Here is a 409,261-nt window from a genome sequence, read left to right on the forward strand (position 1 = left end):
GGTGCACGCCGTCGATCGTCTCGAAGCCGAGCACGGGGCTGCTCGTATGCACCTTCGCGCCGGCTTCGCGCGCGAGGCGCAGGTAGCCGAACGCGAGCTTCAGCGCATGGATGCCGATGCCTTCCGGCTCGTGCAGCGCGCCGGCCGCCTCGTGGTCGTTGATGAATTCACGGCGGAAGGTGTCCGCGCTCAGCAGTTCGGACGGGTAGCCGAACACGTCCTTCCACACCTTCGCCTCGGCCGCGAGCTTCGCCATGATGCGCGGGCGATGCGCGATCAGGAAATGGCCGCCCGGTTGCGGATCGCAGTCGATTTCCGACACGAGCGACTTGAAGTGTTCGAAGCCTTCGAGGATCTCGTCGTGCATCTTCAGCGCGACGTCCTTGCCCCAGCGCTCGATCCACTGCGAGCGCGACAGCCGGCCCGACGCGTTCTGCCCCTGCCCGCCGTTGCGGCTGCTGCAACCCCAGCTCGTGCGGTTGGCTTCGAGCACGACGGCCTTGATGCCGTGGTCACGCGCGAGGCACAGCGCGGTCGCGAGGCCCGTGTAGCCGGCGCCGATGATCGCGACGTCGACATCGAGGTCGCGCGTGACGGGGCCGTCGTCGGGCGGCGGGGTGCCGGCCGTCGCGACCCAGTAGGTCGGCGCGTACTGCTTGCCGCACCCGGGCCCCGGCGACACGAGCGGATCGTAGGTCGGGTCGTAACGCGTATCGTTCGGCCGGCCGCCGGCGAAGCCGCTCGCGGTGCGTTCGATGGAAGGGGTCGACATGGTCAGACCTCCGACGCGGGCTGGCCTGCCGCGCCGCAACGGGCGCACGAGGCGATTCGACTGACTGATGCGGGGCGCGCGCTCGCCGCGCGGACGAATGCTGCCGACTGCCTGTTGGTCATGCCTGTCTCCTGATCGTTCTCTTCGGGTCGATCGTGTGCAGATGCTTCCATGCGGCGATCTGTCGAGGAAAGTGTAGGCAGGCCGTTTTTTCGCAGGTAGGGCCAGTGGGACGGATTCGCTTGGACCAGCGCGTGAGGGCGACGAACGGCGGGCAATGGCAGGCGAGCACCGGCGGGCGACGATCAGAGGCGTCGCAGCGCGGGTGCGACACCATCGGACAACCGGGATGCCGCACGCCGCGCAGCATCGGACGACCGGCTGACTGCAACGATCCGCAGCCGGTGGGCAACGATCAGCAGCCGGCGTGGCACCACCGGACAACCGGGACGCCACACGGCTCGCAGTATCGGACGCCCGGATGACTGCAACGATCCGCAGCCGGTGGGCGACGATCAGCAGCCGGCGTGGCGCCACCGGATAACCGGGATGCCGCACGGCGCGCAGCATCGGACGACCAGTTGACTGCACCGATCCGCAGCCGGTGGGCGACGATCAGCAGCCGGCGTGGCACCACCGGATAACCGGGATGCCGCACGGCGCGCAGCATCGGACGCCCGGATGACTGCACCGATCCGCAGCCGGTGGGCGACGATCAGCAGCCGGCGTGGCACCACCGGACAACCGGTACGCCGCACGGCGTGCAGCATCGAACGCCCGGCTGACAGCAACGATCAGCGGCGCGAGCGCGGCTCCGACCGACGACCGCCGCGCCGATGCGCCCCCTCTCTGCCACATCCGCGCATTCGCACACCCGCACACCCGCCCCGCCCGCCGTCACATCGCGCGCACCGCGACCTCGGCCACGCCACTGCGTTTCTCGATCGCCCGCGCGGACACGATCGACAGGAGTGCAGACAACATCACGTAAACCCCGACGAGCCACGGCGCACCGCCGTTCACGCGCAGCAATGCGGTCGCGACGATCGGCGTGAGCCCGCTCGCGAAGATGCCCGACACCTGGTAGACAAACGAAATGCCCGTGTACCGCACATTCGCATCGAACAGCTCCGCGAACAGCGCGGCCTCCGGCCCGTACGCCATCGCGTAGAAGACGCCGAACGGGATCACCAGCGCGAGCCACACGGCGAGCAGGTTCGACGATTGGGTCTGCAGCAGCCAGAACGCGGGCAGCACCGACAGCCCGCACAGCGTCGCGCCCCACCGGTACACCCGCGCGCGGCCGAGCCGGTCCGACAGGCTGCCGAACACGGGGATGAACACGCACATCACGACCGCCGCGCTCATCACGCCGAGCAACGCGTCGCCGCGCGAGATCGACAGGTTGCGCGTCATGTAGCCGATCGAGAACACCGCGAACACGTTGAAGAACACGCCGTCGATATAGCGCGCCCCCATCCCGAGCAGGATCGCCTGCCGATAATTTCCAAGCAGCTCGACGACCGGCAGCTTCGTATCGCGCCGCCGACGCTTGAGCGCGACGAATTCGGGCGTATCGGCCACGCGCGTGCGGATGTAGAAGCCGACCGCGACGAGCAGCAGCGACGCCGCGAACGCGACGCGCCAGCCCCATGCGAGGAACGCGGCGTCCGGCAACGCGCGCGACAGCGCCGCGACCACGCCGGCCGCGAGGCACAGCCCGATCGCGAGCCCGATCTGCGGCAGGCTCGCGTACAGCCCGCGCCGGTGCGGCGGCGCGTATTCGTACGCCATCAGCACCGCGCCGCCCCACTCGCCGCCGAGGCCGATGCCCTGCAGCACGCGCAGCGTCAGCAGCAGCACGGGCGCCCACATGCCGATCTGCGCATAAGTCGGAAGAAACGCGACGCCGGCCGTCGACACGCCCATGATCAGCATCGTCAGGATCAGCGCGGACTTGCGCCCGACGCGGTCACCGAGATGGCCGAACAGCAAGCCGCCGAGCGGCCTCGTGACGAAGCCGACCGCGAACGTCGCATACGCGAGCATCGTCGACACGAACGCATCGCCGGCCGGAAAGTACTGCTTGTCGAACACGATGCCGGCGACCACGCCGTACAGGAAAAAGTCGTACCACTCGACGGTCGCGCCGATCACGCTGGCCGCGGCCACGCGTCGGACGACCCGGGAATCGATTGCCATGCGAGCTTCTCCAGATAAGGATGCGCCGCAACCTGCCTCGGCGCCGTACCGGCGGGGGCATCGATGAACGCGCGGCGGCCGTCCGGGCGCAGGAGCACGGGCCACGCGGGTGGATGCGTGACGATGCCCTACGCGAGCGCCTCGGCGGCCGGCGCGACGCTGCGGCCGCGATCGGTCGCGCGCGCGTCCTCGAGGATCATGTCGGACGCCTTCTCGGCGACCATCACGATCGGCACGTTGGTATTGCCCGATACGAGGGTCGGCATGATCGAGCAGTCGACCACGCGCAACCCGCGCGTGCCGTACACGCGCAACCGCTCGTCGACGACCGCGAGCGGATCGCTCGCGACGCCCATTTTCGCGGTGCCGGACGGATGAAAGATCGTCTGCCCGTATTCCCGGCAGAACTCGAGCAGCTCGTCGTCCGTCTGCGCGTCCGCGCCCGGCCGCACCTCGCGCTTCATCAGCGGCGCCATCGGCTCGGCGGCCGCGACGCGTCGCGCGAAGCGCACGCCGGCCACCGTCGTGCGGCGGTCGCGCTCGGTGTCGAGATAGTTCGGCTGGATCGACGGCGCGTCGCGCGCATCGTCGCTGCGGATTCGCACGGTACCGCGCGATTCGGGCCGCAGCTGGCAGATCGAATACGTGCAGCCGGGAAACGGATGCACGCTGCCGCCCGCCGAATCGGCCGACAGCGTCGAGAAATGGAACTGGATGTCGGGCGTCGCCGATTCGTCCGGCAGCGCACGGCAGAACATCCCGCCCTGGTTGATGCCGATCGCGAGCGGGCCGCCGCGGAACAGCGCCCATTGCAGCCCCATCTTCGCGCGGCCGATCCACGAATGCAGCTCGTCGTTGGTGGTGATCGGCTTCGTCACTTCGTAGATCAGACGAATCTGCAGATGATCCTGCAGGTTCTCGCCGACACCCTTGCGATCGGCGACGACCGGAATCCCGTGCCGGCCCAGCAGCGCGGCCGGCCCGACGCCCGACACCTGCAGCAGTTGCGGCGACTGCAGCGCGCCGGCCGCGAGGATCACCTCGCGCAACGCACGCACCTCGTGAACCTTGCCGTGCTGGACGTAACGCACGCCGGACGCCTGCGCGCCGTCGAACAGCACCTTCAGCGCCTGCGCATCGGTTTCCACATGCAGGTTCGGCCTCCCGCGCGCGGGTTTCAGGTAGGCCACCGCCGTCGAGCAGCGCAGCCCGTTGCGCGTGGTGAGCTGGTAGTAGCCGACGCCTTCCTGGTCACCCGTGTTGAAATCGTCGACCGTGCGCACGCCGAGCCGGTTCGACGCGGCGACGAACGCATCGACAAGTTCGTGCCTCTGCCGGATCGCGGAAGCCCACAGCGGGCCGCCGGTGCCACGCGTCGGCCCTTCGCCGAGCGTGTTGTGTTCGAGCTTGCGGAAATACGGCAAACACTCGCGCCAGCTCCAGCCGCGATTGCCGAGCGCGGCCCAATGGTCGTAGTCCTGCTGCTGCCCGCGCACGTAGATCAGCCCGTTGATCGAGCTGCAGCCGCCGAGCGTGCGGCCGCGTGGCCAGTACAGCCGGCGGTTGTGCATGTTCGGATCGGGATCGGTGTGGAAGCCCCAGTTGTACACGGGGTGGAACATCGTCTTGCCATAACCGATCGGCACGTGGATCCACATGGAGTGGTCGGCGGGGCCGGCTTCCAGCAGGCACACCGTATGGCGTCCGCCGTCGGACAGCCGGTTGGCGAGGACGCAACCGGCCGATCCCGCGCCGACCACGACATAGTCGAAGCTGCTTGTCATTCCGTGTCTCCGTTCCGGGGTATTGGAAAAATCCGGTATGTTTTGTCCAAATTTATTGAGCACACGGAACGCATACAAGCCGATTTATTGTCCACACGGCGAATGTGGTACAAAAACCGGTCAATTCGTTTCATTTCCATCGCACACACCATCCCGGGACGCACGCCGATCCCGACGGAGGAGACATATGCGCGAAACCGCCCCCGCGCCGCCCGATGGCGCGCCCGCCGACGACGCACGCGTGCTGCGCGCGCTCGCCGTGCTCGAAGCACTCGCGTCGGCCGGCCAGCCGTACACGCTGTCGCAGCTCGCCGCGCGGCTGCATATCCCGAAGGCGACGCTGCTGCGGCTGATCGAATCGCTCGAAACACGCGGCTACGTGATCCACATGCCCGACTCACGCGGCCACGACCGCGGCATCGCGCTCGGCCCGCGCGCCGCACAATTTGCGCTCGCGGCACTGTCGAACAACACCTTCACGCGCGGCTGCCGCTCGGTGCTGCGCGCGCTCGTCGACGTGCTCGGCGAGACCTGCAACCTCACCGCGCTCGACGGCGACACGGTGCTGTACGTCGAACGCGTCGAGACGACCGAGCCGCTGCGGCTCGAGATGCGGCCCGGCATGCGCGTGCCGCTGCATTGCACGGCGAGCGGCAAGCTGTTCCTGTCGCAGATGAATGCGCTGGAGCGCAACGCGATGCTCGCGCGGCTCACGCTGAAGAAGATGACCTACCGGACGCTGGCCGATGCGCAACTGCTCGCGGCTGAACTCGACCGGCTCGCCGTGCGCGGCGTCGGGATCGACAATGAGGAATTCGTACGCGGGATGGTGGCGGTTGCGGTGCCGGTGAAGGATGCAGCAAGCGGCCGCGTGCTCGCGGCGCTTGCCGTGCATGCGCCGACCGCGCGCGCGACGCTCAACGATTTGCTGGAGAACGTGCCGAAGATGCGCGACGCGGCCACGCGACTGGCGCCGCTGCTGCATGGGGCCGATAGCGTGCTGCCGGGGTGAGGCGGCTGCGAGCTCATGTGCTCATGTGCTCATGTGCTCATGTGCTCATGTGCTCATGCAGTCAGGCACTCAGGCACTCAGGCACTCAGGCACTCAGGCACTCAGGCACTCAGGCACTCAGGCACTCAGGAAGTGCAATCACGCAGTCACGCGAGGTGATAACGCAGCCAGAAAGTCTCGCGGCACGCGTTGTCGAACGTCAGCCGCGACGGGGTAATCGGCTGCGCATCGGGATGACGCAGCACGTCGTAATCGATCCAGCATTCGGCGCACAGCAGGTCGGACGGCGCGCGGTCCTGCTCGACCGAGCGGCGCACGATCGCGCCGTTGTCGAAGCGGTATTCGGTTTCGTCGCGCGTGACCTCGACGTCGTCGTCGGTCCAGCGGTCATGCGACGTCGCGTGCGACACGATCGACACCGGGCCGGCGAGCCCGTGAATCGCCGCGACATAGGAAATGAGCTTGTTCATTGGAAAAGCGGCGAACTGGCGGATGGCCGCTTCGCGCGATGCATGCTGCGCGAAGCGGCCCGAGCGGCGAGTATAGCCGTGCATCGAAACCCCTGTCGCCGGCGGGGTTTCGTGCGCCGTGCGCCGCATGCCGCATGCTGCATGCTGCGTGCTGCTGCTGCTGCTGCTGCGTGCTGCATGCCGCGTGCTGCGTGCCGCGCGTGCTGCGTGCCGCGCGTGCTGCATGCAGCATGCCGCGTTTCTAAGCCTCCAGCGCCAGCAACGCGAACGTCGCGAGCCAGTGCTCGCCCATGTAGTCGCCGGCCACGTGCGCGAGCGCGCTCGTAAGGTGCCGGCTGGCCGCATCGAGCAGCTTCGCGCGCCGCGCATCGCCTTCCGGCAGCGCACCGGCGAGCGCACGCTGGCACCACGCACGGCTCAGGTTCAGCCCGTCGAGATGCGCGATCTTGCCGTCGCTGCGATCGCTGACCGTCGCCGGCTCGAACAGCGTCGCCGGCTCGCCGCGCGCGAGATCGGGCAGGAAGCGCGCGAACCAGCCGTCGAATTCGGCGGCCGGCAGCACGCGCCGCATCAGCTCGGCTTCCATCAGCGCGGGCGACAGGAATTCGTCGCCCGACGGCTCCCACGCCTGGCACGCGACATCGTCCAGGTGCCAGCGCTTCGCAGTATCGACGATCAGCGCCGCGAGCCCGTCGCGCTGCGTGTCGCGTGCGAAGTCGAGCGTGAGCGCCAGTGCGAACGCGGTGTTGAAGTGCGTGCCGACGCGCAGCGGATAGGTCGCTTTCGGCAGGAACGTCTCGAAGCGCGACACGAACAGGTCGGTGAGCGGTGCCATCGTCTTCGCCCAGCGCGCGGCCTGCGGCAGCATGCCCCTCAGCGCCAGCCGCTCGAGTTGCGCGGCAAGCGCGAGCAGCCACGCCCAGCCGTACGGCCGCTCGAAGCCGCTGTTGTGCGGCAGCGCGAGGTACGCGCGCTCGCCGGCGACGTTCGCATCGGTGAAGTGCGCATCGACGGTCGCGACGATGCGTTCGGCCTCCGGCAATGCCGGGTAGCGTTCGAGCACGCGCAGCACGAGCCAGTAGCCGTGCACGCACGAGTGCCAGTCGTAGCTGCCGTAGAAGATCGGGTGCAGCGCGCGCGGCCCCTGCACGTCCTGCGGGCCGGCGAGCGAATGCGTGAGCTTGTTCGGATATTCGCGGGCCAGGTGCGCGAGCGCGAGCGACGCGAATTTCGACGCGAGTTCGGGGGTGAGTCGGTCGGTCATGAGGGTCTCGTCAGAAGCGGAATACGAACGCATACATCAGGAGCGTGTTCACGGCGAGCAGCAGCACGGCTGTCGGCCACTGCGCCTTGATCACGCCGTTCTTGTCCTTCAGTTCGAGCAGCGCCGCCGGCACGATGTTGAAGTTCGCGGCCATCGGCGTCATCAGCGTACCGCAGAAGCCGCTCAGCATCCCGATCGCGCCGACGATCGCCGGGTTGCCGTGGAACTGGTGGACGATCAGCGGCAGGCCGATGCCGGCCGTCATCACCGGGAACGCGGCGAAGCCGTTGCCCATGATCATCGTGAACAGCGCCATGCCGACCGTGTAGGCCGCGACCACCGCGAACGGCGAATCGATCGGCACCCACTCCTTCACGAGCCCCGACACCACGCCGCCGACGCCCGCGACCGCGAACAGCGCACCGAGCGCCGCGAGCATCTGCGGCAGGATCGCGGCCCAGCCGACCGCGTCCATTGTGTGGCGTGCCTCCTTCACCGCATGCACGGGCGAGTCGCGCAGCATCGCGAGCGCGACGGCGAACGCGACGAGCGTGCCGAGCACGAGCGAGATCAGCGTCACGCTCTTCTGGTCGACGAACGGCACGCCCTTCAGCGCGAACGTGCCGATCAGCGTGACGACCGGAATCAGCAGCGCGGGCAGGAACAGCCGGTTGCCGAAACGCTGTGCGAGCGTCTCGCGGCGCACGGCCGCGGCTTCGCCGGCTTCATCGGATTTGCCGCGCCCGAGCTTGCCCGAACCGGCGATCAGCGCGAGCCCGATCGCGAGGCAGCCCGTCACGAAATGCGGCAGCAGCCCGCCGAACAGGAACGTGACCGCGTAGATCGCCCAGAACGCGAAATTGACGATGCGGCGCGGGTTCGTGCGGTCGGTCAGGTTGAAGCACGCGAACGCGGCGAACATCAGCCCCGCGAGCGTGTACAGCGATTCGAGGCCGATCATCGCGCGCCCTCCTGCTTCAGCAGGCCGAAACCGCGCGTCAGGCGCCGGTCGAGCAGCGCGAGGCGCGTGCAGTGGATCAGCAGCGCGGCGATCGCGCTCGGGATCGCCCACACCGACACGTGCAACGGCTCGACGACGATCCCGTTCTGTTCGAGAAAGCCCTTGATCAGCAGGATCGACTGGATCGCGATGAAAATGTCCTCGCCGAAGAACACGGCGATGTTGTCGACGCCCGACGCATGCGCGCGAATCTGCTGGCGCACCGCCTCGGGCAGCGCGCCGTGCCGGTTCACCGCGGCGGCCTCGGCCATCGGCGCGATCAGCGGCCGCACCATCTGCGCATGGCCGCCGAGCGACGTGAGGCCGAGCGCGGCCGTCGCCTGGCGCAGCACGAAGTACAGCATCAGCACGCGGCCGGTGGTAGCCGCCTGCACGCGCGAGATCATCCGCTTCGCCTGCTCCTTGAGCCCGTTGCGTTCGAGCAGCGCGATTACCGGCAGCGTCAGCCAGATGAGCCCCATGTAGCGGTTTTCAGTGAATGCCTTGCCGAACGCGCTGACGATGTCGACGAGATTCAGCCCGCCCGCGAGCCCCGTCGCGAGCCCCGCGATCGTGACCACCAGCAGCGCATTGAAGCGCAGCGCAAAACCGATCACGACGATCGGCACCCCAATCAGCACCAGCATTGCTCCTCCTTGTATCGGACGCGCGGCGCCTTGGCAACGCGCCGCCTGCCCGGTTTGGACCGGGCTCTGACGGCGAAATCTAACACGAGACTTTATCGATAAAAAGTCGACAATTTGCTGCCTCGGGTAAACGTTGAAGCATGCGGGCACCGCGCCCGGGCCATGGGCCGGCGGTGTCTCATCCGAGGAATCGGCGGTCGGCCGGCCGGTGCGGGCGCGCCGGTCGCGGCACGCGCGTTCCCGCCCCGGAGAGCGGCGTGTGACGGGCCGGCACGCGTGGCGGAGCCCCGGTGCGCCGACTAAACTGGAAAGCATCGGCAACGGACGGGAGAGCCGCCATGATTGACGTATTCCAGACCATCGGCAGCCGCGCGTTCTCCGCTCATCTGGCGAAGGACGGGATGGTGACGCTGATGGAGCAACGCCATGAGGTCGATCGCGTGACGCTCGCGACCGCGTACGCCGCGCTCGTCGAGGAGTCCGAGCAGGAAACCGACCTGCTCGACGCGACGGTCGAAGGCATGATGCGCGCACTGATCCAGGGGTACGCGCGCAGCCATTGACGGCGCGGCCGCGCATCCGGTGCGCGGCCGGTTTCCGCCCGCTCCCGTTGAAGCGGATGACGGGCTTGCGCGGGCGCTACGCGGCCGGCGTAGCGGCGCCCATGTCGAACCACCGGCCCGCACGCAGTTGCCGGTAGTCGGCCTGCGTGAAGATCCTCAGCAGGTTCGCGACCGCGCCGTTGCTGGCGCGGTCGAGTTCCGTCATGAAGGCTTCGACTTCGTCGCGGCCGGCAAACAGGATCGTGCGGAAGGTGCGTTCGCGTTCCGCGTCGGACAGGTTCGTCGCGCTCAACTGGTACGGATGGTGAAGCGCCGCGAACAGGAAGTAATAGCGCTCGGCGTCGTCGCGCAGCACGCGCACCGCGTCGGGGTCGACCGGGAAATCGCGATGGAACGACGCGTGGCCGCTCTCGATGTAGATCCGGTACAGCAGCCGGCCGTCGCGCTCGATCACGATCGGCGCATACGGGTCGCGGCTGACGAGTACGGTGTCGGGCACGGTCATCCAGCATTCTCCCCGTCTTATTCAGCGAAACCGCCACGGTAACATGCGTGCTTGCGCGGCCTGCCGTGCCGAAATCGCGTGGCCGGGCCCGCACGCGCGAGCGGGCCCGGCTCCGCTCCTGTCCCGACACACCGCATCGTCATAGAGGAAACGCACTGAAACGGCGCAATGCGCTCATTTTTCGATTGCCGCCGCCCGCGCCGCATGACAGCATTCGGGGCGTCGCCAACCGAAAAGAATGCCGTGCCGTCCGGCCGCCAATGCAGCCCGGCGGCGCCGAACAGGCAGCCCCTTCCATGAACCCGGCCCACCTCCAACATTACGAACCGACCGGAGAATTCCGCTTGTGAACATCGGCATCGTCAACGACCTCCCGCTTGCCGTCGAGGCGATGCGCCGCGCGATTGCGCGACGGCCCGAGCACCGCGTGCTGTGGGTCGCGACCGACGGCGCGCAGGCCGTCGAACTCTGCGCGTCGCAGCCGCCCGATGTCGTGCTCATGGACCTGGTCATGCCGAAATTCGACGGGATCGAAGCGACGCGGCGGATCATGCGATCCGAACGACCGTGCGCGATCCTGATCGTGACGAGCTGCATCGGCGCGAATGCGTGGCGCGTGTTCGAGGCGATGGGCGCCGGCGCACTCGATGCGGTCGATACGCCGCGGCTCGGCGACGGCTCGGCCGGCGACACGACCCGGCTCCTGCTCGCGAAGATCGACCAGATCGGCCGCCTGCTCGACGCACCCGGCGGCGCGCGCCTCGCCGGCACGCCCCCGCGCACCGGCGGCGGCCCGCTGATCGCGATCGGCGCATCGGCCGGCGGCCCCGGCGCGCTCGCGTCGATCCTCGGCGGCCTGCCGGCCGATTTCAATGCGCCGATCGTGATCGTGCAGCACGTCGACCGCGCGTTCGCCGAAGGCATGGCGCAATGGCTCGACGGCCAGACGCGGATCGCCGTGCGCGTCGCGTGCGAAGGCGACCGCCCGCAGCCGGGCGTCGCGCTGCTCGCCGCGACCGACGATCACCTGCGCATCACGCGCGCCGGCACGCTCGAATACACGCGAGAACCGGCCGCCACGCCGTATCGCCCGTCGGTCGACGTGTTCTTCAACAGCCTGACCGAGCACTGGCCCGGCCGCGTGATCGGCGTGCTGCTCACGGGGATGGGCCGCGACGGCGCAATCGGCCTGAAGGCGCTGCGGATGAAGGGCTACCATACGATCGCGCAGGACGAGGCGACGAGCGCCGTATACGGCATGCCGAAGGCGGCCGCGACGCTCGGCGCGGCGCGCGCGATCCTGCCGCTCGGGCGCATCGCGGGCGAGCTGGCGGCGCTCGCGCGGATCTGAGCCCGATGAACACGCGCAACACCCATGCCTGCCCTCGCAACAACCCGCATCGACCATGAGCTTTGACCTGACTCGCCCGCCAGGCGGCCCCTACACGCCGCCCGCCGACGTGCCGGCGATGGTGCTGCTGGTCGACGACCAGACGATCGTCGCGGAAGCCGTGCGGCGCGCGCTCGTCGACGAGGAAGGCATCGATTTCCACTACTGCCCGCGTTCGGACGACGCGATGGCCACCGCGATCGAGACGCGGCCGACGGTGATCCTGCAGGACCTCGTGATGCCCGGCACCGACGGGCTGAGCCTCGTGAAAACGTACCGGACGAATCCGGCGACGCGCGACGTGCCGATCATCGTGCTGTCGACGCAGGAAGAGCCCGTGATCAAGAGCGCCGCCTTCGCGGCCGGCGCGAACGACTACCTCGTGAAGCTCCCCGACCGCATCGAGCTCGTCGCGCGCGTGCGCTACCACTCGCGCTCGTACATGAACCTGCTGCAGCGCGACGAGGCCTATCGCGCGCTGCGGCAATCGCAGCAGCAGTTGCTCGAAGCCAATCTCGAGCTGCGGCGCCTCACGCATTCGGACGGCCTCACCGGGCTGTCGAACCGCCGCTATCTCGACGAATACCTCGCCGCCGAATGGCGGCGCGGCACGCGCGAGCGCAGCGAGCTGTCGCTGCTGATGATCGACGTCGACAATTTCAAGCTGTACAACGACACCTACGGGCACGTGTCGGGCGACAGCGTGCTCAAGCAGATCGCGTCGACCATCGAGCGCTGTCTCGGCCAGTCGGGGGATCTCGCCGCGCGTTTCGGCGGCGAGGAATTCGCGGTCGTGATGCCGGCCACGTCGCCGGGCGCCGCGCGGCTGCTCGGCGAGAAGATCCGGCTCGCGGTCGAGGCGCTGCGGCTGCGGCACGCGCATTCGTCGACGGGCAACACCGTGACGATCAGCATCGGCGGCGCGACCCTCGTGCCGATGCCCGGCCTGCCGACGACCGTGCTGATCGAAGCGGCCGACCGCGCGCTCTATCGCGCGAAGCACGAGGGCAAGAACCGCGTCGAGATCGATGCGACGCCGACACCGCCCGTCCCCGGCGGCTTCGGCGCGCCGCGCGTCGACTGAACGCCGAACGCCGGCTCGGCGCCGCGCTCACACGGCGCCGAGCCGGCGCGCGTAGTCGTTCGGGTCCAGTGGGCGGCTGAACAGGTAGCCCTGCTGCATGTCGCAGCCGATCTGCTGCAGGAACCACGACTGCGCCTGCGTCTCGACCCCTTCGGCCGTGACCTTCATCCCGAGCGAATGCGCCATCGCGACGACGGCCTGCGTGATCGCCACCGAATCGTGATGATCGGGCACGCCCGACACGAACGAGCGGTCGACCTTCAGGTTGTGCAGCGGAAAGCGCTTCAGGTAGGCGAGCGACGAATAACCGGTGCCGAAATCGTCGACCGAGATCCGCACGTTCATGTCCGTGAGCGCCTCGAGCATCGGCAGCACGGTGTCCGTGTCGTTCATCAGTAGTCCTTCTGTAATCTCGAGCTCGAGCGCGGACGGATCGAGCCGCGTCTGCGCGAGGCAGCGATCAACCGACTCGACGAGGCCTTCGTGGAACTGCCGCGGCGACAGGTTGACGGCCAGCATCAGGTCGGGCGCGATCGTGCGGCGCCATTCGGCCGCCTGCCGGCACGCGGTTTCGAGCACCCACTGGCCGATCGCGACGATCAGCCCCGTGTCTTCCGCGACCGGAATGAACTCCGCCGGCGACATCGGCCCGAGCTCCGGGCTCGTCCAGCGCAGCAGCGCCTCGGCGCCGACGGTGCGGCCGCTGCGCGCGTCGACGACGGGCTGATACGCGAGGCGCAGCATGTCCGACGAGAGCGCGCGCCGCAGCGACTGCTCGATCGCGAAGCGGCGCTGCAGCCGCAGGTTGAGCTGCGCGGTGAAGAACGTGAAGTGGTTGCGGCCGCGCTGCTTCGCGTCGTACATCGCGGAATCGGCGTTGCGCATCAGCGTGACGGCATCGTCGCCGTCGCGCGGCGCGACGCTGATCCCGATCGACACGCCGAGCCAGTATTCGTTGTTCGCGATCGCGAACGGCTTCGCGATCGCGTCGATCACCTCGCGCGCGAGCACCGCGAGCCGGTCGGGATCGTCGCAGTCGTCGACGAGGATCACGAACTCGTCGCCGCCGACGCGCGTAAGCGCATGCTGGCCGCCCCCGCAGGCCGCGAGTCGCGCCGCGACGCTGCGCAGCAGCGCGTCGCCCGCGTCATGGCCGGCCGTGTCGTTGACCTTCTTGAAGCCGACGAGATCGATGAACAGGATCGCGACGCGCGCCGGCCCGCCCGCCGCATCGTGCCCGCCGAACAGCTCGCGCATGCGGTCGCCGAGCCAGCGGCGGTTGTAGAGGCCCGTCAGCGCATCGCGCGTCGCCAGGTAGCGCAACTGCTGCTGCGCTTCGCGCACGGGGCCGATGTCGTTGAACGACACGAGCACCGAGTCGGCCTGCTTCTCGCCCGGCTTCACGATCGGCACCGCGTTGCCGCGCACCCAGATGATGTCGCCGTCCGCCAGGCCGAAGCCGACCGTGTAGTCGAGCATCGGCGTAGCCGTTTCGAGCGCGCGCCGGCTCGGCCAGTCGTCGGGCGCGATCGGCGTGCCGTCCTCGTGCAGCTTGCGCAGGATCACCGTCGACAGCCGGCGGCCGACGAGGTCGCCCTTCACGCGCATCATCCGGTTCGCACTCGGGTTGCTCGCGACCACGACGCCATCGCGCGACACGACGAGTATCCCTTCGTTCAGGCTGTTGACCACGAGCCGGTGATGTTCCTCGCTGCGCGCGAGCTGTCGCGCGATCCGGTCCTGGTGCACCGCAAGGCCGACGCTGTTGCCGATGTCGCGCAACAGTTCGGTTTCCTCGTCGCTCGGCCGGCGCGGCATGCGGTGATAGACGGCGAACGCGCCGAGCACGACGCCTGCGTCGTCGAGGAACGGCACCGACCAGCACGCGCGCAAGCCCAGCGGCAATGCAATGGAACGGTAGTCGGCCCACAGGGGATCGGTTTCGATATCTTCGACGGCGACCATCCGGCGCAGGTACATCGCCGTGCCGCAGGAGCCGGCCACCGGCCCGATCGACGCGCCTTCGATCGCCGCGCTGTACTGTGCGGGCAGCGACGGCGCGGCGCCGACGTGCACGTGCACACCGTCGGTATCGAGCAGCAGGATCGTGCACGACGCGCCTTCGCCGAGCAAAGCCTCGGCGCGCCGGCAGACCTCGACAAGCAGCTCCGGCAGCGGTGTGTTACGCGTGATCAGCCTCAGCACGCTTTGCTCGGACGCGAGCACTTCCGCCGCGAGCCCGAGACTGTAACGAGAACTTTGCGGTTCGGTATTCAAGATGAATCCTGCCGTCTGTCCGATCGGGTCTGATGCGCCCGATTCGTTTTCGATCCTTCGTGCCGTTTTTCGCTCCGGGTATACGCCGATGCCCGGTGCGCCCCGTATTGCACGCGGTGCCAACGCGCGCCGAAATACATTTAACACCAATCCGTGACCACCCGCGCGTCCACGCGCATCAGGGCTTACGCGCGGTCGGTGCGGCATTTGCATGCCGACAGTCAGCTCGCCGAAAGACTTGCACGCGGCGCGACCGCCCCGCGCAAGGTCGCGCCTCGCGCGCGACGCATTCGCAAGCCGTTCGTCAGATTGTGGCGGTGCCCCGCTTCCGTACGCGTTCAATCGCCGGCGCAGGGATCCGTGCGCGTCATGGCCTCCAATGCGTTGGACGCGGCCGTGACCGACACGCTCGCGGCGGCGATGCATCGCGCCGGCACACATGCGGGGCGAACTCGCGGCGCGGCGCTTGCGCGAGCATCCGGTCGAGCGTCAATCCTTCCGGATGTGTTCGGCGAGGAAATCGATCAGCAGCCGCACGCGCGGCAGCAACCCGCGCCGCGACGGAAACACCGCATGCACCACGCCGCCCTTCGGCGCCCAGCCGGGCAGCACGTCGACCAGCGTGCCGTCGCGCAGGTCGTCCTCGACGACCATGCACGGCAACTGCACGATGCCGACGCCATGGATCGCCGCGTCGCGCAGCGCGTGCATGTCGTCGGTGACGAAGCGCGGATGATGGCGCAACTGCGCGTGCTCGCCGTTCGGCCCGACCAGCTGCCACATGTGATGCCGCGGCGGCCCCCAGTCGAGACTCGGCACGCCGGCCAGTTCGGCGGGATCCGACGGCGCCGCGCGCCCGTCCAGCCAATGCGGCGCGGCCACCAGCCGCTGCGGGCTGTCGGCGAGCACGCGCATCACGAGATCGCTGTCCTCCAGCGGCGGGAAGCGCACCCGCAGCGCGAGGTCGAACCCTTCGCTCAGCAGGTCGACGCGGCGGTTGGTCGCCTCGAGATGCACCTGCACCTGCGGATGAATCGCCATGAAGCGCGCGACCAGTTCGCTCACGCGATATTCGAGCAGCGCGGTCGGGCAACTGACGCGAACGATGCCGCGCGGCTCCGCGTGCCGGCGCTCGATCACCTCGCGCGCGGCGTCGGCTTCGACCAGCACCGCGAGGCAGCGCTCGTGGAATTCGCGCCCGGTTTCCGTGACGGTGAAATGACGCGTCGTACGCTGCAGCAACCGCACGTCGTACTTCGCTTCCAGCGCGGCGATGCGCCGGCTCAGCGTCGATTTCGGCACATCCAGCGCACGCCCGGCCTGCGTGAACCCGCCGTGTTCGACCACCTTCACGAAATAGTAGAGGTCGTTCAGGTCATCCATGATTGTTCCATCCATAGAACACTGACGGCATTTTAAGGGACTGGAACGCCGGTTGTTGCACGCATAGCATCCTGTTTCAACGTGGATCGAGCGGGTCGCGGCGGCGGGGAATTTTCTCAGTCGGCTCCATCGCCAGACCGGACGATTCACTAAGCTTGGAGTTCCCCCCTCACTTCCCGCACCGTCACTGGAGGCAACCATGGCAAGCGAACCGATTCGCGACCCCGCGAACGACCACCTGCTCACCCCGCAGAACGCGGCGTTCATCGTCATCGATTACCAGCCGGTCCAGGTGAACTCCATCGCGTCGATGGATCGCCAGCTGCTGATCAACAACATCGTCGGCGCGTCGAAGGCGGCCGTCGCGTACGACCTGCCGATCGTCCACTCGACCGTGAACGTGAAGACGGGCCTGAACAAGCCGCCGATCCCGCAACTGCGCAAGGCGCTCGAAGGCTATCCGACTTACGACCGCACGAGCATCAACTCGTGGGAGGACGTCGAATTCCGCAAGGCCGTCGAAGCGACCGGCCGCAAGAAACTGATCATGACCGCGCTGTGGACCGAAGCGTGCCTGACGTTCCCGGCGCTCGACGCGCTGAAGGCCGGTTACGAGGTCTATGTGGTGGTCGATGCGGTCGGCGGCACGTCGGTCGCCGCTCACGAAGCCGCACTGCGCCGCATCGAGCAAGCGGGCGGCCAGATGATCAGCGTCGCGCAGCTGTTCTGCGAATTGCAGCGCGACTGGGCGCGCAGCGCCACCGTGCCTGCGTTCATCGACCTGTTCATCGAAACCGGCGGCACGGCCGGCATCCAGTTCTCGTACGACAAGAGCTGACCGGCGCGGCGCGCGCGGTGTCCGGTCGTGTCCGGCCGCCGCGCGCGCCCATGCCCTGTTCCTGCGTTCCGGCGCGACCGGGATGGCATCGCGGCCGGCCGGGCCGCGTTTTCGTATCCGTGATTCAATGTTGATCGAACCGGCGTCGCGCATCGCGCGCGGCACGGCGATGTGTGCCCTCATCGATTGACCTTCACAGGATCACCATGACGAACCCTGCCGAAATCAAGGCGCTCGTTTTCGATGTCTTCGGAACGATCGTCGACTGGAGAAACGGTGTCGCACGCGGCGCCGCCGCGTTCCTCGATCGCCACGCACCGGCCCTCGACCCGCTCGAATTCGCCGATGCGTGGCGGGCCGAATATTCGCCGTCGATGGAAGAAATCCGCAGCGGGCGCCGCCGCTACGTGCGGCTCGACGTCCTGCACCGCGAGAACCTCGTGCGCACACTCGACCGCTACGGGATCGTCGACGTGCCCGACGCCGCCATCGACGCGCTCAACCTCGCGTGGCACAGCCTCGACCCGTGGCCCGACGCCGTCGCCGCGCTGCAGCGGCTGAAGCGACGCTTCATCATCGCGCCGCTGTCGAACGGCAACATCCGGCTGATGGTCGACGTCGCGAAACGCGCGGGGCTGCCGTGGGATGCGATCCTCGGCGCGGAAATCGTCCGCGCGTACAAGCCGTCGCCGCAGGTGTACAGCGATACCGTCGAGATTCTCGGCATCGAACCGGCCGAGCTGTGCCTGGTCGCCGCGCACAACGGCGATCTCGCGGCCGCGCGCCGGCAGGGGCTGTCGACCGCGTTCGTGCTGCGGCCGACCGAACACGGGCCCGGCCAGACGACCGACCTGCAAGCCGACGACAAGTGGGACTTCGACGTCAAGGACCTGAACGAACTCGCGGACCGGCTGGGCTGCCCGGGTTGAGCGATGCGTGCGCCGGGCGCGCCGCGCGACAGACCGCACGGCGGCCCCGGCGACTGGTAGACTCCGCAACCATTGCCCTTTCCGATTCGCCTGCCCGCATGTCATCTCCGCTGCATCTGGTAGAAGGCAAACTGACCGCGCTGCGCTTCCTGGAGCGCCCCGATCAGGACAGTTCCGAAGGCCATCCGATACGGCCGGTGGACCCGGAAGCCAGGAAGCGCTCGCTCGGCTACTGGTTCACGCACAACGTGGTGCCGATCATGGCGGCCCTGACCGGCAACGGCGCCGCCGCCAATGCGCTGGTGTTTCAGCAAACCAGCGAAGACAGCATCCTCGCGAAACTGGATGCCGACGCCGACAAGATCGCGCACCCGGCCACGTGGTCGTACGCGAATATCCGCGATAGCAAGACCTACGTGTCGCAGAACGCGTCCGTGACCGTCGGCAAGAACGGCAGGATCATCCTGGCCAAACTTCCGGTGGAAATCGAAATCGGCGGGCAAACGTATCGCGGCTTCCTGGGTGGGCAATGCTTCGACGTCGGCGACGAGGTCGTGGCCGTCATCAACCGGCAAGGCCGCCTGTTTGCGCTGTCGTCTCCCGACCGGCGCTATCTGGCGATGGATTACGCCTGCGGCAATACGGGGCTGGCCGGCCTGACGCACACGCTGTGGCTGGCCTGGAAATGGTCGTTCATCGGCGTGAACTGCCTGGTCGTCCCGATGATGATCCTGGTGCTCTGGACCGGCGACGGCGGGTTTTCCGACCTCGAGCTCGACCTGCTCATGCTGCTGGGCGGGCCGCTGATGATGGGCGTCCTGCTGGCCCTGGTCATCGGCGTACGGCTTTCATGGTCCGACTGGCTGCCGGCGTGGCGCACGTCGGGCATCCTGAATGCGCTGGGCCGCCCGGATCTGTGCACACGCGATTTCGCCGACGCCCGCATCGAGGCCGAACGCAAGGGCCAGGCGCGCGACACGGATATCGGTCAAATCTATTACGCATAGCGTCCGGCCCTCCCGCGCTGCGGCTTGTCCGCGGCCGCGACATGATCGAGAATGCATCGTCGCCGATCGTGTTCCGACGGTTGGCATCGATTTCTGGCAGCCCCCACCGGAGAACGAACATGGACGAACAACCCAACGGCCTGAACGAAGCGTTTATCGCCAGGCAGCGTCAGCGGCTCGAGGCCTTGCAGCGGCAAGTGCTCGGCGGCGAGGAAAACACCCTCGCGCAGGAGCGGCAACAACAGGAAACGACCGGTGCGGAGGCCGAGGAACGCGAGGACGACGCGCAGACGCTCGAACAGGACGTCGCGAACCAGGCGCTGCGAAACGTCAACGTGCACCGGATCGCCGACATCCAGCGCGCGCTGGAAAAGATCGCGGACGGCACCTACGGATACTCCGACGAAAGCGGCGATCCGATTCCGATCGGGCGGCTCGAAGCCGTTCCCGAGGCCATCTACACCGTCGATGAAGAAAGCCGGCGCGAATCGGGACAATGACCGGACCTCGGCCGTCACCACGGCAACCTTGAACGGGCCGCCACGGCTCGAACCCGACAGGATGGCCCGGCGCCGCGCGCATCCCTGATACGGCGGACGACATCGGGCCGTCCGCTCGCCCCCGCCCTCGAGAAAACCTTCCGTTGAAGTCGAGCGGCGCACTCGCGTTGCCTTCATGCACCTGACAAATCCTTTGCACGTCGCCATACGGATGCAAAGGATTGCAGAATACAGTGCGCTCCCGCCCCGCCTGCCTGGCCGTTGCAAAGGCACAGAATGCCGCACGCGGCCGACGTACGGCACGCACAGTGTCCGCGAAGCGCGCGTCATGCGGGATACTTCGCCGTCTCGCGGGACGCGCGGTCACATCGCCGACGCGCGATGCACCGATCATGGTGCGCATCGCACGGGCCGCAACGACCGGTGATCCGGCGCGCCCCTCTCGAAACCAAGGATCCGCATGTCGAATCAACGCAAATCGCCATGGCTGCTCGCCAGCGGAATCGGTGCGCTGGGTGTCGTGTTCGGCGACATCGGCACGAGCCCGCTCTACACCTTCAAGACGGTGCTCGACCTGACCGGCGGCACGAACCCGGAAACCATCTTCGGCGTCGTGTCGCTGCTGGTCTGGACCCTGATCGTCGTCACGACCGTCAAGTACGCCGGGTTCGCGATGCGGATCGACAACGACGGCGAAGGCGGCATCCTCGCGCTGATGGCCCTGCTCGGCGTGAAGCGGCACAAGCGTCCGCTGATCGTCGCGGCCGGCCTGTTCGGCGCGGCGCTGATCTATGGCGACGGCGCGATCACGCCGGCGATTTCCGTGCTGTCCGCGCTCGAGGGGCTGACGCTCGTCGAGCCGACGCTGGAGCCGTACGTACTGCCGCTGGCCGTCGTGATCCTGCTTGCGCTGTTCGCGGTGCAACCGCTCGGGACCGCGAAGATCGGCCGCGCGTTCGGCCCGATCATGGCCCTGTGGTTCGTCGTGATGGCCGTGCTCGGCCTCTCCGGCATCGTGCGCCATCCGGCGATCCTGTGGGCGCTCAATCCGGTACACGGCATCCACTACCTGTTGCATAGCGGCGGCACCGGCTTTCTCGTGCTCGGCGGCGTATTCCTCTGCGTCACCGGCGCCGAAGCGCTGTACGCGGACATGGGGCATTTCGGCCCGAAGCCGATCAAGTTCGCGTGGGGCGCGCTCGTGTTTCCGAGCCTGGTGCTCAACTACGCGGGCCAGGGCGCGCTCGTCCTGTCCGGCGCGCCCACCAGCGGCAACATCTTCTATCGCCTCTGCCCCGGGTCGCTCACGCTGCCGCTCGTGATCCTGTCGACGGTTGCGACCGTGATCGCCAGCCAATCGATCATCACCGGCGCGTTTTCAATGACGCGCCAGGCGATCCAGCTCGAATGGATGCCGCGCATGAAGATCGTGCAGACGTCGCAGGAGGGCTACGGGCAGATCTACATCGGCGCGGTCAACTGGACGCTGATGATCGTCACGATCGGCCTCGCGCTCCTGTTCCGCAAGTCGGACAACCTGGCCGCCGCCTACGGCATCGCGGTATCCGCCACGATGCTGATGACCACCGTGCTGCTGTTCATCGCGATGCGCGAGATCTGGGGCTGGAACCTTGCCGCCAGCGGCGCGGTGGCCGCGCTGTTCTTCACGTTCGACACCGCGTTCTTCACGTCGAATGTGCTCAAACTCTTCGACGGCGGTTATGTGCCGCTGCTCCTCGCCGCGCTCGTGTATCTCGTCATGTATGTCTGGCATCGCGGCGTGACGGCGGTCACCGGCCGGCTCGCCGAGAACCCGGTTTCTGTCGATGCATTCATGCGCTCGACCGGCGACGCCCTCGCACGCGTGCCCGGCACCGCGGTTTTCCTGACCCGCGCGAAGGACGGCGTGCCGCCGGTGCTGCTCTGGTACGTCAGGCACAGCCTGGCGCTCCAACGCAACGTGCTCGCCGTGACGCTCGATATCGCGTCGACACCCTGGATCGATGCCGCCAACCGGATCGCGATCGCGGAGCCCGTGCCGGGCTACTGGACGGTGACCGCGACTTACGGGTTCATGGAACGCGCCGATCTGCCGGCTCTGATGACGCAGATCGCAAGCCGGCACGGCTGCCCGCTCGACCCGGCCGCGCTGACCTATTTCATCGGCATGGAGCGCGTGACCAGCAGGGACGACGGGCAAGGCATTCCGTGCTGGATCGAGCGGGCGTTCGCGCTGATGCTGCGCAACTGCACGCGGGTCACGGATTATCTGCGCGTGCCGGCCGATCAGGTCGTCGATCTGGGCCGGCAGGTCTCGATTTAACGCGCGGGGGGTCGCGCCCCCGGTCAGGCCGCCGGTTCCAGCGCGACGGCACGCCCCTTCGCCGCGCTCGCGAGACGCCGCCAGTTGCGCGCCGCATATCGGTGAGCCTGCTGCAGCGCCAGCCACAGGCCGATCTGACGAACCGGTTTCAGGAAGCCGCGCGCGCTGAACACGGTGCGCCGTTCGACGCGTGTCCTGCCGCCTTCGAGCGGCGTCAGCGTGAATTCGTCCTCGAGCAGGCCGACCCAGTTGCGGCACCAGACCGTCGACGACACCATCCGGTAACGCAGCCGGCGATTTTCGTCGAGCACCAGGATCCGCTGGTCGATGGTGCCGCGATCGGTCGTGCACTGCCGCGTGTTGCCGACGGCCGGCACGCCCTCGAGCACGCGGCAACTGACCGGCTTCGGCACGCCAAGGCGGAACAGCAGCGGCCGCGTGTCGTCCATCCGGGCATGGAGGAAATGCGGCCAGACATGCTCGGGCTGGCAATCGAAGGTCCACTGCGAATGAATTTCCACGACCGTCTCCTGGCGGTTGTCGGTGCGGACATGATGGCACAACCGCCCCGCCGCATCCGTCACTTCACGACCGCACGCCATGCGGTTCGCGCGTAGACGAGCAGCAACGGCAGCAGCGCCAGCGCGAACAGCAGGCAGAGCGCCAGCACCCACACCGGCCACTGTTCCGTATTCCCCCGCGCCCAGTAGCGGTAAGGCACGCTCAGGAACCCGATTTCCATCAGCAGCGCACCGAGCGGCACGAGCGCGTTCATGACCACCGCCACGCCGAAACGGGCCGCGCCGTCGAGGTTCCGGCCGGCGCCGTACGCCGCGATCAGGTAGAGGAAGTACCCGATCATCGCGACCATCAGCGCGCCGCCGGCCAGCAGGCCGACACTGCGCACACTGCGCTCGTGCAGCTGATTCGCGCCCTGCGGCAGCACGACATCGACGCGCTCGCCGATCTCCGGCACGCTGCCCGAGCGAATGTTGCCGGGCAGCACGACCCGCTCGCCATCCGGCATCACGGCTTCCAGTATCGACGTGTACTTGATGCACCGATATTTTTCGGTGCGCCCGCTGCTGTCGCGGCGCTCACAGGTATCCCACTCGGACTGGTAGGACACGACGGTCGCCTCGTATTTCGGCGACACCGCCAGTTCGTAGAGTTCGTCGCCGATCCAGTACGCGAACGGGAAAAACAGCGATACGAGGCAAAAGCACACGAGCCACCAGAATGCGACCGCGCCGCCTGCCCCACGCTTGCCGCCGGTCTGGCGGCGCACCATGCGCGACGCGAGCCAGTACGCGGCTACGCCGAATACGGCCACGCAGACCACGAACACCTTGCCCGCATGCGTCAAAGCCATCTGCGTTTCCCCTCCCCGCTAACCGGCCGGATATTCGCCGGCCGTTGTTTCATTTGGATCGCCCCCTCGACCGCCACGCTCACCCGCTATTCCGGCTCGCCGACGAATCTCATCTGCCCCGATTCGCCCGACAGCAGCGCGCGATTCGCGTCCGCCGCCGCGCGCAGGTAGTCCCACAGCGCGGTCACGCGCCGCAGCTTGCGCAGATCCTCGCGGCACGTCAGCCAGAAACACCGCGTGACGACGACATCGCTCGGCAGCACGGGCACCAGCGCCGGCTGCGTGGCCGCCATGAAACACGGCAGGATCGCGAGCCCGCCGCCCTGCAACGCCGCGAAATACTGCGCGATCACGCTCGTCGTGCGCAGCCCGGCCGTCGCGCCCGGCACCGCCCGGTCCAGGTACAGCAGCTCGTTGCTGAACGCGAGATCCTCGACGTAGCTGATGAACGCGTGCTCCGCGAGATCGTCGGTGCACGTGATCGGTGCGTGGTTCGCGAGATAGTCGTGCGTCGCGTAGAGCCGCAACTGGTAATCGCACAGCTTCGTGACCACGTAAGGCCCGCGCTCGGGCCGCTCGAGCGTGATCGCGAGGTCCGCCTCGCGCTTGGGCAGGTTGACGAAATGCGGCACCGGCAGCAGGTCAACCGTCACGTGCGGATGCTCGGCGCGAAACTGCGCGAGCTGCGGCGCGAGGAAAAAGCAGCCGAACCCTTCCGTCGACCCGATCCGCACGTGGCCCGACAGCGCCTCGCCCGTGTTCGCGACCTGGTCGCACGCGGACTGCACGGTCGTCTCCATCGCGTCCGCATACGCGACGAGCCGCTGGCCTTCGGCCGTCAGCGTGAAGCCGCCGGAGCGCGACTTGTCGAACAGCAGCGTGCCCATCGCGGCCTCGAGCGTACGGATGCGCCGCGCGACGGTCGTGTAGTCGACGCCCAGCCGCTTCGCGGCGCCGCTCGCACGCTGCGTGCGCGCGACTTCGAGGAAAAACCGCAGGTCGTCCCAGTTCAGGTTGCCGGAAACCGGCTCGGTGGCATGTCGCATCGGCGAGGGAAAAAGGGGCTGGCGTCTCCGGGCCGGACGCCGATATGCATAAATGCACATCGAACCGGTTTCTTTATCGGTACATGATGAATCCGCGCATAACTATACTCGACCGTGACCTGCGGACCACGAGCCGCGGCACCACCACGGAGACACCATGCAGACGCGATCCACCCTCGATGAGCATGCGACAGTCGCGGCGCCGGCACCCGAGCGCACCGCGAAGCACTACCTGCTGGCCGGCTGGGCCAGCATGGCCGGCACCACGATCGAGTGGTACGACTTCTTCCTCTACGGCACGGCCGCCGCGCTCGTGTTCAACCGCATCTTCTTCCCGTCGCTGGATCCCGTCGTCGGCACGCTCGCCGCGTTCGGCACGTTCGCGGTCGGCTTCATCGGGCGGCCGATGGGCGGCATCGTGTTCGGCCACTTCGGCGACCGCATCGGCCGCAAGTCGATGCTGATGATCACGCTGCTGCTGATGGGCGTGCCGAGCATGATCATCGGGCTGATCCCGTCGTACGACCGCATCGGCTACTGGGCCGCGGCGCTCCTGATCGCGATGCGTTTCCTGCAGGGGATGGCCGTCGGCGGCGAATGGGGCGGCGCGGTGCTGATGGCCGTCGAACACGCGCCGAAGGGCCGCAAGGGACTGTTCGGCAGCCTGCCGCAGACGGGCGTCGGGCTCGGCCTGATCCTGTCGTCGGTCGCGATGGCCGCGGTGGCCGCGCTGCCGGAAGCCGACATGCTGTCGTGGGGCTGGCGCGTGCCGTTCCTCGCGAGCATCGCGCTCGTCGGCCTCGGCTGGTTCATCCGCGCGAAGGTGCCCGAATCGCCCGACTTCGAGAAGATGCGGCGCCAGGGCAAGGCAGAGAAGTCGCCGGTGACGGCCGCGCTGCGCCGCCATCCGCGCGAGGTGCTGACGATCGTCGGCGCGCGCGCCGCCGAGAACACGTGGTTCTACATGGTCGTCACGTTCGCGCTCGCTTATGCGACGCAGCAGCTGCATCTGCCGAAGGCCGAGATGCTGCACGCGATCACGGCCGGCGCCGCGCTGTCGCTCGTCACGATGCCGCTGTGCGGCCACCTGAGCGACAAGATCGGCCAGCGCCGGATGTTCGCGATCGGCCTCGTGCTGATGTGCGCGTTCGCCGCGCCGTTCTTCATGATGCTCGGCACGCAGCAGACGTCGTACGCATGGTGGGCGATCGTGCTCGGCCTCGGCGTCGTGTTCCCGATCCTCTATGCGCCGGAATCGCTGCTGTTCGCGCAGCAGTTCCCGGCGGAAATCCGCTACAGCGGCATCTCGCTGTCGGTGCAGCTGGCCGGCGTAATAGGCGGCGGCTTCGCGCCGATGATCGCGACGTCGCTGCTCAAGGTCGGCGGCGGCCAGCCGCATTACGTGATCGCGTACCTCGTCGGCTTCGGCGTGTTCGCGCTCGTGTGTACCGCACTGATGCGTCCGGCGCGCGCGTAAGCACGCCGCCGGCATCCGATCGATTTCAGTTCGTCCTGCCGTCCGCCGTGCGCGCATGCGCGGCGGCGGACACGGGGCCCCTTTTTTGTCACGACATCATTTCCCGGAGAGTTCAATGAACGCCGCAGTTCCTCAGACCACCCTCGCCCTGCCCACCGCCAAGCTGCTGATCGACGGCGCGTTCGTCGAATCGCAAAGCGCCGAATGGGGCGACATCGTCAACCCCGCGACGCAGGAAACGATCGGCCGTGTGCCGTATGCGACGCTCGACGAAGTCGACGCCGCGATCGCGTCCGCGCAGCGCGCGTTCCAGACCTGGAAGACGACGCCGATCGGTGCGCGGCTGCGCATCATGCTGAAGTTCCAGGATCTCGTGCGCCGCAATCTCGAACGGATCGCGAAAACGCTGACGGCCGAGCAAGGCAAGACGCTGCCCGACGCGCAGGGCGACATCTTCCGCGGCCTCGAAGTGGTCGAGCATGCATGCTCGATCGGCACGCTGCAGCAAGGCGAATTCGCCGAGAACGTCGCGGGCGGCGTCGACACCTACACGCTGCGCCAGCCGATCGGCGTGTGCGCGGGCATCACGCCGTTCAACTTCCCCGGGATGATCCCGCTGTGGATGTTCCCGATGGCGATCGTCTGCGGCAACACGTTCGTGCTGAAGCCGTCGGAGCAGGATCCGCTGTCGACGATGCAACTCGTCGAACTCGCGATCGAGGCCGGCGTGCCGCAGGGCGTGCTGAACGTCGTGCACGGCGGCAAGACGGTGGTCGACCGTCTCTGCACGCACCCCGACATCAAGGCGATCTCGTTTGTCGGCTCGACGCGCGTCGGCACGCACGTGTACAACCTCGGCAGCCAGCACGGCAAGCGCGTGCAGTCGATGATGGGCGCGAAGAACCACGCGGTCGTGCTGCCCGATGCGCACCGCGAGCAATCGATCAACGCGCTCGTCGGCGCGGGCTTCGGCGCGGCCGGCCAGCGCTGCATGGCGACGTCGGTCGTCGTGCTGGTCGGCAAGGCGCGCGACTGGCTGCCCGAGCTCGTCGAGAAGGCGAAAGCGCTGAAGGTCAACGCGGGGCACGAACCGGGGACCGACGTCGGCCCGGTCGTGTCGAAGGCCGCGCATGCGCGCATCACCGCGCTGATCGACGAAGGCGTGAAGGCCGGCGCGAAGCTCGAACTCGACGGACGCAACGTGACGGTGCCCGGCTACGAGCAGGGCAACTTCGTCGGCCCGACGATCTTCTCGGGCGTGACGACCGACATGTCGATCTATACGGAAGAAATCTTCGGGCCGGTGGTGGTCGTGCTCGAAGCCGACACCCTCGATGAAGCGATCGCGCTCGTCAACTGCAACCCGATGGGCAACGGCGTGGGGCTGTTCACGCAGAGCGGCGCGGCGGCACGCAAGTTCCAGAGCGAGATCGACATCGGCCAGGTCGGCATCAACATCCCGATTCCGGTGCCGGTGCCCTACTTCAGCTTCACGGGCTCGCGCGGCTCGAAGCTCGGCGATCTCGGCCCGTACGGCAAGCAGGTCGTGCAGTTCTACACGCAGACGAAGACGGTCACCGCGCGCTGGTTCGACGACGACACGACGGCCGGCGGCGTGAACACGACGATCGCGCTGCGTTGAGTGGGAAGCATGGGACTGGATTAGGCGTTGAAGTACCAAGTCTGGTTGACCGCAAAGCGTGGGACCGGAATAGGCGTTGAAGTGCCAAGTCCGGTCGACCGCGAAGCATGGGACCGGATTAGGCGTTGAAGCGCAAAGTCCGGTCGACCGCGAAGCATGGGACCGGATTAGGCGTTGAAGTGCCAAGTCCGGTCGACCGCGAAGCATGAGACCGGAGTAGGCATTGAAGTGCCAAGTCCGGTCGACCGCGAAGCATGGGACCGGACTAAGCGCTAAAGCGCAAAGTCCGGTCGACAAGGAGCCTAAACATGGAAATTGCATTCATCGGACTCGGCAACATGGGCGGCCCCATGGCCGCCAACCTGCTGAAAGCCGGCCACACGCTGACGGTGTTCGACCTCGACGCGCACGCGGTCGAAGTCGCGGTACGCGCCGGCGCGACAGCCGCCGACTCACCGCGCGACGCGGCTGCGCGCGGCGCGGTCGTGATCACGATGCTGCCGGCCGCGCAACACGTGCGCGCGGTCTACCTCGGCGACGACGGCGTACTGGCCGGCGCACGTGCCGGCGCGATGCTGATCGACTGCAGCACCATCGATCCCGGCACCGTGCGCGCGGTGGCCGACGCCGCCGCGCAACGCGGCTTCCCTCTCGCCGACGCACCCGTGTCGGGCGGCACCGGCGGCGCGCAGGCCGGCACGCTGACCTTCATGGTCGGCGCGGACGCCGCGCTGTTCGAGCGCATCCGCCCCGTGCTGCTCGACATGGGCAAAAACGTCGTGCATTGCGGCGGCACCGGCACCGGGCAGATCGCGAAGATCTGCAACAACCTGCTGCTCGGGATCTCGATGATGGGCGTCTCGGAAGCGATGGCGCTCGGCGCCGCACTCGGGATCGACCCGTCGGTGCTGGCCGGCATCATCAATACGTCGACCGGTCGCTGCTGGAGCTCGGACACGTACAACCCGTATCCGGGCGTAAGCGACACCGCGCCGGCCGCGCGCGGCTACGCGGGCGGGTTCGCGGCGAACCTGATGCTGAAGGATCTCGGGCTCGCGACCGAAGCGGCACGCAGCGCGCACCAGCCGGTGTGGATGGGCGCACTCGCGCAGCAGCTCTATCAGTCGATGAGCCAGCAAGGGCTCGGCGCGCTCGACTTCTCCGCGTGCGTGAAGCTGTACGAGGCGCAGCCCGCGTAACCGCCGCAGCCGACGCCGGACGTGCGCCGACCCGCGATGTGCCTGAACGGCATCGCGGGTCGGTTTGCATCGGGGAGAAGGAAAACGCGGACGGCGACGACACGCCGACGCCACCGGTCGTTCAACTGCGCGGGTTCGACGCCGTCTCGAAGGTCGGATGGCACTCGAACGCGAGTTCGGCGCGCGCGCCGACACGGCTGCCGCCGGTCAGCGATTCCTGCTTCAGGCTCGCGCGCATGCCGCGCTGCGTGCAGTAGTTGCTGGCTTCGTCGATGGCCTTCGTATGGGCATCGGCCCACGTCGTCGACACGCCGACCGTGCGCGTCGTCACGGTAAATACGTTCGGGTTCGACGTCGCGGTCACGTCGGAAGCGGTCGAACACGCGGCGAGCAAGCATGCAGCAGCCGCGACGGTCAACCATCGCAAGGTTCGAAAGGAAACTGGAGTGGACATGGGGGGAATGCGCACGCGTGTCGACGTGCATTGAGCAACATAGGCGACAGTATGCCTGCTCGATCGCCGGAGATCATGCCCCTTTCAGTGAACACATTGTTTCGAATGGTTAAACGATGATGAAAATGGGGCAATATTTCCACCGATTCGTGCCCCATTTCCGGGCCGTCTGTCGCCAGCAGGTCGTTTTGCCCGATCGGTCCGGCCGCAGCGCGTTTTGCGACCACCGATCCGTGCGCGGCTTCCTGCCTGATCCTTGCCAATGCTTCCGCGAGGTTCCGCCACGCCGGCTGCCCCGCGCGTAGCGCGCGGATATACGCGGCTAGCTCGGCCATCTGCCGGTCGTCGAATGCGTCGCTGCATCCGTCCGGATTCCATTCATTTTTCAAATACCGCCCAGCCGAATATTTAATTTCCCATCGCCGCGACCGCCACCCATACTCGCGAACAAATCCGAGACATAACGTCCACGGCGGCCGGGCCGTCGCAGCGTGTCCACGCTGCCGGTTTCGCGCCCCGCACATGGAAGGAGACAACGGCGTGCAACTGGAAGCCACCCACCGCCCGGGCATCGCGCTCGGCGCGGACGACGCATCGCATCGAACCGATTCGGCCGCGCGCGACCCCGCGCTGAGCCCGCGGCTGCACAACCCCGACCTCGCGCCCACCAAGGCCGAAGGCCGGACGTGGGGCCGCTACAGCATCTTTGCGCTGTGGACCAACGACGTGCACAACATCGCGAACTACTCGTTCGCAATCGGGCTGTTCGCGCTCGGCCTGTCGGGCTGGCAGATGCTCGCGTCGCTCGCGATCGGCGCGGTGCTCGTGTACTGCTTCATGAACCTCACCGGCTACATGGGCCAGAAGACCGGCGTGCCGTTCCCGGTAATCAGCCGGATGAGCTTCGGCATCTACGGCGCGATGCTGCCCGCGCTGATCCGCGCGGTGATCGCGATCGCATGGTTCGGTATCCAGACCTATCTCGCGTCCGTCGTGCTGCGTGTGCTGCTCACCGCGATCTGGCCGGGCCTCGCCGCGTTCGACCAGAACGCGATCTTCGGGCTGTCGACGCTCGGCTGGATCACGTTCGTCGCGATCTGGCTCGTGCAGATCGGCATCCTCACGTACGGGATGGAAATGGTCCGCAAGTACGAGGGACTGGCCGGCCCGGTGATCCTCGTCACGACGCTGTCGCTCGCCGCGTGGATGTTCAGCCGCACGGGCGGCCATCTCGCGATGTCGATCGGCAAGCCGATGACGGGCCTGAAGATGTGGACGGAGATCTTCGCGGGCGGCTCGCTGTGGCTCGCGATCTACGGCACGCTGGTGCTCAACTTCTGCGATTTCGCACGCTCGTCGCCTAGCGCGAAGACGGTGCGGGTCGGCAACTTCTGGGGCCTGCCGGTCAACATCCTCGTGTTCGCGACGATCAGCTTCGTGCTCGCGGGCGCGCAGTTCAAGCTGAACGGCCACATCATCCACAGCCCGACGGAAATCATCGCGACGGTGCCGAACAAGCTGTTCCTCGTGCTCGGCTGCCTCGCCTTCCTGATCGTGACGGTCGCCGTGAACATCATGGCGAACTTCGTCGCGCCGGCCTTCGTGCTGACGAGCCTCGCGCCGCACCGCCTGTCGTTCCGCCGCGCGGGCCTGATCAGCGCGACGATTGCCGTGCTGATCCTGCCGTGGAACCTGTACAACAGCCCGATCGTGATCGTCTACTTCCTGTCCGGCCTCGGCGCGCTGCTCGGCCCGCTGTACGGGATCATCACGGTCGACTACTGGCTCGTGCGCAAGCAGCGCGTGAACGTGCCCGACCTCTATACCGAAGCGCCGACCGGCGCCTACTTCTACACGCGCGGCGTGAACCGCAAGGCGCTCGCGGCGCTCGTGCCGTCCGCGCTGATCTCGATCACGCTCGCCGTCGTGCCGGCCTTCAGCGCGATGACGCCGTTCTCGTGGCTGCTCGGTGCGGCCATCGCGGGCAGCGTGTACTGGCTGCTGGCCGATCGCAAACGGCAATACGAAGAGCGCTCGGGCGAACCCATCGCGGTCGCCTGCGCGCAACACTGAACACACGCATACGGAGTCAGCAATGAGGATCCTGGTAGTCAACGTCAACACGACCGAGTCGATCACCGACGCGATCGCCGCGCAGGCGCAGGCCGCCGCGTCGCCGGGCACGGAGATCGTCGGGCTGACGCCGCGCTTCGGCGCGGAGTCGATCGAAGGCAACTTCGAGAGCTACCTCGCGGCGATCGCCGTGATGGATCGCGTGCTGAGCTACGACGAGCCGTACGACGCGGTGATCCAGGCCGGCTACGGCGAACACGGCCGCGAAGGCCTGCAGGAGCTGCTGACGGTGCCCGTCGTCGACATCACCGAAGCAGCCGCGAGCGTCGCGATGCTGCTCGGCCATCGCTACTCGGTCGTCACGACGCTCGACCGCACGGTGCCGCTGATCGAGGATCGCCTGAAGCTCGCCGGGCTCGACGCGCGCTGCGCGTCGGTGCGCGCCAGCGGCCTCGCGGTGCTCGAGCTCGAGGAGAACCCGGCCCGCGCGATCGAGTCGATCGTCGGCCAGGCGCAACGCGCGGTGAAGGACGATCACGCGGAGGTGATCTGTCTCGGCTGCGGCGGGATGGCCGGCCTCGACCGGCAGATCGAGGAATGCACGGGTGTGCCGGTCGTCGATGGCGTGTCGGCCGCGGTCGCGCTCGCCGAATCGCTGGTGCGCCTGAAGCTGAAGACGTCGAAGGTCCGCACGTACGCGCCGCCGCGCCCGAAGCGGATCGTCGGCTGGCCCGGTACTTTCGCAAAATGACGACGGTCCGCCGGCCGGCAATCGCGTTGCGCATGGCCACGGTGTCGCCGGGAGGCGTATCGGCATGCGGGACCCGCTAGACCCGACCACCCTGCCGCGCGACGCGTCCGACACCGCGGGCGTGCTCGACGTGCTCGATGCGCGGCTGATGCGCATCCTGCTCGTGCTGCTGACCGAGCGCACCGTATCGCGTGCGGCCGTGCGCCTGAACATGTCGCAGCCGGCGACGAGCGCCGCGCTCAAGCGCCTGCGCACGCTGCTCGGCGATCCGCTGCTGGTGCGCAGCCGCTACGGGATGGTGCCGACCGAGTTCGGCGCGCGGCTGATCGAACCGCTGCGCAACGCGCTGCGCGTGATCGACTTCATCCGCATCCAGCAGCCGACGTTCGACGCGCGCACGTCGGTACGCACCTACCGAATCGGCTGCCCCGACTACCTGAACGTGCTGTTCGTGCCGAAGCTCGTCGCGCTGTTCCGCGAACGCGCGCCGAACGCGCAGCTCGTGTTCCATCCACTTGGCGACGGCTTCGACGACGAGCGCGCGCTGGCCGACGGCGAGCTCGACGTCGTGATCGACAATCGCCCGGCGCGCTCGTCGCGGTTCCGGCAGGACGACCTGTTCGACGATCGCGTCGTATGCCTGATGCGCGCGACGCATCCGCTCGCGCGGCGCGGTGCGATGACGGCCGCCGATTTTGCCGAAGCGCCGCAGCTGTGCCCGACTCCGTCGTGGCTCGAAGCGTCCGGCGCGATCGACCGGCAGCTCGAACGTGTGGGCCTGCAGCGGCGGATCGTCGTCACGCTGCCGCACTTCGAACTCGCCGCGCATGCGCTCGTGCGCACCGACATGCTCCTGACCACCACGTACCGGCTCGCGCGGCACTATGCGAAGCTGCTGCCGCTCGCCGCCGTCGCGTTGCCGGCGGAGCCGCCGGACATCGTGTACCGGATGACGTGGAACGAATCGGGGGCGTGTGTCGACGGCGTGCGCTGGCTGCGCGGGTTGATCGCGGAAGCGACGCGCGCGTGGCTCGACGCCGAGGCGATGCTGCCCGCGGTTGCCGCGGTTGCGGCGGGTGCGGTTGCGGACGTACAGAACAGCGTGCCTGCCGCGGCCGATGCAGTCGATGCGGCCGATGCAGTTGATGCAGTTGATGCAGTTGATGCAGTTGATGCAGTCGATGCAGTCGATGCAGTCGATGCAGTCGATGCAGTCGATGCAGCTGATACACCCGCTACGGCCGATGCGCCCGAACCGGCGCGACGCACACGCCGCAGACAGGCGACGCATTGCCACGCGTCGCACCCGCCGCGCGTCGCCCATGCGGCGCGCATCCACCGTCACGCGACGAAGCCGCACTGACCGGCACGTGCGACAGGCGCAACAGCGCGCCGCTCCGTAGGTCACGCACCTTCACGTGCCGTCACGCGCCGTCGCGCATCGGTTGCGCAAGCAACTTGTATGCAACGACGGCCGCGACGAGCGCGAGCACGCCGCTCACCGTCAGCGCGTCGGCGAACCCGCTCGCGAACGCGACGGGCGCCGCCTGTGCGAGCACGCCGGCCGCTGCCGCCGGCACACGCTCGAGCGCCCGCGCCAGGTCGCCGGCCAGCAGGCTCGACATGAACGGCGCATCGGCGAACGCGCGCAGCCCCGGCGCGGCGGACAGCAGCCGGTCGAGCCGCGCCTGCGTGCTCGCCGCCAGCACCGCGCCGAGCACGCCGACGGCCGTCACGATCGCCGAGAAGCGCGTCGTCGTGCTGATGCCCGACGCCATGCCGGTGCGATTCGACGGCACGCACGCCATGATCGCCTTCTGCGTGTCGCCGTTCATGATGCCCGCGCCACACCCCGTCACGAACATGCCGATCGCGACGAGCCGGTAGTCGCCGCTGGCCGTCAGCGCCGCCGTCGCGAGGTTGCCCGCGCCGATCAGCGCGAGCCCGCCCGCCAGCACGCCGCCGGACGACACCCGCGCGGCAAGCGCCGCGCCGAGCGACGGCCCGGCGATCATCGCGAACGCGAACGGCAGCATCCCGAGCCCCGCGTCGATCGCCGACATCCCGAACGCGTTCTGCAGGTACAGCGGCAGGAACGTCATCATCACCTGCGCGCACGCCGCATAGCCGAACATCGCGAGCACGGCGCCGACGAAGCGCGGCTGGCGGAACAGCGCGAGATCGATCATCGGCCGCGCCTGCCAGCGCTCCGCGCCGATGAACGCCGCGAACAGCGCGGCGGCGAGCGCGAGCCGGCCGAGCGTCGCGGCCGACAGCCAGCCGTGCGACGGTGCGCCGATCAGGGCCGCGATCGCGCACGCAAGCGCCGCGCCGAACAGCAGGCTGCCGGCCGCATCCACGCGTTTCGCGTGCGGATCGCGCGACTCGTCGATCGCGACGCGCGCGCCGGCCGCGAGCAGCAGGCAGACGGGCAGGTTCAGCAGGAACACCCAGCGCCACCCGATCCATTGCGTGATCGCGCCGCCGACGAGCGGCGCGATGGCCGTCGCGATCCCCATGCACATGCCCCAGATCGCCCACGCGCGCGCCCGTTCGCGCCCCTCCGGAAAACGGTTCGCGATCACGGCGAGCGCGGCCGTCAACAGTAGCGCGGCGCCGCCGCCCTTCACCGCACGCGCGGCGATCAGCCAGCCGGCCGACGGCGCGACGCCGCAGCCGAGCGACGCGAGAAAGAACAGCGCGAGCCCCGCGCCGAGCATCCGCTTGCGCCCGAAGCGGTCGGCGAGCCCGCCGGCCGGCAGCAGGCAGGCGGCGAACGCGGTCATGTATGCGCTCACGACCCATTCGATATCGGCGAAGCTCGCGTGGAAACTGCGCGCGATGCTCGGCAGCGACACGGCGACCACGTTCGTGTCGAGCACGATCAGCGAGCAGGTGGCGGACGCGACGGCGAGCGTCGCGGCGGCGGGCATGCGGGCGCCCGCGTGCGGGGCGGCGGCCGCGCCTGCTGGCGACACGGGTGAGGACTGGGACATCGGCAACTCCGGGGCAACATGAACAAGCCGTATGCTAGGCTTGCCCTGTATTGCCTGTCATTGATACTCCGATGCTGTTTTATTGACGAAAATTGCAATCATGGATCGGCTCGAATTCCGTCACGTGCGCGCGTTCCTGAGCGTCGCGCAACACCTGCACTTCGCCCGCGCGGCCGAAGCGCTCGACATGGCGCCGCCCGCGCTCACGCGGCAGATCCAGGAGGCCGAACGCGTGCTTGGCGTGCGCCTCTTTCACCGGTCGCGCCGCGCGGTCACGCTGAGCGCGGCCGGCGAGGCCTATCTCGCCGAGGCGAGCGCCGCGGTCGAACACCTGCAGCGCGGCCGCGAACTCGCGGCGCTGGCCGAGCGCGGCGAACTCGGCCGGATCGAGATCGGCTACGTGTCGTCGGCCGTCTATTCCGGCACGCTGCAGCGCACCGTCGGCGCGTTTCGTGACGCGCACCCGCGCATCGAGCTGAACCTGCGCGAAGTGCCGATGGACGACGTCGCGAACCAGCTCGACACGGGCCGCCTCGATCTCGCGTACGTCCGCCCGCCGCTGCCGCTGCCCGGCGGCCTGCGGATCGTCACGCTGCAGCGCGACGTATTCGTCGCGGCCGTGCCGGCCGGTTCGCGCTACGCGTCGATGGCCGCCATTCGCGCGGCCGACCTCGCCGACGCACGCTTCGCGGTACCCGAACAGGAGCGCGGCACGCTCGAAGTCGCGCGCCGCGGCCGCTTCGCGCCGGTGATCGCCGCCCGCCCCGGCGGCTTGCTCGCGGTGCTCGCATGCGTGTCCGTGAACGGCTGGGTCGCGGTGATTCCCGATGCGCTGGCCGGCTGCGTATCGCTGCCGGGTGTCGTGTACCGGCCGATCGCCGGCAAGCCGATCACGTCGGAACTGGCGCTTGCGCACCGGCGCTTCGAAAAGGCGCCGGCGGTGCGCGCGTTCCTGCGGACGGTTCCGGCGGTCGCGCAGGACGCCGCATGAAACGCCCGCGTGCGGCAACGAAGGCCATGTCGGCCACCGCTTCGCCGCGCGAATATGCATTGCACGATTCGATGTTTGTCGGCCGGAAACCGATTCCGTAACCTGACCGGCAGCCGCGCCGCCTGCGCGCGGATGACCGAGGACACACCGCCGATGAACCCATCCTCCGCCCCAGCGCGCCGCCGCGTGCTGCAGCGTCTTGCCGCCCTCGCCGCCGCGCCGCTCGCCGGCGGCCTCGCGCTCCCCGCCCATGCGGCCGGCGCCGACCTGTCGGGCGTCACACTCGTGCTCGGCGACCAGGCCGGCGGCCTGCGCGCGCTCGCCGAAGCCGCGCGTGTGCTCGACGGCACGCCTTACCGGTTCCGCTGGGCCAATTTCCAGGGTGCCGCGCCGCTGTTCGAGGCGCAGCGCGCGGGCGCGATCGATCTCGCGCCGGCCGGCGACCTGCCGGTGCTGACGGCCGCGCTCGGCGACCCGTCGTTGCGGATCGTCGCGACGCGCGTCGGCTCGCCGGCGTCGCTCGGCATCGTCGTGCAGCCCGAATCGCCGGTCCGCGCCGTCGCCGACCTGAAAGGGCAAACCGTCGTCGTGTCGTCCGCTCGCGGCAGTATCTCGCAGTACCAGTTGTACGGCGCGCTGCGCGAACACGGCCTCGCGCCGCGCGACGTCGACGTGCGCTTCGTGCTGCCCGTCGACGCGTTCGCCGCGTTCGAGGCAAAACGGATCGGCATCTGGGCGACGTTCGACCCGTACTACGGGCATGCGGTACGGCGCGGCGCGCGCATCGTCCGCGACGGCAGCGGCATCAACTCCGGGCTGGCGTTCCTCACGTCGCCGGTCGAAACGCTCGACGATCGCGCAAAGCGCGCGGCGCTGGCGGACGTGCTGGCGCGGCTCGCCCGCGCGGGCCAATGGGCGCTCGCGCATCCCGCCGACTATGCGAACGTCTATGCGTCGCTCACGCGCCTGCCGCCCGACGCGGCCACCGACATCGCGCGCCGGGCCGCGCTGGCGCAGCGCAGCCTCAGCGGGGCCGACATCGACGTGCTGCAGCGTGTCGCCGACCGAGCGGCAACCGACGCGATCCTGCCGCGGCGCGTCGATGTCGCCTCGATCGCGATCCGGAACGTATCCGCCTGAACGATGCCGTGCGCGACTGCGTTCAGCGTGGCCGCGCCATATCGAGGTCCGGCACGTCGTCGCCGAACGTCGAGGCGACGAGCGTGCGCATCGCGGCGACCAGCAGCGTCGGCCCCGACTGGTTGAACGTGCAGCGCTCGCCCGCGGCCGGCACGGCACGGTGCAGCACGGCCCGCCACGCGCCACGCCCGCCGTCGCGCTCGAATGCGGCGAACGGCAAGCGCTCGACGATCGGGCCGCCGTCCGTCCACGAGGTCGACGGCGCGAACGGAGTCGGTGTACCACCCGCCGTGTGAATCGATGTACATCCGGATGTATCGGCGCGCGGGGCGTCATGGCCTTCCGCGACCGCGACCCAGTAATCCAGCGGTGCACCTGTCAGTTCCCGGACTTGCATGACTGTCTCCGTCATCGTCATCGTTGAATCGACATGCTAACCGTTGCGCATGCGGCCGTTGCGGTCGCCGATGGCGCCGCAACGGCCTGCCGTATCGCTGAAATCCCTCCCCCGCGCCAACCCGTGCACGCTGTCACGGCGGCGCCATGCACCTGCCGCAGATCGGGCCGCTCGTGACGTCGATCGCGCCGCTCATGCTGCTGCGCGCACGGCTCGCCAGTCGAGGGACGCTCCGTTATCGTTCGCGCCCGCCGCCGCACCCGCATCAATTCGTGTTACGAATCCCCGATTCCTGCCTACAATGATCAGAACGCCTGTCGTCCGGCCTGCAGCGGACGACGACCTGATCCATACGGCGCAGCGCAGGCCGGATCTCTCGGGGGACGTATGTCCGCGCACGCCAGAAAGCCGCTGGTATCGCTCGTCGTGCCGTTCCACGACGAGGCGGAAGCAATCGACGCATTCTTTGCGACCACGCTGCCGATCCTCGAGTCGATCGATACGGCGCGCTTCGAGATCGTCTGCATCAACGACGGCAGCCGCGACGACACGCTGGACCGGCTGATCGACGTCGCCGCCGGCGACTCGCGTGTGCGCATCGTCGATCTCACCCGGCGCTTCGGCAAGGAGGCCGCGCTCACCGCCGGCATCGACGAAGCCGCCGGCACCGCCGTGATCCTGATCGACGCCGACCTGCAGGATCCGCCCGCGCTGATCCCCGCGATGGTCGAACGCTGGCTCGCCGGCGCCGAGGTCGTCGCCGCGAAGCGCACCGACCGCCGGTGCGATCCGCTGATGCAGCGCGTGGCCGCCGCGCTCTACTACCGCGTGCACAACCGCCTCTCCGAAGTCGAGATGCCCGAGAACGTCGGCGATTTCCGGCTGATGGACCGCCAGGTCGTCGACGCGCTGCGCGCGCTGCCCGAGCGGCGGCGCTTCATGAAGGGCCTGTTCGCGTGGATCGGCTATCGCATCGAGATCATCGAATACACGCGTGCGCCGCGCAGCGGCGGCCGCTCGAAATTCTCCGGATGGCGGCGCTGGAACTTCGCGCTCGAAGGCATCACGAGCTTCAGCACCGTGCCGCTGCGCGTATGGACCTACATCGGCCTCGCATTCGCCGCCCTCTCGTTCATCTACGGCGCCTTCATCGTCATGCGCACGCTGCTGTTCGGCAACCCCGTGCACGGCTACGCGTCGCTCATCTCCGTGATGCTGTTCGTGGGCGGCATCCAGCTGATCGGCATCGGTGTGATCGGCGAATACCTCGGCCGCATCTATCACGAGTCGAAGCAGCGGCCCGTCTATCTCGTGCGGCGTCGTTACCGCGCCCAGCGGGATGCCGCCGCGCATCCGGGGTCGACGCTGCTGCAGTTCCCGCTCAAGCGCACGCACGCGGCCCGCCGCAGGGCGCCGCTCCCCGCGTCTGCCGCCGGCCACGGTGCGCGGAAAGCCTCCGTCAAGTAACCGCGCACACGACGCATGGATCTCTCCCGGCAAACGATGCGCTCGGCGGCCCCTCCCGTCCGCGCATGGCTGACACCGCAGCGCGTCGTTGTGTACAGCGCGGTCGCGCTCGCGTGCTATGCGCTGTTCCTCGCGACCTGGGTATCCGTCGTACGTCAAGCGCCCGCCACCGTCCCGTCGCGCCCGGGCGCCGACTACGCGGTGTTCTGGTCGGCGTCGTACGTGATGCTGCACGGCTCGCCGTGGCAAGCGTACGATTTGCCGACCTTCTCGCGGCTGGCCGCCGACCTGTTCCCGCAGTTCCGCCACGACTACCTCGTCGCGTGGCTGTACCCGCCCACCAACCTGCTGCTCGTCACGCCGCTGGCGCTGCTGCCCTATGCGATCGGCTATCCGTTGTTCGTCGTGTTCGGTATCGTCGTGTTCGGTTTCGCCGCATCGCGCGTATCGGGCCTCGGCGCGATCCCCGGCGCAGCGCGCGTCGGCGGGTTCGCGCTGGTCGCCGCCCCGTGTGTGTTCGTCACCGGGATGTTCGGGCAGAACGCGCTCCTGACCGCGTCGTGCGCGGCGCTGGCCGTCTGCTGGGCGGACCGCCGGCCGATGTGTGCCGGCCTCTGCATCGGCCTGCTGTCGGCCAAGCCGCAGATGGCGCTGCTGTTCCCGTTCGTGCTGGTCGCCACGCGCGCCTGGCGCACGATCGCGTGGGCCGCGCTCGCCACCACCGCGTTCACTGCGCTGAGCGTCCTGGTCTGCGGCGTCGAGTCGCTGCACCTGTTCGTCGCCGCCACGGCGCTCGCTCGGTCGCTCCTCCTCGAGCAACGCGTCGTGTTCTGGTTCGCGTCGCCTTCGCCGTTCGCCGCCTTCCGCCTCGCGGGCCTGCCGCCCGGGCTCGCGTATGCCGCGCAGGCGTGCATCGCGGCATTGGCGATCGCGGCCGCCTGCGTCGTGTGGACACGCTCGCGCGACATCCGCCTGCGCGCGGCCGTGCTGGCGGTCACGACGCTCGCGGCAAACCCGTACGTGTGGCACTACGAGCTCGTGTGGCTCGGTATCGCGATCGCGTGCATGCTGGCGGCCGGCTGGCAGGACGGCTGGCAGGACGGCTGGCTGCGCGGCGAACAGACGGCAATCGCGCTCATGTGGCTGTTGCCGATCCTCGAATACCTGAACCCGTGGCTGCAATTGCCGCAGATCGGCCCGGTCGTGACGCTGTTCGCGCTCCTCGTGCTGCTGCGGCGCACCGACCCGCGCGCTCACAGCGCCAGCCGCGGCGGCACGTAGACGCCGTAGTACGGCCCGACGCCGGTCCCGACGCCCGTCATCTTCACGCCGGCGACGAAGTGCCCCTGGATGTACTTGTACGAGCCGCCGAGGGACACGTCGATATGGAACGGCGCGAACGCGACGATCGGCACGGTGGTGCTGGTCGCGGTCTGCGTGACGACCGGCAGCAGCACCGTTATGCCGACCGGCACCGACGTATAGAGCGTCGCCTTCACGCCGGTCGCGAGATTGATGCTGTCGCCGATGTTGAGCGTCGTCGGGTTGCCGGTCACCATCAGATTGCCCATCGTCGTCGTGTCGGTCGCGGTCGACTGGAACGACGTCCACTGCCCGCCCATGCAGAGCAGGCCATAGACCTGGCCGTTCGTGATCGAGAACTCGTACGGTTGGCCGGTCAGCGGATTGATCAGCGGCTGGTTGGTCGCCGCGTTCCAGTACAGGTTGTACACGCACTGGTCGATTGCAACCGGAAACAGTGCGCCGGCCGCCACCCCGCCCGGCGCCGCCAGCACCGCCACCGCGGTCGCGCTGCCCGACGCGCCGGTAATCCCCAGCAGCCCGCCGAGCAGCAGCGGAATCGAGCCGCCGTTCACGCCGGGTGTGCGCGACACGGTGACCTGCACCGCCGGCACGTCGTACGTGCCGGGCGTGATGGTCGTCGGCTGCATGGTCGCCGGGCTGCGCGTGACGTTCCAGTAGCCGGTGGTCACCGTGCCGGTCGACAGCGCCGCACCGGCCGCCGAGTTCTTCGCGATCACGCCGTTCGCCGCAGGCGCGGCCAGCGACCAGTTCACCGCGCCGCCGCTCGACGACATCATCGCATCGGCCCCCGCGATCGCGGCCGCGTCGGCCGCGTTCTGCAACTGGTTGTTCACCGTCACCACCCACGCGATGTCGATCGCCAGCGCGCCGAACGACAGCAGCGGGATCAGGAACAGCAGGAAGAACAGCGCGACCGAACCGCGCTGCCGCGTGAGGCCGGCGGGTTGCGTTGCGCTCACGTCATTCATAGAGCATCACCGACGTCGCCGAGACCGTCACCGGGCCGGTGAGCGCGCTGAACGCGGAACCCAGCACGAGCCCCGTATACGTGTAGGTCACGGTCACCGTCAGCGCGGTGCCCGACGTCGTGCCGTTCGCCTGCGTCACGGTCACCGCCGGTGCCGTCGCGGTGCCGCCGGTGATCAGGCTGTTCTGCATGGCGGTCTGCGCAATGCCGGCGATCTGCGTCGTGGTCAGCATCGGCACGCGCAGCACGATGCCGGCCCGCGCCGCCTCGCGGCTCGCGTTCGTGATGACGGCCTTGTCGCACAGGATCAGGCTCGTGTCGATGATGCCGATCAGCACCATCAGCAGGAACGGCAGCATCAGCACGAATTCGAGGGACACGACGCCGCGCGCGCGGCGGGCGCCCGTCGCCCCGCGTGTCATTTTGCGGCCCCCGCACCCGGCGGGGCGACGCCCGGCTCCAGCGCCGCACCGGATAGCGACGCCGCGCCGCCGGCCCCCCCGCGCGACGCAAGCCGCGCGCGCACCGCCTGGTAGAAGCGCAGGTTGTCGGCCACCGCCGACGCCGGCAAATCCGCGGACAAAAGCTTCTTCGCCGAATCGGTGTTGCCGAGCACGCCGTACGCGAACGCGAGATTCTGGCGCGCCTGCCACGGCGCGGACGGCAGCCCGGCGACGTCGAGCAGCACGTTCACGCCCTCGCGCGGCCGGTTGCTCAGCACGAGCGACAGCCCGAGGTCGACGCGCAGCCCCTGCGCGTCCGGGTGCACGCGCAGCGCCTCTCGATACACGACCTGCGCATCGGCATGACGCCCCTGCAGGTCGAGCACGGTGCCGAGCCCTTCCGCCGCGAGCGGATGGTTGGGCTGCGCGGCGAGCAGGTCGCGATAACGCTGCGCGGCTTCGTCGAGACGGCGCTGCCGCAACGCGACGCGCGCGAGCCCGAGCTGCGGGCCGAGTTCCGCGGGCGCCTGCCGATGCGCTTCGTCGTAGAGGATCCGCGCGCGCTCGAGGTCGCCCGCGCGGTAGTTGACGTCGCCGAGCCCCAGGCGCGCCGCGAGCGAATCGGGATACTTCGCGAGCACCTTCTCGTACAACGTCGACGCGAGATCGACGTTGCCGCCGGCGAGCGCGCTGTCCGCGATGCGCAGCTCGGCCTGCGGGTCGTCGCTCTTGTGCGACAGCGCCGGCCGCGTCTGGATGCCCGGCGCACAGCCGCCGGCCAGCACCGGCAGCACGGCCGCGAGCGCGAGCGCACGTACGACGGATCGTGTCATCTGAATACCTCGAGCAGGCGAATCGCCGCCGGGCCCGCCGCGATCAGGCACACCGTCGGCAGGATGAACAGCATCATCGGCAGCGTGATCTTCGGCGCCAGCTTCGCGGCCCGTTCCTCGAGCGCAACGATCTGCTCGGTGCGCTCGGTACGCGACAGGGTGCGCAGCGCCTGCGTGATCGGCGTGCCGAACCGCTGCGACTGCGTGAGCGTCGTCGCGAGCGAGCGCGCCGACGTGAAATCGACGCGCATCGCGAAATGCGCGAGCGTCGCGGACACGTCGCCGCTCAGCGTGAGCTCGTCCGCGCACACCGTCAGCTCGTCGGCGAGCGGCGGGCAGATACGCGACAGTTCGTGCGCGACGCGCCGGATGCCCGATGCGAGGCTGTTGCCGGCCATCGTGCAGATCACCAGCAGGTCGAGCGCGTCCGGAAAGCACGCGGCGATAATTCGCCGCCGCCGCCGGATCATCGCGCCGAGCACGTATTCCGGCACGATCACGCCGACCACGAACGCGGCGACCATCGCCAGCGCCCGGATCACGAAGTATTCACCGAAGCGCGGAATCAGCGGGCTGAACGCGATCGCGCCGCACGCGAACAGCACGCCGCAGCTCAGCTTGATCCCGATCATCGACGACACCGCGCGGCGCTCCCGAAAGCCCGCGCGCGTCAGTTGCAGGCCGAGCTTCACGCGCTGCATCGGGTCGAGCACCGGCAGCCGTTCGCCCAACTGCGCGAGCCGGCGCGTCAGGCCCAGGCGCACGCCCCCCGGCTGCAGCCACCCCGCCACCGGTGCCGGCGGGTGCTGCCCGGCCGCCTGCCGCACGCGCGCGGCGATCCGCTGGCGGGTGCCGCCGCCGGGCGTGGCGAGCGCCATCGCGACACAGGCAAGCAACAACAGCAACTCGAGGCCGCGGGCGGCCAGTATCGACATCGTCATCGCGCGGTATCCAGTTTCGAGATCTTGCGGATCACCAGCAGGCCGACCGTCAGCAACCCGGCCGCCAGCGTCAGCATCGTGTGCCCCGGGTGCGTCGTGAACAGCAGCATCACATAGTCGCGGTTCACGAGGAACAGCGCGCCGATCATCACGAACGGCACCGCCGAAATGATGTTGGTCGTGATGCGCCCTTCGGCGGTCAGCGCGCGGGTCTTCAGGCGGATGTCACGGCGCGTGCGGATGATGCTCGACAGCTCGTCGAGCGTTTCGCCGAGGCTGCCGCCGGTCTCGCGCTGCAGCAGCAGGTAGACGGTGAAGAACGAGAAGTCCGCGATCATCAGCCGGTCCGCCGACTGCGTCAGCACGTCCTTGAGATCCGCGCCGACCCGCAGGCTGTCGCCCATCGAGCGGAATGTCGCGCGCACCGGCTCGGCCGCGCTGTCGCCGACCATGCTGATCGCCTGCGTGACCGGAATGCCCGCGCGCACGGCCCGCACGATCACGTCGATCGCGTCGGGGAACGCTTCGAGAAAACGGATCCGGAAACGGTCGACCAGCGCACGGTAGCTGGCGCGCATCGCGACCAGCGGCAACCCGACGTAAATCAACGGACGCAGGAAGTCCGGCGGCCCGATCAGCTTCACCGCGACGATCGCCGCGATCGCGCCGGCGATCGTGCTCGCGACGACGATCCTCACCCCGCCCTTGCCGCCTACCGCGAGCACCCGCGTCACGCGGCGCTGCACCCATGCGCGCACGCGGCCTTGCCGGCGTTCGAGGTTGAACAGCGCGACACCGGGCGTGGCGGACGCGTGAGCGTCGCGCCCGGCGAGCGACGGCGACAGCCGGCGCATCCGTGCGCGGATGCGCTGGGCCGGTGTTTGGCTCGCGCGATCGAACAGCGACGACAGCACGAGCCCGATCGCGAGGATCATCACGAACGCGCCCGCCGCGAACAGGTCGGCCGCCCTCATTGCCGGAATACCTCGGCAAGCGCATCCTCGACGCCGTAATACGCTGCGCGCGCCGCGAATCCCGGCCGCAACGGCGATGCGTCGAACACTCCCTTCACGGAGTCGCGCGTCGTGTCGCCTTCCTGGCGGAACGCGAACAGGTCCTGCGTGATGACCACCTCGCCTTCCATCCCGACGATCTCGGTGATCCGCGTGACGCGCCGCACGCCGTCGCGCATCCGCTCGATCTGCACGAACAGGTGCACGGCGCTCGCGATCTGGCGCCGGATCGACAGCAGCTGCAGGTTCGCGTTCGCCATCATGACCATGCTCTCGAGCCGGCTGATCGCATCGCGCGGCGAATTCGCGTGAATCGTCGTCATCGAGCCGTCGTGCCCTGTGTTCATCGCCTGCAGCACGTCGAATGCCTCGGGGCCGCGAATCTCGCCGAGGATGATGCGGTCGGGCCGCATCCGCAGTGCGTTGCGCACGAGATCGCGTTGCGAGATCCCGCCGAGCCCCTCGGTGTTTTCCGGGCGGGTTTCGAGGCTGACGACGTGCGGCTGCAGCAGTTGCAGCTCGGCCGCATCCTCGATCGTCACGATCCGTTCGTGCTGCTCGATGTGCTGCGACAGCGCGTTGAGCAGCGTCGTCTTGCCCGAGCCGGTGCCGCCCGAGATCACGATGTTCAGCCGGCACGCGCACGCGACCTTCAGCACCTGCAGCATCGGCGGCGAGATGTTGCCCTGCTGCGCCATCCGCGCGAGCGTGATGTCGCGCTTCGCGAACTTGCGGATCGAGATCGACGGGCCGCGCATCGCGATCGGCGGCAGCACGACGTTCACACGGCTGCCGTCGGCGAGTCGCGCATCGACCATCGGGCTGCTCTCGTCGACGCGCCGCCCCACCGCTGCCGCGATCCGCTGCGCGACGCTCGCCACGTGCGCGTCGTCGCGGAACTTCAGCGACGTGAGCTCGAGCCGGCCCGCGCGCTCGACGTACACCTGGTCGGGCCCGTTGACGAGGATGTCGGTGACCGTGTCGTCGGCAAGCAGCGGCTCGATCGGCCCGACGCCGAACATGTCGTTCAGGATTGCATCGACGATCAGCACCTGCTCGCCGGCCGTGATCTTCAGGCGCTCGCGATCGACCGTATGCGCGGCCACTTGCTCGATGCCCGCGCGCACCTCGTCGCGCGTCTTCATCAACGCCGCCGACATGTTCATCGACGTGAACACCGCGTGGCGGATCGCGTCGAACTTGCTCGACCGGATCAGCGCCTCGTGGGTATCGGCCGCCACGGGTGCGCGGGCCGGTGCCGGTGCCGGTGCCGGTGCCGGCGCGGGCGCGGGCGCGGGCGTGTCCGCCGGGGCCGGAGCCGGGGCCGCAGCCGGTGTCGGCTCGTGCGCCACGGCGGGCGTCGCGGCCGGCGCGGGGTCCGCCGGCGGCCGGTTGCGGGTCCCGAACGTCACGATCGCTTCCTCCACCTGGCGAGCCGCGCAAACCACGGCTCGGCGACGGCCATCGGCTCGCCGGTGATGCCGTTCGCGAGCTGCCGGATCTGGTCCACGAAGCCATGCCGCTTCGCGCCTTCGATCGGCTCGCCGAGGTTCTCGGCAACCGCGAGCGTCTGCGGCTCGTGCGGCAGTTCGTGCAGCGTCGCGCCACCGAACGCCTCCTCGAAATCGACCGGCTCGACGCGGCCGGCGACAGGCGCGAGCGGGTTGTTCAGCACCATCGACAGCAGCCGCTCGCCGGGCAGTTCCCGCACGAAGCGCACGAGCCGCGCGGCCTCGTATGCGGCGTGCACCGAGCGGTCGACCACGACGTGGACGAGATCGGACGCGACGAGCGCGTCCTCGAGCAGCTTGCCCGCGCTGCTCCCGACGTCGAACAGCACGTAGTGGAAGCGGTCCTTCAGCATGTCGACCAGGCGCGCGACGGCCTCGTCGGCCAGCGGCACGTCGGCACCGTACGCCAGCTCGGCGGACAGGACGTGCAGCCGGTCGCCCTTCGTGACGAACATGCGCTCGAACAACGCGTCGTCGGGGCGCTGCGCCATGTTCAGCAATTCGATCAGCCCGTTGTTGCTCGACAGCCCGAACATCGAGTTCGCGCCGCCGCCATGCAGGTTCAGGTCGACGTAGGCCACCCGGCGGCGCTTCTCGCCCGCCAGGAAGCGCGCGAGGCTCACCGTGATCGTGGTCGCGCCGACGCCGCCGCGGGCGCCGATGAAGCTGACGACCTTGCCGGTGCGCGCCTGCACGACCGATTCCGTCGCCGTCAGCGCACGCCGCATCAGCTCGACGGTCAGCGGCTTGACGATGTAGTCCTGCACGCCGATGCCGAGCAGGTTGCGGAACAGCCCGACGTCGTTCTGCGTACCGATCGCGATGACACGCACCGACGGGTCGCACACGTCGGCGAGCCGCATCAGGTCCGACACCGGCAGCACCGAATCCGACACGTCGATGACGAGCTGGCGCGGCGAACGCTCGTACTGCTGCAGCAGCCGGATCGCATCGTCGCACGTGCCTGGCTGCAAGTGGGTACGCGTGATCGACAGCTCCTGCGTGACGCGGCGTATCACGTCCTCGCTGCCCGAATCGGCGACGACCGCGACGAGATCGGCCGCGCCCGTGGACGCGGCGCGCCGGGCGCTCTGACGATCGAGGAGGTTCATGGGCGGCATCGTGATGGCATCCGGGTGCGTTCAATGGCTGGGCGAGCCGGTCGTCAGCGCCTTGCCTGGCGTCGGCTCCTTCACGCGATCCTCGACGTAGCGGCGCACCGCGTCGGCCGCGGTCTGCGCGTCCGCGCCGCCGTACGGCACGGGCGCGACGAGATCCTCCGGCCGCGCGAGCATCGCCGCGAGGTTCGAGTAGGTCGCGCAGCCGAACGGCACGCCGGGCCGCGCGAACCCCGCGTCGACGAGATGCGACGGCTGCATCAGCTTCGCGCAATCGGGCGCCACCGCGTGCGCGCCGTCGAAGCCGATCGTCCGCGCATCGGGCAGGTTGACCGGCGGCGGCGCCGACAGGCAGCCCGCGAGCACCAGCGGCAGCAGTACGGCAACGGTCGATCGGGTTCGCATGCGCGCGCCTCCGGTTCAGTACACGAAGCCCGCGGCGCCGACGAGGCGCGGCGTATCGCCCGACAGCAGGTCGAGCCCCAGGTTGCGCTGCACCGCGAATTCCAGGTCGCTGCTCGGCCGCGCGACCGTGTCGATCGCCTGCTCGAGCTGGCCGGGACCGGCCGGCTGCACGATGTACGGCGTGACGATGACGACCACCTCGGTCTTGTTGTCCTGGAAGTTCTTCGACGAAAACAGCCGGCCGATGATCGGCAGCCGGCCGAGCCCCGGGATCTGCGACACGGTGTCGGCCGTCTGGCTCTGCAGGAGCCCGCCGATCGCGAAGCTCTGCCCGCTCGACAGCTCGACCGTCGTCTCGACGCGCCGCACCGTGAGCCCCGGCACCTTGACGCCGCCGGTCGTCACGCTGTTGGTCGTATCGATTTCGCTCACTTCGGGCCGCACCTTCAGGCTGATCCGGTTGTCGGCGAGCACGGTCGGCGTGAAATCGAGCGACACGCCGAACGGCTTGAACTCGACCGTGATCGCCCCGGTCGACGAGCCGGCCTGCGCAACCGGGATCGGAATCTCGCCGCCCGCGAGGAAGCTCGCGGTCTCGCCGGACATCGCGGTGAGGTTCGGTTCGGCGAGCATCGTGATCAGGCCCTCCTGGTCGAGTGCGTCGAGCACCACGTCGATCGACCAGCGCCCCGCGCGGAATCCGCCGAGCACCGAGAACGCGCCCGTCGGCGACAGGTTGAACAGGCTGGTCGTCGGATCGAACAGCGTGCGCCCGTTGAACAGGCCGCCGACGAAGTTGCCGGCGCCGCCCAGCGCGCTCCAGTTGATGCCGAGCTGCTGCGTGATGTTGCGGCTCACCTCGGTCACCCGCACGCGCAGGTTCACCTGGATCGGGCGCGACAGCGTGAGCCGGTTGACGATCTTTTCCTTGTCGTGCAGGTACGGCGTGAGCGACTGCATCACGGCGTCCGCGTCGGCCGCGCTCGGCACCTTGCCCGACACCATCAGCGAGCCCGGTGCACCGGACACCGCCAGCTTCAGTTGCGGAAAGCGGCTGTCGAGCACGCCCTGCAGCGACGCCGTGTCGACCTGCACGATCACCGTCTTGCGCAGGATCGGGCGATGGTTCGCGCCGAGCGCGATCAGCGTGGTCGTGCCCGCCTTCTTGCCGAACACGAACACGGTGCGCGGCGACGGCACCTGGATGTCCGCGATGGCCGGATCGGCGACGAACATCGCGGTCGCGGGCTCGGGCAGCGACAGCAGCTCCCCCTTGCCGGTCGCGATCGACAGCGGCGCGCCCGCGTCCGGCGCCCGCGCGACCTGCGCGGCGGCGCCCCCGGACGCGATGCCGCAGGCCAGGCCCAGGAAAGCGATCCAACGAACCATGCGCACCATGCGTGTTCCCGTCAAATGCCGGCCGCCGGGCGGCCGGCCCGAATCGTCAAACCGTCACTGCGCCGTCGCGCCCGGCGGCGGCGCAGTCGTCTCCGCCGCGACATTGGCACCGCCCGGCGTCGCGGGCATCGCCGGCCAGGACGGCAGCCCGGTCGGCAGCGGCGGCAGGCCCGGCGTGCCGGTCCCGCCGCCACGCGATCCGTCGTCGACCGACGAACCGCGATAGATCACGACCGCGTTGTTGCGCCACGCCGGCCGCGCGCCGGTATCCGCCCCGGCGGACGGCTCGCGTGCGGCCTCGCGGGCTGCGCGCGACACGTCGCCGGCCCATACGGGCTGCGTATCGGGCTCTGAATCGGACTCCTGCGCGTCGCCCCCTGCCGGCTGCCGCCGGTCGCTGGTCGCGAAACTGCGCAGCGCGAGCGACAGCGAGCCGAGGCGGGTCGCCACCAGCACGACCTGCGCGGTGCGCGGCGCGACCTCGAGCGTGACCGTGCGCGCACGCGCCGTCGCGTCCGGTGCGCTTGCGGCCGCCTTCGCGCGCTGGAATTCGGAACCGACTGCGAGCACGCGCGCGCGCCGCACCACCGTCTCCGCTTCGAACGTGCCCGGCGACGTTGCCGAGCCGCCGATCTGTTGCGTCAACAACACGTCGACGAAGTCGCCCGGCTGGATCAGCCCCGCGTTGCCCGACACGTCGTCGACCGGCACCGAGATCGCGCGCATGCCGGGTTGCAGCGCGGCCGCGAGAAAATCCGGCGCGCCGGCCGGGATCACGTTCTCGACGCGAATCGGTGCGCCCGCGCCGACGTGGCTGCGCAGCAGCGCGCCCTTCAGGTCCGCGCCCGGCTGCGACTCGACGAACGCGCCGGCCGGCACCTGAGCGCGCGGCATGCGTTGCCACGCCAGATCGTTGTCGCGCAGCAGCAGCCCTTCCGGCAAATCGGCGGCTGCGACGCGCACGCGCGCCTGATCCGTTTCGGCGTGCGCCGACGGCGTCGACGCGGCGACGTACAGTTCGCGCAGCATGAACGCACCGATGCCGGCGGCAACGACGAGCACGGCCAGTCTCAGCGGTTTGGGCATGGCGGCGTGCGTCCCCCCGGCTAGGTCAGTGAAACCGTGTATGGAAACGACGCCCAGACGGCCAGCGTGCCGCCCAGCGCGAGCGCAACGCCATACGGCACGCCGCGAGCAGCGACCGTGCGGACCGGCGCGGCGCGCCGCGGCCGCAACGCCAGCCACGCGACGCCGCACAGGGCACCGCCCGCGCCGACACTCGTCAGCACCGGAAACACCAGTGCCGGGCCGGCCCACAGGCATACCGCCGCCGCCAGCTTGACGTCGCCTCCGCCGATCCAGCCCGCGTGGCGCATGCCGCCGAACAGCAGCAGCATCGCCGCGCCGGTCGCGACATGCGCGGCCAGCGGCGCGAGCCCGTCGCGCGCAAGCGCCGCCGCGACGAAATACAGCACCGCGAACGCCAGCACCGCGCGATTGGACAGGCGCCGCACGCGCAGATCCTGCGCGGCGAGCGAGGCCAGCAAGACCGTGGCCACCGACTGCACGAGAATGAGCATGGGAGAGCCGTCCGTCGACACGCCCCGGCCGGATACGTTCTACCGCTGCGGATCCCTGTGTTCGTCGGCGGCGCGCGGGTTCAGGGGATCAGATCAGGCTCGTCACCTTGCTGATCAGCGACGAGAACACGCTCGGCAAGCCGCCGCTGGTGCTGCTGAGGATCACGCCGACCGCCGCCAGCGCGACCACGACGATACCGGCCAGCACGGCGTATTCGAGCGAGCTGACGCCGCGTTCGTCACGCAGCAGGGACTTGACGTATTGCAGCATGGCAACCTCCGTGTAACGGGTCGGTGACCGACCGTTGAACGCAAAGACGCTCCGTTGCTCCGGTGTTTGCGCAGAACATTCGCCCATTGCGATGCATGCGGGCGACCCTGGCACTGGGTCGTTCGCATCCCCCGGAATTCTCTCGATCCCTACCATACGCGGCGTGCAACGATGACTTCGACCGTTGCGTGCCTGCATCCTCGGTGCGGTCTTCCCCGCACGATGCAACCGCGCTGATTCGTCTAGGGTATAGACAATTTTTCAGGTGAATTCAAATTATTTGGCGTCGGAATGCATTTATGGATTTCACCCTGCAACGATGAAAGCCTTATCGTTCATTTACGGTCATTTTTCCTCGCGGCATTGCGCATGGTTCGCATATCGGCACAGGTGTTGCTACTGTTGCCGCGCATGATTTACCGACCGGAAATCGAACCGTTTCCATTCGATTTATGGGCATGCCGCGCCGATCCGCATGCACACGTCTCGCCATGTCCAGCATGCCATCCCGGCAAAAATGACGGGTTCGCATCACATTCCCCCGATTACTCGCCCCCGTCTTTCCGCCCTGATTCGGCAAGCGATCCGCACTCGAATCCACGCTCGTCCAAATCGTTTTTCCAATCGGCAATTGCCTGATTCATCATCCGGTTTCAATCTAAATGATTGGAATCCTGAATGAATGTCCAATGCATGTGAATGCGGTTCTCGTCCGCAAAGCACGCAACGCCCGGCGCGGCAACCCGCAAAGCGCCGATAAGCATAGTTCAAATCGTTTCTTGTCCGCCCCCGGCACGTCATCGAGAATGCCCCGACGGGCTGCGGCCCGGCCTCGCTCCCCAACGTTCCGGATCCATCGATTCATGCTTCCACTGCGCCTGCTGCGATCGCTGTTCATCGCGTCCCTCATTGCGTTGCCGGCCGCCGCCGCGCACGCCGACAAACCCGCCACCATCCGCATCGGCGTCGCCCAGCAAGGCGCCGGCGATCCGCCGACGTTCGGCGGATCGAGCGCCGCCACCGCGCAGTTGCAGCAGCTCGTCGAAAAAGAGTTCGCGGCGGACGGCATCAAGGTGCAGTGGCTGTTCTTCAAGGGCGCGGGGCCGGCCGTCAACGAGGCGATCGCCAACAAGGCGCTCGACTTCGCGTACCAGGGCGACCTGCCCGCCGTGCTCGCGCGTGCGAACGGGATCAAGACGCACCTGCTGCTCGCCACGAGCGTGCGCTCGGGCGTCAAGATCGCGGTACCGCCCGACTCCACCATCCGCTCGATCAAGGACCTGAAGGACCGCCGCGTGTCGATCTTCCGCGGCACGAACCTGCAGCTCGTCGCCGACAACGCACTCGCGAAAAACGGCCTCGGCGAACGCGACCTGCGCGTGATCAACCTCGACGCCGCGAGCTCGCTCGCCGCACTCGCGTCGAAAGGCATCGACGCGTCGGTAGGCGACTACCAGCTGTACAAGCTGCGCGACGCGGGGCTCGCGAAGATCATCTACGAATCGCAGAACGACGGCCCGCAGCTCACGCGCCAGACCCACCTGCTCGTGCTCGACGATTTCGAGCACGAGCATCCGGACATCGTGCAGCGCGTCGTCACCGCGCTCGTGAAGGGCGCGCAATGGTCGTCCGACGAGGCGAACCGCGATGCGCTGTTCAAGCTGTGGGCGAAGAGCGGCGTGCCGGTTTCGTCGTGGCAGGCCGACTATGCGAACCAGCGCCTGAAGGACCGCTTGTCGCCGCTGATCGATCCGTTCGTCGTCGCGCGCTACAAGTCCGTCGCGCAGGATGCGCTGGCGCTGAAGCTGATCCGCCAGCCGGTCGACGTCGACGGCTGGTTCGAGCCGAAGTATCTCGACAACGCGCTGCGCACGCTGAAGCTCGAAAGCTACTGGCAACGCTACGACGCGGCCGGCAAGCCCCTTTCCTGACCCGGACCCGCCCCGATGAGCGACACCGCGTTTTCCGTCCCGTCCTCCGAGCCTCGTACGCTCGCCGCGCTTGCCGCGCCGCCGCACCGGGCGGCGAACGTGAAACGGTGGTCGTGGCGGCTCGCGCCGTGGCTGCTGCCCGCGCTGCTGTTCGCGCTGTGGAGCATCGGCAGCGCGCGCGGCTGGATCGCGCCGCAGATCCTGCCGCCGCCCGCGCGCGTGTTCGACGCACTCGCGGATCTCGCGACGAGCGGCGATCTCGTACGCCACACGCTGGTCAGCCTGCAGCGCGTGCTGGTCGGGTTTGCCGTCGGCTCGCTGCTCGGCTTTTCGACCGGCGTCGCGCTCGGCCTGTCGCGCACGCTGGAAGCCTACGTGCTGCCGAGCTTCAACGCGCTCGTGCAGATTCCGGTGCTCGGCTGGCTGCCGTTCCTGCTGCTGCTCGTCGGCGTCGGCGAACCGCTCAAGTACCTGCTGATCGCGCATGCGGCGCTCGTCCCCGTCACGCTGAGCACGTTGCAAGGGTTTCGCCAGACACCACCCGCGCTCGACGAAGTCGCGCGCGTCTTCGGCTACACGCGCCGGCAACGCATCGTGCACGTCGTGCTGCCCGCCGCGATCCCGACGCTCGCGACCGGCGTGCGGCTCGCGTTCACGAAGTCGTGGCTCGCGCTCGTCGTCGTCGAGCTCGTCGCGTCGTCCGAGGGGCTCGGCTACCTGATCGTGTACGGGCGGCAACTGTTCCAGCTCGATCTCGTGATGGCCGCCGTGATCGTCGTCGGCGCGGTCGGCCTGCTGATCAACCGGCTGCTCGACGCACTCGAAGCGCGCCTGCGCCGCGGCGTGCCGTCCGCGTTCCGCGGCTGAACCGCCCGCCCTGCCCGCGCAACCGAAGGAGATTCTCCCGTGACGCATTCCGCCTCGCCGGACGCTACACCGCCGGCCGCCACGGCCGCCCGCCGCCTGCATGCACCCGACTGGCGCGGCTTCGTCCTGCCGCTCGTCGCGTTCGCGCTGTGGTGGGCCATCTCGTCCGCGCACCTCGTGAACAGCGGGCTGCTCGTCGGCCCGGCCGACGTGTTGCGCACCGCATGGGCGCAAGCCACGAGCGGCGCGCTCGGCCGCGCGCTGTCCGCGTCGCTCGCGCGCGAAGCCTGCGGTTTCGCGATCGGCGCGGCGGGCGGGCTGCTGCTCGGCGCCGCGCTCGGGCTGTCGCGCATCGCGGCGCGGATGGTCGGCCCGAGCTTCGACACGTTCAAGCAGATCTCGCTGTTCGCGTGGATTCCGCTGATTTCCGTGTGGTTCGGCCTCGGCGACGTCGCCAAGGTCGTGTTCCTGTCGCTCGCCGCGCTGCTGCCCGTCGCCGCGCACACCTGCGACGGCATTCATGCGGTGCCGCGCGCGTATGTCGACGTCGCCCGCGCGCTGCGCTACTCGCGGCTCCAGCTCGTCCGCTACGTGATCCTGCCGGCCGCGCTGCCGTCGATCTTTACCGGGCTGTATCTCGGCCTGATCTATTCGTGGCTCGCGACGCTCGGCGCCGAATACCTGCTGGTCGCCGGCAGCGGGATCGGCAACACGCTGATCGACGGCAGCGAGCAGTTCCGGATGGATCTCGTGCTGTTCGGCATCATCGTCGTCGGCGTGACCGGCTGGGCGCTGAACGCGATCGCGCGTGCGATCGAGCGCAAGGTGCTGGCCCGGCGCGGCGACCTGCGGCGCTGATCGCCCTTTCCTTCCCCCACCTCCATCCTCGCACCGCCATGACGACCCTCGCCTCCGATTCGCTCGACATCCTCCACGTGAGCAAGCACTACGCGCAACGCGGCACCGTGCTCGCCGTGCTCGACGACGTGTCGCTGCACGTGCGCGCAGGCGAATTCGTCACGATCGTCGGCGCGAGCGGTTGCGGCAAGTCGACGCTGTTGCGGCTGATCGCCGGGCTCGACACCGATTACGCGGGCGAGATCCGTGCCGGCGCCGAGCGCGTGCGCGACACGTCGCTGCAGCGCGGGATCGTGTTCCAGGATCATCGGCTGTTCCCTTGGCTGACCGTCGCGCAGAACATCGAGGCCGCGCTACGCAACGCACCGCTCGACGCGGCCGCGAAGCGCCGCGCGGTCGCGGATCACGTCGCGCTAGTCGGGCTGAACGGCTTCGAACATGCGTACCCGAACCAGCTGTCGGGCGGGATGGCGCAGCGCGTCGCGATCGCACGCGGCCTCGTGAACCGCCCGCGCGTGCTGCTGCTCGACGAGCCGTTCGGCGCGCTCGACGCGCAGACGCGCGCGCGGATGCAGAACGAACTGCTGCGCATCTGGGAGCAGGAGCGCATCACGATGATCCTCGTCACGCACGACGTCGACGAAGCCGTGTATCTCGGCGACCGCGTCGTGACGATGGCACCGCGTCCGGGCCGCATCGAGCGCATCGTCGATGTCGCGTTGCCGCGCCCGCGCCGGCGCGATTCGCCGGAATTCGCGCGGTTGCGCGACACCGTGCTCGCCGGTTTCGACGACAGCGACCCGCCGGGCGACGATCGCCCGGGCGGCAAGCGCATCGACCCGCCGCGCCCGCACCGGATCGGCGAATGGCGGCTCGCGTGGTAGCACGCGTGGCGCGCCAATTTGCTCAGCATGACGATGCATATCGATCGTCGCTGCACGCACGCTAAGGTTGTGACGATTCATCGGTTCCGGTTGCGCACGGTCCCTGCTTGAATGGAGACTCGACCGACCCGACTCCAGGAGACTCCCGATGTCCGAAGTCCAGCACGCCGCTCAACCGTCTTCGCATGCTTCGCACGCCGCGCCGCGCACGGCCGCCGCCCCGCTCCAGCTTCGCCAGGTCGCCGGCCGGATCGGCGCCGAGATCGCCGGCGTGCGGCTGTCGGGCACGCTCGACGACGCGACGTTCGACGCGATCCAGGCCGCGCTGCTGCGCCACAAGGTGCTGTTCTTCCGTGGCCAGCACCATCTCGACGACACCGCGCAGGAAGCGTTCGCACGCCGCTTCGGCGATACCGTCGCCCACCCGACCGTGCCGTCCGTCGACGGCAGCGCGCACCTGCTCGAACTCGATTCCGCACACGGCGCACGCGCCAATTCGTGGCACACCGACGTGACGTTCGTCGATGCGTACCCGAAGATCTCGATCCTGCGCGCGGTCGTGATTCCGCCGTTCGGCGGCGATACCGTGTGGGCCAACACGGCCGCCGCCTACACGAACCTGCCCGACCCGCTGCGCGCGCTCGCCGACACGCTGTGGGCGCTGCATACCAACGCGTACGACTACGCGTCGACGCACGTGCATGCCGACGATACGCAACTGAAGCGCTACCGCGAAGTGTTCACGTCGACCGTCTACGAAACCGAGCACCCGGTCGTGCGCGTCCATCCGCAAACCGGCGAACGCACGCTCGTGCTCGGCCATTTCGTGCAGCGGCTCAAGGGGCTGTCGGCGCAGGATTCCGCGCACCTGCTGCAGGTGTTCCACGAACATGTGACGCGCCTCGAGAACACCGTGCGCTGGAACTGGCAGGAAGGCGACGTCGCGATCTGGGACAACCGCGCGACGCAGCACTACGCGATCAACGACTACGGCGATGCGCGCCGCGTCGTGCGCCGCGCGACCGTGCACGGCGACGTGCCGGTCGGCATCGACGGCCGCCAGAGCGTCGTGCTGAAGGGGCCGGGCGCGACGCTGCAGTAACGCCCGCGTCCCGCGGCGGCGCCGTTCCGTGCGCGCCGCCGCGCCTGCCCTGCTATCCGCTATCCGCTATCCGCTATCCGCCACAAGACACCCGACCATGCAGTTCCCGCCATCGGACCGACGCATGCACGCGCAACGATGTCGGCCCTGCGCCCCCTTCACTTCCGCCAGGAGCGTCGCATGAGCGCCCTACTCGAACCCGCCGCCCAGCCGGTCGACGTGATCCCGTTGTCCGCCCATATCGGTGCGGAAATACGCGGCGTCGATCTCACGCAACCGTTGACCACGCCGCAGATCTCGGCGATTCGCGCCGCGCTGCTGACATGGCGCGTCGTCTTCTTCCGCGAGCAATTCCTCACGCACGAGCAGCACGTCGCGTTCTCCGCGCAGTTCGGCGAGCCGACGGTCGGCCACCCGGTGTTCGGGCACGTCGACGGGCATCCCGCCGTCTATTCGGTCGCGAAGCATCGCAAGGCAACCCGCTTCGAAGGCGAACCGGTGCGCCGGCCGTGGACCGGCTGGCACACCGACGTGACGGCCGCCGTGAACCCGCCGTGGGCGTCGATCCTGCGTGGCGTGACGATCCCGCCGTACGGCGGCGACACCCACTGGACGAACCTCGTGCGGGCGTACGAAACGCTGTCCGCGCCGCTGCGCGGCTTCGTCGACGGCCTGCGCGGCATTCATCGCTTCACGCCGCCGGCCGGCGCGCGCGCAACCGATGCGTTCGACGACGCGGTCGAACGCCGGCCGCTCGTAACCGAGCATCCGCTCGTGCGCGTGCATCCGGAGACCGGTGAACGCGCGCTGTACGTGAGCCCGAGCTTCCTGAAATCGATCGTCGGGCTGACGCCGCGCGAGAGCCAGGCACTGCTCGAACTGCTGTGGGAACACGTGACGCGACCGGAATTCACGATCCGCTTCAAGTGGGAGCCGCGCAGCATCGCGTTCTGGGACAACCGCGCGACCGCCCACCTCGCGCCCGTCGACATCTTCGATCTCGACTTCGACCGCCAGCTCTATCGCACGACGCTCACCGGCGATGTGCCGGTCGGCCCCGACGGCCGGCCATCGATCGCGCTCGAAGGCTCGCCGGTCGAAGCCGCGGCGGCGGTCGCGCTCAACTGAACCGGCGGCAGCCGGCGCACCGCGGTGCGCCGGCCTTTCCCGTCACGCCACGCGGAACGAAGCGCAGGCCGCGCGTGCGCGCGGCCCGTGCGTCAATCCAGCCAGACCCCGTCGAAACGGTGCCCGCCGAGCGGCGAGAACGTCAGCCCGTGCACGCGCTTGGACACGGGCAGCGACACGATCGACGTCGCGATCGGCGTGAACGGCACCTGATCCTTGAACACGACCTGCGCCTGTTCGTACAGCGCCGTGCGCTTCGCGACGTCAGGACTGGAACGCGCGGCGTCCACCAGTCGTTCGAAATCCTGATTGCACCATTTCGCGAGATTGCTGCCGTGCACCGCGTCGCAACCGAGCAGCGTACCGAGCCAGTTGTCGGGGTCTCCGTTGTCGCCCGACCAGCCGTACAGGATCGCGTCGTGCTGCCCGTCGTGCTTCGCGCGGCGGTTGTATTCGCCCCATTCGTAGCTGACGATCTTCGCGCGCACGCCGATCTTTGCCCAGTCCTGCTGGATCAGCTGCGCCATCAACTGCGCATTCGGGTTGTACGGGCGCTGCACGGGCATCGCCCACAGTGTCAGGTCGAAGCCGTTCGGGAAACCGGCCTGCGCGAGCAGCCGCTTGGCGGCCGCCGGATCGCGCGGCGCATCCTTCAGGCGCGGGTTGTACGACCATTGCGCGGGCGGCATCGGGTTCGTCGCGATCTTCGCGTCGCCGTTGAACACCGTCTTGATGATCGCCGACTTGTCGATCGCGATGTCGAGCGCACGCCGCACGTCGACGCGATCGAGCGGCGGATGCTGCGTGTTGTACGCGACGAAGCCGACGTTGAAGCCCATCCCCGAGAACAACGTCAGCTTCGGGTCGCGCCGCACCGTGTCGAGGTCGGCCGGGCGCGGGAACACCGATACCTGGCACTCGCCGGCCACCAGCTTCTGCAGGCGCGCGGCCGGGTCGGGCGTGATCGCGAACACGAGATGGGCGAGCTTCACGTCGTCCGGTTTCCAGTAATCGGGGTTCGCGTCGTAGCGGATCACCGCGTCCTTCTGGTACGTGCGCAGCAGGAACGGGCCGGTGCCGACCGGGAACTGGTTGATGTCGGCCTCGCGGTGGCGTGCCGCGAGCTGGGACGCATACTCGGCCGACAGGATCGACGCGAACGCCATCGCGAGATTGCGCACGAACACGACGTCGGGCGCCTTCAGCACGAAGCGCACCGTGTAGTCGTCGACCTTGTCGATGCGCTCGACGTTGCGGTCGAACCCGAGGTCGCTGAAATACGGGAAGCTGACCGGGTAGGCCTTGCGGAACGGATCGTCCGGATCGAGCATCCGTCGGAACGTGAAGACGACATCGTCGGCCTGGAACGGCCGCGTCGGCTTGAACCACGCGGTCGTCTGGAACTTCACGCCGCGCCGCAAGTGGAACGTGATCGTGCGCTGGTCGGGCGACACGTCCCAGCTCGTCGCGAGCGCCGGTTCGAGATCGAGCGTGCCGCGCCTGAACTGCACGAGCTCGTTGTAGACCGTGAGCGTGCTCGCTTCGAAATCGGTACTCGTCGTATGCTGGCCCGGATCGAAGCCGGCCGGGCTGCCTTCGGTGCAATACACGAGCGTCTTGCCGTCCGGCGCGGCGAGCGCCTGCGTAGCCGCGCCGGCAAGCAGCAGCGACGCCGCGATGCAACGCAGGGCCGTCGCGGCACGCGGCGGTTTCCGCACGCGATGCGCGGCGGGCGAAACGAGAGCGTTCTTCATGGTGACGGAGATAAGAGAGGGCTGTCATGCAACTGACGACGGCCGATCTTCGCGCGTCGCTCGCCGATCGCTTACCAATAAATTTCGCGTTGCTTATCGCTGGATCGGCATCCCGTCGCCGCGGCACGGGGATGTCCGCGCGAGCGTCGGGTGCGTGGTCCACGCCGTCTCTTCCGGCCCCCTGCAGGTTCGCCGAAATGGGCGCATCGTATCGGCTGGCCAACGCCGGCGCGCATCCCGCCGCGCCGCCGATTCCAGGAGGACCCACGATGCCTGTCAGCTCCGATACGCCCGCTCGCCCCGTGAAGACGCCGGGCCCCGATCACCCGATCACGGTCGAACCGCACCCGCGGCGCGTCGTGGTCAAGGCGGCCGGCCGGGTCGTCGCGGATACGCGCCGCGCGCTGGCGCTGCGCGAAGCCGCTTACCCGGCCGTGCTCTACATCCCGCGCGAGGACGCCGACCTGACGCTGCTGCTACGCACCGATCACGCGACGTACTGCCCGTACAAGGGCGACTGCGCGTACTACTCGGTCCCGGTCGGCGGCGAGCGCGCGGTCAATGCCGTCTGGACCTACGAGGCACCCTATCCGGCCGTCGAGGCGATCCGCGGGCACCTCGCGTTCTATCCGGATCGCGTCGATTCGATCGAGGAAAGCCCGGCCGGCTCCGATTGAGCATCGCGGCAGCTGTTCGCCGAACGCGGGCGGCCGCGCGTGTGCTGCGGCGATTTCGCCGATGCGGCCCGCCGTGCCGGCTCGCTCCGTCTGGTTCCGTCTGGTTCCGTCTGGTTCCGTCTGGTTCCGTCTGGTTCCGTCTGGTTCCGTCTGGTTCCGGCTGGTTCCGGCTGGTTCTTGCGCCGATCACCGGCTCGAACCCCGACAACGAGCCCGCCGCTGATTTGCATATGCGCATTCGTTGGTTGGCCGCCGGCATAGGCGGACGTATCGTCACGAGTCCGGCGCGGGCCGGCCCGTGGCGTGCAGCGCCCGCATCCGGCCCCGCCCTGCGCCGACCGCGTCGCCTTTCGCGCGCGGCCCGCTCATTCGCACGCAGGACGCCTCGATGAACGACACACCGCACGCAGACGTTGAACCGACACCGGCGAACCCGCATCGCCGCCAGTGGCTGCAAGGCGCGGCCGCCGGGCTGGCTGGACTCGCGCTCGGCCCGCTCGCGGGCCTGCCCGCGCACGCGCAAGGCAGCGACACGCGGCTGCGCGTCGGTTTCCAGAAATACGGCAACTTCGTCGTGCTCAAGGCGCGCGGCACGCTGGAGAAACGGCTCGCGAGCCAGGGCGTCACGGTGCAATGGCTCGAATTCCCGGCCGGCCCGCAATTGCTCGAGGGCCTGAACGCCGGCGCGATCGACGTCGGCACGGTCGGCGAGACGCCGCCGATCTTCGCGCAGGCGGGCGGCGTCGATTTCGTCTACATCGGCAACGAGCCGCCCGCGCCGCAGGGCGAGGCGATCGTCGTACTGCCCGATTCGCCGATCCGCAACGTCGCGCAGCTGCGCGGCAAGAAAGTCGCGTTCAACAAGGGTTCGAACGTCCACTACCTGCTCGTGAAGGCGCTCGAACACGCGGGCCTGACGTATGCCGACATCCAGCCGATCTACCTGACGCCCGCCGACGCGCGCGCCGCGTTCGTGCAGCGCAACGTCGATGCGTGGGTGATCTGGGATCCGTACCTGGCCGCCGCCGAGCGGCAGATCGGCGCGCGCGTGATCGCGAACGGCGAAGGGCTCGTGCGCAACACGCAGTACTACCTCGCCGCGCGAAAATACGCGGCCGCTCACCCGCAGGTGCTGCGCGCGCTGCTCGATGAAGTCGACGCGGTCGACCACTGGGCGCGCGACCATGTGACGGAAGTCGCCACGCAACTGTCGCCGCTCGTCGGCCTCGACGCGCCGACACTCGAACTCGCGCTCAAGCGCGCCGGCTACGGCGTGCAGCCGATCAGCGACGCGACGCTCGCGTATCAGCAGAACATCGCCGACGCGTTCACCACGCTGAAGCTGATTCCCGGCAAGCTGTCGGTGGCGAGCGCACGATGACGCACCGCCGCCGACGACGCACGGCGCGATACACGTGCGTCAGCGCGCGGGGGCCGCGCCGATGCGCCGCCATTCGTCGTAGTCGGTGACGAGGCCCGCTTCGTCGACCGCGATATCGGCCGCATACGTGCCGCTTTCGTAGCGGTACACGTGCTCCGCCGTGCGTGTATAGCGCTGCTCGCCGCGCACGAACGCGAATTCCGGAAAGCGCAGCCACGCGGTATGGATCACGGCCGCGTCGCCGACGGCCAGCCCGAGCCGCCGGATCGGCAACGTGTTCGTCGACGGGCTGAAGCCGAGATCGAGGTCGGTCGCGCCCGCGAGCGCCGGTATGTCGACGCCATCGATCGTCCATCGCCCCGCGTCGCACACGATATCCCGCTGCCGCGGCGGCTGCGTGCCGCCCCACTGCGTGATGCGTGCCGAGCGCGTGAGCCAGCCGGCGTCGCACTCGATCGCGTAATCGATACGAAACGGCGAGCCGTCGATCGCGCCCGACACCGACCCCGTCAGGTCGATACCCGTTCGCGACTCGGCGAGCCTGCACCATTCGGCCGCCTGCCAGGCCTGCACGATCTGCCATGCGACGCAGCGCGTGCGCACCGCGTCATCCTGTTGCGTCATGTCGTCTCCAGTCGCCCGCACGGAAGCCGATTGTCGCCCATCGCTCCGTCGAACACACGCGGCTTGCGCAACCGATGGTCAGTATCGGCTCGCTGCGCACCTTCAGGCCGCGTTGCTTTGGTACCATCCGTCGATCGGCATCAACCGGAACCGGACAAGGGGCGCGACTTCATGGATTTGCTGGCGACGATGCGCATCTACGTCAGGGTCGTCGAGCGCGGCACGATGTCCGGCGCGGCGCGCGATCTGGACATGGGCCAGCCGGCCGTCAGCGAGCGCATCGAACGGCTCGAGAAGCATCTCGGCACCCGGCTCCTGATGCGCAGCGCGCGCACCCTCGCCTGCACGGAAGAAGGCCGGATCTTCTACGAACGCAGCAAGGAGCTGCTCGAAGCGGCCGACGATGCGGTCGCCTCGGTCTCGAAGACGGAAAACGCGCTCGACGGCACGATCCGGCTCGCAGCACCGCAATGCTTCGGCGAGGTCGTGCTGCCGGGCGTGCTGATGCATGTCCGCACCGCGTATCCGGGCCTGCACATCGATCTGGTGCTGAACGACGACATCGTCGATCCGGTCACGGAAGGCGTCGACATCTCGATCCGCGTCGGACAGCTCGGCGACGGCGGGTTCGTCGCGCACCCGGTCGGCGCAGTCGGCCGCCGGCTCGTCGCCGCGCCGTCGTATCTCGACCGGTGCGGCCCGATCGACGCGGCGGCCGATCTGGCGAACCATCCGTTCATCCGCGTAAAGGGCGTGTTCGCGAGCGAACGGCTGCCCCTGCAGCGCGACGGCGGCGCGCTCGAATACGCGCGCATCCGCACGATCATGACGACGAGCCACTGGCGCCCGATGTTCGACACGATCGCGGCCGGCGGCGGCATCGGCGTGGTCCAGCAGCCGGCCTGCGCCGACGCGCTCGCGGCCGGCACGCTCGTCGAGCTCCTGCCGCGGTACGCGATTCCCGACTTCGCACTCAACGTGCTCGTGCACGCGCAGCGGCCGCTGCCGCCGCGTGTGCGGGCCGTCGTCGACCTGCTGAAGCAGGACATCCCGCTGCTGCTGGCCCGCCCGGCCCGATAACGGCGGCGGCCGCCGTCAAGCCTGCAGCGACTTCCCCGGCTCCTTCACGTGCGCGTCGACTTCCATCTGGTAGAAGCGTGCGCTGACGAAGCCGAACAACGTCCAGCCCAGAAACACGCACAGGCCGCCGAGCATCAGCGCCTGCTCGCCCGAGCTGAACAGCGCATAGAAGCTGTACGCGGTGGCCACCATCGCGATCACGTTCGTCAGCAGCGCCTTGGCCGGCGGCACCTTGGCGACCTTCTGGATCGTGATCAGCGCGGCCATCGACATCACGTAAGGCACGAGGTTCGTGACGACCGCCAGGTCGACGATTTTCTGGAACTGGCTGCTCAGTTCCGGGCTGATCGTCATCAGCGCCAGCGCGACCTGCGCGACGAGCAGGATCACCATCCCGACGATCGGCGTGCCGGTGCGCGTCGCCTTCGCGAACACCGGCAGGAAGTAGCCGACGTCCGCCGAGCTCTTGAACACCTGCGCGACCGTGAACTGCCAGCCGAGCAGCGAACCGATGCACGCGATCACCATCAGCGCGGTGACGATCGTGCCGACGGTCGGCGTGAACATCGTCGCGAACGCGATGCCGAACGGCGCGTTAGACGCCGCGAGGATCGCGTTGGGCACGATCCCCGCGATCACGTTGGTCGACACGATGTAGAAGATCGCCGATGCGATCGTGCCGCCGAGCACGGCGATCGGCACGTTGCGCTCCGGATTCTCGACGGCATCCGAGTTCGCGCAGGCCGATTCGAGCCCGAGGAACGCCCACAGCGTCACCGCGATCGAGCTGCCGACCGCCGGCCCGAACGGCAGGTTGTGCGGATTCCACGCGGCGCCCCAGGTCGCGCCGCTGAACCAGAACCAGCCGATCAGCGACACGACGACGACCGGAATGATCACGCCCCACACCGTCACCGCGCCGATCCGGCCGGTGATGCGCGAGCCGCCGAAGTTCGCGACCGTCGTCACCACCAGCAGGAAGATCGTCCAGAGGCCGGTTTGCAGCGGCGACAGCGTCGCGTCGAACAGCACGGTGCCGTAGCCGACCGCCGTCACGCCGATCGCGACGTTGGCGATCACGAGCGACAGCCCGTACGTGTAGTTCGCCATGTAGTTGCCGGCCTTGCCGAACGCGTATTCCGCGTAGCCGCCCATCCCGCCCGGCTTGCGGCTCAGCATCCCGCAGCGTGCGAACGCGTAGGCGAGCGCGAGCGAACCGCCGGCCGTGACGATCCACGACAGCAGCGAGACCGTGCCGACCTGCGCGAGCTTCGACGGCAGCAGGATGATGCCGGAGCCCATCATGTTGACCGCCGTGAGGATGGTCAGCTGCCAGACGTTCATCCGGTTCTTCGGCGCGGCCGCCGGGGCCGCGTCGGTCATGCGCGCTGCGTTTTCCATGATGTCGATCCTTCGATGTGAGGCCGCGGCGCGGCCGGTCGCCTGTTCGCCTGTTTGCCCGTTCGTCCGGCCGGATGCTCAGGCCGTCAGGCAGTACACGCGATACGTGCCGTCCTCGACTTCCACGCCGTGCGTATCGTGCGCGAAGCCCGGGAAGCGCCGGTCATACGCTTCGAGCGCCAACAGGTAACCGAGCACCGGGCCGTCGGCCGGCCCCGCGTTCTCGCCGGGCATCAGCAGCGGAATGCCCGGCGGATACGGCACGACACCGGTGGCGACCGTGCGCCCGGCCAGTTCCTCGAGCGTGACCTGCTCGACGCGGCCCTGCACCAGATGCTCGTACGCCCGCACCGGGCTCATCTCCGGCTTCGGCAGGATCGAGAAGGCTTCCGACATCAGCCGTGTCGTGCCGAGCTGCTCCATCGCCGCGAACATCGTGTCGGCCAGGTCCTTCAGCCCCATGCCCGCATAACGCGAGCCATGCTCCTTCGCGAGCGACGGAATCGCCATGTCGAGCGGCAGGTTCGCATCGTAGTCGCGCTTGAAGTCGCACAGCGCGCTGACGAGCGAGCCCCACTTGCCTTTCGTGATGCCGATCGAGAACAGGAACAGGATCGTGAAGTCGGTCGTCTTCTCGACGACGATCCCGCGTGCATCGAGATACGCGGTCACGACGCTCGCCGGAATGCCGACCGGCATCAGCCCGCCGGCCGGCGCGACACCCGGCGTGACGATCGACACCTTGATCGGATCGAGCATGCAGTAGCCGTCCTCGATGTTGCCGAAGCCGTGCCATTGCGCGCCGGGCCGCAGCACCCAGCACGACGGGTCGCTCGCCAGCAGCTCGGGGGGCGCATCGTGGAACGGGAGCGTGCGGCCCGTGCGCGTCTCGAGGACGGTGTCGGGCTGCCAGCATTCGAAGAACCAGTCGCCTTTCGCGCCGAACTCGCTGTTCATCCGCCCGATCATCTGCCGGAACGCGACGGCCTCCTCGATCGACTCGTGCGTGAGCGCCGCGCCGCCGGGGCCGTCCATCATCGCGGCCGCGACGTCGTTCGACGCGATGATCGCGTAGTTCGGCGAGGTCGACGCGTGCATCATGAATGTTTCGTTAAACTGACCATGCGGGATCGGGTTGCGGCCGTCGCGCACGTGGATGTACGACGCCTGCGACAACGCGGTCAGCAGCTTGTGCGTCGACTGCGTCGCGAACACCGTCGGGCGGTCCGCACGATGGTCGCGCGGGTCGCCGTGCATCGCGTGGCGATCGCGGTAGATCGGATTGAAACGTGCGTAGCCGTACCAGGCCTCGTCGAAATGCAATCGATCGACGCTCGCGCCGAGCAGCTCCTCGACGCGCGCGACGTTGTAGCACAGGCCGTCGTACGTCGAATTGGTGACGATCGCATGCTTCGGCTGGCGATCGGCGAGCCCGGCCGTGAGCGGGTTCGACGCGATCGCCTCGCGGATCGCCGCCTGCGTGAGACGCTCGGACGCGATCGGCCCGATGATCCCGTAGCGGTTGCGGGTCGGCACGAGGTAGGTCGGGATCGCACCCGACATCGTCATCGCGTGTTCGGCCGACTTGTGACAGTTGCGGTCGCACAGCGCGATCTGGTCGCGGCTCACGCTTGCCATCAGGATGATGCGGTTCGACGTCGATGAGCCGTTCGTCACGTGATACGTGCGATGCGCGCCGAACACGCGTGCCGCGTAGCGCTCGCTCTCGCCGATCGGCCCCGAGTGGTCGAGCAGCGAGCCGAGCTCGCCGACCGAGATCGACAGGTCGGAACGGAACAGCGCTTCGCCGAAGTATTCGAAGAACGCGCGGCCGACCGGCGATTTCAGGAAGCCCGTGCCGCCCGTGTGGCCGGGCGTATGCCACGAGTATTCGTAGACGCGCGAGAATTTCGCGAGCGCGCCGAACATCGGCGGCAGCACGGTTGCGCGATAGCGTTCGATCGCTGCATGGATGCGCCCGCTGATGAAGTCGGCCGTATCTTCGAGCAGCCACACGAAATCGTCGACCTGGCCCATCACCGCGGACGGCACCGTCGACGCGACGCTGCGATCGGCCAGCAGGAAGATCGGCACGTTGCCGTTGCGATGGCGGATCGCGTCGATCACGGCTTCGGAGGGCCCGTGGCCGTCCACGCCGAGATCCCAGTCGAGCAGCACGCACTGGATCGACGGATCGGAACGGACCAGCATGATCGCATCGTCGGCCGTAGTTGCCGTGAGCACGTCGATGTCGCGCTGCGCGAGCTCCGCGCTCAGCGTGCGGACTGCGCGCCCGGTCGCCGTTTCCTGCGCGATCTCGTCGTCGACCAGAAGCGCGCGCATGCCGAGACGACGAATGCCACCGACGGACGTGTTCATGTTGTTGCCCTCGTTGTTCCGATGCTTCGTTGGGGTGATGCGTCTCACGAGCACGCGGACAGCAGGCCGCGGGCGGCGGTGTGAGACGCTCGCAAATCCGGTTTGATTCGCCATCCAATTCGGAGCCGACTATGCCATAGATGCCTTTTGAAGAAAAGCAGACGATTCGGAGAAACGGTCAGCCGTTTTCAAATCGCATTTCACGACCGGTTCATTTTGATGTGCATTGCAGCACGCCAATTCCTGATTATTTGATCATTCTCATCCGGCAGCGGGATTGTCGAATCCGGCCGATTGAATTCGCCCGGTTTTGTTGCTACGATCGGCTGCGCCGTGCCTTGACCGGCGGCGGCCGGGCCTCGCCGCGCAAGGCTTCCTCGTGCGGCGCGCCATTCGGTATTCAGCATTCGCGGGAGCGTTTCAATCGGCTGCGGCGCGTGTCGGATTACGCGGATTGCGCGCCCGTGCGAATGCGGCTCCCGTTTCAGCACATTTACGGGAGAGTTCGCGTGAGCCTGTTGAAAATCGCAGTCGAGCCGGCGCTGATTGGCGCCTTCCTCACCACGCACGAACAGGTCGACGTATTTCAGACCGATTTCACGAATATCGCGGCAATCGTCGTCGGAATCGATTCGGCGCAACAGGTGCTGAAAACCGTCGAAAGAACCGGGTTCGCGATTCCGTTCTTCGTCGCGGTCGAGCCCGGCCAGGAAGTGCCGCAGTCGATCCTGCCGAGCGCGAGCGGCGTGATCCAGCTCCGCCAAGGCGGCCGCCACTACTACGGCCGGCAGATCTCCGCCGCCGCCGACATCTACAGCGAGAACCTGCTGCCGCCGTTCTTCAAGGTGATGCGCGAATACGTGCAGCGCGGCTACGTGGAGTTCGACTGCCCCGGCCACCAGGGCGGCCAGTTCTTCTCGAATCACCCGCTCGGCCGGATGTTCTTCGACTTCTTCGGCGAGACGATCTTTCGCGCCGACCTTTGCAACGCGGATGTCCGGCTCGGCGACCTGCTGATCCACGAAGGCCCCGCATTGGAAGCCCAGCGCAATGCCGCGCGGATCTACAACGCGGACAAGACGTATTTCGTGCTGAACGGCACGTCGACATCGAACAAGGTCGTCACGAGCGCGCTGCTCGCGCCCGACGATCTCGTGCTGTTCGACCGCAACAACCACAAGTCGGTGCACCTCGGCGCGCTCGTGCTGTCGGGCGCACGGCCGGTCTACCTCGAAACCGCGCGCAACCCGTGGGGCCTCATCGGCGGCGTCGACAGCGCGGCGCTCGACGAAGCGCGCATTCGCGACGCGATCCGCGACGTCGCACCGGAGTGCGCCGACCGGCCGCGCCCGTTCCGGCTCGCGGTGATCCAGCTCGGCACCTACGACGGCACGATCTACAACGCGCGCGAGGTCGTCGACCGGATCGGGCATCTGTGCGACTACATCCTGTTCGATTCGGCGTGGGTCGGCTACGAGCAGTTCATCCCGATGATGCAGGACTGCTCGCCGCTGATGCTCACGCTCGGCCCCGACGATCCCGGCATCTTCGTCACGCAGTCGGTGCACAAGCAGCAGGCCGGCTTCTCGCAGACGTCGCAGATCCACAAGAAGGACAGCCACATCGAAGGCCAGAAGCGCTTCTGCGATCACCGGCGCTTCAACAATGCGTACATGATCCATGCGTCGACGAGCCCGTTCTACCCGATGTTCGCGGCGCTCGACGTCAACGCGCAGATGCATGCGGGCCCGGCCGGCAAGCGCCTGTGGCGCGACTGCGTCGCGCACGGCGTCGACGCGCGCAAGCTGCTGATGAAGACCTGCCGCCAGATCCGTCCGTTCGTTCCGCAGCACGTCGACGGCCGCCCGTGGGCGGACTACCCGACCGAGCAGATCGTCGACGACCTGCGCTTCTTCCGCTTCCATCCGGCCGACACCTGGCACGGCTTCGAAGGCTATGCGGACGACCAGTATTTCGTCGACCCGTGCAAGCTGCTGCTGACGACACCCGGCATCGATCGCGATACGCGCGAGTACGCGCCGTTCGGCGCGCCGGCGCCGATCCTGGCGCGCTACCTGCGCGAACACGGCGTCGTGCCCGAGAAGGCCGACCTGTACACGATCCTGTTCCTGCTCACGCCGTCGGAGAGCTTCGGCAAGCTGCAGCACCTGGTCGCGCACCTCGCGCAGTTCGAACGCCATCTCGACCAGGACACGCCGCTGCGCGAAGCGATTCCGTCGCTGTGCGAAGCGTATCCGGAGCTGTACGGCAACATGCGCCTGCGGCAACTGTGCCAGCGGATGCACGACTTCTACCGCAGCCACGACATGAAGCATCTGCAGAAGCTGATGTTCCGCCGTGCGCAGTTCCCGAAGCAGGCGATGCTGCCGCAGGCCGCGAACGCCGAGCTGATCCGCAACAACGTCGAGCTCGTCACGCTCGATCGCATCGAAGGCCGGGTTGCGACGGAGGGCGCGCTGCCCTATCCGCCCGGCATCTTCTGCGTGGTGCCCGGCGAAGTATGGGGCGGCCCGGCGCTCGACTACTTCCGCGCGCTCGAAGCCGGGATCAACGCGCTGCCGGGTTTCGAGCCGGAGATCCAGGGCGTCTATCTGCAGACGCAGCCGGACGGCACGAAGCAGGCGTCGGCGTACGTGGTGGCGGCCGGCGCCGACGCGTCGCGCGCGTAAGCCCGCAGGGCAGCAGCACGCTGCCCTGCTGCGAGACTGCCGTGCGGCGGGCTCGGGCCGTCGCGGCGGCCGGCGCGGCGCCGCTCGCGTTCGTGCCCGCGATGATGCTGTGGGGCGGTATCAGCGGGTCGATCTCGCCGATCGTGCAGAACTACCTGATCCACACCGCGCCGTCACTGGCCGATGCGAGCGTCGGCATCAACGTGTCGGCTATGCATGCGGTTGTCGCACTCGGTTCGGCGCTCGGCGGCGTACTCGTCGAGCGCGACGCGCTGCGCGTCACGCCGTGGGCCGGACGCGGGCTCGTGGCCGTTGCGCTCGCGTGCGCATGCGCCGCGGCATGGCCCGCTCGGCAGGCGACGAGCGCATCGTGAATGCAGGACGGGCGGCGCGACGCGCACGCCCGCTGCGTCACCACGCCTGCCGGTAGATCTCCAGCGCGTCGGCCTCCGTCACCTCGCGCGGATTGTTCACGAGCAGGCGCGTCTGCAGCATCGCGTCCGACGCCATCCTCGGCAGGTCGCCCTCCCCGATGCCGACCTCGCGCAGCGTGCGCGGAATGCCCGTCGCGGCGATCAGGCGGTCGATCTCGCCGATCAGCGCGTGCGTACGCGCTTCGTCGCTGCCCGTCGCCGCCGGTGCGACGATCGCCGCGAGTTCCGCATACAGCGGCGCGGCGGCCGGCGCGTTGAAACGCAGCACGTGCGGCAGCACGAGCGCATTCGACAGCCCGTGCGGCACATGGAAGATCCCGCCGACCGGATAGGCCAGCGCATGCACGGCCGCGACCGGCGCATTCGCGAACGCCTGCCCCGCGAACATCGCGCCGACCAGCATCGCCTCGCGCGCGTGGCGGTCGTGGCCGTCGTCGCACGCCGCGAGCAGGTTGCGCGACAGCAGCGTCAGCGCATGCACGGCCAGCATGTCGGACACCGGGTTCTTCAGCCGCGCGGACGTGTAGGCCTCGATCGCATGCACCATCGCGTCGATGCCCGTCGCGGCCGTGGCCGCGCGCGGCAGGCCGAGCGTCAGTTCGGCGTCGAGGATCGCGACATCCGCGAACAGGTGCGGCGACACGACCCCCATCTTGCGCGCCTCGCCGACCGTGACGATCGACACGGCCGTCACTTCGGAGCCGGTGCCGGCCGTCGTCGGCATCTGCACGAGCGGCAGCCGCGCGCTCGTGACCTTGTCGACGCCATACATGTCGGCCAGCGCCTGCTGCCCCGGCACGAGCACCGCGATCAGCTTCGCGACGTCCATCGACGATCCGCCGCCCAGGCCGAGCACGATCTCGGCATCGGCCGCGACGGCTCGCTCGGTCGCGTCCAGCACCACGTGCTCGGGCGGATCGGCGATCACGTCGTCGATCACGGTGACCTGCCAGCCATGCGCGGCGAGGCTCTCCAGCGCGGGCGCAAGCACGCCGCTGCGATACAGGAACGCATCGGTGACGACGCACAGCCGCACGAGCGCCGGAAAGCGTTCGCGCAACAACGCGCCGAGCCGGCGCGCGGCGCCGAATTCGACGACCTGCGTCGGCACGGTACGGAATTGAAACGGGTTCATCGGGTGCCTCCCGGTGGCGTCGCCGTGCCGGTGTCCGGCTGCACCATGTAGCGCGACACGTCGCGGCGATCGAGCAACGGAAAGATCGCGCCGACACCGATCCGCTGGAAATGCGGCGTGTCCCGATGCACGTCGAGGCCGTCCGCGTAGCGGTAGCGTTCGAGGATCACGATGTGGTCGGGGTCCTCCGCCGACCGGAAATACTCGTAGTCGAGATTTTGCGGCTCGGTGCGCGTCGCCGGCGCGAGTTCCGCGAGCAGTTCGATCACGCGGTCGCCGTTGCCGGGTTTCGCGAAGAAATGCGCGATGACCTGCAGGTAGGGTTCATTCATGTTGCGCTCCATGTTCAACAGGAATCCGTCACGACGACGGGTCGAAATTCCACCATGCGCTGTCGCTCGTCGATACCGCGAGCGCGCCGTGCCGCCTCGCGCTGCGCACGTCGTCCGCGTTGCCGACGAAGCCGGACGCAACGATCGGCGGCAACGCCTGCCGGTCGGCTTCGCTCAGGTGCGCGAGCATCGGCGCGGGCATCAGTTGCACGAGATTCGGATCGCTCTGCTCGATCGCCTTCATGCTGCGCGGCCACGTCGAACGGTCGGTCACGAACACCTTCTGCATCGTGATCAGCCCCGCGCGGTTCGCGCGCTGGATCGTCGCGACGCGCGTCGACACGACGCTTGCGACGCCGATATCGGCCAGATATTCGACGCCGCCCTTGTCCTGCGACAGCCCATCGCAGCTGTCGATGTTGACGATCACGAACTTGCCGGCCCGGGCGAGCGCCGTGACCACCGCCTGCAGCCGGCGCAGGTCGACGTTCGCGACGATGCCGACCTCGGCCGCGCTGTCGACGAAACTGTCGGCCTGCTCGGCGCCGTACAGCGTCGCGATGACGGGATGACGGGCGAGACGCGCGCCCAGCGACTTGTCCATGACGTTTACCGGTCGACGTGCGGGCCCGTCTCGTCGCCGAGGCCGAGCTTGCCGGGGTTGAGGATGTGCTTCGGATCGAGCGCGCGCTTCACCATCTGCAGCACCGGGAACGCCGTGCCCAGCGAATCGCGCATGTACGGCGAACGCAGCAGCCCGACGCCGTGGTGATGACTCAACGTCGCATTGTATTGGATCAGCACCGCGTTCGCTGCGTCCCAGGCGGCGCGGTACCACGCGGCCCGTTCGGCCACCGCCACGTCGCCGCGCAGCGAGAAATACAGGCACGCGCCATCGGCGTACGCATGCGACTGGTGCGCCGAGCCGGCCAGCGTGCCCGGCACGGCCTGCAGCGCGGCCACCACGTCGCGGTAGATCGCCGCGAGATCGCGCCAGCGGCCGCACATCTCCAGCGTATCGGCGACGAAACCCGGGCTGCGCTTGAAGCCTTCCGCACTCTTGCCGGTCAGGTAGCGCGTGTCGAGCCACTTCTCGAAGATCGCGTCGCCATCGAGCTTGCGCCCGCCTTCCTCGCCGACGCGTGCGCTGATCGCCATCACCGCGTCGACCATCTCGCGCGCGCCTTCGTCGGCGATCAGCAGCACGTTCGTGTCGGGCAGACCGAACTGCACGCCGCTCTCGAGTTCGTCGTAGAGCCGCAGCGCCGCCGGGTTCGCGCCGCGCTGCAGGATCTCGCGGCACGCGTCGAGGCCGGCCGCGAACGTGTCGAAACCGTATGCGATCGCGCGGCCGTAATCGGGCAGCCGATGCAGCTTCAGGCGCGCGCGCACGATGATGCCGAGCGTCCCTTCGCTGCCGATGAACAGTTGCTGCAGATCGGGGCCGACCGCCGCGCGCGAATAACCGCCGAGCGTCACCAGGCTGCCGTCCGCGAGCACCACGTCGATCCCGAACACCATGTCCTCGATCTTGCCGTAGCGCGTCGACAGCTGCCCCGCGCCGCGGCAGGCGATCCAGCCGCCCACCGTGCTGATCCCGAACGACGACGGCCAGTGCCCCATCGTCAGCGCGTGCTCGCGCTGCAGCGTTTCCTCGAACACGTCGCCGAACATCCCGGCTTCGACGTCGACGATCTGGCTTTCGGTATCGACGCCGATCAGCCGGTTCAACCCGCATACGTCGAGCACGATGCCGCCGCGCACGGGCAGCGCCGCGCCCGTCACGTTGCTGCGGCCGGCCGACGCCGTCACCGGAATCGTCGCCGCGTGCGCGATGCGCATCACGGCCTGCACCTGCTCGACCGTCGACACGCGCACGACGACAGCATGCGGCGTCGCGGGCCGGCCGCCCGTCTCGGCGACCATCGATGCGGCCCACCAGTCGCGCGTCCACGCGACGACGTCGGCCGGCTGCGTGAGCACTTCATCGGCCACCGCGCGCAACGCGTCGACCTGCTGCGCAGACACCGCGACCGGCGCGCGCTGCATGCCCGCTTCGGCGGACGCGCTGCCTGCCGCCGGCAGGCTCAGCGAATAAGGCGGCGGCGTATGCGCGCCGACGACGTAGTTGCCGCGGTTGTAGCCGCGCTTGATGGCTTCCTTGCTGATCATCCGTTTTCTCCCATGAGGATGGCTTTTTCGAGTGCGACGGCGGCGACGTAGTCGCGCACCTGGCTGGCGACGGCCGCATCGGACAAGCCGAGCTCCGCCTTGAGGATGGCGCCGACGCGCGGTGCCGCGCGCGCCGATGCGTCGCGCGCCATCAACCGGGCGCGCGTGCGGCGCGACAGCACGTCGTCGACGCTGCGCGCGAATTCGTGACGGACCGCATAGAGCACTTCCGCTTCGCTGTACGGCAGCCCTTCGACGATCGGTGCGAGCAGCGACGGCGTTTCGTCAGCGAGATCGCCGACGAAACGCGCCTCGGTGCCGTAGCGTTCGCCGAGATGCGCGGCGAGCCCGCCCGACGCGACGATCGCCTGCGGGTCGTAGCCGGCCGCGCCGAGCAGATACGCCGATTTGGTGCGGCAGCGCGTGCGGCGGCCAAGCAGCCTGCCGACCGTATCGATCGTCTGCTCTGCCATGTGCCGCGACGTCGTCAGCTTGCCGCCGACGATCGTCACGAGCCCGTCCGGCGCGACATGGATCTCGTGATTGCGCTTCATCTCGATCGTCTTGCCGCCCGGCGGCCCGACGAGCGGCCGGCATCCGGCGATGCTGCCGACCACGTCGTCCGCGCTCAGGTCGGCCTTCAGCGCGGAGCGCGCGCCGTCGAGCAGGAAATCGAGCTCCTTGCGCGTGCAGTGCACGTCGTCGAGATCGCCGTCGTAGTCCTCGTCGGTCGTGCCGAGATACGACACGTTGCCCCAGCGCGTGATCGTCGCGCGGCGGTTGCGGCCCGGCACGGGGATCGTCACCGTGCAGTCGTTGCGGATCTTCAGCCACGGGATCGCGACGTGCACGCCCTTCGCGGGCCGCACCTGCAGCGCGGACGTGTCGCCCTTGCGGGCGCCGGTCCAGTCGCGCAGCCATACGCCCGTCGCCATCACGACCACGCGCGCGCGCGCGCGCCGTTCGCGGCCGTCGGCATGCACGATCGCGCCGTCGACCTTGCCGTGGCCGTCGCGCGTCAGCTCGACCACGCGCGCGTGGTTCGCCACCGCCGCGCCATGGAACGCGGCCGTGCGCACGAGGTTCAGCGTCAGGCGCGCATCGTCGACGCGCGCGTCGAAATACAGGAAGCCGCCCGTCAGGTACGTTTCGTTGAAGGTCGGGCAATGCGACAGCACTTCGGCCTTCGTCAGCTTCTGATGCAGGATCCCCTCGCGCCAGCCTCCGGCGATGTCGTAGGTCCACAGCAGGCTTTCGAAGGCTTTCGCGAGACGCTTGTCGAACACGCCTTCGCGCTCCATGACCGGGAACAGGAACGGCAAGCGCTGCACGAGATGGCGCGCATTGCGCCGCAACCGCTGCCGTTCGAGCAGCGAATGGCGCACGAGCCCGAGATTGCCCTGCTCGATATAGCGCAGCCCGCCGTGCACCATCTTCGACGATTTCGACGACGTGCCCGACGCGAAATCGCTCTTCTCGACGAGCGCGACGCGCAGCCCGCGCAGGCTCGCGTCGAACGCCGCGTACGCGCCCGTCACGCCGCCGCCGACGATCAGTACGTCGAACGTATCCGTCTCGAGTCGCGCCAGGTGCTCGTCGCGATTCACGCGCAACGGCTCGGTGCCGGTCATGCCCGCGCGGTCCGTCTTCGGTTTTCTGGATGGCAAAAACATCATGCTGGTCGTTCTCCGTGCTTACGCGTGAGCGAAATCGGCCGCGTGCGCGAGCTCGGACGCGATCCGCGCGTGCCATGCCGCGCGCCGGCGCTGCCGGCGGTCCACGTCGATCGAGGGTTCGAATACGGCGTCGGTGACGAGCGTCGCGCAGGCCGCGTCGAGCGAATCCCACAGCAGCCCCGATGCGCCCGCGAGAAACGCCGCGCCGCGCAGGCTCGCGCAATCGCCTTCGCGCATCCGGCGCACCGGCACGCCGCTCACGTCGGCCTGGATCTGCAGCAGCGTGTCGCTGCCCGCCAGCCCGCCGCCGACGATCAGCTCCGACACGTCGGCCCGCGCGACAGCCTGGTTGGCCTCCATGCACGATGCGACCGAATGCGCGATGCCTTCGAGCACCGCGTACGCGACGTCGGCCTGCGTCGTCGCGATCGAAATGCCCGACAGCAACGCGCGCGCGTTCGGCTCCATCCTCGGCACGCGCAGGCCGGTGAGCGCCGGTACGAAGGTCACGCCGCGCGACGACTGCACGGTGCCCGCCAGCGCGCTGACCTGCGCGGGATCGTCGAACCAGCGCAGCTTTTCGCAGACCCAGCGCAATGCCGAACCCGTCGTCGCAACGAAGGTTTCGAGCGAGTAATGCGACACGCCGCCGTGCCGCCGCGCGGTCATCGCGAGCGTGCCGTCGTGCGCGTGACCGGGTTGTGCGTGCGATCCGGTGTCCGGACGCGCCGTACCGGTCAGCAGGTCGACGAAGCTGCCGGTGCCGTGCACGCACATCGCCTGGCCGCGCTCGACGCAGCCGAGCCCGACCGCACCCGCGAACTGGTCGCCCGCACACGCGAGGATCGGCACGTCGATGCCGAGCACGTCCCGGCGCGTGCGGCCGAACGCGTCGGCGTCTTCGCGCAGCGCGGGCAGCAGTTCACGCGGAAAGCCGAGCGCGTCGAGCCAGGGCTCGAAATAGCGATGCTCGCCGAGCAGATACGCGCTCGCCGAGGTCGCATGGGTCGGTGTCGTCACGCATTCGCGCGCATCGGACAGATGCCACATCAGCCACGTGTCGATCGTGCCGAATGCGAGGCATCCTGCGCGATGGGCGTCGGCGACCGCCTGCGACGTGCGCATCTGGTGCACGGCCCACAAGTACGGCGAGCGCACGCCCGCCGGCCGGCCGACCTGCGGCACGAGCACGCGGTCCCAGTCGGCGGCGAGACGGTCGAGTTCGGCTGCATGCCGTGTGTCCTGCCAGACCATCGCGGGCACGAGCGCGCGCCCGGTCCGCGTGTCCCACAGCACGGCGGTCGCGCGCTGCGTCGCGAGCGCCAGCGCGACGATGTGTACGCGCTGTTCACGAGCCTGCGCAAGCGTCGCGCGGCAGACCGCGAGCGTCTTGTCGAGGATCGCGTTCGCGTCCTGTTCGACGACGCCCGGCTGCGGACTCTCGACCGACAGCGGCAGGTATTCGAGGCACGATACGTGCCCGCTCGCGTCGACGATCGCGGCACGCGTGCCGGAGGTGCCTTCGTCGATGGCAAGAATGGCGTTTCGGGAATCGGTCATCGCTGCGTTTTCTCGATGGCGGGGTTCAGGAAGGCCGACGTCGCACGCGCGTCGTCGCCGAAGTGCGGCGCGTCGGGTTCGTTGTCGGGATTGATCGTCGTGCGGGTCGGGTCCCAGCGGATCGCGAAGCAGATCGCGCTTGCGATGCACGGCACGACCGCGAGGATCAGGAACGTATGTTCGAGGCCGTAACGCGCGCGAAACAGCGGAAAGACCAGCAGGCCCAGCGCCGCGCCGATCGAGCCGAGCGCGCCGACGATGCCGTTCGCGCCCGCGCGCAACTCGCCGCGAAACGACAGCGACGACAGGCTCTTGCCGTTCGCGCCGGGGCCGGCCGAGTGGAACAGGATGAACAGCGACGGCACGACGACCGACAGCCACAGCGGCATGCGCGCATGAAACAGCCCGAGCACGACCAGCATCGCGCAGACCGCCGCGAAGCCGATCGCCGATGCGCGGCGCAGGCCCACACGGCGGCCGACCGTCGACGACGAGAAACCGCCGACGATCCCGAACAGGTTGAACACGAGCGCGCCGAGCGTCGCATAGACGAAGTCCGTACCGAACAGCGCGGCGCTGATCAGCGGCAGATACCAGCCGATCGCGAAGTATTCGATCGACTGGCCGATCTGCACGGTCGCGGCAAGGATCGTGCGCGGCCGGTAGACGCCGCGAAAGATCAGCAACACGTTCGCGAGGCCGCGCGTGGCCGGATTGACGACGGGTGTGCGCTCATGCGCGGGCGCGGCGGCGAATACCTGCCCGTAGATGCGCGTCATCGCGCGCGCCGCGTCGTCGAGACGCTCCTTGCGTGCGAGCCAGATCGGGCTTTCGACGAGGAACGCGCATTGCAGCGCGAGGATCGCGACGCCGAACACGGCGGTAGCCGCCACCGAGTAGCGCCAGATCGAATCGCCGACCTGCCACGCATGAAACAGCAGCGCGAGCAGCAGGTTCAGGCAGACGGCCGTGTACCACATGCCCTGCCAGGTATTGAGCCGGCTCTTCAGGCGGCCCGGCGTGAACTCCGCGAGCATCGCCATCGCGATCGCGAAGTCGATTCCGTATGCCATCCCGACGAAAAAGCGGCCGGCGAGAATCGTATTGAAATCCGGCGCAAATACGACCAGCAGCGCGCCGATCACCGACAGCAGTTTCGCCGCGATCAGCGGCCGCACGCGCCCCCAGCGGTCGGCCATCCAGCCGCCGATCGGGTTGAATGCGATCGCGACCCACGACGCGAACGACGTCATCCATGCGACCTGCGCGGCCGACAGATGCAATTCGCGCGTCATCGGCCCGAGGCCGGCGCTCAATGCCGAGTTGGAAAATGCGTCGAGAAACAGCCCGCCGAGCGACAGCCACCAGACGAGCCCCGCCCTGCCCGCGATGCCGGGGCGAGAGTCGAGAAAGGAGATGACGTCTTCAATGCCATGAAGCTTGACCGCGATCGTTTGCACAATCGGCCTCCGTATATTTGTTCTGTAAGAGGCTCGACAATGCAGATGCGATCGACGCATGGAGAGACCATCTTACAGATAGTCTCTTATCTAGATCTGCCTGCGCAATTTACGGCGGGCAGCGCGCCTGTGTCAAGCGCGGCCGGTTGTGCGATGCAGCGAGCGGCGGGTGGTCGTTCCGCCATATGGTTGTGTACACAACGTATGTCACGGACACGGCAAACCCTTGCGACGCGGGCTCACCACGGCACCGTCCTGCCCAGATAGTCGAGATACTCGAGCCCCGGGCGCGCCCGCTTGGCGATCAGCACGTCGACGAGGCTCGGCACGCTTTCCTCGATCGTCAGGCGCGCATCGGGCCCGCCCAGCTCCGTACGAACCCACCCGGGCACCATCAGCACCATCGCACGCCGCGTCTCGGCCTGGCGCGCCGCGAAGCTGCGCATGAACTGGTTCAGTGCGGCCTTGCTGCCGCGATAGACCTCGCGCATCCCGCTGACGTTGTTCGCGACGCTGCCCTGTCCCGACGACATCGCGCCGATCAGGCCGTCCGCGGTCACGCAATCCTGCAGCGTCTCGATCACGCGCATCGGCGCCAGCGCATTCGTGACCATCACGCGCACGAACTCGTCGGTCGTCACTTCGCCGATCGTTTCGGTCGGCTCGTTCGTCGTTCCCGCATTCACGAACAGCATGTCGAAGCGCCGGCCCGACAGCCGCTCGCGCAGCGCGGCCAGTTGCGCCGGCTCGCAGATGTCGAGCGTCTCGATGTCGAGCCGGCCGGTGAAGCGCTCGGCGAGATCGTGCAGCTTCGTGCGCCCCGATCCTTCCCGCACGGTGCCCGTGACGTTCCAGCCCTGGTTCAGGAATTGCTCGGCCATCGCGAGCCCGAGGCCGCGCGAGGCCGCGACGAGCAGGATCGTGGGTGCGTTTTTACTCGATACGGTCGATTGCATGGTTTCCGCCTTTGCCGGGTGTCGTCATGCAGCCACTATAGGTGCGCATCACGACAGGCGCCAGACGCACCGGATTCAACCTATAGTTGCATCGAACGCCATGTCATATCGTCCGGAGGCGTATCCTGTCGCCATGGAAGACATCGACCTGAACCTCGTCACCGCGCTCGACGTGCTGCTGTCGGAAGGCAGCGTGACCGGCGCCGCGCGCCGGCTTGGCCTGAGCACGTCCGCGATGAGCCGCACGCTGACGCGGCTGCGGATGTCCACCGGCGATCAGCTGCTCGTGCGCGCCGGGCGCAAGCTCGTGCCGACGCCGCACGCAGCCGCATTGCGCGACCGCGTGCACGTCATCGCAAGCGATGCCCGCGCGGTGCTGCGCCCGGCGACAGCCGACGTGGACATGGCGACGCATGCGTCCACGTTCACCCTCCGCGCGGCCGCATCGTTCATGGAAATGCTGTCCGGCCCGGTGGTCGCCGCACTCGGCGAAGTCGCGCCGCAGGTGCGCATCCGTTTCGTCCCCAAGCCCGACCGCGATCCGCAGGCGCTGCGCGACGGCGCCGTCGATCTGGAAATCGGCAAACGCGGCGACGATGCCCCCGAACTGCACACGCGCATGCTGTTTCACGACTGGCACGTCGCGGTGGCACGCGCCGGGCATCCGCTGTTCGCATCGGGCAGGATCACGCCCGCACGCTATGCGGCCTGCGGCCACGTGATCGCGTCGCAGCTCGGCGATTTCGGCGGGCCGGCCGACGATTCGACCGGCGAGGCCGGCTCGGGCCACGCCGTGCGCGTCGTCGTACCGGGCTACCCCGATGCGATGCGTGTCGCGGCCAGCACCGACCTGATCGCGCTCGTGCCGCGCTCCAGCCTCGGCAACGCATTCTCGCCAGGGCTCACGGAGGCCCTCGGACTGCGCAGCTTCGAGATCCCGGTGCGCCTGCCCGAGATCCTCGTTTCCGCGCTGTGGCATCCACGCATGCACGGCGACCCCGTGCATCGCCGCCTGCGCGATGCGGTCATCGCCGTCTGCCAGCGCGCGTATCCGGATGCCCGCACACCGCACACACGGCGCGCACCGGCGCGGCGCACCGGCCCGCGGGCCGCAGGCTGACGCGCGGCTCAGACCAGCCGGCCGCCGCCGTCGATGTGCAGGATCTCGCCGTTCATGAAGCCGTTGCCCAGCAGGAACGCGATCGCCTCCCCCACTTCGTCGGCGCGCCCGACACGGCCGCCAGGCAGTGCCGCAGCCGCGCCCGCGAGGATCGAGTCGCGCGCGTCCGGGCCGAACGCGTCGTATAGCGGCGTCTCGACGAAGCCGGGCGCGACGACGTTCACGCGAATCGGCTTCAGCTCCAGCGCGAGCGACTGCGCCAGCGCCTCGACGCCGCGCACGGCGGCGGCAATGACGGACGTGCCCTGCGCGGCCGGACGATCCGACAGTTGCCCGCCGGTCAGCACGATCGAGCCGCTCGCGGGCATCAGCGGCAACGCGGCCCGGATCGCGTAGACCGGCCCGGCGATACGCTCCTGCAGCGCGGCGAGCAGGTGATCGGGATCGGTCTCGTTCAGCTTGCCTGCAATGAATTGGCCGGCCGTGACGACCAGGTGATCGACACGCGTGAGCGTGTCGAAGACGGCCTGCACCGCATGCCGGTCCGCGATGTCGGCCACCGCGATGCGCGCGCCGCCGATCGCTTGCGCGGCGGACTCGAGCTTCGCGCGGGTCCGGCCGACCAACGTGACGCTGGCGCCTTTCGCCTTCGCGGCGGCCGCGGCCTCGAGGCCGATTCCGGAGCTCCCGCCGAATACCACGACGTGCGCACCGTCCAGTGCCGAAGATTGCGTTGCCTCGTTCATGTCGACTCCTCATCAGGGATTGAAGGTTCGCGAACGTTAGGTCATTCTCACTTGCGCAGGAACGTGGGAGACTTGAATAAGGTTCATGCCATAAGGGAATAAGATGGATTCACTGCGATCCATGCGCGTGTTCGTCCGCGCCATCGAGCTCGGCAATTTCTCGGCGGTCGCGCGCGAGGAAGGCACCGGCCAGCCGACGATCAGCAAGATCGTCGCCGCGTTCGAAAAGGAACTGGGCGTTCGCCTGCTCGAACGCTCGACCACGAGCCTCGCGCCCACCGACGAAGGCCGCCGGTTCTACGATCGCTGCAAGCGCGTGATCGACGAATACGCGAGCGCGGTGGCCGAGGTGCGCGGGCAAACGGTGCGGCCGGTCGGCAAGCTGGTCGTCAATGCGCCGCTGGGGCTGGGCGAGCTGAGGCTGAACGCGCTCGTGCTCGAATTCCTCGCCGCATGGCCGGAGATCGAGGTCGAGCTGCAATTGACCGACCGCGTGATCGACCTGGTCGAAGAAGGCGTCGATGTCGCCATTCGCCTCGGCCACCTGCTGCCGCCGGATGCCGTGGCGCGCCACATCGCGTCGTCGCCGCGCCTGCTGGTCGCCACGCCGGGGTACGTCGCGCAGGCGCCGAGGCTCCGCCGGCCGGAAGACCTGACGCGGCACGAGTATGTCGGCTATGCACGCGCCGACATCGGCAACGAACTGGCCTTCGCGCGCGGCGACGCGCAGGTCGCCGTTCCGGTGCACGGCCGGTATCGCGTGAACAGCTCGATGGCGCTGCGGGAATGCTTCCTGGCCGGGAACGCGGTAGGCAGCGGGCCGGCGTGGCTCGTTCAGGACCTGATCGACAGCGGGCAGCTCGTCCGGTTGCTGCCGAAATGGGACATGGTGCCGCCGCATGCGCTGCACCTCGTGTATGCGTCGCGCCGGTACCTGCCGCTCCGGACCCGCACTTTCCTTCAGTTCATGGAGCGGCGGATTCCCGAGCTGCCCGGGTTCCATGCGACGACCGCCGCGACCGCCACTCCGACCGCGCCCGCATCGCGGCAGCCACGCTGACCGACAGGCGTCGCGGTCACGGCCGGCGCGGGCGCCGATCCGCCACCGTTTTCCCGATCCGTCGAATCCCCGCTATTGCGGCGCCCCCGGCGGCGGCGGCGGGCCGTTCGGCTAAAATGCCGCACTTTCCACCTTGTCCGGCCCGCTCGCCATGCAACCCGCCTCCTCCGCCCAACCCGCCGCCCACGGCGCCGCCGCCGCCGATCCGGCCCGCGACCTCGTCTACGGCCCGAACGACCGGCCGGCGCCGATGGTCGCCTTCGTCGCCGCGCTTCAGCACCTGCTGGCGATCATCGTGCCGATCGTCACGCCCGGCCTGCTGATCTGCCAGGCGCTCGGCGTGTCCAGCCGCGATACGACCCTGATCGTGTCGATGTCGCTGGTGATTTCCGGCATCGCCACCTTCGTCCAGTGCAAGCGCTTCGGCCCGCTGGGCGCCGGCCTGCTGATCGTCCAGGGCACGAGCTTCAACTTTGTCGGCCCGCTGATCGCCGGCGGCAGCCTGATGGTCAAGCAAGGCACGCCGGTCGAAACCGTGATGGCCGCGATCTTCGGCGTCGTGATTGGCGGGTCGTTCGTCGAAATGGGCGTGTCGCGCATCCTGCCGTTCGTGAAGCGCCTGATCACGCCGCTCGTCACCGGCATCGTCGTGCTGCTGATCGGCCTCACGCTGATCAAGGTCGGCCTCATCAGCATGGGCGGCGGCTTCGGCGCGATGGCCAACGGCACGTTCGCGAGCGCGGAGAACCTGACACTGTCGGGCCTCGTGCTCGGCACCATCATCCTGCTGAACCGCGTGCCGATCGTTTGGGTGCGCAGCACTGCGCTCGTCATCGCGCTCGTGATCGGCTATCTCGCGGCCGCATTCCTCGGCCGCCTCGACTTCACCGGCATGCACCAGGCCGCGGTGTTCCAGGTCCCGACGCCGCTGCACTTCGGCATCGGCTTCTCGTGGTCGCTGTTCGTGCCGATGCTGATCATCTACCTCGTCACGTCGCTCGAAGCGATCGGCGACGTCACGGCCACCAGCAAGATCTCGAGCGAGCCGGTCGAAGGCCCGGTGTGGATGCAACGGATCAAGGGCGGCGTGCTCGTCAACGGCGCGAACTCGCTGCTGGCCGGCGTGTTCAATACGTTCCCGAGCTCGGTGTTCGCGCAGAACAACGGCGTGATCCAGATTACCGGCGTCGCCAGCCGCCATGTCGGCATCTGGATCGCGGGGATGCTCGTGGTGCTCGGCCTGTTCCCGGTCGTCGCCGGCGTGCTGCAGGCCGTGCCGGAGCCCGTGCTCGGCGGCGCGGCGATGGTGATGTTCGGCGCGGTGGCCGCATCGGGCATCAACATCCTCGCGGGCGTCCAGCTCGATCGGCGCGCGCTGCTGATCATCGCGGTGTCGCTCGCGCTCGGCCTCGGCGTGTCGCAGGTGCCGGACATCCTCAACAGCCTGCCGCACGCGCTGAAGAACGTGCTGGAATCGGGCGTGGCCACGGGCGGCATCTGCGCGCTCGTGATGAACTGGTTCCTGCCGGAAAAGAAGTAAGCACGGAATGTATGGCGACCGCGCGGTGTTTCGGGCACCGCGCCGGTCGCCCCGCGCGCCGGTTCGACCGGGTCACGCAGCGCCTCCTGTCGGTGGCCATCCGCCTCCCCCGAAATAAGATCGGCACCTGAAGGACGACGCGCGTATGATGAACTCGTCCGGGCGTTCGTGAGCCGATCGACTGCCCGCCTGCCCTCTTCCTCTTGCTGCATCGTGCCCGCTTTCGCACGCAGCGTTACGCCTTTCGCTCTACCCCGTCGCGCCACACACTGGCGATACAGGCCGGAAGCGCTCGTCCAGCGATTCGTCGCGACCATACGTTCGGAAGCACATGATGCGCGTGCATCGCCCTCGTGGATTCGAAGATGGCCCGCTCGTTTGCGCCATGCGCCGGCGCAGCAGGGCCGTCCCCATGACGACGAAGCCGGCATCGATACGTCATCCATATCGTTTTTCCGGCATGTGGGTGCTCCGGGAAGCCGCCAAACCGGGGCCCTGCCGGACTCAGGAGCAACATCATGATTGATGCCAACCCCAACAGCACCTTTCGGCACCTTCCCCTGACGCCCGAACAGGACGCGGAAATCCGCCACTACATCAGGAAAAAGGAACACCGCGGCGAACCGTGGGACACGCCGGAGCTGGAGACAATGCTCAGGGACATGCTCGATCCTCCCGTCATCGACGACGAGGAGCCTGACACCGACGTCGAAGAAACGAAACTGGCCTGCGAGTACGCATTGGCCTCGATCGACGACTCCATGGACCCGGTTTCCGCCAGTGAAGAACGAAACGCGGCCATGGAAGCCGAGGAGATGAAGCACGCCAGACGGTAGTGCGCATCCGGACCCGAAGCTCGACCCTGCCGATCGCGGGGGCGTCCTGTCGTGCCTTCCGACGTCGAGCAGACGACCGCCCGGAAGGTGCTCAGTGCGCCCATGGCTGGCCACGCCGCTCGATCGAGGCCACCACGGTATTCAGCACATGGCGAACGACGTCCTCATCCGTCATGCCCGCATCGAGGGTCTGGCGAACCTTCATGACCCGGGGCTGACGGGAACCGTCGTCATTGTCCATCACGAAAATACGCGCCGTTCCGGTATCGGTCAGCAGAGCTACCTGTATGGTCTTGCCGTAAATGACCGTTTGCATGCTCAAGGTAGTCATCGCCGTGTCTGGTCTCATATCGGGGCCTCCAGCATGCGCCCCGACAGCCGAGCGAATCCGCCTGAAAACCGTCCATTTCCAGCCGATTCGCGGGGAATTCGGACGCTGCGAACAACTTTGACTTATCGGCGGCCTTGCAGGGCGATCGCGCGAACCGGCTTTGCATTCATTCCCGACAGTTCATGATGTGCGCCTGCGTCACCGTGGACCTCACCCGCTTTCGCATGATCGGGCGGTTCCGGCCGATGTCGCCTTGGCACCGGGGTCCGCACTGGCTAGAATCTCGCCAGTATCCACGCCCGTGATCCCATGAGTTCCCCACAATCGACCGAAGTACCCATCAAAGAACGGGCGACGATCGTCTGCTACCGCGACGGCCAGGTGCTGCTCGTCGCGCGCGCGTCGTCACGCTGGGCCCTTCCCGGCGGCACGATCAAGCGCGGGGAAGCGCCGCTCGAAGCCGCGCATCGCGAGTTGTGCGAAGAAACCGGGATGACCGGCCTGCATCTCGTCTACTCGATGCAATTCACCGGGCTCGCGAAGGCTCATTACGTGTTCTTCGCGGAAGTCGGCCCCGACCAGACACCGCAGGCGAACAACGAGATCGAGCAATGCAGGTGGTTTCCCGTCGACGGTGTCGACGCGTTGCGCGCGAGCATCCCGACGAAGCGAATCGTCGAGCTCGTCTATAACCACGAAATCCGCCACGCGTAGCGCGCCGCGCACGAGCGTACTCGCGCGCCATCGGCCCGCTCATGTCGGTTGTCGTGGATCGACGACGCGCGAACGCTCAGTGCGCGCGCTGTCTTCGTAATTCGCGCGCGGAATAGACGACGAGGAAGATGCCCAGCATCGCGGCACCGGACGCCATGAAGTCGTTTGCGTTTCCCGAGCTGTGCAAGGACGTCGGGAAGATGCCGAGACTCAATCCCGTAGCGGCAAGAAGCAATCCCGCGGCCACGCCCCAGATCGGTCCGGTGGTTCTTTCGGTTATTTTTTTCATACAGCACCCGTCTACAGTCATGACCTGATCGGTATCGGCGAAAGGCGCCGCGTCTACCTTCAGTCATTCCACTATAGCCCGGAAAAAATCATTGAAGTTTTAGTGCTTGTACCGATCAAGTTTTATGGATTGCGGCCGCCGGGCGGGCCGGCTTTCGCGAAAGGGGCGATGCCGCTCCGGATTGCAGTATCGGTGTCCAAGGGGACGCGCCCGGTATCGCCGACGTCGGCATACCGATCAGCGAGCGGCCTGAATGATTCGGCAATCCCGCTCGGCCGAGCCGACGCCGGCCACCGAAGAACGCATATGCCGCACACCCATATGCTTTCCACGATCGCTTGTTTTACCGCGCAACGCCGCGGCGCTAAGCTCGGAATCCGCCGTCGACTTCCCAATGGCTTCGCCGCCTTCGCCCACCATGCCGAACTCCGCCGAACAGGCCGCCGACTGGCTGCTCTCCGGACTCGAACTGCGCAGCACGCTGTTCCACGTGGGCCGGTATTGCGGCGTCTATCGCGCATCGACGGCCGGCCATCAGCGCGCGAGCTTTCACCTCGTGCTCGAAGGCGCATGCTGGCTGCACCTGCCCGCCCGGAACGGCCGTGCCGCCCGAAGCACGCGCCTCGTCGCCGGCGACGCGGTCTTCCTGATGCACGACATGACGCATTGCCTGACGCCCGACGCGATTGCGCCGTCCGATGACGAATACACGGTGCGGATCGGCGCAATGACGCCGCTCGCCGCGCCCGCGTCGTCACAGGACGGCGTCGCACTGGCATGCGGTTTCTTCGAGTTCCGTTCCGATCTCGGCGACGCGATCGCCGGCCTTCTGCCCGATCACCTCCTGGCGCGTCACGACGACGCGAAGCTGGCGGGCGCGCGCACGCTGTTCGACCTGATCCGCACCGAAGCGGCGCGTGCGCAAGACGCACCGTCGCCGCTCGTCAATCGTCTGACGGATGCGCTGTTCCTCTACGCATTGCGTGCCGTCGCGAGCAGCGACGATTTTGCGCCGGGCCTGTGGTCGGTCATGCGGCGCGCCGAATTTACGCCGCTCGTCGGCGCGATCATCGAGAAACCCGGCGACGACTGGACCACGCACACGATGGCCGCGTTTTGCCACATGTCCCGCGCGCGCTTCTGCAAGCAGTTCGCGCAGGCATGCGGGCAGCCGCCTGCGCAGTTCCTCGCGCTGCTGCGCATGAAGGTCGCGGCCGAGATGTTGCGGCACGGGGCATCGACGCTCAGCACGGCCGAGCACGTCGGCTATCAGTCGGAATCCGCCTTTGCGCAGGCATTCAAGCGCGTCACCGGCCTGCCGCCCGGCACCTGCCGCCGCGCCCCGGAGCGCATCGGCGCGACACCCGTGCATTGACGCGAGACAAACGCGCATGAAACAGAGACGGCCGCGCATTGCCGGCTCGACCGGCGCCGCCAACAATGATGGCTTTCCGATCGAGGATGCCATGAGCCGCCTGCCCCTCCAAACCGTCGAAAGCGCGCCCGAAGCCAGCCGCCCGTTTCTCCAGAAGTCGCAGGCCGCCAACGGCTTCCTGCCGAATCTCGTCGCCGCGCTCGCCAATGCACCGGTTGCGCTCGAAACGTACCTGACCGTCGGTGAAATCAATTCGCGCAGCGGCCTTACGCTGGCCGAGCGCGAAGTCGTGCAGATCACCGCCGCCGCCATTCATGGCTGCGGCTTTTGCGTGGCCGGCCATACGGCCGTCGCGCTGAAGAAGGCGCAATTGCCCGCTGCGCTCGTCGACGAAATCCGCGCCCAGCACACGCTGTCCGACGCGCGCCTGAACGCGGTCGCCACGTTCACGCGCGACGTGATCGCGACGCGCGGCGCCGTGTCCGACGAAGCGCTCGCCGCGTTCAAGGCGGCCGGCTACAGTGATGCCGGCGCGCTTGAAGTGGTACTCGGCGTGAGCCTCGCGACGCTTTGCAACTTCGCGAACAACCTGGCACGCAACGAACTGAATCCGCAGCTCGAAGCGTATCGCTGGGAGCCTGCGGCGCGCGCCGCATGACCGCGCCCGCGAGCTTCGACGCGCTCGACGCATGGCTCGAAGCGAATGCCGACGCGCTCGACGCCGACCCGCCGCGCGCGGCAGAGATCCTGCCGCAGCTGGTGCGCTCGCGCACGGTCGCCGTCGGTGTGCCGGAGGCAATGGGCGGGATGGGCGGCACGATCGCGAACGCGATCGACACGGTGGCCGCCGTCGCGCAACGCTCATTGACGGCCGCGTTCGTGCTGTGGGGCCATCGCACCTTCATCGAATACGTACTGCAGAGCGACAACGACGCGTTGCGTGCGCGCTGGCTGCCGCCGCTGCTCGACGGCGAAGTGGCGGGCGCCACGGGGCTTTCGAACGCGATGAAGTATCTGTCCGACATCGAGCCGTTGCAGATGCATGCGGCCCGCAACGGCAATGCGTTCGTGCTGAACGGCAGCCTGCCGTGGATCACGAACCTGCGGCGCGAAGGTTTCATCGCCGCGGCCGCGTTCGATCACGACGACGGGGCGCCGCCGTCCGTCTTCGCGATTCCGCACGACGCGCGCGGCGTCGAGCGCAGCGACGATCTCGACCTGATCGGCCTGCGCGCGAGCAATACGGCTGCGCTGCGCGTGAGCGATACCGTCCTCGACGAAACGTACCGCCTTGCGGCCGACGCAGCGGCCTGGCTCGCACGCGTGCGCCCAGCGTTTCTCGGCCTGCAATGCGGGATGTCGATCGGGCTCGCGCGGCGCGCGTTGCTGGCCACGCTGGATGCAAGCGAGCCGTCGCGCGCGTCGATCGGCGCGGAAATTCGCGAACTCGAAACGACGCTCGCCGATCAGGCCGCGCAACTGAAGCAAGGCGTGCTTGACGGCACCTTCTTCGACGCACCTGCGGCGATGTTCGAACTGCGCATCGCGCTCGTCGATACCGTTTCGCAGGCCGTCTCGCTCGAAGTGCAGGCCACCGGAGGGCGCGGTTATCTGCGCGGCCAGAGCGGCAGCGCGCGGCGCGTGCGCGAAGCGTCGTTCATCCCGATCGTGACGCCGAGCCTCGTGCAGCTGAAATCGCAGCTCGCGCGGCATCGACGGGCGGCGGCAGCATGACGCAAGGCGCGCATCTCGTCGCGAACGGCGTCACGTTGCGGTACGGATCGCGCAGCGTGCTGAACGGCGTCGACCTGTCGGTCGCGCCCGGCGAACTCGTTGCGCTGCTCGGGCCGAGCGGTTGCGGGAAGTCGTCGCTGTTGCGGGCCATCGCCGGCCTGACGCGAACCGCATCCGGCACGATTCGCGTCGATGGCGAGCCGGTCGACGGCCCGCGCCCCGAGGTCGCCCTCGCGTTTCAGGACCCGTGCCTGCTGCCGTGGCTCACGGTCGAGCGCAACGTGGGGTTCGGGCTGACCTTCGCGCGTCAGCCGCACCTGACACGCGCGAACCGCAAGGACCGCGTGACGAGCGCACTGGCCGCCGTCGGGCTCGACCATGCACGGCACGCGCTACCGTCGCAGCTGTCGGGCGGCATGGCGCAGCGCGCGGCGCTGGCGCGCTGCCTGGCGCGGGCGCCCCGTGCGCTGCTGCTCGACGAACCGTTCGGCGCGCTCGACGAAGTGACCCGCGCCGACATGCAGCAGCTCCTGATTGCCGCGGTGAGAAACACCGGCGCGTCGGCGCTTCTCGTCACGCACGATATCGACGAAGCGCTCCTCGTCGCCGATCGGATCGTGCTGCTCGGCAAGCGCGGCACGCTGGTCGGACGCTGGGCCGTCGAACTGCCGCAGCCGCGGCACACGCAGGTGCGCTCGCTCGGCGAGCTGCGCATCTCCATTCTTCAAGCGCTGCAGAACTCGATATCAGCAGCCGCCTGAATCCGGCCGATACCAGCGGGGAATCCTCATCATGTGCAACGTACCGATGTCACGACGCGAATGGCTGAAGCTCGCGTCGCTCTTTACCGTCGCGGGCGCGGCGCCGCTGCTGAAAGCATCCGATGCACGCGCGGCAGCCGATCCGAATGCGCCCGTGCGCATCGGCTATCTGCCGATCACCGATGCGGCGTCGCTGCTCGTCGCACACAACAACGGCTACTTCGAAGCGGCCGGCATCCAGGCGGAGAAGCCGACGCTGCTGCGAAGCTGGGCGCAGCTGGTCGAGGCCTTTCTGTCGGGACAGGTCAACGTCGTGCACCTGCTGTCGCCGATGACCGTGTGGGCGCGCTACGGCAGCAAGGCGCCCGCGAAGGTCGTCGCATGGAATCACGTGAACGGCTCGGCGCTGACGGTCGCGCACGACGTGAACACCGTGGCGGACCTCGGCGGCAAGACGGTTGCCGTGCCGTTCTGGTATTCGGTGCACAACGTCGTGCTGCAGGACATGCTGCGCGCGCAGGGTCTCGCGCCCGTGCTCAAGCAGTCGGGGCAGCCGGGGCCGAAGGAAGTCAACCTGGTCGTGATGGCGCCGTCCGACATGCCGCCCGCGCTCGCGTCGAACAAGATCGCGGGATATATCGTCGCCGAGCCGTTCAATGCGGCGGCCGAACAGTTGAACATCGGCAAGATTCTCCGCTTCACGGGCGACGTGTGGCGCAACCACGCGTGCTGCGTGATCTTCATGCACGAGCAGGACCTGACGCAACGCGCGGCGTGGTCGCAGAAGGTCGTCGATGCAATCGTCAATGCGCAATTGTGGACGCGCGCCCATCCGCAAGAGGCGGCCAAACTGCTGTCGAAGGAAGGCCCGAACCGCTACACGCCACATGCGTCGCAACTGCTCGCACGCGTGCTCGCGCCGCAAGCGGCCGATCAGGGGCGCTATCTCGGCGATCGCGCGATCCAGCACGCGAACTGGGGCGTGAAGCGCATCGACTTCCAGCCGTATCCGTATCCGAGCTATACGGAAGAACTCGTGCGCCGGTTGAAAACGACCCAGGTGGAAGGCGCGAGCCAGTTCCTCGCATCGCTCGATCCGAAACGGGTCGCTGGCGATCTGGTCGACGACCGGTTCGTGAGGAAGAGCATCGAAGCGCTGGGCGGCATGTCGGCGTTCGGCCAGGATGGCGGCTATGCACGCAAGGAGACGATCGTTGTCTAGCTTGCTTGTACGGGAAATGTCGTCATCGGCGCGGCGTCCGGTGCCCGCGTCCGCGCATTGGCGCAGCATCGTGCTGGGCGGTGCGGGACTGGCGGCCGCCCTGGCGCTGTGGTGGCTCGCCGTCACGCTGCTCGCGGGCCACAATGCGATGGCCGCGCAGTTCGCACCGCAGCGTGCGTTCGAAGCGCTGCCGTCGCTCGTCGCCGAGGATCAGCTGCTCGTGCATGTGGCGACCAGCCTCAAGCGCATCGCCATCGGACTGGCGTGGGCGCTCGTGGTCGGCGTACCGTTGGGATTCGCGATCGGCCGTCTGCGCTGGCTCGAACAGACGCTCTCGCCGACGCTGCAGTTTCTCCGCATGATCTCGCCGCTTTCGTGGATGCCGCTGGCGGTGATGTCGCTCGGCGTCGGCGATCGCGCGGTGTATTTCCTGCTCGCTTTCGCCGCGGTCTGGCCGTTGGTGATGAGCACCGCAACGGGCGTCGCGCATCTCGACCGGCGCTGGATCCAGCTTGGCGAAAGCCTTGCCGCCACGCGCGCGGAAATGCTCTGGCACATCTACGTGCCGGGTATCGCCGCGCATGTGCTCACGGGCGTGCGCCTCGCGATCGGCATCTTGTGGATCGTGCTGGTCCCGGCGGAAATGCTCGGTGTGAGCGCGGGGCTCGGCTATCTGATTCTCGACACGCGCGACCGGCTCGCGTATTCAGAGCTGACGGCCGTGATCCTCGTGATCGGCGTGCTCGGTTTCCTGCTCGATCTGGCCGCGCGCGCGATCGCGGCCCGGTTGTCGAGCGATATGTCGGGGGGCGATCGGTAGAGTCCGGAATGCGGGGGGAAGCTTTGAGTGGCGGAAGGCAGCCAGAGTCGAACTGACCCGGGAGTGTCTGACACCCCCAACCGGGTTTGAAGCCCGGCCGTACCACCGGATACGAATGCCTTCCTCGGGGAAAACGACAAAAAGAACAACGAGCGCCTACGCCTGAATACCCACCCAACCGCTGTCAGGCCGCAGGAAGTGACGTTCGCGGTGGAAGCGAGTATACCCAACCCGATCGAAGAACTCGAGAATCTGGATCGCACGCTTGCGGCCGAGCCCCGTCGCGTCGCGGAACGTCGCGGCATCGAGCCCGCCGTCGCGCGACGGCGCGAGATGCGCCACCAGTTCCGCGAGCTCGCGCACCACGTCCGCGTGATAGAACAGGTCGCGCACGACCTGGTGCACGTCACCGCGCCGTGCAAGCTTGCGCAGCAAGGTACGCACCGCTTCCTCGGCCGCCCCCGTGTCGCGGGCCAGGTCGCGTACCCACGGCGGATCGAAGCGCCCCGCATGAATCAGCGGCAGCAGTTGCTGCGCCAGCGCTTCCTCGCGTGAATCGAAGCTCACGGCATGAGACGGCAGATGCAGCCACGGCCCGCTTCGCGCCACGTCGCCGCCGGCCACCAGCGCATCGACGAGCGCGCGCCACAGCGCATCGCCGGCGAGCGGCGCGGCCATCCGCCGCAGCCGCGCGGCGTCGAGCCCCTGCTCGTCGGGCATGCGCTCGTGATACGCGCGCAGCGTGTCGATCGCCCGCGTCTGCAGCGCACGCCAGTGCGCATGCGCAATCACCGCGCCGTCATTCGACGCGGCATCGCGCTGCCCGATCGCCAGCGCGTCATCCGGCAATGCCAGCGCGTTCGGCGCGAAACCCGTCAGATGCGTGAGCATCGCGCGCGGGATGCCGAGCGGCGCCTGCGCGAGCAGCGCATCGAGATGCCCATCGTCGAGCCATTCGGCCAGCGCGTCGAGCCACGCACGGCGCTCGGGCGTACGACGCTTGCGCGCCGGCCCGAACGGGTCGAGCACGCGGCCGCCGCCGACCGTGCGCGTCGCCTGCGGATTGCGGACGATGAACCGGTCGCCCGGCAGCGCGAACACCGGCTCGTCGAATACCAGTTGCACGCGCATCCGCTGGCCGGCCGCCAGCGTATCGCCGTCGAGCAGCGCGACATGCGCGACGCGATGCAGCGTGCCGAGATGCACGTGCAGCGGTGCCCAGTGCGTGAGCGTCAGCCCCGCCTCCGCGAGCAGCGTCAGATCGACGTCGAGACGCGGCGACGTCGCGACGAGCCGCGCATCGGCCACGGTATCGCCGCGCTCGACATCGGCCTTGTCGACCCCGGCCAGATTCAGTGCGCAACGCTCGCCCGCGCGGCCGGCCTCGACCGGCCGGTTCTGCGCATGGATGCTGCGCACGCGCGCCGCGCCGCCCGTGCGCACGATCGCGAGCGTGTCGCCGTTCGCGACGCGCCCCGCGAACGCGGTGCCCGTCACGACGGTGCCCTGCCCCGCGAGTGTAAACACGCGATCGACCGCGAGCCGGAACAGCCCGTCGTCGCGGCGGCCGCGCCACGCGATCGCGGCGTCGGCCAGGTAACGCTTCAACGCGGCAACGCCCGGATCGTCCACGGCCGTTGCCCGCGTTTCGAAGATCGGCACACCGGCCAGCGTCGAATCGGTCAGCCACGCGGCGATCTCGTCGCGCACCTCGGCCACGCGCGCGGCGTCGACGCGATCGCACTTCGTCAGCGCGACAGCACCATGTGTGACGCCAAGCAGTTGCAGGATCGCGAGATGCTCGCGCGTCTGCGGCATCACGCCGTCGTCGGCGGCAATCACGAGCAGCGCGAAGTCGATCCCGCACGCGCCGGCCGCCATCGTATGAATCAGTTTCTCGTGGCCCGGCACGTCGATCAGGCCGAGCACGTCGCCGTTGTCGAGCGGCGTATATGCGTAACCGAGTTCGATCGAGATGCCGCGCGCTTTCTCTTCCTTCAGGCGGTCGGTATCGACGCCCGTCAGCGCGCGCGCCAGCGTCGTCTTGCCGTGATCGATGTGTCCGGCGGTACCGACGATCATGCAGCAGGCCCCGCGAGCGGCACGCATTGCGCGACGAACGTCGCCTCGTCGGCAGCTTCGAGGCAGCGCAGGTCGAGCCGCAGTGCATTGTCGGCCACGCGGCCGATCACCGGACGCGGCCATTCGCGCAGCCGCTTCTCGAGCTGCGCAAGCGCGCGGCCGCCGCGCTTGCCGTCCGCCGTGCGCACCACGAGCCCGGCGCTCGGTAGCTGGTCGACCGGCAGCGCGCCGCTGCCGATCTGGCTGAACATCGGTTCGACCGTCACGTCGAAACCGCTGCCGAGCGCGGCCTGCAGTGCCGGACGCACGCGTTCGGCGGCCTCGGCGATCTCGCCGTGCGGGCGCGTCAGCAGGCGCAGTGTCGTGAGCCGGTCGCGCAGGAATTCGGGGGACTGGTAGAGGCGCAGCACGGGTTCGAGCGCCGCGAGCGTCAGCTTGCCGACGCGCAGCGCGCGCTTGAGCGGATGTTTCTTGATCTTCGCGATCAGCGCGCGATCGCCGACGATCAGGCCGGCCTGCGGCCCGCCAAGCAGCTTGTCGCCGCTGAACGTGACAACGTTTGCGCCGGCGGCAACGGTTTCCTGCACGGTCGTCTCGTGCGGCAGGCCCCATTGCGACAGGTCGGCGAGCGTGCCGCTGCCGAGATCGACGGCGACCGGCAGCCCGTGCTCGCGCGCGAGCGGCGCGAGTTCGGCGAGCGTCGCCTCCTTCGTGAAGCCGCTGATCGCATAATTGCTGCAGTGCACCTTCATCAGCAGCGCGGTGCGCGGGCCGATTGCGTCCGCGTAGTCGCGCAAATGGGTGCGGTTGGTCGTGCCGACTTCGCGCAGCTTTGCGCCCGCGCGGCTCATGATGTCGGGGATGCGGAATGCGCCGCCGATCTCGACCAGCTCGCCGCGCGACACGACGACTTCCTTTTTCGTCGCAAGCGCCGACAGCGCCAGCAGCACGGCCGCCGCGTTGTTGTTGACGACGGTCGCGGCTTCCGCGCCCGTCAGTTCGCACAGCAGATCGTCGATCAGGTCGTCGCGATCGCCGCGACGGCCCGTGGCGAGGTCGAATTCGAGGTTGACGGGGCGCGTGAGCGCATCGACCACCGCGCGCACCGCGTCGTCGGGCAACAGCGCGCGCCCGAGGTTCGTGTGCAGCACGGTGCCGGTCAGGTTGAACACGGTGCGCACCGCGCCCGCGCTCTGCGCGGCCAGCGTACGCGCGACGGCTGCGGCGATGCCCGGTTCATCGAGCGGTTCGGCCCCCGCCGGATCGTGCTGCGCGGCGGTACGCCAGCGCTCCAGTTCGGCGCGCACGGCATTGAGCACGCGCGTGCGGCCATAGTCTGCGACGAGCGGTTGCAACGGCGCCGACGACAGCACGCGCTCGACGGACGGCACGCGCGCCAGCACCGCATTCAATTCATTTACACCCGGTTCGGTCACGTAGTTGTGGCTCCAGTCTCATGCTTCGCAGTCGGCCGGCGCCGGCGCTCACGCACCGCCCCCGGCCTCGTGCCGTCAGTCCGCTTCCCGCGCGACGTCCGGCCACAGCAGCGGGTTCGGCGAACTGCGCTGGTAGCCGGCCTCGTTCATCAGCAGGTCGAGCGTGAGGCTCGCGAGATCGTCCGCGAGCGGCTCGAACTCGTAGTCCTTCTCCTGATAGCCGATCTTGCGATAGGTCTTGCACTCGTCACACGATTCGGCCTTGACGGCTTCGCTGCCGCCTTCGATCCCGTGATAGGCGATGCCCTTCGTCGAATCGCAGTGCGAGCACTTCGTGCGCACCATGTGCCACTCGGTCGTGCACAGCCCGCACTGCAGGAAACGGTAGCCCTGGAACTGGCCGCCGACCCGCACGATGCTCGCGACCGGATGCGTGCCGCACACGGGGCACAGCCCCGGCTGGTCGAGATACGGGACGTCGGCCGGCGCCACGCAGCTTGCGAGATCCGTCCAGACGACCTGCAGCGCGGCCATCAGGAACGGCGCGGTGGCCGGGTCGACTTCGGCGAAGCGCAGCGCGAGGATCGCGTCGGCCTGCGCGTCGAGTTCAGCAGGCGCCATCAGGCGCAGCCGGTCGAGCAGCTTCGCGAGCTGCGGGTTGACGAGCCCGGCGCCTTCGACGCGATCGATCAGTTCGTACAGCACGGCACGCCATTGCGGGTTGCGCTCGCCGTCGAGCGCCGGCACGAGCGGCATCGAATGCTGCTGCGCAAGCGCGATCGCTTCCTTCGACGGCAGCGGCAGTTCGAGCGTTTGCAGTATCGCGTGCTGCGCATCGGCGACGGTGGCCATCAGCCGCAGGTAGCCGCTGATCGGGTTCAGGTCGGCCAGCTTGCGCAGCCGCGCGGCGCGCGCGGAGAACGCGGTGGCGCGCTCCGGCAGGCGAAAGCGCGGGATGGCCGAATGATCGAGTGCCGAGATCTCGGTCGGTTCGAGGATGCGTTGTGTCACAGAAATGTCTTCCAAATAAACAAGCGCCGACGCATCGGCGCTTTCGGGCGGTTCCGGCGAAGGAACGGAACGCCTCGCCGCGATCGGCGAGCCGCCCCGCTCCGGTGCGTTATTTCACGCTTTCACGGAACCACTTCGGGTGATGCTTGCGAGCCCAGCCCAGCGTGACGGTGCCGCGCACCATCGCGCCGATCGAGCCCTTCACCCACAACGCCGCGTAAATGTGCACGATGATGCTCGCGATCAGCACGAAGGCCGCCACGGCATGCACGACAGCGGCCGCGCGGATCACCCCGATCGGGAAGTAGAACGAGAAGTAGCGTCGCCAGATCACGACTCCCGACAGCAGGAGCAGCAGCAGGCACGCCACCAGCGTAAAGAATAGCAGCTTCTGCCCGGCGTTATAGCGCCCGACAGGCGGCAGCTTGTCTTCCTGGTTGGTCAGTACGTCGCCGATCTGCTTCAGCCACTGGCGATCGTCCGCGTCGAGCGCGTTGTGATGCCAGAAGCGCACGACCAGGATCGCGAACGACACGAACATCACGAGGCCGACGAACGGATGCAGGATCCGCGTCCACTGGCCGCCGCCGAACAGCGCGGTCAGCCAGAACATCGACGGGTGGAACAGCGCGAGCCCGGACAGCGCGAGCAGCACGAACGTGATCGCGGTGATCCAGTGGTTCGTGCGCTCGTTCGCCGAGTAGCGGACGATCAGGTTGGGGTCGTCGTGGTTCATTTCGCGTCCTCCTTGATGCGTCGCGCCTCGTCTCGCGCGGCCGATTCCTCTTCGTCGCTCACCTCGTTCGGGCCAACCCGGACATAGTGGAAGAACCCGGCGAGCGCAGTCAGCGCGATGCCGGCGACCGCGAGCGGTTTCGCGATGCCCTTCCACAGCTTCACCATCGGGCTGATCGACGGATTGTCGGGCAGCCCGTGGTACAGCGAGGGTTTGTCGGCATGGTGCAGCACGTACATCACGTGCGTGCCGCCGACACCCTGCGGGTCGTACAGCCCCGCATGCTCGAAGCCGCGCTCCTTCAGGTCCTCGATCCGCTCGGCCGCGTGCTGCTTCATGTCCTCCTTGGTGCCGAACACGATCGCGCCCGTCGGGCAGGTCTTCACGCAGGCCGGCTCCTGACCGACCGCGACGCGGTCGGAACAGAGCGTGCACTTGTACGCGCGATGATCCTTCTTCGAGATCCGCGGAACGTTGAACGGGCAGCCGGTCACGCAATAGCCGCAACCGATGCAGTTCTCCTCGTGGAAATCGACGATCCCGTTGTTGTACTGCACGATCGCGCCCGGCGACGGGCACGCCTTCAGGCAGCCCGGATCCTCGCAATGCATGCAGCCGTCCTTGCGTATCAGCCACTCGAGGTCGCCTTCCGGGTTCTCGTATTCGGAGAACCGCATGACCGTCCACGAGTGCTCGGTCAGGTCGGCCGGGTTGTCGTACACGCCGACGTTGGTGCCGACCTCGTCACGCAGGTCGTTCCACTCCATGCATGCCGTCTGGCACGCCTTGCAGCCGATGCACTTCGATACGTCGATCAGCTTCGCGACGCTCCCGGTCACCGGTTCGCGCACCGTGGGCGGTGGCGTCGTGGTGGCCGAGACGCGCTTGATATCCAGCGATTGCAATGCCATCTCTTTCCCCTTACGCCTTTTCGACCTTCACCAGGAACGACTTGAATTCCGGTGTATAGGAGTTGCCGTCGCCCACGGACGGAGTCAGGGTATTGGCGAGATAGCCGGGCTTCGTCAGTCCCTTGAAGCCCCAGTGCAACGGGACGCCGACCGTCTGGACCTTCTTGCCGTCGACCATCAGCGGCTTGATCCGCTTCGTGACGAGGGCAACCGCGATGATGTAGCCGCGCTTGGACGACACCTTCACGCGCTCGCCATGCGCGACGCCGACTTCCTTCGCGAGGTCTTCGCCGATCTCGACGAATTGCTCGGGCTGGATGATCGAGTTCAGCCGCGCATGCTTGGTCCAGTAGTGGAAATGCTCGGTCAGCCGGTACGTGGTCGCGGCGTGCGGGAACTCCGGCGCCTGACCGAACGACGCGCGGTCGTCCGGGAACACGCGGGCGGCCGGGTTGTTCAGCGCCAGCGGGTTGTTCGGGTGCAGCGGGTTCGTGCCGATCGGCGTTTCGAACGGTTCGTAGTGCTCGGGGAACGGGCCTTCGTTCATCCCCGCACGCGCGAAGAAGCGCGCGACACCTTCCGGATTCATGATGAACGGCCCCATCCCGTTCTCGGGTGGTTCGTCCGCCTTGAAGTCGGGGATGTCGGGGCCCTTCCACGCGCTGCCGTTCCAGCCGATCAGCTTGCGGGTCGGGTCGAACGGCTTGCCGGCGACGTCGCACGATGCGCGGTTGTACAGGATCCGCCGGTTCGCCGGCCAGGCCCACGCCCAGTTCAGTGTCTGGCCGATGCCGGTCGGGTCGGAGTTGTCGCGCCGCCCCATCTGGTTGCCGGCCTGAGTCCATGCGCCGCAGAAGATCCAGCAGCCGCTCGCGGTCGTGCCGTCGTCCTTCAACTGCGCGAACGCGGCCAGCTGCTCGCCCTTCTTCACGAGCGTCTTGGCCGGATCCTTCGGGTCGGGCAGATCGGCGAGCGCCTTTCCGTTGAACTCCATCGCGAGCTCTTCGGGCGTCGGGCTTTCCGGGTTCGCGTACGGCCAGGTCAGGTTGACGATCGGGTCCGGATACTTGCCGCCGTCGGTCTGGTACATCTTGCGCATGCGCAGGAACAGCCCCGACATGATCTCGAGGTCGCTACGCGCCTCGCCCGGCGGCTCCGCGCCCTTCCAGTGCCATTGCAGCACGCGGCTCGAACTCACGAGCGAACCGTTTTCCTCCGCAAAGCACGTGGTCGGCAGACGGAACACCTCGGTCTGGATCTTCGACGCATCGACGTCGTTGTAGTCGCCGTGATGCTTCCAGAACTCGGACGTCTCGGTCGCGAGCGGATCCATGATCACGAGCCACTTCAGCTTCGCGAGGCCCGCCGCCGTCTTCACCTTCGACGGCGCCGCCGCGAGCGGGTTGAAGCCCTGGCAGATGTAGCCGTTCATCTTGCCGGCATTCATCAGCTCGATCGCCTGCAGCAGGTCGTACTGTTTATCCAGCTTCGGCAGGTAGTCGTAGCCCCAGTTGTTCTCGGCGGTGGCCGCATCGCCCCACCAGGACTTCATGAAGCTGACGTGGAAGGCCTTGTAGTTCTTCCAGTAGCTCAACTGGTTCGGCCGCAGCGGCTGCTGCACGCGCTTCGCGATGTAGCCGTCGAAATCCTGCTCGGACTGCATCGGCAGCGTCATGTAGCCCGGCAGCAGGTTCGACATCAGCCCGAGGTCGGTCAACCCCTGGATGTTCGAGTGGCCGCGCAGCGCGTTCATCCCGCCGCCGGCGATGCCGATGTTGCCGAGCAGCAGTTGCACCATCGCGCCGGTGCGGATGATCTGCGCGCCGATCGAGTGGTGGGTCCAGCCGAGCGCGTACAGCACCGTGCCGGCGCGGCCGGGAACGGCGGTGGTCGCGAGCATCTCGCACACCTTCAGGAACTTCTCCTTCGGCGTGCCGCAGGTCTGCTGGACCATGTCCGGCGTATAGCGCGCGTAGTGCTGCTTCAGCAGGTTGTACACGCAACGCGGATGCTGCAGCGTCGGGTCGACCTTCACGAAGCCGTCGTCGCCGCGCTCGTAGTCCCAGCTCGATTTGTCCGGATACGCGTGCTTTTCCGCGTCATAACCGGAATAGATGCCGTCGTTGAACGCGAAATCCTCGCGCACGATGAACGAGAAGTCCGTGTAGTTCTTCACGTACTCATGCTGGATCTTGTCGTTCGTCAGCAGATAGTTGATGACGCCGCCCAGGAAGACGATGTCGGTGCCGGTGCGGATCGGCGCGTAGTAATCGGCCACCGAGGCCGTACGCGTAAAGCGCGGGTCGACGACGATCAGCCGCGCCTTGCGGTGCGCCTTCGCCTCCGTTACCCACTTGAAACCGCACGGATGGGCCTCGGCTGCATTGCCGCCCATCACGAGAATCACGTCCGCGTTCTTGATGTCGACCCAATGGTTCGTCATCGCTCCACGGCCAAACGTCGGGGCAAGACCTGCCACCGTCGGGCCATGTCAGACACGCGCCTGATTGTCGAATGCGAGCATCCCGAGACTGCGGACGGTCTTGTGCGTCAGGTAGCCGACCTCGTTGCTGCCCGCCGACGCGGCCAGCATGCCGGTCGTCAGCCAGCGGTTGACCTTCGCACCGTCTTCGGCCGTCTCGACGAAGTTCGCGTCGCGGTCGGCCTTCATCAGCTTCGCGATGCGGTCAAGCGCGTCATTCCACGAGATCGGTTCCCACTTGTCCGAGCCGGGCGCGCGATACTCGGGATGCGTCAGGCGGTTCGGGCTGTGGATGAAGTCGATTAGGCTCGCGCCCTTCGGGCACAGCGTGCCGCGATTGACCGGGTGGTCGGGATCGCCCTCGATGTGGATGATGCTCGGCTGCGCGTTCTTGGCGCCGTCTCCGAGGCTGTACATCAGGATGCCGCAACCCACTGAACAGTAAGGACAGGTGTTGCGCGTTTCGACGGTGCGCGCCAGCTTGTACTGTCGGACTTCGGCAAGCGCTTCGGATGGCGAGAAGCCCATCAGGGCTAGACTCGATCCGGCAAGCGACGTAGCCGTCACCTTCAGGAACTGGCGCCGGGACATTTGTAGCATGGCTGGTCTCGGCGTTATTGTGGGGGTGGGGAAACTGAAAGGAATTATAGACAGTCCGCGCAACTATGTTCGATTCTTCGGATCAATTCTGAATTGTCCGATTACCGATGGTGACCGCCGCACGGCATCTCGACCGCTATTTCATGAAACGACAGATCACCTCCGAAGCCACCCGCCTCGCCCAGCAGCAGGCCAACTGGGCCCTCACCGCGTTCAAGCGCTTCTCGTCCGACCGCTGCTCCGCGATGGCCGCGGGCATTGCATTTTTCTCCGCGTTCTCGCTCGCGCCGATGCTCGTGATGGTGATCGCCGTGGCCGGCTGGTTCTACGGCGACGATGCCGCGCGCGGCCAGGTGTTCGAACAGGCGCACCAGCTGATCGGCAACGATGCGGCGGCCAGCATCCAGACGATCGTGCAGAACGCGCACCGCGCGGGCGAGCGCGGCGGCCTGGCAACCTTGATCTCGTTTGCCGCGCTCGCCATCGGCGCGTCGGCCACCTTCGCGTCGCTCAGCGCCGCGCTCAGCGTGATCTGGCCGGCCACCGAAAGCCGCTGGTCGAGCATGCTCGGGCTCGTGCGCGTGCGGCTGATCTCGTTCGGGCTCGTGCTCGGCGTCGCGTTCCTGCTGATCGTGTCGCTCGTGCTCGACACTGCGATCACGTTCGTCGGCACCTGGCTGCTGGGCAATTCGCCGTATGTGATCGTCACGAACCTCGTGCAGTTCTTCGTCGGCATCGCGGTGCTCGCGGCTGCGTTCGCGTCGCTGATGAAGTTCCTGCCCGATGCGCGCGTCGCGTGGCGCGACGCCGCTATCGGCGGCATCGTGTCCGCGATCCTGTTCTCCGGCGGCAAGAAACTGTTCGCGCTGTACCTCGCGCACGCGGGCACCGCCAGTGCATTCGGTGCGGCCGGATCGTTCGCGGTCCTGCTGATGTGGCTGTACTTCTCCGCGATCGTGCTGCTGCTCGGCGCGGAATTCGCGGCGGCCCGCGGCAACGCGCATCGCCTCGCCGGTACCGCACCGGCCGCGGCTGCTCAAGCCGATCGGCCCGCCGATCGCATGCGCAACGACTGATTCACGCTGTTCACAACGTCGCGGCTCGACCCCGCACACCCGTCCGCCCTCTTGCAACCACGCAGTCCGCCGCGCATTCGCGTGACGTTGATACGTTCGTTGCATGCCGCGCGTTCGTTGCCGCAACCGCAAACGTTTGCAAGCTCCTGTTTCCGTTCGCCAACGGGCCGAAACAGGCTGCCTGCTGCAATGCGCAGCAGCTATCGAAACAATCGCGCCGCAGCAACTGTCAACTATTTCAAAAACAGGAACAGTCGTTGATGTGCTTGATATATATGGACTTTTTCACGCTGTTACCTTTTCGAGACACTTTATTTTTTAAGCTTTCTTGCGTCTATGGCACTGAGCTATTCTCCAATCCGCAACAAATAACGATGAATCACTTGCGTGGAGAAACTCAACGATGAAGAAACTTGCTCTCTCGACCCTCTCGCTCGCCCTGCTGGGCGCCGCTGGCGCTGCTCAGGCTCAGTCGAGCGTGACGCTGTACGGCGTGATCGACACGTCGATCACCTATGTTCACGGTAACGCAGGTCAAGGCAACAATTCGTGGTCGATGGGTAGCGGCAACCTGCAAGGCAGCCGTTTCGGCCTGAAGGGTTCCGAAGACCTCGGTGGCGGCCTGAAGGCGATCTTCCAGTTGGAAAACGGCTTCAACTCGGCATCGGGCGCACTGGGCCAGGGTGGCCGCATGTTCGGCCGCCAGGCATTCGTCGGCCTGCAAAGCGACCAGTACGGTACGGTTACACTCGGCCGCCAGTATGACCCGCTCGTCGACATGGTCCAGGCAGTCACGGCAGACAACTATTTCGGCAGCGTGTTCGCCACGCCGGGTGACGTCGACAACAACGACAACAGCCTGCGCGTCAGCAACGCAGTGAAGTACACGTCGCCGGTCTGGGCTGGCCTGCAAGTCGAAGCGATGTACGCATTCGGCGGTGTTGCCGGCGCAACCGGCAGCGGCCAGACGTGGGCAGCGGCAGCAGCCTACAACAACGGCCCGCTCGGCCTGGCAGCTGGCTACTTCCACGCAAACAACTCGGCGCCGATCACCGCAGTCGGCACGCGCAGCGGCTGGGCCGGCTCGTCCGACGCAATCTTCGACGGCGATACGGGCACGACCTTCATCAACAACGCATTCACGACGTCGTCGTCGATCGGCATCGCGCAAGTGGCCGGCCAGTACGCATTCGGCCCGGTGACGGTCGGCGCGGGCTACAGCAACGCACAGTACAAGTCGGACGGTAGCTCGGCGTTCGGCACGAACCAGAAGTACAACACGGGTCGTGCATTCGTGACGTACCAGGCGTCGGCTCCGCTGTTGCTGGGTCTCGGCTACATCTACACGAAGGGTAACGGCGACAACAACGGGAAGTACCACCAAGTTTCGCTCGGCGCAGACTACTCGCTGTCGAAGCGCACGGACGTCTACCTGGTTGGCGCGTACCAGCACGCAAGCGGCAAGAATGCCGACGGCAGCGATGCGCAAGCGTCGATCGGCTCGTACGGTATTGCTGGCAAGAGCTCGCAAGAGCTGGTCGCACTCGGCCTGCGCCACAAGTTCTAAAAACGACGTACCCGGCGTGCATGGCGTCTTCGACGCCTTGCCGCCGAACTGGAAAGCCAGTCATCGGTTTCGGCCGTGGCTGGCTTTTTTTTCGTCCGTCGCTGGCAGGCCGGTACAGGCCGCGCCAGCCGCCGGCCGATGCCCGAAGCACCCGATGCGCGTCACCCGTCCGGCAGCGGCACCTGATGGCTGCAATGCGCCGGAAACGCGGGTTCCCGATGCCAGGCTCTCTCGCTGTGTGTGCGCCGGACGACTACCATCCGCACTGTCGGTGCCACGGATCCGGAGCGACGGCCGTTCGCCCCGGCGTGTCGATTTCGACGGCCTTCATCCGTCGCATCGAGGTCGGCACGCGATTTGCGCCCCGGCCCATACAGACAGGAGATTCGCCATGACGATTCAGAAGATCACGCCTTTCCTCTGGTACGCGGCGGAAGCCGAAGAAGCCGCAACCTTCTATGCAGGCATCTTTCCGGATTCGCGCGTCGTGCGCGTCACGGCGGTGCCCGGCACCGACGGCACGCGGATGGTCGAGTTCGAGCTGTTCGGGCAGCCGTTCTTCGCGATGAGCCACCCGCGCACCGACACCTTCAACCACGCGATCTCGCTGCTGGTCAGCTGCGCCGACCAGGCGGAACTCGACCGTTACTGGAACGCGCTGCTCGACAACGGCGGCTCGGCCGACGCCTGCGGCTGGCTGAGAGACCGCTACGGCGTGTCGTGGCAGATCGTTCCGGAAGCGCTGATCCCGATGATGTCCGACCGCGACACCGTCAAGGCCGCGCGCGTGGCCGCCGCGATGATGCAGATGATCAAGCTCGACGACGCCGCGCTGAAGGCCGCCTACGCGGGCACGGCGGGCTGACGAAACGCGGCCCATCACGCCACGCCGGCCCGATCGCGCGCCAGTGCGCCGACGGGCGTCCCGTTCGGCGGCATGCGTATGCGGCTACCGCGAACTTGCGCGCGGCCATCGGGATGCGGGCTCGCAGGCAGGTTACGTTCGCCGCATCCGCCGCTACGTCGCTACGTCGCTACGTCGCCAGCATCGATTCGACGATCCGCCGCGTATAGCCGATATACGCGGCGAGGGGTTCACCCGACAGGATCGCCGCACCTTCCGCGCCGCCGAGATAGGCGGTGCGCGCCGCCGCTACGACGGGCCGGTACGTTTCCGGCAGACGCTCCAGCACCCATGTCGCGGCGACGTCCTTGGGCGCGATCCTGCCGGTCGCGGCGCTGTACCAGATGCGCGCGAGCGCGAGCACCACGTTGCACGCGTCGCCGCGCCAATCCGGTTCGGCATTCCACTGCGCGACGGTCGCCAGCAGCGCGACGACGAAATCCCGCGCGGGCACCGGCTTGAACAGCGCAACCGCCGGCGCGCCGGCCAGCACGACACTGTGCTGTCGCACCTTCGTCAACAGGATCGCCAGATCGTGATCGACGAGCGCCGGCTCGACGATGCCGGCTTCGAGGTCGCGACGCAGCCACTCGCCGAACTGCAGTTCGCGCCGCGCCGGATGACGCCATGGCACGATTTCGTCGTGCGCGACGACGGTCACTTCCAGTGCGCGCATGCCGCCTGCGCGGCCGGGCGGCGCCGACACCGCGAGCAGGTCGAGCATCAGCGCACGCCGCGCCGGCTCGTCGGGCCGGGCCGACACCGTCGCCAGCAGGTCGATGTCGCTGCGCGGTTTCAGCCCGCCGTCGAGCGCCGAGCCGAACAGGTGGATCGCCTTCAGCGTCGCACCGGCATGCCGCTCGATCGTGTCGCACGCGGCGGCGACCTGGGCGGTGATTTCGTCGGGAATGTGTTCAGTCACGATGCGTGTGTCTCGCGATGCGCACGCAGCGGGCGCTGCGCGCGCGACGGGCCGCGGCGGATCGACCGCGCGCACGGGTGACGATTGCCATTCGTCGTCGTGCAGGCGCGACACGTCATCCAGCGTGCGTCACGCGTCGAGGCGGACCCTCCGCCAATTCGCTTCTTCGCTTCTTCGCTTCTTCGCTTCTTCGTTTCTTCGTTTCTTCGTTTCTTCGTTTCTTCGTTTCTTCGCTTCTTCGCTTCTTCGCTTCTTCGCTTCTTCGCTTCTTCGCTTCTTCGCTTCTTCGCTTCTTCGCTTCTTCGCTTCTTCGCTTCCGCGCGATTTGCGCAGCGCAATAAAAATCCCCGCACGCTTTCGCGTACGGGGATCGTCGGACTTCGCAACGGCTGCCGACATGCAATCGGCAACCGCTGCGCGGCATTACGCTGCCGCGTCCTTCAGCTTCTTCAGCGCACGTGCCTTCACGCGCACGCTGGCCGGCTTCGCCGGGAACCAACGCTCTTCGCCCGTGAACGGATCCTTGCCGAAGCGCTTCTTCTTCGCCGGAACGACTTGTGCCGTGATCTTCAGCAGACCCGGCAGCGTGAACTCGCCCGCGCCCTTCTTGTGGACCGAGCCGAGCACGACGTTCTCGAGTGCGACGAGCACTGCCTTGACCGCCTTCACTTCGACAGCTGCGCGCTCAGCGATGTGCGTTGCGAGCGATGCCTTCGTGAACTTGTCCTTCAGCGGCGTCGGAGCGGCCGGTGCCGCCTTCGCGACAACCTTCTTGGCCACTACTTTCTTCGCGGGCGCAGCCTTTTTTGCAGCCACTTTCTTGGTGACCGGTGCGGCAGCCTTCTTGGCCACCTTTTTTGCGGAAGTCGCCATGTTTCTCCTACCAGGTGTGGTCGTTGGATACACGAAGCGTGCAACGCGCGCGCTTCAACGCCGGATTCTACAAGCGCCGTGACGCTTCGTGCAGTACTTTTATGCGTTTTCGCGGGGTTTCCCGCAGGTTTTTTTGCATGCGACCGATTTCATCGACGCTCCAGCATCAAAAAACGCCTTCACGTAGGCACCCGAACGCGAATTACGTTCGATATTTGCGCACCTATACTGGGCTCGCTCTATGCCCGGATGCCTCCATGCGCGAAGCCAGATACGTCAAAGGACTCGACGGCCTGCGAGCCCTAGCCGTCATCCTCGTTTTCCTGTCCCACAAGGGCCATGTCCTTGCCGTCGACGTCGGCAAGCTTGGCGTGTGGACGTTTTTCCTCATCAGCGGATTCCTGATCGTCGGCGAGTTGCATCGCAACCGCCAGGCGGTCGAGTGCGGCGCCATGACGCGCCGCCATGCGCTCGCGCTGTTCCTCGCGAAGCGCGCGCTGCGGATCTTTCCCGTGTATTACCTGCTGCTCGCCGCGCTCGCGATCGCGCACGCGCTGTTCTACCAGCGCGGCGTCAATCTCGGCCTCGCGTGGCACGCGGTGTTCCTGTCGAATTACTGGATCGGCGTCGTGAAGGACGGCTGGCCGGGCTCCACGTCGCACTTCTGGAGCCTCGCGGTTGAACAGCAGTTCTATCTGATCGCGCCGCTCGCACTGCTCGCGGTGCCCGCCGCGCGACACGTCGCGCTCGGCGTCGCGGCGGTCGTGCTGTGTGCGCTCGCGCATCTCGCGCTCTACCTGTGCGACGCATCGCCGGTGCTGATCTACGCGTTTTCTCCGTGGAATTTCGCGTTGATCGCGCTCGGCGGCGTCGGTGCGATGGTGCTCGCCGAACGCGGCACGGCCGCCGTGCGCCGCGTTCCGCCCGGCTGGCTCGGCGCGGCAGGCGTCGTGTTCTTCCTCGTGCTGCCCGCATGCACGGCATTGCCGGACGCGATCGCGGGGCTCGCGGATCTCGGCCTGTCCGCATCGCTCGGCGCGCTGCTGCTGTGGATCGTCAGCGAACCCGAGCATCCGGTCGTGGCACTGCTCGACTGGGCGCCGCTCGTCTATCTCGGCACGATCAGCTACGGCTTCTACCTGTTCCACAACCTGATTCCGACGCGTTTCGGCGTGCTGCCCGCGCACTTCGCGCACATGGCCATACCGGAAATCGTCCGCGAAACGCTACCCGAGATGCTGCAGTTCGCACTCGCCGTGCTGCTCGCGCACTTGTCGTGGCGCTATCTCGAAAAACGGCTGCTCGACTTCAAGAAGCCGGTCGCCGCAATGCTGGCCCGGCGTTTCGTCGCACGGCCGAGCACGTCGGCACGTTGAACACCACACGGATGCGGATACGATCGAACCGGGAAACCGCGATTCAGGCCACACCGGGACGCTGACACTCGACCAGCGTGGTGTCGCGTCATCGACCGGCGCCGGCAGCACCGGTACGGTCACGAACGTCGATGTGCATCGCGCAACCGAACCGCTGCGGCGGCCGCCCGGTCGGCCGCTTCGGCACCGGTTTCAGGCGTGACGTCCATTCTTGCCAGCGCGCCCCGCTCCACCCGCGGCACCGCTCGCGAAGCAAACCCGCCACGGCACAGACGCCGACGACGCGCACCACGATCACGCATCCGCGCACCCGCACACGCAAAAAAGCCCCGGCGCGCGAGCGGCCGGGGCCAACGGAACAACCACCACCTGAAACAACGGAGCGCGCAGCTGCTTATGCGACAGCAGCCAGCGCGGGCAAACAGGTACGCAGGTAGGCCTCGAATTCGCGGCTCACTTCCGGATGCTGGAGTGCGAGCTCGACGGTGGCCTTGAGATAGCCGATCTTGCTGCCGCAGTCGAAGCGCGTGCCGAAGTAGCGATACGCGAGCACCTGCTCGTTCGCGAGCAGCGACTGGACCGCATCGGTCAGCTGCAGCTCGCCGCCGGCGCCCGGCTTGAGCTTGCGCAGGTGATCGAAGATCGTCGGCATGAACACGTAGCGGCCGACCACGCCGAGATTCGACGGTGCATCCTCGGGCGCGGGCTTCTCGATGATGCCCGACAGCTTGATGATGTCCTCTTCCCATTCGCGGCCTTCGACGACTCCGTACGAACGGCTGTCGTCGCGCGCGATCGTCTCGACCCCGATCACCGAGCTGTGATAGTGGTCGAACACGTCGACGAGCTGCTTCAGCACCGGCTGTTCGCCGTGCAGCAGGTCGTCGGCGAGGATCACCGCGAACGGCTCGCCGTGCACCAGCTTCTCCGCGCACAGCACCGCGTGGCCGAGGCCGAGCGCTTCCGGCTGGCGCACGTAGAAGCAGTTGACGTGGCTCGGCTTGATGCCGCGCACGAGCTCGAGCAGCTTTTCCTTGCCGCGCGCCTCGAGTTCGGCCTCGATCTCGTACGACTTGTCGAAGTGATCCTCGATCGCCCGCTTGCTGCGCCCGGTGACGAAGATCATCTCGGTGATACCGGCGTTGATCGCTTCCTCGACCGCGTACTGGATCAGCGGCTTGTCGACGACGGGCAACATTTCCTTCGGGCTCGCCTTCGTTGCCGGGAGGAACCGCGTGCCGAGACCGGCAACGGGGAACACGGCCCTGGTGACTTTCAACATGTTCGCATCCTGATTGCGTTGACTGCGCCGCGTCGACCAGCGACCCGACGCGATTGTGTTCCGAACGGCATATCGAGAATCGACGGTACTGCCAATTCGACTCCGTTCATTATCGATATGGACTGATTGCCCAATGATTCCGGAAAAAATATAATCCTTTCAACCCGGTCGATATTGCCGGACCGAGTGCCGAAGCAGAAACAAATTACCGATTTTCCAGATACAAATTCTTACGATTCGAATTCCTCGATATAGGGCACGCCGCCCCGTTCGAGACCCGGGCGAATCGGTTCGTTCTTCAGCGCCTCGCGGTACGCCGACAGCACGGCCATGACCAGCAGTACTGCAGCGCTCGCGATCCAATGCATGTCCATCTTGCCGCTCCTTGCATCAATCAACTGGAGCTTCAAACTATCAGAAAAAAATCGGTAAATAATTGACCCGCCTCGTGGAACCGCTTTCGAAACTCGATAAAACCATGATGTGGAATACCGATATTTCCCGGCGATATTTTTTTATTCATTGATCGAATTCTTGCGCATTACGATTGGATGAAACTTCCCGTCCATCCGTCGCAAGGAATCGAATCGCATGCAAGCTTTCAGCGGATCGTCTCTGGCCGCGCCGCCCGTTGCCGACCACAAGGAACACGTGATCGACGCGATGCGCGGCTTCGCGGCGCTGCTCGTCGCGTATTTCCACTGCCGCCAGGTCGTCTGGGTCGGCATGCAGAGCTTCCATCACGCTTACGGCCATGCGCTCAACCCGAGCGCGATCGCCGGCTACCTGACCTTCCCGTTCGCGTGGGGTTCCGCCGGCGTGCCGATCTTCTTCGTGATCAGCGGCTACTGCATCCACCGCAACGCGGCGCTCAAGCTCGCGGCCGATCCCGCGTACCGGCTCGACGCGCCGAACTTCTGGGTGCGCCGGTTCGCACGCATCTACCCGGTACTGCTCGCCGCGCTGCTGTTCACGCTCGCGCTCGACTCGGTCAGCCTGCAGATCGAGCCCGTCAGCCACAAGATCCGTGACGTCGGCCTCGTCGCGTTCCTCGTGAACCTGTTCTCGCTGCAGGGCGTCGCCGGCTACACGTACGGGTCGAACGGCGCGCTGTGGACGCTGTCGCTGGAAGTGCAGTTCTACGCGATCTACCCGCTGCTGTTCGCGGTACGCCGACGCATCGGCATGCCGGCGGTCGTGGCCGCGGTCGCGCTCGTCAACGTCGCATCGGCGTGGCTGCTCGAACGGCACGACCTGCAGTTCTTCACGTCGTACTGGCTGTCCTGGACGATCGGCGCGTGGATCGCCGACGTCCGTGCACAGCCGCCGCGCGGCGCGACCGCCGTGCCGTCGCGCGCGTGGTATGGCGCGGCAGCCGTGCTGCTAGCTGCCGGCTGCGGCGCGTTCCATTTCGGCCAGTACGGCGCGTTCCAGCTCTGGTCGGCCGGCTTCGCGTGCTTCCTGTACCGCGCGCTCGCCCGACCGCCACGCGCGACGCCGCCGCTGCGCGTGCTGGGCTGGTTCGGCGACTTCAGCTATTCGCTGTACCTGATCCACCTGCCGCTGTTCGTCTGCCTCGGCTCGGTGCTGTTCCATTCCGAGCTGCAGTTGTCGATCTGGCCGTCATTCGCGTTCATGGCCGCCGCGATCCCGGTCGCGTACCTTTTCTACCGGATGTTCGAACGGCCCGCGATGACGTGGTCGGCCAGCTTCAAGCCGACCCGCCCCACACGCGTCGTCGCGCCGGCGCCCGAACGGGCCGCCTGATCCGGCCGGCCCGGTTTCCCGAGCCCCCGCGCGGCGTCCCGCCGAGCGGGGGCTTTTTCATGGCCTGAGCGCGCCGGCACGCCGGGTTGACGCGGATGGGCAGGCCTCCGGCGTCGGGCCGCGCCACGACCCGCATGGGCCGTCCTCGACGGGCTTTCGCCATGCGGACTGCCTGGGCGCCGCCTTCTTGCGCTGCCTTCTTGCGCTGCCTTCTTGCGCTGCCTTCTTGCGCTGCCTTCTTGCGCTGCCTTCTTGCGCTGCCTTCTTGCGCTGCCGTCTTGCGCTGCCGTCTTGCCCTGCCGTCTTGCCCTGCCGTCTTGCGCTTCCTACTCATGCTGCCTTCTCGCATTGCCTTCCCGCATTGCCTTCCCGCATTGCCTTCCCGCATTGCCTTCCCGCGTTGCCTTCCCGCATTGCCTTCCCGCATTGCCTTCCCGCATTGCCTTCCCGCATTGCCTTCCCGCATTGCCTTCCCGCATTGCCTTCCCGCATTGCCTTCTCGCGTCGCCTTCTCGCGTCGCCTTCTCGCGTCGCCTTCTCGCATTGCCCACCGCTCCCCCCAATCGGCAATCGTTCAAGCACGCGCCCGCCAGGCCACGCAACAACCTGCCGACCACGCGCCCGACCAAGCCCCTCGCTGAAAAACAAAGCCCCCACGCAGCGCATCGCCGCATGGGGGCCAGCTTCCGGAGCGGCTCGCGCCGGCTACTACTTCTTCGCCTTCGCGGCCTTCGCCGTATCCGAGAGAATCTTCTCGACGCGCTCCACATAGGTCTCGGTTCCGAACCGGCGCACCGCCGTCGCCCGCCCGCTCGCGACGAGCCGCTCGCGCAGCGCGCCGTCGCGCTTCAGCGTATTCAGCGCATCGGCCAGCGCGGCTGCGTCGCCCGGCGCGCAGAGCAGCCCGTTGTCGCCGTCCTCGATGATCTCTACGACGCCGCCCGCGCGGGCCGCGACGACCGGCCGGCGCGCGAGCATCCCCTCGACGATCACCCGCCCGAACGGCTCCGGCGTGATCGACGTGTGCGCGACGACGTCGACCGCCGTCATGCACGCGGCCACGTCGCGCTGGAACCCGAGAAAATGCACGCGCTCGCCCATCCCGTGCCGGGCGACGTATTCGTGCAGCTGCGCGGCGTATTCGTCCTCGCCGAACAGCGGCGCGCCGACCAGCACCACGTGCATGTCGGGATGCCGCGCGGCGGCCTCCAGCAGCACGTGCTGCCCCTTCCAGCGCGCGAGGCGGCTGAACGAGCCGACGAGCCATGCGCGCTCGGGCAACCCCAGCCGCGCGCGCAGCGCGGCCTGGCTGACGCCCTCCAGCGCATCGAACGGCTCGGCCGAAATGCCGTTGAACACGACGTCGACGTGCTGCGGCGTGAATCCCGTCAGCGCACGGAACGCCTGCGCAGACGCGTCGGAGTTCGCGATCACGCGCGTGACGCCGAGCCGCGCGCAGTACTTGATCGCCAGCAGCTGCTTGCTGCCGAAATGGTCGGTGCTGACGATGTCGCGCAGGTGCCACACCACCGGCTTGCGCGCGAGCCGCCCGGCCAGCGCGGCGACCACCATCGCGCGCTGCGTGTTCGCGTAGATCACCTCGGCGCGGCGCGCGCGGCGCGCGACATCGCGCACCAGCCGCACGAGCTGCTTCACCGCGCCGACCGACACGCCACCCTGCTTGCGCACGCCCGCGAGCGCACCCTGGTCGACCACGTCGACGCGCGCGCCGATCTCGTCGAGCGCCGCACGGAACGGGCCGTCGTCGAACAGCAGCACGTCGGCGTTCGCGCGCATGTGCTTCATGATCTCGAGCAGCGACAGCTCGGCACCGCCAAGCACGCCGCTCTGGTCGAGCACGAGCGTCGCCGGGCCACGCGCGGCCGGCATCCGTGCGATCGCCGTACCGCGCTGCGCGGTCGAGCCGGGCAGCGCGACTTCCACGTAGTCGAGAAAGCGCCGCCGGAACGTATCGGCGGAAAACCGCGCCGCGTTCGCGCGGCATGCATCCGGCGTGAAGCGTTGCGGCGCCCGCTCGAAATCGTCGACTGCCGCGACGATCGCGTGCGGCGTCTGTTCGTCGAAAAAGAGCCCCGTCGGATTCAGGTTCGACTGCGGGTCGAGCACGGTTTCGAGCGCGCCGCCCTTGCCGTACGCGATCACGGGCGTGCCGCAGGCCTGCGCCTCGACGACCGAGATCCCGAAATCCTCCTCGGCCGCGAACACGAACGCCTTCGCGCGCCGCATCCGGTCGTGCAGCACCGCGAACGGCTGGTAGCCCATGATCTCGACGTTCGGGCCGGCTTTCGCGCGGATCTTCTGCATCTCGGGGCCGTCGCCGATCACGACCAGCTTGCGCTCCGGCGTCTTCGAGAACGCCTCGACGATCAGGTCGATCTTCTTGTAAGGCACCATCCGCGACGCGGTCAGGTAGAAATCGTCCTTCTCCGCGTTCAGCGAAAACGCGTCGACGTCGACCGGCGGGAAGATCACCGCCGCATCGCGGTGGTAGACCTTCCTGATGCGCCGCGCGATGAACGCGGAGTTCGCGACGAAGCCGTCCACCGCGTTCGCGGTGCGCGTGTCCCAGTTGCGGATGTAGTGCAGGATCATCCGCGCGAGCAGCGATTTCGGCCCGTGCGTGAGGTTCGACTGTTCCAGGTACTGGTGCTGCAGGTCCCATGCGTAGCGGATCGGCGAATGCACGTAGCTGATGTGCACCTGGTCCGGCCCCGTCAGCACGCCCTTCGCGACCGCGTGGCTGCTCGAAATCACCAGGTCGTACTCCGACACGTCGAGCTGCTCGATCGCGAGCGGCATCAGCGGCAGGTAGCTGCGGTACTTGGTGCGCGCGAACGGCAGCTTCTGGATGAACGACGTCGTCACCGGCTTGCCGCGCACGAACGCGCGGTCGTCGAGGAAATCGACGAGGCTGAACAGGTCGGCGTCGGGAAAACACGCGACGATCTGTTCGAGCACGCGCTCGGCGCCCGCATAGGTGACGAGCCAGTCGTGGACGATCGCCACGCGCAGCGTGCGCGCCGGGTGGCGCGTGCTGGCCCGTTCGGCCGGCAGCGCCCGGCGCAGCGCGGCAGCGTCGCCCGCTTCGGCCACGGCCGCATCGGCGGTGGAGAGATTCAGTACGGCGTGTTCCGCCAGATCGCGATTCATACGGTTTTCCTCGCATTGAGACGGACAAACAGGTCGCGCACGAGCGCGCGCAGCCCCGGCGTCATCGTGAGCGACCACGCGACGTTCAACAGCAGCACGACCGCGCACATGCCGATCGATTCGCCGAGCCCCGGCCACGCCTGCGCCAGGAACAGACTCGCCAGAAGGAAGACCAGGTGCGCCAGCATGTCGAGCACGATCGCGCGCATCCGGATCGCCGACAGGTAAAGCAGCACGCCGTAGTCGACGAACGCGCGCGCTGCGACGACCACCGCCGCACCGACCAGTCCGAAGTGATGGATGCCGAACCACAGGCTGCCGACGAAGAACGGCATCTGGACGAGCCCGGCAAATGCCGCGCGGGACGGATTGACCTGCGACTGGATCAGGATCCGCGTCACGCTCGCCTGGCCGACGAGCCACACGCTGATCACCAGCACGCGGCCGACGGGCGCCGAATGCGCGGCGAGATCCGCGCCGACCCACAGCGTGAGGAACGGTGCGAGCGCAAAGATCGCGACGATACCGACCGGCGTGAACACGCCGTTCAGGAATTCGAGCGACTGGCGCGCGAGCGTGTCCGCGTGATCGCGGCCGACCGCCGACAGGCGCGGGAACAGCGTGCGCACGAGCGCGTTCGGCAGCATGTTCAGCCGCGTGACGAGGTTCTGCGGCACCGTGTAGTAAGTGACGAACTTCGCGCCCATGCCGGCGCCGAGCATCACGCGGTCGAGCGTGTCGGCGATCATGCTCGTCGTGCTCGCGATCAGCATCCAGCCGCCGAAATTGAACAGCCCTTTCGCGGTGCCCCACTGCGGCGGATCGATGCGCCGGATCCCGAGCACCTTGATGCTGGCCTGGCCGAGCATCACCGCCGCGATCAGGCGCGCGACGACGGCCGCGGCAAGCACCGTCTGCAGGTTCGGCGCGATCCACCATGCGGCGGCGAGCGGCAGCAGCTGGAACAGGAACGTGCCGATCGTCTGGTTGGTGTTGAACACGCCGAACCGTTCGGCGCCGTTGATCGCGCCGGCGAACACCCACGACACGTTCGCGAGCGGAATCGCGAGCGCGAGCCACGGCAGCGCGAGATACACCTCGTGCTGCATCGCCGCCGATACCTTCGTGAAATACGCGGTGTAGATGAACGCGCCGAAATAGATCAGCAGCCCGCCCACGATGCCGGTGCCGAGGTTCAGCCAGAACGCGCTCCAGAACACGCGCGCGCTTTCGTCGTCGTTGCCGCTCGCGAGCGCCTTCGAGATGTGGTTCTGCGCGGCCATGCTCATCCCGAGATCGAGGATCCCGAAATAGCCGATCAGCGTCCACACGAGGCTGACGACGCCATAGCGTTCGACGCCGAGCGCGTGGATATAAGCGGGCACCGTCACCAGCGACACGAAGGTCGGCAGGATCAGCCCGACGAAGTTGATCGAAACGTTCTTGAGTATGCCTTTGTCCATGCTTATGCCTTGAGTGACAGCGACGACGGCGCGCCGCCCGTCACGGTTTCCAGCGATACATCAGCACCTTGCCGCGCGCGTCTTCCTCGACGAATACGAGGTATTCGCCGTTCTCGCGCCGGAACGCGCTGATGCCGAACGGCACGTCGACCCAGCCGGATGCCTTGCCGACCTCGGTGCCCGGGCTCATCACGCCCACTTCCTTGCCGGTGTCCTTGTCGTACACGTGGATCTTGCCGACCGGCTCCACCCCGAAGAGGTAGCGGCCCTCGACCGTGATCCCGATCAGGTCGAAGATCGGCTTCGCATCGAGCTGCCACGGCAGCGCGACCTGGTAGCGCACGACCGGCGAGCCCGTCGACCACTTGTCGAAGCGGATCAGCACGCGGCCCACTTCCTTGTTGATGCCCGGCTGCGGCGGTGCATCGGCCGTGTAACCGGTCACGTACAGCGTGTCCGTCTGCGCGTCGTAGATCGAGCGGCGCAGCTGCGTGAACGGCTGCGGCATCGGATAGGTCGTGACCTTGTCGTACGAGTAGATCGGGTTGCCGGCCTTGTCGACGCCGCCGTACTGGAAGCGGTGGATGCCGCGCACGTCGCTGGTGCGCCAGATGTCGCCCTTCGTGTCGACCCACCAGCCCCAGCCGCCGGCCTTCGCCTTGCCGGTCGTATTGAGCGTGAACTCGTCGGCGTCGAGCCGGCCGTTGCCGTTCGCGTCGCGCCACAGCCAGTCGCCGCCCGGCGGCTTGTTCGGCACGTTGTCGACCGGCCGCGCGCGGCCCGCGATCAGACTGGACGGAATCGCGACTTCGCCGTCGCGCTTCGCGTCGAAGCGGTAGATCTTCAGGTGATCGGCGTACATGTCGGTCAGGTACAGGAACGTGCGGCCGTCGAGGCGGCGCGCGATCGGCATGCCGGGCCACTGGTCCGTATGGAACACGGGGTCGTCCGGATACTTGAAGCGGTTCGACAGGAAGCCGACGTATTTCCAGTCCTGGCCCGGCGGCTTCGACAGGTCGAGCTCGAAGCGCTTGTTGCCCGTGTACACGCTGTTCGGCCGCGCGGGGTCGAGCCACGCGCCGTCGACGAACAGCAGCCCCTGCACTTGCCAGCGCAGCTTGCCCTCCGGCGTATAGCTTTCGAGCACCGCGCCGAGCCCCGCGCCGATCGTGTCGTGACGCGGCCCGATGCCGTTCATCGACACATAGATGTTGCCCGCGCGGTCGACGCCGACACCCGTCAGCCCGTTGAAACGCTGCGGCCCGGGCCGGCCCGGCACCGGGCCCGCGAAGATGCCGCCGCGCTCGCCGAGCGTGCCCGACTGCGCATAGCCCTTGCCGCCTTTCGAGAAGATCAGGATCTGCTGGCGCGGGCCGTTGTCCGCGACGAGCACACGCCCTTTCGCGTCGACTGCCACGTCCACCGCGTCGGTGCCTTCCGGCAGCGCGGGCACGTCGTCGAGCTTGCGGCCGTCGGCGCGCACGTGCACCAGGTGCGCGGGCCCCTTGATCGTGTCCGTGAGCAGCCACAGCGTGCCGTCGCCCGCGAGCGCGATGCGGCCCGGCTCGTGCACGGTCCACGTGCCCTTCTGCTGCATCGTCTCCGCGTCGTACACGTCCACCGCGTCGCGCGACGGGTTCGTCGCGAACAGCAGCTTGTCGTCGGCCGCGAGGCCGCCGACTTCCGCCTTCTGCTCGCCCACTTCCGAGCGCGCGGGAGCCGGCACCTCGTTCATCATCATGAAGCTCGCGGCCATCCGCGCGCGGCCGGCATCGGCACGCCCGCCAGGTGCCGCCTGCGGCGCCGCGCGGAACGGTGCGGGCTGCTTCATGTCGCCGATCGTGCGGCGCGAGATGCCGAACCACTGCTTGCCCTTGTCCGGCCAGATGCCGGGCGACTGCAGGTGGCCGCGCTCGTTGCCGACACCGATCGCGACGTACGCGTACTTGCTGTTCACGGCGATCGCGCTGCCGCCGAGGTTGCCCCAGCCGTGCGTACCGCCGGCGAAGCCGAGCATCTTCCCGTCCTGGTAGACACTCGCCTCGGCCCCGCTCTCGTCCCACGGCGCATTCGTATACACCTTGCCTTCAGGCGTCACCGCGATCGCGCGGATGTCGATCTGCGTCCAGCTGCCGTCGCCATAGCCGAATGTATTGCCGATCCACGACGTCGTCGCGGGCAACACCGTTTCGGCCGGCGCGGCGCTCGTCAGCAGCGTCGCGCATACCGTCATGCCTACCAGAATCAGACGTCGCAATGCGCTTCTCCAGACTTGATGCAACAGCGACCGGCACCGCCGCGGACTGCCGCCGGCACACCCTGTCGCTAAATAGGTTTCAAACGTCGCGATGCAGGTTACAAGCAAAAATAATCACAAGAAATTTGGAAATATTTGGGGATGTTTCCGCCTGAAATATCGAACCGGAACAGAGGTGCAAAGGCATCCAAAAACGGCAACAACGACCGCCTTTCGCTTTCCGGTGCGTAGAAAATGCCGCTTCGCGCCGCCTGCCGGGGCCTTCCGGGCGGCGACCTCTCATCCCGCGATCGAAATAATCGGCATTTGAATATTTGTCGTCAGATAAATGACGCGCGATTTTTTGCCGATTTCTTTTCCCTAGAATCGATTTCGATTCGATATTTCATTTAATGGCATGCATTACGTTCACGTTTACGCATCGGATGTGCGACACGCCCCGGCTCACGCCGCGCGTCGCGAAGGAGCGGCGCGATGACGGGCATCTCGCGATCCGCCGACCTGGCCCCGCCGCAACACGGCCGCATCGTGCAGCTCGACGGGCTGCGCGCGATCGCGGTGGGCGCCGTGTTCCTGCAGCACGCGCTGAAGGCGCCGCTCTGGATGGGCGTCGACCTGTTCTTCGTGCTGAGCGGCCTGCTGATCACCGGCATCCTGCTCGATCGCAAGGCGCGCGGGCAGTCGTACTTCAGCCACTTCTACGCACGCCGCGTGCGCCGCATCCTGCCGCCGTACGTGTTGCTGCTGGTGGTGTCGACGATCCTGTTCGGCGCGAGCTGGCTGCCGCACTGGCCGTGGTTCGCGTTCTTCTCGACCAACATCGGGCTGTCGCTCGGCAGCATTGGCCACGACAGCCTGAACGTGCTGTGGTCGCTCGCGGTCGAGGAGCAGTTCTATATCTTCTGGCCGTTCGTCGTGCTGTGGTGCTCGGAGCGCGCGCTGCTGTGGGTCGCCGCCGCGCTGATCGTCGCAGCCCCCGTGCTGCGCGCGATCGCGACGCCGTGGTTCGACTCGTTCTGGCCGATCTACTACCTGACGCCGTTCCGGATGGACCTGCTCGCAGCCGGCGCGCTGCTCGCGATCGTGCTGCGCCGCGACCGGCGCGCGCTGGAGCCGTTCTATCCGCTCGCGATCGTCGGCGCGCTCGTGTCGCTCGCGCTCCTCGGCTGGCTGCACCTGTCGTTCCCGCGCTTTCGCGCCGCGAACACGCCGCTGTCGAATGCGGCGCTCTACAGCATCTCCCTGCTGCTGTGCACGTCGATCGTCGTGATCGCGCTGCGCGGTCGCGGCCTCGTGCAGCGCGTGCTGACGAACCCGCTGCTCGTCTACGTGGGCACCGTCAGCTACACTGTGTACTTGGTCCACCTGAGCGTGCTGTATGCACTCTGGCCGCTGCGCCTGAACCGCTTCGTCACGGCCGCGCTCGCGCTTGCGATCACGCTCGCGTACGCGACCCTGAGCTGGTACGGCTTCGAACGGCGGCTGACGCGCGGCCCCGCACGCCGTGCGCTGCCGGCTGCCGCAAGCACGACCGCCTGAATTTCCCTTTCGCTTCTACCAGGACAACGCCATGAGCCAATCTCGTAAAAAGGCCATCATTACCGGAATCTCGGGGCAAGACGGCGCCTACCTGACCAAACTGCTGCTCGACAAGGGCTACGAGGTCACGGGCACCTATCGCCGCACCAGTTCGGTGAATTTCTGGCGTATCGCCGAGCTCGGCGTCGACACGCACCCGAACCTCACGCTCGTCGAACACGACCTGACCGACGCCGGCTCGAGCCTGCGCCTGCTCGAACGCACGCAGCCCGACGAGCTGTACAACCTCGCCGCGCAGAGCTTCGTCGGCGTGTCGTTCGACCAGCCGACGACGACCGCCGAAGTGACGGGCCTCGGCCCGTTGAACCTGCTCGAGGCGATCCGCGTCGTGAGCCCGAAAACGCGCTTCTATCAGGCCTCGACATCCGAGATGTTCGGCAAGGTGCAGGCGATTCCGCAGACCGAAACGACCGCGTTCTATCCGCGCAGCCCGTACGGCGTCGCGAAGCTGTACGCGCACTGGATGACGGTGAACTACCGCGAGTCGTACGGCCTGTTCGGCAGCAGCGGCATCCTGTTCAACCACGAATCGCCGCTGCGCGGCCGCGAGTTCGTCACGCGCAAGATCACCGACACCGTTGCGAAGATCAAGCTCGGCAAGGCGACCCGCCTCGAGCTCGGCAACCTCGACGCCAAGCGCGACTGGGGCTTCGCGCTCGAATATGTCGAAGGGATGTGGCGCATGCTGCAGGCCGACGAGCCCGACACCTACGTGCTCGCGACCAACCGCACCGAGACCGTGCGCGACTTCGTGCAGATGGCGTTCGCGGCTGCCGGCTACCAGATCGAATGGACCGGCAAGGGCGAGCAGGAACGCGGCATCGACGCGTCGAACGGCAACGTGCTCGTGGAAGTGAACCCGAAGTTCTACCGCCCTGCCGAGGTCGACCTGCTGATCGGCTGCGCCGACAAGGCCAAAGCCAAGCTCGGCTGGGAACCGAAGACGACGCTCGAACAACTTTGCCAGATGATGGTCGAAGCGGATTTGACGCGGAATCAACACCATGACACGTTCTGAAGCCGGACGCCCATCGCGCCGTGCGTTCGTCACGGGCCTGACGGGCTTCACGGGCCGCTACATGGCCGAGCGCCTGCAGGCAGCCGGCTATGAGGTCTGGGGCACGATCGCGCCCGGTGCGCCGCGGCCTGGCGATCCGGCATTCGCGCACTGCACGCTGCTGCCCGTCGACCTGCTCGACGCGCAAGCGGTGCGCGCGGCGGCCGCCGATGCCCGGCCCGATGCGGTCCTGCATCTCGCCGCGCGCGCGCATGTCGCGCAGGACGAGCCGTCGCAAACTTACGCGGTCAACATCGTCGGCACCCGCAACCTGCTGGCTGCGCTGGCGGGCCTCGATCGCCGCCCGTCGGCCGTGCTGCTCGCCAGCAGCGCGAACATCTACGGCAATTCGACGGCCGGCGTGCTCGACGAAACCGTCGCCCCCGCCCCGGCGAACGACTACGCGGTCAGCAAGCTCGCGATGGAATATGCGGCGAAGCTGTGGGCCGACCGGCTGCCGATCGTGATCGCGCGGCCGTTCAACTACACGGGTGTCGGCCAGAGCGATGCGTACCTGCTGCCGAAGCTCGTCGCGCACTATGCGCGCAACGAACCACGGATCTCGCTCGGCAACCTCGACGTGAGCCGCGATTTCTCCGACGTGCGCGACGTGACGGCTGCGTACCTGAAGCTGGTCGAAGCCGCGCCGGCCGGCGAGACGTTCAACGTGTGCTCGGAGCGCGCGTATTCGCTGAAGGAAGTGCTGGCGATGCTGTCGCGCATCGCCGGTTACGTGATCGACGTGACGATCGATCCGCGTTTCGTGCGGCACAACGAGGTGAAGAGCCTCTCCGGGTCGCGCGACAAGCTGCGGCGCGCGGTGGGCGAGCTACCCGTCACGCCGCTCGACGACACGCTGCGATGGATGGTGGAAGCGATGCGCAACGACGCGCACGCGGACGGACATCGCACCGGCTGAGCCGCGCGACTTCGTCGACACAAAAAACAAAGGGCCGTTCGCGCAAGCGAACGGCCCTTCGTCCATCGTCACGTCAAATCACGTCACGACATGCGTGACGTGCCGCGCTCAGCCTTCGAGCCCGCGCGCGAGATCCTTGCGCAGGTCGCCCGCATCTTCCAGGCCGACCGACAAGCGGATCAGCCCTTCGCTGATCCCCGCTGCCGCGCGCGCTTCCGGCGTGATGCGGCCGTGCGTGGTGGTCGCCGGATGCGTAATGGTCGTACGCGTGTCGCCGAGGTTGCCGGTGATCGAGATCAGCTTCGTGTTGTCGATCACGCGCCAGGCATTCGCGCGCTGCTGTTCGGGCGTGTCGCCCTTCAGCTCGAACGACAGGATCGCCCCGCCCGCTTTCTGCTGACGTTTCGCGAGTTCGTGCTGCGGGTGCGATTCGAGGCCCGGATGAAACACGCGCGCCACCGCCGGATGCGAATCGAGCCAGCGCGCAATCTCCAGCGCGTTCGCCGATTGCTTCTCGACGCGCAGCGACAGCGTCTCCATCCCCTTCAGCAGCACCCATGCGTTGAACGCCGACAGCGTCGGGCCCGCGCTGCGCACGAACGGGAACACCTTGCCCATGATGAATTCCTTCGAGCCGACCAGCGCGCCGCCGAGCACGCGGCCCTGGCCATCGAGGAATTTCGTCGCCGAGTGCATCACGACGTCCGCGCCGAGCTTCAGCGGCTGCTGCAGCACCGGGCTGCAGAAACAATTGTCGACGACGAACAGCGCGTTCGATGCCTTCGCGATCTTGCCGATCGCTTCGATGTCGGCGAGTTCGGTCAGCGGGTTCGACGGCGTCTCGAGGAAGAACATCTTCGTTTCCGCGCGCACGGCGTCCTTCCACGCGTTCAGGTCGGTCGGGTCGACGAAGGTCGTCGTGATCCCGAACTTGCTGAAGATCTGCGAGAACATCCCGAGCGTCGAGCCGAACAGGCTGCGCGAGCTGACGAGGTGGTCGCCGGCCTGCAGTGCGGCCATCACGACCGACATGATCGCGGCCATCCCCGATGCCGTCGCGATGCACGCCTCGCCGCCCTCGAGCGCCGCGAGACGGTCCTGGAACATGGTGACGGTCGGGTTCGTGAAGCGCGAATAGGTGAAGTAGTCTTCCGAATTCGCGAAGCGCTCGGCCGCGTCGGCCGCGCTCTGGAAGCAGAAGCTCGACGTGAGGAACAGCGCTTCCGAGTGCTCGTTGAAGTCGCTGCGCAGCGTGCCCGCGCGCACGGCAAGCGTGTCGAAGTTGAGGGAGTCGTCCATGTTCCGTTTTTCCGTATTCGATGGCCGCGCTGGTCGCGCGAACCCAGTCAAGACCAGGCCAAAACAAAAAGCCCGCTATGCGTCGGCATCAGCGGGCTTCGGTGCGGTACGACAGCGATCGACTCGGGCCGGTTGTCACCGGCCTTCGCTTTAGCTGTTTTGGGAAGTCGCCCCGCGTCCGCAAGCTGATATCAAATCGACGCAAGGCCACATCCTATCACGCTTCGTCAAAAGCGCGCGCCGGTGTCACTCGACCGACAACTGCAGGTTCATCTGCGAACGCTCGGTGTCGCCAGCCGTATCGCGATCGGCCTGCGATGCCGGCGCGAGACGCGCGCGCTCGATCGCATCGAGATACTCCGGCGTCACGTCGCCGGTGATGTAGTTGCCGTCGAAGCACGATGCCTCGAAGCGTTCGAGCTTCGGGTTGATGTCGCGCACCGCGCGGCGCAGGTCGTCGACGTCCTGATAGATCAGGTGGTCGGCGCCGATCATCTTCGCGACTTCTTCGTCGGTGCGGCCGTGAGCGACGAGCTCGCCGCGCGTCGGCATGTCGATGCCGTACACGTTCGGGAACTTCACGGGCGGCGCCGCCGACGCGAAGATCACCGACTTCGCGCCCGCATCGCGCGCCATCTGCACGATTTCATGCGAGGTCGTGCCGCGCACGATCGAATCGTCGACGATCAGTACGTTCTTGTCCTTGAACTCGATGCTCATCGCATTGAGCTTCTGGCGCACCGACTTCTTGCGCACGGCCTGCCCCGGCATGATGAACGTACGGCCGACGTAGCGGTTCTTGAAGAAGCCTTCGCGGTACTCGACGCCGAGCTTCGCGGCAACCTGCATCGCGGCCGGGCGCGACGAATCGGGAATCGGCATCACGACGTCGATCGGCACGTTCGGCAGTTCGCGCTTGATCTTCTCGGCGAGATAGTCGCCCATGCGCAGGCGGACGTTGTAGACCGGCACGCCGTCGAGGCACGAATCCGGACGCGCGAGGTACACGTATTCGAACATGCACGGATTCAGCGTCGGCTGCTCCGCGCACTGCTGGCTGTGGAAGTTGCCGGCCGGATCGATGAAGATCGCCTCGCCCGGCTGCACGTCGCGCACGAATTCGAAACCGATGCCTTCGACGGCCACCGACTCCGACGCGACCATCCATTCGGTGCCGTGCTCGGTCTCGAGCTTGCCGATGCACAGCGGACGGATGCCGAACGGGTCGCGGAACGCGAGCAGGCCGTAGCCGGCGATCAGCGACACGATCGCATACGAACCCTGCAGGCGACGATGCACGCCCGAGACCGCCTTGAACACCGACGCCGGATCGAGCTCGAGGCCCGTGGTCGACAGTTGCAGCTCGTGCGCGAACACGTTGAGCAGCACTTCGCTGTCGGAATTGGTGTTGATGTGCCGGCGATCGATCCGGAACATCTCGTCCTTCAGTTGCTGCCAGTTCGTCAGGTTGCCGTTGTGCGCGAGGATGATCCCGAACGGCGCGTTCACGTAGAACGGTTGCGCTTCGGCCTCGCTCGACGCCGAACCGGCCGTCGGGTAGCGCACCTGGCCGATGCCGTAGGTGCCGGGCAGGCTGCGCATGTTGCGCGTGCGGAACACGTCGCGCACCATGCCGTTCGCCTTGTACATGTGGAAATTGCTGCCGTCCACCGTCGCGATGCCCGCCGCGTCCTGACCGCGATGCTGCAGCAGCAGCAGGCTGTCATAGATCAGCTGATTGACCGGGGATTGGGAGATAACGCCTACGATGCCGCACATGGCATGTCCTTCAGAATGACAAAATCGGTTCCGTCCTGCCCGGCCGCGTCGTCACACGCGTACGTACTGGGCCATGCCGTCGGGCAGGAGCTGCTTCAGCTCGTGCACGCCCTGTTCGGCGAAAGGACGCAATAGCGCATTGCGCCAGAAATCCTGTTTGGGCAGTTCGGTCAGCCCGGCCGCCGCGACCAGCACCACCACCAGCACGCAGCCGCGGACGAGCCCGAACATCATGCCCAGCGAGCGGTCGACGCCGCCCAGGCCACTCGCCTGCGCGATCCGCGACAGCAGCGCGTTGGCGACACCGGCGACCAGCACGACGCCGATCACGAGCAGCGCGAAAGCGATCACCCACTGCGTCAGCGCGCCGCCCGGCCAGTTCGCCGGGATGTACGGCACGACCAGCCCGACGTAGCGGCCCGCGATCACGATCGCCGCAATCCAGCCGATCAGCCCGAATATTTCCGACACGAAGCCGCGCCACGCACCGCGCAGCGCCGACAACACGATCACCGCCAATACAGCGTAGTCGAAAGCCGTCAGCATCGTGCGTTACTGCGTCAGGCCGGCTTCGCGCACCTTCGCGATCGCGGCGGAAGCCGCCGCGCGATCCGCGAACGGACCGGCACGCAACAGTGTAGCCGTGCTGCCGTCCGACTGCTTGCGATGCTCGACATATGCGGGCACGCCCGCCGATTTCAACTTGGTGGCCCACGAACGGGCCGTCGCGTCGTCCTTGAACGAGCCGAGCTGCACCGCGAAGCGCGCACCGGCCGGCGATGCCGGCGACGATGCGTCGCCGCTGTCCGGGCTCGCGGCGTCGGCATTCGCGACGGCCGCAGGCGCGGGTGCGGGCTTCGGCGCAGCCGGCTTCGCCACCGGGGCAGCCGGTTTCGGCGCAGGCTTCGGCGGCGTCACGCTCGCCGTGGTCGTGTTATCGGGTTTCGCGGCCGGCTTGTCGGCGTCCTTCGGCACGGGGGCCGGCGCCGCCGCAACGGCGACATCGGATGCCGGCGGTTCGTCGTGCGCGACGCCCGCTTGCACATCGGATGCGTCATCGTCGCGCGGCGCGACCGCCTGGTGCGCAGGCCGGTTCGGAATGTCGATTGCAATGTCGTCCGTCACCGGCTTCGGGTGCGAATCGAGCACCATCGGCAGCACGATCACGGCTGCCACGACGAGCGCGATCGCACCGACGAGGCGACGGCGTGCGCGTTGCTTTTCTGGAAGGGTCGGATCGAGGAGCAGCGCGTCCGATTCCGGACGCTCGGTGCGGCGCGAGCGACGCTCGACGCGTTCAGTGGTGCGCTCCGTGCGCACGTTCCGGGAGGCCCCGGTGCGACCGCCGCGCCGCGGGGGCGCGTCGTCGTCTTTTTTACCGAACGAGAAAATTCCCATGAATGGCTGAGTCCGAAACTGCCCGTCAGTCAGTGTTGCTGCGATTTACGGTAGGCCAGCACGCCGGCAACCGTATGGAAACTGCCGAAAACCACGATTCTATCATTCTCGGATGCTCTTTTTAGTGCATCGCGAAACGCTTCGGCGGGCGACGTGTACCGCGTGACGCTCGAATCGGGCCCCTCCTCCACGCCGGCCTTGCGCAGCGCGGCTTCGAGCTGCTCCGCGGAAGCCGCGCGCGGCAGCGGCAGGTCGGTCACGCACCAGTGGTCAATCTCGCCCTTCAGGTGCTGCAGCACGCCGTCGATGTCCTTGTCGTGCATCGCGCCGAACACCGCGTACGTGTACGGGAAGAAACCCATGTTGCCGAGGTTCTGCTCGAGCACGGCCGATGCATGCGGGTTGTGCGCGACGTCCAGCACGATCGCCGGCTTGCCGGGCAGCACCTGGAAGCGCCCCGGCAGCTCGACGTTCGCGAGGCCGAGCCGGATGTCCTGCGCCGACACCGGCAGCACCGGCCGCAGCGCTTCGAGCGCGGCGAGCGCGGCCGATGCATTGATCAGCTGATTCGCGCCGCGCAGCGCCGGATACGCCAGCGACGGATAGCGCTTCTCGCGACCGAGGTAGCTCCACTGCTGGCGCTCCGCGCCTGCCTGCGCCTCGTAGCGGAAATCGCGGCCCACAAGCCACAGGTCGGCGCCGATCGCTTCGGCGTGGTCGATCAGCGTTTGCGGCGCGGCCGGATCGCCGCAGATCGCCGGCTTGCCGGCACGGAAGATCCCGGCCTTCTCGAAGGCGATCTTCTCGCGCGTGTCGCCGAGGTATTCGGTGTGGTCGATGTCGATGCTCGTGACGATCGCGCAATCGGTATCGATGATGTTCACCGCATCGAGCCGGCCGCCGAGGCCGACTTCGAGGATCACCGCGTCGAGCCCGCGCGAAGCGAACAGGTGCAGGATCGCGAGCGTCGTGAATTCGAAGTACGTGAGCGACACGGGCTCGGGCAGCGACGTGCGCGCGGCTTCGACGGCCTCGAAGTGCGGCAGCAGTTCGTCATCGGTGACGTTCTGCCCGTTCACGCGCGCCCGCTCGTTGAATTCGAGCAGGTGCGGCGACGTGTGGCAGCCGACCTTGTAGCCCGCGCGCACGAGGATCGTCTCGAGGAACGCGCAGGTCGAGCCCTTGCCGTTCGTGCCGCCGACGGTGATGACGGGACACGCGAATTCGAGCTGCAGCGCCGCCTTGACCTGCCCGATGCGGGTCAGGCCCATGTCGATGCCGACCGGGTGCGCGCGTTCGAGATGCGAAAGCCACGCGTCGAGAGTGGGAAAAGTGCTCATCGGATCAAATCTGGATCGGTACCGCCACTACGCCAAAAAACGAAGCGCGCCGCCTGACGCTGAAGCCAGGCGACGCGCAGAGTTCACAACCTTGCGCCGGTCAAGCCAGCGCGTCGGCCGGCTGTCGCTGCAGCAGCGCGAGCAACTGCGCGATCTCGTCGCGCATCTTGCGGCGGTCGACGATCATGTCGATCGCGCCCGTCGTCAGCAGGAATTCAGCGCGCTGGAAGCCTTCCGGCAGCTTCTCGCGGACCGTCTGCTCGATCACGCGCGGGCCGGCGAAGCCAATCAGCGCCTTCGGTTCGGCGATCACGACGTCGCCGAGGAATGCAAAGCTCGCCGACACGCCACCCATCGTCGGGTCGGTCAGCACCGAGATGAACGGCAGCTTCGCTTCGGCCAGCTTGGTCAGCATCGCGGTGGTTTTCGCCATCTGCATCAGCGACAGCAGGCTTTCCTGCATCCGTGCACCGCCCGAAGCGGTGAAGCAGATGAACGGCACCTGCTGTTCGAGCGCGTTCTGCGCGCCGCGTGCGAAGCGCTCGCCGACCACCGAGCCCATCGAGCCGCCCATGAACGAGAACTCGAAGCAGGCCGCGACCACCGGCAGCGTGTGGATCGCACCGCCCATCACGACCATCGCGTCGGTTTCGCCCGTGTCGTCCATCGCTTCCTTCAGACGATCGGGGTACTTGCGGCTGTCCTTGAACTTCAGCGTGTCGACCGGCACGATTTCCTGGCCGATCTCGTAGCGGCCTTCCGGATCGAGCAGCCCGTCGAGGCGCTCACGCGCGCCGATGCGCATGTGGTGATCGCACTTCGGGCACACGTGCAGGTTCGCGTCCACGTCGTTGCGGTACAGCACGGCCTCGCAGGACGGGCACTTGACCCACAGGCCTTCCGGAATACCCTTGCGGCTTTTCGGGTCGGTCTGCTTGATCTTCGGCGGCAACAGTTTGTCGAGCCAGCTCATCGTATGGTTTCCTGTTCCGTGGCGGGCCGGGCCGCATGGCCCGTTCCCGCTTCCTGTGTTGTGTTTATCGCGCCGTCTTGCCCGCGCCGTCCAGGGCGGCGCGCAGCTCGGCAATGAAAGTCTTCAGCGCGGCGGCGGCACCCTCCGGCGCAGCGCTTTCGAGCAGCTGCACGAGGCGGCTGCCGATCACGACCGCGTCCGACACTTCGGCCACCGCGCGCGCCGTTTCGGCGTCGCGGATACCGAAGCCGACGCCGACCGGAACTGGCACACGCGACTTGATGGCCGGGATTTTACCCGCAATGCTCGAAACATCCAGATTTCCTGCGCCGGTCACGCCCTTGAGCGATACGTAATACACGTAGCCGCTCGCGATCTTGCCGACGTCGGCGATACGTTCGTCGGTCGACGTGGGCGCGAGCAGGAAGATCGGATCGATCTGCGCGGCGCGCATTTTCTCGGCGAATACGCCCGCCTCTTCCGGCGGATAGTCGACGACGAGCACGCCGTCGACACCGGCCGCCTGCGCTTCGGCAGCGAACGTGTCGACGCCCATCCGCTCGATCGGGTTCGCATAGCCCATCAGCACCACGGGCGTTTTGGGGTCGGTTTCGCGAAAGCGCTTCACGTCGGCGAGCACGCTCTTGAGCGTGACGCCGCGCGCGAGCGCGCGTTCCGACGAGCGCTGGATCACGGGGCCGTCGGCCATCGGGTCCGAGAACGGCACGCCGAGTTCGATCACGTCCGCGCCGCCTTCGGCGAGCGCGTGCATGAATTCGACGGTTTTGGCGGGATCCGGGTCGCCGGCCGTGATGAACGGGATCAGGCCCTTGCGGCCTTGTTCGGCGAGTGCGGCGAAGGTTTGCTGAATACGGGACATGGCAATTTTCCTCAATGCTTCGGCGACGCGGCTGCGCGATTCACGCGCACGCCGGCGCAGCGAGCGCGTTCACGCGCTCGTGCGCGATCGCACAATAGCTTTCGTTGATCTCGTAGCCGACGAAGTCGCGCCCCTGCCGTGCGCAGGCCACCGCGGTCGTGCCGCTGCCCATGAACGGATCGAGCACGCGGCCGCCCGGCGGGCAGCTTGCGAGCACCATCCGCTCGATGATTTCCAGCGGCTTCTGGGTCGGGTGATCGACGCGCTCCGCGTGCTGCCGGTGCAGGCGCGAGACCGACCAGACGTCCTTCGGGTTGTAGCCCATCTCCAGCCACTTGCTGCCTTCGAACAGCTTGCGCGAGCGGGCCTTCTTCGTGTCGGCGTCGTACGGGATGCGGACCGGATCGAGATCGAAGTAATACGCCTTGGAAACCGCGAAAAAGCCGATGTTGTCGTGCACCGACGTGAAACGGCGCGTCGTGCCGCCCATGCTCGGCACGCGCCGGTCCCAGATGATCTCGTTGACCATCGTGAGTTGCGTCTTCAGGAAACTGAAGATTTCCGGCGCGTACTGCCACGTGCAGAAGATGTACATCGAGCCGCTCGGCTTCAGCTTCGGAATCGCGATCTCGAGCCACTCGCGTGTCCACGCGAGAAAATCGTCGCCCGAGCGCTTGTCCGAGTCGTTGCCGTAGTCCTTGCCGAGCCCGTACGGCGGATCGGCGACGATCAGGTCGATCGACGCGTCCGGCAGGTGCGCGGCATCGGTCAGGAAATCGCGGTTATGCAGTTCGATCCCGGACGGCAGCGCGCGCGGCACGGCAGCGGCGGGCTGACCCGCCCCCGCCTCGCTTGCGGCACCGCCGCCCGGTTCTTCGATCAGGTCACGCATCGGTCGGGGTCAGAGTTCGATGCCCGATCGCTCGGCGACCGTGTGCATGTCCTTGTCGCCGCGGCCCGACAGGTTGACGAGCAGGATCTTGTCCTTCGGCAACGTCGGCGCGAGCTTCACGCCATACGCGATCGCGTGGCTCGACTCGAGCGCGGGAATGATCCCCTCGATCCGGCAGCAGTCGTGGAACGCCTTCAGCGCTTCCTCGTCGGTAATACCGACGTACTGCGCACGGCCGCTGTCCTTCAGCCACGCGTGCTCGGGGCCGACGCCCGGATAATCAAGGCCCGCCGACACCGAATGCGTCTCGATGATCTGGCCGTCGTCGTCCTGCAGCAGGTAGGTACGGTTGCCGTGCAGCACGCCCGGGCTACCGGCGATCAGCGACGCCGCGTGATGGCCCGTGTCGAGGCCGTCGCCGGCCGCTTCGACGCCGATCAGCTGCACCGAGGTGTCGTCGATGTACGGGTAGAAGATGCCCATCGCGTTCGAGCCGCCGCCGACGCAGGCGATCACCGCGTCCGGCTGCCGGCCCGCGAGTTCGGGCATCTGCACCTTGCACTCGTCACCGATCACGCGCTGGAAGTCGCGCACCATCATCGGGTACGGGTGCGGGCCCGCGACCGTGCCGATGATGTAGAACGTGTTCTCGATGTTCGTGACCCAGTCGCGCATCGCTTCGTTCAGCGCGTCCTTCAGCGTACGCGAACCCGATTCGACCGGCACGACGGTCGCGCCAAGCAGCTTCATCCGGTAGACGTTCGCAGCCTGACGGCGCACGTCTTCCGAACCCATGTAGACGACGCACTCCATCCCGAAGCGGGCGCAGATCGTCGCGGTCGCGACGCCGTGCTGGCCGGCGCCCGTCTCGGCGATCACGCGCTTCTTGCCCATGCGCTTCGCGAGCAGCGCCTGGCCGATCACGTTGTTGATCTTGTGCGCACCCGTGTGGTTCAGGTCTTCGCGCTTCAGGTAGATCTGCGCGCCGCCGAGCGTCTCGCTCCAGCGCTGCGCGTGATAGATCGGCGACGGGCGGCCGACGAAATGCTTCAGCTCGCGCTCGAATTCGGCGACGAAACCGGGCTCGTTCTGGAATTTTTCATACGCCGCGCGCAGTTCGTCCAGCGCGTGAATCAGCGTCTCGGCGACGAACACGCCGCCATACGGGCCGAAGTGGCCGCGATCATCAGGAAGGTTGTACATGGTGTCTCTCTCGATCGGTCGGTGCGCCCCGCTTTCGGGGCCGCACCGGCTTGCATCACCCGGCGTCCGCTTCGCGCACCGCGCGTACGAACGCCGCCATCCGGGCGTGATCCTTCACGCCCTTCGCGCCCTCCACTTCGATGCCACTCGAGACATCGACAGCAAACGGGCGCAACTGGCGAATCGCATCACCGACGTTTTGCGCGCTCAAGCCACCACTCAAAACGGCCCGATGCGCGAGCTCTGCGGGAATAAGAGACCAATCGAAGACCTTGCCGCTACCGCCGTAATCCGGCACCAGGGTGTCGAACAGGAGGCCGCGCGCTTTCGAATAATGAAGACCCGATTCTACCAAATCGGCCGATTGCGTCGAGGGGCCGACGCGCACCGCGCGCAACCACGGCAGGCGTGCCGCGCGGCCGAGTGCGTCACACTGCTCGGGCGTCTCGTCGCCATGGAACTGCAGCAGCGTGAGCGGCACATCGCGCACGACGGCCTCGATCTCGGCTTCGGTCGCATTCACGAACAACCCGACCACCGACACGAACGGCGGCGCGAGGCGCGCCAGCTCGGCCGCCTGCGCGATCGTCACCGCGCGCGGGCTCTTCGGATAGAACACGAGGCCGATCGCATCGGCGCCGAGCGCCGCCGCGTGCAGCACGTCCTCGGGGCGCGACAGCCCGCACAGCTTGATGCGCGTGCGCGGCGGCAGGCCGGCCGCGGCGGGGGTCGAAGGAGACACGGCGTGATCCGTCATGATTGAGGGTCCAGATCGGCCCAGACGCTGCTCCACGGCACGCTGCCGAGCTGCGCGGGCGGGACGGCGAATTCCGCCGGGTAGCCGACGTGGGCGAGATACAGCCCGTCGGCCATGAACGTGGGGGCCGCAAGGTTGCGGTCGCGCCCGGCCAGCACGTCGGCAAGCCAGTCGGCCGGATAGCGGCCGCGACCGACCGCGACGAGGCAGCCCATCAGGTTGCGCACCATGTGGTGCAGGAACGCGTTGGCGCGGAACCGGAAATGAATGAAATGGCCCACGCGCCGCACGTCGATCTGGTACAGGTGTTTGACCGGCGTCTTCGACTGGCATTCCGACGACCGGAACGACGAGAAGTCGTGCTCGCCGATCAGGTGCGCGGCGGCGGCGCGCATCGCGTCGTCGTCGAGCGGCGTATGGATCCAGCCCGCGCGCCCCGCCAGCATCGGCGAGCGCACGGGATGCACGTACAGCGCGTAGTAATAGGTGCGCTCGAACGCCGAGAAACGCGCGTGGAACGTCTCCGGCATCGGCTTCGCCCACTGCACCGCCACGGTCGGCGGCAGGAACGCGTTGGTGCCGCGCACCCACGAGAAAACCTCGCGATCCAGGTCGGTATCGAAGTGCACGACCTGCCCGAGCCCGTGCACGCCTGTATCGGTGCGCCCGGCCACCGTCGTATGCAGCGGCACGCGCGCGAACTCGGCCAGCGCGCGCTCGAGCCGATCCTGCACGGTCTTGCCGTGCGGCTGCGCCTGCCAGCCGCAGAACGCCGTGCCGTCGTACTGGATGCCGAGGGCGATCCGCATCACGCCTCGTCCGCCAGTTTCGCGAGCAGCGCACGCGCATCGTCGCGCGTCGCCGTGTCGTTCGCGTCGACCACTTCCTGCAGCAGCGTCCGCGCGCCGGACAGGTCACCCAGCTCCACGTATTCGGCCGCGAGGTCGAGCTTGTTGCGCGCGATGCGGGCGAGCTCGTCCGGCGTCAGCGCCGGCAAAGCGGCGCCCGGCGTGGGCGGCAGGTCGAGATCGAAGTCGAGCTTCAGCGCGCCGAACTGCGCGCCGCCGAGCGGCGGCAGCGACGACGTCGCGAACGGGCCGCCCGCCTGGCCGGCAGGCGTCGCCATGTCCGGATCCCAATCGAACTCGTCGTCCTGGTCGGCCGCGTGTTGCACGGCCGGATCGATCGCGCCAATCGGCTGGCGTGGGTCGGCTTGACCGTTAGTTGCGGTTTTATCGGTATCGGACTGCCCTGCCTGCGCGGCCGACTCGTCCGCCGTCAGCGACGACTCGTCAGGCATGCGCGGCGGCAGCGGCATGTCGAGGCTATTGAGCGCGCTGATCGCGTTCTGCATCAGCGCCGCGTGCTGCACTTCGGCGGCCGCGGGTGCGATCGGCGTCTCGGCAAGCTTTTCCGCCGGCTTTTCGGCAGCGACCGCCTCTACCGGCTCGGCATCGTGCGGAACCGGAACCGGAGCCGCCTCGCTCGCGGGCGGCACTACGGCATGCGCGACCGGCAATTCGGGTTGCTCGTCATGCAGCTTCGCCACTTCCGGTGCCGGCGTCTCATCCGTATCCGGCGTCTCGACCGTATCGACCGTCTCCGCCGCTGCAGCAGTCGCCGCGGCAAGGCTCAAGTCGGAAGCCGCGTCGCGTGCAACCGGCATCTCGGGCCGGATCGGCAGTTCCGGTTCGAAAGACGGCGCGGCTTCGACTTCTGTCGTCGCAGCCGCGGCACCGCCCGCTGCGGCCGCAGCAGCCGTCGCATCCGTACCCGCGGCAGCCGTCGCGCCCGTACCCGCATCACCCGTTTCTTCCGTGCGTCGGCCGTTCCGGCGCTTGCGCCACGCGAAACCTGCCGCAAGGACAATCACGGCCGCACCGGCCACCGCGACCGGACGCCAGTCCATCTGCTCGGTACTGCGTGCAGGAGCCGCCACCGGCGCGGCCGGTTGTGTGGGCACCGATACCGATGCCGGCTGCACCGCGCTGGCGGCGACGCCGGACGCGGCTTCGCCTGCCGTCGGCGCGGCAGAGGACGCGCCCGCATCGTTCGCGGCCGGACGCGGCGCGACGGGCGCCGGAGCCGGCGCGACCGCGTTCGTCGTGGCCGGCTTGCCGATGCCGTGCTTCTGCAACTCCATCAGCACGCGGTTCTTCAACGCCAGCAGTTGCTGCAGGCTCGACGGCCGCGGCTGCGACGCGCCCGTGACAGGCACCGCCCCGGCTGGTTCGTTCATGCCCGAAACCTGGCTGCCCGCTGCAGGCGGGAGCGCGACACCGCTCGCTGACGACGGCACCGACTGGATCGTGCCGCTCCACACGTGGGGACCGCTTGCACCGGCAACGGGCGCTGCCGCCTGCGTGCTGTCGACAGCCGATGCGCCGTGCGCCGCCGAGGCGCCGATCGATGCCGACGCACCGGCGGCTGTCGCGACGCTCGCGCCGCTCACCGGAGCCGCATGCACGGCCGGCGCCACCGGCGCGGATGACACGGTTGCCCCGGGAGTCGACCCCGGATGCGGCGCGGACGCACCATGCTGCGCGACCGGCGTGCCGCTGGACGCCGCGGCGGGCGCGGACGCTGCCGCCGCACCCGATGCGCCCGATGCGCCGGCCGGCACGAGTGCCGCGCCTGTCGCGTCGAGCGCCGGCACGTTCAGCGTCGCGCCGACTTTCAGGCGGCTCGCGTCGTGCTTCATGAACGCCTGCGGATTGGCGTCGAACAGCGCGCGGCCGGCGCGCGCGAGCACACCGGGATCGCGCGACTGCGTGGCCGCTTTCGCGATGTCGTTCAGCGACTGGCCGGGCTGGACCGTCACGGTAAGCGGCGCTGCGCCGCCGGAAGCGGACGCCGGCAGTTCGCCGGTGCCGGCCGCCCAGGCCGATGCGGTTGCGCCGAGCGCCAGGATCGCCAGCGCGCCACGCACGGCGCGCGACAGACGGGACTGACGCGGAAACAAGGAAATTCGGGACATCGTTGGCTCTATCGCCGCGCGCGGGCGCGGCTCGGATTCGCGGTTGAAAGCGTCAATAAAATTGCCGCAGAAATGCAAAAGCGTCGCGTGGAACGCGACGCTTTCGGCGGGTCTGTGCGTCGTAACCGCGTAGTTTACTTCACGCGATCAGGTTCGGGCCGAATTCGTCGCCGATGGGTGCAACCGGTCGCGTTCGCGCGTCGGCGCGGCCGGCACCCGGGCCGCGCCGATGCCCGGGCGTACACGGTGCGACCAGCGCTCCCGATCGATCGGAAGCACACCGCCCTCAGCTGAAAAAACCGCCCGGCCGCATCGCATCCCGAACGAGCGGCGCGGCCTTTGCCCGCTCGCCAGGCGGTCTGCACAAGCCGGGGCTCGATGCCGCGTCACGACCGGAAAATCGGGCACATTTGCTCAATAATTCGCGCTGCCTGCCGTTAATGGATTAGCAACCGCCAATCAAAATAAATCCCGCCGGCTGCCAATCCCATTCAAATAAATTTCAATTGATTGATAAGAGGCCAATTCCCCTCTCTTATCGTCGAATTGAACATTTACGCCCCCAAACCCCCGCCGCACAAGGCTCCACGCCCTCAACCCCGCCTCATTGCTCATACGAAATCAATCATTTCGTCAGTAATTCAATTACATTACACAAAATTACACAGATCGAATAATTGCCGTCGCTACGATCGTCTTCAAACAAGAATCGGCGCAATTCGACCGTCGCGCGCGCATCTGCCGGAAAGGCGGGCACGCGGTCGGCCGGGCTGACGCCGTGAGGTGCCAGGGAGGCATCGCGCAGTCGCACGACTGCATTTACTCACCAGCTCGTTACGGGGATCGAACATGGGCTATCAACAGGGTTTGAGCGGGTTGGCCGGCGCGGCGAACCATCTCGACGTGATCGGCAACAACATCGCGAACGCAAACACGGTTGGCTTCAAGCAGGGTCGCGCGAACTTCGCCGACATGTACGCGAATTCGGTCGCGACGTCGACCAATACGCAGATCGGCATCGGCACGCGGCTCACATCGGTGCAGCAACAATTCGGCCAGGGGACGATCAACACGACGAAGTCGTCGCTCGATATCGCGATCAACGGCAACGGCTTCTTCCAGATGTCGAACAACGGCGTGACGACGTACTCGCGTGACGGCGTATTCCACCGCGACAAGAGCGGCGCCATCGTCGACGCGCAAAACCGCAACCTGATGGGCTATGCGGCAGGCCCGGGCGGTGCGATCAATACCGCGGCGACCGTGCCGCTGCAGGCGCCGACCAACAACATCGCCCCGCAGGCGACGACGAAGATCACCGGCCAGTTCAACCTGAACTCGCAGGACAAGGTGCCGGCCAAGACGCCGTTCAACGCAGGCGACAACACCACGTACAACTACCAATCGTCGATCCAGGTCTACGACACGCTCGGCGGCTCGCAACAGGTGTCGATGTATTTCACGAAGAACGCGGCCGGCGCCTGGCAGGCCTACGCGGGCGTGCAGGGCCAAACGCCGACGAATCTCGGCACCGTCACGTTCGACACGTCGGGCCGGATCAGCTCGACGACGTCGGCCGCTACCGGCCAGCCGACGCCGAGCCTCGGTCAGTTCGCATTCTCGATCCCCAACGCGTCGGGCGGCGCCAATCCGCAGAACCTGACGCTCGACCTGGGCGGCACGACGCAGTTCGGCGGGAAGAGCGGCGTGACCAACCTCGCACAAGACGGCTTCGCGAGCGGCACGCTGACGACGTTCTCGATCGGTGCCGACGGCAAGCTGAGCGGCAATTACTCGAACGGCCAGAGCACGGTGCTCGGCCTGATCGCGCTCGCGAACTTCAACAACCCGAACGGGCTCGAGAACATCGGCGGCAATCAGTACGTGGAAACCGCCGCTTCGGGCGTGCCGCAGATCTCCGCGCCGGGCAGCACGAACCACGGCACGCTGCAGGGGAGCGCGCTGGAAAACTCGAACGTCGACCTGACGACCGAGCTCGTGAACCTGATCAAGGCGCAGCGCGATTACCAGGCCAATGCGCAGACGATCAAGACCCAGCAGACCGTCGACCAGACGCTGCTGAACATGCGCTGATCCGCACATGAAAAACGCGCCGCGCCAGCCTTGATATCGTCAAGGCCAGCGCGGCGCGCCATCTTGTGCAACGCGGCCCGCGGATCGCGGGCCGGACATGCAGGCTTACTTGTCGAGCAGGATGCGCAGCATGCGACGCAGCGGCTCGGCGGCACCCCACAGCAGTTGGTCGCCGACCGTGAACGCCGACAGGTATTCGCCGCCCATCGCGAGCTTGCGCAGGCGGCCGACCGGCACCGTCAGCGTGCCCGTGACGTTCGCCGGCGACAGGTCGCGCATCGACGCTTCACGCTCGTTCGGCACGACCTTCACCCAGTCGTTCGCCGATGCGAGGATGCCGTTGATCTCGTCGAGCGGCACGTCCTTGTTCAGCTTGATCGTCAGCGCCTGCGAGTGGCAGCGCATTGCGCCGATCCGCACGCACAGGCCATCGACCGGGATCGAACCCGGCTCGCCCATGGACGGCTTGCCGAGGATCTTGTTGGTTTCCGCGCCGCCCTTCCACTCTTCCTTCGACATCCCGTTGCCGAGATCCTTGTCGATCCACGGGATCAGCGAACCCGCGAGCGGCACGCCGAAGTTGCTCGTCGGCATCGCATCGCTGTTCATCGCGGCCAGCACGCGGCGGTCGATGTCGAGGATCGCGGAAGCCGGATCGGCGAGCTGCGCCTGAACCGCGCCATTCAGCGTGCCCATCTGCGACAGCAGCTCGCGCATGTTCTGCGCGCCTGCGCCCGATGCGGCCTGATAGGTCATCGCCGTCATCCAGTCGACGAGGTTCTCGCGGAACAGGCCGCCGAGCGCCATCAGCATCAGGCTGACCGTGCAGTTGCCGCCGACGAAGTTCTTCGTACCCTTGACGAGCGCATCCTTGATCACGTCGAGGTTGACCGGATCGAGGATGATGACCGCATCGTCCTTCATCCGCAGCGACGATGCCGCATCGATCCAGTAGCCGTTCCAGCCGGCCGCGCGCAGCTTCGGGAACACGTCGTTCGTGTAGTCGCCGCCCTGGCACGTGATGATCACGTCGCACTTCTTCAGCTCGTCGACGTTGGTCGCGTCCTTGAGCGTAGTCTCGTTTTTCGCGAACGACGGCGCTTTGCCGCCCGTGTTGCTGGTGCTGAAAAACACCGGTTCGATCAGGTCGAAATCGCCCTCTTCCTGCATGCGCTGCATCAGGACGCTGCCGACCATGCCGCGCCAACCTACGAGACCTACGTTCATGACTAACCCTTTGATGGAGCTTCCCCGCCATTCCGTCCCCGGTGTGACCGCGCGGGGAAATAGGCGGGCACGACGGACGATCAGCGTTTAATGATCGTTTTCGTGGTAATGGTTTTCGTGATGACGATGGCGCGCGCACCCACACGGGCTGTGTTGCCGTGGAGTTTCAAGACCGGGGAGATCAGGGAAATAAGCGCCATCGTTCGAGTCTACACAAAGCCGGTTGCCCGCACAACGGCCAACCGCACGCGAACCGGCCGATTTCGCGGCCCGTTCGCGCCCTTTCTACATGATTGCGTTACAGCGCCGCGACCACCGCGTCGCCCATCGCCGTCGTGCCGACGCGCTGGCAACCCGGCGTCGCGATGTCGCCCGTACGGTAGCCCTGTTCGAGCACCGTTTTCACCGCGCGCTCGATGCGATCGGCCTGCTCCGCACGATTCAGCGAGTAACGCAGCATCATCGCGGCCGACAGGATCGTCGCGAGCGGGTTCGCGATACCCTTGCCCGCGATGTCCGGCGCCGAACCGTGCGACGGTTCGTACAGGCCCTTGTTGTTCTTGTCGAGCGACGCCGACGGCAGCATGCCGATCGAGCCCGTCAGCATCGACGCTTCATCCGACAGGATGTCGCCGAACATGTTGCCGGTGACGACGACGTCGAACTGCTTCGGCGCCTTCGCGAGCTGCATCGCCGCGTTGTCGACGTACATGTGCGACAGCTCGACGTCCGCGTACTCCTTCGACACGTCGATCATGACGTCGCGCCAGAACTGCGACGTTTCGAGCACGTTCGCCTTGTCGACCGACAGCAGCTTCTTCGCGCGCTTTTGCGCGGCCTGGAACGCGACGTGCGCGATGCGGCGCACTTCCGGTTCCGAATAGCGCATCGTGTCGAAGCCTTCGCGTTCGCCCGCGAACGGGCCGTCCGGTGCGGCGCGCACACCGCGCGGCTGGCCGAAGTAGATGTCGCCGTTCAGTTCGCGCACGATCAGGATGTCGAGGCCCGCGACCAGCTCGGGCTTCAGCGGCGATGCATCGACGAGCTGCGGATAGCAGATCGCCGGGCGGAAGTTCGCGAATAGCTCGAGATGCTTGCGCAGCCCGAGGATCGCCTGCTCGGGGCGCAGCGCGCGCTCGAGCGAGTCGTACTTCCAGTCGCCCACGGCGCCGAACAGGATCGCGTCGGCTTCCTTCGCGAGCGCAAGCGTCGCGTCCGGCAGCGGATGACCGCTTGCCTCGTAGCCCGCGCCGCCAACCGGCGCCTGTTCGAGTTCGAACGTCTCGCCGAGTGCGTTCAGCACCTTCACGGCTTCATTGACGATTTCCGGACCGATGCCGTCGCCGGGCAGCACTGCAATCTTCATGCGAAATTCCTGACTGGGTAGGTTTTTATGGAGGCAGGCCGGCGAACGCGCCGCCGGCGCGCCCGCCCGAAAGGCACGATCAGCCGACCAGCTTGGTGTTGAGCCACGGCTGCTTCACGAGGCGCTCCGCTTCGAACTGGCGAATCTTGTCCGCATGGCGCAGCGTGAGGCCGATGTCGTCGAAGCCGTTCAGCAGGCAGTACTTGCGGAACGCGGTGATCTCGAACGGATACTCGCGGCCGTCGCCCGCACGCACGACCTGTGCGTCGAGGTCGATCGTCAGTTGAAAACCGTTGAACGCAACCGTCTCGTTGAACAGGTGATCGACCTGCTGCTCGGTCAGCACGATCGGCAGCAGGCCGTTCTTGTAGCAGTTGTTGAAGAAGATGTCCGCGAAGCTCGGCGCGATGATCGCGCGGAAGCCGTACTGCTGCAGCGCCCACGGTGCGTGCTCGCGCGAGCTGCCGCAGCCGAAGTTCTTGCGCGCGAGCAGCACGGAGGCGCCCTGGTAGCGCGGCTGGTTCAGCACGAAGTCGGGATTCAGCGGACGATTCGAGTTGTCCTGGCCCGGCTCGCCGTGATCGAGGTAACGCCATTCGTCGAACGCGTTCGGACCGAAGCCCGTGCGCTTGATCGACTTCAGGAACTGCTTCGGGATGATCGCGTCGGTGTCGACGTTCTCGCGATCGAGCGGCGCCACGACGCCGGTATGCACAGTGAATTTTTCCATGATCCGTCTATCCGGTTGAAGGGCCGGCGTTCAGCCGGCGCACATCGACAAATCCTCGTCGGGCCGCGTCATTCCGCGGCGCGCTTGATCGCGCTGCCGGCGGCGTTGACGTCCTGCCCGAAGCCCTGGACGGTGTTGCAGCCCGCGAGGCCGAAACCCAGCCCCGCCAGCGCCAGCGCGGCAACCAGCCGCGCAATGACCTTCGATGCCGTCACGCGTTACCCCAGCTGGCGAATGTCGACGAAGTGACCTTCGATCGCCGCGGCCGCCGCCATCGCGGGGCTCACGAGGTGCGTGCGACCGCCCGCGCCCTGCCGGCCTTCGAAGTTGCGGTTCGACGTCGACGCGCAGCGCTCGCCCGGATCCAGCCGGTCGGCATTCATCGCGAGGCACATCGAGCAGCCCGGCTCGCGCCATTCGAAGCCGGCATCCGTGAACACCTTGTCGAGCCCTTCGCGCTCGGCCTGCGCCTTCACGAGGCCCGAGCCCGGCACGACCATCGCGAGCCGCACGTTCGACGCGACACGACGGTTCAGCTTCTTCACGACGTACGCGGCTGCGCGGATGTCCTCGATTCGCGCGTTCGTGCACGAACCGATGAAGATCTTGTCGACCTTGATCGATTCGATCGGCGTGTTCGGCTCGAGCGCCATGTAGGCCAGCGCACGCTCCATCGCGTCGCGCTTGACCGGATCCTTCTCGCGCTCGGGATCGGGTACGCGACCGTCGATCGACGTGACCATTTCCGGCGACGTGCCCCACGTGACCTGCGGAACGATCTCGGCTGCGTTCAGCTCGACCACGCGATCGAACTGCGCACCTTCGTCCGACTTGAACTGGCGCCAGTATTCGACGGCCTGATCCCATTCCGCGCCGGTCGGCACGAACGGACGGCCCTTCAGGTAATCGATCGTCGTGTCGTCCACCGCGACCATGCCCGCGCGCGCGCCGGCTTCGATCGCCATGTTGCAGACGGTCATGCGGCCTTCCATCGTCAGCGCGCGAATGGTCGAGCCGCCGAATTCGATCGCGTAGCCCGTGCCGCCGGCCGTGCCGATCTTGCCGATGATCGCGAGCACGATGTCCTTCGCGGTACAGCCGCGCGGCAGCGTGCCCTCGACCTTCACGAGCATGTTCTTGCTCTTTTTCTGCAGCAGGGTTTGCGTGGCGAGCACGTGTTCGACTTCCGACGTGCCGATGCCGTGCGCGAGCGCGCCGAACGCACCGTGCGTCGACGTATGCGAATCGCCGCACACGATCGTCATGCCCGGCAGCGTCGCGCCCTGCTCCGGCCCGATGATGTGGACGATGCCCTGGCGCACGTCGTTCATCTTGAACTGCGTGATGCCGAACGCATCGCAGTTCGCGTCGAGCGTGTCGACCTGCAGCTTCGAGACGGGATCGGCGATGCCGTGACTGCGATCGGTGGTCGGCACGTTGTGGTCCGACACGGCCAGGTTCGCGCTGATGCGCCACACCGGACGCTGCGCGATCTTCAGCCCTTCGAATGCCTGCGGGCTCGTGACTTCATGCAGCAGCTGACGGTCGATGTAGAGCAGAGTCGTGCCGTCTTCCTCGGTGTGGACCACGTGGGTGTTCCACAGTTTGTCGTAGAGAGTCTGTGCCATGGGTATGCGGGGTCGTTGTGACTACAAGCCTTGCGGATGCGGTCGATTATGCCACGCAGAACGCATCACGGCGCAGGCCGGATGCGAAAAAACCCATTAAAAACAGTGGTTTGGCTGGTAGTGCCAATACCTGTATCGGCATTACCCGGCAAAACGGGGCACGCACGATCCGGCGGACGACGATCGCGCAGACGCGTCGCCCGGATCTCACGCCGCGCCCCGCAGCCGACGGTGTCAGCCGTTCGGGTACTCGCGGTTGATCAGGTCGAGCCGCAGCATCGCGAGCTGCATCCCGGCGTTGTTCAGCAGGTAGAGGTCGCGCCGCCGCATGGCCGCCATCTGCGCGGACGTGTCGTAGAGCGACGGCAGCGTGAAGCCGGCCGGCACCGCCGCCTGCATCCCCGCCACATTCGACACGCGCACGGCGAGCGACGCCTGATCCAGATGCGTGACGACACCGACCTTGCCGAGCGCTGCGGCCGAGCCGGCCTGCTTGACGATTGCGGCGGCGACGCCATCGGGGGTCGGTATCGGGCTGCCGGCCGCCAGGGCAGGTGTCGCAATCGACGTCACGCCGGCCGTCAGGCCGTATTTCGACGCGAGCACGCTGGCGATGTCCTGTTGCGCGAAGATCGGCGCCGTGACCTTCTGCCGAAGCTGGAACACGGCGTCGGCAATCGCCTCGTTGACGGGGCCCGGTACGGGTGCAGCAGCCGATGCCTCGGCGCGGTTGCCGAAACTGAACGCGGCGATCGTATTGATGGAAGCCGCGGCGACGGTCGGCGGCGTCCACGAGAAAAACGTGTCGAGCAGATAGCCGGTTTCGTCGGTGGCGGTCGCGCGATCGTTCAGTTCGTTCGTCAGCTTGCCGAGCATCTGGCGCTGCAGTTCTGCATCGTCGGCAGGCGCGTCGCTCGCGAACACGGGCGTGGCGGCCGCGCACGATGCCGCGAGGACGGAGGTGGAAGCCAGGAAATGGCGACGGGTATTCATGGTCATGAGAGTCATATGGGAAGCGGAAGGCGTCAGCCCTTCGGGAACGCCTGCATCGTCGCGGTCACCGCGCGCGTCAGCATCTGCGCATACATGTCGTGCACGAGGTAGAGGCTGCGGTTGCGCGTCCACGGCTGGCCCGACTGCGGGTCGTACGTCGTCGGCAACGCGACCTCGGCGACGGCAGCCGCCTTCATGCCCGCCTGCTGCGACGTCTGGATGCAGCGCTTCGCGTGATCTCGGTGGCCAACCACCGCGACGGTGCCCATCGCCGCAGCCCCACCCGCGCGCGACACGGCCACGGCCGCGACGCCTGCGGTGCTCAGATACACGATCGAGCCGTCGTTCGCGATCACCGGTTCGACCGACGACAGCACGTCGGCGCCCATTCCATATTTCGACACGAGGAAACGCGCGATTTCCCACTGCGCATAGACCTTGACGGGCTTCAGCTGACGGATGCGGTACACGGCGTCCGCGAGCGCTTCGTTCACGGGCCCCGGATCGGGCAGCGCCGACTGGTTGCCGCCGGTGCTCGACGTGTTGCCGCTCGCCGCATTCGGACGGTTGCCGAAGCTGTACGCGACGATCGCGCCGATCTGCGCGGCCGGCACTGTCGGCAGGTCCCACGTGAAGCCGACGTCGGTCATCGCCGGGACGATCGCGTTGACGACCGCCGCATCTCCGAGCTGCGCGTTCAGTTTCGCGGACATCTGCGCGGCGAGCGCGCTGTCGGTGATCGGTGCCGACGTGACGTCGTCGCCACCGCATGCGCTCAGCAGTGAAGACGCCGCGACGGCTGGCGCGGCGGCGAGGAATTTTCTTCGGGACGAAGCCGGGGAATGCTGACTCATGAGCACGATACGCAATGATGCGAATGACGACCGCACCTGGCGACAGGCGGGGTCAACGGAATTCGCAGGGTCAAGGGGAAAGGCAATCGGGCGAGTTCGCGCGAACCGGAATCGCGGCGCACCACCGATCGACGAAGCGCGATCCTAGGCGGCGTTGGTTAAATTGCGGTGAAAACACCGGCCGAATCCGTTCGATCGCCGCGCCGTTTCGCCGACGGACGATTTTGTTTCACATGCGGTGAGCGAATCGCATGCTTGTTTCGCCGGTGGCGCGCTCGCGACAGGTGCGGGGTTTCGACGTATCGACACCCGCGCTACGATGGCGCAATACACGCCCCCACGATCCAGACTCGGAGTCCACCACGATGAAGCTCGGCCTGAACGCATCGCTCGCCCGTCTCGACGACGAAGGCACGCTGTTCACGACGCTGTTTCGGCACGGCACGCTCGACATCGAGCTGTACCGGCCACGCATCGAGGACAAGCAGAAGCCGCACACGCGCGACGAGGTCTACGTGATCGCCACCGGCACGTCGCGCTTCGTCGTCGACGGACGCGAATGCGAGGTCGCGGCCGGTGACGTGCTGTTTGTCCCGGCACACGCCGAACACCGCTTCATCGGCTTCTCCGACGACTTCTCGACCTGGGTGTTCTTCTACGGCCCCGAAGGCGGCGAGCGCAGCGCGTAGCGGGCGATGCGCGCGGCACTTTTCCTGCGATCGCCTAGACTGTCTATTCGCAGCGGGCGGCACGCGACGCGCGGCCGCCCGGTCGTCACGATGCCGGTGGCAGCCGGTTCAACGAACGGGAAAACAGCATGCGATACGAACTCTATTACTGGCCCGAGATCCAGGGCCGAGGCGAGTATGTGCGGCTCGCCCTCGAAGCGGCGGAAGCCGACTATGTCGACGTCGCGCGCGAATCGGGGCGCGGCATGGGTGTGCCGGCAATGATGCGCATGATGGACGGCACGAAGGCGGAATGCGTGCCGTTTGCGCCGCCGTTCCTGAAAGCCGGCGACCTGGTGGTCGGGCAGACCGCGAACATCCTGCTGTTCCTCGGCGCGCGGCTCGGGCTCGCGCCGGACGACGAAGCCGGCCGGCTGTGGGTGCACCAGCTTCAGTTGACCGTGGCCGATTTCGTCGTCGAGATCCACGACACGCACCATCCGATCGCAAGCGGCCTCTACTACGAGGACCAGCAGGCGGAAGCCGCCGAGCGCGCGGCCGACTTCCTCGAAAACCGGTTGCCGAAATTCCTCGGCTACTTCGAGCGCGTACTCGACCAGAATCCGCACAAGAGCGGCTACCTTGCCGGCAACGCACTCAGCTATGCGGACCTGTCGATGTTCCAGTTGATCGAGGGGCTGCGTTACGCGTTTCCGAAAGCGATGAAGCGCGCGGAGCGGAAAATCGCGGCGCTGGTCGCGCTGCACGACCGCGTCGCAGAGCATCCGCCGGTCGCGCGCTATCTCGCGTCGGAACGCCGCATCCCGTTCAACGACATGGGCATCTTCCGGCACTATCCGGAGCTGGACAAGTAATGCCGGCACGGCATCCGCGCCGCTTCATGCACGACGACGGATGCCCCCGCTCACGCGACGACCGGCGTCTCGTGCAAATGACGCCACACGATCAGCCCATCCGCCTCGCGCCGGAACACGACCGTCGAGCGTCGCACCGTGCGCCGCCCTTGCGCGTCGGTCTGCGTCTCGCGATAGCCGATCGTCGCGCCGTCGGCCCACACCGCAAGCCCGCGCAACTCGTCGATGTCGATCACCAGCCCGGGACGCGCGCCGTGCCCGTGTGAAAACAGCGCATCGACGCCCGCGTAATCGAGCACCGTGCCCGACATCGTGATCATCGAAAATCCCGGCGAAAAGCGCGCCATCAGCGTCGCGAGCCGCTCGGGGCCGGCACGGCCGGACAACCAGCACGCGATGTCGGCAACGGTATCGACGACTTCCTTGAAATACGGATTCGGCACATTCATAAGGCTCTCAGGTTCTCACGAGTGGGATGAAACGGGTTGCGCGACCGGCGCATGGTGTGCAGGAAGCCGTGCGATCAGGCCGAGCGGCAGCAACGTCAGCACGACCGCCAGCCCGAAGCACCAGCGGTACGGCGCGAGCGACGGGCCGCCGGCGTCGAACGCCAGCAACGCATTGAGCGCGCTGCCGAGCACGGCCACGCCGACGCAAAAGCTCAACTGGCGGTTGATGTTCCACAGCGCGCTCGCGTCGCCCATCCGGTCGGCCGGCACATCGACGAACGCTGCGCTTTGCGACGTGCTCGTGCACAGGCTCGCACCGAACCCCATCGCCGCGAATGCCGCGATGCGCACCGCCTCGACGCTGGCCCACGGCGTCGCGAGCAGTGCGATGCCGATGCAATCGATCGCGATGCCGCACGCGAACAACGGCTTCGCGCCGTGGCGCGTAAAGCAGCGGCGCGTGGTCGCGATCGCGAAGAACGCCGCGATCGCCCACGGCAGCATCAGCGCGCCGGCATGCGCCGCGCTCAGTCCGAGCGCGTTCTGCAGATAGAGCGACGCGACGAGGTTGACGCCCGTAAAGATGCCCGGCACGCACAGATAGACCACCACGCCGGTTCGCAGCATCGGCTGGGCGAGCAGGCGCAGGTCGACGACCGGCGACCTGGCACGACGCGCGTGCGCCACATAGCCGGCGCCTGCCGCGCTCGCGACGGCCAGCATCGCGAGCGGGAAACCCGTGCCGCCGGGCTGCCCCGCGGCAGTCAGCCCGAGCAGCAGCGCGACGAGTGTTGCCGCACTCAGGCCGAGCCCCGGCCAGTCGAGCCGCGGCGGACGGTCGCGCGCGCCGTCGCGCGGCAGCCAGGCGAACGCGAGCGCGCAAGTCGCGGCCGCGATCGGCAACATCGCGAAGAAGATCGCGCGCCACGACCCGCGATCGACGATTGCCCCGCCGATCGCAGGTGAAACCGCGGGCACGAGCAGCGCGACCATCATCACGACCGACGTGAGCCGCGCCCGCGCCTGCGGCGGACACGCGCGATAGGCCATCGTCTGCCCGACCGGAATCAGCAGCCCGCCGCCGAGCCCCTGGACCAGCCGCCACGCGAGCAGCGCCTCGATCGACGGCGACGCGCCGACGCCGGCACTGCCGAACCCGAACAGCAGCAACGATGCGGCGAACACGCGCCGCTCGCCGCAGCAGCGCGCGAGCCACGTGCCGAACGGAATCACGACGGTCAGGCCGAGCACATACATGTTGCCGACCCACGCAAGCTGCGCGACCGTCGCGTGCAGTTCGCGCTGCAGCGCCGGATACGCGGCGTTGAGCATGAACATGTTCGCGAGATCGATCGCGAAGCCGAGCAGGTAGACGGCGGCAATTCTGGAACGGTCTGGCATGGCGGCGGGAACATCACGAAACGCCGCAGTGTAGAAGCCGGCGCGCACATCGGTAAGCGGCCGGATTCGACGAGTCTCGTCGAATTTTTTTGACAATCGGGCCATGCAGCGACAACGCCGCGTATTCGCTGCAACGCACCGTACGCCGCGCGCAGCCACACATTCGGGTACCCTTCGAGCGATCCAACGCATAGACAGGACCCACGCCCCAACCATGGTGAGCCTCGATCGTTTCGCCGTATTCCGTGCCGTGGTCGAAGCCGGTTCGTTCACGGCCGCCGCAACCGCGCTGAACCAGGCGCGGGCGGCCGTCAGTTTCAACGTGAAGCAACTCGAAACCGAGCTCGGCGTCACGCTGCTCACGCGGACGACCCGGCGTGTCGAGCTGACCGACGCAGGCGAGCGTTTCTACCAGCGCTGCCTGCGCGTGCTCGAAGAAGCCGAAGGTGCGATCGACGAGGTACGCGGCGAGCATGGCGGGATGCAGGGCATCCTGCGCGTGACGTCGACGGTCGAGTATGCGGCGCGCGTCCTCGCACCGATGCTGCATGCGTTCACCGCGCAGCATCCCGCGTTACGCGTGCGGCTCGAAACGCATACGTCGCAGGCCGATCTCGTGCGCGACCGCTTCGACGTCGCGATCCGGCTCGGACGCCACGAGCACTTTCGCGACCTGCCCTATCGCGGCGTCTGCCTTGCCACCTACGACGTGCTCGCCGTGATGGCGCCCGACCTGCCGGCAAAGGCCGGGCGCCCGCAGCCGGCGTCGCCCGACGACCTCGCCCGCCTGCCGCAGCTCGGCCACAGCCGGCTCGAGCGGATCGCCGAATGGGCGCTCACCGATCGCGCGGGCAACCAACATGCGTTTCGACCGGCCACGAAGCCTCGCGTCGTCGTCGACAACGCATCGGTGTTGAGTGAACTCGCGCGCCAGGGCAGCGGCGTTGCGCTGCTGCCCGAATGGCTCGTGCGCGACGATCTCGACAGCGGCGCACTGGTCGATGCGCTGCCCGCCTACCGGTTTCCGCAGCAGAGCGTCTACGCGCTGTACGTCGCGACGCGGCACGTACCGCAGAAAGTGCGCGCGTGGGTGGACTTCATGAAGGAGCAATTGCAGCACGTGCACTGAGCGCGGTTTGCGTGCATCGCCGCGCGCGGGCCATCGCAACGGATGCCGGTCATACGACGATATGACCGGCATCCGTCGCCGCGCTTGCAGCACCGCGCAATCAGTGCGGGTGCCCGTGCTGCGAGGCCGTCGCATCGACGGCCTCGACCGAACGCGTCAGCCACGGCCCGATGTCCATCTCCTCGTAGCGCACGAGCCGGCTCTTGCGTGCACGGCGATACGCCCACCAGATCGCGACGAACAGCGGAATCCACACGTAGATCGACAGCACTTCCATCCAGTCGATATGGGCCGCGAAGAATGCCTGGTAATCCTGCCCGAGCGAGATCACGATGCAGATCGCGATCGCGAACAGCGGCCCGAACGGGAACCATTTCGCGCGGTACGGCAGCTGATCGAGCCGGAAGCCCTGCTTCAGGAACCCCTTGCGGAACCGGTAATGGCACACCGCGATACCGAGCCACGCGATGAAGCCCGTGATGCCGACCGTGTTCAGCAGCCACAGATAAATGCCCTGGTTGTTGGTCAGCGACGTGAGGAAGCACAGGCCGCCGACGGCCATCGTCGCGTACAGTGCGTTGCGCGGCACGCCGCCCGGCGACAGCGTCGCGAACATCGCCGGCGCGCGCCCTTCCGCCGCAAGGTTGTACAGCATCCGCGTCGCCGCGTAAGTGCCGGAATTACCGGCCGACAGTACGGCCGTCAGGATCACGAGATTCATTGCACCGGCCGCGAGCCGGAAACCCGCATGGCTGAACACCAGCGTGAACGGGCTTACGCCAATGTCGGTCACGTCGCTCTTCAGCAGGTTCGGGTCGGTGTACGGCACCAGCAGGCCGATCACGAAGATCGCGAACACGTAGAACAGCATGATCCGCCAGAAGATCTGCTTCACCGCGCGCGGGATCGTCTTGCGCGGGTTCTCCGATTCGCCGGCCGTGATCCCGACCAGCTCGGTACCGAGAAACGAGAATCCCGCGATCAGCGCGACGCTCATCATCGCGTGCACGCCGCCGACGAACGGCGCGTCGCCCGTCGTGAAGTTGCGCAAGCCGACCGGATGCCCGTTCCCGATCAGGCCGGCCGCGATCAGCAGCCCGGCCGCGATGAACGCGACCACCGTGACGACCTTGATCAGCGAGAACCAGTATTCCGATTCACCGAAGCCGCGCACCGACAGCGTATTCAGCAGGAAGATCAGCACGAGAAAGCCCGCGCCCCACCAGATGCCGGGTATGGTCGGAAACCAGTAGCGCATCACGATCTGCGCGGCGACCAGCTCGATCGCGATCGTCACGGCCCAGCTGTACCAGTAGGTCCAGCCGAGCGCGACGCCGAACCCTTCGTCCACGTACTTCTCGCCGTAGATCGCAAACGAACCCGATACCGGCATCAGTGCGGCCATCTCGCCGAGGCCCGTGACAACGAAGTACACCATCAGCCCGATCGCGATATACGCGGCGATCGCACCGCCCGGCCCCGCCTGCGCGACCGACGCACCCGACGCGACGAACAGCCCCGTGCCGATCGAGCCGCCAATCGCGATCATCGCGATGTGGCGGCCCTGCAGACGGCGCTTCAGCGTCGTTCCCGACGGCTCGGCCGTCTCCGCTGCCGCTTGCAAAGCATCCATAGTGTTCACCCTGATTGGATTCGGGCCGGGCAATTTGATTCGGAATACAAATTGTCCAGCCCGGTCATTCGCCTCTAAACCGGCCCTTCCCGGCCGGCCGCATCACACGACGCTGCGCTTGATCGCCTGCAGTTCGGCTGTTGTCACGATCTTCTCGATCCGGAACCGCGGGCTTTCCAGCCACACGTTCGCGATCCGCCGGTACTCGTCGAGATCCTCGCACGCGAGCCGCACGAGAAAATCGAAGTTGCCGCTGACGAGCCAGCAATCGAGCACGGCCGGATTCGCACGCATCTCGTCCTCGAACGGCGCCTGCGAACGCCCGTGGTCGGCCAGCGTGATCTGCGCGATCACGACGATCGGCTTGGTCGCGCGCGGCGCCTTGATCACCGCGCGGTAGCCTTCGATCACGCCGAGCGCCTCGAGCCGCTCCACGCGCGCCTGGCAGGGCCGCGGCGTGAGGTTCACGAGCTCGGACAGCTTCCGGTAGGAAATCCGCCCGTCGGTACGCAGGATATCGAGGATCCGGAGATCGATCTTGTCGAGCTGCATCTTCTTGTCGGTCATCCGCGTTCGCTCCGGTCGGATCGTGGCTGGTGCGCGGAACGTCTCCTTGTCCGCGCGGGGGCCACATTATCCGGCCGAAGCGGCCGCGCGCCAATCGGCTAGAACCGCAGCGACAGGCAGGTCAGGCCGCCGTCCATCTTGCGGAACTCGCTGGTGTCGATCACGTGCAGCGGCATGCCGAGCGACGCGATCGCGTCGTGCACGCGCGGGTAGCCGGCCGGCGTGATCAGCGTGCCGTTCACACGCAGCGTGTTGCCCGCGTATTCGTCGGCGGCCGAGATCGCGATCCGGCGATAGTCGGCGAACGCCGGATGCGCGGCCAGCGCTTCGGTCACGAGCAGCGTGTCGTCGCCGAGCGCGTTGACGACCGACTTCAGGTGCAGGCCGGCACCGACCGGCACCGCGACGACCGAGTAGCCGTAGCGCGACACCAGCGATTCGAACGCGGCAATGCCTTCGGCATCGGTACGGCCCGTCAGGCCGATGTAGAAGCGCTTGCCGACCAGCATCACGTCGCCGCCGTCGAGACGGCCGTCCTGCATCGGCAGCAGGTCGCGATGCGCGGCGAGCGCCGCTTCGATGTGCACCGTCTCGCCGCGCCGTGCGGGCGCACCAGGGCGCGTGATCACCGCGAACTCGGGCGTCACGACCGCGACGTCCTCGACGAAATGCGAATCGGGGAACGCGTCCAGCGGCGGCAGTTCGGTCAGCTCGACGCCGAGCGTGCGCAGCGCGTCGCAGTATGCATGGAACTGGGTGAGCGTCTTGTCGTAGTCGGGCGCGCCGAGTTCGGCGGTGGTCAGGCCCGCGCTACAGGACGGCGCGGGGCGGCGAACGATCGCTTGCGTGAATTGCATCGACTCCTCCATGGTCTGCGCCGCACCCTTGCGGCGCAAGGGCCAGCGGCGTTGTGTCCGGACCATTATCGGAAGCCAAATTGCGCAATTCGTGTCGATTTCGGCTCCGCCGACAGCCGATTGCGTCGAATTGCGCGTGGCACGCAGCGGAATCGGCAGACGGCCGTTCGCCGCGTTGCGAACGGCCGTCTGCTCACGCAGCTCGGACGTTACGCGCCGGGCCCGAACCCCATCTGCGCGCGGCCCAGCGCCGTCAGATCGCCCTCCCCGCCGCGCCCGTCGAATTCGACCTCGAAATGATCGGCCGGAAAATCGGGCGGACTCTCGCCGCGCAGGAACGCAGCCCGCTGGCGCCGCAGGTACGCGTCGTTCTTCGCGCAACCGGGCGCGGCCGCGATGTACATCACGTTGCTGTCGCCGCTGCCGCGGTGGGCATCCTCGACCGCGTGCACGACGTCGCCGTGCCAGAACACCGCGTCGCCCGGCTCCATGTGCGGGATCGGCACCAGCGCGTCGAGCAACAGTGCGTGCCATTCGGGCCGGATCGACAGCGCGCGGCCCGGACGCGCGCCGCACAGGTCGTCGTCGGCGACATCGTCCTGCAGCGCGCGCAGCACGACATAGGCCATCGCGTTCGCGACCGGGATCAACTGCAGCGTGCCGTCACCGGGCCCCTGCGGCGTGAGTGCGGTCCAGCCCTGGAACGTGCGGAACATCGAGCACACGGCCGGCGACGGGATCTCCTCGACGTCCGGACGGAACGCCGCATCGAACGGGTCGTAATCGCGCCAGCGGCCGGCCAGCACGTGACGGTAGACCTGGCGGAAGTTCGCGCCGAGCCAGCGCTCGACGGAGCCGCCGTCGACGTGCGGCGACAGCCCGAGCGACGTCGAACCGGGCGGCCGGCGACGAATCCGGTCTGCATAGGCCGGCACCTGATCGGGTTCGAAGTGCGTACGCCCGCCGTCCGCGTGCCGCCACAGGCGGTTCAGGAACACGCGCGCCCGGGTCAGTGCCGGCGACTGGCGCGCAGCCACCTGCGGCTTCGACCAATAGACGCCGTAGATCTGCGGCTTGCCCGACGCCAGGTTGCCGAAATAGCGATCCTCGGCGCGCGCATCGAGCCGCTCGGCGAAGCGGTTCGCGTCGAGGTAGGCGCCGATCTCGTCGTTCCAGTCGCGCGCCTGCTGCGCATCGAATACGCCACGGATCACGACCGCGCCACGCGTGCGGATCGCTGCAACCACGCGCGGATCGACGGTCCCGCCTGCGATGTCCGCAAACGGAACCACCGGAATCACGTCATGGCCATGCGCATGCGCGCGGCGGATCGCGTCGACCTGCCGCGCGATGTCGCCCTCCAGCTCGCGGAACGTGGCCGCGTAACCGGGCAGTTCGGCGCGCAGCGCCCTTTTCGCGTCGCGAATCGCGGCAGGCAGGTCGTCAATCGTCAGTTGCATCGTGGTCTCCTCGCTGGCTGGTGTCGTGATGTGCTGTCAGCGTACGGCCGGTGCGCAGCCTCGATCACTACTATCCAGCCAACTATCGATACAATCATGACAACCGTGGATCACTCGGGACGATGGCAGACCACGCACAGCTTGTTGCCATCCGGATCGCGAAAATAGGCGCCGTAGTAGTCGCGGTGATAGTCCGGCCGCAGGCCCGGCTGCCCTTCGCAGGTGCCGCCGTGGCGCAGCGCGAGCGCGTGGCAGCGATCGACGTGCGCGCGCGTTGGCGCGACGAACGCGATCGTGTGGCCATTGCCCGGTTCGGGCGCGCGGCCGTCGAGCGGCTGGCCGAAGAAGAACAGCGGCCGCTCGGCGTCGGCCGGCATCCAGCCCGACCAGCCGTCCGGCTCGCGGAATTTCAGGCGCAGCCCGAGTTCCGCGAACAGCGGCGCGTAGAAATCGTAGGCGCGCGCGCTGTCGGTCACACCCACGCAAACATGTGAAAACATGGCATTGCTCCGTCGTGACGATCGCTCACGATCATGCCACGATGCGATGCCCGCCCTCGCCCGGAGGCCTCGATGAAACCGCAGTACGAGCACGTAACCTTCGCCCCCGGCTGTTCGATCCGCGTCTATCACCGCCAGCTCGCGCGCATCCCGTTCGAATGGCATCGCCATCCCGAGTACGAGCTGACGCTGACGCTCAACAGCCGCGGTCAGCGCTTCATCGGCGATCACGTCTCGCGCTACGCGGACGACGACCTCGTGCTCGTGCCGCCCAACCTGCCGCATACCTGGTCGTCGAACGCACGCATCGATCGCGATGCGCCCGAAGTCGCGGTCGTCATCTGGTTTGACGGCGACTGGGTGCGGCGGCTGGCCGACTGTTGCCCCGAATACGCGCCGCTGCGCTCGCTGCTGCGGCGTGCCGCACCGGGCCTGAGCTTCGACACGGACGCGGCCCGCGCGATGCGCGCACGGCTGCCGCAGTTGCTCGATCCGTCGCCGCGCACCCGGCTCGCGGCCGCGCTCGACACGCTCGCCGATCTCGCGGAAGCCGGCGGCGAACCGCTCGCCACCGCGCACGCGTACGACCGGGCCGAAGGCACGACTCCGCACGCCGACACGGCCGCCCCCGAAGCCGAGCGTCTCGACCGCGTGCTCGACGCGATCGACCGGCACTTCCACGAACCGCTGCGCATCGACGCGCTCGCCGCTGCTGCACATATGTCCGAACGCACCTTGCAGCGCCTGTTCGTCCGGCATCTCGGCGAAAGCGTCGGGCGCTACGTGCAGCGGCTGCGGCTCGCGCACGCGTGCCGTCATCTCGTCGGCACCGACTGGCCGATCGCAACGGTGGCCGCGCGTTGCGGCATTCCAAATACCGCGAACTTCAACCGCCAGTTCCTCGCCGCGCGCGGGATGACGCCCAGCGCATACCGGCAGTTCTTTCTGCGGCACGGCCACGCGCCCGACGATGACGCGCCCGCACTCGACACCCGTCCGCCGTCGCTGGAGCACCGCGCCGATCCGGCGCGCAAATGAAAACACCCCGACGGGATGACCCGTCGGGGTGTCGTGGCGTTGCGTTTTGCCCGACGCGAGCGGCCTGCCGGCCGTTCGCGCCGCACACGACTTAACGTGCGTTGAGCGGCTTCGCTTCGCGCGGCGTATCGCCGATGAACAGCTGACGCGGACGGCCGATCTTCTGCTCCGGATCGCCGATCATTTCGTTCCACTGTGCGATCCAGCCGACCGTACGTGCCATCGCGAAGATACACGTGAACATCGACGTCGGGATGCCCAGCGCGCGCTGGACGATGCCCGAGTAGAAGTCGACGTTCGGGTACAGCTTGCGCGACACGAAGTATTCGTCTTCCAGCGCGATCTTCTCGAGCTGCATCGCGAGCTTGAACAGCGGGTCGTCGTGCAGGCCCAGTTCGTTCAGCACTTCGTAGCACGTTTCGCGCATCAGCTTCGCACGCGGGTCGTAGTTCTTGTACACGCGGTGACCGAAGCCCATCAGCTTCACGCCCGAATTCTTGTCCTTCACCTGCTTGATGAATTCGGGGATGTTGTCCGGCGAACCGATCTGCTCGAGCATGTTCAGCGCGGCTTCGTTCGCACCACCGTGCGCCGGGCCCCACAGACACGCGATACCAGCGGCGATACATGCGAACGGGTTCGCGCCCGACGAGCCGGCCAGGCGGACGGTCGAGGTCGATGCGTTCTGCTCGTGGTCGGCGTGCAGGATCAGGATACGGTCGAGCGCGCGGACGAGCACGTCGTTGACCTTGTACTCTTCGCACGGGTTCGAGAACATCATGTGCATGAAGTTCGCGCTGTACGACAGCGAGTTCTTCGGATACACGAACGGCTGGCCGATGCTGTACTTGTAGGCCATCGCGACGAGCGTCGGCAGCTTCGCGATCATGCGGATCGCCGACACATCACGGTGACGCGGATCGTTGATGTCGAGCGAGTCGTGGTAGAACGCCGACAGCGCGCCGACTGCGGCGACCAGGATCGCCATCGGGTGCGCGTCGCGGCGGAAGCCACGGAAGAAGAAGTGCATCTGCTCGTGCACCATCGTGTGCTTCGTGACGGTGTCGACGAATTCCTTCTTCTGCGCTGCGTTCGGCAGTTCACCCTTCAGCAGCAGGTAGCAGCTTTCGAGGAAGTCGGCGTTTTGCGCGAGGTTGTCGATCGGGTAGCCGCGGTACAGCAGCTCGCCCTTGTCGCCGTCGATGTACGTGATCGCCGAATTACAAGCTGCCGTCGACATGAAGCCCGGGTCGTACGTGAACTTGCCGGTCTGGCCGTACAGCTTGCGGATGTCGATTACGTCCGGGCCCATCGTGCCCTTGTAAATCGGCAGTTCGACGCTCGGCGAGTTGTCGCTGAACGATAGCGTGGCTTTAACATCAGACGGAGTCATGGCACATCCTCAATCGAAATAAAGAAACGGGATTCGATAACGGGCACAACGCGTTACACATTGGCGTTACACGTTGCGCAGCATCTCCAACAGCCGGTGAATATCCGGGCTGTCTAGGTCGCCTTCTGGTTCCTTGCGCGCGAGGAGCAAGTCCATCAGGTCGTTGTCGCTCAGATCGAGCAGGCGCGACAACGCGCCTACGTCTGCATCGGTGAGGTCATGCTCGTATCTGCTGAAGAAACGCTCGAAGATGATGTCGTTTTCCAGCAGACCCCGCCGCGCGCGCCAGCGAAGGCGTGCGCGACGGTGCGGGTCGGATTGATGCGAATCGTCGCTCATTGCACCCGGCCTTAAACCGCGCGGCGAACCATCAGTTCCTTGATCTTGCCGATCGCCTTCGTCGGGTTCAGGCCCTTCGGGCAAACGTCGACGCAGTTCATGATCGTGTGGCAACGGAACAGACGGTACGGGTCTTCCAGGTTGTCGAGGCGCTCGCCGGTGGCCGTGTCGCGGCTGTCCGCGATGAAGCGGTAAGCCTGCAGCAGGCCGGCCGGGCCGACGAACTTGTCCGGGTTCCACCAGAAGCTCGGGCACGACGTCGAGCAGCTCGCGCACAGAATGCACTCGTACACGCCGTCGAGCTCGTCGCGCTCTTCCGGCGACTGGAGACGTTCCTTCTCCGGCGGCGGCGCGTCGTTGATCAGGTACGGCTTGATCGAGTGGTACTGGTTGAAGAAGTGCGTCATGTCGACGATCAGGTCGCGCACGACGGGCAGGCCCGGCAGCGGACGCAGCACGATCTTCTGCGGCAGGTCGTTCAGGTTCGTCAGGCATGCGAGACCGTTCTTGCCGTTGATGTTCATCGCGTCCGAACCGCACACGCCTTCACGGCACGAACGGCGGAACGACAGCGTCTCGTCCAGTGCCTTCAGCTTCACCAGTGCGTCGAGCAGCATGCGCTCATGCTGGATCTCGAGCTCGTACGTCTGCATGCGCGGCGCTGCGTCCTTGTCCGGATCGTAGCGGTAGACTTCAAAAATGCGTTTTGCCATTTCGGATTCCTTTGACTCGGCTTAGAACGTGCGCGGCTTCGGCGGCACGGATTCGACCGTCAGCGGCTTCATTTGAACCGGCTTGTAGTCGAGGCGATCGCCTTCGCTGTACCACAGCGTGTGGCGCAGCCAGTTCTCGTCGTCGCGGTGTTCGTAGTCGCTGTGTGCGTGCGCGCCACGGCTTTCCTTGCGCGCTTCCGCCGACACCATCGTGGCGCGAGCGACTTCGATCAGGTTCTCCAGCTCGAGCGCTTCGACGCGCGCGGTGTTGAACACCTTCGACTTGTCCTTCAGGTGGATGTTTTCCACGCGTGCCGCCAGGCCGGCCATCTGGTCGACGCCTTCCTTCAGCAGTTCGGACGTGCGGAACACGCCTGCGTGCTTCTGCATCGTCGAGCGGATGTCGTTCGCGATGTCCTGCGTGTATTCACCCGAGGTCGACTTGTCGAGCTTCGCCAGGCGTGCCAGCGAGAATTCGCCTGCATCGGCCGGCAACGGCTTGTGTTCCTTCTGGTTCTTCACGTGCTCGACGATGTGGTTGCCGGCCGCACGGCCGAACACCACGAGGTCCAGCAGCGAGTTCGTGCCGAGGCGGTTCGCGCCGTGCACGGACACGCACGAGCATTCGCCCACTGCGTAGAAACCGTTGACCGGCTCCTTGTGATCGCGCGACGTGCCGACGACCTGACCGTGGATGTTGGTCGGGATGCCGCCCATCTGGTAGTGGATCGTCGGGACGACCGGGATCGGTTCCTTGATCGCGTCGACGTTCGCGAACTTCAGCGCGATTTCGCGGATCGACGGCAGACGCTTCATGATCGTCTCGGCGCCGATGTGCGACAGGTCGAGCAGCACGTGATCCTTGTTCGGACCCACGCCACGGCCTTCCTTGATTTCCTGGTCCATCGAACGCGACACGAAGTCACGCGGCGCCAGATCCTTCAGCGTCGGTGCATAGCGCTCCATGAAGCGCTCGCCGTTCGCGTTGCGCAGGATACCGCCTTCGCCGCGCACGCCTTCGGTGATCAGCACGCCCGCGCCGGCCACGCCGGTCGGGTGGAACTGCCAGAACTCCATGTCCTGCAGCGCGATGCCCGAACGCGCAGCCATGCCGAGGCCGTCGCCGGTGTTGATGAACGCGTTGGTCGATGCCGCGAAGATCCGGCCTGCGCCGCCCGTCGCGAACAGCGTCGTCTTGCCTTCCATGATGTAGACGTCACCCGTCTCCATCTCGAGGGCCGTCACGCCGAGCACGTCGCCTTCCGCGTCGCGGATCAGGTCGAGCGCCATCCATTCGACGAAGAACTGCGTCTTCGCTTCGACGTTCTGCTGGTACAGCGTGTGCAGCAGCGCGTGACCGGTACGGTCGGCGGCCGCGCATGCGCGCTGGACCGGCTTCTCGCCGTAGTTCGCGGTGTGGCCGCCGAACGGGCGCTGGTAGATCGTGCCGTCCGCGTTGCGGTCGAACGGCATGCCGAAGTGCTCGAGTTCGTACACGACGTTCGGCGCTTCACGGCACATGAATTCGATCGCGTCCTGGTCGCCGAGCCAGTCGGAACCCTTGATCGTGTCGTAGAAGTGGAAGTGCCAGTTGTCTTCGCTCATGTTGCCGAGCGATGCACCGATACCGCCCTGCGCGGCCACCGTGTGCGAACGCGTCGGGAACACCTTCGACAGCACGCCGACCGACAGGCCCGCGCGCGACAGTTGCAGCGCTGCGCGCAAGCCGGAGCCGCCCGCGCCGACGATCACCACGTCGAACTTGCGGCGCGGGAGGTTAGATTTGATTGCAGCCATTCTTTACACTCTCCAGAGAATCTGCGCGGCGTAGCCCGCACATGCGAGCAGCCAGACGATGGTCAGCGATTGCAGCAGCAGGCGCACACCGACGGGCTTCACGTAGTCCATCCAGATGTCGCGCACGCCGACCCATGCGTGGTAGAAGAGGGAAAGCAGCATCACGAAGGTCGCGAGCTTCATCCATTGCGCGGCGAAGATCGATGCCCAGCCTTCGTACGAGAAATCGTGCGCGCCGAAGAACAGGACGAGCAGAATGACCGTGTAGACTGCCATGATCGTGGCGGTGATGCGCTGCGCAAGCCAGTCGCGCAGGCCGTAGTGTGCGCCGACGACGAGGCGCTTCGAGCCGATTCGGTTATTGGCTGCCATTTTCTTAGAATGCTCCGAACAGTTTGAGTGCCATGGCGATCGTCAGGGCGATCGAGACGACAAACGCGACGACTGCCGTCCGCTTGCCGCCTTCCTTCGTGACGGCGTCGTGGTTGACGTCCATCAGCAGGTGGCGAATGCCGGCGCAGAAATGGTGGAAGAAGGCCCACGACAGTGCGAGGACGATCAGCTTGACGATGATGTTGGAGAGGAAAGCCTTGAAGACTTCGAAGCTGAGCTCTGACGTGAGGCTCTGGTCGAAGAGGAACAGCAGGAACGGCAGGAACAGGAACAGCAGCGCGCCGCTGACTCGATGGAGAATCGACAAAGTCGCTGCCAGCGGCATGCGATATTTCATCGTGATATCGCTGAATCCGATGTTCCGGTATTCCGGCCTCGGCTTTCTTACTGCGTCAGTCATGCTAGACCCCTACTATGTTGTCACACTAATCCGCGATTTTAGCGCCTTTTTATATCGCGCTGCAGCGAAAGTCTGCTCTGGATAGTTGCGCGAACAAGAACAAAGGCGGCCCGAAACGTGCTTCGCAAGCGTGGGAATCGCGAAGCACTCGGCTTGAGCCGAAGCTACTCAACTCAAGTCATTCTGATAGTAGTACCCGGTTGTGACATACCAGCCGCGACGCACTTCCACCGGCCGGTCTCCGTATGTATAGGACACGCGCTCGACAGACAGCAAAGGAAAACCCGCCGGCACGTGCAGCAGGTCGGCCACCGCCGGCTCCGCCGCCACCGCGCGGATCTTCTCCGTCGCGCGGATCATCCGTGTGCCGAACTCCGTCTCGAACATTGCGTAGAGCGGCCCCTTGTACTCGCTCAGCCGCTCGAACGTGAGCCCGCGGAACATCGCGCCCGGCAGCCAGATCTCGTCGAGCACCGTCACTTCGTTCTCGAACTCCAGCAGGCGGCGCACCTGCACGACCGGATCGGCCGGCTTCAGGTCGAGCTGCCGCGCGATCTCGGCCGGCGCACGCAGGCGCCGGCATTCGAGCAGGCGGCTTACGTGCGGGTGTTCGGCACCGTCGTCGGCCAGCAGGCGCAGGAAGCGGAACTGTGCGCGGTCCTCATTGTGCGTTGCAACAAAAGTACCCTTGCCCTGCCGCCGGACCACGAGGTTTTCGGCGGCCAGCTCGTCGATCGCCTTGCGAACGGTGCCCTGGCTGACCTTGTAGCGGGCCGCGAGCTCCACTTCGCTCGGGATGATCTCGCCCGGCTTCCATTCACCGGTTTCGAGACTTTGCGTGATCAATGACTTAATCTGCTGGTATAACGGGCTGAACGTCGGCGACGGCGGCGCCGCAGGCGACGGTGCGGGATCGCCCGCGCCCGGCTGCCCTGGGCCGCCTGCGCCGGTCTGATTCGCGGTATTCGCCTGGTTCGATGTCATGGCGCGCATTTCATCACAAACCGCACTTTTTCGTCCACTCAATTTCCGCAAAACATCTGTCTTATATAAGACATATGATACCGTTTGACATTGCGCGTGACGGCTCCTACACTCCCGGTCGAGCAAGGGTTCGCGGGTGCAACAGCGCGTCCCCGGCTACGTGCCACGGCCGTCTCCAGGTTCACCGCGTCTGCCATCGCGAGTCCTCCGCCCTGCTTCAATGCAACGTTACGCACAACGCGCATAGAATGGCGTTTTCGCTAGCGTCCAACGCTTCAACCGTCCTGGAGATTTTCAATGGCTAAGCCCGCAAAGCGCGTTGCCGTCACCGGCGCCGCAGGTCAAATCGCTTACTCCCTGCTGTTCCGCATCGCGAACGGCGACCTGCTCGGCAAGGACCAGCCGGTCATCCTGCAACTGCTCGACCTCCCGCAAGCCCAAGGCGCCGTCAAGGGCGTCGTGATGGAACTCGACGATTGCGCGTTCCCGCTGCTCGCGGGCGTCGTGATCACCGACGATCCCAAGGTTGCATTCAAGGATGCAGACGTCGCGCTGCTGGTCGGTGCACGTCCGCGCTCGAAGGGCATGGAGCGCAAGGACCTGCTGTCGGCAAACGCCGAAATCTTCACGGTTCAGGGCGCTGCACTGAACGAAGTCGCCAGCCGCGACGTGAAGGTGCTGGTCGTCGGCAACCCGGCGAACACGAACGCATACATCGCGATGAAGTCGGCGCCGGATCTGCCGAAGAAGAACTTCACGGCCATGCTGCGCCTCGACCACAACCGCGCGCTGTCGCAGCTCGCAGCGAAGTCGGGCAAGCCGGTCGCGTCGATCGAGAAGCTCGCCGTGTGGGGCAACCACTCGCCGACGATGTACCCGGATTTCCGCTTCGCGACCGCCGAAGGCGAATCGCTGCTGAAGCTGATCAACGACGACGTGTGGAACCGCGACACGTTCATCCCGACCGTCGGCAAGCGCGGCGCGGCGATCATCGAAGCGCGCGGCCTGTCGTCGGCAGCGTCGGCAGCCAACGCAGCGATCGACCACGTGCGTGACTGGGTCCTCGGCACGAACGGCAAGTGGGTCACGATGGGCATCCCGTCGGACGGCTCGTACGGCATCCCCGAAGACATCATCTACGGCGTGCCGGTCGTGTGCGAAAACGGCGAGTACAAGCGCATCGAAGGCCTGGAAATCGACGCGTTCTCGCGCGAGAAGATGGACGGCACGCTGGCCGAGCTGCTCGAAGAGCGCGATGGCGTCGCCCACCTGCTGAAGAACTAAGCATCACGCGCCTTTGCCGGGCGGCCCTCGGGCCACCCGGTTCCGGCCCGGGCCGGCGCCAGCCGCCGGCCCTGCCGAACGATCCGATCCGCGCACGTTTTGCCGCCCCGCGCCCGCCGCGCACCAGCCCAGAACCTGCCCGAATCCGATTTTCTCCACGTTGACCCGCTTCCCTGACGTAGACGAGATGGCCGCGCTCACTCCTGCACAAGTGCTGTACGACGGGGCGTCCCCGCCCGCGATCCTGCCCTGCTGCGATCACTACGCGGGCAGCGAAAAGCTGATGCGCAAGTCGCTCGCGCTGCAGGCCGAGCTGGGTCCCGTATTCGACATCACGTTCGACTGCGAGGACGGCGCGGCCGTCGGCCAGGAAGCCGCGCACGCGGCACTCGTCACCGAGATGCTCGGCAGCGACGAGAACCGCTTCGGCCGCGTCGGCGTCCGCATCCACGACTTTTCCCATCCGCACTGGCGCGACGACGTGCGCATCGTGCTGCGTGCGTCGCGCGCACCCGCCTACATCACGCTCCCGAAGATCGCGAGTGCCGCCGACGCAGCCGAAATGACCGCGTTCATCGAAGGCACGCGCCGCGAGCTCGGCATTACGCAGCCGATCCCGGTCGACGTGCTGGTCGAGACGCACGGCGCGCTCGCGCAGGCGGCCGCCCTCGCCGCGCTGCCGACGGTCGGCACGCTGAGCTTCGGGCTGATGGATTTCGTCTCCGCGCACCATGGCGCGATTCCCGATGCCGCGATGCGCTCGCCCAGCCAGTTCGAGCATCCGCTCGTGCGCCGCGCGAAGCTGGAAATCGCCGCGGCCTGCCACGCGCACGGCAAGACACCGTCGCACAACGTGACGACCGAGGTGCGTGACATGAGCGTCGTCGCCGCCGATGCACGCCGCGCGCGCGACGAATTCGCCTTCACGCGGATGTGGAGTATCCACCCCGCGCAGATCCGACCGATCGTCGACGCATTCGCGCCGCGCACCGACGAGGTCGCGCTGGCCGCCGAGATTCTGCTGGCCGCGCAGGCCGCCGACTGGGGGCCGACGCGCCACGGTGATACGCTGCACGATCGCGCGAGTTACCGGTATTACTGGTCGGTGCTGCGCCGCGCGCGGGCCACCGGCCAGCCCGTACCGGCCGAGGCCGCGCCGCTGTTCGGCCCTGCCGCCGGGGGCAGCGCGCCGTAAGCGCGCGCCGCCGGCCGATACACGAGTTTCATGCATTCGACGGGGCGCGAACCGGATAGAGGTTTGCGAAACGACAAAAAACGTAACGGAGCCCGAAAACCTGATATGTACGCGGCCAAATAGGTGAAAATAGCGGCCGCTGCGCGCTTTCGGGGCGCGTGCAGTTTCAAACCGGCCGGCAGTTTCGATTGCCGACCCTTGTCAACTGATTATCGAAAGGTTCTGACTCCATGAAGAAACTCCTGATCGCTACCGCCATCGGCGCCTTGTCCGCCACGATGCTGGTGTCGGCTCCGAGCGCGTTTGCCCAGGGTACGACCACGACGACCGCGAAGAAGGCAACGGCCAAGCGCCCGGCGCCGGCCAAGCGCATCATCCCGCGCAGCAAGAAGGCACAGGCACGTGCCGCCGCCAAGGTCGATCCGGTACCGGACGGCGCGGTCAAGTGGTCCTGCAAGGAAGGTCTGTCGTTCGACCTCGCCGGTGACATGAAGCGTGACCAAGTGGTCACGGTTCACTGGGCGAAGAAGAACTACAAGCTGCCGCGTCAGGCCACGACGACGGGCGCCGACACGTTCTATGATCCGGCAGCAGGCTTCAAGCTGATCGTGATCCCGACCAAGGCGATGCTGTTCTCCGACGCAAACGGCGGCGAGCGCCTCGCGGACGAATGCGTGACGCCGGAAATGACGCAAGGCACGCCGGCACCGACGCAGTCGAACGAACTGAAGCCGGCAACGAACTAAGCGCGTTCCCATCGGCCCCTCGATGTCCGCCCCGGTCTCCAACGTCCGCCCTGCTCCGGATACGGTACTCGTCGATATCGTCGACTACGTGCTGAATGCCGGTATCGACAGCGCGCTCGCGCTGGAGACGGCGCGTCATTGCCTGATCGACACGCTCGGATGCGGACTCGAGGCGCTGTCCTACCCTGCCTGCACCAAGCTGCTCGGCCCCGTCGTGCCCGGCACGATCGTGCCGAACGGCGCGAAGGTGCCCGGCACGTCCTTCCAGCTCGATCCCGTCCAGGCCGCGTTCGGCATCGGCGCGATGATCCGCTGGCTGGACTTCAACGACACCTGGCTCGCCGCCGAATGGGGCCATCCGTCCGATAATCTCGGCGGCATCCTGGCGACGGCCGACTGGCTCTCCCGCACGGCCGTCGCGGCCGGCCGGAAGCCGCTCACGATGCGCGACGTGCTGGTCGCGATGATCCAGGCCCACGAGATCCAGGGCTGCCTCGCACTCGAAAATTCGTTCAATGCGGTCGGGCTCGACCATGTGCTGCTCGTGAAGGCCGCGTCGACGGCCGTCGTCGGCCGCCTGCTCGGGCTCACGCGCGACGAGCTGATCAACGCGGTGTCCAACGCGTTCGTCGACGGCCAGGCGCTGCGCACCTACCGCCACGCGCCGAACACGGGCTCACGCAAGTCATGGGCGGCCGGCGACGCCACGTCCCGCGCGGTGCGCCTCGCGCTGATCGCGAAAACGGGCGAAATGGGCTACCCGTCGGCGCTCACCGCAAAGACCTGGGGCTTCTACGACGTGCTGTTCGACGGCAAGCCGTTTCGCTTCCAGCGCCCGTACGGCACGTACGTGATGGAAAACGTGCTGTTCAAGATCGCGTTCCCCGCCGAATTCCATGCGCAAACGGCCGCCGAGGCCGCGCTGCAGCTGCACGCGCAGCTTGCCGCCGCGGGCCGCACGACCGACGAGATCAGCCGGATCACGATCCGCACGCACGCGGCCGCGATCCGCATCATCGACAAGCAGGGTCCGCTCGCCAATCCGGCCGACCGCGACCACTGCATCCAGTACATGGTCGCCGTGCCGCTGCTGTTCGGCCGGCTGACCGCGGCCGACTACGAAGATTCGGCCGCCGCCGATCCCCGCATCGACGCGCTGCGCGCGAAAACCGTGTGCGTCGAGGATCCGCAGTTCACGAAGGATTACCACGACCCGGACAAGCGCTCGATCGCGAATGCACTGACGATCGAGTTCACGGACGGGTCGAAGCTTGCCGAGGTGGCGGTCGAATACCCGCTCGGCCATCAGCGGCGGCGCGCCGAAGGCATCCCGCTCCTGGTCGAGAAGTTCAGGGCCAACCTTGCCCGCCGTTTCCCGGCAAAGCAGCAACAAGCGATTCTCGACGTGTCGCTGGACCAGGCAAAGCTCGAAGCAATGCCGGTCGATGAGTACGTCGATCTGTATGTGATATAGCCGTCATCTACAGGACTCTTTGTTTCCTAGCCTTAAACCCAGGAAAATCACCATGGCCCACAATCTCCACAAGACCCTCAAGGAATTCGACAGCGGTTCCGGTAAAGGCAAGTTCTACTCGCTGCCGCAGCTCGGCAAGGAACTGAAGACGAAGATCGAACGCCTGCCTGTGTCGATCCGTATCGTGCTCGAGTCCGTGCTGCGCAACTACGACGGCAAGAAAATCACCGAGGAGCACATCGAGCAGCTCGCGAACTGGAAGCCGACCGCGAAGCGCGTCGACGAAATTCCGTTCGTGGTGTCGCGCGTCGTGCTGCAGGATTTCACGGGCGTGCCGCTGCTCGCCGACATCGCGGCCATGCGCGGCGTCGCGGAGCGCACGGGCAAGAACCCGAAGAAGATCGAGCCGCTGGTCCCGGTCGATCTCGTCGTCGATCACTCGGTCCAGATCGACTACTTCCGCCAGAAGGACGCGCTCGACCTGAACATGAAACTGGAATTCCAGCGCAACAACGAGCGCTACCAGTTCATGAAGTGGGGCATGCAGGCCTTCGACACGTTCAAGGTCGTGCCCCCGGGCGTCGGCATCGTCCACCAGGTGAACCTCGAATACCTCGCGCGCGGCGTCCACAAGAAGGCGGACGGCGGCGACACCGTGTACTACCCGGATACCCTCGTCGGCACCGACAGCCACACGACGATGATCAACGGCATCGGCGTGGTCGGCTGGGGCGTGGGCGGCATCGAAGCCGAAGCCGGCATGCTCGGCCAGCCGGTGTACTTCCTGACGCCGGACGTCGTCGGCGTCGAGCTGAAGGGCAAGCTGCGCGAAGGCGTGACGGCCACCGACCTGGTGCTGACGATCACCGAAATGCTGCGTAAGGAGAAGGTCGTCGGCAAGTTCGTCGAATTCTTTGGCGAAGGCACGAAGTCACTGTCGCTGCCGGACCGCGCGACGATCGGCAACATGGCGCCGGAATACGGCGCGACGATGGGCTTCTTCCCGGTCGACGAAAAGACGATCGACTACTTCGAAGGCACGGGCCGCACGAAGGCGGAAATCGCCGCGTTCGAAAGCTACTTCAAGGCGCAGAAGCTGTTCGGCATCCCGAAGGCCGGCGACATCGACTACACGAAGGTCGTGACGCTGGATCTCGCGACGGTCGCGCCGTCGCTGGCCGGCCCGAAGCGTCCGCAGGACCGCATCGAGATCGGCAACGTCAAGTCGACGTTCACCGACCTGTTCTCGAAGCCGGTCGCGGACAACGGCTTCGCGAAGAAGGCGGACGACCTGAACACGCAGTACACGACGAGCAACAACGTCGACGTGAAGAACGGCGACGTGCTGATCGCCGCGATCACGTCGTGCACGAACACGTCGAACCCGAGCGTGCTGCTGGCCGCCGGCCTGCTCGCGAAGAAGGCGGTCGAGGCCGGCCTCACGGTCGATCCGAAGATCAAGACCTCGCTCGCGCCGGGATCGCGCATCGTCACCGAGTACCTGACGAAGACGGGCCTGCTGCCCTACCTGTCGAAGCTCGGTTTCGAAGTCGCGGCCTACGGCTGCACGACCTGTATCGGCAACGCGGGCGACCTGACGCCGGAGCTGAACGAAGCGATCACGAAGAACGACATCGTCGCGGCAGCCGTGCTGTCGGGCAACCGTAACTTCGAAGCGCGTATCCACCCGAACATCCGCGCGAACTTCCTCGCGTCGCCGCCGCTGGTCGTCGCGTACGCGATCGCCGGCAACATCACGCGCGACCTGATGACGGAACCGGTCGGCAAGGGCAAGGGCGGCCGCGACATCTACCTCGGCGACATCTGGCCGACGAGCGATGAAATCCACGCGCTGCTCAAGTTCGCGCTCGATCCGAAGAAGTTCGAGGACAACTACTCGAAGCTGACCAAGAAGGGCGACCTCTGGAGCAAGATCGAGGGCGAATCGGGCCAGGTCTACGACTGGCCGAAGTCGACCTACATCGCCGAGCCGCCGTTCTTCGGCAACGACTTCTCGATGGAACCGGCTGCGTCGATCCCGACGGTCAAGGGCGCGCGCGCACTGGGCATCTTCGGTGACTCGGTCACGACCGACCACATCAGCCCGGCAGGCTCGATCAAGGAAGACTCGCCGGCAGGCAAGTGGCTGAAGGAAAACGGCGTGCAGAAGGCCGACTTCAACAGCTACGGCTCGCGCCGCGGCAACCACGACGTGATGATGCGCGGCACGTTCGCGAACGTTCGGATCAAGAACCTGATGATCCCGGCGAAGGCGGACGGCTCGCGCGTCGAAGGCGGCCTGACGATCCATCAGCCGAGCGGAGAACAGCAGTCGATCTACGACGCGGCCATGCAGTATGTCGGCGCCGATACGCCGACCGTCGTGTTCGCGGGTGAAGAGTACGGCACGGGCTCGTCGCGCGACTGGGCCGCGAAGGGCACGCAGCTGCTCGGCGTGAAGGCCGTGATCGCACGCAGCTTCGAGCGTATCCACCGCTCGAACCTGGTCGGCATGGGCGTGCTGCCGCTGCAGTTCAAGGGCTCGGACAGCATCCAGTCGCTCGGCATCACCGGCGACGAGACGTACGACATCGAAGGCCTCGGCGACGACTTCAAGCCGCAGCAGGACGTCACGCTCGTGATCAACCGCAAGAACGGCGAAACGCAGCGCGTGCAGGTACTGCTGCGCATCGATACGCCGATCGAAGTCGACTACTACAAGCACGGCGGTATCCTGCCGTTCGTGCTGCGCTCGCTGCTCGCAGCGTAAGCGCCCTGCTTTTGCAGGTGCCGCAGCCGCCTCGCGGGCGGTTGCGGCCGATTTGGATGCCCGACCTCGTGTCGGGCTTTTTTTTGGCTGCGCGGCGCTACGCGGCGTGGCCGGTCGTGCTGCGCGTCACGCCGCCTCGTCGGCCCGCGCTTTCGTGCCTGCGCCCGCTCGCCGCGTGTTCTTCTTCAGATGCGTCCGGTTGTATTCGATCGCCGCACGCACGAGGTTCTTCAGCGCCCGCTTGTCGAGCCGGTCGCCTTCGAACAGATCGATCGCGCGTCGCGCATTGCCGTCGAGGCCGTCGTTGAACAGCTTGTCGGGATCGGGCAACTGCGCACCGTGCATGAACGTCAGCTTCACCTTGCCCTTGTGCGCGTTCGCCACCGCGATCATCCCGTCGCACGACCAGACGGGGCTACCCATCCATTTCCATTCCTCGACGATGCCCGCCTGCGCAGCGAGGATCGTCTGGCGCAGGTCGGCGAAGGTCTTGCCGCGCCAGTCGGCGATGCCGGCGATCAGCGCGTCGATGCGCTCCGACGGCGTGAGGTCCGTTGTGCTCATGCGCGGGCCTCCGTGCCTTCGTCGGGGCGCGCCAGCACCTGTTCGAGCGAATCGAGGAACCGGACCCAGCCGTGCTGCGCACCGCGGTATGCCTGCTCCTGGTCCGTGCGGAAGCCGACCTGCTCCATCCGCAGGTGCGTGCCGGCCGGCGTCGGCGTGAGCGTCCACGTGACGACGCTTTCGAGGCCGTACGCGGCCCACGTGTAGGACAGCGTGCGCGGCGGCTCGATCGCCAGCACCGTGCAGTCGACCGAGCCCCAGTCGGCGCGGAAGCTGAACGCACGGCCAGCGACGGGCTCGAAGTCGCTCTTCATCAGCCACGCCTCGATCAGGTGCGGTTGCGTGAGCGCGCGCCAGATCTTCTCCGGCGGATGCGGCAGCTCGCGATCGACGACGACGGAGCGCGTTTCGGTGGTGGCCTGGTTCATTACTGGTCCATCCTTTTCAGAAGATCTTCGAGGGCATCGAACCGGTTCTGCCAGAAGCCCGCCATCTGGCTCGTCCAGTCGATCAGCGGGGCCAGCGCTTGCGGCTGCGCGCTGTAGTGCGTCTGCCGGCCTTCGTGACGGTCGCTCACGAGCCCGGCCTGCTTCAGGACGCCGAGATGCTTCGAGACGGCCGGCTGCGAGACGCCCGCATGGGCAGTCAGCGCGGCAACCGTCAGCTCGCCGTCCGCGCACAGCCGCTCGAAGAGCGCGCGGCGCGTGGGATCGGCAAGCGTCCTGAAAAGCATGTCGTGTGCGTTCTGCATGTCGTTCACAATTCATAACCCGTTGGTTATGGATTGAAGGATATCTGCTGAACGGTGAGAGTCAAGGAGGAATTTCGCGGATGCCGAGGCACGCCGCTACTGCACGAGACACGCCTTGCGTCGGGCGCAATCGCACTGACAGCGGGCTTGCCGAAGGTCTCGCGAACCGCCGGATCACGTCGGCGGCCTCGCCCGTCCGGATTCGAGTATTTGTTCTAATTTTCTTCGATCGTCGCGCGCTTGATGCCGTGCCACACATCACGCGGCCTCATATCCAGGCGCCCATGCCCCGCAGTCGTCGGTAAAAATCGTCTTCCAGCAGGCGACGCCTCAGGAACGAACCGCCAAGCTGGGCGAAGAACAGCAATACGAATCCGGCCAGGCAGGCCCGGAACCATCCCGTGGATGCGCCGATGGCATCCAGCCCGGCCATGATCAGGATCAGGCAACAACTCCCGCCCACGCTGACCGATAAGCTAAGCCGACGCATATAGCCGGCCTCGACGCTAGGCACCGGTGCGCACTGCGCTCCGACCAAATTCAGCCGTACCTGTTGAGCGCTCGGCGAAGCAACCAGTTGTGCGCCCTGGCCATGTGCCACCATTTGCGCCGCGAGCGCCTGAAGCAACAAGCCACTCACCGGCCCAGGCTTGCCGATCGCGCGATCTACATCGTGCATCGGTAGCTCCAGTCCGGCATCCTTGACGGCGCCGAGTGCCGCGTGACGGCTCTGGGGCGGCAAATCACTCAACCACACATGACGGATACGCCCGCGAGACGTCTGCTCCGAAGCCAGCAGCGTTTCCAGCGCGTCCGCCACGGAATCGGACGGCATCGCAATCGGGCGGAATAACCGCGCCTGAGGCCTGAGCTTTCCGTTGACGCCCTCGACCGCGCGCGGCGAAGCAAGCAACATCGCCACGGCGGCCTCGGACCAGGTCGGCTCCGTGCCCTCCGCATGCAGTTGGCAGGCCAGCAATAGCCGAAAATCGGCTTTTCCAGCCTCGTCGAACCACGTCTCGATCTTCGTCTGCTTCGCACCGAAAGGCACCCATCCGAACTGCACGAGATCGGGCAGATTCAGCTTCTTCCAGACCGCCCGCAGTTCGGTCAGATCCTCCTTGTCGGCGGATTGCAGGATCACGTCGACGGCCCGGGTCGGCGCATAACGTGCGAGGCTGACCGCAAACGGCGTCACCAGTTGCTCCAATACCCGCCCAAGGCGCGATACCCCTGCCGAACTTTCCGCCACCGGCAAGGACAGGATCTTGCCGGGGTTCATCGGCGTACTGCCCTCCAGGCCCAGCAGACGTTCGGCGAACTCGGGCTCAGGCGTCAACGCAATGCTGTTGACGATCGCCATGTGAGCTTGCGCCCATTGCCGCCATGCAGCCCGCTCGCTGCGACACAGGAAATTCCACCAATCAACCCGCTCGATCCAATCCTCGTAGCCGGCGTAGATCACCCCGCACACGGCCCCCGACACCAGCAGCGGCAACAGCACCGCGCGCTCGAAGAAGAGTTCGGACATCACCGGCTTGCCCTGCTCCCAGTTGAGTACCGCGATGAGCATGCCCGCAGTCTGGATGACGACGATGGCAAGCACGCCCCACCAGATCGATGGTGGCTTGCCGTACTGATACTCCTCGATGTTCGGGATCGTCCACGTTCGATTCATGCGATTTTCATTCCTTTGCTGCTGGCGATCACCTGGCTGCCACACCGCGTTCGGCACATGTGCACCGCCCATTTTCGGCCGCCTTCGCTGTAGCCCTCCGTGCACTCGATGATCGGGTTGTCGCCGTGCTCCGGGCACGAGACGACGTCATGCAGCAGCGCCACCTTGCGGCCGTCGAGATCGAATGTCGATGATGCGGTCTTGACGACACCGCCGTGTGTCGTTGCATCGCCCAGGCATACTGGGTTTTTCATGATGGTGTGCTCCATGCAGGGTGGTGAAACCGAGTACGTCATTGGGGTACCAGCGGTGCATCCGGGTTAGTCGGCTTGATCGACGCGTCGCAGGTGATTCGATCCTGGCCGGAGGGCGTGCGAAGCTTTGAAAAAACACCTGGCCGCTTTGATGCTGCAAAGCTCCCGCGCTTGACACCAGGCGGATAGGGGCCGCTTAAGTCAATGCCTGGCATCATCGGATATTCGGCAACGTAGGCGTCATTGTCCGCCGACCTATTTGCGACATAGAGTCGATCTTTGGTTACAAAAATCGAATAGTCTTTTGAGTCCTCGAACGCGTTAAAACTGTGATCCATGTAAACCTTCGTGGCGAAGGTTTTTCCGCCATTTGCCGAATACCAAAATGGCACTACGCAACCTTTTTCACCGTTTCCGCAAACCAACCCATCCGGATAGGCAAGCGGCAAAACAATATTCTCCCCGGTCGGATCGGCGTTAATGATGCGCCCCTGGAAATTTTCAAACAGACCCCGCCCCAAAAATTTTCTAATCCCGGCACGGGTATCGTTGTAATACGATTCCCCGTGATAACAATCCCGGTAACGTTCCAGCGTTACAAAGCGGTATTCGTCAATACGATAGATGACTTGGGGCGGCGAATCATACGGCAACTCCTTGAGCGCCGAACTCCTAAAATCGCTAAGACTGAAAATCGAACGCTTCGGCTCTGGTGCCGTGCACCCTTGCATCAGGGTGACCAGCGCGATTATGGCAACGGCGTATCTCACCATCTTGCGTCTCATTGGGGTACCAGTGGTGCATCCGGGTTAGTTGGCTTGATCGACGCATCGCAAGTGATTCGATCCTGGCCGGAGGGCGTGCGAAGCTTTGAAAAAATTCCCGGCCGCTTTGATGCTGCAAAGCTCCCGCCCTTGACGCCAGGCGGATAGGGCCTACTTAAGTCAATGCCTGGCACCATCGGAGACACAACGACGTAGGCATCGTTGTCTCCCCACTTCTTCGCGACATAGAGTTTGTCTTCGGTTACGAACATCGAATAGTTCTTCGAGTCCTCGAACGAATTGAAGCTATGTTCCATGTAAACCGTCGTGCCAAAGGTTTTTCCGCTATTTGTCGAATACCAAAATGGCACTACGCAACCTTTTTCTCCATTTCCGCAAACCAATCCATCCGGATAGGCCAGCGGCAAAACAATATTCCTTCCGGTCGGGTCGGCGTTAATGATGCGCCCCTGGAAATTTTCAAACAGACCCCGCCCTAAAAATTTTCGAATCCCGGCACGGGTGTCGTTGTAATACGATTCCCCGTGATAGCAGTCCCGGTAACGTTCCAGCGTGACAAAGCGGTGTTCGTCAATCCGATAGATAACTTGGGGCGGCGAGTCATACGGCAACTCCTTGAGCGCCGAACTCCTAAAGTTACTAAGACTGAAAACCGAATGCTTCGGCTCTGGTGCCGCGCACCCTTGCATCAGGGTGACCAGCGCGATTATGGCAACGGCATATCTCATCACGCTCCTCCTTTCCATTGCTGTTGCCGAAGTTGTTCGGCTTCGGCCGTGGTTTGTTCCTCGGCTACGGTGCCCCAATCGATATAGGCAGGCTTAACAACGCTTTGCGGAACTCCAAGCTCAAAGTAATCGTCATAACCCTGCGTCCAGTCGGCAAATTTCATCAGGCGGGTCCAGAATGCTGGCCTCTCATATGCATCACAAAAGCCGATTGGGAGATCGTAGGCGACCACTCGGCGCATGAATGCCTGATGCTGCGGCAACGTGCTGTGGTTGGTCGGCTCGGCGAGATAGGTGTCGAGTCGTTGAAGCATTTCGTCCTGCGTCTCAGGCCGAGTCGTGCGTCTGGAGCTATAAATATCCTCAGTTGTAACGGTGCGCCCTGGTCGATAAATCGAGCGCATGTAACGGTAGTCAGGATCAGCGTAGCTCCCTGTATTCGGATCATTCGGATCAGGAATCCACGCACCCATTTCATCGGTGCCTTTACGTGAATTTTCGAACCGCCGCATCTCGTCCTCCGTGACCGGATTCGGCACCTGCTCGGCGTTGATCGTCACCGTTTTATCGGGATGCGGTACCGCCCACAGCTTCAGGAGAGGCGTAAAAATAGCCCGGTTACCGTTCCAGAAATCGGTCGACTTCGCTCCGGATACAAGCTTGTCTTCGGGAGTCGGCGGCAGCGTGCCGAACTTCTTCACGCCCGGCGCGTCGCCCACCGGCGTACCGCGCGCCAGCATGCGCTGCTTGACGGTATCGCCCAACTCGGCGAGCAATTTGTCATCCACGCCCTGCCAGCCGATGCTTTGCAGCGGCGTGGCGCCCATCACGCGATCATGCGGCGTGAAGTACACGTACAGTCGGCCATGATTGTCGCGCTCGTGCACGCCGGACTTGCGCCGGTTGTCGGGCCGCCAGAAATCCATGTCCTCGGACGCGCCGCACTGAAGCTGCTTCAATTCCGTCTGGGTGAAAACGTGCTTGTCCTGCTTGATCCGGTTTGCGATGTTCCGGAAAGTGTTGATGCGCGCCTCCGGAGTGGGGCGTTCCACACCACAGGTCAGGGCGTCCGTGACCTTTTCATCAAGGGCATACGGCGAGTTCATCACTAACACGGCATCGGGCGCGCGTGTCTTGCACAAGGCGGTCGCCGCGAGCGCGATCATCGTCCCTTGGCTATGCGACATTACTGTCACCGTATCGCGCGGACACTCGTCGCGAATCCGGTCGATCAGGTCGGCCAACCGTTGGGCCGCATGCGCGTAGTATGTGCGCGGCGGAGAGTCCTGCAGTTGGCGATCGGCCTCCGTGTTCAACGACTCCATGTCGAACCTGAGCACGTGACGCTTGAATCCCTCGGAGCCCCACAATTGCGGCAGGTTGTTGGTGCCGTTCTGGAAAGGACCGCCCCCCCAATACCACGGACCTTTTTCGTTCGTGCACACGGGCGCCCACGCGTCGAAGCCGCGCGGATTGCGCATCGGGATACGCCAGTTGCGCTCGGTCCCGGGGGCGGCGCTGTAACCCCAATAGAAGCGGATCACGGGGGAGTTTCCGGTCGCGTCGGGATCGAGTTGGCGAGGAATGGGCTTCTTCGTATCAGGATCAATCGCGATGTAATTGTTAGCTTTCAGCTTCGCACCTTCAGGCCGCTTTAACCGGTCATTCAACCCATCGCACAACGCCTGTTCCGCTGCGTCATACCACTCCCCCGTGGAATTAACGCCATGCACAAAGATGATCACGCCCGGCATGTGCGGCGGAATGCGGCACTCGGCACGCACCTGAAAACTGCTCGGAGTGTGATATGACTCCCAATACGGTTGCCCAAGATGATCGCGTTGCATCGGTACGATGCGTGTTGCAGTGTCATGCCGGTAGAGTTTCGGCATATCCGCATCGTCGCCCGTGTCGTCCGGCTGGTTGGACTGGTCCGTCATGAATCAGGCTTCCTTATTATTGTTCTGAAGCAGCAACTTGAGCCCCCGCGCAACATCCTGCCGGCTCAACGAGGTCTCCCCTTTCTCGCTGGTTATGCCCTCGATAATCTGTCCGCTGGCAAGCTGAATCTTGTACGGTCGGTTCGCGACCGGCCGGCCGGTGATGTCGTCGCTGAGAATGAACCGCTCGTCATTCGGGATATCGATCTGGTCGAACTTCGGTACCGGCAGCGACAGCGCACCTGGTCCTTCCTTCTGGATTTCGATGATTTTGAGGATCAGGCAGCCGGCCCCGCCAATCTCGACGTTATCGCCCTGCACCTTGATGTAGGCCGTGCCGCCACCGCCGAGCACAACCCCGTTGGCAGCATTGACCGTCGTGGTGCCATCGGCACTGGTGATCCGCATGTCCTTCTGCGCCACCAGTTCCATCGCGTCCGACTGCGCCTGGATTTGAACCTTGCCGCGCGCGGCGTAGAGCTTGATGCCGAACTTGTGTGCAAACAGCGACAGCACCTCGCCCGCGGCAATCGCGACGTTCCGGAGCGCATTCACGTTGAACCTCGACGACGTGCCGACACTCACGTCCTTGCCCGCCGACACCATCACCCGATCCGGTGTCGCCAGGCCAATGCCGTTCGGCGCGGACAGCGCGATCACGGCCGTCTTCAAGCTCGCCAACTCGTCCTTCAACCACGCGTTTTCCGCCCTCAGGTCTGCGATTTCCGCCTGCGCCACAGCTGCGGCATCGGTCAACCCCTGAGCCTGCGCCTGCGTCAGCGCAAACTGATTCGTCGCCGGCCTCATGTCGGTCGTCTGCCCGACCGCCTTCTCCTGCCTGTCGGACGACACCAGCAGACCACCACCCGCGCGCACGTGCCCCCGATCGTCCGTACGCAACTCGAAACCCTCGCCTCGCCGCTGCTGGTCCCGGTCCACCGTATAGCCCAGATTCAACTGCGTCTTGCCGTGCTCGGTCGCGACCTTGATGTGTTCCTTGCCTTTCCGGTCGTCCAACTCGACGGTGTTGTTCGAGCGCGTGCGAATCGTATTGCGCGTGCCCCACGGTACGCCCGCGACGATCGGATCCGTGTGTTGGGCGGTATGCAGCACGTGGCTGATGAACGGCAAATCCACGCAGCCCCACAGGAAGCTCACGCCGACCACCGTGCCCTCGACGAGCCCGAAGTGAAAACCGGTCTGGTTAGGCCCAGCGAACGGCTTCGCCAGCCTCATCGGGCAACTTTGCAGCCCCGGCGACCGCGTGTCGCGATCCAGATGGAGATCGACGATGTATTCGCCCTGACTATCCAGATACGGGTCTTTCCAGCCGCCCGACGACGCGATCGTCCCGGTGATGACCCCGTCGATTCTCGGCCACGTTTCCTCCATCAACGGCATTCGATACTGGCGGTCGGACGGAATCGCGTCGAACTTCATGCGATACGCTTTCTTCCGGCTCGCGCCGCACGTCACCCGCACCACAACCAGCCCGTGCTTCGCATCGGGCAACACCCGGCTCGACAGTTTCAGCACCGAGCCGGGCGTGAGGTCGAGCATGTCGCACTCGCCGCGATACGCGACCTGTCCGGCCAGCGCTGCCTCGCGACGCAGTTCCGCCTCCTCCTTCGCCTCGTCCTCGCTCCGACTCGGTGCTCCCCACGTATACGCTTCACCATACGTGGTGCGGTCGTCGCGGATCGGGCTGGCCGCCTCGATCGGATCCGAAATCGCCATGTCGGTGCTGAACGTGCGTACCGCGTAGGCCGCCGGCAAGGTCTTCGCGTGCATTTCAAGCGCACTGACCGACTCGATGCCTCCGGCTTCCAGCCCTCCGTGCGGCCGATACGCGACCGTCAGGCGCTCTGGATCGCGACGATAGTGCGCATAGTCGTCGCCAAAGCGCACCCGCTCGCAACGTTCGCCTTCTTCGCACACAAACCAAATGCCCGAGCGTCGGCACAAGCGCGTAATGAACGCCAGGTCATCCTCGCCCCATTGCATCACGAAGCTGCGCTTGCGATAGGTCCGATACAACTGGAATTCGAAACTCGCAAAGATCCGGTTGAATTCATGCTCCCGCAGAATCCGCTCGATGATTTCGGGAATGCTCATGTCCAGAAAGAACCGGCATTTCGGCGTATTGCGCAACAGCGCCAAACGCGATTCCAGCACGATCTCGTACAGCGACTCGTCGCGATTGGTGGCCTTCAGCGCAAAGCGCGTTACCACGCCTTGCACGCGTCGCGCGCCTTCGGGCTGGCTCCAGCGGTCACGCGGCGGCGGCTGGATCACGAACGCACCCATCCGGTTCAGGAATTCGCTGCGCGACAAGTCATGACGGGGATGCGTAAACTGGATCGTGTACTTCGTCGGCTCGCCGATCCCGCGTGCCCCTTCGAACTCGTAGATGTCGGCGAGCGCAGCAGCAGGCGCGCCCTTGAGATCCAGGCTGTAGAACTGGTGAATGTTGACGCCCGCACGCGCGGGTATGTCGGGAATGGCCGTACTCGCGGTCAAAGAGTCCTCCGAAAACGTTTACGGAATAACCCGCGAGACTTTAACGGCGTGAGGGACGAAGCCGCCATAAGACGAATATGAAATTGCAAAAACCGGAATTCGAAGCCGAATCGATTAACGGGTTCTGGTCGAAAACAAACAGACTCTGTAATTCCTAGATAGCGACTCGCTTGATGAGCACCACGCTGCTGGCGCATGGACCTTCACCGCGCAACATGCCAGGCGCATCGATGACAACGGGTCGTCAGTGCCAAAGTGCGACCGAACGTCGCCCTCGGGACACCGACGACTCGAATGCGTTTCGTGAAAGTCGGGATGGCCGGCAGATAACCGAACGTGAAATACGAAGAGCTCCCGTTCGACGCTTCGCGAAATGCGCGTTGAGAGCCTCCAATTCAGTTTCGGCGATGGAGGAAAGCAAACGACTGCGATCGCTACCGCATGTCATCGCGCGCCGCACCAGGGAGGATCTCCCGCACAACGGCGGCGTTGCTTCACGAAGGCACCGAGAACAGTTCCAACCTCTCTCGCCCAAACTCGAGTATTCCCTCTAATTCACGGCGACACCCCCGCAATCGAAAGCAGTCCGCAAGACTGCGCGATGCGCTGTTCCACAGTTCGGGAAACGTTTGCGGTCGGCCAGCCCTGTTTTTGTGCATGCGCGAAGCGGTTCAGCTCGCATCGCATCGTTTGACCACATAGTGCGACTCGGCCTGCGTCCACGCCCGGTGGCAAAGCACGCATGCGTATGCCGGTCCACGACGTCATCGCGCACATTCCGGCACCGCGACGAGCGACTCGTGCGTGCGAACGTCGTGCATTACCGCACCGTCGTGTCGCGAACCGGTTCCCTTCGCCGCAGCCACGATCGCTTGCGCGTACGACGCAGTGCATGCGCACACACGCCGCGATGTCAGAACTGACAGCTATGGAAACTGGCAGCTACCGGAACGGCAGCGACGCCCTACGCTCGTCACCGCTCGCGATCCCACAAGGGTCGAGGGCTCCAGCAACGTCGTCTCTCCTAAAAAGGACTCCCGATGAAAAGGAACGCCTGGTTTGCCCTGCCCCTGCCGTCGCCCCGCCGCCTTGCGTGCGTGGCACCGCTCGTGTTCGCCGCCGCTGCGGCGCATGCGGCGACGGACTGGGTCGACACCCATACAAAGGCCTTTCTGACCGGCCCGCAGTTGATGGCGCGCAGCGCGGCGCCGTCGCTCGAACTCGCGGCCGGCGAAACGACCAACGTCGTCGTCAGCCTGAAGCTGCGCAATGCCGCGCAACTCAAGCAACTGGCGCGCGACGTGAACCGGCCGGGCAGCGCGCATTACCGCCAGTACCTCACACACACGCAGTTCCTCGCCAGCTATGCGCCGACCGCAGCTCAGGTGAAATCGGTCGTCGACTATCTGCACAAGAGCGGTTTCGTGAACGTCGAGGTCGCACCGAACCGGTTGCTGGTATCCGCACGCGGCACGGCCGCCACCGTGAAGACCGCATTCAACACGTCGCTCGCGCACTTCGAATACGCGGGCCGCTCGGGCTTCGCCAACACGTCGACCGCGCAGGTGCCGCGCGCGCTCGGCGATGTCGTCGGCTCGGTGCTCGGGCTGCAGAGCGTCGCGCGCGCGCGGCCGTTGCTGCGCATCGGCAACGTGTCGAAGCCGCAGGCGCTCGCGGCTGGCACGGCGACCGGCCACTATCCGAAGGAATTCCCGGGCCTCTACAACGCAACCGGCGTGCCGACTGCGGCCGGTGTCACCGTCGGCATCATCACGATCGGCGGCGTGTCGCAGACGCTACAGGACCTGCAGCAGTTCACGTCGAGCAACGGTTACGCCACCGTCTCGACGCAGACCGTCCAGACCAACGGCTCGGGCGGCAGCTACACCGACGACCAGGACGGCCAGGGCGAATGGGATCTCGACAGCCAGTCGATCGTCGGCTCGGCCGGCGGCCAGGTCGGCAAGCTCGTGTTCTACATGGCAGACCTCAACGCCAGCGGCAACACGGGCCTCACGCAGGCATTCAACCAGGCGGTGTCGGACAACACCGCGAAGGTGATCAACGTGTCGCTCGGCTGGTGCGAGACCGACGCGAACGCGGACGGCACGATCGACGCCGAAGAGCAGATCTTCACGACGGCCGCGGCGCAAGGCCAGACGTTCTCGGTGTCGTCGGGCGACGAAGGCGTGTACGAGTGCAACAACCGCGGCTATCCGGACGGCTCGAACTACACGGTGTCGTGGCCGGCTTCGTCGCCGCACGTGCTCGCGATCGGCGGCACGACGCTCTATACGTCGTCGTCGGGTGCGTTCTCGAACGAAACGGTATGGAACGAAGGCCTCGACGGCAACGGCAAGCTGTGGGCGACGGGCGGCGGCGTCAGCACGATCCTGCCCGCACCGTCGTGGCAGTCGGGCAGCAACCGCCAGTTGCCGGACGTCGCGTTCGACGCCGCGCAAAGCACCGGCGCGTACATCTACAACTACGGCCAGTTGCAGCAGATCGGCGGCACGAGCCTCGCCGCGCCGATCTTCACGGGCCTCTGGGCGCGCCTGCTCGCAGCAAACGGCACGGGCCTCGGTTTCCCGGCCGGCAAGTTCTACGCCGACATTCCGTCGAACCCGTCGCTCGTGCGCTACGACGTGGTGTCGGGAAACAACGGCTATCAGGGGTATGGCTATAACGCAGGCGCCGGCTGGGATTACACGACCGGCTTCGGCAGCCTGAACATCGCGAACCTCAACCAGCTGATCAAGTCGGGCGGGTTCTAAGCGAAGCGTGAAGGCCGGCGCGCGGTGGTGGTCGTCGCGTGCCGGCTGGCGGGACACAGCACGCACGCCGCTCGAGTCGCGGCATCGGTACTATCCACCACATCAATATCGACATAACAAACATCCGTTGGATCAATTACCGGACGGATGCGACAGTGGGCATTCACAAAACCTGCACTGCCCGCGATGTCGACGACCAACCTGCCTCCCCTCAGCCCGCATCTTCACGACGGCCTGCCTGCGCGACAGCGAATCGCGGCGTTGCTCGCGATCTCGCTCGCGGTTGCGATGGCCAACCTCGATACGGCCATTACCAATACCGCGCTGCCGACCATCGGCAGCAGCATCGACGCGGATCCTGCCTCGGTGATCTGGGTCGTCAACGCGTATCAGCTTGCGATGGTCGCGACCTTGCTGCCCTTTGCATCGCTCGGCGAGATACTCGGCCATCGGCGCATTTACATCGCCGGGCTGATCCTGTTCACCGCGAGCTCGCTCGCGTGTGGCGTCTCCGGGTCGCTTCCCGCGCTCGCAGCCTCGCGTGCGTTGCAAGGCATAGGGGCGGCCGCGATCATGAGCGTCAACACCGCGCTGATTCGTTTTGCGTACCCGGCCAGGCTGCTCGGACGCGGCGTCGGGTTGAATGCACTCGTCGTCGCCGTTTCGTTCACCGTGGGCCCGACCGTCGCGTCGGCCATCCTGTCGGTCACGTCGTGGCATTGGCTGTTTCTGATCAACGTCCCCATCGGCCTGCTTGCCGTCGCATTGGCGGCCCGCACCTTGCCGATCACCGAGCGTGCCCGGCACGGCTTCGATGTCACCGCCGCACTGCTGTGCGCCGGTTGCTTCGCATTACTGATACTCGGACTGGGGACGGTTTCGCACGACGGCCTGTCGCCGACGGTCATGGCTGAATGGATCGTCGCGGCAGCCTTCGGCTACATGCTGCTGAAGCGCCAGGCACATCATCCCGCTCCGCTGCTCGCCGCCGACCTGTTTCGACGGCCGGTATTCGCCCTTTCCGCGGCCACGTCGGTGTGCTCGTTCGCGACGCAAGGCCTCGCGTTCGTGTCGCTGCCGTTCTTCCTGCAAGCCGGTCTCGGCTACAGCCAGGTCGACACCGGCTTCCTGATGACGCCGTGGCCCGTCGTGGTGGCCATCATGGCGCCCGTCGCCGGCCGCCTGGCCGACCGATACCCGGCGGGCATACTCGGCACCGTCGGCCTCTTCATCCTGTGCATCGGCATGGCGTCGCTGGCCATGCTGCCGCCCGTACCTTCGACGCTCGATATCGTGTGGCGCATGATGATGTGCGGAGCCGGATTCGGCTTCTTTCAGGCACCGAACCTCAAGGCGCTGATGGGCAGTGCACCGGCCGAGCGCAGCGGCGGCGCCAGCGGCATCGTCGCGACGGCCCGCCTGCTCGGGCAGACCCTCGGCGCGGCGCTGGTCGCCCTGTGCTTTCACGTCTCCGGGCACGGTGGCCCGATCGTCGCGCTGTGGGCCGGCAGCGTCTTTGCCCTGATGGGTGCGGCGATCAGTTGCCTTCGACAATTGCCGCACTGGCGACACGCTTGACGCATCGACTGCGTTCAGACCGCCGCGCGCTGCGCGTCGAGCAACCGCAGCGGCCTCGCCGCCTCGCGAATCTTCTCCCTCAGCCAGATGTGCGCCGGTACGCCGTCGTGGCGCCGGTGCCAGTACATCGACCAATGGAAGCCCGCTGACTCGAACGGCAGCGCCTTGAGCACCAGCCCGTCTTCCGCGAAACGTTCGGCCAGGCGCGCAGACATCACGGCGACCATCGACGAATGGCGCAACAGGTGCGGCACGACGAGCCAGTGCGGGACATTCAGCACCACGTTCCGGGCGCGGCGCATCCCGGCGAGCGTTGCATCGACATAACGCCCATCGGTCGAGCTGATGGACACCTTGAGATGCGGCAGCGACAGGAACAGGTCGAGCGTCAACGCTTCTGCGACACGCGGGTGGTCCCGTGCCATCACGCAGACCATGCGATCGTCGAACAGCGGCATCGCTTGCACCGCACCCGCATGCTCCAGATCCATGCTCACCGCAACATCGATATCGTCGGCATCGAGCGCGGTCACGGTCTGCCCCGGCGACAGGTGCACCACGTCGAGCGTCACGCCCGGCGCCTCCTGCTCAAGCTGCGCCAGCAACGGCGGCATCAGCAGATATTCGAGCACGTCGGACATCCTCAGCCGGAAGTGTCGGGGCGTCGTTCCCGGATCGAACGAGCCGTCCGACTCGAGGAGCCGCTCCGCCTGGCGAAGCAGTTGCCTCAGCGGCGCTTCCAGTTCCAGCGCACGCGGCGTCGGCTCCATGCCCGTGGCATTGCGTATCAGCAACTCGTCGCGCATCAGCATCCGCAAACGTCCCAGCGCGCTGCTCATCGCCGATTGACTCAACCCCACCTTCGTCGCGGCGCGCGTCACGTGCTTCTCGGTCAGCAACGCATCGAGTGCGACGAGCAGATTCAGGTCAACGCTGCGCAGATTCATAGGTGCCCGCGAATTCGATGTGAAATTGCACGTTGCGCCCGACCGTGCGTTCGGTCAAGGACGCCGGCATGCCGCGCCGCGCCCGCTATTCCGCCGCCCGCTCGCTCACGCGCTCGGATGCCGCCGGCGCGCCGGCCCGATGCGACGGCGCAAAGAGTCGCAACCCGCTCGCGACGCTCGCGGCCCCGGCGAACCCCGCACCGAGCATCAGCGCGAGCGTCGGCCCGTGGCGCCCCGCGATCCCGAACGACAGCGCGACGAGCGCCGCGCCCGTCGCCTGCCCGATCAGCCGCGCGGTCGCGATGATCCCGCTCGCGCCGCCGCTGCGCTCGGGCGGCGCGCTCGACATCAGCGCCTTCAGGTTCGGCGACTGGAAGAAGCCGAAGCCCGCGCCGCACAACATCATCCGCCAGCCGATGTCGATGACGCCCGGGGACACCGGCAACGCGGCGAGCGACACCATGCCCGCGCTCAGCAACGCAAGACCGATCGCGCCGAGCAGGCCCGGCGGGTAGCGATCCGACAACCGCCCCGCGATCGGCGCGGCGAGCGCGACGATCGCCGACCACGGCGTCATCAGGAACCCCGTCTCGACCGCGTTGCGATGCAGGACGGTTTCGAAATAGAACGGCAGCGACACGAACGCGAGCCCCTGCGCGGCGAACGCGCACACGGCCGTCAGCGCGGACAACGTGAACACCGGCCGGCGAAACAGGTCAACCGGCAGCATCGGCGCCGGGTGCCCGGCCTGGCGGCGGATCAGCAGCCAGCCGAATGCGAGCGCAACCGCAGCCGACGCGAACACGATGGAAAGCGGCCCGCGCTGCGCGAATTCGCCGAGCGCGAAGATCAGCGACGCGAACGTGATCACGTTGAACAATGCCGCGACCGGATCGAATGCGTGCTTGCCGCGCGCCGTCTGCGGCAGCGACGGAATCGCCACTGCCAGCGCGAACACGCCGAGCGGCACGTTCACCGCGAACAGCCACGGCCACGCGGCGACCGACAGGATCAGCGACGCGATGGTCGGCCCCACCGCGAACGACACGCCGACGACGAGCGCGTTGAAGCCGACGCCGCGCCCGAGCCGGTGCGCGGGGAACAGGCCACGGATCAGCGCGACGTTGACGCTCATGATCGCGCTCGCGCCGAAGCCCTGGACGATCCGCGCGGCCGTCAGCATCGGCAGCGTCGACGCGAGCGAGCAGCCGAGCGAGGCGAGCGCGAACACCGCGAGCCCGGCGATATACACGCGCTTGTGACCGACGATGTCGCCAAGCGACGCGAACGGCAGCAGCGTCGCGACCATCGCGAGCTGGTAGGCGTTGATGATCCACACGGACGCGGCCGGCGATGCATGCAGGTCGGTGGCGATCGCGGGCAGCGCGGTGTTCGCGATCGCGGTGTCGAGCGTCGCGAGCGCGACGGCCAGCAGCACGGCGGACATCGCGCGCCAGTTGACGGCCGGCTCATGCGCGCCGGCGGGGGAAGCGAATTCGGACAAGATGAGGCTCGGCTGACGAGCGACGCGTTGCGCCGCGTCGCGGATTGGACTCGCGGCGGCGTTCCGGTCGCACCGCACGGAACGCGCGCCGCCGCGCCCCGTATTGTTGCAGAGCCGCATCGAACGTGCAGGCGGCCGTCACATCAGTCAGGCAAACGAAAGCTTGCGCGATGCCGTGCGTTGCGCGCGGCATCGTTGAGCGCTCAACGAGCGCCGGGCGGCGTTCCGGGCGAGTGCCCATCTTCGTCGTGTCTGCGCTGACGGCAGCCCGGCCGCGTCTGCCGGCGGCACCACGCATCGGCCATGCGCCGAAGCATGCCGTGCGCGCGCCGCCGTCGCGCCGGCTCAGATCACGTCACCGCGCGCCGCGCATTGCGGCCGCGCAGCCATTCGAGCGCGAGCAGCAGGCTCGTCGAGAAGATGATCAGGATCGTCGCGAGCGCGGCGATCGTCGGGCTGATGTTCTCCCGGATGCCCGTGAACATCTGGCGCGGCAGCGTCGTCTGGTCCGCACCTGCGAGGAACAGCGTGACGACCACTTCGTCGAACGACGTTGCGAACGCGAATAGCGCGCCCGACATCACGCCCGGTGCGATCACCGGCAGCGTCACGCGGAAGAACGTCGACACCGGATTCGCGCCGAGCGACAGGCTCGCGCGCACGAGGTTCTGGTTGAAGCCCTGCAGCGTCGCGGCGACCGTCGTCACGACGAACGGCACGCCGAGCGCCGCGTGCGCGGCGATCAGCCCCGTGTAGGTGTTCGCGAGCCCGAGCGGCGCGAAGAACAGGTACATGCCGACGCCGACCACGACGACCGGCACGATCATCGGTGACAGCAGCACGGCCATCAGCAGCCCCTTGCCGCGGAAGTCGGCTTTCGTGAGGCCGATCGCGGCAAGCGTGCCGAGCACCGTCGCGACGACGGTCGCCGACGGTGCGACGATGAAGCTGTTCTTCGCGGCCATCCGCCACTCGTCCGATGCAATCAGGTTCTCGTACCAGCGCATCGAGAACCCCGGGATCGGATAGACGAGGAACGTGCTCGACGAGAACGACAGCGGCACGATCGCGAGCACCGGCAGGATCAGGTACAGCAGCGTCAGCACGACGAGCACGCGCAGCGCGACGTACCACGCGCGCTCGACGAACGACATGTGCGGCGCGAACAGCGGCCTGGCGAGTTTCATGGTCGGATTCCCTTTCCCGTTTCGTTGCGCGCGGCGCTTAGCCGAGGCTCACGTTGGTACGCGTGAAGCGCCCGTACACCGCGTACAGCACGAGCGTCGCCGCGAGCAGCAGCCCGCCGAGCGCGCACGCCATGCCCCAGTTGATCGTCACGTTCGTGAAGTACGCGACGTAGTAGCTGACCATCTGGTCGTTCGGCCCGCCGAGCAGCGCGGGCGTGATGTAGTAGCCGATCGCGAGGATGAACACCAGCAGCGCCCCCGCGCCGACGCCCGGATAGGTCTGCGGCACGTACACGCGCCAGAACGCGGCGAACGGATGGCTGCCGAGCGACACGGCCGCGCGCTGGTAGGTCGGCGGGATCGACTTCATCACGCTGTAGAGCGGCAGGATCATGAACGGCAGCAGGATGTGCGTCATCGAGATGTACACGCCGACGCGGTTGAACAGCAGCGCGAGCGGCTGCGAGATCAGCCCGCTGCCGATCAGCGCCTTGTTCACGAGCCCTTCGCTCTGCAGCAGCACGATCCACGCGGCGACGCGCACGAGCACCGACGTCCAGAACGGAATCAGCACGAGGATCATCACGAGGTTCGCGCGGCGCGCCGAGAGCGTCGAGATCCAGTACGCGAGCGGATAGCCGAGCAGCAGCGCGAACAGCGTGACGGCAACGCCGATCACGAACGTTCGGCCGAAGATCGCGAGGTAGATCGACTGGTCGGGATCGGCCTGCACGATGTGGCCGAAGCCGTCCTGCCTGTGGTCGAGCGCGGCGAGCAGGTAGAACGGCGACACCTGGCTGCCGTTCTTCGCGATCGACTGCCAGTACGCAACGTCACCCCAGCGCGAATCGAGGTCGATGATTTTCTCGCGCGTCTGCGCGGGCGACAGCGCCGCATCGTTGTCGCCTTTCAGCGGCATCGCGCGCGCCGTCTTCGCGACGAGCGAGCGATAGCCGGGAATCTCGGTGTTCAGGCGCCGCGCGAGTGCACCCATCGCCTCGCTGTCGGCCACCTTCGTCATGTCGGCCGCGAGCGCGACATACGCGGCATCGGCCGGCGGCGCCTTGCGGTCCCAGCCCGACAGCGCGGCGACCGTGTTCGGCAACGCGGTCGCGATCTCCGGGTTCTGCACCGCGCGTGTGAGCAGCGTGCCGATCGGCACGACAAAGATCAGCAGCAGGAAAATCGCGAGCGGCGCGACCAGCAGCAGCGCCATCGTGCGCTTGCGGGCTTCGGCGGCCTTCAGCTCACGCTTGAGCGCGGCGGTCGACGGCGAGGAAGGCGCGATCGTCATCGTATTCAACGTTTCTCTCCGGCCGGGGACGATCCGGCGGAAGGCCGCGCGACGCGATGAACGCGCCGCGCGGCCGGTTGCATCAGGACACCTTTCAGGATGCCTGACCGGTTACTTCGTTGCCCATGCGGTGAAGCGCTGCTCGAGCTCGTCGCTGTGGTCGGTCCAGAAGCCGATGTCCTCCAGTACCGCGCTCTTGCCGTTGGCCGGCGAGTTCGGCAGGTTCGCGAGCGTCTTCGCGTCGAGCGACTTGATCGCCGCGATGTTCGCGGGGCCGTACGCGATGTGTTGCGCATACGCCTGCTGCGGCTTCGGCGTCAGCGAGTACGCGATGTACTGCTCGGCCAGCGCCTTGTTCGGCGAGCCCTTCGGAATCGCCCAGTAGTCCAGGTCGTAGATGCTGCCGTTCCACACCACCTTCAGGTTCTTGCCTTCCTTCTGTGCGGCGTCGATGCGGCCGTTGTACGCGGTCGACATCACGACGTCACCGGCGACGAGGAACTGCGGCGGCTGCGCGCCCGCTTCCCACCACTGGATGTTCGGCTTCAGCTCGTCGAGCTTCTTGAACGCGCGGTCCTGGCCGGCCTTCGTGCCGAGCACCTTGTAGACGTCCTTCGGCGCGACGCCGTCGGCCATCAGCGCGAATTCGAGGTTGTAGCGCGCGCCCTTGCGCATGCCGCGCTTGCCGGGGAATTTCTTCACGTTCCAGAAATCCGCCCAGCCGGTCGGTGCCGACTTCAGCTTGTCCGCGTTGTACGACAGCGCCGTCGACCACACGAAGAAGCCGACGCCGCACACCTGCGGCGATTCCGGAATCAGGTCGGACTTCTTCGCGATCTTCGACCAGTCGAGCTTCTCGTACAGCCCTTCGTCGCAGCCGCGATTCAGGTCGCCTGACTCGACTTCGACCACGTCCCAGTTGACGTGCTTCGCCTCGACCATCGCCTTCACTTTCGCCTGCTCGCCGTTGTATTCGACGGCCGTGACCTTGTTGCCGGTCGCTTTCTCGAACGGCTGGTTGAACGCGGCCTTCTGCGCGTCGCCGTTCGCGCCGCCGAAGTTGACGACCGTGAGCTCGGCAGCCGATGCCGATACGCCGACGACGGCGAGCGCGAGTGCCAGCGCGGTACGACGCGCGGTAAAGCTTGCTCGGTTCATGGTGGTTCCTCTCCTCTCGTGGTGGAAGTGGGCAGTTGTTGTTGACGACGTACAGCGGAAAATCGGGGAAACCCTGCTCACGCGAACACGCGCAGGTGTTCGGGTGCGAACGCGAGCGCGACCGGTGCACCGGGCGAGAACGCATCGAGCGCGCCGGTGCCAAGCGGCACCTTCACGAAGCACTCGTCCTGGCCCGGCAGCGCGCAGCGCATGCGCACGTGATCGCCGAAATAGATGAGGCTGCGCGCCTCGCCGCTCAGCCGGTTGGCGGCCGAACCGTGCACGTGCCCGTTCGCGCCGTGCGCGGCGAGGCTCATGCGTTCGGGGCGGATGCACGCGACGGCCGGCGCACCCTCGGCCGCGTCGCCGATACGACGGCCGACGAGCGTCGTGCCGTCGTCGAGCCGGAATTCGCAGAATTCGCCGTCGACGCGCGCGACGGTGCCGCGCAACCGGTTGCTGTCGCCGATGAAGTTCGCGACGAATTCGTTGCACGGCGACTCGTACAGGCGGTCAACGGTGTCGAGCTGCTGCACGATGCCTTTGTCGAACACGGCGACGCGATCGGACATCGTCAGCGCCTCGCCCTGGTCGTGCGTCACGTACACGAAGGTCACGCCGAGCTTTTCGTGCAGCGCCTTCAGTTCGTACTGCATGTGTTCGCGCAACTGCTTGTCGAGCGCGCCGAGCGGCTCGTCCATCAGCACCAGCTTCGGCTCGAACACGAGCGCGCGCGCCAGCGCGATGCGCTGCTGCTGGCCGCCGGACAGTTGCGCCGGGTAACGTTTCGCGAAGCGCTCCATCTGCACCATCTTCAGCGCATGCGCGACGCGTTCCACGCGCTCGGCGGCCGGCAGCTTGCGCACGGTCAGCGGATACGCGACGTTCTGCTCGACCGTCAGGTGCGGAAACAGCGCGTAGTTCTGGAACACCATGCCGATGTTGCGCTTGTGCGGCGGCACGTTGTTCAGCAGCTCGCCATCGAGGCGGATCTCCCCGCCGGTCGGAAATTCGAAGCCGGCCAGCATCATCAGGCAGGTCGTCTTGCCCGAGCCGGACGGCCCGAGCAGCGTCAGGAATTCCCCGCGGTGGATATCGAGGTCGAGCGATTTGACGACCAGCGTTTCGCCGTCGTAGGTCTTCCGCACGCCGCGAAAGCTGACGATCACATCATCGGACTTCATCGTGGCTGTCCCCTTGCTTCGCGACAATTGATTTTGAGATGCGAGCCACTATACGGCGCGCACGGTTCTACAATAGGGAACCATTTCAATATTCCGCGTGGGACCACTTTGGACACCGTGATCGTCGCCGACTGGCTCTCCGCCCGCCTCGACCGTAGCTCGCCCGAGCCGATGTACCGGCAGTTGCTGCAGTTGATGCAGCAGGCCATCCTGACCGGGGAATTGGGGCCAGGAACCAAGCTGCCGAGTTCACGCACGCTCGCGGCCGACCTGTCGATCGCGCGCAATACCGTGCTGCACGTGTACGACCAGCTGACGGCCGAAGGCTACGTGCTGACGACCACCGGCAGCGGCACCTACGTGGCCGACACGCGGCCGGACGCCGCCGCGATCCACGTGCCGGGCGCCGCGCCGCCGCCATCGAGCGCCGATGAACCGCCGCTGCCGGACGCGCAGGGCGGCCTGTCGATGCGTGGCCGGCAACTGATCGAGCACGCGGGGGTGTCGCGACGCCAATGGGGCGCGTTCATGCCCGGCGTGCCGGACGTGTCGGAATTCCCGAGCCGCACGTGGAGCCGCCTGCAGGCGCGGCTGTGGAAGGAAGCGAACCCCGAGCTGCTGACGTATGCGCCGGGCGGCGGCTACCGGCCGTTACGGCGCGCGCTCGCCGATTACCTGCGCGTCGCGCGCTCGGTCAAATGCTCGCCGGACCAGGTGATCATCACGACGGGCATCCACCAGTCGATCGATCTCGCGGTGCGGCTGCTGTCCGACATCGGCGATCGCGCGTGGGTCGAGGAACCGTGCTACTGGGGTGTGCGAAGCGTATTGCAGGCGACCGGCCTCACGCTGATGCCGGTGCCGGTCGACCAGGAAGGGCTCGACCCGCGTGCCAGCGACATGCAGCATCCGCCGCGGCTCGTGCTCGTCACGCCGTCGCATCAGTACCCGCTCGGGATGGTGATGAGCCTCGCACGGCGCCGGATGTTGCTCGAATACGCGCGCCAGCACCGCTGCTGGATCATCGAAGACGACTACGACAGCGAGTTCCGCTACGGCAGCCGCCCGCTTGCGTCGCTGCAGGGGCTCGACGACGGTGGCCGCGTGATCTACGTCGGCAGCCTCGGCAAGATGCTGTTCCCGGGGCTGCGGATGGGCTACATGGTCGTGCCCGAGCATCTGGTCGACACCTTCCGCACCGGGTTGTCGGAGCTGTACCGCGAGGGCCAGTTGATGCAGCAGGCCGTGCTCGCCGAATTCATCATGGACGGCCACCTGACTTCGCACGTCAGACGGATGCGCACACTGTACGGCGAGCGCCGGCAACTGATGATCGACGCGATCCGCGCGCGCTTCGGCGACGCGCTGCCCGTGATGGGTGACGAGGCAGGCCTGCATCTGGTGCTCGGCCTGCCCGACGCCTGCGACGATCGCGCGGTCACGCAGAGCGCGTTCGATGCGGGCGTGATCGTGCGCCCGCTCACCAGCTACTACAGCAGCCTCGACACCGCGCGGCGCGGCCTGCTGCTCGGTTATGCATGCGTCGCGCACGAAGGCATCGAGCCGGCGTTCGACACGCTCGCGAATACCATCGAGCAACACCTGCCGCGGGATCTCACGCGCGCGGCATAGCAGCGGTCATGCGCCGCGCTGCCCGCGTTATCGCGCGCTGCCCGCCCCGCGATCGAGCGATGCCGCACGCACGGCTTCGCCGGGCCGCGTGAACACGCGCTGCCGCAGCGCGGCGATCTGCGCGTCGCGATCCTGCGGCGACAGGCCGGCCGATTCGATCTGCGCGCGCTGCGCCGCATAGTCCGCGTAGCGGCTCTGCCACGATGCGTCGTCCTGCTGCATCTGCGCGACGCGCGCGGCCGCTTCGGGGCCGAGCGTCTGCGTCAGTTGTGCGCGCATCGCATCGGGCGTCGCCCCGCTCTTCTGCAATTGCGCGATCTGGTCGATCGCCGCACGCTGCTGGTCGATGTGCTGCTGCGCGGCGCGTTCGTCGGCCGGCATCTGCTGTTCGAGCGCCGCGAGCCGTTCGGCCTTCTGCGCATCCGTCAGCGTGGGATCCTGCGCGATCTTCAGTCGCGCCAGGTCGTAGCGCTGCCGCCACTGCTCCGCACCGAAGAACGGCTGGCTCCAGTCGCCGAGCGTGCGGTACGCGATCGACGCGCGCTGGTCGAGCGCGAGTTGCAGTGCGCCCAGGTCGGACTTGTCGACCGCGCCGGCATCGCGCAATTTCGCGAGTGCGTCGAGATACGCGCGGTACCGGTGCCACACGTCGAGCGCCTCGGCCTGCGCAACCGTGCTGTCGAGTTGCGCGGCAATCTCGCGCACGACAAATGCATCGAGCGCGGCCGCACTCAGGTCGCTCTGCGCGGTCAGGCAGTAGTCGAAGAAATCGCGCACTGCGCGCGACTTCGCGAGATGGCCGCCGGCATCGAGCGGCAACCGCGGCGCGCTGGAGCCGGCGAGTGACGGCGGCAGGCCTGCAGCGGCGGGCACGGCGGCCTGCGGCGGTGCGGCGGTCGATCCGCCGGCCACCGACGCCTCCGGCGACTCGCCGGAAGCACCCGTTGCGCGATGCCAGCCCGCACCGCTCCACATCGCCACGCCGGCAATCGCCGCCAGCCCCACGGCACCATAGACCACGGCGCGCCGCGCCAGCGGCGCGCGTCCTTCACGTGACGTCATCGATTACACGCCCGCCAGCTTCAGCCGGTTCGCATGCGTGCGGATCACCGCGACCGGATCTTCCGCATACGCGCCGCGCACGCCGAGCAGCTGGTTGATCTCGTCGAGGTGATTCCACTTGTAGCTCGTGCTCAGCACCTTGCCGTACAGCGCACTGCACTTCGACACGAGCCCGTCGTTCTGCCCGGAGCCGCGGTTGATCATCACCGTGCCGGTGCCGAACAGCGCGAGCGTCGACGGGTCGAGCACGTTCGCCGGATCGACGAGTGGAACGGTGCTCGTGTCCGTCGCACCCGTGACGCCGAACAGCGAGAGCGTCGGCTGGATCGCCGTGCCGGCCCACGAGTACAGCAGATGCGTATTACCGCCGACGGTTTCAGTCGGCGCACCGGTCTGGCAACTGCCCGGCGCACCGAGGCCCGCGCTCGGATAGTTCTGGTTGTACGTGGCAGCCCGGGCGGTGGTCAGCGTCTGCAGTGCGGCGAGCGCGTCCTGGTTCGTATTGTGGCTGCTGCTCGTCAGGATCCCGAACACATTGACGAACGCGGCGATCACCGATGACGAAAGCCCGGTCGGATCGTACGCCAGCACGTTCTGCACGAAGTCGGCGAACTCGGAGCCGCGATGCGGCGTGCCGATCGTAGTCACCGACGCCACGAGATCGGGCGCGACGGCCGCGACATAGCGCGACGTGAGGCCGCCCTGGCTGTGGCCGACGAGATTGACCTTGGTCGCGCCCGTCGCCGCGAGCACCGTCTTCACGTAAGCGAGCAACTGTTCGCCGCGCCCGTTCGGGCCGTCGTCGCTCTGGAACCCCGACAGGTTCGCGACGTAGACGGTCGCACCGTTCTGCTGCAGGTCTTCCTGGATGCCATACCAATACTCGACCACGCCGGCGTACTTGTCGGTACCGGAGAGCCCGTGCACGAGGATGATCGGATAACGCGTCGCCGCGTAGCCATCGGCGGGCGCGGTCGCCGCCATCGCCGCGTGCGTCGTCGCGAGCGTCATCACTGCGGTCGTCCCCGCGAACGGCGCGATGCTCATCGCGCATGCCACTGCTCCTGCCACCACCCTGGAACGCATCGTTCTGGCCATGCATGTTCTCCTGATTATTGTGCTGCCGGTGCGAATGAAGCCGGATCGACACGCACTATGCGTCGCGAACGTCGCGAGCATCGTGTGCGTCGAATGCGGGAGTGAATCACGAGTCGCGAACGTTTGCGCCCTGACTAGACACGGTTCTCTAATCGGTTGACGCGCCCCGCCTGTTCAGGCGGGGCCGCGTTCATGCGTGCGCATGCTGCAACGCACACGCGCGACGCGTTACAGCTTCGCACTCACGCGCACCCATGCGGTCCGGCCCGGCTCCATCACCGGCGAGTTCGCCGGATAGCCGAAGCCCGCGTTGCCGGCGAGGTTCAGGTGCTCGGTGTAGGCCTTGTTCAGCACGTTGTCCACGCCGACCGAGATCTGCACCGTCTTGCTGACGTTGTATTGCGTATGCAGCGAAAGCACGCCGAATCCGGCGCTCGGGCCGAAGTCCTTGCCGACCACGTTGCCCTCATTCAGTGCATAGCGATGCTGCGGCGCAACGATGCGCCACAGGCCCCCCGCCGACCATGCGCCACGCGTGTATTCGAGCCCGATGCGGGCCTCGAGCGGCGGCATCTGCGGCAGCGGATCGCCGCTTGCCACGTTGCGCCCCCACGCATACGCGAGCGACGTCTCGACGCGCAACGGCGCAACCGGCCGCCACGACACGCCTGCTTCGCCCCCCATGATCTGCGCATTGACGTTGGTCGCCTGCGTGGTCGGGCCCATCATGCCGGCCGAATAGTTGAACAGGATGAAGTCCTGCACGTAGCCCGCGTAGGCCGACACCCATGCATCGAGCCGGTCGCCCTTGTATTGCGCGCCGATGTCGAGCTGCGTGGTCTTCTCCGGCTGCACCGCGGAGAACGCGTTGACCGAACCGGCCGGCCCGCGCTTCGCGGAGAACAGCTCCCAGTAGTCGGGATAACGCTCCGTATGGCCGATCCCGGCGTACCACGTGACAGGCAGCGATGCGAGATCGCGCTCGTAGCGGACGAAGCCGCTCGGCAGCACGCGCGTGCGATCGTCGTCGAAGGTCGGATTCGGCTTGCTCTTCATCATGCCGCTCGTCGTCGCACGCTTGTCGCGTGCACTCGCATAGTCGACGCGCGCGCCGCCGATCACGCGCGACACATCGCTCGCGTACCACGTCAGTTCGCCGAACAGGCCCGCGTTCCACATCGTCGCCTGCGCATCCCACGGCATGTCGCCGTAGTTCTGCCGGCCCATCGCCGAGCGCGAGTCGAGCCGGTTCGATTGCGCGTCCACGCCCGTCACGAGCTTGAAGTCGTCGGCGAAACGGAACGTCGCGGCTGCACGCGCGCCGAACGTGCGACGCCGCACTTCCGACGCCATCCGCATCGGCATGCTGCTGGTCGGGTCCGGTTGCCGCAACGTGTAGTTGTCCATCACGTGATCGGCTTCGTTGTAGTACACGCGCGCCTCGATCCGGTCGAGCACGTCGCCGAGATGCTTCTTGTCGAACGACAGGGCGAACGTCTCGCGGCGGAAATGCGCGCCGTCCATCCCGCGCCCCGCGTAGCGCGCATAACCGTCGCCGGTGCCGGCGGTCAGCTCGACGCGCGTGTGGTCGTCCGGCGTCCAGCCGAGCGCCGCATCGGCGTTCCATTTGTCCCACTGCGACGGCACCGTGTTGCCGTTGCCGTCCTTGTAGTCCTGCGAATGCGCGTGGTTCGCGGTCACGCGGCCATAGACGTCCGGCGTGCCGGCCGTCACGTCGATGTTCTGGTCGTTGCGGCCGAACGATCCGCCGACGAGGCTGCCTTCGAAGCGCATGCCGGGCTTGTCGAATCGCGGTGTCACACGCTCGAACAGCACGGTGCCGGCCGACGCGCCAGGGCCGTACAGCACGGTCTGCGGCCCCTTCACGACGGTGACCTTGTCATAGCTTTCCGGCGCGATATACGACGTCGGCGCATCCATCCGGCCCGGGCATGCGCCGAGCGTCGACATCCCGTTCGCCAGGATGTTCAGTCGCGAGCCGAACATCCCGCGCAGCACGGCGTCGCCGTTGGTGCCGCCGCTGCGGATCGACGTGAAGCCGGGGATCGTCTTCAGGTAATCCGCGCCGTCGCTCGCGGGCAGCGGCTGGCGCGGGGCCTTCGGATCCGTGACGACGACGAGCGGCGTCGTCAGCGGCGATGCAACGACTTCGATGGCCGGCAGCAGCGCGGCCGTATCGTCGGTCGGCGCGCTCGTTGCGCGCGCCGTTTCGGCTGCCGCGGCGCTCGCGGCCAGTGCGCCGGCTGCGAGCGCGGGAACGGTGAGTTTCAGCACGCGCGGCATGCGCCGCGCACTGGCATTGCGTGACGCCCGCGGCGCACGCAACTGGAAAATGGTCATGATCGAAAGCCCGAGTGACGCCCTCCGCACGGCCTCGACGGGCCGCACGGATATCGGCGGTAAAAGAGAACGGAAACAGCGCGTCAGGCGCGCTCGGGCGGGGCGCGCGGGTACGCGCGCGGATAGCGATCGGTGCGCGCCGCGACGGCACGCGGCGCGACGGCGGAAACGGAAACGACGGGAACGGGAGCAAGTGCCGCGGCGGCAGGCCCGCCGATCGCGGGGCTGTGCGCGAAGAAGCCGCAGTAGCCGCACGCATCGAGATGCAGCGCATGATCGTGCATGCGGCCGGCATCGGCTGACCGATGCGCGCCATGCTCTGCACTGCAGACGATCGCGTCGGGCGTGGCCGCCTGCACGACGCGCCACTGCGACACCAGCGGCGCCGCGATCGCGAACCAGATCGCGAGCACGCCAAGCCAGGCGGTCAGGTGACGATGTCGGTGCAACATGCGCGGCAGCGAGTAAGCGGAATGTAAAAACAGCCGAGATGTTACAGAATGTTCAACGCGCTGACCAGCGCGGATGTCGGTAAACGGACCGGGGGCGCATGGTTGTCAACACAACCATGCGCCCCCGCCTGCTGCATGCTTCCGGAACGTGCCGTTCAGGGCGCCATGCGCCGCAATGCGTCGTCGCGCCGGATGAAATGATGGTAGAGCGCCGCCAGCGCGTGCAATCCGATCACGAAGTAGAACGCGTTGCCGATCAGCTCGTGCGCTTCCTTGATCGTCGGCCGCAGCGCCTTGTCGGGGCCGAACAGCGTGAACGACACGCCGAGCCAGTCGAGCGACACCGGCTTGCCGCCCATATTGATCATCATGATGCCGAGCAGCGGCTGCGCGATGATGAACACGTAGAGCGCGAGATGCGCGAGCTTCGAGAGCCAGCGCAGCAGCGCCGCTTGCGCAATGGCCTCCGGCACGCGGCTGACGACTCGCCACAGCACGCGCAGCACCGACAGCACGAGCACGAGCGTGCCCGCGGTGAGATGCACGTTCATCCAGAACACCCGGCTGTCGCTGCCTTTCGGCCCGCGGATCTCGATGGCCAGGTAGGCCAGCGCCACCAGCACGAACACGGCCCAGTGGAAGAAGATCGCGGGCGAGCTGTAGCGCGTCTGTTTCGCGAGGATGTTTCTCATGCTTCGTCTCGAGTTGCGTGTTGTATGCGGGGAGGGGCGAATGCCGAACCGGCCGGCGCCCGGCAGAGGGTTGTCACGATTGTAGCTGCACGGGCAGCCGGTTTTGCGCGTCGCGGTCAAATATCTGACGAATCGGCAACGCGCGCCGCGCGAGCTGTCATATGGAAAATCCGCATCGCGCACGGAAACGGCTGTGGCACGATGAAGCTTTGGTGACGACGTTGCGCGCGCATCATGAGCAAGGCGTTCTTCGTTGCGGCCTATCGGCTGACCGCCGCGTTGCTCGCGGTGTCGACGACGTTGCACAGCATCGCCGGCTACTGGGGCATGCCCGCGGTCCAGCTCGGCAACTTTCTCAGCTACTTCACGCAACTGAGCAGCCTCTATGCGGCGGTCATGCTGGCCGCCGGGCTCTGGCGCATCGCGCGCCCCGGCTCGGCCCGCTACGAATCGATGCGCGGCGCCGCGGTGCTGTACGTCCTGATCACCGCGATCGTCTACGAACTCCTGCTCGCGCGGCTCGATGCGCTGCGCCACGTCACGCCGGCATTCAACAACTGGGTGCTGCACCGGATTGTGCCGCTCGTCATGCTGTGCGACTGGCTGTACGTGGAGCCGCGCTTGCCGATCCCGCGGCGCAGCGCGTTCGCATGGCTCGGCTTTCCGGTCGTCTATCTCGGCTATACGCTCGTGCGCGGCGCGCTGGAGAACTGGTATCCCTACCCGTTCGTCGATCCGCGGCCGCACGGCTACCTGCCGGTCGCAGTCCAGTGTTCGCTGATCGCGATCGGCGCGGTGGCGCTCGCACTGGGCATTCGCTGGCTCGGCAATCACGCGCGACGGGCCGGCGCGGTAACGCTCTGGAAAGGATGAAGGCGGGAAAAGGCCGGCGCGTGTGCGCCGGGCGGCGCACACGGGGATGAGGCGGATCGTCAGCCGCCGTTGCGCGGCAGGAAGTTCATCGGATCGACGACCTTGCCGTTCTGGCGGACTTCGAACTCGAACGTCGAACGGCCGTTTGCGTCGGTGCCCATTTCGGCGACCGGCTGGCCCTGGCGCACCGCGTCACCTTCGTTGACCAGCAGTTTGCCGTTGTGTCCGTAGGCCGTGATGAGCCCGTTCTCATGCTTCAGGATCACGAGCGGGCCGTAGGCCTTGACGCCGGACCCGGCGTAAACCACGCGCCCGGCCGCCGCGGCCCGCACCGAATGGTCGGGCCCGGAGGCCGCGATCACGACACCGCGCGTCTTGCCGGCCGCGAACGGCGCCGCCACGACACCGGTGGCAGGCCACGCGAGCGAGCCCGGCTGCGCGGCCGCGGACGGCTGCCCGAGCGACGTCGCAGCGGGCGGCGGCGCGACGCGCAGCACCTGGCCGGGATACACGGCATCGGTCGGCGCCATGTGGTTCCAGCTGGCCACGTCCTGGACGCGCTGCCCATAGGCGTTCGCGACGCCCGCGAGCGTATCGCCGGGATTCACGCGGTAATAGCCGGCGATCACGCCCGGCGTCGCGGCCGACGTGGGCGCCGACTGGCGCGCCGGCTGCCAGCTGTCGGTCCACGGCGTCATCGTGCAGCCCGTCAGCGCGATGGCCGCGGCAACGAGCGCCGCCTGCGGCAGCCAGCGCGTCAGCGCATCGTGGATGGGAATAGTTTCTCTCAAGGGTCCTCCCGGATTTGCGTCGTTGCGCCGCCCACCGCCCCCCGGTGCGCGACGCACGATGTCCGGCCGGACGGCCGGACCAACCAGTATCCGACCGCTCTCGCGGCCGTCAGTTTCCACAGCGGAACGTCGGTGCGAACGGGCTCACCGGCCCCTTTTTCGCGTCGTTCCGACCGGCAAAGATACCATTTGTGGCGGTCAAGGCCGCGACAGATGCCTGATCCTGCAACATTCTTGCGGTGCCGCACCGGCGTGCCGATGGCCTGCAGGCCGCGCCGCGCGGGCCGTCGGGCGGGCCTGCCGCGGATCTTCCGCACGCGTCGCCGCCCTCGCCTGCCGTATCGATCCCGTCACATTCTCCCCGTCGATCGCCACCTATACTCGGTGATGCACTGCGCGATCCAACGACAACGAGGAGCATGACAATGAACAACGCGACGTTTCTTTCCGTGCAGCTCAACGCCGACGATTTCTCCGGTTCCAGCGGCCTGGTCGAATTGCTCAACCGGCACCTGCTGTTCGCGACCGACGTCGCCGAGGCGGCCGATGCACTCGTCCAGCTGGCGAGCGTCGCGCACATGACCGGTGCCACGCGCCATAGCGTCGAGCTGCCGGTCCTCGCGATCGAGCGGCTGCGCGACGCGCTCGACACGCTGAGCGGCTACGACGAAACGTGGCTGCAGGTGCTGGAACCGGCCGAAGCGCTGTTCCGGGATATCGGACGCGGCAGGCGCCCGCTGCACTGAACCGGCGGCTGGCGCGATACGCGCGCCGCCAATGAAAACAGCCCGTCGTTCCGGATAACGGAACGACGGGCTGTTTGACCTTCAGGGGCCGGATCAGGCCGCCAAGGCGGCCGCACCGACCGAACCACCATTAACGACCCTTGTAGATCGGAGCGTCGTCAGCGATGCGCTTGACTTGCCAGCCGGTCTTGGCCTTGGCCGGTGCGCCGGATTCCTGCGCGGCAGCCGGTTGTGCGCCATAGCCGGTCGTGTCGGCAGCGGCGACGTTCTGTTGCGGGTTCAGACGGGCTTCAGCGGCCTGAATGCTTTCCGGGTACGTCGTACGGTCGCTGCCCAGCTTGTAGCCGGCCTGTTGGACGGCGACCAGGTCGGCCTTCACCTGTGCACGGGTGACAGGCGCATTCTGTTGGGCGAACGAGACGGCGGGAACGGCGAGAACGGCAGCTGCGGCGAACGTTGCGATCAGCGATTTCATGATTACCTCCGGGATTTTTTTTGCTCCGCCGCACACACCATGTCTGCAGCGATGGAACAGAGTTTAGTCCCGGGAACACCTAGGGAAAACCATGAAAGAGCGAAAACACTGTTTCCCCGGAGCCAACAATGCCGGCATCCGGGAGAGAGAAACCCTATTCATAGAATAGATTTTCGCAACAATGCTGTCCCCGCCAGCCGGTTACGACCAGTTCGCGTGGAAGCTGCCCGGCTTGTCGGTACGCTCGAACGTGTGCGCGCCGAAGAAGTCGCGCTGCGCCTGCACGAGGTTCGCCGGCAGCCGCTCGGAACGATAGCTGTCGAAGTACGCGACGGCCGACGCGAACGCCGGTACCGGCACGCCGGCCTTCACCGCGGCAACCACGACGTCGCGCAGCGACGCCTGGTAATTCGCGGCGATGTCCTTGAAGTACGGATCGAGCAGCAGGTTCGCGAGCGCCGGATCCTTCGCATACGCGTCGGTGATCTTCTGCAGGAAGCGCGCGCGGATGATGCAGCCCGCGCGGAAGATCTTCGCGATCGTCCCGAGATCGAGGCTCCAGCCGTACTCTTCGGACGCCGTGCGCAGTTGCGCGAAGCCCTGCGCGTACGAGATCACCTTGCTCAGGTACAGCGCGCGGCGCACCGCTTCGACAAACGCGGCGCGATCGCCGTCGAACGGCACGGCGGCCGGGCCCGACAGGATCTTGCTGGCCGCGACACGCTCGGTCTTCAGCGACGACAGCACGCGCGCGAACACCGACTCAGTGATGAGCGGCAGCGGCACGCCGAGATCCAGCGCGTTCTGGCTCGTCCACTTGCCGGTGCCCTTCTGCGCGGCGCGATCGAGGATCACGTCGACGAGGTGCTTGCCGGTCTCTTCGTCCTTCTTGCCGAAGATCTTCGACGTGATCTCGATCAGGTAGCTGTCGAGCTCGCCCTGATTCCATTCGGTGTACACCGCGCCCAGTTCGTCGTTGGTCAGGCCCGCGACGTCCTTCAGCACCGAGTAGCTTTCGGCGATCAGCTGCATGTCGCCGTATTCGATGCCGTTGTGGACCATCTTCACGTAATGGCCCGCACCGTCCGGGCCCATGTATGCGACGCACGGCTCGCCGTCCGACGGCGCCTTCGCGGCGATCTGCTTGAGGATCGGCTCGACGAGGTCGTACGCGTCACGCTGGCCGCCGGGCATGATCGACGGGCCGCGCAGCGCGCCCTCTTCGCCGCCCGACACGCCGGTGCCGATGAAGTGCAGGCCCGATTGCGCGAGCTCCTGGTTGCGGCGGATCGTATCGGTGAAGTGCGTATTGCCGCCGTCGATCAGCACGTCGCCCTTCTCGAGCAGCGGCTTGAGCGATGCGATCGTCGCATCGGTCGCTTCGCCCGCCTTCACCATCATCAGGATCCGGCGCGGCGTTTCGAGCGACGCGACGAACTCCTCGAGCGTGTAGGTCGGCACCAGGTTGCGGCCGGGGAATTCGGCGATCAGTTCGTCGGTTTTCTCGCGGCTGCGGTTGTACACCGACACCGCGTAACCGCGGCTCTCGATATTGAGTGCGAGATTGCGGCCCATCACCGCGAGCCCGATCACACCGATTGCTTGTTTGCCCATTAGTCAATTCTCCGGAAAAAACGGGGCGCGACCCGACCCGGGTCGCGCGCACAGGCGAAAGGATAGTGGAAACCCGGCGGCGATGCGCGCTTCCGTGTCATTGCTCCGCGTGCGGCAGCCGCCGGAACACGACGCTCAGGTTGTTCGCCGGCATCTCGACCACCTCGATGCAGTCGAGCCCGCGATCGAGGCCGAGCGCGACGACGGTTTCGAGATCGCGCACGCCCCACGACGGGTCGCGGCTGCGCAACTGCAGGTCGAATGCCGCGTTCGACGGCGCCGTATGCCGACCCTCGCGGCGATACGGCCCATACAGGAACAGCACGCCGCCCGGCCGCAGCAGGCGCGACGCGCCCGCGAACAGCGCGTCGGTGCAGGCCCAGGGCGAGATGTGAATCATGTTGATGCAGACGATCGCGTCGAGCGCGTCGACCGGCCACGACGCGTCGCGCACGTCGAACGCCAGCGGCCCGGCAACGTTGGCGAGGCCCGCATGGGCAACCCACGCGGCGATCGAGCGCCGCGCCTGCGCATCGGGATCGCTCGGTTGCCAGTGCAGGCCAGGCAGCGCCTGCGCGAAGTGGACGACGTGCTGGCCCGTGCCGCTCGCGATTTCGAGCACGCGGCCGCTCGCCGGCAACACGTGGCGCAAGACGTCGAGGATCGGCCCGCGATTGCGTTCGGCCGCCGGCGCCGACAGCCGCGCGGACGGATCGGGCGAAGAGGTCGGGCCGGTCACGATGCCTGCTCCGGTGCGTGGCCCGCGAGGCCCAGCCGCGCGGTCAGCGCGTCGAGCGCGGGTGCGCAGCGCGCTTCGACCTTCAGCGTCAGCATCGGATCGGCGCGCGTATGGCCGAGATTGAGCGCGGCGACCGGCTTGTGCTGCGCCTGCGCCCACACGCAGAAGCGGTAGCCGGAATACACCATCAGCGACGAGCCGACGACGAACAGCGCATCGGCCGCATCGAGCGCCTGCGACGCGAGCGCCACGCGCTCGCGCGGCACGTTTTCGCCGAAGAACACGACCGCCGGCTTCAGCAGCCCGCCGCACGCGGGGCACGCCGGGATGCGGAACGTGTCGAGCGCCGCCCATTCGAGATGCGCGTCGCCATCCGCGGCCGGCTCGGCCTGCGCACCCAGCAGTTCAGGATTGTCGGCCTCGAGCATGACCTGGATCGTCGCGCGCGCATGATGCGCACCGCAGTCGAGGCACGTGACGCCGTCGATGCCGCCGTGCAGCTCGATTACGTCGCCGCTGCCCGCGCGCTGGTGCAGGCCGTCGACGTTCTGCGTGACGAGACGCTCGATCCGCCCTGCGCTGCCGAGCCGCGCCAGCGCGACGTGCGACCCGTTCGGCTGCGCGCGGCCGACGACGGGCCAGCCGATCATGCTGCGCGCCCAGTAGCGCCGCCGCGCGGCATCGGAGCCGAGGAATTCCTGGAACTGGATCGGTGGCGAGCGCATCCATTGGCCGTTGCGGTCGCGATAGCCGGGAATGCCGGAGTCGGTGCTGATGCCCGCGCCGGTCAGCACCAGCAGGCGTGGATGACGCTCGACGAACGTGTGCAACGCGTCGAGCGCGGCCGGATCGATGCCGGCGGTTGAGGGGTCGTGCAGGGCTTTGTCGTTCATGTTGGCAACGCGTGATCAGGCGCGCCGGCAAGCCGTGCGCCCGCACGGGCAGCCAGGCACGCCAGCACATGATACAGAACGCCGCGCGGCCGGGCCGATGGCTCGCGTCGCAAACCGGCGCACAAAAAAAGACGCCCATCCGCCACTCGGCGATGGGCGCTTCAACAATTGATCCATCGGGGTAGTGGATCAACTGACAGCACAATTTCGCGGCGTCCGCCATGCTGCGGCCGGCAAACGCTTCCCCTGGACTGCTTGTGTTCCGCGATGCCGAATGCATCGATGCGCTGCCGGCTTTCCGGTGCGATCCGGCTCTGCCCCGCCACGCCGACGCGATGCACGGCGCACGCACACCTACGCCGCGCGACGGCTCGCGTTGCGCGCGGCAGCATGACGATCCGGGATCCGGGCCGGGCCATCCACAGGCATTCGAAGTTCATCCCCGACGGCCGACCGGCACCAGTCGGCCTCGTGCGTCACAGCTGCACGTCGTCGTTCAGAACAAACCCGATTGCTCGGATGGAACGGAAAGCCGCGCGCTCACGTCGCCTCAATCAACGGCGAATCGAATACGCGGGCAGGTCGGCGATTCATGTTTGCAACACGATACGTTGCGATTCGGTCTGTTTTCATTCTCTTGTCCCCGTCTCCGATACGTCCGACCCACTGAAGCGATCGCCGGACCGACTGCGTCCGCGACCGCGCTCACGGCCCGTACAGATATGCAAGGAGCGCACCATGCTTCATGCCGCAAGGCCGCGCGGGCCGAAGCGGGGCCATCGTGGTGAATCGCGCACCGGCAAGCAGCGCGAACGTTTCGAAACTGAAACGCGTGCCGGATCGGCGAGCGTCGGCCAGACATGCCGTCATGCCGCGCCGGCCCGGTCCGCGCCGATATCACGTCGTTGCATCTGCGCGCTCGCCGGTCAGCTTACAATCGCCCCACAGTGCCGCATACACGTGAATAGCGTGCGGGCCCGCCCCGGCATTCCTCGCGCACCTCGCCGCCACCTGACCGGAGCCTTCTACCCGACGCATGCCTGACACACACGACTGGCTGGATATCGACTACCGGACGCTGTTCCGGCTGTATCCGGATCGCCGGATCGAACGCGAGAACGATCCCGACTGCTCGCCCGGGCCGCGTTTCTGGCTCGGCAGATGCGTGGACGGCAGCGTGGCAGGCGTACGCGCCGACGTGCCCACCCCTGTCGCACACGAACTGGCGCGCCTGGCAGACAGCGAACCGCCGTTGGCGGACCGCATGCAGCCCGCGCATCTCGAACGCTATCTCGCGCTGCTCGCCCCTGTTCCGCACTGGAACATCGGCCTCGTCTACGCGCTGCCGCACGCACTCGGTTTCGACACCGACGCGCACGTCGCGCTGATCGATGGCGACAGCGACGCAGGTCGGCATCTGCTGCATGCGCTGTCTACACACGGGATGCCCGACGGCCTGTTCTCGATGGGGTTTCGAAGCAGCGCCGATCTGTGGGCGCCGTGGTGCGCGGCCGTCGTCGACGGAGAAGTCGCGTCCGTCGCATTCGCCGCGCGGCTATCCGGTGTCGGTGCCGAACTCGGTCTCGCGACGGCCCCGGCATTTCGGGGGCGCGGCCTCGCCGCGACGGTGACCGCAGCGTGGTCGCGGCTGCCGTCGCTTCAAACACGCACGCTGTTCTACAGCACCGACAGCGGCAACCGCGCGTCGCAACGCGTGGCGTCGCGCCTTGGCCTCACGCTGCGCGGCACGACGCTGCGGGTGGCGTAGCGCCGGGGCCGGCGCAACATCTCAACGAAAGGCCTCGATGACCTTGACGCGACGTTCGGTTTCGTCGACGAAGCAACCGTCAACCTCCACGAGCCCGAGCGTGCCGCCGGCATCGGGCTGCCGCGATTCGGCGCAGCCGGCATCCCGCGCCTTGAGCCAGCGGCGCTCGTCATCGCGCAACCTCGCCTTGCCCTGCGCATCCAGGCTCGCCATCTTCGTCTTGTAGGCGGCATTCAACCGTTTGTCGGCCGCGTCGTATTTCAGCCGCAGGCAATTGCGGATGTCGGCCGTGTAGCCCGTTTGCTCGGCGGTCTTGCAGATGGCGGCACGCTCCGCATCGTCCGCGAGCGCGTCGGACGCGACCGCGAAGAGCATCGCACTCGCCGCCAGACCGATCACCCCATATTGAAGCGCGTTCATCCGGATTCGTTTTATTCAATGACGGAAGGCACCGATTATGCCCGGCCTGCTGCCCGCATGGCCCTCTTTGGCTCGACGTCGCCGGTCGCGCTCGATCGGGCGGCGCGCACACCGTGCCGCGCGGCCGGCGTGCAAACACGCTAGCATTCGGACACGCAACGTCGCGCGTTCGCTTTGCACCGCCTCCAAGGACTCGACATGACCACGCCCGCCCCTGCCCGCTCCGACGTCGCGCATCGCGTCTTTTCGGCCGGGCAGTTGTCGATCGGCCTCACGCTTCCGCTGCTTCGCACCGGCCATGTCGTCGCCGACTTCGGCAAGCAACTCGAACTCGCAGCGCTGGCCGATACGCTCGGCTTTCGCGCGCTGTGGATTCGCGACGTGCCGCTGAACAGCGCCGACTACCCCGACCCGGTCGGCCACCTCGACCCGTGGGTACTGCTCGGCGCACTGGCGGCACGCACGCGCCGGATTGCGCTCGCCAGCGGCGCGATCGTGCTGCCGCTGCGTCATCCGCTGCATATCGCGAAAGGCGCGTTGTCGGTCGCGACGCTGTCGGGCGGACGCTTCATCCTCGGGCTCGGCTCCGGCGACCGGCCGCCCGAATATGCGGCGTTCGGCGTCGATGCGGAAACGCGACGCGACCGGTACCGCGCGCACTGGGACATCGTCGCGGCCGCGCTCGGTGTGCCATCGCGCGTGCTGCCCGACGAAGCGCCGCCCGATGCGCCCGAATTCACGCTGCTGCCGCGCGGCGCCGACGCGGTGCCGATGCTGGCGGTCGGCTCGGGCGGGCAAAGCGTCGACTGGATCGCGCGTCACTCGATCGGCTGGATGACGTACCACCGCGATCCGGACACGCAGCGCGCACGCTATTCGATGTGGCGCGCAGCGGTCGACCGGCTCGCGCAGCCGGCCTTTCGCGCGTTCGGCGTGTCGATGCGACTCGACCTCGTCGCGGATCCCGATGCGCCGGCCACCGCATTGCCGCTCGGCTATGCAACCGGACGCCGCGCATTGATCGACATCCTGCAGGACATGCGCGCGGCGGGCACGCATCACGTCACGCTGAATCCGGGATCGGACCGGCCCGTGCGCGACGTCGTCGAAGAAATTGCAGAACACGTTTTGCCGGTCTTTCACGACCAGCAAGCGTGATTTGGAAGGACTCCGGATTAATCCGGAGCAATGCGCACATCGCTCACCGTTGCTGGCCAGCATGATTTACAAAATCCTTTCACATCCGGTAATCGAGACGCGGCACCCTATCTGACTGCCTGCAGTCTGTGCCACGCACATGATCGCGAAAACGCGCCGCAAATGCCCGCGCCGCATCGGGCATGCCCGATTCGAATGGTCGTCGACGGAACTATTCGGTTCCGATCGCGATCATGTTAACTTCCGTCCATCGTTCAGCCCGGCGGGCCGCGCGCCGATGCGCGCCCGCATGCCCACCCCATGCGACATATCCTCCTCGGCTGGCTGCTTGCCGCCGTCGTCTCGGCCGCCCATGCGGCCGCTCCCGCCCCGGCCACCGCGTCGGCCGCTTCCGGCACCGCGCCCGCGCTGACACCGCAACAGGCGCAGCAGGCACTCAATGTGCTCGAAAATCCGCGCGATCGCGCGCAGGTCGAAACGACGCTGCGTGCGATCGCGGCCGTCGGCGCGCTTGCCGCACCCGCGGTCGCGGCGAGCGATGCGGCTGCGGCCAGCGGCGCGTCGGCTGTCGCGGCCCCGGGTGCGCTCACGTCGAACGGGCTCGCGTCGATGCTCGTCCGGCAGGGATCCCGCTGGACCACCGAGATCGGCGGTGCGCTGAAGGAGTCGCTGCGCTCGCTGCTCGATATCGGCTCGGTTGGAAGCTGGTGGCATGACAGGCTGGTGCGAGCCGACGAGCGAGCGGATCTCGCGCACGCGCTCTGGATCATCATCGCCGTGCTCGTGCCCGCGCTCTTCGTCGAATGGTTTGCGAAGCGGCTGTTGCGACGCGCGCTGGCCGCGGTGGCCGCACGGCGTGCCGACACGTCGCGCCGCACCGCGCCAGACTCCGCCACGCCCGACGACGACAACGCGCCGCCGGACACACCCGCCAAACCCAACGCCGCCGACGCTCCCAACGCCGCCCCCGCATCGTCGCAAGGCCGCGGCCACGCGCGCCGTCACACCACGCTGCTGCACCGGATGCCGCGCGCGCTCGTCAGCCTCGCGTTGCGTGCCGTGCCGCTGCTCGTGTTCGTCGGCGTCGCGAGCCTGACGATGTCGGCGATCGGCGATACGGGCACCCCGATCGAATCCGCGCTCGAGGCGCTGATCGACATCTACGTGATCTGCCGCCTCGTCACGATCGTCAGCCGGCTGTTCTTCCAGCCCGATGCACGGCAATTGCGGTTGCTGCATATCAGCGACGCGTGGGCCGATTTCGCGCAACGCTCGATCGCGCGGATCGTGATCGTGGTCGGCGCCTGCACGGCCGCTGTCGAGATCGCCGCGAACTTCGGTCTCAGCGAGGCCGGTCACGTCGCGCTGCTGAAAGCCGTCGCGCTCGTCGGGCACCTGATGGTGTCGGCACTGATCCTGCAGTGCCGCCAGCCGGTCGCCGCGCGAATCCGCGCGGCCGGCGACGACCGTCCGTCCTTCGCGATGGTCGCGAATGCGCTCGCCGACGCATGGGCGCCCGTGTCGGTATTCATCGTGATGGCGTTGTGGTTCGTGTGGGCGCTCGACGTCCACAACGGCTATCGCGTGCTGATCACGCTCGGCGGCCGCTCGATCGCCGTGATGATCGGCATGCGGATGGTGTCGATCGTCGTGTTCGGCGCGCTCGCGCGGCTGTTCCAGGGCCGCGAAGAAGACCGCACGCTCGTCCATCTGCACGCGTACCGCTACTACCCGCTGCTGCGCCAGATCGTGTCGGGCGCGATCGGCATCGTGACCATCGTGTTGCTGCTGCAGATCTGGGGCGTGCCGATCTTCCGTGCGTTCGAAACCGGCACGATCGGCCACCGGCTCGCGTCGGCGCTGGTGACGATCGCGGTTGCGGCCGTCGTCGCGCTCATCGTGTGGGAAGCCGCGAACATCGCGATCGAGCGCCGCCTGCAGCGATGGACACGCGAAGGCAATCTCGTGCGCGCGGCGCGACTGCGCACGCTGCTGCCGATGTTGCGCTCGCTGCTGTTCGTGATGATCGCGCTCGTCGTCGTGCTGACGGGCCTCAGCCAGCTCGGCGTGAACGTCGGCCCGCTGCTTGCCGGCGCGAGCATCTTCGGCGTCGCGCTCGGCTTCGGCTCGCAGAAGCTCGTGCAGGATTTCATCACCGGGATCTTCCTGCTGATGGAAAACGCGATGCAGGTTGGCGACTGGGTCACGCTCGCCGGCGTGTCGGGCACGGTCGAGTACCTGTCGATCCGCACCGTGCGACTGCGCGCGGGCGACGGATCGCTGTACACGATCCCGTTCAGCTCGGTGACGACCGTCAACAACACGAATCGCGGGCTCGGCAACGCGGCCGTCAAGATCAGCATTGCCTATGGCGAGGATATCGATCGCGCGATCGCGACGCTGAAGGAGATCGGCGCCGCGTTGCGCGACGATCCGAAATACCGCGACGGCATCCTGTCGGACTTCAGCTACTGGGGTATCGACCAGGTCGACGGCGCGACGCTCGCGCTAGCCGGACAGATGCAATGCACGGACTCGACGCGCTGGAGCGTGCAGCGTGAATTCAACCGGCGGATCGCGGAGACGTTCCGCGAACGCGGCATCCGGATCGCCAATCCGCAGCGCAGCGTCGTTGCGTACGCGGACGGATCGCGGCCTGTCGTCGATGGCGAAAACGGCAGCAACGGCGAAAACACCAGCAACGGCCATGCTGCCGAACCGACGGCCCGGCCGCCGTCGCCCGTCGAACCGGAGCGCAAGCCGGGTTGACCGGCCGGGGCCGACGGGGCGCCGCGTTCAGCGCGCGGCGGGCTTGTGCACGCGCCGCGTGCTTTTCGCGGCGGGCGTCGACGCCCCCGCCTTCGCCGCACGTTTCGCCGCCGCGCCCTGCGCCTGCTTCGAGCCGGCATCGGGATCGGCAGCCGATACGTCGCGCTGCGCATGCCATTGCTCGAGCAATACGCGCGTCTGTTCGGCAATCGTCTCGATCAGCAGCGCAGCGCGCTCGCCTTCGAACGCCTCCCATTCGAGCACCTGCAGCGCAGAACGCTCCGCGATGTGGAACACCGTGATCTGCCCGAACAGGCTCATCGCGCGCAAGCGCGTGACGGGATCGTCGGCCGGCCGCCCCGAGATGCGGCCGATCAGCTCGGCGCTCACGTCGTTGAGCGGCTTGCGCATCCGCTTCATCAGGATTTCGCTCGCGCTCGCCGGCTCCTGGCCGACCTGCTCGCGCGCGAAGAACAACCGCTGGTTCATCGTCTTCGGCGCCGTGAACATCCGGTCCGACAGCGCGCGCAGCAGCCCGACGAACGCGTCGATCAGCACGTCGACGTCCGCGTCCGCATCGAGCATCGCCCACGCATGGCCGACCGACGGCGCGAACACCTCCCAGCCATGCTCGGCGATCGTCTCCACGCATGCGCGGTACACGCCTTCCTTGTTCTCGAAGTAATACTGGAGCGCTGGCGCGTTCACGCCGGCCATCGCGGCGATCTCGCGTGTCGATGCCCCCGCGAATCCGCGCTCGCCGAACAGTTCGATCGCCGCCTCGATGATCCGCAAGCGCGTTTCGTCGCCGCGGGCGTAGCCGCCCGCCGACGTGCGGCGCAGCTTCTTCGCTTCGTTCATGCCTTCCTCGTCATTCGGTCGATCGACATTCTACTTGACACAATTCTATCAACTGGAATAATTCTTCCGATCGGAATAAATTGGACGCCAGCATGTCGACGCCGCAAGACTCGCCACAGAAAGCAGATCGTCAGGAAAACGGAACAACGCCGCGAAACGGCAACGGATCGAAACGGCGCATCCTGCTCGTCGTCACCGTGCTCGCGGCAATTGGCGGCGCCGTCTGGCTCGGCCGCTGGTGGACGGTCGGCCGCTTCATCGAAAGTACCAACGACGCGTACCTGCAGGCGGACAGCATGACCGCCGCGCCGAAGGTCGCCGGTTACGTGACCGATGTGTATGTCCGCGACAACCAGGCCGTGAAGGCCGGTGATCCGCTCGTGCGGCTAGACGTGCGCCAGTACCAGGTCGCGCTCGCGCAATCGCTTGCGACCGTCGATGCGCGCCGCGCGGATATCGCACGCGCCGAGGCCGACATCGGCCAGCAGCATGCAAATCTCGAACAGGCCGACGCGCAGGCGAAGGTATCTCGGATCAATGCCCAGCACGCAAGCGACGAATACACGCGCTATGCGCCGCTCGCGGCGACCGGCGCGGAAACGCACGAACGCGTGGCCGACCTGAAGAGCACGCGTGACCAGGCAGCCGCGACACTCGCCGCGAACAATGCGTCGATCGCAGCCGCGCGCACGCAGATCGCGTCGTTCACCGCGCAGCTCCAGCAGGCGCGCGCGCAGCTCGAAGCCGCGCAGGCCAGCGCCGCGCAGGCGCAGCTCGACCTCGACAACACGATCGTGCGCAGCACCCTCGCCGGCCGCGTCGGCGATCGCACGGTACGCGTCGGTCAATACGTGCAGCCCGGCACGCGCCTGCTGACCGTGGTGCCCGTCGATTCGATCTACCTCGTCGCGAACTTCAAGGAAACGCAGATCGGCAACATGCGCATCGGCCAGCCCGTCGAACTGCACGTCGATGCACTGCCGGACGGTGCGCTGTCCGGCGTCGTCGACAGCTTCGCACCCGGCACGGGCGCGCAGTTCGCACTGCTGCCGCCCGAGAATGCGACCGGCAACTTCACGAAGATCGTCCAGCGCGTGCCGGTGCGCATCCGCCTCGCCGCGAACGCCCGCGCGCAACGCATGCTGCTGCCGGGGCTGTCGGTGACGGTCGACGTCGATACGCGCTCGACCCGCGACGAGACGCATCATGGCTGAACCGTCCGCCACGACGCCCGTGCCGCCGCATGAAGGCCGTGCGAGCGTGACCGACTGGATCGCGGTCGCGGCCGGCGCGCTCGGCGCGCTGATGGCGACGCTCGACATCTCGATCACGAACTCCGCGCTGCCGCAGATCCAGGGCGAAATCGGCGCGACCGGCACCGAAGGCACCTGGATCTCGACCGGCTACCTGATGTCGGAAATCGTGATGATCCCGCTCGCCGCGTGGCTCACGCGCGTGTTCGGATTGCGTAATTTCCTGCTGACGAACTCCGCGCTGTTCATCGCGTTCTCGATGATGTGCGGCTGGTCGCATTCGCTGCCGATGATGATCGCCGGCCGGATCGGCCAGGGCTTCACCGGCGGCGCACTGATCCCGACCGCTCAGACCATCATCCGCACGCGGCTGCCGTTGTCGCAGTTGCCGGTCGGCATGACGCTGTTCGGCCTGATCGTGCTGCTCGGGCCGCTGTTCGGCCCGGTGCTCGGCGGCTGGCTCGCGGAGAACGTGAACTGGAGCTGGTGCTTCTTCATCAACCTGCCCGTATGCCTGCTGCTGATGGGGCTGCTGTGGTTCGGGCTGCCGTCCGACCGCCCGCAATGGAGCACGTTCTTCAACGCGGACTGGCTCGGGATCGCCGGCCTCGCGATCGGGCTGAGCTCGCTCACCGTCGTGCTCGAGGAAGGCCAGCGCGAACGCTGGTTCGAATCGCAGATGATCGTCACGCTGAGCTTCGTGTCGCTCGCCGGGATGATCCTGATCGCGTTGTCGCAGATCTTTGCGAAGCGGCCGATCATGCGGCTGTCGCTGATGCGCAACCCGCGCTACGCGAGCGTGATCGTGATCGTGTCCGCGGTCGGCGCCGGGCTGTACGGCGTGTCCTACCTGCTGCCGCAGTTCCTCGCGATCGTCGCCGGCTACAACGCGCAGCAGGCCGGCGCGATCATGCTGCTGTCGGGGCTGCCCGCGTTCCTCGTGATGCCGATCCTGCCGCGCCTGCTCGGCAAGGTTGATTTCCGCATTCTCGTCATCTCGGGGCTGCTGCTGTTCTGCCTGAGCTGCATGCTCGACATCAGCCTGACCGCGCAGAGCGTCGGTCACGACTTCGTATGGTCGCAACTGATCCGCGGTCTCGCTCAGATGCTCGCGATGATGCCGCTTAACCAGGCGTCGATGGCGGCCGTCGCGCGCGAGGATTCGGGCGATGCGGCGGGGCTCTACAACATGGCGCGTAACCTCGGCGGCTCGATCGGGCTCGCGATCATCGGCACCGTGATCGACCGCCGCACGACCTTCCATACGGCCGCGCTGCGCGAATCGGTGACGGCGAACTCGCTGATCGGGCAAGACCGGCTGTCGGCCTATGCGGCCAACTGGTTCGCACACACCGGCGATCTCGCATATTCGAACATGCGCGCGCTCGGACAGCTCGCGCAGCAGATCCAGATCCAGGCCGTCGTGATGACCTATTCCGAAACCTTCTATCTGCTGGGCCTCGCGCTGCTCGCCTGCGTGCCGCTCGCGCTGCTGCTGAGAACGCCGCGCGGGCCGCAGCCGATGTCGTCCGGCCACTGAACCGTCTTACGCGATGAAACCCTTCTCAATGCCCTGTCGCCCTGCGCTCACGCTGTGTGCGGCCGCGTGCCTGCTCGCCGGCTGCACGGTCGGCCCCGACTACCGCGGCGCGCCCGCCGCACCGGATGCGCCGACCTTCGTGCGCGCGCCGGCTTCCGGCGTCGACGCCACCACCCCCGCGCCGAGCGCGTGGTGGCACACGCTCAACGATCGCCAGCTCGACGACCTGATCACCGCCGCGCTCGTGTACAACCCCGACTTGCACGCCGCGCAGGCACGCTTGCGCGCATCGCGCGCGCAGCTCGCGCAACAGCGTGCCGCGCAGTTGCCGAAATCGTCGGCCACCGTCGCCGCCATCCGCATGCGCGAGCCGGACGTCAGTGCGCTCGGTTCGCTGCTGCCGTCGAACGGCTCGAACCAGTCGGGCGGTACGTCGCCGTCGCTGGGCGGCTCGGGTCCGCTGCAGCTCTATTCGGCAGGCTTCGACGCAACCTGGGAAATCGACCTGTTCGGCGGCACGCGCCGTGCAGTCGAAGCCGCGTCCGCACAAGCGGAAGCAGTCGACGCCGATCTCGCCGATACGCAGGTGTCGATCGCGGCCGAAGTCGCGAACGCGTATGTCGACCTGCGCGACCAGCAGCAGCGGCTTGCGCTGTCGCAGCGCACCGCCGAGTTGCAGCAGAAGATGCTCGAACTCACGCAGCAGCGCCGTGCGCGCGGCGTCGCAGCCGATACGGACATCGAGCGCCTGACGACGCAGGTCGAAAACACGCGCGCATCGCTGATCCCGCTCGACGCACAGGTAACGGAATCGCTCGACCGGCTCGCGATCCTGACGGGCCGCGCGCCGGGTGCGCTCGACGCGGCGCTGTCGACACCGGACGCGCCGCTGCCGACGCTGCCGGGCAGCGTCGCGATCGGCGATCCGGCCACGCTCCTGAAGCAGCGCCCCGACATCCGCGCGGCCGAGCGCCGGCTTGCATCGAGCAATGCGCAGATCGGCGAGCATGTCGCCGATTATTTCCCGAAGGTGACGCTGCTGGGCGATCTCGGCTTCAGCGCGACGGACCCGGGCCACCTGTTCCGCAAGCAGAACTTCACCTGGATCGGCGCACCGTATCTGCAATGGAACATTCTCGACTTCGGGCGCACGCGTGGTGCGGTTCGCGCGGCCGAAGCATCGCGCGATGAAGCGGAAGCGAACTATCAAAAGGCAGTGCTCGGTGCCTTGCAGGATGCCAACACGGCATTGCAGCGCTACGGACACCAGCGCGAGCACGTCGTTGCGCTCACCAAGGTGCAGACGTCCGCCGTGCATTCCCGATCGCTGATGGACGAGCGCTATCGCGCGGGCGTCGCATCGATGATCGACCTGCTCGATACGCAACGCGAAGCGCTGTCCGCGCAGCAGAACGTGATCGCCGGGCAAGCCGAACTGATCAAGGACTACGTGTCGCTGCAGAAAAGCCTCGGGCTCGGGTGGCAGGCGGGCGCGGGTTGACGGCGAATTGAGCGGTGCCGCGCGGCCGGGTTGGTCGAGGCTGCTGCGGCATCGATGCTTGCAATGCGGATCGCGAAGCCCACGCACGCGCCGCATGTTCAACCGACCTCGTTCGACGATCGTGGATCGTGGACCGCTTCACGATGCGCGACGCAACAACTCATTGCGTACGCAACAATACTCACCATCTGCGCCGATAACAACCAGGCTCGCACCGCATCGACGCCGGCGCTATCGGAAACATATCGAATATCAATTAGCCAATCGTCTGACGATCTCTTCTAATTCAGTCGGCTTCCCCACCACCGATCGGATTCAAGGAGTTCCATCGTCATGTCCTCATCCTCCCTTCGCGTGCTGAGACACGCAGTCGCCACGATCTGCGTTGCACTTTCCGCGTCTCCCCATGCCGCCGAACTCACTCGAGACACGGGCGCCCCCGTCGGCGACAACGAGAATTCGCAGACGGCCGGCCCTGCCGGCCCCGTGCTCCTGCAAGACTCCGCACTCATCGAGAAACTGCAGCGCTTCGATCGCGAGCGCATTCCGGAGCGCGTCGTGCATGCACGCGGCACCGGCGCATTCGGCGAGTTCGTGCCGACCGCCGACATCTCGAACCTGACGAAAGCGAAGGTCTTCACGCCGGGCACCCGTACGCCGGTGTTCGTGCGCTTCTCCACCGTCATGGGCTATCGCGGCTCGCCCGAACAGGCGCGCGATCCGCGCGGCTTCGCAGTGAAGTTCTATACACAACAGGGCAACTGGGACATGGTCGGCATCAACTGGCCCGTGTTCTTCATTCGCGACGGCATCAAGTTCCCCGACTTCGTTCACGCGAACAAGCCGAGCGCCGTGACCGGCGTGCAGGATCCGAACCTCGCATTCGACTTCTTCGCGAACACGCCCGAAGCGACGAACATGCTGACGATGCTGTACACGAACGCGGGCATGCCCGATTCGTATCGTCACATGGACGGCTTCGCGGTGCATGCGTTCAAGTTCGTCAATGCACACGGCGACGTGCACTACGTGAAGTTCCACTGGAAAAGCCAGCAAGGCGTGCACGGCTTGCGTCCGCAAGACATCGACGCATCGATCGGGCATGACTGGAACATGATGACGAACGACCTGTACGGCGCGCTGAAGCAAGGCGACTTCCCGAAGTGGGATCTGTACGTGCAGGTGCTCACGCCGCAGGACCTGACCCGGTTCGACTTCGATGCGCTGGACGACACGAAGGTCTGGACCGGCGTCCCCGAGCGCAAGATCGGCACGATGACGCTGAACCGCGTACCCGACAACTACTTCCAGTCGACCGAGGAATCGGCGTTCGCGCCATCGCGACTCGTGCCGGGCATCGAGCCGTCCGAAGACCGGATGCTGCAGGATCGCCTGTTCGCCTACGCCGACACGCAGATGTACCGGCTCGGCGCGAACTACATGGACCTGCCGATCAACCGGCCCGTCGTGCCGGTGGTCAACAACAACCAGGACGGCAAGATGAATGCCGGCGACCGCAAGGGCGAGGTGAACTACGAGCCGTCGACGCTGCATGAACTCGCGCCGGACCCGCAGTACAAGTCCGTCCGCATGACGCTCGGCGGAACGACGCAGCAGGAGGCGATCCACAAGAAGCTGCGGTTCCGTCAGGCCGGCGAGTATTACCGCGGTTTGTCGCAGCAGGACAGGGACGACCTGATCACCGCGCTGTCCAGCGATCTCGGCAAGGTGACGAACGCGCACAACCAGTACGCGATGCTGTCGTACTTCTACAAGGCCGATGCCGACTACGGCACGCGTCTCGCGCAGGCCGTTCACGCCGACATCCGGCAGGTGCAATCGCTCGCGGCGAAGCTGAGCGAGAACTGATCCCGCGGCTCCGGTCGCTGTCGACGTGCGGGGTTGCGCCGCGCACGTCGACCCTACCCACACCTCAGGACCTCCCCATGCAATCCGAACGCCTGACGCGCGCGATCCGCTCGACCGCAACGGCCCTGGCGCTGGCCGCGATCGCCGGTTGCGCGCACCTTCCCGACCAGCCGGCGTATGCGCGGGCCGACCCTGCATCGCTGCGCCGCTACGACGGAGACTGGTTCGACGCCGCCCGAGTCGGGCGCGTCGACATCCTGCGTGCATTGCACGACGCCGGCTATCCCGTCGACGCCACCGACAGCCACGGTTTTACGGCCGTGATACTCACGTCCTACGACGGCCAGCCAGCCGCGCTCGACTACCTGCTGTCGGCCGGCGCAAACGCATGCGCCGGCGACCGTCATGGCAACACGGCGCTGATGGGCGCCCTCTTCAGGAACGAACCCGACATCGCGCGACGCCTGATCGACACGCATTGCCCGATCGACCAGACGAACGGCGCAGGGGAAACCGCGCTGGGATTCGCGACGCTGTTCAATCGGTTCGAGCTGATCCCGCTCCTCGTCGCACATGGCGCGAATCCGAATCACGTCGATCGGCGCGGCCAGTCGCTGCTGCAGCTCGCGCAGTCGCGCGACAACACGGAAGCTGCGGATGCGCTGCGGCATGCAGGTGCGCAACGGTAACTCGGCCGCGACCGAACCGTCTGAACAATGCCTGCGCATCGTGCTATCGTGCCGCTGGCAACTGATCCAGTACCGTGTCATGCCGGATGAAAGCGCGACGGTGACGGTGCGCGCTTTCGCCGACCACGTATCAGCCGGTTGCGGCGGCGCAGGTCTTCCAGTGCACGCTCGGCGACGGTCTGCGCTTCACCCATGCATGGCACGAGTGCGACTGACGGAGGAGATCCGTAAAGAACGGGAAGATCTTCGATTGAAAAGCAGGACTACTATAAAAAAGGAGCCACGCGCGAAACAAGAAACTGTCTCGCGCGTCGCCCGTGAACACCCGAGAAATCAGAAAAACTCGTCGAGCAGTCGGTAGAAAGCGATCCGGCGCGGATCGGGCCGCTCGATTCCGTACCGGGCGAAGAAAGGCGCAACCCATTCACCGCCGAGATCGGCTTCGATATCACGCGCCGCCAGCGCCAGATCCTGATATCGATCGGCCACACCGAGGCGCCCGCAGTCGATGAAGCCCGAGAAGCGACCGTCTTCGACCATGAAGTTGGGCAGGCACGCGTCGCCATGCGTGACGACCCTGTCCTCGATCGACGGCCGGCTCGCCAGCAGCCTGGCGAACAGTTCGTCGAGTTGTACGCCCGTGTTCGCGTCGTCGAGGTTGTCCTCGTCGACGAGCCCCGCGTTCATCCGTGCGCGGGCACGCTCGATGCGGAACGCCGCGCCGTGATCGAACGGGCACGTTGCCGGCTCGAGCCGATGCAGCGCACACAGCGCGTCGGCGATGATCGCCACCTTCTCCGCCGGCCCGAGGCGCGCGACTTCGAGGTTTTCGCCGTACACGGCACTCAGCAGCATCCACTCGCGCCCCGCCGCCGATGCCACGTCGAGCACCTGCGCGCCCGGCAGGCCCGTCGTCTCCAGCCAACGCAGTCGCGCCGCCTCGTCACTCAGCTCGGCCAGCGGCCCGGCCGGTTCGGTCTTGACGAACCGGCGCGATCCATCGCGCGCATCGAGCCGGAACACCGCGGCATCCGACTGCCCTTCCGTCTGTCGTGTCCATCGGCAATCTGCCCATGCGGCCTTCCAGGTCACGGGCACTTCGATGCAAAGCTTGTCGTTATCGATCACGTCAGATTCGATCCTCGTTGAATGGGCCGGCATGCGGAACATCGGATACCTCACGACTTCGTGCCACGCTTCCGGCTACCCGCGGGCCCGGCTTTCTCCGGCGCACACCGGCGATTCGAGTCATGCCTCGAACATGGTCGGCCAATCGTTCCAATTACGCGTCGAACCAGAAACGATCGTCCAATCGAATTCAGCATTACTTTCCTTGCCGGCCTCGAATATTACAAATTACTGCCAATATTTTCAAAAACATTGCATTTATTCGCTTTAATTTTGTTTCATATAACCAAAAAAAGTTTGACACCTCGCTTTCGTTCTTGATACCGTCCGATGCAAGCAATCTGACAAATTGCTCACCACGCAATCGCTTCCGCTCCACGTTTTTTTCGCTTCCGCCGCACCGAAGTGCCAGCCGCCAGCCGTATCGTTCACGCGCCGGCGCATGCGACATCCCGATGCATTTCATTGGACGACTGCCATCCGGCAGCGGGCCGAAGGATCGAATCAAATGAGCAGGACAACGAAACTGTTGCTCTAGCAATCCCGCCCGCGCCCTGTCCGCGCGGTTGCGTCGTATCGCGGCGCAGCCCTCTCGTTACCGCAATTTCCGTATTTCGCCCCCGGAGAAAAAAACACCTTTCCGGATCGGGCGAAAGGCCCTGTCGCGTCCGCGCCATCCGCACGCATGCGACAGAAATCGGCGGCGCATCACCCGCACCGCTGTCGACCGTTGTTGTTCGTGCCGTTCGATGTTCAACCGGAGGGGTAATTCAAATGAATCAGGTTGCAGACAAGAATCAAAAGCACAAGCGCTTCGTCAAGCTCGCCTTCGCCGCCGCGGCAGCCGCATCGTTCGGCATGTCAACCGTCCACGCCGCACCCGCGGCCGGCTGGACGGAAACGCGCACCAAGGGCTTCCTGCCGCTCGTGCAGCAGAGCGAAGCCGGTACGGCCGGCGCGCCTGCGGCGAGCACGGCCGCCGCTGCCACAGCGGCCATCGAGATGGCGGCCGGCGAATCGGTGGACATCGTGCTCGGGCTGAACCTGCGCAACGAAGCACAACTCGACCAATACCTGCACGACCTGCATACGCCCGGTTCGCCGCACTACCGGCAGTTCCTCACGCCGGCCCAGTTCGCCGCGCAATATGCGCCGACCGACCAGCAGGTCGCCTCGGTCGTCGCGCATCTGCGCAAGGAAGGCTTCGTGAACATCGTGGTCGCGCCGAACCGCCTGCTGGTATCCGCGTCCGGCACCGCGGCGACCATCAAGTCCGCGTTCCGCACGACGCTCAAGCGCTTCACGCGCAACGGCCGCAGCGTCTATGCGAATACCGACGCCGCGCAAGTGCCGAACGCGATCGGTGGCGTCGTGAGCGCGGTGCTGGGCCTGCAGAACGTCGAACTGATGCACACGGGCGCGGGCAGCAAGCCGCAAGGCAACACCAGCAACCTGACGATTCCAGCGGGCGCATCGGCGGTGCCGCACAACCCGACCGAGTTCTCGTCGATCTATGGCGGCGACGGTACGCCAACGGCCTCGCAGACCACCGTCGGCATCATCTCCGAAGGCGACCTGTCGCAGACGGTGAGCGACCTCAACACGTTCGCCGCGAACAACAGCCTCGGCACGATCAGCAGCAGCATCGTGAAGACGGGCCCGTCAGGCAGCTCATACACCGACACCGACGGCACCGTCGAATGGAACCTCGACAGCCAGTCGATCGTCGGCGCGGCCGGCGGCAGCGTGAAGCAGGTCGTGTTCTACGTCGCACCGTCGATGACGCTCACGGCGATCACCGCCGCGTACAACAAGGCCGTGACCGACAACGTCGCGAAGGTGATCAACGTGTCGCTCGGCGTGTGCGAATCGTCCGCGAACAGCACCGGCTCGCAGGCAACCGACGACACCATCTTCAAGCAGGCGATCGCGCAGGGGCAGACTTTCTCGGTATCCGCCGGCGACCACGGTGCGTACGAATGCGCGGGCGGCACGCCGTCGCGCTCGACCTACACGGTGAGCGAGCCGGCAACGTCGCCCTACGTGATCGCAGTGGGCGGCACGACGCTGTTCACCAGTACGTCGACCAACGCGTACAACAGCGAGATCGTCTGGAACGACCCGAGCTGGGCGCCGGGCACCGTGTGGTCGACGGGCGGCGGGTACAGCAAGTACGAAGCCGCGCCGTCGTGGCAATCGTCGAGCCTCACGGGATCGACCAAGCGCGCACTGCCTGACGTCGGCTTCGATGCCGACCTGCGCACCGGCGCGATTCTCGTCGTGAACGGCCAGACGTCCGACACGCTGTGGGGCTCGGGCTACCTGAACAACGAAGGCGGCACGAGCCTTGCCGCGCCGATCTTCACGGGCATCTGGGCGCGACTGCAGTCCGCGAACAACAATGCGCTCGGGTTCCCCGCGTCGAGCATCTACAAGTACTTCCCGGGCAACGCGGCGCTGCTGCACGATGTCACGTCCGGCAACAACGGCAGCGGCACCTACGGCTACAAGGCGAAGGCCGGCTGGGACGCAACGACCGGCTTCGGCAGCGTGAACATCTCGAAGCTGAACGCGTTCATCCAGAGCACGCCGGATTTCGCACGCTGATGAACCGATGACTGCCCCGGCTCCGCGTGTGCACTGAAGCGCACGCACGGAACCGGATGGGAGCGTTCAAATAACCCGCGAAGGCTGCCAAGCCGTCGCGGGTTTTTTTGCGTTCCGCACAATCTCGCGGATCGAGCCTCCGGCGCGACGACGCATTCACCGGCCTTGCAATTGTTGCGCACACAACTTTCATATCAATTACATTGCGCCGCCATTCCGCTTGCGGACTGCAAGGTACACATACTGTTACATAACACCCAGACAACTTCCGCGCGTGTCGTGCGTTTAACTGGATATACCGATTCGTCGCGGGACAACCACCATGCGAACACGACCTTGCCGCCTGCTTCGGCCGATGCCCCCGGAGCAGGCGCAGACGGTCGCGGCACAATGCTCAAGCCGATCGCGCGGCCCGCGTGCCTGCCAACGCCGACACAACACCGAACGAACAACATGAACAACACACGTGCATACCGCCCCGTCAGAACGCTGATCGCGTCGTCCCTCATCGTGTCGCTGCTCGGCCTCTCGGCCTGCAACAGGAACGGCGACAGCAGCACGGCCGCTCCGGCCAGCGACGCAAGCGCGGCCGCGGCGGCACTGCCGGCTTCGACGCCCGTCGCCTACACGCCGCCGACTGCCGACCAGCTCTATCAGATGGTCGCGCCGATCGCACTCTTCCCCGACAAACTCGTCGCGCTGGTGCTTGCGGGCGCAACGTATCCGGACCAGGCCACGCCGCCAATAACTGGGTGACGCAGAATCCGTCGTTGACGGGCCAGGCGCTCTCAACCGCCGCCGATACGCAGCCGTGGGACCCGTCCGTCAAGGCATTGACCGCGTTCCCCGCCGTGCTGTCGCAGATGGCGTCGAACCCGGCCTGGACCACGTCGCTCGGCCAGGCGTACTACAACGATCCGACCGACGTGATGAACGCGATCCAGGTGATGCGCCAGCGCGCGCAGACGTCCGGCCATCTCCGGTCGGGCGGCCAGATGCGGGTCACGCAAGTCGCGCAGGCCGCACCGACCGGCTATACACCGGCCACCGATGCGCCCGTGGGCTACGCCGGGCCGGCGATCGTGCCGCCGCCCGTGCAGGCCATCGAGATCGAAGCCGCCCGGCCCGACGTCGTCTACGTCCCGTCTTACAACCCGACGGTCGTCTACGGCGAACCGGTTTCGTCCTACCCAGGCTACGTGTATCGGCCGCCTTCATACAGCACGGGCGAAGTCGTTGCCGCAGGCGTGATCACGTTCGGCGTCGGCATCGCCGTCGGCGCCGCGATCTTCGGGCACCACGACTGGGGCTGGCATGCCTGGGGCATGAACTGGGGCGCGCCGCGTCCGGAAGGCCCCGGCTGGCACGACGGCTGGCAGCGTCCGGCCGTGGTGTACAACCACACCACGTACGTGTCGAAATCGACCACCGTAATCAACAACATCACCAACATCCGCAACACGCGCATCACGAACAACTACGGCGGCAACGTCACCAACAACACGACGAACACGACGAACACGACGATCGAACGCAACACGATGCAGCCGGGCGCGCAGCCGATGCGCGGGCAGGTCATGGAGCAGCACCCGGGAGCCGCGCCGATGACGATGCCGCACTTCGGCGCGAACGGCGCACGCCCCGGCGCGCGGCCGTCGCCCGATGCGTTCGCGCAGAACCGCGCGAACGAACCGCATGCCGAAATACCGGCGCAACATGCGCCCGGCGCGATGCGCGACGAGCGGCAGCAGGCGCTGCAGCAGGAGCGCGCCGCGCAGGAAAACCGGGCAGTCGTGCAGCAACAGCAATTGCAGCAACAGCAGCGTAACGAGGCACTGCAGCAACGCGAAGTGATGCAACAACACAACGCGGCGCAGCAGCAGCAACGCGAGGAAATGCAGCAACACAACGCAGCAGAGCAACAGCAGCGCGAGGAAATGCAGCGACGCAATGCAGCGCAGCAACAGCAGCACGAAGAAATGCAGCAACGCAACGAGGCTCAGCAGCAACCGCGCAAGGAGACGTCGCCGCGCAGCGAAGCACAACCGCAGGAACACACGGCACCGCAGCCGCGGCAACCGGCCCCCGAGCACGCGCCCGCACCGCATCCTGCAGAGCCGCATCCGCCGCACGAAACGCATGAGCATCGCACCGAGTGAAACGCATCCCGTCACGGCAGCGCGGCATCCGCGCTGCCGGCCGGCGAAACGCGCGTCGCGCCGCCATGCGAAGCCGCCACGACCCGACACGCCGCGCGCCACCGTCTTTCACGAAACCGCGCGGCCTTGCCGCGCAATTCACTCGGCCCAGTTCCGCACGTAGTCCGGCACCGGCATGTTGGCGTCGGCATGAACCGGTGCGCCGCGCGTCGTCTTCAGCGGCAGGATCCCCGTCCAGACAGCGAGCGCGAGATCTTCATCCTTGTCGGACGGCAGCGAATCGCTGACTTTCACTGCCGCTTCTGCAAGGGCAATCCGCAGCACGCTGGTCGCATTGATTTCCTTCTCGTTGCCGCGCCGCGCATCATGCTTGCGACCGGGTGCGATCTTGTCCATCAATGCATCCAGCGCCGCCAGCTTGTCGTCACTGCCCTCCACCATGTCGAACCGCCCGTAGATCACCGCGGATCGATAATTCATCGAATGATTAAAGGCTGACCTGGCCAACACGAGCCCGTCCAGCAACGTAATTGCGACGGAGGCCGGTGCGCCCGCCGACAGCGCCTTGATCATCCGGCTGCCGTTGGACCCGTGAATATAGAGGTCATCGCCCCGTCTCCAGTGCGCGGTCGGGATACAGTGCGTGTCCTCGCCTGCACCGAACGCGATGTGGCAGACGTAGGCTTCGTCCACGATGCGATGAAGCATCGTGCGATCGCGATTCACCAATTCCGGCAGGCGGCGAATGGTGGTGCGGGGGGTGGAAGAGATGACGGTCTGGTCTTTCATGTTTCGATTTCCTGTTCGCGCACCGTTGCACGCATCGAGCGGCCCGCGTTCCGGCACGACGCAGGAATCCGCCCATAATATCTTTGTACTGCGAAGTTAATAGAATTGAACGCGTACAGCTTCCACGTCTGAACGACCGGTCAATCGGCCCATCGACAGTCGCTCTCCAAATCGAGCAAAATACGCGCGTGCCGCAATCCGTGACGATCGCCGGAAAGACCCTCGCCCCGGCCGGCACCGCGAGAACGTGAACGATACGATGCGCGACGAATCTTCAAAAGAACCAGCTCAACGAAAAATTCTGGAACCAGCCCATGGATCTCGCGCTGCTCATCTCATCGCTTTCCAGACAGGACGGCACGACACGCCACAGCCAGCAGGAAGCCCTCTACCGGAGCCTGCGCAACATGCTGCTGGACGGACACATCCCGGCCGGCACGCGGCTCGTGTCGACGCGCGTGCTCGCCACGGAATTGGGCATCGCGCGCAACTCGGCGGTCTATGCGTACGAGCGCCTTGCCGAGGAAGGCTTCGTGGCGGCCACGCGCAACGGTACGATCACGCGATGGGACGGATGCGGCCGTTCGAGCGCCGGGCGCGAAACCGGCCCGGCCACGGTTCAATTGTCCGAGCGCGTGCACGGGCTGGAGAACGCCGACCCCGAACCCGAACGCATGCTGCCGTTCGTTCCCGGTCTTCCGTCGCTCGATGAATTCCCCGTTGCCCAGTGGCGCCGCTGCATCGAGCATGCATGGAAAATCATCAAGCCCGCGCAGCTCGCATACGGTCCGGTCGAAGGGCTGCCCGAATTGCGGCGTGCCGTGGCCGCCTACATCCGGGTCTCGCGAGGCGTGCGCTGCGAAACAGGCCAGGTATTCATCACCGACGGCACGCAAAGCAGCCTCGAACTATGCGCGCGCATGCTGGCGAATCCCGGCGAATTCGGCTGGCTCGAGAACCCCTGCTACAACGGCGCCCGTACCGCATTCCGCTCGACCGGCCTGGAGATCGTGCCGATCGAGGTCGACCACGAAGGGATGGCGCCAACCGACGAGCAGTGGCGAACCCGGCCACCCAGGTTGATCTATACGACACCATCGCATCAATACCCGCTCGGCGCGCTGATGAGCCCCCGGCGGCGAGCGGCACTCGTCGAGCACGCGCGCGCGTGCGGCGCGTGGATCATCGAGGACGATTACGACAGCGAGTTCCGCCACGGCGGCCAGCCGCTGCCCGCGATCCAGGGCTTGCATGCCGACGCACCGGTCTGCTATCTGGGCACCTTCAGCAAGACGATGTTTCCCGCCCTTCGGCTCGGCTTCATGGTGGTTCCGCCGGTTCTGGTCGACCGCTTCACCAGAACGCTGCGCGAACTCGTCCATCGCGGCCATCCGGCCGATCAGCTGGCGATGGCCGAATTCATCGACACCGGCCTCTTTGCGCGGCACCTGCGCAGGATGAGGACGCTGTACGCCGAGCGGCGGAGCAGCCTCGAAGCGGCACTCGCCCGCCACCTCGGCACCGCGCTGAGCGTTCGGGAAAGCCCGGGCGGCATGCATCTGTCGGCGGATCTCGCGATGCCGCTGCACGATACCGACGTCGCCCGCGCCGCAGCCGCGCATGGCCTGCTGCTTCAGCCGCTGAGCAGCTATCGGGTCGGCGACGGCCGGCCGTACAACGGCTTCGTGCTCGGATACTCCGGGCTGAACGACGCAACGATCGAGGCCGCGACGATGCAGCTCGCGGCCGTCATCGATGCGCAGGGCCGCACGCGTTGCTGAGCGTCGCACGCGGCATCGTCGCTCACAGTTGCGATTCAAGCGGAAACAGCCCGAGAAACCAGACTTCCATCCGCCGCCCGGCCGACACCTCCGGCTCGTGATCGAGCTCGGTGACCTCCCCGTTCGCATCGGTCTGTATCCACTTGAGCTGCCCTTTGCCGGCCGGATCGGTCCTCGGCTCGACGCGCCACGCGATTCGATCGAGCCGCGCTTCCAGATCGTTTGCCACCTGCGACGCAATCGCCGGACTCTCGCAATAAACGCCGATCTCCGTATTGAGGTTCAGCGAGCGTGGATCGAGATTCATCGACCCGATGAAAATGCTCTTGTGATCGAACACGTAGGTCTTCGCATGCAGCGACGCACGCGACGACCCGATGATGACCTGCTTCGAAATGCTCTTGTCGCCCGACGGCCGCCGTTCGTAAAGCCGTACACCGGCGGCCACGAGATCGCTCCGGTAGTGCCGGTAGCCCGCATGCACGGCCGCCACGTCGGTCGACGCGAGCGAGTTGGTCAGCACCGTTACACGCACGCCGCGCGCCGTGAGCGCGCGCAGCCGCTCGACGACATCCTTGCCCGGCACGAAATACGGCGACACGATCAGCAGGTCATGTTCGGGCTGCAACGCGAGCGCCCGCAACTTTGGCATCAGATGCCCGTCGCTGTCCTTCGGTGCGTGCGCGATCTTCGCCGGATCGTCGTACAGCACCGTAGCGCGCCCCCACGACAATTCCGTGCCCTGCCCATGAACGATCCGGTCGAGCCGCTGCCTGGCCTCGAGCACGTACGGATTGTCCTCCATGGCCCTCAGGTAGTCGCGCAACCGTTCGCGCTCACGGTCCAGCCCGCCCGGCGCCGCATCGTGCCCGACCAGCGCACTGATCGGATACGCGTACGGGGAATTCCAGAACGTGTCGAATTCGGTCGAGATGTCGTTCACGACCGGGCCGTGAACGACAACATCGAGATCGCCGAACTCCAGCATCGACGATGCACCGAAATACTCGTCGCCGATATTGCGGCCGCCGACGATCGCCGCCTGGTTGTCCGCGATCATCGCCTTGTTGTGCATGCGCCGGTTGACGCGCGAGAACTCGAACACCGTGCCGATCTTCTTGAACCGTCGCGTGGCGACCGGATTGAACAGCCGGATCTCGATGTTCGGATGCGAACTGATCTCGAGCAGCTTGCGGTCGTCCGCGTTCGTACCGAGATCGTCGAGCAGCGCACGAACGCGGACACCGCGATCGGCCGCGCGAATGATCGCGTCGGCCAGTTCGTGCCCGGTCAGGTCGTCGTGCCAGATGTAGTACTGAAGATCGAGCGACCGGTCCGCGCGATCGGCGAGCAACACCCGCGCGTCCAGCGCGTCGACCGGATCGGTCAGCAGGTGAAACGCGTCCTGCCCCGGATGCGCACTGGCCTGCTGCCGGAACGCGACGCCCAGCCGCGTGTTGTCCGTATCGGTGAATGCGTGCGTCGGCGCGCGGTCGGCCTGCGGCGGCAGGCTCGCGCATGCAACGAGCGCCAGCAACGAAAGAATCGCACCCCACGAACGCAGCATGGTCATGATTGCCGTCCCGCTCCCGGCCGAAGTCTGTTTATTCTCGCCGCCGGATGGATCGCGGGGCTGCCTGGCTTTCCTTCGGCCGTACCCGGTATTGCGTGTGGCACGGCCGCGCTACAGGATACTTCGATTGACTGCGGCGCGGCACCCTCTCGGTACTTTCCTGATCGTGGCACGCGTCCACACAAAGAAAAAACCCGCGACGCATGAAGCCATCGCGGGTTTTCGGCATGCTGCGCGAGCGCGCGCATGAAATCCAAGCGGCTCAAAAAACACCCCAAATGTTGGATCGATGTCCAATTTTTGGGGGGCAGCTCATTTCCTGCCTTTCGGATTAGCCGATGCTCACGCCGTAGGCTTCCGCCAGCGGCTTCAGGCCGCCAGAGAAACCTTGTCCGATCGCCTTAAACTTGAACTCGTCATTGTGGCGGTACAGCTCGCCGAAGATCATGGCGGTTTCGGTGGAGGCATCTTCGGACAGGTCGTAGCGGGCGATTTCCTTGCCGTCGGCCTTGTTCAGGACACGGATATAGGCATTGCTCACCTGGCCGAACGACTGCTTGCGAGCCTCGGCATCGTGGATAGTAACGGCGAAGACCAGCTTCTTCACGTCAGCCATCAGGCCGGTCAGCTTGACGTTGACCTGCTCGTCGTCGCCATCGCCCTGACCGGAACGGTTGTCGCCCAGATGCTCGACGGAACCGTCGGCGGACTTCTTGTTGTTGTAGAAGACGAAACTGGCGTCGCTCAGGACTTTGCCGTTTTCACCGGTGATAAAGATCGAGGCATCGAGGTCGAACTCGGTGCCGTCGGTAACTCGCGGGTCCCAACCCAAGCCGACGACCACTTCGCTCAGACCAGGCGCCTCTTTCGACAGGGAGACGTTGCCGCCTTTGGACAGACTTACAGCCATGGAGTGATTCCTTGTTCGGATGAGAAGGCCAATCAGAAGTTCATGCCGTAGCCGTTGGCCACGGCACGCAGGCCGCCGGCGTAACCTTGGCCAACCGCGCGGAATTTCCACTCACCGTTGTTACGGTACAGCTCAGCGAAGATCATCGCGGTTTCGGTGGAGGCGTCTTCCGCCAGGTCGTAGCGAACCACCTCGGCGCCGGAGACCTGGTTCACAACACGGATGAACGAGTTGCCGACCTGACCGAAGTTCTGCTTGCGCGCTTCTGCGTCGTGGATGGTGACGGTGAAGGCAATCTTGTCGACGTCGCCCGGAACGCGGCTCAGATCGACCTTGATCACTTCGTCATCGCCCTCGCCAGCACCGGTACGGTTGTCACCGGTGTGCTCGATAGAACCGTCCTGGCTGCGCAGTTGGTTGTAGAAGATGAAGTCGGCTTCACCGCGGACTTTGCCGTTGGCCCCCAGCAGGAACGCACTGGCATCCAGGTCGAACTCGGTGCCGTCGGTAGTGCGCGGGTCCCAGCCCAGGCCAACCAGGATCGTGGTCAGGCTCGGGTCGGCTTTGGACAGGGAAAGGTTGCCGCCTTTTTGAAGAGTCAATGCCATGAAAGTAGCTCCTTTTGGTTATATGGATTACTGATTTTTGGTTTGCGCCTCTCCCTTTTCCGGGAAGATCACGCTGGCCAGGATGCCGATTGCCAGGACTGCCAGTACGATGAGCAGGCTGGTGTTCGGATCGATGCTGATTCCGTGGTGGAACAGATGGTCGGTTGCGTTCAGACCAAGTTTGGCTGCGATGAAGAACAGCAGTACGACCACCGCCTTCTCCAGGTGCACCAGGTAGCGCTTCAGCGCTTCCAGGACGAAGTACAGGGTACGGAGACCCAGGATTGCGAACAGCATCGCCGAGTAAACGATCAGGGGTTCACGGCTGATCGCGATTACCGCCGGGACCGAGTCGAAAGCGAACAGGACATCGGATACCTCGACCACCACCAGGCAGAGGAACAACGGCGTAGCGAAGAGGCCACCCTTGGCCGCAAGGCTCATGCCCTTCTCGCCCTTCCGTACCTCGGCCTCGAGCTTCTTGCGGCTCACGAAGAAGTTATGGCCATATAGCTTGGGCCACACCGGAAACAGCTTTTTCGCGAAACGGTAGGCCAGGTGCTGGGAGTAGTCTTCCTCTTCATCGTCGTTACCGCCTTTGAGCATCATGACGGCAGTCCACGCGACAATTAGAGCGAAGACAATCTCGACCCAGGGTCCGAGCGCCAACAGACTGGTGCCGACGGCGACAAAGACACCGCGGAACACAATGGCCCCGATGATGCCCCAGTACAGGATGCGGTGACGCAAACCGTCCGGGACCTTGAACCACGCGAAGATGGCCATGAAGACGAACAGGTTGTCGACGGAGAGGACCTTCTCCAACGCATAACCGGTGACGAACAGACTGGCCACTTCCGCACCGTGCTGCACATACAGGAAGCCGGCAAATGCAAGGGAGATCGCCACCCAGAACACGGACCACACGGAAGCTCGGGCCAGCGTGATCGGCTTGTCGTCGCGGTGTGTGACCATGTCCAGCAGTAGGGCTGCCAGCGCCAGGCCGACGAATACCGCCACGGTCAGCGGCGGGAAGCCAATATGAGTCGTTTCCACGTTTCGGCTTCCTACAGTTCGAAGTCGGCCGGGTTCAAGCCCAGTTCCAGGCAAATCAGGCGACAGGCAGCCTTTTCGTGGTCGTCGAAGTTGCCGTCGGACGCGCCAATGGCACAGGCAACTCGCACCAGCAAGCGTGCTTCACCATCCTTGCCCTTGACCTTGCTGATGGCCTTCAGGGCCTCGGCCTGGCCGATCTGGAAATCGAATTCGAACTTGGCGCAGGCGTCGTTGAATACCTTGATCACGTCAGCCAGGTTGAATACCTTCAACTCCGGGGAGTTGCTGATGAAGCCGACCATCTTCATCTTCTCTTCGGATTTGATCTCGCCATCCGCGGCAGAAATCAGCGCGCAAGCATTGACCACCGACTCCATGAAGGTCCGGTTCTTGAATTTGGCGACTTCAGTCGTCAAGGTTTCGCGGGCTTTCGCCGCGTTGGTTTTCAGCCATTCGAGCATGTGTTCCCTCTTCAGTAGGCGAAGCCCAACGGCTCCACCGGATCAGTTTTTACTTGGAGCCTGCTTTCCAGCGCATACCCCAGCCGTAGGAGCGATCCATTTCCTCGTGCCCAGGGTGGAAGTCGACTCGACGAGAGACCTTGGCGGTCCCATTCACGTTTTCAAGCAGGGCAATCGCGCACATGCCGTGGCGGCCTCCCTCCTCATTCATGCGGACTTCGATTTCGGGCTGGCCTGGCACGAATATGGTCACCACACCGTCGGTTGCCTTCCAGTTGGGGGCACCGTCGTAGATGAACGCGAAAACCAGGATGCGTTTGATCTCGCTCCATCGTTGCCCGTTGATGTGAAGCCATTCGCCACCGGTGATTGCGCCGGTACGGTCATCCCCCATGAGCTGGATATAGGGCTCCTCCCGCAGATCGCCGAAACGCCCGCCGAGTGCTTGTACCGCTCCTTTGAGGCCGTCCTGCATTTCAAACAGGCAACCCAGGTCCAGGTCGACGGCACTGCGTTTGCCCAAGAGACCGCCAAGAAGGCCACTCCCGCCCTGGTTCCAGTTCAGGTTGACCTTGATTTCGCCGAAGCCAGCAGATGTCTTCTCCAGACTGATGCTGGATCGCGACTTGTCAAGCGTCACTTTGCTGAGGCTGATCGTGGGTTTCGGGGCAGCAGGGGGTACCCAAGCGGGGGCCGGCACAGGTGCTGGAGCCGGCGCGGAAGGGCTTTGCACCGGAGTGCCCGAAGGTGCCGCAATGTCGACACCAAAGTGCTTTGCCAGCGGCTCGAGGCCACCAGCGAAACCCTGTCCAACACAGCGGAACTTCCATGCGTCCTGGCGGCGGTAAAACTCCGCGAGGATCAGAGCAGTCTCGTTCATCCCGGAAGTTGGGATCTGCGCCTCGATCCCGCCAGTAACGGACACAGCCAGTGTCGAAACGCGGTCGAAGGTCGCCTTGTTCTCGTAGATGGTCGCGGTGAGCGCGACTTTCTCCACGGCGGGGTCAATCCGACTGAGGTCCACGGCGAATGCTGCTCGGCCGGCCGACGTGGCAGTCAACTGGACTGCGCCACCCAGCACGCTGGATTGACCGTAGAAACACATGTCGCCATCGCCTCGCACTTTCCCGGCAGAGGTCAGGACAAATGCGGAGATGTCGATATCAGCGCCTGGAATCGGGGTGTAGCTGATGTCCACGCGCAATTGGCCGACGGCAACCGGCGCATTCCCGCCAGGTACGAGTGTCATGCGCGCACCGCCTGAATCGCCAGGTTGACGAGATCATCTGCCGTGCGGCCATTGGTGGACTGGCCGATCGCCTTGAACTCCCAGCCGCCGCCGTTGCGGCTGAGGCTGGCCATAACAACACCGGTGTGGCGACCTTTCTCCGCCAGATTGAAGCGCGCCAGCTCCTGGTTTTTCGACTGGTTGAGGATGCGGCAGTAGGCGTTCTCGATCTGGTCGAAAGTCTGTCCGCGGAAGCTGTTCACGGTGAACACAAGATGCTGGACGGCGCCCGGCAGGCGCTGCAGGTCGACATTGATGGTTTCATCATCGCCATCGCCCTCGCCAGTCAGGTTGTCGCCGGAGTGCTCGATGGAACCGTCTTTGGACGTCAACTGACGGAACCAGACCAGATCGATCGGATTCATGCCGCTGTCCAGCAGGATGCAGGACGCGTCGAGGTCGATCTCGTTGCTACCGCCACCCAGCATCTTGGAGAAGAAACCACCGGACTTCACCGGATCCCAACCTAGGCCCAGACTAACCGAGGTCAGGCCACTGCCCGCGGTTTTTTCCAGCGAGATGCTCTGATTCTTGCTCAGGGTGAGTGCCATTCTTACGCTCCTTGTTGATCTTCAGTGTTCGCGTGGGAGACCGGGCAGAGTCACGCTCCCCAGGCCCCGGTGTTGCTAAACCGCGAGCGGGATCGCCGCTGCGCGGGGTGAAAAATGTCGCCCATGCTCATGTTGCGCAGCAGCCGGAACTCATGGTCCCCACGCGTATCGCCCCATGCGCTCGGCCGATATCGCGTCAACGGGCCGTCGACCGTTTCCAGGCGGACTACCTTGTTCCCGCAGCGGCAGTTCTTCCCTATAACCCTGGCGCTGGTCGGTTGGGCGTTCGGTTCGTCGCGAGCCATACCCCGGGTTTACATGCGTCAGTCCGGAAAGAGCCAGCCCGACGATGCGGCGGGAGCACTCGCGCTTGCCGAAGGCGAATCCCAGGGGCGAAACAACGCGAGGAGCACCATCGAAGTCGAACACCGAACGCCCCTTCGCCCCTTTCGGTCCGGCCTCAAGGATTTCCATGCTCATCTGCCGGCCTCTGCCAGTCGGACAGCACGCTCGCCACTACTCGGCTCGGTGGCCTTCACCCCGTGCCACTTGGCGCGTTCGAGAATGTTGACCGCCCACTTGTAGTGGGTTGCCGGCTCGCACATCGCATCGTTGTGCTTGAAAACGGCAGGGGCCACGTCGTTGACGATCAAGCTGGCGCAGTTGAGGTCGTCGAGGCTCACGCGCAGCGTCTCCTGGATGACGCTGATCTGACTCGGGTGAATGGCCGTCTTCCCGACGAGGCCATGCGCGATGTCCAGCTCCAGCTCCTCCTTCAGGAGATGGGGAGCAGCGAGCTGCTCGAAGACGGGGGCTGTCATGGCAAAGCCCTGAGCCCCCATGATCCCGGCAAGCATCGAGATCACATAGCTCATGGGCGTGTTGTAGAGCGTGGTGGCCGGATTGCGCCGCAAACCAAGACAACCCATGAGGTCGTTTCCGCCGATCCGCAGCGCGATGATGCGCTGGTTCAGGTTGGCCTTCAGGGCCTGGCCAAGCTCCACCATGGCGCCCGGATCATAAACGTCGGCCGTTTCCAGTGTCGGCATGAGGTACAGGTTCGGCCGACTAACCGCGGACTCCCACGACGGGAGTGATCGCAGGGTCAACTTGGGTACGACGAACCCATCGACGTGCTTCATCAGGGGCCAGTCATTCAGCACCGCTGCCATCGTCGCGTCACGCGGCCGAACGAAAAGCAGCGGACCCTGTTCAACGCGCCCCCCCTTGGCCTCGACATCCATCAGGAGTGCCTGCAGGTTCGCCAGCGCGCTTTCGACGTCGATTGCCGCCACCGCGTCTTCCAGGCATATCACCAGCGAGCGCAGATCGGGTATCTTGGTGCCGAAAACCACCTGGAGAATGTCGCTGCGGGTTGCCGGCATGTACAGAGTCGCTCCGAGGGCGAACGGAGAAATCACTTTCATCAGTTCGCACTCCGGATGATAGTTACCGCGCGGTACGGGCCCAAGTCGCCGCCCGATTCCTCTACCGTCGTGCCCGCACGCTCGGCGAGATGCAACAGCAGCTGCACGTCGCTGTCATTACGGTCAAGTACCAGTACGCGGTCCGGCACGCGGCGCAGAACCGCTCGGGTTGCCTCGGCGATACCCGGCTTCACACGGTTCAGGTTGCTGATGCCAAAGCGGGTTGCCAGGGCGGACACCACTTCATCTGCGAACGCCTGGAGCTTCAGCCGCTGATCATTGGTCCATGGAACAGCAGGTTGAGCCTCCCCCAGTGCCCGACGTTCAGCGTCGATCTTGTCGATGAACTCACGAGTGACATCGTGCTCATGCAGGTGTTCGTACACCATGCAACCATGCAGCCCCCCGTGAGCCGGCCAGATGGAACGGGAGACCAGGCCGGACACGGTTGCACCGAGGATGCCGGACGGAATGACCCAGTCCGCTGCAGAGGCAGCCAGCCAGGCGCGGCCGCAAGGGTCCGCCAAAACAACGAGACGAGGACCTTCAGGGAAGCGTTTGTCGTCGCCAAGGGACCTCTCGAGTTCACCGGAGATTGCGCCTTTCCCGGTCCAGCCATCCACGAAGACGATGTTTTCGGCACCGTGCAACTGGATGACAGCTTCCAGAGCAACCATGTCGATCCCGCGATCACGAATGATGCTGATTCCGTAGTGGCAGGCGTCGCAGCCCATCTCCACAAGTGCCCGCCTCAGCAGGACCCCGAGGGGCAGACCTGCTCGAACAAAGGAGACCAGGGCGATGGTCGGCCCGGCGTAAGCGGCACACAACGCCATGGCCAAGGACTGCACGTCTGAAGCCATACGGGCGCCGTTCTGCACAAGGGCACGGGCGTAGAGACCCTTGTGCACGTCGGCAGGAGCCTGCTCTGGGCTGATCATTTCTGAGTAGTGCTTCTGATTCGTCTGGATCAGACGCTCCTTCTCTTCAGCGTGGGTGAAGATCATCTGCACGGGCTGCAGAAGGAAATGCACATCGTCAGGGGCGTAGCTGCCGCTGCCGACGGTGCTCAGCGTCGCGAGGAGATTACCCATGGATCAGCCCCTCCACTACTTTCGCCAGTTGGCTGCGCGCCGGCGTCGACCATATGTGGCAGAGGTCCATATACCCCAGGTCGGAGATGCTGTCGCCGAAGCCCAGGACCGGCCGCTCGCCATGAACTTCACGGTCGCGGCACAACCATTCTTGAACGGCCAAGCGCTTGGCCAGCCCATTTGGCAGGAAGGCGAGGTTGTTGCCGTTGGCGTGGATATGCATGTCTTCCAGCATGCCCCGGGACTGAACTTCGGCCAGCACCTCGGCAAGCACGGCGTCATCGGACTCGTTGTGTTTGGTCACCACGTAGTGGCGCAGACATTCCTCCTCCACAACCCAACCGCGGACGGAGTAGCCCAGTTCCCTGCCGATCTGCAGTGTGGCCTCGCTCAGTGCCGGCAGTCGGTCCTGAAAGGCCCGGAGAGACTCGGCCATCTGTCCGTGCCAGGTCTGGTCGATTGATCCGTCAGGGCGGAGCATGACGCCCCCATGTGCGCAGATTGCACCTTCGACGAAGGGGAGCATGACGCGGCGGTAGGCTTCCACACTGCGCGCGGTAACCGGAACGACATCGGCCGTGGCCAGCAACCAGTTGATGAACGCGTGCTGGACCGGGCTCATGTAGCCGTTGGGCTGACCATGCACGTCCAGGGTGGCGGGAATTCGCGGGGTGCCTTCCGCCATCTTGCGTACGGTCTGGAACAGGGTGTCGTCGAGGTCGACGAATGCCAGGGGACGATTACTGCTCATCCGAAATCACCTCGGCTTTCAGTGCCTCGACCAGTTCTACAGGAAGTGCCTGTGCAGGGGTTTCGGTGCAGATCAGGACCCGGTCGAACTGGCCGGGTTTCACGTTGTAGAGGAAGTTCGGGATGCCGAGGCCGTAGTTGTCGGAAAACGACAGCGCGTGCTCGATGGCGAGTCCTAGCGCGATGGGGGACCGCGTGGTAGCGCTGAAGCGGACATCCGCGCCAGTCCGCTCCAGGCGTTCCGCCAGCAGGAATGGCCGCCAGACGAACTCACCGGTACCTACCACAATCACTTTCTCGCCGGGCTGGACCCGAATGTCCGGTGCGAGTGTGTCGTCGACACGGCGAATGCCCAGACGCCCCCAGTCATTGCGGGGCGAGAGCGGCCATTCACCCATGAAAATGGCACCGACGTCCGGCATATCCGGTAGTGGCACGGACGGATCCTCGTGGAACTGGTACGAGCCCTTCACCAGCGATACGGCGGTGGCCGACTCCCCAATGGCTTTACGAACGGCACCCGCAGACCAGTCCGTCAGGACGCAAGCGACCACACGCTCGACGTTGCTCAGGCCCGCCTCGACCAGTGCGCGGTGCAGGTTCACGAAGGTCTTGCCAGTGGAGGCCTCATCGTCCACCAGAACCAGCGATCGGGCCTGAAGCACCAGATCGCGAACCTCGGGATCGACCGGCAGGTGAAGCAGATGATCGCTGGCATGGCTGTGCTCTTCCTCGAATCGAGCGAAGAGGTCAGTACCCAAGGGATGACGGGTACTGGTGAGGTACACGCTGTCCGGACGGGCTGCACTGTAGGCACGGTGCACGCCTGCACCGAGGCCCACTGCGGTTTCGGCCATGCCGATCACCAGCACCGGCCCGGGCAGGTCCGCCGGAATTTCGGCGGCGAGGCTCTCGAAGCTGGCAGCCATGATCGAGGGGCGCACCGGTATATGGCGACCCAGGACCTTCGATACGAAGAGGAATGCTCGCTTGGGATTCCGGCGCTCTGCGAAACCGAACAGATTCGCCGGGGGTAGAACGGCGGTGTCGACCTTGATCTCGAGCAGTCCCCGCTTGAGTTTAGCGCGCAGGGTTGTTGGTACTGGGTTGCTTTCCATGAACTGCTTCCTAGTTTGATGCGAGATCGAAGACCCAAGGCCTCTTCCTTGACGTTCAAATCAAAGGGACGCTATCGATGACGCGCCGCAATTTTCCATAGTGAGGGTTGGGCTTCGCGGGCCATTTGCGCCGTGGTGAAGGCTCTCCCTGTCGGAGTGCGGGAGGCAGCAACTCCGCAGGCGCCAAGGAATGCCAGGGCCAGGCCGGCCTTGACCGCGAAGTTCATGTTCTGCGCATCCGGAATCGTGGAGGTCACCATCCCGACAACGGATCCAGCCGAGTCGAAGAGTGGACTGCCGCTCGATCCGGGCTGAATTGGGGCCGTGAACTGGAGCAGACTGGCGTCGTTGTGCAGGCCGAACAATGCGGAAACACCACCTTGGGTGACGTGAACTCCCCCGCCGGTCAGGCCAGCAAGGGGGAACCCGATTGCCACAACGGTTTCGCCGAGATCGCAGCCAACCCCATCCCGGAAAGCGACCGGCTTGAAAGGAGGCGCACCCTGAACGCGGAGGAGCGCCAGGTCATTTCGTTGGTCGACGACCACCGGCTCTGCCCGATGCCGTCCGTCGAACGAAGCGATATGGATTTCGCACATGTCCTCGATGACATGCGCGCAAGTGAGAATATGGGTGGCGGTCACGGCAAAGCCGGTGCCCGATGCGCCTGTGTCAGTTCGATTCGAATCGGCATGGCTGGAGCGACGACGAGGATGCGCATCGTCGATGCTTAGCCCGATTCTCCTTCCAAGCGCTGACAGTCCATATGCCGAGCCCTCTGCCAGTGCACGGAACTTCCACCGCTGATTGCGACAGTAGAACTCGCCGATGACGATGGCCGATTCGACATACCCGTCGAGATTCAAACTGAACTCAATGTGCGAGTCGACCTGCAGGCGAAGAGACCGCAGTTCGCTCACCGGCCCCGCCGCCGAGAAGGTGTAAACGACAAGCAGCACCCTTTCGGCGCCGGCCGGGAGCTGGCCAAGATTCAAGTTGCAGCAGATCTTCTCTTGACCACCGCTCCACTGCATCCAGGCCTGGGAGACCTGGAACAGCGCCGCCTCCCCCTTGGGTTGGCGCTTGTCATCAAGCGGAAGTAGCGCGACAGCGCCATACTCCCCGAATGCCGAAGTATTTCCGCACTCCAGCGTCCAAGAGCATTGCGCAGCCTTCAAAACTGTATTTGCGCCAAGCGCCAGCACCATCATCCCTACTTCGCTCCTTGAATCAAGAACCTTTCAAAGGGAAGCGAAATAGTATCAAACTTGAAAGATATTTGAATGGAAGCTTTCTGCCGTCGCTGAAATATCGAAAGCTATTTGAATATTGCCTTTCGACCGACCCTGTGATGGTAATGGCTCTCGCCCCGACATTCGGCCTCCAGGTACTCGCCGGTTCAGGTAGGCCCAGCCTGCGCGCGGCGAAGATGCCAGGCAGGTTGATATGCGCGTAGCGGGGGTAGCCGATCCCGTCAGAATGGTTAGAGTTGGTTTCCAACTGTTGACGAACGCCTGCCGTCGCCCCGGGCCTGGGCGTTAGCCAGGTCATCGCATTTGAAGTGAACTGGGGCTTTCAGAGCGAGTTCCACCGCGGCCGAATTATTCTCGAGGGTCTGATGAAGCCCCTGCTTTCGGCGGCCAACGAACGCTGCCGGGCGTCCTGCTTCGCAAATCATGGCGATCGATCGATCGCTGCCTGCCATGTAGAGCATGACCAGTGCCACCGGCCGAGCGGAGCCGGCACGGGTAGGCTTGGAGGCAAGCGTCGAAGTTGACCTCACGGGAATCGGAGTTGGCGAAGCAACGGAACGGGGCAGCCTCAGCACTGAATCTCGACGCGGCGTACCGCGACGGATGAAGCCGTCAACTGGCTCGGCTTTCACAATGCTCGCCGGCTGCGTTCGAGATTGAACGACTTGGCTCGATGACGTTCGAGAAAAACCGGGCCGCCGTTCAACAAGGGAAAGCCGTCTGGTTTCCTCGGCCATGGGATTCATGGAACAGGGGCGAGGTCAGTCAGCCACTGCGACGCGCTTACGTCCTGCGTGGCAAACTGAAACGGCCCAGGCTCAACCGCAAACCGGCATGGAGGCAAAGGCTTGGGAGCAATGGTCGGGGCACGGTTCGCTGCCCTACGATGGTCCGCCCGCCGTCTGCGAGGCTACGGCACGGAATTCCGGCCCACTGCCGACATCTGCTCAATATCAGAATCGTTCAAGGCATCGACAGCACAGCAAAGGTCATCAAGCGTCAGGTTTCACGGCTGCCGCGGCGAGGGATATACCTTTTCCTTGAGATCCACGCCGAGCCCCCTGGTGGGACTCAATGGACCGATTTCTTGTCGCGAAGGCTGATGCGCCTCGGAAGAGTGATAGCGTGCCCTTGTACAGGCACTTGAAGCCAGGAAGTGTTGTGGAAGAGCGAAAGAACCAGGTTCTCGTCGCATTGCCAGAAGGCGCCCACGATCACCGACTCGCCGGCGAACCTGGCGGCTACCGTGATCCTGCCGAGCAGGACGGGCGTGCGCCTCTCAGCGCCAGCCTTCCGCTTGGGCGGAAAAGTTCTCAAATCACCATCGATAGGCGATAACACATAACGTGTCGAACTAGCCACCTTATGCTTAACGACACAGCACGCCGCGATACAGCGCGCATGAAATCTGGTGGCCCGGCGGCAATCGAATACGACCACCAAACTACCACCAGACAAACACACACCCTCGGATCGGAAATAGTTGCCCCCAAAGTTGCCCCCATACACCAGCCACTGCAACAGGCGCCGGCTTAAGCAAGACACGCCATCTCGTCCGCATTCGCAGCTGTAATCCTAGGTTGCGCATCCACAACATCGTGGATGTTCACAAGTACAGCGGCAACTGACGGCAGACTCATGCTCCATGACTAGCCGGTGCTAGCGAGTCGACGTCCCGACTGCGTATCGCTACGATCCGACCTTTACCTCTTTTTGGCCAGCCGCCCCCTTCACTTCAACCGCCGACTTTTCGGCGTCATCCAAGAGTACGTCGAGGATCGGGTTAAGCCAGTCGAGCATGTAGTGTGCGACCACTTTAGGCGGGACACTTGGGTCCAGTTTGAGTGGTTCAGTGGAAGCAAGTGGAACGGGGTATCTACCTCGCCAAAGGACAACCTCCCCGAGATCTCGGCAGATATTGCGGACGGCACGTCGATCCGATTCATGATGAAGCACCGATTGAAAGCTCGCACCAAATAGATCTGCCGCTTCGGCTAGAGCAAGCAGGTTGTGTCCACTCGAAGTTGGGACGCCGACTGCTCTTAATTCAGCATGTATTGCCTCCCCCATCCCATCCATCGCGACACGCACTTCGATCTTCGACGGAACATGTTCTACGATCCATGCCTTCAGAGCTGTCTCAAGAGCAAGTCCGTAAAGCAGCTTCGACGTCTCGAGAATTTCGAATGCTTCGGCGAAATTCGACGAACGCCCCTTAACTTCAGCCTCGTTCACAAGCGCTCGCGCAAACTCATCCCACAAGACATTTGCTGATCGACGCAAGGCGCGCGCATGTGTCCGCCATGCTATTGGATCCCGTGATTTTTCGATGAATTCAGTTGCCAACATAAGAATCAACCTGAAATTGGTGCTCGATGTCGGAATGAAATGTCAGACTATCTCGTGCCTCGACCAATCGACGAATAACCCGGACCTGCAGGCAACGCCAGACCCAACTGACTGATTTGTCGCGCAATCGCATCTCGATGCCGCATCGCCTCGGCAAGTCGCTCTGCGTCGATGCTTCGGTCTGCATTCAAGTGTCGCAGCAATTCACTTAGCTGCTCGTTGGCCGCAATAAGCAGTTGATGCAAAGCAACCGTCCGATATCGCTCAGCCGCCGCCAAAGCCTCTGCCGTCTGGCGAAAACTCTGCGACTGGATGCCAAGTACAACCAGACGGACGGCAACCTCTTCGAAAGACTCACCCCCCCCCGTCATAGCAGCCTCGACAATCTGCCGGAGCCCCGTGGGCACCTCGGGCGGCGGTCCAACGCTGCCTTCCAGGCGATCGACGATTTCTTGATTGAGACTACGCCCAGACACATCCGCACTAGCCTGCAGTTTCTGTCGCAGCTCGCCCGGCATACGCAACGGATAGGCCAGAGCTTGCTTCACACCCGCTTTTTCGCCCTTCATACCCCCCCTTGACTAAATCTATGCGATATGACGATACTATCACCAACACACTAGCATAGATTCTATAATGAATCTATCTGTGGATATCTGGAAGAGGAAATATGGATTCGCCACAACCAAGCTCGTACCCGCTGAGAATGCCAGCGGACCTGTGCCGCTTCCCACAGGTGAAGGCCGATCGGCTCGACCGATCGCTGCATTGGGTGATCGTGAAAACGCTCGAAGACGCAAAAAAGAAGGAGACGCGCACAAAGGCGACGGATCGATAGAAAAAGCCCCGACCGGATATCTGGGGAGATGGCGGTCAGGGCTTGGTGTTCAATCATTGGAGAATGAACGCATGCATGCTAGCACGCGGGCGTTGGCACGCCAAATTAAAGTACCGTTTCATGGAGCCAACTTGCAGGTCGTTGAACACAACGGGCAGCCGTACGCTCCAATGAAACCGATCGTCGAAGGCATGGGCCTAGCATGGCACGGGCAGCACGCGAAGCTGAGGTCCAATACGCAACGCTGGGGGATTCTCGACTTGAGAATCCCTTCGGTCAGAGGTGCGCAAATCGCGATTTGCATACCTCTGCGCAAACTCCCAGGATGGCTGGCGTCGATCGAAGCAGGGAAAGTAAAGGATCTGGCAGTTCGCAATCGCGTCCGTAGATACCAGAACGAATGCGATGACGCGCTGTGGCGATACTGGAACAATCGTTTCATGATCCATCCTCGAACCGGCAGCGCCAAAAGCACTGTCGCCGACCGCGCAGACGCTTTGCGCTGCGCCACGGAACTGGTCATCGACAGACGTGTTCCATACAGCACGGCTTACCAGGTGATGCGCTTATACGCTGGCACCGCGAGCTTTCGATCGATGACATGCGATCAGGCGGCCTGCGCAACTGAATTCGCGTGGCGACTACTGAATCATGACGACACGCTTGCGGATTGGAGACTAGTAGAACTCCATAAAAGCCAGCTATATGATGCACCTGAACAACTGACGCTCCCATTGCATCCGCGACTATCCCCTACTGACACCTGACGCAATAGATAGCTGTCACCGCAAACGCGCCTACCATCAACCCACTCGTGGTTAATGTTCAGTGCTGGCGCACCGCGCCAGCCGTCACAGCTTTGCAGCCGAGGTATGCATGAACGAATCAAGCGGAAATCAACCCACTCGAAAGCCGATTCATTTTTCCTCCAGAGACGAGTTCGAGGTCCGACCGAATTATGTTGCAGCACTGCGTTGCGTGCATGACGACCTCGACTATATCGTCGGCAAGTACGGCTTCAGCAAAGATAAGCAACTGCAATGCGGCCTGAATGGATGCAATCACTGGCACCAACACGGCTTCATCGTTGCTACAAAATCAGGCCTGGAAACGCACTGCGGCCAAGATTGCGGCCAGCGAGAATTTGGCGTGGTCTGGGACGAGTTGACGGCCGAATTTGAGCGGCAGACGAAGGCTGAGACACGACGGAAGCTCATCGAGGATATGTTGAAGGACCGGGACGAACTGTTATCCCACGCACGTGAAATGCAAACACGCTTGTCTGGCGCATGCCGACAAATCCGCGTAGTGCTTGATGAGGTTGCCAAGGAGTCGGCTTTCTCATCTGCGCTCGACAGGGTCCTAATGGACGGCGGAAGAATCATGGTCGCCGTGAAAATAGACAAAGGAATCGGCGCGGCACCGGGCCAACGCGGCGCGAACGCGAACATCGCGACGATAGGGGTTGTTAGGGGCGTCGACGCAGTAGCGAAATGCCAAACCGTCGGCTCATCATTCGAATGGCAGGTGGTGCGACCACTTCTCAGTCTCACCGCAGATTCTGTAGAAGCAATGAGCGACAAGGAAATCGCAACCTCTGTAATCAAAATGCGCGATTTCCGCACGGAATTGCAAGCTGCAAACGCTTTTCTGGCCTCGGCTGCACAGTTCCTATCGATCGACAACTTAACCGCATTCGAGCGGTTGAAGGAGACACTGCCATCGAGGGCCCGGACATCTCGACTAGAACGAATATTCGCCCGGCTACCAACTTTACTAGCGAGTGCGGCTTGACAGCCCATATCAGGTAGTGATTGAGGATGCGACGACATCAGCGCGTACTTGCAGGGCTCCTCCTTACTGGAGTGCAACGCGAAGAACTCCCCGCATTGCGTTGGAAAGACGTTGACTTCTGCTGGCACCGTCTGGCCATGCACAAAAAAGATCGAGGTGGTCTGCGGCCACACCAACCCACTTGCGCCGTACCTAGCGAACCTCTTGTGGAATCTCACGCAGATGAATGAGACGCTGCCGAAAAAGGGAAGTTACTCGATCACTTGCAGCGATGCAGCATGACTATGGCATCGGCATCACGACGAGGATTCGATTGAATGGATTCGCTAAAGTCGGCATGCTATGTTATCTAACCCGACGAAATAAAACGATAAACCTACTTATCTCGCATGCCTCTGCCAACTCGCCCAATTGCTAAGCGCCCTGTACGCGAGCTCCTTATCGACGCCGGCCACGACGTGTCCGACTGGGACACAAAAAGCGACGGTACAAAATTGCTCAACCCGAACGACAACATCTCGCGAAATACCGCGTGGTCATTTCCAGGAACAGGAAACGAACCTCTTGTGGCATGTATTTGGTTTGACGGGCTGACGATCACGGAACAAGGAGCGTTCTACGACGGAAATGATCGAGCTTATCGTCAACAACTGCTCGACCGCGACAAGGGCGAGGTACGCAGTGACATACGCAACCGCCTCCGGACTTGGACGAGGCGCTCGCAAGAACTGGACTTTTCCATTCAGGCAGCCTTCAGGGTTCGACAGCCCATACGCCTGATTCTCGTCGATGGCGACCAGAAAAACGAGGCGCAGGCAGATCTGGCTTCGACTGTTTCAGCAAGATCTCTGGATGCAGAGACGTGGTGGGTTCACAGTTATGATTTTTCAACCGGTATGTATCGCATTGTGCAAGGCGTCGAGCCACCGGAACGGTTCGAAGATGAAAGTGACACCGGAATCGTGGACCTCGGTGACGACCCGACACTACAGTCGTTTGTGGAAAATCTGGATGAAACAGAGCGAGACGCGGTTATAAAGGCTCGCGTAGGCCAGGGTCCGTATCGCGACGCTCTTTTTGAACGTTGGAAAGGCTGCTCAGTGACCGATGTGACAATGAAGGAAATTCTTGTCGCTAGCCACATCAAGCCATGGAGCCAATGCAAAACCGCGAAGGAGCGCGTTAGCGTCTCAAATGGTCTGTTGCTTGTGCCTACGCTCGACCGCCTGTTTGACCGGGGCTATATTACCTTCGACGACACCTTCACGATCTTAATCAGCCCGTTGCTGTCGGTAGCACAAAGGCATCATCTTGGTGTCAACCAAAACACCCGTTTGAGGCTCAGAGCGTTCGACGATTTGAAGCCATTTCTAGCATGGCATCGTGAATATATATTCAGATCGTGACAGAAGAAGGTGCGTGCAGACGAGCGGAAGTGCCTTCAATGACAGTAGACTCCAACTATGATGAGACAGACTCATGGTGCGACGATTCAGATCATCTTTTGACGAAGTGATCGGGTTGCAGCTCGATTGCGAGACTCGACTGTCGGCCGAATCTTCGCTCCTTGAGATATTTGGCTGTCCGTTGCCTGATCTCAAGCGGTTTCTGTCCGATCCCGGTCATGAGAGGTACTTCAACGAGCACTGGAAGTCGCTGCCCGAGTATGACCGTTTTCTGTATGAACGCGCCTGCCTGGCTCTCGGTAACCCTCGGCTACCGACCAGGCTTTGCTGGTTCCACTGCACCAGAGTTCCGGCAGGAACGACTTTTGACACGGGAATCCATCCATTGGGGCATGTACTCCCTTTGCTCAAAAATGCGCTGCTGGACTCGCTTGAGGATCCTTCGGCGAAACACGAAGTCCGTCAGGCTTTTGCACGCGAAGGAGGCCTCGCGTTTCAGTTCCGCAACAAGCTCAGAGACTCGCTACACTGGGGACCATATGCTATTTTGGTGCGCGAGGTTGCATCACATGCAAAAAACCTAGGGCAGCATGACTATCTTGCAATGCCAGAGATAATTGAAGACTTGTGCGAGGAAGTGAAGCTTGCGAGTGGCCTTGATTTGCTCCCAATCTTCCAAGATAGTTTGAAACCGGCCATCGTGAAGTTCGTTGCTCCGGCGGCCCACTCCGCGGAATTTGCGGTGCGAGTGGCTCTGCGTTACCTACAATCCTGTGCTCGAGAAGACGTCCCAGGCCACGGTGCGGTGTGGTGCTTTGATGGAGAGAACACCTCGGTTCCGCCAGCGAACGTACTCAATATTGAGTTTGTGTAAGCGACGGCAGCCCTGTCACTCGCAGCAACTGTTAAACCGAAAGCGAATCGCAACGACAACCGTGGCGACGTCTACAGCGACGACCGCCCCCCCGGACGATACAGCGCTTGCATCCGCTATACGCCGCGGAGAGAACGCTTCATAAGCAAAATGGTTACAAAGCTCAACACTAAGGCGGCAACTAAAAGGTTTCCCGTGGTCAGAAAACCACCAAAGAAGTGATCGTATACATACGTGGGGAAAGCTGCTTCGCATGCTTGCCGATTCATGACTCCAGGCTCAGAACACGTCGTGTTCACAGCTGAAGCTGCATCGCGCAAATCCTTTCCCCATGCCTGCAAGAAGGGCAATATCGTGCTCGCAATTAGTCCGCCCAACAGCCCTGCCCCCAGTCCTACCTCCGCATTGGAAAGAGCACGTCTCTCTTCGGACCGATTCGAATACATCCCTTCATATCGATCACTTTTCTTTGCAAGGTGAGCGATAAATCCATCATTTCGAACAGGGGCAACGACCATTGATCGTTTCGCAACCTCCATAAAAATACGGATATGCTTTTTAATTCTCTTGTTGCCAACAATACCCGCAAGGCAGCTCGGAGATTTGTAGATTGCAATTGTATAACTGGCTTTATCCCAACGACTCAACTCCGAACTATGAGGATACAGAATCACGGCAACGGACCCATTCGCATGCATTGAATACACAAGAGATGCATTTTCTTCCGCCACATATGGAAAACACGACCTCCCACCATTATCAATCGCTCGAATACGGGTTAAGCATACCGCATCCACCTGAAAATGAAACATATCCAAATCGCGTCGCGCAACAAAGTAGCGATGAGAAAATCCATCTTCACTCGCAAAATCTTTCGTCAATCGAGTGAGCCGAGGCTCAAGATCAACATTCCAATTTACCTTAGCTCGCTCTGCCAGATCCACCTGACGCCGAGCCTTTTCGTCATATGCAACTTTAATTTTACGAATATTCATTTGTTATTTAATTCCCCTTGATTCATCTCATACTTAATCCATTCAAACAACACCTGTCGCGTTATCACCACATCAGACCAACCCCGATGCGAGCTTGAAGCACACATAATTGAGCAACTTGACCCCATCGAATCAATATGTCTCACAAGTTGCATGCACCGCAGCAACACGACGGAACGTCATGATATCGATTCGCTCGCGCCGCATCTAGCGACGAGACAATAATTTCACTCGATGTATCGACACACGACACTCTGTTTTTATCAGAAACATATCTGATGATACTGTCACTCTAGAAAATTTCGACCATATATCACCTCCACGAGTACGGCCAGCCCAGGCCACTTCACCTCGGCGCTTCTGCCAAGGTGCACTTCACTCGGAGGTTTCATGTTTCACCCTTACCTTCTTGTCGCTGCAATCGCAGCGACATTTGCTTTTGTCATTGGCGTTGCCCTCTTACTCTGGAGGCGCTTCAATTCGACACCGCCGACCATACCCTCAACCGGCACTGCGGCACCAACACTCGCCGCGCCCCTCCCCCGCAACGCCTCAGATGACGAATGGGAAGCTCACGCCCCCTATCCGGACTATGCGTTGCATGCGATCCAAACTAGTGAATGGGCATCACGGGAAGCCCCACCTTACAAAAACTACCATCGATCACACAATCACTTTGCGTTCGACGATGTCGATTCGTTCGAATTGGACGAATCCCCCTCGTTTCATCGGCCCGATCCACGATCCGCGGCCGATTCCGACTTCTTCTCCTATGCGCCGCCGAATGCCCACGACGTGGCAACCTCGGCATCGAGCGATGCCGCACAACGTTGCCCGCATTGCAATTCATCGCGCGTCGACACGCTGAACATTGGTCGTAAAGCCGGCAGCACGATCGGTAGCGTCGCCGGCGCGACGAGCGGGATGGCCATGGCATTTTCGGGCGCTGAGGCTGGCGCTGCCGTAGGTGCGATTGGCGGACCGCTCGGCTCGGTTTTCGGTGGTCTCGCCGGCGCGGTAATCGCCGGCCTACTTGGCAGCGCGGCCGGCTGCGCTGCCGGATCCGCCGTCGGGGCGGCCATCGACGAGAACGTCCTCGATAACTATCGGTGCATGTCGTGCGGTCACACCTTCAGCGCGCAGCCCGACTGATCTTCGCGATCGCAGTTCTTATCCAGCCACTCCGGCTCTTTCGCTCCTCCCTTTCTATTCCACGACTGCCCGGCCTTCGTCGGGCGTTATGCCTTTTCTATTTCCAAGGAGTTCAGCATGCACCTCGTCCAAACCATGGCTTACGTCGGCCTGGAACCGTGGCATGGCCTCGGCAACAAACTCGCGCCCCAACAACCCATCGAAGTCTGGGCCGATCGCGCCGGCATGAACTGGACGATCGAATCGTCCGAAGTCCGTTATGTGTCCGGCGCCTCCGGTATCGGCTCGATCCACGCCTTTCCCGACCAGAAGGTGCTGTATCGATCGGACACCAAGGCGCCGTTATCCGTCGTCTCCGCACGCTACCAGGTCGTACAGCCCCGCGAGATCCTGGAGTTCTACCGGGATCTGACGGAAGTCGGCGGTTTCGAGCTCGAAACCGCGGGCGTGCTCAAGGAAGGTCGCAAGTTCTGGGCGCTCGCCAAGACCGGGCAAACCGGCATGCTCAAGGGCAAGGACCACGTCAAGGGTTATCTGCTGCTGGCGACCGCCTGCGACGGCACGCTCGCCACCACAGCCCAGTTCACCTCGGTGCGGGTCGTCTGCAACAACACTCTGGCGATCGCACTCGGTGACGGTACGGGCGTCGTCAAGGTGCCGCACCGCTCGCAGTTCGACGCTGCTGCCGTGAAGCGCCAGCTCGGTATCGCTGTGTCGTCCTGGGATGCATTCATGGTCCGCACGAAGGCAATGGCCGAGCGCAAGGTGACCGATTCGGCAGCCGACGCCTTCTTCCGGCGAGTGCTGACCTACACCGTCACGAATCCCGGCGAGCGTGACGGGATGACCGTCAATGAGCGCGCGGTCCGTGCAGTGGGCGAACTCTATGCCGGGCGAGGCAAAGGTGCGCAATTGCCTTCCGCGTCCGGTACGGCCTGGGGGTTACTCAACAGCATCACCGAGTATGTCGACCATCATCGCCGCGCCCGCAGCGACGATCATCGGCGCGATGCCGCATGGTTCGGACAAGGCGCCCTCATCAAGCAGAAGGCCTGGGACGAAGCGCTCAGGCTCGTCGTCTAGCATTCGTCCCGCATTCGTTCATCTCGGCCCGGTCAGGTTCGCCTGCCGGGCCGCTCTATTTCCGGAGGTTTCGTGAGCATTCCATCCAGTCGCGTCCGTACGCGACGACCTGCATTGAAGCTCGTCAGAACCGACGAGCTATCGCGCGAAGACTGGCTCGCCGTTCGACGCACCGGCATCGGTGGATCGGACGCCGCTGCTGCTGTCGGATTGAGTCCCTATATGAGTCCGCTTGAGCTGTGGCTAGACAAGACCGGTCGCGCGGACGGCCTACCCGGGCCCGATCCGGACGACACGAGTTCGCCGACCTATTGGGGCACGTTGCTCGAGCCTATCGTTGCCGCGTCCTACACGAAGCAGACCGGCAATCGGGTTCGGCGCGTCAACGCCGTGCTGCGTCATCCGACGATCCCGTTCATGCTCGCCAACCTCGATCGGGAGATCGTTGGCGTATCCGACGTCCAGATTCTCGAATGCAAGACAGCGGGAGAGTTCGGCGCCAGGCTCTGGCGGGACGGCGTACCCGAGTACGTACAGATTCAGGTCCAGCATCAACTGGCGGTGACGGGCAAGTCGGCCGCCGACGTGGCCGTGCTGATCTGCGGCCAGACGCTGGAAGTACATCGGATCGAACGCGACGACAGCTTGATTGCACGATTGATCGAGCTCGAAGCGCGGTTCTGGCGGTTCGTTGTATCCGATACGCCGCCACCGGCCGACGGATCGGAGTCGGCTGATCGCGCCCTACGCCATCTGTATCCGGGCAACGGCGAAACGATCGATTTCAGTGATGACCAACGCCTGTCCTCCGTGTTTGCAGATCTGGTTGCCGTACGCGCTGAGATCGAAACGCGCCAGCAGCTCGAGGCGCAGTTCAAGCAGGCGATTCAGGAAGCCATGGGTGACGCCACGCGTGCCCTGTTCGAATCCGGCTCCGTGTCGTTCAAGCGCAGCAAGGATTCGGCAGCGATCGATCTGGAACGGTTACTGGCCGATCACCCTTCGCTTGAGCAGCAATACGCCATCTCGAAGCCCGGCTCCCGGCGCTTCCTCGTATCCACCTGATCCCTTACCCACCATGACCAATCTCGAATGCCTCACCGACATCATGACTGTTTCACGATATGGCGCGCTTGCCCAGGCGTTCGTCATGGACGCGCTCAGCAAGCATGCCGAGCGGGTTGCGACAGCGCCACTCGACCAGTTGCAAGCGCAATTCGGCGCTCACCCGATAGTCAGCGCTCAAGCCTGGCAGAGCGTCGCACGCGAGATCCACGACAAGCTCGAGGCGCATTTTGCGCGGTAACCCGCGAGACAACTCCCGATCGCATTTTTCCACTTTATCAATTCAGCAGAGAGGCCATCATGCTCAAAGGTCTTGCTATCACCCCGCCCGTTGTCGGGCGCATCTCCATCGGAAGAATTGTCGAGAAGAACGGCAAACGCCTACCCGAGAAGGATGACCAGTTCACCCTTACCACCCAGGTCCAGCAGCGCGGCGACTGGATGCTGCATCCACTGAACGAAACACTGCGCAAGGCGGCATCCGGCAAGCTCCGTGCGATTCCGGTTCGCCTACTCTTCAACGATCCGGATCTCAACCTGCGTGCCGACTACAGCCTGTTCGACCGGGACACCGGGCGGCCGGTGTGCGTCGGCAACGGAGAAACGTGTCGTCGTGCGGGCGACGCCGGCATCGAAAGCCTGCCCTGCCCGTCCCCGGACGGTTGTGCCTTGGCGCGCCAAGGCGGTTGCAAGCCGTACGCGCGGCTGAACGTGATTGTTGGCGACGAGGACGAGATGGGTTCGTTCATCTTCCGCACCACCTCGTACAACTCGATTCGCACCCTCGCAGCCCGACTGCATTACTTCCATGCCGTATCCGGCAACCTGCTCGCCAGTCTGTCGCTGGAACTGCGACTGCGCGGGAAGTCGACAACGCAGAGCTATCGGTCTGCGATCTATTACGTCGATCTGGGAGTTCGATCGGGCACGACGCTCGAAGATACGCTGTTGCAGGCGCGCGAACTCGATGCTCGTCGGCGGGCGGCGGGGTTTGATCAGGCGGCGCTCGACACCGCGGCGCGGTTGGGTTTCGCCAACGGCGCGTTCGAAGACAGTCCGGATGAGCGCGCCGCCGTCGCCGAGGAGTTCTATCCGGAGTCCGCGGGTCATGGGGATGCGGGAAGCGGCGCCGATCCCGGTCAATCCGCGACGCTACGCGACAAGCTCGAGCGCAAAGCCGTGTTGCTGGGCGACAAGGCGGCATGATGCGGTCGTCTCGCTGGATCATTGCTCTGGCGATGTCGGCCACGGCCACTGCGCTCAGTCTATCTGTATTGGCGGGTTGGCAACGCGGTGGCACGTGGCCGGAACGGCTCATCTGGATCGCGATCGGCGTGGTGCTCGTCACGAGCGCGCACCTGCTGCCGGCGCTCATCCGAGACAAGCCGCTTACCGTCCGAGCGATCGGCGGTCTGTTGTGGTTTGCATGCATGGCGACCGCTTGCTACGGTCACGTCACCTTCTTTCTGCTGGCTCAGCAGCATGCAGGTGCCCGGCGGATGGCCACTGCAGTCGCAGCCCCGCCCGCGCCGCGCCGCAGCCTGACAGTCGTCATGGCCGACCGGGCAGCGATCGCACAGCAACTCGCGATGATCGACGCGCGACGGTGTCGTCGTGATTGCGGGATGCACGAGGCACGTCACGTGACACTGGTCGCGAAACTTGACGCACTGAACGCAGAAGCTGACGAGGTGCGACGCACCGAAGCCGAACGCAATCGAGTCGCCAGGCAGCGCGACGCATTACTCTCGGACCCGGTCACGTCGCGACTCGCTGCATTGCTCGGCACGACTACTGCGCGAATCGATCTGCTGTCGGGATTGACGTTAGCCGCCGTGCTGGAAAGTGTCGCGTGTTTGCTGTGGGTCATCGCGCTCGGACGCTCTTCTACCGACGAGTCGGCCCGCGACGCGACTCCCATGCAAATCCCGACGGTCGCAGCCATGACTACAGCGGCATCGCCAGTCGCGGCGGAAGGCTCGATGGCGGAAACGGGCGAGACCGTTAGTCGCAAAAACGACAATCTGGATATCCCCTCGTCGGCCATGGCACAGCCTGACGATGCGCTGACCCGACTCGCGCGGGACGTTGCAGCCGGTCTGGTCCGCCCCACCGTTGCCGACATCCGTCTCCACCTCGGCTGCTCGCAAGCCAAAGCTCTGGCACTTCGCCGGCGACTGGCCGAACTCAACCTGCCGGCATAAACCGGGCTTTCGCCCGGCACTCTTTTCTTAATTCACCCGGACGTCCTCGCCTCCAGCCAAGCCTGGAGGCCGTTGCTCGTCCACTCACTGGAGAACACCATGAATTCGACATCCAACCGTCTGCCCGGCCCGCGCTTCAAGCTCGGCCGAATCCTGGCCACGCCCGCCGCGCTGAGCGTCGTTGCCAACGCGAACGCCTCGATCGTCAATCTGCTGATCCGACACGCCTGCGGTGACTGGGGAGATCTATCTGAATCTGATCGGGAACAAAACGAACTGGCCATCGATGCTGAATCACGGATCCTGTCCAGTTATGTCCTCGCTGATGGACAGACCGTCTGGCTCATTACTGAATGGGATCGGTCCGTGACGACGCTTCTGCTACCTGGCGATTACTGAACGGCAGTCCACCTAGGGAATAGTCGCCGTCTAGGCAACTCGAGGCAGTGACCGTTAACGCAGACGCTGCCGCTTGATTTCCGGCGGCGTCGCCGCATTCGCGCGGCGCTCTCCTGTCGGTTTCAGCGACACGCCGTCCAACGGCGCAAAGAGTTCGGCCAACGTCACATTGAGGACGTAGCAGATGTTCGCGAGCGTTTCGACAGATGGATTGGCGATACCACGCTCGATCGCAGAGATATACGTGCGGTCGACGTGTGCCTCAAAAGCCAATGTTTCCTGAGATTTCTCGGCTGCATGTCGACACTCCTTGACTCGCTTGCCAAGAGCAATCGAGATCGGGGCAGGTCTTGATGCAGCGGAAGTTGAGCGCCTAGTAGCCATGGCGTGCAGGATGCCCGCCCGTCGACTGATTAACGACGCTGTAAACACTTCAATTATAGACGTATATAATCTACATTACGACATTCATCGACTGCCTCGGGCGTTCTGCTGGTTCGAGCTCGTATCGCTCCAGCTCTATATGAGTGTCTTGGACTGTCGAGTAAACACTGCATCAGATGTACCCATCCGTGCGGGACCAGCACGTCAAACGGAGAAAACAATGAAAGCCAAAAAACATACGGGGTTCAGCAAACACATCCTGGGTCTGTCCATCGCTACTGCCCTCGCTGCCTGCGGCGGAGGCGGTGACTCGGGCCCCGGTCAACCGTCTACCGGTGGAGGGCGGACTCCGACAACACCGACACCGACGGTCACGGGCAAAGCCATTGACGGTTACTTGATCGGTGCTACGGTCTGCCTCGACCTGAACAACAACGGGGTTTGTGATTCAGGGGAACCGACTACGGTCACTGATGGGACAGGCCAGTTCTCGATTCCGTATAGCGGCAACGCAACTGGAAAGACGCTACTGGTCCAGGTCACACCGACGACCAAGGACCAGTCTCGCCCGGTGGGATTCCAGTTCCCGGCCACCTTCACGCTGTCGCAGGTCATCCAACCCACGGCATCGCAAGTCGTCAGCCCGCTCACGACGCTGGTCGGCGCCCAAATGCAAACCGGCTTGAGCCGCCCGCAGGCCGTCGCCGCCGTGCAAAGCCTGCTTGGCAAGCAAGTCGATCCGAATGCCGACTACCTCGCGAACAATGATGCGGTAACCCAAGCGCTCGCGGTTCAGATCGTGGACAAGCTCGGCACCTTCTCGGTCAAGGGCGCAGTCGATGCCGCGACTCTTCGCAATGCCCTGAACGCCATGGTCGCCAAAGGCAGCGTGATGGCGATCACTCAGGACGACCTCGCCGTCCAAGCGGCCAAGCCCGTCTATCAGGTCGCGGATGCCTCGCAGATTCTCGCCAAGCCCACCTTTAGCTTCGAGGACTACCTGGTCTCGTTCTTTGGCGGATACAATCCGACGCCGGGCTCAACCAACCAGGCTTTGGTTCGCGACGTCCGTCAAATCATCAACGGCGCACTGCAGACTGATCAACAAGAAAACCTGCCGGACGGAACCGACACATGGACCAGCGTCGGTCCCGGTGCCTATAACGGTGGCAAATACGATGGGCTTGCCGGCGAGTATGTGCTGAAGGCAGACGGAACGTGGTCGAGCCTCATCTCGGAAACCCAACGGCTCGCACCGCTGCCGCTTTCGAGCATCGGCACGACCTTATCGGGCACCGACCCGGCGTCGGGTATCGGCTTCACATACGAGGCCCGGTCTGTTGACCTGTCCGACCAACCCTTGTCGATTGCCGCCCCGACCGTGCCCGGCTTCTACGACTTTGCCAATGCGTCGCAGTTGACCGGAGCCGCGTTCGCGAACGGCACCGGTGCATATCTGGGCCTTCGGACTTACACGGCGGATCGGGTCGTCCTGCCGATTTCGGTCCCGATGTGCGACAACGCGGTCGTGCAGACCAGTACTGTCTGTGGCGGGGTTCCCGCGTATATGGACGGCACCACGATCGTCATGACGTCCGGCAGCTCGAGTACGACGTACAGCTCGGTTCAACAGGCTGTCGGCAGCGCTCTGGCGGGACTGAATGTCGGACTAAGCACGATTCAGTTGTCCGCAGATCATCGCGCGGTCGTCGACAACACGCCAGGCACGTGGGCGGCGTACACCGGCAATTCCAATGTGCTGGTACTCGACTTCGCGACCGCCGATATTTCGGCTCTGACTTCGGGGAATGGTCGACTTCAACCGCTCGCCCTCGGCGCCAAGCTGGTCATTGCCCTTCGTGCCGGACGACTGCAGGTCGGCTGGCTGTATCCGTCGACCTACACCGACAAATCCCTGCAGTTCGCATCTGGTCTTCCTAGCTCCTTGTTGACGGCGCTTAACTCGGTCGTCGCCGGTCGCCATTGAGCTAACCGCCCATAAGCCTTGGCCTGGATTCTGGACGTTATCCCTCACTGGATCTCCAGAATCCTTTCATGCCGACCGGTTCGCCGATCGGCTTTTTTTGTATCCGCGATTGCCCGTACCGTCTGGTAGCGAGCACGCATCTTCATCCATATTTTCCAGCCATGAGAACACGGATCCCAACTTTATATCTCGCAACCATCAACGCGATGCACTCATGGCCGCTGGCCCCATTCGCCTGGGACAACGCGCCGACGGAAAGTTTCTTCAAGACATTGAAGGTCGAGAGAACCTATCAGAACCACTACGCAACTCCAGCTTCGCACAATCGAGTAACCCCTTGCGCGTGGCGATCGCGCTTTACCGTCGTTTCGTCGAAGGCGTCATGGGTTCAGTCATTTCAGTAAATGGAAGCTCCGCGGCCAGGCATCACCGTCCAGCCACCTGGCGCGATCCGGCAGGCGGAAATCATGTGCCGCTTTCCAGGAAAGACTATGTCGCGTAACGGACACGCAATCCCCCTCCCGTCTCGGGAGGGGCCGACGTTCGGTGCACCGATATCCTTGGTCTCACGGCCCGCGAAGCCATCTCGCACGGCCGCATCGACACGCGCAGCCGCAGCGGCTCAACCGGCCGATGCGCCACGATTTCCGTCCATCCATACGAGGAGTACGACACATGAACTTCGACTTCATCGTAGTGGGTGCCGGTTCAGCGGGTTGCGTGGTCGCCGATCGGATCAGCGAAAACGGCAAGCACCGAGTCCTTCTGCTCGAGGCCGGGCGCCGCGACGACAGCTTCTGGGGACCCATTCCGCTCGGGATCACGCGGTTGCTGAATAACCCGCGCTACGCGTTTCTCGACCGCACCGAGCCCAGCCCCGAATTCGGTGATCGCTCGCTCGTGATGACGCAAGGCAAAATGCTCGGCGGCACCAGCTCGCTCAATGGCCTCATGTATGTTCGCGGCGATCGAGCCGATTACGATGGGTGGTCCGCATCGGGATGCCACGGCTGGTCCTACGACGAGGTGCTGCCCTATTTCAGGAAGTCGCAGCATTTTCCCGAAGGCGATGCCGCCGTGCACGGTCGAGGTGGGCCACTGAAGACCAGCATTCACACCGATGTTCATCCGTTGACGCGCGATTTCATTCAGGCGCTGGTCCAGACGGGCCTTCCCGCGAACGGCGACACGAACGGCGGCCATAACGAAGGTGTCGGCCTTGCACAAACGACCATTCGCGACGGCGTGCGGCAGTCGACCGCCGCCACTTTTCTCGCACGGGCGCGTGAAAGAGCGAACCTCGTCGTGCGCACAGACGCGCCACTCGATCGCGTGATCGTCGAGCAAGGCACGGCTGTCGCAGTCCGGCTGGCCAATGGCGAAAAGATTCGGGCGACCCGTGAAATCGTCGTTTGCGCGGGCGCAATCAGCTCGCCGCAGATCCTGCAGCGCTCCGGCATAGGCGACGCACGGCACCTGCAGGCGCTCGGCATTCCGGTCACCCTTCATCGTCCCGAGGTGGGTCACAATCTGCAAGACCAGTTATTTGCCCATCTGAAATATAGGTTGCGCGACCCGAGGGCGAGCCTGAACCATGTTCTCGCGAATCCGGTGCGGATGGCCTTGGCGCTGCTGCGCTGGCACCTCAAGCACGACGGCATCCTGGCGATGCCAGCCTCCGAACTGACGGCATTTGCGCGCACTGCGCCTGACGGTGATCGAGCCGACGTGCAAATCGCCATGCTGCCGTTCTATTTCGAACTCGATGCAACCGGAAAGGTGGTGATTCCGAGGCATGCTGGCCTGACCATATCGGCGGTCAACACACGCCCTTTCAGCCGAGGGAAAGTCCATATCGTATCCGCAAACCCGCTACGACGCGGCGAGATTGCCCCCCACTATCTGTCCGATCCGCGCGACGTGGCAACGCTTACTCGCGGCATACGCCTTCTGCGCACCGCGATGGCCCAGCCCGTGATCGCCCGACACGGCCCGGTCGAATTGCACCCGCAGCCATCGGTTGAATCCGACGAACAAATCGAGGACTTCCTGCGACGCCACTGCGAAACCATCTACCACCCGGTCGGTACCTGCAGGATGGGTTCCGATGACGCGGCCGTGGTCGACCCGGCATTACGCGTGAACGGCTTGCGTGGCTTGCGCGTGGCGGACGCATCCGTCATGCCGTGCATCACCACCGGCAACACGAACGCACCGACGATCATGATCGGCGAAAAGGCGGCAGACATGATTCTCCGCAGCAACTGATCACCTAAGCACCGCTGCGGCACGCTTCACTACCGTTGATTTCCAGCGAGGATAACGCTTCATGACGATTTCAGTTTTCAGCAACGTAGACACCATCGTCGCAGCATTGACGTCCGATCCCGAGTTCCGGATGGCAGCGCGGTACTGGACCGGAGGCGTCCGGTTCCTCGTCGGTAACGACACGCTGGCACTCGCGGTTCGGAACGGGATTCCCTCCGCCGATGCCGTTTCGGGCGCTGGCACGATCGAACTGCGCATGCCGCTCGACGTATGGAACGGACTGACCCGGAAAATTCCGCCGCGTGGCCTGAACGACCTCGGCCCTGCGTTGGCCGCCGGGGTCGAGGTCGCCGCGGACCCTGTCCTATTCGCACAGTACTATCCCGCGGTCCAGCGCATCATTGAAATCCTGCGGCCCGCGAACGATGAACAGCATGCCCCTCGCAACGAAGCGCGTCCGACCGGCACGCATGACAGCCCCGTCGGGCGTTATGTGCATATGACGTTGCAGGAGCAGGATTTCCGCATCTACTACGAGGAAGCGGGGACCGGAATTCCGTTGCTGCTCCAGCACACGGCCGGCGCACACGGCGTCCAGTGGCGGCACCTTTTCGAAGTGCCGGCCATCACCGATCACTTTCGACTGATCGCATACGACTTGCCGTTCCATGGGAAATCGATTCCGCCGGTGGGTCGCGCCTGGTGGCAAGAGGAGTACAAGCTGACCGCGGCATTCATTCGCGCGGTACCGATCGCGCTGGTTCATGCATTGCGTTTGCAAAACCCGGTGTTTATGGGGTGCTCGGTCGGCGGCGTGCTGGCGCTCGATCTCGCGGCCCATCATCCAGACGTGTTCGACCACGTTATCGCGGTCGAAGGGGCGCTCGATATCCCCGGCGACACCGGCGATTTTCTGCACCGGGCATTCTGGCACCCGCAGGTCTCCAATGAATTCAAGGGTCGCCTGATGCACGGGCTCACTGCGCCTCAAGCGCCCGAAGCCTATCGCCGGGAGACTATTCAGACCTATATGGCCGGTTGGCCGCCGCTCTTTCTCGGCGACCTGCATTACTACGTCGATGAATTCAATGTAACGGAACAGGCATCGCGGATCGACACGTCACGGGTGGGGGTCCACATCATGAACGGCGAGTATGACGCGTCAGGAACCATCGAGCTCGGTGAGATCGCCCATCGCGCAATCGAAGGCTCGACCCATACCGTCATGCCGTCGGTCGGCCACTTTCCGATGAGCGAGCACCCGGACGTGTTCGTCAAACACCTGCTGCCCATTCTCGACGGAATCCGAAAGACCCGGCAATAACACGTGGGTCCGGCGGCGGCGCGGCGCCCGGCCGAGCCGCCATTCGCTCAATGGGGCAGACCCTGCAGCGGAATCGGCTCGCGACGAAATTGCTCCGGTGTCTTGCCCGTCCATTGCTGGAAGGCGCGCGCAAAAGAGTTCGGTTCGTCATAGCCGAGCAGGAATGCCGTCTCGGTCGCTGCAAGTTTGCGCTCGAGCAGATAGTGTCGGGCCAGCTCGACCCGAACTGCATTGAGTTCCGCCTGGAAGCTGGTACCTTCGTCACGCAGCCGCCGCTGGAGCGTGCGTTGACTGACGGCAAGGTGCCCTGCCACGTCGAAAGCAGAACAACGGCCGCTGGCGAGGCGCTCCGTCAGACACGCGCGTACACGGTCGGCAAAGGACGTGCTCTGATCCAGGTCGCCCAGGCGACGCTTGAGATCCGGCTCGAACGATGCCCAGATCGTCTCGTTGGCGGTCAGGAATGGCGCACCTGCAACCTTGGCATCGAATGCAAGCGTGGCATTGGCGCCGATCGTGATCGGCACGCCGAAAAACGCTTCCGCCTCGGCGGCGCCCGTCGGCAGCGCTGGGAGCGTGATCGCACTCGGCACGACGTGCTGTCGAGCCGCCCGTCGCGCCATATGCACGACAAAGACCATCTCCGATGCAACGAACGAGACTGGCGGGTTCACCGTCGGCTCCGCCCCGCCGAACGTCGCGACGGTCTTCCGATCACCGATCTCGACATCGAGTCTCAATGGCCCCAGCAACAATTTGTAGCGCGAGAATCGCTGGAGTGCGCAATTCAGGTCGGCGCTGCACAGGCAGGCAAACATGAGCGGGTTGAACGCCTCCACCGAGACAGACTGTCCGATCTTCAGCGGAAAATCCGTGCCGCCGACCAGCACGCCCACGCTGTCCCACAGCCGGAAATACTCTTCCGCGGTCACGACCGGCCGCGCCCGCGCAAAAAGATCGAGCGGCAATCGCGCATGGCGAAGCAGATCTTGCGGCTCGACATGGAGATCCCCGAGTACGACCTTCCAGTTGAGATCCAGCAGATAGCGTGCTGACATCAGACACCTCTATCGGCCGGTCTCGACAATCGAACGCAGCTGCCTCGCCTGCGCGTCGACCGACTGCGGCCCATTGGAAGTCAGAAGCCGCAGGTGTGGCTCCCATACCAACCGAATGGCAGCAGGGTCGAGCGTCGAGAGAACACGATATCCGGCCTCTTTGAGCGCCTCGTCGACGTAGTATTCGAGCCGGGTTTTCTTCCCGGGAATCTTGGGGTAATTGGTCGTCAGTGCGATGACTTCGCCGTGCTTGGGTACGGTGGTCAGCTGTGCCGCGGCGAACGGATGATCGGTAACCTCGCGGTACTTGCCATCACGATCGACGCGGAACCGCGCCGATGTCATCGCCACAGGAGCATGGCAGATCATCGAAAGCACCACGCCTTCTTCGTAAGCGAGATTGATCAGCTCACCGATCCAGGGCGAATCTCGAAAATCCACCATCGGGGCATGCCCACCGGGGAAATGAATGAAATCAAAGTCCGCCAGCGAGAATGCATCGTCCGGATTCCGATGCCGCGTCACCACCTCCTGCGCAGACAGATAGTCCTTGGTCGGCAGCTTCGCGAACGCATCGACGACCTCGTCACGCATCGCCGCGGCCTCCGGGTCCGTTTTCGGCAGAACGCTGGAGACAGGAAGTGCGCCGAGATGGCGATACGCCAATTCCAGTTCCGCGGTCCTACGTTCCACCAAACCGGGGTTGCGCGCAGCGAAACCCTTAGGCGCGACCGTGTAGCCGACCACTGCCCGGGTCAGCGCGTCGGTAGCCATGAAAGGCAGCGAAAGACCGTTGATATCGAGTTGCGGGACGGTGCCGTCTGGCGTGCAAAGCACAAACTCATGGTCGTTCTCGAACTCCTTCAGGATCTGCGCCAGCTCGACCAGGAAAAACCCGGTCGAGATCGGTGCATGACCCGCTGGCTCGCTGACCGGCAGTGCTGTCGCCGAAGAGATGACGATCAGCGCCTTGCGCTTCGTCCCGGAGTTGTTGGAGTCAGTCTTATCAAAGTTCGTCATTGCACACACTCTCGCGCCAGATGAATAAGCTGCAAGAAGGATAGCGCGCCGACCGAGGCTTCCAGCCACCAAAGCACGCCAATCTGAAATCAATTCGCGCCAATCGCGTGACGAGGCATGCGTCCTCTTCACGGGAAGGGACATATCGCGATCACGCGATCGAGCCCCGATTGATGAGTCCCCTGCCTCTTCATGCACCGACGCCTGCGGCCGCGTAGTGGTCGACAGCTACGTACGATTCTCCGCGACATGAACAGGGTAATACGCGGGATATCCCGCCCCCCTCCCGCTTCGGGAGGGGGCACGTCCAAGGGGCGTGGATATTCTTGAATCACGATGTGGCGTCACGACGAATCGGCGTTTTCCATTCAAGGAATCCTAGGTCATGCAGCGATCCTCTGTATCAAAGAACCATCATTGGCCTCGCCATCGACGCTGCAATGCCGGCCCTCCGATCGATACGATCGGCACCCCCGATCCGGTGTGACAACACGCCGTACAGGTATCACCTGCGCCACCGAGATCCAAGACACATAGGCAGACGGTCCTGCATTCAATAAGTAGTCCGAGTGAATTGGCTTGGCATCGGCCAACAGAAGAAAAACACAGCGAGATCATCCCCGTTCGGAGGAGACAACATGAAACTGAAGTTCGCCGCAGTAGCGGCGTTGACCGTGTTCGCTTCGGCATCACACGCGCAATCGTCGGTAACGCTCTACGGCGCCATCGACTCCGGTTTGCTGTATCAAAGCACGTCGGCCGCGTCGCTTTCACCGCACGCAGCGAATACCGGCAAAGTATACCGCTTCAAGGATAGTGGCATCTATTCCAGCTATTGGGGCATCCGCGGCACCGAGGACTTGGGCAGCGGCTATAAGGTCAATTTCAAGCTGCAGGGCGCATTCGACAGTGCCACGGGTAAGTTCAGCATCGCTGACACGCCGGGCGCCACCGCGATCTTCAATCAATACGCGATGATCGGCATATCGGGGCCATTCGGCAGCTTCGAAGCCGGCCGCCAGATCGTCCCGATGGTCTGGGCGATGGCTGCAACCGACGCGCGCTCGACCCAGTTCTTCGGCAGCCTCCTAACCGCGTGGATCGGCATGAACCAGGCAGCGGGATGGCCGGGAACGAGCACGAACGGACCGGTCGGTGCACTCTACGAGAGCAACGCGCTGGTTTATCACTCCCCGAGCTTTTATGGCGCTACGGTGGACTTGGAGTATGCGCCCGGTGGCGTTCCCGGACACTTCCAGGCTGGAACACGCGAGTCCGTGGTGCTGCGCTACTCGAATTACGGCCTGAACTTGGCAGCCGTCTACTACAACGGCCACGACACCAATCCCTTTCCCGCGACATTTCCGAATACGCCGGCAAATACGGCAACCGGCCTGAACAACAACCGGTTCTATTATTTGGGGGCGATGTACACATTCCGTGATTTCTCCGTTTCCGCTTCGTACGGAAACGGACGAAATCCGTCCGATTTATCAAAGGCGAATATCGACATGTACTCCGCGGGAGTCGGCTATCGCTTCTCTCCGGCGCTCCACGTCAGTTCCGGCGTCTATTACCTCAGGGACAAAAACAACTCCACGAACAAGTCCATCGAAGTGGCGCTGGGCGCCGAATACTGGATGTCGAAGCGAACGGCGTTCTATGCCCAAGTCGGACACGTGAACAACCGTGGAACAATGAACCAGATGATCGAGTATGGCCAGCCCGTTGCGCCAGGCACGTCAACGACGGCCGCGATGATCGGCATGCGACATATGTTCTGACCGACGCCCCGATTAGAAGGACTGGATGGCGTGCGCCTCGAACCACCATAAGTACGCGCATCGCCACCACTCGGCGGCATCCAACTTGTGACGAACCAATTTCAGACGGAATCGGATGGGGCTGTAGTCGGCCCCACAAGAGAAATTTGCTGCAGAATTCAGTAAGCTCTTGCCCGCGAGGCGCCAAATTACGCTTGCGAGCTGAGTTCCCGACCGATTTTCTGCAGGAGCTTTTCGCCCAGTTCCTTCGCGCTGTAGGGGTCCTGCCCCGTGATAAGCTCCCTGTCCTCCACCACGTTGCTTCTACCAAGCATCTTGGTATGCACCTTCGCGCCGAGTCGTTCCAGAATGTGTACCGGATAATCGGGCATGTGCCCGCCAATACCGAAGCATGGAATGTCTTCTGTGAGCTCTTCGGCGGCCATGCTGACGCAGGTCATGTTGTAGCCGGAGTAAATCCATTTCCCGTCGACTACGGGGGCTGCTCCCAGCGCCGCAGATCCGTGGCAGATGGCAGAGGTAATCTTGGCGCGCTCGTGAAAATGCAACAGCAATGCGCCGGTTTCAGGGTTGTACTCGTCGCTTTCCAGCCAGTTCGTGTGCAACACGTCGGTCATCGGCGCGTGTCCGCCGGGCACGAACAAAACATCATAGGAATCGAGCTTCACTTTGTCGGCCAGAATATCCGACAATCGGCCTGGTTTTCCGATTCCAAGCTCTCGAAGGCGGGTTTCAAAGAACTGCTTGGCGTGCTCCATCTTTCGCCTTGAGAGCCCCCAGTTGGACAGCTTGTAGGATGCCTCGTCGATGACGCAGCCTTTCCCGTCGGGGCTAACGAACTCGACGAAGTGTCCTGCTTCGATCAATGGTTCTATTGGTTCGACCAACTCCCCGAGGAATATGCCGACTTCATGACGCCCTCCTTCCCGGAGGGGAATTTGAGTGGCAGAAGATGTGTAGACGAGGATTTTTGCCTTTTTCATTTACATTGCTCCTCAGTGGCATGCTGGAACTCGATTGGAATCATTCCCACTCTCCACGCACCAGGGTTTTTCCCATCCTGCTGCGGATGGCTCGAAAGCACGAGTGCGGATCAACGAGGCCTGGCAGGACGCAACCTCGCTCGCCCACGCCTGGTGCCGGACTGGCCGTCGCACGCTCTCACGCGACAAGGTCAAGCGTGCCGAGATCCAACATCTGAATGCCGTGTCGCCGCGCCATGGTGAGGAAAAGAAGATCACCACGCTCGGTGCGTGTGGTGAGTATTGCTGCGATGACGGCCTGGATCAAGCCTTGCGGTGCGAACAGCCCGTAGTCTCGCCAGCACTGAGAAGCGTCGTAGTCGACGCCATAGCGGCTCAAGCTCTGATGGTAGCGCTGCACCAGATCGCGCTCATGTTCGCGCCGCAGCGCGGTGGTCAGCCCGGAACCGAGAAAGTAGGAAACGTCGGTCATGCCCGGCCCGAGTTGTACTGTCTGCCAGTCCAGCACGGCGACCGGCAGTCGACCGCCTTTCGCGTCGAACAGCATGTTGTCGAGTCGAAAATCGCCATGCGTGATCGTCCATGGAGCCTGCTGCATGGCGAAATATGCATCGATGCGTTTACCGAGGTGCAGAGCGGCGTCAATCACCTCGCCCTCGAGTTGCCCCGCATATCGTTCTGCAAATGCCTGCACGCATTTCGCATAATGCTTCGCGTAGCCCGGGACATGCATGTTGCGATCCAACCACACATGCGTCGCTAGTTCCGCCTTGCCCCACTGCGGACCATGGAGCGCAGCAGCTGCATCCAGCGCATGCATAGCCTGCTCCACCGTGCACCCCTGAAGCTGGTCTCCGCCGACAGCCGGTGCGAGATCCTCGAAAAGAAGACAGAAATCGCGCATGTCCTCCGAGATGTCGGCGTAGAGCACGTTGGGCAGCCCAACATCGACAAATGGGGCAATCTCCTGGTAGAAACGTATTTCTCTAAGATACAGCCGCGATCTCGCGCCAGTCTCGCGGCTGACCGAATTCGTCGCGGGAAGTTTGGCCACGAGCGTCCGCGGGGCCGACGAAGATGCCCCCGAGTACTGGAGTTCGAGACGCAAATTGCTGCCCAACATGCCGTTTCCAACCGGCATGATCCGGACGTCCGCCACGGTGCCTGCGTCGAGGAGACCGCGATAGCGAAGGACAGATTCGATCCATGCCGGTGTCAGGTGCGCGGCGTCAGTTACAAGCGGCGGCAACGAAGTTCGGGGTTGAGAAGCAGAAAGCTGACACGCATGATTGGCATCCAAAATTGTCTCCATCCAAGTACGTCGACGGGGTCGCGCCGACGTGTTCTCTGGGTGATGCGATGCTGTTGGTTCTCGGCGAATGCCAGGTGACAACCGCTCGACGACATCGAAGATGGCTCATCGTACCGGTCCGCCCGGCACATCAAGCAGCCCCTTCATTCCGAGCGGTTCGTAGGGGCCGAAAACGAGCTGTTCCAGCACGCCGCTACCAAGTCGTGTGCGTCCGTCAGGCCCGATCAATTCGGCGGTCACGAACGCCTGGATATGCGTGTGATAAGGCAATGCGAAGCCCGTCACTTCATCGGTGCGGATGGTGTCGTACCCGATCGCAAACGGCCCATTGTTGACGCCATGCCCCCATTCGGGATGGAGATATCCGAGCCCCGACATATAGAACTTCCAATGGGGAGTTAGCTTGATCCGCGTTTCACCGCCGTCGTCATGCTGATAGATCAACGTGGTTGCTGCGAAATGCCGTGAATTCGGTTCGAGCACAATTTCGGTGCGGCAGTTTTCAAAGTGCTCGGTCGGACCATCGTCCAGTGTTCCGATGACCCCGCCAATATTCCACGGTCTTCCTTGCGCGTCGGCGTTAACAGCGAGCAAGCTGAAGGCGTCGTCAAAGTTCAACGGTGCCCAAATCCAGAAGAACTGCGCCGGTGTCGGTGGAACGAAATCCTGCGAGTCCGGCGTGCCGATAGGGCGAACGCCCCATGACCGGTCCCGCGTTCCCCAAACTCCGTCGGGCCGCAATTCAATGCGCTCTCCCCGGATCTCGATCCAGCCTTCATACATGCCGTTTTGCGTCAGTCGCGTGTAATCCATGTACGTGCGGGGTCCGATTCGACGCAGGAATCGAGGCTCTTCGACAACTCGCGCTCTGCCGCGGAAGATGATGTCCGCGCGGATGCCATGGTCGTTCTCGTCCAGTCGGATACGCAGCGACTGTAACGGTTCGATCACGTCGACCGCCAACGGACCGACGCGTGTGTCCATGCGCTCCATGCCGAGGTGTCGCGACACGCGAACATTGTGTTGCACGCCTTGATAGACCAGGCAGAAAGCCCCATCCATAATATTCAGGTGTGGATAGACTCCCAGCGCCGTCGAAAAAAATATGCTTCCGTCGCGGTTGTAACCGTTGAAGAAATATCGATCGTAAAAGTTGCGATCTGTACCCGCGTAGGCAATCGGATCGCTCGTCTGGTGAATCGGATAGTCGTCGCCCTTGGTTAACATGCGCTGGCTCGCTCAAATGGAATGATGATCCCTGTGGTGTGGAACCGGAATATCAGCTCGATTTGCTTCACAGGTCGCGCCGACATTCGCGAAACGTTCATGAAACCCGGCTGCCCTGTTGCCTAGCGGGTTATCTTTAAGCGTGCGGCACATACTTTTCGAACTGGCCGCCCAAAGTGCGCTCAGTCTCCATCAGGGTGTGCTCGTGCACTGCCTTCTTCGACGTTTTCCTTCGCAATCCGCATCGCCTGATCAAACTGCGTACTGGTCGCGACGTGGCGATGGTCCACACTGATCAGCCATCCTCGGCCGCTCTGGCACCATCGTATGCGCCGCTCTTCCAACAAGGCGGCGAACCATCTCCATAGCGCGGCGTCCTCCGCATTGGCACTTTCACGCGCCGCCGTGCGCGCGCCTGTCATTCTCGCGGCATAAGCTCCGATTCGCTGCTCTTGCATCATGTGAATCTTGCGATCAGCCGAGCTGGCCGGCAAATTCCGGAACGAGCGCGAACAGGTCACCGACGAGGCCGTAATCGGCCACGCTGAAAATCGGCGCTTCCGGATCCTTGTTGATCGCGACGATCACCTTCGAATCCTTCATGCCGGCCAAGTGCTGGATCGCACCCGAGATACCGACCGCGATGTACAACTGCGGTGCGACGATCTTGCCGGTCTGGCCAACCTGGTAGTCGTTCGGCACGTAGCCGGCGTCGACTGCCGCGCGCGATGCTCCGAGCGCTGCCGACAGCTTGTCCGCCAGCGGCTCCAGCACCTTCGTGTAGTTCTCGCCGCTACCCAGACCGCGGCCGCCCGACACGATGATCTTCGCGCTGGTCAGCTCCGGACGGTCCAGCTTCGTTACTTCACGGCTCACGAATTGCGACTTGCCTGCATCCGCCGCTGCTTCGATCTTCTCGACCGTCGCGCTGCCGCCAACGGCGGCCACCGGATCGAAGCCCGTCGCACGCACCGTGATCACCTTGATCGGGTCGCTCGACTGCACCGTCGCGATCGCGTTACCCGCGTAGATCGGGCGCTCGAACGTGTCGGCACTGTCAACTGCGGTGATGTCCGAGATCTGCGCGACGTCCAGCTTCGCGGCGATACGCGGCGCGATGTTCTTGCCGTAGGCCGTGGCCGGCGCGAGGATGTGCGAATAGTCCTTCGCGATGTTCAGCGCGGTCGCTTCGACGTTTTCAGCCAGGCCCGCTTCGAGTTGCGGCGCGTCGGCCAGCAGTACCTTCGACACACCTGCGATCTTCGCTGCCGCGTCCGCAGCCGCTTGCGCGTTGTGGCCCGCGACCAGCACGTGGATGTCGCCACCGATCTTCGCTGCCGCCGCCACCGTGTTCAACGTCGCGGCCTTGACCGACGCGTTGTCGTGTTCTGCAATCACCAGAATCGTCATTTCTTTGCGCTCCCTCTTACAGCACCTTGGCTTCGGTCTTCAGCTTCTCGACCAGCGTCTTCACGTCCGGCACCTTCACGCCGGCTGCACGCTTCGGCGGCTCGACGACCTTCAGCGTCTTCAGACGCGGCGCGACATCCACGCCGAGGTCTTCCGGCTTCACGGTTTCCAGCGGCTTCTTCTTCGCCTTCATGATGTTCGGCAGCGTCACGTAGCGCGGCTCGTTCAGGCGCAGGTCCGTGGTGATCACGGCCGGCAGCGACAGCGACAGCGTTTCCGCACCGCCGTCGACTTCACGTGCAACCGTTGCCTTGCCGTCGGCCACCGTCACCTTCGACGCGAACGTCGCTTGCGGCAGGCCTGCCAGCGCGGCCAGCATCTGGCCCGTCTGGTTAGAATCGTCATCGATCGCCTGCTTGCCGAGGATCACCAGTTGCGGCTGTTCCTTGTCGACCAGCGCCTTCAGGATCTTCGCGACGGCCAGCGGCTCGACGCTGTCGTTCGATTCGACGAGGATCGCGCGATCCGCGCCAATCGCCAGCGCCGTACGCAGCGTTTCCTGCACTTGCGTGACACCCACCGACACGGCGATCACTTCGGTCGCCACGCCCGCTTCCTTCAACCGCACGGCTTCTTCAACGGCGATTTCGTCGAACGGGTTCATCGACATCTTCACGTTCGCGATGTCGACACCCGTGTTGTCCGACTTCACGCGGACCTTCACGTTGTAATCGACCACTCTTTTCACTGGCACCAGGATTTTCATCTCGCTTCCTCACTCAACCGTATAGCTATCCACTGCCCTGCATCACGCATCGAATACAAGCCGAAACGTCACGCCCTATCCAGCCGCAAGCGGTAAAAAGCGCGGTGCGCCGCAAACCTGGACGCCTCCGTCAGCTTGAACCTCGTATATCCCGCGTGCCACGTTGTGCGGATGGATCGCCGCTTCCGCAACGCTCAACACTGGGGCAAAGCAAACATCGCTGCCTTCGAGCCGCGCGCACCAGTGTGCGCGCGGCTCGCTCGCAAACAGCGTCGTGAATCGGGCTTTCAACTCCGGCCAGCGCGTCACGTCGTACTGTGCAGCGGGATCGACATCGGTCAGGCCTAGTTTGCCGAGCAGCAATGCGTAGAACTGCGGCTCGAGCGCCCCAAGGGTCACGGCGCCCCCATCGGCGCAGAGATAAACGTCGTAGAACGGCGAATCGTGGAACGGGCTCGGTCGCGCACTATCCAGCTGTCCGCTCGCTCGCACCCACTGGGCGATCGATCCAAGCATTGCCAAGATGTCAACGATGGCGCCGTCCACGACGCGCCCCTGACCACTGTTGCGCGCGTCAAGAAGTGCGCACGCCATCCCGAAGGCAAGCCCCAGCGCACCCGTTGCGTCTCCGACAACAGTCGGTGGCACGATCGGTCGCTCCCCACGATGGGCCGACAGCGACAACAGGCCGGTCAGCGCCACGTAGTTTAGATCGTGGCCGGCAGCCTGGGCCAGCGGTCCTTGCTGCCCCCACCCGGTCATCCGGCCGTAGACAAGCCGCGGATTGAGCGCGGCACAATCAGCCGGCCCGAGGCCCAGCTTCTCCATCACACCCGGGCGATTGCCTTCGATCAGCGCATCGGCGTTCATCAGCAATGCCAATGCCTTCGACATCCCGTCCGGTTGCTTGAGATCGATCCCCACGACCGTCTTGCCACGCCGAAGCGGATTTTCGGACGCGCCGGCCAGACGCTCGCTCACCACGTTTTTTTGCGGCCGGGCGATGACCGTCACCTCCGCGCCCATGTCGGCCAGCATGCGGCCAGCCAACGGACCCGGGCCGATTCCTTCAAATTCGACGATTCGTACACCCGCCAGCGGGCGGCTCACTTGTGCTGCATCCATTCGATCCACTCTTTCGTGATTTCGTCACCTCGGCACGCAAGCCCTTCCGCCGCGAAATACGTGAATCGACGCGTGCCGATTCCGGTCCACAAGGAAGCCGTCCTGCGTTGCGCCATTCCCGGGTGACGGAGACCATCTCCATCCCCCGGCATCGCCAACGAAAAAATTATTTCGGCTGCAGCCTGATACCGGCATCGATACGGATGCATTCGCCGTTGACGTAATCGTTCTCGACGATGAACCGGGCCATGTGCGCGACTTCGTCCGGTCGACCGAGTCGCTGCGGATAAAGCGGGCTCTCGGAAAGCGCACGCACAGCCTCCGCCGGCAGCGAATCGAACATCGGCGTATGGATGAGCCCAGGCACGATCGTGTTCACACGAATCCCGTAGCGCGCCAGATCGCGGGCGATCGGCAGAGTCATCGACACCACCCCGCCTTTCGAAGCGCTGTATGCGGCCTGGCCCATCTGCCCTTCGTAGGCCGCAATCGACGCTGTATTGATGATCACGCCGCGATCGCCGCTGATGGCGTCCGGCTCGTTCCGTGCCATCTGCGTTGCGGCAAGGCGCAATACGTTGAAGGTACCGACTAGGTTCACGTCGATCACCTTCTTGAAATCGGCCAGCGGGAACGGCCCTTCCTTGCCGATCGTCTTGATCGCATTGGCAATGCCGGCGAAGTTGCAGCATACGTGGATGGCGTCAAACTTCTCGGTCACACGGTCGATGGCTGCCTGGACCGACTGTTCGTCGGACACATTGGTCCGCACATACACGCAGAGCTCGCCCAGCTCCGTCGCGAGCGCCTCGCCGCGCGCGTCGTTGAGATCGAGCACCGCAACCGCTGCTCCTTGGGCCGCAAAGCCACGCACCGTAGCTTCGCCGAGACCGGATGCACCACCGGTTACGATCACTACCTTGCCTGCGATATTCATGATTTGATACTCTTCGAAAAAATTCACCAACCGAAAAGCACTTCCGGCCGACAACCCGTGAATGACAATAGGAAGGATGCGGAAGATCACCAGATCGACTCGCATCATCGATGCCGCCCGCGCAATACACGCCGATGCCGGCGTCGACGCTAGTCGAGAATGGCCCGGGCGATGATTTCCTTCATGATCTCGGAGGTTCCTGCGAGGATGCGGTGGATCCGCTCATCCTGATAGAGCCGGCAGATCTCGTACTCCTCCATGTAACCCGCCCCGCCGTGCAGCTGCACGCCCTCATCGACCATGCGGCCGTTCAGCTCGCTCGTGAACAGCTTGGCTCGAGCAGCATCCACTGCACTAAGCTTTCCTTCGTTGTGTACGTCGACACAGCGGTCGACATAGACTTGCGCCATCTCGATTTCGGCGTCCAGTGCCGCGAGCTTGAAACGCGTGTTCTGCATTTTTGAAAGAGGCTTGCCGAATACTAGCCGCTGCTTGACGAAATCCTTCGTGATCTCCAGTGCCAGACGCGCGGCAGCGACGTTACCGACTGCAGCAATCAGCCGTTCCTCCGCGAGGCCCTGCATTAGATGGTAGAAGCCGCGATTGACTTCGCCGAGCACGTTCGACTTGGGAATCTTGACGTCGCGAAAGAACAGCTCGGCCGTGTCCTGCGACTTCAGCCCCATCTTCTTCAGGTTCCGGCCGCGCTCGAAACCTTCCATACCGCGCTCGACCAGGAACAGCGTGATGCCGTGCGGATTGTCGACGTGCGTACGGGCCGCGACGATGACGAGGTCCGCATTGATGCCGTTCGAGATGTACGTCTTCGAACCATTCAATATCCAGTGGTCCCCCTGCTCCACCGCGCGCGATTTCATCCCGGCCAGGTCGGATCCAGCATCGGGCTCGGTCATCGCGATCGCGAGAATCGTTTCGCCGCTGATCATGCCGGGCAGGAAGCGCTGCTTCTGTTCTTCCGTGCCGAAATGTTGGATGTACGGCCCGACGAGACGGCTGTGCAGCGTGATGAAATACCCCGGATCGCCATGGAAGGTGTTCGCCTCGATCAGGATCTGCTCATAGCGAAAATCCTTCAGACCCAGGCCGCCGTACCGCTCATCGGCCCACATGCACAGGAATCCGGTATTGCCCGCTTTCAGGAAAGCCTCGCGGTCTACGATATTCGCGTCGCGCCAACGTTCCCGATGTGGCCGGATCTCCCGCTGGAAGAAGCGGCATGCCGAATCGCGGAACAACTCCATTTCGGCGCTCAAGGGACGAGCTTCCATCACTATGTCTCCAGATATGTGCGCCCACCGGACGCTGAATACGCATGCCCTGCGCACGGATCGCACCGTTCGGCCGCATAGCGTCCGAACGGCCTGGTGAATGGCACGATCTTGCGCAGGGCACGAGCCACGTCGCGATCAGACAGCGTCGTTGGTCGAATAGAACGCGGTGTTTTGCTCGCCGCGAGCGAGGAGCCAGGCGGATGGCTTGAAGCGCTTGCCGTGTTTTTCCGCCAGCTGTTCGCATTCGGCGATGAACCGGCGAATCCCGATCGTGTCGATATAGGACAACGCACCGCCGGTCCACGCCGGATAGCCGATGCCGAGAATGGAGCCGAGATCCGCGTCCACCGGCGTCGTCAACACACCCTCCTCCAGGCAGCGTGCGGTTTCCATCGCCATGACGTTCAGGAACCGTTGCTTCAACTCCTCGATGTCCGGTTGCTGCTGCGCGAGCGGGAACAGTTCCTTGAGGCCGGGCCAAAGTCGCTTGGGCGCGTTTTCGGGGTAGTCATAGAAACCGCCGCCGAATCGACGTCCGGGCCTCTTGATCTCGTCGACCATGAGATCGGCCACCTTGCTGCCGACCACGCCGCGATACTGCTCAGCCACGCCATCGGCATCCTGCTGGCGATAGACGCTTTGCTGCAACGTCAACGTCACCTCGTCGGATACGGCGAGCGGACCGACGGGAAAGCCGGCCAGCTTGGCCGCGCTCTCGATCAGCACGGGGGCGACGCCGTCGAGCAGCATCTGCTGCCCTTCCTGGGTAAAAGTGCCGAACACCCGGCTCGTGAAGAAGCCCGGCGAATCGTGGACGATGATCGGCGTCTTGCCGATTTGCCCGATGTAGTCGAGCGTGCGCGCCACCGTTTCCCGACTGGTTTGTTCACCGAGGATGATTTCCACCAGCGGCATCTTTTCCACCGGAGAAAAGAAGTGAATGCCGATGAATTGCTCCGGTCGCACTGACGCACGTGCGAGACCGGTAATCGGCAAGGTCGACGTGTTTGAACCGAATACGGCGGAGGCCGGAATGATCGCCTCGGTCTTGCGCGTGATGTCGGCCTTCAGCTCGCGCTTTTCGAATACGGCTTCGATCACGAAATCGCAACCGTCGAGATCCGCGTAATCCGCGGTCGGACGGATACGCGCGAGCAATGCATCGAGTTTTTCCTGGGTAATCTTGCCCTTGGCGAGGTCCTTGGCGCGCAATGCAGCGATGGCGGCCTTGCCTTTCTCTGCCTGTTCCAGCGTGGCATCGAGCAGGACGACCTCGATACCCGCCTGCGCGCTGACGTGCGCTATGCCTGCGCCCATCATACCCGCGCCCAGCACGCCGAGCTTGCTCACCTTCGACTTGGCCACATCCTGCGGGCGTGCCGCCAGCTTGTTCGCAGCGCCCTGGTTGATGAACAGCGTGCGCGTCAGGTTACGGGCAACCGGGTCGGCCAGCAGCTTGCCGAAATACTTGGTTTCGATGCGCAAGCCGACATCGATGGTCACTTGCGTGCCTTCATAGACGCACGACAGGATCGCCAGCGGCGCCGGGTAGTTGCCGTTCGTGTTCGCGGCGGTCAGCGCCGTGCCGGCGACGAACGTCTGTGCGGCGTGCGAGGCGAGCGGCCCAGCACCGCCGGGGATCCGGTACCCCTTGGTGTCCCACGGTTGTTCGGCGCGCGGGGATTCCAGCAACCAGCGGCGCGCCTCGCGAACCAGTCCGGCTGCCGGGACCACTGCGTGAACGATGCCCAGCTTGAGTGCTTCTGCCGCCTTCACATGTTTCCCCTGCAGCAACAGAGGCAACGCAGCAGGAATGCCGATCAGGCGCGGCAGGCGCTGCGTGCCGCCCGCGCCCGGCAACAACCCGACCTTGACTTCAGGTAGCCCGACCACGGCTTTCGGATCGTCGCTCAGCACGCGATAATGACACGCGAGGCACAGTTCCAGGCCACCGCCCAGCGCCGTGCCGTTGATCGCGGCAGCCACCGGCTTGCCGCACGTTTCCAGACTGCGAAACAGTCGCGACAGCACGCGCGCCTGTTCGGCGCCCTGCGCCGGCGTAATGCCCGAATCGTAAAACGTGACCAGGTCCTTCAGGTCGGCGCCAGCGATGAAGCCGCTGGTCTTGCCCGACGTGATGATTGTGCCCTTGATGGCGTCGTCGCCCTTGATCCGCTCGACCGCCGCGGTGAGATCGCGGGTCAGTTCCGGCGTGATGACGTTCATCGGACGTTGCGGTACGTCGATGGTGAGCAGCGCGATGCCGTCCTGGTCCAGGTCGAATTTCAGTGTCGTCATGATGTCTCTCGTGGTATCCAGGTGGCGTTACACGCGTTCGATGATGGTGGCCGTGCCCATGCCGGCGCCGACGCACAGCGTGCACAGCGCGGTGGACTTGCCGGTACGCTCGAGTTCGTCGAGCGCCGTGCCGACGATGATCGAGCCGGTCGCGCCGAGCGGGTGGCCGAGCGCAATCGCACCGCCGTTGACGTTGACCTTGTCGTGAGGCACGTTCAGGGCACGCATGAAGCGCATGACCACGGCGGCAAATGCCTCGTTTACCTCGAACAGATCGATGTCGCCGACCTGCATGCCTGCCAGCTTCAATACCTTCTCGGTCACATAGGCCGGGCCGGTCAACATGATGCACGGCTCCGAACCGATCGACGTGAAAGCACGCACGCGTGCACGCGGCTTCAGGCCGTTCCGTTCGCCGAATTCCTTGCTGCCGATCAGGACCGCGCACGCGCCGTCGACGATGCCGCTAGAATTGCCACCGGTATGAACGTGGTTGATCGCCTCGACCTGCGGATAACGCTGCATGGCGATCGCATCGAAGCCGGCCTGGAGCCCGAGTTGCTCGAACGAGGGCTTGAGCTTGCCGAGATCTTCCAGCGACGTGCCGGGGCGCACATGCTCGTCACGCGCCAGGACGATCTCGCCGATCACGTCGCGCACCGGCACGATCGATTTCCCGAAGCGTCCTTCCTGCCAGGCCAGTGCCGCGCGGCGCTGGCTCTCGACGGCATACGCATCCACATCCGTGCGCGAATATCCATCGAGCGTCGCGATCAGATCAGCACTCACACCCTGCGGCACGAAATGAACGAGCGGGGCAAACGCCGGATCGGCCGGCCACGCACCGCCATCGGAACCCATCGCAACGCGCGACATCGATTCGACGCCGCCGGCCACCACGGCAGGCGACTGGCCGGACATCACCTTGGCCGTCGCCATGTTGAAGGCTTCGAGGCCCGACGCGCAGAAGCGGTTGACCTGGACGCCGGGCACGCCTTCGTCATAGCCGGCGTTCAGCGCGGCCGAGCGCGGCAGCACGGCGCCTTGCTCCCCGATCGGAGAAACCAGGCCCATGATGACGTCGTCGACCCAGCGCGTATCGAGCGCGCTGCGCTCGCGCAGGGCCTGAAGCACCTGCGTGCCCAGCTGCAGCGGCGTGATTTCGTGCAGGGCGCCCTCGGGACGTCCTTTTCCGCGCGGCGTGCGGACGTGGTCATAAATGAAAGCTTCGGTCATGACATGCTCACTTGAGGTTGATGTATTCCACGGTTGCCCGAAACCTTCGCCGTTACGTGCGGACGAAGGAAGCTGACGCGGCGTATTGCGGAGCACGACGTTCCAGGTTCGCGCGAACCGTCTCCATCTGCTCGAAACTGCCGAGGAGTCGATCCTGTTCCTGCGACTCGGCCAACAGCAACGGCGCCGGGTCGCCAGGAAAGGAGCGATTGAGTAATCGTTTTGCACTGCGTATCGCCTGCGGGCTGCGTTGTGCAATTTCAAACGCAAGGCGGCGGGCCTCATCCAGCGGTGCCTCGCTGACACGGGTCGCGAGCCCCAGAGCGACGGCTTCCTCGCCCGACACGACGCGGCCGGTGTAGACAAGTTCCCGCATTACGTCGGCCCGTACGACCTGCGGCATGAGCACGAACCCGGCCATGTCCGGGACGATCCCCCATTGGATTTCCATCACGCTGAGCCGCGCGGCGGGACTGACCAGCCGCACATCCGCGCCGAGCGCGAGTTGTAGGCCGCCGCCGAATGCGACGCCGTGCACCGCGGCGACGACCGGAACGGGGAGATTGCGCCACGCCATGACGGCCTGCTGATAGAGGTTGGCAATGCCGTGCGTGCGCGTAGCCAGTGGATCGCGTCCCTCCGTTGCCTCGCTGCCCGCATTAAAATTCGACAGATCGAGACCTGCGCAGAACGCCCGCCCCGCGCCATGCAGGACGACGGCGCGAACGTTGGAATCGCGATCGAGGCGATCAGCGGCAGCGACGAGTTCCTCGAAGCTCTCCGGTACTAGCGCATTGAGCTTGTCGGGACGATCGAGGCGAACTTCGGCGACACCGTCCGCGCTCAGCGCGACGGCGACATGGGAATTCATGGCCTGTCTCCTTGGCGGCGGCTTCGGTACTTCGAGCGCCACCCGTCATTTCTGTTGATCCGCTCGGCGGCGGACTGCGGCTCGTGACGCACCAATTGCGCCGTACGCTTGCCACGACCGAGCAATCGATGGCAAAACTCGCCAACCCTTCATTGAAAACTCACGCTACCCGGCGCCTTCCATTGATGACTCGAAATCGCTTCGGCTCCGCAATTCACCGAAGCATTCTCCTTCAGCGGCCGGTGAAATGTGATAGTGTGAGTTGCCAATCTTGTTGCAAAAATCGCCATGCCCACGAAGTCCAGCTCGATTACCATTCCGATGCGCTACGTCCGCGACCTGGTCGATGTGGCGCTCGCGCATGGCCTTGATGGCAACGAAATGCTGGCCCGCGTGTCGATCGAGAAGGGTCTGCTCGACATTCCCAGTGCCCGGGTCAGCCTGAAGCAGTTTTCCCGGCTCTACACCGAGCTGGTCGGCGCGCTCGAGGACGAGGCCCTGGGGCTTCACGGCGGACCGATACGCCCGGGTTCCGTCGAAGTGCTGTGCAGGATCGGCATGACCGCGCCTACCCTGCGGGACTGCCTCCCCGTTCTTGCCCGGGGGGCCAATGCGTTGATCGGCGGGTTCAAGGTGGAATGCGTTGTTGCCATCGACGAGCTGCAGATCGTGTTCCATGAACGTCAGCCGATCGTCGACAACCGACCGCTCGCCTACGAGATCATCATTCCGACGATCTATGCGGTCCTCTCCTGGCTCGTCGGGCAGCGCTTGCCGCTCGTCCATGCCGACTTCCCGTTCGCGGCGCCCAGCCACCTGTTTGAGTTGCGGACCCTGATGGGCGGTGAACTCCGATTCGATCAGCCGTTCGCGGCGCTGCGATTCCCGAAGCACGCCAATGACCTTCGAATCGTCCGCCGATCGGAAGACATCCAGCGGGTCGTGCGTCGCGCACCGGCCAGTTTCATCGAGGCACTGCTGGTGCAGAACACGCTGATATTCGAAGTGCGGCGCGTGCTGCAGCAGGCCCTGCCGTCCATCCTGACGTTGAACGAAGTCGCGGATCGCCTGGTGATGTCGCCGCGCACGCTGCTGCGCAAACTGGACGCCGCCAACGCCAGCTTTCAGGCCATCAAGGACGATCTGCGCCGCGACGTCGCGCTGCACTTGCTGATGCGGGAGCCAACGCCGCTGAAGGAAATCGCGACACGCCTCGGATTCTCGGATCAATCGACGTTTCAACGCGCGTTTGCGAAGTGGACGGGCGTTCCGCCGGGAGAGTACCGAAAGCGGACCTGGACGCCGGGATGACTCGACCACCCGACATCCTGGGCATCTGCACCGCACGGTGCGAAAGCAACTAACTCGCACGGCGCTCGCGCACCGCGTGCACCGGTATCGCCGCGATCATCAGGATTGCGCTCAGGACCAGGAGCACCGCAATCACTCCGAGGCCGTACTGAAAGCTGCCGGTCCTCAACTTGATCACGCCGATCATCCAGGGTGCGAAAGCAGCACCCAGTTGACTTACGCTCGAGATCAACGCGATCCCGACGGCGGCCGACGATCTCGACAGCATCACGGTGGGAACGGACCAGAACAGCGGCGTGATCGCAGCCATCCCCATGTACGCCACGCAAAGCGAGATGAGCGCCATGACGAGACTGCCGTTGGAAAACGTGAGTGCGAAGAAGCCTCCTGCAGCGACGAGCGCGCCGCACGCGAAATGCCACCGCCGCTCCAGTTTCCGGTCCGACCGACGCCCCCACCCGATCATTGCGACCGCCCCCAGACAGTTCGGGATGACCGCGTATAGGCCGACATGCAAGATGTCCTTGACCCCGAAACTCTTCACGATCAGCGGGAACCAGAATGTCAGGGAATAGCCGCCGGCCATCACGGCAAAATTGATCGCCACCAGCACGTAAATGCGCGGATTCCGGAAGACCCCCCCGGCCCAACTGCTTCGCGCCGGCTCCCCATGCAGTTTCTTGTCGTTGTCGACCTGACGGATGAGAAACGCCTTTTCGTCGGTCGTCAGCCAGTTTGCGTCCGCCGGCTTGTCCGTCAGATAGAAAAAGGCAGCCACGGCTATCACGGAACTGGGCAGACCTTCCAGCAGGAACATCCATTGCCACCCTCGGAAACCGAGTGCGTCGTGCAATCCGGTCATGATCGCCGTCGACGACGGGCCGGCCACCACGCCGGACACGACGAGCGACGTCATCAGCACCGCCACGACCGACGACCGGCGCGCCGACGGATACCAGTAAGTGAGGTAGAGGATGACGCCGGGAAAAAATCCTGCCTCGAATACCCCCAGCAGGAAGCGCACTACATAGAACTCCGTCGGGGTCCGCACGAATGCCATCGTCGCTGACACCAGCCCCCACATGAACATGATGCGAGCGATGGTCTTGCGCGCGCCGTAGCGCTCCAGCATCAGATTGCTGGGCACTTCGAAAAGCAGGTATCCGATGAAGAAGATGCCGGCGCCCAAACCATATATCGCTTCATTGATGTCTAGGTCCTGCCGCATCTGCAATTGCGCGTACCCGATGTTGATCCGGTCCATGAACGAGAGCGCATAACAGAGAAATAGGAAGGGAATCAGGCGCCAGCTCACCTTGCGATAAATGGCGTCGGCCCTGCTTGCCTCGTCATCCTGTTGCTGAATCGAATTCGAAACCAAACCTGTCTCCATGATTTTTCCTTTGTCGTCTCTGGTCGTCGACCGGTGTGGCCGCACCAGGAATTCACGTGTCTCTTGCAGGGCACCCCCCGCCGCCATCCAGTCAGAACATGTATTCGCCGCCGTTCACGTGGATCGCCTGACCGGTCACGAAATCGCCACTGGCGGATGCCAGATACAAGCAGGCCTCGGCGATGTCCCTCGGTTCGCCGGGATGCTTGATCGCCAGCATCTCCATCACCCGCTCGATATTGACGTGCTTGTATTGTTCGAGGTCGCGCGTGGTTTGAATTGCGCCCGGCACGACCGTGTTGCAGGTGATGTTGTCGACGCCGGCCTCGCGCGCAATGGCCTTCGTCAATCCATGCATGCCGGCCTTCGCCGCGACGTTCGCCGCCCGCTGCGGAAAATGGCCGGTAAACCCGTCGTAGCCGGATATGTTGATGATTCGGCCCCAGCGGCGGCGGCGCATGCGCGGTACCACGTAATGCGCCATGTAGAAGGCGGAACTAAGGTTGCTAGCAAGCGTCGCGCTCCACGCTTCGACCGTGATGTCGTCGAATTTCATACGCAGCCGGCGGCCGACGTTGTTGACGGCGATATCGATCGCGCCGAACGCGCGCTCCCCGGCATCGAGCAAGGACTCGACCTGTTCCGGATCGGAAACGTCGGCCATCACGCCGATTGCATGGCCGCCGTGCGCGCGTATGCCCGCGACGACTTCATCGACATTGCTCGCGTTGCTCAAGCCGTTGACGACGACATTCGCGCCCTCCTCCGCGAACAGCTCCGCAATCGCGCGACCAATGTTCTGACCGGCACCGGTGATGACGGCAGTTTTGCCTGCAAGACGACCCATACCTGCTCCGTGGGATGATTGACGGTTTGCCACGCTCACCCGCGCGGCCCCGATCACGATTTCGGAACTCGATCCCGGTGCGAAGGCCGTCGTCGCGACGAACCGTATGCGATCGACATCGAACTCGCTCCTGACGCCCCGAGCGCCGGTGTCTGCATGTGCCGCGACGGCCATCCGCAGGACCGCGCCCACCAATCCCACTTTACGTACGCCCTCGCTACATCACCCCTCCCGGCATGGGAGGGCATGGCGCACTGCGCCTGCTCCATGCGTATCCCTCCCGAACCGGGAGGGTGGCCGGTTTCGTCCCGGCCGCACCATCGTCTCGAGCGACCTGGATCCCACTGGACTTGATTTCGACGAACACGCAACTGTGCATCGGGCAGACGCCTCGAACCGGAGCATCACCGTGACTGAACGTATCCACCGCCGCCGCCGTTGCCAGTTGCCGGTACCCGCGTCCTCGGTCGGCAGGATCGAGCACGCGCTCAGCCTGGGCGCGGACCATGTGTTCCTGGATCTGGAGGATTCGGTCGCCCCGACCATGAAGTTCGAGGCCCGCCGCAACGTCATCACGGCATTCAACGAGATGGACTGGGGACGTACCGTGCGCTGCTTCCGCATGAACGGGCTCGATCGCGCATGGGCGTATCAGGACCTGATCACCGTCGTCGAGGCCGCGGGACGGAACATCGATACGCTGATGATTCCCGGTGTGAAACATGTGCGCGACCTGCATTTTGTCGACACGTTTCTCACGCAGATCGAGCAGAAGATCGACACCCGTCGAAAAATCGGCCTCGAACTGCTGATCGAGGACGCGCAAGGCATTGCCAACGTCACGGCGCTCGCGCTGGCAAGCCCGCGTGTGGAGGCGCTCATCTTCGGCGCCACGAAATACGCACGAACGCCGGACGCCGGGTTTCGCGAGTGTGCCGGCGAACCGCACGCCTATCCAGGCGATATCTGGCACCACCAGCGCAGCGCGATCGCGAACGCCGCGCGGGTGGCCGGAGCCGATTATGTCGATGGCCCTTGCACGTCGCTCACCAACCCGGACGCCTACGACCGCGAATGCCGGATGGTCAGGGCGTTGGGTGCGGTGGGGAAATGGGTCGAACATCCGTCGCAGATTCCAATCGCCATCAATGCGTTTTCACCATCCCGGCAGGAAATCGCCGACGCGCTCCGCTATCTCGCCGAACTCGATGTGGTGAAGACGCGCGGAATCGGCACTGTCACGGCGATCGACGGACGCCTGCTCGATATCGCCACCGTGCCGCTTCTCGAGGCAATCGTCGCACAGGCGGAATTCTTCGGTCTTGAAATTCCCGAGGCGGCTTGCCAGCCTGCAACGCGTCCGCCGTCCGCCCGGTAACGAACGCGCGTGTCCGTCAGGCTCAATCGCTTCATGATGAAGCGGCCGTGCAGCAAAATCCGCCCGCGCCGTTCATGATGCGCACGTCCGACGCCACTTCGTATCTCGCGACGCCCGCGAACACACGCGCCATGGCTGCCGCATCGGGTATCCTCCGATGGAAATTTTGAATGCTTTTGGTAAACAATCGCAGATGGCCAGCCGCATCAGCTGTGCTTTCTCCGCCACCGCCCAGGTAGTCCGCCCGCCCGTTCGCGGCGTGCATTCAATCACTCGGCATGTTCCGAACTCTATGAGCACGATGCAAGATAGCGCTCCCCTTATCGTCAAAACGAAGCTCGCGCCTCCACGCATCGTCAGCTTGCCGCAACGCAGGGACGAGCTACTGGCCAGCATGCAGGAGCGCAAGGACCGCCGACTGACGACGATCGTCGGCCCGGCCGGATGCGGCAAAACCACGTTCGCGGCCATCTGGCGAAAAGAGCTCGTTACCGAGGGCGAAACCGTCTGCTGGTACAACCTTAGTCGCGACGATACCGACCTCACGCAGTTCTTCGCGTACCTCGTCGCCGCGCTGAAACCCCTGGCCCCGGAAATCGGCGAAGCCGCGCTTCGTCTGTACAACCACTCGGGCGGTACATCCGCGCCGGCCTTCCTCGCCAGCCTCGTCAATGATCTGTTTGAGCACGAGCGGCCGATATACCTGTTCCTCGAGGACTTCCATTACGTGGTCGACAGCGATGTTCCGGCAGTGATGCAGCAACTGCTGGAACTCGCCCCTGCCAATCTGCATCTCGTCATCACGTCACGCGTGCGTCCGGCGCTGGATTACGTCAAGCTGCGCGTGCAGGACGAGCTGAACGAATTGAGCTTTTCGGACCTGCGCTTCTCGTTGAAGGAATCCAGCGACTTCCTGCGTAGCCAGGGCCTGAGCGCACTCGGTCCTTCGCAGCTTCATCGCTTGCACGTGATCGCCGACGGCTGGCCCGCCGGGCTGCAGCTGCTCGCGTATTCGCTGAAGCGGACCAAGGATCCGGCGGCCTACATCGACCGGCTCAAGGGCGCTCTGACCCCTGACAAGGAAGCCAGCCTGAGCCAGTACCTCAACGACGTGATCACACCGCTGCTGAGCGAAGACGAACTCGACTTCCTCGTACGCATTTCCGCATGCCGGCGCTTCAACGGCGAACTGTGCGCGCTGATATCGGGCCATCCCGACGCGGTGAAGCTGCTTGAACGGTTCGAATCCGACGGACTTTTCATCCTCGCGATCGATTCCGATGACGAACAGCAGTGGTACCGGCTGCACAAGACGTTCTCGAAATTCCTGAACAACCATCTGCTGCGCCTGCCGGCCGACGAACTGCAACGCATCAACCGGCTCGCCAGCAACTGGTTCTCCGCGCGTGGCTTGCGCATAGAAGCGATCCGCCACGCAATCTATGCCGGCGACGTCGCGTCCTATGTCGAACTGATCGAGCGCTCCGCGCGAGCGATGACGGGCCGCGGCCAGTTCATCCAGTTGCTCAACTGGTATGCGCAGATTCCGAAGGACGTCGCGCGCGAACGGCTCGAGCTGTTGCTATGCGTCGCGTGGGCCCAGATCGTCTGCGGCAGATACGAAAGCTATCAGCAGAGCGTCGCGGCCATCGAGCGAATCCCGGAATCGGGCGACGCGGCCGTCGTATTCGAACGGGTGCTGCTAAGAGCCCTGTTCCTGCTGAAGCAAGACGATACCCGCGCAGCGCTCGACCTCCTGGAACCCTATATCGAAAATCCTCCGGCCGCGAGCCGGTTTGCGCTGCATCTGCTGTTTCTCCTGTCCGGCCTGGCGCTGGTCTACGCCAATCAGTTCGAACGCACACGAGATATCGCGCAGCGTTGCCGCAGCCTCGTCTACCATGACGCGCCGAACGTGAAGGCTCCCAATCTGGACGCCGGCGTCGGCCTGAGTTACCTGCTGCAGGGCGATATACGGCAAGCCAAAGCCGTGCTCTTCGAGGCCTTCCATCATGCCGCGGACAGCGCACGCGTCGGTACGGACCCGGCGGTCTATCTCGCCAGCTATCTCGCAGAGGCACACTATCAACTCGACGAGTTGGAAGATGCCGAGGCGCTCGTCGCCGAATACGCGCCGTTGGTCGATATCGTCGGATTATCCGACGGAATGCTCTTCGCCCATCGAACGCAGGCGCGCCTGCACGAATCGCGCAGTGACACCGATGGCGCGCTGTGCATCGTCAAACACGTCGAACGTATGGGCATGGAGCTCGGACTCGACCGGCTCATTTGCTGGAGCCTGCAGGAGCAGGTGAGATTGCAGATTCGTCGCGGTCAGCAACCTGCCGCCGGAGAGGCGTTGCGTCGACTCGCCCACATCGCGAATCGATACGCCGACTACCGGAACTGCGCATTTGCCGAGATCCCGCTGTACTGGACGGCAGCCCGGGTCGAGTTGATGGCCGTGCAGGGAGATCCCGAGCACGCGCTCGACCTGCTTGCATCGCTGATCGGCGAGTACGAGGCGCGCGGTCAGATGCTGATCGTCGCGAGCTTGCGCACGCGCCAGGCCTGCATCGAGTTCGATCGACACAACGAAGCCGGCGCTATAGCCGCCATGCGTGCGGGACTTGCACTCGCGACGTTCTATGGCGCACGACGCGTGCTGCTGGACCACGGGCCTGCGGTCGCGACGCTGCTGCAACGCCTGTTGCACGAAGACGGCACGCTGTCGGGAGCCGAGCGTCAATTCGCCGAGGCCGCCATCACGCGCTTTATCGGCCGGACCGCCACCGTTGCCGCACCGCATTCGAATGCCGGAAGCGCAAGAGCGGAAGACACAGCCTCGCTGTCGGCCAAGGAGCTGGAGATCGTCGATCTGCTCGCCAAGGCATTCTCGAACAAGAGCATCGGTCGGGCGCTCAACATTTCGGCCGGGACGGTCAAATGGCATCTCAAGAATATCTACGCCAAACTCAACGCCGTGTCTCGCGAAGATGCCGTCGTAAAGGCGCGCAACAACAAGCTGATCGGCTGACCTGACGCACTGCGCGACTGGCCTCGCCACCGCTTCGACGAATCCCGCGGCGCAGCGGACGTCGGCACACCAGCGGCCGCACTTGCTATGGGCAGCTTGCCGGACGGAATACAAGATTGGCGCGAATTGCGAATGTATTGGCGCATTCCGATGATGATCGATCGAGTCGTCATCGTTAATTTTCAGGTCGGGGCAACACTCACCGAGAGATAACGATGATCGATGGAAGCAGAAAGACAGCGCTCGTAACCGGGGCATCTTCGGGCATGGGCAAGGAAATCGCCAAGCAACTGATCCGGGACGGCTTCACGGTCTACGTCGCCGCGCGCAACTTGGACAAGATGCACGACCTCGCCCTCCTCGGTGCGACGCCGCTGCGGATGGACATTTCTCGCGACGAAGAGATCGTGGCGGTCATCGACCGGATTCTCGCGGATGCCGGCGGCATCGACGTGCTGGTCAACAATGCCGGCTTCGGGCTTTACGGCCCAGTCGAGGAGATCGACATCGACGCGGCGCGGTACCAGTTCGAAGTGAATGTATTCGGCCTCGCCCGCTTGACCCAACTCCTCTTGCCCGCCATGCGCGACAGGGGAACTGGCACGATCGTCAACATCACGTCGATGGGCGGCAAGATGTATACGCTGCTCGGCGCGTGGTATCACGCAACCAAGCATGCACTCGAGGGCTGGTCCGATTGCCTGCGCCTCGAACTCGCGCCATTCGGCATCCGCGTCGTGATCGTCGAGCCCGGTGTCATCGAAACCGGATTCGGCGACGTGGTCGACAACGGTCTGCACGCACAATCGGACGGCGGAGCGTACGGTGTCCTCAAGCGAGGCGTTGTCAAATCGATGCGCGACTCCTACGGCAAAGGTCGCGGCTCCGATCCGCGCGTCATCGCGCGGGTTGTGTCGCGGGCCGTTCATGCGCAAAGGCCGCGCACGCGCTATGTCGCGGGAAAATACGCGAAATTGATGATCTGCCTGCGCGCACGGCTCGGCGACCGGATGTTCGATCGCATCATCATGAGCATGATGCGTTAGGTCGCTTGCGACCGACGCGCCGGGTACACGTCGATCTCACGGCGCGCTGTCGAACGTGCCGGATACCAGGGCAAACAGCGACCTAGCGTTCGGCAGTTCCTCTGCGCCGAAGAGCGCGTCGACGAACGCCTGTCTCGCAGGTTCCGTCAGCCGATTCGATGCCAGCGCATGGAACTTGCGGATCAGCTTGACGCGCTGCTCGTCCAGGTCGGTCGCTGGCCGACTCGAGTCGGCCGTCTGCCGCAGCGTCCCGCCTGATTTCAGCACGAGTTCCACCTGCACCGACGTCGCGGGCCAGTCCCTGACCAGCTCAACGTGAATATGCTGGCGGTACGGCAGCCTCGCAACGGCCTCCGCGGTGCGCGTCGAATAGGTTTCCGGCGCAGCCGTATCCATGCCTTCGAGCGCCATTGCGACAACCCCTGCGATGCTGAATTTCAGTTGCAGCCCGTTCTCCGGCACGCTGATATTGCACACCGTCGAAATGGTCTCGCCAGCGGTAATCGAAATCCGCTCGATCGCACGCGCGTCGAAGACCGGATCCGCACGCAGCCGCAACGCGCAGTCGATCGCCGCATGCGTGAGGTAGCACGCCGCGTGGTACTTGAACAGGTTCGCACGCAAGTTGACGATCGACGTATCGATTACCCGGTCCGATTCAGGCTGCCGACCGCGCAACGTCGCCATGAAACCGATCGGCCCGTCGAGAATCGACAGGCTCGCCGTCATGCCGGCGGCGGCCAGTCTCGCTGCATGCAGGCCGTCACGCGCCGCACGGCCTGCATGGAACGGCTTGCACATCGTGCCGAACATCGCCTTCAACCCCGCAGCCTGGGTGGCGGCGATACCGATCGCGCGACAGACGCCCTCTCGCGGAAGCGTCAGCAGGTGCGCGCACGCGACAGCGGCACCCAGTGTGCCGATCGTGGCGGTCGTATGGAAACCCGCGTCGTAGTGCTCGCGCCCAATGGCTTCGCCGATCCGGCATGCCGCATCATACCCGGCGAAGTACGCATCGGCGACGCTCCGCCCCGACGAACCGCGCTGCTCGGCCAATGCCAGCACGGCGGGCAGTATCGCAACCGTCGGATGACCGACGTTCAGATGTACGTCATCGTAGTCGAGCGCATGAGATGCGGCGCCATTGATCAACGCTGCCTGCAGCATGGTCAGACGCTGACCTTGGCCGACGATCGAACATGCTCCGGCAGTTTCGTCAGTCAGCGCGTCCGCATAAAGAAGGCGCGCGATGGGCTCGGTGCTGCCGCGCAGTGTCACGGCAAACCAGTCGAGTATGCAGTGCCGAAGCACCTCGCGGACATCCATCGGCAGGTCGCTCCAGACTGCTTGTCGCGACGCATCAGCCACTCGCCACGTAAATTCGGACGCGCCGACATCGACGTTCATTTCGTGTCTCCCACGTTCTTGTTCATGCGTTGACTGCATGCACTGCATGGCGACAATACCGGCGCCAATCGGCGATCCGGGAGCGAAGCTGCGAGTCCAGGTCTGTCGTTCGTCACACGGCACTCACCGTCCGGCGTTCCGCATCGAACGTCATCGCTTCCGCTGCCACGATCCCGGCCAGATGCTTCTCGATGTGCCGCACGAACTGACCGGCGTGCGTGTTGGCGCCTGCGCCTTCGAACCATGCCTGTAGCTCGAATGCGGCCTCGGTCGGCTTCGAGTACGTGAATCGCGCGCCGAACAGATCCAGCGCAGCGAGCCATACACATGCGATGCCACTTGCCAGCACGTGTTCGCGACGAATCATGCCGTCGGCGTCCCGAATGTAGTGAACGCAGTACGCGTGCCCTGCGATATGCACCGTTGTCGCGACGCGCAGCGCTCGCGGCAGGCCGTCGCGCGTCGCAGCGCTAACCACGACGCCCACGGAAGCGCTCGCGCACGCACGCTTCAGAACGAAGTCCCAGTGTGTAATCGGCTGCGTGGCGGCAGACGAAGCATTGCCACCGGTAAACCGACCAACTCGGCGGCCTGGACGAGCGGAGAAACGGGGACACCGCTTTTGCACCATTGCGACCAGCGGACGAAGCGTTGCCATCGATACCGGATCCCTGCGTCAACGACCCGTGAACACGGGCTTGCGCTTCTCGAAGAACGCCCGCGTGCCTTCCGCAAAATCGTCGGTGAAGCCGAGCTCGCGTTGCAGGTCGCGCTCGAGGGTGACCTGCTCGATGAAACTGTTATCGATCGATTCGTGCAGTGCCCGCTTGATCGCGCCCAAGCCAAGCGGCGGCATCGCGGCAAGCTGCATGGCGATCGCGCGCGCGCGGTCCATCAGTTGATCGTCGTCGACGCATTTCCAGATGAGGCCCCATTGCTCGGCGGTTTCCGCCGGTAGCGGCTCGGCGAGCATCGCCAGTGCCGTCGCACGCGCGCGACCGACCAGTCGCGGCAGGAAGTACGTTCCACCGAGGTCGGGCAGCAGTCCGATCTTCGCGAAGGCCTGCAGGAATCCGGCCGAACGGGCAGCGACGACAATGTCGCAACACAGCGCCAGGTTCGCGCCTGCACCGGCAGCGATACCGTTCACCGCGCAAACGACTGGCTTGCACATGCCGACGATCATCTCCCCGACCGGGTTGTAGCGGTCCTGGATAACCTTGCCGAGATCCGGACGCTGCTGCATCGCGGCTTCGTTCAGATCGGCGCCGGCGGAGAATGCGCGCCCGGCACCGGTGATCAGCACCGAACGCACCGCGTCGTCCTCGTTCGCGCGCTTCAGGCCGGCGAGAATTTCTGCATTCATCTGCTCGCCGAGCGGGTTGAGGCGCTCCGGATCGTCGAGCGTGATTTCAAGTACCGCACCGACCTGCTCGATACGTGTCTGTTGCTTCATCGTAAACCTCGTATTCCTGAATTATTCATCGTGTCCGTTCGTCAGATCGACCGGCTGCGATCCTTCCAGTACGGTGCGCGCAGCCGCTTCTTGTCGAGCTTGCCGATCGGCGAGAACGGCAGCTCGTCGACGAATTCGACGGTCTTCGGCGTCTTGACGCCGCCAAGGCGCTGCCTGCAGGCCTCGATGACCGCCTCCTCCGTCCAGTGGCAACCTCCGGCAAGCTGCACGAAGGCCTTCACCTCCTCCCCCCACTTCTCGCTGGGAATGCCGATCACCGCGGCAAACCGGACGCCGGGAAGCTGCATCAGCGCCTGTTCGACCTCGGCCGAGTACACGTTGAACCCGCCGGAAATGATCATGTCCTTCCTGCGATCGACGATATGCAGATACCCTTCTTCATCCAGATACCCGACATCGCCGGTGAGGTGCCACCCCTTGCATCGAATCGCGGCAGTTTCTTCCGGGCTGCCGTAATAGCCCTCGCTGACGTTGCCGCCGCGTACCGCGATCTCGCCCCGCTGCCTGACCGGGAGCGGATCGCCGTTGTCATCGAGGATCGACACCTGCGAAATGGAAGTCGCCCGCCCGACGCTGCCGAGCCGCTCGTCGGGCGCAATTTTCCCGTCAATGTAATGCTCGGCGGGACTCATCGCTGTGATGAACATCGGACACTCCGTCTGGCCGAATCCGCCGCGCATCACCGGCCCCAGACGCACGAGCGCTTCGCGCAGCCGCTCGATCGACATCGGCGCCGAGCCATAACCGACATTGCGCAGGCTCGACAGGTCGAAACTGTCAAGATTCTGTTGATCGAGCAGACTGTAGATCGCCGTCGGTGGCAGGAACACGTCTGTGATGCGCTCCTGCTGAATCGTGTGCAACACGAGCTGCGGATCGACCTTGTCGAGCACGACCAGGCGCGCGCCGGACGACAGCGCCGTCATCGCGAGGCGGCCTCCGACGTGCGTCATCGGCGCGGCACAGAGCATCACGGCGCCCGGCGCGAGGAAGTCGTGACGGCTGGCATGAGCGAGCGCGCGGAAATTCCGGTGGCTGAGCATGACACCCTTGGGCTGCCCTGTCGTTCCGCCCGTCGTCGGAATGCTGACGAGATCGGTTCCTTTCAGCGGAACGTCCGGTGCCCTCGTCGATGCACCGGCCATCCACTCGTCGAGCGTAGTACGACCGGCTTCAGCGCCGGAATCCATCACGACGAACGCCTTCAATCCCGGGCAACGTGCCCGCACGGCGTCCGCGGCATTCACGAACTGATGCTGATAGAACAACACGTCGCAACCGAGATGCACGACGGTATCAACGTTATCGCCCTCAGAATTGCGCGGGTTCACCGGCAGCCACACGCCGCCGCCCCGCACGATTCCCACTGTCGTGATGAAAGCGAGATCGCTATTGAGCGAATAGACCGCAGCCTTCATACCGGCCTCGAAACCGGCCGCGATCAGTGCATTGGCCACTTGCGCCGAGGTCCGGTCGACGTCCGCATAAGTGAGGCGGCGTTGCCCGAACGCGACACACTCGCGATCGGCAAAACGCTCGAACGCCTCGTCAAGGACATCGGTAAACGATCCCTCGAAATCGGCTGGGCCGATGCTGGTTTGCGACATGTTCTCCTCCATCTCACCCGGTATCAGGTTGTCAAATCGTCTATGCCCGGGAAAGCGCAACGCAGCGAACGAGGACCGAATCCTCGCAAAGTCCTGTCCGGCCGATGCGGGCAAGATCGACCGGACATTCGCCGGTTCCCGCGAGCCCTTCATCGCCTGTGCGCTGCTGCGACACGCGGCAAGGATGCATCGAAAAGCGGCCGTGCACACCTCTCTCGGAGAGGGGTAGCGCGGGCAGCAAACCGGCACTGTCCGTCACCACGACATTCATCATGCACCGCTCTTCGCGGAAAGCTCCGCAATGATCGAACCGACGTCGCACTCAGGCGTGTCCGGGTAATTGTTATCGAGCACGCGGAATGCGGTGTCGATCTCGTTCCAGCGATGAACAGCATAGCGTCTCGAGTCCGGGTGGGACACGATGATGAAATCGCCACGCTCGACGCCGTCCACGGCCATGCGCCCGATCTCGAGAGGATCGCGCCCTTTTGCCATGATCATCTGCCCGAGCGGATTCGGTTCGGCCGTGTATCCGGGCCGGTGGCGTTCCGCCTCCCACAGGCGGCTCTGCACCAGACCCGGGCAAAACACGCTCACGTCGACGCGGCCAGCGAGTTCGGCGCGAAACCCTTCCGCCAGCCCCAGCAATGCGTGCTTGGAAGCCGTGTACGCTGCCATCCCCGGGTGCGGGTAGCCCAACCCGTGCTCCGAGGCCGTAAAGACGATACGGCATGCACGCGCCGCGGCAATGGCTTCGCGCGCGAATACCCTGGCCGTGTCCCATGCAGCAAACAGATTGGCCTCGAACACCCAGCGCCAGTCTTCCTTGGTGTAGTCGAGCACCGGTTTGCCCACAGTCACGCCCACGTTGTTGAAGACCAGCTCGGGAACGCCGTATTGCGCGATGACCATGTTGGCGAGGAGCTGGACTTCTTCGCAGCGCGTCACGTCGCAACAGCGCACCACTGCGGTTCCTCCTTTCGCCTCGATCTCGCGTACTACCGCTGCGGCTTCGTCCACCGCGATGTCGCAGGCGATCACACGATAGCCGCGCTCTCCGAGCGCCAGTGCGAGTCCGCGTCCGATGCCGTTCGCCGCGCCGGTGACCAGCGCTGTCCTTTCGTTCATTTCACGTTGCTCCATTTTTCTCGCCAGCTTCCGGGTCTGCACGACAAAGACGATAGCCCGCCCCTTCCTGCCGCAGCCGCCCGGCCGTCGGTGGCGCGAAATGCGTGCCGATCAGCAGCGAATCATTGTTCGCGAGCGCGGACAGCAGAGTTCGGCGCGTCGCGACCCCTTGTGCAGGATTTGCATCAACCACCGTCGTCAGCTCCGGACGCGCAAGCTGAACCGGATGATGAATCGCGTCGCCGGAGATCAGCGCCTCATGCGCCCCTGAACGAATCCGGACGCTGACATGGCCGGGCGTATGTCCGTGCGTCGGCGTCAGTGCAACTTCGGCGCACACGGCATGATCATCGTCGACCAGCTCCACCAGTCCCGCCTCGACGATCGGCAAAATGGAATCGGCCCAAGTCTGCCGCGTCGTCAGGTCGAGCGCGCAATGAACCAGCTGTTCGAAACTCAGCGCGTGCGCCGACATCAGGTCGTGCAAGCGCCCCGGATCGGCTAGCGCGGCCAGGAGTTGGTCGGCTTCAATGCCCAGCGCGTCGAGTTTCGGGCTGGCCGCCAGTTCGCGTTCGAGGTGCTCGAATTCACGCCGCGCGATCAGGTGACGCGCACGCGGAAAGGTCGGCACCCATCGCCCGGCGACCTGCATCGTGTTCCAGCCCACATGGTCCATATGCAAATGCGTACACAGCACGACATCCACGTCTTCCCGCGCAATTCCGGCCGTCGCCAGGCGCTCGAGAAAGCCGTGGTGACTGCGGTGCCAGCCCAAGCCACCGAACACCGGGCGATCCTTGCCATCGCCCACACAGCAATCGACGACGATCCGCCTGCCAGAGGCCTCGATCACGAACGCCTGAATCGCGCCGAGCATTTTCCCGTCCGCGCCGACGAATGACGGTGCAAGCCATGCCGCCGATTCCAGAACCGCAGGTGTGGCATCGGGAATCAATTGCTCAATGTCGAGCAGATGCTGTTCAAAAATGCTCGTGACGCGCACCGCGCCGATCTGCCACGATCGTGTCAGATCCGAACTGGCCCGATACTCCGCGGCTGCGGGGTTTTTGCTCATTCGACTTGCTCCAGGATAGGCGTCAAGCATCGGCCAGCACCAGATCCGCGCCTTTCTCCCCGATCATGATGGTGGGTGCATTGGTATTGCCCGACGTGATGGCGGGCATGATCGACGCATCCACGACACGCAGGCCGTCGATGCCCCGCACCCGCAACTGAGGATCGACGACCGCCGCCTCGTCGGCACCCATCCGGCAGGTTCCCGCAGGGTGGTAGACCGTGCCGGCCGTCTCGCGCAGATACTGCTTGAGATGCTCCCGACCCTGCACCGCCGCACCGGGCTCGATCTCGCACTTGACCCGCGACGCAATGCACGGATTGCGCATGATCTCGCGGATTCGTGCCATGCCGGCCAGCAAGACATCGACATCCCGCTCGTCTTCGAGGTAGCGGACATCGATGGCGGCACGCGACGCCGGATCCGGCGATTGAATACGAATCCGGCCGCGGCTGAACGGCCGGGTCTGAATCGCGGACGCAGTGATCGCCGCGAAGCGGTCGATCGTGACCTTGCCACCGCGCTCGACGTGAAAAGACAACGGCCGCATTGCAAGCTGCAGGTCCGATCGGTCGAGCATGGGCGATGACTTGAAGAAGCCCACGATCTGCGACGTCGTGGTGTTCATCGCACCGCGACCGGTGAGCATCCACTTGAACAGCTCGACCAGCATCCCGCTCTTGCTCGACAGCAGCGCGTTCCGGCTGTCGGCGGTATGCTTGACCGCGAATTTCAGGTGACCAAACAGGTGGTCCTGAAGGTTCTGCCCTACCTGCGGCAAGTGAGCCACGCTGCGAATACCCAACCCGCGCAGGTGGTCTGCATCGCCGATACCGGAATGCTGAAGGATATGCGGGCTGCCGATGGCGCCCGCGGCGAGCAGGACTTCACGTTGGCATCGAACGATGTGCGTCTGCCCCGTTGCATCGGCATACTCGACCGCGACCGCTCTCCCCTGCTCCACGACGATGCGGCGGACCAACGCGCCGGCGACGATCCTCAGGTTCGCACGCCCGCTCACCGGATGCAGGAATGCACGCGCGGCCGACTGACGGCGCCCGTTGTGAATCGTCCCCAGCAGGTAGCCGATGCCGTCCTGGTTGCCGCTATTGACGTCCTCGTTGAACGGCATGCCCGATTGTTTCGCCGCCTCGATGAACGCCTCCGAGACGGGATGCAGGTCCTTGACCCAGCTGAGCCTCAGCTCGCCGTCGCGACCGTGCACGTCGTCGCTGCCGCCGCTCTCCAGCCGCTCCGACTTCTTGAAATAAGGCAGCACATCCTGCCAAGACCAGCCCGGACAACCCATTGCGGCCCACCCGTCGTAGTCCTCTTTCTGCCCTCGCACGTACATCATTCCGTTGACCGAGCTGCTGCCGCCCAGGGTCTTCCCCTGCAGGAGCGCGATCGAACGGTTGGCAAACGCCGCGCTCGGTGCGGTCGGATTCGGCCAGACATAGGCGGGATTCTTCAACACGAAGCCTATGCCGGCCGGCACCTTGATCCAGAAGCTCTTGTCCGTGCCGCCGGCTTCCAGCAGCAGCACGCGATGCCGGCCTGACGCAGTCAGCCGATTCGCCAGCACACACCCGGCCGAGCCGGCACCGATAATGATGAAATCGGGTTCGAACTTGCTCATGTCATCGCTCGATCGGACAGCACGCGCTCAACGACCAGCCCAGTGGCTGCGCCGCTTGATCAGTACACTGCGCTCACCCTGCGCACAGACTTCGTTGCGTTCGTTCACGCCGATGTGCAGGAAGCGGACAACGCCGGCGTCCTCGCGCGATGCGTCGGATTTCTCGAGGACTTTCGTGATCGCGTAGAGCGTGTCGCCGTGGCCGACCGGCGTCGTGAACTTGATGTTGTCCATCGCGAGTTCGGCGATCGCGTTCTCGCAGGTGTCCTGTGTCGCGAGGCCGAAAACGATCGACAAATTCACGCCGCCGTAGCTCACGATGTTCGGAAAGAACCCGCGGCCCGTGGTTTTCATGAAGTGCTCGTTGAAGTGGCCTTGCGCCGTATTCATCACCATGTTGGTGATAAGCACGTTTTCAAGCGCCGACACGGTTTTGCCGCGTGCGTGCCGGATGATCTGGCCTGCTTCGAAGTCCTCGAAGTAGGAATGGCTGTCGGTCAGGGTCGAAGTCTGCATGGCACGATTCCTGGGTTAGTCTTTGAACAGATGGTTGGAAACGATGCGAAGCTGAATCTCCGACGTACCCTCGAAGATCTTGGTCAGCCGCGCGTCGCGCCAGTAGCGCTCGACGGCGCAGTGCGTCGTATAGCCCGCCCCGCCGTGAATCTGCAACGCGTCGCTGGTAACCCGCTCTGACATCTCCGCGGCCAGGTACTTGACCATGCCCGCCTCCATGTCGCAGCGCTTGCCGCTGTCGATCAGCGTGCACACGTGATACATGAGCTGCCGGCACGCTTCGATCTTCGCCGCCATGTCTGCGACACGAAAGCGCGTGAACTGAAACTCCGAAATCGGTTGCCCGAACTGGACCCGCTGCTTGGCCCACGCGATCGCGTCTTCCAGCGCGCCGCGCGCCAGCCCGATCGAGCGCGCCGCCGTGTGCGCCCGCGCCACCTCGAGCCCCTGGCTGGCCATGTAGAAGCCCTTGCCCTCGCCGCCGATCATGTTGGCGGCCGGCACCCGACAGCCGTCGAACGCGATCTCCCAAGTCTTCCAGCCGTGATAGCCGATTTTCGGAATCGGCGAACCTTGGCAACCTTCGGGCAGCTCGCCGCGCGGCTTCTCGACGACGAACGCACTGATGCCTTTGTGCCGCGCGGCCGGATCGGCGTCCGACGTCCGCGCGAAAACGATGATGAAATCAGCACCGTCGGCAAACGTCACCCAGTACTTGCTGCCGCTGATTTCGTATTCATCATCGCTCACACGCCGCGCACGGCACGAAAGATTGGCGAGGTCCGAACCGGTACCCGGCTCCGACAATCCGACGGCGCCCAGAAATTCGCCTCGGGCCATACGCGGCAGCCAGCGCTTCCTTTGTTCGTCCGTCAGGTTTTCTGGCTTGAGCACGTTGCCGCGCGCCAGCACGCTACCGACACTCATCCACGCGCGCGACAGCTCCTCGGCAATCAGGCAGTACTCGAACGCGCCGAGGCCCATGCCCCCGAACTCCTCCGGCAGAAACAGTCCGAACCAGCCCATCTCGGCCATCTGGTCGATCACTTCGCGCGGAATGGAGCCCTTTTCGGGGTCCAGCTTGTTGGCCAGCGGCAGCACCACTTCCATCGCAAATCGACGGGCGGTATCCCGGATCATCCGGCGTTCTTCGGTCAAGTAGCTCATGCCGACTTGTTCCTCATTCGAATCAGATTGGTGCGCTCAAATGACACCACCACTTCGCCGCGTTGATTGGTGCCGACCGTACGCCAGCCGACCGGGCCGGCGCTGCCGCTGCTTGCCACGCGCTTCGACAGCACAGTGCTGGTCGCGTAAAGCGTGTCGCCGGGATAAACCGGTACGCCATACGCGAGCTTACCGATCCCGAGGAACGGCCCGCCGGCTTCGCTGAGGTCTTCGACCGACAGGCCGACGATCGTGTTGAACACCAGCATCGGGTTGATCGGCGCCCGCTCGTAGCCGAGGGCCTTCGCATAGTCGGTGTTCGTGTAGGTCGGCGTGTAGAACAGCGTCAGCGTGGAGAACAGGACGCTGTCGGCCTCGGTCAATGTGCGACCCCAGTGATGCACGATCTCCTGCCCGATCTCGAAGTCTTCGAACTGCCTCCCTCGTTCCCGTACCGGCGCATCCAGCATTTGCTTGAGATCGTCTTCGTTCATTTGGGTCTTGCCTCCTCGTTGGACTCCGCACGAGCCGTTCGTTGCTCGTGCGATGCGGCGCTCCGGCCAGCGGCATGACCTGCCCGCTGCGCGCGGTTTCGCGGAACGCACCGCCGAATCTTAAGGAAACTCCGGTGCGAGCACCCCTCCCCACAGGGGAGGGCCGCCCCGGCCGCGCCGCCCCCTCCGGAAATGGGTGCCTGAACCGAGGGCAATGCAGCCGGCCCCTCCATCGCGTAGCCCCCCGTATCGGGAGGGTAACCAGCGGCCGTCATCTCCGACAATCGGGCAACAGTTCACCGGACCCAACAACATGACCGAACGTATCCGCCGCCGCCGCCGCTGCCAGCTCTCCGTACCGGGCAGCTCGCTCGCGAAGATTGAAAAGGCACTCAGCCTGAACGTCGACCACGTCTTCCTCGATCTCGAAGACGCCGTCGCACCGTCGATGAAGGATGAAGCGCGCCGCAACGTCATCGCCGCGTTCAACGAAATGGACTGGGGACGCACCGTCCGATGCTTCCGCATGAACGGCCTGGATTCTGCGTGGGCGTATCAGGATCTGATCACGGTGGTCGAGGCCGCCGGCCACAACATCGACACGCTGATCATCCCGAAGGTCAAGTTCGTTCGCGACATTCACTTCGTCGAAACGCTGCTCGAACAGATCGAACAGAAGATCGGACTCGAACGCAAGATCGGGCTCGAGTTGTTGATTGAAGAGGTCGAAGGCGTAGGAAACGCGCGGGAACTGGCGCTGGCCAGCCCGCGCGTGGAGTCGCTGATGTTCGGGATCGGCGACTACACGCGCGCCCAAGGTGTCGATTTCCGTGATGCGTTCGGCAAGCCACGCCACTACCCAGGCGATATCTGGCACTACCAGCGCAGCGCGATTGCCGTGGCTGCCCGCATGGCAGGTGCGGACTACGTCGACGGCCCGTGGGCGCTGATCCCCGATGTCGACGGTTATCGCCACGAATGCCGCATGGTCAAGACGCTCGGCGGCGTGGGGAAATGGGCAATTCACCCCTCTCAGATCCAGATCGCGACCGAAGAATTTTCGCCGTCGACACAAGAGATCGCGACCGCCGTCAGGTACCTCGCCGAATTCGAAGCCGCGAAGGCCAAGGGCATCGGCGCGATTAAGACCGCGGAAGGCGGCCTGCTCGACGTCGCGGCGGTACCTCTGCTGAAACAGGTCATCGATCAAGCGAACTTCTTCGGTATCCCGGTTCCCGACGCGAATTGACCGCGACGAGCGGCGTCGCCTGCGAAACGCGCATGACAACGCCGCCGTCCGACATACGCGCGACAGAAGCGCACCACAACTGCCCCGAACGATATACGGCCGAAGGAGAATCCGCGTGATCACGCTCTATCAGTTCGCGTCCTCCCCGCTATGCGAAAAAGTGCGTCGCATCCTTGCGTTCAAGCGCGTGGACTACCGGATCCACGAAGTGGACCGCACGAAGACCCACGAACTCAGACAGGTAAGCCCGTTCGGCAAATTTCCAGCGCTGGATGACCACGGAACCGCCGTATGCGACTCGACGGACATCGCCCATCACCTGGAAGCACGCTTCCCCGAGCGACCGTTGATTCCGGCCGATCCCGTGCAGGCGGCAACGGTGCACATCATCGAGGACTGGGCCGACGAGAGCCTGTACTTCTACGAGATCACGATGCGGTTAGCGTGGGAGCACAACGCTCGTCGTACCGTGCCGTCGCTGATGGCGACGCTGCCGGCCGCGCTGACCCAGGAGCAAGCGCTCGAACTGGTGCTCGACGGCGCGCGCCGCTTGGTGGCCGCGCAAGGGCTCGGCCGCAAGACGCCGGAGCAGATCGTGGCGGATGTCCGCCGGCACCTCAAGGCTGTCGCCGCCCTGCTCGATCACGGCAAATTCCTCGTCGGCAACGCGCTGACGCTCGCCGACATCGCAGTGCTAGCCCAGCTCAACTGTCTGCTGTACGCGCAGGAAGTGCGCGACGCAATCGAATCGTTTCCCCAAATCGCGGCGTGGGCCGCACGCGTGGACACGCTGGCCAGCGCCACCGCCCCGGTCTAATGAAGGAGTTGTGATGTACGAGTACAAGGCGCCGTTGAAGGACTTCGAGTTTACCTATTTCGATCTGTTCGACTACGAACGGCATCTCCAGACATTCCCGATGTTCTCCGGTCTCGATCGCGACGTCGTCATGAGCGTGGCGCGGGAATTCTCCCGGTTCGCCCAGAATGTCATCGCACCGTTGAATCAGAGCGGAGACGCCGAGGCCTGCCGCTTTACCGATGGCACCGTTACTACCCCTTCCGGCTTCAAGGCGGCCTACGACCAATATGTAAAGGGCGGCTGGCCGGGGCTGGCCTATGAGGAACATGTGGGAGGCCAGGGTCTGCCGGAATCCGTCACGTTCATGCTCAATGAAATCGCCGGCTCCGCCAACTGGGCGTGGTACACCTACCCGGGGCTGGCCCATGGCGCAAAGAATACGCTGCTCGCGCACGGCACACCCTGGCAACAGGACACCTTTCTGAAACAGCTCGTCTCCGGAGAGTGGACCGCCACGATGTGCCTGACCGAGACGCATTGCGGCACCGATCTCGGGCTGCTTCGCACGCGCGCCGAACCCCGGCCGGACGGTAGCTACGCGATCACCGGCACCAAGATCTTCATTACCGGCGGCGAGCATGACCTGGCGCCGAACATCATCCATATCGTGCTCGCCCGGCTTCCCGATGCGCCGCCGGGGACCAAGGGCATTTCGTTGTTCATCGTGCCGAAGGTCAACGTCGACGATGCCGGCCAGCTCGCCACGCCGAATGCGGTCAAGTGCGGATCGATCGAACACAAGATGGGCATTCGCGGTTCGGCCACCTGCGTGATGAACTTCGACGGTGCCACCGGCTATCTGCTGGGCGAGCCGAACAAGGGCTTGAATGCGATGTTTGTCTTCATGAACACCGCACGTCTGGGCACGGCGATCCAAGGTGTCGCCCATGCGGAGTTCGGGTTGCAGAAATCCGCTGGTTACGCGATGGATCGCTTGCAAATGCGCGCTGCAGGTGGCGCGCAAAATCCCGACGGTCCGGCCGATCCGATCATCGTGCACCCCGACGTGCGTCGCATGCTGTTAACGCAAAAGGCGATCGCCGAGGGCGGGCGCATGCTCGTCGCCTATTGCGGTCGACTGGTTGATCAGGTCGAACACGCATCCAACGCTGCGGCGGCGCAATCCGCAACAGACCTGCTCTCGTTCCTGACGCCCATTGCCAAGGCCTTCCTCACCGAGCACGGGCTCGAAGCATCGAGTCTGGCAATCCAGTGCTTCGGCGGCCACGGCTACATCAAGGAGTGGGGTGTCGAACAGAACCTGCGCGACTGCCGGATCGCCACGCTATACGAAGGCACGACAGGTGTGCAGGCGCTCGACTTGCTCGGCCGCAAGGTTCTCGCGACGCAGGGAAAGCTGATGGCGCCCATCGTCGAAGAGATGCTCGCCTTCTGCCAGCAGCATCGTGGCCGGCCGATGGTCGACGTTCTGAAACGCAAGTTGTCAGATCTCGAACGATTGACCGGAGAGATCGCCACGGTGGTTCGAACCAACCCCGATGCGCTCGGCTCGGCGTCCGTAGACTACCTGATGTATGCCGGCTACGTGCTGCTCAGCTGGCTGTGGGCCCGCGCAGCCATTCGCGCGGACGAAATGATCGCGGAAGGCCGGGGCGACACGGCGTTCCTGCGCGCGAAGGTCCACACCGCGGAATTCTACTTCGCTCGGCTGCTGCCGCGCACGGAGGCGTTGGCCCTGTCGATGCGTGCGGACGCGCAAGTGCTGATGTCCATGGATGTAGACGGCTTCCTGGCGCACGTTTGATGTCCGAGAGCACCGGTCCGCGGACTTTCGACCTGGGATCGGTCTGCCCGGTTTATACCGTCGGGGCAACCCGGCAACTACGCGACGGAGACAGCGATGCAATCGAAATCGAAAAAAACCATGACCAAATTCGGCTTGGCAGCTGGTGCACTCATGATGCTATCCATCGGTGCGTGGGCACAGGGCGATGCAGCCTCCGCGGCATCCGGCAACATGTCGGTTGCATCGTCGGCGGGCGCGTCCGGCTCCGCGCAGGCGCCCACCGGCAAGAAGGCCGACCGTGCGCTGCGCCGTCAGGTCTACGCCGCAATTTCGAAGAAAAAGGACATCAGCGCCGGAAGCATCGGCGTCACGGCGAGAAATGGCGCCGTCACCCTGACCGGCACCGTACCGGACGCCGCCCAGATCGATAGGGTCGTCGAACTCGCGAAGGGCGTGCCTGGCGTGGTTTCGGTGACCAGCAAACTCACGACCGAAAAACCCTTCCAATAAATCGCGCCGAAGAATCGTTCGGCCTCGTGCGGCTCGCCGGCCATCCGTTGGCGCCAACGGTACAGCGAACCGCTGTCAGGACATCAAAGGCATCGCCCACCGAGGATCTTCTTCATGAGCCAGAAATTCGACATGTTTATCGACGGAAAGAACACGCCATCCGTCTCGGAAAAGTATTTCGATTCGATCAATCCGAATGACGGTACCGTGGTCGCTCGCGTGGCCGATGGCGTGGCCGATGACGTCGATGCTGCGGTCACGGCCGCCGCTCGTGCGCAAAAGGCATGGTCTGCCCTCAACCCACTCGCGCGCGGAAAAATCCTGCGCAAACTCGGCGAACTGATCGAAATCAACGCGGCGCATCTAGGCAAGCTCGATTCCGACGAGATGGGGATGCCGTCGCAAATTGCACCAGCGATCGCGGCCGAGTCCGCGGCATTCTTCGAATACTACGGCGGCCTCGCCGCGTCGATTCACGGCGATACCATTCCGATCAATCCGCAGACGTTCTCGTACAACTTGTACGAACCATACGGCGTGGTCGGAATCATCACGCCCTGGAATGGTCCGCTGAACCAAGCAGCACGCAGCATCGCGCCCGCCCTCGCTGCCGGAAACACAGTTGTTCATAAGCCAAGCGAAATCACCTCTCTGTCCGCGCTGGCAATGGCGAGGCTCGCCATTGAAGCCGGCGTGCCGCCCGGGGTCTACAACGTCGTAACGGGGCACGGCGCGAGTGTCGGCACGCCACTGGTCACCCATCCGCTGGTTCGCAAGGTCGCGTTCACCGGCTCGGTCGCGACCGGGCAACGAATCGGGGCGATCGCTGCCGAAAAGATCATGCCGCTGACGCTCGAACTTGGCGGAAAGTCGCCGAACATCGTCTTTGAGGACGCAAAGCTCGAAGCTGCCGTTCCGATGGCCCTGTTCGGTTTCATCGCTAACAGCGGGCAAATCTGCACGTCGGGCACGCGTGTGCTCGTCCAGCGGAGTATTGTCGACAAGTTCAGCGCGCTGATCGCCGAGGCTGCGTCAGCATTTCCCGTCGGGCGCGACAACGCTTTCCCAACGCTCGGGCCGATCGCCAATCACGCGCAGTTCGACAAGATCCTCGATTTCTTCGCCAGTGCGAAACAGGAAGGCGCAGTTTGCATTGCCGGCGGCACGCGAGCGACCGGCGCAGGGCTCGACGATGGCCTCTACATCAAGCCGACGATCTTCACTGCCGTGACAGCCGACATGAGAATCGTTCGGGAAGAGATTTTCGGGCCGGTTGGCGTGCTCATTCCGTTTGATACCGAGGAAGATGCGATCCGGATTGCGAATGATACGGAATATGGTCTTGCGTCCGGTATTTGGACACAGGATGTTAGCCGTGCCCATCGTGTCGCGGCGCAGCTCGAAGCGGGCACCGTGTACGTCAATACCTATCACGACCGCGCCGTGGAGGCACCTATGGGCGGCTACAAGAAAAGCGGGATCGGGCGCGAGAAAGGCATGGCCGCTTTGCACGACTACATGCAGTTGAAGAACGTTACGATGAAGCTCATCTGACGAAAATCGGACCGGGCTGCTATGAATCCGTCGTTGTGGGTGCTGAATCCCAACGACGGAGCTGTACGACGGAAGACTCGCAGTCTGTTGTGGTATGGAGGCGGCTCAGCGCACGCCCGAGGCACTACTGACGCCCCCGAAACTGTTGGCGAGTGATCATGCGTATCGCTGCTCACAGCTGCGCAGTCTGCGGTGTCGACCTGAGCGCCGAGAGCTTGCCAACCTCAATCACGGCCGCCTCAATTGCGGATGACCACGGGCTGCTGTAGTTCAACCGAATGAAGTTCCGGTAGCTGTCTGTAATCGAAAACATATAACCGGGACCGATCGTGATCCCCTGCTCCAGCGCAAGCTGATACAGCCGCATCGCATCGACCTGCGCGGGCAGTTCGACCCACAGCACGTAGCCGCCGGCGGGGCTCGAAATGCGCGTGCCCTCCGGAAAGAACCGCGACACCATCGCACGCATCAGGTTCGCCTGCTGCGCATACGCCTTGCGCAAGCGCCGCAGGTGATGCTCGTAGCCGTCGCGTTCGAGAAACTCCGCGATCGCCAGTTGCGGCAACGACGGCGTCGCAAGCGTGTTCAGGAATTTCAGCTTCTCGACCTGATCGCGATAGCGGCCCGGCAACGCCCAGCCGATCCGGTACGCGGCCGTCAGGCTCTTCGAGAACGACGAGCAATGCAGCACGATTCCGCTGCGATCGTAGGACTTCAGCGAGCTCGGATGTGTATCGCCGAAATACAGCTCGTTGTACACGCCGTTCTCGATGATCGGCATGTCGGCCTTCGTTGCGAAGTCAACCAGTTCGCGCTTGCGCTCGTCGGGCATCTGGAAGCCGAGCGGGTTCTGGAAATTCGGCATCACCATGCATGCGGCGATCGGCTGCGACTTCGCAATCGCCGCCAGCGTCGCGATATCGATCCCGTATTCCGGATGCGTCGCAACTTCAATCGCCTTCATCCCCATCCGCTCGATCGCATGCAGCATCGCGTAGAACGTAGGCGATTCCACCGCGATCGTGTCGCCCGGCTTCGCAACCGCCTGCAAGCACAGGTTGATCGCCTCCGTCGCGCCGACCGTCACGATGATCTCGTTCGGGTCCACCGACATCCCGTTTTCCAGGTAGCGGCGCGCGATCTGCCGGATCAGCCGCGGATGGCCGGGCGGCAGCCCGTCCGTCACCCCCCACAGCGACTTGTCCCGCCCGGCCGCGTACGCGTACCGGTTTAGCTTCTCGAACGGGAATAGGCTCGGGTCCGGATACGGCGAGCCGAGCGGCACCGCGTCGTCGGTGCCGATCGAGCGCAGCGTCGACAGCACGAGCCGGCTCACGTCCACCGACGACGAAATCGCGATCGGCTTCGACGGCCGCAGCTCGCGCACCGGCGCGTGGCTGTCGTCGCGCCGCAGGTTTACGAAATAACCCGACTGCGGCCGACTTTCCAGCAGCCCGCGGCTTTCGAGCAGCAGATAGGCATGCAGCACGGTCGTGATGCTGATCCGGTGCTGCTGGCTCGCGTGCCGCACCGACGGAATCCGGTCGCCGTGCCGGTACACGCCAAGCCGGATCAAGCGCTCGATGTCGTCAGCCAGCTTCTCATACCGTTTCATACGATATTCTCGTCCACCCTTGATAGGTACTCGCCGACTGACCTGACATTGTTCCAACATACAGCATCGCACGACGATTAACCTAGCCTCGTAGGTAACCAGAATACTGCATCCGGACTTCCTCACGCTGATCACGGCGCGGCGCGCGTTACGCCGCGCCCTTCAGCTCGATCAGCAGATCCTTCGCCGCGACCCGATCGCCCGGCCCCACGTGCACGGCCGCGATCTCGCAATCGCGCTCTGCTGCGATGTGGGTTTCCATCTTCATCGCCTCGAGCGCGATCAGCGTCGTGCCGGCCGTCACGCGCTGCCCCGGCTGTACCGCGACCGTGACCACCGAGCCCGGCATCGGCGCGGCGACGTGCAGCGGATTCGCCGGATCGGCGCGCTGCAGGCCATGACGCTCCTTGCCCGCCTGCGCGACCGTCTTCTGCTCGACCAGCGCGGAACGCGACTGGCCGTTCAGCTCGAACAGCACCTTCACGATGCCGTCCTGCGCATCGGCGTGCTGCCCTTGCAGCGACACCAGCAGCGTCTTGCCCGGCTCGATGTCGATCGCCACTTCCTCCTGCGGCTGCAGCCCGTACAGGAACGCCGGCGTCGGCACGACCGACGTGTCGCTGTATGCGCGAACGTGCGCGTAATAGTCGATCGTCTGCTTCGGATACATCAGGTACGACGCGAGTTGCCGGTCGTCGAGCGGCTGCTCGCAGGCGGCCTCGGCCTGCGTGCGTACCGCGTCGAGGTCGACCGGCGGGATCTGGTCGCCGGGGCGATACGGCGCGGGCGGCTCGCTCTTCAGCACCTTGCGCGACAGCTCGGCCGGGAAACCGTCCGGCGGGAACCCCAGCTCGCCCTTGAACAGCGACACGACCGATTCGGGGAACGCGATGTCCTTGTCCGGGTTGCGCACGTCGTCCACGGCCAGATCGTTCGCGACCATCATCAGCGCCATGTCGCCGACCACCTTCGACGTCGGCGTGACCTTGACGATGTCGCCGAACAGCCGGTTCACGTCCGCATACGCGCGCGACACCTCGGTCCAGCGATGATCGATGCCGAGCGAGCGCGCCTGCTCGCGCAGGTTCGTGTACTGGCCGCCGGGCATCTCGTGACGGTACACGTCGGCCGTGCCCGCACGAATCTCCGATTCGAACGGCGCGTAATAGCGGCGCACGCCTTCCCAGTACATCGACGCTTCGTGCAGGCGGTTCTGATCCAGCCCCGGATCGCGTTCGCCGCCGGCCAGAGCGGCCGCGATGCTCGACAGGTTCGGCTGCGACGTGAGCCCGCTCATCGCATCGAGCGCACCGTCCACCGCGTCGCAGCCCGCTTCGATCGCCGCGAGCACCGACGCCGCGGCGATGCCGCTCGTGTCGTGCGTGTGGAAATGCACGGGCAGCCCGGTTTCCTCCTTGAGCGCCTTCACGAGCGTGGCGACTGCCTGCGGGCGGCAGATGCCCGCCATGTCCTTGATGCCGAGCACGTGCACGCCGGCCTGCTGCAGTTCGCGCGCGATGCCGACGTAATACTTGAGGTCGTATTTCGAACGCGACGTGTCGAACAGGTCGCCGGTGTAGCAGATCGCGCCTTCGCACAGCATCCCGCTTTCGCCCACGGCATCGATCGCGACGCGCATGTTGCGCACCCAGTTCAGCGAATCGAATACGCGGAACACGTCGACGCCCGCGCTCGCGGCCTGCTGCACGAAGAAGCGCACGACGTTGTCCGCGTAGTTCGTATAGCCGACTGCGTTCGAGCCGCGCAGCAGCATCTGGAACAGGATGTTCGGCACGCGCTCGCGCAGCAGCGCAAGGCGTTCCCACGGGTCTTCCTTCAGGAAGCGCAGCGCGACGTCGAAGGTCGCGCCGCCCCAGCATTCGAGCGAGAACAGTTGCGACAGCTCGCGTGCGTAGAACGGCGCGATCGGCAGCATGTCGGCGGTACGCATGCGCGTCGCGAAGAGCGACTGGTGCGCGTCGCGCATCGTCGTGTCGGTCAGCAGCACCTGTTTCTGGTCGAGCATCCAGCGCGCGAATTTCTCCGGCCCGAGTTCACGCAGTCGATCGCGCGTGCCGGCCGGAATCGCCGCGGTCGTATCGACCTTCGGCAGCACCGGCCTCGACAGCGGCAGCGCCGGCAGCGTGCGACCGTTCATCTCAGCGTTGCCGTTCACGTTCAGCTCGCCGAGATAGCGCAGCAGCTTCGTCGCGCGATCGCCGCGCTTCGCGAATTCGAGCAGCTCCGGGGTCTTGTCGATGAAGCGCGTCGTCACGTCGCCGGCGATGAAGGCCGGATGGTTGATCACGTTTTCGAGGAACTGCAGGTTCGACGTGACGCCGCGAATCCGGAACTCGCGCAGCGCGCGATCCATCCGGTGAATCGATTCGGCCGCCGTCGGCGCCCACGTCGTCACCTTGACCAGCAGCGAATCGTAGTACGGCGTGATCACCGCGCCGCCATACGCGGTGCCCGCGTCGAGGCGCACGCCGAAGCCCGCTGCGCTGCGGTATGCCGTGAGCCGCCCGTAGTCGGGGAGGAAGTCGTTCTCCGGATCCTCGGTCGTGACCCGGCACTGCAGCGCGTTGCCGTTCAGCGGAATCGCGTGCTGTTCCGGCACGCCGGCCGCGCGCGCGACAAGTGTGCCGTCGCCATCCGTCGCATCGTCGGCGAGCCCGATCCGGCCGCCTTCCGTGATGCGGATCTGCGCCTTCACGATGTCGATCCCGGTGATCATTTCAGTCACCGTATGCTCGACCTGGATGCGCGGGTTCACCTCGATGAAGTAGAACTGGCCGCTGTCTGCATCCATCAGGAATTCGACGGTGCCTGCATGCGTATAGCCGACGGCGCGCATCAGCCGCAGCGCCGATTCGCACAGCGCCTGCCGGCCCGCGTGATCGAGATACGGCGCCGGCGCGCGCTCGACCACCTTCTGGTTGCGCCGCTGCACCGTGCAATCGCGCTCGTACAGGTGCACGACCGTACCGTGCAGATCCCCGAGCACCTGCACCTCGACGTGCCGCGCATTGCGCACGAGCTTCTCGACATACACCTCGTCGTTGCCGAACGCGGCCAGCGCTTCGCGGCGCGCGACCGGCAGCAGGGTTTCGAGATCCTGAGCGTTTTCCAGGACGCGCATCCCGCGCCCGCCGCCGCCCCAGCTCGCCTTCAGCATCAGCGGATAGCCGACTTCCGCGGCCAGCGCCTTGCAGGCGTCGAGATCGTCCGGCAGCGGCGAGGTCGCCGGCATCACCGGCACGCCGGCCGCGATCGCCGCGTTGCGCGCGGCCACCTTGTTGCCGAGCGTGCGCATCACGTCAGGCGACGGGCCGATCCAGCGAATGCCGGCATCGATCACGGCCTGCGCGAAATCGGGGTTCTCGGACAGGAAGCCGTAGCCGGGATGGATCGCGTCGACCTTCGCCAGCCGCGCGACGCGCAGGATGTCGTCGATGTCGAGATACGCGGCGAGCGGCTTCTTGCCTTCGCCGATTAGGTAGCTTTCGTCCGCCTTGAAACGATGCAGCGCGAGGCGGTCTTCCTTCGAATACACCGCCACCGTACGCATGTTCAGCTCGGCGGCGGCACGCATCACGCGGATCGAGATTTCCGAACGGTTCGCGATCAGGATGGACTGGATGGGGGTAGGCGTCACGGCAGCCATGGATTTTGAATGGTTGAATGAGGTTCGCCGACGCGCCATCCTCCACCTGCCCGATTCACTGGGCGGCGGACGGATCGTCGCGTCGGTCATGCGGGGTTGCATCGTCCCGGCTTTCGCCAGTCAACATCTTGGTCATATCGCCCGACAGCCGCTATCGACGTCGCGACGACGAACAGCATTCAGCCGACCAACCGGGCAGACGAACAGGCGACCGGCCGGCCGGTCGTCGATCAGGACACGGCGGGCCCGCGCCACGACGCGGCCCGCCACGACTTCAGTCGCGGTGCTCGAAAAGCGGCGCGTGATCCATCCAGTCGTAGCCCGCACCGGATCTCGCCCACGCCCAGTTCGCATCGCCGCGTCGGCTATCGGTCGAGCCGGGCTTCATCGCCGGTCGACCGATATCGGCTCTCCGTTCCTGTGCAACCCGATGCGCCTCGTCCTGTGGTTCTGTGTTTCGCTTGCCGTAGCCTGTCATTGCATCACCTTACGTCTAAGAAGCGTGTCTTTCCTCGAACAATCTGGTCCGTCCGGAAAGGCTCGCCAGATGGGAGGACGTCAAAGACGTCGTTCCACTAATGCAAAAAGCAGGCCACATTGAATATCGAACGGACAGCATTGGTGTGCGGTGACCGGGTCTCAAACCCGGTCCCGTATAGCCTCAGATATGAAATCGAGGTTTCAATTCTGAAAGCAAAGAACCCCATTACAACGCCTTGGGTCGCGGCGCCGATTGCGATGCAAGTGACAGAGCGCCACGGTCTGGTCGACCGTCTCTCGCGAGCCTGAGATCGCCGCCCCGATCACCTTCAACGCATTAACGCGAGCGCCGTTCCCCGAGGTCACCCCGGTCGACGAAGCAGCGTCGTTTGCGTGTTGCAGTAGTGCGTCAGCCCGGCGACACCGTTTTCCACCCCGAGCCCCGACTGCTTGACCCCACCCATCGGCACTTGCGGCCCCAGGATGTGGATCTGGTTGATCCACACCACGCCGGCCTCGAGCCGGCGCGCGATTTCCTGCACTTGCTCGATGTCGGTACCCCACACGGACGCCCCGAGCCCATAGTGAGTCGCGTTGGCGCGCGCGACGACCTCGTCGACATCCCGGTACTTGAGCAGCGGCAGCACAGGCCCGAACGCCTCCTCCTGCACGCAGCGCGAATCGTCTGGCGGGTTGTCAACAATCGTCACCGGGATAAAGAAGCCATCGCTGTCGTCAACTTCGCCGCCCAGCGCGAAACAATGGCCAGCCGCTTTAGTGTCCGCGATCAAGTCACGCACCTTGCGATACTGCAGCGCATTTTGAAGCGGACCGAGGTGTGTTGCCGGATCGCTGCCATCGCCCACCTTGATCGTCTTTGCATACGCGACGAATGCTTCGAGGAACGCGTCGTAGATCTGCTCATGCACGTAGAGACGCTTGGTCGCCACACAGAACTGCCCGCTGTTCTGAAATGCCGCCCAGAACAACGCGGGCACGGCCGTCCCGATATCGACATCCGGCAGAACGACCGCAGCGTCGTTGCCGCCGAGTTCGAGCCCCGTCCGCTTCAGGGTTCCGGCAGCCGAGCGCAGCACCTTCTTCCCCATCTCGGTCGAGCCGGTAAACGCGATCATCCCGATATCCGGATGCTCGCTCATCGCTTGAGCGACGCTGTCCGACGTCGCAATGACGTTAAGCACGCCCTGCGGCAGAACCCGTTGTGCCAGCCTGCCCAGCAGGAGGGTCGTGAGCGGCGTATGCGGAGACGGCTTCAGAACCATCGTGTTCCCCGCCAGCAATGCCGGGGCGATCTTCCAGACTGCCAGCAGGATCGGAAAATTCCACGGAACAATGGCACCGACGACACCGATCGGTACATGACGCAAGGTCGCCGTCTGGCCGCCCCCCATATCAAACTCCTCGTCCGGGAGCGTGAGCTTCGCGATACCGTTGAACCAGTGCGCCGCACCGTCGATCTCCCACTCCGCCGCAACGCGGGGCTTCCCCTGTTCCGCCACGAGCCACGAAACGAGTTCGTCGCGATGCGCTGCGACGAGTTCGCCAAGGCCCGCAACAATGCGCTGACGCTCCGCGTACGAGGTGTTTCGCCATGCGGGCAGCGCGTCGCGCGCTGCCTTGACGGCAGCATTCAGATCCTCGACCGATGCCAGCGGAACATTCGCGAGTTTCTTTCCATTAGCCGGATTGAAAACTGCGTCCTGGCGGGATCCGCCGTGGTCCTTTCCGGCGATCGACAATTTGAAGTCCGAAACTGATTCGTCGATGCTGTTTTTCATCTCTTCTCTCCAATCATTCCGATAATTCTTGAAGCGTCGAAATAGCGCGGCTCGAACATCGAGCCGGTCGGAAGAAGCCGGTGATTCGATCGGCCGCGCGGCGTTATAGAGCAGGATGACGTTTACCGTCCTCGGTCAGCTCTCAGCCAATCGGCCGCGCGCTCTGCAATCATGATTGCCGGCGCGTTGGTGTTGCCACTCACGATGGTCGGCATGATTGACGCGTCGACCACGCGAAGCCGTTTCGTGCCATGTACACGGAGCCGCGCATCGACGACAGACGCCCTGTCAAGCGCCGGCCCCATCCGACAGGTGCCGACGGGATGGTATTGCGTGTCGGCACGATTACGAATGTCGGCGCGGATACCGGCTTCGTCGTCGATCCGCGTGGGATAAAGCATGTCGCCGCGAATCGTGTCGAACGGTCTTGATTCGATGATTCGTTGCTGGAGTTTTGCCCCCGTGACGAGCAGGTTCAGATCTCGCTCGTCGGACAGAAATTGCGGATCGATACGGGGGGCAGCACGCGGATCCGACGAATCCAGCATGACCGTGCCTCGGCTGTACGGGTGCAGCACATCGACGTGACATGATATGCCGTGACCGAGATGCATCTTCCGTCCGTGATCGTCGACCATCGCGATGACGAAGATGAGTTGCAAATCAGGAGCCGGCTGATCGGGCCTCGAACGCACGAACGCACCGGCGGTCGCGTAGTTCGTGGTCAGCAAACCCGTTCTGTCACGCTTCCATTCGAACATCGACCCGACCATCTTCATCGCGAAACGCGCCGATACACCCACGGTATCGTCCACACCTCGCACACGCCAGCTTTGTATGTAGTCGATGTGATCCTGCAAGTTCTTCCCGACACCTGACAGATCGTTGACGACGGGAATACCGACATCCCGCAGCACGTCCCCGGGGCCGATACCGGACAGTTGAAGGATCTGAGGCGAGCCGAACGCGCCCGCACACAGGACCACCTCGCCCCTCGCACGAACTTCGCGCAGTATGTTGTCCTGGTAATACTCCACGCCAACCGCACTCCCCGCTTCGACCATGACGCGAGCCGTGATCGCATCGGTCACGATTCTGAGGTTCGGCCGTTGCAGAGCGGGCACCAGATAGGCCTTGGCCGCGCTGCACCGCTCACCGTTACGCTGGGTCACCTGATAGAGGAATGCCCCGTCCTGTTCCGCACCGTTGTAATCGGAATTGAGCGCGATACCGTGCAGCTGCGCCGCACTCAGGAACAGCTCGCTCGCACCACTTTCGAAGCGCGGATACGTAACATCAAGCGGACCGCCAGTTCCATGCCATGCGTCGCGGAACTGTTCGTTGTTTTCCGCGCGAATGAAGGCCGGCAGCACATCGTCGTACCACCATCCAGGATTGCCGAGAGATGCCCAGTGATCGTAGTCCCAGCGATTACCTCTCACGTACAGCATTGCATTGATCGAACTCGATCCGCCAAGCGTCCGGCCGCGAGGCTGATAGCCTTTGCGCCCATTGAGCGCCGGCTGCGGCACCGTCTCGTATCCGTAATTGAGATGCGATGGCTTGCGCATCAGCAACGGCACCCCGGCTGGTGCGCGAATCAACGCGCTGGTGTCATGGCCGCCGGCTTCCAGCAGGCAGACCGTCGTGGCCGGATCTTCGGTCAGGCGCGCCGCCAGGACGCACCCCGCCGATCCCGCTCCCACGATCACATAGTCGAATACTTCACTGTTCATTCGTGCCCCTTCGCGGTATCCCATGCTCAAGAAACGCGTACCGAATTGCGCGGGACAATCGAACCCGCTGCTTGCAGGTTCGGTTGCCGTACAACGTCAGAACACGGCGCACTTAAAATTTCCTGGAGTACTGGAGCGCGTAGAAGTTGATGGATGTATCGAGATTTGTGCCCGTGGAGGGCCCGGTCCCGTAGACCTTGTTAGGCAGCCCGTAGTCAAACGAAAAACTGATGTCCTGCTTCTTGTCGATGTGATAAGTGAAGCCGCCGGTGATCGATCGGTTCTGCGTGACGGGGCCGAGCACGTTGGTCATCGTGTGAGCGGAATCGGACCACTGGCCGGACACCATGTAGCCTGCGCGCACCGTCCAGCGATTGTTGATGTCGTAGGCTGCGCCGAATCGGCCGGCGTTGATGTTCCTGTAGCCGAACGACTCCGGATTACCGAATATCCGCGTGTTACCCCAGTTGATGCGGAGGTAGTCGGCAGCCAACATCAGCGCGGGAATCGGACGCCACGACACGCCGACGCCGTATTCTTCCGGCAGATCGCCGCGCCCATCATTCGACGCGAGTACATCACGGTTGTAGCCGGAGAATCGGCTGAGTGCCGTCTTGGATGTATAGCTCGCACCGACGGACAGAGTCGGCAGCACGTCCCACAGAACCCCGAGTCTGAAACCGACACCGTAGGCGAAGCGCATCCCATGACCAGGCAGTTGCGAGAATCCGCTGGACAAATCGGGGGCGATCGGCTGCCCGTTGGGCACAGCGACACCCCGTGCAAGGAACGCGGCCGACACCAGGTTGAGCGACAGGCCCACGGCCAGGTTGTCCGTCAGTTTGCGCGTGACGGTCGGCGAGATGAAGTTCGCGACGAAAATCGTCGTCGAATGGCTCAACCCGGGAACCGGTACGCTCGACTGGTTATACAACCCTCCCGCGCCTTCGCCGGAGACCACCACGCCGAACGTCGTCTTGCTGTCGTATTGGAAATTGACGCCGCCGCTAGGGATCGCGAAGAACTTCAGCCCGGACAACTGGTTGTTTGGAGACAGGTAAGTGTTGTTCTGATCCGTTGTCAGCAGCAGTGTCGCGAGATCGAACCGATTACCGACCTTCGACAGGTTGGCAGGGTTCTCGGCACCCGATATCGTATCCACCGGATTGGCGATCGATGCGCCGCCCATCCCCATCAACAGCGGCGAATAGGAATCCGGCCGAGCGCCGAGCGCGCCCCATGCCGACATTGGTACTGCGAGAGGGATGCACGACATCGCAATCGGCGCTACAACGTGTCTGAAACGCTTCATCTGTCTCCACCTATTAATTTAGTTATACTGATTTATTAAGTGCAAATATCGGAAAACTACCGTCAACCCTCTTCCAATCGATATTCTTCCTGCCGTTCGAATATCTCGGTACAACCACCGGCACCGCCAACTCCGTATGCGGTGCTGGTAAGCACGAAACGCCCACCGTCCCGGAATGTCGCCTCCGGGTACGGTTGGTTCGAGCCGGCCGCCTCGCCTATTCGCCCAGGCCCAGTTCGCGATTGAGCTCCTGCGTGTGTTCGCCGAGCGTGGGCGCATGTCGCGGCACCGCCTTTTCAGCCGCCGAAAAGCGGACAGGCTGACCGACCTCCGTATAGCGTCCTTCGGTCGGATGTTCGCGCTGCGTGAACAACCCCGACGCGTTGAGCTGTGGATCGTCGAGAAGATCGTCGATCGTGTTCACACGGCTGGCCGGAATGTTGTTTTCGGCCAGCAACGCAAGCCATTCGTCGGTCGTCTTTTCCGGCAACACCTGTGCCATGTACCGATACAGCCGATCCGCGTTCGCACGCCGCTCCATCAGCGTGGTCAGTCCCGGTTCCTGCGTCACCTGCGACAAGCCCGCCAGTTCAAGGAAGCGCAGCCATCGGCCATCCTGGTAGGGCGCGATCACGATATAGCCGTCCTTCGTTCGCATCGGCTGGCGCGTCGGGTCAAGTTGTCGCGCGTAGCCCGTCGGTCCGAGCGGCGGATCGAACGTGCGCTCATACAGGTGTTCGAGCAGGTTGAAGCTGGCAATCGCCTCCAGCATCGGCACCTCGACGAGTTGCCCCTCTCCCGTTCGCAGACGATGAATCACGGCTGCCATCGTCGCATAGGCCGCATGCAGTCCGGAAACCTTATCGGCAAATGCCATCGGTAGAAATCGCGGCGCCGGGTTGCCATCCACCCGCGGCAGCAACGATGCTGCCCCCGACGACGCCTGAATGATGTCGTCATAGGCAGGCAGCCCGCTGGATGGGCCTCTGGTGTCGAACCCCGTGCAATGGACATAGATGATGTCCGGACGCAATGCACGCACGGTCTCGTAACCGAGCCGCGCACGCTCGACGGCGTCAGGACGGATGTTGTGAATGAGGATGTCGCTGGTCGCAAGCAGGCGTTCAAGCGCGTCGCGTCCTTCACTGCTTTTCAGATCCCATACCACCGATCGCTTGCCGCGATTGAGGCGGATATGGAGCGGTCCCATGTAAGGCGTCTTGGCCGACTTTCCGATATTTCGCGACGCGTCGCCGATTGCGTCTGGTTCGATCTTGATCACGTCGGCGCCGAGATCGGCGAGGATCTGCGTGCAATACGGGCCGAAGATAACCGTCGTCATGTCGACCACACGCAGGCCGCTCAGTAGTGAAGGTTTCATCAGGCTGTCTCCGAATCTTGATTGATGACTGCGGGCGTCAAACTTCGCGCCGTTTTTCAGTGAGATGGGACAGACCTGGTCGGCCCGTCCCTCGGCATGCGGGAACGGCAAGCATTGAGCGGCCGCGCGACCGTGCCGCGCGTCGTTCAGAGGCGTTCGATGATCGTGACGTTCGCCAGTCCGCCGGCCTCGCACATCGTCTGCAGCCCGTAGCGCTCGCCGCGTTGGCCCAGCGCATGGATGAGCGTAGTCATCAATCGTGTACCGGCCCCGCCGAGTGGGTGTCCGAGCGCGATCGCGCCGCCATTGACATTCAGTCGCTCGGGGTCGGCGTCCAGCGCCTTCAGCCAGGCGAGCGGCACCGGAGCGAATGCTTCGTTGACTTCGAAAAGGTCGATTTCGTTGACCGTCATGCCGGCCTTGTCGAGGGCCTTGCGGGTCGCCGGCAACGGTGCTTCGAGCATGATCACCGGATCGTGCCCGATGACCGTCATCTGATGGATCCGGGCAATCGGCTCGACACCCAGGGCCTTCAGTCCGCGGGCGTTGACAACCATCACGCCACTCGCTCCGTCACAGATCTGGCTCGCATTGGCTGCGCTGATCACGCCGCCCTCGGTCAACAACTTGACCGACGAGATGGTATCCAGCGACGCATCAAAGCGAATGCCTTCGTCGATGACATGCGTCTCGCCGCTCGGCGTGCCGTCCTTTGCCTTCACTGCAACAGGTACGATCTCCTGGTTGAACAGGCCGGCCTCGGTCGCCGCAATCGCGTGACGATGGCTGCGCAGCGCATAGGCGTCGATCTCCGGCTTGGCCAGTCCGAACTTCTTCGCGATCGCCTCGGCACCCGTGAACTGGCTGAACTCGACGCCCGGATACCGCCGCGCCATGCCCGGGCTGACGAAATGTCCGAGCCCGTGCTGCTGCGGCAGCGACACTGGCGTAAACATCGGTACGCGGCTCATGCTTTCCACACCAGCCGCAATTACCACGTCCATCGCCCCGGACATCACGGCCTGTGCGGCGAAATGCACCGCCTGCTGCGACGAACCGCACTGACGGTCAACCGTCGTGCCTGGCACGGCTTCGGGCAGACCCGATGCGAGAACGGCACCGCGAGCAATATTCATCGCCTGTTCGCCGACCTGGCCGACGCAACCCATGATGACGTCTTCGACGATCGCCGGATCCGCACCGGTGCGCTCGATGAGCGCGTCGATCACCGTCGCCGCGAGATCGGCCGGATGCCAGCCGGACAGGCGGCCATTGCGACGGCCACCCGCAGTGCGCGCGGCGGCCACGATAAATGCTTCGGACATATGTTCTCCAAGGGGTTCCGACTTCCACGTCATTGTTGTCGCGATCCCCGATGCGCGATTCGTCGGAACCGACGAATTTTCGATTGCGTCGCACTGCGCGGCGATGCTCATCCGGATTCGTCGGTTTCGACGAATCCGTCTCCGATCGGCTCCGCAATAATCCATTACGGCGGTCTCGCCGTTGCTCATCGACCCATCGTTGGAACACTCACACCATGTCCCTTTCCCTGTCCACCCCTGTCATCGTCGGCGTAGGTCAGTTCACCGAGCGGATCGGCTCACCGTCCTATCGCGCACTAAGTGCCGCCGAGATCGCAGCCGAGTCGGCAACGCGCGCGATCGACGATGCGCTGTCGCTCGACCGACTGCGCGACCATATCGATGCAATCGCCACCACCCGAACGTTTGACGATTCGAATCCGCTACGCGCACAACCGTTCGGTCGTTCGAACAATTTCCCGCGCTCCGTTGCCGGCCGGCTCGGCATTGCGCCGCGCATCGCGGTATGGGAAAAAGGGGGAGGCGACTCGCCGCAAAAGCTCGTCAACGAGTTCTGCGCGCGTCTGGCCAACGGTGAATGCCGCATGGTGCTGATTGCCGGCGCGGAGAATATCTCCACCGCCCGGTGGCTCAAGTCGGAAGGCAGAACGGCAGATTGGTCGGAAGACGTGGACGGCAGCGTCGATAACCGCGGCATGGGACTGCACGGCCTCGTCTATCGCTACAACACGAGCCACGGTCTGGTCGGCACGCCGCCGACATACGGGCTGTGCGAAACGGCGCGGCGCACGGCGCTCGGTCAGACGACTGCGGAATACGGCATCGAGATGGGGAAGCTGTTCGCACCCTTTACTGCCGTGGCTGCCGCCAATCCGTATGCGTCATCCGCCGTGTCGCCGCTCACTGCTGAAGAACTCGTGACTGTCGGCGAGCGCAACCGCATGATAGCGTCGCCGTATCCGCAGCGGCTCGTTGCCCGGGATCAGGTCAATCAGGGCGCCGCGCTCCTGCTGACAACCGTCGGTGTAGCACGCGAGCTCGGCATCGACGAGCGGAAATGGGTGTTTCTGGTCGGTCATGCAGCAGTCACTGAACGCGAAGTGATGGAGCGCCAACATCTCGGCCAGTATCCGGCCGCGGTGCTCGCTTGCCGCGATGCAATGCAGCAGGCTGGCGTCACGACCGACGATCTTGCGTTCTTCGATTTCTACAGTTGCTATCCGATCGCCGTGTCGAGCGTCGCGATCGATGGTCTCGGCCTGACGGCAGACGATCCGCGAGGCCTGACCGTGACAGGCGGCCTGCCCTATTTCGGCGGCCCGGGGAACAACTATTCGATGCACGCGATCGCGACGATGGTCAAACGTCTTCGCGAACACCGCGACACCTTCGGCCTGATCGGCGCGAACGGCGGCTACCTGTCGAAGTATGCGGTCGGCATTTATTCAACGAGCCCCGTGCCGTTCGCGCCAAACGATTCCGCACACCTGCAGGCCGAAATCAACAGCTGGCCCGCACCGCCGCGAGCCACGACGCCACAGGGCCGCGCGACGGTCGAGACGTTCACTGTTGTGTATGCGAAGGGAATTCCCGATTACGCGGTCGCCATGTGCCGCAACGCGGACGGGGCCCGCTTTCTCGCGAAAACGGAGGCCGGCGACACGCGCACCGTCGACGAAATGCTCAATGGCGATTCCGTCGGACGCACGGTCTGTGTGTGCGCGACCGATCGCGGCAATCGGTTCGCGTTCAGCGAGGCACGCCTCGACGAACTGCTTCCACGACGGGCTGCAGCGCTGCGCGAATCGTACGATTTCGCAAAGGTCGAACGTCGAGGCCACCTTTTGATCGTCACGATCGACCGCCCGGATGTACGCAACGCGCTGCACCCGCCGGCCAATGAGGAATTGGCCGGGATCTGGGATGCGTTCGAAGCCGATCCTGATCTCTGGGTCGCGATCCTGACCGGCGCCGGCAGCGACGCGTTCTCGGCCGGCAACGACCTCAAGTACACGGCCAGCGGTAATCCGATGTGGATTCCGCAAAGCGGCTTCGGCGGCCTTACCGCACGCGTCAGAACCAAGCCGGTGATTGCCGCGGTCAATGGCCACGCGATGGGGGGCGGCACGGAAATGGCGCTCGCGTGCGACATCGTCGTGGCCGACGAACGCGCGTCGTTCGCGCTGAGCGAAGTCAAGGTCGGCGTCGTGGCCGCCTGCGGTGGCCTCGTTCGCCTGCCACGCGAAATTCCGCGCAAGATCGCACTCGAACACATCCTGACCGGTCGTGCGATTCACGCGCGGCGAGCGGCCGAACTCGGCCTCGTCAATCGGGTGACGCCGACTGGCGAAGCGCTGGCTGGCGCGCTGGGCATCGCGGAAGAGATTCTGTCCGTGTCGCCGACATCGGTGCGTGTGTCGATGAAGATCGTCAACGATGTCGATGCAGGCGACCGTACGACGCCGAGCCGCCACCTCGACGAGCTGTATACGAGCGAGGACTACCTAGAGGGGCCGAAGGCGTTCAAGGAAAAGCGCAAGCCGGTGTGGAAGAACCTGTGATTCGTACGTATCGGTCGAAAGGCGGCCCGGTTTGGCCGCCTCGCCTCGCGCGGAACCGTCACCGTCCGGGTCCGGGACTCCCCGAGTGCATCGTGCCAACCCGCTTGTACGGGGTTTATGCGAGTTGTGCCGATCGCGTCGGTAGCACGGCGACGATCCGTCCCGGACCAACGGACGTGCCCTTCGAATTCTCCGACCACATCTCGAGTTCGACGAAACCGGCACCCTCGAGCCACTTGCGTGCGACGCGCCCCTTGACGACGACCGTATCGCCCACCGTATTGAACAGACGCATCCGGAAGCCACTCAGACGCCGGATCGTACCCGCGTCGCCGATGTATTGCCGAACCGTACGCTCCCACATCCCCTGCAGTAGATAGTTGTTCGCGTACATCTCGGGCGCACCCGTTGCCCTGGCGACTTCGCTGTTGTGATGGATCGAGTTGAAATCGCGGTTCGAGCCGGCGGCCATGACCAGCCGGTACACCGTGAGCGGGAATGCGATACTGTCCAGCGCTTCGCCTTCGATCACGTCTTCCCAGTATCGCTGCTCGTGCGTCATGATGTGGTGCTCGGGTTGTAGCGGAAGAACGTCGTGCGCGTGCGGGCCACGACGTCAAGCTGCTCGTTGACGAGTTGCGACTGCCACGTGACGAATGCACCGCGCCCGACCCGGGTTTCCTTCGGTTCGCAGGCGACGAGCAGTGCGCCGTGCTTCATCAGACGATCGCCGACCGTCACCGGAAGCAAATAATCGATCTCAATATCGGTCGCGAAGAAGCCGATCGTCGGAGGCTCCAGTCCGCACCGGATACCGGACACCGCGCTGCGCGACGGCTGCGCATCGCGCGCGTCACTGTCGAACAGCACGTCTCCCGGTCGCCACATCGGTTCGAGCGCGAATGTCGGCAACGCGGCGACCGGTACGACGACCTCGTCATGGCCATGACGGCGAGCAACGTCACGGTCGTAGTGCAACGCGCAGTCGAACTCCAGCGGCTCCAGCCAGCGACGCACCGAGCTGAGTTCGATACGATCGGCAACGAACACTGGCGGGCGGTCGTCGAAGTCGCGACCGACCGCAGCCATCATGGGCTGCCAGTCGACCTTCCATGCGTCTGAGGCGAAGGGCACAGTTCATTCTCCCGTGGATCGAGCCGGCGCGTCCATCGCGCCGGATTCGATATGCCTGCGATACTTACAGATCCAGTACGAGCACCGACGACTTTGCGCGTGAACAACATGGCGTGCACATGTCGCCCATGGCATGTTCGTCGTCGGTCAGGAACACGTCTCGGTGCTCGACCTCTCCTTCGAGGACGCGAGTAAGGCACGTACCGCACGTGCCCTCACCACATGACGTATAGATGTCGATGCCCTCATCCGCCAGCACCGCCGTGATGGAGCGATCAGCGGGAATGCGGAAGGTTTTCCCCGTACTCGCGATCCGGACGTCGAATGCACCGTCATGCGACGTGTCGACCAGTTTCGCATTGAAATACTCGAACCGAACTCGATGCTTCGGTATGCCGGCACGTTCGGCCGCCGCACAGACCCAGTCGATGAAACCGGACGGGCCGCACACGTAGATCTCTTCGTTGTCGCCAACGTGGCCTAATTCGGCATCGATGTCGAGCTTTTGCGACGGTTCGCCGTCATCGAAATGGAACGCAACGCGCGATGCGAACGGCGCCTGCCGGATGCGGTTCAGAAACGCGGTGCCATTGACACTGCGCGTACAGTAATGCATGACGAAATCGCGCCCTTCCGCTTGCAGTGCCTCGGCCATGCACAGTAACGGCGTCACACCGATGCCGCCCGCCATAAGACGCACGCGCACGCCGGGACTCAACGGAAAATGATTGCGCGGCGGACTGATCTCCACCAGCGCCCCCTCCGAAAAGCCGTCGTGAATCGCCATCGATCCGCCGCGCGACGCCGAATCGCGCAGTACACCGATCACATAGCGATCGCGCTCCGACGGCGGATTGCACAGTGAATACTGCCTTATGACGCCGGGCGCCACATGTACGTCGATGTGTGCACCGGCGCCGAATGCGGGCAACAGCGCTCCGTCTGGCGCGCGAAATTCGATACAGACGATTTCAGGAGTTTCCAGCGTACGGCGTGCGATCTTTACGACGATCGTGTCATTTTCATTCATGATGTTTCTCTGACCGGGAGTAACGATTCTGCTCACTTCATCGTGCATCGAACGGGAAGATGCTTTGGACCACTCACGAAAGTTGAAGCAATGAAATCCATGTCATCGACCAGCTCAACCTTGCTCAGCGTCGGGATAAGCTCCTCGAACAGGATACGCATCTCCATCTTCGCGAGATGCTGCCCCAGGCAGACGTGGGCACCAAACCCGAATGCAAGGTGTCGGTTCGGCTTGCGATCGATGTTGAACTCGAACGGTTCAGGAAAAATCTCCTCGTCACGATTCGCCGACCCGTAGCACAGCATCAGCCAATCGCCCTTGCGGATCGTCCTTCCGCGGATTTCCGTGTCGGCGGTTGCGGTGCGCATGAAGTGGCGCACCGGCGACGCGTAACGCACGGCTTCGTCAATGAACTGCGGGATCAGCGCTGGATTGGCCTGAAGTCGTTCCAGCAGGCCGGGGAAGTGGCCCAGCGCCCACATCGCGACTGACGTCGACGACGACGTCGTATCGTGGCCCGCCGTCGCGATGATCACGTAGTAGCCGAGGCGGCTCACCTCGTCGATCGGCTTGCCGTCCACCACGGCATTCGCGAGCAGGCTCGCGACGTCATTACGGGGATCGTTCTTGCGCAATGCCGTCAGGCGCTCGAAGTACGCCTTGAAATCGGCAACGACTGACATCAACGCCTTGCCCATCGCACTATCAGAATTTCCTTCACGCCGCTTCTCACGCTTGAATTCGGAGTCTTCGCTACCGAACATCTCCTGCGTCAAGGAGAGCATGCGCGGGGCATCTTCCTGCGGCACGCCGAGAATGTCCATGATGACGTGAAGCGGATAGTGCAGCGCAATGTCATTCGCGAAATCGATCGTCTGCCCGTTCTCCTGTCGGATCTTTTCCACCGTGGCGCGTGCCAGCGTGCGGATCCGGTCGTCCAGCTTGAGAATGCTGTTCGGCATGAACCACGACTGCGTGAGCACGCGCAGATTCTTGTGCTCTTCTCCGTCGACATGCACCAGTGATTTCACAACGTTGGGGCTCCCCGTCATGTCAATCACGTGCTGGATCGATGCCTTCGGTCGGCACACCACGGAGTAGTCACCGTTATGGAACAGCACGTTATCCCGCGAGATCGCAGAGATGTCAGCATGCTTCGTGACAACCCAGAACGGATCGTGCCCGTCGGCGACTGCGCGCGCGACCGGATTGTTCGCACGTGCCCAGGTATACGTCGCATGCAATTGATCGAGATCGGTGTAGGCCTTCGGATCGACCAACTGGTTAGCCATTTCGCCAGGCAATTCAAAATTCGTCGTGTTCATGATCGTTGCTCGATAGTTCATTGTTCAAGGCAGGAAATTGCTATGTCGACTGTCCGCATGCTGTCTTGTCCTGGTGTGCGCGGTCGTGCGGAGGGATCACGATGCACATTACATTCGGAATCAGGATTCTGTTTCTGAATTTTTAGCGTCATTTCCCTGTCGTTCAATGCGTGCTTTCCCTTAGCATTGCGGACGGCCTGGACAGCACGATACGGATGGTGTCAGCGACCCGCGGGGTACTGCATAATGCGAACCTGGTTCGCAACAATTGACAGCCCAGCGCCCATGCCCGAATCCGAGAAGTTTCCGGACAAATCGAAGAGCCGACGCCAGCTCTCCGCTCGCACTCCGGCACCAGCCGAACAGCACGCCGATGTTTTGCCGGCATTGCGTCCTCCGCGTCAATCGCGCAGTGAAGCAACGCTAGCCAACATGCTTCGAGCCGGGCGCGAATTGATCGAACAGCACGGTGACTTCGACGATGTCGTCATTGCCGACGTCATTCGCGCAGCCGGCACCTCGACCGGTGCGTTCTATTGCCGCTTCAAGGACAAAGATGCGTTCGTTGCGGCAGTCGTGGACGCAACGTTCATCGAGCTCCGGGCCGACGCCGACAAAACCATCGAGGAAGACGCCGTTTGGCGCAGCGGTGACGCGCGCGCAATCATCGGCGGCATCGTCCATCACTACACCAATATGTGCCGACGCAACCGCGGTGTCTTCAGAGCCGTCCTGCGCTATATCGCAACCGGCGCCCCGGACTCACATCCAATGCGCCTGCTCGATTGCCACATCAAGGATCTCGTCATACCAGTCCTCGCGCCACTTCTGACTGGCCGCTCGACCAAGGTGTCGACCCAGGAAATCAGATCCGCGATCCAGATGATCTCCAGCACGCTCGCGATGGCCGTGCTAACGGATCCCGGTCCGATGCGTTTCGAGGGCGGAACGCTGGAAAGCCAGTTGCGGCTGATGATGCAGCGCTACTTGCGCATCGACTAACGGTACACCGCCGCGACGGCGGTGATGTGGCGGCGATCGCGAATCAACCGTCGCCACATCCGTCTACCGTACGATGTCGCCGTACGGCACTGGCACAACAGCGCCAATCAGATCAATTGCGCCTGACTGTGATGGTCTGCGGTTCGGTGCAGGCCAACATCCCTTCGACGCCATGCTCGATGCCCAGGCCAGACTGGCCATGGCCGGCGAACGGCGCATCTGGAGAGAGATACATGCTTTCGTTGATCCATACCGTTCCGCTTCCGATGCGTTCGGCGACTTGCGCGGCGAGCACTTCGTCGCGCCCCCAAATCGAACCGGCGAGACCATACGGACCCGCGTTGACGCGCTCGACCACCTCGTCGATCGAGTCGTAGCGCAAGATCGGCAATACCGGGCCGAATGCTTCCTCCGACACCACGCGCGCGTCCTCCGGCGGATTGTCGACCAGCGTAACGGGAACGAAATACCCAGGTCCGTCCGGCACCTTCCCCTGAAAACAGATATTCAGACCGGCTCGACGCGTCTCGTCGATCAGATCGAGCACACGGCGATACTGACGCGCATTCTGGATCGGGCCAAGCTGGCTGCGCCGATCCGTTCCTGGACCAACCACCACGTCCTTCGCATACGCAATCAGACCGTCGCGCACCGCGTCGTAACAGTCACGATGCACGTACAGTCGCTTAGCCGCGACACAAACCTGCCCGCTGTTGGTGAAAGCTGCCCAGAACAGCGACGGGATCAGCGCATCGACATCTGCATCGGGCAGCACGATCGCCGCATCGTTGCCACCGAGTTCGAGCGTGAGCCTCTTGAGCGTCGGCGCCGCGCCTGCCATCACACGCCGCCCCGTTTCGGTCGAACCGGTAAAGCTCACCTTATCGACGCCATCGTGTGCGCTGAGCCAGGGCCCGAGATCGTCACCACCACTGACCACGTTGATCACCCCCGGCGGCAATATGTCGGCCAGCAGCTCCGCAATGCGCAACACGGTCAGCGGCGTCAGCGGCGACGGCTTCAGTACCACGGTATTGCCGACCAGCAGTGCCGGAATGACTTTCCACCACGCCAGCAGAACCGGGAAATTCCACGGTGCCAGTGCGGCCACTACGCCCAGCGGCACGCGCCGCGTGATGCTGCGGCGCTGCGGGTTGTCCTCGTTGACGACTTGCTGCGGGAACGTCAGCTTGCACTGACCCTGCATGAACCGCAGCAGGCTATTGAACTCGAACTGCGCAAACGCGAGCGGCTTGCCCTGCTCCCGTGTCAGCAGCGCCGCGAGTTCGTCGCGCGCGACTTCGATCCGCGGCGCGAACTGTTCGAGCAATGCGCGGCGCTGTTCGATCGGAACAGCACGCCATGCCGGAAAGGCACGACGCGCAGCCGCGACGGCGTGATCTAGCTGTTCCCGCGTGCAATCCGGCGCGTGTGCGAATACCTGTTCGTCGGCCGGATCGACCACCGGCAGCAGCACGTCTCCGCTCACCAGTTCGCCGTCGATCAGCATGTGAAACGGATGCGACTGATCCATCATGAACTCCTCCGTTGGAATAATCCGGTTGGTGGGCCGCATCAGGGCAGCAGGACGATCTTCGTGCACAAGCCGCGATGCTGATCGTCGATCGCTTCGTTGATACGCGGAAGCGGATACGTGCGAATCATCTTCTCGAACGGAAACCGGCCTTCCAGATGCAGCGCCATCAGTTGTGGCAGGAACACGTCGGGCTCGCTATCTCCTTCGATGATGCCGCGATAGGTGAACCCGCCACGCATCAACTGAAGGAGCGTGCCGGGCAGCGGGAGTTCGCGCTCGCTGGCTGGCGGGACCCCGACAAAACCGAACGTCCCGCGCGACGCCAGGATGCGCGGAACGGCTGAAATCACCGCGTGGCGCCCGCTTGTATCGAGCACGTAGTCGATGCCGTCCGCGCAGATTGCGCGCGCCGCATCAGCCAGATCGCCGGTCGCCGCCGGGTCAAGCACGTGGGTGGCGCCCAGTTCGAGCGCAAGCTCGCGCCGGCCTTGATGCGGCTCAACCACGATAATCGTCGTACATCCCTGGATCACCCCGCCCATCACCGCGCTGAGCCCCACCGCACCGCCGCCGATCACCATCAGCGACGAGCCCGCGCGGCAGGCCATCGCGCGCATCACCGCGCCGGCACCCGTCTGCACGCCGCAACCGAGCACGCCTGCCAGCTCGAGCGGCACGCCATCCGGCACCTTGACGATATTGCGTTCCTTCGCAATCGCGTGCGATGCGAACGACGACTGGCCGAAGAAACCACCGGAAACGGCGTCGCGTGCGGCGCGCAGCGTTTTCGAGCCATCATCGCGCACGCCGAAATAGTTGAGTGACGTGAATGCCTTGCAGTAAGGCGATGCGCCCGCCGTGCAACAGGAGCAGCGGCCGCAGGACAAGAAGGTCAACGCGACGCGATCGCCCGGCTTTACCTTGGTGACGTGCATCCCCACCCGCTCGACGATGCCCGCGCCTTCGTGGCCGAACACGGCCGGCATCGTCATCGGGAAATAGCCTTCCTGCGCAACCAGGTCGGTATGGCACACGCCCGCTCCGACGATACGAACGAGCACTTCGTCGACACGCGGCTCATCCAGCTCGATCGATTCGAGCACAAACGGCGCATTAGGCGAGTGCGTAACGGCTGCAAGGATCTTCATCGTGATAACACCTCGATTGGCGGCGAGTAGAGAGCGGATCTCATTTTTCGGCCTTTTTCCGATACCGTCGAAGCGACGGTGCATCGTGCGTCAGTGCGTGCGGACAGGTCGAACTCCGTTCGGTTCGATTTCGACATCCTCAACGCACCTTGCCGGGCAAGGTACCCTCGTACTTGCAGATGATGGTGAGCATGATCTCGTCGGCGCCACCGCCGATCGACGTCAGCCGGCCGTCGCGATAGAACTGCGACACCAGGTTTTCGCGCGTAAAACCCATACCGCCCCAGTACTGCAAACAACTGTCCGTGACCTCCCGCATCAGCCGGCCGGCCTTGAGCTTGGCCATCGACGCGAGCCTCGTGACGTCCTCGCCTGCGGCATACTGATCCACCGCCCGGTAAGTGATCGAACGCAGCGCCTCGACCTCGGCGCGCAGCTCCGCTAGGCGAAAATGCACGATCTGATTGTCCAACAGCGATTTGCCGAACACGTTGCGTTCACGCGTGTACTCGATGGTCGCGTCGATCACGCGGTCGAGTGTACGGAGCGCCCGGGACGCGCCCCACATCCGCTCTTCCTGGAACTGCAGCATCTGATAGGTGAAGCCCTTTCCGTCTTCACCGATCACGTTTCGCCGCGGTACGCGCACGTTGTCGAAAAACAGCTGCGCCGTGTCGGAAGCGTGCATACCGATCTTGTCGATCTTCTGGCGCGTGATGCCGGCGGCATCCATCGGCACGACGATCAGACTCTTGTTGCGATGCGCAGGCCCGTCCGACGTGTTCGCCAGCAGGCAGCACCAATTGGCCTGCATGCCGTTAGTGATCCACATCTTGCTGCCGTTTATCACGTAGTCGCCACCGGAGATGTCGGCGCGCGTCTTCAACGAAGCCACATCGGAGCCTGCGCCTGGCTCGCTGACACCGATGCAGCCCACCATTTCACCGGCAATTGCAGGGGCCAGATACTGCCGCTTGAGCTCGTCGCTGCCGAATTGTGCGAGCGCCGGGGTGCACATATTGGTCTGCACACCTATCGCCAGCGGTACGCCACCGCAGTCGCATTCCCCGAGTGCCTCGGCCATCGCCAACGAGTAAGTAAAGTCGAGCCCCAGCCCGCCGTATTCCTCCTCGTAGGTGACACCCAGCAACCCGAGGGCCCCCAGTTTTCTGAAAACCTCGTGTATCGGAAAGGATTCGGCGCGCTCCCACTCTTGCACGTACGGATTGATCTCGTTCTTGATGAATCGGGTCAGCATGTCGCTGATCTGGCGATGCTGTTCGGTGTATTGCATGCTGCCCTGTCTCCTGTGAACCGTTGTTTGACGTCATTGACACGGCTGGTCAGGCCGCATCGGCGGGCTGCATCACACGCCAATGGGCGAGCGCATCATCCAGTGTGACGAATGTTTTTGATTGCGGCGGCCTGGCGGGTGTTCTCGAGAAGCGCGGTGCCGGCGCCGGCTGGGTGATGCCGTCCACCTCGATGAAAGTGCCCCGCGCTCGATGATGCGGATGCTCCGGAGCTTCGTCCCAGTCCAGGACCGGCGTCACACACGCGTCGACACCGTCGAGCATCGCGCACCATTCGTCGCGCGTGCACATCCGGAACAGGTCGGCCAGCTTCACCTTCATCAACGGCCAGCGCGCGCGGTCCATCTGGACGTCGAACAGCGGATCCTCGATCCCGCATCGTTCCATCAAGGTCCGGTAGAACTTCGCCTCGATCGGACCGACCGCGATGTACTTGCCGTCGGCGCATGCATACGTGTCGTAGAACGGTGCGCCGCCATCCAGCAGGTTTTCGCCGCGCGGGTGGCTCCACTGCCCGGCGCCCTTCATTTCGTAGATCATCGTCGACAGCAGGCTCACGCCGTCGGTCATCGCCGCATCGACGATCTGCCCGCGCCCCGAGCGGCGAGCCTCGAACAGCGCAGCCAGCAGGCCGAACGCGAGCAGCATTGCGCCGCCACCGAAATCGGCGACCAGATTCAGCGGCGGTACGGGTGCGCCTCCCGGTCGACCGATCGCATGCAGCGCGCCGCTCAGCGCGAGATAGTTGATGTCGTGGCCGGCCGCCTGCACGAGCGGCCCGCTCTGCCCCCAGCCTGTCATGCGGCCGTAGATCAGCGACGGACAGCGCTCGAGGCACGGCTGCGGCCCCAGGCCGAGTCGTTCCATCACGCCGGGGCGAAACCCCTCGATCAGCACATCCGCCCGGGACACGAGATCGAGCACGGTGGTCGCCGCGACGGGCTGGCGCAGATCCAGCTCGAGCGTGCGGCGACCGCGCGTCAGCGTGTCGTCGGCCGTCTCGCCGTCGCGGCCCGGCCGCACGATCCGGAGTACATCGGCACCATGATCCGCCAGCATCATTGAGCAGAACGGCGCCGGCCCCAGCCCTGCAAACTCCAGCACTCTCAATCCCGTCAGGGCGCCCGCCATATTCCTTCCCCGTTCGCAGACGTATTCCGTCATCACCGGAACCGATGATGCGGCAACCGTGACGCCGTTCAAATCGTCCGAAACGACGAATCGGCGAGCCTGTCGGCACGCAGTTCGTCGGATGCGACGATGTGTATCGAACAGGCTGCCCGCAGAATCAAGCGTAATCGTGGCGCCCGCGGACGATCGGAACCGGCTGCTCCGGCCCATCGCCAGACCACCCAATAACATTGGAGACATACGGTGCAAATCGATCTTTCAGAGGTAATCGACGACGCGGGATTCGGCCTGTTTCAGACCACGCTACTCGCGCTGTGCTTTCTGATCGTGACGATCGACGGGTACGACCTCGTCGTCATGGGTGTCGCGCTGCCGACGATCATTTCTGAAATGAAGGTGGACGCCCACGTGGCCGGGATGGTCGCCAGTTGCGCACTCGTCGGCATGATGTTCGGGGCGATCGTCATGGGTGCGCTGGCCGACCGCATCGGTCGGGTTCGCACGATCTCGGCATGCGTGGCCCTGTTCAGCATCCTGACCGCCGCGAGCGGCCTCGCACGCGACCCCGTGTCGTTTGCTGCGCTGCGTCTGATCGCCGGCATCGGCCTTGGCGGCGTGATCCCGTGCGTGACGGCCATCGTGGCGGACTATGCGCCCCGGCACCTGCGCGCCCGGCTGACGACGATCATGCTTGCCGGCTACCCGCTCGGCGGCGTACTGGCCGCGTGGCTCGGCAAGCACCTCATGCACGGATTCGGCTGGCAGTCGGTATTCTTCGTCGCCGGCGCATCGCTCCTGCTGCTTCCGGTCATCTTCAGGCTGATGCCGGAATCGCCGGCAATCCTGCAGAAGCATCGGGACACGACGGCCCTGCGCGCGCTCATGCGCCGCATCGCCCCCATGCGCATCGTTTCCGATACCGACGAGATTTGCGTACCGCTGCCCGTCCGTCACGCAAAAGCGCCCGTTGCACTGCTGTTCCGCGACAATCGCGGCTTCAGCACGCTCATGCTCTGGCTCGGGTACTTCTCAGGCCTGTTCATGCTGTACGGCCTCAATTCCTGGCTGCCGAAGCTGATGTCGCTCGCCGGCTTCAGCCTGGACGCCGCATTGACCTTCCTGCTGTTGATGAATATCGGCTCGATCGCCGGCTCCTTCGCCGGCGGCTGGCTAGCCGATCGATTCGGCCTGAAGCGAGTCATGATGGTCATGCTGATCGTGGGCGCAGCCGCGATTGCGCTTGCCGCGCAAACGCGCGGCGCCGGGCCGCTATCGATTGTCATCTTCATCGTCGGCATGACCGCGTCGGGCGTGCAGGGTGTCGCCAACGCCTATGTCTCGCAGTTCTATCCGGCCGACATTCGTTCGACCGGTATCGGCATGACGCTCGGTATCGGACGGCTCGGCGGCATCGCGTCGCCGATCGCGATCGGTCTGCTGCTATCGCTTCACCTGCCCGTTCAGTATGTCCTCCATGTGGTCGCCGGATTCGGCTTGCTGCAGGCGGTCGCGATGTGGTTCGTCGACGACCGGGTGGCCGATTTCGCGCCGGCCCGCTCGACGAACACGCAGTCGGCGCACGACACGCCCGTGTACGGCGCTGCCGGCAAGGCGGTCGATTGACCCATCGTTCCGGCCGCGACGTATGCCATGCAAGTGCGCCGGATCGTCCCTCCTTCATCTCCCTCTGACAGCCATGAACTTCGATTTATCTCCGGAACTAATCTCCCTGCGCGATCGCACGCGCCAATTCATCGCCGAGCAGGTCATTCCGCTCGAGGCGGATGCGGCATCGGACGTCGCCACCGGCGCCCACGGTCCGAGCGAGGCCCTGCGCGGTGAACTGATCAGGCGCGCTCGCGACGCCGGCCTGCTGACGCCGCACGCGTCGGTCGAGATGGGTGGACTCGGTCTCAGTCACGTCTCGAAGGCGGTCGTCTTCGAAGAAGCCGGCTACTCCTGGCTCGGCCCGACCGCGCTGAACATCCACGCGCCCGACGAAGGCAACATTCATCTGATGGAAGCCGTCGCGTCGCCCGAACAAAAGGCGCGCTGGCTGCGCCCGCAGGTCGATGGCCTGACGCGCTCGTGCTTTGCGATGACCGAACCGGCACCAGGCGCCGGCGCCGATCCGTCGATGCTGCAAACGCACGCGGTACGCTACGGCGACGACTACCTGGTATCCGGCCGAAAATGGTTCATTACCGGCGCAAGCGGTGCGAACTACGCGATCGTGATGGCACGGATGGACGACGGTTCGGCCACGATGTTCCTGACCGACATGGATCGCGAAGGCATCCGCCTCGAGCGCAGCATGGACGCGATGGATCGCTGCTTTACCGGCGGGCACGGCGTGCTGTCGTTCGACCGGGTCAGGATTCCTGCAGCCGACGTGCTCGGCGAAGTCGGCAAGGGCTTCCGCTACGCACAGGTTCGCCTTGCACCGGCGCGGCTCACGCATTGCATGCGCTGGCTCGGCCAGGCACGCCGCGCGCACGACATCGCGACCGAATACGCGCGTGGGCGTCACGCGTTCGGCAAGCCGCTGGGCGAGCACGAAGGCGTCGGGTTCATGCTCGCCGACAACGACATGGATCTGCAGACCGCCCGTCTGCACATCTGGCATACCGCCTGGCTGCTGGATCAGGGTCATCGCTGCAATGTCGAATCGAGCCGCGCCAAGGTGATCTGTTCCGAAGCGCAGTGGCGCACCGTCGATCGCTGCGTACAGATCCTCGGCGGCCAGGGTGTCACCGGCGAAACCGCGGTGATGCGCATCTTCATGGACATGCGCGCGTTCCGCATCTACGACGGCCCGAGCGAAGTCCATCGCTGGAGCATCGCTCGCAAGATCCTGGCCGGCACGGCAGGCCGCGTCGCGCGACCCGACGCAGAAGCCGCCACGCAGAACGCAGCGGGAGGCGCACGATGAACACGTTCGCCCCTGCCTCACCCTCACTCGATGCGTGGCTTCGCGACGCCGGCATCGCCGGTTCAGGCGATATCGCCGTCGCGCCGCTGTCCGGTGGCCAATCGAATCCGACCTTCGTCGTGCAGACTGGGCACGACCGCCTCGTGCTGCGCAAGCAGCCGGCTGGGCCTTTGCTGCCGTCGGCCCATGCAATCAACCGTGAATATCGCGTGATGCAGGCGCTGCGAGACAGCGCGGTACCGGTGCCCGACATGATCGCCTTTTGCGACGACGCGTCGATCGTCGGCACGCCGTTCTACCTGATGGATTTCGTGGAAGGGCGCGTGATGGTCGATCAGTCGCTGCCCGGCATGCAGGCTTCCGAGCGTGCGGAGATATACGGCGAGACGAACAGGGTCATCGCGGCATTGCATGCTGTCGATATTGCCAAAGTCGGGCTCGACAGCTTCGGCAAGAGCGGCAACTACTTCTCCCGCCAGATTGCCCGATGGTCGAAGCAGTGCCGCGCATCGACCATTCCGGTCAGCGAGCCGATGAGCAGGCTGATCGCGTGGCTGCCCGACCGTATCCCGGGCGACGATGAAACCACGCTTGTCCACGGCGACTTCCGTCTGGACAATCTGGTGTTCCATCCGACCGAACCGCGCGTGCTGGCGGTACTCGACTGGGAACTGTCGACGCTCGGTCACCCGCTTGCGGATTTCGCGTATCACTGCATGAGCTGGCGCATCACGCCGACCGTCTGGCGCGGGATCGCCGGGCAGCCGCTCGACACGCTCGGCATTCCGGCGGAAGCGGCCTATATCGACCGATACGAAGCCGCGACCGGCCGACATGCACGCGAACACTGGGAGTTCTATCTGGCCTACAACCTGTTCCGCATGGCCGCGATCCTGCATGGGATCGGCGAACGCGCGGCGCAAGGCAATGCTGCTGCAGCCGACGCCGTCGAGACCGCCGCCAAGGCGCTCCCGCTCGCCGAACTCGGATGGGCGTGCGCGCAGCAGTATGACGCGGCACGACGCTGACGCACCCCGGCGCACCGGGAGCGTTTGCGTTACGAGCGCATGGCCCGATACCAAGCGACGCCGTGCTCGTCCGTCACACACGTCGCCTTCCGTTGCGCGATCAGGTAATTCAGGCACGCGATGGCCTCGCCCGTCGCCATGTGCAGCAGGGACGACTGCGCCTCGCTGATCGGGCGCGAGAACAGCGCGGGGAATGTGTCGACGACGCGCTGCGGTTCACCGAGCAGCGCCAGCAATCGTGCGAAGGCGCGCTGCTGGCTGTCCGCCAATGCGGCGATACGCGCGTGCAGCCCTCTGAAGCACTCGCCATGCGCCGGCAACACCAACACGTCGTCGGGTACCTCGCGCCGGATCTTCTCGAGCGATTCGAGCCACTCGGCCATCGGATTCGCGTCCGGCTCGGTCGGTGTCACGGACACGTTCGACGAAATGCGCGGCAACACCTGATCGCCGGAGATCAGGATACGCAGCGCGGGGCAGTACAAGCACGCATGTTCGGGTGAATGCCCACTGCCCACGATCACGCGCCACTCGTGAGCACCGATCGTCAATGTATCGCCATCGCGCAATCGCCGATAGCTGTCGGGCAACGCATGGACATGCTTGCCGAACGCCCCGAAGCGGGCCCGGTACGTTTCGACCGATAAATCGCTCCAGCCCGCGCGGCGCAGGAAGGCGATCGCATCGGCCGGCGCTTCGCGCCCGGTATCAGACACCAGCATCCGGCACGACAGGTATTCGAGGCGGGTCATCCACAGACGGATACCGAACTTGCGCGTGAGCCAGCCGGCCAGACCGATGTGATCGGGATGCAGGTGCGTGACGAACACGCGCGTCATCGGCCGTCCGTCGCTCTTTGCAAACAGTGCCCGCCACGCAACGATCGCATCTTCGGTGCAGGCGCCCGTATCGACGATCGCCCAGCCGTCGCCGTCGTCGAGCGCCCACAGGTTGATGTGATCGAGCGCATAAGGCAACGGCATGCGAAACCAGTGGATGCCGGGGGCGACCTCCACCGGCTGCGCAGCAGCAGGCGGAGCGTCGAACGGATAGTCGAGCGCTGCTTTCGGCGGCGCTTCAATCGGCTTTTCCTGGGCCATCGTGCTCCCTCCAGGAGATTTCAATGAATGTGCATTACGGGCCAGTATGCGCCGCCCGGCAGTACACTGTCGGATCCGGTACGACGCGCGGCGCCGGCCGCGCCGATCCACCCGCGCTATGCGGCTTGTACGAGCCCCTGCAACGACGCTGCGTGACGCCGCACGCGGCCCGGCGTGCCGTACAGCGTTCGATCGAACGCGATCCGCTTGTACCAGTAGTGCAGCCCGAGTTCGTCGGTGATACCGATCCCGCCGTGGACCTCGATGGCCGTGCGCGCGACGAACTGTGCGGCATCCCCCACGAGTGCCTTCGCGTGCGCCGCATACAGCGGCGCATCGTCCGGCATCACGTCGAACGCATGAGCGGCATACCAGACCAGCGCACGCGTCGGTTCCAGTTCGGTCGCCATCTCGGCACACATATGCTTGACCGCCTGAAACGTTCCGATCAGCCGGCCAAACTGGCTGCGCTCCTTCGTGTAAGCCACCGCATCGTCGATCATGCGCCATCCGGCGCCGAGCGCGTCGGCAGCCAGCATGATCCATGCCGCATCCCGTAACCTCGCGTGCACACGGGCGTCCGCGCGCGGCAGCGTCTGCGCCTCGACTCGATCCAGCGCGAGTTCGACGGTCGGCCGCGTGCCGTCAATCGCGCTCAACGGCCTGCGCTGCACGCCGTTCGTCCTCGCGTCCACCAGGTACAGCGCACCCGATGTATCAGCAACGAGCCACGCATCGGCCTGCATGCCGTCCACGACGAACAGCGCGGTGCCGCTCAATCTGCCATTCACGCAGCGCAGCCCGGCGGCGTCGCGCACGCCGCTCCATGCCTCGCCGAATCCGACACCGACGATGCATTCGCCCGTCGCCATCCGCGGCAACCATTCCGCTTGCTGACTTGCGCTACCGGCCTCACGCAGCGCCAATGTTGCGAGGACCACACTGCCGAGGAACGGCACTGGCGCGGCGGCGCGCCCCAGCTCCTCGGACACGAGCGCGGCATCGAGCACGGACAGTTCGAGCCCGCCAAAGGTTTCCGGCACGAGCAGCGCCGGAATGCCCAGCTCGCACAACGTGCGCCAGACTTCCCGATTCATCGGGCATGCACCGTCGACGGTGGCGCGGACGCGCGACAGCGTGCATTCGCCGACCAGTGCACGTCGCAGGCTGTCGGCCAGCATGACCTGGTCTTGAGAAAGCGCAAATTCCATGATTCGTCTCCTGTCGCTCAGATCGCCAGCTTCGGCTCGCGCGGCATCTCGAGGCCGCGCTCCGCAATGATGTTCTTCTGAATCTGTGCAGTGCCGCCGCCAATGATCAGTCCAAGGTCGAATCCTTCGCGATGCTGCCATTCCCCGCCGGCGCGCACGCGCGGGTCTGCCTCGGTCAGCATGCCGATTTCACCGAGCGCGTCGAGCGCGAGCACGTCGATCTGATAGCGGGTCTCGCATCCATACAGCTTCGTGACGAGCCCCGGCAGACCCGGGTCCTCCTTGCGGCTCGCGTGCGTGAGCAGACGCATGCCGTGACAATGCTGCGCCAGCACGCGGCCCTGGAGCCGCATCAGCCGGTCGCCCAGGAGCGGATCGTTCATCACCGGGTCGCCGTCGACCGTCTCGCTGCGCATCAGGTTCGCCAGCTCGCTGTAACGACCGAGCAGCGCGGCCGGATTGGCAAGGTACGCGCGCTCATGGCAAAGCGTTGCGTTGGCAACGGCCCAGCCGTCCCCGCGTTTCCCGACGATCTGCTGCTGCGGCACGCGCACGTCGGTAAAGAAGACTTCGTTGAATTCGGCACGTCCCGTCATCGTCTTCAACGGACGGATCGTGATACCGGCAGTCTTCATCGAGAACAGCAGGTAACTGATGCCCGCATGCTTCGGCGCCTCGCGTTCGGTGCGAACCAGGCAGAAGATCATGTCGGCCTCGTGCGCAGTCGACGTCCAGATCTTCTGGCCGTTGACGATGAAATCGTCTCCGTCCTCGACGCCGCGCGTCTGCAGCGAAGCGAGATCGGATCCCGCATTGGGCTCCGAATAGCCCTGACACCACACCAGTTCGCCGCGAAGGGTCGGCGCGATCAGTTCGCGCTTCTGCGCATCGGTACCGAGCTCGAGCAGCGTCGGCACCAGCATCGAGATGCCCTGGCTGCCGAGCCCGAGCGGCACGCCGGCACGCGCGAACTCCTCGGTGATCAGGTGCTGCTCCATGACGTCCGGTTCCGCACCGTAGCCGCCATACTCCCGCGGGACCGTGCGGCCGGCATAGCCGTGTTCGAGCAGCAGCTTCTGCCACGCGATCTGCGCTGGCCCGGGGCGGCGGCCATGCTGCAGCGTGGCCGCCTCGTGACGGTGGCGCGCGAGAAATGCACGGACTTCGCCGCGCAGCGACTCATGTCTGGGGTGAAGCTTGAGGTCCATGTAAAGGCCTGTCGTAATGTTCCGATGCAATGTTGAACCGTGCCGCGCCGGTCGACGGACGACTGTCGGACCGAACGCCTGGCTCCCTGTCCTGCCTGTCGACCGAAAGCGGGCACCCCTACGCTGCTATTCCAGCTTGTCCGACAATCCAAGCGAGCGCCCGATGATCTCGAGCATGACTTCCGACGTGCCGGCGAAGATTCGCGACACGCGTGCGTCGCGATACATCCGGCTGATCCGGTATTCCTCCATGTAACCGGCGCCGCCATGCAACTGAAGGCAATCGTCGATCACACGGTTTTCCAGTTCCGATGTGAGGAGCTTGGCCGACGCCGCTGTCGCCGCCGTCAGGCGTCCGGCGTTGTGCTCGATGACGAGCGCATCGATCCACGTCTGCATCGCATCGAGTTCCGCGCGCCGGCGGGCCAGCACGAACCGCGTGTTTTGCAGGGCCCCGAGCGGGCGCCCGAACGCACGCCGCTCTTTCACGAACGGCAGCGTCAGGTCGAACGCTACCTGCGCGTGCGCGATCGACTGGCACGCGCTCAGCAGGCGTTCCTCTGCCAGACCTTCGGTCAGGTAAGCGAAACCGCACGCGGGGTCGCCCAGCACGTTCGAGCTGGGCACCCAGACGTCCTCGAAAAATAGCTCGGTCGTATCCTGCGCATCGAGCCCGAGCTTGCTCAACCGTTCGCCGCACTCGAAGCCCTTCATTCCGCGTTCGACGACGAAGATTCCGAACGCGCGGCGCTCGTCCGGGTTCGTCCGCGCCACGACGAGCACCGCATCGGCATTCAGCCCGTTCGATATGTATGTTTTCGTGCCGTTGATGAGCCACCCGCCGTCCCGGCGCTCGGCGCGAGTACGGATCCCGGCCAGGTCGGAGCCTGCCTGCGGCTCGGTCATCGCAACGGCAAGAATCGTCGTACCGCGGGCAGCGCCCGCCAGCCACCGATGCTTCTGTTCGTCGTTCCCGAGGCGTCCGATGTAAGGTGCCACCAAGCGCGAATGGAGCGTCAGGTACACGCCGATGTCGCCATGGCGGATCATTTCCTCGTACAGAATCTGCTCGTAGCGGAAATCAGCCATCCCGGCGCCGCCGTACGCTTCGTCGGCCCACATCAGCAACAGGCCGTTCGCGCCGGCCTTCTCGAAGATTGCCCGATCGCAACAGCCCCGCGCACGCCACTCATGCACATGCGGCGCAACTTCCTTCTGAATGAATCGGGAGACTGCATCCCGGAACTGCTCGTGTTCGGGATCGAAGATAAGGCGGCGTGTCGAGGACTGGGACATGGTGTTCAAACGTGAATGTGAGGGTTGCCGACGGCGATTCTCCGCCGGACGTCCGTGTCGAGCATGTCGGCCCGGGAGCCGTCCGTATTGCCGCCATGTCCGGCAGGCGAAGCGATCGGCTCGATGGACACCGGTCACCTCGCCGTCCTTGATCAGCGCGGTGCCATGCGGATCGCGCCGTCCAGTCGGACACACTCGCCGTTGAAATAGCCGTTCACGATCATCGTTTCGACGAGCTGTGCGAATTCCGCCGGCTGGCCGAAGCGCTTCGGAAAAGGCACCGATGCAGCCAGCGCCTCCTTGACGTTGTCAGGTGCCGCCTGCATTAGCGGCGTATCGAAGATGCCGGGCATGACCGTGTTGACGCGTATGCCTTCGCTCATCAGATCACGCGCGATCGGCAACGTCATGCCGGTCAATGCAGCCTTCGAAGCGCTGTATGCCGCCTGCCCCATCTGCCCGTCCTGTGCCGCCACGGACGCCGTATTGACGACGACCCCGCGTTCGCCGTCTTCCAATGGCTCGAGCTTCAGCATGCCGGCCGCCGATTTCGCGATGCAGCGGAATGTCCCGACCAGATTGATTTGTAGGATTCTGTCGAAGCTGTCAATTGGAAAATGCCGAATCTCGCCGGTCTTCCGGTCGCGGCCCACCGTCTTTGCGGTGAAACCGGTGCCGGCGCAATTGACCAGTACGCGCTCCTGGCCGTGCGCGGCGCGCGCGGCAGCGAATGCCGCGTCGACCTGCTCGTCGGACGTGACGTCGACCTTGCAGAACAAGCCGCCGATTTCCCGCGCCAGCGCTTCGCCCTGTTCGACGCTCATGTCGAACAGGGCGACCTTCACGCCGTGAGCCGCGAGGCGGCGTGCAGTCGCGGCGCCGAGGCCCGATGCGCCCCCCGTAACGATGGCGGCGGTGCATGAGTTCAGTTGCATGGCGTCTCCTTGAATCCTTTCAGTGGGAACCGACCTTCGATCGGTTCGGAACGGTTGTCTTCCGCTCGACGTATTGCCCGCACACGGGTGCAAGGTCGAGTGAAGCTGCAATCCCGCGTGTATCACGCAGGGTAGTAACGAGCCCCTGCCGCCGCCATCGCACGCATGGTCGGTGTCGCGACATAGGTCGCGCCGAGCTCGGCGTGGCGGTCGCACATTGCGACGACGTGATCGAGACCGAGCCAGTCGGCATACTTGAGCGCGCCGCCGGCGTGCACGGGAAAACCGAGCCCCAGGACGAGTGCCATATCCAGTTCGATTGCGGTCGCGACTACGCACTCATCGAGCACACGCGCCGCTTCGACGATCATCGGCAGCATCATGCGTTCGATGATCACGTCGTCCGGGAATGCGCGCGGGCCATTCGATTGAAGGGTCGCGACCAGCGCATGGGCATCCGGCGATGAGCACTTCGACGGCCGCCCCGCCCGGGCGGCGTCGTACCGATAGAATCCCTCGCCCGATTTCTGCCCGTAGCGTTGCCGTTCGACCATCAGTCCGAGTGCACTGCCGCCGACCGGCGGCATCCGGTCGCGGTAGCCGGCACCGATCACGTCGACGACACGGTCGAGCACGTCCATCCCGATCACGTCCAGCAAGTACGCCGGCCCCATCGGCCAGCCGAAACCCTCCATCGCGCGATCGACGGTTTCGAAATCGGCGCCGTCCTCCAGCAGACGAAGAAATGCATTGACGTAGGGCATCAGCACGCGGTTGACGACGAAACCCGGACAGTCGCGCACGATGATCGGGGTCTTGCCCAATGCAACTGCGTACCCCGCTGCCGTCGCCACTGCCGCGTCGCTCGTCCGGCTGCCGCGTACCACCTCGACCAGTCGCATCTTCGACACCGGATTGAAGAAATGCATGCCGACAAGCTGCTCCGGACGCGCTAGCGAGCGGGCCAGTTCATCGATACCGAGGCTCGACGTGTTCGAAGCCAGCACCGTATCGGCAGGCACCAACCGCTCGAGTTCGGCGAGTACGCTACGCTTGACATCAGGATGCTCGACTACGGCCTCGATGGCAAAGTCGACCTCATCCAGGCCGGCATCGTCGTGTTGTGGCGTGATCGACGCGTAACTATCGTCAGCCTGCCCAAGGCCGGGCCAGCCGCTCTGCACATGCTGCTCCAGTTGCTTGCGAACCGCGTCCATTCCTGCGTCGAGCCGTGCTTGCGAGATGTCCTTCATGCGCGTCGGGATGCCATGGAGTGCGTTCGCGTACGCAATTCCACCGCCCATCGTTCCGGCACCGATCACGGCAGCCCGCGAAACCGGCCTTGCCGCCTGCGCGGAACGTTTGACCTGCTTCTTGAGCACCTGCTCATTGAGAAAAATCTGGACCAGCGACGCAGCTGCTTGTGTACGTGCGACACGGCCGAATGAATCGGCTTCGTTATCGAGTGCGTCCTCAAGATCGTGCACTGCGGCGCGCTCCATCGTCTCGGCCGCAATTGCAGCGGCGGGTCGGTTCAGGTCGTGCAGTGCGCTGATCCTGGAACGGGCGCGGTCGATAACATCCGCTGCCTCGCGCGCCGATATCGGCAGGCACACCTTCTTGCGTCGTTGCGCAGCTCGCCAGTCAATTTCGCCTGTCGCCGCGCGGCGCAGCCATGCGAGCGCGGTCTCTCTCAGCGCATCGGGCGCAACGACTTCATCCACCACGCCTGCCGCGATCGCCGCATTACCATCGAACGACTGCCCCGTGGCAACCCAGTCGATCGCGGCGGCCAGACCGGCCACGCGCGATAGCCGGGCCGTGCCGCCCAGCCCCGGAATCAACCCGAGCGAGACTTCCGGGAGCCCGACCCGGGCATTCGACGCCATCACGCGAAACGCGCCGAGCAGCGCCAGTTCGAGCCCGCCGCCGAGCGCATAGCCGTTGATCGCAATCACGCTCGGAACGGGGAGATCCTCAAACGTGGTCACATGCGCGTCGTTCGTGCGTACGGCAGTGGCAATTGCGTCCGCGGATTGTCGGAACATCGCAGAAAACTCCGTGATGTCGGCGCCGACGATGAATACGTCCTTTGCGCTTGTCACAAGCACGCCGCGCACTGCTGACGTCGCGGCAATACATACCGTCGCCTTCTGAAATTCGTCGATCGTGCGAGCGTCCAGCTTGTTGATCGCGGCATCGCGTCGATCGAATCGCAACTCGACAAATCCGTCGACCAACGGCAGCACGCTGATGTTTTCACCTTGAAACAACAAACTTTCCTCCAATCGTTCGCTACTACTCGATGCGAACCAGTGTAGGCAAGCGCACTCCCGAACTCATCGTCGGAAGCGACGAATCGCACGACGAGTCGTCCGGGCCATGCATTCGTCGGCGCAAACAAAAACGGGCGTCCGATTGGACGCCCGCCTTTCATTGACCGTGTGTTCGGCACCACCGGCCCCGAGTCAAACCATCAGAGCGACGACACCAGATGCCCGCCATCGACCGCCAGCGCCGCACCGGTAATCCATGAACCCGCATCCGTCGCAAGCAACAGCAGCGCCCCATCGAGTTCTTCCGGCATTCCAAGACGCCTCATCGGGATGCGCTTGATCATCGCCTTGCCATGCTCGGTTTCCCATAGCCCATCGGTCATCTCGGTACGCACATACCCGGGCTCGATAGCATTGACGCGAATACCGTAACGCGCCCACTCGAGCGCCAGGCTGCGCGTCATGTGCACGACCGCCGCCTTCGACGTCGAGTAAGCCGCGATGCCGGTCGCGACGCGTTCGCCCTGGATCGATGCGACATTGACGATCGCGCCGCCCCGCGCCAAATCCCGCCAGCGTCGGGCGGCTTCCGTCGCGACCAGCCACGCACCGCGCAGGTTGATCGCCATCACTTCGTCGAACCGTTCGATCGGCTGATCGATGGCCAGTCCGTCCCCGGAAATACCTGCGTTGTTGACGACCACGTCGAGCGGTGCCCCGGTCGCGGAAATCGTGTCGAACCCGGCCGATACGGATGCGGGATCGGTAACGTCAAGCGGCAACACCGTCACGTCCGGCGCGCCAAGTTCGCGCAGCTCCACGGCTAGCGCCTCGAGTCGCGCAACTCGTCGCGCACCGACAACGACCGACGCACCGCAGCGGGCGGCCAGGCGCGAAAAGTGTTCACCGAAACCCGACGACGCGCCCGTTATCAGGACGCGTCGCCCCTTCAACTTGATACCCAGATCCATTCCTTCTCCCGTTCAGAGGGATGCTTCCATATCCGCCGTCCGTATCGATGCACCGCTGGACGTCGCCAAGGTTGCAGACTCACCCGAGCTTTTGCGTGTAGCGCGCCCTGAGGCGCTTCTTGTCTAGTTTGCCGACGCTCGTCCTGTCGATCTGCTCGACCAACTCGAACGCGTCCGGCATCGCATACGACGGAATAACCCCGCGTTCTACCAGACGGTGCATGTGTGCACGCAACGTGCACGCATCCAGCGCCGCATCCAGCTCGACCTTGACCACGGCCAGCGGCCGCTCACCCCACTTCTCGTCGGGTATACCGATCACCGCCACCTCGGCGACGCCTGGACATTGGCCAATCAATCCTTCGAGCTCGACCGACGAAATCCACTCGCCGCCGCTCTTGATCACGTCCTTCGCACGATCGACAAGATGGAGGTACCCGTGCGCGTCAAAACGGCCGACGTCGCCCGTGTGCATCCAGCCGCCGTCCCACAGGGCGGCGCTGGCCTCATCGTTCTTCAGATAACCCTGCGTCAGATACGGCGTGCGCGCGACGACCTCGCCAACCGACACGCCGTCTTCCGGCAAAGGGTCGCCGGCCGGGTCCACCACCCGAACCTGCGCCATCAGGATAGGCATCCCGGCCGTCGTGCGGATATCTATATCGCGCTCTTCGCGCGCATCCGCATCGTCGATCTCGTCCAGAAGGTCCGTTTTGATCTGTGCCAGCGTCAACAGCGGGCAGCTTTCCGACATCCCGTACCCGGTATAGATATCGATGTGGCGAGCGAGCGCCTGCCGGCACAACGTGCGCGGTAACGCGCTGCCGCCGATCAGTACCTTCCAGCGATGAAAATCCGCGCCAGATGCATCCGGCGCCCCCAGCACCATGCTCAGCACCGTTGGAACGCAATGCGAGAAAGTCACGCGCTCACGCTTGACCAGATCGACGATCACCGCCGGTTCGTATCGTCCCGGATAGATCTGCTGCCAGCCGCACAGCGTGGCGATGTACGGATAACCCCACGCATGCGCATGAAACATTGGTGTAAGCGGCATGTACACGTCGTTGCGCGAGAATCGTCCGTTCTCGCCCGCCTGGGAAACGCTTGCCAGCACCGTCAGGCAATGCAATACGATTTGTCGATGGCTGAAGCTCACGCCTTTCGGATTGCCGGTGGTGCCTGTCGTGTAATACAGCGTCGCGCGCGTGTTCTCGTCGAACTCCGGGAACTCATGCACCGGATCGGCAGCCGCCAACATCGATTCGTACTCGCCCGCCCATGCAAATCCGGGACGCACGACCTTGTCGTCACTGAGACAGATGAAGCGCGTGATCTGCGGTAGCTGCTCGCTAATTTGCTGAATCATCGGCAGGAAGTCGACATTCAGCAGCATCGTGTCCACGCCGGCATGATCGAGTGTGTACGCGAGTTGATCAGAGGAAAGGCGAAAATTCGCCGTCATCAGCGTGGCTCCAAGCATCGGAACCGCAAAATAGGCTTCGAGATAGCGGTTGGTGTCCCAGTCGAGCACCGCAACCGTACTTCCTTTGCCAACCCCGATCCTCGACAGCGCGCTGCCGAGGCGATTGATGCGCTCGATCAGCGTCGCATAATCAAAACGCGCGAGGTCACGGTAGACGATTTCCTTGCGTGAGCGCTGCGCGATCGGCGTGACAAGCAGTTGCTTGATCAGCAGCGGAAAGGCGTACGGGTTCATGTGTCTCCAGTTCTCTTTTCGTATCAAGGCGCGGCGAACATATGTGCCGGTAGCCTGTCCCAACTGTAGATCGGATGCCACGCACAGGCATCGTCGGATACGACGATTCCTGTCGACTCGGCAATCCCGATCGCCAGGGTCCAGTCCGGCGGGAAAATCCCGAACGCAGAGACTCGACTGCTTTGCTAGACTATACGGTCCGCTTTCCCGACTTCGCAAATGACTTCGCCTTCAGTCGAAGCTCGGCGCATACCGAGCATGAAAGTCAGCCCTCCCGCCGCTTCCGCGTCCCAGGTGATTCGACAGGGTGTCTGTCAATTGCTAAGCGCATCTGCGTCGCCTCGCCTGGTTCTCGTCCGCGCACCGGCTGGCTTCGGCAAGACGACGGCCATGCTGCAACACCACGCTCGACTCGAACAGGCATCGGTGTCCGCCGCATGGTTTACCCTCGACAGCGCAGATAACGATCCCGTCCGTTTCCTGCAGGGCTTCAAGGTCGCCATCGCGACCGTAGTCGGTGACGACGCTTTTTCCGACACGAGTTTCCCGCAATCGGAGACGCTCGGTGAGGCCGCGTTGCGTGTGATGAACGTCGTCGCCGGTCTAAAAAAGCCGTTCGCGGTCTTCCTAGACGACTTCGAAGTGTTACAGGATCCGAGCGTCGTCGCATGGATACGGGAATTCATCGACCATTTGCCTCATGGTGGCCAGCTCGTGATCGGTTCACGCAGCCTGCCGGACCTGCGGATGGGGCGACTGCGTGCGCGTGGGCAACTCGTCGAAATCGATGCGCATGTATTGCGGTTTTCTCTCGACGAGACCGACGAATTCTTCCGTATCGTTCAGGGCGCATCGCTTCCGAAAAGCGAACTGGCACGCCTCCATAACAAGACCGAAGGGTGGGCGGCAGCGTTGTGGCTCGCGTCTGCTTCGCTCCGTCGCAATAATTCTCACGCCGATTTCATCAACCGTTTCTCCGGTACCAACCGGTCGGTTGCAGACTATCTGGCCGAGGATGTGTTCGCCCAGCAATCAGAGCCGGTTCGCCAGTTTCTGTTGCGAACCAGCATCTTGCGTTACCTGAGCGTCCCTTTGTGTCAAAGGCTTCTGCCCGACATGGATTGCGAACCGATTCTCAACCAGCTCGAGGCGTCCAGCCTGATTGCGCTGATCGACAGCGAGGATCGAACCTGGCGATACCATAGCCTGATTGCCGAATTCCTGAAGGCGCAGTTGCAGCGCGACGCACCGGATGACATACCGCGCTTGCATCGGGTCGCATCGGATTGGTACCTGAATCAACGGCGGCCGGTCCCCGCCATCGATCACGCGCTCGAAGGAAGCGATTTCCCGCGTGCGGTCGACCTGCTCGAGAAATTTGCGCTACCGCTGCTCGCACAGGGAAGGATGCGCCTGCTTTCGCGCTGGTTCGATGCGCTACCCGCCCAGATCCTGCACGACCACCCGATGCTGCTCGCGGCGCGCATCTGGTCCGTCAACTTCACGCGCGGGCCATGGGAAGCCATGGAGCTCCTCGAGTCCAGTCGCTTGCAGGAGGTTGACGACCCTCAAGTGCGCCCGCACGTACTCGCTCTCCGGCCGGTTCTGCTCGCTATGATGGACCGCTCCGAGAAGGCGCTCGAGGTCGGCCGCGAATGCCTGAAGCATTGTCCGACCGGTTCGGTATTCGCCGACATGATGCTCGCTAACGTGATGGCGAACCAGTTCGCCGTTGCGGGCCAACGATCGGAATCACGTCGCCTGCTGGAGATGGCCAGACGCTCGCAAGGCACGGATTTCAGTGCCTTCAACATCATGTATTCCGAAACTATCGAGGCAATTTTCGATCTTCAGGAAGGGCGCCTGCGCGAAGCGACTGCCCGGTTGCGCATTGCAGTGGCGAGCGGCAGCTCGCATCACGATGGCTATACTGGGGGTAATGCCTGGGCCGGATTGATGTACGCGGCAACCGTATATGAAACCAACGACCTCGCTCAGGCGGCGCATCTTCTTCAGGTTTATGTCCCCCTCGCCCGCGATGTACTTCTCCCCGATCACGTCATGCTCGGTCACGTGATGCAGTCTCGGGTCGCATTCGCTCGCGGCGACGTAGACGAGGCATTCGAAATTCTCACTCAACTCGAGTATCTCGGGCATGTTCGACGCCTTACACGCATGACTGCCGGTGCGAAACTCGAGCGCGCCCGTATCCTGTTAATGCAGGGACATCATCGTGCGGCACAGGATGAATTGGCGCGTGCAGAGGATCCCGCACTATGGAGCCATGTCGGGCAATTGCACCTTATCGGCAATGATCTCGACTACCTTAAGCTTGCGAAGCTCCGATGGGAAGCACTTGCCGGCGACGCGCAAGCTGTCGTCTCACGGTTGAACAAGGCAGCAGAACTGGCCGATCAGGAAGCTCGCCATCGGCGTGCAATGAAACTACGTTTGCTTGCTGCAATTGCGGCACACCGCTCGGGAGACCCGATAGCAGCCCAATCCATACTGGATCCGGTGCTCAAAGCTGCGTGCCGAGAAGGTTTTGTGCGCTTGCTGCTCGATGAAGGTGAGCAACATGTGGGTCCGTTGCTACGACAATTTTCCCGGTCACTTGATGTGAGCGGCGCGGCGTCGCCGGATCCGATCCTGGCTGACTACATCCTCAGACTAGGGCGTGCGTGCGGGCTGGCAGACGAGCCGATCACGCCGGCCACGGCCGATCAACCCGAGCTGCTCGATCCGCTGACACCCAAGGAAATTCGTGTCCTTCAGCTTTTGGCTGAAGGGTACTCCAATCAGGCGATCGCGGAGAAACTGTTCGTATCCGAGAGTACGGTTCGTACTCACTTGCGCAACATCAACAACAAGGTGAGTGCCCATAGCCGCACGCAGGCCGTGGCGATCGCGCGAAAGCTCGGACTGATCGGCTGACCTCTTTTGCGATCACCGAATCTTAGCCAACGGTTTACATCTAAATCTAGCTACCCCGACACAGCGTAGTATGGTGGCCAACACGTCTATCGTCCGACAGGGCAGTTTCGCGACGGTTCGTCTGCTACGCCGATCGATGTCCCTGTCGCAAGCTCGACTATGAATTCGAAATCAGCGCGGTGATTGGTACTGGCAACCCTTGAAGCGGGTCTATCCCACCGACGAGAGTCCAGCATCACATCTTCCGCCTGTGCTTGCTCAACGACTGGTCGGCATGTGAAGTCAAGCACGGGAGATGCAACCACTTGGGCGGTTGCTCGCGAAGAACTTCGCAGCCACGATTTCGCCACGGGTAGCGACCCTCTCGATGTACGAGCTGATCGCGCTCCCCTGCCCGGCCCCAACCTCCGGACTACTTGAGTGCGAAAAACAATGCCAATAGCAGGAGCACAGCACGTCGGCATCGGCAATGGGGGGCATCGTTGCTACCTCGAAGGCGGAGATACAGTCGCACTTCTACGGCAACAGTGACGAGCCAATTTCCTCACAGGCTTCAGCTCGGTCACGGAGACCGAATGCTGCTCGCGCTGCCGCCTACCATGGCTACGACTCTGCAATGAATTCGCTGTCGCTGCTGTCTGGTAACAAGTGGTCGAGGTGTTCCGAAAATAACATCTCGAAGACACCTACTAGGCGATCACGAGTGTCCGCAGAGAACACCGCATCCTGTATCTCAATGTGACGCCACCAGACGGTCAATTTTGCGAACCCTGGCATGTGCTCGCTCCGTCGTTTCCGGATATGTAGATGGCCGAATACGTTAAACCCACCATGCTCAAGACTAAACCCACCGTACTCGAGCAAAGTACGCGTAGCGTCAAGGGCCTCTTTTGTACCTCGCACAAACAAACTGCCGCCAGTCAAAGACGCACGGTGCCGCCTTACCTGAGCTTCCTTGATAATCGTCGCCGCAGCGCGTTCGAGCACCGCGATGCGCCGGATGTTTTCCTGAGATTTCGTTTCGATCATCTCCTGACGTCGCGCCTCGCGCCGGCGCACCCGCTCTTCACGCGAAAGTTGCGAGTAATGACTCTGCTTGACCGTGTCACGCGGCGGCTCGACGAGCTTGAGTTGACCGATACCGATATCCTCGCGAAGGGCATCGAATAAGGCTAGTGCGCGGTCACTGCACTCCATTGAGAACCACTCGGTTCCGCCATCTCCATTAAGCCTTCGCCGAAATCGATGAAGCAGACGGTGCAGCACACCCTCCGCGCGGTAGCAAGCCTCGCGCGTGCCCTTTGCCGCCCAAGACTTCGCGTAGTCCACTCGTTGAGAAAAAGCCGTGGCCCGCGCAGGGATATCATGCGCGATTCCGATCTTGAACACGCTGCCGTCGGCATGCGCCAGCATGTACAGATAACACGACTGAGATGGATCTTCAGCGGTGAACTGGTTGTTGACATTCATTCAATTTTCTCTCGGATTGTCACGTTGAACATAAGTTATGTCAGGCGGCTTATTTTTTGAGATTGGTCTTGTGGCCAAGTCGACTATTTCGAGTGGGAGATTACGTTGCGTGTCCTTCGTGCCCATAAGACACGTTATGCATTTCGCTATTTCAAAGTCAGATCTCGCCCCCATAGGGCTCGATAGATTGACGCTCCACGAGGAGTCCTCGTTCCGCTAAAGAAAGTTAGTCGGTGACCCTCGAAGGTCACCGATAAAAAAGTAACGCTACGCGCCCGTGCCCTTAAGGGCACATAGGGCGCTCCGCTCGTCTGATCGCTTCGTTTCACTCGCTCAAGGGTGGACTCTCACCATCTCCGTAGGTTCTTCCTCTCTCCAAGACAATCGGAAAGGAAAGAACACGACGACAACGCTTCTGTCTATAGGATACGAAGCCTCCGCGTTAAATTTCATCTGCGCCACGAATCGTACGAGTGAAGCGAGATCAATGGTGACGGGCAGTACGTGCTTCATAATCGATCGAGCACCAAGAAGCCGATCAGCGAGAACACCATCCTGTACGAGTTGTACCGGATGGGTTACCACTCGCGGATGAGGGGCCCCGGTTTCCGGGGGCTCACCTCGACCATCCTGAACGAGCACAGTTTCAACCGAGACTGGATCGAGAGGCAGCTAGCTCACTGCGAGTGCGACGAGGTTCGCGCGGCCTATAACCACGCCGGGTACCTGCCCGAGCGCCGGAAGATGACGCAGTGGTGGTGGACTATTAGGCTGGACGCGTTTCCTACCCGTGAGGTGCGGACAGAACTCATGCGTCAATGCTGACAGGGAAGGTGGTGGGTATTTTCAAAATTTATACCCCAAAAACACTCCTAAGAAATCGTGGTCGTGAATTCAACGGGTGCGATCCCTGTCATTGGCTAGCGTTGGCCAATTCATACTACTACTTGCCAATGCTAGCCAGTCCGGTATCTTATCGGTAGTGGTATTTTTGCCTTGATAGGCGCCACTACAGCTCCGACCGGCGGAGAAGATTTCGCGGTACGGCGGCGATGATTCTGCAAATAAGCGACCAACGATTCGGGGGAATCTTGAGCACACTTGTCAGCCAGCCCGGTGCCACCGGCGAAACCGTATTTTTCCAGCATGGAAACGTGACCGTCACGAACACACGCTTTATCGTGCCGGGCCAGACGTACGCCATGAGCAACGTCACTTCCATCAAGCACCTCGAGAAAGCACCGTCCAGGGCACTTGGCGTGATTGTTGCCATCATCGGTGTCCTGATCCTGTTCGCGCATGCGTGGGTGTTTGGCTTGATCGCGATTGCTTTGGGTGTGTTTCTCGCTTGGAACGCCAAAGGGCAGTATGACGTACTGTTACATACCGCCTCGGGAGAGGTGCGCGCGTTCCAGTCACCGGATCGTGGCCTCGTTCAGCAGATCGTTAGCGCGCTCAACCAAGCCGTGGTATTTCGAGGCTGAAGCAGGGGTTGGAGCATGCCGGTGCAATAACAAGAGATCAACCACCTCGGCTACAGAGCATAACGACGGCCGACCACGCAAGAGACCAGATCATGACGAAGATCATCGCAGTTCTGCTTTGTGCCGCCTTGGCGGCGCCCACCATCGCCCTTGCGCGCGGTGGTCATTACGCTGGTGGCCACGGATCTTCTCACAAGGGCGGGAAATACAAGAACGCTCGCACAGGGGATCACTACGAGCGGCGCAAGTAACTTCCGGAGGGAGCACCTTCTTGAAGGGCCCTGCTGGATAAACAGGCACTCGCCAGTCCCCGCCCCGAGCGGGGCTTTTCACATCTAAAGGGCTGCGCGATGATGACGTGGTTGCGTGATCTGGAGCGTTCCATGCCTGCCATCAAACTGCGTATCCCCCGAGAAGACGTCCTCGAATTCAACGATGATCTGTCTGCTTAGTCGGCCGCCAGCGGCATCGATCCTCGATTGACGACACGGGCCCACGATCCTTCGGAAGCTGGACCTTCTTGAGCAGTTGAGTCTCGGCCAAAAAAATGACGACGTCACGTCGCTGCTCGCACAGGTGCCGCTCCGTTTGTACAAAAACGGGAACGACATCGTGCCGGACCTGCCGCTGAACTGGTATCACGCCGGCGCCATCCAGCAATTCGGGCGGCCGGTGTACCTAGAGGTACTCGAACCGGCTACAACTAGATAGTGATACCGCGATGCGTCGGATTCGCAAGAAGTTGCCTTGGAGTAGGCGCCTAGATCCTTTGAGGGCTCTCCGAGTAACCCAACAGAGTCTCCGCAGATTCACAAAGTATCAGATCAAGTGCAAAGAGATTTGCCAATTGGATCTTGGCGGGCAACCATTGATGAACTGCCTGGGGTCAGCGCATGCACTCACCTGTTGCGCATAGGGCTGACATGATTGGCCTGCCACGAATCAATCGGTTTACTAACGCGACTCACCCAAGGAGCACCCGCAGTCTCGTGAGACAGAGATTGCACCACTGATTAGATAATCCCCAAGCGCTGCCGACAGCCGTCGGGGTGCTGCCCCGACTAAGCTCAAACACCAGATTTGTCAACTTGGGCGGCGACTCAAAAATCTGAAAGCCAATTTGGGCATATAAAAAGAAACGGCGCGCTCAGACGGCGCGCCGCTGATCGTGGGGAAAAACTCACCCTCTGTACATAGGATGAGTGAAGTTGGTCGCATCAATACCGGTCATCGCTTTGCCCGTAGGGATAGATGCTTCGTTGCTGCGGCGCTACGTACGGTGGATAGGGGTACCCACTGCCTGGCATCGACGTTGACGCTCCCGGCAGATGCTGCGCCATTGTAGGAATGCCATATGGACGGACAGCCTGCGCGCTCTGCTGCGGCATCCTCCCATTCATCGGATGAGCATTGCCATGCGGCTCCACTCGGAATGCGGACGCGCCATACTGCTCCCGATCGACCTGGTCGTACCACTGCCGGTCAAGTTCGGCTTCCCTCATGCGCCGGATACGATTCAAGGCAGATTTCAATGCCGCCAACGAACCCCGGACGCCGTACGCTTGTGATAGCCCATGCGCGATCGCCTCCAACGGTACGCCGTTACGAATCGCATCCTCGATAACAACGTGATGTGCTCGTACACACGCGGCAAAGGAACGCATCTCTTTGCTGATTGCATGCAAGTATCCGGTGAATTTATCAGCGGTCGAACGAGCGTCTGCTTGGAATTGGGTGGTATCTGCCATGATTAGTTTTCGATCTCTCGGTAATTGTTTGAAAATTAAGTGATGCTTGTGCTTACTTGTGTTTGATTGCTTGAGGACGGCTTGCCAGCCAGGCGTCTACATCAGACTCCCGCCACCCCACAGAACTGTCACCAAGGCGAATCGGCCTCGGGAATTCGGCGTCGTAATACTTGCTTTCAGGATTCATCTTGTTATAGACGGTGCTTCGCGAGATTCCCGTCTTTTCCTTCAAGCGCTTGAGACGGAGGATGTTGATCTGCGTTGTTTCTTCGTTACCCATCGGCCACTCCTTTGTTTCAGTTGGATTCGATGAGTTGAGTTTAGAAAGCTGAACACCGCTTGGATACGCCACTTGCCGGCAAACTGCGTACGTTTGCCCGCAAAGGGGGTACTAAATTTGGGAATTTGCTGCCGACGAACCTGCATCGAACGATCTTGACCAGCAGCTCCGAGGCGAGAATCGATTCATCGGGAGCGACACGACCAGCCCGCCACAGGCAACGAGGGTCGCCGCCGCGCCGCCAATGGTACAGAGATGAGAATGCGTCGGAAGCTCGAGGCAGGCTCGGGGAGAACAGATCGCACAGCCCCAATCACGCGACACCTCAATGGAGATGGGGGAATGTACCGGCGGAGCTATCTTGGCGTGTTCGCCACTTCGCAAGTCGCCGACACATGCTGGATTGATTGCATCAAGCAGGTAGTCGAGATGCGGCTCGTCTCCACTACCAGTCTCGTGTGGTCACGCATTTCTTGTAGCTATTCGCCTCGGCGTTGATGACCTCAACCCGAAGCGAATCGCCATGGATACGTTGGAACTAACCTGCGGATATCGCTGAAAGTTGCCAAGTCCGAAGCCAGAGCTCCCCCCTTTCTCGGCACCTGACCGAAAAAGGAGGCAACCGGTCACTCTTTCACCTTTCCAGGAAAGAGCTCAGCAGAATCGGGCATGCCAGCCAGCCATTTGTCGAGAGTCTTTTCAAAGCCGCTCTCCTTCAGGCGCGGAGGATGCTCGATCGAATACTCCAAAACGAAGCCGCTTATCCTCTTAACAGCTTGCGAACGCGAGCGCCAACCGGATTCAGGCCTCATTTCCCTCGTCAGCTTGTATGCGTAATCACGAACCGGCTCATATGCCTTATCGCGCCCCGCAGCACCAGATTTTCCGTGATTGGCCCGTGCCTCGGTCGTCGCCTTCTCATGCGTCCTGGTAATCGTCCGCTCCCGCGCCTGGTCAATCCCCACCTGAGATATGGAAACGCCACACCAGAACCGTGCATCTGCCAAGTACGACCATGCCAGAGACGTATCCCCCTTCTTGAGCGCAACTCCCGCCCGGACCCAATACACACTTGAGACCACAATAGCGCCGTAGGGAGACTTCGCAATTTTGTCCCGACCTGCGGCCTTGTCACTCGCAGAGGCAAACTGCATCACGATATCGACCGGATCCTCAACAGTCCGGTCATCCCTCGACATCACGGGCATCATGATGCGGTCTGCGAAATCGTCCTCGGTTGCACCGGGCTTTTGGTAGATGTAGCAATTCATCAAACTATCGAGCGTGAGATCCAGGTACTTCTTGAGATCTAGCTCTTGGCGAATCGGGCGGTCCATATTTGTTGTTTATCCACTAGTTCACAAAAATTCAGTCCGAAGGGGACATGCCTGCTCCGAACCTAGCCTCCAAGGATACGAATTTTCATGAACTCGTGCATTGCCGTGCGCCACTTCGCAGCCGCACAAACGACCTATGCAGCACCGAAGCGCAGTACCTCAGCTCCAGCTTTTAGACTGTCGAGGTAGTCAGCCCAACGCTGCATCATATTTCGCCGCTCTCGCAAGAATGTCGTACGGTTGTATGCCCTACCCAGCGGATCTCTAACTGCATGCGCCAACTGCGCCTCGATAATCTCTGCCGGCACTCCAAGAACTTCGGCCAAGATCGTACGTGCCATGGCTCGAAACCCATGCCCGGTCATTACTTCTCGGTCGTAGCCCAAACGACGAAGCGCAGCATTGACCGTGTTGTCCGACATGGGGCGATCTTTGGTGCGAACGCTAGGAAACACAAACCGGTCGCTACCAGTGAGTGGACGCAGCTCACGCAAAACTTCTACAGCCTGGGTTGGCAACGGGACGATGTGCGCACCACCTGATGCCTTGCCCAACTTGGTACGCTTCATCCTTTCTGCCGGTATTTCCCAGGTCCCCTCTTCCAGATCAAACTCTGCCCACTCAGCGGCTCGTAGTTCTCCAGGGCGCTGAAAGAGCAATGGCGCAAGCCGCAACGCGCACGACACTGGCAGTGTTCCAGCATAGCCATCAATGGCGCGCAACAACTCACCAACCTGGGTTGGATCCGTGATTGCCGCGTAATGCTGAACTTGATTCGGCGGTAATGCGCCACGCAAATCGGCCGTGATATCACGAGCGACACGGCCCGTCGCGACTCCATATCGAATCACTTGACCGATGATTCCGCGCAACCGGTGCGCCGTTTCCAGAGCCCCGCGCTTCTCCACACGGAGTAATACGTCCAGCACTTCAGGAGGCGTCAACCCGGCAATGGAACGCGCACCCATCCAAGGAAAAACGTCAGCCTCCAGGCGCGCGAGATTGCGCGTAGCATGGCTCTCCGACCATGAGGGCGAGTATTTCGCGTACCACTCCCGAGCGATAGCCTCGAACGTATTCTCAGCCCCGAGCCGAGCCACGCGTTTTTCGGCTTTTCGAGTCTCTCCCGGATCAGTTCCTGCTCCCAGCAACATTCGAGCCTTGTCGCGTCGCTCACGCGCCTCTTTCAGACTGACCTCTGGGTACACGCCTAAGGAAATGCGTTTTTCCTTGCCGGAGAAGCGGTACTTCAACCGCCACCACTTGCCGCCACTCGGGGCAACTTCAAGGTAGAGCCCGCCGCCGTCGAACAAGCGGATCGGTTTTTCAGCAGGTTTTGCGTTACGGATAGCGGTATCGGTTAAAGGCATCGAACAGGTCCGGGGGCAACAAGCAACAGGGAAAGTACACTTGCCCCCAATACTGCCCCCACTTGCCCCTGGCTGTCCATGGAATCCCTTGAACGCCTCAGGAAATAAAAAACCCGCGAAGCCTTGCGGCATCGCGGGTTTCGAGATTTCCTTGGATAACCTTGGAAGCGAATTTGGTGGGCCCGGCGGGGTTCGAACCCGCGACCAATCGATTATGAGTCGACTGCTCTAACCGCTGAGCTACAAGCCCTGATGAGAATCGAAGCGTGTCACACGCTGCCCCGACAAAGAAGCCGGGCCGGCATTGTAACAACAAAGGAGACAAACGCCACCGGCATCACGCGGATGTCGGTGGCGTTCGCAGGAGAGACGCTGGAAATCAGTTCCCTTCGAGGAACGACTTCAGCTTGTCGGAACGGCTCGGGTGACGCAGCTTGCGCAGCGCCTTGGCCTCGATCTGACGGATCCGCTCGCGCGTGACGTCGAACTGCTTGCCGACTTCCTCGAGCGTGTGATCGGTGCTCATCTCGATACCGAAACGCATCCGCAGCACCTTCGCCTCGCGCGGCGTCAGCGAATCGAGCACGTCCTTCACGACGTCGCGCATGCTCGCATGCAGCGCGGCATCCGCCGGCGCGACCGTGTTGGTGTCCTCGATGAAGTCGCCGAGATGGGAATCGTCGTCGTCACCGATCGGCGTTTCCATCGAGATCGGCTCCTTCGCGATCTTCATGATCTTGCGGATCTTGTCTTCCGGCATCTCCATCTTCTCGGCGAGCGTTGCCGGATCCGGCTCGAGACCGGTTTCCTGCAGGATCTGCCGCGAGATGCGGTTCATCTTGTTGATCGTCTCGATCATGTGAACCGGAATACGGATCGTGCGCGCCTGGTCCGCGATCGAGCGCGTGATGGCCTGGCGGATCCACCACGTCGCATAGGTCGAGAACTTGTAGCCGCGACGGTATTCGAACTTGTCCACCGCCTTCATCAGGCCGATGTTGCCTTCCTGGATCAGGTCGAGGAACTGCAGGCCGCGGTTCGTGTACTTCTTCGCGATCGAGATCACGAGACGCAGGTTGGCCTCGGTCATTTCGCGCTTCGCCTGGCGCGCCTTCAGTTCACCGGCCGCCATCTGGCGGTTGGTTTCCTTCAGGTCCTTCAGCGGCAGCACGACGCGCGCCTGCAGGTCGAGCAGGCGCTGCTGCTGTTCGCGGATCGCCGGAACGTTACGCGACAGCACCGCGCCGTACGTATGGCCTTCGGCCATGATCTTCTCGGACCAGTCGAGATCGGTTTCACTGCCCGGGAAGCGCGCGATGAATTCCGAGCGCGGCATGCCGCACTTGTCGACGACGATGTGCAGGATCTGACGTTCGACCTGACGCACTTCGTCCACCTGCGCACGCAGCGTGTCGCACAGGCGTTCGACGGTACGCGCGGTGAAGCGGATCGTCATCAGTTCGGTCTGGATCGTTTCCTGCGCCTTCAGGTAGGCCTTCGACTTGTAGCCTTCCTTTTCGAACGCGCGGCGCATCTTGTCGAACCACTCGCTGATCTGCGAGAACTTGTCGAGCGAGGCACGCTTGAGGGCTTCGAGCTGGGCGGCGTTGGCCGATGCCTGTGCGGCACCGTCATCTTCCTCCTCTTCCTCTTCTTCCTCTTCCTCTTCGGCTTCCTCGTCCTCGTTCTCGATGGCTTCCGCTTCCTTCGCGGAGAAGCCGTCGGTATCGGCGGAGTCCGAAGCATTCGGATCGAGCAGGCCGTCGACGAGTTCGTCGACGCGGATCTCTTCGTTCGCGACGCGTTCGGCCATCGCGAGGATGTCGGCGATCGTCGTCGGGCACGCGGAGATGGCCATCACCATGTGGCGCAGGCCGTCCTCGATCCGCTTCGCGATCTCGATTTCGCCTTCGCGCGTGAGCAGTTCGACCGTGCCCATTTCGCGCATGTACATCCGGACCGGATCGGTCGTGCGGCCGAATTCCGAATCGACGGTGGACAGCGCGACTTCCGCTTCCTCTTCGACTTCATCGTCCGACGACGCGGCGGGCGCGTTGTCGTTCAGGAGCAGCGTTTCCGCGTCCGGCGCCTGCTCGTAGACCGCCACGCCCATGTCGTTGAACGTGCCGATGATGCCTTCGAGGGCTTCGGTCTCGGTGAAGTTGTCCGGCAGGTGGTCGTTGATTTCGGCGTACGTGAGGAAGCCGCGCTCCTTGCCGAGCTTGATCAGCGCGCGCAGCTTCACGCGGCGCTCTTCGAGCTCCTCGGCCGTGCCGGGCGTGCTCGTCGCGAACGCTTCCTTCAGCAGCGCCTTTTCCTTGGCGCGACGATCGCGCACCTTGGATTTGCCCGGTGCAGCCGCGGCTGCGGGCTGCTCGTCGCTCTGATTTGCGTCGTCAACGACGGATACTTCGTTCAGCTTTTTGGTCATGGAGTTCGCCGTACCGGCTATATCGACTCGCGGCTGCTGGACGACAGCCGGTTGAACCGTGGGTGCATGAGTAGTACGTACTGCCGTTTCGTCCGCGGCGGCAGTCGTGTCCCTTGCGCTTTTCGCACTTGCCCGCTTCGCCGCCGGCTTGGCCGGCCCGGAGTCGGGTCTGGCGGCAGCCCGTGTTCTGGCTGCCGGCGCCGGCGCAGCCTGAGCAGTGCCGGCCGCGGTTTTCTTTCCTGCAGGGGCTGACGTGGCTGAAGACGTTGTCCTGGTGGAAGAAGCAGACTTGGCCGCTGTGACCTTCTTGGTCGGCTCCGTCGAGCCCTTGCCTGCTGCTTTCTTTCCGCCTGTCGTCTTTGCCATCGCGATTCTCGCCTCTGCTTAGAAAACAAACCGCTGGAAACCTTATATTATAGCACGCTGGGGAACCCTCTCTAAGCTCCCCGGCCGCCTACAGCCCGAGCCGACGCTTCATGTCGGTTCGCTGCTGGTTCAATTCCGTCAATTCGGCCAATTCCTCGGGTGTGAAGGTGGATTGCCGCGCCAGCCTGTCAAGCCGGTCGCAGCAGGCGTCGTAACGCATCTTGAGCACCGCCGCCTGCAGTTCCTCCCCCGCGATCCGTTCCTGTTCACGCTGCCGCTCGGGCACCGTCTCGTCTTCCGGATTCTGTAACAGCAAATCGCGGACGTTTTCATCATAGTCCAGAATTTCGCGGAAGATTTCCTCGTAAGTCGCCCCGTTCGAGGACGTCCGCAGGACATCCGACAGCAGCCGGAACTCCGCGCCGTCGCCCAGCGCGCGCGCATGATCGACGACTTCCGCGAACAACTCGCCGATGCGCGGCAACGCGCGCAGGGTCGCAAGCTGCTCATCGTCGAGCTGCGACGCGATGCGCGGATGCATCACCAGCGTGCGCAGCGCACGCTTTTCGCTGTCCGTCACACGGCGCCGCTCGCTGCGCGGGGGCGCCTGGCGCGGCGGAGCCGCGATCCGCGTATCGACGTCGGACAGCCCCGCAACCTCTTCGAACGGGATATCGAGGCGGTCGGCGAACATGTGCATGATCTGCGCACGCAACGCGTTCGCGGGCAGCGCCTGCAACATCGGCTTCGCATCAAACAACGCCTTCGCGCGGCCTTCCGGCTGATCGAGCGCCTTGCCGGCAATTGCTTCGTTCAGCAGAAATTGTGACAGCGGCATCGCGCGCTCGACCTGTTCGGAGAACGCATCCGCGCCAAATTCGCGCACGTAGCTGTCCGGATCGTGCTCGGTCGGCAGAAAGAGGAACCGGATCGTGCGGTTGTCGCCGGCATGCGGCAGGCATGCCTCGAGCGCGCGCCGGGCCGCCCGCCGCCCGGCCGAATCGCCGTCGAAACTGAAAATGACCGTATCGGTCTGGCGCAGCAGTTTCTGCACGTGAATCGGCGTGCACGCGGTGCCGAGCGTCGCCACCGCGTTCGGGAACCCGAGCTGCGCGAGTGCGACGACGTCCATGTAGCCTTCGACGACCAGCACGTACTTGCGCTCGCGAATCGCGAGCCGCGCCTCGAACAAGCCGTACAGCTCGCTCCCCTTGTTGAACAGCGGGGTTTCGGGCGAGTTCAGGTACTTCGGCTCGCCGCTGCCGAGCACGCGGCCGCCGAAGCCGATCACCTGCCCCTTCACGTTGCGGATCGGGAACATGATCCGCTCGCGGAACCGGTCGTAGCGGCGTGCGACGCCCTGCGCATCGGTCTTCTCGCTGACGATCACGAGCCCCGACTCGACGAGCGACTCGTCGCGATAGTCCGGGAACGCGGCTTCGAGGTTCTGCCAACCGTCCGGCGCATAGCCAAGCCCGAAGCGTGCGGCGATCTCGCCGGTCAGGCCCCGGTTCTTCAGGTACTGGATCGCGACGGTCGCGCCGCGCAACTGCTTGCGGTAGTAGTCGCACGCGGCGGTCATCGCATCGGACAGCGCGGTCGCAACCGATTTCGACACCGGCGCCGGATAGTCACCGCCACCGCCCCCACCACCGCCACGCATCGACGGCTCGTGCGGCACGGTCAGACCGACGGACTGCGCGAGCTCCTGCACGGCCTCCGGGAACGTGAGCCCCGCGTGTTCCATCAGAAAGCCGATCGCCGTGCCGTGCGCGCCGCAACCGAAGCAGTGATAGAACTGCTTGGTCGGACTGACCGTAAACGACGGGCTTTTCTCGTTATGGAACGGGCACAGCCCCATGAAGTTGGCGCCGCCCTTCTTGAGCTGCACGTACCGGCCCACCACGTCGACGATATCGACGCGGTTCAGCAAGTCCTGCAGGAACGAATGCGGAATCACCGTGGGATCGAGCGAAAAAAAGACAATACGACACCCCGGCGCACGCACTGCGCGCACCGGGGAAACGGGTGTTACTTCGAGAGCGCGGCCTTGACCAGCGCCGAAATGGCCGTCATGTCGGCACGGCCGGCGAGCTTGCCCTTCAGGACGCCCATCACCTTGCCCATGTCTTGCGGGCCGGCGGCACCCGTCTGCGCGACCGCAGCCTGGACTTCTGCGGCCACCTCGGCCTCCGACAGCTGCTCGGGCATGTAGCCGCCCAGCACGACCAGTTCGGCCTGCTCCTTCGCAACGAGGTCGTCACGGCCGGCTGCCTGGAACTGGCTGATCGAATCCTTGCGCTGCTTGATCATCTTGTCGATCACGGCCGTGATGCCTGCGTCGTCGAGGGTGATCCGATCGTCGACTTCGCGCTGCTTGATTGCGGCCATCAGCAGGCGAATCGTTGCCAGGCGCTCGCTTTCCTTCGCGCGCATCGCGGCCTTCATGTCTTCGCTGATCTGCTCTTTCAAACTCATCTTTCACCCGGGAAGGAAACGTGAATCCGACGCCCACCCAAAGGGCGTCAACACAAAAACCCGCTTGGGACAATGTCTCAAGCGGGTTGCTCGAATCCGGCATCGGCGGCTCGCCTGATCGGTCGCACGATCACGCTCGATCTTCCGCGATCGCACGGAGTCGCCGGTGCGCCGCTCAGCGAACCGTGCGGCGCCCAATCGTTCAGTACAGCTTCTTCGGCAGCGTCTGGCTGCGAATCCGCTTGTAATGACGCTTCACTGCAGCGGCCTTCTTGCGCTTGCGCTCCGCGGTCGGCTTCTCGAAAAACTCGCGCGCGCGAAGTTCGGTCAGCAGACCATTCTTCTCGATCGTGCGCTTGAAGCGACGCATTGCAACTTCGAACGGCTCGTTCTCTTTAACGCGAATGATCGTCATGATCCGACACGAATAAAGGTTTGCAGGGAAAGACTACCGAGTATAGCAGAGCGATTGCCTAAAGGCACGGGGCCTGGTCCCGCCAAAACGGCGTCGGCCCGGCATGTCAGGCGCCGCGCGAATACTCGGCAGCGGCTTGCCCGGCCGCCGTTCCGGACGCCCATGCCCACTGGAAGTTGTAGCCGCCGAGCCAGCCCGTCACGTCCACCGCCTCGCCAACGAAAAACAGGCCCGGCACGCGCGCGCTCATCATCGTCGCCGACGACAGGTCGCGCGTATCGACCCCGCCCTTCGTCACTTCGGCCTTCTTGTAGCCCTCGGTGCCGTTCGGCGTCAGCGTCCAGCCGGACAGCGCGTCGCCGACCTGGCGCAGCGTCTTGTCGGGCAGGTCCGCGAGCCGCGCGTCGGCCGCGACGCGATGCGTGTCGAGCCACGCATGCGCGAGGCGCGACGGCACCCAGTCGGCGAGCAGCGAACCGATCTGGCGCTTCGACGTGCGCTTCGCGTCGAGCAGGTCGGCCACCGTATCGCGCTGCGGCAACAGATCGACGCGGATCGGGTCGCCGGGCTGCCAGTAACTCGAGATCTGCAGGATCCCGGGCCCGGACAGTCCGCGATGGGTCAGCAGCAGATCCTCGACGAATTCGCCGCCGCGCTTCTTGTCGCCGGTCGAGACGCGCACTTCGAGCGATACGCCGGACAACGCCGCGAACGGCTCCCAGTCCTGCTGGGCGAACGTCAACGGCACGAGCGCCGGCCGCGTGTCGATCAGCTTGTGGCCGAACTGCTTCGCGAGCCGGTAGCCGAAGTCGGTCGCGCCGATTTTCGGGATCGACAGGCCGCCGGTCGCGATGACCAGTGCACGCGCACCGATCGTCCCGGCCTGCTGCGTGTCGAGCGTGAAGCCGTCGGCCGGCGCGTGGCGCACCGCGTCGACGACGACAGGCCTGCGCCATGCGACGCCGCCCGCGTCGCACTCGTGCTTCAGCACGTCGATGACCGCGTCGCTGCCGTGGTCGCAAAAAAGCTGACCCTTGTGCTTTTCGTGCCAGGTCACATGATGGCGCTTGAGCAGCCCGAGGAAGTCGCGCGGCGTATAGCGCGCCAGCGCCGAGCGCGCGAAATGCGGATTCGCCGACAGATAGTTGTCGGGGCCGGCGTACAGGTTCGTGAAGTTGCAGCGGCCGCCGCCCGAGATGCGGATCTTCTCGGCGAGCCGCGGTGCGTGGTCGATCAGCACGACGCGGCGGCCGAGCTGCCCGGCAACCGCGGCGCTCATCATCCCGGCGGCGCCCGCGCCGATCACGGCGATGTCAAAAGTTTCCATGGCGCGGATTGTACCTGCCCGGCATCGGGCCCGGGCCGCCGCCAGCGGCGGCGGGCCCTCGCCTGCTATACTTTCTGGTTACGTTGACCTTCCTGCGGCGCGCTCGATACGGCGCGCCCTGCCCGCACCCATGCTCGTTCTCGGCATCGAAAGCTCCTGTGACGAAACCGGCCTCGCGCTCTACGACACGCAGCGCGGCCTGCTCGCGCACGCGCTCCACTCGCAGATCGCGATGCACCGCGAGTACGGCGGCGTCGTGCCCGAACTCGCGTCGCGCGACCACATCCGACGCGCGCTACCGCTGCTCGAGGAAGTGATGGCGCAAAGCGGCACGCGCCGCGACGACATCGACGCGATCGCGTTCACCCAGGGCCCCGGCCTCGCCGGCGCGCTGCTGGTCGGTGCGAGCATCGCGAATGCGCTCGCGCTCGCATGGAACAAGCCGACCGTCGGCATCCATCACCTCGAAGGCCACCTGCTGTCGCCGCTGCTCGTCGACCAGCCGCCGCCGTTCCCGTTCGTCGCACTGCTGGTATCCGGCGGCCACACACAACTGATGCGCGTGACCGACGTCGGCGTGTACGAGACGCTCGGCGAAACGCTCGACGACGCGGCCGGCGAAGCGTTCGACAAGACGGCCAAGCTGATCGGCCTCGGCTACCCGGGCGGCCCGGAAGTATCGAAGCTCGCCGAAACCGGCACGCCGGGCGCGGTCGTGCTGCCGCGCCCGATGCTGCATTCGGGCGATCTCGACTTCAGCTTCAGCGGCCTGAAGACGGCCGTGCTCACGCAGATGAAGAAGTTCGAGGCGGCGAAGCTGGAGGGCGCTGCGCTCGACCGCGCGAAGGCCGACCTCGCGCGCGGCTTCGTCGACGCGGCCGTCGACGTGCTCGTCGCAAAGTCGCTCGCCGCGCTGAAGAAGACGAAGCTCAAGCGCCTCGTGGTCGCGGGGGGCGTGGGCGCGAACCGCCAGTTGCGCGAAGCGCTATCGGCCGCCGCGGCCAAGCGCGGCTTCGACGTGCACTACCCCGATCTCGCGCTCTGCACCGACAACGGCGCGATGATCGCGCTCGCAGGCGCGCTGCGGCTCGGCCGCTGGCCCGAGCAGGCGAATGCCGACTACGCATTCACGGTGAAGCCGCGCTGGGATCTCGCGTCGCTCGCACGCTGAACCGCGCAACCCACGAAAAAAAGCCGCTCAGTGAGCGGCCTTTCTCATTCGCGCGACAAAACGACGCAGCGTTATGCGGCCTGCCGCTTGTCGCGTTCGATCAGTGCATACGCGCTGTGATTGTGGATCGACTCGAAGTTCTCGGCTTCGAGCACGTACGCCACCACGCGCTCGTCCGCGTCGAGACGCTGCGCGACGTCGCGCACGAGATCCTCGACGAACTTCGGGTTCTCGTACGCACGTTCGGTGACGAACTTCTCGTCGGGACGCTTCAACAAGCCCCACAGCTCGCACGACGCCTCTTCCTCCGCGATGCGGATCAGCGCCTCGACCGGCAGGTCGGCCGCGAGCTCCGCGTCGATCGTCACGTGCGAGCGCTGGTTGTGCGCGCCGTACTGCGAGATCTTCTTCGAGCACGGGCACAGGCTCGTCACCGGCACGAGCACCTTCAGGAACAGGCGCGTGTCGCCGTTGCGGCTTTCGCCCGCGAGCGTCACTTCATAGTCGAGCAGGCTCTGCACGCCTGATACCGGTGCCGTCTTGTTCACGAAGTACGGGAACGTGACCTCGATGCGGCCCGCCTCGGCTTCCAGCTTCTCGAGCATCGACGCGAGCATCGCGCGGAAACGCTCGACCGTCAGCGGCGCGCGGTTCTCTTCGAGCAGCGCGACGAAGCGCGACATGTGCGTGCCCTTCTGGTCGGCCGGCAGGCGGACGTCGAGGTTCCAGACACCGACGGTCGGCTGCACGTCGCCGCTCTCGGTACACACCGTCAACGGATGCCGGACCGCCTTCACGCCCACGCGCTGAATCGGAATCTGGCGGGTATCCACCGTGCTCTGCACGTCGGGCATCACGAAGGCGGGATTCATCTGGTTCATCTTGTTCAATCCTTGTAAGCCGCGCGTTCGACGACGCGCACGCCGCGTCATGCGGCAGCCGGAAAAGCAACATGGGCCCGCAGGCCCATGTTTTCCGCATCAATGAAGACCGGTTGCGCCAGTCGCACCGGCACCGCCCGCAGGCGGCACCAGCTTATGCGACGCGCTTCGCCTGACCGGCGACATCGGCCGCCGGATTCAGAAAGCGTTCGCGAATCGATTTCGCGATACCCGCTCCGTCGAGGCCGCATTGCGACAGCAGCTTCGCGGGGTCGCCGTGATCGATGAACAGGTCAGGGAGGCCCAATTGTAGTACGGGTCGGATAACCCCACTCTCCATCAGGGCTTCCACGCAGGCCGAGCCCGCGCCGCCCATCACGCAGCCTTCCTCGACCGTGACGAGGTAGTCGTGCGTCTCGGCGAGTTCGCGCACGAGCGCCGCGTCGACCGGCTTCACGAAGCGCATGTTCGCGACGGTTGCATCGAGTTCTTCTGCCGCGGCGAGCGACGGCGCGACCATCGTGCCGAACGCGAGGATCGCGACGCGCTTGCCTTCCGGCTGCGACGTCTGGCGACGCACTTCACCCTTGCCGAGCGGGATCTCGGTGAATTCCTTCACCGTCGCCACGCCCGTGCCCGCGCCGCGCGGATAGCGCACCGCAGTCGGGTTCGGCTGCTGCAGCGCAGTGTGCAGCATCTGGCGGCACTCGTTCTCGTCGGAGGCAGCCATGATCGTCATGTTCGGGATGCAGCGCATGAACGCGAGATCGTACGCGCCCGCGTGCGTCGCGCCGTCCGCGCCGACGAGGCCCGCGCGGTCGATCGCGAACACGACCGGCAGGTTCTGCAGCGCGACGTCGTGGATCAGTTGATCGTAAGCACGTTGCAGGAACGTCGAGTAGATCGCGACGACCGGCTTGAGGCCTTCGGTTGCCATGCCGCCTGCGAACGTCACCGCGTGCTGCTCGGCGATGCCGACGTCGTAGTAGCGATCCTTGAAGCGCTTCTCGAACTCGACCATGCCCGAGCCTTCTCGCATCGCGGGCGTGATGCCGACGACGCGCGAGTCGCGCTCGGCTTCATCGCACAGCCACTCGCCGAACACCTGCGTGTACGTCTTCTTCGCGGGCGCGGTCGACGGCTTGATGCCTTCGGCCGGATTGAACTTGCCGGGGCCGTGATAGAGCACGGGATCGGCTTCGGCGAGCTTGTAGCCCTGGCCTTTCTTCGTCACCACGTGCAGGAATTGCGGGCCGCGCAGTTCGCGGATGTTCTGCAGCGTCGGGATCAGCGAATCGAGATCGTGACCGTCGATCGGGCCGATGTAGTTGAAGCCGAACTCTTCGAACAGCGTGGCCGGCACGACCATGCCCTTCGCGTGTTCCTCGAGCTTGCGCGCGAGTTCGAGCACCGGCGGCGCCACGCTCAGCACGCGCTCGACGCCCGCGCGCGCGGCCGCGTAGAAGCGGCCCGACATCAGGCGTGCGAGATGGCGATTCAGCGCGCCGACCGGCGGCGAGATCGACATGTCGTTGTCGTTCAGGATCACGAGCACCTTCGCGTCTTCCGACACGCCCGCGTTGTTCATCGCCTCGAACGCCATGCCGGCCGTCATCGCACCGTCGCCGATCACGGCGATCGAGAAGCGGTCGTCACCGTTCAGCTGGCTGCCGATCGCCATGCCGAGCGCGGCAGAGATCGACGTGCTCGAGTGCGCGGTGCCGAACGTGTCGTATTCCGACTCCGAACGGCGCGGGAAACCCGAGATGCCGTCCTGCTGACGCAGCGAATGCATCTGGTCGCGACGGCCCGTCAGGATCTTGTGCGGGTAGGTCTGGTGGCCCACGTCCCAGACGATGCGATCGTTCGGCGTGTTGAACACGTAGTGCAACGCGATCGTCAGCTCGACCGTCCCGAGGTTGGACGACAAATGGCCGCCCGTCTTCGACACGCTGTCGAGCACGAACGCGCGCAGTTCATCCGCGAGCGGTTGGAGTTGGCGACGATCGAGGCGGCGCAAATCCGCCGGGTCGTCGATGGTTTTCAGCAAGTCGTACATCGTCGTTCCATTGTAGGAAATCAAACGCGCCCGCATTCTGTTGCACGCACCGTAGCATGTGCGCGGCGGCGGGCTTTCGCGTCAGCTGACCCGGTTCACTACCAGGTCGGCAAGTTCGGCGAGACGCTGAGCGCGTGCGCCGAACGGTTTCAGCGCGTCGTGGGCTTCGGCACGCAGTTGTGCTGCGAGCTCGCGCGACGCCTCGAGGCCGAGGATCGATACATAGGTCGGCTTGTCGTTCGCCGCATCCTTGCCGGCCGTCTTGCCGAGCGTCGCCGAATCGGTCGTGACGTCGAGAATGTCGTCGACGACCTGGAAGGCCAGACCCACTGCCCCCGCGTACACGTCGAGTGCAGCCATCGTTTCCGCCGACGGCGTCTCGCCGGCCAGCGCGCCCATCCGCACGGCCGCGCGCAGCAGTGCGCCCGTCTTCATCCGGTGCATCGTCTCGAGCTGCTCGCGCGTCAGCTTGAGGCCGACGCTCGCCAGGTCGATTGCCTGCCCGCCGGCCATGCCGATCGAGCCGCTCGCCAGCGCCAGTTCGCGCACGAGCGCGGCCTGCTGCACCGGCGACAGCGCAGCGGCATCGGTCAGCGCCACGAACGCCTGCGATTGCAGCGCGTCGCCGACCAGCAGTGCCGTCGGCTCATCGTACTGCACGTGCACGGTCGGCTTGCCGCGACGCAGCGCGTCGTCGTCCATGCACGGCATGTCGTCGTGCACGAGCGAGTAGACGTGGATCATCTCCAGTGCTGCTGCCGCCGCATTGCGCGCCGCTTCCGTCGCGCCGGTCAGTTCGCCTGCTGCATGGCACAGCAGCGGGCGAACGCGTTTGCCGCCGCCGAGGACCGCATAGCGCATCGCCTCGTGGAGTTTCACCGGCACCGCGGTTTCAGCGGGCAGATAGTGGCCGAGTGCGTCCTCGACGCGGTCAAGCACGGACCGCATCCATTGTTCGAATGTCATAGATCGTCGTCTTCGCCGTCCGTGGCGGCCGTTCCGGACGAAAGCGGCTTCAGCGTCGCGCCATCGAGCACGCGAACCTGCTGTTCCACTTTCTCAAGCTGCTGTTGGCAAAACGCAACGAGGGTCGCACCGCGGCGGTATGCCGTCAGTGAATCCTCGAGGCTCAACGCGCCGCCTTCCATCCGGGCAACCAGCGTCTCGAGTTCCGCGAGCGCCATCTCGTAATTGTCCGGCAACGGTTCGGTGCCATTACCGGGCGGCGTGGCGCCAGGGGATGCGGTTTTCGCCATGGACGAGGGTGTCAAATTTCAAAACAAGTCGGACATTCTACGGCAAAAGAGAATTCTCCGATCTGCCGACTTGGACGCCCGAGCGCATATTCGGGCCCCATCTCTGACCCGCAGTATGCACCTCCCGATTGTCGCTCGACAAAAAATTGACACAAATCAGGCACTTAATCCTAGCCTTGCGAGGCGAACCGGGTATAATTCCCCGTTTCCCTAAATCGATTTTTCGATGGTTGGGTTGTTCACTGCTTTCACGCTAACACCGGGAGTGGGAATGTCCAATCTGAGCGATGCGCTTCAGTTGAAGTCGGCTCACAGCCAACTTCCAGTCACTGCATATTTCGATGAGGCGCTACTCGAGCGCGAGATCGAAACCCTCTTCAAGAAAGGACCTCGTTACGTCGGGCACGAGTTGATGGTGCCCGAGGCGGGGGATTATTTTGCGCTGCCGTCCGAGAAGGAAGGCCGCGTGCTGGTCCGCAACCAGGCGAACCAGATCGAACTGCTGTCGAACGTCTGCCGTCACCGCCAGGCGATCATGCTCAACGGGCGCGGCCACACGCAGAACATCGTGTGCCCGCTGCACCGCTGGACGTACGATCTGGAAGGCGAACTGCTCGGCGCGCCGCACTTCCCCGACAAGCCGTGCCTGAACCTCGGCAAGAGCCCGCTGCAGAACTGGCAGGGGCTGCTGTTCGAGGCCGAAGGCCGCAATGTCGCGCGCGATCTCGCCCATCTCGGCACGAAGCATCACTTCGACTTCTCGGAGTATCACTTCGATCACGTCGAAGTGCACGAGTGCGATTACAACTGGAAGACATTCATCGAGGTCTACCTCGAGGATTACCACGTCGTCCCGTTCCACCCGGGCCTCGGCAGCTTCGTGTCGTGCGACGACCTCAAATGGGAGTTCGGCGACTGGTACAGCGTGCAGACAGTCGGCGTGCACAACGCACTCGCGAAACCGGGCAGCGCGACTTACCAGAAATGGCACGAGCAGGTGCTCAAGTTCCGCAACGGCGTGCCGCCGGAGTTCGGCGCGATCTGGATGGTCTACTACCCAGGCCTGATGATCGAGTGGTATCCGCACGTGCTCGTCGTGTCGTGGCTGATCCCGCGCGGCCCGCAGAAGACGACCAACATCGTCGAGTTCTATTACCCCGAGGAAATCGCGCTGTTCGAACGCGAATTCGTCGAGGCGGAACGCGCCGCCTATATGGAAACGGCCGTCGAGGACGACGAGATCGCCATGCGGATGGACGCAGGCCGCCGTGCGCTGATGGCACGCGGCGAGTCGCAGGTCGGCCCGTACCAGAGCCCGATGGAAGACGGCATGCAGCACTTCCACGAGTTCCTGCGCCGCCACCTCGGCGACATCTGACAGCCGGTGCGGCGCTTTGACGCTGCACGGCATCCGGCAGACGAAAAGACGGGCTTCGGCCCGTCTTTTTTTGTTTAGACTTGGAATGTCAGGCCATTCGCACTCCAGGGAGCCGTCATGCCACACACCCACTACACCACGCTCATTTCCGCCGCCAATCTCGCCGAGCGCCTGGCGGCGGCGCCCGGCAGCGTCGCGCTGTTCGACTGCCGCTTCGATCTCGTCGATCCCGCCGCCGGAGAAGCCGCGTTTGCAGCCGGCCATATTCCCGGCGCACAGTACCTCCATCTCGACCGCGACCTGTCGGGCCGCAAGACGGGCACCAACGGCCGCCATCCACTGCCGACCCGCGACGCACTCGCCACGCTGCTCGCGAGCCGCGGCCTCAAGCAGGGCCAGCAGGTCGTCGCGTACGACGCGCAAGGCGGTGCCTATGCGGCGCGCCTGTGGTGGCTGCTGCGCTGGCTCGGCCACGATTCGGTCGCCGTGCTCGACGGCGGCCTGCAGGCCTGGGAAGCAGCCGGCCAGCCGGTGGCAACCGACGTGCCGAAACCGGCCGCCGGCGATTTCCGCGCGGCTGCGCCGCTCGAATCGACGGTCGACGCGGCAGCCGTGCTCGCCAACGTGAGCACACCCACGCGCGTCGTGATCGATGCGCGCGCACCCGACCGCTACCGCGGTGAAAACGAAACGATCGATCGTGTGGGCGGCCACATCCCCGGTGCACGCAACCGCTTCTTCAAGGACAACCTCGCCGCAGACGGCCGCTTCAAGACCGGCCACGAACTGCGCGAAGCGTTTTCCGCGGTGCTGGCGGGCACCGAACCGAACCGCGTGATCCTGCAATGCGGCTCCGGCGTCACCGCATGCCACAACGCGCTTGCACTGGAGATTGCGGGCCTGCACGGCGCATCGCTGTACCCGGGCTCGTGGAGCGAATGGAGCGCCGATCCGTCGCGGCCGATCGCAACCGGCCCGACACCGTAAGCTCGGCCCCACCGAAGCGGCGGCATGTGCCGCCGCTTGCCGTTTACATCACGCCGTACTTGCGGAGCCACGCGATCGCGCGCTTCCAGCTCTCCTCCGCATCGGCCTTCACATAGCTCGGCCGGTAATCGGCAAAGAACGCGTGACCGGCATCCGGATACACGACGATCTCCGATTCGCGCGCGAGCTTCGAATCGCTCGCCTGGATCGCCTTGCGCATGTCGGCGAGCGACGCCTGCGTGATGTTCGCATCCTTCTCGCCGTAAAGCCCGAGCACGGGCACCTTCAGCAACGATGCATGATCGACCGGGTTGAACGGCGTCATCTCGTCGGTCTTGCCCTCGACGAACCCGTACCATGCAACGGCCGCACGCACGTGCGGGTTGTGCTCGGCATACAGCCAGCTCTGACGGCCGCCCCAGCAGAACCCGACCACGCCGAGACGCGACAGATCGCCGCCGTTCTTGCCGGCCCACGCGACGGTCGCATCGAGATCCTCGGTAACCTGCCGGTCCGGCACCTTGCTGACGATGTGCTCGGACAGATCCTTGATCGTCGGATACTTCGCCGCATTGCCCTGCCGTACGAACAGGTCGGGCGCGATGGCGAGATAACCGAGCTTCGCGAAGCGGCGACAGACATCGGCGATGTGCGCGTGCACGCCGAAGATCTCGTGAATCACGATGACGACCGGCAGGTTCGTCTTGTCCTTCGGCTGCGCGCGATACGCAGGCACGCTCGAGTCTCCCGAGCGGATCTCGACGGTGTCGACGTCCAGCCCTTCGCTGTCGGTCGTGACCGTTTGCGCCGACACGGGCAGCACCGCCGCCGCGAAGGCACCGCCCAGCGCGGCCTGCATGAACTTGCGGCGCGAGAACGGAACGTGGGGAACCAGGCTGTCGACTTCGGGTTTCAACATGAATGCACTCCTCGATTGGGCGCCGCCGTCACGATCGCGGATACGGCATGACGGGGCATCGCGCCGGCGCGCGGCGCGGATGTCACGGCGGTTGGCACCCCGCCGCAAACGGAAACCCGGACAAGATGCCCAATAATCCGTTGTCACGTCAACTGTCAGATATGTAAGACTCAATTACGACGCGTTGCTTCGACAAGTCGATCGTCGCGCAAAAAACCGCAGGCGGCCCGTCGAATCGCGATGCAACCAGCCGCATGCCGATCGCCGTCGCGCGATCGGATGCTTGCGAATTGAAACGAAAACCGGCGGTCGATGTTGCCCGTCACACACGGGCACGGCAGCCCGGCTGCCCGAAAAAAAAACGGGCAGAGACGACGCACGACGTGCGCACTCCCCGCCCGCTTCCCACGTGAGCGCGCGCTCAGTGCAACTTGACGCGCGGCAGCGTCGTGCGCCGCAGCCAGTGCGCGACGGTATCCAGCATCATGCGCGGATAGCCGTGCAGTGCGGCGATGTGCATCCGGTACAGCGACATGTACATGAAGCGCGCGAACAGCCCTTCGATCAGCATGTTGCCGCCGATCAGCCCGCCCATCAGGTTGCCGACCGCGCTGAAATGGCCGAGCGATACGAGCGAGCCCAGGTCACGATATGTGAATTCGGGCAGCGGGCGCCCGTCGAGCCGACAGCCGATTGCCTTCAGCAGGAAGTTCGCCTGCTGGTGCGCGGCCTGCGCGCGCGGCGGCACGTTGCGCTCGTTGCCGGGCCATGCGCATGCCGCACAATCGCCGAGCGCGAACACGTTGTCGTCGGTAAAGGTCTGCAGCGTGCGGCGCACGTCAAGCTGGCCGAGCTTGTTGACCTGGAGACCATCGAGATTGGCAAGCACGGACGGTGCCTTGATGCCTGCGGCCCAGACCGTCAGGTCGGCACGCACCGACTTGCCGCTCGCCGTATGGACGGCCCCGGGCGCCACCTCGGTCACGCGCTCGGCAAGCATCAGCCGCACGCCGATCTTTTCGAGCAGTTCGGCCGTCGCCGACGACACGCGCTCCGGCAACGCCGGGAGGATCCGCGGCCCCGATTCGATCAACACGATGCCGACGTCGTGCCGCGGGTCGAGCTTGTGCAGCCCGTAGGCCGACAACACCTGCGCGGTGTTGCGCAACTCGGCGGACAACTCGACACCCGTCGCGCCGCCGCCGACGATCACCACCTGGATGCGCGGCTCGGCCGCTTCGCCCGGCGCAGCCGGCGCCGGCACCTGGTGCTCGGCGCGCATGCACGCGGCAATCAGCCGCTTGCGGAAGCGCTCGGCCTCCCCGACCGTATCGAGCGCGATCGCATTTTCCGATGCGCCCTGCACGCCGAAGAAGTGGGTTGTACTGCCGATCGCGATCACGAGCGTGTCGTATTCCAGCTCGCGCGCCGGCAGAAGTTCCTCGCCGTCGCTGTCGTTGACCGGCGAGAGCGTGATGCGCTTCGCCGCGCGGTCGAGCCCGGTCAGCCCGCCCTGCTGGAACTCGAAGCCATGCCAGCGGGCCTGCGCCGCATATTCGAGCTCCTGCGTGAACGGGTCCATGCTGCCGGCCGCGACCTCGTGCAGCAGCGGTTTCCAGATGTGGGTCGGATTGCGGTCGACGAGCGTGACAAGCGCACGCGCGGAGCGATTGCCGCGCGCGCCGTAACGATCGCCGAGCCGCGTCGCCAGTTCAAGGCCGCCCGCGCCCCCGCCTACGATGATGATCCGATGCATCTGTTCCCCCTTTGCGATTCGAAACTGCTGCCGCCTGACAGTGCGAACGCGATGCATTCGCGCAATCCAGTGGATTAACCGGTTCGGACATCATCGTTGTGCAGTTCGAAGCACTTCGATGCGCCCACCCCGGAACGCGGGGCGCGCTGCCCCCGTGTCAATGACATGCATTGTCCGGGAGCTTGCGCGTTGACCACAAGCAAACCATCTCGATATTCAGCATCCCTGCAACAATATGCCGCAGGAATCGGGAACCGCGCGTCGGTGCGTCAGTGTGCCTCTTCCCAGTTCGCGCCGGCACCGACTTCGGCGACGAGCGGCACCTTCAGCTTCGCCACGCCGCACATCATTTCCGGCAGTTTCTCGCGCACCAGCGACAGCTCGCCGTCGGGTACCTCGAGCACCAGTTCATCGTGCACCTGCATGATCATCCGCGATGCAAGCTTGTCGCGTGTGAGCCAGTCGTCCACCGCGATCATCGACAGCTTGATCAGGTCGGCCGCCGTGCCCTGCATCGGCGCGTTGATCGCCGCGCGCTCGGCCGCCTGGCGGCGCGGGCCGTTGCCACCGTTGATCTCCGGCAGCCACAGGCGGCGACCGAAAACGGTTTCGACGTAGCCCTTCTCCTTCGCCACCGAGCGCGTGTCTTCCATGTACTGCGCGACGCCCGGGTAGCGCGCGAAATAACGGTCGATATAAAGCTTCGCGGCGTCACGCGTGATGCCGAGGTTCGATGCGAGGCCGAATGCGCTCATCCCGTAGATGAGCCCGAAGTTGATCACCTTCGCGATCCGGCGCTGGTCGGAATTGACCTCCAGCGGCGTCACGCCGAACACCTCGGCGGCCGTCGCGCGGTGGATGTCCTCGCCCTGCGAGAATGCGCGCAGCAGCGACGCATCGCCCGAGATGTGCGCCATGATCCGCAGTTCGATCTGCGAATAGTCGGCCGACACGATCCGGTGACCCGGCGGCGCGATGAACGCCTCGCGGATGCGCCGGCCTTCGGCCGTGCGCACCGGAATGTTCTGAAGATTCGGATCGTTCGACGCAAGACGGCCCGTGACCGCGACGGCCTGCGCGTAGTTCGTGTGCACACGGCCCGTTGACGGGTTCACCATGCGCGGCAGCTTGTCGGTATAGGTCGACTTCAGCTTCGACAGCCCGCGATGCTCGAGCAGCAGCTTCGGCAGCGGGTAGTCCTCCGCCAGCTTCTGCAGCACCTCTTCGTCGGTCGACGGCGCGCCGCTCGGCGTCTTTTTCACGACCGGCAACTGCAGCTTCTCGAAGAAGATCTGGCCGATCTGCTTCGGCGAGCCGAGATTGAATTCGCCGCCCGCCAGTTCGTACGCCTGCGCTTCGAGCTCGATCAGGCGCGTCGCGATTTCGGTACTCTGCGCCTGCAGGCGCGCATCGTCGATCAGCACGCCCGTGCGTTCCATCTTGCGCAGCACGAGCGACACGGGCATCTCGATCTCGCGATACACACGCTCGAGGCCCGGTTCGCGCGCGACCTGCGGATACAGCGCGTGATGAAGCTGCAGCGTGATGTCCGCATCTTCGGCCGCGTATGCGGCGGCCTCCGCGAGCGCCACTTCGTCGAAGCCGATCTGCTTCGCGCCCTTGCCCGCGACGTCTTCGTACTTGATCGTCTTGACACCCAGATGACGCAGCGCGAGGCTGTCCATGTCATGCGTGCGGTGCGATTCGACCACATACGATTCGAGCAGCGTGTCGTGCTCGATGCCGTTCAGCGCGATGTCGTAGTTCGCAAGCACCTGCGCGTCGTACTTCATATGCTGGCCGACCTTCTTGCGATCGGCCGATTCGAGCCACGGCTTCAGGCGCGCGAGCACTTCGTCGATCGGCAGCTGCTCGGGCATGTCGGGGCCGCGGTGCGCAACCGGCAGGTACGCAGCCTTGCCCGGCTCGATCGAGAACGACAGGCCGACGAGCCGCGCGAGCATCGGGTCGAGCGCGGTCGTCTCGGTGTCGAACGCGGTCAGCGCGGCCGCGTCGATCTTCGCGAACCACGCGTCGAATTGCTCCCAGGTCTGGATCGTGTCGTATTCGCGGACGATGTCGGCTGCCACCACCGGCGCCGGCTCGCCTTCCGGCGCATCGGCGCCGCCGCCCTCGACGGGTGCGCTGTCGACTTCGCGCAGCCAGGTCTTGAAGCCGTAGCGCGCGAAGATGTCGCGCATCAGGTCGCGCGCTTCGCCGTCGGTCTTCAACGACGCTTCGATCGATTCGAGATGCGGTGCGAGATCGCACGCCGTCTCGACGGTCACGAGCGTGCGGCCGAGCGGCAGGAAGTCGAGCGCGCGGCGCAGGTTGTCGCCGACCACGCCCTTGATCTCGCCCGCATGCTCGATCACGCCGTCGAGGCTGTCGTATTGCGCCAGCCATTTCACGGCCGTCTTCGGCCCGCACTTCTCGACGCCCGGCACGTTGTCGACGGTGTCGCCGATCAGTGCGAGGTAGTCGATGATCCGCTCGGGCGGCACGCCGAACTTCGCGATCACGCCGTCGCGATCGAGCGTCTCGTTGGTCATCGTGTTGACGAGCGTGACGTGGTCGGTCACGAGCTGCGCGAGATCCTTGTCGCCCGTCGACACGATCACGTTCATCCCGTGCCGTTCGGCTTCGCGCGCGAGCGTGCCGATCACATCGTCGGCCTCGACGCCTTCGACCATCAGCAGCGGCCAGCCGAGCGCGCGCACGGCACCGTGGATCGGTTCGACCTGCAATGCAAGATCGGGCGGCATCGACGGACGGTTTGCCTTATAGTCGGCATAAAGGTCGTCACGGAACGTCTTGCCCTTTGCATCGAACACGCAAGCGCTATACTCTGCACTGACTTCCTTGCGCATACGGCGCAGCATGTTGATGATTCCGTAGAGCGCTCCGGTCGGCTCCCCGCCAGGGCCACGCAAATCAGGCATCGCATGGTAAGCCCGATACAGATAGCTCGAACCGTCAACCAATAGCAGGGTCTTACCTTCCAGATTTCGTTCTTCAGGCATTATGAACAAGAGAAAAGTGATTCCGAGTCTGCGTTCGCTCGCAGATCAAGAACGCGCGACGGCCAAGAAGGCGCGCGCATCGTGGCAGATGTTCACGATTATGGCAGAGTTTATCGAGGCGACCGAGTACCTGTCGGAGATCCGCCCGGCTGTCAGCATCTACGGTTCTGCCCGCCTCAAGCCCGACACGCCGCACTACAAGCTCGCCGTGCAGATCGCGCGCAAGCTGTCCGACGCCGGCTTCGCCGTGATCTCCGGCGGCGGCCCCGGCATCATGGAAGCCGCGAACAAGGGCGCGCATGCCGGCAAGGCGCCGTCGGTCGGCCTGAACATCGAGTTGCCGCACGAGCAAGCCGGCAACCACTATCAGGACATCTCGCTGCGCTTCCGCCACTTCTTCACGCGCAAGGTCACGTTCGTGAAGAATTCGGATGCGGTGATCGTGATGCCGGGCGGCTTCGGCACGCTCGACGAGCTGTCGGAAGTGCTTACGCTGATCCAGACGAAGAAATCGCGCCTCGTGCCGATCATCCTCGTCGGCAGCGAGTTCTGGAAAGGGCTGCTGCAGTGGTTCCGCGACCAGCTGATCCCGATGGGCCTCATCAACGCGGAAGACATGGACCTGATGCAGGTGATCGACGATCCCGATCAGGTGCTCGATGCCGTGCTCGCGTTCTACGAGGACAGCGGCGAGGAAGAAGGTTCGGACGATGACGGCCATCCGCCGCGCCCCGAAGAAGACCGGATGTTCTATCTGTAACCCATCCGTGACGACCGCCGGCCCGACGGCCGGCGTACCGCTTTCCACGCGGCAGGCATGGCGATCCCGCCACCTGCCGCGTGTCACTTTGTAACGCGCTGTTAATCCCGCCTGATGGCAGCGCACCGCTGAATGTCAAATTCGTGCGGCCCGCACTACGCAATGCAGCGAGGCCACCCACACGCGCGGCCCGCCATTGTCAAATGGGCGGCCTGATGCCCGTATCCGGTGGCTGCGCGCCGCCAACCTGCTGTAATAAACGAGCCTCGCCTTTTCCGTGCCGTGCCAGCACACTTCATTTCGTCGGCGCGGCGTTCCCCCGGTGGAACGATCCCCCCTCGCTTCCATCGCGTCGCGCCGGCCACCTCACAACGACATCACGGAAAAGAACATGAAGCGCTCTCTGATCGCCCTCGCCTTCACCGGGCTCGGCCTCTCGCTGTCGAGCCTCGCTCACGCCGTCAACGTCGACGTCAACATCGGCACGCCCGCGCCGGTCGTCGTCGCACCTGCGCCCGTCATGGTCGCCCCGGCGCCCGCGGTCATCGTCGGCTGGCATGGCGACCGCTACTGGGACGGCCGCCGCTACTGGGAACGCCGCGAGTGGGAAGATCACCAGCGCCATCGCGGCCCCGACCGCGATCACGGCCCGGATCGCGGCGGCTACCACTGCCCGCCGGGACACGCGAAGAAGGGTGAGTGCTGAGCGACAGCGCACTCGACTGACCGGCAAGGCCGCCCGTGCGCTTCGGCGTCGGGCGGCCTTGTCGCTTTCGGCGGCGCGTTGCGCGCCGTCACGGCCCGCCGCCGGCGACGCGAGCGGCAAGCCCGACTGTCACGCATACCACGAGCGACTGCGCGATCCCGCGCACCGATGGTAGGATCGGCCCTGTCCATGGCCATTCCCGCCACCCATGCCACTGATCCGGATCTGGGCTGTCGACCGCGCCCTTGCGTCTGGCATCGCCGCGCCGACCGACATCTTCACGGCAGCCAATCATCTCGCCCCGTCGATACGCGCCGGCCGGCCGCAGGCCCCGTTTCGCTGGCGCATCGAATCGATCGACGGCAAGCCGGTGCGCACCGCCTCCGGCCAGACCGCCCCGGTCGACGGCGCGATCGACTGCCACAGCGCCGCCGATGCGATCTGGCTGACCGCACCGTTCGTCGCCGATCTCGAGCGGCTGCTCGCGCGGCCCGCGTCGCTCGCGCCGCTGTTCGACGCGCTGCGCCGGCATCACGCACGCGGCACGCTGATCGCCACCTACTGCACGGGCGCGTTCCTGCTCGCGGAAGCCGGGCTGCTCGACGGCCGCGTCGCCACGACGCACTGGTCGAAAGCGTCGAACTTCCGCGTACGTTATCCGGACGTGGCCTTGCGCGCGTCGGACGTCCTCACCGAACAGGACGGCATATTGTGTGGCGGCGCGGTCACGTCGTATCAGAATCTCGCGCTCCGGGTCGTCGACAAACTGGCGAACGCGCGCGTTGCCGCGGCTGTCGCCAGGCTCATGCTGATCGACGCGAACCGCGTGTCGCAGGATTCGTTCATCGATCTCGGGCGGATGGGTCATGACGAGCACGACGATCCGGCCATCGCCCGCGCGCAGCGCTGGATGGAAAAGCACCTGCGCGAACCGTTCAGCCTCGCCCGGCTGAGCGATCACGTCGCGATGAGCGAACGCACGCTCCATCGCCGCTTCAGGGACGCGGTGGGCGCACCGCCGCTCCGGTATCTGCAGTCGCTCAGGATCGAAGTCGCGAAGCGGCTTCTCGCGGAAACGAAGCTCGCTATCGATACCGTTTGCGAGCGCGTCGGCTACGCGGACATCAGCGGCTTCCGGCAACTGTTCAAGCGCGAGACGGGCATCTCCCCCGGCGAGTATCGCCGTCGCTTCACGCAATAAGCGCATACGACAGGCATTGGGTACGGTGTCGGAAATGGCATCGTCGAATGGCAGTTTCGCCACTCCGCACATCGGCACAGGATTCATACACTCGGTTCACGTCGCCCCGCCTCGGAGCGACGCCATCTCCACCGAACCAGGACACCATCATGCCGATGATCGACGTCTACATTCCCGAAGGTGCGCTCGCACCACAGGCCGAAGCACAACTGATGGAAGAACTGACCGGAACGCTGATCCGTCACGAGGGACTCGATCCCGACAATCCGCGCGTGCGGGACGTGACATGGATCTTCGTCCATCGGCCGGCAGCCGTGTATCGCGCGGGGGCTGTCGCACCTGCGCCGATCTACCGGATCGTGCCGACCGTGCCGGAAGGTCAGTACACGGACGCCGCGCGTGCCGGGCTGATCGCGGACGTGACCGCTGCCGTCGCTCGCGCCGAAGGCGTGCCGGTCGACGCCGTCGCGACGCGCGTATGGGTCTTTCCAACGGAAATCGATGACGGCCGCTGGGGTAGCCGCGGCGTGGTACGCCGCCTGCCGGACATCATGGAATATTTCGGCGGGGCCACGCTGCGGGCGCTCGGCGAACAGCGCCTCGCGACCAAGCGACGGACGGATGCGATCGGCATGATCGAGGCCATGGTCGACGCGATGCGCGCCACGCATCGCAGTGCGTCACCCGACGTCGCCACCAAGCCCGCACACTGATTTTGGCGCACCGCCTCCCGCGTCAACCGTCCGGGCTCGCCTCACCAGCCATGCGCGTCACGCAGCCGCGCCCGCCAGCGGAAGCGGCGCGAGCTCCGGATGCGCGCCGAGTCGCTCGGCGAGAAAATCCATCAGCAACCGGCTCCTTCGCGGCAAATGGGTTCGTTGCGGCATGCACAGATAGAGCCCGTAGCGACAGGTCGCATGCTGCGTCAGCAGCGGCACGAGGCGCCCCTCACGCACATGCGCATGGACCGAATAGCCGAAGAACTGGCCGATCGCCGCGCCGCTCAGCACGATGTCGAGTTCCGCATCGATGTCGTTGGTCGCAATGAACGGAGATACCTGCTGCGTGTCGACGCGCCCGTCGACGAGAAATTCCCAGGGAAACGGTTTGCCCGTACGCGGATACAGGAACGCGGTACAACGGTGATCGCGCAACGCATCGACGGTCAGCGGCGCGCCGTGGCGCCGCAAATACGCCGGCGTCGCGCAAACGATCAGTTGCAGGTCGGCGACGCGCCGCGCGACCAGCCCGCTATCGGGCAGATCGCCGGTCCGCACCGCGATGTCGATTCGCTGCTCGACGATGTCGGCCATGTCGTCGCTGACGATCAGTTCGGCCGTGACGCCCGGCTGCCGATCGCAAAACTCGCCCAGCAACGGCGCGAGAAAGCGCCGGGCCAGCGAGTAAGGCGCGGCCACGCGGATCGTGCCGACCGCGTGCGCGCGATCGTCGTCGAGCGTGCGCAACGCCGTCTCGAGTTCGCCGACGGCACCGCGGCACTGCGCGAGCAGGCGCTCGCCCTCGGCCGTCAGCGCAATCCGGTGCGTCGAGCGCTGGAACAGTCGCACGTTCAGCAGCGCCTCCAGCGCCGCGACCTGTTTGCTGGCCGCCTGCGGCGTCATGCCGAGTTCGCGGGCGCCCGCACTGATGCCGCCCGCGACGGCGACGCGAACGAATACCGTCAGCGCCTTCAAACGATCCATCCGAGTTTCCCTCCCGTCGACCCCGGCACGCCCGGGCATCCATCGATGACGTCGTGACGCCGGCCGGTCAAGTTGAATCCGTTTCAACCGGACCGGCGCTATCCGCGTGCCGCCCCGCTTCGCACAATGGCGCTGTCTTCGACGATTCGCCCCACCGGGCCGTACGCCATGAACCTGCGCTCATTTTCCGCTGCCTCCCGAGCCGCTGTCGCGGTCGGGTCGATCCTTGCCGGCACGGTGTCGCCCGCACTCGCGCAAGACGCCGGTGCGCGCACCGGCGTCGTCGAAACGCTACTGCTGCAGACCACGCACGCGTGGGACGGCTCGCCGTATCGCGCGTATCCGGCGCGGCAGCCGGAAGTGACGGTCGTACGCTACACCATCCCGCCGCACGCCGTGCTGCCATGGCACACGCATCCGGCAATCAACGTCGGTTACGTGCTGTCGGGCCATCTGAGCGCCGTGCGCCGCAGCGACGGCAAGCGGCTGGCGCTCGGTCCCGGCGACGTGGTACCGGAAATGGTCGGCGGTGCGCATCGCGGCGAGACCGGCGACGAAGCCGCGGAACTGATCGTCTTCTACGCCGGCACGCCCGGTGCACCGCTGACGGTTCCGGACAGCGAAGACTGAGCGCCGGCCCGCAGGCCGGCTCGTTTCACCCTGACGCGGAGCGCCATCCATCATGACCGATTCACGTAACCCATCCCGCCCTTCCGCCGCACCCCGGCCGCGCCTCGACGGACGCGTCGCGCTCGTCACGGGCGGCGGCACCGGCATCGGCCGTGCAGCCGCGCTCGCGTTCGCGCGGGACGGTGCGCGCGTCGTCGTCACCGGGCGGCGCGCGGCGCCGCTCGACGAAACCGTGCGGGCGATCGCCGAACGCGGCGGCGACGCATTCGCGATCGCGGTCGACGTCGCATCCGCCGATGGCGTACGCGCGCTCGTCGACGCGACGCTGGAGCGCTACGGCGCGTTGCATGCGGCCTTCAACAATGCCGGCACGGAAGGCACGTTCGCGCCGATCGTGGAACAGACCGAAGCCGACTTCGACGACGTGATCGCCACCAATCTCAAGGGCACGTGGCTGTCGATCAAATACGAGATGGAAGCCATGCTCGCGCACGGCGGCGGCGCGATCGTCAATACATCATCCTGGCTCGCGAAAGGCGCGCTGGCCGGCTCGTCGACCTATTCGGCGAGCAAGGGCGCGCTCGATGCGCTGGTGCGCGCGGTCGCGCTCGAAGGTGGCCCGCACGGCATCCGGATCAACAACGTGAACCCCGGCATCATCGACACGCCGATGGCGCGCCGCTTCGGCGACGACGAGATGTTTCGCCCGTTCGCCGCGTTCACGCCCGCGCGGCGGATCGGCACCCCCGAGGATGTTGCCGACGCCGCCGTCTGGCTGTGCAGCGACGAGGCGCGTTTCGTGACCGGCGAATCGATCCTCGTCGACGGTGGCTACACGATCGGCGGCATGCGCTGAACGATGCCGCGACGGAGAAAGAACCGATGGAGCATGTGAGACTGGGAACGTCCGGGCTGAAGGTGTCGAAGCTGTGTGTGGGCTGCATGACCTACGGCAACCCGGCGTGGCGGCCGTGGGTCGTGACCGAGGACGTGGCCCGCCCGCTCATCCGCACGGCGCTCGACGCGGGCGTGATGTTCTTCGACACGGCCGACATCTACTCGGACGGCGAGAGCGAGCGCATTCTCGGGCGCGCGCTGCGCGACTTCGCAACGCGCGACGACGTGGTGATCGCGACCAAGGCGTTCTTTCCGACCGGTGACGGCCCGAATTCGGGCGGGTTGTCGCGCAAGCACCTGTTCGCCAGCATCGACGCGTCGTTACAGCGCCTCGGCACCGATTACGTCGATCTTTACGTCATCCACCGGTTCGATCCGGACACGCCGATCGACGAAACGCTCGATGCGCTCGACGCGATCGTCCGCAGCGGCAAGGTGCGCTATCTCGGCGCATCGTCGATGCACGCATGGCAGTTCATGAAAATGCTCGCGTTCCAGCGGCATCACGGGCTCGCCCGGTTCGTGTCGATGCAGAGCCAGTACAGCCTGATCTGCCGCGACGACGAACGCGACATGCTGCCGCTGTGCATCGACGAAGGTATCGCTTATACGCCGTGGTCGCCGCTCGGCCGCGGGCTGCTGGCCGGCTCCCGAGAGGCAGGCACGACGCGCGCTGCAACCGACCGCCAGATGGTGTCGTGGTACGGCGGCCGCGACACCGTCGCGGCGACCGCCGAAGCGGTCAGGCAGGTGGCTCAGGCACGCGGCGTACCGCCCGCGCAGGTCGCCCTTGCCTGGGCATTGCAACGGCCCGGCATCACCGCACCGATCGTCGGGCTGTCGAAGCCGAACCATACGGCCGATGCGCTCGCAGCGCTTGACCTGACGCTCGACGACGGCGAAACCGCGTTGCTGGAGGCCGCGTTCGACCGGACGGTCGAACCGGTGCAATGGTGATGGTGATGGTGGAGCGGGCCGGCCGGCTGGACCGGAACACCGATGCCGCGTGAATCATGGCGCCATACAGGCTCGCGCCGGTCGCCCCGGCGACCGAACGTGCGCCTACACCGGCCGGACAGCCCCCAAACCCGGCGGCGCCTCGACAGGCGCGCCGGTCAGCACGCTTACTGAAACGCCACTTCCGCAAAGCTCCGCAGCTTCCGACTATGCAGCTTGTCGAGCCCGTTCGTGCGCAGGATCTCCATCGCCTTCACGCCGATCTGCAGATGCTGGTCGACCTGCCCGCGATAGAACGTGTCGGCCATGCCCGGCAGCTTGAGTTCGCCGTGCAGCGGCTTGTCCGACACGCACAGCAGCGTGCCGTACGGCACGCGGAAGCGGAAGCCGTTCGCGGCGATCGTCGCGCTTTCCATGTCGAGCGCGATCGCGCGGCTCTGCGACAGGCGCTGCACGGGTTCGCGATGATCGCGCAGCTCCCAGTTGCGGTTGTCGACGCTCGCGACGGTGCCCGTGCGCATCACGCGCTTCAGTTCGACGCCATCGAGCTGCGTGACGTCGGCCACCCCGCGCTCGAGCGCGAGCTGCACTTCGGCGAGCGCCGGAATCGGCACCCACAGCGGCAGGTCGGCATCGAGCACGTGATCCTCGCGCACGTAACCGTGTGCGAGCACGTAATCGCCGAGACGCTGCGTGTTGCGCAGCCCCGCGCAGTGACCGAGCATCACCCACGCGTGCGGACGCAGCACCGCGATGTGATCGGTGATCGTCTTCGCGTTCGACGGGCCGACGCCGATGTTGACCATCGTGATCCCGCTGCCGTCCGCGCGCTTCAGGTGATACGCGGGCATCTGCGGCAGGCGCGGCGGCGCGGCGCCCTCGGCCGGCTCGCTGCCGAGGTTCGCGTTGTAGGTCACGACATCGCCCGGCTCGACGAACGCGCTGTACTGGCTGCGATACGCGCGCACCTCGGGATCGTCGCTCTCCGTCATCACCGTGCGGCCCAGCTTCACGAACTCGTCGATGTAGAACTGGTAGTTCGTGTAGAGCACGTAGTTCTGGAAATGCGTGGGCGACGTCGCCGTGTAGTGGCGCAGCCGGTGCAGCGAGAAGTCGACGCGCGCGGCCGTGAACAACGCGAGCGGATGCGGCTCGCCCGGCGCCGGCTCAAACGTGCCGTTGACGATGCGGTCGTCGAGATACGACAGGTCGGGTGTATCGAAGATGTCGCGCATCGCGAGCAGGCGGTCGCGGTCGAGCTCGCCCTCGAGATGGATACCTTCCGGAAACGCGAAATGGATCGGGATCGGCTGCGACGACACGCCGATCTCGATCTTCACATGGTGATTCTTCGCCAGCAGGCGCAGTTGCTCGCGATAGTAGTTCGCGAAGAGGTCGGGGCGCGTGACCGTCGTCTCGAACACGCCGGGGCCGGCGACGAAACCATACGAGCGGCGCGAATCGACGTGCGTGTTGACGTCGGTGCGAATCCGCACGAACGGGTAGCACGCGCGCACGTGCTCGGTGATCGGTTCGTGGCGGCGATAGCGCGCGAATGCGTCGCGCAGGAAGCCCGTGTTCGTGTCGTAAATGGCGGACAGCCGCGCGACGGCGGCGATCGGATCGTCGAAAGCCTCGACCGACGGGCTCTCGGGCGTCAGCACCCGGTGCCGGCGGCTCAAATCGTTCTTCATTTTCATCACCTCGTCTGATCCGACGACATTACCACGGAACCCGGTCGCCTTTATGGCCGCCCCTATGCACGCGAGGGCCGGATGGTGCGCAGTATTTGCTAAAATCGGTGGGTTCACTGGAGACTCATCATGAAGCCGCTCATTCTCGTCGTCGCTGCCGCCGCGTTTGCCGCCGCCAGCGCCGCTTACGCCGCCGGCGGCACGCCTGACGCCGACGCGCAGGCACGGGCCGAGGCCAACGAGGCCGCCGGCCTGCCCGATCTCCGCAAGATCAACCGGCCGGGCGCCGAAGTCACGTCGAAAGTCGACTTCGCCGACATCCGCCGCACGCCGAGCTTCCACGAAAAGAGCAAGAACGGCACCGAAGTCACCGAGTACCGCGATCGCGGCAAGCCGGTCGAGATCGACGTGAAGTCGAACTTCGGCACGCGCTACCAGATGAGCTCGACGCCCGACACGTCGCCGAAGCCGCACGACGCGGGCATCCCGATCACGCGCCTGCCGTCGCTGAACCTGCGCTACTGATTCTGTGGCGCGCGGCACCGACCGCCGCGCGCCGCCCCCTTTCACCTGCTGTCGCGACGCACGCCGCCCGCGTGCCGACACCCTGACCTGACGCATCCCGCATGGCCGTTTTCACTGCTGTTTCCGACTCCGATCTCGCGCAATGGATGCGCCACTACGAACTGGGCGACGTGCTTGCGTTCCGCGGCATTCCGTCCGGTATCGAAAACAGCAATTTCTTCCTGACGACGACGCGCGGCGAGTACGTCCTCACGATCTTCGAAAATCTGACGGCGCAGCAACTGCCGTTCTACCTCGACCTGATGCGCCATCTGGCCGGCCACGGCGTGCCGGTACCGGATCCGATCCCGCGCGACGACGGCGCGCTGTTCGGCGAGCTGCACGGCAAGCCGGCCGCGATCGTCACGAAGCTCGACGGCTCGGCCGAACTCGCGCCGAGGGTCGAACACTGTATCGAGGTCGGGCAGATGCTCGCGCGCCTGCATCTCGCCGGCCGCGACTATCCGCGCAACCAGCCGAACCTGCGCAGCCTGCCGTGGTGGCAGGAGAACGTGCCGGCGATCGCGCCGTACATCACCGACGCGCAGCGCGCGCTCCTGGAAGGCGAGCTCGCGCACCAGGCCGGCTTCTTCGCGTCGGACGACTACGCGGCGCTGCCGGCCGGGCCGTGCCATTGCGACCTGTTCCGCGACAACGTGCTGTTCGCGCACGCGGCGCCCGACACCGGCCATGACGTACGGCTCGGCGGCTTCTTCGACTTCTATTTCGCGGGCTGCGACAAGTGGCTGTTCGACGTCGCGGTCACGGTCAACGACTGGTGCGTCGACCTCGCGACCGGCGTACTCGACGTCGCGCGCGCCGATGCGCTGCTGCGCGCGTACCAGACCGTGCGGCCGTTCACGGCCGAGGAGCGCCGCCACTGGAGCGACATGCTGCGCGCGGGCGCGTACCGCTTCTGGGTGTCGCGCCTGTACGACTTCTACCTGCCGCGCGCGGCCGAGATGCTCAAGCCGCACGACCCCGGCCATTTCGAACGCATCCTGCGCGAGCGTATCGCGCATACGCCCGCGCTTCCCGAGATCCAAACCGCATGCAACTGATCGAAGTGCCCGCCAAAACGGGCTATGTCTGGTTCCGTCAAGGCGTCTGGCTGTTCCGCCGGAACCCGCTCGCGTTCATCACGCTGTTCTTCACGTACCTGCTGGCGATCACGCTGGTGTCGATGGTGCCCGTGATCGGCTCCGCGCTGCCGCTCGTGTTCATTCCCGGCATCGCGGTCGGCTTCATGGCCGCATGCCGCGACACGGTGGCCGGCAAGCCCGTGATGCCGACGATCCTCATCGACGGCTTCCGCTCCTACGGCACCGTCGCGACCCAGCGGCTGCTCGTGCTCGGCGTGATCTACGTTGTATCGATGGTGCTCGTGTTCGCTGCTTCGTCGTTCGTGGACGGCGGCGCGCTGTTCCACGTGATGATGGGCGCGGCCGATGAAGCGAGCACGACGCCGGAAACGCTCGCTGCGCAAGGCACGTTCGGCGCGTTGATGTTCGCGACGCTGCTCTACCTGCCGGTCGCGATGCTGTTCTGGTTCGCGCCGGTGCTGGTCGCGTGGCACGACGTCCCGCCCGCCAAGGCGCTGTTCTTCAGCATCGTCAGCTGCTGGCGCAATCGCGGCGCGTTCGTCGTGTACGGCGCGCTGTGGTTCGGCGTCGCGCTCGGCACGTCGCTCGCGCTGTCGCTGCTGCTGCAGGCGCTCGGCGCCGGCGCCTATGCACTGACGATCATGATGCCGGTGACGATCGTCATCGTCACGATGCTGTACTGCTCGTTCTACGCGACCTATCGCGGCTGCTTCGGCGTACAGGAGCCGGGCGCGACGACAACCACGTCGGGCCGCTGAAGTCTCCGGCCGGCGCGCGTCGCCGGCCCGCCGCTCTCCGCGCCGGATTGACTCCCGGCGCCCCCTCCCTTTCCCCGCCTCCGTCGGCCACCGCCCCGCGCCGGCCGCCCCTGTTCATCCCGATCTTTTGCGCGCAAAATAATTTGCGTACAAATTGTTCGCGCGTTCAACGCGCCTCCCGAATCATGGACCGCCTGCCCCCACTGCCCCAGACGCTCGACGAGCAACTGTGCTTCGCGCTCTACTCGACTTCGCACGCGATGACGAAAACGTACAAGCCGCTGCTCGACAAGCTGTCGCTGACCTATCCCCAATATCTCGCGATGCTCGTGCTGTGGGAGCGCGACGACATCGCCGTGAAGGACATCGCCGCGCGGCTCGACCTCGACCCGGCCACGGTCACGCCACTGCTGAAGCGGCTGGAGGCGCTCGGCTACGTCGAGCGCGTGCGCAGTGCGGCCGACGAACGCGTCGTGAACGTGCGCGTGACACCGGAAGGCCGTGCGCTGAAGGACCGCGCGCGCTCGGTACCCGCCGATCTCTTTTGCGCGATGCAGCAATCCCCCGAGTTCCTGGTCAGGTTGCGCGCCGATCTCCAGCAGCTGCGCGACGCGCTGTCGGCCGCCAACGAACGCTGACAGGCGAGCATCGACGAACCGGCCCGGTACTACCGGGCCTTTTCTTCGAAATTTCATTTGCACACAAATGATTTGTGTTCTATATTTTTCTCGTGGCCGGCGACACCCCGTTCGACCGAGCCGCTTTTCCTCCCTTTTCCCGACAGGAGCTGCACGATGAACATTCTGTACAAGACCAGCGCCACGAGCACGGGTGGCCGCGATGGCCGCGCGGTATCCGCTGACAACAAGCTGGAAGTAAAGCTGGCCGCGCCGCGCGAACTCGGCGGCACGGGCGCCGAAGGCACGAATCCGGAGCAACTGTTCGCTGCAGGTTACTCGGCCTGCTTCCTGAGCGCGATGAAATTCGTCGCCGGCCAGGACAAGAAGGCGCTGCCGGCCGACACGCAGGTCACGGCGGAAGTGGGCATCGGCCCGAACGACGCAGGCGGCTTCGGGCTCGACATCGAGCTGCGCGTGTCGCTGCCGGGGCTCGACAAGGCCGACGCGCAAGCGCTGGTCGAAAAAGCGCACCACGTGTGCCCGTACTCGAACGCGACGCGCAACAACGTGCCGGTGCGCCTGACGCTCGTCTGACGCGACGCAAGGCCGCGAATGCAAAAAGGGCGCGTGCGGCATGTAGCCGCACGCGCCCTTTTTTACTGCGTGACTCGCCGGAATGGCAGACCGGCAGGCCCGCCTTGCGCTGCTTAGCGCGAGCCGATCGAATACGGGCGGTTCACCGCCGCTTCGCGATCGATCTTGCGCATACGGAATTCGAGATCGTAGATGTCGGTTGCTTCGGACAGGTACGCCTCGGCGCGCTCTTTACGGGCCGTTTCAGCGTTCTTGGTCAGCATCAGGAAGAGGTGGCTCAGCAGGTACATGGTCGATCTCGCAATCCAAGGGTTCTTTGACTAGGGTTTTCCCGAATTATAGGGAAAACCCTAGTTCTTGGCCAGCGTCGATCAGACGATGCGTCGTTCGGTCGCCACAGTGCGCTGCTGTGCTTCGAAAAAGGCCCAGATCATCGCGCTCGCATCGGGGCCGACCGCCGCATGAAACGGCACCGCTTCATCTCCGCCGGCCCACGCATGATCGAGCCCTTTCACGTGGCAGAGCCGCACGACCGGCTCGCCGTCGCGGCAGACATCGGTGATCTGCACACCCGTGTCGCGCGTCTCGACCCGCTCGCCGCCTCGCAGTGCGCCGCGGCTGTCGGCGAGCCCGTTCAAGCGCATGAACTGAACCGTCAGCTGGTCGGCATTTTTCGGCGCAACCACGTGGTCGCCGTCGCCCTGGACGATCAGCGCCGGCATGCCCGGATACGCGGCGGCATCAACCAGCGCATCGACGGCCGCGGCCGGGTTCTGCCGCACGCCGCGCCGCATCACGTCCATCGCGGTAATGCCGGAATTCGCCTCGCCGAGCGCGGGGCCCGAGTGCAACGCCACCGCCGCGAAGCGGTCGGGATGGTGCAGTGCAAGAAGCGACGCGAGGCCCGCACCGGCCGACAGCCCCGCGACATAGACACGCGACGCGTCGAAACCGCGCTCGTCGACGAGCGCATCGACGAGCGACGCCACCGCGTTCGCCTCGCCACGGCCCGCGCGGTCAGTATCTTCATACCAGTGCCAGCAGCCGTGCGCGTGCGCGCGCAGCGACTGCTCCGGATACAGCACCGCGAAACCATGCTTGTCGGCCAGCAGGTTCATCCGCGTGCCTTGCACGAATTCGTCGACGGACTGCTGGCAGCCGTGCAGCATCACGACGAGCGGCATCGCGCCACGCCGGCGGCCGGGCGGCACGTAGAGGCCGTAAGCGAGATGCTGAACGAGGCGCCCGAGCGCGGGTGCCATCGGATGTTCGCCGCGCGTCCACTCGCCGGCCGCCCAGGCGGCCGCGCGCGGGCGCACGCGCGATTCGCGCGGCGGGGACAGATCGGATACGGCGGGAGACGCCGCGGCTTCGAGGGCGTCGCATGTGATGCGCTGCGCATCGCGCGCCGCGCGCTTGGCGGCCGGAGACAGCATGCGTTTCATGCCGCCTACCCACACCTTGGTCAGACTTTTGGTCATCGATCGGGCTCGCAGTCAGGAAAAATAGGGGCACCACAACGGATGCAGCGTTCGACTTTGTGCAATGCACCATAACATTGTTTCTGGGATTTTTCCTGCATGCGGATAGTTCCCGGCCGCGCAAAAAACGGGGCTCATGCGCACGCGGCGCTATACTGGGGTTTCGCCGCTTGTATCCGTTGTAGTCGTTCTTCCCGGCTCGCGCGTTGATTTAAGCATCCTCCCCGCCTTCGTTCGTCCCCTTCCCGATGTTCGACCTGTCGTCTCACCTGTGGATCATGATCACCGCGTTCGGCGGCGCCGGCCTGACCTTGCCGCTCGCGATCACGATCGCCGTCTGGCTCGCGCTCGGCTACTCGTGGCAGCGCGCGGCCGCGTGGCTCGGCGTGCTCGCGGCCGCGATCGGCGTGGTCGCGCTGACGAAGATCGCGTTCCTCGGCTGGGGGATCGGCATCCGCAAGTGGGATTTCACGGGGTTCAGCGGCCATGCGATGCTGTCGACGTCGGTCTATCCGGTCGCGATTTTCCTGGCGCTGATCCGCACGCGCACGCCGGTGCGGATCGCCGGCATCGCGCTCGGGCTCGCGGCCGGCGTCGCGGTCGGCGTGTCGCGCGTCGCGCTCGACGCGCATTCGCCGTCCGAATCGATCACCGGCTGTATCGTCGGCGCGATCGCCGCGCTCGCGTTTATCGCGGGTTCATGGCGCGCGGTGCCACACCGCTGGTCGGTGCCCGCGGTCGTCGCGAGCCTCGCGCTCGTCACCGTGGCGCTGCACGGCATCACGGTGCCGTCGCATCGCTGGGTCACCAAGGTGGCACTGCAACTGTCGGGCCACGAACGCCCGTTCGTCCGCGCGCGTTGGAAGGCCAACCCGAACTACCGCCCCGCATCGCAGCCGTCGTCGCTGCAGCGCACCCAGTCGTCACCGCAGACGCTCCGTACGTGACCGGTCACCCGGCCGGCGCACACACCCCTATTCAGGTCTGACCATTACATGCGCGCCGTCGCATGAGCGGTATGTCGAGCGTTATAACCCGCCCTATATTACGATTACGGTTTCCACCCATTCAAAACGAATCCACCATGCGCTCAACCGTCCGTCCGCTTCGCCGCACCCTGCTCCGCCTGCTGCCGATCGCCACGCTTGCCGCTGCTGGCATCGCGTTCAGCGCGCCCGCTTCCGCCGCGGATGAACTGGTCGTGTCGGCCGCCGCCAGCCTGACGAACGCGTTCAAGGCCGTCGGTGACGCGTACGAGAAGCAGCATCCGGATACCAAGGTGCTGTTCAACTTCGGCGCGTCGGACGTGCTGATGCAGCAGATCGCCAAGGGCGCGCCGGCCGACGTGTTCGCATCGGCCGACCAGAAGGCAATGGATCGCGCGGTCGACGAAAAGGTGATCGTGCCCGGCACGCGTCGCGATTTCGCCGCGAACTCGCTTGTCCTGATCGTGCCGGCGGACAGCAAGGCCGCCGCGCCGACGTCGCTGAACGATCTGACGGCGCCCGGCGTGAAGCGCATCGCGTACGGCGACCCGGCCTCGGTGCCGGTCGGCCGCTACACCGAAGGCGCGCTGCGCGCGGCAGGCGTGTGGGATGCCGTCAGCGCGAAGGGCGTGCTGGCCGCCAACGTGCGCCAGAGCCTCGACTACGTCGCGCGCGGCGAAGTCGACGCAGGCTTCGTGTTCGGCACCGACGCCGCGATCATGCCGGGCCGCGTGAAAATCGCGCTGACGGTGCCGACGAAGACCGCCATCACCTATCCGATCGCCGTGGTCAAGGACAGCCGCCACGCCGCGCAGGCGCAATCGTTCATCGACTTCGTCGCGTCGCCGCAAGGCCAGGCCGTGCTGTCGACGTTCGGCTTCAAGCCCGCGGGCAAGTGAGCGTAACGCGATGCAAGACGCCTGGGTCCCGCTGCTGCTGTCGCTGAAGGTTGCCGGCTGGGCGACCGCACTCGACATCGTGCTCGGCGTCGCGGCCGCGTTCATGCTCGCGCGCTGGCGCTCGCCGCTGCGCGACGTCGTCGATTCCGTGCTGACGCTGCCGCTCGTGCTGCCGCCGACGGTGCTCGGGTATTACCTGCTCGTGCTGCTCGGCCGGCGCGGCGTGTTCGGCGCGTGGCTCGACAGGCTCGGCATCGAGCTCGTATTCACGTGGCAAGGCGCAGTGATCGCGTCGATGGTCGTCGCGTTTCCGTTGATCCTGAAATCGGCGCGGGCTGCATTCGAAGGCGTCGATCCGCATCTCGAACGCGCCGCGCGCACGCTCGGGCTCGGCGAAGTCGCGGTGTTCTTCCGCGTGACGCTGCCGCTCGCCACGCGCGGAATCCTCGCGGGCGCGCTGCTCGCGTTCGCGCGCGCGCTCGGCGAGTTCGGCGCGACGCTGATGATCGCGGGCAACCTGCCCGGCCGCACGCAGACGCTGTCGGTCGCGATCTATGCGGCCGTGCAGGCCGGCGACGACAACACGGCCAACTTCCTCGTGCTGGTGACGTCGATCACCTGCGTGCTCGTATTGCTCGCGACCGGCTGGCTCATGCCGTCGCGTGCCCGGCGGAGCCAGCTGACATGAAGTGCCTGCCTCGCCCATCGTCTTTCGTGGCCGGCCGGCTTCGGCGGAGGCCCGCATGAGCCTCGTCGTCGACATCCGCAAGACCTACGCGAACGCCGAGCGCCGCTTCACGCTCGACATGTCGTTCACTGCGACGACACAGCGCGTCGTGCTGTTCGGGCCGTCCGGCGCGGGCAAGAGCATGACGCTGCAGGCGATCGCCGGACTGTTGTCGCCCGACGAAGGCACGATCGTGCTGAACGGCGAACCGCTGTTCGACGCCGCGCGCCGCATCGACGTGCCGACCCGCGAACGCCGCGTCGCGTACCTGTTCCAGGACTACGCACTGTTTCCGCACCTGAACGTGCGCCAGAACATCGCGTTCGGGCTCACGTCGGGGCTGCGCAACCCGCGCGCAAAGACGGTACCGCCGGAAGTCGCGTACTGGCTGCAGGCGTTCGATCTCGAAGCGCTCGCGGGGCAGTATCCGTCGCAACTGTCGGGCGGGCAGAAACAGCGCGTCGCGCTCGCGCGCGCACTGGTCGCGCAGCCGCGGATCCTGCTGCTCGACGAACCGTTCGCGGCGCTGGACGGCGCAATGCGCCAGCGCATGCGTCACGAGCTCGCCGAACTGCAGGCGCGGCTCGATATCCCGATGGTGCTGATCTCGCACGATCCCGACGACGTCGCCGCGTTTGGCGACCAGGTCGTGCAGTTGAGCGAAGGACGCGTGCAGGCGGCTCCGCCGCACGCCGAGTGGCCGACGCGCGTCGCGTGAGCGTGCGAGGCCGTGGTCGTGGCAGGCAGGTTGGAGCCTGAGAGAAGCCGCGCGTAGCGGCATATGCTGAAAGCGGAAACGAAGCCGGTGCCGTGCAGGCGCTGTGCGATGCCGGCTTCGCCCCGCCCGTTACACGATCGCCGAAGCGCGCCGCCCTCCTGCTTCGTCAGCCCGTCACCGCAAGAATCACGCTCGACGCCTTGAACAGCGCGATCGCCGGCCGGCCCGCGTCGAGCTGCAGTGCACCGACGCTGTTGTTGGTCACGACTGCCGTCAGCGTCCCACCGCCATTCAGCGCCAGCGTCACCTCACTGTTCACCGCGCCCGCCGTGACGGATTCCACACGGCCGCGCAGCTGGTTCCGCGCGGACACCTTCAACGCGGGCTCGCCATCATCGACCGCGATCACGACCCACGACGCCTTCACGAGCGCGCATGCATCCGCGCCCGCCTGCAGGCCGAGCGCATCGGCGCTCTCGTGCGTCAGCACGGCAACGACCGGCTGCCCGCCGGGCAGCGTGAGCGTGACCTCGTCGTTGACGGTGCCGCGCACGATCGACGCGACCTTGCCGAACAACTGGTTGCGCGCGCTGGTCTTCATCCCGATCCGGCCGATCAGCGCCCAGTCGACGTCGAACCCGGCCACGGCCGCGCTCGCGGCCTCGATGAACCGGCGATGCTCGCGCTCGATCGTGCGGAACGCGGCGATCAGCGACGTCGCGCGCGGCGTCAGTGTCGTGCCGCCGCCGCCCTTGCCGCCCGTCGAACGCGCGACGAGCGGTTCACCGGCCAGATTGTTCATCGTGTCGACGGCATCCCAGGCAGCCTTGTAGCTGAGGCCGACGGCCTTCGCCGCGCGCGTGATCGAACCGGTGTCGCCGATCGCCGCGAGCAGCGCGATGCGCGTGGCGCCGCCGAGCGTCTGTTCGCCGGCGCGCAGCCACAGCTCGCCGCCCAGTTCGAGCGGTTCGGCGGACGGGGAGGAATGCGGTGTGTCGGTCATCGGGATACGTGCGGGAATCGGGCGGCCATTATAGTCAGCGCGTGCCGCTCAACCCGGCTTGCCGTCGAGCTTCGGCGGCCGCAGGCTGGCAAGCAGTGTCTCGGCATCGCGCGCCGCGCGCTGCTCGAGCGCAGCGCCGTAGCCGCGCACGAAACCGAGCTGGTACGGCGGCGCCGCCAGTTTTTCGAGATGATGCAGCGCGACCATCGTGTCGTTGGCTTCGCCGAGCACGCTCTGCACGCGCGTGAGCGTCTTGACCGTCTCGGTGCGTGTGCGGCGCGACGCCAGCGACGCGAAGAATTCGAGTGCATAGCGCAGCCGCTTCGCATCGATCCGCACCTGATGGCGCGCAGCCGTGTCGAGTGACGTGAGCGACGGCGACGCGTACAGATGACCGAACAGCCGCCGCACGCGCTTCGTCGCGTGGCGCCGCAGCGAGGGTGCATCGCCGTGTTCGGCGGGCGGCAGCGCAAGCAAGCTCAGCCATTCGAGCCAGCCGAGCGTCAGCCGGGCGTAGCGGGCCGAATGCAGCGCCTGCCGCAACTCGCCCCGCGCCGCGCCGCACTGCGCGCGTGCGGCGTCGAGCGTGCCGTGCCACTCGCCGTCGCCACCGTCGGCGGCGATCAGCGCGGGCAGGCTTTCGGTCGCGAACACGTCCCAGTCGCGCACCGTGCCGAGCAGCGCGGCAAGCCAGCGCAGGTCGACGCCGAGCGTGTCCCGCCACTGGCGGTCGGCAAAGAGCGGGAAGAAGCGCATCAGCGTACGCAGGCGGCGCAGCGCGACCCGCATCTGGTGCACGAATTCGGGATCGTCGTGCTCGAGCACGCCGCCCTCGTTGCCGAGCCATTGCGCAGTGATGTCGCCGGACAGCGCGAACAGCGCGGCGCGCTGCGTGCGCACGCCGGTCAGGTCGACGAGCTTTGCCTTGACGGGCCCGTCGGTGGTCGGCTCGGCCGCACATGTGCGATCGATCACGCTCGTCAGTTGCACGAATGCGGGCCACGCGCCGCTCAATTCGCGCGCCGCCGCAAACAGCGCGTGCAGCGCGGCGGTGCGCGCGGGCAAGGTTTCCCAATCGGGCGCGGCGAGACGCAGTTCGACGTAGCGGTGCGGCGGCTCGCTGCCGCGGTGCAGCGTGACGTCGTCGAGCGTCATCTCGACCACGACGCCGCTGTCGTCGGCCCACCGCCCGCGCCGCCGTTCGCTGACGAGGCGCAGCGCCGACGATTCCGGTTGTGTGCTGCCCTCCGGGCGCCCGGCCGTATCCGGCGCGGCGCCGTCGACTTCGCTTGCCGCTGCGCCGGCCTCGGCCGCGACGGCCGCCTCGCGTACGGGTAACGGCATCGCGACGACGATGCCCGCATGCTCCGCGTCGAACAGCTCGCGCGCCGTGACACCTGGCGCGAACGCCTTCGTGCGCGACGCAACGACCCGCCTTCCATGCGCATTCGACTCGACCCACGTCCACCAGCTTGCGCCAGGGCTCGGCTCGGCCTCCTCGATCTGGCATGGCTCGATCGTCACGCGTTCATGGCCGCGGCGCATCCGGACCTGCGGGCAGATCCGCCACGCGCGCACGAGCTCGGCGCCGAAATCACGCTGCGCGCCGCGGGCGCGACTTGCAGCCTTGACGGGCCACCCTTCCAGCGACAGCGACAACACGATTTCCAGCACACGCGACATGGAGGCTCCTGCACATGAAGAAGCGCCGGCGCATCGATCGCACCGGCGTCGCCCGTGAAGCAGCTTCCATAGTACACGTCGCAAAAACGCGCAGGCGACGATCTGGCCCTGTCGACCTGTCGCAGGTCAAACGGCGTATTGCGCGAGGCCGTTGCCGAACGACCAGTCCTCCTTCAGCACCTCGACAAGACTGATGAATACATCCTGCTGCCGCACGCCGGGCTGCTGCGCGAGGTTGTCCGCGATCGCCCGGTACAGCGCCCGCTTCTGTTCGAGCGTGCGCGTGTTGTTCGCGGTGATCTGGATCATCACGAGATCGTCGCTGCGTTCGATATCGAGGTAGTGGCGACCGTATACGAAGTTCTCGGCCGCATGCTCGGTGACGACCATGAAGATATCGTCCTCGGGCACGTTGAACGTGTGCATCAGCGCGCGATGCACGCCGTCGACGAGCGCCGCACGGTAGGCGGCCGGTTTGCCTTCGCGCACTGCGATACGGGTGAATGGCATGGTCCTGCTCCTGTCGGTGAAGTTGACGTTGAAGAACGGAAACACAGCGTCAGGTTAGGCCCGCCGAACTATAATAAACAGTCATTGATGCATATTTCATCCATTTACATCAGAAATGAAAGTCCTTGACCTCGATGCCGTCCGCGCGTTCGTGCTGGTCGCCGATCTCGCCAGCTTCACGCGCGCCGCCGATGCGCTCGGCACCACGCAGTCGGCCGTGAGCCTGAAGCTGAAGCGACTGGAAACCCACCTCGGCAAGCCGCTGCTCGCGCGCACGCCGCGCGTGGTCAAGCTGGCCGCCGACGGCGAGAATTTCCTGCCGGCCGCCCGCGCGCTGCTCGATGCGCACGACCACGCGCTCGGCGCGATCTCGGCCGGCACGCACCGGCTCGCGCTCGGCGTCAGCGAACATGTGGCCGTGCCCGACCTGCCGGCCGTGCTCACGAGCCTGCATCGGCAGGATCCGGGGTTGTCGCTCGAAATGCATCTCGGAACGTCGACGAACCTGCTCGCGCAATACGACGAACGCCGGTTCGATGCGGTGATCGTGCGGCACGAACCGGGCGAAGACCCGCCGCGCGAAGACGGCACGCTGCTGTTTTCCGAACCGCTCGCGTGGCTCGCCGCGCCGGACTGGGCGCCGCGTGCCGGCGAGCCGCTGCCGCTCGCGGTGCTGGCCGGCCCGTGCGGCGTGCGGGCCGCCGCGCTGCGCGCACTCGATCACGCAGGGCGGCCGTGGCGCGAGCGCTTTACGGGAGGCGGCGTCGCGGCGGTCACGGCCGCCGCTGCCGCGGGGCTTGCCGTCTGCCCGCTCGCGCGGCGTGTCGCGCCGCGCACGCTGGTCGACGTCGGCGCGAAATTCGGGCTGCCGCCGCTGCCGCTGTCGCAGGTCGTGCTCTATTCGCGCGTGCGCGACGCACGCGCCGCCGCCGCGTTGCGCAGGTTTGCCGACAGCCTTGCAATCTCGGCGTAAACTAGCAGGTTCCGCCGCCCGCAATCTCCAGAAGAATTCCGATGAAGCCCGAAGCCCGCAAGCACCTCCGTGCCAACCTGCTGATGCTCGCCGCCGCCGCGATCTGGGGTTCGGCTTTCGTCGCGCAACGCCTGAGCCTCGACGTGATCGGGCCGTTCCTGTTCACGGGACTGCGCTTCCTGCTCGGCGCGCTGGTGCTCGTGCCGCTGCTGACGCTGAACACGGCGTCGCGCGCGCAGCTCGCGGCGATCCGCCGTGAGCCGGCGCTGCTGCTGCCCGGCCTCGCGCTCGGCGGGCTGCTGGCGGTATCGATTTCGCTGCAGCAGATCGGCCTGCAATACACGCGCATCGCCAACGCGGGCTTCATCAGCTCGCTGTACGTCGTGATCGTGCCGCTGATGGGCGTGTTCGCCCGTCACCGGATCGGCCCGGGCACGTGGTTCGGCGCGCTGCTCGCGGCGATCGGCCTGTATTTCCTCAGCATCAACGAGCACTTCTCGGTGCTGTACGGCGACTGGTTCCAGCTCGCTGGCGCCGTGATCATCGCCGCGCACGTGATGGCCGTCGGCCATTTCGCGAAGCGCCACAATCCGCTCGTGCTCGCGTTCATGCAATTCGTCGTATGCGGCGTGACGTGCCTCACGGTCGGCCTCGCCGTCGAGCCGGTCAGCGGTGCGATGCTGCGCAACGCATTGCCGACACTGCTGTATGGCGGCCTGCTGTCGGTCGGCGTCGGCTATACGCTGCAGGTCGTCGCGCAACGCGACGCGGCGCCCGCGCACGCGGCCGTGATCTTCAGCATGGAAGGCGTGTTCGCGGCGATCGCCGGCTGGGCCGCGCTCGGCGAAACGCTGACGCTGCGCGCGCTCGTCGGCTGCGCGCTGATGCTGGCCGGCCTGCTCGCGTGCCAGTTGCTGCCGAACGGCGACGCCCGGAAAAAGGACGAGGACGCGCTGCCGGCGTGACACGCACCGTCCCTATAATGGCGGTTCGCGTGACTTCCACGCCAACCGCTTCCGACAGGCCAGCTCCGTGACGTCCACTTCCGTCGATCCCGCCGCCGACCTGCTGCGCGAACGCGCAGCGCATTACGCCACCCAGGCGGCGCTGTTCCTGCGCGACCAGGCGCTCTCCACCGCGTCGCACGACCTGCGCAGCCCGCTGAACGCCATGCATAGCTGGGCGTACGTGCTCGAGCGTCAGCTCGCCAACGCCGATCCGAATCTGCAGCGCGCGCTCGCGGGCATCCGCACCGGGATCGACCAGCAGGTCGCGCTGATCGACGACGTGCTCGACGCGCCGCGCGCGCAAACGCGCACGCTCGCACTCGAGCCGCAGCCGTTCGCGCTGCGCGCGCTGCTCGACGACACGCTCGCACTCGTCCGTTTCGCGCTCGCCGACGCACGGCACGTGACGCTCGACGCGACGCTGCCGGACGGCGAACCGTCGTTGACCGCCGACCGCGAACGCATCGCGCAGGCGCTCTGGACGATGCTGACGGTCGCCGTCGAAGCCAGCGCCGCCGCCGGCCGCGTGACGGTCGCGTGCGCACGCGACGGCGTGCAGTTCACCGCGCGCGCCACGTGCACCGTCGACGCCGGCGCGCTCGCCGATCCCGCGCAGCCGCACGCATTCGAATCGTTCGCACGACGCGAGCTGCTACGCGAACGCGACGCGAAGCGCGTCGCCTGGACGCTTGCGCTCTGCCAGCGCGTCGCGCTCGCACACGGCGGCACGTTCTCGCACGACGCGTTCGCCGATGGCGCAACCGCCACCATCACGTTCTCCGTCCCCGGCGAGGCGCCGGTGTAAGCAATCGGCCGCCCAGTACATTACAAATTCCTTTCTGGCTCTATACTGATGGGCCTGTCATAACCGGAGTGATTCTTTGTTACAGATCTTCGCGCTCATCGGCGCGTTGTTCCTGGTGGCCCTGAACGGGTTCTTCGTCGCGGCCGAATTCGGCCTGGTCAAACTGCGCGCCACGCGCGTCAAGACACTGGCCCGCAAGCACGGCCTGCGCGGCCGCATCCTCGGCATCGTGCACGGCCGGCTCGACGCGTATCTTTCCGCTTGCCAGCTCGGCATCACGCTCGCGTCGCTCGGCCTCGGCTGGGTCGGCGAACCGGCGTTCGCGCAACTGCTCGGCCCGCTGCTCGACCTGATCGGCGTGCAGTCGGAGCGCGTCGTGCACCTGATCTCGCTGGTGTTCGCGTTCTCGCTGATCTCGTTCCTGCACATCGTCGTCGGCGAGCTTGCGCCAAAATCGATGGCGATCCGCCAGTCGGAGAAGGTCGGCCTGTGGGTCGCGTTGCCGCTGTACGCGTTCTACTGGGCGATGTACCCGGCGATCTGGGTGCTCAACAACAGCGCCAACGCGGTGCTGCGGCTCGCGGGGCTGTCGGCCGACCACGGCGGCGACGCGCACTACTCGACCGACGAGCTGAAGCTGATCCTGCGCAGCCGCCGCAGCACGACCGGCAATCCGGCACAGCCCGCGCGCGGCACGTACAGCAACGACGAGTGGAACACGCTCGCACATTCGCTCGATTTCTCGTCGATGACCGTGTCGGACCTGATGCGGCCGGCCCATGAAATGATCGGCCTGCGCCGCAACCTGCCGCTGCCGGACAACATGGAGATCGTCGCGCGGCACCGCTTCAGCCGCTATCCGCTGTTCGAGGATGCGTCGCGCGAACAGGTGAGCGGGCTGATCCACCTGAAGGACCTGCTGCTCGCGCGTCACGCGGGCGCCGCGCTCGAAGACCTGTCCGACTACGTGCGCCCCGTGCAGTACGTGAAGCCCGACACCCCGGCACTCGACCTGTTCCGCCGCTTCCGCAAGGGCGCACCTCACTTCGCGCTGGTCGGCAACAAGGGCGAGAAGCCGATCGGCTTCCTGACGCTCGACAACCTGCTCGGCGCGCTGGTCGGCCAGATCCACGACGAGTTCCGCCAGGGCGACGCCGACTGGAGCCGCCTCGACGACGGCACGCTGATGGGCAAGGGCAGCCTGCCCGTCGTGTCGCTCGAACAGGCACTCGGCATCGACATCGACGAAGGCCGCGCGGAATCGGTCGGCGGCCTCGTGATCCAGGCGCTCAGCGACCTGCCGACCGAAGGGCAGCGCGTGTCGTTCGACCGCTTCGACGTCGTCGTGAAGAAGATGAACGGGCCGCGCATCGTGCTCGTGCGCGTGTACCCGAAGATCACGAAAGAGGCCGACGAATGACGGCCGCTCGTGGTTGCCGCTGCCGCACGCGATGACCACCACGCTGCCGCGCTGCTGCGTGATCACGCCGGAGCCGGCGTCCGCGTCGGCAGCCGATTGCGCGGCGTTCCTCGACCGGCTGTCGGCCGTGCTCGTGCGCGGCGAGACGCTCGTACAACTGCGCGTGAAATCGCTCGACGCAGCCGCGTTTGCACGGCTCGCCGCTGCGGCGCTCGTGCGCTGTGACGCGGCCGGTGCACACCTGATGCTGAACGGCCCGATCGATGCGGCCGGCGTGATGCGGCTCGACGGTGCCGGCTGGCATCTTGACGGCACCGCCTTGCGTGCCGCCACGCAGCGGCCGTTGCCGGCCGGAAGATGGGTGTCCGCCGCCTGCCACACGCACGACGACCTGCTGCTAGCCGCGCGTGGCGGCGCGGATTTCGTCACGCTGTCGCCCGTGTTGCCGACGCTCAGTCATCCCGGTGCGCCGACGCTCGGCTGGGCGCAGTTCGACGCACTGGCCGCCGAGGCCGCGATGCCCGTCTTCGCGCTCGGCGGCATGACGCGCACGCACCTCGACGACGCGCGCCGCCACGGCGCGTACGGCATCGCCGGCATTCGCGGGTTCTGGTAGTTCGGGAATTTCCTGCGGTGCAGCCGGGCCCGGATGCGCCCGGCCGTACGGTCTCTTACCCGCTCACGTCGTCATGCGTTCAGGTTCGGACGCCATCCGCGCCAGGCACCGTCGTCGATGCGACGCGCATCGTGCGTAAGCGCATACCGGTTGACGTCACCCGTCAGCCACGCGACGAGCGAATACGGCGGCAACTCCCCTTCATCGACCCGGTCGCGCGCTCGCGCCGGCGTCTCGAACACGACCTGCCCTCTCGGGGCATCGAACGGCACCGCATCGGGCGACAGGTTCAACGCGATCGTGAGCGTCTCGTCGTCGGCAAGACGCCATGACGCGAGCAGCGCGTCGGCATCGCCGTCACCGTCCGCCTTCAGCGCATGCGCGTCCTGCGGCCGGCAATCGGACAATCGCGGCGAGATCAGCTTCGCGCGCACCGCCAGCGCCGACTGGACGAAATGCGCGCGATCGGCATCCCGCGCGGTTTCGTCGAAGATCAACGGAATCTGCGGCGTGAGCAGCGACAGCGCAAGTGCGGCCAGACCGGCCTCCTGCCCGTGGTCGCCCTGCCCGCTGTCGCGCCACGCGCCATCGGACAGCACCAGCGACGTCAACGACAGCCCGCTGTCGGCCGCCATGCCCTCTCCCGACCCGGTCGGCTGGAACGCCGCCCCGGCCGCGGTCAGCGCGCGGGCGAGCGTGTGGATCGACTGGTGCGCGGAAATGCCTTCATGAGCCGACGTGTCGCGCCCCGTCAGCCGATGCAGCGCGCGTTCGCCGCACCCGTTCCACTGCGCATCGAAATGGGTATCGGCAAGATGCGCCGGATGCCGCTCGCTGCCGAGTACGAGATGGATGAGCCGGTCAGCCGGCACGGCCGCGCGCACCCGATCCGCGATCTCGCGCAGCCACGACACGCCGATCCGGTCGGCTTCGCGCAGGCGCAGCCCGTCGCAACGGTACTCGTCGATCCAGTACAGCGCGTTGTCGCAGAAGAAATCGCAGACCTCCGGATGATCGAGCGCGAGCGGCGGCGCCTGCAGTGGGTCGTCGCGCGTGTGGAAGAACGGCGCCGCGTAGTGGCGCAGCGCATCGGTGCCACTGCCGAAGCGCGCGTAGTCGAGCTCCAGCAGCACCGCGAGACCGTAGCCGTGCGCATCGTCGATCAGCGCCTTCAGCGCGTCGGGACCGCCTTCGGCCGCGAGCGGCGCGAACGGCAGGCTGTCGTGAGGCGACGCGAGCAGCTCCAGTGCAGTCACGCCGAGGCGCGCGAGTTGCGGCAGGCGCCGGCGCACGGCGTCAAAACCGCCCACCGCGTGCGGGCGGATCGCATAGAGCGCGATGTCTTCCCATGGGCGCCCGCGCCAGAACGTATTGCGCCACGTGAACGCGCGCGGATCGACGACCTCGCTCGGGCCGTTGAGCCCTTCGGGTTGCGAGCGCGACGCGGGATCGGGAATCGATACCGCATCGTCGAGGCGATAGCGGTAAAGCGCGCCCGCGCCACAATCGGCAAAGACTTCGAACCAGTTCGTGCCGGCGGCCGCCATCGGGACGAACAACGGGCCGAAGCCAGTATCGAGTTCGAGCTGGACCTGCGCGCTGCCCGGCGCCCACACGCGAAAATGCGTGCGCGGCGTCGCGCAGAGCGCGCCACAGGGCTGTGCGCCGAACGGCAAGCAGTGAATGTGGTGCTGCGCATACGGATCGTGCGGACAATCGGACATCATGCGCTCCTCGTGCGTACCGAGCGGCATGGCCGCGCCAGCGGCGCGGCACATCGGGGCCCGGCATGCGACGGCCAGGCGGGGGGAGAGAACCGAGTATGCGCCGGATTCGCCACCCCGATGCATCGTTCCCGGACATTATTAAAAGCGAATCGACCCCGGGAAAACCCGCAATCCGCACGGGCCGGCGAGGCGGGTAGCCCGCATACCGGAATGCGTGCTCGCCTTGTTGCACCGGCCGCGCACGCTTACGCTCTGCGCCATGCTCGCGGACACGTCGTCCGCCCCCTCCCCGAGGAACCCGCCATGTCGCTTCCCGCCAGTGCCGCCAAATTCGATCCGGCACGTGCACACGAATACGCCGAGCAGTCCCGCATCGCGCTCGCCGGCTACGATGCCTGCCATGAACTCACCGCGTGCATGCTCGCGTCGGCCATCGCGGCACCCGATGCGCGGATCCTCGTCGCGGGCGCGGGCGGCACGGGGCAGGAAATCTGCGTGGCGGCCGCGCTCGAGCCAGGCTGGCGGTTCACGGCCGTCGACCCGTCCGCGCCGATGCTCGCGCTCGCGCGCTCGAACATCGAGGCCGCGGGCTTCGGCACGCGCGCGGTGTTCGTCGAGGACGGTGTCGATGCGTTGCCCGACACGCCTGCATTCGACGGTGCGACGCTGATCGGCGTGCTGCATCACGTCCCGGGCGACGAAGCGAAGGCGGCACTGCTGCATGCGATCGCGCGACGCCTGAAACCCGGCGCGCCGCTCGTGCTCGCCGGCAACCATCGCCGCTACGCGGACCACCCTCGCCTGCTCGACGCATGGCAGCAGCGCTGGCGCATGAAAGGCGCGACGCCCGATGCGGTGCGTGCGCAACTCGCGAAGATCCTGCAGGGTGCCGACCCGCCCGCGTCCGAGGAAGCCGTGTTCGGTTTGCTGCGCGAGGCGGGCTTCGATGCGCCGCTGCGCTTTTTCGCGAGCCTGTTCTGGGGTGCGTGGATCGCGGTGCGGCGCGCGTGATGGATCGGGGCGGCCGGCCAGGTGCGGTCGGCTAGACGCGGCCGGCTAGACTCGGTCGGCCAGACGCGCCGTGTCACCGCGCGCGACGCGTTTCGCGTGCGCGCCGCACGCGCTGGGTATGATGTCGTTCCCGCCCCCACTTCCGGCGTCGCCATGCTCACCGTCCATCACCTGAACAACTCGCGCTCGCAGCGCGTGCTCTGGCTGCTCGAAGAACTGGATGTGCCGTACGAGATCGTGCGCTACGCGCGCGATCCGAAGACGATGCTCGCACCGCCCGAGTTGCGCGCGATCCATCCGCTCGGCAAGTCGCCGGTCGTCACCGACGACGGCCGCACGTACGCCGAATCGGGCGCGATCATCGAGTACCTGGTCGAACGCTACGGCAACGGGCGCCTGGCGCCGCCGCCCGGCACGCCCGAGCGGCACGACTACACGTACTGGCTGCACTACGCGGAAGGATCGGCGATGCCGCCGCTGCTGCTCAAGCTCGTCGCGCTGCGGATCGCGCATGCGCCGATGCCGTTCTTCGCGCGGCCGATCGCGCGCAAGATCGCCGCGACGCTGCAGTCGGGCTTCGTCGATCCGCAGATCGCGCTGCACCTCGGCCATATCGACGGCGCGCTGAGCCGCACCGGCTGGTTCGTCGGCGACGGCTTCAGCGCAGCCGACATCCAGATGAGCTTTCCGCTCGAAGCCGCGACCGCGCGCGGGGGCGGCAGCCGGTATCCCGCGATCGCGCGCTTTCTCGACGCGATCCACGCGCGGCCCGCGTATCAGCGGGCGCTGGAGCGCGGCGGCCCGTACGACCTGCTCAAGTAACGCTACGGATGATCCAGGCCTGCGTCAGCTCAGCAGGCCGGCCGCGACGTTGATCGACAGCCCGAGCACGGCCATGTTGAAGTAGAACGACAGGATCGACTGCGCGAGCACCGAGCGCCGCGCGGATCGGTTCGTCATCGACACGTCGGCCGTCTGCGACGCGACCGCGATCGTGAACGCGAAATACAGGAAATCCCAGTAATCGGGTTCGGGGTTGCGGTCCGGAAAGCGCAGCGCGCGATCGCTGCTCGGCGAGCCGTAATAGAGCCGCGCGTAATGCAGCGTGAAGATCGTCGGGATCAGGAACCACGCGCCGAACAGCGTCGCGCCCGTGATCGCGTAATGGCTGAGTCCCGCGCTGAAGCCGACGCTCTTGGCGGTCGCGAGCTCGATCGCGATCGCAGCGACGCTCGCGACGGTCGCGAGGCACACGACGGTCAGTACGGTCGTCGCGTTTTCATCCTCGCGGATCGCGACTTCGCGCACCTTGTGGTGGTGCGCGGTGACCATGCGCACCCACATCAGCACGAGATACAGCCAGATCGCGCAATCCCAGCCGATCAGCGCACGCACGGTCGGACGCAGCGGAAACGGCAGGAGCAGCGCGCAAAGCAAGCCGGCGACGAATGCCGCAACCATGCGCGGCCGGTTGCGTAATACCTGCGGATAAAACGTCATCGTGTGATTCCGAAAGCGGATGGAAAGGGTTCGACCGGCGCGCGGGACAGCCCGCTACGCCGCGCCGGCGGGTACTGCCCCGATTATCGTCATTCCATCGTGACGTGGCGATGGGCGCGAGCGCCTAAGATAATGGGATGACTGCCACCGCCCCTCTCTGCCGCCATCCCGCGAACACGGCCGGCCGCGACTTCGTCGTCGGCGACCTGCACGGCTGCGTGGACGTGCTGCGCGCCCTGCTGCGCGACATCCGCTTCGATCCGGCTCGCGACCGCCTGTTCTCGGTCGGCGATCTCGTCGACCGCGGCCCGGCATCCGAAACCACGCTCGAGCTGCTCGACCGCCCGTGGTGTCACGTCGTGCGCGGCAATCACGAGGAAGTGCTGAGCCTCGTGGCGCGCGGCAAGCTGTCGCCCGACGCGTGGCGCGGGATCGGCGGCGACTGGGGCGCCGACCTGCCGCCGGAACGGCTGCACGCGCATGCGGCGCGCGTCGACGCGCTGCCGCTGGTGCGCGTGATCGGCGTCGGCCCCGGGCGCTTCAACGTGCTGCATGCGGAATTCTTCGGCTCGGACGCCGATCTCGACACGGGCAGTTATTCGCACGACGTGCGCGAACGGCTGATCTGGGGCCGCGATCTCGTCCAGGGGCTCGCCGATCCGGCGCGGCAAGCCGGGCTGTCGCTGACCTGCACCGGGCACACGCCGGTGCGCGCACCGCAGCGGATCGGCGCGCAGTGGTTCATCGACACGGGTGCGTTCGCACCGGCCGGGCGGCTCACGCTCGCCGAGCCGCGCACCGGGCGCACCTGGTCGATGACGCAGGCCGAAGCGCGCGAACGCCAGGCGGGCGAGTGGCCGCTGCCCTGATGTCCTGACGCCCTGACACCCTGACACCCTGACACCCCGACGCCCTGACACCCTGACACCCTGACACCCTGACACCCTGACGCCCTGACGCCCTGACGCCCTGACGCCCGCGGGCGGATACTAGCCGACCTGGTTCAGTTCGAACACCACGTCGACCACCGAGCCGTTCCAGTTGTATTCGAGGTACGCCGCGTGATGGCAGTCGCGCAGCAGCGCGGTGCGGAACGCCGCCAGGCACTCGCCGCGCGGATCCCGCACCGACGGGTAGACGATCCCCGCGCCGCCGGCATTGCGCACCGCACGACCGAGCGCCTGCCCGGCGCTGTAGTCGAGCGGGTGCAGCAACGCCGGATCGCGTTTCGGCCACATGCGCACGTCGGCCACGTCGCCTTGCGCAATCACCGTGTAGAGCCGCATCTGCTGGCGCATCGGCGGCTCCTTCGTCGCCGCCAGGAACAGCGCGCTGTGATAACGCGTTTCGGCGATCGCCGTATCGCGCGAGCGCGCGCAATAGAACACGCCATAGCTGCCGTCGGAAAAACGGCTGCCCTGCGGATTCAGGTGCGTGAACGCGGCCATGATCGGCCCCCAGCCCTGCCCGTAGCGACGCTCGGCGGGCGGCACGAGATCAAGCGTGCCGACTTCGTTGCGAATCCGGTCGTTGGTCAGCGATTCGAGCGCGTAAAGCGCGTCGAAATCGTCCGCTGACGCAACGCGGTCGAACAGGTTGATTGCCGGAAAACGGGTGGGGATCACGCGATAGGCAGGCGCCCAGTCGACCGCGGTCGTGGGCCATTGTTGTGCTTGGATCGGCATCGTCACGCCCAGCCACCTCGCATCGCATCGAGATATTGCCGGATGGCGATCAGGTCGCCGACGTTGCCGGCGAGCATCCGGTCGAGTGCGCGCTTGCCGCCGAACGGCGCCGCGTCGTTGGGCCGCTTGACCCACGCATCCGCCGCGGCCGGCTGCGGCAGCAGAATCTGCAGCGCCTTGTAGATGCCGAGCAGCAGCGATAGCCGCTCGAGCGTATCGCGCGGCAGCCGCGCCGATTCCGGCGTGGCCTTCCACTTGAAGAACGTCGAACGGCCGGGCGACCCGAGCAGCACGATCTGCTCGTCGATCGTCAGTTCCCAGTCGCGCGCGATGTTGAAAAACGCGCGCAGGCCGGCCGCCGACATCTGCGCGATCGAAGCCTGCGGCGGGGCGGAATGCGATTCGTAGGCTGGCTGTGACATGATCGTTAGTCTCTAAATGAATCTACTAACAAGATTAGTCCATTTTCGTATTTTTGCAAGGGTCGACACCCGGCGACCAGCCCATGCATCCGACAAAACGACATTTTTTGTCCATTCTGGACTCTTATTTTATTTTCTGCGTTAATGGCCGTGCGGACACCGCGCGCAGATGCGGTTCGGGTCCGTGAAACCGTGCCGCACAGAAACCGGAAGCACCCCGCCAAGGAACGCACCATGAAGAGACTGATTGCCGCTGTTTCGATCGCCCTGCTCGCGGTATCCGCAGGCCCCGCCGTCGCGAAGGACTGGACCACGATCCGCTTCGGCACCGATGCCAGCTACGCGCCGTTCGAGTCGAAGGCACCCGACGGCAAGCTCGTCGGCTTCGACATCGACCTCGGCAACGAGATCTGCGCGCGCCTGAAAGCGAAGTGCGTGTGGCTCGAGAACGATTTCGACGGGATGATTCCGGCGCTGAAGGCGAAGAAGTTCGACGCGGTGCTGTCGTCGATGTCGATCACGCCGCAGCGCGCGCAGCAGATCGGCTTCACGACGAAGATCTACAACCAGCCGACGCGGCTCGTCGTGAAGAAGGGCTCGCCGCTGCTGCCGACGGCCGAATCGCTGAAGGGCAAATCGATCGGCGTCGAGCAGGGCACGACGCAGGAAACATACGCCAAGGCGTACTGGGGCAAGCAAGGCGCAAACGTCGTGTCGTACCAGAACCAGGACGGCGTGTACGCGGACCTGACCTCGGGCCGCCTCGACGCGGCGCTGCAGGATGAAGTGCAGGCCGCGATCGGGTTCCTGAAATCGTCGCGCGGCGCGAACTACACGTTCGTCGGCCCCGAGCTCGTCGACGAGAAGGTGCTCGGCATCGGCGCCGGCATCGGGCTGCGCAAGGAAGACACCGACCTGAAGGCGAAGATCGATGGCGCCATCCTCGACATGGTCAAGGACGGCACCTACAAGCGGCTCGCGTCGAAATACTTCGACTTCGACATCTACGGCGGCTGAAACGGCGTCGCGCGCGTACGGGCGCCACTCCCGTCGCGCGCGTCCGACCGCCCCTCCCCTCACCACCGGACGGCAACGGCATGACGCCGTTTGCCGTCACATCGAATGCATCATCCGCCGTATGCGCGGCATGTCGCTTCGCGCTTCTTTCGGATTGCAGATTGATCGTTCGCGGGGACGATGCCCGGCGCGAACGGATATCGTGCGGCTTCAGTCAGTATGCGAAGAGCGGGCGTCGCGGTACCGGCGCCCGTGCGCACATGCCCTTGCGGATCGGATCCGCGTGCAGGAAAGTGCCGACCCGGCGCGGATGACCGGCAATCAGCCGGATCCGCCTCGCACCGGGCGCGGAGAGATGGCCTGTCGATGCATGCCGGCCGGCTGCGAGAACGACGTTCGACCGACGATGTCCCGACTCACTGCGATCGCGGCCTGCCGGCCGCGGCGTGTGGCGATCGTTCATTTTTCTACCCCGTATCAGTCTGATGGTTGTTCCGGCAACCGGACGAGGCCGGTGCCCCGACGATCAGGTGACGACGCTCCGTGCTCGCCGGAACGCGGCTGCCGTGCCGCGCTCCGCCGCCGCATCCCCGCGGACTGTGTCCTGGCCGGTACTGACAGGGTTCGCTGCCGAACCGGACGGACCGTGCATCGTCGACTTTCGCACGTCCACTTCCGCAAGGAGCGGGCCAGCTTCGCGCAAGCCCGTCCGGACAAGGGGTTGACCGGGCAGCGTGGCGGCCGCAACGGGTGCCGAATGCGGGAAGTTACGAAACTGAAACACGCGGCGCGCGGCACGCGCCGGCCGCGTGGCGGCCCTGCCTTGCCGGATAAGGCTGAACAATGAAGCGCGGCATTTTTACCGATGCGCGGCCGGCCGTTCACCCCGATTTGCCACGCAAAATTGCGTGGCTGCCGAAGCGAAATGTTTCATGCGCTTTACATGCCGCCGGCAGCACGCGAGCCGCAGGTTGTCCGCGCCATCCATCGGCCGGCGCCGGGCCGGCGGACCGCACGGCTATACTGCGAAACCGGCGTTTGCCATGTTCGCATCGGTGCCTTTTGTCGGCGAATGCCGCGCCCCACGACACCGCTCCACACGCCGCCAAACCGCCCGAACGATCGCCCCGATGATCCGCACCCTCGATGCCGCCGAACGCGCCAGATTGATACGCTTCGGTGTGTCGGGCCTCGGTTCGACCGCACTGCATGCGCTGATCGCGGCCGCGATGTTCGCACTGTTCGACGCGACGCCCGTGAGCGCGAACGCGGTCGCGTTTGCCTGCTCGACCGCGTTCTCGTATCTCGCCAACACGCTGTGGAGTTTTTCGTCGCCCGTGACGTGGGGCAACTTCGTGCGCTTTCTCGCCGTCGCGATGGCCGGCCTCGTCGTGACGATGCTGCTTGCGCACGGTACCGAGACGCTCGGGCTGGCACGCGCGTGGAGCGTCGTCGCGGTCGTGCTGTGCGTGCCGCCCGTCACGTTCGTGCTGCACCGGCTCTGGACCTATCGCTGAACCGGTTCACGCGTCACACGTGCAGCGCTCAGCCGACCCGCTGATGCCCTGCGTCGCCGGACGGCGCGCCGTCGTGCCCGCCGTTGTCACCGTTGTTGTCATGATCGTTCAGCCCGTGCTCGATCATCATCCGGTAGAGCGTCACGCGCGAAATGCCGAGTTCGGCGGCGGCCTTGTTGATCCGGTGATCGTTGCGCAGCAGCGCATTCTCGATCGCGGTGCGCTCGGCGAGCGCCCGCGCCTGTTCGAGCGTCACGGGTTCGGTTTCTCCCGGCGTCTCGAGCCCCAGATCGTGCGGCGTCAGCAGCCGGCTCTCGGCCATCACGATCGCACGCCGCACGCGGTTGATCAGCTCGCGCACGTTGCCGGGCCATTCGTAGCGCCGCATCGCGTCGAGCGCGGCCGACGTGAAGCCGCTGATCTTGCGGCCGCTGTCGGCCTTGTACTTCTGCAGCACGTAGTGCGCGAGGATGTCGATGTCCTTGCCGCGCGCGCGCAGCGGCGGCTCGTGGATGCGCAGCACGCACAGGCGGTGGTAAAGATCTGCACGAAAGCGCGCGGCCTCGACCGCGCCGTCGAGATCGACGTGCGTCGCCGAGATGATCCGGACGTCGACCGAAATCGACTCCTGCCCGCCGAGCCGCTCGATCTTCCCTTCCTGCAGGAAGCGCAGCAGGCTCGCCTGGCTTTCGACCGGCATGTCGCCGATTTCGTCGAGAAACAGCGTGCCGCCGTTCGCCGATTCGATCCGGCCGGCGCGCCGCTGGTTCGCGCCGGTGAACGCGCCGCGCTCGTAGCCGAACAGTTCCGACTGCAGCAGGTGATGCGGAATCGCGCCGCAATTGATCGCGACGAACGGCCCCTTGCCGCGGCCGGAACGCTCGTGAATCGCGAGCGCCGTCAGCTCCTTGCCGGTGCCCGACTCGCCCGAGATGAACACGCTCGCGTCGGTCTTCGCGACCTTGCGGATCGTGCTGAACAGCTGCTGCATCGCCTCGCAGTTGCCGATCATCCCGTGTTCGCCGATCGACGCCGCATAGGCCGCGCCGTCGACGCGATCGAGCGCGGCCATCCCGCGCGCATGGCCGAGCACGTGCGAAATCCATTCGTAAGGCAGCGGCAGCGTCACGTAGTCGAAACAATAGCTGCGGATCAGCTCGCGCACGGCAGGGCCGATCGTGATGCCGGCCTGAGCGATGGAAATCCAGCCGATCGACGGCTGGCTCAGGCACGCCTTCAACGCGGGATAGTCGCGCGACGTGAACCCGGTGAAATCGACCAGCCCGGCGGCAACGCTCACGCCGGACGTCATGTTCTGCGCGGCGCCGGCTGTCTTCGCGACCGAGATTTCCCAGCCCAGCCCGCGCAGTTGCGCCAGCAACGGCTCGTCAGGCGAACGCATGATCACGAACAGCTTGCGTCCGTCCTCGGGAGCGGTGACGGACACATGCGTCATCTCGGACACCGCCTGCCCGTTTGCGTCAGGTGACCTAGCAACCATCGTTGTTCCCCGCTTGGCATTGGTATCGCGCGCCCCGGCTCGCTGTCGCGTGCGACGGACCTCGATCGAACCGACATATTGGCCGCATTTCCGTCCGAATAAAATCCCCACGTGCATGAATCGCACGTGAGGTGGACATCGTCATGAACGGTATATCGATGCGGCCGGCGCCCGGCTAGATGGGTGTTATCCCGGTGGCGTGCGGGGCGCGAGCGGTGAACGGGCGACGGTGCGACGCGCAAAGCCACGCCGGTACTGGCGCGCGGTGTTCGCGGGCGATTCGGCGCACGCAGGGTCGGCTCGCCCACGCATGCGTGCGCAGGCGGTCGACCGGCCAGCGGGATACCCCCGCGGGCAGCTCGAATTGATTTCGATCAATCGTCAGAGGAAGCCGGCTGATGCAGGAACGCAACATGCTCGGCCCGATACCGAGCACGCCGGCGCAGCGCGCGGTATCAACGGCCCGATGCGAGCGGCGCCGGCCCGTTCGCACGGCCACGGCCGGCCGGCGTGCCGCCGTGTTCGCCGTAGGTGGCGGCAAGCGCGTCGACCCGCGCGAGATGGTGATGATTGTCGTGATCCCACGGATGGAAGCCCGGCCGGAAGAAGCTCAGCCATTCACCCGCGATGCGCGGGAACAGCCCGCGGCGCGGCCCGTACAGGAACGCGACCATCCGCAGCATGCCGCGCACGTGATGGCCGGCGCCACGATCGCGCCACAGCAGCGTCGCGTGCATCAGGAACACGGTCGGCCAGAACGTCAGTGTCGTCAGCAGATACACGCCGATGCGGATCAGGTAACGACGCAGCCCCGGCGCCATCGCGGCGTTCCATACGTCGAACGACACGGCCTTGTGCTCGGTTTCCTCGAGCGCGTGCCAGATCCACATCTGGCGGTAGCCCTCGACCGAACCTGCGAGACGCGTCGGGTCGCGCAGCAGCCAGTCGGCAAGCATCGCCGTGTAGTGCTCCGCCGCGACCGTATGCGCGAGCTGCACCGAATGCGGCAGCTTGCGCTTCATGTAGCCGAGCACGGCCCACACGCGCTGGTCGAGCTTGCGCGCGGGCAGGTGGTTCGCCTGCATCAGCTCGTTGTACTCGATGTGTTCGCGCGTGTGCATCGCCTCCTGACCGATGAAGCCAAGCACCTGCTGCTTCAGCACGGGATCGTCGATCCGGTCGCGATAGTTGCGCACCGAATCCATGAAGAAGCGCTCGCCGGCCGGGAACAGCAGCGACAGCGCGTTGAAGAAATGGGTCACGTGCGACCCGAGGCCATGCCAGTCCTTCGCGCGTTCGACCGGCAGGTCGAAGCGCAGGTCGCGGCGCACCGGCATGATCCCGGCTGCGGTGGCGGAAGCGGCTGACTTCATGTTCATCGTTCTCCTGGTTCCGGCGCGGCCCGGCGCGTCTTCCGACGCAGCCGGCGCGGGCCCGGGCGGCGCGTCGCGCACCGCCAAAATCTTGACATCGACAGCTGTAAAGATAGGCCGCCCGCGGCGGCGCGTGCAAGCCGCGCGGTAGATGCGCGCTTCCAAACAGGGCACGGTCGAAAAGGCGGAAAAAGCGGCGCTCGAACAGCATCCGGACGGGGCCGGATTCGAACGCGCGTAACCGCGCGCGAGCCATTCTCGGCGGCCGGCACCGCAACGCGGCGGCGGCCCGGAAGCCCCGTGTGACGGGAGTTTCGCACCATCCGGCAACCCGGTGCGGCGTGCGGCCAGGCGCTCCGGTAGCACCGATTCATACACGCGTCGCACTCGCGCGGTGCAACCCCGGTCGCGGGGTTCGCTGGAAATTCAAACGCGCGTTCCATTTGCATTTCCGGCGATCGCGGCCGCGACAGCCTTCAGCCGTCCGCGATACGCGCACGACGGGCCGAAAGCCATGAGCGGCGGCCCGCTGCGTGCTCGCCTACAATAGCGGTTTTACCCATCCTTTTTCAGGAGAAGTCATGTCTGTCATCACGACCGAATCGGGCCTCAAATACGAAGACCTGACCGAAGGCACCGGCGACGTAGCGCAAGCCGGCCAGACCGTCAGCGTCCACTACACGGGCTGGCTGACCGACGGTCAGAAATTCGACTCGAGCAAGGATCGCAACGACCCGTTCGCGTTCGTGCTCGGCGGCGGCATGGTCATCAAGGGCTGGGACGAAGGCGTGCAGGGCATGAAGGTCGGCGGCGTGCGTCGCCTGACGATCCCGCCGCAACTCGGCTACGGCCCGCGCGGCGCAGGCGGCGTAATTCCGCCGAATGCGACGCTCGTGTTCGAAGTCGAACTGCTCGCCATCTGACACGGCACACGAGCCGCCAGCTGACACCCCGCCCCATGGCGCACCTTCCGTCCCCCACCGTCGCGCTGCAACGCTACGACGCGCTCGAAGCGTCGGACGTGCACGACTTTCACCAGATCGTGCTCGGCATCGACGGCGCGATGGTGATGGCGGTGGACGGCGTCAGCCAGCGGCTCGACCGGCACAGCGCCTGGCTGGTTCCGGCCGGCGCACGCCACGATTACGCGGGCCTTGGCGAAAATCGCCAGCTCGTGCTCAATCTTCCCCTCGCGTCACTCGCGGTGCCGCAGCGGCTGTTCGACAGCGCGCGCGCCGTGGCAATCGATCCGGCACTGACGTCGCTGGTCGCGCAGATCGCGGCAGCGGCCGCGCAACTCGACGCGCCCGCCGGCGACGTACCGCACGCGGCCGCGCACCGCTTCCAGTGGCAGGCCGCCGCCCGGCTGTGCGGCGCACTGCTCGACGAACGCGACATCGCCGCGCCCGCATCGGGCCTCGATTTCGCGCGCATCGACCGCTGGCTGCGCGCACGGCTCGCCGAGCCGCTGCGCATCGCCGATCTCGCCGCGCACTGCGGCTACGGGATGCGCCGCTTTCATCAGCTGTTCGTCGATGCGTTCGGCGAAACGCCGCATCGCTACCTGCAGCGGCTCAGGCTCGACGCGGCCGTGATCCTGCTCGCGGACGGCCGATATCCGCTCGTCGATATCGCCGGGATGGTCGGCTTCGCGGATCAAAGCACGTTCACGCATGCGTTCACGAAACGCTTCGGCGTTGCGCCGGGACGCTGGCGCGGCGAGCGGCATTGAGCAAAGCCTTGCTCCCGTGCTGAGCACGCATCAACGTACGTAGCGGCACGGTTCGGCAAACCGCGTTCGCGCCGGCCCGGCCGTAGCATTCGTCGTTTCCGTTTCGTTCCGGCTTGGCACTGCTTCGCCACGCTTCGTTCGTGCTTCGTTCGTGCTTCGTTCGTGCTTCGTTTGTGCTTCGTTCGTGCTTCGTTCGTGCTTCGTTCGTGCTTCGTTCGTGCTTCGTTCGTGCTTCGTTCGTGCTT

356 protein-coding genes, 2 tRNA genes and 3 pseudogenes (1 of these 361 only partly in view) are annotated in these 409,261 nt (G+C 65.2%); 141 read left to right on the top strand and 220 right to left on the bottom strand.

The window, feature by feature from the left end:
* From HAV18_RS05225 to HAV18_RS05235, 3 genes are all read right to left on the bottom strand, one after another.
* A protein-coding gene (locus tag HAV18_RS05225) for an FAD-binding oxidoreductase (RefSeq protein ID WP_166953442.1) crosses the window boundary here: on the bottom strand, positions 1–772 show its 5' portion. It extends 644 nt beyond the left edge of the window; the window shows 772 of its 1,416 coding nt (coding positions 1–772); its start codon is at positions 770–772; the stop codon falls past the left edge of the window.
* Between the two features lie 897 nt (positions 773–1,669).
* A complete protein-coding gene (locus HAV18_RS05230) occupies positions 1,670–2,974 on the bottom strand; it encodes an MFS transporter (RefSeq protein WP_166953444.1) in 1,305 nt (434 codons plus the stop codon).
* A 128-nt stretch (positions 2,975–3,102) separates the two neighbouring features.
* Complete coding sequence (locus HAV18_RS05235; RefSeq protein WP_166953446.1) at positions 3,103–4,758, bottom strand: GMC family oxidoreductase; 1,656 nt, start codon at positions 4,756–4,758, stop codon at positions 3,103–3,105.
* 187 nt (positions 4,759–4,945) lie between these two features.
* Between HAV18_RS05235 and HAV18_RS05240 the strand changes: the two genes are divergently transcribed.
* On the top strand, positions 4,946–5,770 hold the full coding sequence (locus HAV18_RS05240; RefSeq protein ID WP_166953449.1) for an IclR family transcriptional regulator: 825 nt from the start codon (positions 4,946–4,948) through the stop codon (positions 5,768–5,770).
* Between the two features lie 146 nt (positions 5,771–5,916).
* Here the strand turns inward: HAV18_RS05240 and HAV18_RS05245 are convergent, their stop codons facing one another.
* The 4 genes from HAV18_RS05245 to HAV18_RS05260 all read right to left on the bottom strand — a co-directional run bounded on the left by HAV18_RS05245 (position 5,917) and on the right by HAV18_RS05260 (position 9,151).
* Positions 5,917–6,324 carry a hypothetical protein gene (locus tag HAV18_RS05245; RefSeq protein WP_243771540.1) on the bottom strand — a complete coding sequence of 136 codons (408 nt, stop codon included), beginning with the start codon at positions 6,322–6,324 and terminating at the stop codon, positions 5,917–5,919.
* Positions 6,325–6,481: 157 nt separating this feature from the next.
* Positions 6,482–7,504, bottom strand: coding sequence for a DUF2891 domain-containing protein (locus HAV18_RS05250; protein ID WP_166953450.1), 1,023 nt, complete (start codon positions 7,502–7,504; stop codon positions 6,482–6,484).
* Positions 7,505–7,514: 10 nt separating this feature from the next.
* Complete coding sequence (locus HAV18_RS05255) at positions 7,515–8,465, bottom strand: DUF979 domain-containing protein (protein WP_166953452.1); 951 nt, start codon at positions 8,463–8,465, stop codon at positions 7,515–7,517.
* A complete protein-coding gene (locus HAV18_RS05260) occupies positions 8,462–9,151 on the bottom strand; it encodes a DUF969 domain-containing protein (protein ID WP_166953454.1) in 690 nt (229 codons plus the stop codon). The genes HAV18_RS05255 and HAV18_RS05260 overlap by 4 nt, the downstream gene beginning before the upstream one ends.
* Before the next feature lie 338 nt (positions 9,152–9,489).
* On the opposite strand from HAV18_RS05260, the gene HAV18_RS05265 reads away from it, so the two are divergent.
* Positions 9,490–9,714, top strand: coding sequence for a hypothetical protein (locus tag HAV18_RS05265; protein ID WP_011355611.1), 225 nt, complete (start codon positions 9,490–9,492; stop codon positions 9,712–9,714).
* A gap of 76 nt (positions 9,715–9,790) precedes the next feature.
* On the opposite strand, the gene HAV18_RS05270 is transcribed toward HAV18_RS05265, so the two are convergent.
* The gene (locus HAV18_RS05270; protein WP_166953456.1) at positions 9,791–10,219 is read right to left on the bottom strand and encodes a hypothetical protein; all 429 of its coding nucleotides are present in this window, start codon (positions 10,217–10,219) and stop codon (positions 9,791–9,793) included.
* A gap of 346 nt (positions 10,220–10,565) precedes the next feature.
* On the opposite strand from HAV18_RS05270, the gene HAV18_RS05275 reads away from it, so the two are divergent.
* Together HAV18_RS05275 and HAV18_RS05280 are read left to right on the top strand one after the other, a co-directional pair.
* Positions 10,566–11,570, top strand: a complete 1,005-nt coding sequence (locus tag HAV18_RS05275) for a chemotaxis response regulator protein-glutamate methylesterase (protein WP_166953458.1) — start codon at positions 10,566–10,568, stop codon at positions 11,568–11,570.
* A gap of 55 nt (positions 11,571–11,625) precedes the next feature.
* Positions 11,626–12,693: a diguanylate cyclase domain-containing protein gene (locus HAV18_RS05280; RefSeq protein WP_166953460.1), complete on the top strand. Its 1,068-nt coding sequence runs from the start codon at positions 11,626–11,628 to the stop codon at positions 12,691–12,693.
* A 27-nt stretch (positions 12,694–12,720) separates the two neighbouring features.
* On the opposite strand, the gene HAV18_RS05285 is transcribed toward HAV18_RS05280, so the two are convergent.
* On the bottom strand, positions 12,721–14,970 hold the full coding sequence (locus HAV18_RS05285; protein WP_166953463.1) for a bifunctional diguanylate cyclase/phosphodiesterase: 2,250 nt from the start codon (positions 14,968–14,970) through the stop codon (positions 12,721–12,723).
* Between the two features lie 489 nt (positions 14,971–15,459).
* The gene (locus HAV18_RS05290; RefSeq protein WP_166953465.1) at positions 15,460–16,353 is read right to left on the bottom strand and encodes a LysR substrate-binding domain-containing protein; all 894 of its coding nucleotides are present in this window, start codon (positions 16,351–16,353) and stop codon (positions 15,460–15,462) included.
* Positions 16,354–16,552: 199 nt separating this feature from the next.
* On the opposite strand from HAV18_RS05290, the gene HAV18_RS05295 reads away from it, so the two are divergent.
* From HAV18_RS05295 to HAV18_RS05315, 5 genes are all read left to right on the top strand, one after another.
* On the top strand, positions 16,553–17,191 hold the full coding sequence (locus HAV18_RS05295; protein ID WP_166953467.1) for a hydrolase: 639 nt from the start codon (positions 16,553–16,555) through the stop codon (positions 17,189–17,191).
* Positions 17,192–17,397: 206 nt separating this feature from the next.
* Positions 17,398–18,120 (top strand): haloacid dehalogenase type II, encoded by a 723-nt coding sequence (locus tag HAV18_RS05300; protein ID WP_166953469.1) that lies wholly within the window; start codon positions 17,398–17,400, stop codon positions 18,118–18,120.
* A 98-nt stretch (positions 18,121–18,218) separates the two neighbouring features.
* Positions 18,219–19,127 (top strand): hypothetical protein, encoded by a 909-nt coding sequence (locus tag HAV18_RS05305; RefSeq protein ID WP_166953471.1) that lies wholly within the window; start codon positions 18,219–18,221, stop codon positions 19,125–19,127.
* 119 nt (positions 19,128–19,246) lie between these two features.
* Positions 19,247–19,627 carry a TraR/DksA family transcriptional regulator gene (locus HAV18_RS05310; RefSeq protein WP_166953473.1) on the top strand — a complete coding sequence of 127 codons (381 nt, stop codon included), beginning with the start codon at positions 19,247–19,249 and terminating at the stop codon, positions 19,625–19,627.
* A gap of 460 nt (positions 19,628–20,087) precedes the next feature.
* Positions 20,088–21,950 (top strand): potassium transporter Kup, encoded by a 1,863-nt coding sequence (locus tag HAV18_RS05315; protein ID WP_166953475.1) that lies wholly within the window; start codon positions 20,088–20,090, stop codon positions 21,948–21,950.
* A 23-nt stretch (positions 21,951–21,973) separates the two neighbouring features.
* Here HAV18_RS05315 and HAV18_RS05320 read toward each other — a convergent pair whose 3' ends face one another.
* The 3 genes from HAV18_RS05320 to HAV18_RS05330 all read right to left on the bottom strand — a co-directional run bounded on the left by HAV18_RS05320 (position 21,974) and on the right by HAV18_RS05330 (position 24,368).
* A complete protein-coding gene (locus HAV18_RS05320) occupies positions 21,974–22,471 on the bottom strand; it encodes an SRPBCC family protein (protein ID WP_166953477.1) in 498 nt (165 codons plus the stop codon).
* 59 nt (positions 22,472–22,530) lie between these two features.
* Positions 22,531–23,322 (bottom strand): uracil permease, encoded by a 792-nt coding sequence (locus HAV18_RS05325; RefSeq protein WP_166953479.1) that lies wholly within the window; start codon positions 23,320–23,322, stop codon positions 22,531–22,533.
* Positions 23,323–23,408: 86 nt separating this feature from the next.
* Positions 23,409–24,368, bottom strand: a complete 960-nt coding sequence (locus HAV18_RS05330) for a LysR family transcriptional regulator (protein WP_166953481.1) — start codon at positions 24,366–24,368, stop codon at positions 23,409–23,411.
* 157 nt (positions 24,369–24,525) lie between these two features.
* Between HAV18_RS05330 and HAV18_RS05335 the strand changes: the two genes are divergently transcribed.
* The 3 genes from HAV18_RS05335 to mmsB all read left to right on the top strand — a co-directional run bounded on the left by HAV18_RS05335 (position 24,526) and on the right by mmsB (position 28,686).
* Positions 24,526–25,845, top strand: coding sequence for an MFS transporter (locus tag HAV18_RS05335; protein ID WP_166953483.1), 1,320 nt, complete (start codon positions 24,526–24,528; stop codon positions 25,843–25,845).
* Between the two features lie 115 nt (positions 25,846–25,960).
* The gene (locus tag HAV18_RS05340; protein WP_166953485.1) at positions 25,961–27,487 is read left to right on the top strand and encodes a CoA-acylating methylmalonate-semialdehyde dehydrogenase; all 1,527 of its coding nucleotides are present in this window, start codon (positions 25,961–25,963) and stop codon (positions 27,485–27,487) included.
* A 308-nt stretch (positions 27,488–27,795) separates the two neighbouring features.
* On the top strand, positions 27,796–28,686 hold the full coding sequence (gene mmsB, locus HAV18_RS05345; protein ID WP_166953487.1) for a 3-hydroxyisobutyrate dehydrogenase: 891 nt from the start codon (positions 27,796–27,798) through the stop codon (positions 28,684–28,686).
* Between the two features lie 121 nt (positions 28,687–28,807).
* Here mmsB and HAV18_RS05350 read toward each other — a convergent pair whose 3' ends face one another.
* The gene (locus HAV18_RS05350) at positions 28,808–29,140 is read right to left on the bottom strand and encodes a hypothetical protein (RefSeq protein WP_166953489.1); all 333 of its coding nucleotides are present in this window, start codon (positions 29,138–29,140) and stop codon (positions 28,808–28,810) included.
* Between the two features lie 522 nt (positions 29,141–29,662).
* On the opposite strand from HAV18_RS05350, the gene HAV18_RS05355 reads away from it, so the two are divergent.
* The 3 genes from HAV18_RS05355 to HAV18_RS05365 all read left to right on the top strand — a co-directional run bounded on the left by HAV18_RS05355 (position 29,663) and on the right by HAV18_RS05365 (position 33,327).
* Positions 29,663–31,213 (top strand): NCS1 family nucleobase:cation symporter-1, encoded by a 1,551-nt coding sequence (locus HAV18_RS05355; RefSeq protein WP_166953491.1) that lies wholly within the window; start codon positions 29,663–29,665, stop codon positions 31,211–31,213.
* Positions 31,214–31,235: 22 nt separating this feature from the next.
* Positions 31,236–31,964, top strand: a complete 729-nt coding sequence (locus HAV18_RS05360) for an aspartate/glutamate racemase family protein (protein ID WP_027791222.1) — start codon at positions 31,236–31,238, stop codon at positions 31,962–31,964.
* Between the two features lie 64 nt (positions 31,965–32,028).
* Positions 32,029–33,327, top strand: a complete 1,299-nt coding sequence (locus HAV18_RS05365; RefSeq protein WP_166953493.1) for a LysR family transcriptional regulator — start codon at positions 32,029–32,031, stop codon at positions 33,325–33,327.
* Positions 33,328–33,388: 61 nt separating this feature from the next.
* Here the strand turns inward: HAV18_RS05365 and HAV18_RS05370 are convergent, their stop codons facing one another.
* Entirely contained in the window at positions 33,389–34,960 is a 1,572-nt protein-coding gene (locus HAV18_RS05370; protein WP_166953495.1) for an MFS transporter, read from the bottom strand.
* Between the two features lie 100 nt (positions 34,961–35,060).
* Between HAV18_RS05370 and HAV18_RS05375 the strand changes: the two genes are divergently transcribed.
* Together HAV18_RS05375 and HAV18_RS05380 are read left to right on the top strand one after the other, a co-directional pair.
* Complete coding sequence (locus HAV18_RS05375) at positions 35,061–35,951, top strand: LysR family transcriptional regulator (protein ID WP_166953497.1); 891 nt, start codon at positions 35,061–35,063, stop codon at positions 35,949–35,951.
* Positions 35,952–36,104: 153 nt separating this feature from the next.
* A complete protein-coding gene (locus HAV18_RS05380; protein ID WP_166953499.1) occupies positions 36,105–37,091 on the top strand; it encodes an ABC transporter substrate-binding protein in 987 nt (328 codons plus the stop codon).
* Positions 37,092–37,113: 22 nt separating this feature from the next.
* On the opposite strand, the gene HAV18_RS05385 is transcribed toward HAV18_RS05380, so the two are convergent.
* Complete coding sequence (locus HAV18_RS05385; RefSeq protein ID WP_166953501.1) at positions 37,114–37,488, bottom strand: phage protein NinX family protein; 375 nt, start codon at positions 37,486–37,488, stop codon at positions 37,114–37,116.
* A gap of 387 nt (positions 37,489–37,875) precedes the next feature.
* Between HAV18_RS05385 and HAV18_RS05390 the strand changes: the two genes are divergently transcribed.
* Together HAV18_RS05390 and HAV18_RS05395 are read left to right on the top strand one after the other, a co-directional pair.
* Positions 37,876–38,955, top strand: coding sequence for a glycosyltransferase family 2 protein (locus HAV18_RS05390; protein WP_166953503.1), 1,080 nt, complete (start codon positions 37,876–37,878; stop codon positions 38,953–38,955).
* 15 nt (positions 38,956–38,970) lie between these two features.
* Positions 38,971–40,236 (top strand): glycosyltransferase family 87 protein, encoded by a 1,266-nt coding sequence (locus HAV18_RS05395; protein WP_166953505.1) that lies wholly within the window; start codon positions 38,971–38,973, stop codon positions 40,234–40,236.
* Here the strand turns inward: HAV18_RS05395 and HAV18_RS05400 are convergent.
* From HAV18_RS05400 to HAV18_RS05455, 12 genes are all read right to left on the bottom strand, one after another.
* Entirely contained in the window at positions 40,209–41,249 is a 1,041-nt protein-coding gene (locus tag HAV18_RS05400; RefSeq protein WP_166953507.1) for a TadG family pilus assembly protein, read from the bottom strand. The two genes, HAV18_RS05395 and HAV18_RS05400, sit on opposite strands and share 28 nt — an antisense overlap.
* Positions 41,242–41,670 (bottom strand): TadE/TadG family type IV pilus assembly protein, encoded by a 429-nt coding sequence (locus tag HAV18_RS05405; protein WP_166953509.1) that lies wholly within the window; start codon positions 41,668–41,670, stop codon positions 41,242–41,244. Before HAV18_RS05405 ends, HAV18_RS05400 begins: the two co-directional genes overlap by 8 nt.
* Entirely contained in the window at positions 41,667–42,524 is an 858-nt protein-coding gene (locus tag HAV18_RS05410; protein ID WP_166953511.1) for a lipopolysaccharide assembly protein LapB, read from the bottom strand. The genes HAV18_RS05405 and HAV18_RS05410 overlap by 4 nt, the downstream gene beginning before the upstream one ends.
* The gene (locus HAV18_RS05415; RefSeq protein WP_166953513.1) at positions 42,521–43,465 is read right to left on the bottom strand and encodes a type II secretion system F family protein; all 945 of its coding nucleotides are present in this window, start codon (positions 43,463–43,465) and stop codon (positions 42,521–42,523) included. Before HAV18_RS05415 ends, HAV18_RS05410 begins: the two co-directional genes overlap by 4 nt.
* Positions 43,462–44,439 (bottom strand): type II secretion system F family protein, encoded by a 978-nt coding sequence (locus tag HAV18_RS05420; RefSeq protein ID WP_166953515.1) that lies wholly within the window; start codon positions 44,437–44,439, stop codon positions 43,462–43,464. The genes HAV18_RS05415 and HAV18_RS05420 overlap by 4 nt, the downstream gene beginning before the upstream one ends.
* Positions 44,436–45,890, bottom strand: a complete 1,455-nt coding sequence (locus HAV18_RS05425; protein ID WP_166953517.1) for a CpaF family protein — start codon at positions 45,888–45,890, stop codon at positions 44,436–44,438. Before HAV18_RS05425 ends, HAV18_RS05420 begins: the two co-directional genes overlap by 4 nt.
* The gene (locus HAV18_RS05430) at positions 45,887–47,110 is read right to left on the bottom strand and encodes an AAA family ATPase (protein ID WP_166953519.1); all 1,224 of its coding nucleotides are present in this window, start codon (positions 47,108–47,110) and stop codon (positions 45,887–45,889) included. The genes HAV18_RS05425 and HAV18_RS05430 overlap by 4 nt, the downstream gene beginning before the upstream one ends.
* 21 nt (positions 47,111–47,131) lie before the next feature.
* The gene (locus HAV18_RS05435) at positions 47,132–47,512 is read right to left on the bottom strand and encodes a CpaD family pilus assembly lipoprotein (protein ID WP_166953521.1); all 381 of its coding nucleotides are present in this window, start codon (positions 47,510–47,512) and stop codon (positions 47,132–47,134) included.
* Positions 47,513–47,527: 15 nt separating this feature from the next.
* Positions 47,528–48,910: a type II and III secretion system protein family protein gene (locus HAV18_RS05440; RefSeq protein ID WP_166953523.1), complete on the bottom strand. Its 1,383-nt coding sequence runs from the start codon at positions 48,908–48,910 to the stop codon at positions 47,528–47,530.
* A 54-nt stretch (positions 48,911–48,964) separates the two neighbouring features.
* Positions 48,965–49,996 carry a Flp pilus assembly protein CpaB gene (cpaB, locus tag HAV18_RS05445; RefSeq protein ID WP_166953525.1) on the bottom strand — a complete coding sequence of 344 codons (1,032 nt, stop codon included), beginning with the start codon at positions 49,994–49,996 and terminating at the stop codon, positions 48,965–48,967.
* Between the two features lie 20 nt (positions 49,997–50,016).
* The gene (locus HAV18_RS05450; protein ID WP_166953527.1) at positions 50,017–50,490 is read right to left on the bottom strand and encodes a prepilin peptidase; all 474 of its coding nucleotides are present in this window, start codon (positions 50,488–50,490) and stop codon (positions 50,017–50,019) included.
* 88 nt (positions 50,491–50,578) lie between these two features.
* Positions 50,579–50,761, bottom strand: coding sequence for a Flp family type IVb pilin (locus HAV18_RS05455; protein WP_166953529.1), 183 nt, complete (start codon positions 50,759–50,761; stop codon positions 50,579–50,581).
* An 863-nt stretch (positions 50,762–51,624) separates the two neighbouring features.
* Between HAV18_RS05455 and HAV18_RS05460 the strand changes: the two genes are divergently transcribed.
* The 6 genes from HAV18_RS05460 to HAV18_RS05485 all read left to right on the top strand — a co-directional run bounded on the left by HAV18_RS05460 (position 51,625) and on the right by HAV18_RS05485 (position 57,531).
* On the top strand, positions 51,625–52,692 hold the full coding sequence (locus HAV18_RS05460; protein WP_166953531.1) for an ABC transporter substrate-binding protein: 1,068 nt from the start codon (positions 51,625–51,627) through the stop codon (positions 52,690–52,692).
* 15 nt (positions 52,693–52,707) lie between these two features.
* Positions 52,708–53,559 (top strand): ABC transporter permease, encoded by an 852-nt coding sequence (locus HAV18_RS05465; RefSeq protein WP_166953533.1) that lies wholly within the window; start codon positions 52,708–52,710, stop codon positions 53,557–53,559.
* A 39-nt stretch (positions 53,560–53,598) separates the two neighbouring features.
* The gene (locus HAV18_RS05470) at positions 53,599–54,417 is read left to right on the top strand and encodes an ABC transporter permease (protein WP_166953535.1); all 819 of its coding nucleotides are present in this window, start codon (positions 53,599–53,601) and stop codon (positions 54,415–54,417) included.
* Positions 54,418–54,455: 38 nt separating this feature from the next.
* Positions 54,456–55,301 (top strand): ABC transporter ATP-binding protein, encoded by an 846-nt coding sequence (locus HAV18_RS05475; protein WP_166953537.1) that lies wholly within the window; start codon positions 54,456–54,458, stop codon positions 55,299–55,301.
* Positions 55,302–55,449: 148 nt separating this feature from the next.
* Positions 55,450–56,403, top strand: coding sequence for a TauD/TfdA family dioxygenase (locus HAV18_RS05480; protein ID WP_166953539.1), 954 nt, complete (start codon positions 55,450–55,452; stop codon positions 56,401–56,403).
* A gap of 180 nt (positions 56,404–56,583) precedes the next feature.
* Positions 56,584–57,531, top strand: coding sequence for a TauD/TfdA family dioxygenase (locus HAV18_RS05485; RefSeq protein WP_166953541.1), 948 nt, complete (start codon positions 56,584–56,586; stop codon positions 57,529–57,531).
* 92 nt (positions 57,532–57,623) lie between these two features.
* On the opposite strand, the gene HAV18_RS05490 is transcribed toward HAV18_RS05485, so the two are convergent.
* Positions 57,624–59,285: an ABC transporter substrate-binding protein gene (locus HAV18_RS05490; protein ID WP_166953543.1), complete on the bottom strand. Its 1,662-nt coding sequence runs from the start codon at positions 59,283–59,285 to the stop codon at positions 57,624–57,626.
* 269 nt (positions 59,286–59,554) lie between these two features.
* Between HAV18_RS05490 and HAV18_RS05495 the strand changes: the two genes are divergently transcribed.
* Together HAV18_RS05495 and HAV18_RS05500 are read left to right on the top strand one after the other, a co-directional pair.
* Complete coding sequence (locus HAV18_RS05495) at positions 59,555–59,962, top strand: DUF427 domain-containing protein (RefSeq protein ID WP_166953545.1); 408 nt, start codon at positions 59,555–59,557, stop codon at positions 59,960–59,962.
* 388 nt (positions 59,963–60,350) lie between these two features.
* Positions 60,351–61,343 carry a sulfonate ABC transporter substrate-binding protein gene (locus HAV18_RS05500; protein ID WP_166953547.1) on the top strand — a complete coding sequence of 331 codons (993 nt, stop codon included), beginning with the start codon at positions 60,351–60,353 and terminating at the stop codon, positions 61,341–61,343.
* A 39-nt stretch (positions 61,344–61,382) separates the two neighbouring features.
* Here HAV18_RS05500 and HAV18_RS05505 read toward each other — a convergent pair whose 3' ends face one another.
* On the bottom strand, positions 61,383–61,967 hold the full coding sequence (locus HAV18_RS05505) for a putative glycolipid-binding domain-containing protein (protein WP_166953549.1): 585 nt from the start codon (positions 61,965–61,967) through the stop codon (positions 61,383–61,385).
* Positions 61,968–62,138: 171 nt separating this feature from the next.
* Here HAV18_RS05505 and HAV18_RS05510 point away from each other — a divergent pair, with 171 nt between their 5' ends.
* The gene (locus tag HAV18_RS05510) at positions 62,139–63,047 is read left to right on the top strand and encodes a LysR family transcriptional regulator (protein WP_166953551.1); all 909 of its coding nucleotides are present in this window, start codon (positions 62,139–62,141) and stop codon (positions 63,045–63,047) included.
* Positions 63,048–63,062: 15 nt separating this feature from the next.
* On the opposite strand, the gene potE is transcribed toward HAV18_RS05510, so the two are convergent.
* The 3 genes from potE to HAV18_RS05525 all read right to left on the bottom strand — a co-directional run bounded on the left by potE (position 63,063) and on the right by HAV18_RS05525 (position 67,234).
* A complete protein-coding gene (gene potE, locus HAV18_RS05515) occupies positions 63,063–64,448 on the bottom strand; it encodes a putrescine-ornithine antiporter (protein ID WP_166953553.1) in 1,386 nt (461 codons plus the stop codon).
* Positions 64,449–64,526: 78 nt separating this feature from the next.
* The gene (locus HAV18_RS05520) at positions 64,527–66,827 is read right to left on the bottom strand and encodes an Orn/Lys/Arg decarboxylase N-terminal domain-containing protein (protein ID WP_166953555.1); all 2,301 of its coding nucleotides are present in this window, start codon (positions 66,825–66,827) and stop codon (positions 64,527–64,529) included.
* Positions 66,828–67,027: 200 nt separating this feature from the next.
* Positions 67,028–67,234 carry a hypothetical protein gene (locus HAV18_RS05525; protein ID WP_166953557.1) on the bottom strand — a complete coding sequence of 69 codons (207 nt, stop codon included), beginning with the start codon at positions 67,232–67,234 and terminating at the stop codon, positions 67,028–67,030.
* 102 nt (positions 67,235–67,336) lie between these two features.
* Between HAV18_RS05525 and HAV18_RS05530 the strand changes: the two genes are divergently transcribed.
* Complete coding sequence (locus tag HAV18_RS05530) at positions 67,337–69,517, top strand: ornithine decarboxylase (protein ID WP_166953559.1); 2,181 nt, start codon at positions 67,337–67,339, stop codon at positions 69,515–69,517.
* A gap of 41 nt (positions 69,518–69,558) precedes the next feature.
* Positions 69,559–69,891 carry a hypothetical protein gene (locus tag HAV18_RS05535; protein WP_243771541.1) on the top strand — a complete coding sequence of 111 codons (333 nt, stop codon included), beginning with the start codon at positions 69,559–69,561 and terminating at the stop codon, positions 69,889–69,891.
* Positions 69,892–69,928: 37 nt separating this feature from the next.
* Here HAV18_RS05535 and HAV18_RS05540 read toward each other — a convergent pair whose 3' ends face one another.
* The 8 genes from HAV18_RS05540 to HAV18_RS05575 form a co-directional block, all read right to left on the bottom strand.
* Complete coding sequence (locus HAV18_RS05540; protein WP_166953561.1) at positions 69,929–71,086, bottom strand: iron-containing alcohol dehydrogenase; 1,158 nt, start codon at positions 71,084–71,086, stop codon at positions 69,929–69,931.
* Positions 71,083–71,418, bottom strand: a complete 336-nt coding sequence (locus tag HAV18_RS05545) for a putative quinol monooxygenase (RefSeq protein WP_166953563.1) — start codon at positions 71,416–71,418, stop codon at positions 71,083–71,085. The genes HAV18_RS05540 and HAV18_RS05545 overlap by 4 nt, the downstream gene beginning before the upstream one ends.
* A gap of 28 nt (positions 71,419–71,446) precedes the next feature.
* The gene (locus HAV18_RS05550; protein ID WP_166953565.1) at positions 71,447–72,022 is read right to left on the bottom strand and encodes a glycerol-3-phosphate responsive antiterminator; all 576 of its coding nucleotides are present in this window, start codon (positions 72,020–72,022) and stop codon (positions 71,447–71,449) included.
* Between the two features lie 5 nt (positions 72,023–72,027).
* Positions 72,028–73,590, bottom strand: a complete 1,563-nt coding sequence (locus HAV18_RS05555; protein WP_166953567.1) for an FAD-binding oxidoreductase — start codon at positions 73,588–73,590, stop codon at positions 72,028–72,030.
* On the bottom strand, positions 73,587–75,266 hold the full coding sequence (locus HAV18_RS05560; protein WP_166953569.1) for a glycerol-3-phosphate dehydrogenase/oxidase: 1,680 nt from the start codon (positions 75,264–75,266) through the stop codon (positions 73,587–73,589). Before HAV18_RS05560 ends, HAV18_RS05555 begins: the two co-directional genes overlap by 4 nt.
* Before the next feature lie 18 nt (positions 75,267–75,284).
* Positions 75,285–76,826 carry an FGGY family carbohydrate kinase gene (locus HAV18_RS05565; protein WP_166953572.1) on the bottom strand — a complete coding sequence of 514 codons (1,542 nt, stop codon included), beginning with the start codon at positions 76,824–76,826 and terminating at the stop codon, positions 75,285–75,287.
* Positions 76,823–78,286, bottom strand: coding sequence for an MFS transporter (locus tag HAV18_RS05570; RefSeq protein ID WP_166953574.1), 1,464 nt, complete (start codon positions 78,284–78,286; stop codon positions 76,823–76,825). The genes HAV18_RS05565 and HAV18_RS05570 overlap by 4 nt, the downstream gene beginning before the upstream one ends.
* Positions 78,287–78,525: 239 nt before the next feature.
* Positions 78,526–79,242: an SDR family oxidoreductase gene (locus HAV18_RS05575; protein ID WP_166953576.1), complete on the bottom strand. Its 717-nt coding sequence runs from the start codon at positions 79,240–79,242 to the stop codon at positions 78,526–78,528.
* Between the two features lie 133 nt (positions 79,243–79,375).
* Here HAV18_RS05575 and HAV18_RS05580 point away from each other — a divergent pair, with 133 nt between their 5' ends.
* Complete coding sequence (locus HAV18_RS05580; RefSeq protein WP_166953577.1) at positions 79,376–80,362, top strand: LysR family transcriptional regulator; 987 nt, start codon at positions 79,376–79,378, stop codon at positions 80,360–80,362.
* A gap of 8 nt (positions 80,363–80,370) precedes the next feature.
* On the opposite strand, the gene HAV18_RS05585 is transcribed toward HAV18_RS05580, so the two are convergent.
* Complete coding sequence (locus tag HAV18_RS05585) at positions 80,371–81,108, bottom strand: SDR family oxidoreductase (RefSeq protein WP_166953579.1); 738 nt, start codon at positions 81,106–81,108, stop codon at positions 80,371–80,373.
* Positions 81,109–81,211: 103 nt separating this feature from the next.
* Here HAV18_RS05585 and HAV18_RS05590 point away from each other — a divergent pair, with 103 nt between their 5' ends.
* From HAV18_RS05590 to HAV18_RS05600, 3 genes are all read left to right on the top strand, one after another.
* The gene (locus HAV18_RS05590; RefSeq protein WP_166953580.1) at positions 81,212–82,168 is read left to right on the top strand and encodes a LysR family transcriptional regulator; all 957 of its coding nucleotides are present in this window, start codon (positions 81,212–81,214) and stop codon (positions 82,166–82,168) included.
* A gap of 151 nt (positions 82,169–82,319) precedes the next feature.
* On the top strand, positions 82,320–83,708 hold the full coding sequence (locus tag HAV18_RS05595; protein WP_166953582.1) for a nucleobase:cation symporter-2 family protein: 1,389 nt from the start codon (positions 82,320–82,322) through the stop codon (positions 83,706–83,708).
* 518 nt (positions 83,709–84,226) lie between these two features.
* Positions 84,227–84,544: a hypothetical protein gene (locus HAV18_RS05600; RefSeq protein WP_166953584.1), complete on the top strand. Its 318-nt coding sequence runs from the start codon at positions 84,227–84,229 to the stop codon at positions 84,542–84,544.
* Positions 84,545–84,635: 91 nt separating this feature from the next.
* On the opposite strand, the gene HAV18_RS05605 is transcribed toward HAV18_RS05600, so the two are convergent.
* Complete coding sequence (locus tag HAV18_RS05605) at positions 84,636–84,875, bottom strand: hypothetical protein (protein WP_166953586.1); 240 nt, start codon at positions 84,873–84,875, stop codon at positions 84,636–84,638.
* A 309-nt stretch (positions 84,876–85,184) separates the two neighbouring features.
* Here HAV18_RS05605 and HAV18_RS05610 point away from each other — a divergent pair, with 309 nt between their 5' ends.
* Positions 85,185–85,589, top strand: a complete 405-nt coding sequence (locus HAV18_RS05610; protein WP_166953587.1) for an NUDIX hydrolase — start codon at positions 85,185–85,187, stop codon at positions 85,587–85,589.
* 76 nt (positions 85,590–85,665) lie between these two features.
* Here the strand turns inward: HAV18_RS05610 and HAV18_RS05615 are convergent, their stop codons facing one another.
* Together HAV18_RS05615 and HAV18_RS05620 are read right to left on the bottom strand one after the other, a co-directional pair.
* A complete protein-coding gene (locus HAV18_RS05615) occupies positions 85,666–85,878 on the bottom strand; it encodes a hypothetical protein (RefSeq protein ID WP_166953589.1) in 213 nt (70 codons plus the stop codon).
* A 237-nt stretch (positions 85,879–86,115) separates the two neighbouring features.
* Positions 86,116–86,298: a hypothetical protein gene (locus tag HAV18_RS05620; RefSeq protein WP_166953590.1), complete on the bottom strand. Its 183-nt coding sequence runs from the start codon at positions 86,296–86,298 to the stop codon at positions 86,116–86,118.
* Here HAV18_RS05620 and HAV18_RS05625 point away from each other — a divergent pair.
* The 6 genes from HAV18_RS05625 to HAV18_RS05650 all read left to right on the top strand — a co-directional run bounded on the left by HAV18_RS05625 (position 86,297) and on the right by HAV18_RS05650 (position 91,790).
* Positions 86,297–87,253: an AraC family transcriptional regulator gene (locus tag HAV18_RS05625; RefSeq protein WP_166953592.1), complete on the top strand. Its 957-nt coding sequence runs from the start codon at positions 86,297–86,299 to the stop codon at positions 87,251–87,253. The two genes, HAV18_RS05620 and HAV18_RS05625, sit on opposite strands and share 2 nt — an antisense overlap.
* Before the next feature lie 91 nt (positions 87,254–87,344).
* Positions 87,345–87,911, top strand: a complete 567-nt coding sequence (locus tag HAV18_RS05630) for a carboxymuconolactone decarboxylase family protein (RefSeq protein ID WP_166953593.1) — start codon at positions 87,345–87,347, stop codon at positions 87,909–87,911.
* Complete coding sequence (locus tag HAV18_RS05635) at positions 87,908–88,987, top strand: acyl-CoA dehydrogenase family protein (protein ID WP_166953595.1); 1,080 nt, start codon at positions 87,908–87,910, stop codon at positions 88,985–88,987. Before HAV18_RS05630 ends, HAV18_RS05635 begins: the two co-directional genes overlap by 4 nt.
* Positions 88,984–89,748 (top strand): ABC transporter ATP-binding protein, encoded by a 765-nt coding sequence (locus tag HAV18_RS05640; protein WP_166953596.1) that lies wholly within the window; start codon positions 88,984–88,986, stop codon positions 89,746–89,748. The genes HAV18_RS05635 and HAV18_RS05640 overlap by 4 nt, the downstream gene beginning before the upstream one ends.
* 31 nt (positions 89,749–89,779) lie before the next feature.
* Positions 89,780–90,970 carry an ABC transporter substrate-binding protein gene (locus HAV18_RS05645; protein ID WP_166953598.1) on the top strand — a complete coding sequence of 397 codons (1,191 nt, stop codon included), beginning with the start codon at positions 89,780–89,782 and terminating at the stop codon, positions 90,968–90,970.
* Between the two features lie 16 nt (positions 90,971–90,986).
* A complete protein-coding gene (locus HAV18_RS05650; protein ID WP_166954151.1) occupies positions 90,987–91,790 on the top strand; it encodes an ABC transporter permease in 804 nt (267 codons plus the stop codon).
* A gap of 28 nt (positions 91,791–91,818) precedes the next feature.
* On the opposite strand, the gene HAV18_RS05655 is transcribed toward HAV18_RS05650, so the two are convergent.
* From HAV18_RS05655 to fdnG, 7 genes are all read right to left on the bottom strand, one after another.
* Positions 91,819–91,914, bottom strand: a tRNA-Sec gene (locus HAV18_RS05655).
* Between the two features lie 32 nt (positions 91,915–91,946).
* A complete protein-coding gene (gene selB, locus HAV18_RS05660) occupies positions 91,947–93,872 on the bottom strand; it encodes a selenocysteine-specific translation elongation factor (protein ID WP_166953599.1) in 1,926 nt (641 codons plus the stop codon).
* Entirely contained in the window at positions 93,869–95,308 is a 1,440-nt protein-coding gene (gene selA, locus HAV18_RS05665; RefSeq protein ID WP_166953601.1) for an L-seryl-tRNA(Sec) selenium transferase, read from the bottom strand. Before selA ends, selB begins: the two co-directional genes overlap by 4 nt.
* 75 nt (positions 95,309–95,383) lie before the next feature.
* Entirely contained in the window at positions 95,384–96,319 is a 936-nt protein-coding gene (gene fdhE, locus HAV18_RS05670) for a formate dehydrogenase accessory protein FdhE (RefSeq protein ID WP_347814731.1), read from the bottom strand.
* Between the two features lie 109 nt (positions 96,320–96,428).
* Positions 96,429–97,055: a formate dehydrogenase subunit gamma gene (locus HAV18_RS05675; RefSeq protein WP_011355693.1), complete on the bottom strand. Its 627-nt coding sequence runs from the start codon at positions 97,053–97,055 to the stop codon at positions 96,429–96,431.
* Positions 97,052–97,966: a formate dehydrogenase subunit beta gene (gene fdxH / locus HAV18_RS05680; protein ID WP_166953605.1), complete on the bottom strand. Its 915-nt coding sequence runs from the start codon at positions 97,964–97,966 to the stop codon at positions 97,052–97,054. The genes HAV18_RS05675 and fdxH overlap by 4 nt, the downstream gene beginning before the upstream one ends.
* Positions 97,967–97,976: 10 nt before the next feature.
* Positions 97,977–101,048, bottom strand: coding sequence for a formate dehydrogenase-N subunit alpha (gene fdnG, locus HAV18_RS05685; RefSeq protein WP_166953607.1), 3,072 nt, complete (start codon positions 101,046–101,048; stop codon positions 97,977–97,979).
* 143 nt (positions 101,049–101,191) lie between these two features.
* On the opposite strand from fdnG, the gene HAV18_RS05690 reads away from it, so the two are divergent.
* The 3 genes from HAV18_RS05690 (at position 101,192) to HAV18_RS05700 (ending at position 104,556) form a co-directional block, all read left to right on the top strand.
* Positions 101,192–102,124, top strand: coding sequence for a YihY/virulence factor BrkB family protein (locus HAV18_RS05690; protein ID WP_166953609.1), 933 nt, complete (start codon positions 101,192–101,194; stop codon positions 102,122–102,124).
* Between the two features lie 403 nt (positions 102,125–102,527).
* Positions 102,528–103,691: a porin gene (locus tag HAV18_RS05695; protein WP_166953611.1), complete on the top strand. Its 1,164-nt coding sequence runs from the start codon at positions 102,528–102,530 to the stop codon at positions 103,689–103,691.
* Positions 103,692–104,082: 391 nt separating this feature from the next.
* Positions 104,083–104,556 carry a VOC family protein gene (locus HAV18_RS05700; protein WP_166953613.1) on the top strand — a complete coding sequence of 158 codons (474 nt, stop codon included), beginning with the start codon at positions 104,083–104,085 and terminating at the stop codon, positions 104,554–104,556.
* Between the two features lie 169 nt (positions 104,557–104,725).
* On the opposite strand, the gene HAV18_RS05705 is transcribed toward HAV18_RS05700, so the two are convergent.
* From HAV18_RS05705 to HAV18_RS05715, 3 genes are all read right to left on the bottom strand, one after another.
* Positions 104,726–105,517: an AadA family aminoglycoside 3''-O-nucleotidyltransferase gene (locus HAV18_RS05705; protein WP_166953615.1), complete on the bottom strand. Its 792-nt coding sequence runs from the start codon at positions 105,515–105,517 to the stop codon at positions 104,726–104,728.
* Between the two features lie 129 nt (positions 105,518–105,646).
* Entirely contained in the window at positions 105,647–105,916 is a 270-nt protein-coding gene (locus tag HAV18_RS05710) for a hypothetical protein (RefSeq protein WP_166953617.1), read from the bottom strand.
* Positions 105,917–105,940: 24 nt separating this feature from the next.
* Positions 105,941–106,390: an HU family DNA-binding protein gene (locus HAV18_RS05715; RefSeq protein WP_122949246.1), complete on the bottom strand. Its 450-nt coding sequence runs from the start codon at positions 106,388–106,390 to the stop codon at positions 105,941–105,943.
* Between the two features lie 257 nt (positions 106,391–106,647).
* Here HAV18_RS05715 and HAV18_RS05720 point away from each other — a divergent pair, with 257 nt between their 5' ends.
* Entirely contained in the window at positions 106,648–107,766 is a 1,119-nt protein-coding gene (locus tag HAV18_RS05720) for an acyltransferase (protein WP_166953619.1), read from the top strand.
* A gap of 394 nt (positions 107,767–108,160) precedes the next feature.
* Here the strand turns inward: HAV18_RS05720 and galU are convergent, their stop codons facing one another.
* Both galU and HAV18_RS05730 read right to left on the bottom strand, forming a co-directional pair.
* Complete coding sequence (gene galU / locus HAV18_RS05725; RefSeq protein ID WP_166953621.1) at positions 108,161–109,048, bottom strand: UTP--glucose-1-phosphate uridylyltransferase GalU; 888 nt, start codon at positions 109,046–109,048, stop codon at positions 108,161–108,163.
* 230 nt (positions 109,049–109,278) lie between these two features.
* Positions 109,279–109,422 carry a hypothetical protein gene (locus HAV18_RS05730; RefSeq protein ID WP_006479318.1) on the bottom strand — a complete coding sequence of 48 codons (144 nt, stop codon included), beginning with the start codon at positions 109,420–109,422 and terminating at the stop codon, positions 109,279–109,281.
* A 217-nt stretch (positions 109,423–109,639) separates the two neighbouring features.
* Between HAV18_RS05730 and HAV18_RS05735 the strand changes: the two genes are divergently transcribed.
* Positions 109,640–110,815: an acyltransferase gene (locus HAV18_RS05735; RefSeq protein ID WP_166953623.1), complete on the top strand. Its 1,176-nt coding sequence runs from the start codon at positions 109,640–109,642 to the stop codon at positions 110,813–110,815.
* A gap of 708 nt (positions 110,816–111,523) precedes the next feature.
* Here HAV18_RS05735 and HAV18_RS05740 read toward each other — a convergent pair.
* From HAV18_RS05740 to HAV18_RS05750, 3 genes are read right to left on the bottom strand one after another with little or no spacing between them, the layout of a single operon-like run.
* A complete protein-coding gene (locus tag HAV18_RS05740; RefSeq protein ID WP_166953626.1) occupies positions 111,524–113,986 on the bottom strand; it encodes a glycosyltransferase family 4 protein in 2,463 nt (820 codons plus the stop codon).
* Entirely contained in the window at positions 113,983–115,449 is a 1,467-nt protein-coding gene (locus HAV18_RS05745; protein ID WP_166953628.1) for an oligosaccharide flippase family protein, read from the bottom strand. The genes HAV18_RS05740 and HAV18_RS05745 overlap by 4 nt, the downstream gene beginning before the upstream one ends.
* A 40-nt stretch (positions 115,450–115,489) precedes the next feature.
* Positions 115,490–117,682 (bottom strand): hypothetical protein, encoded by a 2,193-nt coding sequence (locus HAV18_RS05750; protein WP_166954153.1) that lies wholly within the window; start codon positions 117,680–117,682, stop codon positions 115,490–115,492.
* A 498-nt stretch (positions 117,683–118,180) separates the two neighbouring features.
* On the opposite strand from HAV18_RS05750, the gene HAV18_RS05755 reads away from it, so the two are divergent.
* From HAV18_RS05755 to HAV18_RS05765, 3 genes are read left to right on the top strand one after another with little or no spacing between them, the layout of a single operon-like run.
* Complete coding sequence (locus tag HAV18_RS05755) at positions 118,181–119,245, top strand: acyltransferase (RefSeq protein ID WP_166953630.1); 1,065 nt, start codon at positions 118,181–118,183, stop codon at positions 119,243–119,245.
* A 31-nt stretch (positions 119,246–119,276) separates the two neighbouring features.
* Complete coding sequence (gene gmd, locus HAV18_RS05760) at positions 119,277–120,323, top strand: GDP-mannose 4,6-dehydratase (RefSeq protein WP_166953632.1); 1,047 nt, start codon at positions 119,277–119,279, stop codon at positions 120,321–120,323.
* Positions 120,310–121,281 (top strand): NAD-dependent epimerase/dehydratase family protein, encoded by a 972-nt coding sequence (locus HAV18_RS05765; protein WP_166953634.1) that lies wholly within the window; start codon positions 120,310–120,312, stop codon positions 121,279–121,281. Before gmd ends, HAV18_RS05765 begins: the two co-directional genes overlap by 14 nt.
* A gap of 108 nt (positions 121,282–121,389) precedes the next feature.
* Here HAV18_RS05765 and HAV18_RS05770 read toward each other — a convergent pair whose 3' ends face one another.
* The 12 genes from HAV18_RS05770 to HAV18_RS05825 all read right to left on the bottom strand — a co-directional run bounded on the left by HAV18_RS05770 (position 121,390) and on the right by HAV18_RS05825 (position 134,779).
* Positions 121,390–122,580, bottom strand: coding sequence for an O-succinylhomoserine sulfhydrylase (locus HAV18_RS05770; RefSeq protein WP_166953636.1), 1,191 nt, complete (start codon positions 122,578–122,580; stop codon positions 121,390–121,392).
* A 246-nt stretch (positions 122,581–122,826) separates the two neighbouring features.
* The gene (gene purF / locus HAV18_RS05775) at positions 122,827–124,359 is read right to left on the bottom strand and encodes an amidophosphoribosyltransferase (RefSeq protein ID WP_166953638.1); all 1,533 of its coding nucleotides are present in this window, start codon (positions 124,357–124,359) and stop codon (positions 122,827–122,829) included.
* A 51-nt stretch (positions 124,360–124,410) separates the two neighbouring features.
* The gene (locus HAV18_RS05780; RefSeq protein ID WP_166953640.1) at positions 124,411–124,905 is read right to left on the bottom strand and encodes a CvpA family protein; all 495 of its coding nucleotides are present in this window, start codon (positions 124,903–124,905) and stop codon (positions 124,411–124,413) included.
* A gap of 6 nt (positions 124,906–124,911) precedes the next feature.
* Positions 124,912–125,757, bottom strand: a complete 846-nt coding sequence (locus HAV18_RS05785; RefSeq protein WP_166953642.1) for an SPOR domain-containing protein — start codon at positions 125,755–125,757, stop codon at positions 124,912–124,914.
* Positions 125,758–125,786: 29 nt separating this feature from the next.
* Entirely contained in the window at positions 125,787–127,097 is a 1,311-nt protein-coding gene (gene folC / locus HAV18_RS05790) for a bifunctional tetrahydrofolate synthase/dihydrofolate synthase (protein WP_166953644.1), read from the bottom strand.
* Between the two features lie 100 nt (positions 127,098–127,197).
* A complete protein-coding gene (gene accD, locus HAV18_RS05795) occupies positions 127,198–128,070 on the bottom strand; it encodes an acetyl-CoA carboxylase, carboxyltransferase subunit beta (RefSeq protein ID WP_166953647.1) in 873 nt (290 codons plus the stop codon).
* A gap of 64 nt (positions 128,071–128,134) precedes the next feature.
* Complete coding sequence (trpA, locus tag HAV18_RS05800) at positions 128,135–128,950, bottom strand: tryptophan synthase subunit alpha (protein ID WP_166953649.1); 816 nt, start codon at positions 128,948–128,950, stop codon at positions 128,135–128,137.
* A 40-nt stretch (positions 128,951–128,990) separates the two neighbouring features.
* Positions 128,991–129,842: a site-specific DNA-methyltransferase gene (locus HAV18_RS05805; RefSeq protein WP_166953651.1), complete on the bottom strand. Its 852-nt coding sequence runs from the start codon at positions 129,840–129,842 to the stop codon at positions 128,991–128,993.
* A 9-nt stretch (positions 129,843–129,851) separates the two neighbouring features.
* The gene (gene trpB / locus HAV18_RS05810; RefSeq protein WP_166953653.1) at positions 129,852–131,045 is read right to left on the bottom strand and encodes a tryptophan synthase subunit beta; all 1,194 of its coding nucleotides are present in this window, start codon (positions 131,043–131,045) and stop codon (positions 129,852–129,854) included.
* A gap of 55 nt (positions 131,046–131,100) precedes the next feature.
* Complete coding sequence (locus HAV18_RS05815; protein WP_166954155.1) at positions 131,101–131,802, bottom strand: phosphoribosylanthranilate isomerase; 702 nt, start codon at positions 131,800–131,802, stop codon at positions 131,101–131,103.
* Positions 131,799–132,611, bottom strand: a complete 813-nt coding sequence (gene truA, locus HAV18_RS05820) for a tRNA pseudouridine(38-40) synthase TruA (RefSeq protein WP_166953655.1) — start codon at positions 132,609–132,611, stop codon at positions 131,799–131,801. Before truA ends, HAV18_RS05815 begins: the two co-directional genes overlap by 4 nt.
* Entirely contained in the window at positions 132,611–134,779 is a 2,169-nt protein-coding gene (locus HAV18_RS05825; RefSeq protein WP_166953657.1) for a FimV/HubP family polar landmark protein, read from the bottom strand. The genes truA and HAV18_RS05825 overlap by 1 nt, the downstream gene beginning before the upstream one ends.
* Positions 134,780–135,628: 849 nt before the next feature.
* Here HAV18_RS05825 and flgE point away from each other — a divergent pair.
* Complete coding sequence (flgE, locus tag HAV18_RS05830) at positions 135,629–136,873, top strand: flagellar hook protein FlgE (RefSeq protein WP_166953659.1); 1,245 nt, start codon at positions 135,629–135,631, stop codon at positions 136,871–136,873.
* A gap of 105 nt (positions 136,874–136,978) precedes the next feature.
* Here the strand turns inward: flgE and asd are convergent, their stop codons facing one another.
* The 7 genes from asd to HAV18_RS05870 form a co-directional block, all read right to left on the bottom strand.
* Positions 136,979–138,100, bottom strand: coding sequence for an aspartate-semialdehyde dehydrogenase (asd, locus tag HAV18_RS05835; RefSeq protein WP_166953661.1), 1,122 nt, complete (start codon positions 138,098–138,100; stop codon positions 136,979–136,981).
* A gap of 298 nt (positions 138,101–138,398) precedes the next feature.
* The gene (gene leuB, locus HAV18_RS05845; RefSeq protein ID WP_166953663.1) at positions 138,399–139,466 is read right to left on the bottom strand and encodes a 3-isopropylmalate dehydrogenase; all 1,068 of its coding nucleotides are present in this window, start codon (positions 139,464–139,466) and stop codon (positions 138,399–138,401) included.
* 79 nt (positions 139,467–139,545) lie between these two features.
* A complete protein-coding gene (gene leuD, locus HAV18_RS05850) occupies positions 139,546–140,196 on the bottom strand; it encodes a 3-isopropylmalate dehydratase small subunit (RefSeq protein ID WP_166953679.1) in 651 nt (216 codons plus the stop codon).
* A 68-nt stretch (positions 140,197–140,264) separates the two neighbouring features.
* On the bottom strand, positions 140,265–140,411 hold the full coding sequence (locus tag HAV18_RS05855; protein WP_166953681.1) for an entericidin A/B family lipoprotein: 147 nt from the start codon (positions 140,409–140,411) through the stop codon (positions 140,265–140,267).
* Positions 140,412–140,414: 3 nt separating this feature from the next.
* Positions 140,415–141,824, bottom strand: a complete 1,410-nt coding sequence (leuC, locus tag HAV18_RS05860) for a 3-isopropylmalate dehydratase large subunit (RefSeq protein WP_166953683.1) — start codon at positions 141,822–141,824, stop codon at positions 140,415–140,417.
* 234 nt (positions 141,825–142,058) lie between these two features.
* Positions 142,059–142,817: a Tat pathway signal protein gene (locus HAV18_RS05865; RefSeq protein ID WP_166954157.1), complete on the bottom strand. Its 759-nt coding sequence runs from the start codon at positions 142,815–142,817 to the stop codon at positions 142,059–142,061.
* A gap of 32 nt (positions 142,818–142,849) precedes the next feature.
* Positions 142,850–143,671, bottom strand: a complete 822-nt coding sequence (locus tag HAV18_RS05870; protein ID WP_166953685.1) for a hypothetical protein — start codon at positions 143,669–143,671, stop codon at positions 142,850–142,852.
* A gap of 365 nt (positions 143,672–144,036) precedes the next feature.
* Here HAV18_RS05870 and HAV18_RS05875 point away from each other — a divergent pair, with 365 nt between their 5' ends.
* Positions 144,037–144,360 carry a cupin domain-containing protein gene (locus HAV18_RS05875; RefSeq protein ID WP_166953687.1) on the top strand — a complete coding sequence of 108 codons (324 nt, stop codon included), beginning with the start codon at positions 144,037–144,039 and terminating at the stop codon, positions 144,358–144,360.
* 128 nt (positions 144,361–144,488) lie between these two features.
* Positions 144,489–145,214 (top strand): glutathione S-transferase, encoded by a 726-nt coding sequence (locus tag HAV18_RS05880; protein WP_166953689.1) that lies wholly within the window; start codon positions 144,489–144,491, stop codon positions 145,212–145,214.
* 50 nt (positions 145,215–145,264) lie between these two features.
* Here the strand turns inward: HAV18_RS05880 and HAV18_RS05885 are convergent, their stop codons facing one another.
* The gene (locus HAV18_RS05885; protein ID WP_166953691.1) at positions 145,265–145,663 is read right to left on the bottom strand and encodes a DUF4440 domain-containing protein; all 399 of its coding nucleotides are present in this window, start codon (positions 145,661–145,663) and stop codon (positions 145,265–145,267) included.
* Between the two features lie 15 nt (positions 145,664–145,678).
* Positions 145,679–147,064 carry an MFS transporter gene (locus tag HAV18_RS05890; RefSeq protein WP_166953693.1) on the bottom strand — a complete coding sequence of 462 codons (1,386 nt, stop codon included), beginning with the start codon at positions 147,062–147,064 and terminating at the stop codon, positions 145,679–145,681.
* Between the two features lie 214 nt (positions 147,065–147,278).
* Between HAV18_RS05890 and HAV18_RS05895 the strand changes: the two genes are divergently transcribed.
* Entirely contained in the window at positions 147,279–148,193 is a 915-nt protein-coding gene (locus tag HAV18_RS05895; RefSeq protein WP_166953695.1) for a LysR family transcriptional regulator, read from the top strand.
* A gap of 100 nt (positions 148,194–148,293) precedes the next feature.
* Here the strand turns inward: HAV18_RS05895 and HAV18_RS05900 are convergent, their stop codons facing one another.
* The 5 genes from HAV18_RS05900 to HAV18_RS05920 form a co-directional block, all read right to left on the bottom strand.
* Positions 148,294–149,826, bottom strand: a complete 1,533-nt coding sequence (locus tag HAV18_RS05900; RefSeq protein ID WP_166953698.1) for an amino acid permease — start codon at positions 149,824–149,826, stop codon at positions 148,294–148,296.
* A 102-nt stretch (positions 149,827–149,928) separates the two neighbouring features.
* Positions 149,929–150,393: an Lrp/AsnC family transcriptional regulator gene (locus tag HAV18_RS05905; RefSeq protein WP_166953700.1), complete on the bottom strand. Its 465-nt coding sequence runs from the start codon at positions 150,391–150,393 to the stop codon at positions 149,929–149,931.
* Positions 150,394–150,491: 98 nt separating this feature from the next.
* A complete protein-coding gene (locus tag HAV18_RS05910) occupies positions 150,492–151,250 on the bottom strand; it encodes a dimethylarginine dimethylaminohydrolase family protein (protein WP_166953703.1) in 759 nt (252 codons plus the stop codon).
* Positions 151,251–151,459: 209 nt separating this feature from the next.
* A complete protein-coding gene (locus HAV18_RS05915) occupies positions 151,460–152,710 on the bottom strand; it encodes a DUF1479 domain-containing protein (RefSeq protein ID WP_166953705.1) in 1,251 nt (416 codons plus the stop codon).
* A 110-nt stretch (positions 152,711–152,820) separates the two neighbouring features.
* The gene (locus HAV18_RS05920; protein ID WP_166953708.1) at positions 152,821–153,210 is read right to left on the bottom strand and encodes a VOC family protein; all 390 of its coding nucleotides are present in this window, start codon (positions 153,208–153,210) and stop codon (positions 152,821–152,823) included.
* 72 nt (positions 153,211–153,282) lie between these two features.
* Here HAV18_RS05920 and HAV18_RS05925 point away from each other — a divergent pair, with 72 nt between their 5' ends.
* Positions 153,283–154,248, top strand: a complete 966-nt coding sequence (locus HAV18_RS05925; protein WP_166953710.1) for an AraC family transcriptional regulator — start codon at positions 153,283–153,285, stop codon at positions 154,246–154,248.
* A gap of 91 nt (positions 154,249–154,339) precedes the next feature.
* Here the strand turns inward: HAV18_RS05925 and gltA are convergent, their stop codons facing one another.
* The 7 genes from gltA to HAV18_RS05960 all read right to left on the bottom strand — a co-directional run bounded on the left by gltA (position 154,340) and on the right by HAV18_RS05960 (position 160,276).
* Positions 154,340–155,641 (bottom strand): citrate synthase, encoded by a 1,302-nt coding sequence (gene gltA / locus HAV18_RS05930; protein ID WP_069251133.1) that lies wholly within the window; start codon positions 155,639–155,641, stop codon positions 154,340–154,342.
* A 66-nt stretch (positions 155,642–155,707) separates the two neighbouring features.
* Positions 155,708–155,980: a succinate dehydrogenase assembly factor 2 gene (locus HAV18_RS05935; protein WP_011355742.1), complete on the bottom strand. Its 273-nt coding sequence runs from the start codon at positions 155,978–155,980 to the stop codon at positions 155,708–155,710.
* Positions 155,981–155,991: 11 nt separating this feature from the next.
* Positions 155,992–156,693 carry a succinate dehydrogenase iron-sulfur subunit gene (locus HAV18_RS05940; RefSeq protein WP_006479352.1) on the bottom strand — a complete coding sequence of 234 codons (702 nt, stop codon included), beginning with the start codon at positions 156,691–156,693 and terminating at the stop codon, positions 155,992–155,994.
* 21 nt (positions 156,694–156,714) lie between these two features.
* On the bottom strand, positions 156,715–158,490 hold the full coding sequence (gene sdhA / locus HAV18_RS05945; RefSeq protein WP_166953712.1) for a succinate dehydrogenase flavoprotein subunit: 1,776 nt from the start codon (positions 158,488–158,490) through the stop codon (positions 156,715–156,717).
* A 3-nt stretch (positions 158,491–158,493) separates the two neighbouring features.
* A complete protein-coding gene (gene sdhD / locus HAV18_RS05950; protein WP_011355745.1) occupies positions 158,494–158,862 on the bottom strand; it encodes a succinate dehydrogenase, hydrophobic membrane anchor protein in 369 nt (122 codons plus the stop codon).
* A 4-nt stretch (positions 158,863–158,866) separates the two neighbouring features.
* Complete coding sequence (sdhC, locus tag HAV18_RS05955) at positions 158,867–159,283, bottom strand: succinate dehydrogenase, cytochrome b556 subunit (RefSeq protein WP_166953715.1); 417 nt, start codon at positions 159,281–159,283, stop codon at positions 158,867–158,869.
* 168 nt (positions 159,284–159,451) lie between these two features.
* Positions 159,452–160,276: a GntR family transcriptional regulator gene (locus tag HAV18_RS05960; protein ID WP_166954159.1), complete on the bottom strand. Its 825-nt coding sequence runs from the start codon at positions 160,274–160,276 to the stop codon at positions 159,452–159,454.
* A gap of 288 nt (positions 160,277–160,564) precedes the next feature.
* Here HAV18_RS05960 and HAV18_RS05965 point away from each other — a divergent pair, with 288 nt between their 5' ends.
* From HAV18_RS05965 to acnA, 5 genes are all read left to right on the top strand, one after another.
* Positions 160,565–161,551: a malate dehydrogenase gene (locus tag HAV18_RS05965; RefSeq protein ID WP_059237257.1), complete on the top strand. Its 987-nt coding sequence runs from the start codon at positions 160,565–160,567 to the stop codon at positions 161,549–161,551.
* A 187-nt stretch (positions 161,552–161,738) separates the two neighbouring features.
* Positions 161,739–162,746 (top strand): CoA ester lyase, encoded by a 1,008-nt coding sequence (locus HAV18_RS05970; protein ID WP_166954161.1) that lies wholly within the window; start codon positions 161,739–161,741, stop codon positions 162,744–162,746.
* A gap of 230 nt (positions 162,747–162,976) precedes the next feature.
* The gene (locus HAV18_RS05975) at positions 162,977–163,492 is read left to right on the top strand and encodes a hypothetical protein (protein WP_011355750.1); all 516 of its coding nucleotides are present in this window, start codon (positions 162,977–162,979) and stop codon (positions 163,490–163,492) included.
* A gap of 22 nt (positions 163,493–163,514) precedes the next feature.
* Complete coding sequence (locus tag HAV18_RS05980; protein WP_166953717.1) at positions 163,515–164,966, top strand: bifunctional 2-methylcitrate dehydratase/aconitate hydratase; 1,452 nt, start codon at positions 163,515–163,517, stop codon at positions 164,964–164,966.
* Between the two features lie 52 nt (positions 164,967–165,018).
* Positions 165,019–167,736, top strand: coding sequence for an aconitate hydratase AcnA (acnA, locus tag HAV18_RS05985; protein ID WP_166953720.1), 2,718 nt, complete (start codon positions 165,019–165,021; stop codon positions 167,734–167,736).
* 126 nt (positions 167,737–167,862) lie between these two features.
* Here the strand turns inward: acnA and HAV18_RS05990 are convergent, their stop codons facing one another.
* The 9 genes from HAV18_RS05990 to HAV18_RS06030 all read right to left on the bottom strand — a co-directional run bounded on the left by HAV18_RS05990 (position 167,863) and on the right by HAV18_RS06030 (position 176,956).
* Positions 167,863–168,300 (bottom strand): DUF1801 domain-containing protein, encoded by a 438-nt coding sequence (locus HAV18_RS05990; protein ID WP_166953722.1) that lies wholly within the window; start codon positions 168,298–168,300, stop codon positions 167,863–167,865.
* On the bottom strand, positions 168,297–168,728 hold the full coding sequence (locus tag HAV18_RS05995) for an SRPBCC domain-containing protein (RefSeq protein ID WP_166953724.1): 432 nt from the start codon (positions 168,726–168,728) through the stop codon (positions 168,297–168,299). The genes HAV18_RS05990 and HAV18_RS05995 overlap by 4 nt, the downstream gene beginning before the upstream one ends.
* Positions 168,728–169,051: a helix-turn-helix transcriptional regulator gene (locus HAV18_RS06000; RefSeq protein ID WP_041493622.1), complete on the bottom strand. Its 324-nt coding sequence runs from the start codon at positions 169,049–169,051 to the stop codon at positions 168,728–168,730. Before HAV18_RS06000 ends, HAV18_RS05995 begins: the two co-directional genes overlap by 1 nt.
* A 268-nt stretch (positions 169,052–169,319) precedes the next feature.
* A complete protein-coding gene (locus HAV18_RS06005; RefSeq protein WP_166953726.1) occupies positions 169,320–170,729 on the bottom strand; it encodes a hypothetical protein in 1,410 nt (469 codons plus the stop codon).
* Positions 170,726–170,983, bottom strand: a complete 258-nt coding sequence (locus tag HAV18_RS06010) for a PAAR domain-containing protein (protein ID WP_105392764.1) — start codon at positions 170,981–170,983, stop codon at positions 170,726–170,728. The genes HAV18_RS06005 and HAV18_RS06010 overlap by 4 nt, the downstream gene beginning before the upstream one ends.
* A 38-nt stretch (positions 170,984–171,021) precedes the next feature.
* Positions 171,022–171,756, bottom strand: coding sequence for a hypothetical protein (locus HAV18_RS06015; protein ID WP_243771542.1), 735 nt, complete (start codon positions 171,754–171,756; stop codon positions 171,022–171,024).
* Between the two features lie 8 nt (positions 171,757–171,764).
* The gene (locus HAV18_RS06020; protein ID WP_166953730.1) at positions 171,765–172,496 is read right to left on the bottom strand and encodes a hypothetical protein; all 732 of its coding nucleotides are present in this window, start codon (positions 172,494–172,496) and stop codon (positions 171,765–171,767) included.
* On the bottom strand, positions 172,496–174,436 hold the full coding sequence (locus HAV18_RS06025; RefSeq protein ID WP_166953731.1) for a DUF3274 domain-containing protein: 1,941 nt from the start codon (positions 174,434–174,436) through the stop codon (positions 172,496–172,498). The genes HAV18_RS06020 and HAV18_RS06025 overlap by 1 nt, the downstream gene beginning before the upstream one ends.
* A 3-nt stretch (positions 174,437–174,439) precedes the next feature.
* The gene (locus tag HAV18_RS06030) at positions 174,440–176,956 is read right to left on the bottom strand and encodes a type VI secretion system Vgr family protein (protein WP_166953733.1); all 2,517 of its coding nucleotides are present in this window, start codon (positions 176,954–176,956) and stop codon (positions 174,440–174,442) included.
* Between the two features lie 1,040 nt (positions 176,957–177,996).
* Here HAV18_RS06030 and HAV18_RS06035 point away from each other — a divergent pair.
* Entirely contained in the window at positions 177,997–179,730 is a 1,734-nt protein-coding gene (locus HAV18_RS06035) for a protease pro-enzyme activation domain-containing protein (protein WP_166953735.1), read from the top strand.
* Between the two features lie 186 nt (positions 179,731–179,916).
* On the top strand, positions 179,917–181,308 hold the full coding sequence (locus tag HAV18_RS06040; RefSeq protein ID WP_166953736.1) for an MFS transporter: 1,392 nt from the start codon (positions 179,917–179,919) through the stop codon (positions 181,306–181,308).
* A 14-nt stretch (positions 181,309–181,322) separates the two neighbouring features.
* On the opposite strand, the gene HAV18_RS06045 is transcribed toward HAV18_RS06040, so the two are convergent.
* The 6 genes from HAV18_RS06045 to HAV18_RS06070 form a co-directional block, all read right to left on the bottom strand.
* On the bottom strand, positions 181,323–182,255 hold the full coding sequence (locus tag HAV18_RS06045; RefSeq protein WP_166953738.1) for a LysR family transcriptional regulator: 933 nt from the start codon (positions 182,253–182,255) through the stop codon (positions 181,323–181,325).
* A gap of 85 nt (positions 182,256–182,340) precedes the next feature.
* Positions 182,341–183,759, bottom strand: a complete 1,419-nt coding sequence (locus HAV18_RS06050; RefSeq protein WP_166953740.1) for an MFS transporter — start codon at positions 183,757–183,759, stop codon at positions 182,341–182,343.
* A 350-nt stretch (positions 183,760–184,109) separates the two neighbouring features.
* Positions 184,110–184,946 (bottom strand): ABC transporter permease, encoded by an 837-nt coding sequence (locus HAV18_RS06055; protein ID WP_047901362.1) that lies wholly within the window; start codon positions 184,944–184,946, stop codon positions 184,110–184,112.
* A 37-nt stretch (positions 184,947–184,983) separates the two neighbouring features.
* On the bottom strand, positions 184,984–186,240 hold the full coding sequence (locus HAV18_RS06060; RefSeq protein WP_166954163.1) for an ABC transporter permease: 1,257 nt from the start codon (positions 186,238–186,240) through the stop codon (positions 184,984–184,986).
* A gap of 111 nt (positions 186,241–186,351) precedes the next feature.
* Positions 186,352–187,398, bottom strand: a complete 1,047-nt coding sequence (locus HAV18_RS06065) for an ABC transporter substrate-binding protein (protein WP_166953742.1) — start codon at positions 187,396–187,398, stop codon at positions 186,352–186,354.
* Between the two features lie 77 nt (positions 187,399–187,475).
* Entirely contained in the window at positions 187,476–188,582 is a 1,107-nt protein-coding gene (locus HAV18_RS06070) for an ABC transporter ATP-binding protein (RefSeq protein ID WP_166953744.1), read from the bottom strand.
* Between the two features lie 108 nt (positions 188,583–188,690).
* On the opposite strand from HAV18_RS06070, the gene HAV18_RS06075 reads away from it, so the two are divergent.
* Positions 188,691–190,214, top strand: a complete 1,524-nt coding sequence (locus HAV18_RS06075; RefSeq protein ID WP_166953746.1) for a PLP-dependent aminotransferase family protein — start codon at positions 188,691–188,693, stop codon at positions 190,212–190,214.
* Between the two features lie 27 nt (positions 190,215–190,241).
* On the opposite strand, the gene HAV18_RS06080 is transcribed toward HAV18_RS06075, so the two are convergent.
* The 5 genes from HAV18_RS06080 to HAV18_RS06100 form a co-directional block, all read right to left on the bottom strand.
* The gene (locus tag HAV18_RS06080; protein ID WP_166953748.1) at positions 190,242–191,276 is read right to left on the bottom strand and encodes a lipase secretion chaperone; all 1,035 of its coding nucleotides are present in this window, start codon (positions 191,274–191,276) and stop codon (positions 190,242–190,244) included.
* Positions 191,277–191,279: 3 nt separating this feature from the next.
* On the bottom strand, positions 191,280–192,374 hold the full coding sequence (locus HAV18_RS06085; protein WP_166953750.1) for a triacylglycerol lipase: 1,095 nt from the start codon (positions 192,372–192,374) through the stop codon (positions 191,280–191,282).
* Positions 192,375–192,602: 228 nt separating this feature from the next.
* Positions 192,603–194,735 (bottom strand): TonB-dependent copper receptor, encoded by a 2,133-nt coding sequence (locus tag HAV18_RS06090; RefSeq protein WP_166953751.1) that lies wholly within the window; start codon positions 194,733–194,735, stop codon positions 192,603–192,605.
* Between the two features lie 83 nt (positions 194,736–194,818).
* Positions 194,819–195,187, bottom strand: a complete 369-nt coding sequence (locus HAV18_RS06095; protein WP_166953753.1) for a DUF2946 domain-containing protein — start codon at positions 195,185–195,187, stop codon at positions 194,819–194,821.
* Positions 195,188–195,342: 155 nt separating this feature from the next.
* Positions 195,343–195,879 (bottom strand): cytochrome b, encoded by a 537-nt coding sequence (locus HAV18_RS06100; protein WP_166953755.1) that lies wholly within the window; start codon positions 195,877–195,879, stop codon positions 195,343–195,345.
* 234 nt (positions 195,880–196,113) lie between these two features.
* Between HAV18_RS06100 and HAV18_RS06105 the strand changes: the two genes are divergently transcribed.
* Entirely contained in the window at positions 196,114–196,752 is a 639-nt protein-coding gene (locus HAV18_RS06105; protein ID WP_166953757.1) for a Pr6Pr family membrane protein, read from the top strand.
* A 59-nt stretch (positions 196,753–196,811) separates the two neighbouring features.
* Here the strand turns inward: HAV18_RS06105 and HAV18_RS06110 are convergent, their stop codons facing one another.
* Positions 196,812–197,543 (bottom strand): peptidoglycan DD-metalloendopeptidase family protein, encoded by a 732-nt coding sequence (locus tag HAV18_RS06110; RefSeq protein ID WP_166953759.1) that lies wholly within the window; start codon positions 197,541–197,543, stop codon positions 196,812–196,814.
* 425 nt (positions 197,544–197,968) lie between these two features.
* On the opposite strand from HAV18_RS06110, the gene HAV18_RS06115 reads away from it, so the two are divergent.
* Positions 197,969–198,289 carry a hypothetical protein gene (locus HAV18_RS06115; protein WP_021160881.1) on the top strand — a complete coding sequence of 107 codons (321 nt, stop codon included), beginning with the start codon at positions 197,969–197,971 and terminating at the stop codon, positions 198,287–198,289.
* A 130-nt stretch (positions 198,290–198,419) separates the two neighbouring features.
* On the opposite strand, the gene HAV18_RS06120 is transcribed toward HAV18_RS06115, so the two are convergent.
* The 4 genes from HAV18_RS06120 to HAV18_RS06135 all read right to left on the bottom strand — a co-directional run bounded on the left by HAV18_RS06120 (position 198,420) and on the right by HAV18_RS06135 (position 202,010).
* Positions 198,420–198,764, bottom strand: a complete 345-nt coding sequence (locus HAV18_RS06120; RefSeq protein ID WP_166953761.1) for a DUF4148 domain-containing protein — start codon at positions 198,762–198,764, stop codon at positions 198,420–198,422.
* Positions 198,765–198,965: 201 nt separating this feature from the next.
* Positions 198,966–200,378, bottom strand: coding sequence for an NADP-dependent phosphogluconate dehydrogenase (gndA, locus tag HAV18_RS06125; protein WP_166953764.1), 1,413 nt, complete (start codon positions 200,376–200,378; stop codon positions 198,966–198,968).
* Between the two features lie 97 nt (positions 200,379–200,475).
* Complete coding sequence (locus tag HAV18_RS06130) at positions 200,476–201,117, bottom strand: DUF938 domain-containing protein (protein WP_166953766.1); 642 nt, start codon at positions 201,115–201,117, stop codon at positions 200,476–200,478.
* Positions 201,114–202,010, bottom strand: coding sequence for an NAD-dependent protein deacetylase (locus HAV18_RS06135; protein WP_166953769.1), 897 nt, complete (start codon positions 202,008–202,010; stop codon positions 201,114–201,116). The genes HAV18_RS06130 and HAV18_RS06135 overlap by 4 nt, the downstream gene beginning before the upstream one ends.
* 1,036 nt (positions 202,011–203,046) lie before the next feature.
* On the opposite strand from HAV18_RS06135, the gene HAV18_RS06140 reads away from it, so the two are divergent.
* Positions 203,047–203,778 (top strand): GNAT family N-acetyltransferase, encoded by a 732-nt coding sequence (locus HAV18_RS06140; protein WP_166953771.1) that lies wholly within the window; start codon positions 203,047–203,049, stop codon positions 203,776–203,778.
* Between the two features lie 21 nt (positions 203,779–203,799).
* On the opposite strand, the gene HAV18_RS06145 is transcribed toward HAV18_RS06140, so the two are convergent.
* Positions 203,800–204,198, bottom strand: a complete 399-nt coding sequence (locus HAV18_RS06145) for a lysozyme inhibitor LprI family protein (protein ID WP_166953774.1) — start codon at positions 204,196–204,198, stop codon at positions 203,800–203,802.
* A 198-nt stretch (positions 204,199–204,396) separates the two neighbouring features.
* Between HAV18_RS06145 and HAV18_RS06150 the strand changes: the two genes are divergently transcribed.
* Complete coding sequence (locus HAV18_RS06150; protein ID WP_166953776.1) at positions 204,397–205,356, top strand: LLM class oxidoreductase; 960 nt, start codon at positions 204,397–204,399, stop codon at positions 205,354–205,356.
* Positions 205,357–205,656: 300 nt separating this feature from the next.
* Positions 205,657–208,125 carry a mechanosensitive ion channel domain-containing protein gene (locus tag HAV18_RS06155; RefSeq protein ID WP_166953778.1) on the top strand — a complete coding sequence of 823 codons (2,469 nt, stop codon included), beginning with the start codon at positions 205,657–205,659 and terminating at the stop codon, positions 208,123–208,125.
* A gap of 27 nt (positions 208,126–208,152) precedes the next feature.
* On the opposite strand, the gene HAV18_RS06160 is transcribed toward HAV18_RS06155, so the two are convergent.
* Positions 208,153–208,986: a CerR family C-terminal domain-containing protein gene (locus HAV18_RS06160; protein WP_166953780.1), complete on the bottom strand. Its 834-nt coding sequence runs from the start codon at positions 208,984–208,986 to the stop codon at positions 208,153–208,155.
* Positions 208,987–209,078: 92 nt separating this feature from the next.
* Here HAV18_RS06160 and HAV18_RS06165 point away from each other — a divergent pair, with 92 nt between their 5' ends.
* From HAV18_RS06165 to HAV18_RS06185, 5 genes are all read left to right on the top strand, one after another.
* Positions 209,079–210,200, top strand: a complete 1,122-nt coding sequence (locus HAV18_RS06165; protein ID WP_166953782.1) for an HlyD family secretion protein — start codon at positions 209,079–209,081, stop codon at positions 210,198–210,200.
* Positions 210,193–211,779: an MDR family MFS transporter gene (locus HAV18_RS06170; protein ID WP_166953784.1), complete on the top strand. Its 1,587-nt coding sequence runs from the start codon at positions 210,193–210,195 to the stop codon at positions 211,777–211,779. Before HAV18_RS06165 ends, HAV18_RS06170 begins: the two co-directional genes overlap by 8 nt.
* Positions 211,780–211,792: 13 nt before the next feature.
* The gene (locus tag HAV18_RS06175) at positions 211,793–213,280 is read left to right on the top strand and encodes an efflux transporter outer membrane subunit (RefSeq protein ID WP_166953786.1); all 1,488 of its coding nucleotides are present in this window, start codon (positions 211,793–211,795) and stop codon (positions 213,278–213,280) included.
* Between the two features lie 333 nt (positions 213,281–213,613).
* Positions 213,614–215,149, top strand: a complete 1,536-nt coding sequence (locus HAV18_RS06180; RefSeq protein WP_166953788.1) for a catalase — start codon at positions 213,614–213,616, stop codon at positions 215,147–215,149.
* A 77-nt stretch (positions 215,150–215,226) separates the two neighbouring features.
* Complete coding sequence (locus HAV18_RS06185) at positions 215,227–215,838, top strand: ankyrin repeat domain-containing protein (protein WP_166953790.1); 612 nt, start codon at positions 215,227–215,229, stop codon at positions 215,836–215,838.
* Between the two features lie 333 nt (positions 215,839–216,171).
* Here the strand turns inward: HAV18_RS06185 and HAV18_RS06190 are convergent, their stop codons facing one another.
* Positions 216,172–216,966, bottom strand: a complete 795-nt coding sequence (locus HAV18_RS06190; protein WP_407062401.1) for an APH(3')-II family aminoglycoside O-phosphotransferase — start codon at positions 216,964–216,966, stop codon at positions 216,172–216,174.
* 774 nt (positions 216,967–217,740) lie between these two features.
* On the opposite strand from HAV18_RS06190, the gene HAV18_RS06195 reads away from it, so the two are divergent.
* Positions 217,741–219,573 carry a protease pro-enzyme activation domain-containing protein gene (locus HAV18_RS06195; protein ID WP_166953792.1) on the top strand — a complete coding sequence of 611 codons (1,833 nt, stop codon included), beginning with the start codon at positions 217,741–217,743 and terminating at the stop codon, positions 219,571–219,573.
* A 453-nt stretch (positions 219,574–220,026) separates the two neighbouring features.
* A pseudogene (locus tag HAV18_RS06200) lies at positions 220,027–221,732 on the top strand (DUF3300 domain-containing protein).
* A 138-nt stretch (positions 221,733–221,870) separates the two neighbouring features.
* On the opposite strand, the gene HAV18_RS06205 reads toward HAV18_RS06200, so the two are convergent.
* Entirely contained in the window at positions 221,871–222,521 is a 651-nt protein-coding gene (locus HAV18_RS06205; protein WP_166953794.1) for a pyridoxamine 5'-phosphate oxidase family protein, read from the bottom strand.
* A 314-nt stretch (positions 222,522–222,835) separates the two neighbouring features.
* Here HAV18_RS06205 and HAV18_RS06210 point away from each other — a divergent pair, with 314 nt between their 5' ends.
* On the top strand, positions 222,836–224,302 hold the full coding sequence (locus HAV18_RS06210; protein ID WP_166953796.1) for a PLP-dependent aminotransferase family protein: 1,467 nt from the start codon (positions 222,836–222,838) through the stop codon (positions 224,300–224,302).
* Positions 224,303–224,324: 22 nt separating this feature from the next.
* Here HAV18_RS06210 and HAV18_RS06215 read toward each other — a convergent pair whose 3' ends face one another.
* The 13 genes from HAV18_RS06215 to HAV18_RS40335 all read right to left on the bottom strand — a co-directional run bounded on the left by HAV18_RS06215 (position 224,325) and on the right by HAV18_RS40335 (position 237,023).
* Positions 224,325–225,875, bottom strand: coding sequence for a phospholipase D family protein (locus tag HAV18_RS06215; RefSeq protein WP_166953798.1), 1,551 nt, complete (start codon positions 225,873–225,875; stop codon positions 224,325–224,327).
* 331 nt (positions 225,876–226,206) lie between these two features.
* Positions 226,207–226,785 carry a TerD family protein gene (locus tag HAV18_RS06220; RefSeq protein WP_166953801.1) on the bottom strand — a complete coding sequence of 193 codons (579 nt, stop codon included), beginning with the start codon at positions 226,783–226,785 and terminating at the stop codon, positions 226,207–226,209.
* 32 nt (positions 226,786–226,817) lie between these two features.
* The gene (locus tag HAV18_RS06225) at positions 226,818–227,393 is read right to left on the bottom strand and encodes a TerD family protein (protein ID WP_166953803.1); all 576 of its coding nucleotides are present in this window, start codon (positions 227,391–227,393) and stop codon (positions 226,818–226,820) included.
* Between the two features lie 27 nt (positions 227,394–227,420).
* Entirely contained in the window at positions 227,421–228,449 is a 1,029-nt protein-coding gene (locus tag HAV18_RS06230; RefSeq protein ID WP_166953812.1) for a TerC/Alx family metal homeostasis membrane protein, read from the bottom strand.
* An 11-nt stretch (positions 228,450–228,460) separates the two neighbouring features.
* Positions 228,461–228,910 carry a tellurite resistance TerB family protein gene (locus HAV18_RS06235; protein ID WP_166953814.1) on the bottom strand — a complete coding sequence of 150 codons (450 nt, stop codon included), beginning with the start codon at positions 228,908–228,910 and terminating at the stop codon, positions 228,461–228,463.
* Positions 228,911–228,959: 49 nt separating this feature from the next.
* On the bottom strand, positions 228,960–230,159 hold the full coding sequence (locus tag HAV18_RS06240) for a TerD family protein (protein WP_166953816.1): 1,200 nt from the start codon (positions 230,157–230,159) through the stop codon (positions 228,960–228,962).
* Entirely contained in the window at positions 230,156–230,749 is a 594-nt protein-coding gene (locus tag HAV18_RS06245) for a TerD family protein (RefSeq protein ID WP_166953818.1), read from the bottom strand. The genes HAV18_RS06240 and HAV18_RS06245 overlap by 4 nt, the downstream gene beginning before the upstream one ends.
* A gap of 476 nt (positions 230,750–231,225) precedes the next feature.
* Complete coding sequence (locus tag HAV18_RS06250) at positions 231,226–232,176, bottom strand: HpcH/HpaI aldolase/citrate lyase family protein (protein ID WP_166953820.1); 951 nt, start codon at positions 232,174–232,176, stop codon at positions 231,226–231,228.
* On the bottom strand, positions 232,176–233,270 hold the full coding sequence (locus HAV18_RS06255; protein ID WP_166953822.1) for a cysteine protease StiP family protein: 1,095 nt from the start codon (positions 233,268–233,270) through the stop codon (positions 232,176–232,178). The genes HAV18_RS06250 and HAV18_RS06255 overlap by 1 nt, the downstream gene beginning before the upstream one ends.
* Positions 233,263–234,021 (bottom strand): trehalose phosphatase, encoded by a 759-nt coding sequence (locus HAV18_RS06260; protein WP_166953824.1) that lies wholly within the window; start codon positions 234,019–234,021, stop codon positions 233,263–233,265. Before HAV18_RS06260 ends, HAV18_RS06255 begins: the two co-directional genes overlap by 8 nt.
* Positions 234,011–235,138 carry a phosphoribosyltransferase domain-containing protein gene (locus HAV18_RS06265; RefSeq protein WP_166953826.1) on the bottom strand — a complete coding sequence of 376 codons (1,128 nt, stop codon included), beginning with the start codon at positions 235,136–235,138 and terminating at the stop codon, positions 234,011–234,013. Before HAV18_RS06265 ends, HAV18_RS06260 begins: the two co-directional genes overlap by 11 nt.
* A 71-nt stretch (positions 235,139–235,209) precedes the next feature.
* Positions 235,210–236,349 carry a trypsin-like peptidase domain-containing protein gene (locus tag HAV18_RS06270; RefSeq protein WP_166953828.1) on the bottom strand — a complete coding sequence of 380 codons (1,140 nt, stop codon included), beginning with the start codon at positions 236,347–236,349 and terminating at the stop codon, positions 235,210–235,212.
* A 272-nt stretch (positions 236,350–236,621) separates the two neighbouring features.
* A complete protein-coding gene (locus HAV18_RS40335) occupies positions 236,622–237,023 on the bottom strand; it encodes an ATP-grasp domain-containing protein (protein ID WP_407062402.1) in 402 nt (133 codons plus the stop codon).
* Here HAV18_RS40335 and HAV18_RS39790 point away from each other — a divergent pair.
* Positions 236,973–237,109 (top strand): annotated as a pseudogene (locus HAV18_RS39790) (IS3 family transposase); the annotation flags it as partial. The gene HAV18_RS40335 and the pseudogene HAV18_RS39790 sit on opposite strands and share 51 nt — an antisense overlap.
* A gap of 971 nt (positions 237,110–238,080) precedes the next feature.
* Here the strand turns inward: HAV18_RS39790 and HAV18_RS06280 are convergent.
* Complete coding sequence (locus tag HAV18_RS06280) at positions 238,081–238,740, bottom strand: hypothetical protein (protein WP_166953830.1); 660 nt, start codon at positions 238,738–238,740, stop codon at positions 238,081–238,083.
* Positions 238,741–238,787: 47 nt separating this feature from the next.
* On the bottom strand, positions 238,788–239,309 hold the full coding sequence (locus tag HAV18_RS06285; protein WP_166953831.1) for an Arc family DNA-binding protein: 522 nt from the start codon (positions 239,307–239,309) through the stop codon (positions 238,788–238,790).
* Positions 239,310–239,388: 79 nt separating this feature from the next.
* Here HAV18_RS06285 and HAV18_RS06290 point away from each other — a divergent pair, with 79 nt between their 5' ends.
* The 4 genes from HAV18_RS06290 (at position 239,389) to HAV18_RS06305 (ending at position 243,652) form a co-directional block, all read left to right on the top strand.
* Positions 239,389–240,345: a phage antirepressor N-terminal domain-containing protein gene (locus HAV18_RS06290; RefSeq protein ID WP_208101716.1), complete on the top strand. Its 957-nt coding sequence runs from the start codon at positions 239,389–239,391 to the stop codon at positions 240,343–240,345.
* Positions 240,346–240,454: 109 nt separating this feature from the next.
* The gene (locus tag HAV18_RS06295; protein WP_166953832.1) at positions 240,455–241,372 is read left to right on the top strand and encodes a hypothetical protein; all 918 of its coding nucleotides are present in this window, start codon (positions 240,455–240,457) and stop codon (positions 241,370–241,372) included.
* Positions 241,373–241,830: 458 nt separating this feature from the next.
* Positions 241,831–242,778 carry an HNH endonuclease signature motif containing protein gene (locus HAV18_RS40255; RefSeq protein WP_166953834.1) on the top strand — a complete coding sequence of 316 codons (948 nt, stop codon included), beginning with the start codon at positions 241,831–241,833 and terminating at the stop codon, positions 242,776–242,778.
* Between the two features lie 73 nt (positions 242,779–242,851).
* Positions 242,852–243,652 carry a hypothetical protein gene (locus tag HAV18_RS06305; protein WP_166953835.1) on the top strand — a complete coding sequence of 267 codons (801 nt, stop codon included), beginning with the start codon at positions 242,852–242,854 and terminating at the stop codon, positions 243,650–243,652.
* Positions 243,653–243,768: 116 nt separating this feature from the next.
* Here HAV18_RS06305 and HAV18_RS06310 read toward each other — a convergent pair whose 3' ends face one another.
* A complete protein-coding gene (locus HAV18_RS06310; protein ID WP_166953837.1) occupies positions 243,769–244,647 on the bottom strand; it encodes a hypothetical protein in 879 nt (292 codons plus the stop codon).
* A 390-nt stretch (positions 244,648–245,037) separates the two neighbouring features.
* On the opposite strand from HAV18_RS06310, the gene HAV18_RS39800 reads away from it, so the two are divergent.
* The 7 genes from HAV18_RS39800 to HAV18_RS06345 all read left to right on the top strand — a co-directional run bounded on the left by HAV18_RS39800 (position 245,038) and on the right by HAV18_RS06345 (position 250,550).
* A complete protein-coding gene (locus tag HAV18_RS39800; protein WP_243771543.1) occupies positions 245,038–245,799 on the top strand; it encodes a hypothetical protein in 762 nt (253 codons plus the stop codon).
* A gap of 117 nt (positions 245,800–245,916) precedes the next feature.
* Positions 245,917–246,882: a DUF932 domain-containing protein gene (locus HAV18_RS06320; RefSeq protein ID WP_166953838.1), complete on the top strand. Its 966-nt coding sequence runs from the start codon at positions 245,917–245,919 to the stop codon at positions 246,880–246,882.
* A gap of 72 nt (positions 246,883–246,954) precedes the next feature.
* A complete protein-coding gene (locus HAV18_RS06325) occupies positions 246,955–247,947 on the top strand; it encodes a lambda-exonuclease family protein (protein WP_166953839.1) in 993 nt (330 codons plus the stop codon).
* A 13-nt stretch (positions 247,948–247,960) separates the two neighbouring features.
* The gene (locus HAV18_RS06330) at positions 247,961–248,188 is read left to right on the top strand and encodes a hypothetical protein (RefSeq protein ID WP_166953841.1); all 228 of its coding nucleotides are present in this window, start codon (positions 247,961–247,963) and stop codon (positions 248,186–248,188) included.
* Positions 248,189–248,247: 59 nt separating this feature from the next.
* Positions 248,248–249,153, top strand: a complete 906-nt coding sequence (locus HAV18_RS06335) for a phage capsid protein (RefSeq protein ID WP_166953842.1) — start codon at positions 248,248–248,250, stop codon at positions 249,151–249,153.
* Positions 249,153–250,151 carry a hypothetical protein gene (locus HAV18_RS06340; RefSeq protein ID WP_407062406.1) on the top strand — a complete coding sequence of 333 codons (999 nt, stop codon included), beginning with the start codon at positions 249,153–249,155 and terminating at the stop codon, positions 250,149–250,151. The genes HAV18_RS06335 and HAV18_RS06340 overlap by 1 nt, the downstream gene beginning before the upstream one ends.
* Positions 250,152–250,250: 99 nt before the next feature.
* On the top strand, positions 250,251–250,550 hold the full coding sequence (locus HAV18_RS06345; RefSeq protein ID WP_166953844.1) for a hypothetical protein: 300 nt from the start codon (positions 250,251–250,253) through the stop codon (positions 250,548–250,550).
* Positions 250,551–250,604: 54 nt separating this feature from the next.
* Here the strand turns inward: HAV18_RS06345 and HAV18_RS06350 are convergent, their stop codons facing one another.
* A complete protein-coding gene (locus tag HAV18_RS06350; protein WP_124470067.1) occupies positions 250,605–250,934 on the bottom strand; it encodes a helix-turn-helix domain-containing protein in 330 nt (109 codons plus the stop codon).
* 220 nt (positions 250,935–251,154) lie between these two features.
* Here HAV18_RS06350 and HAV18_RS06355 point away from each other — a divergent pair, with 220 nt between their 5' ends.
* The 4 genes from HAV18_RS06355 to HAV18_RS06370 all read left to right on the top strand — a co-directional run bounded on the left by HAV18_RS06355 (position 251,155) and on the right by HAV18_RS06370 (position 256,513).
* Positions 251,155–252,921: a hypothetical protein gene (locus tag HAV18_RS06355; protein WP_166953845.1), complete on the top strand. Its 1,767-nt coding sequence runs from the start codon at positions 251,155–251,157 to the stop codon at positions 252,919–252,921.
* Positions 252,922–253,135: 214 nt separating this feature from the next.
* On the top strand, positions 253,136–253,423 hold the full coding sequence (locus HAV18_RS06360; protein WP_166950856.1) for a hypothetical protein: 288 nt from the start codon (positions 253,136–253,138) through the stop codon (positions 253,421–253,423).
* 173 nt (positions 253,424–253,596) lie between these two features.
* Positions 253,597–255,189 (top strand): GMC family oxidoreductase, encoded by a 1,593-nt coding sequence (locus tag HAV18_RS06365; RefSeq protein WP_166953846.1) that lies wholly within the window; start codon positions 253,597–253,599, stop codon positions 255,187–255,189.
* 61 nt (positions 255,190–255,250) lie between these two features.
* Positions 255,251–256,513: an alpha/beta fold hydrolase gene (locus HAV18_RS06370; protein ID WP_208101718.1), complete on the top strand. Its 1,263-nt coding sequence runs from the start codon at positions 255,251–255,253 to the stop codon at positions 256,511–256,513.
* Between the two features lie 47 nt (positions 256,514–256,560).
* Here HAV18_RS06370 and HAV18_RS06375 read toward each other — a convergent pair whose 3' ends face one another.
* Both HAV18_RS06375 and HAV18_RS06380 read right to left on the bottom strand, forming a co-directional pair.
* The gene (locus HAV18_RS06375; protein WP_166953847.1) at positions 256,561–257,571 is read right to left on the bottom strand and encodes an AraC family transcriptional regulator; all 1,011 of its coding nucleotides are present in this window, start codon (positions 257,569–257,571) and stop codon (positions 256,561–256,563) included.
* A gap of 9 nt (positions 257,572–257,580) precedes the next feature.
* Entirely contained in the window at positions 257,581–258,591 is a 1,011-nt protein-coding gene (locus HAV18_RS06380) for a hypothetical protein (protein WP_208101720.1), read from the bottom strand.
* A 638-nt stretch (positions 258,592–259,229) separates the two neighbouring features.
* Here HAV18_RS06380 and HAV18_RS06385 point away from each other — a divergent pair.
* On the top strand, positions 259,230–260,375 hold the full coding sequence (locus HAV18_RS06385; protein ID WP_166953849.1) for a porin: 1,146 nt from the start codon (positions 259,230–259,232) through the stop codon (positions 260,373–260,375).
* A gap of 188 nt (positions 260,376–260,563) precedes the next feature.
* Here HAV18_RS06385 and HAV18_RS06390 read toward each other — a convergent pair whose 3' ends face one another.
* From HAV18_RS06390 to HAV18_RS06445, 12 genes are all read right to left on the bottom strand, one after another.
* Positions 260,564–261,358 carry a type 1 glutamine amidotransferase domain-containing protein gene (locus HAV18_RS06390; protein WP_166953850.1) on the bottom strand — a complete coding sequence of 265 codons (795 nt, stop codon included), beginning with the start codon at positions 261,356–261,358 and terminating at the stop codon, positions 260,564–260,566.
* Between the two features lie 178 nt (positions 261,359–261,536).
* On the bottom strand, positions 261,537–262,670 hold the full coding sequence (locus tag HAV18_RS06395) for a phosphotransferase (protein ID WP_166953851.1): 1,134 nt from the start codon (positions 262,668–262,670) through the stop codon (positions 261,537–261,539).
* A gap of 105 nt (positions 262,671–262,775) precedes the next feature.
* A complete protein-coding gene (locus tag HAV18_RS06400) occupies positions 262,776–263,897 on the bottom strand; it encodes a hypothetical protein (RefSeq protein ID WP_166953852.1) in 1,122 nt (373 codons plus the stop codon).
* Between the two features lie 182 nt (positions 263,898–264,079).
* On the bottom strand, positions 264,080–264,358 hold the full coding sequence (locus HAV18_RS06405) for a hypothetical protein (protein WP_243771545.1): 279 nt from the start codon (positions 264,356–264,358) through the stop codon (positions 264,080–264,082).
* A gap of 13 nt (positions 264,359–264,371) precedes the next feature.
* Positions 264,372–265,307 carry an electron transfer flavoprotein subunit alpha/FixB family protein gene (locus tag HAV18_RS06410; RefSeq protein WP_166953853.1) on the bottom strand — a complete coding sequence of 312 codons (936 nt, stop codon included), beginning with the start codon at positions 265,305–265,307 and terminating at the stop codon, positions 264,372–264,374.
* Positions 265,308–265,323: 16 nt separating this feature from the next.
* A complete protein-coding gene (locus tag HAV18_RS06415) occupies positions 265,324–266,073 on the bottom strand; it encodes an electron transfer flavoprotein subunit beta/FixA family protein (RefSeq protein ID WP_166953854.1) in 750 nt (249 codons plus the stop codon).
* Between the two features lie 75 nt (positions 266,074–266,148).
* A complete protein-coding gene (locus HAV18_RS06420; protein WP_166953855.1) occupies positions 266,149–267,198 on the bottom strand; it encodes a CaiB/BaiF CoA-transferase family protein in 1,050 nt (349 codons plus the stop codon).
* Between the two features lie 166 nt (positions 267,199–267,364).
* Positions 267,365–268,135, bottom strand: a complete 771-nt coding sequence (locus HAV18_RS06425; RefSeq protein ID WP_166954175.1) for an SDR family oxidoreductase — start codon at positions 268,133–268,135, stop codon at positions 267,365–267,367.
* 149 nt (positions 268,136–268,284) lie between these two features.
* Positions 268,285–269,424 (bottom strand): acyl-CoA dehydrogenase family protein, encoded by a 1,140-nt coding sequence (locus HAV18_RS06430; RefSeq protein WP_166953857.1) that lies wholly within the window; start codon positions 269,422–269,424, stop codon positions 268,285–268,287.
* Between the two features lie 138 nt (positions 269,425–269,562).
* The gene (locus HAV18_RS06435; RefSeq protein WP_166953859.1) at positions 269,563–271,725 is read right to left on the bottom strand and encodes a 3-hydroxyacyl-CoA dehydrogenase NAD-binding domain-containing protein; all 2,163 of its coding nucleotides are present in this window, start codon (positions 271,723–271,725) and stop codon (positions 269,563–269,565) included.
* 27 nt (positions 271,726–271,752) lie between these two features.
* Positions 271,753–272,961 carry an acetyl-CoA C-acetyltransferase gene (locus HAV18_RS06440; protein WP_166954177.1) on the bottom strand — a complete coding sequence of 403 codons (1,209 nt, stop codon included), beginning with the start codon at positions 272,959–272,961 and terminating at the stop codon, positions 271,753–271,755.
* 52 nt (positions 272,962–273,013) lie between these two features.
* Positions 273,014–273,832 carry a crotonase/enoyl-CoA hydratase family protein gene (locus HAV18_RS06445; RefSeq protein ID WP_166953861.1) on the bottom strand — a complete coding sequence of 273 codons (819 nt, stop codon included), beginning with the start codon at positions 273,830–273,832 and terminating at the stop codon, positions 273,014–273,016.
* Between the two features lie 288 nt (positions 273,833–274,120).
* Here HAV18_RS06445 and HAV18_RS06450 point away from each other — a divergent pair, with 288 nt between their 5' ends.
* The gene (locus tag HAV18_RS06450) at positions 274,121–275,143 is read left to right on the top strand and encodes an AraC family transcriptional regulator (RefSeq protein WP_166953863.1); all 1,023 of its coding nucleotides are present in this window, start codon (positions 274,121–274,123) and stop codon (positions 275,141–275,143) included.
* 49 nt (positions 275,144–275,192) lie between these two features.
* Here HAV18_RS06450 and HAV18_RS06455 read toward each other — a convergent pair whose 3' ends face one another.
* Both HAV18_RS06455 and HAV18_RS06460 read right to left on the bottom strand, forming a co-directional pair.
* Entirely contained in the window at positions 275,193–276,536 is a 1,344-nt protein-coding gene (locus HAV18_RS06455; protein ID WP_166953864.1) for an MFS transporter, read from the bottom strand.
* A gap of 91 nt (positions 276,537–276,627) precedes the next feature.
* Positions 276,628–277,383, bottom strand: a complete 756-nt coding sequence (locus HAV18_RS06460) for an SDR family NAD(P)-dependent oxidoreductase (RefSeq protein WP_166953866.1) — start codon at positions 277,381–277,383, stop codon at positions 276,628–276,630.
* Positions 277,384–277,792: 409 nt separating this feature from the next.
* On the opposite strand from HAV18_RS06460, the gene HAV18_RS06465 reads away from it, so the two are divergent.
* The 3 genes from HAV18_RS06465 (at position 277,793) to HAV18_RS06475 (ending at position 282,844) form a co-directional block, all read left to right on the top strand.
* Positions 277,793–278,761 carry a CoA ester lyase gene (locus HAV18_RS06465; RefSeq protein ID WP_166953868.1) on the top strand — a complete coding sequence of 323 codons (969 nt, stop codon included), beginning with the start codon at positions 277,793–277,795 and terminating at the stop codon, positions 278,759–278,761.
* 157 nt (positions 278,762–278,918) lie between these two features.
* Positions 278,919–281,798, top strand: coding sequence for a LuxR C-terminal-related transcriptional regulator (locus HAV18_RS06470; protein WP_166953870.1), 2,880 nt, complete (start codon positions 278,919–278,921; stop codon positions 281,796–281,798).
* 215 nt (positions 281,799–282,013) lie between these two features.
* Positions 282,014–282,844: an oxidoreductase gene (locus tag HAV18_RS06475; protein WP_166953872.1), complete on the top strand. Its 831-nt coding sequence runs from the start codon at positions 282,014–282,016 to the stop codon at positions 282,842–282,844.
* Between the two features lie 36 nt (positions 282,845–282,880).
* On the opposite strand, the gene HAV18_RS06480 is transcribed toward HAV18_RS06475, so the two are convergent.
* The 10 genes from HAV18_RS06480 to HAV18_RS06525 all read right to left on the bottom strand — a co-directional run bounded on the left by HAV18_RS06480 (position 282,881) and on the right by HAV18_RS06525 (position 293,354).
* Positions 282,881–284,299: an MmgE/PrpD family protein gene (locus HAV18_RS06480; protein ID WP_166953874.1), complete on the bottom strand. Its 1,419-nt coding sequence runs from the start codon at positions 284,297–284,299 to the stop codon at positions 282,881–282,883.
* A gap of 64 nt (positions 284,300–284,363) precedes the next feature.
* Positions 284,364–284,909, bottom strand: a complete 546-nt coding sequence (locus HAV18_RS06485; protein WP_166953876.1) for a hypothetical protein — start codon at positions 284,907–284,909, stop codon at positions 284,364–284,366.
* An 18-nt stretch (positions 284,910–284,927) separates the two neighbouring features.
* Positions 284,928–285,707, bottom strand: a complete 780-nt coding sequence (locus HAV18_RS06490; RefSeq protein ID WP_166953879.1) for an enoyl-CoA hydratase-related protein — start codon at positions 285,705–285,707, stop codon at positions 284,928–284,930.
* Positions 285,708–285,748: 41 nt separating this feature from the next.
* Positions 285,749–287,335 carry a class I adenylate-forming enzyme family protein gene (locus HAV18_RS06495; RefSeq protein WP_166953881.1) on the bottom strand — a complete coding sequence of 529 codons (1,587 nt, stop codon included), beginning with the start codon at positions 287,333–287,335 and terminating at the stop codon, positions 285,749–285,751.
* A gap of 270 nt (positions 287,336–287,605) precedes the next feature.
* Positions 287,606–288,478: an SDR family oxidoreductase gene (locus HAV18_RS06500; RefSeq protein ID WP_166953883.1), complete on the bottom strand. Its 873-nt coding sequence runs from the start codon at positions 288,476–288,478 to the stop codon at positions 287,606–287,608.
* Positions 288,465–289,538 (bottom strand): MBL fold metallo-hydrolase, encoded by a 1,074-nt coding sequence (locus HAV18_RS06505; protein ID WP_166953885.1) that lies wholly within the window; start codon positions 289,536–289,538, stop codon positions 288,465–288,467. Before HAV18_RS06505 ends, HAV18_RS06500 begins: the two co-directional genes overlap by 14 nt.
* A 22-nt stretch (positions 289,539–289,560) precedes the next feature.
* Positions 289,561–291,177: a GMC family oxidoreductase gene (locus HAV18_RS06510; RefSeq protein ID WP_166953887.1), complete on the bottom strand. Its 1,617-nt coding sequence runs from the start codon at positions 291,175–291,177 to the stop codon at positions 289,561–289,563.
* A 27-nt stretch (positions 291,178–291,204) separates the two neighbouring features.
* The gene (locus HAV18_RS06515) at positions 291,205–291,693 is read right to left on the bottom strand and encodes a MaoC family dehydratase (protein WP_166953889.1); all 489 of its coding nucleotides are present in this window, start codon (positions 291,691–291,693) and stop codon (positions 291,205–291,207) included.
* Positions 291,694–291,708: 15 nt separating this feature from the next.
* The gene (locus HAV18_RS06520) at positions 291,709–292,860 is read right to left on the bottom strand and encodes an acyl-CoA dehydrogenase family protein (protein WP_166953891.1); all 1,152 of its coding nucleotides are present in this window, start codon (positions 292,858–292,860) and stop codon (positions 291,709–291,711) included.
* Positions 292,857–293,354 carry a MaoC family dehydratase gene (locus HAV18_RS06525; RefSeq protein ID WP_166953893.1) on the bottom strand — a complete coding sequence of 166 codons (498 nt, stop codon included), beginning with the start codon at positions 293,352–293,354 and terminating at the stop codon, positions 292,857–292,859. The genes HAV18_RS06520 and HAV18_RS06525 overlap by 4 nt, the downstream gene beginning before the upstream one ends.
* A 313-nt stretch (positions 293,355–293,667) precedes the next feature.
* Here HAV18_RS06525 and HAV18_RS06530 point away from each other — a divergent pair, with 313 nt between their 5' ends.
* The 5 genes from HAV18_RS06530 (at position 293,668) to HAV18_RS06550 (ending at position 299,273) form a co-directional block, all read left to right on the top strand.
* Entirely contained in the window at positions 293,668–294,603 is a 936-nt protein-coding gene (locus HAV18_RS06530; protein ID WP_166953895.1) for a CoA ester lyase, read from the top strand.
* A gap of 115 nt (positions 294,604–294,718) precedes the next feature.
* On the top strand, positions 294,719–295,420 hold the full coding sequence (locus tag HAV18_RS06535) for a glutathione S-transferase family protein (RefSeq protein WP_166953897.1): 702 nt from the start codon (positions 294,719–294,721) through the stop codon (positions 295,418–295,420).
* Positions 295,421–295,433: 13 nt separating this feature from the next.
* Entirely contained in the window at positions 295,434–297,227 is a 1,794-nt protein-coding gene (locus HAV18_RS06540; protein ID WP_166953899.1) for an acyl-CoA dehydrogenase C-terminal domain-containing protein, read from the top strand.
* 96 nt (positions 297,228–297,323) lie between these two features.
* Positions 297,324–297,719: a BON domain-containing protein gene (locus tag HAV18_RS06545; RefSeq protein ID WP_243771547.1), complete on the top strand. Its 396-nt coding sequence runs from the start codon at positions 297,324–297,326 to the stop codon at positions 297,717–297,719.
* Between the two features lie 114 nt (positions 297,720–297,833).
* Positions 297,834–299,273: an aldehyde dehydrogenase gene (locus HAV18_RS06550; protein ID WP_166953901.1), complete on the top strand. Its 1,440-nt coding sequence runs from the start codon at positions 297,834–297,836 to the stop codon at positions 299,271–299,273.
* A 172-nt stretch (positions 299,274–299,445) separates the two neighbouring features.
* Here the strand turns inward: HAV18_RS06550 and HAV18_RS06555 are convergent, their stop codons facing one another.
* The 8 genes from HAV18_RS06555 to HAV18_RS06590 all read right to left on the bottom strand — a co-directional run bounded on the left by HAV18_RS06555 (position 299,446) and on the right by HAV18_RS06590 (position 312,588).
* A complete protein-coding gene (locus tag HAV18_RS06555) occupies positions 299,446–300,888 on the bottom strand; it encodes a PLP-dependent aminotransferase family protein (RefSeq protein ID WP_166953903.1) in 1,443 nt (480 codons plus the stop codon).
* 148 nt (positions 300,889–301,036) lie between these two features.
* On the bottom strand, positions 301,037–304,555 hold the full coding sequence (locus tag HAV18_RS06560) for a pyruvate carboxylase (RefSeq protein ID WP_166953905.1): 3,519 nt from the start codon (positions 304,553–304,555) through the stop codon (positions 301,037–301,039).
* A 274-nt stretch (positions 304,556–304,829) separates the two neighbouring features.
* Positions 304,830–305,033, bottom strand: coding sequence for a hypothetical protein (locus tag HAV18_RS06565; protein WP_166953907.1), 204 nt, complete (start codon positions 305,031–305,033; stop codon positions 304,830–304,832).
* A 364-nt stretch (positions 305,034–305,397) separates the two neighbouring features.
* On the bottom strand, positions 305,398–306,834 hold the full coding sequence (locus tag HAV18_RS06570) for an aldehyde dehydrogenase family protein (RefSeq protein ID WP_166953909.1): 1,437 nt from the start codon (positions 306,832–306,834) through the stop codon (positions 305,398–305,400).
* Between the two features lie 122 nt (positions 306,835–306,956).
* A complete protein-coding gene (locus tag HAV18_RS06575; protein WP_166953911.1) occupies positions 306,957–308,570 on the bottom strand; it encodes a GMC family oxidoreductase in 1,614 nt (537 codons plus the stop codon).
* Positions 308,571–308,682: 112 nt separating this feature from the next.
* The gene (locus tag HAV18_RS06580) at positions 308,683–309,882 is read right to left on the bottom strand and encodes an OmpP1/FadL family transporter (RefSeq protein ID WP_166953912.1); all 1,200 of its coding nucleotides are present in this window, start codon (positions 309,880–309,882) and stop codon (positions 308,683–308,685) included.
* A gap of 217 nt (positions 309,883–310,099) precedes the next feature.
* Positions 310,100–311,263 carry a CaiB/BaiF CoA-transferase family protein gene (locus HAV18_RS06585; protein ID WP_243771548.1) on the bottom strand — a complete coding sequence of 388 codons (1,164 nt, stop codon included), beginning with the start codon at positions 311,261–311,263 and terminating at the stop codon, positions 310,100–310,102.
* Positions 311,264–311,409: 146 nt separating this feature from the next.
* Positions 311,410–312,588 carry an acetyl-CoA C-acetyltransferase gene (locus HAV18_RS06590; protein WP_166953914.1) on the bottom strand — a complete coding sequence of 393 codons (1,179 nt, stop codon included), beginning with the start codon at positions 312,586–312,588 and terminating at the stop codon, positions 311,410–311,412.
* A 50-nt stretch (positions 312,589–312,638) separates the two neighbouring features.
* On the opposite strand from HAV18_RS06590, the gene HAV18_RS39805 reads away from it, so the two are divergent.
* Positions 312,639–315,149, top strand: coding sequence for an enoyl-CoA hydratase-related protein (locus tag HAV18_RS39805; RefSeq protein ID WP_243771549.1), 2,511 nt, complete (start codon positions 312,639–312,641; stop codon positions 315,147–315,149).
* A 115-nt stretch (positions 315,150–315,264) separates the two neighbouring features.
* Here the strand turns inward: HAV18_RS39805 and HAV18_RS06600 are convergent, their stop codons facing one another.
* The 4 genes from HAV18_RS06600 to HAV18_RS06615 form a co-directional block, all read right to left on the bottom strand.
* Positions 315,265–315,711 (bottom strand): acyl dehydratase, encoded by a 447-nt coding sequence (locus tag HAV18_RS06600; protein WP_166953916.1) that lies wholly within the window; start codon positions 315,709–315,711, stop codon positions 315,265–315,267.
* Positions 315,708–316,283 (bottom strand): MaoC family dehydratase N-terminal domain-containing protein, encoded by a 576-nt coding sequence (locus HAV18_RS06605; RefSeq protein WP_208101722.1) that lies wholly within the window; start codon positions 316,281–316,283, stop codon positions 315,708–315,710. The genes HAV18_RS06600 and HAV18_RS06605 overlap by 4 nt, the downstream gene beginning before the upstream one ends.
* A 64-nt stretch (positions 316,284–316,347) precedes the next feature.
* Positions 316,348–317,313, bottom strand: coding sequence for a PDR/VanB family oxidoreductase (locus HAV18_RS06610; RefSeq protein ID WP_166953918.1), 966 nt, complete (start codon positions 317,311–317,313; stop codon positions 316,348–316,350).
* 32 nt (positions 317,314–317,345) lie between these two features.
* Positions 317,346–318,638, bottom strand: coding sequence for a cytochrome P450 (locus HAV18_RS06615; protein ID WP_166953920.1), 1,293 nt, complete (start codon positions 318,636–318,638; stop codon positions 317,346–317,348).
* A 285-nt stretch (positions 318,639–318,923) separates the two neighbouring features.
* Between HAV18_RS06615 and HAV18_RS06620 the strand changes: the two genes are divergently transcribed.
* Positions 318,924–319,640 carry a TetR/AcrR family transcriptional regulator gene (locus HAV18_RS06620; protein ID WP_166953922.1) on the top strand — a complete coding sequence of 239 codons (717 nt, stop codon included), beginning with the start codon at positions 318,924–318,926 and terminating at the stop codon, positions 319,638–319,640.
* Between the two features lie 112 nt (positions 319,641–319,752).
* Here HAV18_RS06620 and HAV18_RS06625 read toward each other — a convergent pair whose 3' ends face one another.
* The 4 genes from HAV18_RS06625 to HAV18_RS06640 are packed head-to-tail and all read right to left on the bottom strand — an operon-like array spanning position 319,753 to position 324,769.
* Positions 319,753–321,177: an aldehyde dehydrogenase family protein gene (locus HAV18_RS06625; protein ID WP_243771550.1), complete on the bottom strand. Its 1,425-nt coding sequence runs from the start codon at positions 321,175–321,177 to the stop codon at positions 319,753–319,755.
* Between the two features lie 38 nt (positions 321,178–321,215).
* Complete coding sequence (locus tag HAV18_RS06630) at positions 321,216–322,409, bottom strand: NAD(P)-dependent alcohol dehydrogenase (protein WP_243771551.1); 1,194 nt, start codon at positions 322,407–322,409, stop codon at positions 321,216–321,218.
* 55 nt (positions 322,410–322,464) lie between these two features.
* A complete protein-coding gene (locus HAV18_RS06635; protein WP_166953924.1) occupies positions 322,465–323,619 on the bottom strand; it encodes an acyl-CoA dehydrogenase family protein in 1,155 nt (384 codons plus the stop codon).
* 49 nt (positions 323,620–323,668) lie between these two features.
* Positions 323,669–324,769 (bottom strand): CaiB/BaiF CoA-transferase family protein, encoded by a 1,101-nt coding sequence (locus HAV18_RS06640; protein WP_166954191.1) that lies wholly within the window; start codon positions 324,767–324,769, stop codon positions 323,669–323,671.
* A gap of 243 nt (positions 324,770–325,012) precedes the next feature.
* Here HAV18_RS06640 and HAV18_RS06645 point away from each other — a divergent pair, with 243 nt between their 5' ends.
* The 3 genes from HAV18_RS06645 (at position 325,013) to HAV18_RS06655 (ending at position 328,729) form a co-directional block, all read left to right on the top strand.
* Entirely contained in the window at positions 325,013–326,392 is a 1,380-nt protein-coding gene (locus HAV18_RS06645) for an MFS transporter (RefSeq protein WP_407062403.1), read from the top strand.
* A gap of 73 nt (positions 326,393–326,465) precedes the next feature.
* Positions 326,466–327,701: an acyl-CoA dehydrogenase family protein gene (locus HAV18_RS06650; protein WP_166953928.1), complete on the top strand. Its 1,236-nt coding sequence runs from the start codon at positions 326,466–326,468 to the stop codon at positions 327,699–327,701.
* The gene (locus HAV18_RS06655) at positions 327,698–328,729 is read left to right on the top strand and encodes a phosphotransferase family protein (RefSeq protein WP_166953930.1); all 1,032 of its coding nucleotides are present in this window, start codon (positions 327,698–327,700) and stop codon (positions 328,727–328,729) included. The genes HAV18_RS06650 and HAV18_RS06655 overlap by 4 nt, the downstream gene beginning before the upstream one ends.
* A gap of 29 nt (positions 328,730–328,758) precedes the next feature.
* Here HAV18_RS06655 and HAV18_RS06660 read toward each other — a convergent pair whose 3' ends face one another.
* The 8 genes from HAV18_RS06660 to HAV18_RS06695 form a co-directional block, all read right to left on the bottom strand.
* Positions 328,759–329,829, bottom strand: a complete 1,071-nt coding sequence (locus tag HAV18_RS06660) for an MBL fold metallo-hydrolase (RefSeq protein ID WP_166953932.1) — start codon at positions 329,827–329,829, stop codon at positions 328,759–328,761.
* A 116-nt stretch (positions 329,830–329,945) separates the two neighbouring features.
* Positions 329,946–331,040: an acyl-CoA dehydrogenase family protein gene (locus HAV18_RS06665; protein WP_166953934.1), complete on the bottom strand. Its 1,095-nt coding sequence runs from the start codon at positions 331,038–331,040 to the stop codon at positions 329,946–329,948.
* Positions 331,041–331,057: 17 nt separating this feature from the next.
* On the bottom strand, positions 331,058–332,248 hold the full coding sequence (locus tag HAV18_RS06670) for an acyl-CoA dehydrogenase family protein (RefSeq protein ID WP_166953936.1): 1,191 nt from the start codon (positions 332,246–332,248) through the stop codon (positions 331,058–331,060).
* A gap of 126 nt (positions 332,249–332,374) precedes the next feature.
* Entirely contained in the window at positions 332,375–333,544 is a 1,170-nt protein-coding gene (locus tag HAV18_RS06675) for an acyl-CoA dehydrogenase family protein (RefSeq protein ID WP_166954193.1), read from the bottom strand.
* A 152-nt stretch (positions 333,545–333,696) separates the two neighbouring features.
* Positions 333,697–334,479, bottom strand: a complete 783-nt coding sequence (locus HAV18_RS06680) for an SDR family NAD(P)-dependent oxidoreductase (RefSeq protein ID WP_166954194.1) — start codon at positions 334,477–334,479, stop codon at positions 333,697–333,699.
* Positions 334,480–334,601: 122 nt separating this feature from the next.
* Complete coding sequence (fadB, locus tag HAV18_RS06685) at positions 334,602–336,752, bottom strand: fatty acid oxidation complex subunit alpha FadB (protein ID WP_166953938.1); 2,151 nt, start codon at positions 336,750–336,752, stop codon at positions 334,602–334,604.
* Between the two features lie 203 nt (positions 336,753–336,955).
* Entirely contained in the window at positions 336,956–337,726 is a 771-nt protein-coding gene (locus tag HAV18_RS06690; protein ID WP_166953940.1) for an SDR family NAD(P)-dependent oxidoreductase, read from the bottom strand.
* A gap of 79 nt (positions 337,727–337,805) precedes the next feature.
* Positions 337,806–339,446 (bottom strand): fatty acid--CoA ligase, encoded by a 1,641-nt coding sequence (locus HAV18_RS06695; protein ID WP_166953942.1) that lies wholly within the window; start codon positions 339,444–339,446, stop codon positions 337,806–337,808.
* 258 nt (positions 339,447–339,704) lie between these two features.
* Here HAV18_RS06695 and HAV18_RS06700 point away from each other — a divergent pair, with 258 nt between their 5' ends.
* Positions 339,705–342,380: a LuxR C-terminal-related transcriptional regulator gene (locus tag HAV18_RS06700; protein ID WP_243771552.1), complete on the top strand. Its 2,676-nt coding sequence runs from the start codon at positions 339,705–339,707 to the stop codon at positions 342,378–342,380.
* 603 nt (positions 342,381–342,983) lie between these two features.
* Here the strand turns inward: HAV18_RS06700 and HAV18_RS06705 are convergent.
* Complete coding sequence (locus HAV18_RS06705; protein ID WP_166953946.1) at positions 342,984–343,850, bottom strand: GIY-YIG nuclease family protein; 867 nt, start codon at positions 343,848–343,850, stop codon at positions 342,984–342,986.
* Between the two features lie 534 nt (positions 343,851–344,384).
* Between HAV18_RS06705 and HAV18_RS40340 the strand changes: the two are divergent.
* The 3 genes and pseudogenes from HAV18_RS40340 to HAV18_RS06715 form a co-directional block, all read left to right on the top strand.
* Positions 344,385–344,675 (top strand): annotated as a pseudogene (locus tag HAV18_RS40340) (tyrosine-type recombinase/integrase); the annotation flags it as partial.
* 266 nt (positions 344,676–344,941) lie between these two features.
* The gene (locus HAV18_RS06710; RefSeq protein WP_166953948.1) at positions 344,942–345,334 is read left to right on the top strand and encodes a DUF6232 family protein; all 393 of its coding nucleotides are present in this window, start codon (positions 344,942–344,944) and stop codon (positions 345,332–345,334) included.
* 92 nt (positions 345,335–345,426) lie between these two features.
* On the top strand, positions 345,427–345,585 hold the full coding sequence (locus HAV18_RS06715) for a hypothetical protein (RefSeq protein ID WP_166953950.1): 159 nt from the start codon (positions 345,427–345,429) through the stop codon (positions 345,583–345,585).
* A 966-nt stretch (positions 345,586–346,551) separates the two neighbouring features.
* On the opposite strand, the gene HAV18_RS06720 is transcribed toward HAV18_RS06715, so the two are convergent.
* From HAV18_RS06720 to HAV18_RS06765, 10 genes are all read right to left on the bottom strand, one after another.
* Entirely contained in the window at positions 346,552–347,082 is a 531-nt protein-coding gene (locus HAV18_RS06720; RefSeq protein ID WP_166953952.1) for a hypothetical protein, read from the bottom strand.
* A 52-nt stretch (positions 347,083–347,134) separates the two neighbouring features.
* On the bottom strand, positions 347,135–347,362 hold the full coding sequence (locus tag HAV18_RS06725; RefSeq protein ID WP_166953954.1) for an AlpA family transcriptional regulator: 228 nt from the start codon (positions 347,360–347,362) through the stop codon (positions 347,135–347,137).
* Positions 347,363–347,988: 626 nt separating this feature from the next.
* Complete coding sequence (locus HAV18_RS06730; protein ID WP_166953956.1) at positions 347,989–348,699, bottom strand: hypothetical protein; 711 nt, start codon at positions 348,697–348,699, stop codon at positions 347,989–347,991.
* Between the two features lie 134 nt (positions 348,700–348,833).
* On the bottom strand, positions 348,834–350,069 hold the full coding sequence (locus HAV18_RS06735) for a phage integrase central domain-containing protein (protein ID WP_166953957.1): 1,236 nt from the start codon (positions 350,067–350,069) through the stop codon (positions 348,834–348,836).
* Between the two features lie 174 nt (positions 350,070–350,243).
* Positions 350,244–350,319 (bottom strand) — tRNA-Ile (locus HAV18_RS06740).
* 129 nt (positions 350,320–350,448) lie between these two features.
* Entirely contained in the window at positions 350,449–352,866 is a 2,418-nt protein-coding gene (gene rpoD, locus HAV18_RS06745; protein WP_166953958.1) for an RNA polymerase sigma factor RpoD, read from the bottom strand.
* An 88-nt stretch (positions 352,867–352,954) separates the two neighbouring features.
* On the bottom strand, positions 352,955–354,826 hold the full coding sequence (gene dnaG, locus HAV18_RS06750) for a DNA primase (protein ID WP_166953959.1): 1,872 nt from the start codon (positions 354,824–354,826) through the stop codon (positions 352,955–352,957).
* 71 nt (positions 354,827–354,897) lie between these two features.
* On the bottom strand, positions 354,898–355,344 hold the full coding sequence (locus tag HAV18_RS06755; protein ID WP_166953960.1) for a GatB/YqeY domain-containing protein: 447 nt from the start codon (positions 355,342–355,344) through the stop codon (positions 354,898–354,900).
* A 202-nt stretch (positions 355,345–355,546) separates the two neighbouring features.
* Positions 355,547–355,759: a 30S ribosomal protein S21 gene (gene rpsU / locus HAV18_RS06760; protein ID WP_006751743.1), complete on the bottom strand. Its 213-nt coding sequence runs from the start codon at positions 355,757–355,759 to the stop codon at positions 355,547–355,549.
* A 106-nt stretch (positions 355,760–355,865) separates the two neighbouring features.
* Positions 355,866–357,086: an NAD(P)/FAD-dependent oxidoreductase gene (locus tag HAV18_RS06765; protein WP_166953961.1), complete on the bottom strand. Its 1,221-nt coding sequence runs from the start codon at positions 357,084–357,086 to the stop codon at positions 355,866–355,868.
* 130 nt (positions 357,087–357,216) lie between these two features.
* On the opposite strand from HAV18_RS06765, the gene tsaD reads away from it, so the two are divergent.
* Entirely contained in the window at positions 357,217–358,257 is a 1,041-nt protein-coding gene (tsaD, locus tag HAV18_RS06770; RefSeq protein ID WP_166953962.1) for a tRNA (adenosine(37)-N6)-threonylcarbamoyltransferase complex transferase subunit TsaD, read from the top strand.
* Positions 358,258–358,328: 71 nt separating this feature from the next.
* On the opposite strand, the gene folE2 is transcribed toward tsaD, so the two are convergent.
* From folE2 to HAV18_RS06790, 4 genes are all read right to left on the bottom strand, one after another.
* Complete coding sequence (gene folE2 / locus HAV18_RS06775; protein ID WP_006486446.1) at positions 358,329–359,138, bottom strand: GTP cyclohydrolase FolE2; 810 nt, start codon at positions 359,136–359,138, stop codon at positions 358,329–358,331.
* Between the two features lie 154 nt (positions 359,139–359,292).
* Positions 359,293–361,197, bottom strand: coding sequence for a 1-deoxy-D-xylulose-5-phosphate synthase (gene dxs / locus HAV18_RS06780; RefSeq protein ID WP_166953963.1), 1,905 nt, complete (start codon positions 361,195–361,197; stop codon positions 359,293–359,295).
* An 81-nt stretch (positions 361,198–361,278) separates the two neighbouring features.
* Complete coding sequence (locus HAV18_RS06785) at positions 361,279–362,163, bottom strand: polyprenyl synthetase family protein (RefSeq protein WP_042975833.1); 885 nt, start codon at positions 362,161–362,163, stop codon at positions 361,279–361,281.
* The gene (locus HAV18_RS06790) at positions 362,160–362,453 is read right to left on the bottom strand and encodes an exodeoxyribonuclease VII small subunit (RefSeq protein WP_011355806.1); all 294 of its coding nucleotides are present in this window, start codon (positions 362,451–362,453) and stop codon (positions 362,160–362,162) included. Before HAV18_RS06790 ends, HAV18_RS06785 begins: the two co-directional genes overlap by 4 nt.
* Before the next feature lie 271 nt (positions 362,454–362,724).
* On the opposite strand from HAV18_RS06790, the gene HAV18_RS06795 reads away from it, so the two are divergent.
* Together HAV18_RS06795 and HAV18_RS06800 are read left to right on the top strand one after the other, a co-directional pair.
* Entirely contained in the window at positions 362,725–363,831 is a 1,107-nt protein-coding gene (locus tag HAV18_RS06795; RefSeq protein WP_166953965.1) for an aromatic ring-hydroxylating dioxygenase subunit alpha, read from the top strand.
* 117 nt (positions 363,832–363,948) lie between these two features.
* Positions 363,949–364,818: a sulfurtransferase gene (locus HAV18_RS06800; RefSeq protein ID WP_166953967.1), complete on the top strand. Its 870-nt coding sequence runs from the start codon at positions 363,949–363,951 to the stop codon at positions 364,816–364,818.
* Between the two features lie 43 nt (positions 364,819–364,861).
* Here HAV18_RS06800 and HAV18_RS06805 read toward each other — a convergent pair whose 3' ends face one another.
* The 3 genes from HAV18_RS06805 to polA all read right to left on the bottom strand — a co-directional run bounded on the left by HAV18_RS06805 (position 364,862) and on the right by polA (position 370,516).
* A complete protein-coding gene (locus HAV18_RS06805) occupies positions 364,862–365,737 on the bottom strand; it encodes a dienelactone hydrolase family protein (protein ID WP_166953969.1) in 876 nt (291 codons plus the stop codon).
* A gap of 421 nt (positions 365,738–366,158) precedes the next feature.
* Positions 366,159–367,493 carry an NAD(P)/FAD-dependent oxidoreductase gene (locus tag HAV18_RS06810; protein ID WP_166953971.1) on the bottom strand — a complete coding sequence of 445 codons (1,335 nt, stop codon included), beginning with the start codon at positions 367,491–367,493 and terminating at the stop codon, positions 366,159–366,161.
* A gap of 269 nt (positions 367,494–367,762) precedes the next feature.
* Positions 367,763–370,516, bottom strand: a complete 2,754-nt coding sequence (gene polA, locus HAV18_RS06815; RefSeq protein ID WP_166953973.1) for a DNA polymerase I — start codon at positions 370,514–370,516, stop codon at positions 367,763–367,765.
* A gap of 1 nt (position 370,517) precedes the next feature.
* Between polA and HAV18_RS06820 the strand changes: the two genes are divergently transcribed.
* The 4 genes from HAV18_RS06820 (at position 370,518) to HAV18_RS06835 (ending at position 373,896) form a co-directional block, all read left to right on the top strand.
* Positions 370,518–371,276 carry a TIGR00730 family Rossman fold protein gene (locus HAV18_RS06820; protein ID WP_166953975.1) on the top strand — a complete coding sequence of 253 codons (759 nt, stop codon included), beginning with the start codon at positions 370,518–370,520 and terminating at the stop codon, positions 371,274–371,276.
* A gap of 391 nt (positions 371,277–371,667) precedes the next feature.
* A complete protein-coding gene (locus HAV18_RS06825) occupies positions 371,668–371,982 on the top strand; it encodes a hypothetical protein (RefSeq protein ID WP_166953977.1) in 315 nt (104 codons plus the stop codon).
* Positions 371,983–372,190: 208 nt separating this feature from the next.
* Positions 372,191–373,183: a GlxA family transcriptional regulator gene (locus tag HAV18_RS06830; protein ID WP_166953979.1), complete on the top strand. Its 993-nt coding sequence runs from the start codon at positions 372,191–372,193 to the stop codon at positions 373,181–373,183.
* 149 nt (positions 373,184–373,332) lie between these two features.
* Positions 373,333–373,896 (top strand): Tautomerase enzyme, encoded by a 564-nt coding sequence (locus HAV18_RS06835; protein ID WP_166953981.1) that lies wholly within the window; start codon positions 373,333–373,335, stop codon positions 373,894–373,896.
* A 57-nt stretch (positions 373,897–373,953) separates the two neighbouring features.
* Here HAV18_RS06835 and HAV18_RS06840 read toward each other — a convergent pair whose 3' ends face one another.
* A complete protein-coding gene (locus HAV18_RS06840) occupies positions 373,954–374,886 on the bottom strand; it encodes a LysR family transcriptional regulator (RefSeq protein WP_166953983.1) in 933 nt (310 codons plus the stop codon).
* A 168-nt stretch (positions 374,887–375,054) separates the two neighbouring features.
* Here HAV18_RS06840 and HAV18_RS06845 point away from each other — a divergent pair, with 168 nt between their 5' ends.
* Genes HAV18_RS06845 through HAV18_RS06855 form a run of 3 tightly spaced genes read left to right on the top strand, consistent with a single transcriptional unit; the run spans position 375,055 to position 377,370 of the window.
* On the top strand, positions 375,055–375,516 hold the full coding sequence (locus HAV18_RS06845; protein ID WP_243771553.1) for a cupin domain-containing protein: 462 nt from the start codon (positions 375,055–375,057) through the stop codon (positions 375,514–375,516).
* Between the two features lie 52 nt (positions 375,517–375,568).
* Positions 375,569–376,372 (top strand): SDR family NAD(P)-dependent oxidoreductase, encoded by an 804-nt coding sequence (locus tag HAV18_RS06850; RefSeq protein ID WP_166953987.1) that lies wholly within the window; start codon positions 375,569–375,571, stop codon positions 376,370–376,372.
* 26 nt (positions 376,373–376,398) lie between these two features.
* The gene (locus HAV18_RS06855; protein WP_166953989.1) at positions 376,399–377,370 is read left to right on the top strand and encodes an aldo/keto reductase; all 972 of its coding nucleotides are present in this window, start codon (positions 376,399–376,401) and stop codon (positions 377,368–377,370) included.
* A gap of 167 nt (positions 377,371–377,537) precedes the next feature.
* Here the strand turns inward: HAV18_RS06855 and HAV18_RS06860 are convergent, their stop codons facing one another.
* A complete protein-coding gene (locus tag HAV18_RS06860) occupies positions 377,538–379,064 on the bottom strand; it encodes an AMP nucleosidase (RefSeq protein ID WP_166953991.1) in 1,527 nt (508 codons plus the stop codon).
* Between the two features lie 129 nt (positions 379,065–379,193).
* On the opposite strand from HAV18_RS06860, the gene HAV18_RS06865 reads away from it, so the two are divergent.
* The 5 genes from HAV18_RS06865 (at position 379,194) to HAV18_RS06885 (ending at position 382,703) form a co-directional block, all read left to right on the top strand.
* A complete protein-coding gene (locus HAV18_RS06865; RefSeq protein WP_021160838.1) occupies positions 379,194–379,589 on the top strand; it encodes a hypothetical protein in 396 nt (131 codons plus the stop codon).
* Positions 379,590–379,690: 101 nt separating this feature from the next.
* Complete coding sequence (locus HAV18_RS06870) at positions 379,691–380,689, top strand: homoserine kinase (RefSeq protein WP_166953993.1); 999 nt, start codon at positions 379,691–379,693, stop codon at positions 380,687–380,689.
* The gene (locus HAV18_RS06875) at positions 380,680–381,489 is read left to right on the top strand and encodes a BPSS1780 family membrane protein (RefSeq protein WP_166953995.1); all 810 of its coding nucleotides are present in this window, start codon (positions 380,680–380,682) and stop codon (positions 381,487–381,489) included. The genes HAV18_RS06870 and HAV18_RS06875 overlap by 10 nt, the downstream gene beginning before the upstream one ends.
* A gap of 185 nt (positions 381,490–381,674) precedes the next feature.
* Entirely contained in the window at positions 381,675–382,127 is a 453-nt protein-coding gene (locus HAV18_RS06880; RefSeq protein ID WP_166953997.1) for a MarR family winged helix-turn-helix transcriptional regulator, read from the top strand.
* 156 nt (positions 382,128–382,283) lie between these two features.
* Positions 382,284–382,703 carry an organic hydroperoxide resistance protein gene (locus tag HAV18_RS06885; RefSeq protein ID WP_166953999.1) on the top strand — a complete coding sequence of 140 codons (420 nt, stop codon included), beginning with the start codon at positions 382,284–382,286 and terminating at the stop codon, positions 382,701–382,703.
* A 113-nt stretch (positions 382,704–382,816) separates the two neighbouring features.
* Here HAV18_RS06885 and HAV18_RS06890 read toward each other — a convergent pair whose 3' ends face one another.
* Together HAV18_RS06890 and HAV18_RS06895 are read right to left on the bottom strand one after the other, a co-directional pair.
* On the bottom strand, positions 382,817–382,993 hold the full coding sequence (locus HAV18_RS06890; protein ID WP_166954001.1) for a DUF3563 family protein: 177 nt from the start codon (positions 382,991–382,993) through the stop codon (positions 382,817–382,819).
* Positions 382,994–383,074: 81 nt separating this feature from the next.
* The gene (locus tag HAV18_RS06895) at positions 383,075–384,184 is read right to left on the bottom strand and encodes a PHB depolymerase family esterase (protein ID WP_166954003.1); all 1,110 of its coding nucleotides are present in this window, start codon (positions 384,182–384,184) and stop codon (positions 383,075–383,077) included.
* Between the two features lie 248 nt (positions 384,185–384,432).
* On the opposite strand from HAV18_RS06895, the gene HAV18_RS06900 reads away from it, so the two are divergent.
* The 4 genes from HAV18_RS06900 to HAV18_RS06915 all read left to right on the top strand — a co-directional run bounded on the left by HAV18_RS06900 (position 384,433) and on the right by HAV18_RS06915 (position 387,514).
* Entirely contained in the window at positions 384,433–385,131 is a 699-nt protein-coding gene (locus HAV18_RS06900) for a phosphatase PAP2 family protein (protein WP_059521469.1), read from the top strand.
* 137 nt (positions 385,132–385,268) lie between these two features.
* Positions 385,269–386,069 (top strand): molybdate ABC transporter substrate-binding protein, encoded by an 801-nt coding sequence (gene modA / locus HAV18_RS06905; protein ID WP_166954196.1) that lies wholly within the window; start codon positions 385,269–385,271, stop codon positions 386,067–386,069.
* Positions 386,070–386,079: 10 nt separating this feature from the next.
* Complete coding sequence (gene modB, locus HAV18_RS06910; RefSeq protein ID WP_166954011.1) at positions 386,080–386,757, top strand: molybdate ABC transporter permease subunit; 678 nt, start codon at positions 386,080–386,082, stop codon at positions 386,755–386,757.
* 55 nt (positions 386,758–386,812) lie between these two features.
* Positions 386,813–387,514: a sulfate/molybdate ABC transporter ATP-binding protein gene (locus HAV18_RS06915; RefSeq protein ID WP_043177825.1), complete on the top strand. Its 702-nt coding sequence runs from the start codon at positions 386,813–386,815 to the stop codon at positions 387,512–387,514.
* A gap of 166 nt (positions 387,515–387,680) precedes the next feature.
* Here HAV18_RS06915 and HAV18_RS06920 read toward each other — a convergent pair whose 3' ends face one another.
* The 3 genes from HAV18_RS06920 to HAV18_RS06930 all read right to left on the bottom strand — a co-directional run bounded on the left by HAV18_RS06920 (position 387,681) and on the right by HAV18_RS06930 (position 390,710).
* A complete protein-coding gene (locus HAV18_RS06920; protein ID WP_166954013.1) occupies positions 387,681–388,517 on the bottom strand; it encodes a TOBE domain-containing protein in 837 nt (278 codons plus the stop codon).
* Between the two features lie 48 nt (positions 388,518–388,565).
* Positions 388,566–390,200: a CHAD domain-containing protein gene (locus HAV18_RS06925; protein ID WP_166954014.1), complete on the bottom strand. Its 1,635-nt coding sequence runs from the start codon at positions 390,198–390,200 to the stop codon at positions 388,566–388,568.
* A gap of 126 nt (positions 390,201–390,326) precedes the next feature.
* Complete coding sequence (locus HAV18_RS06930) at positions 390,327–390,710, bottom strand: tautomerase family protein (protein ID WP_059521475.1); 384 nt, start codon at positions 390,708–390,710, stop codon at positions 390,327–390,329.
* Positions 390,711–390,825: 115 nt separating this feature from the next.
* Here HAV18_RS06930 and HAV18_RS06935 point away from each other — a divergent pair, with 115 nt between their 5' ends.
* From HAV18_RS06935 to HAV18_RS06955, 5 genes are all read left to right on the top strand, one after another.
* Entirely contained in the window at positions 390,826–391,683 is an 858-nt protein-coding gene (locus HAV18_RS06935) for a LysR family transcriptional regulator (protein WP_166954016.1), read from the top strand.
* Positions 391,684–391,724: 41 nt separating this feature from the next.
* Positions 391,725–392,648 carry a DMT family transporter gene (locus HAV18_RS06940; RefSeq protein ID WP_166954018.1) on the top strand — a complete coding sequence of 308 codons (924 nt, stop codon included), beginning with the start codon at positions 391,725–391,727 and terminating at the stop codon, positions 392,646–392,648.
* Between the two features lie 67 nt (positions 392,649–392,715).
* Positions 392,716–393,495: a HAMP domain-containing sensor histidine kinase gene (locus HAV18_RS06945; RefSeq protein ID WP_166954020.1), complete on the top strand. Its 780-nt coding sequence runs from the start codon at positions 392,716–392,718 to the stop codon at positions 393,493–393,495.
* 76 nt (positions 393,496–393,571) lie between these two features.
* On the top strand, positions 393,572–394,915 hold the full coding sequence (locus tag HAV18_RS06950) for a hemolysin family protein (RefSeq protein WP_166954022.1): 1,344 nt from the start codon (positions 393,572–393,574) through the stop codon (positions 394,913–394,915).
* A 31-nt stretch (positions 394,916–394,946) separates the two neighbouring features.
* Positions 394,947–395,531 (top strand): thiamine phosphate synthase, encoded by a 585-nt coding sequence (locus tag HAV18_RS06955; protein ID WP_166954024.1) that lies wholly within the window; start codon positions 394,947–394,949, stop codon positions 395,529–395,531.
* 71 nt (positions 395,532–395,602) lie between these two features.
* Here HAV18_RS06955 and HAV18_RS06960 read toward each other — a convergent pair whose 3' ends face one another.
* A complete protein-coding gene (locus HAV18_RS06960) occupies positions 395,603–397,255 on the bottom strand; it encodes a DUF3459 domain-containing protein (RefSeq protein ID WP_166954197.1) in 1,653 nt (550 codons plus the stop codon).
* Positions 397,256–397,561: 306 nt separating this feature from the next.
* Between HAV18_RS06960 and HAV18_RS06965 the strand changes: the two genes are divergently transcribed.
* Positions 397,562–398,269, top strand: a complete 708-nt coding sequence (locus HAV18_RS06965; protein WP_166954026.1) for a class I SAM-dependent methyltransferase — start codon at positions 397,562–397,564, stop codon at positions 398,267–398,269.
* 153 nt (positions 398,270–398,422) lie between these two features.
* Positions 398,423–399,091 (top strand): glutathione S-transferase, encoded by a 669-nt coding sequence (locus tag HAV18_RS06970; protein WP_166954028.1) that lies wholly within the window; start codon positions 398,423–398,425, stop codon positions 399,089–399,091.
* Between the two features lie 24 nt (positions 399,092–399,115).
* Here the strand turns inward: HAV18_RS06970 and HAV18_RS06975 are convergent, their stop codons facing one another.
* On the bottom strand, positions 399,116–399,769 hold the full coding sequence (locus HAV18_RS06975; protein ID WP_166954030.1) for a DUF1345 domain-containing protein: 654 nt from the start codon (positions 399,767–399,769) through the stop codon (positions 399,116–399,118).
* 137 nt (positions 399,770–399,906) lie between these two features.
* Here HAV18_RS06975 and HAV18_RS06980 point away from each other — a divergent pair, with 137 nt between their 5' ends.
* Positions 399,907–400,638: a metallophosphoesterase gene (locus HAV18_RS06980; RefSeq protein WP_166954032.1), complete on the top strand. Its 732-nt coding sequence runs from the start codon at positions 399,907–399,909 to the stop codon at positions 400,636–400,638.
* 120 nt (positions 400,639–400,758) lie between these two features.
* On the opposite strand, the gene HAV18_RS06985 is transcribed toward HAV18_RS06980, so the two are convergent.
* Both HAV18_RS06985 and HAV18_RS06990 read right to left on the bottom strand, forming a co-directional pair.
* Entirely contained in the window at positions 400,759–401,454 is a 696-nt protein-coding gene (locus HAV18_RS06985; RefSeq protein WP_166954199.1) for an RES family NAD+ phosphorylase, read from the bottom strand.
* Between the two features lie 2 nt (positions 401,455–401,456).
* Positions 401,457–401,876, bottom strand: coding sequence for an MbcA/ParS/Xre antitoxin family protein (locus tag HAV18_RS06990; protein WP_166954034.1), 420 nt, complete (start codon positions 401,874–401,876; stop codon positions 401,457–401,459).
* A gap of 234 nt (positions 401,877–402,110) precedes the next feature.
* On the opposite strand from HAV18_RS06990, the gene HAV18_RS06995 reads away from it, so the two are divergent.
* Positions 402,111–402,893, top strand: coding sequence for an ABC transporter substrate-binding protein (locus tag HAV18_RS06995; RefSeq protein ID WP_021156310.1), 783 nt, complete (start codon positions 402,111–402,113; stop codon positions 402,891–402,893).
* Between the two features lie 1,130 nt (positions 402,894–404,023).
* Complete coding sequence (locus HAV18_RS07000) at positions 404,024–404,410, top strand: GtrA family protein (RefSeq protein ID WP_166954036.1); 387 nt, start codon at positions 404,024–404,026, stop codon at positions 404,408–404,410.
* A 28-nt stretch (positions 404,411–404,438) separates the two neighbouring features.
* Here HAV18_RS07000 and HAV18_RS07005 read toward each other — a convergent pair whose 3' ends face one another.
* On the bottom strand, positions 404,439–405,911 hold the full coding sequence (locus HAV18_RS07005; RefSeq protein WP_166954038.1) for a sigma-54 dependent transcriptional regulator: 1,473 nt from the start codon (positions 405,909–405,911) through the stop codon (positions 404,439–404,441).
* Positions 405,912–406,366: 455 nt separating this feature from the next.
* Positions 406,367–407,284, bottom strand: coding sequence for a metal-dependent hydrolase (locus tag HAV18_RS07010; RefSeq protein ID WP_166954040.1), 918 nt, complete (start codon positions 407,282–407,284; stop codon positions 406,367–406,369).
* A 581-nt stretch (positions 407,285–407,865) separates the two neighbouring features.
* Here HAV18_RS07010 and HAV18_RS07015 point away from each other — a divergent pair.
* Together HAV18_RS07015 and HAV18_RS07020 are read left to right on the top strand one after the other, a co-directional pair.
* A complete protein-coding gene (locus HAV18_RS07015; RefSeq protein ID WP_027791040.1) occupies positions 407,866–408,207 on the top strand; it encodes an FKBP-type peptidyl-prolyl cis-trans isomerase in 342 nt (113 codons plus the stop codon).
* 35 nt (positions 408,208–408,242) lie between these two features.
* Positions 408,243–409,016, top strand: a complete 774-nt coding sequence (locus HAV18_RS07020; RefSeq protein WP_166954042.1) for an AraC family transcriptional regulator — start codon at positions 408,243–408,245, stop codon at positions 409,014–409,016.
* The last annotated feature ends 245 nt before the right edge of the window (positions 409,017–409,261 follow it).

This window comes from Burkholderia sp. D-99 (genome assembly GCF_011605345.1).
Taxonomy (GTDB): domain Bacteria; phylum Pseudomonadota; class Gammaproteobacteria; order Burkholderiales; family Burkholderiaceae; genus Burkholderia.

Excerpts from the sequence above, each read along its gene's own strand:
- HAV18_RS05580 (WP_166953577.1), top strand. The coding sequence starts at position 79,376 with ATGGAAGACATCGACCTGAACCTCGTCACCGCGCTCGACGTGCTGCTG.
- HAV18_RS07020 (WP_166954042.1), top strand. The coding sequence starts at position 408,243 with ATGGCGCACCTTCCGTCCCCCACCGTCGCGCTGCAACGCTACGACGCG.
- HAV18_RS05490 (WP_166953543.1), bottom strand. The coding sequence starts at position 59,285 with ATGAAGAACGCTCTCGTTTCGCCCGCCGCGCATCGCGTGCGGAAACCG.
- HAV18_RS05280 (WP_166953460.1), top strand. The coding sequence starts at position 11,626 with ATGAGCTTTGACCTGACTCGCCCGCCAGGCGGCCCCTACACGCCGCCC.
- selB (WP_166953599.1), bottom strand. The coding sequence starts at position 93,872 with ATGATCGTCGGTACCGCCGGACACATCGATCACGGCAAGACGACGCTG.
- HAV18_RS05250 (WP_166953450.1), bottom strand. The coding sequence starts at position 7,504 with ATGACCGACCGACTCACCCCCGAACTCGCGTCGAAATTCGCGTCGCTC.
- HAV18_RS06055 (WP_047901362.1), bottom strand. The coding sequence starts at position 184,946 with ATGAAACTCGCCAGGCCGCTGTTCGCGCCGCACATGTCGTTCGTCGAG.
- HAV18_RS05235 (WP_166953446.1), bottom strand. The coding sequence starts at position 4,758 with ATGACAAGCAGCTTCGACTATGTCGTGGTCGGCGCGGGATCGGCCGGT.
- HAV18_RS05890 (WP_166953693.1), bottom strand. The coding sequence starts at position 147,064 with ATGCCAGACCGTTCCAGAATTGCCGCCGTCTACCTGCTCGGCTTCGCG.
- HAV18_RS05420 (WP_166953515.1), bottom strand. The coding sequence starts at position 44,439 with ATGAGGGCGGCCGACCTGTTCGCGGCGGGCGCGTTCGTGATGATCCTC.
- HAV18_RS06820 (WP_166953975.1), top strand. The coding sequence starts at position 370,518 with ATGAACAAGAGAAAAGTGATTCCGAGTCTGCGTTCGCTCGCAGATCAA.
- HAV18_RS05240 (WP_166953449.1), top strand. The coding sequence starts at position 4,946 with ATGCGCGAAACCGCCCCCGCGCCGCCCGATGGCGCGCCCGCCGACGAC.
- HAV18_RS06065 (WP_166953742.1), bottom strand. The coding sequence starts at position 187,398 with ATGAACCGAGCAAGCTTTACCGCGCGTCGTACCGCGCTGGCACTCGCG.
- HAV18_RS06560 (WP_166953905.1), bottom strand. The coding sequence starts at position 304,555 with ATGGCTGCCGTGACGCCTACCCCCATCCAGTCCATCCTGATCGCGAAC.
- HAV18_RS05450 (WP_166953527.1), bottom strand. The coding sequence starts at position 50,490 with ATGCTCATTCTCGTGCAGTCGGTGGCCACGGTCTTGCTGGCCTCGCTC.
- HAV18_RS06795 (WP_166953965.1), top strand. The coding sequence starts at position 362,725 with ATGTCCAATCTGAGCGATGCGCTTCAGTTGAAGTCGGCTCACAGCCAA.
- HAV18_RS05500 (WP_166953547.1), top strand. The coding sequence starts at position 60,351 with ATGAACGACACACCGCACGCAGACGTTGAACCGACACCGGCGAACCCG.
- HAV18_RS06895 (WP_166954003.1), bottom strand. The coding sequence starts at position 384,184 with ATGACCAAAAGTCTGACCAAGGTGTGGGTAGGCGGCATGAAACGCATG.
- HAV18_RS06730 (WP_166953956.1), bottom strand. The coding sequence starts at position 348,699 with ATGGACCGCCCGATTCGCCAAGAGCTAGATCTCAAGAAGTACCTGGAT.
- HAV18_RS06280 (WP_166953830.1), bottom strand. The coding sequence starts at position 238,740 with ATGTTGGCAACTGAATTCATCGAAAAATCACGGGATCCAATAGCATGG.
- HAV18_RS06925 (WP_166954014.1), bottom strand. The coding sequence starts at position 390,200 with ATGTCGCGTGTGCTGGAAATCGTGTTGTCGCTGTCGCTGGAAGGGTGG.
- HAV18_RS05695 (WP_166953611.1), top strand. The coding sequence starts at position 102,528 with ATGAAGAAACTTGCTCTCTCGACCCTCTCGCTCGCCCTGCTGGGCGCC.
- HAV18_RS05525 (WP_166953557.1), bottom strand. The coding sequence starts at position 67,234 with ATGCTGAATACCGAATGGCGCGCCGCACGAGGAAGCCTTGCGCGGCGA.
- HAV18_RS05245 (WP_243771540.1), bottom strand. The coding sequence starts at position 6,324 with ATGCACGGCTATACTCGCCGCTCGGGCCGCTTCGCGCAGCATGCATCG.
- HAV18_RS05295 (WP_166953467.1), top strand. The coding sequence starts at position 16,553 with ATGGCAAGCGAACCGATTCGCGACCCCGCGAACGACCACCTGCTCACC.
- HAV18_RS05290 (WP_166953465.1), bottom strand. The coding sequence starts at position 16,353 with ATGGATGACCTGAACGACCTCTACTATTTCGTGAAGGTGGTCGAACAC.
- HAV18_RS06995 (WP_021156310.1), top strand. The coding sequence starts at position 402,111 with ATGAAGAGACTGATTGCCGCTGTTTCGATCGCCCTGCTCGCGGTATCC.
- HAV18_RS06215 (WP_166953798.1), bottom strand. The coding sequence starts at position 225,875 with ATGACCATGCTGCGTTCGTGGGGTGCGATTCTTTCGTTGCTGGCGCTC.
- HAV18_RS05650 (WP_166954151.1), top strand. The coding sequence starts at position 90,987 with ATGTCGTCATCGGCGCGGCGTCCGGTGCCCGCGTCCGCGCATTGGCGC.
- HAV18_RS05730 (WP_006479318.1), bottom strand. The coding sequence starts at position 109,422 with ATGGACATGCATTGGATCGCGAGCGCTGCAGTACTGCTGGTCATGGCC.
- HAV18_RS06285 (WP_166953831.1), bottom strand. The coding sequence starts at position 239,309 with ATGAAGGGCGAAAAAGCGGGTGTGAAGCAAGCTCTGGCCTATCCGTTG.
- HAV18_RS06515 (WP_166953889.1), bottom strand. The coding sequence starts at position 291,693 with ATGCAGACTTCGACCCTGACCGACAGCCATTCCTACTTCGAGGACTTC.
- HAV18_RS05805 (WP_166953651.1), bottom strand. The coding sequence starts at position 129,842 with ATGCGTGACCTGATCGAAGAACCGGGCGGCGGTGCCGCAAGCGAGGCG.
- HAV18_RS05630 (WP_166953593.1), top strand. The coding sequence starts at position 87,345 with ATGAGCCGCCTGCCCCTCCAAACCGTCGAAAGCGCGCCCGAAGCCAGC.
- HAV18_RS05465 (WP_166953533.1), top strand. The coding sequence starts at position 52,708 with ATGAGCGACACCGCGTTTTCCGTCCCGTCCTCCGAGCCTCGTACGCTC.
- HAV18_RS05255 (WP_166953452.1), bottom strand. The coding sequence starts at position 8,465 with ATGATCGGCCTCGAATCGCTGTACACGCTCGCGGGGCTGATGTTCGCC.
- gndA (WP_166953764.1), bottom strand. The coding sequence starts at position 200,378 with ATGGGCAAACAAGCAATCGGTGTGATCGGGCTCGCGGTGATGGGCCGC.
- HAV18_RS06100 (WP_166953755.1), bottom strand. The coding sequence starts at position 195,879 with ATGAGAAACATCCTCGCGAAACAGACGCGCTACAGCTCGCCCGCGATC.
- HAV18_RS07010 (WP_166954040.1), bottom strand. The coding sequence starts at position 407,284 with ATGAAGTCAGCCGCTTCCGCCACCGCAGCCGGGATCATGCCGGTGCGC.
- HAV18_RS05625 (WP_166953592.1), top strand. The coding sequence starts at position 86,297 with ATGCCGAACTCCGCCGAACAGGCCGCCGACTGGCTGCTCTCCGGACTC.
- HAV18_RS05540 (WP_166953561.1), bottom strand. The coding sequence starts at position 71,086 with ATGAACCCGTTTCAATTCCGTACCGTGCCGACGCAGGTCGTCGAATTC.
- HAV18_RS05485 (WP_166953541.1), top strand. The coding sequence starts at position 56,584 with ATGAGCGCCCTACTCGAACCCGCCGCCCAGCCGGTCGACGTGATCCCG.
- HAV18_RS05865 (WP_166954157.1), bottom strand. The coding sequence starts at position 142,817 with ATGAATACCCGTCGCCATTTCCTGGCTTCCACCTCCGTCCTCGCGGCA.
- HAV18_RS05310 (WP_166953473.1), top strand. The coding sequence starts at position 19,247 with ATGGACGAACAACCCAACGGCCTGAACGAAGCGTTTATCGCCAGGCAG.
- HAV18_RS06700 (WP_243771552.1), top strand. The coding sequence starts at position 339,705 with ATGAAAGTCAGCCCTCCCGCCGCTTCCGCGTCCCAGGTGATTCGACAG.
- HAV18_RS05475 (WP_166953537.1), top strand. The coding sequence starts at position 54,456 with ATGACGACCCTCGCCTCCGATTCGCTCGACATCCTCCACGTGAGCAAG.
- HAV18_RS06385 (WP_166953849.1), top strand. The coding sequence starts at position 259,230 with ATGAAACTGAAGTTCGCCGCAGTAGCGGCGTTGACCGTGTTCGCTTCG.
- HAV18_RS05495 (WP_166953545.1), top strand. The coding sequence starts at position 59,555 with ATGCCTGTCAGCTCCGATACGCCCGCTCGCCCCGTGAAGACGCCGGGC.
- HAV18_RS05895 (WP_166953695.1), top strand. The coding sequence starts at position 147,279 with ATGGTGAGCCTCGATCGTTTCGCCGTATTCCGTGCCGTGGTCGAAGCC.
- HAV18_RS06690 (WP_166953940.1), bottom strand. The coding sequence starts at position 337,726 with ATGGATCTGGGTATCAAGTTGAAGGGGCGACGCGTCCTGATAACGGGC.
- HAV18_RS06040 (WP_166953736.1), top strand. The coding sequence starts at position 179,917 with ATGTCGACGACCAACCTGCCTCCCCTCAGCCCGCATCTTCACGACGGC.
- HAV18_RS05335 (WP_166953483.1), top strand. The coding sequence starts at position 24,526 with ATGCAGACGCGATCCACCCTCGATGAGCATGCGACAGTCGCGGCGCCG.
- HAV18_RS39805 (WP_243771549.1), top strand. The coding sequence starts at position 312,639 with ATGCGCGATTCGTCGGAACCGACGAATTTTCGATTGCGTCGCACTGCG.
- accD (WP_166953647.1), bottom strand. The coding sequence starts at position 128,070 with ATGAGCTGGCTCGACAAACTGTTGCCGCCGAAGATCAAGCAGACCGAC.
- HAV18_RS05880 (WP_166953689.1), top strand. The coding sequence starts at position 144,489 with ATGCGATACGAACTCTATTACTGGCCCGAGATCCAGGGCCGAGGCGAG.
- HAV18_RS05395 (WP_166953505.1), top strand. The coding sequence starts at position 38,971 with ATGGATCTCTCCCGGCAAACGATGCGCTCGGCGGCCCCTCCCGTCCGC.
- HAV18_RS06025 (WP_166953731.1), bottom strand. The coding sequence starts at position 174,436 with ATGACGGACCAGTCCAACCAGCCGGACGACACGGGCGACGATGCGGAT.
- HAV18_RS06155 (WP_166953778.1), top strand. The coding sequence starts at position 205,657 with ATGCGACATATCCTCCTCGGCTGGCTGCTTGCCGCCGTCGTCTCGGCC.
- HAV18_RS05965 (WP_059237257.1), top strand. The coding sequence starts at position 160,565 with ATGGCTAAGCCCGCAAAGCGCGTTGCCGTCACCGGCGCCGCAGGTCAA.
- HAV18_RS06415 (WP_166953854.1), bottom strand. The coding sequence starts at position 266,073 with ATGAAAATCCTGGTGCCAGTGAAAAGAGTGGTCGATTACAACGTGAAG.
- HAV18_RS05780 (WP_166953640.1), bottom strand. The coding sequence starts at position 124,905 with ATGCTGACGGCTTTCGACTACGCTGTATTGGCGGTGATCGTGTTGTCG.
- HAV18_RS05340 (WP_166953485.1), top strand. The coding sequence starts at position 25,961 with ATGAACGCCGCAGTTCCTCAGACCACCCTCGCCCTGCCCACCGCCAAG.
- HAV18_RS06855 (WP_166953989.1), top strand. The coding sequence starts at position 376,399 with ATGGAGCATGTGAGACTGGGAACGTCCGGGCTGAAGGTGTCGAAGCTG.
- sdhD (WP_011355745.1), bottom strand. The coding sequence starts at position 158,862 with ATGGCAGCCAATAACCGAATCGGCTCGAAGCGCCTCGTCGTCGGCGCA.
- HAV18_RS05620 (WP_166953590.1), bottom strand. The coding sequence starts at position 86,298 with ATGGTGGGCGAAGGCGGCGAAGCCATTGGGAAGTCGACGGCGGATTCC.
- HAV18_RS06845 (WP_243771553.1), top strand. The coding sequence starts at position 375,055 with ATGAACCTGCGCTCATTTTCCGCTGCCTCCCGAGCCGCTGTCGCGGTC.
- modB (WP_166954011.1), top strand. The coding sequence starts at position 386,080 with ATGCAAGACGCCTGGGTCCCGCTGCTGCTGTCGCTGAAGGTTGCCGGC.
- purF (WP_166953638.1), bottom strand. The coding sequence starts at position 124,359 with ATGTGCGGCATCGTAGGCGTTATCTCCCAATCCCCGGTCAATCAGCTG.
- HAV18_RS05960 (WP_166954159.1), bottom strand. The coding sequence starts at position 160,276 with ATGCGCGCCATGACATCGAACCAGGCGAATACCGCGAATCAGACCGGC.
- HAV18_RS05900 (WP_166953698.1), bottom strand. The coding sequence starts at position 149,826 with ATGGATGCTTTGCAAGCGGCAGCGGAGACGGCCGAGCCGTCGGGAACG.
- HAV18_RS06390 (WP_166953850.1), bottom strand. The coding sequence starts at position 261,358 with ATGAAAAAGGCAAAAATCCTCGTCTACACATCTTCTGCCACTCAAATT.
- folE2 (WP_006486446.1), bottom strand. The coding sequence starts at position 359,138 with ATGAACCAGATGAATCCCGCCTTCGTGATGCCCGACGTGCAGAGCACG.
- HAV18_RS05480 (WP_166953539.1), top strand. The coding sequence starts at position 55,450 with ATGTCCGAAGTCCAGCACGCCGCTCAACCGTCTTCGCATGCTTCGCAC.
- HAV18_RS06930 (WP_059521475.1), bottom strand. The coding sequence starts at position 390,710 with ATGCCATTCACCCGTATCGCAGTGCGCGAAGGCAAACCGGCCGCCTAC.
- HAV18_RS06610 (WP_166953918.1), bottom strand. The coding sequence starts at position 317,313 with ATGAATGAAAATGACACGATCGTCGTAAAGATCGCACGCCGTACGCTG.
- HAV18_RS05405 (WP_166953509.1), bottom strand. The coding sequence starts at position 41,670 with ATGACACGCGGGGCGACGGGCGCCCGCCGCGCGCGCGGCGTCGTGTCC.
- HAV18_RS05415 (WP_166953513.1), bottom strand. The coding sequence starts at position 43,465 with ATGACGATGTCGATACTGGCCGCCCGCGGCCTCGAGTTGCTGTTGTTG.
- HAV18_RS06355 (WP_166953845.1), top strand. The coding sequence starts at position 251,155 with ATGAAAGCCAAAAAACATACGGGGTTCAGCAAACACATCCTGGGTCTG.
- HAV18_RS05305 (WP_166953471.1), top strand. The coding sequence starts at position 18,219 with ATGTCATCTCCGCTGCATCTGGTAGAAGGCAAACTGACCGCGCTGCGC.
- leuC (WP_166953683.1), bottom strand. The coding sequence starts at position 141,824 with ATGGCACAGACTCTCTACGACAAACTGTGGAACACCCACGTGGTCCAC.
- HAV18_RS05355 (WP_166953491.1), top strand. The coding sequence starts at position 29,663 with ATGGAAGGAGACAACGGCGTGCAACTGGAAGCCACCCACCGCCCGGGC.
- HAV18_RS05635 (WP_166953595.1), top strand. The coding sequence starts at position 87,908 with ATGACCGCGCCCGCGAGCTTCGACGCGCTCGACGCATGGCTCGAAGCG.
- HAV18_RS06460 (WP_166953866.1), bottom strand. The coding sequence starts at position 277,383 with ATGGGTCGTCTTGCAGGCAAAACTGCCGTCATCACCGGTGCCGGTCAG.
- asd (WP_166953661.1), bottom strand. The coding sequence starts at position 138,100 with ATGAACGTAGGTCTCGTAGGTTGGCGCGGCATGGTCGGCAGCGTCCTG.
- HAV18_RS06720 (WP_166953952.1), bottom strand. The coding sequence starts at position 347,082 with ATGGCAGATACCACCCAATTCCAAGCAGACGCTCGTTCGACCGCTGAT.
- HAV18_RS06725 (WP_166953954.1), bottom strand. The coding sequence starts at position 347,362 with ATGGGTAACGAAGAAACAACGCAGATCAACATCCTCCGTCTCAAGCGC.
- HAV18_RS06615 (WP_166953920.1), bottom strand. The coding sequence starts at position 318,638 with ATGAACACGACGAATTTTGAATTGCCTGGCGAAATGGCTAACCAGTTG.
- HAV18_RS06860 (WP_166953991.1), bottom strand. The coding sequence starts at position 379,064 with ATGAAGAACGATTTGAGCCGCCGGCACCGGGTGCTGACGCCCGAGAGC.
- HAV18_RS05690 (WP_166953609.1), top strand. The coding sequence starts at position 101,192 with ATGAAACGACAGATCACCTCCGAAGCCACCCGCCTCGCCCAGCAGCAG.
- HAV18_RS06020 (WP_166953730.1), bottom strand. The coding sequence starts at position 172,496 with ATGAGATATGCCGTTGCCATAATCGCGCTGGTCACCCTGATGCAAGGG.
- gltA (WP_069251133.1), bottom strand. The coding sequence starts at position 155,641 with ATGACTCCGTCTGATGTTAAAGCCACGCTATCGTTCAGCGACAACTCG.
- HAV18_RS06480 (WP_166953874.1), bottom strand. The coding sequence starts at position 284,299 with ATGCAGTGCATGCAGTCAACGCATGAACAAGAACGTGGGAGACACGAA.
- HAV18_RS06600 (WP_166953916.1), bottom strand. The coding sequence starts at position 315,711 with ATGACGCACGAGCAGCGATACTGGGAAGACGTGATCGAAGGCGAAGCG.
- HAV18_RS07015 (WP_027791040.1), top strand. The coding sequence starts at position 407,866 with ATGTCTGTCATCACGACCGAATCGGGCCTCAAATACGAAGACCTGACC.
- HAV18_RS06640 (WP_166954191.1), bottom strand. The coding sequence starts at position 324,769 with ATGGCGGGCGCCCTGACGGGATTGAGAGTGCTGGAGTTTGCAGGGCTG.
- flgE (WP_166953659.1), top strand. The coding sequence starts at position 135,629 with ATGGGCTATCAACAGGGTTTGAGCGGGTTGGCCGGCGCGGCGAACCAT.
- HAV18_RS06975 (WP_166954030.1), bottom strand. The coding sequence starts at position 399,769 with ATGACGTTTTATCCGCAGGTATTACGCAACCGGCCGCGCATGGTTGCG.
- HAV18_RS05440 (WP_166953523.1), bottom strand. The coding sequence starts at position 48,910 with ATGGTGCGCATGGTTCGTTGGATCGCTTTCCTGGGCCTGGCCTGCGGC.
- HAV18_RS06265 (WP_166953826.1), bottom strand. The coding sequence starts at position 235,138 with ATGGAAAGCAACCCAGTACCAACAACCCTGCGCGCTAAACTCAAGCGG.
- HAV18_RS06695 (WP_166953942.1), bottom strand. The coding sequence starts at position 339,446 with ATGAACCCGTACGCCTTTCCGCTGCTGATCAAGCAACTGCTTGTCACG.
- HAV18_RS05595 (WP_166953582.1), top strand. The coding sequence starts at position 82,320 with ATGCAACCCGCCTCCTCCGCCCAACCCGCCGCCCACGGCGCCGCCGCC.
- HAV18_RS06655 (WP_166953930.1), top strand. The coding sequence starts at position 327,698 with ATGAACACGTTCGCCCCTGCCTCACCCTCACTCGATGCGTGGCTTCGC.
- HAV18_RS06370 (WP_208101718.1), top strand. The coding sequence starts at position 255,251 with ATGACGATTTCAGTTTTCAGCAACGTAGACACCATCGTCGCAGCATTG.
- HAV18_RS05550 (WP_166953565.1), bottom strand. The coding sequence starts at position 72,022 with ATGGACAAGTCGCTGGGCGCGCGTCTCGCCCGTCATCCCGTCATCGCG.
- HAV18_RS06175 (WP_166953786.1), top strand. The coding sequence starts at position 211,793 with ATGAAACCCTTCTCAATGCCCTGTCGCCCTGCGCTCACGCTGTGTGCG.
- HAV18_RS06800 (WP_166953967.1), top strand. The coding sequence starts at position 363,949 with ATGCCACACACCCACTACACCACGCTCATTTCCGCCGCCAATCTCGCC.
- HAV18_RS06485 (WP_166953876.1), bottom strand. The coding sequence starts at position 284,909 with ATGGCAACGCTTCGTCCGCTGGTCGCAATGGTGCAAAAGCGGTGTCCC.
- HAV18_RS06375 (WP_166953847.1), bottom strand. The coding sequence starts at position 257,571 with ATGTCAGCACGCTATCTGCTGGATCTCAACTGGAAGGTCGTACTCGGG.
- HAV18_RS06095 (WP_166953753.1), bottom strand. The coding sequence starts at position 195,187 with ATGTTGCACCGACATCGTCACCTGACCGCCTGGCTTGGCGTGCTCGCG.
- HAV18_RS05870 (WP_166953685.1), bottom strand. The coding sequence starts at position 143,671 with ATGAGTCAGCATTCCCCGGCTTCGTCCCGAAGAAAATTCCTCGCCGCC.
- HAV18_RS06915 (WP_043177825.1), top strand. The coding sequence starts at position 386,813 with ATGAGCCTCGTCGTCGACATCCGCAAGACCTACGCGAACGCCGAGCGC.
- HAV18_RS06220 (WP_166953801.1), bottom strand. The coding sequence starts at position 226,785 with ATGGCTGTAAGTCTGTCCAAAGGCGGCAACGTCTCCCTGTCGAAAGAG.
- HAV18_RS05505 (WP_166953549.1), bottom strand. The coding sequence starts at position 61,967 with ATGACGCAACAGGATGACGCGGTGCGCACGCGCTGCGTCGCATGGCAG.
- HAV18_RS05410 (WP_166953511.1), bottom strand. The coding sequence starts at position 42,524 with ATGACACGATCCGTCGTACGTGCGCTCGCGCTCGCGGCCGTGCTGCCG.
- HAV18_RS06105 (WP_166953757.1), top strand. The coding sequence starts at position 196,114 with ATGAGCAAGGCGTTCTTCGTTGCGGCCTATCGGCTGACCGCCGCGTTG.
- HAV18_RS06960 (WP_166954197.1), bottom strand. The coding sequence starts at position 397,255 with ATGTCCGATTGTCCGCACGATCCGTATGCGCAGCACCACATTCACTGC.
- HAV18_RS07005 (WP_166954038.1), bottom strand. The coding sequence starts at position 405,911 with ATGGTTGCTAGGTCACCTGACGCAAACGGGCAGGCGGTGTCCGAGATG.
- HAV18_RS06620 (WP_166953922.1), top strand. The coding sequence starts at position 318,924 with ATGCCCGAATCCGAGAAGTTTCCGGACAAATCGAAGAGCCGACGCCAG.
- HAV18_RS06440 (WP_166954177.1), bottom strand. The coding sequence starts at position 272,961 with ATGACCGAAGCTTTCATTTATGACCACGTCCGCACGCCGCGCGGAAAA.
- HAV18_RS06210 (WP_166953796.1), top strand. The coding sequence starts at position 222,836 with ATGGATCTCGCGCTGCTCATCTCATCGCTTTCCAGACAGGACGGCACG.
- HAV18_RS06850 (WP_166953987.1), top strand. The coding sequence starts at position 375,569 with ATGACCGATTCACGTAACCCATCCCGCCCTTCCGCCGCACCCCGGCCG.
- HAV18_RS06675 (WP_166954193.1), bottom strand. The coding sequence starts at position 333,544 with ATGTCCCAGTCCTCGACACGCCGCCTTATCTTCGATCCCGAACACGAG.
- HAV18_RS05350 (WP_166953489.1), bottom strand. The coding sequence starts at position 29,140 with ATGTCCACTCCAGTTTCCTTTCGAACCTTGCGATGGTTGACCGTCGCG.
- HAV18_RS06400 (WP_166953852.1), bottom strand. The coding sequence starts at position 263,897 with ATGTTAACCAAGGGCGACGACTATCCGATTCACCAGACGAGCGATCCG.
- HAV18_RS06735 (WP_166953957.1), bottom strand. The coding sequence starts at position 350,069 with ATGCCTTTAACCGATACCGCTATCCGTAACGCAAAACCTGCTGAAAAA.
- HAV18_RS06335 (WP_166953842.1), top strand. The coding sequence starts at position 248,248 with ATGCTCAAAGGTCTTGCTATCACCCCGCCCGTTGTCGGGCGCATCTCC.
- HAV18_RS05925 (WP_166953710.1), top strand. The coding sequence starts at position 153,283 with ATGAAACCGCAGTACGAGCACGTAACCTTCGCCCCCGGCTGTTCGATC.
- HAV18_RS06830 (WP_166953979.1), top strand. The coding sequence starts at position 372,191 with ATGCCACTGATCCGGATCTGGGCTGTCGACCGCGCCCTTGCGTCTGGC.
- HAV18_RS06035 (WP_166953735.1), top strand. The coding sequence starts at position 177,997 with ATGAAAAGGAACGCCTGGTTTGCCCTGCCCCTGCCGTCGCCCCGCCGC.
- HAV18_RS06885 (WP_166953999.1), top strand. The coding sequence starts at position 382,284 with ATGAACATTCTGTACAAGACCAGCGCCACGAGCACGGGTGGCCGCGAT.
- HAV18_RS06225 (WP_166953803.1), bottom strand. The coding sequence starts at position 227,393 with ATGGCATTGACTCTTCAAAAAGGCGGCAACCTTTCCCTGTCCAAAGCC.
- HAV18_RS05990 (WP_166953722.1), bottom strand. The coding sequence starts at position 168,300 with ATGAGCACAACGGACCTCACGCCGTCGGAGCGCATCGACGCGCTGATC.
- HAV18_RS05885 (WP_166953691.1), bottom strand. The coding sequence starts at position 145,663 with ATGAATGTGCCGAATCCGTATTTCAAGGAAGTCGTCGATACCGTTGCC.
- HAV18_RS05940 (WP_006479352.1), bottom strand. The coding sequence starts at position 156,693 with ATGGCAAAACGCATTTTTGAAGTCTACCGCTACGATCCGGACAAGGAC.
- HAV18_RS05385 (WP_166953501.1), bottom strand. The coding sequence starts at position 37,488 with ATGCAAGTCCGGGAACTGACAGGTGCACCGCTGGATTACTGGGTCGCG.
- HAV18_RS06420 (WP_166953855.1), bottom strand. The coding sequence starts at position 267,198 with ATGGATGCAGCACAAGTGAGCCGCCCGCTGGCGGGTGTACGAATCGTC.
- HAV18_RS06500 (WP_166953883.1), bottom strand. The coding sequence starts at position 288,478 with ATGGAGCAACGTGAAATGAACGAAAGGACAGCGCTGGTCACCGGCGCG.
- HAV18_RS06550 (WP_166953901.1), top strand. The coding sequence starts at position 297,834 with ATGAGCCAGAAATTCGACATGTTTATCGACGGAAAGAACACGCCATCC.
- HAV18_RS05675 (WP_011355693.1), bottom strand. The coding sequence starts at position 97,055 with ATGAACCACGACGACCCCAACCTGATCGTCCGCTACTCGGCGAACGAG.
- acnA (WP_166953720.1), top strand. The coding sequence starts at position 165,019 with ATGGCCCACAATCTCCACAAGACCCTCAAGGAATTCGACAGCGGTTCC.
- HAV18_RS06665 (WP_166953934.1), bottom strand. The coding sequence starts at position 331,040 with ATGGAATTTGCGCTTTCTCAAGACCAGGTCATGCTGGCCGACAGCCTG.
- HAV18_RS06135 (WP_166953769.1), bottom strand. The coding sequence starts at position 202,010 with ATGAACGACAAAGCCCTGCACGACCCCTCAACCGCCGGCATCGATCCG.
- HAV18_RS05365 (WP_166953493.1), top strand. The coding sequence starts at position 32,029 with ATGCGGGACCCGCTAGACCCGACCACCCTGCCGCGCGACGCGTCCGAC.
- galU (WP_166953621.1), bottom strand. The coding sequence starts at position 109,048 with ATGTTGAAAGTCACCAGGGCCGTGTTCCCCGTTGCCGGTCTCGGCACG.
- HAV18_RS06985 (WP_166954199.1), bottom strand. The coding sequence starts at position 401,454 with ATGCCGATCCAAGCACAACAATGGCCCACGACCGCGGTCGACTGGGCG.
- HAV18_RS06540 (WP_166953899.1), top strand. The coding sequence starts at position 295,434 with ATGTACGAGTACAAGGCGCCGTTGAAGGACTTCGAGTTTACCTATTTC.
- HAV18_RS05555 (WP_166953567.1), bottom strand. The coding sequence starts at position 73,590 with ATGATCAGCAAGGAAGCCATCAAGCGCGGCTACAACCGCGGCAACTAC.
- sdhA (WP_166953712.1), bottom strand. The coding sequence starts at position 158,490 with ATGGCTGCAATCAAATCTAACCTCCCGCGCCGCAAGTTCGACGTGGTG.
- HAV18_RS06590 (WP_166953914.1), bottom strand. The coding sequence starts at position 312,588 with ATGTCCGAAGCATTTATCGTGGCCGCCGCGCGCACTGCGGGTGGCCGT.
- HAV18_RS06330 (WP_166953841.1), top strand. The coding sequence starts at position 247,961 with ATGACCAATCTCGAATGCCTCACCGACATCATGACTGTTTCACGATAT.
- rpoD (WP_166953958.1), bottom strand. The coding sequence starts at position 352,866 with ATGGCAAAGACGACAGGCGGAAAGAAAGCAGCAGGCAAGGGCTCGACG.
- HAV18_RS05460 (WP_166953531.1), top strand. The coding sequence starts at position 51,625 with ATGCTTCCACTGCGCCTGCTGCGATCGCTGTTCATCGCGTCCCTCATT.
- HAV18_RS06650 (WP_166953928.1), top strand. The coding sequence starts at position 326,466 with ATGAACTTCGATTTATCTCCGGAACTAATCTCCCTGCGCGATCGCACG.
- HAV18_RS06965 (WP_166954026.1), top strand. The coding sequence starts at position 397,562 with ATGTCGCTTCCCGCCAGTGCCGCCAAATTCGATCCGGCACGTGCACAC.
- HAV18_RS06320 (WP_166953838.1), top strand. The coding sequence starts at position 245,917 with ATGCACCTCGTCCAAACCATGGCTTACGTCGGCCTGGAACCGTGGCAT.
- HAV18_RS06150 (WP_166953776.1), top strand. The coding sequence starts at position 204,397 with ATGACCACGCCCGCCCCTGCCCGCTCCGACGTCGCGCATCGCGTCTTT.
- HAV18_RS05765 (WP_166953634.1), top strand. The coding sequence starts at position 120,310 with ATGACACGTTCTGAAGCCGGACGCCCATCGCGCCGTGCGTTCGTCACG.
- HAV18_RS06545 (WP_243771547.1), top strand. The coding sequence starts at position 297,324 with ATGCAATCGAAATCGAAAAAAACCATGACCAAATTCGGCTTGGCAGCT.
- HAV18_RS06380 (WP_208101720.1), bottom strand. The coding sequence starts at position 258,591 with ATGACGAACTTTGATAAGACTGACTCCAACAACTCCGGGACGAAGCGC.
- HAV18_RS06490 (WP_166953879.1), bottom strand. The coding sequence starts at position 285,707 with ATGAAGCAACAGACACGTATCGAGCAGGTCGGTGCGGTACTTGAAATC.
- HAV18_RS06660 (WP_166953932.1), bottom strand. The coding sequence starts at position 329,829 with ATGGCCCAGGAAAAGCCGATTGAAGCGCCGCCGAAAGCAGCGCTCGAC.
- HAV18_RS06680 (WP_166954194.1), bottom strand. The coding sequence starts at position 334,479 with ATGCAACTGAACTCATGCACCGCCGCCATCGTTACGGGGGGCGCATCG.
- HAV18_RS05710 (WP_166953617.1), bottom strand. The coding sequence starts at position 105,916 with ATGTCGGCAGCCGTTGCGAAGTCCGACGATCCCCGTACGCGAAAGCGT.
- HAV18_RS06715 (WP_166953950.1), top strand. The coding sequence starts at position 345,427 with ATGACGAAGATCATCGCAGTTCTGCTTTGTGCCGCCTTGGCGGCGCCC.
- HAV18_RS05640 (WP_166953596.1), top strand. The coding sequence starts at position 88,984 with ATGACGCAAGGCGCGCATCTCGTCGCGAACGGCGTCACGTTGCGGTAC.
- HAV18_RS06365 (WP_166953846.1), top strand. The coding sequence starts at position 253,597 with ATGAACTTCGACTTCATCGTAGTGGGTGCCGGTTCAGCGGGTTGCGTG.
- HAV18_RS06495 (WP_166953881.1), bottom strand. The coding sequence starts at position 287,335 with ATGTCGCAAACCAGCATCGGCCCAGCCGATTTCGAGGGATCGTTTACC.
- HAV18_RS05430 (WP_166953519.1), bottom strand. The coding sequence starts at position 47,110 with ATGCCGCCCATGAACCTCCTCGATCGTCAGAGCGCCCGGCGCGCCGCG.
- HAV18_RS06410 (WP_166953853.1), bottom strand. The coding sequence starts at position 265,307 with ATGACGATTCTGGTGATTGCAGAACACGACAACGCGTCGGTCAAGGCC.
- trpB (WP_166953653.1), bottom strand. The coding sequence starts at position 131,045 with ATGTACAACCTTCCTGATGATCGCGGCCACTTCGGCCCGTATGGCGGC.
- HAV18_RS06505 (WP_166953885.1), bottom strand. The coding sequence starts at position 289,538 with ATGAGCAAAAACCCCGCAGCCGCGGAGTATCGGGCCAGTTCGGATCTG.
- HAV18_RS06865 (WP_021160838.1), top strand. The coding sequence starts at position 379,194 with ATGAAGCCGCTCATTCTCGTCGTCGCTGCCGCCGCGTTTGCCGCCGCC.
- HAV18_RS05585 (WP_166953579.1), bottom strand. The coding sequence starts at position 81,108 with ATGAACGAGGCAACGCAATCTTCGGCACTGGACGGTGCGCACGTCGTG.
- HAV18_RS05825 (WP_166953657.1), bottom strand. The coding sequence starts at position 134,779 with ATGTCCCGAATTTCCTTGTTTCCGCGTCAGTCCCGTCTGTCGCGCGCC.
- HAV18_RS06810 (WP_166953971.1), bottom strand. The coding sequence starts at position 367,493 with ATGCATCGGATCATCATCGTAGGCGGGGGCGCGGGCGGCCTTGAACTG.
- HAV18_RS06205 (WP_166953794.1), bottom strand. The coding sequence starts at position 222,521 with ATGAAAGACCAGACCGTCATCTCTTCCACCCCCCGCACCACCATTCGC.
- HAV18_RS05455 (WP_166953529.1), bottom strand. The coding sequence starts at position 50,761 with ATGCTGCAATACGTCAAGTCCCTGCTGCGTGACGAACGCGGCGTCAGC.
- HAV18_RS06120 (WP_166953761.1), bottom strand. The coding sequence starts at position 198,764 with ATGAAATCGCTGATCGCAACGTTCGCCGCAGCTGCCGTTCTCGCCGTT.
- HAV18_RS05435 (WP_166953521.1), bottom strand. The coding sequence starts at position 47,512 with ATGCGAACCCGATCGACCGTTGCCGTACTGCTGCCGCTGGTGCTCGCG.
- HAV18_RS06835 (WP_166953981.1), top strand. The coding sequence starts at position 373,333 with ATGCCGATGATCGACGTCTACATTCCCGAAGGTGCGCTCGCACCACAG.
- polA (WP_166953973.1), bottom strand. The coding sequence starts at position 370,516 with ATGCCTGAAGAACGAAATCTGGAAGGTAAGACCCTGCTATTGGTTGAC.
- HAV18_RS06090 (WP_166953751.1), bottom strand. The coding sequence starts at position 194,735 with ATGACCATTTTCCAGTTGCGTGCGCCGCGGGCGTCACGCAATGCCAGT.
- mmsB (WP_166953487.1), top strand. The coding sequence starts at position 27,796 with ATGGAAATTGCATTCATCGGACTCGGCAACATGGGCGGCCCCATGGCC.
- HAV18_RS06935 (WP_166954016.1), top strand. The coding sequence starts at position 390,826 with ATGAAAGTCCTTGACCTCGATGCCGTCCGCGCGTTCGTGCTGGTCGCC.
- HAV18_RS06450 (WP_166953863.1), top strand. The coding sequence starts at position 274,121 with ATGCCCACGAAGTCCAGCTCGATTACCATTCCGATGCGCTACGTCCGC.
- HAV18_RS06345 (WP_166953844.1), top strand. The coding sequence starts at position 250,251 with ATGAATTCGACATCCAACCGTCTGCCCGGCCCGCGCTTCAAGCTCGGC.
- HAV18_RS05785 (WP_166953642.1), bottom strand. The coding sequence starts at position 125,757 with ATGGGAATTTTCTCGTTCGGTAAAAAAGACGACGACGCGCCCCCGCGG.
- HAV18_RS05565 (WP_166953572.1), bottom strand. The coding sequence starts at position 76,826 with ATGACCGATTCCCGAAACGCCATTCTTGCCATCGACGAAGGCACCTCC.
- HAV18_RS06705 (WP_166953946.1), bottom strand. The coding sequence starts at position 343,850 with ATGAATGTCAACAACCAGTTCACCGCTGAAGATCCATCTCAGTCGTGT.
- HAV18_RS05755 (WP_166953630.1), top strand. The coding sequence starts at position 118,181 with ATGACGGGCATCTCGCGATCCGCCGACCTGGCCCCGCCGCAACACGGC.
- HAV18_RS06840 (WP_166953983.1), bottom strand. The coding sequence starts at position 374,886 with ATGGATCGTTTGAAGGCGCTGACGGTATTCGTTCGCGTCGCCGTCGCG.
- HAV18_RS06785 (WP_042975833.1), bottom strand. The coding sequence starts at position 362,163 with ATGACATTCGAACAATGGATGCGGTCCGTGCTTGACCGCGTCGAGGAC.
- HAV18_RS05980 (WP_166953717.1), top strand. The coding sequence starts at position 163,515 with ATGTCCGCCCCGGTCTCCAACGTCCGCCCTGCTCCGGATACGGTACTC.
- HAV18_RS06635 (WP_166953924.1), bottom strand. The coding sequence starts at position 323,619 with ATGCAATACACCGAACAGCATCGCCAGATCAGCGACATGCTGACCCGA.
- HAV18_RS06340 (WP_407062406.1), top strand. The coding sequence starts at position 249,153 with ATGCGGTCGTCTCGCTGGATCATTGCTCTGGCGATGTCGGCCACGGCC.
- HAV18_RS06445 (WP_166953861.1), bottom strand. The coding sequence starts at position 273,832 with ATGAATTCCCATGTCGCCGTCGCGCTGAGCGCGGACGGTGTCGCCGAA.
- HAV18_RS06000 (WP_041493622.1), bottom strand. The coding sequence starts at position 169,051 with ATGCAGAACGCACACGACATGCTTTTCAGGACGCTTGCCGATCCCACG.
- leuD (WP_166953679.1), bottom strand. The coding sequence starts at position 140,196 with ATGGAAAAATTCACTGTGCATACCGGCGTCGTGGCGCCGCTCGATCGC.
- HAV18_RS06305 (WP_166953835.1), top strand. The coding sequence starts at position 242,852 with ATGGTGCGACGATTCAGATCATCTTTTGACGAAGTGATCGGGTTGCAG.
- HAV18_RS05700 (WP_166953613.1), top strand. The coding sequence starts at position 104,083 with ATGACGATTCAGAAGATCACGCCTTTCCTCTGGTACGCGGCGGAAGCC.
- HAV18_RS06070 (WP_166953744.1), bottom strand. The coding sequence starts at position 188,582 with ATGAAGTCCGATGATGTGATCGTCAGCTTTCGCGGCGTGCGGAAGACC.
- HAV18_RS06530 (WP_166953895.1), top strand. The coding sequence starts at position 293,668 with ATGACCGAACGTATCCGCCGCCGCCGCCGCTGCCAGCTCTCCGTACCG.
- truA (WP_166953655.1), bottom strand. The coding sequence starts at position 132,611 with ATGCGGATCGCCCTCGGCATCCAGTACGACGGCACGGCGTTCTGCGGC.
- cpaB (WP_166953525.1), bottom strand. The coding sequence starts at position 49,996 with ATGCCCAAACCGCTGAGACTGGCCGTGCTCGTCGTTGCCGCCGGCATC.
- HAV18_RS05745 (WP_166953628.1), bottom strand. The coding sequence starts at position 115,449 with ATGGACAAAGGCATACTCAAGAACGTTTCGATCAACTTCGTCGGGCTG.
- HAV18_RS06295 (WP_166953832.1), top strand. The coding sequence starts at position 240,455 with ATGAACGAATCAAGCGGAAATCAACCCACTCGAAAGCCGATTCATTTT.
- HAV18_RS05905 (WP_166953700.1), bottom strand. The coding sequence starts at position 150,393 with ATGACCGACAAGAAGATGCAGCTCGACAAGATCGATCTCCGGATCCTC.
- HAV18_RS06585 (WP_243771548.1), bottom strand. The coding sequence starts at position 311,263 with ATGAAACCTTCACTACTGAGCGGCCTGCGTGTGGTCGACATGACGACG.
- HAV18_RS06310 (WP_166953837.1), bottom strand. The coding sequence starts at position 244,647 with ATGAATATTCGTAAAATTAAAGTTGCATATGACGAAAAGGCTCGGCGT.
- HAV18_RS06805 (WP_166953969.1), bottom strand. The coding sequence starts at position 365,737 with ATGTTGAAACCCGAAGTCGACAGCCTGGTTCCCCACGTTCCGTTCTCG.
- HAV18_RS06080 (WP_166953748.1), bottom strand. The coding sequence starts at position 191,276 with ATGACGTCACGTGAAGGACGCGCGCCGCTGGCGCGGCGCGCCGTGGTC.
- HAV18_RS06170 (WP_166953784.1), top strand. The coding sequence starts at position 210,193 with ATGGCTGAACCGTCCGCCACGACGCCCGTGCCGCCGCATGAAGGCCGT.
- HAV18_RS06570 (WP_166953909.1), bottom strand. The coding sequence starts at position 306,834 with ATGAAAAACAGCATCGACGAATCAGTTTCGGACTTCAAATTGTCGATC.
- HAV18_RS05770 (WP_166953636.1), bottom strand. The coding sequence starts at position 122,580 with ATGGACGACTCCCTCAACTTCGACACGCTTGCCGTGCGCGCGGGCACG.
- HAV18_RS05735 (WP_166953623.1), top strand. The coding sequence starts at position 109,640 with ATGCAAGCTTTCAGCGGATCGTCTCTGGCCGCGCCGCCCGTTGCCGAC.
- HAV18_RS05265 (WP_011355611.1), top strand. The coding sequence starts at position 9,490 with ATGATTGACGTATTCCAGACCATCGGCAGCCGCGCGTTCTCCGCTCAT.
- HAV18_RS05300 (WP_166953469.1), top strand. The coding sequence starts at position 17,398 with ATGACGAACCCTGCCGAAATCAAGGCGCTCGTTTTCGATGTCTTCGGA.
- HAV18_RS05935 (WP_011355742.1), bottom strand. The coding sequence starts at position 155,980 with ATGAGCGACGATTCGCATCAATCCGACCCGCACCGTCGCGCACGCCTT.
- HAV18_RS07000 (WP_166954036.1), top strand. The coding sequence starts at position 404,024 with ATGATCCGCACCCTCGATGCCGCCGAACGCGCCAGATTGATACGCTTC.
- HAV18_RS05995 (WP_166953724.1), bottom strand. The coding sequence starts at position 168,728 with ATGAACCAGGCCACCACCGAAACGCGCTCCGTCGTCGTCGATCGCGAG.
- HAV18_RS06625 (WP_243771550.1), bottom strand. The coding sequence starts at position 321,177 with ATGATGGATCAGTCGCATCCGTTTCACATGCTGATCGACGGCGAACTG.
- HAV18_RS06060 (WP_166954163.1), bottom strand. The coding sequence starts at position 186,240 with ATGACGATCGCGCCTTCCTCGCCGTCGACCGCCGCGCTCAAGCGTGAG.
- HAV18_RS06145 (WP_166953774.1), bottom strand. The coding sequence starts at position 204,198 with ATGAACGCGCTTCAATATGGGGTGATCGGTCTGGCGGCGAGTGCGATG.
- HAV18_RS06235 (WP_166953814.1), bottom strand. The coding sequence starts at position 228,910 with ATGCTCGAATGGCTGAAAACCAACGCGGCGAAAGCCCGCGAAACCTTG.
- HAV18_RS05970 (WP_166954161.1), top strand. The coding sequence starts at position 161,739 with ATGGCCGCGCTCACTCCTGCACAAGTGCTGTACGACGGGGCGTCCCCG.
- HAV18_RS06790 (WP_011355806.1), bottom strand. The coding sequence starts at position 362,453 with ATGGCGAAAACCGCATCCCCTGGCGCCACGCCGCCCGGTAATGGCACC.
- HAV18_RS06475 (WP_166953872.1), top strand. The coding sequence starts at position 282,014 with ATGATCGATGGAAGCAGAAAGACAGCGCTCGTAACCGGGGCATCTTCG.
- HAV18_RS06015 (WP_243771542.1), bottom strand. The coding sequence starts at position 171,756 with ATGGTGAGATACGCCGTTGCCATAATCGCGCTGGTCACCCTGATGCAA.
- HAV18_RS06580 (WP_166953912.1), bottom strand. The coding sequence starts at position 309,882 with ATGAAGCGTTTCAGACACGTTGTAGCGCCGATTGCGATGTCGTGCATC.
- HAV18_RS06825 (WP_166953977.1), top strand. The coding sequence starts at position 371,668 with ATGAAGCGCTCTCTGATCGCCCTCGCCTTCACCGGGCTCGGCCTCTCG.
- HAV18_RS05910 (WP_166953703.1), bottom strand. The coding sequence starts at position 151,250 with ATGCAATTCACGCAAGCGATCGTTCGCCGCCCCGCGCCGTCCTGTAGC.
- HAV18_RS06875 (WP_166953995.1), top strand. The coding sequence starts at position 380,680 with ATGCAACTGATCGAAGTGCCCGCCAAAACGGGCTATGTCTGGTTCCGT.
- HAV18_RS06520 (WP_166953891.1), bottom strand. The coding sequence starts at position 292,860 with ATGAGCTACTTGACCGAAGAACGCCGGATGATCCGGGATACCGCCCGT.
- HAV18_RS06260 (WP_166953824.1), bottom strand. The coding sequence starts at position 234,021 with ATGAGCAGTAATCGTCCCCTGGCATTCGTCGACCTCGACGACACCCTG.
- leuB (WP_166953663.1), bottom strand. The coding sequence starts at position 139,466 with ATGAAGATTGCAGTGCTGCCCGGCGACGGCATCGGTCCGGAAATCGTC.
- HAV18_RS05750 (WP_166954153.1), bottom strand. The coding sequence starts at position 117,682 with ATGACGGTATGCGCGACGCTGCTGACGAGCGCCGCGCCGGCCGAAACG.
- HAV18_RS06160 (WP_166953780.1), bottom strand. The coding sequence starts at position 208,986 with ATGAACGAAGCGAAGAAGCTGCGCCGCACGTCGGCGGGCGGCTACGCC.
- gmd (WP_166953632.1), top strand. The coding sequence starts at position 119,277 with ATGAGCCAATCTCGTAAAAAGGCCATCATTACCGGAATCTCGGGGCAA.
- HAV18_RS05375 (WP_166953497.1), top strand. The coding sequence starts at position 35,061 with ATGGATCGGCTCGAATTCCGTCACGTGCGCGCGTTCCTGAGCGTCGCG.
- rpsU (WP_006751743.1), bottom strand. The coding sequence starts at position 355,759 with ATGACGATCATTCGCGTTAAAGAGAACGAGCCGTTCGAAGTTGCAATG.
- HAV18_RS06870 (WP_166953993.1), top strand. The coding sequence starts at position 379,691 with ATGGCCGTTTTCACTGCTGTTTCCGACTCCGATCTCGCGCAATGGATG.
- HAV18_RS06250 (WP_166953820.1), bottom strand. The coding sequence starts at position 232,176 with ATGAAAGTGATTTCTCCGTTCGCCCTCGGAGCGACTCTGTACATGCCG.
- HAV18_RS06900 (WP_059521469.1), top strand. The coding sequence starts at position 384,433 with ATGTTCGACCTGTCGTCTCACCTGTGGATCATGATCACCGCGTTCGGC.
- HAV18_RS05520 (WP_166953555.1), bottom strand. The coding sequence starts at position 66,827 with ATGAACACGTCCGTCGGTGGCATTCGTCGTCTCGGCATGCGCGCGCTT.
- HAV18_RS06140 (WP_166953771.1), top strand. The coding sequence starts at position 203,047 with ATGCCTGACACACACGACTGGCTGGATATCGACTACCGGACGCTGTTC.
- HAV18_RS06395 (WP_166953851.1), bottom strand. The coding sequence starts at position 262,670 with ATGGAGACAATTTTGGATGCCAATCATGCGTGTCAGCTTTCTGCTTCT.
- HAV18_RS06765 (WP_166953961.1), bottom strand. The coding sequence starts at position 357,086 with ATGGAAACTTTTGACATCGCCGTGATCGGCGCGGGCGCCGCCGGGATG.
- HAV18_RS06430 (WP_166953857.1), bottom strand. The coding sequence starts at position 269,424 with ATGGAAGCTCGTCCCTTGAGCGCCGAAATGGAGTTGTTCCGCGATTCG.
- HAV18_RS05370 (WP_166953495.1), bottom strand. The coding sequence starts at position 34,960 with ATGTCCCAGTCCTCACCCGTGTCGCCAGCAGGCGCGGCCGCCGCCCCG.
- HAV18_RS06970 (WP_166954028.1), top strand. The coding sequence starts at position 398,423 with ATGCTCACCGTCCATCACCTGAACAACTCGCGCTCGCAGCGCGTGCTC.
- HAV18_RS06010 (WP_105392764.1), bottom strand. The coding sequence starts at position 170,983 with ATGAAAAACCCAGTATGCCTGGGCGATGCAACGACACACGGCGGTGTC.
- HAV18_RS06255 (WP_166953822.1), bottom strand. The coding sequence starts at position 233,270 with ATGGGTAATCTCCTCGCGACGCTGAGCACCGTCGGCAGCGGCAGCTAC.
- modA (WP_166954196.1), top strand. The coding sequence starts at position 385,269 with ATGCGCTCAACCGTCCGTCCGCTTCGCCGCACCCTGCTCCGCCTGCTG.
- HAV18_RS06890 (WP_166954001.1), bottom strand. The coding sequence starts at position 382,993 with ATGTACCTGCTGAGCCACCTCTTCCTGATGCTGACCAAGAACGCTGAA.
- HAV18_RS06435 (WP_166953859.1), bottom strand. The coding sequence starts at position 271,725 with ATGACGACACTGAAATTCGACCTGGACCAGGACGGCATCGCGCTGCTC.
- HAV18_RS06245 (WP_166953818.1), bottom strand. The coding sequence starts at position 230,749 with ATGGCACTCACCCTGAGCAAGAATCAGAGCATCTCGCTGGAAAAAACC.
- HAV18_RS06575 (WP_166953911.1), bottom strand. The coding sequence starts at position 308,570 with ATGAACAGTGAAGTATTCGACTATGTGATCGTGGGAGCGGGATCGGCG.
- HAV18_RS05590 (WP_166953580.1), top strand. The coding sequence starts at position 81,212 with ATGGATTCACTGCGATCCATGCGCGTGTTCGTCCGCGCCATCGAGCTC.
- HAV18_RS05815 (WP_166954155.1), bottom strand. The coding sequence starts at position 131,802 with ATGACGGATCACGCCGTGTCTCCTTCGACCCCCGCCGCGGCCGGCCTG.
- HAV18_RS05605 (WP_166953586.1), bottom strand. The coding sequence starts at position 84,875 with ATGACTACCTTGAGCATGCAAACGGTCATTTACGGCAAGACCATACAG.
- HAV18_RS05740 (WP_166953626.1), bottom strand. The coding sequence starts at position 113,986 with ATGAATCGCGATCTGGCGGAACACGCCGTACTGAATCTCTCCACCGCC.
- HAV18_RS05260 (WP_166953454.1), bottom strand. The coding sequence starts at position 9,151 with ATGCTGGTGCTGATTGGGGTGCCGATCGTCGTGATCGGTTTTGCGCTG.
- HAV18_RS06115 (WP_021160881.1), top strand. The coding sequence starts at position 197,969 with ATGAACAACGCGACGTTTCTTTCCGTGCAGCTCAACGCCGACGATTTC.
- HAV18_RS06990 (WP_166954034.1), bottom strand. The coding sequence starts at position 401,876 with ATGTCACAGCCAGCCTACGAATCGCATTCCGCCCCGCCGCAGGCTTCG.
- HAV18_RS06085 (WP_166953750.1), bottom strand. The coding sequence starts at position 192,374 with ATGGCCAGAACGATGCGTTCCAGGGTGGTGGCAGGAGCAGTGGCATGC.
- HAV18_RS05270 (WP_166953456.1), bottom strand. The coding sequence starts at position 10,219 with ATGACCGTGCCCGACACCGTACTCGTCAGCCGCGACCCGTATGCGCCG.
- HAV18_RS05720 (WP_166953619.1), top strand. The coding sequence starts at position 106,648 with ATGCGCGAAGCCAGATACGTCAAAGGACTCGACGGCCTGCGAGCCCTA.
- HAV18_RS05575 (WP_166953576.1), bottom strand. The coding sequence starts at position 79,242 with ATGCAATCGACCGTATCGAGTAAAAACGCACCCACGATCCTGCTCGTC.
- HAV18_RS06880 (WP_166953997.1), top strand. The coding sequence starts at position 381,675 with ATGGACCGCCTGCCCCCACTGCCCCAGACGCTCGACGAGCAACTGTGC.
- HAV18_RS05875 (WP_166953687.1), top strand. The coding sequence starts at position 144,037 with ATGAAGCTCGGCCTGAACGCATCGCTCGCCCGTCTCGACGACGAAGGC.
- HAV18_RS05315 (WP_166953475.1), top strand. The coding sequence starts at position 20,088 with ATGTCGAATCAACGCAAATCGCCATGGCTGCTCGCCAGCGGAATCGGT.
- HAV18_RS06510 (WP_166953887.1), bottom strand. The coding sequence starts at position 291,177 with ATGAGCAAGTTCGAACCCGATTTCATCATTATCGGTGCCGGCTCGGCC.
- HAV18_RS06670 (WP_166953936.1), bottom strand. The coding sequence starts at position 332,248 with ATGGACCTCAAGCTTCACCCCAGACATGAGTCGCTGCGCGGCGAAGTC.
- HAV18_RS05715 (WP_122949246.1), bottom strand. The coding sequence starts at position 106,390 with ATGGCGACTTCCGCAAAAAAGGTGGCCAAGAAGGCTGCCGCACCGGTC.
- dxs (WP_166953963.1), bottom strand. The coding sequence starts at position 361,197 with ATGTACGACTTGCTGAAAACCATCGACGACCCGGCGGATTTGCGCCGC.
- HAV18_RS06980 (WP_166954032.1), top strand. The coding sequence starts at position 399,907 with ATGACTGCCACCGCCCCTCTCTGCCGCCATCCCGCGAACACGGCCGGC.
- HAV18_RS06755 (WP_166953960.1), bottom strand. The coding sequence starts at position 355,344 with ATGAGTTTGAAAGAGCAGATCAGCGAAGACATGAAGGCCGCGATGCGC.
- HAV18_RS05510 (WP_166953551.1), top strand. The coding sequence starts at position 62,139 with ATGGATTTGCTGGCGACGATGCGCATCTACGTCAGGGTCGTCGAGCGC.
- HAV18_RS06470 (WP_166953870.1), top strand. The coding sequence starts at position 278,919 with ATGGAAATTTTGAATGCTTTTGGTAAACAATCGCAGATGGCCAGCCGC.
- HAV18_RS05360 (WP_027791222.1), top strand. The coding sequence starts at position 31,236 with ATGAGGATCCTGGTAGTCAACGTCAACACGACCGAGTCGATCACCGAC.
- HAV18_RS06195 (WP_166953792.1), top strand. The coding sequence starts at position 217,741 with ATGAATCAGGTTGCAGACAAGAATCAAAAGCACAAGCGCTTCGTCAAG.
- HAV18_RS06350 (WP_124470067.1), bottom strand. The coding sequence starts at position 250,934 with ATGGCTACTAGGCGCTCAACTTCCGCTGCATCAAGACCTGCCCCGATC.
- HAV18_RS05325 (WP_166953479.1), bottom strand. The coding sequence starts at position 23,322 with ATGGCTTTGACGCATGCGGGCAAGGTGTTCGTGGTCTGCGTGGCCGTA.
- HAV18_RS05610 (WP_166953587.1), top strand. The coding sequence starts at position 85,185 with ATGAGTTCCCCACAATCGACCGAAGTACCCATCAAAGAACGGGCGACG.
- HAV18_RS06405 (WP_243771545.1), bottom strand. The coding sequence starts at position 264,358 with ATGATGCAAGAGCAGCGAATCGGAGCTTATGCCGCGAGAATGACAGGC.
- HAV18_RS06555 (WP_166953903.1), bottom strand. The coding sequence starts at position 300,888 with ATGAAACGGTATGAGAAGCTGGCTGACGACATCGAGCGCTTGATCCGG.
- potE (WP_166953553.1), bottom strand. The coding sequence starts at position 64,448 with ATGGAAAACGCAGCGCGCATGACCGACGCGGCCCCGGCGGCCGCGCCG.
- HAV18_RS06525 (WP_166953893.1), bottom strand. The coding sequence starts at position 293,354 with ATGAACGAAGACGATCTCAAGCAAATGCTGGATGCGCCGGTACGGGAA.
- HAV18_RS06045 (WP_166953738.1), bottom strand. The coding sequence starts at position 182,255 with ATGAATCTGCGCAGCGTTGACCTGAATCTGCTCGTCGCACTCGATGCG.
- HAV18_RS06360 (WP_166950856.1), top strand. The coding sequence starts at position 253,136 with ATGGCCGCTGGCCCCATTCGCCTGGGACAACGCGCCGACGGAAAGTTT.
- HAV18_RS05560 (WP_166953569.1), bottom strand. The coding sequence starts at position 75,266 with ATGATGTTTTTGCCATCCAGAAAACCGAAGACGGACCGCGCGGGCATG.
- HAV18_RS05400 (WP_166953507.1), bottom strand. The coding sequence starts at position 41,249 with ATGAATGACGTGAGCGCAACGCAACCCGCCGGCCTCACGCGGCAGCGC.
- HAV18_RS06425 (WP_166954175.1), bottom strand. The coding sequence starts at position 268,135 with ATGAATATCGCAGGCAAGGTAGTGATCGTAACCGGTGGTGCATCCGGT.
- HAV18_RS06455 (WP_166953864.1), bottom strand. The coding sequence starts at position 276,536 with ATGGAGACAGGTTTGGTTTCGAATTCGATTCAGCAACAGGATGACGAG.
- fdxH (WP_166953605.1), bottom strand. The coding sequence starts at position 97,966 with ATGGCATTGCAATCGCTGGATATCAAGCGCGTCTCGGCCACCACGACG.
- HAV18_RS05615 (WP_166953589.1), bottom strand. The coding sequence starts at position 85,878 with ATGAAAAAAATAACCGAAAGAACCACCGGACCGATCTGGGGCGTGGCC.
- HAV18_RS06920 (WP_166954013.1), bottom strand. The coding sequence starts at position 388,517 with ATGACCGACACACCGCATTCCTCCCCGTCCGCCGAACCGCTCGAACTG.
- HAV18_RS05545 (WP_166953563.1), bottom strand. The coding sequence starts at position 71,418 with ATGAATGAACCCTACCTGCAGGTCATCGCGCATTTCTTCGCGAAACCC.
- HAV18_RS06165 (WP_166953782.1), top strand. The coding sequence starts at position 209,079 with ATGTCGACGCCGCAAGACTCGCCACAGAAAGCAGATCGTCAGGAAAAC.
- HAV18_RS06005 (WP_166953726.1), bottom strand. The coding sequence starts at position 170,729 with ATGAATCGAACGTGGACGATCCCGAACATCGAGGAGTATCAGTACGGC.
- HAV18_RS06630 (WP_243771551.1), bottom strand. The coding sequence starts at position 322,409 with ATGCACCGTCGCTTCGACGGTATCGGAAAAAGGCCGAAAAATGAGATC.
- HAV18_RS06940 (WP_166954018.1), top strand. The coding sequence starts at position 391,725 with ATGAAGCCCGAAGCCCGCAAGCACCTCCGTGCCAACCTGCTGATGCTC.
- HAV18_RS05230 (WP_166953444.1), bottom strand. The coding sequence starts at position 2,974 with ATGGCAATCGATTCCCGGGTCGTCCGACGCGTGGCCGCGGCCAGCGTG.
- HAV18_RS05920 (WP_166953708.1), bottom strand. The coding sequence starts at position 153,210 with ATGTTTTCACATGTTTGCGTGGGTGTGACCGACAGCGCGCGCGCCTAC.
- HAV18_RS05915 (WP_166953705.1), bottom strand. The coding sequence starts at position 152,710 with ATGCAACTGACGATTGACGACCTGCCTGCCGCGATTCGCGACGCGAAA.
- HAV18_RS05645 (WP_166953598.1), top strand. The coding sequence starts at position 89,780 with ATGTGCAACGTACCGATGTCACGACGCGAATGGCTGAAGCTCGCGTCG.
- HAV18_RS05975 (WP_011355750.1), top strand. The coding sequence starts at position 162,977 with ATGAAGAAACTCCTGATCGCTACCGCCATCGGCGCCTTGTCCGCCACG.
- HAV18_RS39800 (WP_243771543.1), top strand. The coding sequence starts at position 245,038 with ATGTTTCACCCTTACCTTCTTGTCGCTGCAATCGCAGCGACATTTGCT.
- trpA (WP_166953649.1), bottom strand. The coding sequence starts at position 128,950 with ATGTCCCGTATTCAGCAAACCTTCGCCGCACTCGCCGAACAAGGCCGC.
- sdhC (WP_166953715.1), bottom strand. The coding sequence starts at position 159,283 with ATGACTGACGCAGTAAGAAAGCCGAGGCCGGAATACCGGAACATCGGA.
- HAV18_RS06180 (WP_166953788.1), top strand. The coding sequence starts at position 213,614 with ATGTCCTCATCCTCCCTTCGCGTGCTGAGACACGCAGTCGCCACGATC.
- HAV18_RS06270 (WP_166953828.1), bottom strand. The coding sequence starts at position 236,349 with ATGATGGTGCTGGCGCTTGGCGCAAATACAGTTTTGAAGGCTGCGCAA.
- folC (WP_166953644.1), bottom strand. The coding sequence starts at position 127,097 with ATGAGCACTTTTCCCACTCTCGACGCGTGGCTTTCGCATCTCGAACGC.
- HAV18_RS06240 (WP_166953816.1), bottom strand. The coding sequence starts at position 230,159 with ATGACACTCGTACCTGGCGGGAATGCGCCGGTTGCCGTCGGCCAATTG.
- HAV18_RS06565 (WP_166953907.1), bottom strand. The coding sequence starts at position 305,033 with ATGACAGGCTACGGCAAGCGAAACACAGAACCACAGGACGAGGCGCAT.
- HAV18_RS05390 (WP_166953503.1), top strand. The coding sequence starts at position 37,876 with ATGTCCGCGCACGCCAGAAAGCCGCTGGTATCGCTCGTCGTGCCGTTC.
- HAV18_RS05330 (WP_166953481.1), bottom strand. The coding sequence starts at position 24,368 with ATGCGACATGCCACCGAGCCGGTTTCCGGCAACCTGAACTGGGACGAC.
- HAV18_RS06185 (WP_166953790.1), top strand. The coding sequence starts at position 215,227 with ATGCAATCCGAACGCCTGACGCGCGCGATCCGCTCGACCGCAACGGCC.
- HAV18_RS05380 (WP_166953499.1), top strand. The coding sequence starts at position 36,105 with ATGAACCCATCCTCCGCCCCAGCGCGCCGCCGCGTGCTGCAGCGTCTT.
- HAV18_RS06955 (WP_166954024.1), top strand. The coding sequence starts at position 394,947 with ATGACCACCACGCTGCCGCGCTGCTGCGTGATCACGCCGGAGCCGGCG.
- tsaD (WP_166953962.1), top strand. The coding sequence starts at position 357,217 with ATGCTCGTTCTCGGCATCGAAAGCTCCTGTGACGAAACCGGCCTCGCG.
- HAV18_RS05600 (WP_166953584.1), top strand. The coding sequence starts at position 84,227 with ATGATTGATGCCAACCCCAACAGCACCTTTCGGCACCTTCCCCTGACG.